At 60.1% G+C, this 454,283-nt stretch carries 422 protein-coding genes, 1 other RNA gene and 2 pseudogenes (1 of these 425 running past the window's edge); 228 read left to right on the top strand and 197 right to left on the bottom strand.

Translation table 11 applies throughout. The features are described from left to right. Positions 1-603 precede the first annotated feature (603 nt). A complete protein-coding gene (locus KW846_RS00005; protein ID WP_218480899.1) occupies positions 604-1,824 on the bottom strand; it encodes a CaiB/BaiF CoA-transferase family protein in 1,221 nt (406 codons plus the stop codon). 13 nt (positions 1,825-1,837) lie between these two features. Then, positions 1,838-3,019 carry an acyl-CoA dehydrogenase gene (locus KW846_RS00010; RefSeq protein ID WP_007969743.1) on the bottom strand — a complete coding sequence of 394 codons (1,182 nt, stop codon included), beginning with the start codon at positions 3,017-3,019 and terminating at the stop codon, positions 1,838-1,840. A gap of 157 nt (positions 3,020-3,176) precedes the next feature. Here KW846_RS00010 and KW846_RS00015 point away from each other — a divergent pair, with 157 nt between their 5' ends. The 11 genes from KW846_RS00015 to KW846_RS00065 all read left to right on the top strand — a co-directional run bounded on the left by KW846_RS00015 (position 3,177) and on the right by KW846_RS00065 (position 13,335). After that, the gene (locus KW846_RS00015) at positions 3,177-4,076 is read left to right on the top strand and encodes a LysR family transcriptional regulator (protein ID WP_218472859.1); all 900 of its coding nucleotides are present in this window, start codon (positions 3,177-3,179) and stop codon (positions 4,074-4,076) included. 435 nt (positions 4,077-4,511) lie between these two features. Continuing rightward, positions 4,512-5,633 carry a Re/Si-specific NAD(P)(+) transhydrogenase subunit alpha gene (locus tag KW846_RS00020; protein ID WP_007969746.1) on the top strand — a complete coding sequence of 374 codons (1,122 nt, stop codon included), beginning with the start codon at positions 4,512-4,514 and terminating at the stop codon, positions 5,631-5,633. 11 nt (positions 5,634-5,644) lie between these two features. Beyond that, on the top strand, positions 5,645-5,995 hold the full coding sequence (locus tag KW846_RS00025; protein ID WP_053152987.1) for an NAD(P) transhydrogenase subunit alpha: 351 nt from the start codon (positions 5,645-5,647) through the stop codon (positions 5,993-5,995). After that, complete coding sequence (locus KW846_RS00030) at positions 5,992-7,425, top strand: NAD(P)(+) transhydrogenase (Re/Si-specific) subunit beta (RefSeq protein WP_007969748.1); 1,434 nt, start codon at positions 5,992-5,994, stop codon at positions 7,423-7,425. Before KW846_RS00025 ends, KW846_RS00030 begins: the two co-directional genes overlap by 4 nt. A gap of 214 nt (positions 7,426-7,639) precedes the next feature. Continuing rightward, a complete protein-coding gene (locus tag KW846_RS00035) occupies positions 7,640-9,133 on the top strand; it encodes an acetyl-CoA hydrolase/transferase family protein (RefSeq protein ID WP_218480900.1) in 1,494 nt (497 codons plus the stop codon). Positions 9,134-9,453: 320 nt separating this feature from the next. Beyond that, positions 9,454-9,669 (top strand): DUF1127 domain-containing protein, encoded by a 216-nt coding sequence (locus tag KW846_RS00040; RefSeq protein ID WP_007969750.1) that lies wholly within the window; start codon positions 9,454-9,456, stop codon positions 9,667-9,669. Positions 9,670-9,927: 258 nt separating this feature from the next. Next, the gene (locus KW846_RS00045) at positions 9,928-10,137 is read left to right on the top strand and encodes a DUF1127 domain-containing protein (RefSeq protein ID WP_116579896.1); all 210 of its coding nucleotides are present in this window, start codon (positions 9,928-9,930) and stop codon (positions 10,135-10,137) included. 145 nt (positions 10,138-10,282) lie between these two features. Further along, a complete protein-coding gene (locus KW846_RS00050; RefSeq protein WP_218480901.1) occupies positions 10,283-10,603 on the top strand; it encodes a DUF2388 domain-containing protein in 321 nt (106 codons plus the stop codon). Positions 10,604-10,710: 107 nt separating this feature from the next. After that, positions 10,711-11,028 (top strand): DUF2388 domain-containing protein, encoded by a 318-nt coding sequence (locus KW846_RS00055; RefSeq protein WP_218480902.1) that lies wholly within the window; start codon positions 10,711-10,713, stop codon positions 11,026-11,028. A gap of 28 nt (positions 11,029-11,056) precedes the next feature. Then, complete coding sequence (locus tag KW846_RS00060; protein WP_007969755.1) at positions 11,057-11,377, top strand: DUF2388 domain-containing protein; 321 nt, start codon at positions 11,057-11,059, stop codon at positions 11,375-11,377. Continuing rightward, on the top strand, positions 11,374-13,335 hold the full coding sequence (locus KW846_RS00065; RefSeq protein WP_218480903.1) for a DUF4105 domain-containing protein: 1,962 nt from the start codon (positions 11,374-11,376) through the stop codon (positions 13,333-13,335). The genes KW846_RS00060 and KW846_RS00065 overlap by 4 nt, the downstream gene beginning before the upstream one ends. 162 nt (positions 13,336-13,497) lie before the next feature. Here the strand turns inward: KW846_RS00065 and trpA are convergent, their stop codons facing one another. Continuing rightward, a complete protein-coding gene (gene trpA, locus KW846_RS00070; RefSeq protein ID WP_218480904.1) occupies positions 13,498-14,310 on the bottom strand; it encodes a tryptophan synthase subunit alpha in 813 nt (270 codons plus the stop codon). After that, positions 14,310-15,530 (bottom strand): tryptophan synthase subunit beta, encoded by a 1,221-nt coding sequence (gene trpB / locus KW846_RS00075; protein ID WP_007969761.1) that lies wholly within the window; start codon positions 15,528-15,530, stop codon positions 14,310-14,312. Before trpB ends, trpA begins: the two co-directional genes overlap by 1 nt. A gap of 124 nt (positions 15,531-15,654) precedes the next feature. Here trpB and KW846_RS00080 point away from each other — a divergent pair, with 124 nt between their 5' ends. Continuing rightward, positions 15,655-16,548 carry a LysR family transcriptional regulator gene (locus KW846_RS00080; RefSeq protein ID WP_218480905.1) on the top strand — a complete coding sequence of 298 codons (894 nt, stop codon included), beginning with the start codon at positions 15,655-15,657 and terminating at the stop codon, positions 16,546-16,548. Here the strand turns inward: KW846_RS00080 and KW846_RS00085 are convergent. Then, positions 16,545-16,868, bottom strand: coding sequence for a YqjD family protein (locus KW846_RS00085; RefSeq protein ID WP_007969764.1), 324 nt, complete (start codon positions 16,866-16,868; stop codon positions 16,545-16,547). The genes KW846_RS00080 and KW846_RS00085 overlap by 4 nt on opposite strands. 157 nt (positions 16,869-17,025) lie before the next feature. Between KW846_RS00085 and KW846_RS00090 the strand changes: the two genes are divergently transcribed. Continuing rightward, complete coding sequence (locus KW846_RS00090) at positions 17,026-17,241, top strand: dodecin (RefSeq protein WP_015092929.1); 216 nt, start codon at positions 17,026-17,028, stop codon at positions 17,239-17,241. 121 nt (positions 17,242-17,362) lie between these two features. Continuing rightward, complete coding sequence (locus KW846_RS00095; protein ID WP_102701539.1) at positions 17,363-17,587, top strand: DUF1161 domain-containing protein; 225 nt, start codon at positions 17,363-17,365, stop codon at positions 17,585-17,587. A 66-nt stretch (positions 17,588-17,653) separates the two neighbouring features. On the opposite strand, the gene KW846_RS00100 is transcribed toward KW846_RS00095, so the two are convergent. Then, positions 17,654-18,655, bottom strand: a complete 1,002-nt coding sequence (locus KW846_RS00100) for an LLM class flavin-dependent oxidoreductase (RefSeq protein WP_008002158.1) — start codon at positions 18,653-18,655, stop codon at positions 17,654-17,656. A 240-nt stretch (positions 18,656-18,895) separates the two neighbouring features. Between KW846_RS00100 and KW846_RS00105 the strand changes: the two genes are divergently transcribed. Together KW846_RS00105 and KW846_RS00110 are read left to right on the top strand one after the other, a co-directional pair. After that, positions 18,896-19,327: an OsmC family protein gene (locus tag KW846_RS00105; RefSeq protein ID WP_007969768.1), complete on the top strand. Its 432-nt coding sequence runs from the start codon at positions 18,896-18,898 to the stop codon at positions 19,325-19,327. 184 nt (positions 19,328-19,511) lie between these two features. Next, positions 19,512-19,745 (top strand): DUF1161 domain-containing protein, encoded by a 234-nt coding sequence (locus KW846_RS00110; RefSeq protein ID WP_007969770.1) that lies wholly within the window; start codon positions 19,512-19,514, stop codon positions 19,743-19,745. Positions 19,746-19,749: 4 nt separating this feature from the next. Here KW846_RS00110 and KW846_RS00115 read toward each other — a convergent pair whose 3' ends face one another. Together KW846_RS00115 and KW846_RS00120 are read right to left on the bottom strand one after the other, a co-directional pair. Continuing rightward, complete coding sequence (locus KW846_RS00115; RefSeq protein ID WP_007969772.1) at positions 19,750-20,172, bottom strand: hypothetical protein; 423 nt, start codon at positions 20,170-20,172, stop codon at positions 19,750-19,752. Between the two features lie 40 nt (positions 20,173-20,212). Then, the gene (locus tag KW846_RS00120; protein ID WP_007969774.1) at positions 20,213-20,635 is read right to left on the bottom strand and encodes a hypothetical protein; all 423 of its coding nucleotides are present in this window, start codon (positions 20,633-20,635) and stop codon (positions 20,213-20,215) included. A gap of 59 nt (positions 20,636-20,694) precedes the next feature. On the opposite strand from KW846_RS00120, the gene KW846_RS00125 reads away from it, so the two are divergent. After that, complete coding sequence (locus KW846_RS00125) at positions 20,695-21,792, top strand: aminopeptidase (protein ID WP_218480906.1); 1,098 nt, start codon at positions 20,695-20,697, stop codon at positions 21,790-21,792. On the opposite strand, the gene KW846_RS00130 is transcribed toward KW846_RS00125, so the two are convergent. The 4 genes from KW846_RS00130 to KW846_RS00145 all read right to left on the bottom strand — a co-directional run bounded on the left by KW846_RS00130 (position 21,774) and on the right by KW846_RS00145 (position 25,902). Beyond that, positions 21,774-23,003, bottom strand: a complete 1,230-nt coding sequence (locus tag KW846_RS00130; protein ID WP_102701545.1) for a nucleoside recognition domain-containing protein — start codon at positions 23,001-23,003, stop codon at positions 21,774-21,776. The two genes, KW846_RS00125 and KW846_RS00130, sit on opposite strands and share 19 nt — an antisense overlap. Positions 23,004-23,216: 213 nt before the next feature. Beyond that, positions 23,217-24,548 (bottom strand): glutamate/aspartate:proton symporter GltP, encoded by a 1,332-nt coding sequence (gene gltP / locus KW846_RS00135; RefSeq protein ID WP_007969779.1) that lies wholly within the window; start codon positions 24,546-24,548, stop codon positions 23,217-23,219. A gap of 829 nt (positions 24,549-25,377) precedes the next feature. Further along, a complete protein-coding gene (locus tag KW846_RS00140) occupies positions 25,378-25,542 on the bottom strand; it encodes a DUF1328 domain-containing protein (RefSeq protein ID WP_003177151.1) in 165 nt (54 codons plus the stop codon). 72 nt (positions 25,543-25,614) lie between these two features. Continuing rightward, complete coding sequence (locus tag KW846_RS00145; RefSeq protein ID WP_218480907.1) at positions 25,615-25,902, bottom strand: hypothetical protein; 288 nt, start codon at positions 25,900-25,902, stop codon at positions 25,615-25,617. A gap of 438 nt (positions 25,903-26,340) precedes the next feature. Here KW846_RS00145 and algB point away from each other — a divergent pair, with 438 nt between their 5' ends. Together algB and KW846_RS00155 are read left to right on the top strand one after the other, a co-directional pair. Then, positions 26,341-27,687 (top strand): sigma-54-dependent response regulator transcription factor AlgB, encoded by a 1,347-nt coding sequence (gene algB / locus KW846_RS00150; protein ID WP_007969783.1) that lies wholly within the window; start codon positions 26,341-26,343, stop codon positions 27,685-27,687. 10 nt (positions 27,688-27,697) lie between these two features. Further along, on the top strand, positions 27,698-29,488 hold the full coding sequence (locus KW846_RS00155) for an ATP-binding protein (RefSeq protein ID WP_218480908.1): 1,791 nt from the start codon (positions 27,698-27,700) through the stop codon (positions 29,486-29,488). A gap of 7 nt (positions 29,489-29,495) precedes the next feature. Here KW846_RS00155 and KW846_RS00160 read toward each other — a convergent pair whose 3' ends face one another. The 7 genes from KW846_RS00160 to KW846_RS00190 all read right to left on the bottom strand — a co-directional run bounded on the left by KW846_RS00160 (position 29,496) and on the right by KW846_RS00190 (position 36,775). After that, a complete protein-coding gene (locus KW846_RS00160; protein ID WP_218480909.1) occupies positions 29,496-31,112 on the bottom strand; it encodes an EAL domain-containing protein in 1,617 nt (538 codons plus the stop codon). Positions 31,113-31,188: 76 nt separating this feature from the next. Beyond that, the gene (locus KW846_RS00165; protein ID WP_218480910.1) at positions 31,189-31,968 is read right to left on the bottom strand and encodes an N-acetylmuramoyl-L-alanine amidase; all 780 of its coding nucleotides are present in this window, start codon (positions 31,966-31,968) and stop codon (positions 31,189-31,191) included. A gap of 104 nt (positions 31,969-32,072) precedes the next feature. Continuing rightward, entirely contained in the window at positions 32,073-34,079 is a 2,007-nt protein-coding gene (locus tag KW846_RS00170; RefSeq protein ID WP_218480911.1) for a GGDEF domain-containing protein, read from the bottom strand. Continuing rightward, the gene (locus tag KW846_RS00175; RefSeq protein WP_007969788.1) at positions 34,076-34,954 is read right to left on the bottom strand and encodes an endonuclease/exonuclease/phosphatase family protein; all 879 of its coding nucleotides are present in this window, start codon (positions 34,952-34,954) and stop codon (positions 34,076-34,078) included. The genes KW846_RS00170 and KW846_RS00175 overlap by 4 nt, the downstream gene beginning before the upstream one ends. Before the next feature lie 14 nt (positions 34,955-34,968). Then, a complete protein-coding gene (locus KW846_RS00180; protein ID WP_007969790.1) occupies positions 34,969-35,610 on the bottom strand; it encodes a thiol:disulfide interchange protein DsbA/DsbL in 642 nt (213 codons plus the stop codon). Between the two features lie 199 nt (positions 35,611-35,809). Beyond that, the gene (locus KW846_RS00185) at positions 35,810-36,439 is read right to left on the bottom strand and encodes a cytochrome c (protein WP_116579868.1); all 630 of its coding nucleotides are present in this window, start codon (positions 36,437-36,439) and stop codon (positions 35,810-35,812) included. Positions 36,440-36,484: 45 nt separating this feature from the next. Beyond that, complete coding sequence (locus tag KW846_RS00190; protein WP_104450419.1) at positions 36,485-36,775, bottom strand: cytochrome c5 family protein; 291 nt, start codon at positions 36,773-36,775, stop codon at positions 36,485-36,487. Between the two features lie 191 nt (positions 36,776-36,966). Between KW846_RS00190 and yihA the strand changes: the two genes are divergently transcribed. Further along, complete coding sequence (gene yihA / locus KW846_RS00195; RefSeq protein WP_007969794.1) at positions 36,967-37,611, top strand: ribosome biogenesis GTP-binding protein YihA/YsxC; 645 nt, start codon at positions 36,967-36,969, stop codon at positions 37,609-37,611. A gap of 347 nt (positions 37,612-37,958) precedes the next feature. Here yihA and polA read toward each other — a convergent pair whose 3' ends face one another. Next, positions 37,959-40,763: a DNA polymerase I gene (polA, locus tag KW846_RS00200; protein WP_218480912.1), complete on the bottom strand. Its 2,805-nt coding sequence runs from the start codon at positions 40,761-40,763 to the stop codon at positions 37,959-37,961. Positions 40,764-40,837: 74 nt separating this feature from the next. Here polA and KW846_RS00205 point away from each other — a divergent pair, with 74 nt between their 5' ends. Together KW846_RS00205 and KW846_RS00210 are read left to right on the top strand one after the other, a co-directional pair. Beyond that, complete coding sequence (locus tag KW846_RS00205; protein WP_007969796.1) at positions 40,838-41,125, top strand: DUF2782 domain-containing protein; 288 nt, start codon at positions 40,838-40,840, stop codon at positions 41,123-41,125. A gap of 60 nt (positions 41,126-41,185) precedes the next feature. Beyond that, positions 41,186-42,136 (top strand): homoserine kinase, encoded by a 951-nt coding sequence (locus KW846_RS00210; protein ID WP_015092907.1) that lies wholly within the window; start codon positions 41,186-41,188, stop codon positions 42,134-42,136. Between the two features lie 127 nt (positions 42,137-42,263). Here KW846_RS00210 and znuA read toward each other — a convergent pair whose 3' ends face one another. Further along, positions 42,264-43,184, bottom strand: a complete 921-nt coding sequence (gene znuA / locus KW846_RS00215) for a zinc ABC transporter substrate-binding protein ZnuA (protein WP_218480913.1) — start codon at positions 43,182-43,184, stop codon at positions 42,264-42,266. 66 nt (positions 43,185-43,250) lie between these two features. Between znuA and zur the strand changes: the two genes are divergently transcribed. The 4 genes from zur to KW846_RS00235 are packed head-to-tail and all read left to right on the top strand — an operon-like array spanning position 43,251 to position 46,053. Beyond that, on the top strand, positions 43,251-43,733 hold the full coding sequence (gene zur / locus KW846_RS00220) for a zinc uptake transcriptional repressor Zur (protein WP_007969799.1): 483 nt from the start codon (positions 43,251-43,253) through the stop codon (positions 43,731-43,733). Further along, positions 43,733-44,518, top strand: coding sequence for a zinc ABC transporter ATP-binding protein ZnuC (gene znuC, locus KW846_RS00225; RefSeq protein ID WP_095967855.1), 786 nt, complete (start codon positions 43,733-43,735; stop codon positions 44,516-44,518). The genes zur and znuC overlap by 1 nt, the downstream gene beginning before the upstream one ends. Next, the gene (gene znuB, locus KW846_RS00230) at positions 44,511-45,299 is read left to right on the top strand and encodes a zinc ABC transporter permease subunit ZnuB (protein ID WP_015092904.1); all 789 of its coding nucleotides are present in this window, start codon (positions 44,511-44,513) and stop codon (positions 45,297-45,299) included. Before znuC ends, znuB begins: the two co-directional genes overlap by 8 nt. Positions 45,300-45,336: 37 nt before the next feature. Beyond that, the gene (locus tag KW846_RS00235; RefSeq protein WP_218480914.1) at positions 45,337-46,053 is read left to right on the top strand and encodes a PA5502 family lipoprotein; all 717 of its coding nucleotides are present in this window, start codon (positions 45,337-45,339) and stop codon (positions 46,051-46,053) included. A 123-nt stretch (positions 46,054-46,176) separates the two neighbouring features. On the opposite strand, the gene katE is transcribed toward KW846_RS00235, so the two are convergent. Further along, positions 46,177-48,315, bottom strand: a complete 2,139-nt coding sequence (gene katE / locus KW846_RS00240) for a catalase HPII (RefSeq protein WP_218480915.1) — start codon at positions 48,313-48,315, stop codon at positions 46,177-46,179. Positions 48,316-48,525: 210 nt separating this feature from the next. Between katE and KW846_RS00245 the strand changes: the two genes are divergently transcribed. The 3 genes from KW846_RS00245 to KW846_RS00255 are packed head-to-tail and all read left to right on the top strand — an operon-like array spanning position 48,526 to position 51,041. After that, complete coding sequence (locus KW846_RS00245) at positions 48,526-49,533, top strand: methionine ABC transporter ATP-binding protein (protein WP_102701561.1); 1,008 nt, start codon at positions 48,526-48,528, stop codon at positions 49,531-49,533. After that, on the top strand, positions 49,533-50,207 hold the full coding sequence (locus tag KW846_RS00250) for a methionine ABC transporter permease (protein ID WP_008018443.1): 675 nt from the start codon (positions 49,533-49,535) through the stop codon (positions 50,205-50,207). The genes KW846_RS00245 and KW846_RS00250 overlap by 1 nt, the downstream gene beginning before the upstream one ends. A 60-nt stretch (positions 50,208-50,267) precedes the next feature. Continuing rightward, the gene (locus tag KW846_RS00255; protein ID WP_007969811.1) at positions 50,268-51,041 is read left to right on the top strand and encodes a MetQ/NlpA family ABC transporter substrate-binding protein; all 774 of its coding nucleotides are present in this window, start codon (positions 50,268-50,270) and stop codon (positions 51,039-51,041) included. 172 nt (positions 51,042-51,213) lie between these two features. On the opposite strand, the gene KW846_RS00260 is transcribed toward KW846_RS00255, so the two are convergent. From KW846_RS00260 to KW846_RS00280, 5 genes are read right to left on the bottom strand one after another with little or no spacing between them, the layout of a single operon-like run. Continuing rightward, positions 51,214-51,849, bottom strand: a complete 636-nt coding sequence (locus KW846_RS00260) for an SCO family protein (RefSeq protein WP_116579863.1) — start codon at positions 51,847-51,849, stop codon at positions 51,214-51,216. After that, positions 51,846-52,745 (bottom strand): heme o synthase, encoded by a 900-nt coding sequence (gene cyoE, locus KW846_RS00265; protein ID WP_007969813.1) that lies wholly within the window; start codon positions 52,743-52,745, stop codon positions 51,846-51,848. The genes KW846_RS00260 and cyoE overlap by 4 nt, the downstream gene beginning before the upstream one ends. Beyond that, positions 52,733-53,806 carry a heme A synthase gene (locus tag KW846_RS00270; protein ID WP_218480916.1) on the bottom strand — a complete coding sequence of 358 codons (1,074 nt, stop codon included), beginning with the start codon at positions 53,804-53,806 and terminating at the stop codon, positions 52,733-52,735. The genes cyoE and KW846_RS00270 overlap by 13 nt, the downstream gene beginning before the upstream one ends. Before the next feature lie 10 nt (positions 53,807-53,816). Beyond that, complete coding sequence (locus KW846_RS00275) at positions 53,817-54,410, bottom strand: hypothetical protein (RefSeq protein WP_218480917.1); 594 nt, start codon at positions 54,408-54,410, stop codon at positions 53,817-53,819. After that, positions 54,376-55,116, bottom strand: a complete 741-nt coding sequence (locus tag KW846_RS00280) for an SURF1 family protein (protein WP_218480918.1) — start codon at positions 55,114-55,116, stop codon at positions 54,376-54,378. The genes KW846_RS00275 and KW846_RS00280 overlap by 35 nt, the downstream gene beginning before the upstream one ends. A 70-nt stretch (positions 55,117-55,186) precedes the next feature. Between KW846_RS00280 and KW846_RS00285 the strand changes: the two genes are divergently transcribed. Next, positions 55,187-55,390, top strand: coding sequence for a twin transmembrane helix small protein (locus KW846_RS00285; RefSeq protein ID WP_007969817.1), 204 nt, complete (start codon positions 55,187-55,189; stop codon positions 55,388-55,390). A gap of 67 nt (positions 55,391-55,457) precedes the next feature. Here KW846_RS00285 and KW846_RS00290 read toward each other — a convergent pair whose 3' ends face one another. From KW846_RS00290 to coxB, 4 genes are all read right to left on the bottom strand, one after another. Further along, a complete protein-coding gene (locus KW846_RS00290) occupies positions 55,458-56,345 on the bottom strand; it encodes a cytochrome c oxidase subunit 3 (protein ID WP_007969818.1) in 888 nt (295 codons plus the stop codon). A 25-nt stretch (positions 56,346-56,370) separates the two neighbouring features. Next, positions 56,371-56,922 (bottom strand): cytochrome c oxidase assembly protein, encoded by a 552-nt coding sequence (locus KW846_RS00295; protein ID WP_218480919.1) that lies wholly within the window; start codon positions 56,920-56,922, stop codon positions 56,371-56,373. Positions 56,923-57,060: 138 nt separating this feature from the next. Beyond that, complete coding sequence (ctaD, locus tag KW846_RS00300; protein WP_007969820.1) at positions 57,061-58,653, bottom strand: cytochrome c oxidase subunit I; 1,593 nt, start codon at positions 58,651-58,653, stop codon at positions 57,061-57,063. A gap of 82 nt (positions 58,654-58,735) precedes the next feature. Next, complete coding sequence (gene coxB, locus KW846_RS00305) at positions 58,736-59,863, bottom strand: cytochrome c oxidase subunit II (RefSeq protein WP_218480920.1); 1,128 nt, start codon at positions 59,861-59,863, stop codon at positions 58,736-58,738. A gap of 369 nt (positions 59,864-60,232) precedes the next feature. On the opposite strand from coxB, the gene KW846_RS00310 reads away from it, so the two are divergent. After that, positions 60,233-60,883: a hypothetical protein gene (locus KW846_RS00310; RefSeq protein ID WP_007969822.1), complete on the top strand. Its 651-nt coding sequence runs from the start codon at positions 60,233-60,235 to the stop codon at positions 60,881-60,883. Positions 60,884-60,992: 109 nt separating this feature from the next. On the opposite strand, the gene KW846_RS00315 is transcribed toward KW846_RS00310, so the two are convergent. From KW846_RS00315 to KW846_RS00325, 3 genes are all read right to left on the bottom strand, one after another. Continuing rightward, positions 60,993-62,519, bottom strand: coding sequence for a SulP family inorganic anion transporter (locus KW846_RS00315; protein WP_218480921.1), 1,527 nt, complete (start codon positions 62,517-62,519; stop codon positions 60,993-60,995). 90 nt (positions 62,520-62,609) lie between these two features. Beyond that, complete coding sequence (locus KW846_RS00320) at positions 62,610-63,341, bottom strand: carbonic anhydrase (RefSeq protein WP_007969824.1); 732 nt, start codon at positions 63,339-63,341, stop codon at positions 62,610-62,612. A gap of 244 nt (positions 63,342-63,585) precedes the next feature. Continuing rightward, positions 63,586-64,644, bottom strand: coding sequence for a PA0069 family radical SAM protein (locus tag KW846_RS00325; RefSeq protein ID WP_218480922.1), 1,059 nt, complete (start codon positions 64,642-64,644; stop codon positions 63,586-63,588). 208 nt (positions 64,645-64,852) lie between these two features. Between KW846_RS00325 and KW846_RS00330 the strand changes: the two genes are divergently transcribed. After that, positions 64,853-65,158, top strand: a complete 306-nt coding sequence (locus tag KW846_RS00330; protein ID WP_116579856.1) for a hypothetical protein — start codon at positions 64,853-64,855, stop codon at positions 65,156-65,158. Positions 65,159-65,379: 221 nt separating this feature from the next. Next, a complete protein-coding gene (locus KW846_RS00335; RefSeq protein ID WP_218480923.1) occupies positions 65,380-66,024 on the top strand; it encodes a dual specificity protein phosphatase family protein in 645 nt (214 codons plus the stop codon). A 206-nt stretch (positions 66,025-66,230) separates the two neighbouring features. Here the strand turns inward: KW846_RS00335 and KW846_RS00340 are convergent, their stop codons facing one another. Further along, a complete protein-coding gene (locus KW846_RS00340; RefSeq protein WP_007969831.1) occupies positions 66,231-66,518 on the bottom strand; it encodes a YheV family putative zinc ribbon protein in 288 nt (95 codons plus the stop codon). Next, positions 66,515-68,566: an oligopeptidase A gene (prlC, locus tag KW846_RS00345; RefSeq protein ID WP_218480924.1), complete on the bottom strand. Its 2,052-nt coding sequence runs from the start codon at positions 68,564-68,566 to the stop codon at positions 66,515-66,517. Before prlC ends, KW846_RS00340 begins: the two co-directional genes overlap by 4 nt. A gap of 88 nt (positions 68,567-68,654) precedes the next feature. Between prlC and KW846_RS00350 the strand changes: the two genes are divergently transcribed. Next, positions 68,655-69,200 (top strand): gamma carbonic anhydrase family protein, encoded by a 546-nt coding sequence (locus KW846_RS00350; RefSeq protein WP_218480925.1) that lies wholly within the window; start codon positions 68,655-68,657, stop codon positions 69,198-69,200. A gap of 26 nt (positions 69,201-69,226) precedes the next feature. Further along, the gene (locus KW846_RS00355; protein WP_218480926.1) at positions 69,227-69,877 is read left to right on the top strand and encodes an HAD family hydrolase; all 651 of its coding nucleotides are present in this window, start codon (positions 69,227-69,229) and stop codon (positions 69,875-69,877) included. 128 nt (positions 69,878-70,005) lie between these two features. Here the strand turns inward: KW846_RS00355 and KW846_RS00360 are convergent, their stop codons facing one another. From KW846_RS00360 to KW846_RS00400, 9 genes are all read right to left on the bottom strand, one after another. After that, complete coding sequence (locus KW846_RS00360; protein ID WP_218480927.1) at positions 70,006-70,632, bottom strand: ABC-type transport auxiliary lipoprotein family protein; 627 nt, start codon at positions 70,630-70,632, stop codon at positions 70,006-70,008. Beyond that, complete coding sequence (locus KW846_RS00365) at positions 70,629-71,567, bottom strand: MlaD family protein (protein WP_218480928.1); 939 nt, start codon at positions 71,565-71,567, stop codon at positions 70,629-70,631. The genes KW846_RS00360 and KW846_RS00365 overlap by 4 nt, the downstream gene beginning before the upstream one ends. A 1-nt stretch (position 71,568) precedes the next feature. Next, positions 71,569-72,372, bottom strand: a complete 804-nt coding sequence (locus KW846_RS00370; RefSeq protein WP_218480929.1) for an ATP-binding cassette domain-containing protein — start codon at positions 72,370-72,372, stop codon at positions 71,569-71,571. Continuing rightward, entirely contained in the window at positions 72,369-73,517 is a 1,149-nt protein-coding gene (locus tag KW846_RS00375; protein ID WP_218480930.1) for an ABC transporter permease, read from the bottom strand. The genes KW846_RS00370 and KW846_RS00375 overlap by 4 nt, the downstream gene beginning before the upstream one ends. A gap of 54 nt (positions 73,518-73,571) precedes the next feature. Continuing rightward, a complete protein-coding gene (locus tag KW846_RS00380; protein ID WP_218480931.1) occupies positions 73,572-74,600 on the bottom strand; it encodes a DUF5924 family protein in 1,029 nt (342 codons plus the stop codon). 245 nt (positions 74,601-74,845) lie between these two features. Beyond that, positions 74,846-76,222: a pitrilysin family protein gene (locus tag KW846_RS00385; protein WP_218480932.1), complete on the bottom strand. Its 1,377-nt coding sequence runs from the start codon at positions 76,220-76,222 to the stop codon at positions 74,846-74,848. A gap of 56 nt (positions 76,223-76,278) precedes the next feature. Beyond that, positions 76,279-77,937 carry a Na/Pi cotransporter family protein gene (locus KW846_RS00390; protein WP_218480933.1) on the bottom strand — a complete coding sequence of 553 codons (1,659 nt, stop codon included), beginning with the start codon at positions 77,935-77,937 and terminating at the stop codon, positions 76,279-76,281. 287 nt (positions 77,938-78,224) lie between these two features. Beyond that, on the bottom strand, positions 78,225-78,992 hold the full coding sequence (locus tag KW846_RS00395; protein ID WP_007969844.1) for a TerC family protein: 768 nt from the start codon (positions 78,990-78,992) through the stop codon (positions 78,225-78,227). 85 nt (positions 78,993-79,077) lie between these two features. Continuing rightward, entirely contained in the window at positions 79,078-80,385 is a 1,308-nt protein-coding gene (locus KW846_RS00400; protein ID WP_007969845.1) for a CitMHS family transporter, read from the bottom strand. A gap of 397 nt (positions 80,386-80,782) precedes the next feature. Here KW846_RS00400 and KW846_RS00405 point away from each other — a divergent pair, with 397 nt between their 5' ends. Beyond that, positions 80,783-81,184 (top strand): GFA family protein, encoded by a 402-nt coding sequence (locus KW846_RS00405; protein ID WP_218480934.1) that lies wholly within the window; start codon positions 80,783-80,785, stop codon positions 81,182-81,184. On the opposite strand, the gene KW846_RS00410 is transcribed toward KW846_RS00405, so the two are convergent. Next, the gene (locus KW846_RS00410) at positions 81,185-81,511 is read right to left on the bottom strand and encodes a DOPA 4,5-dioxygenase family protein (protein WP_007969848.1); all 327 of its coding nucleotides are present in this window, start codon (positions 81,509-81,511) and stop codon (positions 81,185-81,187) included. It abuts the gene before it with no gap. A gap of 83 nt (positions 81,512-81,594) precedes the next feature. Here KW846_RS00410 and KW846_RS00415 point away from each other — a divergent pair, with 83 nt between their 5' ends. Next, positions 81,595-82,260, top strand: a complete 666-nt coding sequence (locus tag KW846_RS00415) for an NAD(P)-dependent oxidoreductase (RefSeq protein ID WP_218480935.1) — start codon at positions 81,595-81,597, stop codon at positions 82,258-82,260. 49 nt (positions 82,261-82,309) lie between these two features. Here KW846_RS00415 and KW846_RS00420 read toward each other — a convergent pair whose 3' ends face one another. Continuing rightward, complete coding sequence (locus tag KW846_RS00420; RefSeq protein ID WP_218480936.1) at positions 82,310-83,260, bottom strand: LysR family transcriptional regulator; 951 nt, start codon at positions 83,258-83,260, stop codon at positions 82,310-82,312. A 114-nt stretch (positions 83,261-83,374) separates the two neighbouring features. Between KW846_RS00420 and betC the strand changes: the two genes are divergently transcribed. From betC to KW846_RS00435, 3 genes are all read left to right on the top strand, one after another. After that, positions 83,375-84,889: a choline-sulfatase gene (gene betC / locus KW846_RS00425; protein ID WP_218480937.1), complete on the top strand. Its 1,515-nt coding sequence runs from the start codon at positions 83,375-83,377 to the stop codon at positions 84,887-84,889. A 16-nt stretch (positions 84,890-84,905) separates the two neighbouring features. Continuing rightward, positions 84,906-85,826, top strand: a complete 921-nt coding sequence (gene choX, locus KW846_RS00430) for a choline ABC transporter substrate-binding protein (protein ID WP_218480938.1) — start codon at positions 84,906-84,908, stop codon at positions 85,824-85,826. Between the two features lie 203 nt (positions 85,827-86,029). Beyond that, positions 86,030-87,598 (top strand): SulP family inorganic anion transporter, encoded by a 1,569-nt coding sequence (locus KW846_RS00435; RefSeq protein ID WP_218480939.1) that lies wholly within the window; start codon positions 86,030-86,032, stop codon positions 87,596-87,598. 170 nt (positions 87,599-87,768) lie between these two features. On the opposite strand, the gene aroE is transcribed toward KW846_RS00435, so the two are convergent. Together aroE and hemF are read right to left on the bottom strand one after the other, a co-directional pair. Next, a complete protein-coding gene (aroE, locus tag KW846_RS00440; RefSeq protein ID WP_015092864.1) occupies positions 87,769-88,590 on the bottom strand; it encodes a shikimate dehydrogenase in 822 nt (273 codons plus the stop codon). A 13-nt stretch (positions 88,591-88,603) separates the two neighbouring features. Next, positions 88,604-89,518 carry an oxygen-dependent coproporphyrinogen oxidase gene (gene hemF, locus KW846_RS00445; protein ID WP_007969862.1) on the bottom strand — a complete coding sequence of 305 codons (915 nt, stop codon included), beginning with the start codon at positions 89,516-89,518 and terminating at the stop codon, positions 88,604-88,606. Between the two features lie 163 nt (positions 89,519-89,681). Here hemF and KW846_RS00450 point away from each other — a divergent pair, with 163 nt between their 5' ends. Continuing rightward, positions 89,682-90,659 carry an NADPH:quinone reductase gene (locus KW846_RS00450; RefSeq protein ID WP_218480940.1) on the top strand — a complete coding sequence of 326 codons (978 nt, stop codon included), beginning with the start codon at positions 89,682-89,684 and terminating at the stop codon, positions 90,657-90,659. Between the two features lie 116 nt (positions 90,660-90,775). On the opposite strand, the gene KW846_RS00455 is transcribed toward KW846_RS00450, so the two are convergent. The 3 genes from KW846_RS00455 to KW846_RS00465 all read right to left on the bottom strand — a co-directional run bounded on the left by KW846_RS00455 (position 90,776) and on the right by KW846_RS00465 (position 93,400). Beyond that, positions 90,776-91,333, bottom strand: a complete 558-nt coding sequence (locus KW846_RS00455) for an L-threonylcarbamoyladenylate synthase (protein WP_218480941.1) — start codon at positions 91,331-91,333, stop codon at positions 90,776-90,778. A 54-nt stretch (positions 91,334-91,387) separates the two neighbouring features. Next, the gene (gene dprA / locus KW846_RS00460; protein ID WP_218480942.1) at positions 91,388-92,494 is read right to left on the bottom strand and encodes a DNA-processing protein DprA; all 1,107 of its coding nucleotides are present in this window, start codon (positions 92,492-92,494) and stop codon (positions 91,388-91,390) included. Positions 92,495-92,575: 81 nt separating this feature from the next. Beyond that, the gene (locus KW846_RS00465; RefSeq protein ID WP_218480943.1) at positions 92,576-93,400 is read right to left on the bottom strand and encodes a peptidoglycan-binding protein; all 825 of its coding nucleotides are present in this window, start codon (positions 93,398-93,400) and stop codon (positions 92,576-92,578) included. 187 nt (positions 93,401-93,587) lie between these two features. Between KW846_RS00465 and def the strand changes: the two genes are divergently transcribed. From def to KW846_RS00490, 5 genes are all read left to right on the top strand, one after another. After that, positions 93,588-94,094: a peptide deformylase gene (gene def / locus KW846_RS00470; RefSeq protein WP_007969867.1), complete on the top strand. Its 507-nt coding sequence runs from the start codon at positions 93,588-93,590 to the stop codon at positions 94,092-94,094. Positions 94,095-94,151: 57 nt separating this feature from the next. Next, positions 94,152-95,111 carry a methionyl-tRNA formyltransferase gene (gene fmt / locus KW846_RS00475; RefSeq protein ID WP_218480944.1) on the top strand — a complete coding sequence of 320 codons (960 nt, stop codon included), beginning with the start codon at positions 94,152-94,154 and terminating at the stop codon, positions 95,109-95,111. Continuing rightward, complete coding sequence (gene rsmB / locus KW846_RS00480) at positions 95,108-96,418, top strand: 16S rRNA (cytosine(967)-C(5))-methyltransferase RsmB (RefSeq protein ID WP_218480945.1); 1,311 nt, start codon at positions 95,108-95,110, stop codon at positions 96,416-96,418. The genes fmt and rsmB overlap by 4 nt, the downstream gene beginning before the upstream one ends. A gap of 22 nt (positions 96,419-96,440) precedes the next feature. Beyond that, the gene (gene trkA, locus KW846_RS00485) at positions 96,441-97,817 is read left to right on the top strand and encodes a Trk system potassium transporter TrkA (protein WP_116579834.1); all 1,377 of its coding nucleotides are present in this window, start codon (positions 96,441-96,443) and stop codon (positions 97,815-97,817) included. 166 nt (positions 97,818-97,983) lie between these two features. Further along, the gene (locus KW846_RS00490) at positions 97,984-98,301 is read left to right on the top strand and encodes a tetratricopeptide repeat protein (protein ID WP_102700995.1); all 318 of its coding nucleotides are present in this window, start codon (positions 97,984-97,986) and stop codon (positions 98,299-98,301) included. On the opposite strand, the gene KW846_RS00495 is transcribed toward KW846_RS00490, so the two are convergent. The 3 genes from KW846_RS00495 to KW846_RS00505 form a co-directional block, all read right to left on the bottom strand. Continuing rightward, entirely contained in the window at positions 98,292-98,531 is a 240-nt protein-coding gene (locus tag KW846_RS00495) for a PilZ domain-containing protein (protein WP_015092855.1), read from the bottom strand. The genes KW846_RS00490 and KW846_RS00495 overlap by 10 nt on opposite strands. A 72-nt stretch (positions 98,532-98,603) precedes the next feature. Continuing rightward, complete coding sequence (locus tag KW846_RS00500; RefSeq protein ID WP_008018389.1) at positions 98,604-99,491, bottom strand: lysophospholipid acyltransferase; 888 nt, start codon at positions 99,489-99,491, stop codon at positions 98,604-98,606. Between the two features lie 40 nt (positions 99,492-99,531). Then, complete coding sequence (locus KW846_RS00505) at positions 99,532-100,089, bottom strand: DNA-3-methyladenine glycosylase I (RefSeq protein WP_007985082.1); 558 nt, start codon at positions 100,087-100,089, stop codon at positions 99,532-99,534. 81 nt (positions 100,090-100,170) lie between these two features. Between KW846_RS00505 and glyQ the strand changes: the two genes are divergently transcribed. From glyQ to KW846_RS00525, 4 genes are all read left to right on the top strand, one after another. Continuing rightward, positions 100,171-101,124, top strand: coding sequence for a glycine--tRNA ligase subunit alpha (glyQ, locus tag KW846_RS00510; RefSeq protein ID WP_003187265.1), 954 nt, complete (start codon positions 100,171-100,173; stop codon positions 101,122-101,124). After that, complete coding sequence (gene glyS / locus KW846_RS00515) at positions 101,121-103,175, top strand: glycine--tRNA ligase subunit beta (protein ID WP_104450371.1); 2,055 nt, start codon at positions 101,121-101,123, stop codon at positions 103,173-103,175. The genes glyQ and glyS overlap by 4 nt, the downstream gene beginning before the upstream one ends. Before the next feature lie 6 nt (positions 103,176-103,181). Then, positions 103,182-103,715 (top strand): D-glycero-beta-D-manno-heptose 1,7-bisphosphate 7-phosphatase, encoded by a 534-nt coding sequence (gene gmhB, locus KW846_RS00520; RefSeq protein ID WP_007985079.1) that lies wholly within the window; start codon positions 103,182-103,184, stop codon positions 103,713-103,715. A gap of 82 nt (positions 103,716-103,797) precedes the next feature. Further along, the gene (locus KW846_RS00525; protein WP_104450370.1) at positions 103,798-104,577 is read left to right on the top strand and encodes a 1-acyl-sn-glycerol-3-phosphate acyltransferase; all 780 of its coding nucleotides are present in this window, start codon (positions 103,798-103,800) and stop codon (positions 104,575-104,577) included. A 338-nt stretch (positions 104,578-104,915) separates the two neighbouring features. Here KW846_RS00525 and gyrB read toward each other — a convergent pair whose 3' ends face one another. From gyrB to dnaA, 4 genes are read right to left on the bottom strand one after another with little or no spacing between them, the layout of a single operon-like run. Then, entirely contained in the window at positions 104,916-107,333 is a 2,418-nt protein-coding gene (gene gyrB / locus KW846_RS00530; protein ID WP_007969881.1) for a DNA topoisomerase (ATP-hydrolyzing) subunit B, read from the bottom strand. 5 nt (positions 107,334-107,338) lie between these two features. Then, positions 107,339-108,442 (bottom strand): DNA replication/repair protein RecF, encoded by a 1,104-nt coding sequence (recF, locus tag KW846_RS00535; RefSeq protein ID WP_007969883.1) that lies wholly within the window; start codon positions 108,440-108,442, stop codon positions 107,339-107,341. A 20-nt stretch (positions 108,443-108,462) separates the two neighbouring features. Next, entirely contained in the window at positions 108,463-109,566 is a 1,104-nt protein-coding gene (gene dnaN, locus KW846_RS00540) for a DNA polymerase III subunit beta (protein ID WP_007969885.1), read from the bottom strand. A 39-nt stretch (positions 109,567-109,605) separates the two neighbouring features. Then, positions 109,606-111,126: a chromosomal replication initiator protein DnaA gene (gene dnaA, locus KW846_RS00545; protein ID WP_218480946.1), complete on the bottom strand. Its 1,521-nt coding sequence runs from the start codon at positions 111,124-111,126 to the stop codon at positions 109,606-109,608. A gap of 566 nt (positions 111,127-111,692) precedes the next feature. Between dnaA and rpmH the strand changes: the two genes are divergently transcribed. The 21 genes from rpmH to glmS all read left to right on the top strand — a co-directional run bounded on the left by rpmH (position 111,693) and on the right by glmS (position 131,960). Continuing rightward, on the top strand, positions 111,693-111,827 hold the full coding sequence (rpmH, locus tag KW846_RS00550; RefSeq protein ID WP_003213577.1) for a 50S ribosomal protein L34: 135 nt from the start codon (positions 111,693-111,695) through the stop codon (positions 111,825-111,827). A 16-nt stretch (positions 111,828-111,843) separates the two neighbouring features. Next, entirely contained in the window at positions 111,844-112,245 is a 402-nt protein-coding gene (gene rnpA, locus KW846_RS00555; RefSeq protein ID WP_015097448.1) for a ribonuclease P protein component, read from the top strand. After that, complete coding sequence (yidD, locus tag KW846_RS00560) at positions 112,238-112,483, top strand: membrane protein insertion efficiency factor YidD (RefSeq protein WP_010207715.1); 246 nt, start codon at positions 112,238-112,240, stop codon at positions 112,481-112,483. The genes rnpA and yidD overlap by 8 nt, the downstream gene beginning before the upstream one ends. Positions 112,484-112,485: 2 nt before the next feature. Beyond that, the gene (yidC, locus tag KW846_RS00565) at positions 112,486-114,165 is read left to right on the top strand and encodes a membrane protein insertase YidC (protein ID WP_007969890.1); all 1,680 of its coding nucleotides are present in this window, start codon (positions 112,486-112,488) and stop codon (positions 114,163-114,165) included. Between the two features lie 79 nt (positions 114,166-114,244). Beyond that, entirely contained in the window at positions 114,245-115,615 is a 1,371-nt protein-coding gene (gene mnmE / locus KW846_RS00570; protein ID WP_218480947.1) for a tRNA uridine-5-carboxymethylaminomethyl(34) synthesis GTPase MnmE, read from the top strand. Between the two features lie 549 nt (positions 115,616-116,164). Continuing rightward, on the top strand, positions 116,165-118,063 hold the full coding sequence (gene mnmG / locus KW846_RS00575; protein WP_218480948.1) for a tRNA uridine-5-carboxymethylaminomethyl(34) synthesis enzyme MnmG: 1,899 nt from the start codon (positions 116,165-116,167) through the stop codon (positions 118,061-118,063). Continuing rightward, the gene (gene rsmG, locus KW846_RS00580) at positions 118,060-118,704 is read left to right on the top strand and encodes a 16S rRNA (guanine(527)-N(7))-methyltransferase RsmG (RefSeq protein WP_218480949.1); all 645 of its coding nucleotides are present in this window, start codon (positions 118,060-118,062) and stop codon (positions 118,702-118,704) included. Before mnmG ends, rsmG begins: the two co-directional genes overlap by 4 nt. Before the next feature lie 18 nt (positions 118,705-118,722). Beyond that, complete coding sequence (locus tag KW846_RS00585) at positions 118,723-119,520, top strand: ParA family protein (protein WP_007969897.1); 798 nt, start codon at positions 118,723-118,725, stop codon at positions 119,518-119,520. Positions 119,521-119,529: 9 nt separating this feature from the next. Next, positions 119,530-120,402 carry a ParB/RepB/Spo0J family partition protein gene (locus KW846_RS00590; protein WP_102700984.1) on the top strand — a complete coding sequence of 291 codons (873 nt, stop codon included), beginning with the start codon at positions 119,530-119,532 and terminating at the stop codon, positions 120,400-120,402. 148 nt (positions 120,403-120,550) lie between these two features. Continuing rightward, positions 120,551-120,958, top strand: coding sequence for a F0F1 ATP synthase subunit I (locus KW846_RS00595; protein WP_218472994.1), 408 nt, complete (start codon positions 120,551-120,553; stop codon positions 120,956-120,958). Positions 120,959-120,974: 16 nt separating this feature from the next. Beyond that, a complete protein-coding gene (atpB, locus tag KW846_RS00600; RefSeq protein WP_104450363.1) occupies positions 120,975-121,844 on the top strand; it encodes a F0F1 ATP synthase subunit A in 870 nt (289 codons plus the stop codon). Between the two features lie 134 nt (positions 121,845-121,978). Beyond that, the gene (atpE, locus tag KW846_RS00605) at positions 121,979-122,236 is read left to right on the top strand and encodes a F0F1 ATP synthase subunit C (RefSeq protein WP_003097235.1); all 258 of its coding nucleotides are present in this window, start codon (positions 121,979-121,981) and stop codon (positions 122,234-122,236) included. Positions 122,237-122,294: 58 nt separating this feature from the next. Beyond that, positions 122,295-122,765 (top strand): F0F1 ATP synthase subunit B, encoded by a 471-nt coding sequence (locus tag KW846_RS00610; protein WP_007969903.1) that lies wholly within the window; start codon positions 122,295-122,297, stop codon positions 122,763-122,765. 12 nt (positions 122,766-122,777) lie between these two features. Next, positions 122,778-123,314 (top strand): F0F1 ATP synthase subunit delta, encoded by a 537-nt coding sequence (locus KW846_RS00615; RefSeq protein ID WP_007985049.1) that lies wholly within the window; start codon positions 122,778-122,780, stop codon positions 123,312-123,314. A gap of 21 nt (positions 123,315-123,335) precedes the next feature. Next, a complete protein-coding gene (atpA, locus tag KW846_RS00620; RefSeq protein WP_007969905.1) occupies positions 123,336-124,880 on the top strand; it encodes a F0F1 ATP synthase subunit alpha in 1,545 nt (514 codons plus the stop codon). Positions 124,881-124,930: 50 nt separating this feature from the next. Continuing rightward, a complete protein-coding gene (gene atpG / locus KW846_RS00625; RefSeq protein ID WP_007934344.1) occupies positions 124,931-125,791 on the top strand; it encodes a F0F1 ATP synthase subunit gamma in 861 nt (286 codons plus the stop codon). A 27-nt stretch (positions 125,792-125,818) separates the two neighbouring features. Beyond that, the gene (gene atpD / locus KW846_RS00630; RefSeq protein WP_007969907.1) at positions 125,819-127,195 is read left to right on the top strand and encodes a F0F1 ATP synthase subunit beta; all 1,377 of its coding nucleotides are present in this window, start codon (positions 125,819-125,821) and stop codon (positions 127,193-127,195) included. A 45-nt stretch (positions 127,196-127,240) separates the two neighbouring features. Continuing rightward, complete coding sequence (locus KW846_RS00635; RefSeq protein ID WP_007969909.1) at positions 127,241-127,666, top strand: F0F1 ATP synthase subunit epsilon; 426 nt, start codon at positions 127,241-127,243, stop codon at positions 127,664-127,666. A 113-nt stretch (positions 127,667-127,779) separates the two neighbouring features. Next, a complete protein-coding gene (glmU, locus tag KW846_RS00640; protein ID WP_218480950.1) occupies positions 127,780-129,147 on the top strand; it encodes a bifunctional UDP-N-acetylglucosamine diphosphorylase/glucosamine-1-phosphate N-acetyltransferase GlmU in 1,368 nt (455 codons plus the stop codon). 202 nt (positions 129,148-129,349) lie between these two features. Beyond that, on the top strand, positions 129,350-130,126 hold the full coding sequence (locus tag KW846_RS00645) for a DeoR family transcriptional regulator (RefSeq protein WP_007969913.1): 777 nt from the start codon (positions 129,350-129,352) through the stop codon (positions 130,124-130,126). 1 nt (position 130,127) lies between these two features. Continuing rightward, positions 130,128-131,960 (top strand): glutamine--fructose-6-phosphate transaminase (isomerizing), encoded by a 1,833-nt coding sequence (gene glmS / locus KW846_RS00650; RefSeq protein ID WP_102673714.1) that lies wholly within the window; start codon positions 130,128-130,130, stop codon positions 131,958-131,960. A 45-nt stretch (positions 131,961-132,005) separates the two neighbouring features. On the opposite strand, the gene KW846_RS00655 is transcribed toward glmS, so the two are convergent. From KW846_RS00655 to KW846_RS00670, 4 genes are read right to left on the bottom strand one after another with little or no spacing between them, the layout of a single operon-like run. Next, positions 132,006-133,031 (bottom strand): DUF2955 domain-containing protein, encoded by a 1,026-nt coding sequence (locus tag KW846_RS00655; protein WP_218480951.1) that lies wholly within the window; start codon positions 133,029-133,031, stop codon positions 132,006-132,008. Next, positions 133,021-134,139, bottom strand: coding sequence for an HlyD family secretion protein (locus tag KW846_RS00660; RefSeq protein ID WP_218480952.1), 1,119 nt, complete (start codon positions 134,137-134,139; stop codon positions 133,021-133,023). The genes KW846_RS00655 and KW846_RS00660 overlap by 11 nt, the downstream gene beginning before the upstream one ends. Beyond that, the gene (locus tag KW846_RS00665; protein WP_218480953.1) at positions 134,132-135,643 is read right to left on the bottom strand and encodes an efflux transporter outer membrane subunit; all 1,512 of its coding nucleotides are present in this window, start codon (positions 135,641-135,643) and stop codon (positions 134,132-134,134) included. Before KW846_RS00665 ends, KW846_RS00660 begins: the two co-directional genes overlap by 8 nt. A gap of 14 nt (positions 135,644-135,657) precedes the next feature. Next, positions 135,658-136,815 carry an AI-2E family transporter gene (locus tag KW846_RS00670; protein WP_218480954.1) on the bottom strand — a complete coding sequence of 386 codons (1,158 nt, stop codon included), beginning with the start codon at positions 136,813-136,815 and terminating at the stop codon, positions 135,658-135,660. A 575-nt stretch (positions 136,816-137,390) separates the two neighbouring features. On the opposite strand from KW846_RS00670, the gene KW846_RS00675 reads away from it, so the two are divergent. The 5 genes from KW846_RS00675 (at position 137,391) to KW846_RS00695 (ending at position 144,728) form a co-directional block, all read left to right on the top strand. Beyond that, on the top strand, positions 137,391-138,293 hold the full coding sequence (locus KW846_RS00675) for a LysR family transcriptional regulator (protein WP_218480955.1): 903 nt from the start codon (positions 137,391-137,393) through the stop codon (positions 138,291-138,293). 126 nt (positions 138,294-138,419) lie between these two features. Beyond that, positions 138,420-139,046 carry a glutathione S-transferase family protein gene (locus KW846_RS00680; protein WP_126048396.1) on the top strand — a complete coding sequence of 209 codons (627 nt, stop codon included), beginning with the start codon at positions 138,420-138,422 and terminating at the stop codon, positions 139,044-139,046. A gap of 63 nt (positions 139,047-139,109) precedes the next feature. Then, entirely contained in the window at positions 139,110-141,140 is a 2,031-nt protein-coding gene (locus KW846_RS00685) for a pyridoxamine 5'-phosphate oxidase family protein (protein WP_218480956.1), read from the top strand. A 287-nt stretch (positions 141,141-141,427) separates the two neighbouring features. Next, complete coding sequence (locus KW846_RS00690; RefSeq protein ID WP_218480957.1) at positions 141,428-142,624, top strand: DUF3142 domain-containing protein; 1,197 nt, start codon at positions 141,428-141,430, stop codon at positions 142,622-142,624. Continuing rightward, entirely contained in the window at positions 142,611-144,728 is a 2,118-nt protein-coding gene (locus KW846_RS00695; RefSeq protein ID WP_218480958.1) for a hypothetical protein, read from the top strand. The genes KW846_RS00690 and KW846_RS00695 overlap by 14 nt, the downstream gene beginning before the upstream one ends. A 3-nt stretch (positions 144,729-144,731) precedes the next feature. On the opposite strand, the gene KW846_RS00700 is transcribed toward KW846_RS00695, so the two are convergent. Beyond that, complete coding sequence (locus KW846_RS00700; RefSeq protein ID WP_218480959.1) at positions 144,732-145,361, bottom strand: LysE family translocator; 630 nt, start codon at positions 145,359-145,361, stop codon at positions 144,732-144,734. Between the two features lie 145 nt (positions 145,362-145,506). On the opposite strand from KW846_RS00700, the gene KW846_RS00705 reads away from it, so the two are divergent. After that, the gene (locus KW846_RS00705; protein ID WP_007969928.1) at positions 145,507-145,980 is read left to right on the top strand and encodes an Lrp/AsnC family transcriptional regulator; all 474 of its coding nucleotides are present in this window, start codon (positions 145,507-145,509) and stop codon (positions 145,978-145,980) included. Positions 145,981-146,103: 123 nt separating this feature from the next. Here KW846_RS00705 and lpdA read toward each other — a convergent pair whose 3' ends face one another. Beyond that, positions 146,104-147,504, bottom strand: a complete 1,401-nt coding sequence (gene lpdA / locus KW846_RS00710) for a dihydrolipoyl dehydrogenase (protein WP_218480960.1) — start codon at positions 147,502-147,504, stop codon at positions 146,104-146,106. Positions 147,505-147,713: 209 nt separating this feature from the next. On the opposite strand from lpdA, the gene hflK (KW846_RS00715) reads away from it, so the two are divergent. The 5 genes from hflK (KW846_RS00715) (at position 147,714) to cfaB (ending at position 155,074) form a co-directional block, all read left to right on the top strand. Beyond that, complete coding sequence (gene hflK, locus KW846_RS00715) at positions 147,714-149,672, top strand: protease modulator HflK (protein ID WP_218480961.1); 1,959 nt, start codon at positions 147,714-147,716, stop codon at positions 149,670-149,672. After that, entirely contained in the window at positions 149,669-150,712 is a 1,044-nt protein-coding gene (gene hflC, locus KW846_RS00720) for a protease modulator HflC (protein WP_218480962.1), read from the top strand. Before hflK (KW846_RS00715) ends, hflC begins: the two co-directional genes overlap by 4 nt. Next, positions 150,709-151,767: a protease modulator HflK gene (gene hflK / locus KW846_RS00725; RefSeq protein ID WP_218480963.1), complete on the top strand. Its 1,059-nt coding sequence runs from the start codon at positions 150,709-150,711 to the stop codon at positions 151,765-151,767. Before hflC ends, hflK (KW846_RS00725) begins: the two co-directional genes overlap by 4 nt. Continuing rightward, positions 151,764-153,671 (top strand): cation-translocating P-type ATPase, encoded by a 1,908-nt coding sequence (locus KW846_RS00730; protein ID WP_218480964.1) that lies wholly within the window; start codon positions 151,764-151,766, stop codon positions 153,669-153,671. The genes hflK (KW846_RS00725) and KW846_RS00730 overlap by 4 nt, the downstream gene beginning before the upstream one ends. A 218-nt stretch (positions 153,672-153,889) precedes the next feature. Then, positions 153,890-155,074 (top strand): C17 cyclopropane fatty acid synthase CfaB, encoded by a 1,185-nt coding sequence (gene cfaB / locus KW846_RS00735; protein WP_218480965.1) that lies wholly within the window; start codon positions 153,890-153,892, stop codon positions 155,072-155,074. Here cfaB and cls read toward each other — a convergent pair. Further along, positions 155,071-156,510, bottom strand: coding sequence for a cardiolipin synthase (gene cls, locus KW846_RS00740; protein ID WP_218480967.1), 1,440 nt, complete (start codon positions 156,508-156,510; stop codon positions 155,071-155,073). The two genes, cfaB and cls, sit on opposite strands and share 4 nt — an antisense overlap. Before the next feature lie 131 nt (positions 156,511-156,641). Between cls and KW846_RS00745 the strand changes: the two genes are divergently transcribed. Beyond that, positions 156,642-157,163, top strand: coding sequence for a DUF3617 domain-containing protein (locus KW846_RS00745; protein ID WP_007971671.1), 522 nt, complete (start codon positions 156,642-156,644; stop codon positions 157,161-157,163). A gap of 87 nt (positions 157,164-157,250) precedes the next feature. Here KW846_RS00745 and KW846_RS00750 read toward each other — a convergent pair whose 3' ends face one another. The 4 genes from KW846_RS00750 to KW846_RS00765 all read right to left on the bottom strand — a co-directional run bounded on the left by KW846_RS00750 (position 157,251) and on the right by KW846_RS00765 (position 160,280). Further along, positions 157,251-158,138, bottom strand: a complete 888-nt coding sequence (locus KW846_RS00750) for a His/Gly/Thr/Pro-type tRNA ligase C-terminal domain-containing protein (protein WP_218480972.1) — start codon at positions 158,136-158,138, stop codon at positions 157,251-157,253. 149 nt (positions 158,139-158,287) lie between these two features. Then, a complete protein-coding gene (locus KW846_RS00755; RefSeq protein ID WP_116579808.1) occupies positions 158,288-158,848 on the bottom strand; it encodes a DapH/DapD/GlmU-related protein in 561 nt (186 codons plus the stop codon). Beyond that, a complete protein-coding gene (gene folE2 / locus KW846_RS00760) occupies positions 158,845-159,771 on the bottom strand; it encodes a GTP cyclohydrolase FolE2 (protein ID WP_218480974.1) in 927 nt (308 codons plus the stop codon). The genes KW846_RS00755 and folE2 overlap by 4 nt, the downstream gene beginning before the upstream one ends. 131 nt (positions 159,772-159,902) lie before the next feature. Continuing rightward, complete coding sequence (locus KW846_RS00765) at positions 159,903-160,280, bottom strand: glutamine synthetase (protein ID WP_218480976.1); 378 nt, start codon at positions 160,278-160,280, stop codon at positions 159,903-159,905. Positions 160,281-160,422: 142 nt separating this feature from the next. On the opposite strand from KW846_RS00765, the gene zigA reads away from it, so the two are divergent. Further along, entirely contained in the window at positions 160,423-161,628 is a 1,206-nt protein-coding gene (gene zigA, locus KW846_RS00770) for a zinc metallochaperone GTPase ZigA (RefSeq protein ID WP_218480977.1), read from the top strand. Between the two features lie 15 nt (positions 161,629-161,643). On the opposite strand, the gene KW846_RS00775 is transcribed toward zigA, so the two are convergent. Further along, positions 161,644-162,000 (bottom strand): hypothetical protein, encoded by a 357-nt coding sequence (locus KW846_RS00775; RefSeq protein WP_041474970.1) that lies wholly within the window; start codon positions 161,998-162,000, stop codon positions 161,644-161,646. Between the two features lie 27 nt (positions 162,001-162,027). On the opposite strand from KW846_RS00775, the gene KW846_RS00780 reads away from it, so the two are divergent. Further along, the gene (locus KW846_RS00780) at positions 162,028-162,999 is read left to right on the top strand and encodes a GTP-binding protein (RefSeq protein WP_218480978.1); all 972 of its coding nucleotides are present in this window, start codon (positions 162,028-162,030) and stop codon (positions 162,997-162,999) included. A 4-nt stretch (positions 163,000-163,003) separates the two neighbouring features. Here the strand turns inward: KW846_RS00780 and KW846_RS00785 are convergent, their stop codons facing one another. Beyond that, on the bottom strand, positions 163,004-163,417 hold the full coding sequence (locus KW846_RS00785; RefSeq protein ID WP_007971681.1) for a DUF3301 domain-containing protein: 414 nt from the start codon (positions 163,415-163,417) through the stop codon (positions 163,004-163,006). Positions 163,418-163,536: 119 nt separating this feature from the next. Between KW846_RS00785 and pdxY the strand changes: the two genes are divergently transcribed. Then, positions 163,537-164,409, top strand: a complete 873-nt coding sequence (gene pdxY / locus KW846_RS00790) for a pyridoxal kinase PdxY (RefSeq protein WP_218480979.1) — start codon at positions 163,537-163,539, stop codon at positions 164,407-164,409. Positions 164,410-164,539: 130 nt separating this feature from the next. On the opposite strand, the gene KW846_RS00795 is transcribed toward pdxY, so the two are convergent. After that, on the bottom strand, positions 164,540-165,022 hold the full coding sequence (locus tag KW846_RS00795; protein WP_007971685.1) for an acyl-CoA thioesterase: 483 nt from the start codon (positions 165,020-165,022) through the stop codon (positions 164,540-164,542). Positions 165,023-165,308: 286 nt separating this feature from the next. Here KW846_RS00795 and KW846_RS00800 point away from each other — a divergent pair, with 286 nt between their 5' ends. Then, the gene (locus KW846_RS00800; RefSeq protein ID WP_218480981.1) at positions 165,309-167,072 is read left to right on the top strand and encodes a cation:proton antiporter; all 1,764 of its coding nucleotides are present in this window, start codon (positions 165,309-165,311) and stop codon (positions 167,070-167,072) included. A gap of 22 nt (positions 167,073-167,094) precedes the next feature. On the opposite strand, the gene KW846_RS00805 is transcribed toward KW846_RS00800, so the two are convergent. The 4 genes from KW846_RS00805 to uvrD form a co-directional block, all read right to left on the bottom strand. Further along, positions 167,095-167,502 carry an SMI1/KNR4 family protein gene (locus tag KW846_RS00805; RefSeq protein WP_003187120.1) on the bottom strand — a complete coding sequence of 136 codons (408 nt, stop codon included), beginning with the start codon at positions 167,500-167,502 and terminating at the stop codon, positions 167,095-167,097. Positions 167,503-167,640: 138 nt separating this feature from the next. Further along, positions 167,641-168,519, bottom strand: a complete 879-nt coding sequence (locus KW846_RS00810; protein WP_218480983.1) for a Tim44 domain-containing protein — start codon at positions 168,517-168,519, stop codon at positions 167,641-167,643. A 179-nt stretch (positions 168,520-168,698) separates the two neighbouring features. Next, positions 168,699-169,139 carry an EamA family transporter gene (locus KW846_RS00815; RefSeq protein ID WP_007971691.1) on the bottom strand — a complete coding sequence of 147 codons (441 nt, stop codon included), beginning with the start codon at positions 169,137-169,139 and terminating at the stop codon, positions 168,699-168,701. Between the two features lie 146 nt (positions 169,140-169,285). Beyond that, complete coding sequence (gene uvrD / locus KW846_RS00820) at positions 169,286-171,469, bottom strand: DNA helicase II (RefSeq protein WP_218480985.1); 2,184 nt, start codon at positions 171,467-171,469, stop codon at positions 169,286-169,288. Positions 171,470-171,726: 257 nt separating this feature from the next. Between uvrD and KW846_RS00825 the strand changes: the two genes are divergently transcribed. Continuing rightward, a complete protein-coding gene (locus tag KW846_RS00825; RefSeq protein ID WP_218481002.1) occupies positions 171,727-174,597 on the top strand; it encodes a bifunctional diguanylate cyclase/phosphodiesterase in 2,871 nt (956 codons plus the stop codon). A 60-nt stretch (positions 174,598-174,657) separates the two neighbouring features. On the opposite strand, the gene KW846_RS00830 is transcribed toward KW846_RS00825, so the two are convergent. Next, the gene (locus KW846_RS00830; protein ID WP_218481004.1) at positions 174,658-174,972 is read right to left on the bottom strand and encodes a hypothetical protein; all 315 of its coding nucleotides are present in this window, start codon (positions 174,970-174,972) and stop codon (positions 174,658-174,660) included. A gap of 351 nt (positions 174,973-175,323) precedes the next feature. Here KW846_RS00830 and hexR point away from each other — a divergent pair, with 351 nt between their 5' ends. Continuing rightward, on the top strand, positions 175,324-176,190 hold the full coding sequence (hexR, locus tag KW846_RS00835) for a transcriptional regulator HexR (protein WP_007954250.1): 867 nt from the start codon (positions 175,324-175,326) through the stop codon (positions 176,188-176,190). Positions 176,191-176,405: 215 nt separating this feature from the next. After that, the gene (locus KW846_RS00840) at positions 176,406-176,615 is read left to right on the top strand and encodes a PA3496 family putative envelope integrity protein (protein ID WP_116579797.1); all 210 of its coding nucleotides are present in this window, start codon (positions 176,406-176,408) and stop codon (positions 176,613-176,615) included. Here KW846_RS00840 and KW846_RS00845 read toward each other — a convergent pair. After that, the gene (locus KW846_RS00845; protein ID WP_116579796.1) at positions 176,557-177,519 is read right to left on the bottom strand and encodes a LysR family transcriptional regulator; all 963 of its coding nucleotides are present in this window, start codon (positions 177,517-177,519) and stop codon (positions 176,557-176,559) included. The genes KW846_RS00840 and KW846_RS00845 overlap by 59 nt on opposite strands. Before the next feature lie 192 nt (positions 177,520-177,711). Here KW846_RS00845 and KW846_RS00850 point away from each other — a divergent pair, with 192 nt between their 5' ends. Both KW846_RS00850 and oadA read left to right on the top strand, forming a co-directional pair. Beyond that, the gene (locus tag KW846_RS00850; protein WP_218481006.1) at positions 177,712-179,127 is read left to right on the top strand and encodes an acetyl-CoA carboxylase biotin carboxylase subunit; all 1,416 of its coding nucleotides are present in this window, start codon (positions 177,712-177,714) and stop codon (positions 179,125-179,127) included. Positions 179,128-179,138: 11 nt separating this feature from the next. Continuing rightward, positions 179,139-180,947, top strand: a complete 1,809-nt coding sequence (gene oadA / locus KW846_RS00855; protein WP_015097410.1) for a sodium-extruding oxaloacetate decarboxylase subunit alpha — start codon at positions 179,139-179,141, stop codon at positions 180,945-180,947. 233 nt (positions 180,948-181,180) lie between these two features. On the opposite strand, the gene KW846_RS00860 is transcribed toward oadA, so the two are convergent. From KW846_RS00860 to KW846_RS00870, 3 genes are read right to left on the bottom strand one after another with little or no spacing between them, the layout of a single operon-like run. Then, on the bottom strand, positions 181,181-181,852 hold the full coding sequence (locus tag KW846_RS00860) for a GNAT family N-acetyltransferase (protein WP_007971711.1): 672 nt from the start codon (positions 181,850-181,852) through the stop codon (positions 181,181-181,183). A 17-nt stretch (positions 181,853-181,869) separates the two neighbouring features. Continuing rightward, complete coding sequence (locus tag KW846_RS00865; protein ID WP_218481008.1) at positions 181,870-182,316, bottom strand: GNAT family N-acetyltransferase; 447 nt, start codon at positions 182,314-182,316, stop codon at positions 181,870-181,872. Between the two features lie 10 nt (positions 182,317-182,326). Then, a complete protein-coding gene (locus tag KW846_RS00870; protein WP_007971713.1) occupies positions 182,327-182,950 on the bottom strand; it encodes an FMN-binding negative transcriptional regulator in 624 nt (207 codons plus the stop codon). 92 nt (positions 182,951-183,042) lie between these two features. Here KW846_RS00870 and KW846_RS00875 point away from each other — a divergent pair, with 92 nt between their 5' ends. After that, positions 183,043-184,596, top strand: a complete 1,554-nt coding sequence (locus KW846_RS00875; protein WP_218481011.1) for a PLP-dependent aminotransferase family protein — start codon at positions 183,043-183,045, stop codon at positions 184,594-184,596. 35 nt (positions 184,597-184,631) lie between these two features. Here KW846_RS00875 and KW846_RS00880 read toward each other — a convergent pair whose 3' ends face one another. The 9 genes from KW846_RS00880 to aspA all read right to left on the bottom strand — a co-directional run bounded on the left by KW846_RS00880 (position 184,632) and on the right by aspA (position 201,820). After that, a complete protein-coding gene (locus tag KW846_RS00880; protein WP_218481013.1) occupies positions 184,632-189,158 on the bottom strand; it encodes a hypothetical protein in 4,527 nt (1,508 codons plus the stop codon). A 22-nt stretch (positions 189,159-189,180) separates the two neighbouring features. Next, on the bottom strand, positions 189,181-191,433 hold the full coding sequence (locus tag KW846_RS29895) for a hypothetical protein (protein ID WP_256356558.1): 2,253 nt from the start codon (positions 191,431-191,433) through the stop codon (positions 189,181-189,183). 44 nt (positions 191,434-191,477) lie between these two features. Beyond that, a complete protein-coding gene (locus tag KW846_RS29900; RefSeq protein WP_256356559.1) occupies positions 191,478-193,784 on the bottom strand; it encodes a dermonecrotic toxin domain-containing protein in 2,307 nt (768 codons plus the stop codon). Between the two features lie 161 nt (positions 193,785-193,945). Further along, positions 193,946-195,046, bottom strand: coding sequence for a polyamine ABC transporter substrate-binding protein (locus KW846_RS00890; protein WP_218481015.1), 1,101 nt, complete (start codon positions 195,044-195,046; stop codon positions 193,946-193,948). An 11-nt stretch (positions 195,047-195,057) separates the two neighbouring features. Further along, a complete protein-coding gene (locus tag KW846_RS00895; protein WP_218481020.1) occupies positions 195,058-196,089 on the bottom strand; it encodes a histone deacetylase family protein in 1,032 nt (343 codons plus the stop codon). A 172-nt stretch (positions 196,090-196,261) separates the two neighbouring features. Beyond that, positions 196,262-197,254, bottom strand: coding sequence for an AraC family transcriptional regulator (locus KW846_RS00900; protein WP_218481022.1), 993 nt, complete (start codon positions 197,252-197,254; stop codon positions 196,262-196,264). Between the two features lie 162 nt (positions 197,255-197,416). After that, positions 197,417-198,421 carry an asparaginase gene (locus KW846_RS00905; protein WP_218481024.1) on the bottom strand — a complete coding sequence of 335 codons (1,005 nt, stop codon included), beginning with the start codon at positions 198,419-198,421 and terminating at the stop codon, positions 197,417-197,419. 100 nt (positions 198,422-198,521) lie between these two features. After that, on the bottom strand, positions 198,522-199,973 hold the full coding sequence (locus tag KW846_RS00910) for a sodium:alanine symporter family protein (RefSeq protein ID WP_218481025.1): 1,452 nt from the start codon (positions 199,971-199,973) through the stop codon (positions 198,522-198,524). A 422-nt stretch (positions 199,974-200,395) separates the two neighbouring features. Next, positions 200,396-201,820: an aspartate ammonia-lyase gene (aspA, locus tag KW846_RS00915; protein ID WP_003229645.1), complete on the bottom strand. Its 1,425-nt coding sequence runs from the start codon at positions 201,818-201,820 to the stop codon at positions 200,396-200,398. Between the two features lie 180 nt (positions 201,821-202,000). Here aspA and KW846_RS00920 point away from each other — a divergent pair, with 180 nt between their 5' ends. Next, a complete protein-coding gene (locus KW846_RS00920; RefSeq protein WP_218481027.1) occupies positions 202,001-202,912 on the top strand; it encodes a LysR substrate-binding domain-containing protein in 912 nt (303 codons plus the stop codon). Between the two features lie 36 nt (positions 202,913-202,948). Here KW846_RS00920 and KW846_RS00925 read toward each other — a convergent pair whose 3' ends face one another. Next, positions 202,949-203,539, bottom strand: a complete 591-nt coding sequence (locus tag KW846_RS00925) for a reprolysin-like metallopeptidase (protein ID WP_218481028.1) — start codon at positions 203,537-203,539, stop codon at positions 202,949-202,951. Between the two features lie 398 nt (positions 203,540-203,937). On the opposite strand from KW846_RS00925, the gene purE reads away from it, so the two are divergent. The 4 genes from purE (at position 203,938) to KW846_RS00945 (ending at position 206,499) form a co-directional block, all read left to right on the top strand. Then, positions 203,938-204,429 carry a 5-(carboxyamino)imidazole ribonucleotide mutase gene (gene purE, locus KW846_RS00930; protein ID WP_007971731.1) on the top strand — a complete coding sequence of 164 codons (492 nt, stop codon included), beginning with the start codon at positions 203,938-203,940 and terminating at the stop codon, positions 204,427-204,429. An 11-nt stretch (positions 204,430-204,440) separates the two neighbouring features. Then, complete coding sequence (locus KW846_RS00935; RefSeq protein ID WP_218481030.1) at positions 204,441-205,523, top strand: 5-(carboxyamino)imidazole ribonucleotide synthase; 1,083 nt, start codon at positions 204,441-204,443, stop codon at positions 205,521-205,523. A 106-nt stretch (positions 205,524-205,629) separates the two neighbouring features. Then, on the top strand, positions 205,630-205,875 hold the full coding sequence (locus KW846_RS00940; RefSeq protein WP_008030708.1) for a GlsB/YeaQ/YmgE family stress response membrane protein: 246 nt from the start codon (positions 205,630-205,632) through the stop codon (positions 205,873-205,875). Between the two features lie 87 nt (positions 205,876-205,962). Next, positions 205,963-206,499 (top strand): DUF3299 domain-containing protein, encoded by a 537-nt coding sequence (locus KW846_RS00945; RefSeq protein WP_218481032.1) that lies wholly within the window; start codon positions 205,963-205,965, stop codon positions 206,497-206,499. An 84-nt stretch (positions 206,500-206,583) separates the two neighbouring features. On the opposite strand, the gene KW846_RS00950 is transcribed toward KW846_RS00945, so the two are convergent. Together KW846_RS00950 and KW846_RS00955 are read right to left on the bottom strand one after the other, a co-directional pair. After that, positions 206,584-207,483 carry a D-hexose-6-phosphate mutarotase gene (locus KW846_RS00950; protein WP_218481033.1) on the bottom strand — a complete coding sequence of 300 codons (900 nt, stop codon included), beginning with the start codon at positions 207,481-207,483 and terminating at the stop codon, positions 206,584-206,586. Positions 207,484-207,551: 68 nt separating this feature from the next. Further along, on the bottom strand, positions 207,552-207,956 hold the full coding sequence (locus KW846_RS00955) for an acyl-CoA thioesterase (protein ID WP_007942704.1): 405 nt from the start codon (positions 207,954-207,956) through the stop codon (positions 207,552-207,554). Positions 207,957-208,320: 364 nt separating this feature from the next. On the opposite strand from KW846_RS00955, the gene KW846_RS00960 reads away from it, so the two are divergent. From KW846_RS00960 to KW846_RS00995, 8 genes are all read left to right on the top strand, one after another. Beyond that, positions 208,321-209,619, top strand: coding sequence for an MFS transporter (locus KW846_RS00960; protein WP_218481041.1), 1,299 nt, complete (start codon positions 208,321-208,323; stop codon positions 209,617-209,619). 225 nt (positions 209,620-209,844) lie between these two features. Further along, positions 209,845-210,846, top strand: coding sequence for a phosphate ABC transporter substrate-binding protein PstS (locus tag KW846_RS00965; RefSeq protein ID WP_007971739.1), 1,002 nt, complete (start codon positions 209,845-209,847; stop codon positions 210,844-210,846). 419 nt (positions 210,847-211,265) lie between these two features. Continuing rightward, positions 211,266-213,299, top strand: a complete 2,034-nt coding sequence (locus tag KW846_RS00970) for an ABC transporter permease subunit (protein WP_218481312.1) — start codon at positions 211,266-211,268, stop codon at positions 213,297-213,299. Between the two features lie 15 nt (positions 213,300-213,314). Next, positions 213,315-214,985: a phosphate ABC transporter permease PstA gene (pstA, locus tag KW846_RS00975; protein ID WP_007971741.1), complete on the top strand. Its 1,671-nt coding sequence runs from the start codon at positions 213,315-213,317 to the stop codon at positions 214,983-214,985. A 179-nt stretch (positions 214,986-215,164) separates the two neighbouring features. Next, entirely contained in the window at positions 215,165-215,998 is an 834-nt protein-coding gene (gene pstB, locus KW846_RS00980) for a phosphate ABC transporter ATP-binding protein PstB (RefSeq protein WP_007971742.1), read from the top strand. Between the two features lie 110 nt (positions 215,999-216,108). After that, positions 216,109-216,870 (top strand): phosphate signaling complex protein PhoU, encoded by a 762-nt coding sequence (gene phoU / locus KW846_RS00985; protein ID WP_007975209.1) that lies wholly within the window; start codon positions 216,109-216,111, stop codon positions 216,868-216,870. Positions 216,871-217,038: 168 nt separating this feature from the next. Next, positions 217,039-217,941 (top strand): response regulator, encoded by a 903-nt coding sequence (locus KW846_RS00990; RefSeq protein WP_218481048.1) that lies wholly within the window; start codon positions 217,039-217,041, stop codon positions 217,939-217,941. Between the two features lie 160 nt (positions 217,942-218,101). After that, positions 218,102-218,998 carry a peptidoglycan DD-metalloendopeptidase family protein gene (locus KW846_RS00995; protein WP_218481054.1) on the top strand — a complete coding sequence of 299 codons (897 nt, stop codon included), beginning with the start codon at positions 218,102-218,104 and terminating at the stop codon, positions 218,996-218,998. A 178-nt stretch (positions 218,999-219,176) separates the two neighbouring features. Here the strand turns inward: KW846_RS00995 and KW846_RS01000 are convergent, their stop codons facing one another. From KW846_RS01000 to phoB, 3 genes are all read right to left on the bottom strand, one after another. Next, on the bottom strand, positions 219,177-220,517 hold the full coding sequence (locus KW846_RS01000) for a hemolysin family protein (RefSeq protein ID WP_007975205.1): 1,341 nt from the start codon (positions 220,515-220,517) through the stop codon (positions 219,177-219,179). 123 nt (positions 220,518-220,640) lie between these two features. After that, the gene (gene phoR / locus KW846_RS01005) at positions 220,641-221,927 is read right to left on the bottom strand and encodes a phosphate regulon sensor histidine kinase PhoR (RefSeq protein WP_238540821.1); all 1,287 of its coding nucleotides are present in this window, start codon (positions 221,925-221,927) and stop codon (positions 220,641-220,643) included. A gap of 80 nt (positions 221,928-222,007) precedes the next feature. Beyond that, positions 222,008-222,697: a phosphate regulon transcriptional regulator PhoB gene (gene phoB / locus KW846_RS01010; RefSeq protein WP_003229608.1), complete on the bottom strand. Its 690-nt coding sequence runs from the start codon at positions 222,695-222,697 to the stop codon at positions 222,008-222,010. Positions 222,698-222,850: 153 nt separating this feature from the next. Between phoB and KW846_RS01015 the strand changes: the two genes are divergently transcribed. After that, positions 222,851-223,234, top strand: coding sequence for a hypothetical protein (locus tag KW846_RS01015; protein WP_218473071.1), 384 nt, complete (start codon positions 222,851-222,853; stop codon positions 223,232-223,234). A 54-nt stretch (positions 223,235-223,288) separates the two neighbouring features. On the opposite strand, the gene ubiA is transcribed toward KW846_RS01015, so the two are convergent. Together ubiA and KW846_RS01025 are read right to left on the bottom strand one after the other, a co-directional pair. Further along, positions 223,289-224,179 (bottom strand): 4-hydroxybenzoate octaprenyltransferase, encoded by an 891-nt coding sequence (gene ubiA / locus KW846_RS01020; RefSeq protein ID WP_116579770.1) that lies wholly within the window; start codon positions 224,177-224,179, stop codon positions 223,289-223,291. Continuing rightward, entirely contained in the window at positions 224,179-224,742 is a 564-nt protein-coding gene (locus KW846_RS01025; RefSeq protein ID WP_218481056.1) for a chorismate lyase, read from the bottom strand. Before KW846_RS01025 ends, ubiA begins: the two co-directional genes overlap by 1 nt. A 199-nt stretch (positions 224,743-224,941) precedes the next feature. Here KW846_RS01025 and KW846_RS01030 point away from each other — a divergent pair, with 199 nt between their 5' ends. From KW846_RS01030 to KW846_RS01050, 5 genes are all read left to right on the top strand, one after another. After that, positions 224,942-225,112: a rubredoxin gene (locus KW846_RS01030; RefSeq protein ID WP_007975200.1), complete on the top strand. Its 171-nt coding sequence runs from the start codon at positions 224,942-224,944 to the stop codon at positions 225,110-225,112. Between the two features lie 18 nt (positions 225,113-225,130). After that, entirely contained in the window at positions 225,131-226,279 is a 1,149-nt protein-coding gene (locus KW846_RS01035; RefSeq protein WP_007975199.1) for an NAD(P)/FAD-dependent oxidoreductase, read from the top strand. 194 nt (positions 226,280-226,473) lie between these two features. Next, entirely contained in the window at positions 226,474-226,749 is a 276-nt protein-coding gene (locus KW846_RS01040) for an HU family DNA-binding protein (protein ID WP_003195589.1), read from the top strand. 366 nt (positions 226,750-227,115) lie between these two features. Beyond that, the gene (locus KW846_RS01045; protein ID WP_218481059.1) at positions 227,116-227,487 is read left to right on the top strand and encodes a helicase; all 372 of its coding nucleotides are present in this window, start codon (positions 227,116-227,118) and stop codon (positions 227,485-227,487) included. A gap of 240 nt (positions 227,488-227,727) precedes the next feature. Continuing rightward, entirely contained in the window at positions 227,728-228,945 is a 1,218-nt protein-coding gene (locus tag KW846_RS01050; protein WP_218481061.1) for a hypothetical protein, read from the top strand. A 98-nt stretch (positions 228,946-229,043) separates the two neighbouring features. Here the strand turns inward: KW846_RS01050 and KW846_RS01055 are convergent, their stop codons facing one another. The 6 genes from KW846_RS01055 to exbB all read right to left on the bottom strand — a co-directional run bounded on the left by KW846_RS01055 (position 229,044) and on the right by exbB (position 235,978). After that, positions 229,044-230,444: an aminoacyl-tRNA deacylase and HDOD domain-containing protein gene (locus KW846_RS01055; protein WP_218481063.1), complete on the bottom strand. Its 1,401-nt coding sequence runs from the start codon at positions 230,442-230,444 to the stop codon at positions 229,044-229,046. A gap of 78 nt (positions 230,445-230,522) precedes the next feature. Further along, positions 230,523-232,598: an ATP-dependent DNA helicase RecG gene (gene recG, locus KW846_RS01060; RefSeq protein ID WP_218481065.1), complete on the bottom strand. Its 2,076-nt coding sequence runs from the start codon at positions 232,596-232,598 to the stop codon at positions 230,523-230,525. A gap of 9 nt (positions 232,599-232,607) precedes the next feature. After that, positions 232,608-233,537 carry a hydrogen peroxide-inducible genes activator gene (locus KW846_RS01065; RefSeq protein WP_007975189.1) on the bottom strand — a complete coding sequence of 310 codons (930 nt, stop codon included), beginning with the start codon at positions 233,535-233,537 and terminating at the stop codon, positions 232,608-232,610. A gap of 285 nt (positions 233,538-233,822) precedes the next feature. Continuing rightward, a complete protein-coding gene (locus tag KW846_RS01070; RefSeq protein ID WP_015097375.1) occupies positions 233,823-234,572 on the bottom strand; it encodes an energy transducer TonB in 750 nt (249 codons plus the stop codon). Further along, on the bottom strand, positions 234,569-234,997 hold the full coding sequence (gene exbD / locus KW846_RS01075) for a TonB system transport protein ExbD (protein WP_007975187.1): 429 nt from the start codon (positions 234,995-234,997) through the stop codon (positions 234,569-234,571). The genes KW846_RS01070 and exbD overlap by 4 nt, the downstream gene beginning before the upstream one ends. 6 nt (positions 234,998-235,003) lie before the next feature. Further along, on the bottom strand, positions 235,004-235,978 hold the full coding sequence (exbB, locus tag KW846_RS01080) for a tonB-system energizer ExbB (protein WP_116579760.1): 975 nt from the start codon (positions 235,976-235,978) through the stop codon (positions 235,004-235,006). A gap of 188 nt (positions 235,979-236,166) precedes the next feature. On the opposite strand from exbB, the gene KW846_RS01085 reads away from it, so the two are divergent. Next, the gene (locus KW846_RS01085) at positions 236,167-237,021 is read left to right on the top strand and encodes an SDR family oxidoreductase (RefSeq protein WP_218481066.1); all 855 of its coding nucleotides are present in this window, start codon (positions 236,167-236,169) and stop codon (positions 237,019-237,021) included. Between the two features lie 90 nt (positions 237,022-237,111). Here the strand turns inward: KW846_RS01085 and KW846_RS01090 are convergent, their stop codons facing one another. The 6 genes from KW846_RS01090 to KW846_RS01115 all read right to left on the bottom strand — a co-directional run bounded on the left by KW846_RS01090 (position 237,112) and on the right by KW846_RS01115 (position 242,413). Continuing rightward, positions 237,112-237,852 (bottom strand): hypothetical protein, encoded by a 741-nt coding sequence (locus KW846_RS01090; RefSeq protein WP_116579758.1) that lies wholly within the window; start codon positions 237,850-237,852, stop codon positions 237,112-237,114. Positions 237,853-237,919: 67 nt separating this feature from the next. Then, positions 237,920-238,300: a RidA family protein gene (locus tag KW846_RS01095; protein WP_003229509.1), complete on the bottom strand. Its 381-nt coding sequence runs from the start codon at positions 238,298-238,300 to the stop codon at positions 237,920-237,922. A gap of 22 nt (positions 238,301-238,322) precedes the next feature. Then, positions 238,323-240,428: a bifunctional GTP diphosphokinase/guanosine-3',5'-bis pyrophosphate 3'-pyrophosphohydrolase gene (gene spoT, locus KW846_RS01100; protein ID WP_007975182.1), complete on the bottom strand. Its 2,106-nt coding sequence runs from the start codon at positions 240,426-240,428 to the stop codon at positions 238,323-238,325. Between the two features lie 57 nt (positions 240,429-240,485). Beyond that, the gene (gene rpoZ, locus KW846_RS01105; protein WP_007921129.1) at positions 240,486-240,749 is read right to left on the bottom strand and encodes a DNA-directed RNA polymerase subunit omega; all 264 of its coding nucleotides are present in this window, start codon (positions 240,747-240,749) and stop codon (positions 240,486-240,488) included. 167 nt (positions 240,750-240,916) lie between these two features. Then, positions 240,917-241,537 (bottom strand): guanylate kinase, encoded by a 621-nt coding sequence (gene gmk, locus KW846_RS01110; RefSeq protein ID WP_007975181.1) that lies wholly within the window; start codon positions 241,535-241,537, stop codon positions 240,917-240,919. A gap of 12 nt (positions 241,538-241,549) precedes the next feature. Beyond that, positions 241,550-242,413: a YicC/YloC family endoribonuclease gene (locus KW846_RS01115; protein WP_007975180.1), complete on the bottom strand. Its 864-nt coding sequence runs from the start codon at positions 242,411-242,413 to the stop codon at positions 241,550-241,552. Positions 242,414-242,681: 268 nt separating this feature from the next. Between KW846_RS01115 and rph the strand changes: the two genes are divergently transcribed. The 3 genes from rph (at position 242,682) to gltS (ending at position 245,434) form a co-directional block, all read left to right on the top strand. Next, complete coding sequence (gene rph / locus KW846_RS01120; RefSeq protein ID WP_007975179.1) at positions 242,682-243,404, top strand: ribonuclease PH; 723 nt, start codon at positions 242,682-242,684, stop codon at positions 243,402-243,404. Positions 243,405-243,431: 27 nt separating this feature from the next. Next, complete coding sequence (locus tag KW846_RS01125; RefSeq protein WP_104450281.1) at positions 243,432-243,800, top strand: DUF4870 domain-containing protein; 369 nt, start codon at positions 243,432-243,434, stop codon at positions 243,798-243,800. A 425-nt stretch (positions 243,801-244,225) separates the two neighbouring features. Next, entirely contained in the window at positions 244,226-245,434 is a 1,209-nt protein-coding gene (gene gltS / locus KW846_RS01130; protein WP_218481067.1) for a sodium/glutamate symporter, read from the top strand. 87 nt (positions 245,435-245,521) lie between these two features. Here gltS and KW846_RS01135 read toward each other — a convergent pair whose 3' ends face one another. Continuing rightward, entirely contained in the window at positions 245,522-246,301 is a 780-nt protein-coding gene (locus KW846_RS01135; protein ID WP_003176915.1) for an exodeoxyribonuclease III, read from the bottom strand. An 80-nt stretch (positions 246,302-246,381) separates the two neighbouring features. Between KW846_RS01135 and pyrE the strand changes: the two genes are divergently transcribed. Next, positions 246,382-247,026: an orotate phosphoribosyltransferase gene (pyrE, locus tag KW846_RS01140; protein WP_007975175.1), complete on the top strand. Its 645-nt coding sequence runs from the start codon at positions 246,382-246,384 to the stop codon at positions 247,024-247,026. A gap of 186 nt (positions 247,027-247,212) precedes the next feature. Here the strand turns inward: pyrE and argB are convergent, their stop codons facing one another. From argB to coaBC, 4 genes and pseudogenes are all read right to left on the bottom strand, one after another. Next, a complete protein-coding gene (argB, locus tag KW846_RS01145; protein WP_015097366.1) occupies positions 247,213-248,118 on the bottom strand; it encodes an acetylglutamate kinase in 906 nt (301 codons plus the stop codon). Positions 248,119-248,135: 17 nt separating this feature from the next. After that, positions 248,136-249,512: pseudogene (locus tag KW846_RS01150) on the bottom strand (phosphomannomutase/phosphoglucomutase); the annotation flags it as partial. A gap of 261 nt (positions 249,513-249,773) precedes the next feature. After that, the gene (gene dut, locus KW846_RS01155) at positions 249,774-250,229 is read right to left on the bottom strand and encodes a dUTP diphosphatase (RefSeq protein WP_007975171.1); all 456 of its coding nucleotides are present in this window, start codon (positions 250,227-250,229) and stop codon (positions 249,774-249,776) included. A 5-nt stretch (positions 250,230-250,234) separates the two neighbouring features. Then, on the bottom strand, positions 250,235-251,443 hold the full coding sequence (gene coaBC / locus KW846_RS01160) for a bifunctional phosphopantothenoylcysteine decarboxylase/phosphopantothenate--cysteine ligase CoaBC (RefSeq protein WP_102700099.1): 1,209 nt from the start codon (positions 251,441-251,443) through the stop codon (positions 250,235-250,237). 135 nt (positions 251,444-251,578) lie between these two features. Between coaBC and radC the strand changes: the two genes are divergently transcribed. Next, positions 251,579-252,253, top strand: coding sequence for a DNA repair protein RadC (gene radC, locus KW846_RS01165; RefSeq protein WP_218481068.1), 675 nt, complete (start codon positions 251,579-251,581; stop codon positions 252,251-252,253). Positions 252,254-252,387: 134 nt separating this feature from the next. Here the strand turns inward: radC and KW846_RS01170 are convergent, their stop codons facing one another. Further along, positions 252,388-253,974 (bottom strand): ABC transporter substrate-binding protein, encoded by a 1,587-nt coding sequence (locus KW846_RS01170; RefSeq protein WP_218481069.1) that lies wholly within the window; start codon positions 253,972-253,974, stop codon positions 252,388-252,390. Positions 253,975-254,420: 446 nt separating this feature from the next. On the opposite strand from KW846_RS01170, the gene rpmB reads away from it, so the two are divergent. After that, entirely contained in the window at positions 254,421-254,654 is a 234-nt protein-coding gene (rpmB, locus tag KW846_RS01175) for a 50S ribosomal protein L28 (protein WP_007975166.1), read from the top strand. Positions 254,655-254,665: 11 nt separating this feature from the next. After that, positions 254,666-254,821: a 50S ribosomal protein L33 gene (rpmG, locus tag KW846_RS01180; RefSeq protein WP_003177274.1), complete on the top strand. Its 156-nt coding sequence runs from the start codon at positions 254,666-254,668 to the stop codon at positions 254,819-254,821. 95 nt (positions 254,822-254,916) lie between these two features. On the opposite strand, the gene KW846_RS01185 is transcribed toward rpmG, so the two are convergent. Both KW846_RS01185 and KW846_RS01190 read right to left on the bottom strand, forming a co-directional pair. Continuing rightward, the gene (locus KW846_RS01185) at positions 254,917-255,135 is read right to left on the bottom strand and encodes a peptidase inhibitor (RefSeq protein WP_218481070.1); all 219 of its coding nucleotides are present in this window, start codon (positions 255,133-255,135) and stop codon (positions 254,917-254,919) included. Positions 255,136-255,301: 166 nt separating this feature from the next. Next, a complete protein-coding gene (locus KW846_RS01190; RefSeq protein WP_218481071.1) occupies positions 255,302-255,664 on the bottom strand; it encodes a cupin domain-containing protein in 363 nt (120 codons plus the stop codon). A gap of 235 nt (positions 255,665-255,899) precedes the next feature. Here KW846_RS01190 and KW846_RS01195 point away from each other — a divergent pair, with 235 nt between their 5' ends. Together KW846_RS01195 and KW846_RS01200 are read left to right on the top strand one after the other, a co-directional pair. Further along, positions 255,900-257,393: an aldehyde dehydrogenase gene (locus KW846_RS01195; protein ID WP_007975163.1), complete on the top strand. Its 1,494-nt coding sequence runs from the start codon at positions 255,900-255,902 to the stop codon at positions 257,391-257,393. Positions 257,394-257,585: 192 nt separating this feature from the next. Further along, a complete protein-coding gene (locus KW846_RS01200) occupies positions 257,586-258,728 on the top strand; it encodes an MFS transporter (protein WP_218481072.1) in 1,143 nt (380 codons plus the stop codon). Positions 258,729-258,823: 95 nt separating this feature from the next. Here KW846_RS01200 and KW846_RS01205 read toward each other — a convergent pair whose 3' ends face one another. Both KW846_RS01205 and KW846_RS01210 read right to left on the bottom strand, forming a co-directional pair. After that, positions 258,824-260,398, bottom strand: coding sequence for a phospholipase D family protein (locus KW846_RS01205; RefSeq protein ID WP_218473104.1), 1,575 nt, complete (start codon positions 260,396-260,398; stop codon positions 258,824-258,826). Positions 260,399-260,458: 60 nt separating this feature from the next. Further along, on the bottom strand, positions 260,459-261,892 hold the full coding sequence (locus KW846_RS01210) for a PLP-dependent aminotransferase family protein (protein WP_218481073.1): 1,434 nt from the start codon (positions 261,890-261,892) through the stop codon (positions 260,459-260,461). A 179-nt stretch (positions 261,893-262,071) separates the two neighbouring features. Between KW846_RS01210 and KW846_RS01215 the strand changes: the two genes are divergently transcribed. After that, a complete protein-coding gene (locus KW846_RS01215; RefSeq protein WP_116579745.1) occupies positions 262,072-262,317 on the top strand; it encodes a DUF1127 domain-containing protein in 246 nt (81 codons plus the stop codon). A 100-nt stretch (positions 262,318-262,417) separates the two neighbouring features. Here the strand turns inward: KW846_RS01215 and KW846_RS01220 are convergent, their stop codons facing one another. Next, positions 262,418-263,725 carry an FAD-binding oxidoreductase gene (locus KW846_RS01220; RefSeq protein WP_218481074.1) on the bottom strand — a complete coding sequence of 436 codons (1,308 nt, stop codon included), beginning with the start codon at positions 263,723-263,725 and terminating at the stop codon, positions 262,418-262,420. Between the two features lie 147 nt (positions 263,726-263,872). On the opposite strand from KW846_RS01220, the gene KW846_RS01225 reads away from it, so the two are divergent. Next, a complete protein-coding gene (locus KW846_RS01225; RefSeq protein WP_218481075.1) occupies positions 263,873-264,226 on the top strand; it encodes a YkgJ family cysteine cluster protein in 354 nt (117 codons plus the stop codon). A gap of 78 nt (positions 264,227-264,304) precedes the next feature. On the opposite strand, the gene KW846_RS01230 is transcribed toward KW846_RS01225, so the two are convergent. Next, complete coding sequence (locus KW846_RS01230) at positions 264,305-264,793, bottom strand: Lrp/AsnC ligand binding domain-containing protein (RefSeq protein ID WP_007975155.1); 489 nt, start codon at positions 264,791-264,793, stop codon at positions 264,305-264,307. 157 nt (positions 264,794-264,950) lie between these two features. Here KW846_RS01230 and dadA point away from each other — a divergent pair, with 157 nt between their 5' ends. The 6 genes from dadA (at position 264,951) to KW846_RS01260 (ending at position 271,218) form a co-directional block, all read left to right on the top strand. Further along, positions 264,951-266,255, top strand: a complete 1,305-nt coding sequence (gene dadA / locus KW846_RS01235) for a D-amino acid dehydrogenase (RefSeq protein ID WP_007975154.1) — start codon at positions 264,951-264,953, stop codon at positions 266,253-266,255. Next, entirely contained in the window at positions 266,227-266,580 is a 354-nt protein-coding gene (locus KW846_RS01240) for a RidA family protein (RefSeq protein WP_007975152.1), read from the top strand. The genes dadA and KW846_RS01240 overlap by 29 nt, the downstream gene beginning before the upstream one ends. A 99-nt stretch (positions 266,581-266,679) precedes the next feature. Beyond that, positions 266,680-267,753 carry an alanine racemase gene (gene alr / locus KW846_RS01245; RefSeq protein WP_218481076.1) on the top strand — a complete coding sequence of 358 codons (1,074 nt, stop codon included), beginning with the start codon at positions 266,680-266,682 and terminating at the stop codon, positions 267,751-267,753. Between the two features lie 128 nt (positions 267,754-267,881). After that, entirely contained in the window at positions 267,882-268,430 is a 549-nt protein-coding gene (locus tag KW846_RS01250) for a cupin domain-containing protein (RefSeq protein ID WP_007975150.1), read from the top strand. A gap of 182 nt (positions 268,431-268,612) precedes the next feature. Beyond that, entirely contained in the window at positions 268,613-269,035 is a 423-nt protein-coding gene (locus KW846_RS01255; protein WP_033047925.1) for a cytochrome c5 family protein, read from the top strand. A gap of 248 nt (positions 269,036-269,283) precedes the next feature. Then, positions 269,284-271,218 carry an acetyl-CoA hydrolase/transferase C-terminal domain-containing protein gene (locus tag KW846_RS01260; RefSeq protein WP_218481077.1) on the top strand — a complete coding sequence of 645 codons (1,935 nt, stop codon included), beginning with the start codon at positions 269,284-269,286 and terminating at the stop codon, positions 271,216-271,218. Between the two features lie 19 nt (positions 271,219-271,237). Here KW846_RS01260 and KW846_RS01265 read toward each other — a convergent pair whose 3' ends face one another. Then, positions 271,238-271,810 carry a xanthine phosphoribosyltransferase gene (locus KW846_RS01265; protein ID WP_007975145.1) on the bottom strand — a complete coding sequence of 191 codons (573 nt, stop codon included), beginning with the start codon at positions 271,808-271,810 and terminating at the stop codon, positions 271,238-271,240. Positions 271,811-271,865: 55 nt separating this feature from the next. Next, positions 271,866-273,875, bottom strand: a complete 2,010-nt coding sequence (rep, locus tag KW846_RS01270; RefSeq protein ID WP_007975144.1) for a DNA helicase Rep — start codon at positions 273,873-273,875, stop codon at positions 271,866-271,868. A 264-nt stretch (positions 273,876-274,139) separates the two neighbouring features. Between rep and KW846_RS01275 the strand changes: the two genes are divergently transcribed. Continuing rightward, positions 274,140-275,810 (top strand): bifunctional diguanylate cyclase/phosphodiesterase, encoded by a 1,671-nt coding sequence (locus KW846_RS01275; protein WP_218481078.1) that lies wholly within the window; start codon positions 274,140-274,142, stop codon positions 275,808-275,810. A gap of 47 nt (positions 275,811-275,857) precedes the next feature. Here the strand turns inward: KW846_RS01275 and KW846_RS01280 are convergent, their stop codons facing one another. Beyond that, positions 275,858-277,255: a NorM family multidrug efflux MATE transporter gene (locus tag KW846_RS01280; protein WP_218481079.1), complete on the bottom strand. Its 1,398-nt coding sequence runs from the start codon at positions 277,253-277,255 to the stop codon at positions 275,858-275,860. A 159-nt stretch (positions 277,256-277,414) separates the two neighbouring features. Here KW846_RS01280 and KW846_RS01285 point away from each other — a divergent pair, with 159 nt between their 5' ends. After that, positions 277,415-278,335, top strand: a complete 921-nt coding sequence (locus tag KW846_RS01285; protein ID WP_218481080.1) for a LysR substrate-binding domain-containing protein — start codon at positions 277,415-277,417, stop codon at positions 278,333-278,335. Between the two features lie 171 nt (positions 278,336-278,506). Here KW846_RS01285 and KW846_RS01290 read toward each other — a convergent pair whose 3' ends face one another. The 3 genes from KW846_RS01290 to KW846_RS01300 all read right to left on the bottom strand — a co-directional run bounded on the left by KW846_RS01290 (position 278,507) and on the right by KW846_RS01300 (position 281,456). Next, positions 278,507-280,000, bottom strand: a complete 1,494-nt coding sequence (locus KW846_RS01290; protein WP_218481081.1) for a YifB family Mg chelatase-like AAA ATPase — start codon at positions 279,998-280,000, stop codon at positions 278,507-278,509. Positions 280,001-280,284: 284 nt separating this feature from the next. Next, entirely contained in the window at positions 280,285-280,806 is a 522-nt protein-coding gene (locus KW846_RS01295; protein WP_218481082.1) for a Bro-N domain-containing protein, read from the bottom strand. Positions 280,807-281,195: 389 nt separating this feature from the next. Further along, positions 281,196-281,456 (bottom strand): accessory factor UbiK family protein, encoded by a 261-nt coding sequence (locus tag KW846_RS01300; protein ID WP_007980822.1) that lies wholly within the window; start codon positions 281,454-281,456, stop codon positions 281,196-281,198. A 419-nt stretch (positions 281,457-281,875) separates the two neighbouring features. Here KW846_RS01300 and glnK point away from each other — a divergent pair, with 419 nt between their 5' ends. The 4 genes from glnK to sutA all read left to right on the top strand — a co-directional run bounded on the left by glnK (position 281,876) and on the right by sutA (position 284,652). Further along, positions 281,876-282,214, top strand: coding sequence for a P-II family nitrogen regulator (gene glnK / locus KW846_RS01305; RefSeq protein ID WP_002555808.1), 339 nt, complete (start codon positions 281,876-281,878; stop codon positions 282,212-282,214). Between the two features lie 35 nt (positions 282,215-282,249). Then, on the top strand, positions 282,250-283,587 hold the full coding sequence (locus KW846_RS01310) for an ammonium transporter (protein ID WP_102699675.1): 1,338 nt from the start codon (positions 282,250-282,252) through the stop codon (positions 283,585-283,587). Between the two features lie 214 nt (positions 283,588-283,801). Then, a complete protein-coding gene (locus tag KW846_RS01315) occupies positions 283,802-284,227 on the top strand; it encodes a secondary thiamine-phosphate synthase enzyme YjbQ (RefSeq protein ID WP_015097344.1) in 426 nt (141 codons plus the stop codon). Between the two features lie 101 nt (positions 284,228-284,328). Further along, on the top strand, positions 284,329-284,652 hold the full coding sequence (gene sutA, locus KW846_RS01320) for a transcriptional regulator SutA (protein ID WP_218481083.1): 324 nt from the start codon (positions 284,329-284,331) through the stop codon (positions 284,650-284,652). 186 nt (positions 284,653-284,838) lie between these two features. On the opposite strand, the gene KW846_RS01325 is transcribed toward sutA, so the two are convergent. Genes KW846_RS01325 through KW846_RS01350 form a run of 6 tightly spaced genes read right to left on the bottom strand, consistent with a single transcriptional unit; the run spans position 284,839 to position 289,455 of the window. Further along, positions 284,839-285,546 carry an HAD family hydrolase gene (locus tag KW846_RS01325; protein ID WP_218481084.1) on the bottom strand — a complete coding sequence of 236 codons (708 nt, stop codon included), beginning with the start codon at positions 285,544-285,546 and terminating at the stop codon, positions 284,839-284,841. Then, the gene (xerC, locus tag KW846_RS01330) at positions 285,543-286,442 is read right to left on the bottom strand and encodes a tyrosine recombinase XerC (protein ID WP_218473146.1); all 900 of its coding nucleotides are present in this window, start codon (positions 286,440-286,442) and stop codon (positions 285,543-285,545) included. The genes KW846_RS01325 and xerC overlap by 4 nt, the downstream gene beginning before the upstream one ends. A gap of 2 nt (positions 286,443-286,444) precedes the next feature. Then, positions 286,445-287,170 carry a DUF484 family protein gene (locus KW846_RS01335; protein ID WP_218481085.1) on the bottom strand — a complete coding sequence of 242 codons (726 nt, stop codon included), beginning with the start codon at positions 287,168-287,170 and terminating at the stop codon, positions 286,445-286,447. Positions 287,171-287,183: 13 nt separating this feature from the next. Then, a complete protein-coding gene (dapF, locus tag KW846_RS01340) occupies positions 287,184-288,014 on the bottom strand; it encodes a diaminopimelate epimerase (protein ID WP_007980808.1) in 831 nt (276 codons plus the stop codon). A 4-nt stretch (positions 288,015-288,018) separates the two neighbouring features. Continuing rightward, a complete protein-coding gene (gene lysA, locus KW846_RS01345) occupies positions 288,019-289,266 on the bottom strand; it encodes a diaminopimelate decarboxylase (protein ID WP_218481086.1) in 1,248 nt (415 codons plus the stop codon). Between the two features lie 12 nt (positions 289,267-289,278). Further along, positions 289,279-289,455 carry a lipoprotein gene (locus KW846_RS01350; protein ID WP_007980804.1) on the bottom strand — a complete coding sequence of 59 codons (177 nt, stop codon included), beginning with the start codon at positions 289,453-289,455 and terminating at the stop codon, positions 289,279-289,281. Between the two features lie 307 nt (positions 289,456-289,762). On the opposite strand from KW846_RS01350, the gene cyaY reads away from it, so the two are divergent. The 3 genes from cyaY (at position 289,763) to rnk (ending at position 290,986) form a co-directional block, all read left to right on the top strand. Further along, positions 289,763-290,095, top strand: a complete 333-nt coding sequence (gene cyaY / locus KW846_RS01355) for an iron donor protein CyaY (RefSeq protein ID WP_007980802.1) — start codon at positions 289,763-289,765, stop codon at positions 290,093-290,095. 4 nt (positions 290,096-290,099) lie between these two features. Next, positions 290,100-290,321 carry a DUF1289 domain-containing protein gene (locus KW846_RS01360; RefSeq protein WP_015097337.1) on the top strand — a complete coding sequence of 74 codons (222 nt, stop codon included), beginning with the start codon at positions 290,100-290,102 and terminating at the stop codon, positions 290,319-290,321. Between the two features lie 254 nt (positions 290,322-290,575). Beyond that, a complete protein-coding gene (rnk, locus tag KW846_RS01365) occupies positions 290,576-290,986 on the top strand; it encodes a nucleoside diphosphate kinase regulator (protein ID WP_007980800.1) in 411 nt (136 codons plus the stop codon). A 7-nt stretch (positions 290,987-290,993) separates the two neighbouring features. Here the strand turns inward: rnk and KW846_RS01370 are convergent, their stop codons facing one another. The 3 genes from KW846_RS01370 to KW846_RS01380 all read right to left on the bottom strand — a co-directional run bounded on the left by KW846_RS01370 (position 290,994) and on the right by KW846_RS01380 (position 294,741). Next, on the bottom strand, positions 290,994-293,837 hold the full coding sequence (locus tag KW846_RS01370) for a class I adenylate cyclase (RefSeq protein WP_218481087.1): 2,844 nt from the start codon (positions 293,835-293,837) through the stop codon (positions 290,994-290,996). A 192-nt stretch (positions 293,838-294,029) separates the two neighbouring features. Next, a complete protein-coding gene (locus KW846_RS01375; protein WP_007980796.1) occupies positions 294,030-294,275 on the bottom strand; it encodes a TIGR02647 family protein in 246 nt (81 codons plus the stop codon). Between the two features lie 181 nt (positions 294,276-294,456). Further along, positions 294,457-294,741, bottom strand: coding sequence for a hypothetical protein (locus KW846_RS01380; RefSeq protein WP_007978820.1), 285 nt, complete (start codon positions 294,739-294,741; stop codon positions 294,457-294,459). A gap of 124 nt (positions 294,742-294,865) precedes the next feature. Between KW846_RS01380 and KW846_RS01385 the strand changes: the two genes are divergently transcribed. Further along, on the top strand, positions 294,866-295,525 hold the full coding sequence (locus KW846_RS01385; RefSeq protein ID WP_218481088.1) for a glutathione S-transferase family protein: 660 nt from the start codon (positions 294,866-294,868) through the stop codon (positions 295,523-295,525). A gap of 96 nt (positions 295,526-295,621) precedes the next feature. On the opposite strand, the gene argH is transcribed toward KW846_RS01385, so the two are convergent. Continuing rightward, positions 295,622-297,016: an argininosuccinate lyase gene (argH, locus tag KW846_RS01390; protein ID WP_218481089.1), complete on the bottom strand. Its 1,395-nt coding sequence runs from the start codon at positions 297,014-297,016 to the stop codon at positions 295,622-295,624. Between the two features lie 522 nt (positions 297,017-297,538). Between argH and KW846_RS01395 the strand changes: the two genes are divergently transcribed. The 7 genes from KW846_RS01395 to rsd all read left to right on the top strand — a co-directional run bounded on the left by KW846_RS01395 (position 297,539) and on the right by rsd (position 303,995). Next, positions 297,539-298,285 (top strand): LytTR family DNA-binding domain-containing protein, encoded by a 747-nt coding sequence (locus tag KW846_RS01395; protein ID WP_007978827.1) that lies wholly within the window; start codon positions 297,539-297,541, stop codon positions 298,283-298,285. Positions 298,286-298,423: 138 nt separating this feature from the next. Beyond that, a complete protein-coding gene (gene hemC, locus KW846_RS01400) occupies positions 298,424-299,365 on the top strand; it encodes a hydroxymethylbilane synthase (protein ID WP_218481090.1) in 942 nt (313 codons plus the stop codon). Next, positions 299,362-300,129 carry a uroporphyrinogen-III synthase gene (locus KW846_RS01405; RefSeq protein WP_218481091.1) on the top strand — a complete coding sequence of 256 codons (768 nt, stop codon included), beginning with the start codon at positions 299,362-299,364 and terminating at the stop codon, positions 300,127-300,129. The genes hemC and KW846_RS01405 overlap by 4 nt, the downstream gene beginning before the upstream one ends. Before the next feature lie 16 nt (positions 300,130-300,145). Next, on the top strand, positions 300,146-301,309 hold the full coding sequence (locus KW846_RS01410; protein WP_218481092.1) for a uroporphyrinogen-III C-methyltransferase: 1,164 nt from the start codon (positions 300,146-300,148) through the stop codon (positions 301,307-301,309). Continuing rightward, positions 301,306-302,544 (top strand): heme biosynthesis protein HemY, encoded by a 1,239-nt coding sequence (locus tag KW846_RS01415; RefSeq protein ID WP_218481093.1) that lies wholly within the window; start codon positions 301,306-301,308, stop codon positions 302,542-302,544. Before KW846_RS01410 ends, KW846_RS01415 begins: the two co-directional genes overlap by 4 nt. 263 nt (positions 302,545-302,807) lie before the next feature. Beyond that, positions 302,808-303,359, top strand: a complete 552-nt coding sequence (locus KW846_RS01420; RefSeq protein ID WP_218481094.1) for a disulfide bond formation protein B — start codon at positions 302,808-302,810, stop codon at positions 303,357-303,359. A gap of 177 nt (positions 303,360-303,536) precedes the next feature. Further along, a complete protein-coding gene (gene rsd, locus KW846_RS01425) occupies positions 303,537-303,995 on the top strand; it encodes a sigma D regulator (protein ID WP_218481095.1) in 459 nt (152 codons plus the stop codon). 60 nt (positions 303,996-304,055) lie between these two features. On the opposite strand, the gene KW846_RS01430 is transcribed toward rsd, so the two are convergent. Continuing rightward, the gene (locus KW846_RS01430) at positions 304,056-304,721 is read right to left on the bottom strand and encodes an FKBP-type peptidyl-prolyl cis-trans isomerase (RefSeq protein WP_218481096.1); all 666 of its coding nucleotides are present in this window, start codon (positions 304,719-304,721) and stop codon (positions 304,056-304,058) included. 192 nt (positions 304,722-304,913) lie between these two features. On the opposite strand from KW846_RS01430, the gene KW846_RS01435 reads away from it, so the two are divergent. After that, positions 304,914-306,098, top strand: coding sequence for an AlgP family protein (locus tag KW846_RS01435; RefSeq protein ID WP_218481097.1), 1,185 nt, complete (start codon positions 304,914-304,916; stop codon positions 306,096-306,098). Here KW846_RS01435 and KW846_RS01440 read toward each other — a convergent pair. Next, positions 306,095-306,559, bottom strand: a complete 465-nt coding sequence (locus tag KW846_RS01440; RefSeq protein ID WP_218481098.1) for a TIGR02444 family protein — start codon at positions 306,557-306,559, stop codon at positions 306,095-306,097. The two genes, KW846_RS01435 and KW846_RS01440, sit on opposite strands and share 4 nt — an antisense overlap. A 50-nt stretch (positions 306,560-306,609) precedes the next feature. Here KW846_RS01440 and KW846_RS01445 point away from each other — a divergent pair, with 50 nt between their 5' ends. The 5 genes from KW846_RS01445 (at position 306,610) to KW846_RS01465 (ending at position 312,585) form a co-directional block, all read left to right on the top strand. Beyond that, entirely contained in the window at positions 306,610-308,520 is a 1,911-nt protein-coding gene (locus tag KW846_RS01445) for an ATP-binding cassette domain-containing protein (RefSeq protein WP_218481099.1), read from the top strand. Further along, the gene (locus tag KW846_RS01450; protein ID WP_218481100.1) at positions 308,520-309,101 is read left to right on the top strand and encodes a mechanosensitive ion channel family protein; all 582 of its coding nucleotides are present in this window, start codon (positions 308,520-308,522) and stop codon (positions 309,099-309,101) included. Before KW846_RS01445 ends, KW846_RS01450 begins: the two co-directional genes overlap by 1 nt. A gap of 237 nt (positions 309,102-309,338) precedes the next feature. Then, positions 309,339-309,971 carry a homoserine/homoserine lactone efflux protein gene (gene rhtB / locus KW846_RS01455; RefSeq protein WP_007998964.1) on the top strand — a complete coding sequence of 211 codons (633 nt, stop codon included), beginning with the start codon at positions 309,339-309,341 and terminating at the stop codon, positions 309,969-309,971. Positions 309,972-310,132: 161 nt separating this feature from the next. Further along, positions 310,133-312,031: an FTR1 family protein gene (locus KW846_RS01460; protein WP_218481101.1), complete on the top strand. Its 1,899-nt coding sequence runs from the start codon at positions 310,133-310,135 to the stop codon at positions 312,029-312,031. A gap of 98 nt (positions 312,032-312,129) precedes the next feature. Then, entirely contained in the window at positions 312,130-312,585 is a 456-nt protein-coding gene (locus KW846_RS01465; protein ID WP_116579716.1) for a YaiI/YqxD family protein, read from the top strand. A gap of 85 nt (positions 312,586-312,670) precedes the next feature. On the opposite strand, the gene elbB is transcribed toward KW846_RS01465, so the two are convergent. Then, positions 312,671-313,339, bottom strand: coding sequence for an isoprenoid biosynthesis glyoxalase ElbB (gene elbB / locus KW846_RS01470; RefSeq protein ID WP_218481102.1), 669 nt, complete (start codon positions 313,337-313,339; stop codon positions 312,671-312,673). Between the two features lie 115 nt (positions 313,340-313,454). Here elbB and KW846_RS01475 point away from each other — a divergent pair, with 115 nt between their 5' ends. Next, complete coding sequence (locus KW846_RS01475) at positions 313,455-314,690, top strand: sterol desaturase family protein (RefSeq protein ID WP_218481103.1); 1,236 nt, start codon at positions 313,455-313,457, stop codon at positions 314,688-314,690. Here KW846_RS01475 and KW846_RS01480 read toward each other — a convergent pair. Then, complete coding sequence (locus KW846_RS01480; RefSeq protein ID WP_104450239.1) at positions 314,671-315,303, bottom strand: DedA family protein; 633 nt, start codon at positions 315,301-315,303, stop codon at positions 314,671-314,673. The genes KW846_RS01475 and KW846_RS01480 overlap by 20 nt on opposite strands. A 207-nt stretch (positions 315,304-315,510) precedes the next feature. On the opposite strand from KW846_RS01480, the gene hemB reads away from it, so the two are divergent. Next, the gene (gene hemB / locus KW846_RS01485) at positions 315,511-316,524 is read left to right on the top strand and encodes a porphobilinogen synthase (RefSeq protein ID WP_218481104.1); all 1,014 of its coding nucleotides are present in this window, start codon (positions 315,511-315,513) and stop codon (positions 316,522-316,524) included. Positions 316,525-316,542: 18 nt separating this feature from the next. Beyond that, positions 316,543-318,765, top strand: a complete 2,223-nt coding sequence (gene ppk1, locus KW846_RS01490) for a polyphosphate kinase 1 (RefSeq protein ID WP_116579714.1) — start codon at positions 316,543-316,545, stop codon at positions 318,763-318,765. Between the two features lie 157 nt (positions 318,766-318,922). Here the strand turns inward: ppk1 and ppx are convergent, their stop codons facing one another. From ppx to KW846_RS01515, 5 genes are all read right to left on the bottom strand, one after another. After that, on the bottom strand, positions 318,923-320,425 hold the full coding sequence (gene ppx / locus KW846_RS01495) for an exopolyphosphatase (RefSeq protein ID WP_116579713.1): 1,503 nt from the start codon (positions 320,423-320,425) through the stop codon (positions 318,923-318,925). 192 nt (positions 320,426-320,617) lie between these two features. Then, positions 320,618-321,355 (bottom strand): amino acid ABC transporter ATP-binding protein, encoded by a 738-nt coding sequence (locus tag KW846_RS01500; protein ID WP_116579712.1) that lies wholly within the window; start codon positions 321,353-321,355, stop codon positions 320,618-320,620. Beyond that, positions 321,342-321,992, bottom strand: coding sequence for an amino acid ABC transporter permease (locus KW846_RS01505; RefSeq protein WP_218481105.1), 651 nt, complete (start codon positions 321,990-321,992; stop codon positions 321,342-321,344). The genes KW846_RS01500 and KW846_RS01505 overlap by 14 nt, the downstream gene beginning before the upstream one ends. Next, positions 321,989-322,657 (bottom strand): amino acid ABC transporter permease, encoded by a 669-nt coding sequence (locus tag KW846_RS01510; protein WP_046039042.1) that lies wholly within the window; start codon positions 322,655-322,657, stop codon positions 321,989-321,991. Before KW846_RS01510 ends, KW846_RS01505 begins: the two co-directional genes overlap by 4 nt. A gap of 22 nt (positions 322,658-322,679) precedes the next feature. Beyond that, the gene (locus tag KW846_RS01515) at positions 322,680-323,465 is read right to left on the bottom strand and encodes a transporter substrate-binding domain-containing protein (protein WP_095964292.1); all 786 of its coding nucleotides are present in this window, start codon (positions 323,463-323,465) and stop codon (positions 322,680-322,682) included. Positions 323,466-323,721: 256 nt separating this feature from the next. Here KW846_RS01515 and KW846_RS01520 point away from each other — a divergent pair, with 256 nt between their 5' ends. The 7 genes from KW846_RS01520 (at position 323,722) to KW846_RS01550 (ending at position 332,084) form a co-directional block, all read left to right on the top strand. After that, entirely contained in the window at positions 323,722-324,429 is a 708-nt protein-coding gene (locus KW846_RS01520; protein ID WP_102699680.1) for a FadR/GntR family transcriptional regulator, read from the top strand. Between the two features lie 121 nt (positions 324,430-324,550). After that, positions 324,551-324,880: a thioredoxin TrxA gene (trxA, locus tag KW846_RS01525; RefSeq protein ID WP_003206727.1), complete on the top strand. Its 330-nt coding sequence runs from the start codon at positions 324,551-324,553 to the stop codon at positions 324,878-324,880. Between the two features lie 247 nt (positions 324,881-325,127). Continuing rightward, complete coding sequence (rho, locus tag KW846_RS01530; RefSeq protein WP_003206716.1) at positions 325,128-326,387, top strand: transcription termination factor Rho; 1,260 nt, start codon at positions 325,128-325,130, stop codon at positions 326,385-326,387. Between the two features lie 196 nt (positions 326,388-326,583). Next, positions 326,584-328,581: an acyltransferase family protein gene (locus KW846_RS01535; RefSeq protein ID WP_218481106.1), complete on the top strand. Its 1,998-nt coding sequence runs from the start codon at positions 326,584-326,586 to the stop codon at positions 328,579-328,581. Positions 328,582-328,650: 69 nt separating this feature from the next. Next, on the top strand, positions 328,651-330,117 hold the full coding sequence (gene ubiD, locus KW846_RS01540; RefSeq protein WP_060542502.1) for a 4-hydroxy-3-polyprenylbenzoate decarboxylase: 1,467 nt from the start codon (positions 328,651-328,653) through the stop codon (positions 330,115-330,117). After that, positions 330,117-331,085: a CDP-6-deoxy-delta-3,4-glucoseen reductase gene (locus KW846_RS01545; protein WP_116579708.1), complete on the top strand. Its 969-nt coding sequence runs from the start codon at positions 330,117-330,119 to the stop codon at positions 331,083-331,085. Before ubiD ends, KW846_RS01545 begins: the two co-directional genes overlap by 1 nt. 330 nt (positions 331,086-331,415) lie before the next feature. Then, positions 331,416-332,084, top strand: coding sequence for a gamma-glutamylcyclotransferase (locus KW846_RS01550; protein WP_007978886.1), 669 nt, complete (start codon positions 331,416-331,418; stop codon positions 332,082-332,084). Here KW846_RS01550 and glpT read toward each other — a convergent pair. Next, the gene (gene glpT / locus KW846_RS01555) at positions 332,060-333,409 is read right to left on the bottom strand and encodes a glycerol-3-phosphate transporter (RefSeq protein WP_007978887.1); all 1,350 of its coding nucleotides are present in this window, start codon (positions 333,407-333,409) and stop codon (positions 332,060-332,062) included. The genes KW846_RS01550 and glpT overlap by 25 nt on opposite strands. A gap of 327 nt (positions 333,410-333,736) precedes the next feature. Here glpT and KW846_RS01560 point away from each other — a divergent pair, with 327 nt between their 5' ends. Next, positions 333,737-334,354, top strand: a complete 618-nt coding sequence (locus KW846_RS01560; protein WP_218481107.1) for an energy transducer TonB — start codon at positions 333,737-333,739, stop codon at positions 334,352-334,354. Between the two features lie 41 nt (positions 334,355-334,395). Here the strand turns inward: KW846_RS01560 and KW846_RS01565 are convergent, their stop codons facing one another. Next, positions 334,396-335,373 carry an NADPH:quinone oxidoreductase family protein gene (locus KW846_RS01565; RefSeq protein WP_007978892.1) on the bottom strand — a complete coding sequence of 326 codons (978 nt, stop codon included), beginning with the start codon at positions 335,371-335,373 and terminating at the stop codon, positions 334,396-334,398. A gap of 150 nt (positions 335,374-335,523) precedes the next feature. Here KW846_RS01565 and KW846_RS01570 point away from each other — a divergent pair, with 150 nt between their 5' ends. Beyond that, on the top strand, positions 335,524-335,931 hold the full coding sequence (locus tag KW846_RS01570; protein ID WP_116579704.1) for a flagellar basal body-associated protein FliL: 408 nt from the start codon (positions 335,524-335,526) through the stop codon (positions 335,929-335,931). A gap of 125 nt (positions 335,932-336,056) precedes the next feature. On the opposite strand, the gene KW846_RS01575 is transcribed toward KW846_RS01570, so the two are convergent. Then, the gene (locus KW846_RS01575) at positions 336,057-336,509 is read right to left on the bottom strand and encodes an EVE domain-containing protein (RefSeq protein ID WP_218481108.1); all 453 of its coding nucleotides are present in this window, start codon (positions 336,507-336,509) and stop codon (positions 336,057-336,059) included. Positions 336,510-336,704: 195 nt separating this feature from the next. Between KW846_RS01575 and KW846_RS01580 the strand changes: the two genes are divergently transcribed. Next, positions 336,705-336,860, top strand: a complete 156-nt coding sequence (locus tag KW846_RS01580; protein WP_007978897.1) for a hypothetical protein — start codon at positions 336,705-336,707, stop codon at positions 336,858-336,860. Between the two features lie 35 nt (positions 336,861-336,895). On the opposite strand, the gene KW846_RS01585 is transcribed toward KW846_RS01580, so the two are convergent. The 4 genes from KW846_RS01585 to KW846_RS01600 form a co-directional block, all read right to left on the bottom strand. Next, the gene (locus tag KW846_RS01585) at positions 336,896-337,501 is read right to left on the bottom strand and encodes a 5-formyltetrahydrofolate cyclo-ligase (RefSeq protein WP_007978899.1); all 606 of its coding nucleotides are present in this window, start codon (positions 337,499-337,501) and stop codon (positions 336,896-336,898) included. A gap of 100 nt (positions 337,502-337,601) precedes the next feature. Next, a non-coding RNA gene (gene ssrS / locus KW846_RS01590) (6S RNA) lies at positions 337,602-337,780 on the bottom strand. A gap of 30 nt (positions 337,781-337,810) precedes the next feature. Then, a complete protein-coding gene (locus KW846_RS01595) occupies positions 337,811-338,128 on the bottom strand; it encodes a cell division protein ZapA (protein ID WP_007978902.1) in 318 nt (105 codons plus the stop codon). Beyond that, positions 338,125-338,334, bottom strand: a complete 210-nt coding sequence (locus KW846_RS01600) for a TIGR02449 family protein (protein WP_007982902.1) — start codon at positions 338,332-338,334, stop codon at positions 338,125-338,127. The genes KW846_RS01595 and KW846_RS01600 overlap by 4 nt, the downstream gene beginning before the upstream one ends. 193 nt (positions 338,335-338,527) lie before the next feature. Between KW846_RS01600 and KW846_RS01605 the strand changes: the two genes are divergently transcribed. The 8 genes from KW846_RS01605 (at position 338,528) to gcvH (ending at position 347,621) form a co-directional block, all read left to right on the top strand. After that, positions 338,528-339,085 carry a YecA family protein gene (locus tag KW846_RS01605; protein ID WP_095964285.1) on the top strand — a complete coding sequence of 186 codons (558 nt, stop codon included), beginning with the start codon at positions 338,528-338,530 and terminating at the stop codon, positions 339,083-339,085. A gap of 27 nt (positions 339,086-339,112) precedes the next feature. Beyond that, complete coding sequence (pepP, locus tag KW846_RS01610) at positions 339,113-340,447, top strand: Xaa-Pro aminopeptidase (protein ID WP_218481109.1); 1,335 nt, start codon at positions 339,113-339,115, stop codon at positions 340,445-340,447. After that, positions 340,444-341,631 (top strand): 2-octaprenyl-6-methoxyphenyl hydroxylase, encoded by a 1,188-nt coding sequence (gene ubiH / locus KW846_RS01615; RefSeq protein WP_218481110.1) that lies wholly within the window; start codon positions 340,444-340,446, stop codon positions 341,629-341,631. Before pepP ends, ubiH begins: the two co-directional genes overlap by 4 nt. 91 nt (positions 341,632-341,722) lie before the next feature. Further along, on the top strand, positions 341,723-342,940 hold the full coding sequence (locus tag KW846_RS01620; RefSeq protein WP_218481313.1) for a 2-octaprenyl-3-methyl-6-methoxy-1,4-benzoquinol hydroxylase: 1,218 nt from the start codon (positions 341,723-341,725) through the stop codon (positions 342,938-342,940). 246 nt (positions 342,941-343,186) lie between these two features. After that, positions 343,187-344,191, top strand: a complete 1,005-nt coding sequence (locus KW846_RS01625; protein ID WP_102699640.1) for an extracellular solute-binding protein — start codon at positions 343,187-343,189, stop codon at positions 344,189-344,191. 141 nt (positions 344,192-344,332) lie between these two features. Next, positions 344,333-345,949 (top strand): iron ABC transporter permease, encoded by a 1,617-nt coding sequence (locus KW846_RS01630; RefSeq protein ID WP_102699639.1) that lies wholly within the window; start codon positions 344,333-344,335, stop codon positions 345,947-345,949. 156 nt (positions 345,950-346,105) lie between these two features. Beyond that, positions 346,106-347,188: a glycine cleavage system aminomethyltransferase GcvT gene (gene gcvT / locus KW846_RS01635; RefSeq protein WP_218481111.1), complete on the top strand. Its 1,083-nt coding sequence runs from the start codon at positions 346,106-346,108 to the stop codon at positions 347,186-347,188. 49 nt (positions 347,189-347,237) lie between these two features. Continuing rightward, the gene (gene gcvH, locus KW846_RS01640) at positions 347,238-347,621 is read left to right on the top strand and encodes a glycine cleavage system protein GcvH (RefSeq protein ID WP_007978918.1); all 384 of its coding nucleotides are present in this window, start codon (positions 347,238-347,240) and stop codon (positions 347,619-347,621) included. A gap of 105 nt (positions 347,622-347,726) precedes the next feature. Here gcvH and KW846_RS01645 read toward each other — a convergent pair whose 3' ends face one another. Continuing rightward, entirely contained in the window at positions 347,727-348,866 is a 1,140-nt protein-coding gene (locus KW846_RS01645; protein WP_218481112.1) for a DegT/DnrJ/EryC1/StrS aminotransferase family protein, read from the bottom strand. A gap of 154 nt (positions 348,867-349,020) precedes the next feature. Here KW846_RS01645 and gcvP point away from each other — a divergent pair, with 154 nt between their 5' ends. Further along, positions 349,021-351,894 (top strand): aminomethyl-transferring glycine dehydrogenase, encoded by a 2,874-nt coding sequence (gene gcvP, locus KW846_RS01650; protein ID WP_218481113.1) that lies wholly within the window; start codon positions 349,021-349,023, stop codon positions 351,892-351,894. A 133-nt stretch (positions 351,895-352,027) separates the two neighbouring features. Here gcvP and KW846_RS01655 read toward each other — a convergent pair whose 3' ends face one another. The 5 genes from KW846_RS01655 to KW846_RS01675 all read right to left on the bottom strand — a co-directional run bounded on the left by KW846_RS01655 (position 352,028) and on the right by KW846_RS01675 (position 356,090). Then, positions 352,028-352,345 carry a DUF2388 domain-containing protein gene (locus KW846_RS01655; RefSeq protein ID WP_007978921.1) on the bottom strand — a complete coding sequence of 106 codons (318 nt, stop codon included), beginning with the start codon at positions 352,343-352,345 and terminating at the stop codon, positions 352,028-352,030. A 68-nt stretch (positions 352,346-352,413) separates the two neighbouring features. Next, positions 352,414-352,863 (bottom strand): NfeD family protein, encoded by a 450-nt coding sequence (locus KW846_RS01660; RefSeq protein WP_095964278.1) that lies wholly within the window; start codon positions 352,861-352,863, stop codon positions 352,414-352,416. Between the two features lie 8 nt (positions 352,864-352,871). Next, entirely contained in the window at positions 352,872-353,792 is a 921-nt protein-coding gene (locus tag KW846_RS01665; RefSeq protein WP_218481114.1) for an SPFH domain-containing protein, read from the bottom strand. 84 nt (positions 353,793-353,876) lie between these two features. Further along, positions 353,877-355,661, bottom strand: coding sequence for a GspE/PulE family protein (locus KW846_RS01670; protein ID WP_218481115.1), 1,785 nt, complete (start codon positions 355,659-355,661; stop codon positions 353,877-353,879). Positions 355,662-355,751: 90 nt separating this feature from the next. Next, positions 355,752-356,090, bottom strand: a complete 339-nt coding sequence (locus KW846_RS01675) for a hypothetical protein (protein WP_218481116.1) — start codon at positions 356,088-356,090, stop codon at positions 355,752-355,754. A 126-nt stretch (positions 356,091-356,216) separates the two neighbouring features. Here KW846_RS01675 and KW846_RS01680 point away from each other — a divergent pair, with 126 nt between their 5' ends. Further along, positions 356,217-356,681 (top strand): Lrp/AsnC family transcriptional regulator, encoded by a 465-nt coding sequence (locus KW846_RS01680; protein ID WP_218481117.1) that lies wholly within the window; start codon positions 356,217-356,219, stop codon positions 356,679-356,681. A 108-nt stretch (positions 356,682-356,789) separates the two neighbouring features. Here the strand turns inward: KW846_RS01680 and KW846_RS01685 are convergent, their stop codons facing one another. Next, positions 356,790-358,157: an inorganic triphosphatase gene (locus KW846_RS01685; RefSeq protein WP_218481118.1), complete on the bottom strand. Its 1,368-nt coding sequence runs from the start codon at positions 358,155-358,157 to the stop codon at positions 356,790-356,792. 157 nt (positions 358,158-358,314) lie between these two features. On the opposite strand from KW846_RS01685, the gene argE reads away from it, so the two are divergent. Together argE and argA are read left to right on the top strand one after the other, a co-directional pair. Beyond that, a complete protein-coding gene (gene argE / locus KW846_RS01690) occupies positions 358,315-359,484 on the top strand; it encodes an acetylornithine deacetylase (RefSeq protein ID WP_218481119.1) in 1,170 nt (389 codons plus the stop codon). A 258-nt stretch (positions 359,485-359,742) separates the two neighbouring features. Then, positions 359,743-361,041 (top strand): amino-acid N-acetyltransferase, encoded by a 1,299-nt coding sequence (gene argA / locus KW846_RS01695; protein WP_007978929.1) that lies wholly within the window; start codon positions 359,743-359,745, stop codon positions 361,039-361,041. A gap of 93 nt (positions 361,042-361,134) precedes the next feature. Here argA and tauA read toward each other — a convergent pair whose 3' ends face one another. Then, the gene (gene tauA, locus KW846_RS01700; RefSeq protein WP_371321724.1) at positions 361,135-362,118 is read right to left on the bottom strand and encodes a taurine ABC transporter substrate-binding protein; all 984 of its coding nucleotides are present in this window, start codon (positions 362,116-362,118) and stop codon (positions 361,135-361,137) included. A gap of 370 nt (positions 362,119-362,488) precedes the next feature. Between tauA and KW846_RS01705 the strand changes: the two genes are divergently transcribed. From KW846_RS01705 to KW846_RS01745, 9 genes are all read left to right on the top strand, one after another. After that, a complete protein-coding gene (locus tag KW846_RS01705) occupies positions 362,489-363,820 on the top strand; it encodes an OprD family porin (protein WP_218481121.1) in 1,332 nt (443 codons plus the stop codon). A gap of 411 nt (positions 363,821-364,231) precedes the next feature. Then, positions 364,232-365,572, top strand: coding sequence for an OprD family porin (locus KW846_RS01710; protein ID WP_095964269.1), 1,341 nt, complete (start codon positions 364,232-364,234; stop codon positions 365,570-365,572). Positions 365,573-365,863: 291 nt separating this feature from the next. Continuing rightward, positions 365,864-366,502, top strand: a complete 639-nt coding sequence (locus KW846_RS01715; protein ID WP_015097285.1) for a peroxiredoxin — start codon at positions 365,864-365,866, stop codon at positions 366,500-366,502. A 256-nt stretch (positions 366,503-366,758) separates the two neighbouring features. Continuing rightward, the gene (ssuE, locus tag KW846_RS01720; protein ID WP_007976342.1) at positions 366,759-367,352 is read left to right on the top strand and encodes an NADPH-dependent FMN reductase; all 594 of its coding nucleotides are present in this window, start codon (positions 366,759-366,761) and stop codon (positions 367,350-367,352) included. 106 nt (positions 367,353-367,458) lie between these two features. Then, a complete protein-coding gene (locus tag KW846_RS01725; protein WP_007976344.1) occupies positions 367,459-368,424 on the top strand; it encodes a sulfonate ABC transporter substrate-binding protein in 966 nt (321 codons plus the stop codon). A 25-nt stretch (positions 368,425-368,449) separates the two neighbouring features. Beyond that, entirely contained in the window at positions 368,450-369,598 is a 1,149-nt protein-coding gene (gene ssuD, locus KW846_RS01730; protein ID WP_218481122.1) for an FMNH2-dependent alkanesulfonate monooxygenase, read from the top strand. Positions 369,599-369,607: 9 nt separating this feature from the next. Then, on the top strand, positions 369,608-370,390 hold the full coding sequence (gene ssuC, locus KW846_RS01735) for an aliphatic sulfonate ABC transporter permease SsuC (RefSeq protein ID WP_007976348.1): 783 nt from the start codon (positions 369,608-369,610) through the stop codon (positions 370,388-370,390). Continuing rightward, the gene (ssuB, locus tag KW846_RS01740; RefSeq protein WP_218481123.1) at positions 370,387-371,193 is read left to right on the top strand and encodes an aliphatic sulfonates ABC transporter ATP-binding protein; all 807 of its coding nucleotides are present in this window, start codon (positions 370,387-370,389) and stop codon (positions 371,191-371,193) included. The genes ssuC and ssuB overlap by 4 nt, the downstream gene beginning before the upstream one ends. A gap of 33 nt (positions 371,194-371,226) precedes the next feature. Beyond that, a complete protein-coding gene (locus KW846_RS01745; protein ID WP_007967989.1) occupies positions 371,227-371,442 on the top strand; it encodes a molybdopterin-binding protein in 216 nt (71 codons plus the stop codon). 135 nt (positions 371,443-371,577) lie between these two features. On the opposite strand, the gene KW846_RS01750 is transcribed toward KW846_RS01745, so the two are convergent. Both KW846_RS01750 and KW846_RS01755 read right to left on the bottom strand, forming a co-directional pair. Then, positions 371,578-372,213: a TetR/AcrR family transcriptional regulator gene (locus KW846_RS01750; protein WP_116579682.1), complete on the bottom strand. Its 636-nt coding sequence runs from the start codon at positions 372,211-372,213 to the stop codon at positions 371,578-371,580. A gap of 241 nt (positions 372,214-372,454) precedes the next feature. Next, entirely contained in the window at positions 372,455-373,831 is a 1,377-nt protein-coding gene (locus tag KW846_RS01755; RefSeq protein ID WP_015097275.1) for a glutamine synthetase family protein, read from the bottom strand. A 667-nt stretch (positions 373,832-374,498) separates the two neighbouring features. Here KW846_RS01755 and KW846_RS01760 point away from each other — a divergent pair. The 7 genes from KW846_RS01760 (at position 374,499) to KW846_RS01790 (ending at position 382,953) form a co-directional block, all read left to right on the top strand. Continuing rightward, positions 374,499-375,857 carry a glutamine synthetase family protein gene (locus KW846_RS01760; RefSeq protein ID WP_218473213.1) on the top strand — a complete coding sequence of 453 codons (1,359 nt, stop codon included), beginning with the start codon at positions 374,499-374,501 and terminating at the stop codon, positions 375,855-375,857. A gap of 59 nt (positions 375,858-375,916) precedes the next feature. Then, on the top strand, positions 375,917-377,281 hold the full coding sequence (locus KW846_RS01765; protein ID WP_007976359.1) for an aspartate aminotransferase family protein: 1,365 nt from the start codon (positions 375,917-375,919) through the stop codon (positions 377,279-377,281). Positions 377,282-377,469: 188 nt separating this feature from the next. Next, positions 377,470-378,582 carry a polyamine ABC transporter substrate-binding protein gene (locus KW846_RS01770; protein WP_007976361.1) on the top strand — a complete coding sequence of 371 codons (1,113 nt, stop codon included), beginning with the start codon at positions 377,470-377,472 and terminating at the stop codon, positions 378,580-378,582. Between the two features lie 254 nt (positions 378,583-378,836). After that, on the top strand, positions 378,837-379,934 hold the full coding sequence (locus tag KW846_RS01775) for a polyamine ABC transporter substrate-binding protein (RefSeq protein ID WP_007976363.1): 1,098 nt from the start codon (positions 378,837-378,839) through the stop codon (positions 379,932-379,934). A gap of 72 nt (positions 379,935-380,006) precedes the next feature. After that, positions 380,007-381,149 carry an ABC transporter ATP-binding protein gene (locus KW846_RS01780; RefSeq protein ID WP_007976366.1) on the top strand — a complete coding sequence of 381 codons (1,143 nt, stop codon included), beginning with the start codon at positions 380,007-380,009 and terminating at the stop codon, positions 381,147-381,149. Positions 381,150-381,184: 35 nt separating this feature from the next. Then, on the top strand, positions 381,185-382,066 hold the full coding sequence (locus tag KW846_RS01785) for an ABC transporter permease subunit (protein WP_177323535.1): 882 nt from the start codon (positions 381,185-381,187) through the stop codon (positions 382,064-382,066). Next, entirely contained in the window at positions 382,063-382,953 is an 891-nt protein-coding gene (locus KW846_RS01790; protein ID WP_007976370.1) for an ABC transporter permease subunit, read from the top strand. The genes KW846_RS01785 and KW846_RS01790 overlap by 4 nt, the downstream gene beginning before the upstream one ends. A 68-nt stretch (positions 382,954-383,021) precedes the next feature. On the opposite strand, the gene KW846_RS01795 is transcribed toward KW846_RS01790, so the two are convergent. Then, complete coding sequence (locus tag KW846_RS01795) at positions 383,022-383,663, bottom strand: HD domain-containing protein (RefSeq protein WP_218481124.1); 642 nt, start codon at positions 383,661-383,663, stop codon at positions 383,022-383,024. Positions 383,664-384,015: 352 nt separating this feature from the next. Between KW846_RS01795 and KW846_RS01800 the strand changes: the two genes are divergently transcribed. Further along, on the top strand, positions 384,016-384,981 hold the full coding sequence (locus KW846_RS01800) for a GlxA family transcriptional regulator (protein ID WP_218481125.1): 966 nt from the start codon (positions 384,016-384,018) through the stop codon (positions 384,979-384,981). Between the two features lie 120 nt (positions 384,982-385,101). On the opposite strand, the gene KW846_RS01805 is transcribed toward KW846_RS01800, so the two are convergent. After that, positions 385,102-387,501 (bottom strand): penicillin acylase family protein, encoded by a 2,400-nt coding sequence (locus tag KW846_RS01805; RefSeq protein ID WP_218481126.1) that lies wholly within the window; start codon positions 387,499-387,501, stop codon positions 385,102-385,104. An 88-nt stretch (positions 387,502-387,589) separates the two neighbouring features. Beyond that, positions 387,590-388,186, bottom strand: coding sequence for a DUF6436 domain-containing protein (locus KW846_RS01810; protein ID WP_218481127.1), 597 nt, complete (start codon positions 388,184-388,186; stop codon positions 387,590-387,592). Positions 388,187-388,282: 96 nt separating this feature from the next. On the opposite strand from KW846_RS01810, the gene KW846_RS01815 reads away from it, so the two are divergent. Continuing rightward, complete coding sequence (locus KW846_RS01815) at positions 388,283-389,230, top strand: alpha/beta hydrolase (RefSeq protein ID WP_218481128.1); 948 nt, start codon at positions 388,283-388,285, stop codon at positions 389,228-389,230. 59 nt (positions 389,231-389,289) lie between these two features. Here the strand turns inward: KW846_RS01815 and KW846_RS01820 are convergent, their stop codons facing one another. Then, positions 389,290-390,042, bottom strand: coding sequence for a DUF2059 domain-containing protein (locus KW846_RS01820; RefSeq protein WP_218481129.1), 753 nt, complete (start codon positions 390,040-390,042; stop codon positions 389,290-389,292). Positions 390,043-390,150: 108 nt separating this feature from the next. Here KW846_RS01820 and KW846_RS01825 point away from each other — a divergent pair, with 108 nt between their 5' ends. Then, on the top strand, positions 390,151-390,783 hold the full coding sequence (locus KW846_RS01825) for a 2OG-Fe(II) oxygenase (RefSeq protein ID WP_007976386.1): 633 nt from the start codon (positions 390,151-390,153) through the stop codon (positions 390,781-390,783). A 2-nt stretch (positions 390,784-390,785) separates the two neighbouring features. Continuing rightward, positions 390,786-391,271 (top strand): DUF523 domain-containing protein, encoded by a 486-nt coding sequence (locus KW846_RS01830; protein WP_218481130.1) that lies wholly within the window; start codon positions 390,786-390,788, stop codon positions 391,269-391,271. Between the two features lie 122 nt (positions 391,272-391,393). On the opposite strand, the gene KW846_RS01835 is transcribed toward KW846_RS01830, so the two are convergent. Continuing rightward, complete coding sequence (locus tag KW846_RS01835; RefSeq protein WP_218481131.1) at positions 391,394-391,984, bottom strand: transporter substrate-binding domain-containing protein; 591 nt, start codon at positions 391,982-391,984, stop codon at positions 391,394-391,396. A gap of 135 nt (positions 391,985-392,119) precedes the next feature. On the opposite strand from KW846_RS01835, the gene KW846_RS01840 reads away from it, so the two are divergent. Next, positions 392,120-392,545 (top strand): DUF4399 domain-containing protein, encoded by a 426-nt coding sequence (locus KW846_RS01840; RefSeq protein WP_007976392.1) that lies wholly within the window; start codon positions 392,120-392,122, stop codon positions 392,543-392,545. Positions 392,546-392,605: 60 nt separating this feature from the next. On the opposite strand, the gene serA is transcribed toward KW846_RS01840, so the two are convergent. After that, positions 392,606-393,835 carry a phosphoglycerate dehydrogenase gene (gene serA, locus KW846_RS01845; protein WP_007976393.1) on the bottom strand — a complete coding sequence of 410 codons (1,230 nt, stop codon included), beginning with the start codon at positions 393,833-393,835 and terminating at the stop codon, positions 392,606-392,608. Between the two features lie 205 nt (positions 393,836-394,040). On the opposite strand from serA, the gene KW846_RS01850 reads away from it, so the two are divergent. From KW846_RS01850 to KW846_RS01865, 4 genes are all read left to right on the top strand, one after another. Further along, positions 394,041-395,435, top strand: a complete 1,395-nt coding sequence (locus tag KW846_RS01850; protein WP_032829505.1) for an FAD-binding oxidoreductase — start codon at positions 394,041-394,043, stop codon at positions 395,433-395,435. 40 nt (positions 395,436-395,475) lie between these two features. Further along, the gene (locus KW846_RS01855; protein ID WP_102699606.1) at positions 395,476-396,141 is read left to right on the top strand and encodes a fumarylacetoacetate hydrolase family protein; all 666 of its coding nucleotides are present in this window, start codon (positions 395,476-395,478) and stop codon (positions 396,139-396,141) included. A gap of 256 nt (positions 396,142-396,397) precedes the next feature. After that, positions 396,398-397,324, top strand: a complete 927-nt coding sequence (locus KW846_RS01860; RefSeq protein WP_218481132.1) for an SdiA-regulated domain-containing protein — start codon at positions 396,398-396,400, stop codon at positions 397,322-397,324. A 186-nt stretch (positions 397,325-397,510) separates the two neighbouring features. Then, the gene (locus KW846_RS01865) at positions 397,511-398,428 is read left to right on the top strand and encodes an SdiA-regulated domain-containing protein (protein WP_218481133.1); all 918 of its coding nucleotides are present in this window, start codon (positions 397,511-397,513) and stop codon (positions 398,426-398,428) included. 146 nt (positions 398,429-398,574) lie between these two features. Here KW846_RS01865 and rpiA read toward each other — a convergent pair whose 3' ends face one another. Further along, complete coding sequence (gene rpiA / locus KW846_RS01870; protein WP_015097253.1) at positions 398,575-399,249, bottom strand: ribose-5-phosphate isomerase RpiA; 675 nt, start codon at positions 399,247-399,249, stop codon at positions 398,575-398,577. A 336-nt stretch (positions 399,250-399,585) separates the two neighbouring features. On the opposite strand from rpiA, the gene ilvA reads away from it, so the two are divergent. Continuing rightward, positions 399,586-401,100 carry a threonine ammonia-lyase, biosynthetic gene (ilvA, locus tag KW846_RS01875; protein WP_218481134.1) on the top strand — a complete coding sequence of 505 codons (1,515 nt, stop codon included), beginning with the start codon at positions 399,586-399,588 and terminating at the stop codon, positions 401,098-401,100. 39 nt (positions 401,101-401,139) lie between these two features. Continuing rightward, positions 401,140-401,565 (top strand): DUF2269 domain-containing protein, encoded by a 426-nt coding sequence (locus tag KW846_RS01880; RefSeq protein ID WP_104450181.1) that lies wholly within the window; start codon positions 401,140-401,142, stop codon positions 401,563-401,565. Positions 401,566-401,643: 78 nt separating this feature from the next. On the opposite strand, the gene KW846_RS01885 is transcribed toward KW846_RS01880, so the two are convergent. Then, a complete protein-coding gene (locus tag KW846_RS01885; RefSeq protein WP_218481135.1) occupies positions 401,644-402,300 on the bottom strand; it encodes an HAD family phosphatase in 657 nt (218 codons plus the stop codon). A 143-nt stretch (positions 402,301-402,443) separates the two neighbouring features. Between KW846_RS01885 and KW846_RS01890 the strand changes: the two genes are divergently transcribed. Continuing rightward, positions 402,444-402,923 (top strand): RNA pyrophosphohydrolase, encoded by a 480-nt coding sequence (locus tag KW846_RS01890; protein ID WP_003229203.1) that lies wholly within the window; start codon positions 402,444-402,446, stop codon positions 402,921-402,923. A gap of 22 nt (positions 402,924-402,945) precedes the next feature. Continuing rightward, positions 402,946-405,228, top strand: coding sequence for a phosphoenolpyruvate--protein phosphotransferase (ptsP, locus tag KW846_RS01895; protein ID WP_102700002.1), 2,283 nt, complete (start codon positions 402,946-402,948; stop codon positions 405,226-405,228). 73 nt (positions 405,229-405,301) lie between these two features. Here the strand turns inward: ptsP and KW846_RS01900 are convergent, their stop codons facing one another. Beyond that, complete coding sequence (locus tag KW846_RS01900) at positions 405,302-406,048, bottom strand: NRDE family protein (RefSeq protein WP_218481136.1); 747 nt, start codon at positions 406,046-406,048, stop codon at positions 405,302-405,304. Positions 406,049-406,182: 134 nt separating this feature from the next. Here KW846_RS01900 and KW846_RS01905 point away from each other — a divergent pair, with 134 nt between their 5' ends. From KW846_RS01905 to KW846_RS01915, 3 genes are all read left to right on the top strand, one after another. Beyond that, the gene (locus KW846_RS01905; protein ID WP_033048041.1) at positions 406,183-406,965 is read left to right on the top strand and encodes a sulfite exporter TauE/SafE family protein; all 783 of its coding nucleotides are present in this window, start codon (positions 406,183-406,185) and stop codon (positions 406,963-406,965) included. A gap of 97 nt (positions 406,966-407,062) precedes the next feature. Beyond that, the gene (gene lgt / locus KW846_RS01910; RefSeq protein WP_007976415.1) at positions 407,063-407,875 is read left to right on the top strand and encodes a prolipoprotein diacylglyceryl transferase; all 813 of its coding nucleotides are present in this window, start codon (positions 407,063-407,065) and stop codon (positions 407,873-407,875) included. A gap of 49 nt (positions 407,876-407,924) precedes the next feature. After that, the gene (locus KW846_RS01915) at positions 407,925-408,896 is read left to right on the top strand and encodes a thymidylate synthase (protein ID WP_007976417.1); all 972 of its coding nucleotides are present in this window, start codon (positions 407,925-407,927) and stop codon (positions 408,894-408,896) included. 105 nt (positions 408,897-409,001) lie between these two features. Here KW846_RS01915 and cadR read toward each other — a convergent pair whose 3' ends face one another. Next, entirely contained in the window at positions 409,002-409,451 is a 450-nt protein-coding gene (cadR, locus tag KW846_RS01920) for a Cd(II)/Pb(II)-responsive transcriptional regulator (RefSeq protein WP_104450177.1), read from the bottom strand. A gap of 93 nt (positions 409,452-409,544) precedes the next feature. On the opposite strand from cadR, the gene KW846_RS01925 reads away from it, so the two are divergent. The 7 genes from KW846_RS01925 to KW846_RS01955 all read left to right on the top strand — a co-directional run bounded on the left by KW846_RS01925 (position 409,545) and on the right by KW846_RS01955 (position 418,059). Next, the gene (locus KW846_RS01925) at positions 409,545-411,806 is read left to right on the top strand and encodes a heavy metal translocating P-type ATPase (protein WP_218481137.1); all 2,262 of its coding nucleotides are present in this window, start codon (positions 409,545-409,547) and stop codon (positions 411,804-411,806) included. A gap of 16 nt (positions 411,807-411,822) precedes the next feature. Beyond that, positions 411,823-412,686: a LysR family transcriptional regulator gene (locus tag KW846_RS01930; protein ID WP_218481138.1), complete on the top strand. Its 864-nt coding sequence runs from the start codon at positions 411,823-411,825 to the stop codon at positions 412,684-412,686. A gap of 189 nt (positions 412,687-412,875) precedes the next feature. Continuing rightward, a complete protein-coding gene (locus KW846_RS01935; RefSeq protein ID WP_218481139.1) occupies positions 412,876-413,952 on the top strand; it encodes a putative 2-aminoethylphosphonate ABC transporter ATP-binding protein in 1,077 nt (358 codons plus the stop codon). After that, complete coding sequence (locus KW846_RS01940) at positions 413,952-415,676, top strand: putative 2-aminoethylphosphonate ABC transporter permease subunit (RefSeq protein ID WP_218481140.1); 1,725 nt, start codon at positions 413,952-413,954, stop codon at positions 415,674-415,676. Before KW846_RS01935 ends, KW846_RS01940 begins: the two co-directional genes overlap by 1 nt. 33 nt (positions 415,677-415,709) lie before the next feature. Beyond that, a complete protein-coding gene (locus KW846_RS01945; protein ID WP_218481141.1) occupies positions 415,710-416,735 on the top strand; it encodes a putative 2-aminoethylphosphonate ABC transporter substrate-binding protein in 1,026 nt (341 codons plus the stop codon). Positions 416,736-416,870: 135 nt separating this feature from the next. Beyond that, a complete protein-coding gene (locus tag KW846_RS01950) occupies positions 416,871-417,437 on the top strand; it encodes a phosphonate degradation HD-domain oxygenase (protein ID WP_218481142.1) in 567 nt (188 codons plus the stop codon). 91 nt (positions 417,438-417,528) lie between these two features. After that, positions 417,529-418,059 (top strand): hypothetical protein, encoded by a 531-nt coding sequence (locus tag KW846_RS01955; RefSeq protein WP_218481143.1) that lies wholly within the window; start codon positions 417,529-417,531, stop codon positions 418,057-418,059. A 12-nt stretch (positions 418,060-418,071) separates the two neighbouring features. Here KW846_RS01955 and KW846_RS01960 read toward each other — a convergent pair whose 3' ends face one another. Both KW846_RS01960 and KW846_RS01965 read right to left on the bottom strand, forming a co-directional pair. Then, entirely contained in the window at positions 418,072-419,448 is a 1,377-nt protein-coding gene (locus KW846_RS01960; RefSeq protein ID WP_218481144.1) for a GTPase/DUF3482 domain-containing protein, read from the bottom strand. Continuing rightward, positions 419,441-420,811, bottom strand: a complete 1,371-nt coding sequence (locus KW846_RS01965; RefSeq protein ID WP_218481145.1) for a DUF2868 domain-containing protein — start codon at positions 420,809-420,811, stop codon at positions 419,441-419,443. The genes KW846_RS01960 and KW846_RS01965 overlap by 8 nt, the downstream gene beginning before the upstream one ends. An 85-nt stretch (positions 420,812-420,896) precedes the next feature. On the opposite strand from KW846_RS01965, the gene KW846_RS01970 reads away from it, so the two are divergent. After that, a complete protein-coding gene (locus KW846_RS01970; protein ID WP_218481146.1) occupies positions 420,897-421,409 on the top strand; it encodes a dihydrofolate reductase in 513 nt (170 codons plus the stop codon). Positions 421,410-421,531: 122 nt separating this feature from the next. Here the strand turns inward: KW846_RS01970 and KW846_RS01975 are convergent, their stop codons facing one another. Beyond that, entirely contained in the window at positions 421,532-422,923 is a 1,392-nt protein-coding gene (locus KW846_RS01975) for an L-cystine transporter (RefSeq protein WP_218481147.1), read from the bottom strand. A 242-nt stretch (positions 422,924-423,165) separates the two neighbouring features. Between KW846_RS01975 and KW846_RS01980 the strand changes: the two genes are divergently transcribed. Together KW846_RS01980 and KW846_RS01985 are read left to right on the top strand one after the other, a co-directional pair. Next, entirely contained in the window at positions 423,166-424,221 is a 1,056-nt protein-coding gene (locus KW846_RS01980; RefSeq protein WP_218481148.1) for a haloacid dehalogenase-like hydrolase, read from the top strand. Between the two features lie 456 nt (positions 424,222-424,677). Further along, positions 424,678-424,965: a DUF6124 family protein gene (locus tag KW846_RS01985; protein ID WP_218473248.1), complete on the top strand. Its 288-nt coding sequence runs from the start codon at positions 424,678-424,680 to the stop codon at positions 424,963-424,965. A 180-nt stretch (positions 424,966-425,145) separates the two neighbouring features. Here the strand turns inward: KW846_RS01985 and ilvD are convergent, their stop codons facing one another. The 3 genes from ilvD to KW846_RS02000 form a co-directional block, all read right to left on the bottom strand. Beyond that, the gene (gene ilvD, locus KW846_RS01990) at positions 425,146-426,987 is read right to left on the bottom strand and encodes a dihydroxy-acid dehydratase (protein ID WP_007976450.1); all 1,842 of its coding nucleotides are present in this window, start codon (positions 426,985-426,987) and stop codon (positions 425,146-425,148) included. 362 nt (positions 426,988-427,349) lie between these two features. Beyond that, a complete protein-coding gene (locus KW846_RS01995) occupies positions 427,350-427,808 on the bottom strand; it encodes a transposase (protein ID WP_218481149.1) in 459 nt (152 codons plus the stop codon). Positions 427,809-428,025: 217 nt separating this feature from the next. Continuing rightward, positions 428,026-429,222 carry a class I SAM-dependent rRNA methyltransferase gene (locus KW846_RS02000; protein ID WP_007978942.1) on the bottom strand — a complete coding sequence of 399 codons (1,197 nt, stop codon included), beginning with the start codon at positions 429,220-429,222 and terminating at the stop codon, positions 428,026-428,028. 280 nt (positions 429,223-429,502) lie between these two features. On the opposite strand from KW846_RS02000, the gene KW846_RS02005 reads away from it, so the two are divergent. Both KW846_RS02005 and mutM read left to right on the top strand, forming a co-directional pair. Further along, the gene (locus KW846_RS02005) at positions 429,503-430,372 is read left to right on the top strand and encodes an HDOD domain-containing protein (protein WP_218481150.1); all 870 of its coding nucleotides are present in this window, start codon (positions 429,503-429,505) and stop codon (positions 430,370-430,372) included. Between the two features lie 42 nt (positions 430,373-430,414). Continuing rightward, positions 430,415-431,227, top strand: coding sequence for a bifunctional DNA-formamidopyrimidine glycosylase/DNA-(apurinic or apyrimidinic site) lyase (gene mutM, locus KW846_RS02010; RefSeq protein WP_015097228.1), 813 nt, complete (start codon positions 430,415-430,417; stop codon positions 431,225-431,227). An 87-nt stretch (positions 431,228-431,314) separates the two neighbouring features. Here the strand turns inward: mutM and KW846_RS02015 are convergent, their stop codons facing one another. The 5 genes from KW846_RS02015 to KW846_RS02035 form a co-directional block, all read right to left on the bottom strand. Then, positions 431,315-431,566 (bottom strand): YfhL family 4Fe-4S dicluster ferredoxin, encoded by a 252-nt coding sequence (locus KW846_RS02015; protein ID WP_003195146.1) that lies wholly within the window; start codon positions 431,564-431,566, stop codon positions 431,315-431,317. Positions 431,567-431,771: 205 nt separating this feature from the next. After that, positions 431,772-432,251 (bottom strand): pantetheine-phosphate adenylyltransferase, encoded by a 480-nt coding sequence (gene coaD, locus KW846_RS02020; protein ID WP_007975368.1) that lies wholly within the window; start codon positions 432,249-432,251, stop codon positions 431,772-431,774. Between the two features lie 115 nt (positions 432,252-432,366). Then, positions 432,367-433,962 carry a GMC family oxidoreductase gene (locus KW846_RS02025; RefSeq protein WP_218481151.1) on the bottom strand — a complete coding sequence of 532 codons (1,596 nt, stop codon included), beginning with the start codon at positions 433,960-433,962 and terminating at the stop codon, positions 432,367-432,369. A gap of 77 nt (positions 433,963-434,039) precedes the next feature. Then, on the bottom strand, positions 434,040-434,585 hold the full coding sequence (locus KW846_RS02030; protein WP_218481152.1) for a twin-arginine translocation pathway signal protein: 546 nt from the start codon (positions 434,583-434,585) through the stop codon (positions 434,040-434,042). Between the two features lie 28 nt (positions 434,586-434,613). Further along, positions 434,614-436,044, bottom strand: a complete 1,431-nt coding sequence (locus tag KW846_RS02035; RefSeq protein WP_218481153.1) for a coniferyl aldehyde dehydrogenase — start codon at positions 436,042-436,044, stop codon at positions 434,614-434,616. A gap of 145 nt (positions 436,045-436,189) precedes the next feature. Between KW846_RS02035 and KW846_RS02040 the strand changes: the two genes are divergently transcribed. Both KW846_RS02040 and KW846_RS02045 read left to right on the top strand, forming a co-directional pair. Continuing rightward, positions 436,190-436,861: a TetR/AcrR family transcriptional regulator gene (locus KW846_RS02040; protein WP_007975372.1), complete on the top strand. Its 672-nt coding sequence runs from the start codon at positions 436,190-436,192 to the stop codon at positions 436,859-436,861. 34 nt (positions 436,862-436,895) lie between these two features. After that, complete coding sequence (locus KW846_RS02045; protein ID WP_218481154.1) at positions 436,896-437,750, top strand: sulfurtransferase; 855 nt, start codon at positions 436,896-436,898, stop codon at positions 437,748-437,750. Positions 437,751-437,818: 68 nt separating this feature from the next. Here the strand turns inward: KW846_RS02045 and KW846_RS02050 are convergent, their stop codons facing one another. The 10 genes and pseudogenes from KW846_RS02050 to KW846_RS02095 all read right to left on the bottom strand — a co-directional run bounded on the left by KW846_RS02050 (position 437,819) and on the right by KW846_RS02095 (position 449,488). Beyond that, positions 437,819-438,646, bottom strand: coding sequence for an AraC family transcriptional regulator (locus KW846_RS02050; protein ID WP_218481155.1), 828 nt, complete (start codon positions 438,644-438,646; stop codon positions 437,819-437,821). Between the two features lie 3 nt (positions 438,647-438,649). Beyond that, the gene (locus KW846_RS02055; protein WP_218481156.1) at positions 438,650-439,642 is read right to left on the bottom strand and encodes a hydrolase; all 993 of its coding nucleotides are present in this window, start codon (positions 439,640-439,642) and stop codon (positions 438,650-438,652) included. A gap of 99 nt (positions 439,643-439,741) precedes the next feature. Then, on the bottom strand, positions 439,742-441,187 hold the full coding sequence (locus KW846_RS02060; RefSeq protein ID WP_218481157.1) for a pitrilysin family protein: 1,446 nt from the start codon (positions 441,185-441,187) through the stop codon (positions 439,742-439,744). Next, positions 441,180-442,526, bottom strand: a complete 1,347-nt coding sequence (locus KW846_RS02065) for a pitrilysin family protein (RefSeq protein ID WP_218481158.1) — start codon at positions 442,524-442,526, stop codon at positions 441,180-441,182. Before KW846_RS02065 ends, KW846_RS02060 begins: the two co-directional genes overlap by 8 nt. 169 nt (positions 442,527-442,695) lie before the next feature. Beyond that, a complete protein-coding gene (locus KW846_RS02070; protein ID WP_218481159.1) occupies positions 442,696-443,934 on the bottom strand; it encodes a pitrilysin family protein in 1,239 nt (412 codons plus the stop codon). 171 nt (positions 443,935-444,105) lie between these two features. Next, positions 444,106-444,234: pseudogene (gene rsmD, locus KW846_RS02075) on the bottom strand (16S rRNA (guanine(966)-N(2))-methyltransferase RsmD); the annotation flags it as partial. A gap of 382 nt (positions 444,235-444,616) precedes the next feature. Then, a complete protein-coding gene (locus KW846_RS02080) occupies positions 444,617-445,894 on the bottom strand; it encodes a pitrilysin family protein (RefSeq protein ID WP_218481160.1) in 1,278 nt (425 codons plus the stop codon). 147 nt (positions 445,895-446,041) lie between these two features. Continuing rightward, a complete protein-coding gene (rsmD, locus tag KW846_RS02085) occupies positions 446,042-446,650 on the bottom strand; it encodes a 16S rRNA (guanine(966)-N(2))-methyltransferase RsmD (RefSeq protein WP_218481161.1) in 609 nt (202 codons plus the stop codon). Beyond that, positions 446,650-448,140 (bottom strand): pitrilysin family protein, encoded by a 1,491-nt coding sequence (locus tag KW846_RS02090; protein WP_218481162.1) that lies wholly within the window; start codon positions 448,138-448,140, stop codon positions 446,650-446,652. Before KW846_RS02090 ends, rsmD (KW846_RS02085) begins: the two co-directional genes overlap by 1 nt. Beyond that, positions 448,133-449,488, bottom strand: coding sequence for a pitrilysin family protein (locus KW846_RS02095; RefSeq protein ID WP_126048098.1), 1,356 nt, complete (start codon positions 449,486-449,488; stop codon positions 448,133-448,135). The genes KW846_RS02090 and KW846_RS02095 overlap by 8 nt, the downstream gene beginning before the upstream one ends. A gap of 343 nt (positions 449,489-449,831) precedes the next feature. On the opposite strand from KW846_RS02095, the gene ftsY reads away from it, so the two are divergent. The 4 genes from ftsY to rpoH all read left to right on the top strand — a co-directional run bounded on the left by ftsY (position 449,832) and on the right by rpoH (position 454,026). Next, the gene (ftsY, locus tag KW846_RS02100) at positions 449,832-451,364 is read left to right on the top strand and encodes a signal recognition particle-docking protein FtsY (protein ID WP_218481163.1); all 1,533 of its coding nucleotides are present in this window, start codon (positions 449,832-449,834) and stop codon (positions 451,362-451,364) included. After that, positions 451,361-452,032 (top strand): cell division ATP-binding protein FtsE, encoded by a 672-nt coding sequence (ftsE, locus tag KW846_RS02105; RefSeq protein WP_007975383.1) that lies wholly within the window; start codon positions 451,361-451,363, stop codon positions 452,030-452,032. The genes ftsY and ftsE overlap by 4 nt, the downstream gene beginning before the upstream one ends. Then, positions 452,029-453,051, top strand: a complete 1,023-nt coding sequence (ftsX, locus tag KW846_RS02110; RefSeq protein WP_110661215.1) for a permease-like cell division protein FtsX — start codon at positions 452,029-452,031, stop codon at positions 453,049-453,051. Before ftsE ends, ftsX begins: the two co-directional genes overlap by 4 nt. Positions 453,052-453,171: 120 nt before the next feature. After that, on the top strand, positions 453,172-454,026 hold the full coding sequence (gene rpoH / locus KW846_RS02115; protein ID WP_007975386.1) for an RNA polymerase sigma factor RpoH: 855 nt from the start codon (positions 453,172-453,174) through the stop codon (positions 454,024-454,026). Positions 454,027-454,185: 159 nt separating this feature from the next. Here the strand turns inward: rpoH and mtgA are convergent, their stop codons facing one another. After that, positions 454,186-454,283: the final stretch of a monofunctional biosynthetic peptidoglycan transglycosylase gene (mtgA, locus tag KW846_RS02120; RefSeq protein ID WP_218481164.1), read on the bottom strand. The gene runs 625 nt beyond the window's last position; only the last 98 of its 723 coding nucleotides appear in the window; its start codon lies beyond the right edge, outside the window; the stop codon is at positions 454,186-454,188.

Here is a 454,283-nt window from a genome sequence, read left to right on the forward strand (position 1 = left end):
GATCAAACTCTTCAGTTCAAACATCTTTGGGTTTTGAGAAAACCCTAAACTTGGCTCAGCAATCGTTGGTTACATCTTTGATTTCTCGCGGAGTAACTTGTGATGCTGATAATCTGTTGACTAGCAGTCTGACTCCACAAGCACCCACACGAATTGCTTGATTCAATTGTTAAAGAGCGGTTGGTTAAGATCTTTCGTCTCAACCGAGGCGCGCATTCTACAGCAGCCTCATTTGCTGTCAAGTGATTTTTTTCAGAAGTTTTCAAGGATTCCTTAACAACTTCAACCACTTGCGCTTTCGATCTCTCGTCAGCGGGAGGCGAATTCTACAGCGTTACTCGCCGCTGTCAACACCTCTTTTTCAACTTCCTTTCGGCTTCGATGACCTGAAGCAACCTGCTGTCGAAAACTGCGTAACTCTTTGTTTATCAAGGAGTTTTCCGTTTCGACTGCGCCGGAAGTTGGGGCGAATTATAGGCCTCCAGAATCTGCCGTCAAGCACTGATTTTGCTTTTCTATCAACAACTTGCAGAAAGCGCCAAAACGCCAGATTTGAAGGCTATATAGAGAAGCAAAAACGCTTCCCTATATAGAAGAGAGCAATCAGAGCACGCCAGACGCCTTGAGCGCAGACACCGCTCCAGCATCCAGCCCCAGGACCCGATGCAATACCTCCTGCGTATGCTCACCCAGCAGAGGTGGCGCAAACCGGTACTCCACCGGGGTTTCGGACAGGCGAATAGGGCTCGCCACCTGAGGCACCATTCCCGCCAGCGCGTGCGGCAGCTCGATGGCCAAGCCGCGCGCCTTGACCTGAGGATCGGCAAACATCTGCGCCAGGTCATTGATAGGCCCGCAAGGCACGCCCGCCTGCTCCAGCTGCGCCACCCATTCAGCGGTGGTCTTGAACACCGTTGCCTGGCGGATCAGCGGAATCAGCAGCGCGCGGTTCGCCACCCGCAACTTGTTGGTGGCAAAACGCGGATCGTCCGCCCACTGCGGCTGCCCGGCCACTTCCGCGAACTTGCGGAACTGCCCGTCGTTCCCGACGGTAAGGATGAAATCGCCATCCGCCGTAGGAAAATCCTGATAGGGCACAATGTTCGGATGAGCATTACCCAAGCGTTTAGGCGCATTGCCTGTCGTCAGGTAGTTCATGGCCTGGTTGGCCAGGCAGGCCACCTGCACGTCCAGCAGCGCCATGTCGATATGCTGGCCCCCGCCGTCGTGATCCCGATGCGCCAGCGCAGCCAGGATCGCCACAGTCGAGTACAGCCCGGTCAGAATGTCCGTCAGCGCCACGCCAACCTTCACCGGCCCCGCGCCTTCTTCGCCTTCAGGTCGCCCCGTGAGACTCATGAGACCGCCCAGCCCCTGGATCATGAAGTCATAACCCGCACGCTTGGCGTAAGGACCGGTCTGGCCAAACCCGGTGATCGAGCAATAGATCAGGTCCGGATTGATCGCCTTCAGCGATTCATAGTCCAGGCCATAGGCCGCCAGACCACCAACCTTGAAGTTTTCGATCAGGATGTCCGACTTCGCCGCCAGCTCACGCACCAGCTTCTGCCCTTCGGGGCGAGTGAAGTCGATGGTGACCGATTGCTTGTTGCGATTGGCCGACAGGTAATAGGCGGCCTCGCTGGTGTTTTCCCCATAAGCGTCTTTAAGGAAGGGTGGCCCCCAGGCGCGCGTGTCATCACCGTTACCGGGGCGCTCGACCTTGATCACTTCAGCGCCGAGGTCGGCCAGGATCTGCCCGGACCAAGGCCCGGCCAGCACCCGCGATAAATCCAGTACCCGTAGATGCGATAGCGCGCCCATGGACGTCCTCCTGTTAATAGAAGGCCTGGATGCCGGTTTGCGCACGACCGAGGATCAGCGCGTGGACGTCATGAGTACCTTCATAGGTATTCACCACTTCCAGGTTCACCAGGTGGCGAGCAACGCCGAACTCATCGGAGATGCCATTGCCACCCAACATATCGCGAGCCATGCGCGCGATGTCCAGGGACTTGCCGCAGGAGTTGCGCTTCATCATCGAAGTGATTTCGACCGCCGCCGTGCCTTCATCCTTCATACGACCCAGACGCAGGCAACCTTGCAGCGCCATGGTGATTTCGGTCTGCATGTCGGCCAGCTTCTTCTGGATCAACTGAGTGGCTGCCAATGGACGGCCGAACTGTTGACGATCCAGGGTGTACTGGCGAGCGGTGTGCCAGCAGAACTCGGCCGCACCCAGTGCGCCCCAGGAGATGCCGTACCGTGCCGAGTTGAGGCAGGTGAAAGGACCTTTCAGGCCACGGACATCCGGGAAGATGTTCTCTTCCGGCACGAACACATTGTCCATGACGATTTCACCGGTGATCGATGCCCGCAGGCCAACCTTGCCGTGAATCGCCGGAGCGCTCAGGCCTTTCCAGCCTTTCTCCAGAACAAAGCCGCGGATGTCGCCGGCATCGTCCTTGCCCCAGACCACGAACACATCGGCAATCGGGCTGTTGGTGATCCACATCTTGCTGCCAGTGAGGCTGTAGCCGCCTTCCACTTTGCGTGCACGAGTGATCATCGCGCCCGGGTCCGAACCGTGGTTAGGCTCGGTCAGGCCGAAGCAGCCGATCCACTCGCCCGAGGCCAGTTTCGGCAGGTACTTCTGCTTCTGCGCTTCGGTACCGAACTCATTGATCGGCACCATCACCAGCGAGGACTGAACGCTCATCATCGAGCGATAACCGGAGTCGATACGCTCGACTTCACGGGCGATCAGTCCATAGCTGACGTAGTTCAGGCCGCTGCCACCGTACTGCTCCGGGATGGTTGCACCCAACAGACCCACTTCGCCCATTTCGCGGAAGATCGCCGGATCGGTCTTCTCATGGCGGAAAGCTTCAAGAATGCGCGGCGCCAGGCTCTGCTGCGCGAACTGCGCAGCCGTGTCGCGAATCATGCGTTCTTCTTCAGTGAGCTGTTGATCCAGCAGCAGGGGATCGATCCAGTTGAAGCTAGCTTTACCGCCCATGAGTGTGTCCTCTCGAATCGGGTCAAATAACGTGGAGTGATCCTAGGCCTGGATCGACGCTACGGCAAACGAGGATTTCGCATACTGTTGTGCTAATTTCTCACTCCGAAACGTCGCAAAAGAGCTTTTATGCGATGCATTAGTGAGGTTGACGTACATGCGCAGGAAGATACCCAGCACCACCGCCCTGATCAGCTTCGAGGCCGCGGCGCGCCATGAAAGCTTCACCAAGGCCGCCCAGGAGCTTTCGCTGACCCAGGGGGCGATTTGCCGACAGATCGCCAGCCTTGAAGAGTTCCTCAGCGTAGAACTGTTCCGACGTTCGCGGCGTGGAGTGAAGCTGACGGAGGCCGGACTTTCCTACAGCCGCCGGGTCGCCACTCAACTGGATGCGGTTGAGCGCGACACCCTGTCCGTGATGGGCCAGCAGGGCACCAACGTAATCGAATTGGCCGTGGTCCCGACATTCGGTACCCAATGGCTGCTGCCACGACTCAAGGACTTCCAGCACAAGCACCCGGAAGTGACGGTCAACCTGACCAACCGCACACGCCCGTTCCTATTCGCCGACACTGATTTCGATGCCGCGATCTACTTCGGCGACGCGGATTGGTCGGGTACGGAATCCCACAGGCTGATGGGTGAAAACCCGATGCCCGTTTGTAGCCCCAACCTGCTCGGAAACAAGACCAGCCTTACGCCCGGCGAAATCGCCGATTTGCCCCTGCTGCAACAAACCACCCGCCCTTATGCCTGGCGCCAGTGGTTCGATTCCCAACACCTGAATGTCCCGCGAGACATGACAGGTCCCCGCTACGAGCTATTCTCCATGCTCGCCCAGGCGGCCATGCATGACATGGGCATTGCCCTGATTCCGCCATTCCTGATTCAAAGGGAGCTTAAAGAAAAACGCCTGGTGATCGCCAACCCGCAAGCACTGTCCAGCATCAAGGCTTATTACCTGATGATTCCTGAGCGAAAGGTCGAATCCGCGTCTTTAAGGGCATTTCGTGACTGGCTGGTAAACCAAGCGCACAGCTACAGCCTAGAGGAGTAAAGGCTCCCTCACGTTATTTGACCCCGTAGTCAGCAAAAACAAAGCCCTACAGATATACGGATTTGTCGCATAACAGCAAACTGTATCGAGAAGTCGTACAAACGTCCCACAAGCGCCTGATCATGCGGCTTTGCGCCACTATTTCGAGGCGATGCCGCATCATTCATACAGCCGATGTATAAATTCTTCAATTTCGACCAGAATCCTTGTAAAGCACGGTCTGCAAGGGATCGAGTCGGTTGGTTGCGACATTCGGTCACGGGGTGACTTGTAGTTAATTTTCCGTCACCCGTCATAATCCCTTGAAGGGCACAAAGTTCGCCTGCAAAATGCCGCGCCCCGCCCTGATTTGGCGGGATCGTGCTGATCGGCCGCCCCAGCCGCACCATCCGTAGTGCATGGGTTTACTCAATAAGATCACGCAGGAGATTTGACGTGCACATTGGTGTTCCTCTCGAAACCCAGACCGGTGAAACACGGGTTGCTGCAACCCCGGAAACCATCAAGAAGCTGATCAGCCAGGGTCATAAGGTCACTGTACAAAGCGGCGCCGGCGTTAATGCCAGTGTTGTCGACAGTGCCTATGAAGCGGCAGGCGCAACCATTGGCAGCGCCAATGATGCGTTTGGAGCAGAGCTGATTTTGAAGGTGGTCGCCCCCAGCGACAGCGAGCTGGCGCTGATTAAAAGCGGCACCGTTGTGGTGGGTATGCTCAATCCGTTCAACAACGAAACCATCGCCAAGATGGCCGAGTGCGGCATTACCGCCTTCGCCCTGGAGGCTGCGCCACGTACCTCCCGCGCCCAAAGCCTGGATGTGCTGTCGTCGCAAGCCAACATTGCCGGTTACAAGGCTGTCTTGCTGGCCGCTCACCATTACCCTCGTTTCATGCCGATGTTGATGACGGCTGCGGGCACCGTGAAAGCGGCGCGCGTGTTGATCCTGGGTGCCGGCGTGGCCGGATTGCAGGCCATTGCTACGGCAAAACGCCTGGGTGCGGTGATCGAAGCCTCTGACGTGCGTCCTGCGGTGAAAGAGCAGATCGAATCCCTCGGCGCGAAGTTCGTCGACGTGCCATACGAGACCGACGAAGAGCGTGAATGCGCCGTTGGTGTCGGTGGTTACGCCCGGCCGATGCCGGCCAGCTGGATGCAGCGCCAGGCTGCTGCCGTGCACGAGCGCGCCAAGCAGGCAGACATCGTCATCACCACGGCACTGATTCCCGGCCGCAAGGCACCGACGCTGCTCAGCGCAGAAACCGTGGCACAGATGAAACCGGGTTCGGTGGTCATCGACCTCGCGGCCGCCCAGGGCGGTAACTGCCCGCTGACCGTGGCCGATCAGGTGGTCGTCGAAAATGGCGTGACCATCGTTGGCCCGACCAACCTGGCGGGCGCAGTGGCGGCCGATGCTTCGGCGCTGTACGCACGCAACCTGCTGGACTTCATGAAACTGTTGTTCGATAAAGAAGGACAACTGGTGATCAACCTTGAAGACGATATCGTCGCCGCGTGCCTGATGTGCCGCGACGGCCAGATCGTGCGCAAGAACGGCTGAGGATAAAAACAATGGAAGACATGCTGATCTCTCACGGTATCTACAACCTGATCATCTTCGTGCTGGCCATCTATGTCGGCTACCACGTGGTCTGGAACGTTACACCTGCGCTGCACACGCCACTGATGGCTGTCACCAACGCCATCTCGGCCATCGTGATCGTCGGCGCCATGCTCGCCGCCGCCCTCACTGTGACCCCGCTGGGCAAGACCATGGGCACCCTGGCCGTGGCCCTGGCCGCCGTCAACGTCTTTGGTGGCTTCCTGGTGACCCGGCGCATGCTGGAAATGTTCAAGAAGAAAGCGGCCAAAGCTCCGGCTGCCAAGGCCGAAGCAGTCAAGGCTGAGGTGCAGCAAGCATGAGCATGAACCTGGTTACTTCCCTGTATTTGATCGCCTCGGTTTGCTTCATCCAGGCGCTCAAGGGCCTTTCGCATCCCACCACGTCGCGTCGCGGCAATCTGTTCGGCATGCTCGGCATGGGCCTGGCGATCCTCACCACGGTCGGCCTGATCTACAAGTTAGGTGCCGAACTGGCCCATGACGGTATCGTCTACGTGATCGTCGGTCTGCTGATCGGCGGCACCGCCGGTTCGATCATGGCCAAACGCGTTGAAATGACCAAGATGCCCGAGCTGGTCGCCTTCATGCACAGCATGATCGGCCTGGCCGCGGTGTTCATCGCCATTGCGGCGGTCGTCGAGCCACAGTCGCTGGGTATCGTTGCGCAACTGGGTGACGCGATCCCGGCCGGTAACCGCCTGGAGCTGTTCCTCGGTGCCGCCATTGGTGCGATCACCTTCTCCGGTTCGGTCATCGCCTTCGGCAAGCTGTCGGGCAAGTACAAGTTCCGCCTGTTCCAGGGCGCACCGGTACAGTTCACCGGTCAACACAAACTGAACCTGCTGCTCGGCGTGGCCACCCTGGGCCTGGGTATCACCTTCATGTTGACCGGCGACCTCAGCGCCTTCGCCTTGATGCTGGCCCTGGCCTTCATCATGGGTGTGCTGATCATCATCCCGATCGGTGGCGCGGACATGCCAGTGGTCGTGTCGATGCTCAACAGCTACTCCGGCTGGGCAGCGGCAGGTATCGGCTTCTCGCTGAACAACTCGATGCTGATCATCGCCGGTTCGCTGGTAGGTTCGTCCGGTGCGATCCTCTCGTACATCATGTGCAAGGCGATGAACCGCTCCTTCTTTAATGTACTGCTCGGCGGTTTCGGCAATACAGCCGACGCAGGTCCGGCAGGCGCCAAGGAAGCCCGTCCGGTGAAATCCGGTTCGGCTGACGACGCGACTTTCCTGCTGACCAACGCCGACACCGTGATCATCGTTCCGGGCTATGGCCTGGCGGTAGCACGGGCGCAGCACGCGTTGAAGGAACTGACCGAGAAGCTGACCCATCGCGGCGTGACCGTGAAGTACGCGATCCACCCGGTTGCCGGTCGTATGCCGGGCCACATGAACGTGTTGCTGGCCGAGGCCGAAGTGCCTTACGACCAGGTGTTCGAGATGGAAGACATCAACTCCGAGTTCGGTCAGGCCGACGTGGTGCTGGTGTTGGGCGCCAACGATGTGGTCAACCCGGCCGCGAAGAACGATCCGAAATCGCCGATTGCCGGCATGCCGATCCTCGAAGCGTTCAAGGCCAAGACCATCATCGTCAACAAGCGTTCGATGGCCAGCGGCTATGCCGGCTTGGACAACGAACTGTTCTACCTGGACAAAACCATGATGGTGTTCGGTGACGCCAAAAAGGTCATCGAAGACATGGTAAAAGCCGTCGACTAAACCTCTGCGGCAAACAAAAACGCCCCGACTCGTCGGGGCGTTTTTGTTTGCGCAAATCGTCGGACAAACTATTCTTTTATTACCGATCCGGTAACGGTGTTTTGCTTGAAAGGCCCGGAATAGACGCCTCGATTGCGACCTTGGTAGCGGGACAGAAGTCGACTCAATTCACTAGACTGCACGTCCTGCTACCTGTTGCCCGAGATAACAATCCATGTACCGTGACCGTATTCGCCTGCCTTCGTTGTTGGACAAAGTGATGAGCGCTGCCGACGCTGCCGCTCTGATTGAGGACGGCATGACCGTCGGCATGAGTGGCTTCACTCGCGCTGGCGAAGCCAAGGCCGTTCCTCAGGCGCTGGCCGAGCGCGCCAAGGTCACGCCGCTGAAGATCAGCCTCATGACTGGCGCCAGCCTGGGCAACGACCTCGACAAGCAGTTGACCGAAGCTGGCGTACTGTCGCGACGCATGCCGTTTCAGGTCGACAGCACCCTGCGCAAGGCGATCAACGCCGGTGAAGTCATGTTCATCGACCAGCACTTGTCGGAAACCGTGGAGCAATTGCGCAACCAGCAATTGAAACTGCCGGACATTGCCGTGATTGAAGCCGTTGCGATCACCGAGCAAGGGCATATCGTGCCAACCACCTCGGTAGGCAACTCCGCCAGCTTCGCGATTTTCGCCAAGCACGTGATCGTCGAGATCAACATGGCGCACAACCCGAACCTCGAAGGCCTGCACGACATCTATATCCCGACTTATCGTCCGACCCGCACTCCGATTCCATTGGTCAGAGTCGACGACCGCATTGGCAGCACCGCCATCCCGATTCCGGCGGAAAAAATCGTCGCCATCGTGGTCACCAACCAGGCTGACTCACCCTCCACGGTGCTGGCGCCAGACGCCGACACCCAGGCGATTGCCGACCACCTGATCGATTTTTTCAAACAGGAAGTGGCCGCCGGACGCATGACCAACAAGCTCGGTCCGCTACAAGCCGGTATCGGCACTATCGCCAACTCGGTGATGTGTGGCCTGATCGACTCGCCGTTCGAAGACCTGACGATGTATTCCGAGGTGCTGCAGGACTCGACTTTCGACCTGATCGACGCCGGTAAGCTGAGCTTTGCTTCGGGCAGCTCGATCACCCTGTCGAGCCGGCGCAACGCCGATGTGTTCGGCAACCTGGAGCGCTATAAGGACAAACTCGTCCTGCGCCCGCAGGAAATCTCCAACCACCCTGAAGTCGTGCGCCGCCTCGGCATCATCGGCATCAACACGGCGCTGGAGTTCGACATCTACGGCAACGTCAACTCCACCCACGTCTGCGGCACCCGGATGATGAACGGCATCGGCGGCTCGGGCGATTTTGCGCGCAACGCGCACCTGTCCGTGTTCGTGACCAAGTCGATCGCCAAGGGCGGTGCGATCTCCAGTGTGGTGCCGATGGTCAGCCATGTCGACCATACCGAACATGACGTCGACATCCTCGTGACCGAAGTGGGCCTGGCGGACTTGCGAGGCCTGGCGCCCCGAGAGCGTGCGCGGGTCATCATCGACAAGTGCGTGCACCCGGATTACCGCCAGGCGCTGAATGATTACTTCACTGCAGCGTGCGCCATCGGCGGGCACACCCCGCACATCCTGCGTGACGCACTCAGTTGGCACATAAACCTGGAAGAAACCGGGCACATGCTGAAGAAGTAATTGCTACAGATAGCAGCTGGCGCAAACACAGTTTCGCCAGCTTGCCCTTGCCGCCCTCGCAACATGAAAAAAACTGTACTGCTGTACTGGTCATTTCCTACGGAAAATTCCTACCTCATCGGGGTAAAACAGCATTTTTGCACTCAAACAGTGCGGACAGGTACAGTTGCCTCAATTTCGACCAGTACACCCCCTATAAACAGTTAACTGAGCTCTCACAATACAGATGAACTGTATCTACAGAGACTAGGCAAACAAGAGGATCATGGGCACCAGTTAAACCACTACCTAATCCCGCCACAAGCGGAAGGATGACCACCATGGAACGTACACTCAGTTCCGATCTGTTTTTCGAAGACACTGCTGCAAAAACCCAGGCTTCCCTGCCTCTGCGCGTTATCGCCAACCTGATGTTGTGGCAGCGCCGCATTACCAGCCGCCATCAACTGGCTCGCCTGGATTCGCGTCTGCTGGCTGACGCCGGGATTAGCGAAGCACAACGCTACGAAGAGCTGAGCAAGCCGTTCTGGCGCTAAGTTAGCGTCGCTGGCTCTGACCTTAAGGTCCACCGCCAGCAACCCGAATTGAAAAAACAAAACCCGTCGTGGGCAACCACGACGGGTTTTGTCGTTTTGGCCCGGCAAACCCGGTCTTACAGAAGACTATCCTGACAACCAGTACAGTTTTCAAAAACAACAAACTGCATGAGTACAATTTAGCCTCTGTGTGTCTGTAGTGACTATTCGGCGGGTGTCAGCATGGAGCTCTCCACTTATCAGGACAGGGACCGTGCCATGAAGAACGTACAGGATTTTTCCATTCCATCGGTTCAATCGAGACCTTGCCAGCAGAGGCTTCGAGGGCTGCTCAAAGGGCTCTGCGCCAGCCTGGAAAGGGCGAGAACGCGACGATTGCTGGCTCAACTCGATGATCGCCAGCTAGCGGATCTGGGTATCAGCCACGCCGACCGCAGCAATGAATTAGATAAACCGTTCTGGCGCTGACTTCCTGCGTGCAGGGCCGGGACTGTTCGAACCGACACAGACAGGCCTAATATCACTTCAGAACGTGGCGAACGCCGAGTGCCTGGCGTCTGACTTTGCAGACACTGCGCCATATTTCAAATGGTCTACCAAAAGGAGTTACCCCATGTCCCGTTTTCGCCTGCTTAGCGCCGCAGCCCTGTTTGCCGTGGCTGCCAGTGCCCAAGCCACCAGCTTCATCGTGACCACGGATGCTGTGGTCAACGCGCTCAAGGCCACTTCCGATGCGACCACCAACATCGTTTCGTCGTCGTTCAAGGATGACAAGATCGTCCTTGCCGCCCGTGACGACGCTGCCAGCTTCGTCGCCAGCGAAGGTTCCATCCGCGGTGTGAAGTTGGAAAGCGCCCTCGATCACATTCGCCATAAGGCGCCGCAACTGAGTGCAACAGACGCACAACTGGCGCAGGCAATCCTGACCATCTAAACAGCGCTACAGACATGGGACACGCCCGGCGTGTCCCAATGTTTCGGCACTGGCTCTAGACCGGCCCTTGCACTAGCCTTGGGACTCACTTTCAACTATCGAGCCTCATGCGTTTTCCTTCCCGCTTCCTGATCACTCCAGTCTTTCTCACCCTGGGTTACTGCGCATCAGCCCACGCTTATGACGCCTTCAACCTGTCCACCCAGGGCACCGTCGCCAGTGGTTACGCCACAAGCCTCGTGACCTCCGCCCCCTTCGACCATAAACTACTGCTCGCCGCCCACGATGACGCCGCGGCATTCATTGCCAGTGACGGCCAACTGAGAGGCGCACGACTGGAGTCGGCCCTACGGTATCTGCGCCAGACCCACGCAAAACTTCATGCCAGCGACCTTGAACTGGCGCAAGCAATTCTCGTCCAATAGTTATCCCTGTTTTTCTGGAGCTCGTTCCATGCGTAACCCGCTGATTGCTGCCATCCTCGGCCTGTTGCTGTTGGCCGATGTGGCCCAGGCACATACTCTGGTTGCCACCAGTAACATCCTGATCCGTGCGACCCAGCGCACCCTCGATTTCACCTCCGACACCACCACGTCCATTCGCGATTCGAAAATCGTGCGCGAAGCACAGGACGACGCCGCCAGTTTCGTCGCCAGCGATGGCGACATTCGCGGCGCTCATCTGGAGTCCGCTTTCAACTTGCTGCGCACCCGCGTGCCCGAAGCGCGCGACGCCAGCGATCAGGATCTCGCCGAAGCCATCCTCGCACTGTGAGGTGTCCATGCGCCTGGCTGCTGACCGGGGCCCTGTTGCTGCTCGGCAACACGGCCCACGCAGGCCTTCAGTTACAACTCAAGACCGAAGGTCTGACGCCCGCGCAACAGCAAGCCAGCCAGGCGTTGCTTGATGAAGCCATGCAGGCGCTGCCACCACGCTTCATCAAGCAGCTGGACCGGCGTATCGTCGTCGGCTGGACCGACGACATGCCGCGCAATGCCTACGGCCAGGCATCGCTGGTGTCCGAGCTCGATCTGAACCGCAACCTGCTGGCCGGCCTCACCGATGGCAGCGCCGCGAGCAAAAAAACCCATCGTCCCCATGGCACCGTGCGCCGGGAAATGCTGGCCACTGTATTGCACGAGCTGACTCACATCTACGACCGTTCGCGCCTGTGGCCGGATGACGAGCGCAAGCTGATTCAGCGCTGCACCCGGCGCAACAACAGCTCAGGGCTGGTCGGCATACCCGACCAATGTCGGGGCCAGTCCGATCGGCGCTTTACCCTCAGCGACGATCCGCGCCTGCTCGACCTGGCCGGCTGGCAGCAATACGTAGGCCGTCGGGGTGAACGCGAACAGCACAATCGCCAGATCGCCCGCAGTCCGGATATCTACGAAACCAGCAGTCCCAAGGAGTTCGTCGCGGTCAACATGGAGTATTTCCTCCTCGACCCGAGCTACGCCTGCCGCCGTCCCGCACTGTATCGCTACTACAAAGAGCATTTCGGCTGGGCGCCCGCCGCCAGTGACACCTGCAGCAAAACCGTCGCGTTCCTGAATGCCGGCAACGACTTCGCCAAGACGCCGCTGGGGCAGGTCGATCCGGAGCGGGTCTATGCCGTTGACTATTTGCTGGCCGAGGCTAACCAGAACCTGTTCAGCCGCTGGGGCCACAGCATGCTGCGTCTGGTGATCTGCGCACCGGGCCGCCCCCGTGGCCCGGATTGTCGACTGGACCTGGACCAGCACCTGGTGCTGTCGTATCGCGCCTTCGTCGGCGACGTACAGTTGTCGAGCTGGGATGGCCTGGTCGGCAAATACCCGTCGCGGTTGTTTATCCTGCCGCTGTCCCAGGTCATCGACGAATACACCAAGACCGAACTGCGCAGCCTGGCCTCCGTGCCCCTGAACCTGTCGCGCCCAGAGATTGAAGACGTGGTGGAACGTGCCGCCGAGATGCACTGGAGCTACGACGGCAACTACTTCTTCCTGTCGAACAACTGCGCGGTGGAAGAACTGAAATTGCTGCGTGGCGGCACCAACAACCCGAAATTGGTAGGGCTCGACAACATCATGCCCAACGGTTTGCTGGAAGTGCTCAAAGGTCGAGGGCTGGCGGACACCAGTGTGCTGGACGATCCGCGGGAAGCCTTGCGCCTGGGTTATCGTTTCGATTCCTTCCGCGAACGCTATCAGGCGATGTTCGAAATCCTGAAAAAGCACTTGCCGATCAAACAGGAAACCGTCGAAGAATGGCTGGACTTGAAAGCCGCGGAACGTCGGCAATGGTTCGAGCAGGCGGACCTGCGCACCAGCGCGGCGTTGCTCCTGCTGGAGCAGGCCAGCTTCCGTCAGCAATTGCTGCTGGCTCAGGATGAAGTGAAGCAGCGCTATCTGGGCGCCCGGGAATTGCAGAATGGCGGCATGGACAAGGCCAACGAAACGCTCAAGGACATTCTCGCCAACAGTGGCTTCCTCAGCCGTCCTGCGGAACTGCTGGGCACCAACGGTTATGGCTTGCCACAGCCGAGCGAGTGGGAGCATCTGGAATCGGAAAGCAGCCAGCGCCAGAAGCAGCTTCTGGCGCTGTCCGGGGACCTGGACAAGGAAGTGAGAGCCTTGCTTGAACCGAGCCGCGCCGCCGAAATGGCCGCCAACGAAGCCAACGTGAAGCAGATCGGCGAGCATCTGCGCAAACTGCACAAGGCAGCAGGCGGGATAGAGTTGCCTTGAACCGCAACCTTGTAGGAGCGAGCTTACTCCGGGCGGCGATCCGACGATGAGGGCTGCACATCCAGCATTGATGTTGGCTGACACGCCGCTATCGCGAGCAAGCTCTCTCCCACAAGGTTTTCAGCGTTTTGCGGTTCAGTCTCTGAATCAGGAACGTTGCCTTCAGCTAATGCGAGCGTTACGCACGCCTTCAGCCAATGCCGAGCACAGGCTCAGCACGCCATCCACGGCTTGTTCCGGGGACGTGGCATTGGCGATGTGATCGATCAACGCCGAGCCCACCACCACGCCATCAGCCAAGCGTGCAATGGACGCTGCCTGTTCCGGAGTCCGGATACCGAAACCGATGCTGATCGGCAGGTCGGTATGGCGGCGCAGACGGGCGACCGCTTCCTCGACGTGCTCCAGCGTGGCGGCACCGGCGCCGGTCACACCGGCCACCGAGACGTAGTAGACGAAACCGGAGCTGCCGTTGAGAACGGTCGGCAGACGCACATCGTCGGTGGTTGGCGTAGTCAGGCGAATGAAATCCAGGCCCGCAGCCTGCGCCGGGTCACACAGCTCGCCGTTATGCTCCGGCGGCAGGTCGACCACGATCAGGCCATCAACGCCGGCCTCTTTAGCTTCGGCAATGAAGCGCGGGACCCCGTACATGTGGATCGGGTTGAAGTACCCCATCAGCACCAGCGGCGTTTCGTTGTTGTCCTGGCGGAACTCGCGAACCATTTGCAGGGTTTTCGCCAGATTCTGCTTGGCACCCAACGCACGGATGTTGGCGAGCTGGATGGCCGGGCCGTCAGCCATCGGGTCGGTGAAGGGCATGCCCAGCTCGATCACATCGGCGCCAGCCGCCGGCAAGCCCTTGAGAATGGCCAGGGAGGTGTCATAGCCCGGGTCGCCAGCGGTCACGAAGGTCACCAGGGCGGCGCGATTCTGTTCCTTGAGTTCGGCAAAACGCGTTTGCAGGCGGCTCATCAGTGTTTCTCCTGCTTGGATTGTTCCATGTGGTGCATCACGGTCTGCATGTCTTTGTCGCCACGACCGGACAGGTTGACCACCATCAGGTGATCCTTTGGCAAGGTCGGTGCACGCTTGAATACTTCAGCCAGGGCATGGGCGCTTTCCAGGGCCGGGATGATCCCTTCCAGGCGGCAGCATTGGTGGAATGCGGCGAGGGCTTCGTCGTCAGTCACCGAGGTGTACTGAACGCGGCCGATGTCGTGCAACCAGGCGTGTTCCGGGCCGATGCCCGGGTAGTCGAGGCCGGCGGAGATCGAGTGGGCGTCGATGATCTGGCCATCGTCGTCCTGCAGCAGGAAAGTGCGGTTGCCATGCAGCACGCCTGGAACGCCGCCGTTCAGGCTGGCCGCATGCTTGCCGGTCTCAATGCCGTAACCGGCCGCTTCAACGCCGATGATCTCGACACTCTTGTCGTCCAGGAACGGATGGAATAGGCCCATGGCGTTGGAGCCACCGCCAATGCACGCTACCAGGCTGTCCGGCAGGCGACCTTCCTGGGCTTGCAACTGCTCGCGGGTTTCCTTGCCGATCACGGCCTGGAAGTCGCGAACCATCGCCGGGTAAGGGTGCGGACCGGCCACGGTGCCGATCAGGTAGAAGGTGCTGTCGACGTTGGTCACCCAGTCACGCAGGGCTTCGTTCATTGCATCCTTCAGCGTGCCGGTGCCAGCGACCACCGGGATAACCTCGGCGCCCAGCAGCTTCATGCGGAACACGTTGGCCTGCTGGCGTTCGATGTCAGTGGTGCCCATGTAGATCACGCAATCCAGGCCGAAACGCGCAGCCACGGTGGCCGTCGCCACGCCGTGCATGCCGGCGCCGGTCTCGGCGATGATGCGCTTCTTGCCCATGCGTCGCGCCAGCAGGATCTGGCCGATACAGTTGTTGATCTTGTGCGCGCCGGTGTGGTTCAGCTCTTCGCGCTTGAGATAGATCTTCGCGCCGCCACAGAACTCGGTCAGACGCTCGGCGAAGTACAACGGGCTTGGACGTCCGACGTAGTCGCGCTGGAAGTAGGCCAGTTCTTCCTTGAATGCAGGATCTTCCTTGGCCAACTCATATTCACGGGCCAGGTCGAGGATCAACGGCATCAGGGTTTCGGCGACGTAGCGGCCACCGAACGCGCCAAACAGGCCGTTGGCATCAGGGCCGTTGCGCAGATTAGGCTGGGTCATTTGGCGCTCCAGTTGAATGCGTGAAGTGATACATAAAGAGATAGTGGGCTTCACTCTACCCCTGACGTCCCGGCCTGAAAACCGATAAGATCGCCACAACCTGTCAGGAAAACTCACAGATCCCATGAGCCATGACCTTCCTCCGCTGAATGCGCTTCGCGCCTTCGAAGCCACTGCCCGCTTGAACAGCGTCAGTCAGGCGGCCGAGCAGCTGCATGTCACCCATGGTGCGGTCAGCCGCCAGCTCAAGGTGCTTGAAGAACACCTTGGCGTCAGCCTGTTCATCAAGGACGGTCGCGGCCTGAAACTCACAGATGCCGGCTTGCGCCTGCGTGACGCCAGCAGTGAAGCCTTCGAGCGCCTGCGCAGCGTCTGCGCGGAACTCACACAAAGCACGGCCGATGCTCCGTTCGTGCTCGGTTGTTCGGGAAGCCTGTTGGCGCGCTGGTTTATTCCGCGACTGGGGAGACTCAATGCCGACCTGCCGGACCTGCGCCTGCACCTGTCGGCCGGAGAAGGCGATCTCGATCCGCGAAGACCGGGACTGGATGCCTTGCTGGTCTTTGCCGAGCCCCCCTGGCCGTCGGACATGCAGGTTTTCGAACTGGCCAGCGAACGTATCGGTCCGGTCATGAGCCCTCGGTTCGCTGGCTATGAGCGGCTCAAACTAGCGCCGGAAAGCGCACTGCTGAACGAAACCTTGCTGCACACCACCTCACGCCCGCAAGCCTGGCCAAACTGGGCGCAACAATGCGGCCTCGACGCCAGGGCACTGAAGTACGGTCAGGGATTCGAACATTTGTATTACTTACTGGAAGCCGCCGTCGCGGGTCTGGGCGTGGCGATTGCCCCCGAACCCTTGGTGACGGAGGACTTGAAGGCCGGCCGCCTGGTTGCGCCATGGGGCTTCAGTGAAACCCCGGCACAACTGGCGTTGTGGCTACCCAAGCGCGCCGCGGACGGGCGCGCCCGGCAACTGGCGCAGTGGCTGAAAAACGAGCTGCGCCGGGTAGATTAATCACGCTTGCACAATAGATAAGCGGCCAGCAGGCCCAATGCGCCCACGGCGACACCGGCTGTAGTCCAGGGGTGCTCCTGGGCGTAGTCCCGGGTGGCAATCCCTGTTTCGCGGGTTTTGACCTTGACCTCTTCATAGGCGTCGGCAAGCAGATGGCGCGAGTGCTTCAAGGCATTCTCGGCGTTGCTTTTCAGGGTCTTGAGGGTTTTACGCGACTCGTCCGAGGCGTCGTCCTTCAGGCTTTCCAAAGACTTGAGCAGACTCTCGATCTCGGCTTCCATGCTTTGCAATGAGGCTTTGCGTAACGAGGTGTTGGCCATGGTGGCTCTCCTGCATTGGTGATGAGTGGCGTGTGTTGGTTGGGACTTCAGCGGTTCGAGAAAGTGCAGAAAATCTGAACTTCACTCTCAGAACGGCCAACAGAAGAAATAGGAAAAATCACTGCTAGGCTGTAATTCACACGCCAAGGAGAACGCCATGTCTGACCATCACACCTACAAGAAAGTCGAGCTGGTCGGCTCGTCCACCAGCAGTATCGAAGATGCGATCAACAACGCCCTGACCGAAGCCAGCAAAAGCATCAAGTACATGGAATGGTTTGAAGTCACCGAGACCCGTGGGCACATCAGGGACGGCAAGGCGGCGCACTTTCAGGTGACCCTGAAAGTCGGATTCCGGATTGCCAGCAGCTGACTTTGGGCTAGTCTTCTGAACTTGCACGCCAGCCGAATGCCATAGGGAATGGCAAAGCGCTGCATGAGTGCGTCCGGCTAACGGCTGGTTACCCCTATGATCCGACCAGGGAATGCAACCGATGAAGAAGTTTATGTTGGCGGTAGGTTTATTGAGCCTTGCGGGGACCGTATTGGCAGATGGTGGCAAGCCATGCGAAGAGCTGAAAGCCGAAATCGCAGCGAAACTTGATGCCAAGGGCGTTTCCGGTTATTCGCTGGAGATTGTCGATAAAGGTAGCGCCGCTGGCGGAAAAGTTGTTGGTAAATGCGAAAAGGGCGCCAAAGTGATCGTCTACAAAAAGTAGGCCGATCCTCGCCTGATTGAAAAGCCGACGCCCTGCGCCGGCTTTTTCATGACTGCCGTTTGGGTATCAGCCGCGCATAACCTGCGCCAGCAGCTCGTAGGAATGCACGCGATCCGAATGTTCGTACAGGTCACAGGTGAAAATCAGCTCATCAGCCTGGGTCTGTTCGATCAGGACCTCGAGTTTGGCGCGGATTTTCTGTGGACTGCCAATCATGGCCAGACCCAGAAAATCGTGCACAGCCTCTTTCTCATGGGGCAGCCACAGGCCGTCCATGGTCTTCACCGGCGGACGCTGTACCAGGCTTTGGCCACGCATCAGGGCGAGAATCCGCTGGAACACCGAAGTCGCCAGATAATCGGCCTGCTCGTCGGTATCGGCCGCCACCAAAGGCACGCCGAGCATTACGTAAGGTTTGTCCAAAACGGCTGAGGGCTTGAAGTGATTGCGGTAGACCCGAATCGCTTCATGCATGTAGCGCGGCGCGAAATGCGAAGCGAAGGCGTAGGGCAAACCGCGTTCACCGGCCAGCTGTGCACTGAACAGGCTCGATCCCAACAACCAGACCGGCACATTGGTCCCGGTTCCCGGCATGGCGATGATCCGTTGATCCGGGGTACGTGGCCCGAGGTAGCGCACCAGTTCCGCCACATCTTCCGGGAAGTCGTCGGCACTGCCGGAGCGCTCACGGCGCAACGCACGCGCGGTCATCTGGTCGGAACCGGGGGCGCGTCCCAGGCCCAGATCAATCCGGCCCGGATAAAGGCTTTCCAGGGTGCCGAACTGCTCGGCAATCACCAAGGGTGCGTGGTTGGGCAACATCACCCCGCCTGAACCGACTCGAATGGTCGACGTGCCACCGGCCAGATAACCGAGCAGCACCGAAGTCGCGGAACTGGCGATGCCGTCCATGTTGTGGTGCTCAGCCACCCAGAAGCGGTTGTAACCGAACTTCTCGACATGCTGCGCCAGGTCCAGCGAGTTGCGCAGCGACTGGGCCGCGCTGCCGTTCTCGCGCACCGGCACCAGATCGAGGGTCGAGAACTTGATATCGGACAGTCGTTTCATAAACCTGCTTCTCCAATTGAGGGCGCAGGTTTGTTCTTGCGAACACAAACCTGCCGAATCCAAAAGCGTGTTCATGCAATGTGGGCATATACCCGAGTTTCAATAGCCCGGTAAAAAATCCCGCGAAAAAAGCAGATTGATCGGACGAAGTGAACTTTGCCCCCTTCGTCTATCCTCACAACCCTGGCAACCGAAAACCCTGCAGGCGTGACCTTTCGCGCCGACCTTTAGGAGACTGGCATGGCTATCGTCAAGAAAGCATCGGCCCATTGGGAAGGTGATCTGAAAACCGGCATCGGCTCGATTTCCACAGAAACCGGCGTGCTCCGGGAAGCCCCCTACGGCTTCAAGGCGCGCTTCGAAGGCGGCCGGGGCACCAACCCGGAAGAGTTGATCGGCGCAGCCCACGCCGGCTGTTTCTCCATGGCGTTCTCCATGATCCTCGGTGACGCCGGCCTGAAGGCCGATAGCATCGATACCCAGGCAGAAGTCACTCTGGATCAAGTGGACGGCGGTTTTGCGATCACCGCAGTGAAATTGATTCTGAAGGCGAAAATCCCCGGGGCAAGCCAGGCGCAGTTCGAAGAACTCAGCAACAAGGCCAAAGAAGGCTGCCCAGTGTCCAAAGTGCTGAATGCCAAGATCAGCCTGGAGGCAACATTGGTCAGCTAGATCTTTCATTTTTGCAAAGAAAAAATCGCAGCCTTGCGTAACCTGCCGGGATCATTCGGTAAGAGGTGCCCAAGGCTGCGATCTTTTTTGTGTCGTGACAGATTTGCCCGCCAATAATATGGTCGAATAAATGACAGCAGCAAAAACCTGTGAATAGGCGTGCTGCCTCAAAGGAGCTTCAACCATGAAACGTTTTGCCCTGGCGGTTATCTGTTGCGTACTGGCCACGTCGGCCCTCGCAGCACCGAAACCCTGCGAAGAGCTCAAGGCCGAGATCGAAGCCAAGATCCAGGCCAGTGGCGTCACTTCCTACACGCTTGAAGTCGTCACCAACGACGAAGTGCACGACCAGAACATGGTCGTGGGTTCGTGCGAAAACGGCACCAAAAAAATCATCTACCAGAAGAACGACCGCTGACATCTCACATCAGGCAGTTGGCTTCCCGGTCTTCAGCGACGATCTCGCGCTTGGCGTTGTACAGGCGGGCGCCGGGGGTAAACGCAATGGAGCGGCCTTCGAGTACATAACGCTGACCGGCTTCGAAATGATCGTAACGGATGGTCAGGTAGCACAGCCGCTCAGAGGGCCCGCTCATCATACTCAAGCCGCCGCCGCCGGGGACTTCAAAGTCGAAACGCACGATCAGTTCGTGGCTGCCGGGCGTCACTTCGAAATAACGCCCATCGCGCAATCGCTGTTTGTCCAGGCGTTCGGCCATCAACAACTTGTCGTTAGGGAAGGGCGTCGAAAAATCAACCCAGGCCATTTTTGGATCAGGTGTCGGCATCGGGCTTTGACAGCCCGCGACGACACCGACGGCGAGTAACAGCATCAACCTGCGCATGATGGATGTCCCAGGGGATATGCATCCAGCATAACGCCGATCAGGTTCGTTGACAGCCCGCAGGGGTACCCTGGCCGATCACTTTTCGCTGCTGATCATAGAGCTTGGCCCACGGCCGAAAACCAATGTTCCCCGCTTGCAGTTGATAGCGTTCGCCAGCGTTGAAATCCTTGAATTTCACGTTCAACTGACAATCGCGCCACAACGGCTCGGCGTCGGGGCCGATGTTGGTGGGCTGCACCGGAAACTGGTAGCGGACTGTCAATTCATGGCTACCGGGCTGAACCTCGAAGTAGCGTTTATCGTCGGTGGCCTTGTCATCGACCTCCAGTGCCTGCAACGCCGTATCTTCTTGCTTCGAGTCCAGGTCGATCCAGGCTTGCGCAGGATCATGGCGGGGTATTCCGAATCCGGCACAGCCGGCCAGCAACAGCAGACTTCCTGTCAGTATCATCGTGCGCATAGCGGAGCTCCAGTCAGGCGGGATAGTCTTGCGGGAAGACTCTCCAAGGAAGAATTATTGTGTTCAGGCCGCTTCCTAGCCTTGGGTTACTTGATCGCGTTTTTCGCGTTTTGTTTCCGGGCGTGATGTTTTTGTTGCTCAACGGTTGCACCAGCATCAGCTATTACAGCCAACTGGCCAGCGGCCAAATGCAGTTGCTGCGGGCCAGGGAGCCGGTTTCCAGCGTGATTGCCGACCTGGCGCGCGACCAGAAACTGCGTATACACCTGGAGCAATCACAAAAGGCTCGAACATTCGCCAGCCGGCAATTGCACCTGCCGGATAACCAAAGTTACCGCTTGTACGCGGACATTGGCCGTCCCTTCGTCGTCTGGAATGTCTTCGTCACGCCGGAATTTTCCCTCAAGCCTGTAAACCACTGCTTTCCCATCGCCGGCTGCGTGGCCTACCGCGGGTACTACAGTCAGAGCGCAGCGCGCGGCGAAGCAGCCTTGCAACGCTTGCAGGGCATGGACGTGTCGATTGGCGGCGTCGAGGCCTATTCGACACTTGGCTGGTTCAACGACCCGATCATCAGTTCGATGATGGGCTGGGGGGATGAGCGACTGGCCACGCTGATCTTTCACGAGCTGGCCCATCAGCGCGTCTATGTAAAGGACGACACGGAGTTCAACGAATCCTTTGCCACCTTCGTCGAGCAGGAAGGTACTCGCCAATGGCGTGCCTATCGCCACCTGCCACCGGACAACAATGCGCAGGCGCGTCAGCGCGACCAGTTCACTGAGTTGGTGCTGGAAACCCGCGCCCGGCTGGAAAAGCTCTACGCCTTGCCGTTGCCAACCGAACAGATGCGCCAGCGCAAGGCGGCTGAGTTCGAGCGCTTGCGCAGCGAATACCGGCAACTGCGCGACAGTCAGTGGGCTGGAGACAAACGCTACGACGCCTGGGTCCATGCCCCCATGAACAATGCCCGGCTATTGCCGTTTGGTTTGTACGACCAGTGGGTACCGGCATTTGACGCGCTGTTCCATCAGGAGGATGGCGATTGGCCAAGGTTTTATGCCGCCGCGGAGAAGCTCGGCGGCTTGCCAACGGATGAGCGCAAGGCCGCGCTCAAGACGCTGGCTGACGGCGCCGATCAACCAAAGAACCAGTAGCAAACGCCGATTGCACCCAGCACCCCGGCAAGCTCCGCCAGCAATGCGCAGCCAACCGCATGGCGTGCACGCTGGATGCCCACGGCACCGAAGTACACCGCCAGCACATAGAACGTCGTTTCGGTACTGCCCTGGATTGTCGCCGCGACCAGCGCCGGGAAGCTGTCCACGCCCGAGGTCTTCATGGTTTCAATCAGCATCGCCCGGGCGGCGCTACCCGAGAAGGGTTTGACCATCGCCGTCGGCAGCGCATCGACGAAGCGCGTGTCCCAACCGGCCCACGCCACCAGATGACGAATCCCGTCCAGGCCGAAGTCCAGCGCCCCGGAGGCCCGCAGGACACCCACCGCGCAGAGCATCGCCACCAGATAGGGCAGCAGGTTCTTGGCGACGTCGAAACCCTCTTTGGCACCTTCAACGAAAGCCTCGTAGACCTTCACTTGACGCAGCGCGCCGATCAGCAGGAACAGCATGATCAGGCCAAACAGCGTCAGGTTGCCGAGGATCGATGACAAGCCGGCCAGCGCGGTCGCCGAAAGGGTCGCCAGCAACGCCATGAAACCACCGAGGGCGAGGGCGCCGGGGATCAGGTAGGCCAGCACCACGGGGTCCCAGACGCGCAGGCGCTGCATGAACGCCACCGACAGGAAGCCGACAATGGTCGAGCAACTGGTCGCCAGCAGGATCGGCAGGAACACCAGCGTCGGGTCAGGCGCGCCTTGCTGGGCGCGATACATGAAGATGGTCACCGGCAGCAGGGTCAGCGAAGAGGCGTTGAGCACCAGGAACAGGATCTGTGCGTTGCTGGCGACGGTAGCGCTGGGGTTGAGTTCTTGCAGCGCTTTCATGGCCTTCAGGCCAATAGGCGTGGCGGCGTTGTCCAGACCGAGGCCGTTGGCGGCGAAGTTCAGGGTGATCAGGCCGATGGCCGGATGACCCGGCGGGACTTCAGGCATCAGGCGCAAAAACAATGGCCCCAAGGCCCTGGCCAACCATTCGACGATGCCGGCCTTCTCGGCAATGCGCAGAAAACCCAGCCAGAGGGTGAGGGTGCCGAACAGCAGCACCATGACCTCGACCGACAGCTTGGCCATGGCAAAAATGCTCTCCACCATCGCCGCGAATATCCCGGCGTTGCCACCAATCAGCCACTGCGCCAGCGCCGAAACGGCTGCCACGATGAAGAAGCCAAGCCACAGGCCATTGAGCATCAGTCAAATCCCCCAAAAGATCCGCGAATGATAGCGGGGTGGCCAGAAACGACAAACCCCGGAATTATCCGGGGTTTGTCTGGTGCGGCTTTCGTAGATCACTGTGGGAGCAGCCGGTCGACGCTCGATTGCTCGCGATAGCGGTGTATCAATCGACATCAATGTTGGCTTTAGTCGGTCATCGCGAGCAAGCTCGCTCCCACAGGTTTTGTATCAGTTGCTGGAGGTTTCACCCGCCGGCAGCTTTTCCTTGCTACGCCAGTGCGGCAGGGAGTTCCAGTAACGCTGGCCCTTGGCGTCGTCGTACATGCCTTCCCAACGAGCGATAACCAGAACGGCCAGGGCGTTGCCGATCACGTTCAGTGCGGTACGGGCCATGTCCATGACGCGGTCGACACCGGCGATGAACGCCAGGCCTTCCAGTGGAATACCGACGCTGCCGAGGGTGGCCAGCAGGACCACGAAGGACACGCCCGGTACGCCGGCGATGCCTTTGGAGGTGACCATCAACGTCAGGACCAGCAGCAGTTGCTGGCTGATCGACAGGTCGATGCCATACAGCTGGGCAATGAAGATCGCCGCAATGCTTTGGTACAGGGTCGATCCGTCGAGGTTGAACGAGTAACCGGTCGGTACCACGAAGCTGCAGATGGCTTTTGGCGCGCCGTAGGCTTCCATCTTCTCGATCACGCGCGGCAGCACGGTTTCGGAGCTGGCGGTGGAGTAGGCCAGTACCAGCTCATCCTTGAAGATGCGCATCAGCTTGATCACCGAGAAGCCGAACAGGCGAGCGATCAGGCCCAGGATCACGAACGCGAAGAAAGCGATGGCGAAATAAACCAGGATCACCAGTTTGGCCAGCGGCAACAGCGACGCGAAACCGAAGTTGGCCACGGTCACCGCGATCAGTGCGAACACGCCGATCGGGGCGTAGTTCATGATCATGTGAGTGACCTTGAACATGCTTTCCGATACGCCCTGGAACATCTTCACCAGCGGCTCGCGCAGGTCCGCCTGCAGGCTCGACAGCCCGAGACCGAACAATACGGAGAAGAAGATGATCGGCAGCATTTCGCCGCGAACCATGGCCGCAAAGATGTTCGACGGGATCAGGTTGAGGATGGTTTCGATGAACGCGTGTTCATGCTGGACCTCGGCGGCAGTCGCCTGGTACTTGGAAATGTCCACAGTGCCCAGGGTGCTCATGTCGATGCCGGCACCCGGATGGAACAGGTTGGCCAGCAGCAGACCGACCACGATGGCGATGGTGGTGACGATTTCGAAGTAGATGATGGTCTTGAAGCCGATGCGCCCCAGCTTCTTGGCGTCACCGACGCCGGCAATGCCGACGATCAAAGAGGAGATGACGATCGGGATCACGATCATCTTGATCAGACGGATAAAGATATCGCCTGCTGGTTGCAGGACGTTGCTGATCCACCAGGCTTTTTCGGCACTGAAATGGTTGAGCAGCGCACCGATTGCTATCCCCAATACCAGACCGATGAGGATCTGCCAGGCGAGGCTAAGCTTTGCCTTCTTCATATCTTTACCCTTACTTGCGTTTGACTCAGGGAGATGCGCGAACTGGAACGCTCGTGGCGAAAAAGTCTAGTGCATCTACCCCCCGTATAAGGTGCCCCGGAACGCGTGTTTGCGGCTCTCTGGCAGGCGAAAAAAGGCGCAACTATTCCGATGCAAGGAAGCGCCGTCTAATGCCGTAAACGCCTACCCTATGCCGAATCGGCATGAGGTTTTTTCACTGAATGCGACGTCGCAATCGGTTCGAATGCGACATTTCGGCAGGCATAAGTGCCGTGAACCGGTCATCACAGAGCAGATTGAATGTTTTTTGAGCAGTGGCCGAGCGTTGATTTTTCAGCAGAATCCCGCAGGACAAAGTGAATAATCGCAGTCAAAAAAAATGGATTTTTCTCGATATACGGTCGCCTGTGAAACACCGGGAAAAGTAATTTCCGACGTAACAGGGACAAGGACGCGATAACAGTGAGGAAATCGAGACGAGCGCTCTATTTCAATGTGTTGCGTGATCCAGCCCTTCGCAAGCTCGTCGAGCCATGGTGATCCGGCGAACTTGCGCAGCAGCTTTTCCTGACCCGGCCCTTACGCAGGTACTCCCTGTACCCGTAGGTCACTCCGCCCCTGAAACAGGCAGAACGTCCCGACCCCTTGGTCATGCGCCAGCCTTCCTCAGGTGACGCAGATAGAAAGAGGCGCTGTGACCTCCTTCGTGTACAAATTCCGGACCCTGCATGAGGGTCTCAGGCATGCCGGGGAAACCTCAGCCCGCATGCCATGGCACTACCGCCCCGGTTGCAGGGCGGCTGCCATTGTCTTGAACAAACCGTTCATGTCAGCCTCGACCGCGACGGCCAAAGAAGAAGGAAGCAATGAACATCACCAGGAACACGACAAACAGAATCTTGGCGATACCCGTGGCGGTGCCCGCGATACCACCGAAGCCCAGTACTGCGGCAATGATGGCAATGATCAGGAATGTGATTGCCCAGCTCAACATGGTGATTCTCCTTACGCTTCTATTTAGAGGTGTTGCGTTTCCCGGCACATCGCTGCGGCGGAAATTGTTTACCTAGAACACCCAGCGCTCCTGATGACGTATCTCACCTGCAGGTCCGGCCTGGTCGACGTCCATCATGCGCATCGGGGTGCTATCGGCCTGAAGGCTGCCAACAGCACTGAAATGGGTTTGGGTCGGATGCTGAATCGACAGTTGTGGCGCTTGCGGCTGCTGACTCTGCTCCCAGCGCACAAACTGTTGGCCGCCGATAAGGGTGAGCAACAGCGCCAGGACAGCAAACAGTCCTTGCTGAATATGCACAGGCGAGAGGTACAGGTGGGCGGCACGTTGACGGTTCATCCTGGAGCTCCTACCACTCGGGTCGGTATTCGATAGCGGGCGGTTGTTTTTGAATGCCTTGGTTAACCAGACAATTGCAGCCCGCATGCCAGCATTGAATTGAATTAATCTCCTTTAATATCAATATCTTAGAATCGCTAAAGAAATCACATCGTACGCATCCTGCACGATGCCACTTGTGCAGTCGTGCGTATTGCACGATTCATTTGAAGGAAGGTGTAAATTTTTTGAATTGAGAGGAGGACGCGGATGTCAGAAATACACGCTGGCCGCTGTCGGAAACCGGGCTTCCATTAAAAGACCCGCTATATCAGCTGGCTAACCGATACATCGGATGAAAGCTACCCTGCCATGACAGGAATGGCTCAGAATCAATCATGCAACTTGCCCGATTTCTCCGGGACTAAATCAAGATCATTCATTAAGGAGCGTAGGAAAATGGAATCAGCCACTGAGCACCAAGGCCGCATTCTGCTGGTGGATGATGAGTCCGCCATCCTGCGTACTTTCCGTTACTGCCTCGAAGACGAAGGCTACAGCGTTGCCACCGCCACCAGCGCCGCGCAGGCAGAAGCCCTGTTGCAGCGCCAGGTCTTCGACCTGTGCTTCCTCGATTTGCGTCTGGGTGAAGACAACGGCCTGGATGTGCTGGCCCAGATGCGTATCCAGGCGCCATGGATGCGGGTGGTGATCGTCACTGCACACTCAGCCGTCGACACGGCGGTGGATGCGATTCAGGCCGGTGCCGCCGACTATCTGGTCAAGCCGTGCAGCCCCGATCAATTGCGGTTGGCAACCGCCAAGCAACTGGAAGTGCGGCAGCTGTCGGCGCGGCTGGAAGCCCTGGAAGGTGAAGTGCGCAAGCCCAAGGATGGTCTGGACTCCCACAGCCCGGCCATGAAAGTGGTACTCGAAACCGCGCGCCAGGTGGCCACGACCGATGCCAATATCCTGATCCTCGGTGAGTCCGGCACCGGCAAGGGCGAGCTGTCCCAAGCCATTCACGGCTGGAGCAAACGCGCGAAGAAATCCTGCGTCACGATCAACTGCCCGTCGCTGACCGCCGAGCTTATGGAAAGCGAGCTCTTCGGCCACAGTCGCGGCGCCTTCACCGGCGCCAGCGAAAGCACCTTGGGCCGAGTCAACCAGGCGGACGGCGGGACGCTGTTTCTCGACGAAATCGGCGACTTTCCGCTGACATTGCAGCCGAAATTGCTGCGCTTCATTCAGGACAAAGAATATGAGCGCGTCGGTGATCCGGTGACCCGCCGTGCCGATGTGCGCATCCTTGCAGCCACCAACCTCAACCTCGAGGACATGGTCCGCGATGGTCGTTTCCGTGAGGACCTGCTCTATCGCCTGAATGTCATTACCCTGCACCTGCCACCGCTACGCGAACGCCGTGAAGATATTCTCAACCTGGCGGATCGTTTCCTGGCGCGTTTCGTCAAGGAGTATGCCCGCCCCGCGCGTGCCTTGAGCGACGAGGCCCGGGAGGCCCTGCTGGGCTATCGCTGGCCGGGCAACATCCGTGAGCTGCGCAACGTGATCGAGCGCGCGAGCATCATCTGTCCGCAGGAGCGGGTCGAGATCAGTCATCTGGGCATGGCCGAAACCCCGGTCAACAACGCACCGCGCATCGGCGCAGCGCTGAGCCTGGATGAGCTGGAAAAGGCCCACATCGGCGCGGTCCTCGCCACCGCCGACACCCTGGACCAAGCGGCAAAAACCCTGGGCATCGATGCCTCGACGCTGTACCGCAAACGCAAGCAGTACAACTTGTGAGCAATAGGCGATGAAACTGGCGATGAAATTGCGGACCCGGCTTTTCCTGAGCATCTCCGCACTGATCACCGTCGCCTTGCTCGGGCTCCTGCTCGGGCTGGTCAGCGTGATGCAGATGGCCGGCAGCCAGGAAGCACTGACCCGCAGTAACTTCATCACCCTGGACCTGGGACTCAAGCTGCGCCAGACCCTGGGTGACCAACTGATCATTATGCTCAGCGAGAAGCCTGACTCCGCCGCTTTCGCCGCCTCGAAGCAGCGTTACTTCGAATTACTGGAGGAAGGCATCGCCCAGGAGCCCGAGCAGAACGCAAGCGAGTACGGCTTCAGAAAAGCCAAGGCTGACTACGAGCGCTTTATCGAAGCTTATGAGGCGTCCCCGGACCCTTCGACTGTGCTCAGCAGCCATGACAACCTGACGGAAAAATTCAACTCACTGCGCAATGGTCTGATCGCCGAGCACAAGCGCGCGCTGGATAACATCAACGATACCGAGCGCCAGGCCCGGGAGCGGGCACTGCTGATCGCCGGGCTGCTCGCCCTGGTGGGGCTGGCGGTGCTGATCATCGGCTTCGTGACCGCGCAGGCCATTGCCCGGCGTTTCGGGGCGCCTATCGAAGCCTTGGCCAAGGCAGCGGACAATATCGGCCAGGGCAATTTCGATGTCACCCTGCCGATCTCCTCGGCAGTGGAGCTCAACCAGTTGACCCGGCGTTTCGGGATCATGGCCCAGGCGCTACGTGAACATCAGGCCACCAATGTCGATGAGTTATTGGCCGGCCAGCAGCGTTTGCAGGCCGTGCTCGACAGCATCGACGACGGGCTGTTGATGATCGACCGTCAGGGCCATTTGGAACACCTTAACCCTGTGGCCCAGCGTCAGCTGGGCTGGGAGTCCGATCGCCTGGGACAGGGATTGGGCACGGCGCTGGAGCGCCCTGAACTCGATGAGCAGCTGCAACTGGTGCTGCGCGGCGGCACTCTGGAGCGGGCGCCGGAGGACTTGAGTGTCGAGGTCGACGGCGAGTCGCGACTGCTGACCTATAGCCTGACCCCGGTCAGCCACACCCTGGGCCATATTCTCGGGGCCGTGATGGTGCTGCATGACGTCACGGAGCAACGTGCCTTCGAACGGGTACGCAGCGAATTTGTGTTGCGCGCCTCCCATGAATTGCGCACACCGGTCACCGGCATGCACATGGCCTTCGGATTATTCCGCGAGCGCGCGCACTTTGCCCCGGACTCCCGGGAAGCCGACCTGCTCGATACCGTGAATGAAGAGATGCAGCGGCTGATGCAGCTGATCAATGACCTGCTGAATTTCTCCCGTTACCAGAACGGCTTGCAGAAACTCACCTTGGCGCCGTGTTCCATCGAGGCGCTGCTGGAACAGGCTGAGTCACGCTTTGCCGCATCGGCCGCCGAGAAAGACATCAGTCTGCTGGTGGAAGTGCAGGGGCCTTTGCCGCGTTTGCAGGCCGATCAGCCACAACTGGAGCGGGTACTCGATAATTTGCTCGACAACGCCTTGCGCCACACCGGTTCCGGCGGGCGGATACGCCTGCACGCCCGGCGCCACGGCGACCGGGTCATCATCAGTGTCGAAGACAACGGCGAAGGCATTGCCTACGGTCAGCAGGGACGGATCTTCGAGCCGTTCGTGCAGGTCGGACGCAAGAAAGGCGGAGCCGGTCTCGGCCTGGCATTGTGCAAGGAAATCGTGCAATTGCATGGCGGGCGGATGGGCGTCTATTCACGGCCGGGGCAGGGCACTCAGTTCTACTTGGCGCTGACGGTCTAGATCGCGGTCACGCTTCGTCATCCAGGCGCCGGCCACCCGCCCGACGTCGCCCCCGGGTTATCAATTCAATGAACTGAACCGCGCTCAGCGCGTGGGCGAACAGCCAGCCCTGGCCGAACTTCACGCCTTCACTGCTCAGGAACTCGGCCTGGGCCTCATGTTCGATGCCCTCGGCAATCACCTTCAAATGCAGCGACTGGGCCATGTGAATGATGTGCGGGGCCACACCGCTGCTGGCGGCGTCATGGCCCAACGCATCAATGAACGCCTTGTCGATTTTCAGGCAATCCACCGGCAGGGTTTGCAAATAGGCGAGGCTGCAGTAGCCGGTGCCAAAATCATCGATCAACACCTGGTGCCCGACATCCCGCAGCGATTGCAGGTTTTCCCGGGCCACCACCACATCGACCAGCCCACGCTCGGTAACCTCGAAGGCGATTTGCCGCGCAGCGACGCGGTGCAGGGTCAGCAGCCTCGCCATGACCTGGCCGATTCGCGGGACCATCACATCACACGCCGCGAGATTGACCGAGATGTACAGTTGCGGGTTGGCACGCAGCAACTGACCGAGTTGCTCGAGCAAGCGTTGCAAGACGAAATCCGTCATTTGGCGAATCTGCCCGGTGTCCTCCGCCATCGGAATGAACAGGTCGGGACTGGTCAGGGTACCGTCCGGCCTGCGCCAGCGCAGCAGCGCTTCAGCCCCGACACAGTTGCGGCTATCGAGGTCGAAGATCGGTTGATACAGCACCTGCAACTCGCCCCGGCGAATCGCCCCGGCCAGTTCGGCATCCAGCGACTGCCGCTGCTGCACCAGCAGGAACACCAGGAACCCGACGCATATGCCCAGCGCAATACTGGCCGGCAGCAGCCACCACCAGACCGACGGGATATGCATGCCCGTACGCAGGCTGATCAACACCAATTGATACTCCGGGTTGTCGGTGGGCATGCGGTATATCAGGCGTGTCTGGGTGATCTGCAGCGCATCGCGGTTTTTCGGTGGCCAGGCCTCGACCGGCGGCCAGATCTGGGATGAGCCCAATACCGGAATCGCGCGCGTACCATGGTCCAGAACTACCAGCAGGCTGCTGCCCGGCGACAGGTCGACCATATCAGTCAAATGCCCCCGAGAGGTCGCGACCCGAAAATTCCCGCGCCCCAGCATCAGTGCGGCGCGGTTTTCATCGGGTTCGGTGGTGGTGTTGAGCCAATAGCTGTAGGTCGGGCCTTTGATGTCTGGCGCTCGAATCAGCGACAGCCCTTCCTGGCGAGGGCGATTGGAACAGATTCGCGAAGAGTCCATGTAGGCGGCTTCGTAGACGAAGCGATAATTGAACGTAACCTGTTGCAAGGTCGCGATCATTTCAGCATCGCAACCGCGCAACGGTTGCGCTTCAAGGTCGTCGAGGCTTTCACGCAGTTGCCCGAACAGCTGCTCCAGGCGGGCGAGAAAGCGCTCGCCCTGAGCATTCATTTCTTCGCTTTCATTTTGCTCGACCTGATGAATGGCGACGAACAGGCTGCCGGCCATCAACAACGTTGCGCTCAAGACAGCCGACATCAACCCCAGGAACCAGGGGCGATGGAACCAACTACGGAAGGTCTCTCGAGCAGCAGTCATTGCGCAATATCCGATGGATTACCAATGAGTTATAGCTGCTGATTGGGAAAAAGCCCTGACCGCCGGGCGGGCGCCATTATTTTGTCTGGTTCAACACCAAAAGCAGCGCGGCTGTTTGCGCGTCCGGAGTGCCATCGAAACGTGCCGGGCGGAAATGCATCTGGAAGGCTGCTATCACATGTCGTGTCGCAACATCGAGCTCGCCGGTTTGTGGCGAGGCATAACCCAGGCGGGCCAATTGCCCCTGAAACCAGCTGATGCTCGGCAACTGATCGGCGAACAGCATTTGCTGGCGCGCGACCGCCTGCTCGTTCGGCCAGATGCCCAGACCTTCGGCAGCCAGACGCTTCCAGGGGAACAGCGGCCCCGGGTCCAGTTTGCGCAACGGCGCAATGTCGCTATGGCCAATGATGTCGCGAGGCTTGATACCCTGACGCTTGCTGATGTCCTTGAGCAATACGATCAAGGACTGAACCTGATCTTCACTGTAGGGGTACCAAACGCGCCCGGTTGGAGTGTCCTTGAACCCCGGGTTGACGATTTCGATACCGATGGAACTGGAATTCAGCCAGGTCCGGCCATCCCATTCGCTCTCCCCGGCGTGCCAGGCGCGAACGTTTTCATCCATCAGCTTGTAGATTGTGGCGCCCTTGTCGTCACCGATCAGATAATGACTGCTGACTTCGCCGTGGGTCAGCAGTTGCAGCGAACGCTCCAGCGAGGCGTTGGTGTAATGCACCACCACGAACTGCACACGGCTGTCGTAATTGGTTGAAGGGTGACTGGTGTCAAAACGGGGACCGCTGGCGCAGCCGGCCATCAAAACAAGTGACACGATCAGAGCAAGATATTTCATGGCGAAAGGCAGTACACACAAGACAATAATGCAACAGTGTAACGTAATGCCTTGCGAGCTGACGGCAATCGCCGCGAATTAAACAAAAATGGAACAAATAATACTCAGCCCGGCTCCACGCGGTTGCGTCCGGCATTTTTTGCACGGTACAACGCCTGATCGGCTCTTTTAAGCACTTGATCGCTGTGCTCACCCGGCCTGAACGCCGACATTCCGACAGAAACGGTAATGGTCACCGGCTCTCCCTTGAAGTGGAACGGACAGGCCTCGATGGAGGCACGCAGGCTTTCCAGCAACTTCAGCCCCGCCGCCGGCACCGTGGATGGCATTAACAGCACAAACTCTTCGCCGCCGAACCGGGCAATGAAGTCCGTTCCGCGAAGACGCTTGCGCAACACGCTGGCAATGATCTTCAGCACTTTGTCACCGGCCAGGTGCCCGTAGTTATCGTTGATGCGCTTGAAATGATCGAGGTCGAGCATGGCCAGCAACAGCGTGTTGCCATGTTGCTGCCATTGTTTGACTTCATGATCCAGGCGCTCGCTCCAGGCCGCGCGGTTAGGCAGGCCGGTCAACGGGTCGACCAGCGCCTTCTGCCTTTGCTCCTCGAGATGCTCACGGTAACCCTGGGCCTCCTGCTCCATATGGGCAACGCGCTCGGCCAGGCTGTGCAGGCGCGCAGCGACCTCTTGCTCGCGCTCATCGCGTTGTTTCTGGTGCTGGTCCATGGTGCCCAGCAAGCCTTCGAGATGGTTTTCCAGAACGTGCTTGAGATCTTCCAGGTCCGCAGCGTCCTGCATGCTGCTTTGCAGGCCATCAACCTGTTCGCGGATCTGCGTGTCCATCTGCCGCGCAGCCGAACGGTTGTCGGCGTGTCCTGCGGTGGCGGCCTGCAGGTTGCTCTGGAACGATTCGAGGCGCTCGTTCAGTCGTTGCAGGTAGGCTTCGAACTCATGCTGGCCGCTGTCGGTAATGGCCAGCATCAACGTGGCGAAGTCGTCGAGAATCGGTAGTAATTCGTACCAGTTCAGACCATTTTTCAGACGATCGCGCATGGATTCGGCTTGCGGGCGATGACGCTCGGGCAATGTCAGGTCTTCGAGCAGCCCCAGCAGCGTGTCTTCGATGTGGCTGGCCACCGAGCTGTAGGAGGGCTCTGGGGAATCCGGGAGTGCGTAGAAAGTGTCGTGCCCGGATAGAGGCTGATCTGCGGCGACCACCTCCGCTGTCGGATTCGCAAGCAAGGCCAAGCTATCCCGTGATGCTGACGCGGTCAGCTCGTCGGGGTTCACTTGCGACTCAAGAGGTGTTTCCGGGGTCGGCTTCTCGGCTTGCTCGGTTTCTGCCGCGCCTGCAATGACGGCTTGAAGCGGCGCGACGGCAGGTGCCAGGGCCACGGCTGCCGGAGCAGGGGAAACCTCGGCTGGCTCGGTCGGCGCGGACTCCTTTGCAACTGGCTCCGCCATGGACACTTCGCAGATTGCCGTCTCAATCACGACCGGGGCCGACTCGATAATCGCCGCAGGGCTCTCGGCTACGGGAGCCGCCGGCGCAGGAGAAGCTGTCGATGCCACCGCTTCGTCTGCTTCACGACCGCCGAACAATCGTTGGAGCAAGCCCGGCCGACAAGGTTCCGTCGGGGTCTCCAGCTGGCTCAGGGCCTTGCCTTGCAAGCCACTCAGCTCGCTGAGCAACAAGGGTATCTCACGCGCCTGACTGACCCGCGCATCCAGTTGCTTGGCGAAACTCTTGAGTGGCCGGCTCACATCCCGTGGCAGCGGCAATGTTTGCAGTTGAGTGACCAGTGCATTCAGGGCTGCACTGGTCTGGTTGATCCGGGTTTCCCGACGCTGTTCGGAGTCGAGCACGGCTTTTTCCAGGCGTGGAATCAGCGCGGCCAGACCGGCGTCCATGTCGTCGGTACGTACGACCTCGCGTATTTCCTTCATGCATTGGTCAACCGCACGGTCAGTACCTTCCGCCGCCAGGGTGCTGCGCACCAGTCCACGGCGCAGCAAGTCGAGCCGCGCGTCCCAGCGACGTTCGAGCTTTTCCTGTTGTTCGATGCTTTTGAGGTATTTCTCTTTCCAGCGCTGTGTTTCGTCGCTCATTCATGGGTTCCGCGAGGGGCAGGACTCAACGCGGGCAATGCATCGGCCGTGAGCGAACCCGGCAGACGAATCTCTACCGCGACCGGCAGGTGATCGGAAATGGGCTGTGCCAGCACCTCGACCTTTTCCAGGGTCAGGCTCGGGCTCAGCAGGATATGGTCCAGGCAGCGCTGTGGACGCCAGCTGGGGAACGTTGCTTCCATTTGCGGCGCGAGCAGGCCGAGATCGCGCAACGCGGAATTTTGCAGCAGGTCACTGGCATGGGTATTCATGTCGCCCATCAGTACCTGGTGTTTGTAGTCGCCGATCAGATCGCGGATGTAGGCCAGTTGCAGGCTGCGCGCACGGGCGCCCAGCGCCAGGTGCATCATGACGACCACCAGTGCTTCCGGGCCTTCGCCGAAGCGTACCAGGATGGCTCCGCGCCCCTTTGGGCCCGGCAGCGGATGATCTTCAATGGCCCACGGGCGCAAACGGCTGAGCACACCATTGCTGTGCTGGGCCAGGCGCCCGAGATTGCGATTGAGTTGTTGATACCAGTAGGGGAAGGCGCCGAGCTGGGCCAGATGCTCAACCTGATTGACGTAGCCTGAACGCAGGCTGCCACCGTCGGCCTCCTGCAAGGCGACCAGATCGAAATCGCCCAACAGATTGCCGATCTTCTGAAGATTGTCGGCACGCCCGGTGTGCGGCAGCAGATGCTGCCAGCCCCGGGTCAGGTAATGCCGGTAGCGCTCGGTGCTGATGCCGACCTGGATGTTGAAACTGAGCAAGCGCAGACGACTGTCTGCGGGCAGGCCCGTGGACTCCAGATGATGCTCGTTGACCCGCGGATCATGCAGGCCAACGATGCGTTCAGTACCCCATCGGCGCATGGCAGTGACTGCCCTTAGTTGGCGGCAGCCTTGTTAGCCGCTCGCTCTTTGTCGATCAGTTTGTCGGCCAGTTGCAGGGCCTGTTCGGCACCGCCAGCGGAGCCTACGTCAAAGCGGTACTTGCCGTTGACGATCATGGTTGGAACGCCGGAGATTTCATACTTCTTGGCCAGTTCACGAGCCTTGACGATCTGGCCCTTGATAGCGAAAGAGTCGAAAGTCGCGAGGAACTTGTCCTTGTCCACGCCTTGGGTAGCGAGGAAGTCGGCCATGTCATTCTTGTCGGTCAGTTTCTTGTGCTCTTTCTGAATCGCGTTGAACACCGCAGCGTGAACGTTGTGCTCGACACCCATGGCTTCAAGGGTCAGGAACATCTGGCCGTGAGCGTCCCACGGGCCACCGAACATGGCTGGAATGCGCACGAAGTTCACGTCCGAAGGCAGCTTCTCGGCCCAGGGATTGATCACCGGTTCGAAGGCATAGCAATGCGGGCAGCCGTACCAGAACAGCTCTACCACTTCGATCTTGCCAGGCACGGCGACCGGAACCGGATTGCTCAGTTCGACATAAGGTGCGGCGGGGGCTTCAGCGGCCTGGGCAGTCATGCCGAACAGGCTGGCAGCGGCAAAAACGGCGCTGATGATCAGATTACGCATGCTTCACTCCTGGACAAATTTTTCGCCTCGCGCGACGTGTTTTCAGACAGGTCCTGGCGGGCTTGAGTTCTGTAGTGTAACGGCAGCGGCCACAAAAAAGGGCGGCCAAGGCCACCCTTTTTATACTCGTTGCAACGGATTAATCGAGCGTTAACGTTGCAGGCGATATGTACGGCGCTCAACGCCCGATCCGCCGGCCTTAGTGCAGGCCCTGAATGTAGCTGGACACCGCGGCGATGTCTTCGTCGCTCAGCTTCTTGGCAATGGTCTGCATGGTCTTGGCGTCGCCATCGTTGGTGCGGCCGCCTTCTTCCTTGCGGAAATCGGTCAGTTGCTTGGCGATGTATTGAGCGTGCTGGCCACCCAGGTGCGGGAAGCCGGCGGCTGCGTTGCCGGCGCCGTTCGGAGAGTGGCAACCGGTGCAGGCTGGCATGCCCTTGGCCAGGTCACCGCCACGGAACAGGGCTTCACCGCGAGCGACGACTTTAGGATCGGCGGCACCGACGCTGCCTTTCTGGCTGGCGAAGTAGGCGGCGATGTCCGCCAGGTCCTGATCGCTCAGGTTGGTCAGCAGGCCGGTCATTTCCAGAACGGTGCGCTTGCCCGACTTGATGTCGTGCAATTGCTTGGTCAGGTATCGTTCACCCTGACCCGCCAGTTTTGGAAAGTTTGGCGCCATGCTGTTGCCATCCGGGCCGTGGCAGGCGCCACAGACGGCAGCTTTGGCCTGGCCAGCTTTAGCATCACCCGGTTGTACTGCCTCACCTGCAGCATGGGCTATGCCGGAGATGCCCACGGTCAACAGCAGACTCACGATCAATTTCTTCATCAGCTAATCCAACTACGGCTAAGGGTTAAGAGTTATGGGCCGGGCTTACTCGCTCATCCAATGGATGATGGCTTGGTAATCCTCGGCACTGCAGTCCATGCACAAACCACGCGGCGGCATCGCCTTGAAACCCTGGGTCACGTGTTGCACCAGCGTCTCCATACCTTTCGCCAACCTCGGCGTCCAAGCATCCTGATCGCCTTTTTTCGGCGCCATGGGTAATTGGCCGGAATGACAGGCACCACAAACACGGTTGTACACAGCTTCCGGATCCTGTGTAGCCTGAGCGCTGTAAAGCGGCATCAAGACACCGGCAGCTAGCAGCCATTTCGTCATAAAACGACCTTTTCAGGGTTGAGAGCGTGCTGCGTTCTAGTGCGCAATCAAGGTCTGTCGCTCTCGTGAACTTCATCCTACGCTGGGACAAAGCGCACACAAAATCTGCGGCATTATATACTGGCGTCACTGAAACGGAAGCGACACTGCTTGCCGCCCCCATTCCTGGCGCCGCCCACATCGGAAATCCCATGCAACTCAAGAATCCCATCCTCGGTCTGTGCCAACAGTCCACCTTCATGCTCAGCGCCGCCAAAGTCGACCAATGTCCGGATGACGAGGGCTTCGAAGTCGCCTTCGCCGGGCGTTCCAACGCCGGCAAATCGAGTGCCTTGAACACCCTGACCCACGCCAGCCTGGCGCGCACCTCGAAAACCCCAGGGCGCACGCAACTGTTGAATTTCTTCAAGCTAGACGATGAACGCCGTCTGGTCGACCTGCCGGGCTACGGTTATGCAAAAGTACCGATCCCGCTCAAGCAACACTGGCAGCGTCACCTGGAAGCGTACCTGGGTGGCCGCGAGAGTTTGAAAGGCCTGATCCTGATGATGGACATCCGCCATCCGATGACCGATTTCGACCTGCTGATGCTCGATTGGGCCGTGGCTGCCGGCATGCCGATGCACATTCTGCTGACCAAAGCCGACAAGCTGACCTATGGCGCGGCCAAGAACACGCTGCTCAAGGTTCAGGCGGAAATCCGCAAGGGCTGGGGCGATCTGGTGACGATTCAGTTGTTCTCGGCCCCGAAACGCATGGGCCTGGAAGAAGCCTATACCGTACTGGCAGGCTGGATGGAGCTGGCGGACAAGGGTGTCGAGGTAGAAACCCGGTAAGGCTGCGAAAGCTGTCTGGGGCATTCCAGACAGCTTTCTGCAGGCAAAAAAAACCCCGGACTTCATATGGGGAGGGAGAAGTTCCGGGGTTCAAGCTCTAGACCGCTAGGGCGGGGTCCAGATATCTGCCAACACTTAACACAACATAGGAGCATCGAAGGGCTTCACCAGCCATTCAGTACCTCTGAGTAGTGCTTCGCAAGATTAGTTCAGATTTTTTTCAAATAGCTTTGAAATAACCCCGATAACCTTCCGGACTAAGTTGTTTGCGCTCTTCTGCCGCGGCACTATGCCGCAGCAGAACACGACTCTTTTCTGTAGGAGCAAGCTCGCTCCTACAGGAAGGCTCAGTGAGCCTCATCCCAGTTATTTCCAACACCCACTTCGACCAGCAACGGCACATCCAGTTTCGCGGCCTCGCTCATGTGTACGCGAATTTCATCGCGAACCTGGTCGACCAGGTCTTCACGCACCTCCAGCACCAGTTCATCGTGCACCTGCAAAATGACTTTGGCGTCGAGGCCGGACGCGGTCAGCCAGTTATCCACAGCGACCATGGCTTTCTTGATGATGTCCGCAGCGGTGCCTTGCATCGGCGCATTGATCGCCGTGCGTTCGGCGGCGGCGCGTTCTTGCGGCTTGTTGGAGTTGATGTCCGGCAGGTACAGGCGACGACCGAAGAACGTCTCGACATAACCTTGCTCGGCGGCCTGGGCCCGCGTGCGGTCCATGTACTGGCGTACGCCGGGGTATCGGGCGAAGTAGGTATCGATGTAGGCCTTGGCGGTCTTGGTGTCGACGCCAATGTCCTTGCCGAGCTTCTGCGCCCCCATGCCGTAGATCAGACCGAAGTTGATCGCCTTGGCGCTGCGGCGCTGGTCGGAGGTCACGTCGGCCAGTTCGACCTTGAACACTTCCGCGGCGGTCGCGGTGTGCACGTCCAGATTGTGGCGGAAGGCGTTCATCAGTCCTTCATCCCGTGACAGGTGCGCCATGATCCGCAACTCGATCTGCGAGTAGTCCGCCGCCAGCAGCTTGTAACCGGCCGGGGCCACGAAGGCCTGGCGGATACGACGCCCTTCGGCGGTGCGCACCGGGATGTTCTGCAGGTTCGGATCGCTGGAGGACAGGCGCCCGGTGGAGGCGACAGCCTGGTGGTACGACGTATGGATCCGCCCGGTGCGCGGGTTGATCTGTTCCGGCAAACGATCGGTGTAGGTGCTTTTCAGCTTGCTCATGGAGCGATATTCCATGAGCACTTTCGGCAACCGGTAGTCGTCTTCCGCCAGTTTGGCCAGCACCTCTTCGGCCGTGGACGGCTGGCCCTTGGCAGTCTTTTTCAGCACCGGCAGGCCGAGTTTTTCATAGAGAATCACGCCGAGCTGCTTGGGCGAACCGAGGTTGAATTCCTCGCCGGCAATCTCGAAGGCTTCGCGCTCCAGTGCGACCATCTTGTCGCCCAGTTCGATGCTTTGCACACCCAGCAGGACGGCGTCGACGAATGCGCCCTGGCGCTCGATGCGCGCCAGCACCGGCACCAACGGGATTTCGATGTCGGTCAGCACGCTGGCCAGGCTCGGAATGGCCGAGAGCTTCTCGAACAAGGCCTGGTGCAGACGCAGGGTGATGTCTGCATCTTCAGCGGCATAAGGCCCGGCCTGCTCAAGGGCGATCTGATCGAACGTCAGCTGTTTCACGCCTTTGCCGGCGATGTCCTGGAAGCTCACCGTGGTGTGGTCCAGATACTTCTGCGCCAGGCTGTCCATGTCATGACGCGTGGCCGTGGAGTTGAGCACGTAGGACTCGAGCATGGTGTCGAAGGCGATGCCGCGCACGGTGATGCCGTTGTCCTGTACGCCACCGATGGCGCAGTTGGCCAGGATGTTCATGTCGAACTTGGCGTGCTGGCCGACCTTGAGCTTGTTCGGGTTTTCCAGAATCGGCTTGAGCGCGCGCAGGACAGTGTCACGGTCCAGTTGCTGCGGCACGCCGATGTAGGAATGGGTCAACGGGATGTAGGCCGCTTCGTTAGCCTGAACCGCGAATGACAGACCCACCAGTTGCGCCTGCTGCGCGTCGATGCCGGTGGTTTCGGTGTCGAAGGCGAACAGCTTGGCGTTGTTCAGCTTTTCCAGCCAGGCATCGAAACGCGCCTGATCGAGGATGGTTTCGTAGGCGGCTTCAGCAGCGGCGGCCGGTGCTTCGGCCTCTGGTTCGCTGAACAGATCGGCAGCCGGTGCAGGCTCGGCGGCAGCGCTCAGTTCCAGGCGTTTGGCGTCGCGATCAAGGTCGTTCAGCCAGCTCTTGAATTCCAGCAGGCTGTACAACTCGTAGAGTTTCGCCGGATCTTCCGCGCCCATTTGCAAATCGTCGAGGCCAATGTCCAGCGGCACGTCGACCTTGATGGTCGCCAACTGATAGGACAGGAAGGCCATTTCTTTGTGCTCTTCGAGCTTGGCCGGCAGGGTCTTGGCACCGCGAATCGGCAGGGTCGGTACGATGTCGAGCTGCGCATAGAGTTCGGTCAGACCGCCGTTCACACCGACCAGCAGGCCTGAAGCCGTCTTCGGGCCAATCCCCGGAACGCCCGGAATGTTGTCGGAAGAATCGCCCATGAGCGCCAGATAATCGATGATCTGCTCCGGAGCGACGCCGAATTTCTCCTTCACGCCCTCCACGTCCATGCTGCTACCGGTCATGGTGTTGACCAAGGTAATGTGACCATCGACCAGTTGCGCCATATCCTTGTCGCCCGTGGAGATGATCACCGGACGATCCGCCGCCGCGCTGCTGCGGGCCAGGGTGCCGATCACGTCATCGGCCTCTACGCCTTCGACGCACAGCAGCGGGAAGCCCAGGGCGATCACGCTCTGGTGCAGCGGCTCGATCTGCACGCGCATGTCGTCGGGCATACTCGGACGGTTGGCCTTGTATTCGGCGTACATGTCATCGCGAAAAGTCCCACCCTTGGCGTCGAACACCACGGCGAACGGACTATTCGGATATTGCTTGCGCAGGCTCTTGAGCATGTTCAACACGCCCTTGACCGCGCCGGTCGGCAGGCCTTTGGACGTGGTCAACGGCGGCAGCGCGTGAAAGGCGCGGTACAGGTAAGAAGAACCGTCCACCAGGACGAGGGGGGCTTGGCTCATGAGCAGGATCAACCTTTTCGGCGGGTCCGGCGCTAGAATAGCGGGACCGTTGACGACAAAGGGACAAGGTTATCATGCGCACACTAAATCGCCTGTTGCTGGCTGGCATGTTTGCAATCACACCATTGACCGTCATGGCGGCGGATGATGCACCGTCGGCAGACCCGGATGTGACCATTCGCACGGAAGGCGATAAAACCATTCAGGAATACCGGCAAAACGGCTTTTTGTACGCCATCAAGGTCACCCCAAAGGTTGGCAAACCGTATTTCCTGGTGCGTGCGGATGGCTCGGAGGGAAACTTCATCCGCTCTGATTACCCGGATATGCTGATTCCGGCGTGGGAAATTTTTAAGTGGTAAGTCGTCCCTAACTTTAATCGGCGCTGGCTCAACAGCGGCGCCCGTACTGGCAGTTTAAACATGTCTGTGTTCACCCCCCTGGCTCGGCCCGAGCTGGAAGCTTTTCTCGCCCCTTATGGCCTCGGCCGCCTGCTTGATTTCCAGGGGATTGCCGCCGGTAGCGAAAACACCAATTTCTTTATCAGCCTGGAGCAGGGCGAATTTGTCCTGACCCTGGTCGAGCGCGGTCCGGTTCAGGAAATGCCGTTCTTCATCGAACTGCTCGACGTGCTGCACGGCGCCGACCTGCCGGTGCCTTACGCCCTGCGCACCACCGACGGCGTGGCCTTGCGCGAACTGGCGGGCAAACCGGCGTTGCTGCAACCACGCCTGGCCGGCAAGCACATCAAGCAAGCCAACGCGCAACATTGCGCTCAGGTCGGTGAACTGCTCGGCCATCTGCACCTGGCGACCCAGGCCAACATGATCAAACGCAAAACCGATCGCGGCCTGGACTGGATGCTGGAAGAGGGCACGCAGTTCCTGTCGCACCTCGGTGCCGAACAGAAAGACCTGCTGCAACGGGCGCTGGAAGAAATCACCCGACAGAAAGAAAAAATCCTCGCTCTGCCGCGGGCGAACATTCACGCCGACCTGTTCCGCGACAACGCGATGTTCGAAGGCACCCACCTGACCGGACTGATCGACTTCTACAACGCCTGCTCCGGGCCGATGCTCTACGACGTGGCGATTGCCTTGAACGACTGGTGCTCGGACGACGAGGGAGTGATCGATGGACCGCGAGCACGGGCCTTGCTGGGCGCTTATGCGGCCCTGCGACCGTTCACCGCTGCCGAAGCCGAGTTGTGGCCGACCATGCTGCGGGTGGCTTGCGTACGATTCTGGTTGTCACGCTTGATCGCGGCAGAGTCGTTCGCCGGGCAGGACGTGTTGATTCACGACCCGATGGAGTTCCAGCTGCGCCTGGCGCAGCGGCAGACGGTCAATACGCCGTTGCCTTTCGCCCTTTAAAATGTGGTGAGGGGGCTTGCCCCCGTTGCAGTGCGAAGCACTGCCATGCGATTCAACTGATTGAATGCATTTGGGGCTGCTTTGCAGCCCAACGGGGGCAAGCCCCCTCGCCACAGGGTTGTGTCAGTTACAACGACTCCAGACACCCCGCCAGATCATTCCCCAATTTCTCCAGCACCTGCTCATAGCCCTGGGCCGTCGCCGGAGTGTACCCGCCCAACGCATCCAGTTCCGCCAGCTTCACCGGCAAACCCGCCACCAGGGTTTCCGCCAGGCGCGGACGCAGCGGCGGCTCGCTGAATACGCAGGTCTTGCCGACTTCCTGCAGGCGCGCGCGCATCGCCGCGACATGCTGGGCACCGGGTTGCACTTCGGCCGCGACGCTGAACACACCCACGTGCTTGAGGCCGTAGGCGTCTTCGAAGTAATCGAACGCTTCGTGGAACACGAAGTAAGGCTTGCCCTGAACATCGGTCAGGCGTTTCTTCAGGCGCGCATCCAACGCATCGAGACGCTCGTCGAAGGCTTTCAGGTTGGCCTGATAGCGCACGGCATTGTCAGGATCGGCGGCACTCAGGTCAGCCGCCATTTTCGTGGCGATGACCCGGGCGTTGACCGGTGACAGCCACAAATGCGCATCCAGGCTGCCTGGGCGATGATCGTGGTCGTGGTCGTCGGCTTCTTCGGCGTGGGAGTGGCTATCTTCGGCAAAACGGCGGAGTTTCATGCCTGGCAAATCCTGCACGGCGACGCTGGGCAGCGTACGACCATTGAGCACGCGAGGCAGGAAACCTTCCATGTCCGGGCCGATCCAGTACAGCAGGTCCACTGATTGCACCTTGCGTACGTCGGAAGGGCGCAGCGCATAGTTGTGCGGCGAGGCACCCGGTGGCAGCAAGACTTCAGGAATCGCCACGCCGTCCTGCACCGCCGCGGCGATCAACTGCAGGGGCTTGATGCTGGTAAGGACCTTGACCTCGGCCTGCGCCGGACCGATCAGCAGAAAACTTGCGAAAAATGCGACAAAGATAGAAAAAAGACGGGACACGATGACCACTCGAAGAGGCGAGAACGGGTAACATAATAACGTCTCTCACAAAACTCGTCGCCGCTCATGCTAAAAACACCGATTGCCAGCCGCCCCCACGACCACTCGCATTGCGTTCACAGCGCTTTGTCCGAGGCCGATGCCCTGTGCGCTCGTCAAGGCCTGCGCCTGACCGCATTGCGCCGGCGGGTGCTGGAACTGGTGTGGCAAAGCCACAAGCCGCTGGGTGCCTACGACATTCTCGCGGTCCTCAGCGAGCAGGACGGTCGCCGCGCCGCGCCGCCGACGGTGTACCGCGCGCTGGATTTCCTGCTGGAAAACGGCCTGGTCCATCGCATTTCCTCGCTCAACGCCTTCATCGGCTGCAATCACCCGGAACATGCACACCAGGGTCAGTTCCTGATCTGCCGTGTTTGCCACGCCGCCATCGAGCTCGAGCAAAAGTCCATCAGCGACGCGATCATCGCCAGCGCCAGGGATGTCGGGTTTATCGTCGAAGGCCAGACCGTCGAAGTAGTCGGTCTGTGCTCGGGTTGCCAGGGGGCTTGATGAGCAACGCGCTGATCCGTCTAGAGCAGGTTGCCGTCACGTTCGCCGGGCAACCGGTGCTGGACAACATTGAGCTGAGCGTCGAGCCGGGGCAGATCGTGACCCTGATCGGCCCCAACGGCGCCGGCAAAACCACACTGGTACGTGCCGTACTCGGCCTGTTGAAACCGGACAGCGGCAACGTCTGGCGCAAGCCGAAACTGCGGGTCGGCTACATGCCGCAGAAACTCCATGTCGACCCGACCCTGCCGCTGTCGGTATTGCGCTTCCTGCGTCTGGTGCCGGGCGTAGACCGTGCGATGGCCTTGGCAGCACTCAAGGAAGTCGGCGCCGAACAGGTCATCGACAGCCCAGTGCAAAGCGTTTCCGGTGGCGAAATGCAACGCGTGCTGCTGGCCCGGGCCTTGTTGCGCGAACCGGAACTGCTGGTACTCGATGAGCCGGTACAGGGTGTCGACGTGGCCGGCCAGGCTGAGCTGTACAGCCTGATCACCCGCCTGCGCGACCGTCACGGTTGCGGCGTGCTGATGGTCTCCCACGATTTGCATCTGGTGATGAGCACCACGGATCAGGTGGTTTGCCTCAATCGTCACGTCTGCTGTTCAGGCCATCCCGAGCAGGTCAGCGGCGATCCGGCGTTCGTCGAGCTTTTCGGAAAAAACGCACAAAGCCTGGCGATTTATCACCACCATCACGACCACGCCCACGATTTGCATGGCTCGGTGGTCAAGGCGCCCGCATCGGGCCAACCCCATGTTCACGGAGATGGCTGCAAGCATGGCTGATTTTCTGCTCTACGCCCTGCTTGCAGGCCTGGCCCTGGCCGTTGTCGCAGGCCCGTTGGGGTCTTTCGTGGTCTGGCGGCGCATGGCTTATTTTGGCGACACCCTGTCCCACGCGGCATTGCTCGGCGTGGCCCTGGGCTTCCTGCTGGATGTCAGCCCGACGGTTGCCGTGACCGTGGGTTGCCTGCTGCTGGCGGTGTTACTGGTGACCTTGCAACAACGCCAGCCCTTGGCATCCGACACGCTTTTGGGAATTCTCGCACCCAGCACGCTCTCTCTGGGCCTGGTGGTACTAAGCTTCATGCACGAAGTGCGGATCGACCTGATGGCCTATCTGTTCGGTGACCTGCTGGCAATCAGTCCAACCGATCTGGCCTGGATTCTTGGCGGCAGTGCCGCCGTGCTGGCCTTGCTGGTTGCATTGTGGCGGCCATTGCTGGCGATCACGGTGCATGAAGAACTGGCCAGGGTCGAAGGCCTTCCGGTGGCCGGATTGCGCCTGGCGCTGATGTTGCTGATCGCCGTGGTGATTGCCGTGGCGATGAAAATCGTCGGCGTGTTACTGATCACTTCGTTGCTGATCATCCCGGCGGCGGCGGCACAACGTCACGCCCGCTCGCCGGAGCAGATGGCACTGGGCGCGAGCCTGCTGGGCATACTCGCCGTGTGTGGCGGGCTGGCGTTGTCCTGGTTCAAGGACACCCCGGCCGGCCCGTCGATTGTGGTGGCAGCCGCCGCGCTGTTTCTGCTGAGTTTTGTTCTGCCCCGTCGAGGGGTGTAGACTTGCTCGTTTTTTGCGCAAATAGAGAGTCGCAGGAATGAAGTCGTTCGCCTCCCGTTATCTGCTCCTTGTCGCATTTTCTTTGCTGCTGGGCGCCTGCCAAAGCACGCCGCCGGCGGCCACCGAGGCCGCCAATGCGCGAGCCACGGCCATCGTACAGCTGGAACAAAACATCGCCAGCGATGAACTGGCCACCGCCGAAGACCAATTGGCGGCCTTGCAGGCCGAATCGCCCAACGATGCTTCCCTTGAGCAGTACCAGCGGCAACTGGCCGAAGCCTATCTGCGCCGCAGCCAGATCGTGCTGCAAAAGGGTGATGTGGATGCCGCTGCGACCGCCCTGAGCCGTGCCCGCGCGTTGATGCCCAAGGCTCCGGCACTGACCGGCGGAGTGAATGGCTCGATTGCCCAGGCACGCAAGGCCGAGCTGGAAAAAGCCGAAGCGGCCCTGAAGGCTGCCGAAGCCAAGCCAAAAGCCAAGGTCATCGACCTGACGGCTGAAAGCACCACGGTCGCGCTGAATATCAACGATATGGGCAAACTGCGTCGCCAACTGGATGCCATCGCCGCCGATGTGGTGAATTTTCAGTGCGACGTGAGCATTCAGGCTCCACGCACCGATGACTACCCTTGGTTGGCGACATTGCTGACAAAACGGGTGAACAAGCTCGATCCCGAGTTTGACCTGAAGCTGGAGCGACAGATTTTGCGCAGTGTTCCGGCGCAGATGGTTCTGAGTCCGCGTAAACCTTAAAAAGCTTCGCGAGCAAGCCCGCTCCCACAGGGTTTGGGGTTGCCCACACATTTTGAGGTCAACACTTCTCTACTGTGGGAGCGGGCTTGCTCGCGAAGGCGGTCTTTCTGGCAATAAACCTATTCAGGCCGGAATCGCCCTGGCCTTCGCCTCCCTGTCCCAAACCCGATGCTGCCCGATCGCGGCGAAAAACCCTTTGATCAGCTTCGCATCCGTCCCCACGATCAATCCCGCATCAGCCTCCAGCTTCAATACATCCAGCAACTGCTTCGCTTCACCCTGCAAGGCGATAGCCTTGAGATGTTTGTATGCCTCCAGCAGGTAATGCAACGCCACGCCGTCCGTACTCAGCGCCTTGATCGACGCGGCTCCGCCCGGCACGAACACCGCGTCGAATGCCACCGACGGCGAGCCCTCCATCGAAGCATCGACCGCCAGGGTTTTGCCATCGGCGGTTTTCACGGGTGCAGAGGTCGGCCCCAGTAACTTCGCGTGAGCCCCCTGCGCTGCAAGCGCTTTCTTCATCGCATCAATCGCAGCGCTATCAACGCCATTGGCCGCCAGAATTGCGACTTTTCGCGTCTTGATGTTCTCCGGCAACAGATTGGCCTGGCTCAATGCCGGCGAGTGATCCGGTGCGGTTTTGCGCACCTCGACGGTTCCTCGAGCCGGCGCAGGCAACCCAAGGTTCTGCGCCACGCGTTTGGCCAACTCCAGATCGATATTGGCGAGAATTTCGTTCACTTCCCGGGCGCGGATCGCCTCACGCTCAACCTTGCCCAACTCAAAGCTGTAGGCCGAGATGATGTGCTCCCGTTCATGCTCACTCATGCTGTGGAAAAACAAGCGAGCCTGGGAGAAGTGGTCAGCGAACGATTCGCTGCGCCGGCGAATCTTGTTGGCGTCGATGCGCTCCGGATAGCTCTCGAAGCCTCCATCCTGCGCCGAAACAGGCGTTTCCTTTGGCCAGCCGCCATCGATGGAGTTCGGCTCATAAGACGCACGCCCCTTGTCGATGGTGGTGCGGTGCTGGGCATCCCGCTGGCCGTTGTGGAACGGCGACACCGGGCGGTTGATCGGGATCTCGTGAAAGTTCGGCCCGCCGAGTCGGCTGATTTGCGTGTCGGTGTAGGAAAACAATCGGCCTTGCAGCAGAGGGTCGTTGGAGAAATCGATCCCGGGGACGATATGCCCGGGGCAGAAGGCAACCTGCTCGGTTTCGGCGAAGAAGTTGTCCGGGTTGCGGTTCAGCACCATCTTGCCCAACGGCGTGATGGGCACGAGTTCTTCGGGGATCAGCTTGGTCGGGTCAAGAATGTCGAATTCGAAGGCGTGTTCATTTTCCTCTTCGATGACCTGCACCCCCAACTCCCATTCCGGATAGTCGCCGATCTCAATCGACTCCCACAGATCACGCCGATGGTAGTCGGCGTCCTTTCCCGCAAGCTTCTGCGCTTCGTCCCATACCAGGGAGCAAGTGCCGGCCGTAGGGCGCCAGTGGAATTTGACGAAGCGCGACTTGCCCTCGGCATTGATCAGGCGAAAGGTGTGTACGCCGAAGCCCTGCATGCTGCGCAGGCTTTTCGGAATTGCTCGGTCGGACATTGCCCACATCACCATGTGCGCCGACTCCGGCACCAACGAAACAAAGTCCCAGAAAGTGTCATGGGCCGAGCCACCGGTAGGGATCTCGTTATGCGGCTCGGGTTTGACCGCGTGCACGAAGTCGGGAAACTTGATCGCATCCTGTATGAAGAACACCGGCATGTTATTGCCCACCAGGTCGAAGTTGCCTTCGTCGGTGAAGAACTTCACGGCGAACCCCCGCACATCACGCACGGTATCGCCTGACCCTCGCGGCCCCTGTACCGTGGAAAAGCGCACGAACACCGGGGTTTTCTTCGCGGGGTCCTGCAGGAAACCGGCCTTGGTCAGCACCGAGTGGTTTTCATAGCTCTGGAAATAACCGTGGGCGCCGGTGCCGCGAGCGTGAACGATGCGTTCGGGAATGCGCTCGTGATCAAAATGCGTGATCTTTTCACGCATGATGAAATCTTCCAGCAGCGACGGCCCGCGAGCCCCGGCCTTCAGGGTGTTCTGGTTGTCCGCAACCTTCACGCCCTGGTTGGTGCGCAAGGCCTGCTCAGTGGCATCGGAGCGAAATGTTTCCAGGCTGTCGAGCTTGGCGTTGGTGTTGTGGCGGTCCGGGGTATCGGTCCCGGCCAGGACGCTCTTGGTGGCGGCAGGCTTCTTGGTACTCATCAGGCGTGAACTCCTCAGGCATATTCCAGTGGCCTAAGTAGTGACTGACGAGCTTATTCAGCCGTTCCTTTTTTCTGACCTTTGATCGCGTTATTGCCAAATGACAGGACAAATGCGAAATAAATGCTAAGAACCTCTATACGGACAGGCTAAAATGCGCGCCCGGCTAACCGCTGACCCTTTTCTAACGCGCCCCACAAGGTTCGCTACGTGATCGAGTTTCAAAACGTCCATAAAACCTACCGCGTCGCCGGTAAGGAAATCCCCGCGCTGCATCCGACCAGTCTGACGATTGAGAACGGACAGGTTTTCGGCTTGATTGGTCATTCCGGCGCAGGAAAAAGTACCCTGCTGCGTCTGATCAATCGCCTGGAAAACGCCAGCGGCGGCAAGATCACCGTCGACGGTGAAGAAGTCACCGCGCTCGACGCCAACGGCCTGCGCCGCTTCCGTCAGCAGGTCGGGATGATTTTCCAGCACTTCAACCTGCTGGCCTCCAAGACCGTCGCCGACAACGTCGCGCTGCCACTGACCCTGGCCGGCGAGCTGTCGCGCAGCGAAATCGATTCGCGCGTGGCCGAGTTGCTGGCGCGGGTCGGTTTGTCCGACCACGCAAAAAAGTACCCGGCGCAATTGTCCGGCGGGCAAAAGCAGCGTGTCGGCATTGCCCGCGCCCTGGCGACCAAGCCAAAAATCCTGCTGTGCGATGAAGCCACCAGCGCCCTCGACCCGCAAACCACTGCATCGGTCCTGCAATTGCTGGCCGAGATCAATCGCGAGCTGAAACTGACCATCGTGTTGATCACCCACGAAATGGACGTGATCCGCCGGGTCTGCGACCAGGTGGCCGTGATGGACGCCGGCGTGATCGTCGAGCAAGGCTCGGTGGCCGAGGTGTTCCTGCATCCGAAGCACCCGACCACCAAGCGCTTTGTGCAGGAAGACGAGCAGATCGACGAAAGCGAACAGCGTGACGACTTCGCTCACGTACCGGGTCGCATCGTGCGTCTGACCTTCCAGGGCGAAGCGACCTACGCGCCGTTGCTGGGCACCGTCGCCAGGGAAACCGGGGTGGACTACAGCATCCTGGCCGGCCGTATCGACCGCATCAAAGACATCCCTTACGGGCAACTGACCCTGGCCGTGACCGGCGGTGACATGGAAGCGGCGTTCGCCCGCTTCATCGCAGCCGACGTCCACATGGAGGTGCTGCGCTAATGGAAGCCCTGACAAGTTTCTTCGCCAATATCGACTGGCTCGAAATCTGGCTGGCCACTGGCGACACCCTGCTGATGCTCGGCGGTTCGCTGTTGTTCACCGTACTGCTCGGCTTGCCGCTGGGCGTGCTGCTGTTCCTCTGCAGCCCACGCCAGTTGCTGGAAGCCAAAGGCGTCTACGCGATGTTGTCGCTGGTGGTGAACATTCTGCGTTCGCTGCCGTTCATCATCCTGTTGATCGTGATGATTCCGTTCACCGTGTTGATCACCGGCACATCCCTCGGTGTCGCAGGGGCGATCCCGCCGCTGGTGGTGGGTGCCACGCCGTTCTTCGCCCGTCTGGTGGAAACCGCCCTGCGTGAAGTGGACCGCGGCATCATCGAAGCCACCCAGGCCATGGGTGCGACCACGCGACAGATCATCACCAATGCGTTGCTGCCTGAGGCTCGTCCGGGCATCTTCGCGGCGATTACGGTGACCGCCATTACACTGGTGTCCTACACCGCGATGGCGGGTGTCGTCGGCGCCGGCGGTCTGGGTGACCTGGCGATCCGCTTCGGTTACCAGCGTTTCCAGACCGATGTGATGGTCGTGACGGTGGTGTTGCTGCTGGTATTGGTCCAGGTACTACAAACCGTTGGCGACAAGTTGGTCGTCCACTTTTCCCGTAAGTAAGACATGAGCCGGCCATTCGCTGGCAGGCGCCAAACGGGCGCCTCACAAGGAGTTAGCTGAATGAAAAAACTACTCGTCGCCTTCGCTGCCGTTGCCGCATTCTCGGCCCACGCGGCTGACACCCTGACCGTCGCGGCCACCCCGGTGCCCCACGCCGAGATCCTCGAATTCGTGAAGCCGACCCTGGCCAAAGAAGGCGTGGACCTGAAGGTCAAGGTCTTCACCGACTACATCCAGCCGAACGTGCAGGTCGCGGAAAAGCGCCTGGACGCCAACTTCTTCCAGCACCAGCCGTACCTGGATGAGTTCAACAAGGCCAAGGGTACAAACCTGGTATCTGTCGCCGGTGTGCACCTGGAACCCCTGGGCGCTTACTCCAGCAAGTACAAGACCCTCGCTGAACTGCCTGGCGGCGCCAACGTGGTGATCCCCAACGACGCCACCAACGGCGGCCGTGCACTGTTGCTGATGGCCAAGGCCGGGCTGATCAAGTTGAAGGATTCGAACAACATCCTGTCGACCGTGAAGGACATCACCGAGAACACCAAGGACCTGAAAATCCGCGAACTGGAAGCCGCGACCATCCCGCGCGTGCTGACCCAGGTCGACCTGGCGCTGATCAACACCAACTACGCGCTGGAAGCCAAGCTTGATCCGGCCAAGGACGCGCTGGTCATCGAAGGCAACGACTCGCCGTACGTGAACATCCTGGTGGCTCGCCCGGATGACAAGGACAGCGACGCGATGAAGAAGCTGGTTGCCGCTTTGCACAGCCCGGAAGTGAAGGCCTTCATCCTCGAGAAGTACAAAGGCGCGGTAGTGCCGGCGTTCTGATCCATTGCTGCAACGAAAAAAGGGCGCATTGAATGCGCCCTTTTTTGTGCCTGAAACAACGTCCCCCTGTGGGAGCGAGCTTGCTCGCGATGGCGGTGTATCAGTCAATGTAGATGTTGAATATTACGGCCTCATCGCGAGCAAGCTCGCTCCCACAGGTTTAGCGGTGTCTTTAGTTGCGCTTGAGCATCACCGGCAACTGCGCCACCAGCTTCGCGTTGTTCAACGGCGCCCGGATGAAGCCGCGCTGCGTGCCGTCCGGCCCGATCACCGCGAGGTTGCCACTGTGGTCGACCGTGTAGTTTGGCTTGTTGGTGTCCGCCGGAATGAACGGAATGCTCACCGCGTTGGCGACCTTTTGCAGCTCATCGATCGACTTTGGCGCGAGGCCGACAAACTGCGGGTCAAAGTAGCTCAGGTACTGCTTGAGCTGCTGAGGCGTGTCGCGATGGGGATCGACGCTGACCAGCACGATCTGCAGCTTGTCCACCGCCTCGGGCGGCAACTCGCTCTTGATCTGTCGTAGCTGGGCGAGGGTAGTCGGGCAGACGTCCGGGCAGAAGGTGTAGCCGAAGAACAGCAGGCTCCACTTACCCTTCAATTCATTGATCGTGACCGGCTGGCCGTCCTGATTGGTCATCGTCACGTCCGGCAGATTGCGGCTCTGCGGCAGCAAAATGATACCGGCGTCGATCAGCGCCGTCGGATCGCCCTGGTTTTTTCCGGACAGTACCTTGTTGACGGTCAGGCCGAGGATCAGTGCGACCAGGGCGACGAGGATGAAGACGGTTTTCTGGGTTCGAGTCATAGGTTCAACAGTAAGTAGTGGTCTACGAGCAGGGCGATAAACAGCAGGAACAAGTAGTAAATAGAGTACTTGAACGTGTTGATCGCCGCGTGCGGCCGAGTGCCACGGTACAACACCACGGCCCATTGCAGAAACCGCGCGCCCAGCCCAAGCGCGCAGACCAGGTAGAGCGTACCGCTCATGTGGATCACGTAGGGCATCAGGCTGACGGCGAGCAGCGCAAAGGTATACAGCAGGATATGAATCTTGGTGTAGTGCTCGCCATGGGTGACCGGCAGCATCGGGATGTCGGCCTTGGCGTATTCCTCCTTGCGATGGATCGCCAGCGCCCAGAAGTGAGGCGGGGTCCAGGCGAAGATGATCAGCACCAGCAACAGCGGCTCGGCGCTGACGTGACCGGTGGCGGCGGTCCAGCCGAGCAAGGGCGGCGCGGCACCGGCCAGACCGCCGATGACGATGTTCTGCGGGGTCGCACGCTTGAGGAATCCGGTGTAGATCACCGCATAGCCAAGCAGCGAGGCGAGGGTCAGCCACGCGGTCAGCGGGTTGGTAAACGCCAGCAGCATGGCTTGCCCGAGGGCCGCCAATACCAACGCGAACGTCAGCGCGGCGGTCGGAGAAATCCGGCCTTCGGCGAGCGGCCGTTTGTGGGTGCGCGCCATCACCGCGTCGATGCGCCGGTCCACCACATGATTGACCGCCGCGGCGCCACCGGCACACAGCGCGATGCCCAGGTTGCCGAACACCAGCACCGTCCACGGCACCCCGGCACGGGTCGCGAGGAACATCCCCACCAGTGAAGTGATGAGCATCAGCACCACGACCTTGGGTTTGGTCAGCTCCAGGTAGTCACGCCAGATCGCCTGACTGGGACGTTCGCCGATCAGAATCGCCATGGCATCTCTCCTTTTATTGTTATGGGTCCGGCTGAGTGTTTACGCAGGCTGAAGCGCCAGCGCGTTGGCTGCTTGACCCGGACCAGACTGGTTCGGGCGTGGTAGTTGACCAGCACCATGGTCAGCAACAGCGCGGCGCCGCCCGCGTTATGCGCGACGGCCACCGGCAGCGGCAGATGAAACAGCACGTTGCTGATGCCCAGGGCGATTTGTGCGCCAAGTGCAATCAGCACCAGGCCTGCCAGGCGCGTCATGCCGACCGCCTTCAATTGCCAGGCCAGGCCGAGCAATACCAGGGTGACCAGCAAGGCGCCGATGCGATGGGTCAGGTGGATGGCCGTGCGGGCGTCGCTGTCCAGTTGCCCGCCGAGGTAATTCGGGCCGATGTGCTGTGTCAGATGGAAGCCATTGGCAAAATCGGCAGGCGGCAGCCATTGGCCGTGACAGGTTGGAAAGTCGATGCAGGCCACGGCGGCGTAGTTGGAACTGACCCAGCCACCGAGGGCGATTTGCCCGATCACCAACAACAGCCCCGCCGTCGCCCAGTGCTGCAAACGTCGTGGCACGGTCAGCGCCGGCAGTACGCCGGACAGGCGCAAGGTCAGCAAAAACAACAGGCTCAAAGTCGCGAAGCCGCCAAGCAAATGCCCGGTGACCACCTGCGGCCAAAGCTTGAGCGTAACCGTCCACATGCCGAACGCGGCCTGACCAAAGACCACCGCCAACAGAAACAACGGCAACTTCACCGGTTGCCCCGGATGGCGGCGATGCAACCACGCGCGACCGGCCAACACCGCGATCAACACGCCCAGCGTGCCAGCGAAGTAGCGGTGGATCATCTCGTTCCAGCCCTTGTGGGCCTCGACCGGAGCATCCGGGAAATGCAATTCGGCATGGGCCAGCTGGGCTTCGCTTTTCGGCACGCTGATGAAACCGTAGCAGCCAGGCCAGTCCGGGCAGCCGAGGCCGGCGTGGGTCAGGCGGGTGTAGGCGCCGAGCAATACCACGATCAGTGCCAGCAAGGTGGTAAACAATGCGAGACGAAATCCAGGCTTGGCCATGACGATGCCCTTATCCGATGTTCGACAGTTTCAGCAGGTGGCGTAGATCGTTCAGCAGGTCCTTGCCCTTCACCGACGGGTCGTAGCGCAGCACCAGATTGCCGTGGGGGTCGATGATCCACAGGTGCGGCGCGTCATTGCTCTGAGCGCCTTTTGTGTAGGCAGGCAAGTCCAGTGGATAGCGTTGCAACTGCGGATACTCGCGTTGAAGTTTAGTCTCGTAATCGCTGTTCAGCGTCTGCGCGGCGGCCAATGCATGGCTGGCGCGGGACGCATCGCGGCCGAGGCCGATCTGGATCTGCCGCGCCAGGTACACCAGTTGCTGGCAGTCCACCGCGCAATCCTTGGGCGCGGTCACCAGGATCTGCCAACGCTCTTCCTGGGCCTGCACGCCAATGTCCGCGCGGGTCTGACCGTTGCCGATGAGTTCGCCGTGATAACTGCGGCCCTCGGGCACCCAGAAATTCAGCTTGTACATGCCGGTGGCAAGGATCATCGGACCGATCACCCCGAGCAGGATCAGCAACAGTTGCATACGGCCCTTGCGCCGGTTCACCGAAGGTTTCACCTCAGACATGCTGGGTGGATTCATGGCCGCTCCCATGGTGTTTCTCCTTTTCGTTGTGCCAGCCGAGATAGAGATAAAGACCGAACAGGGCGATCGCCATGGCGAACCACTGCACGGCATAAGCGATATGTTTTTCCGGGCCCATGGCGACCACCGGCCAGTCGGCCTGATAGGTGGCCGGGCCGGTTTCAGCGCGTAGCTCAAAGGCAAAGCCTTCGTGGTTCAGCGTCTTCCAGAGACTGGCCGGTTCAACGGCCGTAATCAGCTTCGGCCACGTCGCTGTCGCCGGGTCTGCATGCAACTGAAACGGCGCACCGGGGGAGACGTAGACCCACGCGTCGAAGCTGACGGCCTCGGCAGGTGTCTTGAATTGCACGGGTATGCGGCGTTCCGGCCAGGGCAGCCAGCCGCGATTGACCAGCAACCAGAGCCCGCTGGCCTGATCATGAAAGGGTTGCAACAGCTCGACGCCGACCCTGCCGTTACGTTGACTGTTGTCGAGCAGCAGGCTGTGTTCGGCATCGAAGCGGCCGTGCAGGCGAACCCGGCGGAAAGCCGGGTCAGCGGTGTATTGCAGTTCGGTGCTGGCCATTGGCTCGGCGGCCCGGCGCTCGGCGTAGGTTTGCAGCAGCGCGCTTTTTTCTGCGCCCCGGCTCAATTGCCAGAACCCCAGGGACACCAGTAGCGGCAGCAACAGTGCGACCACCAGCGTTGGCACGATACCCGGCCGAAAGCGCTTCATGGCATCGCCAGAAAGTCGGTCATCGCGATAGCTATACTCAAGTGCATCGCCTGTCCCCCGGAGTCCCACCATGCTCAAAGCAGCCATCGTCCTGATGCTGATTGCCACGGTTGTCAGCCTGTTCAGCGGCCTGTTTTTTCTGGTCAAGGACGACAGCCGCTCAAACCGCCTCGTCATTGCCTTGAGTGTGCGTGTCACGCTGGCCGCCATTACCCTCGGTCTGATCACCTGGGGTTTTTTCAGCGGCCAGCTGGTTTCTCATGCCCCCTGGTAGCCGTGCTGGCGATGGTGTGTCAGACACGTTGATTTCGACTGACACACCTTCGCGAGCAAGCTCGCTCCTACAGTACGTAGACGAAAACGAACAACCCGATCCACACCACATCCACGAAGTGCCAGTACCAGCTCGCCGCTTCGAAGCCGAACTGGTGCTCGCTGTCGAAGTGCCCGCGCATGACCCGCATCAGCATCACGAACAGGATGATGGTGCCGATGGTCACGTGGGCGCCGTGGAACCCGGTGAGCATGAAGAACGTCGCGCCGTAGATGCCCGAACCCAGGGTCAGGCCCAGTTCGCGGTAGGCGTGCATGTACTCTTCGGCCTGGAAGGTGAGGAATGCACAGCCCAACACTACGGTGAGCGCCAGCCACAGCTTGAGTGCGCCGCGATGGCCTTTTTTCAAGGCGTGGTGGGCGATGGTCACAGTCACGCTGGAGCTCACCAGCAACACGGTGTTGAGCAGCGGCAGGCCCCAGGGGCTGATGACCTCCTTGGGTGGCGGAAACAGTTTCGAGTCGGGGTTGTCCAGCAGCGGCCAGGTGAACTGGAAGCTCGGCCACAGCATGTGCGCGATGCCTTTGGCGCCTTCACCGCCAAGCGCCGGCCCGGAGATGTGGCGCACATAAAACAGTGCGCCGAAAAAGGCGATGAAGAACATCACCTCCGAGAAAATGAACCAGCTCATGCCCCAGCGGAACGAGCGATCCATTTGCGCGCTGTACAAGCCGCCGCGACTTTCCTTGATCACCGTGCCGAACCAACCGAACAGCATGTAGGCCAGGAGTAACCCGCCGACGAAAAAGATCAGTGGCCCGTGGGATTCCGGGCGCGCCGCTTTCAGATCGTTGAACCAGGTGGCCAGGCCAAACACCGTGACGAACATGCCGACCGTGGCGATGATTGGCCATTTGCTCTGGGCCGGTACGTAATAATGCTCATGAGTTGCCATTTATTGTTCTCCTTATCGGGCACGCTCAGCCGCCAGTGTTTACAGCTACCGGTGGATGTCGGGCGGTGATATCGAACAGCGTGTAAGACAGCGTCAGGTGCTTCACATCCTTGGGCATGTCACGGTCAACGATGAAACGTACCGGCATCTCGATCCGTTGACCGGGCTGCAGCACTTGCTGGGTAAAGCAGAAACATTCGGTCTTGTGGAAGTACGCCGCCGCGGTGCTTGGCGCGATGCTCGGCACGGCCTGGGCACTCATCGGCTTATCGGTGGGGTTGTGGGCGATGAAGATCATCTCGTTCACCGCCCCCGGGTTCGCGGTCAGTTCGTCATGCTTGGGGTAAAAATCCCACGGCATATCGGCGGAGTTGGTCGACAGAAACTGCACACGCACCTGCCGCGAGGTGTCGACTGTCTGCTCCCCCTCGTACTGCCCGGCGGTCTTGCCATTGATGCCGAAGGCCTTGCACATCACGTCGTAGATCGGCACCAGCGCAAACCCGAACACAAACATTGCCCCCACTACCAGCAATAGACGGGTGACCAGTTTCTTCAGCGAAATCGAGTCAGCCATGATTGCAAACCTCTACGCCAACCCCTGTAGGAGCGAGCCCGCTCGCGAAAAACCTGAGAACGCCGCGGGGCATCAGGCTTCCAGCGTTATCGTTGACGACCATCGCGAGCGAGCTCGCTCCTACAAAGGGGCAGGCGTTCATTTCACTTCCGGCGGCGTGGTGAAGGTGTGATACGGCGCCGGCGACGGGATGCTCCACTCCAGGCCTTCAGCCCCATCCCACGGTTTGGCCGGTGCCGGCGGGCCGCCGCGAATGGTCTTGATCACGATGAACAGGAAGAAGATCTGCGTGGCGCCGAACATGAATGCGCCGATCGACGACACCATGTTGAAGTCGGCGAACTGCAGGTTGTAGTCCGGAATCCGTCGCGGCATGCCCGCCAGCCCCACAAAGTGCATAGGGAAGAAGGCCAGGTTCATGCCGATGAACGACAGCCAGAAATGCAGCTTGCCGAGGGTTTCGTCGTACATGTGGCCGGTCCATTTCGGCAACCAGTAGTAGGCCGAGGCGAAGATCCCGAAGATCGCCCCCGGTACCAGCACGTAATGGAAATGCGCGACCACGAAGTAGGTGTCCTGGTACTGGAAGTCCGCCGGGGCGATGGCCAGCATCAATCCCGAGAAACCGCCGATGGAGAACAGGATCACGAACGCCACGGCAAACAGCATCGGTGTCTCGAACGTCAGCGAACCCTGCCACATGGTGCTGGCCCAGTTGAACACCTTCACGCCCGTTGGCACCGCAATCAGCAGGGTGGCGTACATGAAGAACAGCTCGCCCACCAGCGGAATGCCGACCACGAACATGTGGTGCGCCCAGACGATGAACGACAGGAACGCGATACTCGCCGTGGCGTAGACCATCGAGGTGTAGCCGAACAGCGGCTTGCGCGAGAAGGCCGGAATGATCGAGCTGACGGCGCCGAAGGCCGGCAGGATCATGATGTACACCTCGGGGTGGCCGAAGAACCAGAACACGTGCTGGAACAGCACCGGGTCTCCGCCACCGGCGGCGCTGAAGAAGCTGGTGCCGAAGTGGATGTCCATCAGCATCATCGTCACGCAACCGGCCAGCACCGGCATCACCGCGATCAGCAGGAACGCCGTGATCAGCCAGGTCCAGACGAACAGCGGCATTTTCATCAGCGTCATGCCGGGGGCACGCAGGTTGAGGATGGTGGCGATCACGTTGATCGCCCCCATGATCGAGCTGATCCCCATCAAGTGAATGGCGAAGATGAAGAAGGTCACGCTTTCCGGTGCGTAGGTCGTCGACAGCGGCGCGTAGAACGTCCAGCCAAAGTTCGGCCCGCCACCGGGGGTGAACAGGGTCGAAACCAGTAGCAGGAACGCCGCTGGCAACAGCCAGAAGCTGAAGTTGTTCATTCGCGGCAGGGCCATGTCCGGCGCGCCGATCATCAGCGGGATCATCCAGTTGGCGAGGCCGACGAAGGCCGGCATCACCGCACCGAAGACCATCACCAGACCGTGCATGGTGGTCATCTGGTTGAAGAATTCCGGCTGGACGATCTGCAGCCCCGGCTGGAACAACTCGGCGCGAATCACCATCGCGAACGAGCCGCCGAGCAGGAACATGGAAAACGCAAACCACAGGTACAGGGTGCCGATGTCCTTGTGGTTGGTGGTCAGCACCCATCGCATCAGGCCTTTGGCGGGGCCGTGGGCGTGGTCGGTGGCGGTATGAACATGTTCATCGATTACAGCAGTCATGTCCTGTCTCCTGCAAACAGATGGGCTGGGCAGGTCGGGATGCGTAGCCCCGACCGGTTCCTTACGTGCGCAATAGACCGGGTCATTTGCTTTCCGCCTGTTTCAGCTCCAGCACTTCTTTTGGCGTGACCATGTCGCCCTTGTTGTTGCCCCAGGCGTTACGTTCATAGGTCACGACCGCTGCGATATCGACTTCCGAGAGCTGTTTGCCGAACGCGGCCATGGCGGTGCCAGGCTTGCCGTGGAAGACAATGCTCAGGTGACCTTCTTTCGGTCCGGTGGCGATTTTCGAGCCCTTGAGTGCCGGGAACATCGGCGGCAGGCCCTGACCTTCGGCCTGGTGACAGGCCACGCAGGTCGTGTGATAGACCTTGTCGCCGCGCTCCTTGAGCTCGTCGAGGGTCCATTCCTTGCTGGTCAGCTCTTTGAGCTGCGCGGCCTCGACCTTGCGATCGGCCAGCCATTTTTCGTAATCGGCCTTTTCCTTGACCTCGACCACGGTCGGCATGAAGCCGTGATCCTTGCCGCACAACTCGGCGCACTGGCCACGGTAGATGCCGGGCTTGTCGATGCGGGTCCAGGCTTCATTGACGAACCCGGGTATCGCATCGCGCTTGACCGCGAAAGCCGGCACCCACCAGGAGTGGATCACGTCGGCAGAGGTCACCAGGAAGCGCACTTTGGTGCCGACCGGCAGCACCAATGGCTTGTCGACCTCGAGCAGGTAGTGCTCGCCCTTGGTTTCCTTGTTGTGGATTTGATCCTGGGGGGTGGTCAGGTTGCTGAAGAACTCGACGTCCTGGCCCAGGTATTTGTAGTGCCACTTCCACTGGTAGCCGGTGACCTGGATATCGATCTCCGGCTCGCTGGCGTCGTACATCTTGATCAAGGTCGCGGTAGCGGGAACCGCCATGGCCACCAGGATCAGGAAGGGCACGATGGTCCAGAGGATTTCGACGGTGGTGCTTTCATGAAATTTGGCGGCCACCTGCCCGGTCGAGCGGCGGTGGAGAATCATCGACCAGAACATGGCACCAAAAACGATGATGCCGATCACCACACAGATCCAGAAAATGGTCATGTGCAGGTCGAATACTGCGTGACTGATTTCAGTCGCTCCAGGCGCCATATTCACAGTCCAGGCCGCTTGCGCCTGACTGAAAATCGACCACAACAGGAGGCCCATCCAGACATGTGGATGTCGCATCATTGCGGGTTCCCCTTATCGTTCTTGTTATCCCGCCGGCTTTCACCTGCGGCAAGGGAGCGGCTGCATCAGACTACGAACTTGAGCATCGGGCCTTGCTGCATATGCAGTCGGGCGTCATCAGCTAACTCCATTCCACCCCGAGTATAGACAGCACCTCCGACCTCGCAATGCGAAGGCGTAAATCATCTGAAACAGCATTAACTTGCATTGCAGGGCACGAATGGAGAAGGATGCAGACGAATGGTGGCAAACCGATATAACGGGGCCGTCTCAAGGATGAAATAATTATGACAAATGCGTCTTAGCATTTTTCGTAAGCCAGCTAAGTTATGTCTTCCCTATTTCATTGCCTTGTTTCCTGGAGTTTTCATGAACACCGCCGCATTGCGCGAGCAGATCCAAAAAGCCCAACAACACGAAGCCGAGACCGGCCTGCTGACGCGTCAGCTGGAAAGTAAATTGCCTCATCTGCACCCGGCGATCCAATTGCCGGAGGCCGATACCAACGGCGTATTGACGCGATTTGTCGCCGCCTACATCGAAGAAGTGCCCGATCTGCTGGATGCAGCCAATGAAGTCGCCAGGGAAGCGGGCATCGAGTCACAGATCAAACCGGTGCTGAAAATTGCCGAGCAGTACTTCCTCCAGCCGCCAGCCATCATGGCCGGCCATGTCGGGCTCGACAGCCTGTTGGATGAAGCCTATCTGGCACACCGGTTTGTCGAAGAGGTCAACGACCTGTACATCAAGCATTTCGGCCAGCCACTGATCCCCTTGGACATGACTGTCGCCAACCTGATTGCTCACCAATTGATCGGTGAGTCGTTCGCCAACCAACTGGACGAAGTGGTGCATCACGCCATCGACGAGATGCTCAACGACGAAAGCTTCGCACTGGAGTCGGTGGAAGCCTATCGCGAGAAGCTCAACAGCCCGGACACCGGCGCCGCGTGGAAACGCTGGCCGTGCATGTCCCGCCGCCTGGGCGTAGGCCTGGAGCTGGATCAGCCGGCGGCTTGATCCCTGAAACCTGTGGGAGCGGGCTTGCTCGCGAATGCGGCGTGTCAGTCGACATAAACGTTGAATGATTGACCGTATTCGCGAGCAAGCCCGCTCCCACACAGGTACCTCAGCCAGTCACACCGACGCCGTTATTCGTCCGCACCCGCCCCTCAAGCCGACGCTTCAACCCGCGCGATTCAATCAACAGCTTCGAACCTTTGCCCGCATTGGCTCGTCCCCATTCCTCCAGCAACTCCAGGCACGAGTGATCGATGTAGCTCAGGTTATTGAGCGGCACATGCACCGTCGTACCCACCGGAATGCTGCCCAGCACCTGAGTCAGCGCCGGTACTTTGAGGAAGGTCGCCGCGCCCGTCAGGCGCAACTCCATTTCCCCTTCCCGGGGCAGGTCGATCAAACTGATCTTCAAGCGCGAAGCTTTCAGCGCCAGTTTCACCAGGGTCAGGCCAAAGCCAACCAACACGCCCGTCAGCAGGTCGGTAAAAATGATGGCCAACGCGGTTGCCGCGTAAGTGAACATCGGCGCCCGACCGTACCGGCCCAACCCCCGAAAGACCTTGAGATCCACCAGTTTGAAGCCGGTGTACACCAGCACACCCGCCAGGCTTGCCACCGGAATGCTTTGCAAGACGCTGGACAGCAACAGCACGAACGCCAGCAGCCACAGGCCGTGGAATATGGTCGAAAACCGCGTGGTTGCTCCGGCTTGAACATTCGCCGAACTGCGCACGATAACGCCGGTCATCGGCAATGCCCCAAGCAGACCACACAGCATGTTGCCGATACCTTGCGCCGACAATTCCCGGTCAAAGTCCGAGCGCTGGCCGCTGTGCATGCGATCAACCGCCGCGGCTGAGAGCAAGGTTTCGGCGCTGGCGATAAAGGCCACGGCAAACGCCGCGATCAGCAATGTCGGATCGGCCAGGTTAAGCAGGTCCGCCGGCTTCAGCCAATCGATGGCCTCCGCCAGGTTGGCCGGTACCTCAACCCGTTTGACCTGCAACGCCAGCACCAGGCTGGCAAGCGTGGCCAGACCGACACCCAGTAGCGCCCCAGGAATGAAGCGCAGGGATTGCGGACGGAATTTTTCCCACAGCCACATGACAGCAATCGTCGACAGACCGAGCAAACCGGCTTGCCAGCCAAGCGTGGGCAATGCCTGAGCCAGTGCCGCCGGGAAGGCTGCCAGGTTATCGAGGCCCGAGGGTTTGGGCACGGCATCCAGCATTACATGCACTTGGGACAGGACGATCAGCACACCAATCCCGGCCAGCATGCCGTACACCACCGCAGGCGCCGTCACCCGAAACCAGCATCCCAGCTTCAATCGGCCCGCCACCAGTTGCAGAAAACCCGCCAGTAACAGGATGGGCCCAAGCATGGCGATACCGTGTTGGCGGACCAACTCGAAGACCAGAACCGCCAGACCCGCCGCCGGGCCACTGACTTGCAGCGGCGAGCCGGCCAACCAGCCGACCACCAGACCGCCGATGATGCCGGTGATCAAGCCTTTGGCCGGTGGCAGCCCCGAGGCAATGGCGATGCCCATGCACAGGGGCAGGGCGACAAGAAACACGACCACCGAAGCCAACAGCTCCCGTGGCAGAACAGCTTTGAGTCGAGCAGCACGCATGGTGAGTCTCCCGAAGTTTTCTTCAGGCATGGCAAAGCCAGGCTGCCTGAACGGCAGCCTCGGCTAAACCACACAACGATTTAGAAGGAGTTAGAAGCGCGCTTTGGGCGTCGCCACGGGAATTGGCAGGCTGCCATTGAGCGGCAGGAAACAGCCTTGATCGGCGTCGTACGCTTTGATTTCGCTGGTTTCGATGTTGTAGACCCAGCCGTGGATAAACAGCTGACCGTTGGCCATGCGCGAGGCAACCGACGGATGAGTACGCAGGTGCTGCAATTGGGCGATCACATTTTCCTCGGTGAGGATGTGCATGCTTTCGCTTTCGTTAGAGCAGTTGCAGTTCTCCTGCACCATGGTCTTGGCCACTTCGGCATGACGCAGCCAGGCTTTGACCGTGGGCATTTTCTCCAGACTGTCCGGATTGAGTACCGCGCGCATGGCGCCGCAGTCGGAATGCCCGCAAATGATGATGTGATGCACCCCCAGGGCCAGTACGGCGTACTCGATGGCCGTGGAGACACCACCGTTCATTTGCCCGTAAGGCGGCACAACGTTGCCGACGTTACGGGTCACGAACAGGTCGCCCGGGGAGCTTTGTGTGATCAGTTCAGGAACGATGCGCGAATCGGCGCAGGCGATGAACATCGCTCGTGGCCGCTGGGCCGTGGCGAGTTTCTTGAAAAGCTCTTCCTGCTGAGGAAAGATCTCGTGATGAAAATGCAAAAAGCCATCAACGATATGCTGCAACGCTGCATCGGCGGTTTCGGCCTCGGGTTGGGCTGAAGCCGACGCAGCCAACGGCTGTTTATCCTTGTCACTCATCAATTCATCCTCGTTGGCGGGCTCAGGGAGTCATCCCGTGCGGTCCGGTGTGAAGCCAGTGGCTGGTTAAAAAACATCCAGGCCAAACATCTCGACCCATCAGTCACTCGATGAACAAGGTAGCGGCCGAATCTTAATTGAAACTGAATAAAACGCTCTAGAATGCGTGTTCCAGGTCACAAAAAACGTGACCCGCCTAAGGCGCGAGCGCGATCTTCAGTACTCAACCATAGGTCAATTGTCCTCAAATCAACGACATTTGGCGACCGGGCGGACAAAAGGCATTGCAGTCCAGGTCAAAGCCTTCCCGGTGATTGAGCCCCAGGCGCTTGATGGTTTTGGCAAAGCGCTGTGCCAGCAGGTCGGCGAAGGGACCTTCGCCGCGCATTCGGGCACCAAAGCGGCTGTCATAGAGTTCACCGCCACGGCTCTGGCGAATCAGACTCAGCACATGCGTCGCCCGTTGCGGATAGTGGGCACCCAGCCATTCTTCGAACAGCGGCGCCACCTCCAGCGGCAAGCGCAGCATCATGTAGGCGGCACTCTGCGCCCCGGCCGCATGGGCCTCGGTTAGCAGGCTTACAAGCTCGCTATCGTTGATCATCGGGATCATCGGTGAACACAGAACGCCGACCGGGATACCCGCCTCGCGCATCACCCGGATCGCCCGCAACCGCGCCTTGGGCGCTGCGGCGCGAGGTTCGAGGATGCGCTTGAGCTCGTCGTCCAGTGTGGTCAGGCTGATCATGACCGCCACCAGTCTTTGGCTGGCGAGCTCGGTCAGCAGGTCCAGATCACGAAGAATCAGCGAGCCCTTGGTCACGATGGTCACCGGATGCCGATAGCGCAGCAGCACCTCAAGGGTCTTGCGGGTGATCTGGTATTCGCGCTCGATCGGCTGGTAAGGGTCGGTGTTGGAGCCGAGATTGATCGGTGCACATTGATAGCCACGTTTGGACAACTGCTCCTCCAGCACATCCACGGCGTTGGTCTTGGCAATCAGTTTTGTCTCGAAATCCAGTCCGGGCGACATGTCCCAATAGGCATGACTGGGGCGCGCATAGCAATAAATGCAACCGTGCTCGCAGCCGCGATAGGGATTGATCGAGCGATCGAAGGGCAAGTCCGGCGACGTGTTGCGGGTGATGATGGTTTTCGCCGTTTCAATGCGCACCTCGGTGCCCTGGGTGAGCGGTACTTCCTGGTACCAGCCGTCGTCTTCGGCCACCGAATGATTGGGGGCGAAACGGTTGTGCGGGTTGGTCGCAGTGCCGCGGCCACGGGGAGGAAATGGCGTGTGCATGAAAAACACCCGATAACTGTATGTGCATACAGTACATCGATCAAAACCACTCGACCAGCGCCGTTCGGCACTTTCTGATTATTTGTCATGCACGCTTGCGTGATGCAACCGGGAGAAACATATAAAGCCTGGATGTTGCGACAAAACTGCATGTACCATTTTTTCGCTGCAAAACATAAACACCGATATTCTATAAAAGGATTTATTTATGTCGTTTTTTAATCGCCGCGGTATTTTTTTGCAAAAACTTGGACCGACTGTAGTCGATCCCGATGAAGTACTGGTATCGATGCAGTTCGCACTCAAGGAAGAAGGCTGGGATGAAGAAAACTCGGTCGCGACCACCTCTTTGCTGGACTCCACCACGCTGATTGCGTCCTCATACGATGGCGGCCAGACATTTAATATTGGCAGTGTCGACAAAGACATTGATGGTAACGGGACCATCAATTCCGATGATAAGGAAAAACTGCTGGCTCTGGCCAAAGCGTACGCCGGCATTGCGAAACCTTGAACCAAAGGTCCAGGCAAATATATTGTGACTAATCAGATCCGGTCGAAGTTAATAATCGATCGGGTTTGATTTTTTATCGCCTATAACATAGTTCTTTCAATGAACGAGGCTCGAATCCCGTCAGCTTCACGATTCTTTGACGGTCCGCTCACAGGCCTTTGACCGTGCATGCCTGATCCTTGCCAGCATCTTCCCGTCCCTTTCTGAACGGTCGCTCAAGCATGCCTCTATTACGTTTTTTATCTGCAATATGCCTGTCGCTGGTCACACTCGTTAACCTGACACCGGCATTTGCTGACGACAACGCGATGCACCGTCCGGCAGATTGGGCTCAACCGATCGAGAAGCAATACAACCTCTTCCAAATGTCGCCAACCCTTTATCGCAGCGCCTTGCCGGACAAGGACGCGATGCCGTTGCTGGAGAAACTCAAGGTCGGCACGGTGATCAACTTCCTGCCTGAAGCAGACTCCAGTTGGCTTTCCACGCCAGGCATCACGCAAGTACAACTGCCTTATCGCACCAACCATGTGGATGATGCCGATGTGCTCAAGGCCCTGCGCGCCATCCAGTCTGCCGAAGCCAAAGGCCCGGTGCTGATGCATTGCAAACACGGCTCCGACCGTACCGGCCTGATGGCGGCCATGTATCGGGTGGTCATCCAGGGCTGGAGCAAGGAAGAGGCCCTGAACGAAATGACCCAGGGCGGCTTTGGTGACAGTACCCACTTCAAGGATGGCATCCGCTACATGATGCAGGCCGACGTCGAAAAACTGCGCACGGCCCTGGCCAATGGCGATTGCAGCACCAGCCCGTTCGCCGCGTGCTCGATGAAGAGCTGGTTCAAGTCCGCTCATATCGAATAAAAAGGTTCTTCACGTAATTCCGGGAAACTGTAGGAGCTGCCGAAGGCTGCGATCTTTTGATCTTGATCTTCAGAAATCTCCAGATCGCAAAAGCAAGATCAAAAGATCGCAGCCTTCGGCAGCTCCTACAGAAGACATTTCGTAATCTGTGCCGTGAAGAACCTAAAAAGCCCCCGTTGCATGACGCTACGGGGGCTTTTTTACGCTCAGTGCTGTTCGTCGGGCTTTTTTTTCAGCTTCGGATTCGGGAAGAACTGAACCGCCTGAACCTTGGTGTCCGGGGCTTTGGGTGCGGTGGTGTTGACCCGCGTACCTAACTCCTTGGGCACCGACAGCCCTTGCTCATTGAGTGTGTCGGAGTAACCGCAGGCCACGCACTCCCGGTGCGGGACCTGGTCTTCGTTCCACATCATCAACTTGTCCGGCTCGCTGCATGCCGGGCAGACCGCCCCGGCGATAAAGCGTTTTTTCGTAATCACAGGTCCCTCACTCATGCTGCCGCGTCCTCACTCAGGCCGCTATGGCGCAAGAGTGCGTCAATCGATGGCTCACGGCCACGGAAGTCGACGAACAGCACCATCGGCTCCTGGGAGCCGCCACGGGCCAGGATCGCTTCGCGGAAGGCACGACCGGTGTCGGCGTTAAGCACGCCTTCTTCTTCGAACTTCGAGAACGCATCGGCCGAGAGCACTTCCGCCCATTTGTAGCTGTAGTAACCCGCGGCATAACCGCCGGCAAAGATATGCGCAAAACTGTTGGGGAAGCGGTTGTAGGCCGGCGGACGCATCACCGAGACCTCGTCGCGCACGCCTTCGAGCACTTGCAGCACGCTGCGGCCGTCGCCATGGGTTGCGTGCAATTCGAAGTCGAACAGCGAGAACTCCAGTTGGCGGACCATCATCAGGCCGGACTGGAAGTTTTTCGCCGCGAGCATTTTCCCGAGCAAGTCCTGAGGCAGTGGCTCGCCGGTTTCGTAATGACCGGAAATCAGCGCCAGGCCTTCCGGCTCCCAGCACCAGTTTTCCATGAACTGACTTGGCAGTTCGACGGCATCCCAGGCCACACCGTTGATGCCGGATACGCCAGCATGCTCGACGCGGGTCAGCAGGTGATGCAGGCCGTGACCGAACTCATGGAACAGGGTGGTGACTTCATCGTGGGTCAGCAGCGCAGGTTTACCGCTGTCAGCCGGGGTGAAGTTGCACACCAGGTTCGCCACCGGGCTTTGCAGTACGCCGCCAGCCGTGCGGCGGCGGTCGCGGGCGCCATCCATCCAGGCACCACCGCGCTTGTTGGCGCGAGCGTAGAGGTCGAAGAAGAAGCGGCCGACGTGCTGGCCGTTTTCCTTGATTTCGAACAGGCGCACATCCGGGTGCCAGGTGTCGAAGCCTTTGAGCTCGGCAATCTCGATGCCGTACAGGCGCTGGACGATGGCGAACAGGCCACTGAGCACCTTGTCGATCGGGAAGTAGGCACGCAGGGCTTCCTGAGCCACGCTGTAACGTTGTTCACGAAGTTTTTCGCCGTAGAAACCGCTGTCCCAGCTCTGCAGGTCCGGGCAACCTTGCTCGGCCGCATAGGCCTTGAGCTGTTCCAGATCCTGGGCGGCGAACGGCTTGCTGCGCTTGGCCAGGTCGCGCAGGAAGCTCAGCACCTGATCGCTGGATTCGGCCATTTTGGTCGCCAGGCTCAGTTCGGAGAAACTGCTGAAACCCAACAGCTTTGCCAACTCCTGGCGCAGGTCGAGGATCTCTTCCATGACCGGGCCGTTGTCGTTCTGGCCGGCATTCGGCCCCTGGTCCGACGCACGGGTGCAGTAAGCCGCGTAGACTTCTTCGCGCAGTGCGCGGTCCTGGGCGTAGGTCATCACCGCGTAATAGCTCGGGAATTCCAGGGTGATCAGCCAGCCGTCCAGGTCCTTGGCCTGTGCCGCGGCAGCCATTTGCGCCTTGGCCGAATCGGTCAGGCCGGCGAGGGCGGCCTCATCTGTGACGTGCTTGGTCCACGCCTGAGTGGCATCGAGCAACTGGTTGGAGAAACGGCTGCCCAGTTCCGACAGCTTGCTCTGCACTTCGGCGTAACGTTTCTGTTCGGCTTCCGGCAGGTCGATACCCGACAGACGGAAGTCACGCAGGGAGTGTTCCAGGATAGTTTTCTGCGCCACGTCGAAACCGGCGGCTTCAGGACTGCTGGCCAGGGCTTCGAAGGCCTGGAACAGCTCGCGGTTCTGGCCCATTTCGGTGGAGTAGGCGCTCAAGGCAGGCAGGCACGACTCGTAGGCTTCACGCAGTTCGGCGCTGTTGCACACGGCATTGAGATGGCTGACCGGGCTCCAGGCGGCACCCAGGCGGTCGTTGAGTTCGTCCATAGCCAGCACCAGGCCGGCCCACGTTGGCTGCTTGGCCTGGGTATTGAGGATCTCGACGATGGCGGCACGGTTGTCAGCCAGGATCTGTTCAATGGCCGGCTGTACATGTTCGGCGCGGATGGCGGAGAACGGCGGCAGGTCATAGGACTGCAAAAGAGGGTTGTTCACGCTCACGGTTGATACCTTGGCTGGAGAAACATGCAGCCATCTTAATTACAATCGACGTTCACCGCAGCTATCAGCAACAGAGAGAAACCCTATCGTGAACCTTCGCAAGTATCAGAACTACACGCCGCTGCTGGGTAAAGGCGCTTTTGTCGATGGCTCGGCAGTGGTGATCGGCGACGTCGAAATCGGCGAAGACAGCTCGGTCTGGCCGCTGACGGTGATCCGTGGCGACATGCACCGCATCCGCATCGGCGCGCGCACCAGCGTGCAGGATGGTTGTGTGTTGCACATCACCCACGCCGGCCCGTTCAACCCTGATGGCTTTCCGTTGCTGATCGGCGATGACGTGACCATCGCCCACAAGGTCATGCTGCATGGCTGTTCGGTAGGCAGCCGGGTGTTGATCGGCATGGGCAGCATCGTCATGGACGGCGCCGTGGTCGACGATGACGTGATCATCGGCGCCGGCAGCCTGGTGCCACCGGGCAAGCACCTGCAAAGCGGCTTTCTGTATGTGGGCAGCCCGGTGAAGCAGATCCGCCCGCTGACGGACAAGGAACGCGCCTTTTTCACCTACAGCGCGGCGAACTACGTGAAGCTCAAGGATCTGCATCTGGCCGAAGGCTACGACCAGCTTTGACCCGGCCCCCTTATTCAGGACTCAACATGCATTACCAAACCGTTTTGTTCGACCTCGATGGCACCCTGACCGACCCGCGCGAGGGCATCACCCGTTCGATCCAGTTCGCCCTGGGCAAACTGGGTATCGATGAGCCGGATCTGGGCAAACTCGAACACTTCATCGGCCCGCCACTGTTGCAGGCCTTCATGCAGTTCTACGACTTCGATGAAGCCAGGGCGTGGGAGGCGGTGAATTTCTACCGCGAGCGCTTCAAGGTCACCGGACTCTACGAGAACCGTGTGTTCGACGGCGTCACGCCGCTACTGGAGACCCTGAGCGGACAAGGCCGGCAGCTGTACATCGCGACCTCGAAACCCTGGGTGTTCGCCCGTGAAATCGCCCGGCATTTTGACTTTGCCAAACACTTCAAGGTGATTTACGGCAGCGAACTGGACGGCACCCGGACCAACAAGGTCGAGCTGATTGCTCACCTGATGGCCGAAGAAAACCTGGACCCGGCCAACACCCTGATGATCGGCGACCGCAAGCACGACCTCATCGGCGCGCGCAGTAACGGCCTGGATGCGGCAGCGGTGGGTTACGGGTTCGGCAGCCACGAAGAACTGAGCGCCGAAGGGCCGGCGTATCACTTTGAAACGCTGGCTGAGTTGCATCAGGCGTTTTTGCAGCGGTAGTTGAAACACGCCCATTCAATGTGGGAGCGGGCTTGCTCGCGAAGGCGGTGGGTCAGGAAACGATATTGTCGACTGACACTCCCTCTTCGCGAGCAAGCCCGCTCCCACAGGAGGGCTGTGTTCTTACCTTAAGGTCTTGGTGGTGGCGCCAATTTCTGTCCTTGCTCCACCGCCCAGTTCACCACCTGCGTGGTCAACTGATCATTCGCCTGACCGAACCCGACCACCACCGCCGGGACCTGCACATCGCTCAACGGCTGGCGCACTTCGAAGCGGCGACTGGCGAGGATTCGCTGGTCGTAACTGCGCACCAGTAATGCATCCAGACGCACGACCACGCTGGCACTCGTACCCTGGTATTCAGTCTGGAAAGCCTGCAGGCTGCCGCCCAATTCAAGATCGGTCTGGAAAATGCTGTCATCAGTGCTCAACAACGGCACACGCCCGTCATGCTGGAAACCTTGCAACAGGCGATTGCGCACCAGCACCGGCGCCGGGTCGCTCCAGCGCGAGCCCTTGTAGTGGCTGATCACGTCGCCCTGAGGAATCACTGCAATGTTCGGACTGTTCAACGCTTCACTGGACTGGAACTTGGTCAGGCGCAGCGACCAGTGCTGCGGCGTGCCATGGCTGGCCGCCGTGCTGCTTTGGGCTGAGGGCAATCGATAGACCTCGAAAAGCTCTGGCTTGGGCAGTATCGAGCACGCGCCGATCAGCGTGAAGCCAGCGAGGAGGGCAATCCGAATCAGCTTCATGGCGTGAATTCCTTGGTCTTGTCACTGCCCAGCAGGTAACCGCTGGGGTCGGCCTCCAGACGTTTGGTAATGACGCGCAACGAGGACAGGGTTTCACGCATCTCGCGCACGGCCGGGCCCAGGCCATTGAGGCCTTGCATGCCGCTGTTGAGCGAATCCTGATTGGCGCTGATCAGTGTGTTGAGGGTGGCGCTGCTCTCCTGCAGCGACTTCATCGCCTGCTCGGCGCTGCCCAGCGCTTCCTTGCCATGCTCGTTGAGCAGCCCGTTGGCATTGCGCATCAGCGTCGTGGTCTGCTCCAGCATGTTGTTGGCCTGTTTGCCCACCGAAGCCAATTGCTGCATGGCCTGGCGGATATCGCCGCGCTGTTCGGCGATGGTTCCGGTGGTTTGCTCCAGATGCTCCAGGGTGTTACTGATGCGCTCGATGTTTTCCGTGGAGAACATCAGGTTGGCGTTATGCATCAGCGTGCTCACCCCGGCCATCAGGTCTTCGCTGTCATTGAGCAGACGGGCGATGGGCGAGGGCGAGGCGACAATGGTCGGCAGGTGGCCGTCCTTGCCCTTGAGCGTCGGGCTCTGTGGCGTGCCGCCGCTTAGCTGGATGATCGAGGTCCCGGTGACGCCGGTCAGGGCCAGTTTGGCCTGGGTGTCTTCCTTGACCGGGGTATCGCCGGCCAGGCGGATTCGCGCCAACACCCGACGCGGGTCTTTCGGGTCCAGGCGCAGCGAGATCACATCGCCGACCTTGATCCCGCTGTACTGCACTGAACTGCCCTTGGACAAACCGCTGACCGCCTCGTTGAATACGACCTCGTAGTCCTTGAACTCGGTGTCGACACTGGACTTCGCCAGCCACAGACCGAACAACAGCGCGGCTGTCACCACAATCACGGTGAACAGGCCGATCAATACATGATGGGCTCGGGTTTCCATGTCAGACCTCGTTGAGCTGTTGGGCGGCCGTCAACGCCGCGCGGCCGCGAGGGCCATGGAAGTATTCGTGAATCCACGGATCGTTGGTTTCCGAGACCTTGTCGATGGCGTCCGCCACCAGCACCTTTTTCTGCGCCAGCACCGCCACCCGGTCGGTGATGGTGTAGAGCGTGTCGAGATCGTGGGTCACCAGAAAGACACTCAGGCCCAAGGCATCGCGCAGGGTCAGGATCAATTGGTCGAACGCGGCAGCGCCGATCGGGTCGAGACCGGCGGTGGGTTCGTCGAGAAACAGGATGTCCGGGTCCAGCGCCAATGCCCTGGCCAGCGCGGCACGCTTGATCATGCCGCCGGACAGCGACGCGGGGTACTTCTCCGCCGCCGACAGCGGCAACCCGGCCAAGGCCATTTTCACCGCTGCCAGATGCTCGGCGTCACTGCGGCTCAAGCCGGCGTGCTCGATCAGCGGCAGGGCAACATTCTCGGTCACGGTCAGCGAAGAGAACAGCGCGCCTTTCTGGAACAGCACACCGAATCGCCGCTCCACCAGCGAGCGCTCGTGCTCGGACAAGCTTGGCAGGTTCTTGCCGAAGACTTTCACCACCCCTTCGCTGGGCTCGCGCAGCCCGACAATGCTGCGCAGCAGCACCGATTTGCCGCTGCCGGAACCGCCGACCACAGCGAGGATCTCGCCCTTGTACAAGTCCAGGTCGAGGTTCTCGTGCACGCTCTGGCTTCCAAAGCGGTTGCACAGTCCACGAACTTCAATCACCGCCTCGGAGGGCGCTCTGGGGATACGACTCACCAACCCATCTCCATGAAAAACATCGCGGCGACCGCATCCATCACGATCACCACGAAAATCGACTGCACCACGCTCGACGTGGTGTGCGCGCCCACAGACTCGGCGCTACCACTGACCTTGAAGCCTTCAAGGCAACCGATGGCGGCGATGAGGAAGGCGAAGATCGGGGCTTTGACGATCCCCACCAGAAAGTGCTGTACGCCGATGTCCGTTTGCAGCAGCGACAGGAACATCGCCGGCGAGATATCCAGCGCCACCGCGCAGACCACGGCACCGCCGATAATCCCCGACAGCATCGCCAGAAAGGTCAGCATCGGCAGGGCGATCAGCAGCGCCAGGACCCGCGGCACCACCAGCAACTCCACGGGGTCGAGGCCAAGGGTGCGGATGGCGTCGATTTCCTCGTTGGCCTTCATCGAACCGATTTGCGCGGTGAACGCACTGGCGGTACGCCCGGCCATCAGGATCGCGGTCAGCAACACACCGAATTCGCGCAGGAAGGCAAATCCCACCAGGTCCACGGTGAAGACCGTGGCGCCGAAGGTGGCCAGCACTGTCGACCCGAGGAACGCCACGACGGCGCCCACCAGAAACGTCAGCAACGCAACGATGGGCGCGGCGTCGAGACCGGTCTGTTCGATGTGGGCGATCATCGGCGTGACGCGCCAGCGCTTGGGACGGAACAGGCCGCGGACGATGGTTTCGATGATCAGGCCAACGAAACCCAGCAGTTGCAGGGTGTCCTGCCAGACGGCGTCCACCGCCCGACCAATGCGGGTCAGCAACTGAATGGAAACGCTGACTTCCGGTTCCTTGATCGGTACGCAGAAATCGGTCAACGAACAGTAGACGGTTTGCAGCAACGCCCGATCGGCAGCGGAAAGTGTGCAATCAGGATGTTCGGCGGAGCGGCCGAGGCGCTCGGAGCCGAGCAGCTCGACCAACAGCGAGGCGCCAGCGGTGTCGAGGGCGCCGAGACCATTGAGGTCGATAGGGGTGTTGGCGTCGTACTGGCCGCGGAGTTTTTCGCTCAACAGCTTGAGGTCAGCGTAATGGGCAAGCGTCCAATCGCCCGTCACCCGCAACCGCGCAGGGGTGAGCGACGTGTCCAACTGGGCGTTGCCGGCCATCGTGCTACTGATCATATGCTCCGTGCTTGTTCAGTGATTACGCAGCTCTACGTAATAGCACGAACCGTACTACTTTTCTTTGATCGCTGTGCTGTCCGTGACCTTGAAACGCAGCACGCCGATGACCTGGCCATCTTCGGTCAGCACCCGGACCTGCCATTTGCCGGCCGGGTTGCCCGGGAAATTCTGCTTGTGGGTCCAGGCACGGTAACCTTCCTTGCGCCCGCCACGAATATCCAGTGGGATGCGGTCGACCTCTTTGCCGTTGAACTGCCAGACGTGATAAATCCGCTCGTCCAGACCACGCGGGGCATTGATCGCGGTGTAGGCGTAAAGCCCGCCACTGCGAATCTGCTCGGCGCTGACTTCCTCGAGGCTGGCGCCAGGTGTGCGGTCCTGCATTTGCGTACTGATGGCCACGTCGGTCATCCACAGCGTCGCCGGTGGCACCCACGAGCGCAGCTCCCACCCGACGGCGCCAATGCCCAGAGTGATACTCAAAATCGCCAGCGCGCTGCGCAGGGTACGAATCGGGAAGATCGACGCCAAGCTCGGGAACGACAGCAGCACCGAGATACCCAGTGCCCATTTGAAACTTTGCGCGGTGGTCAGGTGCATGATCACCGGCAACGCGGTGAGTAGCGCGGCGAACAGGGTCAGGGTGTGCAGGGCCAGAAACGCCCAGCGCCGTGGCGCCAGCCACTTGTAGTACAGAGGGTCAATGATCGAAATCAGTGCCGCGACGCCCAGCAGCCCGGTGAAAAACAACTGGCCGCTGTTCCACGTCGTGGTGATGAAGAAGAACGGCAGGACAAAAAACAGGCTTTCCTGATGGATCATCTGCGTTGCGTAACGCAGCAAGGGTTCCGGGATTTCGCGCTTGAAAATGCGTGTGAACAACTTGGTCAGGCTGTTCTCCAGCATCAGCCAGATCCAGCTGATCAGCATGATGGTGGTGATCCAGCTCGCCAGGCCTTGCTGGCGATCGACCAGGATGAAGCTGCCTACCCCGGAGATGAAACCAGCGAGCGCAATGACCCCGGGGTAGCGCTTCATCAATTCGAGGATGCGCTGTACGAAACGGGTCAGGTTTTGCATTCGGCGGTTTCACAGTGGTTGTAGGAAAAAACCTCGACAGGGTACCGCTGGTGCGGCGCTGTGGCGAGAGTTTGGGGTCAGTTGCACCACGCAACCTGTGGGAGCAAGTCTGCTCGCGATGGCGGCGGATCAGGCAACTTTGATGTTGAATGACATGGCCTCATCGTCGGAACGCCGCCCGGAACAAGCTCGCTGCCACAGGGGATTGTGTTTCCCACAAGGAGTTTTCTTGCCAAACAGAATGATTACTTCCTGCGATGCAAACGCCAGCCCACCAGCATCAACACGATCAAGCCCGCCCCAGCAACCACCAACCACATCAACTGGTCATAGCTGAACAACGGCTTCTCGATCCGCAAATACCCCGGCTGCAACAGCAGTTCACGCACCGCCTTGTTCGCCTCTTCCAGCGTCACCCCCTGCAGCTCCCTGGCCGGATTGGTGAAGCGACCGTCCTCGTAGTCGCCGATGGCGCTCCAGTAGTAGTCGGCCAACGCACTGTTGCCTTGTACGGCCCAGGTCTGGCGGGCGATTGCGGCCTGTTTCAGGCGGTTGAACGTGTCGGCATTGAGGCCGTCCCTGAGCAGTTCGGCCTTCAAGTCATCGAGCACTTGTTCGGCCTCGGGCACGTCGTCGCGTTCAAGGTCGGCATTGAGGCTCATGAAACCCACGCCGCCGAACACTTCGCGTTCCGCCCACGGGCCATAGGACAAACCATGTGCCAGGCGCAGTTGGCGATAGAGCGCCCAATCCAGATAGTCCTTGAGTAAATCGAAGGTTTGGTCGTGCCCGTCTTCCAGCACCGGCTCCGGCACCAGCCAGTGCAACTTGGCGCCGTTGCCGACCAGACCGTGGGGCAAGGTGCGCTCATGGGCGGCGCTGGCCCGGATTTGCGGCAGCGGCGGATGCTCGCCGGGGGTGATCGCTTCCAGCGCGCCATACGCCCGCTCCAGATAGGCTGGCAGCAACTTGTCGAGGTCGCCGACCACGATCAGGGTCATGTTGTTCGGCGCATACCAGTCCTTGCGCACCTGCTCCAGTTGCTGACGGGTCAAGTCATCGACTTGCGCACGCTCCGGGCATTTGAGGCCCAACTCGACGGCCAATTGGTTGCTGGCCGTGTGGCCGAGGTCCTGGCGATCGAGCCAGCGTTGCAGGTGCGAGTAGTGACCACCGTCTTCACGCTCGACCACCTGCTTGGCCGCGCTGATGGCGCTGTCGTCGAAGCGAGTCTGGGTCAGCAGCGCCAGCAACAGGTCGAGTACCTTGCGCTGGTTTTTCGCCGGGGCCTCGATGACGAAAGTCGTATCGGCATTGCTGGTAAAGGCATTCCACTCACCGCCCAAGGCCTGCATGCGTTCCTCCAGGCCACCTTCGCCACTGGCGTCGATGCCGCTGAACAAGAGGTGTTCCAGCAGATGTGGCAGTTCCTTTTCTTCGCAGCCGAAATCGTCCAGGCCAACGCCGACCACCAGCCGGATCGCCACATGCCCGCGATCAGTGCCGGGTTTGAGCAGCAACTGCAAGCCATTGCGCAGCGTGTAGCCCTCGACCTGAAAGCGATCCAGGGCGAATGACGGGAGTGAACCAAGCAACAGGCAGGCGAACAACAGACAACGCATAACAAGCTTCCATACGACCAGCGTAAGTTCAACAGACTTCAGGCGACTGTGGACGTTCAGGGTGAATGAGTGATGTCGCTCAAATCGTCGACCACCAACGCACCGGTGTCCGATGTTTCCAGCACCACGTAGGCACTGCTGCAAAACAGCGAATTCAGACGCTTCATGTCGGCGATCAACTCCAGGTGCAACGAGCTGGTTTCGATACTTTGCACGATTTTACGGTGTAAACGGCTGACATGAGCGTGGGCCAGACGCCGTTCCTGTGCACGGAAACGACGTTTTTCACGCACCAGCTGGCGCGCACTTTCCGGGTCACCACTGAGAAACACCGACATCCCGAGCCGCAGGCTGGAAATCAACTGGGTGTGCAGTCCGGTCAGTTCGTCCAGCCCGACTTCGGAAAACGACCGGCGTTGCGAGGTTTTCTGCTGCTGAATCTTGCGCAGCATGCGTTCGATCAAGTCGCTGGAGAGCTTCAGGTTGATGGCCAACTCAATGATTTCCGCCCAGCGCCGGCTGTCCTGATCGCTGAGGTCTTCCCGGGGCATTTGCGCCAGGTACAGCTTGATTGCGCTGTAGAGCGCTTCGACATCGTCGCACAGGCGGCGGACTTCCTGGGTGACGGCGGTTTGCTTGCCACGCAATACGTCGAGCATGGCTTCGAGCATGTTGTCGATCAGGTCGCCCATGCGCAAGGTTTCCCGGGCCGCGTTGGCCAGCGCCAGACCGGGCGTGACCAAGGCCGTGGGGTCAAGATGCCGGGGCTTGGCCGTGCCGTTGGCTTGCGGGCGCTCCGGCAGCACCCAGGCACAAAACCTGGCCATCGGCTCGAGACTGGGCAGCAGGATCAGGCAACGCACGGTGTTGTAGAGCAGGTGAAAGCCAATGACCATTTCCTGAGGGCTGAAATCCAGGCCATCGAGCCAGTGCACCAGCGGGTCGAGCACCGGAATGATCAATAAAAGACCAATCATTTTGTACAGCAGGCTGCCCAGCGCCACTTGGCGTCCGGCGGCGTTCTGCATGCTGGTACTGAGGAAGGCGAGTACGCCGCTGCCGATATTGGCACCGATCACCAGTCCGATGGCCACCGGCAGGCTGATCACGTTGGCACCCGCCAGGGTCGCGGTCAGCAGGACGGCGGCCAGGCTGGAATAGGAAATCATCGCGAACAGCGCCCCGACCAGGGCATCAAGCAGGATGTCGCCGGTGAGCGAGGCGAAAATCACCTTCACTCCTTTGGCGTGGGTAATCGGATGCGCCGCCTCGACAATCAGTTGCAACGCCAGAATGATCAACCCCAAGCCAATGGCGACACGGCCCAACTGCCCGAGCCGGGTCTGTTTGCGCGACAGAAAGAAAATCACCCCGACAAAAATCAGCAATGGCGACAGCCATGACAGATCGAACGTCAGCACCCGCGCCATCAGCGCCGTACCGACGTCCGCGCCAAGCATGGTGGCCAGCGCCGGGGTCAGCGCCATCAGGCCCTGGCCGACAAAGGAGGTGACGAGCATGGCAGTGGCGTTGCTGCTCTGGACCATCGCCGTCACGGCGATCCCGGAGGCGAATGCCAGCCAGCGGTTGGCCATGTTATGGCTGATGACATGGCGCAAATTGGTGCCGTAGACCCGCAGGATGCCGGTTCGGACGATGTGCGTGCCCCAGATCAGCAGGGCCACGGCGGAAAGCAAATTGAGCAGGGTGAGCATAATGACCCCCTGTGGTGTAGCGCCCCAAAGGAGCAAATTGACGGTACCGCGCGACGTTCTACGTTCTGTACTTAAGCTGTAGTTGGCTAACGGTCTGCGCGCCAGCATCGCACAGCCAAAGAAGGGATTGAAACAAAACTGTCATGAAATCCCGTTTAAGCAACCCGCAAAAAACAAAGTGGGAGCGGGCTTGCTCGCGAAGGCGTCGTGTCCGTCGACATTAATGTTGTCTGACACACCGCCTTCGCGAGCAAGCCCGCTCCCACAGGGTATTGCGTACTACCGGGTTACTGGCCCGGAATGTCCTTGCGCAGCTTTACCGGATCCTGCTGTTTCTTCTTTTTCGCGATGGCCGTGCGCATCTTGATGTTGATCGCTTCCACTGCCAGCGAGAACGCCATGGCGAAGTAGACGTAGCCTTTTGGCACGTGTACGTCCAGGGATTCGGCAATCAGCACGGTACCGACGATCAGCAGGAACGACAGCGCCAGCATCTTCAGCGACGGGTGCTTGTCGATGAACTCGCTGATGGTGCCGGAAGCCCACATCATCACCAACACCGCCACGATGATCGCCGCGACCATGACCGGTACGTGGGAGACCATACCGACTGCGGTGATGACCGAGTCCAGCGAGAACACGATGTCGATGATCGCGATCTGGATGATGGTGTAGAGGAAGTTGCCGCCCTTGCCCGAAGGCTCTTCGTTGGTTTCGTCTTCACCTTCCAGCGCGTGGTACATCTCTTGCGAGCTCTTCCACAGCAGGAACAGACCACCGAAGAACAGGATCAGGTCACGTCCGGAGATGCCCTGGCCGAACACGACGAACAGGTCGGCGGTGAGGCGCATGACCCAGGTGATCGACAGCAGGAGCAGGATTCGCGTGATCATGGCCAGCGCCAGACCGAAAATCCGGGTGCGCGCCTGCATATGTTTGGGCATGCGGCTGACCAGGATCGAAATCATGATGATGTTATCGATGCCCAGAACGATTTCCAGGGCGGTCAGGGTAAAGAAGGCAACCCAGATTTCAGGGTTGGTCAGCCATTCCATGTGTATTCCTTTGAGCGATTGTTAAACCACAAAGGGCCCGGGCTTCAAACAGCGAAGCCTGGACCCGACGTGGTGAGTCTTGGGCTTATAGAGTGCTGAACATCGGGAAAGTCCCCAACAGCAGTGCAGCAATCAGTATGCAGATACAAACCAGCACTGCCCACTTCAGGGTGAAGCGCTGGTGGTCACCGAAATCGATACCGGCCAGGGCCACCAACAGATAAGTCGATGGAACCAGCGGGCTCAACAGGTGGACGGGCTGACCGACGATCGAGGCACGTGCCATTTCCACTGCGGTTATACCGTAGTGACTGGCGGCTTCGGCAAGTACCGGTAACACGCCGTAATAAAATGCATCGTTCGACATGAAGAAGGTGAACGGCATGCTTACCAGCGCCGTGATCACCGCCAGGTACGGGCCGAGGAAATCCGGAATCACCGACAACAGGCTTTTCGACATGGCATCAACCATGCCGGTGCCCGACAGGATACCGGTGAAGATGCCGGCCGCAAAGATCAGCCCGACCACGGCCAGTACGCTACCGGCGTGAGCCGCGACGCGATCCTTCTGCTGTTGCAGGCAAGGATAGTTGACGATCATGGCGATACTGAACGCCACCATGAACAACACCGGCAACGGCAGCAGGCCGGCGATCAGGGTGCACATCAGGCCTAGTGTCAGGGCGCCGTTGAACCAGATCAGCTTCGGACGACGGGCATCCGGGAACTGCGAGACACTGATTTCGCTGTGGTCGACTTCATCGCCCACCAGGTGCAGTTCACCCAGACGCGCACGCTCACGTTTGCCGTAGAAGTAAGCGATGGCCAGGATCGCCACCACACCGGCCAGCATCGCCGGGATCATCGGTACGAAAATAGCCGACGGGTCCACGTGCAGTGCGCTGGCGGCACGGGCGGTCGGGCCGCCCCATGGGGTCATGTTCATCACGCCACCGGCGAGGATGATCAGGCCGGCCATGATCCGCGGGCTCATGCCAATGCGGCTGTAGAGCGGCAGCATGGCGGCCACGCATATCATGTAGGTGGTCGCGCCGTCACCATCGAGGGAAACGACCAGCGCCAGTACAGCGGTGCCGACCGAAACTTTCAGCGGGTCGCCCTTGACCATTTTGAGGATCTTGCGCACGGCCGGGTCGAACAGGCCGGAGTCGATCATCAGGGCGAAATACAAAATAGCGAACATCAGCATCACGCCCGTCGGCGCTAGCTTGGTGATGCCTTCGAGCATCATCGGGCCGATTTTGGGGCCAAAGCCGCCGAACAGGGCGAAGATGATTGGAATGAGGATCAGGGCGATCAGCGCAGACAGGCGCTTGGTCATGATCAGGAACATGAACGTGATGACCATGGCGAAGCCAAGGAAAGTCAGCATGGGAATACTCCAGGCGTAGCGCGGCTAGGGAATGGGCGGATCGGGTGGGATCAGCGCAGAACGGGAAGCACGAGAGGTACGGACGGAGGCACAGCGAAGTGGCGGGTAGAAGAGGACATCAGAATCACCATTGTTGTTGTTAAATGGGCCTGGCGAGCAATCGAACACTCGCATTGGCCACCGGTCTTTTGCCGGTAGTGGCGGCGATCCTAATCGGGGAAGCTTTCAGCCAGCTTTCGCAGTTGAAAGCTTTGACCGGATGCACGACCGGTCGTCGGACGGGGGCAGGGAGGTGAACCGGGTTACGGCCTTCGCGAGCAAGCCCGCTCCCACAAAGCCAATGCGGGAGCGGGCTTGCTCGCGAAGGCGTCAGTCATTACGCAGCAGGAGGAATGTCATGACCAATGTTCACACCGGCGGCTGCCACTGCGGGCAGCTGCGCTATCAATTCAGCGGGCCACTGCACGATATCGTCCACTGTCATTGTTCGATTTGCCGACGGGTCAGCGGCGGCATCGTGACCACCTGGATCACCGTGCCGGCATCCGCCTTTCAATGGTTGGCCGGGACACCGTCGCGGTACGACTCTTCATCCACCTGCGCGCGCTATTTCTGCGGTCACTGCGGGGCGCAACTGGCGGTGGTAACGCACCTGAACCCGGACAGCATCGACCTGACCATCGCCACCCTCGACCACCCCGAGCAGGCACCGGCGCAGCGACACATCTGGACCGACAGTCGCTTGCCGTGGCTGCATCTGGACGAACACTTGCCCGGCGAGGCTGAAGAAACACTCTGATCAAAAAATAGACAGATCCAGCGGTCGAATCGCGCCCATCCAGATCGCATGCTCGGTGTGGTCGCGCAGATCGTCGCCGGTGTCCGGGTGTAAAAACACCACCAGGCCCTTGCGGTTGAGCGCCAGCCACGGCAGCACTTCACCCAGCACCTGCGGCTCGAACGCCAACTGGCAGCTCCAGTCCGGGTGTGGACCGACCGGGCGCTCGTGCACACGGCCCATTTTCACTGGAAACAATTGCGCCGCCTGCTCACACAGCGCCCGCGCCTGCCCGATCGAGTCGGCATCGAAGTAAACATGGGCGTGATAGCCCGTGATCTGCTGCATTGCAATCCCTCTGAAAGCTATTCGAACCCTCACCCTTTCCTGCGGGTCACACGTCATATAGACGCTGGAAAAAGGGTTCAGCCATGAAAAATGCCGAAACCCCCGTTGTGAAAGTGGTGCTTTATGGTGCCATGAGTAGCCTGGGCAGTGCGCTGATGGCTGAAATGCTGCGGCGCCAGCATGAGGTGATCGCGATTCTCGATGACCTCAATGCGCTGGTACCCCGTCCGGGGCTGCGCACCAAGACTGGCGACCTGTTCGACGCGCAACGGGTCAAGCAGAGTGTGGCCGGCAGCTCCGTGGTCATCTGTTTACTGGACGCTCCTGGCTTACCGTTCAACAGCGAACACGTGGAAAAAACCATCGTACCGGGTCCGGTCGAGCAAGTGCTGGCAGTCGACGCCTTGATTGAAGGCCTGCAGGGGGCAGGCGTTGCCCGGTTGTTTCTGGTGGGAGATTTCGCGGTGCTGGACGAGCCGGAGCTCGAGGACAGCCTGCAACGTCACGCTGCAGAGGAAATCCGCGAGGCACTGCAAAGCAGTCCTTTGCAGTGGACGCTGGTCAACGAACCGCGCGGGGTACCGGGGCTGACCATCGAACATTTCGCCAAACCCGGCGGCAATCTCGAGCCGGGGCTGGCCGAACCGCTCGGGCGACTGGCCCGAACCGCCGTGGGCATTGCCGATGAATTGCACCTGAAACTGCACATCGGCGAGCACGTCAGTTTCATCGCGACCTCGGAACCTTGAATCGGGGGTGCTCCTGTAGGAGCTGCCGCAGGCTGCGATCTTTTAACGCTCAAACCGCAATCGAAGGAAACGCAAACCCCGTCAACGACTCCGCGCTGCCCGCCTGCTCAGCCATCAACCAATCCACAAACTGCTGGATCAACACCCCGCGCCGTTTACGCTGGGGCAAAACCACGTAATAGCCCAGCCGGGACATCACCGTTTCGCCGATCGGTCGACACAACAACCCTTGCGCCAGCAAGTTATCCACAAGGTGGCGCCAGCCGATGGCCACGCCTTGACCACCAATCGCCGCCTGAATCAGCAAGGTGTAGTTGTCGAAACGCAGTTGACCGGGCGCCGGAGGCGAGGTGATGCCCAACTCGCGGAATACACCACTCCAGTCGAACCAGTTACTGCTGTGTTCCCCACGCAGATGCAGCAACGGAAACTCGAGCAAGGCCTGGGGGGGCAAGGGCAGGGAACGTTCACCCAGCAACTGCGGGCTGCACACCGGAAACACTTCCTCACTGAACAGCCAATGGCTTTCACCCTGCTTGAAGCGGCCATCGCCGAACAGTATCGCCACGTCGATATCGGTACGTAGCATGTTATGACTACGTTCACTGGTGACCAGGCTGACATCCACCTGCGGGTTGGCCGCGTGAAAGCGGTGCAGACGCGGCATCAACCAATAGGCGGCGAAGGCAAAATCAGTGGCCACCTGCAGCACCTCATGCTGTTGCTGGGCGCTGATTGCGCTCAATCCTGCGTCGATATTCTGCAATCCGAGCTGAACCTGCTGAAAAAGTATCAGCCCGGCCTCAGTCAACTCGATACCGCGATAAATGCGGTCGAACAATCGGGTCGCCAGTTGTTCTTCAAGGCGCTTGATCTGCTGGCTGATGGCCGGCTGCGTGGTGCCGAGTTCAACCGCCGCCGCGGTGAAGCTGCGCTGACGGGCTGCCGCTTCGAAGGCACGGAGCAGATCCAGTGACAGGTCACCAAGGGCGTCATACATAAGCTGTGCTTATCCTAGTCATTGCCGTGCATGGGCTTTACCGCGAAGAGCTTGGGTTTCATTCTCGAAGCCAGCACTCTCGCATAAACATCCACTATGGAATGCCGCGATCACATGAAGCGCAAGAACATTCTTTTCATCATGGCCGATCAAATGGCCGCGCCAATGTTGCCGTTCTACGGTCCATCGCCCATCAAGTTGCCCAATCTCAGCCGCCTCGCCGCACAAGGCGTGTTGTTCGACTCGGCTTATTGCAACAGCCCCCTGTGCGCACCGTCGCGTTTCACCCTGGTCAGCGGCCAGTTGCCGAGCAAGATCGGCGCCTACGACAACGCTGCCGATTTCCCCGCCGACGTACCGACTTATGCCCATTATTTACGCCGCCTCGGCTACCGCACCGCCCTGTCGGGCAAGATGCATTTCTGCGGGCCGGACCAGTTGCACGGCTACGAAGAGCGCCTGACCAGTGACATCTACCCGGCCGACTACGGCTGGGCAGTGAACTGGGATGAACCGGACGTGCGGCCGACCTGGTACCACAACATGTCCTCGGTTCTGCAAGCCGGCCCGTGTGTGCGCACCAACCAGTTGGATTTCGACGAAGAGGTGGTATTCAAGGCCCAGCAGTACCTGTTCGACCATATCCGCGAGGACGGCGACCAGCCGTTCTGCCTGACTGTTTCCATGACTCACCCACACGATCCATACACGATTCCCAAGGCTTTCTGGGATTTGTACGACGATGCCGATATCCCGCTGCCTGCAACCCCGGACCCGCATGACCTCGATCCGCACTCGCAGCGTTTGCTCAAGGTCTATGACCTGTGGGACAAGCCACTGCCTGTGGATAAGATTCGCGATGCCCGCCGCGCCTATTTCGGCGCGTGCAGCTATATCGACAGCAACGTCGGCAAACTCCTGCAAACCCTGGAAGATACCGGGCTGATCGAAGACACCATCATCGTGTTTTCCGGTGACCACGGCGACATGCTCGGCGAGCGCGGCCTCTGGTACAAAATGCACTGGTATGAAATGGCCGCACGGGTGCCGCTGCTGATCAGCGCACCGGGGCAGTTCGGTGCTAGCCGGGTCAGCGCCTGTGTTTCCACGGCGGACCTGCTACCGACATTCGTCGAATTGGCCGGCGGCTCGCTGGAACCGGGCTTGCCCCTGGATGGCCGTTCGCTGGTGCCGCACCTGCAAGGGCAGGGTGGCCACGATGAAGTGTTCGGCGAATACATGGCCGAAGGCACCATCAGCCCGCTGATGATGATCCGCCGCAGGGCCTATAAATTCATCTACAGCGAAGACGACCCTTGTCTGCTCTTCAACGTACACAATGACCCTCACGAACTGGAAGAACTCAGCCATTCGCCGCAACATCGCCAGCTGTTCGACGACTTTCTCGCTGAGGCGCGGGCGAAGTGGAATATTCCAGCCATCCACCAGCAGGTGCTCGCCAGCCAGCGACGCCGGCGTTTCGTGGCCGAGGCGTTGACCCTCGGCAAGCTGAAGAGCTGGGATCACCAGCCGCTGGTGGACGCCAGTCAGCAATACATGCGCAACCACATCGACCTCGACGATCTGGAACGTAAAGCACGTTATCCACAACCCTGCCAAAACCAATAACGTTAAGGGGAAGTCCATGCAAAGGTTATCCACAGTAATGACGGTCGGGCTCCTGGCTCTGGGCAGCGCCTCGGCGTTTGCCGATCAGAGTTGCGAGACCGTAAAGATGGCCGACCCGGGTTGGAGCGACATCGCCGCGACCAATGCCATCACCGGGTTCCTGCTGGACGGCATGGGCTACAAGGCCAAGGTCGACACGCTCGCGGTGCCGATCACTTTTGGCGGGCTCAAGGATGGCCAGGTTGATGTGTTCCTGGGTAACTGGATGCCGGCGCAGCAGGGCTTCTATGACAAATTCGTCGCCAATGGCGATGTCACGCAACTGGCGAAGAACCTCGACGGCACCGAGTTCACCCTTGCCGTTCCAGACTATGTGTGGGACGCGGGTGTGCATAACTTTGCCGACCTGAACAAATACGCCGACAAGTTCGACCGCAAGATCTACGGCATCGGCTCCGGCGCACCGGCGAACATCTCGCTGCAAGAGATCATCAAGAAAAACGATTTCGACATGGGCCAGTGGAAACTGGTCGAGTCCAGCGAGCAGGCAATGCTGGCGGAAGTGTCCCGCGCGGTGAAAAAGCAGAAATTCGTGACCTTCCTCGGCTGGACCCCGCACCCGATGAACGTGCAACTGAAAATGCATTACCTCAAGGGTGGCGAGAAGTACTTCGGTGACACCGGCAGCGTGCACACGCTGACCCGCAAAGGTTATGCACAGGCCTGCCCGAACGTCGGCAAACTCCTGACCAACCTGAGCTTCACCCAGGATATGGAAAACAGCATCATGGCCGAGGTGGTGAACAACAAGGTCAGTAACGCAGACGCAGCCAAGGCATGGATCAAGGCCAACCCGGCGGTGTTGGACAAGTGGCTTGATGGAGTGAAGACCGTGGATGGCAAGGACGCGCTGCCGGCGGTCAAAGCCAAACTCTAAACCAGAGTCGAAATGGATTTGTGTGGCGAGGGGGCTTGCCCCCGTTGGACGGCGCAGCCGTCCCTAAACCAGCAACTGTGGTTTATCAGGTAAACCGCATGCAAGGTTTACGATTGCTTCGCAATCGATCGGGGGCAAGCCCCCTCGCCACAATGTTTGCCTGGTCCTGATACTCTTTCGTAAAACCCCAACCGAGAGGCCCCATGGCCCTGCCAAGCCGCCATTCACTCTTTCCATTCCTCAGTTGGTTGCCCAAGCAAACCCGCACCAGCGTCGGCCGGGACCTGGTCGTCGGCCTCAGCGGCGCGATTCTGGCGTTGCCGCAATCCATTGCCTACGCGCTCATCGCCGGCCTCCCTCCGGAATACGGCCTCTATGCCGCAATCATCCCGGTGCTGATCGCCTGCCTCTGGGGCTCGTCGTGGCATTTGATCTGCGGTCCTACAGCGGCCATCTCGATTGTCCTGTACGCCAGCGTCAGTCCTCTGGCCGTTCCGGCGACGCAGGACTACGTCACCGTGATCCTGTTGCTCACCTTCCTGGCCGGCATCTTTCAATGGCTGCTGGGTTTGTTGCGGTTTGGCGCGCTGGTGAATTTCGTCTCGCACTCGGTGGTGCTCGGCTTCACCCTGGGGGCTGCCGTGGTGATTGCCATCGGTCAGTTGCCTAACCTGCTGGGACTGGACTTGCCCAGCCAAGCCACCGCGCTGGACAGTTTCATCACTTTATTGCGCCATCTCGGCGAAATGGACAAACCTTCGCTGGCGCTGGGACTGGCAACGGTGGTGGTGGGCGTGATCCTCAAACAGCTGCTGCCACGCTGGCCGACGCTCTTGATCACCCTGATCCTCGGCGGATTGCTGGTCTGGCTTTGGCCGTCGATGTTCGGGCACGTGCAACTGGTCAGCGCCTTCACCGGCAAGCTGCCGCCTTTCAGTCAGTTGCCGCTGGATCTCGATCTGATCCTGCGCCTGCTGCCCAGCGCCGTGGCGGTCGGCATGCTCGGGCTGGTCACCAGTCTGTCGATTGCCCGCTCGATCTCTGCACGTTCGCAGCAATTACTCGACGCCAACCAGGAAGTTCGTGCTCAGGGCTTGTCGAACATGGTCGGCGCATTTTTTTCCGGATCGCTGTCCGCTGGCTCCTTCACCCGCTCGGGTCTCAGCTACGAGGCCGGCGCCTGCTCACCGCTGGCGGGGATTTTTTCGGCACTGTGGGTGGCGATGTTCGCCCTATTCGGCGCGCAGTTGATCGAACACATACCGATTCCGGCCATGGCCGGCAGCATTCTGTTGATCGCCTGGGGCCTGGTGGACCATCGCGGCATTCGCGCGTTGTTGCGGGTCAGCCGCGCCGAGTTCGTGGTCATGGCGCTGACCTGCGTCGCCACGCTGCTGCTGGAGTTGCAGACGGCGATCTACGCCGGCGTATTGGCCTCGCTTTTTTTCTATCTCAAACGCACATCCCAGCCACGGGTACAGCATGTACGTGATGGCGAGGAGGACATTCTGCGGGTCGGCGGCTCGATCTTTTTCGGTGCCAGCCACTACCTGCAAGTACGCCTGCAACGCATGCACGGCGCGCGCGTGGTGATCGAGGCGCAGCAGATCAACTTCATCGATTACTCAGGGGTGGAAATGCTGCACCAGGAGGCGCGACGATTGCTGCGCCAGGACCGCAGCCTGACCTTGCGCCGGGCACGACCGCAGGTGGTGGAAGAGTTGAGGAAGCTCGAAGGCGCGGAGAAATGCCCGATCCGGTTTGAGGATTGAACGTCTTCCTTGGGAACACCACCCAACCCTGTGGCGAGGGAGCTTGCTCCCGCTCGGGTGCGAAGCGCCCGCAAACTGGCTGATACATGGCATGCCAGGTTTTAGGGCCGCTACGCAGCCCAGCGGGAGCAAGCTCCCTCGCCACAGAAAGTCTGTCTGATCAGGAAAATCTACAGGGCCAACTGCCGACGCAACTCCGCCAGCACCGGCGCCGTATCCGGGCGCACACCGCGCCACAGGAAAAACGCCTCCGCGGCCTGCTCGGCCAGCATCCCCAAGCCATCCATTGCCACCGCAGCCCCGTGTTCGCTGGCCCAGCGGCAGAACGAGGTCGGCTCCTTGCCGTACATCATGTCGTAGCACACCGTTTTGCCTGGTTCGATCAGGCTCGGTGCAATCGGCGGCACATCGCCCGTGAGGCTCGCGGAAGTCGCGTTGATGATCAGGTCCACCGACTCCTGCAACCAGTCGTAGCCACTGGCCGAGACCGGCCCCAGATCGCAGAACAGTTCAGCCAGCAACTCGGCCTTGTCCACCGTACGGTTGGCGATGATCACCGAAGCCGGTTGCTCGGCCAGCAGCGGCTCCAGGGCACCGCGCACCGCGCCGCCAGCGCCGAGCAGCAGGATGCGTTTGCCCTTGAGGCTGAATCCGGCGTTGACCGTCAGGTCCCGCACCAGCCCGGCACCGTCGGTGTTGTCGCCCAACAGACTGCCATCGGCCAGTTTGCTCAAGGTATTGACCGCACCGGCGCGCTGCGCCCGCGCCGTCAGGCTGTTCGCCAGCCGGTAGGCTTCTTCCTTGAATGGCACCGTCACGTTGGCGCCGCGTCCCTCGAGGAAAAACGTCCGGGCACAGGTGGAAAAGTCGTCGAGTGGCGCCAGCATTGTGTTGTAGTCCAGCTTTTGCGCGGTCTGCTCGGCGAACAGGCGGTGGATCAACGGTGATTTGCTGTGGCCAATCGGGTTACCGAATACGACATAACGGTCCATCAGGATTCCTCGTTCAAGCTTCGGCCAACCAATCGCGGTCCTGCAGGAAGTACTCGGTCAGGCGCGCTTCCTCGCTGCCAGGCTCGGCCTTCCAGTCGTAGCCCCAGCGCACTTGCGGTGGTAGCGACATCAAGATCGACTCGGTACGCCCGCCCGATTGCAGGCCGAACAACGTGCCGCGGTCGTAGACCAGGTTGAATTCAACGTAGCGGCCACGGCGGAACTCCTGGAACTCGCGCTGCTTGGCCGTGAACGCGTCGTTCTTGCGGCGCTGCACGATCGGCAGGTAAGCATCGATGTACGCGTCGCCAATGGCGCGCATGAAGGCGAAGCTAGTGTCGAAATCCCACTCGTTCAGGTCGTCGAAAAACAGCCCGCCGATGCCACGCGGCTCGTGACGATGCTTGATGTGGAAGTAGCTGTCGCACCAGGCCTTGTAACGCGAGTAGACGTCCGGGCCGAACGGTGCACAGGCCTGCTCGGCGATGCGATGCCAGTGGATGCAGTCTTCCTCGTTACCGTAATACGGGGTCAGGTCAAAGCCGCCGCCAAACCACCAGACCGGTTCTTCACCTTCTTTTTCAGCAATGAAAAAGCGCACGTTGGCGTGGGAAGTCGGCACATGGGGGTTGTGCGGGTGAATCACCAGCGACACGCCCAAGGCTTCAAAGCCACGGCCCGCCAGCTCCGGCCGGTGGGCGCTGGCTGAAGGTGGGAGACCGCTGCCGAAGACGTGGGAAAAGTTCACGCCACCCTTTTCAATCACCGTGCCGTTTTCAATCACGCGGGTGCGACCGCCACCGCCGGCCGGCCTGGTCCAGGCGTCTTCGACGAATTGCGTGCCACCGTCTTCGGCTTCCAGGGCGGCGCAGATACGGTCTTGCAGGTCGAGCAGGTAGGCTTTTACGGCCTCGGTGCGGGTCGTCATGTCATCACCTTGAATCGGGCAAAACAACGCGGCGCTCCATTGGAGCTCAGCCTGCGCAAATGGGCGCGTAGCATAACATCGCAAGTTACCCCTTCGCAGTTGACGAAAATCAAGCTTAGGAGTCCGATAGGGCGCTTGGTAAAACGACCTATGGAGAGTTTCGATGGCAAAGCGTATCCAGTTCCGCGCCCATGGTGGCCCCGAAGTGCTCGAGTATGTGGATTACCAACCCGCCGAGCCAGGTCCGAAGGAAGTGCGCGTGACCAACAAGGCCATCGGCCTGAACTTCATCGACACCTATTACCGTAGCGGCCTGTACCCGCCGCCATCCCTGCCATCTGGCCTCGGCTCGGAGGGTGCGGGCGTGGTCGAGGCGGTCGGCAGCGACGTGACCCGCTTCAAGATCGGCGATCGCGTGGCCTATGGCAGCGGCCCTCTGGGCGCCTATAGCGAAGTTCATGTGTTGCCCGAGGCCAATCTGGTGAAACTGCCGGACGCCATCAGCTTCGAACAGGCCGCTGGCGTGATGCTCAAGGGCCTGACCGTGCAGTACCTGCTGCGTCAGACTTATGATCTCAAGGGTGGCGAAACCATCCTGTTCCACGCCGCAGCCGGCGGGGTAGGCTCACTGGCCTGCCAGTGGGCAATGGCCTTGGGCGTGAAGCTGATCGGTACGGTCAGCTCGGCCGAGAAAGCCGCACTGGCCAAGGCCAACGGCGCTTGGGCGACCATCGACTACAGCCATGAAAACGTCGCCCAGCGCGTGCTGGAATTGACCGACGGCAAAAAAGTCCCGGTGGTGTATGACGGCGTTGGCAAGGACACCTGGCTGACATCACTCGACAGCGCCGCACCGCGTGGCCTCGTGGTGAGTTTTGGCAATGCGTCCGGTGCGGTCGACGGCGTGAACCTGGGGATCCTAGCGGGGAAAGGCTCGCTGTACGTGACCCGGCCAACCCTGGGCACTTATGCGAACAACGCCGAGAACCTGCAACGCATGGCCGACGAGTTGTTCGAGATGATCATCAGCGGCAAGCTGACCGTGGACATCAGTCAGCGTTTTCCACTGGCTGACGCGGCGAAGGCGCAGACCGAGTTGTCGGCGCGGCGTACGACGGGTTCGGTTGTTCTGCTGCCCTGAATGGGTAGTTGACTGGTAGGGCCCCTTCGCGAGCAAGCCCGCTCCCACACTGGATCTGTGTCGTTCACAGATCCAGTGTGGGAGCGGGCTTGCTCGCGAAGGAGGTCAACCCGGTCTTAATCCGGGCGCAAAACCTTGCCGGTCGCCAGATCGCGAATCACGCTCGGGTTCTTGCGCCCGCCCAGATTGCCACCCAGCACTAGATCCACCTGCCCACGGAAGTACTGCTCGACGCGAAGCCGCGTGCGTGCCGCCGGGCGTCCCTGCGGGTTGGCCGACGTCGACACCAGCGGCCCGACCAGTGCGCACAAGTCCCGCACCAGTGGGTGATCACTGACCCGCAGCGCCACGGTTTCATGCACACCGGTAATCCACTGCGGCAGTAGGTTCTGGTGCGGCACCAGCCAGGTGTTCGGACCTGGCCAGGTACTGGCCATGCGGTCCATCCACAACTCGGGGAAGTCATCGAAGAGGAAATCGAACTGACGGATGTTGTCCGCGACCAGGATCAGCCCTTTATCCTCGGACCGCCCCTTGATCAGCAGCAGACGCTCCACCGCTTCCTCGTCCCACGGGTCGCAACCCAGGCCCCAGACTGCTTCGGTTGGGTAGGCAATCACCGCCCCGGCGCGAATTGCTTGCGCGGCTTGTTGCACACGCCAACTGTTGACCATGAAAAACTCTCCAGAATAAGGCTCTGCGCAGTTTACCGATCTTGTTTATAAAACCTAGCTCACCCGTGCAAACCAGCGCCCGCTTTCGCAAATAGCGCGACCGTCCATTTCAAGTTCCGTCAACGCCGCCAGCACCTTCGGCAAGGTCCAGCCGCTTGCGTCGACCAACGCTTCACTGGTCAGAGGTGCGGCATGCAGCAACTTCAACAGGGGGTGAGTCGTTTCAGGGCTGAAGGATTCTGTGGATAACGGCAGTCGTTGCCAGCCGCGCAGGGCTTCGAGGATATGTTCGATGGTTTCCACCAGCACCGCACCGTCACGGATCAACTGATGGCAGCCGCGGGCACCGGGATGATGGATCGACCCGGGCATCGCAAACACCTCGCGCCCCTGCTCCGCCGCCAGCCTCGCGGTAATCAGTGACCCACTGGCGACACTGGCTTCGACCACCAGCACTCCGAGGGACAAACCGCTGATGATCCGGTTGCGCCGGGGGAAGTTACCGGCGCTGGGGCCTGCATCCAGCGGAAACTCCGAAAGTACCGCGCTGCCCGAGGCGATCATGGCGTCTGCCAGGCGTCTATTTCGCTGTGGATAAAACTTCTCGAGCCCCGTACCGAGCACACCGATCGTTTGCCCGCCGACGTCCAGCGCAGCTTGGTGTGCGGCGGCGTCAATGCCCAGGGCCAGGCCGCTGGTAATGACAAAACCGGCACCCGCCAGGCTGCGGGAAAATGCGGCAGCGGTGTCCATCCCCGGCCGGGAAGCGCGACGGCTGCCGACCATCGCCAGTTGCGGTTTTTCCAGAATGCCGGGATCGCCGGCGACAAATAACAGCGGTGGTGCATCGCTGATTTGTGCCAGCAGCGCCGGGTAGTCCGGTTGGTCCCACATCAGTAAATGCTGGGCCGAATGCTCTAGCCAGGCCAATGCATGACTGGCGCCGTCACGGATCTCAGCGCTACGCCTGGCCTCGGAACAGGCGAGTGGCAAACCCAGCGCGCGCCAGGCACTGGCAGGTGCACTAAGGGCTTTGGATGCCGAGCCGAAGGCTTCGAGCAATTTCTTGAAACGCGCCGGGCCGAGTTCCGGCAAACGGTGCAGACGTAAACGAGCTTCAAGTTCCGCGGGGGAAACCGGTGTAACGGCAGGCAGCGACATGGATCATCCTTGATCGTTATGAGCACCCGTACAAACGGGAATAAGCTGTGGATAACTCTGTTGGTAACTTGTGAAGCACTCTTACGGATTTCGTACCTTATCCATCACCGACAGCGAGCGTGAAGCGCTGAGCACCAGCCCATAACTGAGTTTGTCGTAGGTACGGAAAACCATCAGCAGACCGGCGCGCTCATCGGGAATTTTCAACGGCTGACCCGTGATCCGGTCCCGGACTGTTTCGCCGGTTTTCATCACTGCCAGCAGATTGCCTTCGACCAGACCGTCGCGCTGCCCCTTGTTCAGGGTAACCACGTCCAACTCGCCGATCTGCGTGACCCCGCGCGGAACATCGATGATCAGACCGTTGATTTCGTGGCTCGGCGCCCTGGGCGTGAAGGTCGAGTTGATCGCCTGCTCTTCACCGCTGAACAAGCGATCGCCGAGGCGGACCTCCTGGGTCGTGCGTTGCAACTCCAGAGTGGCGACGTCACCTTCAATGGCCACGACATCGCCGCCGCCGATGTCGTCGGCGTTGATCCCCAGGATCTCCTTGCTCTGCGGATCGGTGTAGACCTTGCCTTGGCGGAAGATACCGTACGCCGGTTGCGCCGGATCGAAATGGCCGCGGGCAAAGATGCGGTCACCCGCGCCGCTGAGCACACGCTCGGAATCACCAGCGACGATGTAAGGCGCCTTGGTGAAATCCTCGGCCTTGTCGACGATGCGGTTGCTCAGCAGAAAGCTGTTGATCGATTTGAGCGCAATGCTGGGGATAACCTCGGTCACCGGGCTGCTGCGAACCTGAGGCGACAGCTTTATGGTGGGAATATCTTCCCGAAGTTGCACCTGCCCGTACGCCCAGCCTGCCGAAGCCAGGAGCAGCAGGGCGAGTAGTGATTTCCTCATGCGGTGAATCCCTTTATTATGTGCATTCGCGTGAAACGCCAGAGCCGTCAGTGGCTCGCTCCCGGCTTGCTTGTCAAAACTTGCTTGTCAACAGAAGGGAGCTACGTTTTACAACGGTAGCCTGCATTTCTTCGGACCCGCCAGGCCATCGACCCGACCTTACTTCACACGTGCACTGATCAAGCTTATGGCCATTTTAAACATCCTCGAATTCCCTGATCCGCGTCTGCGCACTATCGCCAAGCCAGTGGCCGTAGTGGACGACGAAGTGCGTCAGTTGGTCGACGACATGTTTGAAACAATGTATGAAGCGCCTGGCATCGGCCTCGCCGCTACCCAGGTCAACGTGCACAAACGTATCGTCGTGATGGACCTCTCCGAAGACCGCACCGAGCCGCGAGTGTTCATCAACCCCGAGCTCGAACCGCTGACCGACGACATGGGCCAGTACCAGGAAGGCTGCCTGTCGGTGCCGGGCTTCTACGAAAACGTCGATCGCCCGCAACGGGTCAAGGTCAAGGCACTGGACCGCGACGGCAAGCCATACGAACTGATCGCCGAAGATTTGCTCGCGGTGTGCATCCAGCACGAATGCGACCACCTCAATGGCAAATTGTTCGTCGATTACCTGTCCACGCTCAAACGCGACCGCATCAAGAAGAAACTGGAAAAGCTTCATCGCCAGAACGCCTGATGCCCATCTTCAAAGGCTTGCTGCGGCAAGCCTTTTTCTTTTCAAGAGACGTCACCCATGACTGAGCCACTGCGCATTGTCTTTGCCGGCACCCCGGAATTCGCCGCCGAACACCTCAAGGCCCTGCTGAGCAGCCCTTACGAGATCGTCGCGGTCTACACCCAACCGGATCGTCCGGCCGGTCGCGGGCAAAAACTGATGCCGAGCCCGGTCAAGCAGCTTGCTCTGGAGAACAACATCCCGGTGTTGCAGCCGCCAACCCTGCGCAACGAAGACGCGCAAGCCGAACTGGCCGCGCTGAAACCGGACTTGATGGTGGTGGTCGCCTACGGCCTGATCCTGCCGCAAGTGGTGCTGGATATTCCACGCCTGGGTTGCATCAACAGCCACGCCTCGCTGCTGCCGCGCTGGCGCGGTGCGGCGCCGATCCAGCGTGCCGTGCAAGCAGGGGATGCCGAAAGCGGCGTGACCGTGATGCGCATGGAAGCCGGCCTCGACACCGGGCCGATGCTGCTTAAAGTCACTACGCCGATCAGCGCCGAAGACACTGGCGGCAGCCTTCACGACCGTCTGGCCGAAATGGGCCCACCGGCCGTGGTTCAGGCAATTGCCGGCCTCGCCGCGGGTACGCTGGAAGGCGAAGTGCAGGACGACAGCCTGGCCACCTACGCGCACAAATTGAACAAGGACGAAGCGCGCATCGACTGGAGTCGCCCGGCGCTTGAACTGGAGCGCCTGGTGCGTGCCTTCAACCCGTGGCCGGTCACCCACAGCACCTTGAATGGCGAAGCCCTGAAAGTGCTGGCCGCAAACCTGGCCGAAGGCAAAGGTGCACCCGGTGAAATCCTCAGCGCCAGCAAGGATGGCCTGATCGTCGCGTGCGGCGAGCAGGCGTTGTGCCTGACCCGTCTGCAATTGCCCGGCGGCAAGGCGCTGAACTTCAGCGACCTGTTCAACAGCCGCCGTGAGAAATTCGCCACCAGCACTGTCCTCGGTCAAGCGGTGGACGCTCAATGAATCCGCGTCTGGCCGCCGCCAAGGCACTTGCCGCCGTCCTGAGCGGAAAAGCCTCGCTCAACAGTTCGCTGCCAACGCAGTTGGACAAGGTCGAGGACCGTGATCGCGGCTTCACCCAGGACCTGGCGTTCGGTACCGCACGCTGGCAGCCACGCTTGTCGGCGCTGGCGGCCAAGTTGCTGCAAAAGCCGTTCAAGGCTGCCGATGCCGATGTCGAGGCGCTGCTGCTGGTCGGCCTCTATCAGCTGCTCTACACCCGAGTCCCGGCCCATGCCGCGATTGGCGAGACGGTCGGTTGTGCCGACAAGTTGAAAAAGCCATGGGCCAAGGCCTTGCTCAACGCTGTCCTGCGTAACGCTCAGCGCGAAAGCGAAGCGATTTTCGCCGAGCTGGAACGCGATCCAGTGGTGCGCACGGCACACCCGCGTTGGCTGCAGAAATCCCTGAAGGCGTTCTGGCCAGAGCAATGGGAAGCCATCTGCGCCGCCAACAACGCGCATCCGCCAATGATCCTGAGGGTCAACCGTCGCCATCACAGTCGGGATGCCTACCTCGGTTTGCTGACCGACGCCGGTATCGCCGCCACACCCTGTGTCTACAGCCGTGACGGTATCGTGCTAGAAGCCGCCGCCGACGTGCGCAGCCTGCCGGGTTTCGCCGAGGGCTGGATCAGCGTGCAGGACGAAGCGGCACAACTGGCCGCTGATCTGCTCGACCTGGCACCGGGCCAACGGGTACTGGACGCCTGCTGCGCACCCGGCGGCAAGACCTGCCATATTCTCGAAGCCGAGCCAAAACTGGCCGGGGTGGTGGCGGTAGACCTGGAAGCCAAGCGTCTGGTGCGGGTGCGGGAAAACCTCGAACGCCTGAAACTGAGCGCCGAACTGATTGCCGCCGACGGCCGCGACACGCAGGCGTGGTGGGACGGCAAGCCATTCCAGCGCATCCTGCTGGACGCACCATGTTCGGCAACGGGCGTGATCCGTCGTCATCCGGACATCAAGCTGACCCGCCAGCCCGAAGACATCGCCGCGCTGGCGCTGCTGCAAGGCGAGCTGCTCGACGCCATGTGGAACACCCTGGAAGTCGGCGGCATTCTGCTATACGCCACCTGCTCGACGCTGCCGACCGAGAACACCGAAGTCATCGAAGCGTTCCTCGCTCGCACGCCGGGCGCCCGTGAACTGGACCTCGCCACGGCGGCCGGCATCAAGCAGCCCCATGGTCGCCAGTTGCTCGCCCGGGAAGGCGGCCACGACGGGTTCTACTACGCCAAGCTGATCAAGATCGCCGCCGCGCGCGGTTAAACGGATTCAATGGAGTGACTGGATGAAAATCATCATCCTCGGTGCAGGGCAGGTCGGCGGTTCGCTGGCGGAACACCTGGCCAGCGAAGCCAACGACATCACCGTGGTCGACACCGATGGCGAACGCCTGCGCGACCTTGGCGACCGCCTGGACATCCGCACGGTGCAGGGCCGCGGTTCGTTTCCGACCGTGCTGCGCCAGGCCGGCGCCGACGACGCCGACATGCTGGTCGCCGTGACCAACAGCGACGAAACCAACATGGTCGCCTGCCAGGTCGCCCATACCCTGTTCCACACCCCGACCAAGATCGCCCGGGTTCGTGAGGCTGCGTACCTGACCCGCGAAGAGCAGTTGTTCCAGAATGAAGCGATTCCGGTGGACGTGCTGATCAGCCCGGAACAAGTGGTCACCAACTACATCAAGCGTCTGATCCAGCATCCGGGCGCCTTGCAGGTGATCGACTTCGCCGACGGCAAGGCGCAACTGGTCGCGGTTCGCGCCTATTACGGCGGGCCCCTGGTGGGCCAGCAACTGCGACAGTTGCGTGAACACATGCCGAACGTCGAAACCCGCGTGGCCGCCATTTTCCGCCGCGACCGGCCGATCCTGCCCCAGGGCGATACCGTGATCGAGGCCGACGACGAGGTGTTTTTCATCGCCGCCAAAGCGAACATTCGCGCGGTCATGAGCGAAATGCGCCGTCTCGACGAAACCTATAAACGCATTGTCATCGCCGGTGGCGGGCAGATCGGCGAGCGTCTGGCCGAGGCCATCGAAAGCCGTTATCAGGTAAAGATCATCGAGATGAACCCGGCACGTTGCCGCCATCTCTCGGACCACCTCGACAGCACCGTGGTATTGCAGGGCAGCGCCTCGGACCGCGACCTGCTGCTGGAGGAGAACATCGCCGACGCGGACCTGTTCCTCGCCCTGACCAACGACGACGAAGCCAATATCATGTCGTCGCTGCTGGCCAAGCGCCTCGGTGCGAAGAAGGTGATGACCATCATCAACAACCCGGCCTATGTCGATCTGATCCAGGGCGGCGACATCGACATCGCCATCAGCCCGCAACTGGCGACCATCGGCACCTTGCTGGCCCACGTACGCCGTGGCGACATTGTCAGCGTGCACTCGCTGCGCCGTGGCGCGGCGGAAGCCATCGAGGCGATTGCCCATGGCGATGCGAAATCAAGCAAGGTGATCGGCAAGGCCATCGAGAACATCGGCCTGCCGCCGGGCACCACCATCGGTGCGATTATCCGCGACGAAGAAGTGATCATCGCCCACGATGACACCGTGATCGAAGCGGGCGACCATGTGATTCTGTTCCTTGTGGATAAAAAACATATTCGCGATGTGGAGAAGTTGTTCCATGTGGGGCTGAGTTTCTTCTGATCCGGATTTAGCGTTGGCCTGCCTTTGTAGGAGCGAGCTTGCTCGCGAAGAACCCGAGAGCGACGCGGGGTGTCTGGTTTCCTGCATTATCGTTGACGACCATCGCGAGCAAGCTCGCTCCTACAACAAATCAACTCCTGAAATGCTTCAGGCAAGGAATCCACCCATGATCGAATCCCTGGAAAAAATGCTCGCCAAGGGTGTGGATAACTCCTTGCTGCGCTTCGGCCTGGGCAAGGGTTATCTGGATCTGGGGGAGAACGCCAAGGCGGCGGAGCATTTTCAGCGCTGCGTCGAATTCGATCCGAAGTATTCGGCGGCGTGGAAACTGCTGGGCAAGGCCCATCTGGCGCTGGCGGACTTTGCGGCCGCGCGCCAAGCCTGGGAACAAGGCCTGGAAGCCGCTCGCAATCATGGCGACAAGCAGGCAGAAAAGGAAATGACGGTGTTTCTGAAAAAGCTGGATCGCAACATTCAGAGATAGCGCAAGCCAATCCCTTCGGCATCCACCAACACCACTTCCATGCGCACCCGCGGCGCGCCTGTGGGTAAGTCTTGCACCTGCCCGTAGACCACCGCGCCCCGGGGCAACGCCGACAGTTTCGGATGCTTGACGTAAACCCCGGTGGTCGACAGGTTGCGCGTCTGGCCCAGGCATTCGCCGATGTTTTCGTGACTGATCTTGATGCGGAATGACTTGCGATGTTCGGACATCTTCTGCGCCCTTTGATGAACGGTTGTGGATAACCCCGAATCCAGGGTTATCCACAGATCATGCCAATTGAATCAATACCAGCGCTCTTCACCCGGTGGCCGCTTCTTGAAGCGCTTCATGCTCCACATGTACTGGCTCGGGTAAGCGCCGACATAACGCTCGACCACTTTACTCATGGCCGCACAGGATTCCGCCGTATCGGTGCTGTACATGGCCTCTGGCGCGGCTTCGAGGATCACTTTGTAGCCTGAACCGTCGGGCAGGCGCAGCGCATGCAGGAACACGCCGACCGCTTTGCCGCCGGCGAGCATGTTGGGTACGAATTTGCTGGTCAGTGCCTGGGTGGCGAAGAACGGCACGAAGATCCCGGCGGATTCGGCCGGTTCCGGGTCAGCAGGAATGCCCACTGCACCACCTTTGCGCACTTCCTTGATGACGCTGAGGATGCCTTCCTTGGTGGAAGCGGCGACTTTGTTACCCAGTTGCACCCGTTGCTTTTGCAGCAACTCGTCCACCGCCTTCAATTTTGGCGGGCGGTAGAAAATGATCGGTTTGCACTGGCTGCAATAGAAATGATTGAGCACTTCCCAATTGCCCAGATGGCTGGTGATGCCAACCACGCCTTTGCCGGAGGCGAGGGCGTCCTTCAAAATGTCGAGGCCTTCGACCTCGCGCACCAGGTCGATGGAGCGCTGGGCCGGCCAGATCCAGGCGCAGGCGCTTTCGGTCAGGGACTTGCCGATGTCCTTAAGGCTCTGTCCGACTAAACGCTCGCGCTCGGCGGGGTCCATGTCCGGGAAACACTTGGACAGGTTGATCCGTACCACGTCGCGGGAACGGTTCGGGGTTTTCCACATGACCCAGCCAATCGCCGAGCCCACGGCCTGCACGGCCCGCCACGGAAGCAGGGCAAACAGCCGCAGAGCGCCTACCAGCAAGGCGCCTTTCAACTTATCCACAGGTCACTCCTGATCTTGTGCTGTGCGCGAGGCGGCCATTCTAACCGCCGTTCGCCAACTGCGCGTAGCGGTCGCAGTCCCGAGTGTGATCCATGACCATGCCCGAGGCCTGCATCAGCGCGTAGCAAATGGTCGGCCCGACGAAGGTGAAACCGGCTTTTTTCAGGCCTTTGCTCATTTCCACGGCGGTCGGCGTCACAGCCGGGACTTCGCTGCGGTCCTTGAAATGATTGATCACCGGCGTGCCACCGACGAACGACCAGAGAAACGCCACCGGGTCCTCCAGCGCCAGCCAGGCCTGGGCATTGCGCCGGGCCGCGTTGAGCTTGAGGCGGTTGCGGATGATGCCCGGATCGAGCATCAACTCGTCGATTTCGGCATCGCTCATCTGCGCCACGCGCTGAACATCAAAACCAAACATCACCTGACGATAATGCTCGCGTTTGCGCAGCACGGTGATCCAGGAAAGCCCGGCCTGGAACCCTTCGAGCAAAAGCAACTCGAACAATCCCTGCGCATCGCGTAGCGGCGTGCCCCACTCCTGATCGTGATAAGCCATGTACAGCGGATCTTCGGAACACCAAAAGCAGCGTGGCATAAGGCTCCAGGGGGCGTGCGCAGCAATGAATCGGGTATACTCCCGCTCTTTAAATCGCAGCCCAAGAAACAGGTGAATTTCGTGAGCCAGCCTACGCCAGCCGTGCGTACCTTCCAAGACTTGATCCTCGCCCTCCAGCAATACTGGGCCGAGCAAGGTTGTGTGGTACTTCAGCCCTACGATATGGAAGTAGGCGCCGGCACTTTCCACACTGCTACATTCCTGCGCGCCATTGGCCCGGAAACCTGGAACGCCGCCTACGTGCAGCCAAGCCGCCGTCCGACTGACGGCCGCTACGGCGAAAACCCGAACCGTCTGCAGCACTACTACCAGTTCCAGGTGGTCCTGAAGCCGAACCCGGACAACTTCCAGGAACTGTACCTGGGCTCCCTCAAGCATGTCGGCCTGGACCCGCTGGTCCACGACATCCGCTTCGTCGAAGACAACTGGGAATCGCCGACCCTCGGCGCCTGGGGTCTGGGCTGGGAAGTCTGGCTCAACGGCATGGAAGTGACCCAGTTCACCTACTTCCAACAAGCGGGCGGCATCGAGTGCTACCCGGTGACCGGCGAGATCACCTACGGCCTCGAGCGTCTGGCCATGTACCTGCAAGGCGTGGACTCGGTCTACGACCTGGTCTGGGCTGACGGTCCGTTCGGCAAAGTGACCTACGGCGATGTGTTCCACCAGAACGAAGTGGAGCAATCGACCTACAACTTCGAACACGCCAACGTCGACAAGCTGTTCGAACTGTTCGATTTCTACGAAAGCGAAGCCAAGCGCCTGATCGAGCTCGACCAGCCGCTGCCGTTGCCGAGCTACGAAATGGTGTTGAAGGCTTCCCACACCTTCAACCTGCTGGATGCGCGCCGGGCAATCTCGGTGACCGCACGTCAGCAATACATCCTGCGTGTACGCACCCTGGCGCGTTCCGTTGCGCAAGCCTACCTGCTGGCTCGCGCCAAGCTGGGCTTCCCGATGGCGACCCCGGACCTGCGTGACGAAGTACTGGCCAAGCTGGAGGCTGCACAATGAGTGCTCTGGATTTTCTGGTTGAACTGGGCACTGAAGAACTGCCACCCAAAGCCCTGAACACCCTGGCCGAGGCGTTTCTTGCCGGTATCGACAAGGGCCTGCAAGCTGCCGGCCTGAACTACGAGACTAAAACCGTTTATGCCGCGCCACGCCGCCTGGCTGTGCTGATCACCTCGCTGGCCACCCAGCAGCCGGATCGCAGCATCAACCTCGATGGCCCACCACGTCAGGCTGCATTCGATGCCGAAGGCAACCCGACCCAGGCAGCCCTGGGTTTCGCCAAGAAGTGCGGCGTCGAACTGAGCGAAATCGATCAGAGCGGCCCGAAACTGCGCTACAGCCAGAGCATCGCCGGCAAGCCGACCGCGAGCCTGCTGCCGACCATCGTCGAAGACTCGCTGAACGACCTGCCGATCCCGAAACGCATGCGTTGGGGTGCGCGCAAGGAAGAGTTCGTGCGTCCGACCCAATGGCTGGTGATGCTGCTCGGTGACCAGGTCATCGACTGCACCATCCTCGCCCAGAAAGCCGGTCGCGATTCCCGTGGTCACCGCTTCCATCATCCGGAAAGCGTGCGTATCGGTTCGCCGTCCAGCTACCTGGCCGACCTGCGTGCCGCCTACGTTTTGGCCGACGCCAACGAGCGTCGCGAGATCATCAGCAAGCGCACCGAAGAGCTGGCCACCCGCCAGGAAGGCACGGCAATCGTTCCGCCGGCCCTGCTCGATGAAGTGACCGCGCTGGTCGAATGGCCGGTGCCGCTGGTGTGCTCGTTCGAGGAACGCTTCCTCGACGTGCCGCAAGAAGCCCTGATCACCACCATGCAGGACAACCAGAAGTACTTCTGCCTGCTGGATGCCGACGGCAAATTGCTGCCACGTTTCATCACCGTGGCCAACATCGAAAGCAAAGACCCGCAGCAGATCATCGCCGGTAACGAGAAAGTGGTTCGCCCACGCCTGACCGACGCCGAGTTCTTCTTCAAGCAGGACAAGAAGCAGAAGCTCGAAGACTTCAACCTGCGCCTGCAGAACGTGGTGTTCCAGGAAAAACTCGGCAGTGTCTACGACAAGGCCGAGCGTGTTTCCAAACTGGCTGCGTTCATCGCTCAACGCATCGGCGGCAACGCCGCGTGGGCCGCTCGTGCCGGCCTGCTGTCGAAGTGCGACCTGTCGACCGAAATGGTCGGTGAGTTCCCGGAGATGCAAGGTGTCGCCGGTTACTACTACGCCCTCAACGATGGCGAGCCGGAAGATGTCGCACTGGCCCTGAACGAACAGTACATGCCGCGCGGTGCCGGCGCTGAACTGCCGTCCACCCTGACCGGTGCGGCCGTGGCCATCGCCGACAAGCTCGATACGCTGGTTGGTATTTTCGGCATCGGCATGCTGCCGACCGGTAGCAAGGATCCGTACGCCCTGCGCCGTGCGGCACTGGGTGTGTTGCGCATCCTGATCGAGAAACAACTGGATCTGGACCTGACCGAGGCCGTGGCCTTCGCCGTGGATGCGTTCGGTACCAAGGTCAAGGCTGCCGGCCTCAACGACTCGGTGCTGGAGTTCATCTTCGACCGTCTGCGTGCCCGTTACGAAGACGAAGGCGTCGATGTCGCCACCTACCTGTCGGTACGTGCCCTGAAACCAGGCTCGGCCCTGGACTTCGACCAGCGCGTGCAAGCGGTAGAGGCCTTCCGCAAATTGCCGGAAGCCGCTGCCCTGGCCGCCGTGAACAAGCGTGTGTCGAACCTGCTGAGCAAGGTCGAAGGTTCGGTACCTACAGTCGTAGAAGCCAAGTACTTCGACAATGCCAACGAGTTCTCCCTGTACTCAGCGATCCAGCAGGCTGACCAGGCTGTACAGCCAATGGCCGCCTCACGTCAGTACAGCGAATCCCTGGCACGCCTGGCCGCCCTGCGCGAGCCGGTGGATGCGTTCTTCGAAGCCGTGATGGTCAACGCAGAGGACGCCAAAGTCCGCGCCAACCGTTACGCGTTGCTGGCGCGTCTGCGTGGGTTGTTCCTCGGCGTCGCCGATATTTCGTTGCTGGGGTAAGACTGTTTGAAACTGCTGATTCTCGATCGGGACGGAGTGATCAATTACGACTCCGACGCTTACATCAAGTCGGTGGAGGAGTGGATCCCACTCCCCGGTTCGATCGAAGCCATCGCGCAGTTGAGCAAGGCCGGCTGGACGGTAGCCGTCGCTACCAACCAGTCGGGCATCGCTCGCGGCTACTACGACCTCGCCACCCTGGATGCCATGCACGAGCGCTTGCGCGCGCTGGTGGCGGAGCAGGGTGGTGAAGTCGGCCTGATCGTCTACTGCCCCCACGGGCCGGACGAAGGCTGCGATTGCCGCAAGCCGAAACCCGGGATGTTGAAAAACATCGCCGCACATTACAACGTGTCGCTGACTAATCTATGGTTCGTCGGCGATAGCCTTGGTGACCTGGAAGCCGCTAAAGCCGTCGATTCACAGCCAGTTTTGGTAAAGACCGGAAAAGGCGAAAAAACCTTGGGCAAGACCTTACCGGCAGGCACCTTGATTTTTGACGATCTGGCGGCGATTGCCGCAGAACTTATCCACAATTAGAGCGTTTTCGAGACTCCTGACCAGGGAGTGATCGGAAGTGCGCTTTATATAGACGGGCAAAGCCCGCACGGTAACCGTCACCATGTCGATACTGCAGGCCATCAGAACCTTCCTCTTTTACCTGCTGCTGGGCACCAGCTCCTTGCTGTGGTGCAGCCTGAGTTTTTTTATCGCGCCGTTTCTGCCGTTCAAGGCACGTTATCGCTTCATCAACGTGTACTGGTGCCGCTGCGCCTTGTGGCTGAGCAAAGTGTTTCTGGGTATCCGCTACGAAGTGAAGGGTGCCGAGAACGTTCCTGAACGGCCTTGCGTCATTCAGTCGAACCACCAGAGCACCTGGGAGACGTTCTTTCTCTCTGCCTACTTCTCGCCGCTGAGCCAGGTGCTCAAACGTGAATTGCTCTATGTGCCGTTCTTCGGTTGGGCCATGGCCATGCTGCGACCGATCGCCATCGATCGCGACAACCCGAAAGCCGCACTCAAGCATGTGGCGCAGAAGGGCGATGAGTTGCTCAAGGACAATGTCTGGGTGCTGATCTTCCCCGAAGGCACGCGCGTTCCTTACGGCACCATCGGAAAGTTCTCGCGCGGTGGCAGCGCATTGGCGGTCAACGCCGAATTGCCCGTGCTGCCGATTGCGCACAACGCCGGCAAGTTCTGGCCGAAAACCGGTTGGGCGAAGAAGCAGGGCGTCATCACTGTGATCATTGGCACACCGATGTATGCCGAAGGCACCGGACCGCGAGCCATTGCTGAATTAAACGACCGGGTCCAGGCCTGGAACGAGCAGATGCAACGGGAAATGGGCTCACTGCCACCGGCTCCGCAAGCGCCGGTTTCAAACGATCAGGTGACTGTCTGAGATTCTGTGGATAACCTGTGTACCGTTTCCTTTAAAACCGTTGTTATTTGCACGTAACTTTATGATTCTTTTACATATTTCTTAGAATGATAAATCCCATAAAAACGTGCATAAGTTTTTTTCGGACGTAAAAAAAACCGGCTGATATAGCCGGTTTTTTTATGCCCGTAATGTGGATGTTTCAGGCGGTGTACAAAGCGAGTCGAGAGTGAAACAGGTGGGGAAAAATCAAAAGATCGCAGCCTGTAGGAGCTGCCGAAGGCTGCGATCTTTTGACCTCAACAAATAAAAAGGCCAACGCATGAGCGTTGGCCTTTTGTATGGCGGGGCGACCGGGATCAGAAGTCCAGGTTGGACACCGCCAGGGCGTTGCTCTCGATGAAGTCACGACGAGGTTCGACCGCATCACCCATCAGGGTGTTGAAGATCTGGTCCGCGCCAATGGCGTCTTCGATGGTCACTTTGAGCATGCGGCGCGAGCCCGGGTCCATGGTGGTTTCCCACAGCTGATCCGGGTTCATCTCGCCCAGTCCTTTGTATCGCTGGATGGTGTGGCGCTTGGTGCTTTCGGCCATCAACCACTCAAGGGCTTCCTTGAACTCAGTGACCTGCTTCTTGCGCTCGCCACGCTGGATGTACGCGCCGTCGTCCAACAAGGTGCTCAGTTGAGCACCCAGGGAAACCACGGTCTTGTAGTCGTTGCTGCCGAAGAAGTCACGGTTGAAGGTGACGTAGTTGGACAGGCCGTGGGAGATCAGTTCGACCTCTGGCAGCCAGACGTTACGCTCACGGTCTTCACGCAGGCTGGCCTTGTAGACCAGACCCGACTTCTCCACGGTGCGCAGACGCACTTCGTACTGGGCCAGCCAATCCTGCATCGCTGCGTGATCGGACAGTTGATCCATGCTGACCGCCGGCAGGTAGATGAAGTGCTCGGTCAGTTCCTGTGGGTACAGGCGCGACAGACGCTTGAGGGTCTTCATGACCAGACGGAAGTCGTTCACCAGACGCTCAAGGGCTTCGCCGGAGATACCCGGTGCTTCCTCGTTCAGGTGCAGGCTCGCATCTTCCAGGGCCGACTGCGTCATGTACTCTTCCATGGCGTCGTCGTCTTTGATGTATTGCTCTTGCTTGCCTTTTTTCACTTTGTACAGCGGCGGCTGGGCGATGTAGATATAGCCACGCTCGATCAACTCCGGCAACTGACGGAAGAAGAAGGTCAGCAGCAAGGTACGGATGTGCGAACCGTCGACGTCAGCATCGGTCATGATGATGATGTTGTGATAGCGCAGCTTATCGATGTTGTACTCTTCGCGACCGATGCCGCAGCCGAGCGCGGTGATCAAGGTGCCTACTTCCTGGGAAGAGATCATCTTGTCGAAGCGTGCCTTCTCGACGTTCAGGATCTTACCCTTGAGGGGCAGAATCGCCTGGGTCCTGCGGTTACGTCCCTGCTTGGCAGAGCCGCCCGCGGAGTCACCTTCCACGAGGTACAGTTCGGACAGGGCAGGGTCCTTTTCCTGGCAGTCCGCCAGTTTGCCCGGCAGGCCGGCGATGTCCAGTGCGCCTTTGCGGCGGGTCATCTCACGGGCCTTGCGCGCCGCCTCACGGGCACGGGCCGCGTCGATCATCTTGCCGACGACCAGCTTGGCTTCGTTCGGGTTTTCCAGCAGGAAGTCGGAGAAGTACTTGCCCATTTCCTGTTCGACCGCGGTCTTCACTTCGGAAGACACCAGCTTGTCTTTGGTCTGGGAGCTGAACTTCGGATCCGGTACCTTTACCGAAATGATCGCGGTCAGGCCTTCACGGGCATCGTCACCGGTAGTGGCGACCTTGTGCTTCTTCGCCAGGCCTTCTGCTTCGATGTAGGTGTTCAGGTTACGCGTCAGTGCGGAACGGAAACCCACCAGGTGAGTACCGCCGTCGCGCTGTGGAATGTTGTTGGTGAAGCACAACAGGTTCTCGTTGAAGCTGTCGTTCCACTGCAGGGCGATTTCCACGCCGATGCCGTCTTCACGCTGGATGTTGAAGTGGAACACCTGGTTGACCGGAGTCTTGTTGGTGTTCAGGTATTCAACGAACGCACGCAGGCCGCCTTCGTATTTGAACAGCTCTTCCTTGCCGCTGCGCTCGTCCTTGAGGACGATGCCGACACCGGAGTTGAGGAAGGACAGTTCACGAATCCGCTTGGCCAGGATGTCCCAGCTGAAGTGGATGTTCTTGAAGGTTTCGCTGGAAGCCTTGAAGTGGATCTGCGTACCGGTTGTTTCGGAATCGCCAACGATTTTCATTGGTTCTTGCGGAACACCGTGGACGTAAGTCTGTTCCCAGATCTTGCCACTACGGCGAACGGTCAGGACCAGCTCTTCCGACAGGGCGTTAACGACCGACACACCCACACCGTGCAGACCGCCGGAAACCTTGTAGGAGTTGTCGTCGAATTTACCGCCGGCGTGCAGCACGGTCATGATGACCTCGGCTGCCGAAACGCCTTCTTCTTTGTGTACGTCTACCGGGATACCACGGCCGTTGTCGCGAACGGTGATGGACTCATCCGGGTGGATGATGATGCTGATGTCGTCGCAGTAGCCGGCGAGCGCTTCGTCGATCGAGTTATCGACCACCTCGAACACCATGTGGTGCAGACCGCTGCCATCGTCGGTATCACCAATGTACATACCGGGACGTTTGCGTACGGCATCCAGGCCTTTCAGCACTTTAATGCTCGTTGAGTCGTACGTATTTTCTTCGCTCAATGCCTTCACTCCCGATGGTCGTGGGTCTGGGTGATACGGCCCTGTTCCACGTGGAACAGAGCGACTGGCGTTTCCGTCTGCCAGCCTTCCCTCAATAATTCGTGATCTACACAGGTGATAAATACCTGGCAGCGTAAGTCTTCCAACAAGCGGCAAAGCGCGCGACGGTGGTGCTCGTCCAGCTCGGACGGCAAGTCATCCACCAGATAAATACACTGACCGCGTCGAGCCTGGCTGACCAGGTGCCCTTGGGCAATCCGCAATGCGCAAACCACCAACTTCTGCTGGCCACGGGACAAGATGTCCGCAGCGTTGTGTGCGCCCAGCCTGAGACGCAAATCAGCACGTTGTGGTCCGGCCTGGGTATGCCCCATTTGCTGGTCCCGCTGCAAAGACCCGGCGAGCACAGCACTCAGTTCACGGTCCTTGTCCCAGCCGCGGTAATAGCTGAGCGTCAAGCCTTCAAGCTCAACCAGTTCGCTCAAGGTTTGTTCAAAGACTGGTTTCAAGGCTTTGATATAAGCGCGGCGGTATTCATCAATTTCAGCGCTGGCCTGGCACAGTTCCCTGTCCCAAACCGCTTGCGAAACGGCGTCAAGTGTACCATGCCGCAGCCAAGAGTTTCTCTGGCGCAGGGCCTTCTGCAAGCGCTGCCAGGTAGACATGAAACGCGGTTCCACGTGGAACACGCCCCAGTCGAGAAACTGCCGGCGAATCTTCGGCGCACCTTCCAGCAATCGAAAACTGTCCGGGTTGATCAGTTGCAGCGGCAATATCTCTGCCAGTTGCGCGGCGCTGCGGGCGTTCTGCCCATCGATACGGATCTGGAATTCGCCTTGGCGATCCCGCGAAATGCCCAAGGCGCTGTGCCCACCCTCGGCCAGTTCAACCTGGCCAAAGACCGTGCACGCCAGTTGCTCATATTGAATGACCGGCAACAGTCGGGTGCTGCGAAACGAACGGGCAAGCCCCAGCAGATGGATGGCTTCCAGAACACTGGTTTTGCCGCTGCCGTTGGCGCCGTAAAGGATATTGATTCGGGGGGAGGGGGAGAAGGTCACCGGGTGCAGATTGCGCACCGCGGTGACCGAGACGCGACTTAAGGACATCTAGCTTCTGCTGGGCATGATTACAGACGCATCGGCATGACAACGTAGGCCGAGTCATCATTATCCGATTCCTGCACCAGCGCACTGCTGTTGGAGTCGGACAGGATCAGACGAACCTGCTCTGTGGTCATCACGCCCAGCACGTCGAGCAGGTAGCTCACGTTGAAGCCGATTTCCAGAGAGCCACCGTTGTATTCGACGCCCACTTCTTCTTCCGCTTCTTCCTGCTCCGGGTTGTTCGCCTGGATCTTCAGCTGACCACTGGCCAGTTGCAGACGGATACCACGGTACTTCTCGTTGGACAGGATCGCGGTACGGCTGAACGCTTCGCGCAACGCCTGGCGATCGCCCAGTACCAGCTTGTCGCCGCCTTTTGGCAGAACGCGTTCGTAGTCCGGGAATTTGCCGTCGACCAGTTTCGAGGTGAAGGTGAATTCACCGGTGGTGGCGCGGATGTGGTGCTGACCCAGAACGATGCTGACATTGCCATCCGGCTCGGTGAGCAGGCGTGCCAGTTCAAGGATACCTTTGCGCGGTACGATGACCTGGTGACGATCCGGTTGGCCGATATCGGCCTGCATCGAGCACATGGCCAGGCGGTGACCGTCGGTGGCCACGGCGCGGATCACACCAGCGGAAACTTCCAGCAGCATGCCGTTGAGGTAGTAACGCACGTCCTGCTGGGCCATGGCGAAGCTGGTGCGCTCAATCAGACGGCGCAGTTTGCTTTGCTCAAGGCTGCAGGTCAGCGAGCCCGGGCCTTCTTCCACGGTAGGGAAGTCGTTGGCCGGCAAGGTCGACAGGGTGAAGCGGCTACGGCCGGCCTTGACCACAAGCTTCTGCTCATCGACCTTGATGTCGATCAGCGCATCGTTTGGCAGGCTCTTGCAGATGTCCATCAGCTTGCGCGCAGGCACGGTGATGGAACCCGGATCCGCCGGCTCTTCGAGTTGAACACGACCAACCAGCTCGACTTCCAGGTCGGTACCGGTCAGCGACAATTGCTGGCCTTCGACAACCAGCAGCACGTTGGAGAGCACCGGCAAGGTCTGGCGGCGTTCGACGACGCCTGCGACCAGTTGCAGGGGTTTCAACAGGGCTTCGCGTTGAATGGTGAAATGCATGGTCTAGTCCCTTGCCTTAATTAGCTGCGCTGGTGTTCATCAAGTGGTCAGTGTACGCAGCAGGTTCTTGTAGTCCTCGCGGATGTCCGCGTCGGATTCCTTAAGTTCGTTGATCTTGCGGCAGGCGTGCAAAACAGTCGTATGGTCGCGGCCGCCAAACACGTCGCCGATTTCCGGCAGGCTGTGGTTAGTCAACTCTTTGGACAAGGCCATTGCAACCTGACGCGGACGTGCGACCGAGCGAGAACGACGCTTGGACAGCAAGTCGGATATCTTGATCTTGTAGTACTCGGCGACGGTGCGCTGAATGTTATCCACAGAGACCAGTTTATCCTGCAACGCCAACAAGTCCTTCAGGGATTCGCGAATCAGCTCGATGGTGATATCGCGACCCATGAAGTGCGAGTGGGCGATCACGCGTTTGAGTGCGCCTTCCAGCTCACGGACGTTGGAGCGAATACGCTGGGCAATGAAGAACGCGGCGTCATGCGGCAGCTCGACCTTGGCCTGATCGGCCTTCTTCATCAGGATCGCCACGCGAGTTTCCAGCTCCGGTGGCTCGACCGCTACGGTCAGGCCCCAGCCAAAGCGGGATTTGAGGCGTTCTTCAAGGCCTTCGATTTCTTTCGGATAGCGGTCACTGGTGAGAATGACCTGCTGGCCACCTTCGAGCAGGGCGTTGAAGGTGTGGAAAAACTCTTCCTGGGAACGCTCTTTACGGGCGAAGAACTGAATGTCATCGATCAGCAACGCATCCACCGAACGGTAGAAACGTTTGAACTCGTTGATCGCGTTCAGTTGCAGGGCCTTGACCATGTCCGCCACGAATCGCTCGGAATGCAGGTACACCACCTTGGCATTCGGGTTCTTCTTTAATAGATGGTTACCCACAGCGTGCATCAAGTGGGTTTTACCCAGGCCGACGCCACCATAAAGGAAGAGCGGGTTGTAACCGTGCTTCGGATTGTCAGCCACCTGCCAGGCGGCGGCGCGCGCCAACTGGTTGGATTTACCTTCAACGAAGTTCTCGAAGGTAAAAGTGCGGTTCAGGTAACTGGTGTGCTTGAGCGCACCTTCGACCTGCACGGTACGTTGCTCGGCGCGAACCGGGGCCTGTTGCGAACTGGCGCCGGCCATCGGATCGAAGCTGTCACGGGAAGGTTCTTCCTCAGTGACCTCGGCGACTTTTTGCGTGGCGCGCTTGGTCGAAGCCGCAGCAGGTGCTGGCGGCGGGGTGGCAAGTGTTTGAGCAGCCTGGGCCTGGGAAGCCGCGGCTGCCAGGGGAGCATTTGGCGCGGCACGCGGTGCCGAACTGCGTTTGCTGCCTATTAATAAGGAAAGCGCAGGCGCCATGCCATTGCCGTGCTCATCGAGCAATTCGAGAACACGTCCCAGGTACTTTTCGTTGACCCAGTCCAGAACAAAACGATTGGGTGCATAGACACGCAACTCGTCGCCTTCGGCTTCGACCTGTAGTGGACGGATCCAAGTGTTGAATTGTTGGGCAGGCAGCTCATCGCGCAGAAGCTCCACGCACTGCTGCCAAAGTTCCACTGACACGGATATCCCCTAAGTTGAAAGCCGGTGAGGCAAAAACAAGCGGCCATTGTAGCGACCAGACGCCGACTTATCCACACGAAGGTGGTTCATCGACCAAGAAGAATCGCCGTTTCATACGCAAAAAAGACGACCAGTGGTCTGTGCATAAGCTCTGTGGATAACCGGGGTTAAGGTCATTGCACAAGTGGGGGCGAAACTCGGTGGATAACCGGCCTGTGGATAAGCCGGCATTCCACACACAGGTTATCCGACAGCGCAGCACAGGCTGAACACGGTTTTCCACTGTAGTTGTCATTCTCTGTACAGCAGGTAAAACAAGGTCTGAAGCCACTTATCCACAGAAGGGCGTGGGCCTAGCTTTTATAAGCTTTACAGAAAAGCTTTAAATACTTTCCTTTCTTATTTTTATATTTACCGGCGGTTCGATCAGCGCAAAACGCCTGGAGATCTATTTATAAGGAAACGCTGGTTGGAAATTGACCTGAAGGCTTGCTTTCTCTAGAATCCCCGGTCTCTTAAAACGGGGGCCATTCCGGCCCGTTGTGGACGAACCAGGTAACACGACAATGAAACGTACTTTCCAACCAAGCACTATCAAACGCGCTCGTACCCACGGTTTCCGTGCTCGCATGGCTACCAAGAACGGTCGTGCCGTTCTGTCGCGTCGTCGCGCCAAAGGTCGTGCGCGTCTGGCAGTTTGATAAGCCGGCACTGGAGGTGAGTCAGGACTTCAGTCGGGAAAAGCGTCTGCTTACTCCCCGGCATTTCAAGGCAGTCTTTGACTCCCCTACCGGCAAGGTTCCGGGGAAAAATCTCCTGCTCCTTGCGCGCAACAACGATCTTGATCACCCCCGTCTCGGGTTGGTTATCGGGAAAAAGAGCGTAAAGCTCTCCGTCGAGCGCAATCGCCTCAAACGTCTGATGCGCGAATCGTTTCGCCTGAACCAGGATTCACTGGTCGGTTGGGACATTGTTATCGTCGCGCGCAAAGGTTTGGGTGACGTAGAAAACCCCGAATTGATTCAGCATTTCGGCAAACTCTGGAAACGCCTGGCTCGCAGTTCGCCGGTACCAGCAGTCAAAACCGAAACTGTAGGGGTAGACAGTCCAGATGCGTAAACTGGCACTCGTTCCGATCCAGTTTTATCGCTATGCCATTAGTCCCCTGATGGCCAGTCACTGTCGTTTCTACCCCAGTTGTTCCTGCTACGCGTTAGAAGCCATCGAAAATCATGGCCTTCTTCGCGGTGGCTGGCTGACCTTTCGTCGTTTAGGTCGCTGTCATCCGTGGAATCCCGGTGGTTATGACCCGGTTCCACCTATCCCTACCTCCCGTTCTTCTTCGATGGCCGAGTAATCATGGATATCAAACGCACGATCCTGATCGTCGCCCTGGCAATCGTGTCCTACGTAATGGTTCTTAAATGGAACCAGGACTATGGCCAGGCTGCCCTGCCGACTCAGAATGTTGCCACCAATACGACTGCATCGGGCCTGCCGGATACGGCATCTGGCTCCAACGCTTCCGCCAGTGACGACATTCCACGTGCTGCTAGCGACACCAGCGCACCTGCCGAAACACCGGTGGCTGTGAGCAAGGACCTCATCCAGATCAAAACGGATGTACTGGACCTGGCTGTCGACCCACAAGGTGGTGATGTTGCCCTGCTGACCCTGCCGCTGTATCCGCGTCGTCAGGATCACCCGGAAATTCCGTTCCAGCTGTTCGATAACGGCGGCGAACGTACTTATCTGGCACAAAGCGGTCTGATCGGCACCAACGGTCCGGATGCAAATCCGGCCGGTCGTCCGGTTTATTCCTCGGAGAAGAAGGTTTATCAACTGGCTGACGGTCAGGACCAATTGGTCGTAGACCTGAAGTTCAGCAAGGACGGCGTCAATTACATCAAACGTTTCACCCTGAAACGCGGCCTGTATGACGTAACCGTTTCCTACCTGATCGACAACCAGAGCGCCCAGCCCTGGACCGGTGCGATGTTCGCCCAGTTGAAGCGTGACGCCAGCGCCGATCCTTCGTCGACCACGGCAACCGGCACCGCGACTTACCTGGGCGCCGCCCTGTGGACAAGTTCGGAGCCGTACAAGAAAGTGTCCATGAAGGACATGGACAAGGCGCCGCTGAAAGAAACCGTCACTGGCGGTTGGGTTGCCTGGTTGCAGCATTACTTCGTGACCGCATGGATTCCGGCCAAGGGCGAAAACAACGTCGTCCAGACCCGTAAAGACAGCAAAGGCAACTACATCATCGGCTACACCGGCCCATCGATGAGTGTTGCCCCGGGCGCCAAAGCCGAAACCAGCGCTGTTCTGTACGCCGGCCCGAAAAGCCAGGCCGTGCTGAAAGAGTTGTCCCCAGGCCTGGAACTGACTGTCGACTACGGCATTCTGTGGTTCATCGCCCAACCGATCTTCTGGTTGCTGCAACACATCCACGCCATTGTGGGTAACTGGGGCTGGTCGATCATCTTCCTGACCATGCTGATCAAAGGGATCTTCTTCCCGTTGTCGGCTGCCAGCTACAAATCCATGGCGCGCATGCGTGCAGTGGCACCGAAACTGGCCGCGCTGAAAGAGCAACATGGCGATGACCGGCAGAAAATGTCGCAAGCCATGATGGAGCTGTACAAGAAAGAGAAGATCAATCCGCTGGGTGGTTGCTTGCCAATCCTCGTGCAGATGCCGGTTTTCCTCTCGCTGTACTGGGTTCTGCTGGAAAGCGTTGAAATGCGCCAGGCGCCGTTCATGCTGTGGATTACTGACCTGTCGATCAAGGATCCGTTCTTCATTCTGCCGATCATCATGGGTGCAACCATGTTCATCCAGCAGCAGTTGAACCCGACGCCTCCGGATCCGATGCAGGCCAAGGTAATGAAGCTGATGCCAATCATCTTCACCTTCTTCTTCCTGTGGTTCCCGGCGGGTCTGGTGCTGTACTGGGTAGTGAACAACTGCCTGTCGATCGCCCAACAGTGGTACATCACTCGTAAGATCGAAGCGGCTACCAAAGCAGCTGCCTGATTTACACTGTGGATAACCACTCAAGACGCCCCCTAGTGGGGCGTTTTGCTATCTGTCACTTTTGTCTGGATACCGGTTTATGAGCCTTCCTCGTGAAACCATCGCCGCCGTCGCCACCGCTCAAGGTCGTGGCGGTGTAGGCATCGTGCGTATTTCCGGGCCGTTGGCCAGCGTTGCGGCCAAGGCTTTCAGTGGTCGCGAGCTCAAGCCGCGATTTGCCCACTACGGCCCGTTTTTCAGTGAACACGATGAGGTACTGGACCAGGGCATCGCATTGTATTTTCCGGGGCCAAACTCGTTTACCGGCGAGGACGTGCTGGAACTCCAGGGACATGGTGGCCCGATCGTTCTGGATATGTTGCTCAAGCGCTGCCTGGAACTGGGTTGCCGGCTTGCCCGGCCGGGGGAATTCAGTGAGCGTGCGTTCCTCAACGACAAGCTTGACCTGGCCCAGGCCGAGGCAATTGCCGACCTGATTGAAGCCAGTTCTGCCCAGGCTGCGCGAAATGCACTGCGCTCCCTGCAGGGTGCTTTCTCGTCACGTGTGCATAACCTCACCGAGCAACTGATCGGCCTGCGCATCTATGTCGAGGCGGCCATCGATTTTCCGGAAGAGGAAATCGACTTCCTCGCCGATGGCCATGTCCTGAGCATGCTCGACAAAGTCCGCGACGAGTTATCCACTGTCATGCGTGAAGCCGGGCAGGGTGCCTTGCTGCGAGACGGCATGACCGTGGTCATTGCCGGTCGTCCGAATGCCGGTAAATCCAGCCTGCTCAACGCACTGGCCGGGCGCGAAGCGGCGATCGTGACTGAAATTGCCGGCACCACCCGTGACGTACTGCGTGAACATATCCACATTGATGGCATGCCGCTGCATGTGGTGGATACCGCCGGTCTGCGCGATACCGATGACCATGTGGAAAAAATCGGTGTCGAACGTGCCCTGAAAGCCATCGGTGAAGCGGATCGGGTATTACTGGTGGTCGATGCCACCGCACCGGAAGCCCTCGATCCGTTCGCACTGTGGCCGGAATTTCTCGAAACCCGTCCAGATCCCGCGAAAGTTACCCTGATCCGCAATAAGGCCGACCTTACGGGCGAAGCCATTGCCCTGGAGATCAGCGACGACGGCCACGTCACTATCAGCCTGAGCGCCAAGTCCGGAGGTGTCGGTCTGGAGCTACTGCGTGATCACCTCAAGGCCTGCATGGGCTACGAGCAAACGTCCGAAAGCAGCTTCAGTGCCCGCCGGCGCCACCTGGAGGCGATACGTCATGCCAGTACTGCCCTCGAGCATGGTCGTGCCCAGTTGACCCTGGCTGGCGCTGGCGAATTGTTGGCCGAAGATCTGCGCCAGGCTCAGCAGTCGCTGGGAGAAATCACCGGTGCTTTCAGCTCTGACGACCTGTTGGGGCGAATTTTCTCCAGCTTCTGTATCGGCAAGTAGCCCTCCTGTTGTTCACAGACAGGCCGTTCGTGCCTGTCTGCTCTCTCTTTTTCTGAATAAACCTTCCAGTGCCGAGCGGACTTTGTCTGCTTGAGCGGAATTCTCGTGCCTGAATTTCGGGAAATCGACACTTTTCTGTGGATTAAGCCCTGTGAATAACCGCCGCTAAGGTCAGTTGATAACAGGGCCTGAAAACTGAACATAACCGCCTCTGTGGATAACCACCCCTTTCATCCACAGGCTTACACCGGTTATCCAAGGGACTCATTGGCACATGATCACAGGGTTTTGAATCGCTGTACATACTGAAAATAAAGGCTTCTAGAGATCTATCCACAGAAAGGCATGTGCATAGAAATAAACATAAAAACAAAGATTTAATAAATTTCTCTCTTTTTAATTTCTATAACTCCGACTTTTCCACAGCTGGTTAAATTTTGTGCAAAGGGTTCTTTAGGAAGGGCGAAGTCCCTATACTTGTCGACCAGGTCCAAAAACCTGAGCTCAAACTATTCCTGAATACCTACTTAAGCAGGCACGAGGTGCGTGGTGGATTTCCCTTCCCGTTTTGAAGTGATCGTCATCGGCGGCGGTCATGCCGGTACCGAGGCAGCACTGGCCTCAGCACGTATGGGGGTGAAAACCCTGTTGCTGACGCATAACGTGGAAACCCTCGGTGCCATGAGTTGCAACCCGGCCATTGGCGGGATCGGCAAAAGCCACCTGGTCAAGGAAATCGACGCCCTCGGCGGCGCGATGGCCATGGCTACCGATAAAGGCGGCATCCAGTTTCGTGTGTTGAACAGCCGCAAAGGCCCGGCCGTGCGTGCAACCCGTGCACAGGCCGACCGGATTCTGTACAAGGCCGCTGTCCGCGAAATCCTGGAAAACCAGCCGAACCTGTGGATATTTCAACAAGCCGCCGATGACCTGATCGTCGAGCAGGAACAAGTGCGCGGCGTAGTGACCCAGATGGGCCTGCGTTTCCTCGCCGACTCGGTGGTTTTGACCACAGGCACCTTCCTCGGCGGACTTATCCACATTGGTTTGCAGAATTTCTCCGGCGGCCGTGCCGGTGATCCACCGTCGATTGCCCTGGCTCACCGTCTGCGTGAATTGCCTTTGCGGGTCGGTCGCCTGAAGACCGGTACACCGCCGCGTATCGACGCCCGTTCCGTGGATTTCTCGGTGATGACCGAGCAGGCCGGCGATACGCCGATCCCGGTGATGTCGTTCATGGGTTCCAAAGAACAGCATCCACGGCAGATCAGTTGCTGGATTACCCACACCAACGCCCGTACCCACGAAATCATTGCGGCCAACCTCGACCGTTCGCCGATGTATTCCGATGCAGGCGAGATCGAAGGCATCGGCCCGCGTTACTGCCCGTCGATCGAAGACAAGATTCACCGCTTTGCCGACAAGGAAAGCCACCAGGTCTTCATCGAACCGGAAGGTTTGACCACGAACGAGCTGTACCCGAACGGGATATCCACATCCTTGCCGTTCGATGTGCAATTGCAGATCGTGCAATCGATCCGCGGCATGGAAAACGCACACATCGTGCGCCCGGGCTACGCCATCGAGTACGACTACTTCGATCCGCGCGACTTGAAGTACAGCCTGGAAACCAAAGTGATCGGCGGTCTGTTCTTCGCCGGGCAAATCAACGGCACCACCGGTTATGAAGAAGCCGGCGCCCAGGGTTTGCTCGCCGGAACCAACGCGGCACTGCGCGCGCAGGGCAAAGAGGCCTGGTGCCCGCGACGCGACGAGGCCTATATCGGCGTGTTGGTCGATGACCTGATTACCCTCGGCACCCAAGAGCCGTACAGGATGTTCACCTCCCGCGCCGAATACCGTTTGATCCTGCGCGAAGACAACGCCGACCTGCGCCTGACCGAAAAAGGTCGCGAACTGGGCCTAGTGGATGACGCGCGTTGGGCGGCTTTCTGCAAAAAACGCGAAAGCATCGAACTAGAAGAGCAACGCCTGAAAAGCACCTGGGTTCGCCCGGGCACCGAACAGGGCGATGCGATTGCCGAAAAATTCGGCACGCCTTTGACCCACGAATACAACCTGCTGAATCTCTTGAGCCGTCCGGAAATCGACTACGCTGGTCTGATCTCAGTGACCGGTGGCGGTGCAGAAGATCCACAAGTCGCCGAACAGGTCGAAATCAAGACCAAGTACGCCGGCTACATCGATCGTCAACAGGATGAAATCGCCCGCCTGCGCGCCAGCGAAGACACCAAATTGCCTGTGGATATCGATTACACGAATATTTCCGGTCTCTCCAAAGAGATCCAGAGCAAGCTCGGTGCGACCCGCCCTGAAACCTTGGGCCAGGCTTCGCGTATCCCGGGCGTAACGCCGGCAGCCATTTCGCTGTTGATGATTCATTTGAAAAAACGCGGCGCGGGCCGTCAGTTGGAGCAAAGCGCTTGAGTTCGTTGGTCACTTCGCAACATGCAGAAGAGTTATCCACAGGTGCCCGCCAGCTTGGCGTCACGCTGACAGAAACCCAGCACGCGCAACTGCTGGGTTATCTGGCCCTGTTGATCAAATGGAACAAGGCTTACAACCTCACCGCCGTGCGTGTTCCGGACGAAATGGTCTCCCGTCACCTGCTCGACAGTCTGAGCGTGATGTCATTCATCGAAAACGGACGCTGGCTCGACGTTGGCAGTGGCGGCGGCATGCCCGGCATTCCGCTGGCTATCCTGTTTCCCGAGTCCCAGGTGACGTGCCTGGACAGCAACGGCAAGAAAACCCGCTTCCTGACCCAGGTCAAACTCGAACTCAAACTGGATAACCTGCAAATTATCCACAGTCGCGTCGAAGCGTTCCAGCCTGCCCAACCCTTCAACGGGATCATTTCCCGGGCGTTCAGCAGCATGGAAAACTTCAGCAACTGGACTCGCCACCTCGGCGATAGCGAAACACGCTGGCTGGCAATGAAGGGCGTTCATCCGGCCGATGAGCTGGTAGCATTGCCGGCAGACTTCCACCTCGATAGCGAACACGCCCTGGCCGTACCTGGTTGCCAAGGCCAACGCCATCTGCTGATACTGCGCCGCACGGCATGATTGGGAACACAAGCAAGAATGGCTAAGGTATTCGCGATAGCGAACCAAAAAGGTGGCGTGGGCAAAACCACCACCTGCATCAACCTCGCAGCATCCCTGGTCGCGACCAAGCGCCGGGTGCTGTTGATCGACCTCGATCCACAAGGCAACGCCACCATGGGTAGCGGTGTGGATAAACATGGCCTGGAAAACTCGGTCTACGACCTGTTGATCGGCGAGTGCGACCTGGCCCAGGCCATGCACTTCTCCGAACACGGTGGTTACCAGCTGTTGCCGGCCAACCGCGACCTGACCGCGGCCGAAGTGGTGCTGCTGGAAATGCAGATGAAGGAAAGCCGTCTGCGCAGTGCGCTGGCGCCGATCCGGGAAAACTACGATTACATCCTGATCGACTGCCCGCCATCGCTGTCGATGCTGACCTTGAATGCACTGGTTGCCGCCGATGGGGTCATTATCCCCATGCAGTGCGAGTACTTCGCGCTCGAAGGCTTGAGCGACCTTGTGGATAACATCAAGCGTATCGCTGAACTGCTCAATCCGAACCTCAAGGTCGAAGGCCTGCTGCGGACGATGTACGACCCGCGCCTGAGCCTGATGAACGATGTCTCGGCCCAGCTCAAGGAACACTTCGGCGAACAGCTCTACGACACCGTCATTCCACGCAACATCCGTCTGGCCGAAGCGCCAAGCTACGGCATGCCGGCGCTGGCGTACGACAAAGCGTCGCGAGGTGCCGTTGCCTATCTGGCATTGGCGGGCGAAATGGTTCGTCGTCAACGCAAAAACTCACGCATCGCCGCCGCTCAGGCAACTTAAGGAATCCCCATGGCCGTCAAGAAACGAGGTCTCGGACGTGGACTGGATGCTCTGTTGAGTGGTCCGACTGTCAGCTCGCTGGAAGAACAAGCGGCGCAAGCCGATCAGCGTGAGCTGCAGCACCTTCCCCTGGATCTGCTCCAGCGCGGCAAATACCAGCCGCGTCGTGACATGGACCCGCAGGCGCTGGAAGAGTTGGCGCAGTCGATCAGGGCCCAGGGCGTCATGCAGCCCATCGTGGTTCGCCCGATCGGTAGCGGTCGTTTTGAAATCATTGCTGGCGAACGTCGCTGGCGTGCCAGCCAGCAGGCCGGGCAGGAAACCATCCCGGCGATGGTTCGCGATGTACCCGATGAAACCGCGATCGCCATCGCCCTGATCGAGAACATCCAGCGTGAAGACCTGAACCCGATTGAAGAGGCGGTGGCCCTGCAGCGTTTGCAGCAGGAGTTCCAGCTGACCCAGCAACAGGTTGCCGAAGCCGTGGGCAAGTCCCGGGTGACCGTGGCTAACCTGTTGCGCCTGATTTCCTTGCCGGAAGTCATCAAGACCATGCTGTCCCACGGCGACCTGGAAATGGGTCATGCCCGTGCTTTGCTCGGTTTGCCGGAAAATCAACAGGTTGAAGGGGCGCGACATGTTGTCGCACGCGGGCTGACCGTGCGCCAGACTGAGGCACTGGTTCGCCAGTGGTTGAGTGGCAAACCGGAGCCTGTGGAACCTGCAAAACCGGACCCGGATATTGCCCGCCTCGAACAGCGCCTGGCCGAGCGCCTAGGCTCTGCGGTGCAGATCCGCCACGGTAAGAAGGGTAAAGGGCAGTTGGTGATTGGTTACAACTCTCTGGATGAGCTTCAAGGCGTACTTGCACATATTCGCTGAAACATTTCCTCATGTAGCGCGCAGTCGGAAATCACTACCTGACAGTTGAATAGGGGCAGAACCGCCCCTATACTCTGCGCGCATTTTGTCGGCACAAATTATGCCAAGTTATTGAATTCTGGCAGCCGACCATTGGAGAGCAAAAGTGATGGAAACCCGCACGCCAAACCGCTTGCCCTTCCATCGCCTGGCAGTTTTTCCGGTGTTAATGGCTCAATTTGTCGTTTTGCTCATTGCTGCTTTGGCGCTCTGGCAATGGCGGGGGGTCGTTGCCGGGTACTCGGGATTTTGCGGAGGCCTGATAGCCTTGCTGCCCAATGTTTATTTCGCTCACAGGGCATTTCGGTTTTCCGGCGCCCGAGCAGCCCAGTCCATCGTCCGGTCTTTTTATGCCGGCGAGGCAGGCAAACTGATTTTGACGGCAGTGCTGTTTGCACTGGTGTTTGCAGGTGTGAAGCCATTGGCGCCGATTGCAGTATTCGGTGTCTTCGTGCTGACTCAGTCAGTCAGCTGGTTCGCTCCCCTGCTGATGAGAACAAGACTTTCGAGACCTTAGGGCGTTTGAGGCAACCATGGCAGAAACAACCGCTTCGGGCTATATCCAGCACCACTTGCAGAACCTGACCTTCGGTCAGCTCCCTACCGGCGGCTGGGGCTTTGCCCACACCGCAGCAGAAGCCAAGGAAATGGGCTTCTGGGCTTTCCACGTCGATACGCTCGGCTGGTCGGTCGCATTGGGTCTGATCTTCGTTCTTCTTTTCCGCATGGCGGCAAAGAAGGCGACTTCCGGTCAGCCTGGTGCTTTGCAGAACTTCGTTGAAGTACTGGTCGAATTCGTCGATGGCAGCGTGAAAGACAGCTTCCATGGCCGTAGCCCGGTGATTGCACCGCTGGCACTGACCATCTTCGTCTGGGTGTTCCTGATGAACGCCGTCGACCTGGTACCGGTCGACTGGATTCCTCAACTGGCCATCCTGATCTCCGGCGACCACCACATACCGTTCCGTGCCGTGTCGACCACCGACCCGAACGCGACCTTGGGCATGGCGTTCTCGGTTTTCGCACTGATCATCTTCTACAGCATCAAGGTCAAGGGCCTCGGCGGCTTCATCGGCGAGCTGACCCTGCACCCGTTCGGCAGCAAGAACATCTTCGTTCAGGCCCTGCTGATCCCGGTGAACTTCCTGCTGGAATTCGTGACCCTGATCGCCAAGCCGATCTCCCTGGCTCTGCGTCTGTTCGGCAACATGTATGCCGGCGAACTGGTCTTCATCCTGATTGCTGTGATGTTCGGCAGCGGTCTGCTCTGGCTCAGCGGCCTGGGCGTCGTTCTGCAGTGGGCGTGGGCTGTGTTCCACATCCTGATCATCACCCTGCAGGCGTTCATCTTCATGATGTTGACCATCGTCTACCTGTCGATGGCGCACGAAGAAAACCATTAAGACCAGTCTCGACTAGTCTGATGTCCTTCCCGGTCAAACGGGAAGGGGCTCTTCACGGGGCCTCTGAAACGATTTGTTTTACCGCTTTAAATTAAAAAAACCTAAACCATACGACGTAAAAGTCGGGAGGAAAGATGGAAACTGTAGTTGGTCTAACCGCTATCGCTGTTGCACTGTTGATCGGCCTGGGCGCACTGGGTACCGCAATTGGTTTCGGCCTGCTGGGCGGCAAGTTCCTGGAAGGCGCAGCGCGTCAGCCAGAAATGGTTCCAATGCTGCAAGTTAAAATGTTCATCGTTGCCGGTCTGCTCGACGCCGTAACCATGATCGGTGTTGGTATCGCTCTGTTCTTCACCTTTGCGAACCCGTTCGTTGGTCAGATCGCTGGCTAATTACTCGGATCTTCCGGGTAATTTGGTGTGATGGACAACGTAACTGCGAGGTGTTGGCGTGAACATTAATGCGACCCTGATTGGCCAGTCCGTTGCGTTCCTGATTTTTGTACTGTTCTGCATGAAATTCGTATGGCCTCCGGTCATCACGGCTCTGCACGAACGTCAAAAGAAGATCGCTGATGGTCTGGACGCTGCCAGCCGAGCAGCTCGCGACCTGGAGTTGGCCCAAGAAAAAGCGGGTCAGCAACTGCGCGAAGCGAAAGCTCAGGCAGCTGAAATCATCGAGCAAGCCAAGAAACGCGGTACCCAGATTGTCGACGAAGCCCGTGAACAGGCTCGCGTCGAAGCTGACCGTGTGAAGGCTCAGGCTCAGGCCGAGATCGAACAGGAACTGAACAGCGTCAAAGACGCGCTGCGCGCCCAAGTGGGTAGCCTGGCCGTTGGCGGTGCTTCGAAGATCCTGGGCAAAGCAATCGATCAAAACGCGCACGCAGAGCTGGTTAACCAACTGGCTGCTGAAATCTAAGCGAGGGCGATCATGGCAGAACTGACCACGTTGGCCCGACCTTACGCTAAGGCGGCCTTCGAGCACGCTCAGGCCCACCAGCAACTGGCCAATTGGTCAGCCATGCTCGGCCTGGCAGCAGCGGTGTCGGAAGACGACACCATGCAGCGCGTGCTCAAGGCCCCGCGACTGACGAGCGCAGAAAAGGCCGCCACGTTCATTGACGTGTGCGGCGACAAGTTTGATGTAAAGGCACAGAACTTCATTCACGTCGTTGCCGAAAACGACCGTCTCCCGCTGTTGCCGGAGATCGCCGCTCTGTTCGACCTGTACAAGGCCGAGCAAGAGAAATCGGTAGACGTTGAAGTGACCAGTGCCTTCGCATTGAACCAAGAACAGCAAGACAAACTCGCCAAGGTTCTCAGTGCACGACTCAACCGGGAAGTGCGCCTGCAAGTCGAGGAAGATTCATCCCTTATTGGGGGTGTTGTCATCCGCGCCGGCGACCTGGTTATCGATGGCTCGATTCGCGGCAAAATCGCGAAACTTGCCGAAGCATTGAAATCTTGAGTTTGAAGGGGCAGCAGAGCAATGCAGCAACTCAATCCTTCCGAAATAAGTGAAATTATCAAGGGCCGCATCGACAAGCTCGATGTGACCTCCCAAGCCCGTAACGAAGGCACTGTCGTCAGCGTATCTGACGGCATCGTGCGGATTCACGGTCTGGCCGACGTAATGTACGGCGAGATGATCGAGTTTCCGGGCGGCGTCTTCGGCATGGCCCTCAACCTGGAGCAAGACTCTGTAGGTGCCGTTGTATTGGGCGCATACCAGACTCTGGCTGAAGGCATGAGCGCCAAGTGCACTGGCCGCATCCTGGAAGTTCCGGTTGGTAAGGAACTGCTGGGTCGCGTAGTCGACGCACTGGGTAACCCAGTTGACGGCAAAGGTCCGCTGAACAACACCGAGACCGACGCGGTCGAGAAAGTTGCTCCAGGCGTGATCTGGCGTAAGTCGGTAGACCAGCCTGTACAGACTGGCTACAAGGCTGTCGATGCCATGATCCCTGTCGGCCGTGGCCAGCGTGAGCTGATCATCGGTGACCGTCAGATCGGTAAAACCGCTCTGGCGATCGACGCGATCATCAACCAGAAAGACAGCGGCATTTTCTGCGTCTACGTAGCAATTGGTCAGAAACAATCGACCATCGCCAACGTTGTTCGCAAGCTGGAAGAAAACGGTGCACTGGCTAACACCATCATCGTTGCAGCGAGCGCTTCGGAATCTGCAGCACTGCAGTTCCTGGCTCCGTACTCCGGTTGCACCATGGGCGAATACTTCCGCGACCGCGGTGAAGACGCGCTGATCGTTTATGACGATCTGTCCAAGCAAGCAGTGGCTTACCGCCAGATTTCCCTGCTGCTGCGCCGTCCACCAGGCCGTGAAGCTTACCCAGGCGACGTGTTCTATCTCCACTCCCGTCTGCTGGAGCGCGCATCCCGCGTTTCGGAAGAGTACGTAGAGAAGTTCACCAACGGCGCAGTGACCGGCAAAACCGGTTCCCTGACCGCACTGCCGATCATCGAAACCCAGGCTGGCGACGTTTCCGCGTTCGTTCCGACCAACGTGATTTCCATCACCGACGGTCAGATCTTCCTGGAATCGGCCATGTTCAACTCGGGCATCCGCCCTGCAGTGAACGCCGGTGTTTCGGTATCCCGTGTGGGTGGTGCCGCTCAGACCAAGATCATCAAGAAGCTGTCCGGTGGTATCCGTACCGCTCTGGCTCAGTACCGTGAACTGGCGGCATTCGCCCAGTTCGCTTCTGACCTGGACGAAGCGACCCGTAAGCAACTTGAGCATGGTCAGCGCGTTACCGAGCTGATGAAGCAGAAGCAATACGCGCCAATGTCGATCGCCGACATGTCGCTGTCGCTGTATGCCGCTGAGCGTGGGTTCCTGACCGACGTTGAAATCGCCAAGATCGGTAGCTTCGAACAAGCGCTGATTGCTTACTTCAACCGCGATCACGCCGACTTGATGGCGAAGATCAACGTGAAGGGTGACTTCAATGACGAAATCGATGGCGGCCTGAAAGCCGGTATCGAGAAGTTCAAGGCCACCCAAACCTGGTAAGCCGCAGCGGGAGCCTAGCGGCTCCCGCTTGCTAACCTGATAGGTGTTACATGGCAGGCGCAAAAGAGATTCGCAGTAAGATTGCGAGCATCAAAAGCACGCAAAAGATTACCAGCGCCATGGAAAAAGTGGCGGTCAGCAAAATGCGCAAGGCACAAATGCGCATGGCTGCTAGCCGTCCTTATGCGGAGCGCATCCGCCAGGTTATTGGTCATCTGGCCAACGCTAACCCGGAATATCGCCACCCGTTCATGATCGACCGTGAAGTAAAGCGCGTCGGTTATGTCGTAGTGAGCAGTGACCGTGGTCTGTGTGGTGGCTTGAACACCAACCTGTTCAAGGCTTTGGTCAAGGACATGGCGGTAAACCGCGAAAACGGCGTCGAGATCGATCTGTGTGTAGTTGGTAGCAAGGGTGCGGCTTTCTTCCGCAACTTCGGCGGTAACGTCGTTGCAGCTATCAGCCACCTGGGTGAAGAGCCGTCGATCAATGATCTGATCGGCAGCGTCAAGGTGATGCTGGATGCCTACCTGGACGGCCGTATTGACCGCCTGTCCGTGGTGTCCAACAAGTTCATCAACACCATGACGCAACAGCCTACCGTGGAGCAGTTGATTCCACTGGTGGCAACCCCGGATCAAGAACTCAAGCACCACTGGGACTATCTCTACGAACCGGATGCCAAGGAGCTGCTCGACGGCTTGATGGTCCGTTACGTGGAGTCGCAGGTCTACCAGGCGGTGGTCGAGAACAACGCGGCTGAACAAGCTGCGCGGATGATCGCGATGAAGAACGCTACCGACAACGCCGGTGATTTGATCAGCGATTTGCAGCTGGTCTACAACAAGGCGCGTCAGGCTGCGATCACCCAAGAGATCTCGGAAATCGTCGGCGGCGCTGCCGCGGTTTAACGGTTCAAATATTCAGAGGATCCAGCTATGAGTAGCGGACGTATCGTTCAAATCATCGGCGCCGTTATCGACGTGGAATTCCCACGCGACAGCGTACCGAGCATCTACGACGCCTTGAAAGTTCAAGGCGCCGAAACCACTCTGGAAGTTCAGCAGCAGCTGGGCGACGGCGTGGTTCGTACCATTGCGATGGGCTCCACCGAAGGCTTGAAGCGCGGTCTGGACGTCAACAACACTGGCGCAGCCATCTCCGTACCGGTCGGTAAAGCGACCCTGGGCCGGATCATGGACGTACTGGGCAACCCGATCGACGAAGCTGGCCCGATCGGCGAAGAAGAGCGTTGGGGCATTCACCGTCCTGCGCCAACCTTCGCTGAACAAGCCGGTGGCAACGAGCTGCTGGAAACAGGCATCAAGGTTATCGACCTGGTTTGCCCGTTCGCCAAGGGTGGTAAAGTCGGTCTGTTCGGTGGTGCCGGTGTAGGCAAGACCGTAAACATGATGGAACTGATCCGTAACATCGCCATCGAGCACAGCGGTTATTCCGTGTTCGCCGGTGTGGGTGAGCGTACTCGTGAGGGTAACGACTTCTACCACGAGATGAAGGACTCCAACGTTCTGGACAAAGTGGCACTGGTTTACGGTCAGATGAACGAGCCGCCGGGAAACCGTCTGCGCGTAGCACTGACCGGCCTGACCATGGCCGAGAAGTTCCGTGACGAAGGTAACGACGTTCTGCTGTTCGTCGACAACATCTATCGTTACACCCTGGCCGGTACTGAAGTATCCGCACTGCTGGGCCGTATGCCTTCGGCAGTAGGTTACCAGCCGACCCTGGCTGAAGAGATGGGCGTGCTGCAAGAGCGCATCACTTCGACCAAGCAAGGTTCGATTACTTCGATCCAGGCGGTATACGTACCAGCGGACGACTTGACCGACCCGTCGCCAGCGACCACCTTCGCCCACTTGGACGCCACCGTCGTTCTGTCCCGTGACATCGCTTCCCTGGGTATCTACCCGGCGGTAGACCCACTGGACTCGACTTCGCGTCAGCTGGACCCGAACGTGATCGGCAACGACCACTACGAAACCGCTCGCGGTGTTCAGTACGTGCTGCAGCGTTACAAAGAACTGAAGGACATCATTGCGATCCTGGGTATGGACGAGTTGTCGGAAGCCGACAAGCAGTTGGTAAACCGTGCTCGTAAGATCCAGCGCTTCTTGTCGCAGCCGTTCTTCGTGGCTGAAGTCTTCACCGGTGCATCGGGTAAATACGTTTCCCTGAAAGACACCATTGCTGGCTTCAAAGGCATCCTCAACGGTGACTACGACCACCTGCCAGAACAAGCGTTCTACATGGTTGGCGGCATCGAAGAAGCGATCGAGAAAGCCAAGAAACTGTAATCCCGGCGCCCGGCAACGGGCGCTAATTTAGGTTGAGGCAATCAGATGGCTATGACAGTCCATTGCGATATCGTCAGCGCGGAAGGGGAAATCTTTTCCGGTCTGGTCGAGATGGTGATTGCGCACGGTGCACTGGGTGATCTTGGTATCGCCCTGGGTCACGCGCCGCTGATCACTAATCTGAAGCCAGGTCCGATCCGCCTGGTCAAGCAGGGCGGGGAAGAGGAGGTGTATTACATCTCCGGTGGTTTCCTCGAGGTTCAGCCGAACATGGTCAAGGTACTTGCCGACACCGTGCAACGTGCTGCCGATCTGGATGAAGCCTCCGCTCAGGAAGCCGTTAAGGCTGCCGAGAAGGCCTTGCATGAACGTGGCGCTGAATTCGATTACGGTTCTGCTGCCGCACGTCTGGCCGAGGCTGCAGCTCAGCTGCGCACCGTCCAGCAGATCCGCAAGAAGTTCGGCCACTAAGGTTGCGCTTGTTGTGCGATTGATTAAAAAGGGTAGCCTCGGCTACCCTTTTTTCTTTTCCAATTTTTACAACCTGGTCGCAGCCGCTGACCACCCAGGATTGGTAGCCAGTCATGTCTCTTGAAATCGTTATCCTCGCTGCTGGCCAAGGCACGCGCATGCGTTCCGCTTTGCCGAAAGTTTTGCACCCGATTGCCGGCAACTCCATGCTCGGCCATGTTATCCACAGCGCGCGGCAACTTGATCCACAACGCATTCACGTGGTGATCGGCCATGGCGCCGATGCCGTACGCGAACGCCTGGCGGCGGATGATCTGAACTTCGTCCTGCAGGATAAGCAACTGGGTACCGGTCACGCCGTCGCTCAAGCCGTGCCGTTCATTCAGTCCGACAACGTGCTGGTGCTGTATGGCGATGTGCCGTTGATCGAAGTCGATACCCTGCAACGTTTGCTCAAGCAGGTGGGGCCAGAGCAATTGGCCTTGCTGACCGTCGAACTGGATGACCCGACCGGTTACGGCCGCATTGTTCGTGATGTGCAGGGCAAGGTCACGGCGATTGTCGAGCAGAAAGATACCAATGAAGCCGAGCGAAAAATCACCGAAGGCAATACCGGCATTCTGGCGCTGCCTTTTGCCCGTCTTGGCGACTGGATGAGCCGTCTATCTAATAACAACGCCCAGGGCGAGTATTACCTGACCGACATCATTGCCATGGCCGTGAGCGATGGTCTGGTGGTGGCCACCGAGCAACCGCACGACGCGATGGAAGTGCAGGGCGCCAACGATCGCAAGCAGCTTTCCGAACTGGAACGGCATTATCAATTGCGCGCCGGTCGTCGTTTGATGGCTCAAGGTGTGACGCTGCGTGACCCGGCTCGTTTCGACATCCGCGGTGACGTCACGGTTGGCCGCGACGTGCTGATCGATATCAACGTGATCCTCGAAGGCAAGGTGGTCATCGAAGATGACGTGGTGATCGGCCCGAACTGCGTGATCAAGGACAGCACCCTGCGCAAAGGCGTGGTCATCAAAGCCAATAGCCATATCGAAGGTGCCATCCTGGGTGAAGGTAGCGATGCCGGCCCATTCGCTCGTCTGCGTCCAGGTACTGTGCTGGACGCTCGCGCGCATGTGGGTAACTTCGTCGAGTTGAAAAACGCGCACCTGGGCGAAGGCGCCAAGGCCGGTCACCTGGCCTATCTGGGCGATGCCGAGATCGGTGCGCGCACCAACATTGGTGCCGGCACCATCACCTGCAACTACGACGGCGTCAACAAGTGGAAAACCGTGTTGGGTGAAGATGTGTTCATTGGCTCCAACAACTCGTTGGTGGCGCCTGTGGATATCCTCGATGGCGCGACCACTGCGGCTGGTTCGACCATTACGTCGACTGTGGATAAATCCCAGTTGGCCATCGGGCGTGCTCGCCAGAAGAACATCGATGGCTGGAAGCGGCCGGAGAAGGTCAAGAAGGGCTGAGTTATCCACAGACCTTTGTAATCAAAAGATCGCAGCCTTCGGCAGCTCCTACATGGGTTTTATGTTTTCCCTGTAGGAGCTGCCGCAGGCTGCGATCTTTTTTCGTTTATCCACAGGTCTTTTCATCACTCCGCGCTTGACGAAGTTTCGCCGATAGGTTTTTATTGCTTCCGTTATCTTTCGAATCGAAACTTACCAAGTCATGTCGAAGCGCAACACACCTCAACGCCGTCACAACATACTCGCCTTGCTCACCGAGCAGGGCGAAGTCAGTGTGGATGAGTTGGCCAAGCGCTTCGAAACGTCGGAAGTTACGATTCGCAAGGATTTGGCGGCACTTGAAAGCAATGGTCTGTTGCTGCGTCGTTATGGCGGGGCGATCACCATGCCTCAGGAACTGGTGGCCGACCTTGGCCAGCCGGTTTCCAAGTACAAACAAGCCATCGCTCGCGCCGCCGTTGCGCGGATTCGCGAGCATGCGCGCATCATTATCGACAGTGGCAGTACCACCGCCTCCATGATCCCGGAACTCGGCCAGCAACCCGGCCTGGTGGTGATGACGAACTCGCTGCATGTCGCCAATGCCTTGAGCGAACTCGAGCATGAACCGGTGCTGTTGATGACCGGTGGCACCTGGGACCCGCACTCCGAGTCCTTCCAGGGCCAGGTTGCCGAGCAGGTACTACGCTCCTACGATTTCGACCAGCTGTTTATCGGTGCCGATGGCATCGATCTGGTTCGCGGTACAACCACCTTCAACGAACTGCTCGGACTGAGCCGGGTCATGGCCGAAGTCGCCCGTGAAGTGGTCGTGATGGTGGAGGCCGACAAGATCGGCCGCAAGATTCCCAACCTGGAGCTGCCCTGGAGCAGCGTCCATACCCTTATTACCGATGAACGCCTGCCGCTCGAGGCTCGCGATCAGATTCAGGCCCGCGGCATCAATTTGATATGCGCGGCTGTCAGTCAGGAGAAATAACATGTGTGGAATTGTCGGCGCAGTCGCAGAACGTAACATCACCGCCATCCTCGTCGAAGGCCTGAAACGCCTCGAGTACCGTGGGTATGACAGCGCTGGCGTGGCGGTCTACACCAATGATGAAAAACTCGAGCGCCTGCGTCGTCCGGGCAAGGTCAGTGAGCTGGAGCAGGCATTGACCACCGAGCCGCTGGTTGGTCGCCTGGGCATCGCCCACACCCGCTGGGCTACCCACGGTGCACCGTGCGAGCGTAATGCCCACCCGCATTTCTCCGGTGACCTGGCGGTGGTGCACAACGGCATCATCGAAAACCACGAAGCCCTGCGTGAACAACTCAAGGCCCTGGGTTATGTGTTCACTTCGGACACCGACACCGAAGTCATCGCCCACCTGCTGAACCACAAACTCAAGGATCTGAACGACCTGACCGTGGCCCTCAAGGCGACCGTCAAAGAGCTGCATGGTGCTTACGGCCTGGCAGTGATCAGCTCCAAGCAACCTGATCGCCTGGTCGCAGCCCGCAGCGGCAGCCCGCTGGTGATCGGCCTGGGCCTTGGGGAAAACTTCCTGGCCTCCGACCAGTTGGCCCTGCGTCAGGTCACTGACCGCTTCATGTACCTGGAAGAAGGCGATATCGCCGAAATCCGCCGCGACAGCGTGCAGATCTGGGACGTTGACGGCAAGGCTGTCGAGCGCGAAGCCGTGCAGTACCGTGATGGCGCCGAAGCCGCTGAAAAGGGCGAGTTCCGCCACTTCATGCTCAAGGAAATCCACGAGCAACCGTCCGTGGTGCAGCGCACCCTGGAAGGTCGCCTGAGTCAGAACCAGGTGCTGGTACAGGCATTCGGCCCACAGGCGGCCGAGCTGTTCGCCAAAGTGCGCAACGTACAGATCGTCGCGTGTGGCACCAGTTACCACGCCGGCATGGTCGCGCGTTACTGGCTCGAAGAGCTGGCCGGCATTCCTTGCCAGGTCGAAGTCGCCAGCGAATTCCGCTACCGCAAGGTGGTGGTGCAGCCCGACACTTTGTTCGTGACCATTTCCCAGTCCGGCGAAACTGCCGACACCCTGGCCGCTCTGCGCAACGCCAAGGAGCTGGGCTTCCTCGCCAGCCTGGCGATCTGCAACGTCGGCATCAGCTCGCTGGTGCGTGAGTCCGACCTGACCCTGTTGACTCAGGCCGGCCGCGAAATCGGTGTGGCCTCGACCAAAGCCTTCACCACGCAATTGGTCGGCCTGTTGTTGCTGACGCTTTCCCTGGGCCAGGTTCGTGGCACCTTGGCCAAAGACGTAGAAGCAACCCTGGTCGAAGAACTGCGTCGTTTGCCAACCCGCCTGGGCGAAGCGCTGGCCATGGACAGCACTGTGGAAAAAATCTCCGAGCTGTTCGCCGAGAAAAACCACACGCTCTTCCTCGGTCGCGGCGCGCAGTTCCCGGTAGCGATGGAAGGCGCACTCAAACTCAAGGAAATCTCCTACATCCACGCCGAAGCCTACCCGGCCGGCGAGCTGAAACACGGCCCGTTGGCGCTTGTGGATAACGACATGCCCGTGGTGACCGTGGCGCCGAACAACGAGCTGCTGGAGAAGTTGAAGTCCAACCTCCAGGAAGTTCGCGCCCGCGGTGGCCAGTTGATCGTCTTCGCTGACGAGAAGGCCGGCATGACCAACGGTGAAGGCACCCACGTGGTGCACATGCCGCACATCCACGACATCCTGTCGCCGATCCTCTACACCATCCCGCTGCAGCTGCTGTCGTATTACGTTGCCGTACTCAAAGGCACCGACGTCGATCAGCCGCGCAACCTGGCGAAGTCGGTTACTGTGGAATAAGTTATCCACAACGAAAAACCCCCTCTTCAGGGGGTTTTTCTGTTTCTAGGAGAGCGTAATTCGCCGTTGCCGCCGCGTGTCCAGCAAATACACCATCAAACAGGCATACAAAGTCACCAGAATGAACAGCCCCATGCGGATGGCGAAGGCGGTGTAGACGTCCTTGCCCGCTGCGCTGTCCTGTACCGATTGGCCGAGCAGAATGATCAGGGTTGCCAGGCTGTTGAGCCAGAAACTCGGTGGTTGTCGGGTTTTGGCCAGGCCGTAGAGTTTTCTGGCCACTAGCAAACCGAACAGCAGCATCCACAGAAAAAACATCCACAGATTCACGAACAGGCTCAGCGCGCACCAGAAAAGGATCGCCATCAGGCCGCCGAGCAGGGTCGAGCCGAGCAATTCCTGGCCGGCGCTGCGGGCGCTGGTTGCGCAGCTCTGTTGGCCGAGGCTGACGGCTTTCATGATGATCGGCAGATAGCTGGCCGGGTCGATCATGGCCAGCAGGAACGTCGGCAGCACCACCAGCGTGGCCCGTAGCGCCAGCCAGCTGCTTTCGGTGGGCGTAAGGTTCGGGCCGGGCTTGGCCGGTGGGGCGCTGGCGGGGTCGGGAAACAGCCAATGGCTGATGGTCAGCGTCGTGACGGCCAGGAACAGTCCCTTGACCAGGGCCACGATCACCTCGAGCGCCAGGGCGAATTCAGCGGTTCCGGCGGCACTGATCAAGGTCAGGCCCACCACCAGGAAAGTCGCCACCAGCGGGTTGCCACCACGCAGGCCGTAACCGAAAGCCATGAACAGGCACAGTCCGACCAGCAACACGCCACTGAACGGGTAGTAACGCAGCAGGGGGATCAACAGCAGGCCGGTCCCGGTGGTCAACATCAGGATCAGGATCAGACCCAGGCTGGCCTTGAACGGCAACGGCCGGTTCATCGCTGCCAGCATCATCAGCGCCAGCATCGGCGCGAGGAACGGAATGGGCAGGGCCAGGCCGAAGCTCGCCGCTAGGCACAGCGCCGTACCGAAGCCCAGGCGCAACGCGCGCTGGACCCGGGCCGGGCGCTCAATACGCATAGGACATCCAGCTCATCAGGCGCAGAAACACGCGCCCAAGAACATTCAGCGGGTTGCCTTCGCTCGGGAAGGCCATGACTTCGGCCTGTCCGCCGGAGCGGATGCCTTGTGGACCGGTCAACTCACCGGGTTCGAACTCGATGATGACCGGAAAGCGCTGGGCCGGGCGGAGCCAGTCGCGGCTGTTTTCCACTTTCGGCAGGCTGCCCGGCTGGGTGGTCTGGCCGATGTCGACGCCATAGCCGACGCTGCGCACATGGCCTTTGTAGATTTTCCCTGGCAGGGCGTCGAGGACGATGGACACCGGCGTCCCGGGCTGGACACTGCCGAGGTTGTTTTCGGTCATGTCGGCGCTGATCCACACGTCGTGGATGGCGATCAGGGTCATCACCGGCGCACCGGCGGCGGCGAACTGGCCGACATCGGTGCGCAGATCGGTGATCAGGCCGGCCGAGCGCGCGTGGACTTTGGTATTGCTCAAGTCCAGCTCGGCTTTTTCGAGGTTGCTGGCGGCGCTGAGCAGCTGGGCGTTTTCGTTTTCGTTACCGCCCTGTTGTTCCCGCGCCCGTTGCACTTCGGCCTTGGCCGCGGCGACCTGACTGATGGACTCTTCCAGGGTGGCGCGGGAGATCTCGAGGCGGCGCAGCGAGATGGTGCCCGGGTCTTCGCGATACAGCCGCTCAAGCCGCTGGCTATCCTGGCGAGCCTTGAGCTCATTGGCCTGGGACGCGCGCAGGGACGCTAGCTTGGAGTCGACGCCAGCGGTGTTGGCGCCCACCTGGCGACGGGTCGACTCAAGGTCGGCGCGGGCGCGATCGACGGCAATCTGGTACTGCTCCGGATTGACTTCAAACAGCAATTCGCCCGCCTTGACGTCCTGGTTGTTGCGTACGTGCACCTTGGTCACCCGGCCGGATACCTCGGCCGCCACCGGCACAATGAAGGCCTGCACCCGTGCCTGTTGCGTGTAGGGCGTGTAACGGTCGGCCATCAGGTACCAGACCAGGCTCAGGAGGATCAGCAGTACTACCCAGTTGATGGCTTTTCTGGCCGGGTCGGCGGCGGGTGCCGAGGTGTTCCCGGCGGCCGATTGTGGGCTGTCAGTCATGGGCATTTTCCTTCGGTTCGTCGAGCAGGTCGCCCCAATCGGTCCGTTGTTGCATCTGTTGGCGGGTGGCCGGGTCGATCATCGGCTGGTCGCTGTACCAGCCACCGCCCAGCGCCTTGTACAGGGCGATAAGGCTGTTGACGGCGGTGCCACGGTTGACCAGGTAGATATCCTGCTGGGCAAACAGGGCGCGCTGGGCATCCAGCACGCGCTGGAAATCCGAATAGCCTTCGCGGTACTGGGCATTGGCCAGGGTCACCGAACGTTCGGCGGCCACCGATGCATCGCTGAGGATCCGGTCGCGCTCCAGCGCCTTGATCAAACCGGTCGCGGCATCGTCAGCCTCGCGTGCAGCCTGGCGTACGCTGTCCTGGTAGAAAACGATCAACTGCTGCAAGCGCGCATCCTGCACGCGGACGTTGTTGGTGATCCGGCCATGGTCGAAGATATTCCAGCGCAGGCTGGGACCGGCCACCATGTCGAGGGTATTGGATGCACCGTTGAGCGAGCTGGCAGACCAGACGATGCTGCCCAGCAGGCTGATGGAGGGGTACAAGTCAGTCTCGGCCACACCGATCAACGCCGACTGCGCCGCCACTTGCAGCTCGGCCGCACGAACATCGGGACGCCGCACCAACAGGTTCGCCGGTACATCCTGCAGCACCGCCGTATCGAGCAAGGGCACCACCCCGGTGTTGCGATCCAGGTCAGGGATGGAGCCGGGTGGCTGGCCGGTCAGGGTGGACAACGCATTTCGCAAGCTCGCCACTTGGCTCTCGAAATCCGGGATGGTACTCAAGGTGCCCAGGTACTGGGTCTTGGCCTGTTGTAGGTCGAGTTCGGCCTCGGCACCGCTTTTGAACAGGCGCTCGGTGATCTCGTAGCTGCGTTTTTGCAAGGCGGCGTTACTGCGGGCGATGGCCAGGCGTGCCTCGGCGGTGCGCAGGGCGTAGTAGTTTTGCGCCAGCTGCGCGTGCAACAGCACCAGGGCATTTTCATAGTTGGCCTGGGCGGCGAACCAGGACGCGTCGGCCGACTCGATGGCACGGCTGAAACGACCCCAGAAATCCAGCTCCCAACCAATATCGAAGCCGACGCTGTGTTGCCAGAAATGCGTGTCCTGGGGGTTGGCGCCGCCCGATTGTCGACGGTTCAGGTACAGGCTGTCCGCGCTGGCCTGCTGCAATTGCGGGTAGCGTCCACTCAGGGCGATGCCCAATTGCGCTCTCGATTCCATGACGCGCAGGCCTGCGACCTGCAGGTCGGGGTTGTGGGCATCGGCTTCGGCCATCAAGTGGTCCAGCACCGGGTCGTTAAACACGCGCCACCATTGGCGGCTGTCAGGTTGCGCGTGTTGTTGGCCGGCGAGCTCCAGGGCCGGGCTGTTCCAGTGATCGACCCAGGGCTGGGCCGGCGATTGGAAATCCGGGCCCAGTTGCACGCAGCCCCCCAGCAAGGCGGTCCCACAGAGCAGCAGCCGGCTGATGCGAGCAGGACGTGGCATCAAGCGCAAACTCCTCAGAGGGGACGCTGATCGTTCATGGCCTCGATGTGCGGTGTCTCGTTCAACGCCTCGATCTCTGGTGTTTCGTTCAGTAGCTCGGCAGACGGTTGGTCCTGGACCCATTGCCAGAACAGCTGGTAGCCCACCGCCAGCGCTACCGGGCCGATGAACAAACCAATGAAACCGCCACTGACCATGCCGCCCAGGGCGCCAATCAGAATCACCGGCATGGGGACATCGACGCCGCGGCCAAGCATCAACGGTTTGAGGACGTTGTCGGCCATCCCGGCGATAAGGCTATAGATGCCAAACACAACAGTGGCCAGGCTCGTCCCTTCGGTGGCGAAGACATAAGCGATCACCGGAAGGGTCACCAGCAGCACCGGCAATTGCATGATCCCCATCAGCAGCGCAACCATCGCCAGCAGCCCGGCACCGGGAACGCCCATGAGCACGAAACCCACGCCGACCAACAACATCTGAATGAATGCGATGCCTACCACGCCTTGGGCCACCGCGCGGATGGTTGCGGTGCAGAGCTCGGTGATGCGTGGGCCGCGCTCCGGTCCGGAAAGGCGCGAGGTGATGGCCAGGGCGCTTCTTTCGCCGTTTTCGCCATAGGCCATGAACACGCCGGCAATGATCAGGGCGCCGATGAACAACAGAAAACCCACACCAACGTCGGCCATTTTGCCCAGCAAGGTCAGTCCGATGGACTTGATATAGGGCATCAGCTTCATGAGCACGCTGCTCATGTTGGTGGCGGCCTGCATCCAGTAGTCGTAGAGCGGCTGGCCAACAAGTGGCAGGGACGCGATTTTTTCGCTGGGTAGCGGAATATGCAACGTATCGGACTTGAGGATCGCCAGGGTGCCCTGGATCGATTCACTGATCGAGGTGCCCAGCAGATAGATCGGCACCATCAGCAAGGCCAGGGCGACCACTACGATCAGGGTGGCGGCACGACCGTCCTTGTTGACCACCTTGCGCTTGATCAGCGCATGCAAGGGATACAAGGTGATCGCCAGAATCAGTGCCCAGAGCATGAGGTTGAGGAAGGGGTGGAAGATCTGGAAGCAGAACAGTACCAGCACCGTAATCAGCCCGGCGCGTATCAGTACATCGAGCAAACCCCCGGACAGTGCTCTTGCGGAAATGTTAGTGCGCAACATTTTCGAACTCCTTGCGGTGTCACCAGGTTAGCCAGCCAGTTGAAGTTCACTCTTCCCTACCGGTGAATCTTGAAAGCGGGATCGATGGACCGTCGTTCCAGCGTCAACAACTAACGCCTTCTTTCATGTAGGGAAAAGTCAACGAGGTACCTACTAAAACTCAATAGGTAACAGGGTGGTTTGTAGTATAGGAGCAGTCGAATATTCCGCCTGATTACGCAGGCTGCAATTCTGCCGCTGTGGATAGTGTCCGCTGATGAACCCATGCCGGAAGCGAGTAGGGAGTGGAGCCAAAGGCGCTTTTTCCCGGTCCGGCATTAGCCGCTTCAGCGGGCGGGGCCGGATCATTGCGGACAGTCGCATCCGTCGCAAGAAAATAACCCTCATTAATTATCAAAAATCCCCGCTCCACTCTTTGAGGTGTGTGCCACGCTTCGTTTTTACGGTGGAGGCGCTAGAGTGCAGTAGCCCGTTGATTTAGTTGATGGTCGGGTGCCCAACTATGTTGTTGGGCGCTCGCGTTTAACATCCCGGTCTTCGGTTGCGATTTATTTATTTGAAATGAGGACATGCCCATGGACCGCTTCCAGGAAATGCAGGTCTTCGCTGCCGTCGCCCAGGAACAGGGTTTTTCGGCGGCGGCGCGGCGTTTGGGTCTGTCGGCGGCCAGTGTCACCCGAGCGGTGGCGGCGCTGGAGCAACGGATTGGCACGCAATTGCTCACGCGTACGACGCGCAGCGTGTATTTGAGTGAGGCCGGTCAGCGATATCTGGAGGACTGTCGGAGAATTCTCGCCGAGGTGCAGGAAGCCGAGGACTCGGCAGCAGGCAGCCATATCCATCCTCGTGGGCAACTGACCATCACCGCACCGGTCTTGTTTGGCGAGCTGTTTGTCACGCCGCTGATGGTGAGCTACCTGACGCAATATCCCGAGGTCTGTATCAACGCGCTGCTGGTGGACCGGGTGGTGAGCGTGGTCGAGGAGGGCGTCGATGTGGCCATCCGTATCGGCGAGCTGCCTGACAGCAATCAGCATGCAATCCGCGTGGGTGAGGTTCGGCGGGTGATCTGCGCCTCGCCTCGGTTTCTGGCCAGCCATGGTCGGCCCAGGCACCCACAGGAACTGGCTCAGGCGCCGATCATTGCGACATCGGCCATTGGCCAGCTCAGGAGTTGGCCATTCATTGAAGACAGCGAACCCCTGAGTGTGCGGGCTGAACCGCGACTGGTGGTGACAGCGAATCAGGCGGCCATCACGGCAGCCAGTCTGGGGTTGGGGTTCACGCGGGTGCTGTCTTATCAAGTGGCGAGCAAGGTGGCCGCCGGTGAGCTGGAGATTGTTCTGGCTGACTTCGAACTGCCGCCATTGCCCATCCACGTGCTCTATCAGGGCGGGCGCAAAGCCCCGGCCCGGGTGCGCAGTTTTGTGGATTTCGCGGTCAAGACCCTGCGTGAGCATCCGGCGCTCGAGGGTTGAATTATTTCACTCAGTGAAATAATGGATTGCGTATGCTGGTGATTCTGTTGTTTTGCTCGTGAGTGGAAGATACGACCCACCGGCGCTGGTCTTCCTGAGCAGCACCACTGACCCGAGGTGTCGACCATGCAAGCGATCAAACTCTACAACTTCCCACGTTCCGGCCACGCGCATCGTGTCGAGTTGATGTTGTCCCTGCTGAAATTGCCGACCGAACTGATCTTCGTTGACCTCGCCAAAGGCGAACACAAGCAACCGGCGTTCCTGGCGCTCAATGCATTCGGTCAGGTGCCGGTGATTGATGACGAGGGTGTGGTATTGGCCGACTCCAACGCGATTCTGGTGTATCTGGCGCAAAAGTACGGCAACGGCCGTTGGCTGCCGGCGGATCCTGTGGGGGCGGCCAACGTCCAGCGCTGGTTGTCGGTAGCCGCCGGCCCGATTGCCTTCGGTCCGGCCCGGGCCCGATTGATCACTGTATTTGGTGCGCCTTACAACGCTGAAGAAGTGATTGCCTACGCCCATACCGTGCTCAAGGTGATCGATCACGAACTGGCCGATACAGCGTATCTGGTCGGCACTGAACCGACGATTGCCGACGTCGCCGCCTACAGCTACATCGCCCATGCGCCGGAGGGCAATGTGTCGCTGGACGAGTACCCCAATATTCGCGCGTGGCTGGCCCGTATCGAAGCCTTGCCAGGTTTTGTCGGCATGCCGCGCACCGTCGCCGGCCTGCAAAAAACTGCCTGATGCTCGCGGCCCGGTGTTGCCGGGCCGCCCCGACCTGCGCCAGTGGCGCAAGGGAGAAGCCGTATGGACCGTTCACCCTGGCATGCCGGCGAGAAGCAATTGCAGGTGCATGTAGGCGTTGCCGAACGAATGGAGATTTTCGGTCGTAAGGTGATTCGCAGCGAGATGCCGGACCAGCACCGTACCTTCTATCAGCAGTTGCCGTTCATGCTGTACGGCGCGGTAGATGCCGACGGTCATCCCTGGGCCAGCATCCTTGAAGGCCAGCCCGGATTCGCCCACTCGCCAGCACCTGGCTTGTTGCAGTTCAGCAGCCTGCCTGCCTTTGATGATCCCGCGCAGTTGAGTGACGGCACGGCCATCGGCCTGTTGGGTATCGAGTTGCATACCCGCCGGCGCAACCGCATCAATGGACATGTGCGTGCCATGACGACCGGCGGTTTCGCGGTGACGGTGGATCAGTCCTTCGGCAATTGCCCGCAGTACATTCAGTTGCGCCAGTTTCGTTCGGTGCCGCTGGCCGACCCTGCGACGCGCGTCGCGCAACACTTCAACGGATTGGATGACGCGGCCAAGGCGATGATCGCCGAGGCGGACACGTTCTTCGTTGCCAGTTATGTGGAGGTCGACGGCGAGCGCTCGGTGGATGTATCGCACCGTGGCGGTCAGACCGGTTTCGTACACGTGGAAGGCAATCGCCTGACCATTCCGGACTTCGCCGGCAACCTGCATTTCAACACCTTGGGCAACCTGCTGCTCAATCCCCGGGCCGGGTTGTTGTTCATCGATTTCAATACCGGTGACTTGCTGCAGCTCAGCGGGCGCACCGAAATCATTCTCGATGGCCCGCAGGTCGAAGCGTTCCAGGGAGCCGAGCGCCTGTGGACAATCGATGTCGAACACGTCGTACGTCGCCCCGTCGCCCTGGCATTGCGCTGGCGCTTCGACGGCGTATCACCCACCAGTTTGCTCACCGGCACCTGGGAGCAGGCCGCGGCGCGTTTGCAGGCCAAAGCCCTGGGGGATCAATGGCGGCCGTTGCGGGTGACGCGCATTGAAGCGCAAAGCCACAGCATTCGCTCGATTTACCTGGAGCCCGCCGACGGAGCCGGATTACCGCTTTTCCAGGCCGGGCAGCATTTGCCCTTGCGCTTCAACATTGACGGTGAAGTGCACATCCGCACCTACAGTTTATCGAGCGCTCCGTCCGATGATTTTTTCCGCATCAGCGTGAAGCGCGATGGGCGGGTCTCTACCCATTTGCATGAGCGGATTCGGGTCGGCGACCTGTTGGAGGCGCGGGCGCCGCAAGGGCATTTCACCGTCGCGCCCCATGAGCGTCGGCCATTGGTGTTGCTGGCGGCCGGGGTGGGCATCACGCCGCTGTTGTCGATGTTGCGCGAGGTGGTTTACCAGGGATTGCGTACCCGCCGTATCCGCCCGACGTGGTTTATCCAGGGTTCGCGCACGCTGGCCGACCAGCCGTTTCGCCGTGAACTGGATCGCTTGCTCGAAGACTCCGGTGACGCGGTGCGGGTGGTGCGTGTGCTGAGCCAACCGGAAGCCGAGGCGGTGCAAGGCGTGGACTTCGACCTCAGTGGACGGATCGACGTCGCGCTGCTCAAGGAGCTGCTGACCGTCGAGGACTACGATCAGCCGGACTTTGTCGTCTGTGGCCCCGGAAGTTTTACCCAGGCGCTGTACGACGGCTTGCGCGAGCTGGACATTCGCGACTCGCGGATTCACGCCGAAACCTTCGGCCCGTCCACCTTGCGCCGGCGCCCGGACCCCGATGCCGTGGTCATTGAGCAACCACCTGCCGCCACCACGTCGGTACCCGTGGTGTTCCAGCGCTCGGCCAAGGAAGCGCGCTGGCAGCCGGAGGGCGGCAGTTTGCTGGAGTTGGCGGAAAGCCGTGGCCTGCGCCCGGAATTCAGCTGTCGCGGCGGCTCCTGCGGCACCTGCAAGACGCGCCTGGTCAGCGGTCAGGTGCATTACCTGCTGCCACCGGCGGAGGTGCCGGATGACGGACAGGTGCTGATTTGCTGTGCGATTCCGGCGCAGGGGGCGCAGCCGTTGGTGCTCGATATCTGAAGGAAGATTACCGCTGAACATTGCCCGCTGGTCGATGGCTGGGTAGGGTAGTGGCAGAACGAAAAGGGGCCCCAGAGGTTAATGCCGATCAGTTAAGCCGAGACCCTGAACCTGTGGCGAGGAAGCTTGCTCCCGCTGGACTGCGTAGCAGGCCCATTTGTTAGGGCCGCTTCGCTGCCCAGCGGGAGCAAGCTCCCTCGCCACAGGTCAATCAGCGCTGGTCAATCCCTTAACTGATCGGCATTAGCCGCAGAGGCCCTTTCTGCATTTCAGGAACAGGCGTTTCAATGGTTTTTCTCACTCGCTCGATCGCCTTGCTGCTGGCGCTGGTGCTGACCGCCGGATGCGAAAGGCACGACGCACCGCCACTGGATCAGCAACTCTACGTCTGGCAGCGGCAATGGACGCCGGCCCACGACGCCGCCCTCAGGGACAGCCGTGCCGACTTTTCAACGTTGCGTGTGCTGGCCTTGCAGGCCTTCCCCAATGCCGGCTGGAGCCGTGCCCGCATTGACCCGGTATTGCTCAGGCGCGATGGTCGGCCGGTGATTGCGGTGGTGCGCCTGGATGGGCAGCTCAAGGCACTCGATCAGCAAGAAATTACCGCGCAGATCCGCCAGGTGATCAGCGATTGGCAGGGGCAAGGGTTGAACCTCGCCGGCGTGGAAATCGACCACGATGCCGGTAATGCCCGGCTACCTTCGTACCGCGAATTTCTCGCGCATCTGCGTGAAGCATTGCCGACTTCGCTGCCGCTGAGCATCACGGCGCTGCCGTCCTGGCTCGACAGTCGCGAACTGCCGGCGTTGTTATCCACAGTCGACAGCAGCGTGTTGCAGGTGCACGCGGTGAGCGATCCGCGTCGTGGCTTGTTTGATGCCGATCAGGCCCGGCAATGGGCGAAGGCCTGGAGCCGCGTCACGACAAAACCGTTCTATCTGGCGCTGCCGGCTTATGGCGTGGCATTGCTGCCGTCGACGGACGGCGCACCGGTTGTGGAAAGCGAAGTGACGCTGGAGCGCGAAGGCCTGCGCCGGGAATTACTCGCCGATCCGCAGTCACTGCGCACCCTCGGCACCGAACTGCGTGCCGATCCACCCGAGCATCTGGCGGGCCTGATCTGGTTTCGCCTGCCATTGGCCAACGACCGCCGGGCCTGGAGCCTGACCACCTTGCGCGCCGTGGCGCGTGCTGAAGTCCTCGACAGTCAGTTGACGCTGCAACTCTCGGCCGACAATGGCCTCTATGACATCGGCATCAGCAACCAGGGCAACCTCGACAGCGCCTGGCCCGAACGCCTGACGCTCGCCGTCAGCGGCTGTGACGGGGCCGATGCCTTGGCCGGTTACGCGTTGCAACAGCGACCGGATCTGCTTACCTTCACCCGCCTGCGCGATGGCCGAATTCCGGCCGGCGGACAGCGTGCCATCGGTTGGGCTCGCTGCGCACACATTGATCAAGGAGGTTCGAATGTTCACCCGTAACTGGCCGCGTCATTTGCTTTGCCTGAGCCTCAGCCTGCCGCTGGGCTCGGCGCTGGCCTGCGGCCCGGACTTCCCCATGCGCCTGCTGGATAACCGTGGCCAGTCGCTGGCGGAACTGCCCGAAGGCAATTTCAGCTTTGAAATCAGCCGTCTCGGCCACGCCATCAGCGGCTTGAAGAACGTCACTGCTGGTGCAGACTACGGCGATCAACCCGACGCGGTAGCGCTGCGGGAACAGGCCGAGCAGGCGGGACTTTCCGCTGAGCAACAAGTGCTGGTGAAACACCTGCGCGGCCTGACGAATGCCCATCAGGTTGAAACCGAAGGCGCGCAACTGCCGCCCGAGCTCAGGTGGTACCTGGCCGGCGCTGTGGCATTTGGCGCGGGTGATAATGCCCTGGCCGCCGGGTATTTCAAGAAAGTGCTGGCCTTGCCCGCCGAGCAACGGGCTTCGCGCAGCACCTGGGCGGCTTACTCGCTGGGGCGCGCGTTGTTCGCCATGAGTGCCGAAGCCGATGCGGCGCCGGATCTGCTCGAACAATCGGCAAAGGCCTTTGAGCAAACCCGGCAACTGAGCATCGACGGCTTCAGCGATCCGCTGGAACTGGGTGTCGCCAGTCTCGGCGAAGAAGCCCGGGTGGTGCGCACTGCCGGCGACTGGAACCGAGCCATCGAGCTGTATGCCACGCAGAACCTGCACGGCTCCGCGGTGGGCTATTCCTCGTTGAAGCTGTTGATGGCGGACCTGATGACGCTGCCGGAGGATCAAGTGGCCGAGTTGCTCAAGGGCCAGCCCGTGCAGCAGTTGGTGACTGCGTCCTTGATCAGCCGCTTGGGCTGGTCGTTTGGCGAGCAACCACCGAACGAACAGAAAATGATCAAGCTGTTGCAAAACAGCACGCGCGGCAGTCTCGAAAACGCCGACCGTCTGGCGGCGATGAATTATCAACAGGGCGATTACGCCAGCGCCAAGGCGTTCCTCGAGCATGCCGGCGATGGCGGGTTGGCCTGGTGGCTGCGGGCAAAACTGGCGGTGCGCGACGGCGATAAAAACGCAGCCGCCGCAGCCTATGCCAAAGCGGCTCAGGCCTTTCCGCAGAATGAATCCTGGGGCGAGCGACGGACCCCGGACTACGATTACGAAACGCTCCAGCCCAAATGCCGGGTCGAGGGTGAAAGTGCGATTCTGGCCCTGCAACGCGGGGATTACCTGCAAGCCTTCGATCAGCTGTATCGCAGCCAAAGCATTTACTGGTTCGACGCTGCTACCGTTGCCGAACGCGTGTTGACCCTCGAAGAACTCAAGCACTACGTCGATACGCAAGTGCCGGCCCCGCCACCGCTCAGCCAGCAGGAACGCGACAACTACGTGCCCTTGCCCGTAGCGGCGAGCCTGCGCAATTTGCTGGGGCGGCGTTTGTTGCGTGAAGGCCACTACGAGCAAGCGCTGGCGTACTTCGATAATGACGGCTTGCGGCACAAGGCCAGGTTGTATGGCGAGCAACGCCAGGCGGCAGATTCAGCCTGGTGGCCGACCCGTCGCGCCGCTGCACTGTTCAATGCCGCCTGGACGGCGCGTGAGTGGGGCATGGATATCCTGGGCTACGAAATGGCGCCGGATTACGCCACGTTCGGCGGCAATTACATCCTCGAAAACGCCGAACTCAAGGTCGGTCCATTAATGGCCGAGGACGAAGTGAAGCGTCAGCAGGCCAGCGCCGCCCAGCCCGATCAGCGTTATCACTATCGCTTCGTAGCCACGGCGCTGGCGAGCAGGGCAGCGGATAACTTGCCTCACACCAGTCAGGCGTTTGCGGCGGTGCTGTGCGAGGCCTCGGGGTGGAACAGCAGCCTCGAGGAGCAAAGTGCGATTTATCAGCGTTACGTCAAAGAAGGGCCTTACGTGGAGTGGGCCGCCGACTTCGGCCACCAATGCCCGTACCCCGACTTCGAGAACGCCGACAAGCGCTACGTGACTCAAGTCACCGACGCGGCGCGTTCGGCCTTGCGCCCCTACAAGACGCCGTTGCAGGTTGGTAGCGTACTGGCGTTCGCGGCAGCCGCGTTGTTGCTGTTCAAGCGTCGTCGCCGCCAGGCGCCGTGAGGTTCAAGCCTGTTGCACAAAGGTCAGCCGCACGGCGAAACCGATCAACAGGCTGCCGAACAACCATTGTTGCAGGCGCTGGGCTGAAGGGCTGCGTTGCAGCCAACGGCCGAGTGCCGCGCCGATCAGGGCGTAGGTGCTGTCGAACAACAGACCGACACCGACCAGCACCACGCCAAGGGTGGCAAATTGTCCGAGCACCGGCCCGGCCTGTGGGTTGATGAATTGCGGTAGCAGCACCGAGCAGAACAACAGTGCCTTGGGGTTGAGCAGGTTGGTCAGCAAGCCGCGTCGGATGGCTGTGCCCCAGCGCGGTTTTTCGCCGGTTGTGTCGGCGCTTCCCAGGTTCGGCAGCATCGTGGTTCGCAGGCACTGAATACCGATCCACAGCAGGTACGCGGCGCCTGCCAGGCGCACCACATCGAAGGTCCAGGGCGCCGCCTTGAACAACGCCGCCAGCCCCAGCGCCGCCAATGCCACATGACAACCCCGGGCGATGCCCAGACCCATGGCGGTGGCCAGCGCGGCGCCTTTGCCCTGGCGGGCACCCGTCTGCAACAGCAGGATCATGTCAGGCCCTGGGAGCAGATAGACCACCGCCAGCGCCATGAAAAACATCCAGAGTCCGTCCACGTTGCACCCCATTCGTTGTCGATTCGGTAGTGCCAGTCTAGGGCCGGAGGGTAGGGCAGGTGCTTGCGTTGTCAGCTTCTATCGGGGGCTGTATTGGCATAATCTGCCACTTTCTTTCGCATGAACCATCAGGATCTGCCAAGCCATGAAACTCGACGCCTACGACCGCAAGATTCTCGCCGCACTGCAACGGGACGGCCGCCTGAGCAATGTGCAACTGGCAGACGAGATCGGCCTGTCGGCATCGCCTTGTTTGCGCCGGGTGCGGATGCTTGAAGAGGCGGGGGTGATTCGCGGCTATCAGGCCAATCTGGATCGCGACGAAGTGGGGTTGGGGCTGACGGTGTTTGTCGGGGTCAAGGTCGAGCGCCATAACGACGAACAGGCCGAAGCCTTTCGCCTGGCGGTGACGGCATTGCCCGAGGTGATTTCGGCGTTCCTGGTATCGGGGGAGTCGGATTTTCTGCTGCAGGTGGTGGTGCCGGACTTGCGTGCCTATGATCGGTTTCTCACCGGGCGTTTGCTGAAGCTGCCGGGGGTGAGCGACATCCGCAGCAACTTTGCGATTCACACGGTGAAGGCGCCGGGGGCGTTGCCGCTGGAGCATTTGCCGCTTTAGACCGAGTCGTCTGCCTTCGCGAGCAAGCCCGCTCCCACATTTGATTTGTGGCGCACACAAAACCACTGTGGGAGCGGGCTTGCTCGCGAAGGTGATAGATCAGTCACTGCAACGCTTCAAGTCTTACATCTGCGTCGCCATCCCCTCCACATTCATCGCCGCCTGGCGCAACGCCTCGGAGCGGGTCGGGTGTGGGTGGCAGGTCAAGGCGATGTCTTCGGCCGAGGCGCTGAATTCCATGGCCACGCAATACTCGCCGATCATTTCACTGACGCTCGGGCCGACCAGATGCACGCCGAGGATTTCGTCCGTGCGCTCATCGGCCAGCACTTTGGCGAAGCCTTCGGTTTCATGGTTGATCTTCGCCCGGCTGTTGGCGGTGAACGGAAATTTGCCCACCTTATACGCCCGGCCTTCGGCCTTGAGCTGCTCCTCGGTCTTGCCGACGCTGGCCAGCTCCGGCCTGGTATAGACCACGCTGGGAATCAGGTTGTAGTTGACCTCGCCAGCCTTGCCGACCATCTGTTCGACGCAGGCCATGGCTTCGTCCTCGGCCTTGTGCGCGAGCATGGGGCCGGAGGTCACGTCACCAATCACCCAGACCCCGGTGGCTTCGGTGCGATGCCCCTTGTTGGCGAGCATGCCGCGCTTGTCCGTGGCGAGGCCGACGTTCTCAAGGCCCAGGCCCTGTGTATAAGGTCGGCGCCCGATGGCCACCAATACATAATCCGCTTCCAGCAACTCGGCAGTGCCGCCTGCGGCAGGCTCGATGCTGAGCTGTACACCGGTGGCGGAGGAGGTGGCGCTGGTCACTTTCGAACTCAACTTGAAGCTCAAGCCTTGCTTGCTCAGGGAGCGTTGCAGGGTTTTGCCTGCTTCGATGTCCACGCCGGGGCATATCCGGTCAAGGAACTCGACCACCGTCACCTGCGCCCCCAGGCGCCGCCATACCGAACCCAGCTCCAGGCCGATCACGCCGGCGCCGATCACCACCAGATGCCTGGGCACCTCGGTCAGCGCCAGGGCGCCGGTGGAGTCGAGGATGCGCTTGTTATCGATGTCCACGCCGGGCAGGGGAGTGGGCTCGGAACCGGTGGCGATGATGATGTCCCTGGCACTCAGTTCGGTCTTGCCGCCGGCGCTGTCGGTCACCGTGACTTTGCCCGGCCCGTCGATGTGGCCCCAGCCCTTGATCCAGTCGACTTTATTCTTGCGGAAAAGAAACTCGATGCCCTTGGTCAGCCCGGTAACGCTTTCATCCTTTTGCTTCATCATCTGTGCGAGGTTGAGGCTGGGCTTGACGTCGATCCCCAGGTTGGCGAATTCCGCGCCCATGGCCGCGTCGTACAGTTCGGAGGCATGCAGCAATGCCTTGGATGGCATGCAGCCGACATTCAGGCAGGTGCCGCCGAGTGTGGCGCGCCCTTCCACGCAGGCCGCCTTCAGACCCAGTTGTCCGGCGCGGATCGCCGCGTTGTAACCGCCGGGGCCACCGCCGAGTATCACGACGTCATAAGTGCTCATGGATGTACTCCTGGATCGAAAGGGGATGGGTAAAAGTAGTTCCTGAATAAAATTACGAACGTAATATGTGCTCACCACAACCTTTCGGTCAAGGCTTCAGGCTAGCGACAGGTTGGGCATCTTTAGATAGCGCGCTTGAATACGGAAATTTCACTTTTTCCGTTATATCGTAACGAATTGTCCTGTAAGCGAAGACGCTCTGGGGTGGTATGCAAGTCGATCTCGATGTTGATGAAGCGGCGCTGGCCGGCTTGCCGCGCTTTCAGCAGGCGTTCATTCAAGGGCGGCGTTTGCGCCAGTTCGCCATGGGGGCGGGCGTACTCGCCACCGTGGGTGCGTTGCTGGCGTTTTTTGCCGGGCTGTTCGCCTCGAAAACGTTGTGGCCAGCGTTGTTACTGAGTTTGAGCGCAGCGTTTGTGGTGCTGATGGCGGGTTTGCAATCGGCCGGGTGGGTCGCCCAATGGCGTGCCCGCGCCATGAATCCCGTGGCGCCGGTAGTGGTTGTCGACGAATCTGCCGAGCCTTTGGGTTGGTATGAACGTTTGCTGGACCGGATCAGTCGGCAATCGCACAAGCTGCTCGGGCAAATTGGCGCCCCGACGCTGTGGCTTGGCGGTTGGGCATTGTTGGCAGTAATGGGCGTCGAACAGGCGTGGGACCTTTCGTTGCCCCCGGCAGTACTGGGGCTGGCGGCCACTGTCGGGGCGGCATGCTCATTGCTATTGGCCTTCGGCCTGTTGGTGATGGAGCGCCATCTGGCGCAGGAAAACACCGCGCAATGGCCTGAAGCCGCCGCGTTGGCGCAATTGACCCGTGTGCCGATCATCAGCCTGTTACTCGCTGCGTTTTGTCTGTTGTTTGCCGGTGAATCGTCGATATGGCCCGTACGCCTGGCGGTGTTGTCCGGACTGTTGCCGGGGCTGGTGGCGGCAGAACTATTGTTGCGTGCGGCGTTGTCATTGTTCAGTCCGCGCCGCGAACGCCTTGAGCCGGAGTTACTGGCGCGCAGCTTTGTCGCCGATATGCTGCGTTGGCCACCACAGCCATTGCTGGCGTTGCAGCACGAATTACACAACCGCTTCGGTATAGATCTGCGGCAGATCTGGGCCTTCACTTACATGCGTCGGGCGTTCCTGCCGGTTTTGGGGGTGGTTACGCTGGTTGGCTGGTCGCTGACGGGCATTCACGAAATTGCGCTGCAAGGGCGCGGCATCTATGAACGATTCGGCAAGCCGGTGGAAGTGTTTGGCCCAGGTTTGCATCTAGGCCTGCCTTGGCCATTGGGCCGGGTGTTGAGCGTCGAGAATGGCGTGGTTCACGAGTTGGCCACCAGTGTTGGCGAAACCACCGCCCCTGCCCAGGCTGACCCTGCCGAAGGCCCGGCCCCGGCAATTGCCAATCGCCTGTGGGACGCCAGCCATGTGAACGACAAATCCCAGGTGATCGCCAGCAGTCGAGCCGACAAGCAGAGCTTTCAGATCGTCAACATGGATGTGCGCTTCGTCTATCGCATCGGTCTGAGCGATGAGGCGGCATTGGCCGCGACCTATAACAATGCCGATGTGCCGATGTTGATTCGCAGCACGGCCAGCCGAATTCTGGTTCACGATTTTGCCTCGCGTACCCTCGACGGTTTACTGGGGGAGGACAGGGTAGGGCTGGCGGAAGAAATCGGCCGCGCCGTACAGGCGGACCTGAAAAAACTCGACAGCGGCGTGGAAATTCTCGCCACGGTGGTCGAGGCGATTCACCCGCCGGCCGGTGCCGCCAACGCCTATCACGGCGTGCAAGCGGCGCAGATTGGGGCGCAAGCCTTGATTGCCCGTGAACGTGGTGCCGCCGCCGAAGCCACCAACCAGGCGCAGTTGCAGGCCAGCATCGCCCGTGATCAGGCGACGGCCAGCGCCCGTGAAATCAATGCGGGCGCTCAGGCTGCGGACCTGAAATTCAACGCCGAGCAGAAAGCCTATGCCAGCGCTGGCCAGGCCTTCGTGCTGGAGCAGTATTTCAGTCAGTTGTCCCAGGGTTTGGCCAACGCCAGATTGCTGGTGCTCGATCATCGTCTGGGTGGCAGCAGCAATGCGCCGACCATCGACCTCCGTACTTTCACGCTGCCGGTTGACCCCGCGCCGTCGCGTAAAACCGTTCAGCCAGGAGCTGCCAATTGAGCCAGTCCCAGACGCACGATCACGATGACCACAGCGGCCACGATCACGGCCATGGCGGGCATCACCATCACGGCCATCACCATCATCACCACGGCGATCCGCAAGAGACCGGTCCATTCCCGTGGCGCCGTATGGGCTGGGCGGCATTGCTGGTGGCGTTTGCAGTCGCCGCTGCGAGCCTGGTGCAGGTGCGTTCGGGGGAGGCCACAGTGATCACGCGCTTCGGCAACCCTTCACGGGTTTTGCTGGAGCCGGGGCTGGGCTGGCGCTGGCCGGCACCGTTCGAGGCGGCGATCCCGGTGGATCTGCGACTGCGCACCACGTCCAGCGGTTTGCAGGATGTCGGCACCCGGGACGGTTTGCGCATCATTGTCCAGGCCTATGTGGCGTGGCAGGTGCAGGGCGATCCGGACAATGTGCAACGTTTCATGCGGGCGGTACAGAACCAGCCTGATGAGGCGGCGCGGCAGATTCGGACCTTTGTCGGCTCCGCACTGGAAACCACTGCCAGCAGTTTTGATCTGGCGAACCTGGTCAATACCGATGCCAGCCAGGTACGCATCGCCGATTTCGAAGCGCAACTGCGCAAGCAAATCGATCAGCAGTTGCTCACCACTTATGGCGTGCGCGTGTTGCAGGTCGGTATTGAACGATTGACGCTGCCTTCGGTAACGCTCACCGCGACTGTCGACCGGATGCGCGCCGAGCGTGAAACCATCGCCACTGAAAGCACGGCCATCGGCAAGCGTGAAGCCGCACAAATTCGTTCTGCCGCCGAACGTGATGCGCGAATTGTGCAGGCCGATGCCACAGTGAAAGCGGCAGATATCGAAGCGCAATCGCGGGTCGAAGCGGCGCAGATTTATGGTCGCGCCTATGCGCAGTCGCCGCAGCTTTACAACCTGCTGCGTTCGCTCGACACCTTGGGCACTGTGGTGACCCCGGGCACCAAGCTGATTCTGCGCACCGACGCCGCACCGTTCCGGGTGCTGGTTGACGGTCCGCCGAGCCTCGACATCAAGTCCGGATCACAGCCATGAGTTTGGTTCCACGTGGAACAAATGAGTTGAGCAGCCCCTGGATTCAGGCCGGGCGACTGGCGTTTATTGCGCTGTATGCGGTGACGGTGTTGGCGGCTTTGGCCTGGGCGTTTTCCAATGTGCGGCAGATCGATCCACAAAATCGCGCCGTGGTTTTGCATTTCGGTGCGCTGGATCGCATTCAGAATGCCGGGCTGCTTCTGGCTTGGCCGCAACCCTTCGAGCAGGTGATTTTGTTGCCGGCGGCGGATCGAGTGATCGAGCGTCGAGTGGAAAGTCTGTTGCGCAGTGATGCCGCGACGCAGGCTGATCGCGTGGCCAGTTTTGCCACGCCCATCAGCGATGCCCTCGCAGGCTCTGGCTATCTGTTAACGGGTGACGCCGGCGTGGTGCAACTCGATGTGCGGGTTTTCTACAAGGTCACCGAGCCCTATGCGTTTGTGCTTCAGGGCGAACATGTATTGCCGGCTCTGGATCGGCTGGTGACCCGCAGTGCGCTGGCGCTCACGGCCGCACGGGATCTGGACACCATTCTGGTTGCTCGTCCGGAACTGATCGGTGCCGATAGCCAGGCGGCGGAACGACGTGAGCGTTTGCGCGGTGATCTGGTGCAGGGCATCAATCAACGGCTGGCCGAACTTGCTGCAACAGGGCAAGGCTTGGGCATCGAAGTGGCACGGGTCGATGTGCAGTCGAGTTTGCCAAGCCCTGCAGTGAACGCTTTCAACGCGGTACTGACCGCCAGCCAGCAAGCCGATAAGGCGGTCGCCAATGCACGCACCGAAGCCGAGAAGCTGACGCAAACCGCCAACGAGCAAGCCGACCGTGCGCTGCAAGTGGCCCATGCCCAGGCGAGTGAACGGCTGGCCAAAGCGTCTGCCGATACGGCCACCGTGTTGAGCCTGGCCAAGGCCCGGCAGCAAGGTATCGACCCGCAAATGCTGCTGCGCATTTATCGAGAGCGCATGCCGAAAATTCTCGGCCAGGCCGGCTCGGTCACCACGGTCGATCCCAAAGACGACTCCCGCCTGATCATTCAGGGAGCTGCACAATGACCGCTCAAACCGCTGCACCGAGCCTGTTGTCTTCGGCTGAACAGCGCCGCGCCGCACGCCAGCTGACCCTGGCCATGCTCGCATTGGGCCTGCTTGCGCTGGGCCTGATCTGGCGTTGGCTGGCGCCGGAGCAGACCGGTGTCAGTCAGTTGCTGCTGGGGTTTGCTTCGTTGCTGGTTGCTGTACCGGTCATGCGCTCGGCCTGGTACAGCCTGCGTTATCCAAGCCTGCACGGCATCACCGATCAATTGATTGCCCTGGCCATGCTGGGTGCCTGGGCCACCGGGGATCTGCTGACGGCGGCCCTGTTGCCGATCATCATGATCTTCGGTCACGTGCTGGAGGAGCGCAGCGTGATCGGTTCCCAAGAGGCGATTCACGCCCTCGGCAAACTGACCTGCAGCCACGCGCGCAAGGTGCAGGCGGACGGCTCCATCATCGAAGTCGACAACGGCACGCTCAAAGCGGGCGATCGGGTCGAGGTACGCGCCGGGGACCGGGTACCGGCGGATGGCCGGGTGTTGTCCGGCCAGGCCAGTCTGGACGCCGCCTCCATTACCGGCGAATCGGTACCGATGGAGGCTGGTGTCGGCATGTCAGTGTTCGGTGGCGCGATCAACCTTGATGGTCTGTTGCGAATCGAAGTGACCCGCACCGGCCATGAGTCGACCCTCGGCAAAGTGATTGCCCTGATGCAAAACGCCGAGCGTTCGAAGCCACCCATTACCCGCTTGCTGGAGCGTTACGCCGGCAGCTACATGGTGCTGGTATTGCTGCTGGCCGCCGTGACCTGGTTCATCACCAACAACGCCCAGGCAATGCTCGCGGTGTTGGTGGCGGCCTGTCCTTGTGCGCTGGTGTTGTCGGCGCCGGCCACGGCGATTGCCGGAGTAGCGGTGGCGGCACGCCACGGGATTCTGATCCGCAGTTCTGCGTTCCTTGAAGAGTTGGCGGACCTGACCTCGCTGGTGGTCGACAAGACCGGGACGCTGACCTTCGGCACCTTGCGCCTGCAATCCATCGACAGCCCGCTGGAGGATCGCAGCCATGTCCTGACGCTGGCGGCGAGCCTCGGCTCGGCCAGCAGCCATCCGGTCAGCCGCGCCCTGGCGGGGTTGGTGGCCCAGGAACATTTTCTGCTGCTGACCGACATTCATGAGCGCCAGGGCCTGGGCGTGGTGGCGATGACCGGGCAGGGCGAAGCGGCGCTCGGCCGGCCGGAGTTGTTCGCGCAGCTGGGCATCAGTACAACGGCGGTTCCCGATCACGATGGTCCGATTGCCGGGCTGGCGCTCAACGGGGAGTTTCTTGCCTGGCTGTTGCTGGCCGACAGCGTAAAACCCGAGGCGCAGTTTGCCCTGGGTGAGTTACGTGAACTGGGCCTGGGTCGGCAGTTGTTGCTCACGGGTGACCGCCATAGCGTTGCGCAAACGCTCGCCCGGGATGTCGGGATCAGTGACGTCGAAGCGCAAGCCCTGCCCGAAGACAAACTCAACCGCGTGCTCAAGGAAATCGACAGTGGCTTCCGGCCGATGGTGGTCGGCGATGGCATCAATGATTCACTGGCCCTCAAGGCAGGTGTGGTCGGTGTAGCCATGGGCGCAGGTGGTGCAGACATCGCCCTGGCATCGGCCGACATTGTGCTGATTGGCAGTGACCTGCGTCGCCTCGGCACCTGCGTGCGCCTGAGTCGCCAGTGCCGCCAGACATTGCAGGTCAATGTGATCATCGGGCTGGGCTGGACCTTGGCGATTGTGGCCTTCGCCGCGTTCGGCTGGCTCGGCGCTGCCGGGGCGATGATTGCAGCGTTGTTGCATAACCTCAGCACCTTGCTGGTCCTGGGCAATGCCGGTCGATTGCTGCGATTTCAGGAGCCATTGCTCAAACTCAAGGACGAAGTCTGAAGGCGAATGCTCTAGACCGGGTGATTACGCGTCTTCAAATTTTTAGAACTGTGAGCGTGGTGTGTAGTCATTGGAAGTGAGGGCACATCATTTTTTGCGTTCGCGGCGGCAGGTCTAGGCGTCGCGAATCATTGAAAACGGCTATTAATTCGATAGCCAGCTATTTTTCAAGGATGGTCTACCCTCTGATCAGACGTCTGAAACAAGGGGGATTCTCCATGCTCGCGCAACTTCCACCGGCCTTACAGAATCTGCAGTTACCGCTTCGCCTGAGACTCTGGGACGGCCATGAATTCAATCTGGGGCCGACGCCCAGCGTCACGATTGTGGTCAAGGACCCGCAAATGGTCACCCAGTTTACCCATCCAAGTCTGGATGCCCTCGGTGCTGCTTTTGTCGAAGGCAAACTGGAACTCGAAGGCTCCATCAGCGATGTGATCCGCGTCTGTGATGAGTGGAGCCAGGCGTTGCTGGACGAAGACGATGACAATCAGCCTGTTCGTAGCGTTCATGACAAAGATACAGATGCCAAGGCGATTTCCTACCACTACGACCTTTCCAACGCGTTCTATCAGCTTTGGCTCGACAGCGACATGGCGTATTCCTGCGCTTACTTCGAGACCGGCAGCGAAAGCCTCGAGCAGGCCCAGCAAGCCAAGTTCCGTCATTTGTGTCGCAAGCTGCGCCTGCAACCCGGTGAATATCTGCTGGATGTGGGGTGTGGTTGGGGCGGATTGGCGCGATTTGCTGCGCGAGAGTTTGGCGCGAAAGTGTTCGGTATCACTCTCAGCAAGGAGCAGTTGGCTCTGGCCCGGGAGCGCGTAAAAGCGGAGGGCCTGGAGGACCTGGTCGAACTGCAGCTGCTCGACTATCGCGATTTGCCGCAGGATGGTCGCTTCGACAAGGTTGTCAGCGTCGGCATGTTCGAACACGTGGGCCACGCCAATCTCGCGGAGTACTGTAAGACTCTGTTCGGTGCGGTGAAAGAGGGCGGCCTGGTGATGAACCACGGGATCACCGCCAAATACACCGATGGCCGTCCCGTGGGGCGCGGTGCCGGTGACTTCATCGGGAAATACGTGTTCCCCAACGGCGAGCTGCCGCACCTGTCGATGATCTCTGCGGAGATCAGTGAGGCCGGGCTGGAAATCGTCGACGTCGAAAGCTTGCGCCTGCACTACGCCCGCACGCTCGATCACTGGAGCGAACGCCTCGAAGACAACCTCGAAGCGGCCTCCAAACTGGTACCCGAACAAGCCCTGCGCATCTGGCGTCTGTACCTGGCCGGATGTGCCTACGCGTTCGCCCGCGGCTGGATCAACCTGCACCAGATTCTCGCCGTGAAGGCCCACGCCGATGGCAGTCATGAACTGCCATGGACCCGGGACGATATCTACCTTTAAAGAATCGGTGAAATCAGCCGGGCGACTCGCATGCCGAGCTGTTGAACGCGGCGGGTCTCCCGGCCTTCTTCTTTGGCGATTTCGTGGGCGTTGGCGAAGTCAGCGTTGAGCATCTGTTCCACCTCGGCGGCAAAGACGCTGTCGACGGTCAGCAACATCACTTCGAAATTCAGCCGGAACGAACGGTTGTCCAGGTTGGCGCTGCCGATGGCGCTGATTTCTCGGTCGATCAACACCACTTTCTGGTGCAGGAATCCGGGCTCGTAACGGAACACCCGCACACCGGCGCGCACGGCTTCGAAGGCGTAGAGGCTGGTGGCGGCGTAGACGATTCGATGGTCGGGTCTCGACGGCAACAGCAGCCGCACATCCACACCCCGCAGGACCGCCAGGCGCAACGCTGCGAACACGGCTTCATCGGGGATGAAATACGGGCTGGTGATCCAGACCCGTTCCGTCGCCGCATGGATCGCTTCGACAAAGAACAGAGAACAGGTTTCGTAGGCGTCTGCCGGCCCACTGGCAAGCAACTGGCACAGTACGCCGTCTTCCGGATAAACCTCGGGCAGGATCAGTGGCGGCAGGGCATGAGCCACCCAGAACCAGTCTTCAGCGAAAGACTCCTGCATGCACGCCACCACTGGCCCGCATACTTGCACGTGGGTATCGCGCCAAGGGGCCAGGGGCGGTTTCTCGCCCATGTATTCATCACCCACGTTGTGCCCGCCAACGAAGCCGAGAATGCCGTCCACCACCACGATCTTGCGATGATTGCGGAAGTTCACCTGAAAGCGATTGAACCAGCCACTACGGGGGCCAAAAGCCTTGACCTCGACCCCGCCATCTCGCAAGGCCTGCACGTAGCCGTTGGGTAGGGAATGGCTGCCGATTCGGTCATACAACAGATAGATCGCCACGCCCTCGGCGGCTTTTTTCAACAGCAAAGTTTGCAGGCGTTGGCCGAGGCGGTCGTCGTGGACGATGAAAAACTGGATCAGCACGGCCTCTTTCGCCTGGCTGATGGCATCGAAAATGGCCTCGAACGTCGACTGGCCGTTGATCAACAGCCGCGTCTGGTTATTGGCCAGGCAGGGCATGTTTCCGAGCTTGGGCATCGCTCTGAGTGAGGCGTAGGCAGAAGAGGCGCGGGCGGTGAGGGCTTCTTCTACCCAGGGTCGCCAGTTGAGTTCGGAAACAGCCTTGCGCATCTCCTCGTTGGCCTGCCGCCGGGCCTTGATGTAGCCATCAAAGGTGCTGCGGCCGAACATCAGGTACGGGATCAGCGTGAGGTATGGGATGAAAAACAGCGACAAGGCCCAGGCGATCGAGCCTTGGGCAGTACGGACGGTCAACACGGCGTGGATGGCCGCGATCATGCCCAGCGAGTGCAACAGGGCGATGGTATAACCGAAAATATGCGGTCCGAAATAATCCATGGGGCTGCCTTGCTCCTGAAGATTCAGTGCTTAACAGACCATGTTCCGTGCAGAATGTCGCTAATTAATTGGCCCATGAACCGAAGCCTGCGGCTGACGTCTAACGGCCACTACTGATCAGGAGTTACTCGATGAACGTTCGTCTGCTGGGTTTGGCCATGGCACTGGGTTTGGCACTTCCTGTGGCGGCTCACGCGCAAATGCTGCAACCGGGATTGTGGGAGCTGACCACGAGCAACATGAAGGTCGATGAGCAGAATATGCCGGACCTGCAATTGATCCTCGGTCAGCTCCAGAGCCAGATGACCCCTGAGCAGCGCGCTCAGCTGGAAAAACAGGGGATCACCATGGGGGGCAAAGGGATCCGGGCGTGCCTGACGCCAGAGCAGGTCAAGACCGATAACATTCCGCTGACCGATCCGCAGTCGGGCTGCAAGCAGGAAATCACCGACCGCTCAGGTAACCAGTGGAAATTCCGCTTCAGCTGCCCGAGAGCCCAGGGTGCCGGCGTGGCGACATTCCTCAGTGACCGCGAATTCACCACCAAGGTCAATGGGACGTTCAACGCCACCGGCATTCAGCAGAAGGGCAGCCTTGAATCCCGCGCTGTCTGGCTGGGGCAGGATTGCGGCACGGTGAAGCCAAGAGCTTAAAAGCTTCGCGAGCAGGCTCGCTCCCACAAGGATGTGTGATCGACACACAATCAATGTGGGAGCGAGCCTGCTCGCGAAGGCGTCAGTTCAGCCACCCTGAATCCCTGGCCGGCTCAACCACTCACACACCGCCTCGACAGCCATTCGGCCAAAATCCTCCCCCGTGCGGCTGCGCACACTGACAAACCCCCCAGCCTGTTCTTTTTCACCGACCACCACCAGGTACGGCACGGTCCGGCTGTGCTGGCGAATCTTGAAGCGGACTTTTTCATTGCGCAGGTCGGCCCTTGCACGCACACCCCTTTGGCGCAAGGATTCAGTCACCGCCTGTGCATAAGTCGCCTGACGGTCATCCATGCTGACGACGATCACATGGGGTGGAAGGCTCCAGTGCTGCAGCTCCTGATGGCTGGACCAGCATGTGCCGTAGATCCGTTGTTGCAACGTGCCGCTGATGTGATCGAGGGCGAACGCCTGCAAGACTTTGGTGGTGGGGACGTGCGGTCCATGGCTCTGGTATTCGGTGTCTCCCAGACGGTACATCGACACCTCTTCGCGCGGTGGCCGACGACGGATCGAATGATTGGTCGCTGCCAGTGATTGCATACGCGCTTCGATGAGGGGCAGGTCAGCCGGAGTCAGCGGCCGCTCGACGACAAACTCGTAAAAGAAGCCATCGCCCAACTCCCTGCCTGCGCGCATTTGCGCATGCGGGTGGAGTTGCTTGACCGCCATGGCCAGCATCAGTGCACAGGAGCGGCGCAGGATCTCCAGTCCGTCCGGCTCGCGGGGGGTGACAATGCTGACCCGGGCATCCGCCTCGATCATGTATTCGCAGTCCACCAGAACACCATCGACCCGGCCCGCTACGGCCGCGCTGGCCAGTTCGGGACCGATGCTGGCGGCCAACTCGTGCACGGACAGCGGTTGGTCGTATTCACGCAATGAACCATCGGACAGAGTGATCTGGATCATGGTCGGCGTACTCAGGTGCTGCTAGCGAGCGTTATCGCATAAACCTAGTGCTAATTCCTGGCTGCTGTCATTAAGACCTTTGTCGTGCCAGGCATTTTGTATCGGCGCATTCACGGGGCGGGCATTGCGAGTCAGCACGTTGCTCATGGTCAGAACTCGTTTTGCAAGGCTTTGTAGCCGCGCACCAGATCGACGTTGGTGCGCGCCACGTCTTCTGAAAACTCCGACGCACTGACGCTCACCGGCGGGTATTGCGAGAGGTCGGTGGTGGGGCCGATCCGAGTGGTGGAGGGCACGTAGAAGGCTTCAGGCAGGTCACGCCCGTCGACCACCGAGTTGTGCCGTACCACGCAACCGTCACCGACCACGCAGTTGAACAGCACGCTGTTGAAGCCGATGAACACCCGATCGCCCACGGTGCAGGGGCCATGCACGATCGAGCGGTGGGCGATGGAACTGAACTCGCCAATGGTCACCGCCGCGCCGGATTTGGAGTGGATCACCACGCCGTCCTGGATGTTCGAGTTGGCGCCGATGGTGATCGGCTGCATGTCGCCCGACTCGTCGACTTCGTCAGCTCGGATCACCGCGTAGGGCCCGACGAACACGTTCTCGCCAATCACCACTTTGCCGCAAATGATTGCCGTCTTGTCGACGTAGGCCGACTCGGCAATCAGCGGTAAATCTCCGGATGGATTCTTGCGGATCATGGCTTGCTCAATGCGTTGTACAGGGGGTTGAGGTTGTCCCAGTTGAAACGGCTCTCGGCAACGGCGTCGTGGGCGTGCAGGCTTTCGGTGTGGATCACACGAATGTGGAAGGCATTGATGCCTGTGGAGCGTTTCAGGGCCGTGTTCAAACGGCGTGCGGCGTCTTCGCAGAACATCAGGTTCTGACCATTGGCCAGGGCGAAGGCCTGTTCGTCGGCGCGTTTTACGGCGGTTTGAACGGCTGTGCCGAGTGCGGCTTCGGCGTCGTTGATGATGGCGATCAGAGGCAACTCATCCAGGAAATCAGCCGGCCTTACGCGCAACTGTGCGCTGCTGCGTTGACTGTGAGGGGTGGCGACGATGCCGTTCGTGGAGCCGAGCCACGCTAAAACGTCGGCGTGTTGGAGTGACTTGTTGGCGAAATCATCGACGAATTGCTGCTGTATCAACTGCCGAGAAAGGGCCGCGGAGCATGGACAGGTTGAGGAATAAGGCACGTCGATTTTTAGTTCCACGTGGAACATCGCGTTTTTCAAACGCGCTTCGATGCTCACCGGATAGCTTTTCCAGCCAGACAGTGGACTGATCAGCGCCGGTCTTTTCAGCAGCACTTCGGCGTGAATGGTTAAGTGCGCACTGCTGGACAGACCTTCATGACTTTCAAGAAAACGCTGCAAAACCCGCCGCAATAAAGCCGGTGAAAGGCTTTCATGCTCCAGCAATTCAAGCGCCAGATAGAGCCGTGACATGTGAATGCCGCGCGCATTGCCATCGTCGAGGCTCACGCCCGCATCAGCCTTTGCATTCAAGCGTTGGCCATCAAGCAAAACGGGAAGAGCAATACCGCACATGCCCACCCACTCCAGTGGCAGGGCTTGGCGTGAGGCCTGCGTGGCGATATCCGGCAGAGTCAGCGCATTCATGAGCAGGTCCATCGTGGGAGTTGTTTGATATGTTATAGTATATCAATCAAATCAACGATGCCTTTTTTCATGGGCAGGTCTTCGTCATACCCAGGCGCCTTGTGCTTAGCCTGTTTTTGGCCGGTGCGGGCCTAACAGCCAGTGATCCGGTTGCAGGTGAACTTCGCGCTGCTACCACCGGAACTCGAAAACCGGTTGATCGTGGTCCATCCGACGCGCTGGTTGTAGCCAACCCAGGCCTCGCCATCGGAAGCGATGCCGGTGAAAAACACCAGCTGACCGTAGCGGCTGTTGGTCTGCACCCAATGGCGCTTTCCAACCATTTCGAAGCCCCGCAGATAGATTGTGTTTCCGGCGGTGTTGACGCTGTAGGCGTTGCCATCCGCGTCCACGCAGGCCAGCAGGTTGGCGCTGCGGGTGCACCTGGCCAGGCTCGGGACCTGCGCCATCGCGTCGGCAGCCACCAGCAGGGAAAGCATGAACAGTGCAGTTTTCAGGGCGTTGCGCATGGGCTTTCTCACGTCGGAAGCGACGTTCAGCATCCTGTCCTTTACCCGGCCGGGCAAGAGGGGATGGTTTATTTGCATTGTTACAGTATAACATTATGTAAGCCCGACACAGCGACCGGGCATCCTTGTGAGGAATATGCAGATGTCCAATCGACTCCCCGTGACCGTTCTCTCCGGCTTTCTTGGTGCCGGAAAAAGTACACTTCTTAATTACATACTACGTAATCGCGATGGTTTGCGGGTTGCGGTCATCGTCAATGATATGAGCGAAATCAACGTAGATGGCACCGAAGTCCAGCGTGATGTGAGCCTTAATCGGGCTGAAGAACGGTTGGTGGAAATGAGCAACGGGTGTATTTGCTGTACGTTACGTGAAGACTTGCTCGAGGAAGTGAGCCAACTCGCCAGGGAGGGTCGCTTTGACTATCTGCTGATCGAATCAACCGGCATTTCCGAACCCCTGCCGGTGGCGGAAACCTTCACCTTTCGCGATGAAAACGGCCAGAGCCTCAACGACATCGCACGTCTCGACACCATGGTCACGGTGGTCGACGGCATGAACTTCCTGCTCGATTACCAGGCTGCCGAAAGCCTGGCTTCCCGGGGAGAAACACTTGGCGAAGAAGACGAACGTTCGATTACCGATCTGTTGATCGAGCAGGTCGAGTTTGCCGATGTGATTTTGCTCAGCAAGATCGACTTGATCAGCAGCCACGAACGCGAGGAACTGATCGCCATCCTCGAGCGGCTCAACGCCCGGGCGGACATCATTCCGATGACGATGGGCGAAATCCCCTTGGATAAAATCCTCAACACCGGTCGTTTTGATTTCGAGAAGGCTGCCCAGGCGCCGGGATGGTTGCAGGAGCTGCGCGGGGAGCACGTGCCGGAAACCGAAGAATATGGCATTGCTTCCAGCGCCTACCGGGCACGTCGGCCGTTCCATCCACAGCGTTTCTTCGACTTCATCGACGGCCCCTGGGACAACGGCAAGCTGTTGCGTTCAAAGGGCTTTTTCTGGCTGGCGAGCAAGCATATGGACGCCGGCAGCTGGTCCCAGGCCGGCGGTTTGATGCGCTATGGATTTGCCGGGCGCTGGTGGCGTTACGTACCGAAAAACCAATGGCCGCAGGATGCGGAAAGTATTGCCGGGATCATGAAAAACTGGACCGCCGACAGCGGGGATTGTCGTCAGGAGCTGGTGTTCATTGGCCAGAACATCGACTTCACGCAGCTCACTGCCGAACTGGACGCCTGCCTGCTGACCGATGAGGAAATGGCGTTGGGCGTAGAGGGCTGGCGTTTGCTGCCCGATCCATTCGGCCCTTGGTACGAAGAAGCGGCCTGATCCTCAGATGGCGCTTCAAGGCTTGAGCCAGGTGCCCTGGCTCTGTGCCTCGCAGTACGGCTGCAAATATGCCGCGTCGGTGGCAACGCCGTAATAGTGAATATCCTGGCGGTAGGGCATATTGGCGACTTGGGCGTTGCTGCAGATGCCAAATGCGCCGCCGGGGCATTGATCGACATACTGCACATCGACTTTCTGCCCCGCCAGGTTCGGCTGGCAGAAGCCATCGGCGAAGAGTTTTGGCGGGATGTTGCGGTTCTGCTGGCAAACCTGGACATCAAGCCGCTCGGCCTGGCTGTGCACCACACAGGCCTGGGCCAGCGCCTCGCCTGAAACGAGTGCCAGGAGCAACGACAAGCCAATCAACCGCATCCATCACCTCCTCAGAAATCATCGACCATGCTGCAGAATATCCCCACTCATGTCATTGCCGGTCCGTTGGGCGCGGGCAAGACCAGCCTGATCAAGCACCTGTTGGCCCAGCGCCCGGCAGGCGAGCGGTGGGCGGTGTTGATCAACGAGTTCGGCCAGATCGGTCTCGATGCTGCGCTACTGACCCGGGACGCCGATGGTATCGCACTGGGGGAAGTGGCCGGGGGCTGCCTGTGCTGCGTCAACGGTGCACCCTTTCAGATTGGTCTTGGGCGCTTGTTGCGCAAGGCGCAGCCTGATCGGCTGTTCATCGAGCCCTCGGGGCTGGGGCATCCGGCGCAGTTGCTCAGGCAATTGAGCGAAGCACCGTGGCAAGGCGTGTTGGCTGTTCAGCCTTGTGTGCTGGTGCTGGACGCCCAGGCGCTCGCCGCTGGCAAACCGTTGCCGGATGCACAACGGCAAGCTCTGAGCCATGCGGGACTGTTACTGCTGAACAAGTCCGAAGGTCTCGAGGAAGACAGTCGCCAGCGAATCGCTGCGCTATTGCCGCCGACCCCCCTGTGCTGGACGCAACAGGCGGCTTTACCCTTGAGCGAACTGCCGGGGCTGAATGCCAAGGCGCTGGCAGGTGTGGATAACTTCGTCGTGCCCAAGGGCTTGGCGCAGCTGCCGGCGGTCTGGAGCGATCCTGCGTTGCCCATTTGCTTGAGTCAGGAACAGGACGGAGGCTGGAGCATCGGATGGCGTTGGCACCCAAGCCAGGTATTGGATGCCGCGTTGGTTGGCCGGTGGCTTGAAGGCCTTGGCTGGAGGCGGGCGAAGCTGGTTATCCACAGTGTCGACGGATGGATCTCGGCGAACGCGGTGGATAACTCGGTGCTGGACTGGCAGCCCAGTGAGTGGCGGCAGGATTCACGCATCGAGCTGATTTTCAGTGAGCTCCAGGATGCAGAGCGATTGCAGCGTGAACTGGCAGCGTGCCGAGCCGAATCGGCTTAACGGCTCACGGCCGCCACTTGGTATGTTCCTGACGCCACTGGCTTAGCTCGATCACTTCTGCGCGAGGCTTTACCACATCGACCACCGGTTCGGTTTCGTCGAACGGGACCGGGTAGGGCGCCAGTTCAATCTGTGCGCTGTGAGCGCCGAACTGGGTGATGGTGCCGTTGTGGCGGGTTTCGCCGGTCACGGTGAATTCGAAGTTATACACACGGGCCAGGCGTCGCCGACCACTGGCATCCCTGATGAACGCGATTCTTTTCAACGCCACGTTGCCGTCCAGCAATTCGATCCCGAGCTTGGTGCAATGCTGCTTGACCCGCTCCAGCGCGCGCTCGCGCAAGCCGTGGTTGTGCCATAGCCATGCGCCGGCAGTGGCGAACAGCATCAGCACGAATATATTTCCAAGGGTCAGCATCAACAGGGTGCTCCAACAAGATAGTGTCAGCTTAACTGCGTCGCTGGTCTGTCGTACAGGCTGCGTTTAGTCGCATACTGCGCGGCTAGAATTTCAATCGTTTTACGGAAATCCACCGCATGAAACGTACACCGCATTTGCTCGCTATCCAGTCCCACGTGGTATTCGGTCACGCCGGCAACAGTGCCGCGGTTTTCCCGATGCAACGGGTCGGGGTGAATGTCTGGCCGCTCAACACCGTGCAGTTCTCCAATCACACCCAGTACGGTCAATGGGCCGGTGAAGTGCTGGCACCGCACCAGATACCTGAGCTGGTCGAGGGTATCGCGGCGATTGGCGAGCTGGGCAACTGCGATGCGGTGCTCTCCGGTTACCTCGGCAGTGCGGCCCAGGGCCGGGCGATCCTGACGGGTGTGGCGCGGATCAAGTCGATGAACCCCAAGGCACTGTACCTGTGTGACCCGGTCATGGGGCATCCGGAGAAAGGCTGCAGTGTTCCGGCGGAAGTCAGTGATTTTCTGCTTGAGGAGGCTGCCACCGTAGCGGACTTCATGTGCCCGAACCAGCTGGAGCTGGACAGTTTCTCCGGACGCAAGCCGCAATCGCTGTTCGATTGCCTGGCCATGGCGCGTGCATTGCTGGCGCGCGGCCCGAAAGCGGTGCTGGTCAAGCATCTGGACTACCCAGGCAAGTCGGCAGAGGTCTTCGAAATGTTGCTGGTGACAGCCGAAGGCTGCTGGCATTTGCAGCGCCCGTTGCTGGCGTTCCCGCGTCAGCCGGTGGGCGTGGGCGATCTGACGTCCGGGCTGTTTTTGGCACGTGTGCTGTTGGGTGACAGCCTGGTGGCCGCGTTCGAGTTCGCAGCGTCGGCGGTGCATGAAGTGCTGCTGGAAACCCAGGCCTGTGCCAGCTACGAGTTGGAACTGGTTCGGGCTCAGGACCGGATTGCCCATCCGCGGGTGCGGTTCGAGGCGACCTCGATCAGCCTCTGATTGAGCGTTGAGCCCATTCGCGAGCAAGCCCGCTCCCACATTTGATCTTTGGTGTTGCATAGATCCAGTGTGGGAGCGGGCTTGCTCGCGAAGGCTCTCTACAGAACAGCATCAACCTGACTGAACAAACTCAGGCGTCGCCCTTGATCTCCTGATAACGCTTTTCCAGTTCCTGGCGAATCTGCCGGCGCTGCTGGGCCTGGATGAAGCGGCGTTTGCTCTCGCTATTGTCCGGTTGCAGCGGCGGTACCTGGGCAGGTTTACGCTGGTCATCCACCGCGACCATGGTGAAGAAGCAGCTGTTGGTGTGACGCACCGAACGCTCGCGAATGTTCTCGGTCACCACTTTGATGCCCACCTCCATGGAGGTGTTGCCGGTGTAGTTGACCGAGGCGAGAAAGGTCACCAGTTCGCCGACATGGATCGGCTCTCGGAAAATGACCTGGTCCACCGACAGGGTCACCACATATCGGCCGGCGTAACGGCTGGCGCAGGCGTAGGCCACTTCGTCGAGGTATTTGAGCAGGGTGCCACCGTGAACATTGCCAGAGAAGTTGGCCATGTCAGGGGTCATCAATACCGTCATCGACAGCTGGGCGTTTCCGGGTTCCATAGCATTCTCACGGGTCAAGGCCAGGTTTGAGGGATGCACCTCTGCGGGTGCCTCGGCGGTTTTTTCAAACCAACAGTTATCGGGACGCTGGGCGCAGAGCTGCCGTCACGCCGGATCGATCTGTTTCCATATATTGCACCGCCTTTCTGCCAGAAGTCGCGGTGTTACCCTGCAAAAAGCCCGGATACAGGGACATTTCCTACGCGCAAAGCAGACTTTTGCTCGGCTCGATCAGACCATTCCTGCGTCTGTGAGTCGGGCAACTTCAATCAGGGAGCCGCTCGCCATGCATGCCATCAGTTTCATTCAGGATCTGGCAGTGATCATGTTGATCGCAGGTGTGGTGACCGTGGTTTTTCATCGCCTGAAACAGCCGGTGGTGCTGGGCTATATCGTGGCCGGTTTCATCATTGGCCCGCACACCCCGCCATTCGGCCTGATCCATGACGAAGAAACCATCAAGACCCTGGCCGAACTCGGGGTGATATTCCTGATGTTCTGCCTGGGCCTGGAGTTCAGCCTGCGCAAGTTGTTCAAGGTCGGTGCCACGGCCTTCATCGCGGCATTCCTGGAAATCGTGCTGATGATCTGGATCGGCTACGAGATCGGTCGCTGGTTTGACTGGAACACCATGGATTCACTGTTCCTTGGCGCGATCCTGGCGATTTCCTCAACCACCATCATCGTCAAGGCACTCAATGATCTGAAGTTGAAGAACGAGCGGTTTGCGCAGTTGATATTCGGTGTGCTGATCGTCGAAGACATTCTGGGCATCGGCATCATCGCGCTTCTGTCCAGCATCGCCGTCAGTGGTACGGTCAGCTCCGGCGAAGTGTTTTCTACGGTGGGCAAGCTGTCGCTGTTCATGATCGTCGCATTGGTCATCGGCATTCTGATGGTGCCGCGGTTGCTGGCCTACGTGGCCAGGTTCGAGAGCAACGAAATGCTGCTGATTACCGTGCTGGGCTTGTGTTTCGGCTTCTGCCTACTGGTGGTCAGGCTTGAATACAGCATGGTGCTCGGCGCGTTCCTGATCGGCGCGATCATGGCTGAATCCCGGCAACTGCTGAAAATCGAGCGCTTGATTGAACCGGTTCGAGATCTTTTCAGCGCGATTTTCTTTGTGGCCATCGGGCTGATGCTCGATCCGGCGATCCTGTTTCAGTACGCCTGGCCAATCGCCGTAATCACCGTAGCCGTGGTGCTCGGCAAGATGTTGTCCTGCGGCCTTGGTGCATTTATCGCCGGTAATGACGGACGCACCTCGCTGAGAGTCGGCATGGGTCTTTCACAGATTGGCGAATTCTCTTTCATCATTGCGGCACTGGGCATGACGTTGCAGGTCACCAGTAACTTTCTATACCCGGTGGCTGTGGCAGTGTCAGTGATCACGACCTTGCTGACGCCCTATCTGATTCGCGCGGCTGATCCATTGTCGATCAAGCTCGCGGGCGTCATGCCGGAACGCCTGGGACGGGTATTGGGGATGTACGGCGAATGGCTGCGCAGCATCCAGCCACAGGGCGAGGGGGCGTTGCTGGCGTCGATGATCAGAAGGATTTTGCTGCAGGTCGGGGTCAACCTGGCTTTGGTAATCGCGATTTTCTTCTCGGGCGCGTACTTCGCCGAACGCATGTCGGCTTACGTGCAAGGCTGGATCAGCGACCCGAGCTGGCAGAAGGCATTGATCTGGGGTGGGGCGCTATTGTTGTCGCTGCCTTTTTTGATTGCGGCGTACCGCAAGCTCAAAGCCCTGTCGATGTTGCTGGCGGAAATGGGTGTCAAGCCAGAGATGGCTGGGCGCCACACGCAGCGAGTGCGCAGGGTGATCGCCGAAGTGATCCCGATCCTGTCGCTGCTGGTGATCTTTTTGCTGTTGGCAGCCTTGTCGGCCAGTATTCTGCCGACCAACAAGTTGCTGGTACTGATCGCCGTGGTCGCGGCCGCCGTGGCGGCGCTGTTGTGGCGCTGGTTCATTCGTGTGCATACGCGGATGCAGGTGGCGTTGCTGGAAACCCTTGATAATCACAAGGAGTCGTCCGGGCATTGACCACCCAGCGGCATTGACTGGATCAGCTTTCCAGCCAGACGTCCCGTGCCCAGTGCCACACCGACTCCCAGGTTTCTTCGGCGATCAGCTCTTCTTCGGCCTGCCAAAGCACCACGGTGCCGTCTTCTTCGACACAGTAGTAGTCGTCACCGTCCTGGCAGATCGGGATCAGGCTGCGATCGACGCCGGCGTCCCAGGCGTTGGCGGCAACGTCGGGCAGGTAGGTGTGGGATTGCGGGTCAGTCACGGTGACCGGTTCAAGGCTACCGTAGACCACGTCGCTGACGGTCAGTAGAAACTCTCTGAAGACGAACGGAATGTCGATGAACAGTTGTTCTTCGATTTCGACCAGCAGGTCTTCGTCAGGCAATTCCAAGGGGACCGGTACCGGTTCGTTGGCTTCACGCAGTTGTTCGATGATTTCTTCCACGTCCGGGATCCTCTTGCTTGTATGGCGCGGTTTATATGGGGCGGTTTATACAGTAGCTTGCTATAGATGCAACCGCGAAATAGAAAACCCCGGCCGAGGCCGGGGTTTTCTATTCAGCAAGTGAAGCGCGGCGCGGGATCAGCCGTTCTGGCGAATGCCGGCCACCAGCCAAGGCTGGTTTTCGCCCTGTGCACGTTCCATGTTCCAGCTTTCGCTGAAGACTTCGCCCTGGTCGAAACGCGAGGTTTTCGACACGCCGGTGAAGGTCAGGGTGGCAATGGTCTTGTCGGCGCGATCATCCACACCGTCCAGTTGTACATTGAGGTTATCAATGTAGGTGGACTGGAAACCGTCGCCCAGATCGGCACGCTCACGCTTGAGGAACTCCAGCATTTGCGGGGTCACGAACTCGGCGATCTTGTCCATTTCGTTGGCGTCCCAGTGCTGCTGCAGGGACTGGAAGTGATTGCGCGCCGCTTCGACGAAGTTTCTTTCGTTGAACCAGGCTGGAGCGTTGATCACTGGGCGAGCGGCAGCAGGCGCTGCCGAACCACCGAAGATCGAACCGCCGGCAGGCTTTTGTTCGAACGCTTCACGTTGCATCGGCGCGTGGCCGGCCGGAGCGTAATGCTCCTGCTGCTTGCGACGACGGGCGGCGATAAAGCGGAACACCAGGAATGCGATGACAGCCATTATCAGGATGTCGAAGATCTGCATGCCCTGGAAGCCGTCGCCCATGAACATGGATGCCAGCAGGCCGCCGGCCGCGATACCGGCCAGAGGGCCGAGCCAGCGCGAAGCGCCACCGGCCTTGGCAGCGGCGCCAGCGGCACCGGCAGCACCAGCGGTCGCCGCAGCGCCGCCCATGCCTGGAGAAGAAGGAGCCATCTGGCTGGTCTGGTGAGTCGGCGCAGCGCCTGCGCTTTTGCCACCACCGAAGCGCTTGGCGGCATTGACGTCGAGACTCATCGTCAGGCCGATGCACAACGCCATGGCGATGCTAAGAAAACGTTTCATAAAGGGAATTCCCATTTGTGGAAGGCACGCGCGCCATGTTGCACAGCTGAAGTGTTACTGGCTAGCGGCAGAGTGTTTCGGGCTTTTGCCTGACAGGTTTCATTCAGCTTCAGTCAGTGCAATAGGGCCTTTTGACTTTGATCTGTCAGATGAGTGGATGAGTTCTGTAGGACACTCACCTAGCGACGTAATGCCAGCATGACGACTCCGGCCGTGATCAGACCGATTCCGCCCCATTGGCGCAGGTCGAGTTTTTCACCCAGCAGGACTACGCCAAGTACGGCTACCAGCACCACGCTGAGTTTGTCCACTGGGGCAACCAGTGACGCTGGACCGACCTTGAGTGCACGGAAATAGCAGATCCACGACGCACCGGTGGCCAGGCCCGACAACAGCAGGAACAGGTAGCTCTTTGCAGAGATCGATCCTAAAGACTGATATTGGCCCGTGGCGTACAAAATCAAGGCCAGGCTGACCAATACCACGATCGTCCGCAGCAGGGTGGCGAAGTCGGAATTGACGTTTTCGATGCCGACTTTCGCGAAAATGGCGGTCATCGCCGCGAATGCCGCCGATAACAGGGCCCAGAATGTCCAGGAGGAAAAGAAGCCTGAGCCCATATTTGTTCCCTTTCATTCACATAGGCCAACGCCTAACCCTGTGGGAGCGGGCTTGCTCGCGAAGGCAGCACCGCGGTTCATCAGAGACACCGCGTGATCGTTCTTCGCGAGCAAGCCCGCTCCCACATTAGACCTCTGGCGGTCTTTTAAATCGCTTCCAGCTTGGCGTAACCCAACATCAGCCACTTGCTGCCTTCGCTGAAGTTCACCTGCACCCGGGCCTGAGCACCGGCGCCCTCGAAGTTGAGGATCACGCCGTCACCGAAGATCGAATGGCGGACGGTCTGACCCAGACTGAAGCCGGTTTCCGGAATTTCGCTGCCGCTGAACAGGTTGCTGCCACTCATCGACTGGTTGCCACCAAACGGCCGGCTGACGCTGTTGGACAACCGCACTTCCTGAATGAGGCCTTTCGGCACTTCGCGTACGAAACGTGACACCTTGTTGTAGGTCTCGCTGCCATAAAGGCGTCGGGTTTCAGCGTAGGTCATCACCAGATTCTGCATCGCTCGAGTAATGCCGACGTAGGCCAGTCGACGCTCTTCCTCAAGGCGGCCGGGTTCTTCCAGGCTCATCTTGTGCGGAAACAGGCCTTCTTCCATGCCCACCAGGAACACGTAAGGGAACTCCAGGCCCTTGGCGCTGTGCAAGGTCATCAGTTGAATGCTGTCTTCGTGCTCGTCGGCCTGGGTATCGCCGGCCTCCAGCGACGCGTGACCGAGGAACGCGGCCAATGGCGTCAGGTCTTCGTCTTCTTCGCTGTTTTCGAAGTTGCGTGCGGCGCTGACCAGTTCCTCAAGGTTTTCTACCCGGGCCTGGCCTTTCTCGCCTTTTTCCGCTTCGTGATAGGCGATCAGACCCGATTGCTCGATGACGGTCTGGGTCATCAGGTGCAGCGGCATTTCCATGCACTTGGCGGCGAGGTTCTCGATTAACTCGATAAACGCGCCAAGGGCGCCGGCCGCACGACCGGTCAGGCCTTTGTTGGCCACCAGTTGGCGCATCGCTTCCCACATCGACACATCGCTGTGGCGCGCATGGTCGCGGATCGCTTCGACGGTTTTCTCGCCGATGCCGCGGGCCGGGACGTTGATCACCCGTTCCAGCGCGGCGTCGTTGCCCCGACCTTCGAGCAATCGCAGGTAAGCCATGGCGTTCTTGATTTCCGCGCGCTCGAAGAAGCGCTGGCCGCCATAGATGCGGTACGGAATGCGTTCACGCAGCAGCGCTTCTTCCAAAACCCGCGATTGGGCGTTGGAGCGGTACAGAATCGCGATATCGCTGCGAGACAGGCCGGTTTTCAGCGCGCTTTCGATGGTTTCGACAACGTAACGTGCTTCGTCGTGTTCGTTGAAGGCGGCATACAGATTGATTGCCTCGCCGTCGCCACCGTCGGTCCACAGCTCTTTGCCCAGGCGCCCGGTGTTGTTGGCGATCAAGGCGTTGGCTGCTTTCAGGATGCCGGCGGTGGAGCGGTAGTTCTGCTCCAGGCGAATGGTTTCGGCGTCCGGGAAGTCTTCGGAATACTGGTAGATGTTCTCGATTTTCGCGCCACGCCAGCCGTAGATCGACTGGTCGTCATCGCCCACCACCATCAGGCTGTCGCCACCCTTGGCCAGCAGGCGCAACCAGGCGTACTGCACGGCGTTGGTGTCCTGGAACTCGTCCACCAGGATGTGCCGGAAGCGCTTTTGATAGTGAGCGAGCAGGCCTGGGTGGTCGCGCCACAGATCGAGGGCGCGCAGCAACAGTTCGGAGAAGTCGATGACACCGGCGCGCCGGCACGCGGCCTCGTAGGCCTCATAGATGCCGCGCATGGTCGCCAGGAACAGATCGCCACTGGCTTGAATGTGTTGCGGGCGCAGACCTTCGTCTTTCTGCCCATTGATGAACCATTGGGCCTGACGGGCCGGCCAGCGTTGCTCGTCCAGGCCGAGTTCGCGGATCACCCGCTTGACCAGCCGTTGCTGGTCATCGCTGTCGAGGATCTGGAAAGTCTGGCTCAAGCCTGCTTCCTGCCAGTGCGCCCGCAGCAAGCGGTGCGCCAGGCCGTGGAAAGTGCCAACCCACATGCCGGCCGGGTTGATACCCATCAGTTGCTCGATGCGCTGGCGCATCTCGGCAGCAGCCTTGTTGGTGAAGGTCACCGACAGGATGGAGTGGGGCGAGGCGTTTTCAACCTGGATCAGCCAGGCGATACGGTGCACCAGCACTCGGGTTTTACCGGAACCAGCACCGGCCAGGACCAACTGACGACCCACGGGGGCCGCTACGGCCTGGCGTTGGGCATCGTTGAGGGAGTTCAGCAGAAGGGAGAGATCATCGCGCATCGGGGCATTCTAGGGGGCCGCGTCACACCGGGCAAACCCCGCTTCGCATTAACCGATGAAAGTTATGCGAGGGACGACCGGTCAGTCATCGGCCGCAGGCGTTGGCGGGGCGTGCCTTGAGCGTTTTCAGGGTGAGGCGGCAGCTGAAAAATTTGGCGATTTATTGATCAGCAGCAGTTTGGTCCGGGCAATTGCTTGTGTATGCTCCGAGCAGTTTCGGGCCCATGCTCATCATTATAAGAACAAGAACATCGCCTATGACCCTCAGCTTCGACCTGTCGGGCCCCACTGTGGAGCCCCGGGTTATCAGAAAGCAATACGCCATGGAAATGGCGGTCGAACGCACGCGCCTGTTGTATCAGGGATCGCTGCTGCCCACGTTGTTCATGCTGATCAATGGCCTGGTCTGTGCCGGTTTGCTCTGGAGTCCGCAGCGCTATTTCCTGGTCAGTGTCTGGCTGGTGTGGTTGTTGTCTTTGGTGGCATTGCGGGTGATTCAGGTCGCAGCCTTCGATTCGGCCATTCCCAATCGTCAAGCCCAGCCCATTTGGCGACGGATGTTTTTGCTGGGTTCCGGCCTCACCGGTCTGACCCTGGCCGGTGCCGGCATTGCCCTGATTCCCGCCGATAACTTCATTCAGCAAGCCTGGGTCTTCGGCCTCATCGGCGCCGCCGCGCTCTCGGCCAGCGTGGCGTATGCCGTCAGTTTGCCGGCCTTTCTGTCTTTCACCTTGCCCTGCCTGCTGCCGGCCATCGCCTATATGTTTTGGGGTGGTGATGAGCAGCAGCAGGGCTGGGGCTGGTTCGGGCTGATCCTGCTCGGTGCATTGAGCGTGGTGGCCTGGCAGGTCAATCGATTGATCGACCGGGGCTTGATGCGACGCTTTCAGAACCAGGCATTGATCGAGCATCTACAGCAGGCGCAAAGCTGCAGTGACCAGCTCAATCAAAAGCTGGCCAAGGAGATCGAACAGCGTCGACGCGCCGAGAACGAATTGCGAGAAATCCAGGTCGACCTGGAAAACCGCGTCGCTCAGCGCAGCCTGGAGCTGGACGCCGCCAACCAGGCGCTGAGCAAGAGCGAAGCACGCCTGGCGCTGGCATTGAAGGCCAGTGAGTTGGGGTTGTGGGACTGGAATCTGCAAACCGACGAGGTCCATCACACGCAGATTCAGGAGTTGTTCGGCCTGGAGCCGGACCAGGTCACGGCAATTCTGCGTCACCTCAAGCCGCGTCTTCACCCCGAGGACCTTCCAGCGCTGAAAAGGGCGCTGGTCGAGCATCTGAAGGGCCGCACCGAGGACTATCAAATCGAGTATCGCGTGCGCCATGGCGATGGCCACTGGGTCTGGATCGAGGACCGTGGGCGGGCGGTCGAGCGTGCCGAGAACGGACGGGTTTTGCGCATGGTCGGCACCCGGCGTGACATCAGCATCAGCAAAAACCTGGAAGAGCAGCGGCAACTGGCGGCGACCGTATTCGAGGCGGCCAGTGAAGGGATTGTGATTTTCGACCCGAATTATGCCCTGATCGCAATCAATCAAGCCTTCAGTCGGGTGACCGGCTATGCCATCGAAGACATGATCGGACGCAATGTCGTTGAGTTGCCCTGCAGTCGCGATGCGCGTCGGCATTACGTTGCGATACATCAGGCGCTGGAGCAGCAAGGTAGCTGGCAGGGCGAATTGGTGGAAACCCGCAAGAACGGGGAGATGTATCCGCAATGGCTCCATTTGAATGCCGTGCGCGACAGCCGGGGAAATGTCAGCCACATCGTGGGCTTCTTCGCGGATCTTTCTGCCCGCCGGGAATCCGAAGAGCGAATGCGCTATCTGACCCATTACGACGAACTCACGGGGCTGGCCAACCGCGCGATGTTCCGCGAACGCCTCAGCGAGGCTCATCAACGGGTACGACAGGGCGGTTATCGCAGCCTGGCCTTGTTACACATCAATCTCGACCGCTTCAAGCAACTCAACGACAGCCTGGGGCATGAAGTCGCCGACCAGTTGTTGCAGAAAATAGCCCGGCGACTGGTGAATGCATTGCCTGAAGCAGACACCATCGCGCGTCTGTCCGGCGATGAGTTTGCCGTGCTGTTCAATGCCTACGGCAACCTTTCGAGCCTGGCGCGGGTGGCGACTCGTCTGGCGAGCAAGTTGCGTTTGCCGGTGACCATTGACGGCCATGAGCTGGTGGTCAGTGCGTCGATGGGCATCAGTCTGTTGCCGGACAGCGCCCGGGAAATTTCCGCGTTGGTCAGTCAATCGAACATGGCCATGCAGCACGCAAAGCATTTGGGCGGCAACAACTTCCAGTTCTATACCGACAGCCTGCAAGCCAGCACGCTGGAGCGTTTGCAGCTGGAAAACCAGTTGCGCAAAGCCATCGAAGAGAAGCAGTTGAAGGTGTTCTACCAACCCAAGCTGTGCCTCGCCACGGGCAAGCTGAATGCTGCCGAGGCGCTGGTGCGTTGGGATCATCCGACCATGGGCCGTGTGCCGCCGGGGGATTTCATCGGCCTGGCTGAAGAAACCGGATTGATCGGCCCGATCGGTGAGTTCGTGCTACGTCAGGCCTGCTGGCAAGCCTGTGAGTGGCAGCGGCAGGGGCTCGATGCGATTCGGGTGTCGGTCAATCTGTCGGTGCATCAATTGCGCCAGGGCAAGTTGGTCAGCCTGGTGCGCCAGGTGCTGGAAGAAACCGGGCTGGAGCCACATTTCCTGGAGCTGGAGCTCACCGAAAGCCAGTTGCTGGACAGCGTCGAACACATTATCGCAACCTTCCAGCAGTTGCGTGATCTCGGGGTGAAACTGGCGATCGATGATTTTGGCACCGGGTATTCGTCTTTGAGTTATCTCAAACGCATTCCGGTGGACTACGTGAAGATCGACCAGGCGTTCATCCGCGGACTGGGCGAGGGCACCGAAGATGCCGCGATCACACGGGCGATCATTGCCATGTCCCATGGCCTGTCGTTGAAGGTTGTCGCGGAAGGGGTGGAACACCAGGAGCAGCTTGAGTTTCTCAAGGCTGAGCGCTGCGATGAGGTGCAAGGTTATCTGATCAGTCGGCCGGTCGAGGCGCAGGTCCTGGCCGTTCTGCTGCGAGAGAATGGTGTGGATTGACCGAAATGGCTTCCCGTCAGGCCATGGCGGCCTGACGGGAAGTTTGCAGCAGGTAGTTCTTTAATCGGTGATCAGTACTTTATCAATATGGTGCAGTAACTTTCCTTCGAAAAAGATACTGACACTGGTGACGCTGGAAGGCCCCATTTTTTTATATTCGACTAACTTGTCTGTCAGGACTTGCAATGCAATTTCGTGGGTTGTTTCAAGTTCCAGGTCGAGTCGCAAATCAAAAGATTTGTCCTGGATTTCGCTCAATACCAGCCTCGGCGTAATGCCAGAGTTTCGAACGGTTACTGTGCCAAAGGCACGGAAGGAAACCGCGCCGGGCATGCGGTCAATTTGGGCGGTCCAATTTTTAGTTGTAATGGTCATTGTGTGTAACTCCTGTAATTAAGATAATTGCGTCCTGCCTGTTTAATATATCCCTCTCTGTTTGATTGGTGGATGGCGATACTTAACTTGTTTGTAAGTTGATGTGGGCTATACGTTGTTGGTGAAATAACCAGTGCTGATGTTTGCAAGAAAGGCTCATTTTTGCCGCAACGCCAATAGGCGGGCATTGATGAGCAACGGGAAAGCTCGCAATGAGCGCTACATGGAGCACGCGTGCCTGAATGCCGAGGGATGTGGTTACGCATTGAGGAGGCAAAAAGCCGATTCATGTAGTATAACTACAAGCGTGCTACATCCCCGGCACCTGCCAATAACAAAGAGTCCAGCCCTTTGAATCTGCTGCAACACATCGCCCAGTCTCGCCACCTGTTACGCAAGTCGGAGCTCAAGGTCGCCGACCATGTGCTGCTTGATCCTGCGGCCGTGATGCACAGCTCCATGGCCGACCTGGCCCACAGCGTGGGCATCAGTGAACCGACCATCGTGCGATTTTGCCGTGCCATCGGTTGTTCCGGCTTTCAGGACCTGAAGCTGAAGCTGGCCCAGAGCCTGGCGGCCGGTGCGAGTTTTGGCCAGTTTGCGATCCACGAAGACGATTCGGTCGCCGACTACAGCCTGAAAATCTTCGACACCACCCTGCATACCCTGATGGAGGTTCGCGAGAAACTCGATCCGCTCGAGTTGCAGAGGGCTGTGACGCTGATGTCCCAGGCCCAGCGCGTCGAGTTCTATGGTTTTGGCGCCTCGGGTGCGGTCGCGGCGGATGCGCAGCACAAATTCTTCCGCTTGCTGCTCACCGCAGCGGCGTACTCCGACCCGCACATGCAGGCGATGTCGGCCGTGACATTGAAGCCGACTGACGTGGCCATCTGCATTTCCCAGTCGGGTCGTTCCAAGGACCTGCTGATCACCGCCAACCTGGTGCGCGAAAGCGGCGCTTCGTTGATCACGTTGTGCCCAAGCCAGACGCCATTGGCCGAGTTGTCGACGGTCAACCTGGCGATCGATGTGCACGAAGACACTGAAATCTATACGCCGCTGACTTCGCGCATTGCTCACCTTGTGGTGATCGACGTGTTGGCGATGGGCGTGGCCATGGCCCGTGGCCCGAGTCTGGTCAATCACCTCAAGAGCGTTAAACGCAGTTTGCGCAGTTTGCGGTTGTCGCCCAAGTCGGTGAAAGCGCTGGACGACTGACTTCAAGGCCGGCGCGACCCCCTGTGGCGAGGGAGCTTGCTCCCGCTGGGTCGCGAAGCGGCCCCAGAATTGTGCGACTGCTGCGCAGCCGAACGGGAGCAAGCTCCCTCGCCACAGGACCAAACAACATTCATCGGTCTGTAACCATCAAGCCGCCAAACCGTCATCCCTCGCGCCTATCTTGAAACTCCCGTACTCGCCTTGGGAGACTCGAAATGGCCATGCCTTACGAAGAACGCAACAGCGCTGTCAAAACCCGTCGTCAACAAGAAGACCAGCGCCGTATGGAATTCCGTCGCGCCATCGAAGATCGCTGCGAACGCCGTCAGCTTCTGGCCGAAATTGGCGACTTTCCGGAGTTGGAACTCAACTTCTGGCAGACATCTCCCTCGACTTCCCGTCGAAACGCTCAACCAGCGCGCTGATCTGGATCCGTTCGCTGCGGATAAACGCCAGGAAGGCGTGAGCCACCGGTGACAGGCGTTTCGCCTTGGCCTGCACCAGGCACCAGCTGCGAAACAGTGGCAGCTCTTCGATGGGTAGCTCGATCAACCCACCGGTTGCCAGCTCAAGGTTCAGGGCGTGGCGCGTCAACAGCGCAACGCCCAGGCCTGCCAGTACGCATTCACGCTGAGCTTCGGCAGACGAGACCTCCTGGGTCTGGTTGAAGTGCACGCGCTTCTCTTTGAAGTATTCTTCGCACGCCAGCCGCGTCCCGGAGCCTGGCTCTCGCAGCAGCAGTGTGTAAGGCTCGAGATCCTGCAGGCGCAGCGGCCCCATATGGCACAGCGGGTGATCCGGTGGCGCCACGGCAACGATCGGGTTGTTCAGGAACGGCAGGAACTCCAGGCCCATGTCCTGAGGCACCATGGACATGATCACCAGGTCGTCGCGGTTGTCCGACAGACGCCGAATCACCTGGCCGCGATTGACCACCGTCAGTTGCAGGTTCACCTCCGGGTGCTGGCGTTTGAATGCGGCAAACAGATGCGGCACGAAATATTTGGCGCTGGATTCCACCGCCAGTTTCAGTTGCCCCTGCAACGAGCCCTGCATGTCTGACAGCTGCATGTCGAGGTTTTCCAGGCGTCCGAAAATGTCCCGGCTGGCTCGCTGTAACGCTTCAGCGGCTTCGGTCATGTAGAGCTTTTTGCCGACGTAATCGAACAAAGGCTGGCCAATCAGCTCTTCGAGCTGACGAATCTGCAGGCTGACGGCAGGTTGTGTGAGCGACATTTCGTCGGCCGCGCGGCTGTAAGAGCGCAAATCACAGACCTCATTGAAGATCTGCAATTGCCGCAAAGTCATACGCATCAATGACTTACGCATTATCCGGTCACTCTCGTCGCTGGCTGGTGAATCAACTATAAGTCTTTACTTATGCACGACCCAATTTTTATTCATTTTTATTAATCCCTTGTGGGCGCTAGTGTGGACCTGCGACCAAATTGAAACATTTGGTCACGCGTCGACCTGGGTCTAGCAGGTCGTGGGTACCACCGGCCTCAAGGGAAACTCCAAGTGATAACAAAGATCCTGATCGCCAACCGTGGTGAGATTGCCGTACGAATTGTACGTGCCTGCGCCGAAATGGGCATTCGCTCGGTCGCGATCTACTCCGACGCCGACCGTCATGCTTTGCACGTCAAGCGTGCGGACGAAGCCCACAGCATTGGTGCCGAACCGCTGGCCGGTTACCTGAACCCGCGCAAGCTGGTGAACCTGGCTGTGGAAACCGGTTGCGATGCACTGCACCCCGGTTATGGCTTCCTTTCGGAAAACGCCGAACTGGCGGAAATCTGCGCTGAGCGCGGGATCAAATTCATTGGTCCATCGGCTGAAGTCATTCGCCGGATGGGCGACAAGACCGAAGCCCGCCGCAGCATGATCAAGGCTGGCGTACCGGTTACCCCGGGCACCGAAGGCAACGTGTCGGGCATCGAAGAAGCCCTGACCGAAGGCGATCGCATTGGCTACCCGGTGATGCTCAAGGCCACATCCGGTGGCGGTGGTCGCGGTATTCGTCGCTGCAACAGCCGTGAAGAACTCGAACAGGCTTTCCCGCGGGTCATTTCCGAAGCCACCAAGGCTTTTGGTTCGGCGGAAGTGTTCCTGGAAAAATGCATCGTCAATCCCAAGCACATTGAAGCGCAGATCCTTGGCGACAGCTTCGGCAACGTGGTGCACCTGTTCGAGCGTGACTGCTCGATCCAGCGTCGCAACCAGAAGCTGATCGAGATCGCCCCGAGCCCGCAACTGACCCCGGAACAGCGCGCCTACATCGGCGACCTGTCGGTGCGTGCAGCCAAGGCCGTGGGCTACGAGAACGCCGGCACCGTGGAGTTCCTGCTCGCCGAGGGCGAGGTGTACTTCATGGAGATGAACACCCGGGTGCAGGTGGAACACACCATCACCGAAGAAATCACCGGTATCGACATTGTCCGCGAGCAGATCCGCATTGCTTCCGGCCTGCCGCTTTCGGTGAAACAGGAAGATATCCGGCACCGTGGTTTCGCCCTGCAATTCCGGATCAACGCCGAAGACCCGAAGAACAACTTCCTGCCGAGCTTCGGCAAGATCACTCGCTACTACGCCCCCGGTGGTCCTGGCGTGCGTACCGACACGGCGATCTATACCGGCTACACCATTCCACCGTTCTACGACTCCATGTGCCTGAAACTGGTGGTGTGGGCGCTGACCTGGGAAGAGGCGATGGACCGTGGCTTGCGCGCCCTGGACGACATGCGTCTGCAAGGGGTCAAGACTACCGCCGCGTATTACCAGGAAATCCTGCGTAACCCGGAATTCCGTAGCGGCCAGTTCAATACCAGCTTCGTTGAAAGCCACCCTGAACTGACCAACTACTCGATCAAGCGCAAACCCGAAGAGCTGGCCCTGGCCATCGCCGCCGCCATCGCCGCCCACGCAGGCCTGTGAGGAATAGAACAATGAGCAAACAAATCCACGTTACCGACACGATCCTGCGCGACGCCCACCAATCGCTGCTCGCCACCCGCATGCGCACCGAAGACATGCTGCCGATCTGCGACAAGCTCGACAAAGTCGGCTACTGGTCGCTGGAGTGCTGGGGGGGCGCGACGTTCGACGCCTGCGTGCGTTTCCTGAAAGAAGACCCGTGGGAGCGTCTGCGCCAACTGCGCGCGGCGCTGCCTAACACCCGCCTGCAAATGCTGTTGCGCGGCCAGAACCTGCTGGGCTACCGCCACTACAGCGACGACGTGGTCAAAGCGTTCGTCGCCAAGGCTGCGGTCAACGGCATCGACGTGTTCCGCATCTTCGACGCCATGAACGACGTGCGTAACCTGCGCGTGGCCATCGAAGCGGTGAAAGCCGCCGGCAAACACGCCCAGGGTACCATCGCCTACACCACCAGCCCGGTGCACACCATCGAGGCCTTCGTGAACCAGGCCAAGCAAATGGAAGCCATGGGTTGCGACTCGGTGGCGATCAAGGACATGGCCGGTTTGCTGACCCCATACGCCACCGGCGAACTGGTCAAGGCACTGAAAGCCGAGCAATCGCTGCCCGTGTTCATTCACTCGCACGACACCGCTGGCCTGGCCGCGATGTGCCAGATGAAGGCCATCGAAAACGGCGCTGACCACATCGACACCGCGATCTCCAGCTTCGCCTGGGGCACCAGCCACCCGGGCACCGAGTCGATGGTCGCCGCCCTTAAAGGCAGCGAATTCGACACCGGGCTGAACCTGGAACTGCTGCAAGAGATCGGGCTGTACTTCTACGCCGTGCGCAAGAAGTACCACCAGTTCGAAAGCGAATTCACCGCCGTCGACACCCGTGTGCAAGTCAACCAGGTACCGGGCGGGATGATTTCCAACCTGGCCAACCAGTTGAAAGAGCAGGGCGCGCTGAATCGCATGAGCGAAGTGCTGGCCGAAATCCCGCGCGTTCGCGAAGACCTCGGCTTCCCGCCGCTGGTGACCCCGACCTCGCAGATCGTCGGCACCCAGGCGTTCTTCAACGTGCTGGCCGGCGAGCGCTACAAGACCATCACCAACGAAGTGAAGCTGTACCTGCAAGGCGGCTACGGCAAGGCGCCGGGCACCGTCAACGAACAACTGCGTCGCCAGGCCATTGGCAGCGAAGAAGTGATCGACGTGCGTCCAGCCGATCTGCTCAAGCCGGAAATGGCCAAGCTACGCGCCGATATCGGTGCTCTGGCCAAGTCTGAAGAAGACGTGCTGACCTTCGCCATGTTCCCGGACATCGGTCGCAAGTTCCTCGAAGAGCGCGCGGCTGGAACCCTGACACCTGAAGTGCTGTTGCCGATTCCGGAAGCCGGCAAAGTGGCCTCGGCGGGCGGTGAAGGCGTGCCGACCGAGTTCGTCATCGACGTTCACGGCGAAACCTACCGCGTCGACATCACCGGTGTTGGCGTCAAGGCTGAAGGCAAGCGTCACTTCTACCTGTCCATCGACGGCATGCCGGAAGAAGTGGTGTTCGAGCCGCTCAACGAGTTCGTCGGTGGCGGCAGCAGCAAGCGCAAGCAAGCCACTGCACCGGGCCATGTCAGCACCACCATGCCGGGCAACATCGTCGATGTACTGGTCAAGGAGGGCGACACCGTCAAGGCGGGCCAGGCCGTGCTGATCACCGAAGCGATGAAGATGGAAACCGAAGTCCAGGCAGCCATCGCCGGTAAAGTCACCGCCATTCACGTGGCCAAGGGCGACCGGGTGAATCCGGGCGAGATCCTGATCGAGATCGAAGGCTGATTTAACAGCCTCGATACAACGCTTTAAACCTCGGGGGGGCATGTGCTCCCCTTTTTTTATCCATGGCAAAGCAAGAGCTTGTGGGCGTCAGCGCACCTTGAATGCGTTGGGCTGGAGGCTTATGAAGATCAAAGGATCGCAGCCTTCGGCAGCTCCTACAGGATATACACCGACCCTGTAGGAGCTGCCGAAGGCTCGGTCCGCGCTCGGGCGATCTTTTGCTTTTGATGCTTTTAGCCGCGGCACTCAACGAGGCTTTTCAACTGCCCCGACCCCGTCTGGTTCTCATCACTCAACCAATGCTCGAACCCAGCCCCAATCGCCGGCCATTCCGAGTCCAGGATCGAGTACCACGCCGTATCGCGGTTCTGCCCCTTGACCACCATATGCTGGCGAAACACCCCTTCAAAACTGAAGCCCAGCCGCTCAGCCGCATATTTGGAGCGCGCGTTGGCGTTGTTGCATTTCCATTCCAGGCGACGGTAGCCGAGGGCGAAGGACTCCTTGGCCAGCAGGTAAACCGCCTCGGTGCTTTTCGGTGAGCGCTGCATTGGCGCACCGAAAGTGACGTGGCCGATTTCGATGCGGCCCTGGGCCGGGACGATGGACATCAGGCTGAGGATGCCCTGGACCTCGCCGCTGGCGCGATCGATCACGCTGAAGAAGTACGGGTCGCTATTGGCCGCGTGGTTGTTCAGCCAGTCATTGAAGGCGCTGCGCTCCGGGAAGGGGCCGTATGGCAGATAGTCCCAAAGCTTCGGGTCGGCGCCCGGGCCTTGCAGGGCTTTGAACAGGTCGTCGCCGTGGCGCGCCGGGTCGAGTTTTTCCAGGCGGATGAAGCGTCCTTCGATCAGTTGCGTCGTGGGGGCCGGGACGCCTTTCCAGTTGGCGAGTGAAGTCGACATGTTGTTCTCCTTGAACCTTAAATGGTTTTGCGAAACTGGATGAAACCGGGGCGTTCTGCAATGCGCTCGTAGAGCTGGATCGCGGTGGCGTTGGTTTCGTGGGTCAGCCAGTGCACCTTGTTGCAGCCGTCGGCCTTGGCCGTGGCGTAGACGAACTCGATCAGTTGCCGGCCGACACCGGTGCCTCGGGTTTCCGGGACCACCAGCAAGTCTTGCAGGTAGCAGGCGTTTTCGATGGCCCAGTTCGAACGATGGTAGATGAAGTGCACCATGCCCACGGCTTTGTTGTCAGCCCAGGCGAGAGCGGCGTGGGTCGGTTCGTTCGGGTCGAGCATGCGCAGCCAGGTGCTTTGGGTGACGGCCTCCGGCAGTTCGGTTTTGTAGAAGCGCAGGTAGGCCTGCCAAAGCGGCAACCAGGCCGTGTGATCACCGGCGGTGACTTGGCGAATGTCGATTTGACTCATGGTGATTTCCTTAGCGCATCAATTGGGCGAGGGTCTGGTCGTTGACGTCGGGGCTGGCGGCCAGGCCTTCGCGTACGCCGGCAATGTCGGCGGGGCTGCGGTTCTGGCTGAGCTTGCGCTTGCCTTCCAGACGATCGATGGGAATGGCGAAACCGACAATGGCCTTGAGCATGCCGTCGATGTAATCGGCGGGGGCATCGGCCACTGACCATGGTTGGGCGCGGCCAGCTTCATGACGGTCGGTGAGGGTGCTGACGATGTCGAGCAGTCGCCCGCCATCGCTAAAGGTTTCGGCTCGGCCATAGGCGTGTACGGCGACGTAGTTCCAGGTTGGCACGACTTTGCCGTGTTCGGCCTTGCTCGGGTAGAAGCCGGGGCTGACGTAGGCGTCGGCACCGGCAAAAATCAGCAGAGCTTCGGCACCGTCGCGCAGGTCTTTCCACTGTGGATTGGCTTTGGCCAGATGCCCGTACAACGTGCCGTTCAAGCCTTGTTCGCAATGCAGCAGCACCGGTACATGACTGGCTTGCAGGCCGCTTTCGCCGTGGGTCACCAATATGGCGAGACGGGTGGCGAGGATCAGTTCATGCAGTTGGGACAACTCGTCGATGGCAAAAGCGCGCGGCGTATACATGGAGATATTTTCCTTGGCGAATGTCTTCATCCTAGGCAGGCTATTGGTCTGTTGTAAGAGCCATTAATGACCAATTTCATGGGTCCATTGTCATGACGGATGCGCCGCTTTCCCTGTCTTTCAACCCGGCCGGTATCGAACTCGACCGTCGCCAGGGGTTGAGTCGCCAGCTCTATCAGGCCTTGCGCCTGCGCGTCCTCGACGGACGATTGGCCAGTGGAACGCGTCTGCCGGCCAGTCGTGACCTGGCCGCAGCGCTGGCTATTTCCCGCAACAGCGTGGTGCGTGCCTACGATCAGTTGTACGCCGAAGGTTTCATTGAGGGGCGAGTCGGGGACGGCACTTATGTCGCGCAACTGCCTCAGGCGGCGTTGCCGGCAAAAAAACTATCCACAAAAGTATCCACAGGCTTTTCAACAGGGTTATCAACAGCCTTATCCACAAATTGGCTCGATTTACCTGTGGATCCATCCAGCAAAGTTATCCACAACGATCCGTTGGCCCGGGTGAAAAACAACCAGTTACCCAGTCCGCCGAGCGGTCCGCCACGGGCATTTCGAGTCGGTGTTCCGGCGTTCGATCTGTTTCCATTCGAGGTCTGGGCCAAGCTGAATGCGGCTTTCTGGCGCAAACCGGATTTGCAGCAGCTGTGCTACGGCGACCCGGCTGGCGATGCGCGCTTGCGCGGGATGATTGCTGCGTATTTGCGCAGTTCCCGTGGCATGCAGTGCACGGCTGAACAAATTGTGATCACCAGTGGCGCGCAGCAGGGGATCAGCCTTTGTGCACAGCTGCTGGTGGAGCCCGGTGACGGGGTGGCGATTGAAAATCCCGGGTATCGGGCGGCCGGTCATGCGTTCGCCGTGGCAGGTGCGAAGTTGCATGGGGTGGCGGTGGATGGCGAGGGCATCGACTGCGCTGAACTGGCGCAGCTGCGCGATTGCCGTTTGACCTACGTCACCCCGTCCCATCAGTACCCGACCGGGGTGGTGATGAGCCTGGCTCGCCGTCTGGAGCTGCTGGCCTGGGCCGAACGCACCCAGGGCTGGATCGTCGAGGATGACTACGACGGCGAGTACCGCTACAGCGGTGCGCCGCTGGCGCCTTTGGCGGCACTGGATCGGCAAGGCCGGGTGCTCTACGTCGGCACGTTCGGCAAAGTGGCGTTTCCGGCGTTGCGCCTGGGTTACTTGGTGTTGCCGACGGGGTTGGTGCAGGCTTTTGCTCAACGTCGTGCCGTGGACGTACGCCATTCTGAGGTCAGTACCCAGGCGGTGATGGCGGAGTTCATGGCGGCCGGGCATTTCCAGCGGCATATCCGCCGCATGCGCCGTGCGGCGTTGAGTCGCCGTAATACATTGCTCAATGGCTGGCCGGCGGAGATTCCCGGGGTCGGACCATTACCCACCGTCGCCGCCGGGCTGCACATGACCGTGCCTGTCGATAGCGTGGCGCGTGAACGTGAATTGATCGAGTTGGCGCAAAGTGTCGATGTCGAGATCAACGGCTTGAGCAGCTATTGGTTGCCCGACTCCAGGACGCCGATGGATCAGCGAGCGGGGCTGGTACTGGGCTTCGCCGCCGTGCCCGAAAAAGCGATCGAGTCAGCGCTGGAGCGATTGCGCAGCGTGTGGAAGGTTCGCTGATGCGGGCGGCTTTTCAGTCCGCCCGCCAGGCTGTCTCAGGGTTGAGCTTCGAGCTTGAAGAACAGCGTCGGGTCGCTGATGCGCCTCAACACGTAGTCGATCGGTGCCAGGCTGGTGAGTGTCTGACGGCGCTCGGCGCTGAATGTCTGCAAGTAAGGCTCGGCGATTTTAAGGTGTGCAGCGGTGAACTGCTCCAGCGGGGCATTCACTGAATCGTAGTGAAAGTGCGCCAGCCACAACGGCTGATCGTTGTTCGTGATGTCGAGAATCCGGTATTCCTGAAAATAGTCCCGGCGCTTCCTGGTCCTGATCCGTCCCTGGTCGTTTCTTTCGATCCGCACCTGATGGTTGTCCAGCAGCCATTGCAGATAGGCCTGTCGGGGTTGGCGCTCTTTGAGCAGGCTGGCACGGGTAGCGAGGCCTTTGGCGCGTAACTGCACAGCGGCGCTGTTAAGTTCTGCGGCCAGGGTAGCCACCGGCGGGGGTGTTTGCCCTGCGGCGCGCAGACGCGCCATGGCTTGTGTGACATTGATGGCAGCCTGTTCCAGCCGTTGGGCCTGCAAATCGAACAAGTCCTGCATGTCTGCCGGTATGCGGTTGGGTTTGAGGGCATCTTTTTGCGTTCGCTTGATGAAGTCCTGAACATTCGTGTTGAGGTCCAGGCCTTCGGCGATGATGTCGATATCGCCCAGAGCCGGCGGCGCCACGGGTTTGGGGCGGGCCGGTAGCATTTCCTTGAGGCTGGGTTCCTCGGGTGGCGGGGCCTTGGCCGGCATCGGGTCACGTGGTCGACTCTTGGTGATCTTGACGGTTGGCCGCGAGGGCCCTGCAATGGCAGGTTCGGGCAAGACCGGCGTAAGGCTATTGCCGCCCTCGGGCAACAGCGCGCTCAGTTGCTCCCGGGCAAGTTGACGAAACTCGCCGATCAAGCCACGTACTCGCTCAAGTTCGCCGGGCTCCACTTGGCCTGGATATTCACCGGGAAGGTCTTCAAGGCGCTGATCGGCATCGGCGTAGACATCGATCAGCCTGCTCAGATCGTCGATGCGAAGCGCTGCACCGTCAGCGCCTTGCGGGCTCCGGTTCAAGACCGCGTGCCGGTGCGTGGCCGTCGCTGCCTCGATAATCAGCTCTCCTACCGCTGTGCGGGCTGCTTCATTGTCCAGGCCGGCGTCGTTGCGCATGCACAACTCATGGGACATGCCGATTTCGTTGGATTTCAAATCCCACTGGTTGAAGGTCGGCATCAGTTGGCGCAAGCGTTGTGCGGCGACCAGGCCGGCACTGCCAATGGCGTCGAGCGACTCCAGGGAACTGGCGGACACTTGCAGGCGGGCGATCATGTCCTGGCTCAGCGCCAGCGCCTGCCGGACGTCCTCGACGTGGGCCTGCAATAACGTGTTTGAATCAATGAGCGTGTTCTGCGCAAGCCTGTCCGTCAGTATTGCGTAGGCGTTGCGCTTGAGGACGAACCACAGGCTGAGGTTCTTTTGCAGGTGGGTGGTCATGCTCAGTAGATCATTGAGATAGCCTTCGCTTGCGCCCATGAGGCGTCTTTGCTGCAGATTTTCCAGGGCTTGGCTGTAATCGCCGATCAACGTTTCCAGCTGGCTGAGGTAGCGCTCGGTCGCCTGCTCATGGGCTGGCCCGGTTGTGCCCATCATTTCGGCCTGGGCCTTATTCAGTGCGGCATTGCCGGCGGCTTCCTGACGTTTGAAGTTCTCCAGCGCAACGCTCAGCGCTTGCTTCTGCTGCGCCTTTTCCCTGCGCCGGGCCTTGAGTTGGCTTTGCAAGCTGCTACCTCCGGCACCACCGCGCAGGCGCAACCGGGTATCCACAAACCACTGGCCTTGTCGGTTGTGAATCAATAGCGGGCCGGTTTTCGAGGGCTCGTGCGGATAGACGATTTGTACCTGTTGATCGTCGTTTTCCACCACGCAAAACCAGCGTTCACCGACTTTTGCGTAGGTCTTGTCATCCAGGCGATACAAGGACGCGCTATCACGCAGGCGTGTTTCCAGAGACGGGGCCGTGAGATCAGGTGCTGATACGGTCAAAGTGTCAAGATACGTGGCCAAAGCCGTGGACGATCGACGGGGCACCGAGCCGCTGGCCTCCAATGAGGAGTAATGGCTGGAGGGCAGTTCACCGGTCAAACGGGTGGGAATGAGAGTTGCGGTGGGCCGTGCCGGCCTGGTCGTTGGCGTCTCGGGCTTGAGCATCCCGCTGTCGATTCGTCGTGGCATCGATCGCGCGCCGGTCTTGCGGCGCACGGCGGCATGGTGAGCGAGAAGGATGCCCAGGCTCAGCAGCATGTCTGCGACCGTAGTCCACTCAGTGAGCTTGTCGCCATGCTGGTGCGCATCCAGCGCCTGCTCGATGTCGCTGATGCTTTGCCAGACCCACACCGCAGCCCCTGCCGGACCGCTGAGAAAATTCGCGGCGACGTTGAACAGTGCCCAGCCGCTGTCTCGCAGCAAGGCCCATCGGCGTTGCGCATTGGACAGTGACTGTCGGTCAGCGAGTTCGGCCATGGCCTGGGCGTGGGTCTTGAACAGGACGGGGAAAACATCGCCGGTCAGCTCATTGGCCGAGAGCTCGACCGGGCCAGCCCAGTTCACGGAGGTCCAGGGCTCGGAAAGTAATTGAGCTTCCAGCCATGGGCTGGGAAAGCCGACCGGGAAGGTGTACTGGGCGTATTTGAAGCTGGTGACCGAGTCGGGCAGCCAGGCCAGAACCGAGTCTCTTAATTCACCCGGTTGATGCAGGGCGTACAGCAGGTTTTGCGCCGATGGGAATTGCAACAACGGCTGTTCAAACAACGGGCGATACAGCAGGCACGGCCCACCTTCCGGCTGGCGCGGAGCGATGATGAACATGTTCGCCACAATGTCTGCGCTGGTGTCCCCGGCATGGAGGAAGGCGAGCGGACGGATGGCGATCGGTTGCGGGTAACCTGGCGTTGGGTTGAGCCATTGGCGAATATAGCCGTAACCCCGTTGATCGATGCCGCCGATGCGACGGATCTTGCATTCCAGTGCAATCAGCGGCAGCAAGGCACGCAGTTGACTGATGTAGAAGTGCTGCTGCAAGCCGGCCTGTACGGCGTCCTCGATCAACTTGTCCTTGATCAGTTTGGGGTAGTTCGCGCCGATATCGACGTTGCTCGCCATTTGCGTCAGATAGGCCACAGTCAGCCAATCAGGTACAGGCTGTGGTGGGTTGAATCGAACGCCGGCCTGATACGGTGCCGTGTTTTGCAAGGCGTATTCGCCCAAGGTTTCAGTGTGGACATCATGCGGATTGGGCAGCGTCAACCCACCGGATTCGAAACTGTGGGTGATCGTGATTTCAAGTTTATCCAGGGGTAGCGTCGCCGCAGAGGGCGTGTCGGCAACGATCGCTTCACGCATGCGTTGCTGGGCGAACGTGTTGATGGGCTGAATCCGGAACAGGTTTTTGTCGGCCTGCTTGTACAGTTTGCCCAGCGCATTCACGGATTGGCTGTAGGCATCCAGGTCGGCGGCCGAAGCTCCGAACAGCCAGTCGGGAATGGAATCGTCGAGGCCAATGAGGGTGTTTTTCTCCCGAGAGTTGGCGTTGTCGGTGGGGGAAGCAGACTCGGCAAGATCATCCGTTTCGGGGGTGATTGCGGTGATGGTATCGAGCTGGCTGGTGATCAGGGCCCAGGCCATGTGGTCGAAAAAATTTCCCTCGGGCTCGAACAGCTGCCACTTCATGTTGCGGCCGGCCAGACGCGTCTCGATGCGCGCCGGTAATGAGTCACCCAGTTGCTTCAGGGAGTCGAACGATTCGTACCCGTCTTCCACGGTGTACATCATCACCAGGTCACGTTGTTCGTAGCGCCCTGTGAGCACGGCGGCGCCGCCCAGTAACAGGTGCCGGGCGCTTCCGTTGGCATCGACGGTGTCGATGTCGATCAGGCAGACCTGGATGGCCGACAGTGCCGGATCACTCGATTGCCGTTGCGTTTTGTCAGGCTCAAGCGAGACGGCCCTGGCCACACGACACTGGGCATCATCCCAGCCAGTGACGTGCTGCACGTCGAGGGCTTTGCGCAACGCATCGGACAGTTCCTGCCAGTGCGGTGCGTGTTTTCCGGGGCTGTTCCAGTAGGCCAACTGGCGCTCGCCAAACGCAATGAACAGCAGGGGCGCGTAGTCGTTGAGCATCTCGGCGATGGCTTCGATGCTGACGTCCAGATGCACCACGGACGTGGCCTGCGAGTTCGACGTCAGGAAGTGTTCGCCTTCCAGGTAATTGGCGCTGGTGGAGGTAAAAAACTGTCGCACGAGTGCCTGGGTCAACGACTCGAACCGTGTCGGCAGCGCCACGAGCGCGCCCTCGAGCGTTTGCCATTGCGGTGTGCCGATCAGCGTATGGTCGGGATCGAAATCCAGGTCGGGAAGCAGCGTTTTCAGGGCCTTGCGCAGCATTTTGGCGGCGACTTCATCGACGGTCGGCCCTTGGCTCGTCTGGTGGATCACCAGGCTCTTGGTCAGCAGGGCCGGGGACTCGGTATTCTCGGGATGTGGGGTCATCGTCATTGTCCTTTTTGACGTTTCAGTGCTGCGAGAAGAACAGCGTACGCGCCAGTTGCGGGCTGATTTCGCTGCGATAGATGGCAATCAGTTGCGGGTTGGTGGCAGCCGAGCGCAGGTCGAGGGCGCCCGCCAGCAGCCGTTGATCACGCAGCTTCAGGTGGGCAGCGGTAAAGGTGTCGAGGGCGGCGTTCTTGACGGGGTAGTGAAAGTGCGCGTACCACAGCACCTGCCTGGACTTGCGCTCGCGGATTTCGTATTCCTGCAGGAAATCCTTGCGCGGACCCTTGAGGCGACGTTGTTCACCGTTGCGCACAATGTCGACTTCACCTTTGCCGACAAGCCATTCGACGCGCGCTGCCGTGGGCGGTTGCTGCTTGATCATCTCGACCCGTAACCGGTATCCCTCGGTGTACAACCGGTCGCGTGCTTCGTTGAGTTCCCGGGTCAGGGTTGTCGCGGCAACGTCCGGGCTTTCGATGGTGTTCGATTCGGTCAGGGACCGCTCCAGCGTTCGGGCCGCCTGGTCGAGCAGATCGGCTTTGTGTTGAAACAGCTCCTCGATTTCAACCGGGCTACGCCCCGGTTTTTTAGAGCTGGTTTCGGTTTGCCTGATGAAGGTTTCCACGCCATCGAGCAGCGCCTGACCCTGGGTGATCTGCGCATCGAGTGCGGGAGGCTGCGCAGTTGGCCGGGGACGTTTTGCGGGCACTCGCTCAACCCAGACGCCGGGAGTCTTTTCATGAAAGGTGGCGATGACCTTGCCGGTCACGGGAGCACGCACATCCAGCAACACCGGTTCCCCCGGCGCTGAGCGACGGACTTCACCCACGACCGTGCCCTTGAAGCGTGTCTTGATCACGCGTTTGCCGGGCGTCGGTGCCGGCCTTGAGGGACCGGGCTGAGGTTGCGGCGGCTGTTGCTCGCGCAGTAGCTGCCCGAGGTAACTTTCAGCGTGCAGTTGGAATTCGCTGACCCGCGCGCGCAAATGCTTGAGCGGTTGCTCCACCACGGCGTCCTTGTGGCTGACAGCGAAGTCTTCGAATGACTGGTCGATGGCGACAAACTGTTCAAGCATGCCGTTGAGTGCTTCAGTACGTTCACCGTCATTCCAGACACTGCCCTCGAGCATCAGCTCCTGTGAGGTCTGGATCACCAGGTTGGCGGAGTCGAGTAACCGGGCGAATTCGCTTCGGGCTTCGTTCAGCGCAACGCTGTCACCTTCCTTCAGGCAGGCCTCGCGCGCCAGCGAAACCTGTAGCGCCTTGAGATCGTTGAGGCTGTAGACCGGCAGTTTGGCTTTATAGGTGTTGGCGACCTCGGCGGCGCTTCTGCCCAGTCGGCTTAGTTCCTCGAACCGCGATCGGGCAAACTGGATTTTGTCGATCACACCCTCGGTCAGGTCGATCATTTTCTGGTATGTCGCACGATCGCCAGTCCCTCCCGCCGTTTCTTCCGCCTCAAGCAATGCCAGGGTTTCACGCAGGGTCTGGGCGAACACCGCGTTCTGCTGATCGAGCCAGGTCTGGTTGAAGAACAATTGGGTGCCGAGCATCTCGACCATGGCGGTGCGGTAATTGGGGACCGAGTCCAGCAGGTTCAGTGATTTCAACTGTTCGATGGGGGCGGCATAGTCGCCGGTTCGCCGGTCGAGCTTGTCCAGAAACTGCTGTTTTATCCCGGCGCGTGCACCTTCGCTGGCCGCTTTCAATTGGTTGTAGGTGCCGATCAATTCATCCCGTGCGCGCTCGCGTTCGTTATCGAATTCGGCCAGTTGCCGTTTGAGTTCGGCAATGCGTTGGCGGTTTTGCTGTTTCAACGCTTTGCGCCGGGTCGACAAGCCGCCGCCACGCAAGCGCAGGCGCGTGTCGACAAACCACTGACCGCGCTGATTGCTGATCAGTGCAGGACCATTGGCCGGGGACTCAGGCCTTGAGTCGATGATCGATATTTCACCGGTTTCTTCAACGGCCACTTCGAACCAGCGCTCGCCGATGGGGGCGTAAAAGCGGTTTTCGAGCTGATAGAGGTGTTGATGGATGCCGGGGGTACTGATGGCTGCCGTAAGGCTTTCCGGTTTGGCGATCTTGAAGCGATCCAGGGTGCGGGTCAGGTTCAGAGCGGCATCGGTCGTGACTGAAATGCGGTGCTGTGTTTCGGTAGGTGCGCCGATGATATCGGGCAGTTGAACGAAGGCTATGGGTGTGGCTGTCGGTTTTTCCGCCGGTTCGGCCGATGGCTCTCTCGTGGGATTTTTCTCGGTTCTGCGGGCCATTGAGCGGCGCGTACTGGCGTGATGGGCGAGGACCATGGCCAAGGTCAGCAACAGGTCGGTGATGGCGGTTTTCTGTTGTTCGTCGTTGCCGGCCTCGTTCGCGTCGAGGGTCTGTTGCAGGTCATCGAGGACCTGGTAGATCCACGCGCTGTGCCGACGGTCCGACCAAGAAAAGGCAGTGCCCCGTTGAGGATTTTCCAGGCTGCCTGCTTGAGCGTTGCCCAGCGACTCTGCGCGTTGGACACCGACTGCCGTTGTGCCAGCTCAACCAGCGCATTGACGTTGGCCTTGTACAGGTTGGCCAGGTAGTCGGTGGCCAGGACCCGCGAGCCTAACGTCAGCGGGCCGCTCATTTGCAGGGACGTCAGCGGGTCGGCCAGCAGTTGCGAGACACTCCAGACCGAAGGCAGCTCGCCGGTGAACACGTAGTTGGCGTAATTGGCGCGAACCCTGTCCGGCAGCCAGGCGAGCACGGATTGGCGCAGTTTCGGAGCGTGCCGGATGGCATAGATCAGGTTGGCCGGCGTCGGGTACTGGATCAGGGGAGGGTCGAGCAACGGCCGATAGAGCAGGCAGGGTCCCTTGTCCATCTGGCGCGGCCCGATCACGAACATGTTACTCACTTCGTCCGTGGATGATCCCAGGCGCCAGGCGGGGCTGAACGCCAGTGGGCGAATGACGATCTCCTGGCTGTCGACCCAGCGATTGGTGTCGAGAACCTGAACCACGGCTGCGACGTAGCGGTAACCCAGCTCATCGATCCCGCCCTGAGTCCGGATTTTTTGCTGCAAGGCCAGCAGCGGTAACTCGACGCGCAGTCGGCTGGTGAACAGGTTTTGACGACGCAGGCTTTCAAGGGGATCGTCGAGCAGTTTGCTTTTGATCAGCGTCGGATAGGTTTGACCGATGTTGACGCTGACGATCAATGCTTCCAGGTAGCTGAGCGTCAGCCAGCCCGGCAGCTCCGTGGTGCCGGTACTGCGTACGGATTTGTTTCCCGGTGGCAGGGCGATCAGGTTTTGCAGTGCCAGCTCGACCAGGCTCAGCGTAGTGCGCTCAGGCTCCACCGGCGGTACAAAGCTGCCCCAGACCACGACGCTGTCGATCACGATCTCGATGTCCGCCAGTTGCAAGCCAGTGGCCTCGGAATGCTCGGCGAGCATGGCCTCACGCAGTTGATCGAGGGCGAATTCGCGGATCGGTTTTATACCGTCCTGGAAGGACTGCCCGGCGTTCTGGTTCTGTACGGTTACCAGATCCATCAGGTGACGGCTGTACGCGGTGAGATCGCCGGATGACGCGTTGGCCATCCAGTCCGGCAGCGCCTGTTCGACCAGGTTGAAGCGCGAGGGCATCTGTTTGTCCGATGGGTTTAGCTCGTTGTTGGTGCGGCTGATGTGAGGCGCAAGGTCGGGGTTTTCGTCTGCGGACTCGTTTGCCAGCGCGGCAATCGAGTCCGCTTGCAGGGCGATCAGGGTGCACGCCAAGTGGTCGAAAAAGTTGCCCGTTGGTTCAACCAGGCGCCATTGCAAGGTATCACCGGGTACTTGCCCGTTGGTGTAAGTCAGCAGGGACTTGCCCAGCTCCTCTAGCGACTCGTAGGTCTGGAAGCCCTGGGTGATTGTGTGGCTGAGGATCAACGTGCGGCTGCCCAGCGTTCCGATCAATACCGCCATGTCCAGGGTGTTGAGGTGAGTCGAGACACCCTCATTCCTGTAGTCCAGATCGATCAGGCAGGCGCGGGATCGGTAGGGGTCGTGGTTCATGCGCGTGCTGTTGTCCGGGTAGGCGAAAAGGTTGCGGGCCATCGCAGACTGGTCGTTCTGCCAGTTCGGCTGGGTCTGGATGTTCCACAGTTCGCGCAGCGAGTGGGACAGGCCCTGCCAGCGCGGGGTCGAGGGGGCGGTGAACTGGTTCCAGTAGTCGACCTGCTGCTCTTGAAACGCGTCGAACAGCAGTGGCGCCAACTCATTGAGCAGGCGCCCGATGGCTTCGATGCTGACAGGCAGTTGTGCCGGTGTCGGCTCCAGCGGTTGCAGGGTGAGGTAGTGCTCGCCATCCAGGTACACCACTGGTGTTTTCGCGACACCGTGGCGCACAAGGGTGTCGGTCAGTGATTCGAAGTGTCGTGGCCCGGCGACGACGCGCTGCCCGTGCAGCGTCCAGGTCGGCGTCACCACTATCGCCAGTCGCGGGTCGATCGACAGCTGCGGGTATAGCGTTTTCAACGCCGGTTGCAGTGCATGGGTGGCAACCTCCCTGATTGTCGGCCCGGCCACCAATTGGGTGAGCAGGGCATCCTGATCGGCTGGGAGGCCGGGTAGGGCGGGAGGGCTGGAAACGTCGGTCATGGTCACATCCTTTGTGAGGCGGCAGGCACCGTCGAAGGGTCGGTGCGCAATCCGTTGCAAAGTAGTGGCGGGCAAAGCGCGGTTGGCGGTAAATAAATATCGCGGGCAAAAAAAGACCTGCGCGAGCGCAGGTCCTGGTGAGGGTGCAAACCAGACGGTTGTCAGGTGCCGGACTTGATCTTGGTCCAGGCTCGGGTCCGCGCACGTTCGGCATCGCGCGGCAACGGTTGCAGGGTGTAGAGCGTGCTCATTGCCGTGTCGGTCGGGTACAGGTTCGGGTTGTTGCGGATCGCCGGGTCGACCATTTCCGTGGCGTCCTTGTTCGGGTTCGGGTAACCAACGAAGTCACTGACCGGTGCAATCACCTGGGGTTGCAGCAGGTAGTTGATGAAGGTGTAGGCGTCTTCCGGATTCTTCGCGCCCTTGGGTATTGCGAGCATGTCGAACCAGATCGGTGCGCCTTCCTTCGGCAAGCGCATGTCGACGATCACACCGTTCTTGGCTTCTTTGGCGCGGTTGGCGGCTTGCGAGAAGCTGCCGGAATAACCGACCGCGACGCAGATGTCACCGTTGGCAATGTCGGCCATGTACTTCGATGAGTGGAAGTAGGTGATGTACGGGCGGATCTTCATCAGCAGCGCTTCAGCCTTGTCGTAGTCCGCCGGCTTTTTGCTGTTGGGGTCGAGGCCGAGGTGTTGCAGGGCCAGCGGCAAGATCTCCGAGGGCGAGTCGAGCAGGGCGACGCCGCACTGCTTGAGCTTGCTGATGTTCTCTTCCTTGAAGATCAGGTCCCAGCTGTCCACTGGTGCGTTGTCGCCGAGCACGGCCTTGACCTTGTCCGGATTGAAGCCGATCAGGATGGTCCCGTACATGTACGGCACGGCGAATTTGTTGCCTGGGTCGTTGGCTTCGATCAGCTTCATCAGCTTGGGATCGAGGTGGTTCCAGTTCGGCAACTTGCTGCGGTCCAGTGGCTGGAACACGCCGGCTTCGATCTGCTTGGCGAGGAACACGTTGGACGGCACCACCACGTCGTAGCCGGAGTTGCCGGTCAGCAACTTGGCCTCCAGTGCTTCGTTGGTGTCGAAAATGTCGTAGACCAGTTTGGTCTGGCTGTTCTGGGCCTTGAAGTCTTCCAGGGCCTTGGGGGTGATGTAGTCGAACCAGTTGTAGACACGCAACGTTCGTTCTTCAGCATGGGCAACGCCACTGAGCACCAGGGCGCCCAGGGCTGGAACGATCAAACGCTTGAGTCTTGTCATTGTTCTAATCCTCATTGGGCGCTTTCGAAACCTTCGAGAACGTTCACGGCGTTGATGCCGATTTCTTCTACCGCGTAGCCGCCTTCCATCACGAACAGCGTCGGTTTGCCGAGAGCCGCAATGCGCTTGCCCATGGCCAGGTAATCCGGGCTGTCGAGTTTGAATTGCGAGATGGGGTCGTCCTTGAACGTGTCGACGCCCAGGGAGACCACGACGATGTCGGCGCCGTAGCTTTCGATCTCTTTGCAGGCCTGTTCCAGCGCCGCGCTCCAGGTGTCCCAGCCCGAACCGGCGGCCAGAGGATAGTTGAAGTTGAAGCCCTCGCCGGGGCCTTCGCCCAATTCGTCTTCATAGCCGAGGAAGAACGGAAATTCGGCTTCCGGGTGGCCATGGATCGAAGTGAACAGCACATCGCTGCGCTCGTAAAAGATCGACTGTGTGCCGTTGCCGTGGTGGTAATCGACGTCGAGGATCGCGACCTTTTTGTAGCCCTGATCAAGGAAAGCCTGGGCGGCAATGGCCGCGTTGTTGAGGTAGCAATAACCCCCCATCAAATCGCTGGCAGCGTGGTGTCCCGGTGGACGGCACAGGGCGAAGGCCGAACGGGCGCCGCGCTGGATTTCCGCCTGGGCGGTGAGGGCGACTTGCGCTGCGCTGTACGCCGCCTGCCAGGTACCGGCGGTGATCGGGGCGCCGCCATCGAAGCTGTAGTAACCGAGTTCGCCATGCAGGCTGGCGGGTTTGATCCGGCGCAGGGTGCGGGCTGGCCAGGTGTAGGGCAGCAAGTCACCGTCGGTGTTGAACTCGGTCCAGCGTGCCCAGGCGCCTTTGAAGAAGTCGAGGTAGTCGCGGCTGTGGATGCGTTCGATCGGTCCGAGGCCGAAATCCTTCGGCGCTTCGACAGGGCCGAGATTTTGATTTTTCACCCGTGCCAGCACGTGGTCGGCACGTGAAGGCATTTCGAAGCAGGGCTTGAGTTGCCCGTCTATCAATTCACAACGGCCGTGGTGCAGGTGGTGATCGTTCGAGTAGATCGTCAGCATTTTGTTGTTCTCCGCAGGCTGATTCGGTTGAACACAGTCTTGCGGCACGGACGATTTCGGAGAACGGCAGGAAAGGCCAAAAGGGGATCGATATGGCCAAAACATTTGACCGAAATTCGCCCCTTTGAAGATCAAAAGATCGCAGCCTTCGGCAGCTCCTACTAAGGCCGGATCAAGGTCGAAACTGGCTGGGTGCCACACCGCTCCAGCGCACGAACGCATGGCGAAAACTCGCGGTCTCGCTGAAGCCCAGCGCCTCGGCAATCTGGTAGATCGGCAATTGATCCTCACACAGCATTTGCTTGGCCTGTTCGAAGCGCAGTTCGTCGAGCAACTCCTGATAACTGCAGCCCATGTCCTTGAGATGCCGACGCAAGGTTCGCGCCGAGCAATTCATCTGTTCGGCCAGGCCCTCCAGCCCCGGCGCCGCATTCAATTGCGCGCTGAGCAATTGGCGGATCCGTCCGAGCCATGCCTGACGCCCGGTGAACTCGATGTTCTGTTTGCGGCAGCGCTCGGCCATGGCTTGATGGGTGATGACATCGGCCAGCGGCAACGGCTGGTCGAGCCAGCGTTTGTCGAAGGCGAAGGCATTGTTGCGCGCCCCGAAATCCAGCGGGCAGTTGAAGTGTTCGGCGTAGCTCGGCTCGTAGTCGGGCGCGGTATGTTCGAAGCGTGCGCCGAGCAAGGGCAGGGGATGGCCAAGCAGGTCGTCGCAGGTGACTTTCAGCGACACAAGGCAGAACTCGGCGTTGAACACCGCCATGGCCGGGCTCTCGCGGTAATCGGCGGCAGCGAACCAGATGCGCTCGCCGTCGTCCTCCAGGCTCAGCTCGAAAAGTGTTCCCAGCAGCGCCGGATAGCGTATCGCCAGGCGCAATGCGTCACCGAAGGTGGCACTGGTGAGCAGGGCGTAACCGAGCATGCCGTAGCAGGAAACGTGCATCCGCCGACCCAGTTCCAGGCCGATGTCGTGCTTGAGGGCAACGGCGTTGGCACACACCTGCATTTCTTGATTGGTGGTGATGCGCGTGTCGGCCCGGTTCAGATCCGCCGCACTGATGCCGCTGCCGGCCAGCAGCGCTTCGCTGGACAAGCCTTGTGCCTTGAAGGCATCGAGTACCAGGGAGACCGCGTTGAGGGTGGTGAGGTGGGAGTGGAGCATGAGGACTTCCAGCCTTGGGGATGGCTGGAAGGCAGCAAGTTACATGCCGGGTGAAGGACCTGTGGGAGCGAGCCTGCTCGCGATGACGGTGGGTCAGTCACATCAATGTGAATGGAAGACCGCTATCGCGAGCAGGCTCGCTCCCACAGGGAGGACGAGGTGTCAGCTCAACTCGCCGCAAAGGTCTAGTTCGACAAGCCGACGGACTTCGTCCGTTTCAAGCCCCGCCCCCAGCAACCCATGCAACTTGCCGAATGCCGCTTCACGGGTCATGCCGCCACCGGACAGCACACCGACACCGCGCAAGCGACTGCCGGCCTCATAGACGTCCAGTTCAACCCCGCCTTCGTGGCATTGCGTGACTGCCACCACCACCACGCCCTTGTCCCGCGCACGGCCGAGGCTGGCGAGGAAATCCGGGTTGTCGCTCGGCCCGGTGCCGCTGCCGTAGCACTCCAGCACCAGACCTTGAATGCCGCTGTCGAGCAGACCATCGAGGATCTCGGCAGCGATGCCAGGGAACAGTGGCAGCACGGCAACCTTCTCCAGTTGTTTTGCCTGGTTGTAATTCAACGCTGTTGGCAGCGAAGAGGCTTTCACACCACCGCCCTGACGCTCCAGACGCTTGAACGGATGACGGCCAAAACTGCGAACCTTGGCACAACGGGTCGGGTCCAGCAGTTCGCCGTGGAAGTACAGATGCACACCCGGCGCGAGGCCCTCCCCCAGTGCAACCAGCGCGCCGCCGAGGTTCTCCCAGGCGTCGCTGTCGGTGACACCGGCAGGCAGCATGGAACCGGTAAAACACACGCGGGCATGCAGGCCGAGCAACTGGAAGCTCATGGCTGCGGCACTGTAGGCCAGCGTGTCGGTGCCATGTAGGATCAGCACGCTGTCGCAGCCTTGAACATCCACCGCATCGACCACCGCCTCACGCAGCTGCTGCCAGTACGTCGGGGTCATGTTGGCACTGTCGATCAGCGGCGACATCTCGCGAAAACGCCACTGCGGCACGACAAGTTCGGGCTGGCTGTGCAGGTATTCGCGCATCCGCTCTTCAAAACCGGACGCTGGCGCCAGGCCGTGGGTGCTGGCCTGCATGCCGATGGTGCCGCCGGTGTAGAGCACCATGACGTGCTGGGCAGCAGGGTAGGTCGGGGCATTCATGGGCGGTTCTCCAAAAACGATTACAGCTTGTTTCCGAGCATGACGCCGGTCGCGAGCTGTGTCACGTCGGGCGCAGGGGATGCGCCCGGTTTTTTTCCGATCAGCGTTGCGCTGCGGTCACGCCTGCCGGAGCAGCTTCAGCCTTGGCGGCGGGTGCTGGCGGGTTAGCTGGCCAGGCTTTCAGGTCCAGATCCAGATCCGGGAATTTGCTTGAGTCGAATACCGGAGTGGTGATGCCGGCGGCGCGCTGATCATCGTAGTCACGCAGGATGCGCATGCCGACCTTGAACAGCAGGAACAGCGCGATCAGGTTGACGAACGCGAGCATGGTCATGGTGATGTCGGCGAAGGCAAATACGGTACCGAGGTTTTCGATGGCGCCCCAGAAGATCAGCACCAATACCAGCGCGCGATAGCCCATCAGCGCCTTGCGGTTCTCACCAATCAGAAAGCGCAGGTTGCTCTCGCCCAGGTAGTAGTTGTAGAGGATCGAGGTGAACACGAACAACGCCAGGGCCACGGAGATGAACATCCGGCCCCAGTCACCGACCACGGCGGCCAGGGAGTTCTGGGTCAGGGCAATGCCGTCGCCTTCGAAGCCCGGGGTGTAGAAGCCCGAAAGCAGGATCAGCAATGCGGTGCAGGTGCAGATCACGAAGGTGTCGAGGAACACGCTGAACGCTTGAACCACGCCTTGCGCCACCGGGTGCTCGACCGCCGCCACAGCCGCCACGTTCGGCGCGCTACCCAGGCCTGCTTCGTTGGCGAACACGCCACGTTTCACGCCCATGACGATGGCGCTGCCGATCAGGCCGCCGAAGGCCTGGTCCAGACCGAAGGCGCTCTTGACGATGGTCATCAGCATGTCTGGTACCTGGTCGAATTGCAGCACGATCACGTAGATGGTCACGCCGATATACACCAGGGTTTTCACCGGTACCAACAGGTCGGCAACCTTGGCGATGCGCTTGATCCCGCCGATGAATACCAGACCCAGCAGCACGGCCAGACCGATGCCGGTGTAAGTGGTGTCGAGGCCGAACGCGTTGTTCAGCGAATGAGTCACGGCGTGGGCTTGCAGGCCGTTGAAGGCGAAGCCGAACGTCACCAGCAACAGGAACGCCATGAGCATGCCCAGCCAGCGTTTCTGCAGACCGTGCTGGATGTAGTAGGACGGGCCGCCACGGTAGGTGCCGTCGGAGTCGGTGCGTTTGTACAACTGACCGAGGGAGCATTCGAAGAAGCTGCTGGACATGCCGACCAGTGCGGTCACCCACATCCAGAACACCGCGCCAGGTCCACCGAGTGTCACGGCAATGCCGACACCGGCAATGTTGCCCGCGCCGACACGGCCGGCGAGGCTGAGCATCAGGGCCTGGAATGAACTGAGTTGCCCGGCGCTGCTTTTGAGGCTGTCGCGGAACACCGCGAACATGTGGAAGAAGTGACGCAGTTGAACGAAACGCGAGCGGATCGTGAAGTAGCTACCGAGCCCGACAATGAGCACGATCAGTACTTTCCCTGAGAGGAAGTCGTTAATGACTTCGAGCATGGATTATTCCTCGCTGTTTTTTGTGTTGGCAAATGCTTGCCAGGCAGACACATCGAGTTACACCGGTGGGCGCACGGCACAACGGGCGGTTCGAAGTTCGTCCCGGTTTCATATCGCGGGTTTGTTATTAGTTCGGGTTTCGCATGGGTTGCGGCCTCGCTACCGACGACCGCTCACGCGAAGAGGGGCGGCACTATACCGATGACAGTGCCGTCCGTCTGCACGGTTGTGGTGCAAGATCAAAAGATCGCAGCCTGCGGCAGCTCTTACAGGGACCGCATTTCAAATGTAGGAGCTGCCGCAGGCTGCGATCTTTTCGCTTCTTAAAAAAAAGGGCCTGGAGAATGATCTCCAAGCCCTCAAAAGGTGAGAGGTGTCTAGTCCCTCGACCTGGTGAGCGGTGCTACAAGTAACGCGTCGGGTTAGGCCTTCAGGGGCACCAGGCGCGGAGCAATCATGTTTTCCGGGCGCAGGATGTCGGCGAGCATGGCTTCGTCGAGCAGACCTTCTTCGCGCACCAGTTCCAGCACGCCGCGGCCGCTTTCAAGGGCGATACGGGCGATGCGGGTGGCGTTTTTGTAGCCGATGTACGGGTTCAGTGCGGTGACCAGACCGATCGAGTGTTCGACCAGTTCACGGCAGCGGGCTTCGTTGGCGGTGATGCCGACGATGCAGTGCTCGCGCAGCATGTCCATGGCGCGTTGCAGCAGGCGGATCGAATCGAGGATCTTGAAAGCGATCAGCGGTTCCATCACGTTCAGTTGCAGCTGGCCGCCTTCGGCCGCCATGGTCAGCGCCAGATCGTTACCGATGACTTGGAAGGCCACCTGGTTAACGGCTTCCGGAATAACCGGGTTGACCTTGCCGGGCATAATCGAGCTGCCTGGCTGACGCGCTGGCAGGTTGATTTCGTTGATGCCGGTGCGTGGGCCGCTGGATAGCAGGCGCAGGTCGTTGCAGATCTTCGACAGCTTGACCGCAGTACGCTTGAGCATGCCGGAGAACAGCACGAAGGCGCCCATGTCGGAGGTGGCTTCGATCAGGTCGGCGGCCGGAACCAGCGGCTGACCGCTGATCAGGGCCAGGCGTTGTACAGCCAAGGCCTGATAGCGCGGGTCGGCGTTGATGCCGGTGCCGATCGCGGTGCCGCCCAGGTTCACTTCAGTCAGCAGTTCCGGGGCCAGCGTCTTCAGACGGGCCAGGTCTTCGCCCATGGTGGTGGCGAACGCGCGGAACTCTTGACCCAGGGTCATCGGTACGGCGTCTTGCAGCTGGGTTCGACCCATCTTCAGGACGTGGTTGAATTCTTCACCCTTGGCCGCGAACGCCTGAATCAGGCTGTCGAGGCTGGCGAGCAGGGCGTCGTGACCGAGCAACAGACCCAGACGGATCGCCGTCGGGTAGGCGTCGTTGGTCGACTGTGCCATGTTCACGTCGTCGTTCGGGTGCAGATACTGGTACTCGCCTTTCTGGTGACCCATGGCCTCCAGCGCGATGTTGGCGATCACTTCGTTGGCATTCATGTTGGTCGAAGTGCCAGCGCCGCCTTGAATCATGTCCACCACGAACTCTTCGTGGAAGTCGCCGCGGATCAGACGTGCACAGGCTTCGCTGATGGCAGCGTGCTTGGCTTCGCTCAGGTGACCCAGCTCACGGTTGGCGTCAGCAGCGGCCTGTTTGACCATGGCCAGACCGACAACCAGTTTCGGGTAGTGCGAAATCGGAACGCCCGAAAGGCGGAAGTTATTCACCGCTCGCAGGGTCTGGATACCGTAATACGCTTGAGCCGGTACTTCGAGAGCGCCAAGCAGGTCATTTTCTGTGCGGAATGATGCAGCGGAGGACATGATAGAAATCATCTCAATATGGACCCGGGCTGTGCCGGAACGCTGTGAATGCTAGGCTTGTGCAGGATTTTGGGCCAATGCTGTTAAACACTAGCCTATGCACATTCGGCATAATGCCCGTGTGACGTCGGCTTGACGGCGAGCGTGTGACCTAAATTGGTGCGTGTCCGGGAGGACGTGATGAATCTGGAAAGCAAATGGCTGGAGGACTTTAGTGCCCTGGCTGCCACCCGCAGCTTCTCCCAGGCAGCCGAACGGCGCTTCGTGACGCAACCGGCGTTCAGCCGGCGAATCCGCAGCCTGGAGGCGGCGCTGGGGCTGACCTTGGTCAACCGTTCGCGCACGCCGATCGAACTGACGGCGGCGGGACAATTGTTTCTGGTTACCGCACGCACCGTGGTCGAGCAGCTCGGCGAAGTATTGCGCCATCTGCATCATCTGGAAGGCGGGCAGGGCGAAGTGATGCAGGTCGCTGCCGCACACTCCCTGGCGCTCGGTTTCTTTCCGCGGTGGATTGCCCAGTTGCGCAACGAAGGCTTGAACATCGCCACGCGACTGGTGGCAACCAACGTCGGCGACGCGGTGCATGCCTTGCGCGAAGGCGGTTGCGATCTGATGCTGGCCTTCTACGATCCGGACGCCGCGATGCAGATGGACCCGGAAATCTTCCCCTCCCTGCACCTTGGCCACACCGAAATGCTGCCGGTCTGCGCGGCAGACGCCGACGGCAAGCCGTTGTTCGATCTGGAAGGCGAAGCCAGCGTACCGCTGCTGGCATATAGCGCCGGGGCATTTCTCGGCCGCTCGGTGAACGTGCTGCTGCGCCAACGAGCGCTGCGTTTCACCACGATCTACGAAACCGCCATGGCCGACAGCCTGAAAAGCATGGCCCTGGAAGGCCTGGGCATTGCCTGGGTGCCGCAACTCAGTGTGCGCGCCGAACTGGCGCGCGGTGAACTGGTGGTCTGCGGCGGCCCGCAATGGCACGTGCCGCTGGAGATTCGCTTGTACCGCTGCGCACTGGTGCGCAAGGCTAATGTGCGGTTGTTGTGGCGCAAGTTGGAAGGTGGGGCGGCGGGTTCGGCTTCGTGAGAATGTTTGTGGCAACTTTCCCTAGGCAACCTGAACTTATGGAAAGCGATTGAGATATTCGCGAATGTTTTCCCTGTTCTTGTCGCTGAAGCGGTAAACGTTTCCACGTACTCCGGAGAACTCATCGGTGAGCATGATGGTGTCACGCCACCATCCGTCATAGATCACCTCACTGTCTTCGTGGGTGGCGCCAAACATATGACCAATTTCATGTGCGGGAATTCGGTAAGAGATGATCGACGCAATTGCACAGTGACCTTTGAACATGGCTATTCCGCCTAACCCGCCGAGAAGTCCGCCTAGCTTTTCGTTGATGCTGTCTCGGGTCAGCAAGAGAAATTTGGTGAGGTTCGCTTCATCACGATCCCTGTTGGAAATTTTCGAGTACAAGTCGTGTAACAGATTTATCCAGCCTTTCAGTGCTACCGAACTATCCTCGTTCTTGTAACTGTATTCTGCCAGATGCGGAGCCTCGTCCTGGTGATACATTAAAATCACGACTTCACGTCCAGAGATGAGCTCAAGTTCGGTTTTCAGCCAGGCAAAATAGTCGGTGTATAACTTGTTCTTTTGATAATCCTGTAGCTCGCTGTGAATAATGACCATTATGGTGATGGGTTTTTTCATTTCTATTAAACTCCCTGTTTAATTTAATTCTTACTGCGACTTGAATTTAAGCTTTTTAGATGTTTTTAACTAGTCATGGTTTGTTTTTTAATGTTTTATAAATTTAATAGGTTGGCAACTAAAGATTATGAAAGTTATACGAAGTTTGTTGAAGTAAAGAATCAAGCACCCCGCGATATGCAGGGATGTCATGGTTGACTTTATAGTCAAGAAGCATGGGTTTTTCGACGGCATGACAGATGGTCGCAACAGGGGCTGTTTATCTGCTTCATTGAGGTATACTGCGCGGCCTTCGGCCGGTTGCGACTGGCCATAATTCGTACAATCAAGCCACGCATCCTGCGTGGCTTGTTGTTTTTTGATGCGCCTGCGGGCGCCCAGAGAGAAGAGGCACGACGATGAGTGCACTGGTTGGCGTGATCATGGGCTCCAAGTCCGATTGGTCCACCCTTAGCCACACCGCCGATATGCTGGAAAAGCTCGGCATCCCTTACGAGGTGAAAGTGGTTTCTGCCCACCGCACCCCGGACCTGCTGTTCCAGTACGCCGAAGAGGCCGAAGCACGGGGCATCGAGGTGATCATCGCCGGTGCCGGTGGCGCGGCCCACTTGCCAGGCATGTGTGCAGCCAAGACCCACTTGCCAGTGCTGGGCGTACCCGTTCAGTCCGCAATGCTTTCGGGCGTTGATTCGCTGCTTTCCATTGTGCAGATGCCGGCAGGCATTCCGGTTGCCACCCTGGCCATCGGCAAGGCCGGTGCGATCAACGCAGCGCTGCTGTCGGCGAGTATCCTTGGCGCCAAGCACCCGCAGTTCCATGCGGTGCTGAAAACCTTCCGTGCTGAGCAGACAGACAGCGTCCTGGAAAATCCAGACCCACGCATCGCCTGAGGTTGTTGACGATGAAGATCGGTGTAATCGGTGGCGGCCAGTTGGGTCGTATGTTGGCGTTGGCGGGCACTCCGCTGGGCATGAACTTCGCTTTTCTGGACCCGGCGCCGGATGCTTGCGCAGCCGCGTTGGGCGAACACCTGCGAGCCGACTACGGCGATCAGGATCACCTGCGCCAGCTGGCCGATGAAGTCGATCTGGTGACCTTCGAGTTCGAAAGCGTTCCGGCGGAAACCGTCGCGTTCCTCTCGCAATTCGTCCCGGTCTACCCGAGCGCCGAAGCCTTGCGCATCGCCCGTGACCGCTGGTTCGAGAAGAGCATGTTCAAGGACCTGGGGATTCCTACCCCGGCGTTCGCTGACATCCAGTCCCAGGCCGACCTGGACGCCGCTGTGGCCTCCATCGGCCTGCCGGCGGTGCTCAAGACCCGTACCCTGGGTTACGACGGCAAGGGCCAGAAAGTCCTGCGTACCCCTGAAGATGTGGTCGGCACCTTCGCCGAGCTGGGTAGCGTGGCCTGCCTGCTGGAAGGCTTCGTGTCGTTCACCGGTGAAGTCTCGCTGATCGCCGTGCGTGCTCGCGACGGTGAAACCCGCTTCTACCCGTTGGTGCACAACACCCACGAAAGCGGCATCCTCAAGCTGTCCGTGGCCAGCACCGATCACCCGTTGCAAGCCCTGGCCGAAGACTACTCCAGCCGTGTGCTCAAGCAGCTGGATTACGTCGGCGTGATGGCGTTCGAGTTCTTCGAAGTCGACGGTGGTCTCAAGGCCAACGAAATCGCCCCGCGCGTGCACAACTCCGGGCACTGGACCACCGAAGGCGCCGAGTGCAGCCAGTTCGAAAACCACCTGCGGGCCGTTGCCGGTCTGCCGTTGGGTTCGACGGCCAAGGTCGGCGAAAGCGCGATGCTCAACTTCATCGGCACAGTGCCAGAGACCGAGAAGGTCCTGAACATCGCCGATTGCCATCTGCATCACTATGGCAAGGCGTTCAAGGTCGGCCGCAAGGTCGGTCACGCCAACCTTCGTTGTGCAGACCGCGAGACGCTGGCGGCCCAGATTCTCAAGGTCCAAGCACTGATCGCCGAATAGTTTTCTCTGGCAATGGCGGAACCTTCGGGTTGCGCCGTTCTCTCATGGCAGGTTGCGAAAGTCTGACTAGGCTTTCGGATAGCTACTTCATTGAGAGGAGAATGCCATGGGAATTATCGGAACCATCTTTATCGGCTTGATCGTCGGTCTGCTGGCTCGGTTCCTGAAACCGGGCGATGACAGCATGGGCTGGATCATGACGATCCTGCTCGGTATCGGCGGTTCGCTGGCGGCTACCTATGGCGGTCAGGCCCTGGGTATCTATCAGGCTGGCCAAGGTGCAGGCTTCATCGGGGCGCTGGTGGGCGCCGTTGTGTTGCTGGTGATCTACGGATTGATCAAAAAGAACTGATCCAGGCGACAAAGCCCTCTCCGCCAAGCCGGTCGGGAGGGCTAGAATGTTCGGCGTTTCCTGTTCTTCCCATTGCCGAGCACTTTCATGCGCCGTCTTTTGCTGACTCTTGTTTTACTGGGTACGGGCCTTGCCCATGCCGGCGAAGTGCCGGAGACCGACTGGCTTGAATTGATGCCCAAGTCGGACCAGAAGGCCCTCGAGGCCATGCCCGAAATCGACCACGACTCCCCGGAAGCCAATGGCACCTTCACCGACAAGGGCGGGATGAAGCAGGCCAAAGGCTTGCCGGCGGTGATGTACTCGACCAAGACCGTTGCGTCAATGAACGACAGAAACATCCGCATTGGCGGCTATCCAGTGCCGCTGGAGTCCGACGCCAAGGGCCGCAGTACGTTGTTCTTCCTCGTGCCATACCCGGGTGCCTGCATCCACGTGCCGCCACCGCCACCCAATCAACTGGTGCTGGTGCGTTATCCCAAGGGCTTGAAGCTGGATGATATCTACACGCCGCTGTGGGTGACCGGCACGCTGAAGATCGAGAAGGTCAGCAATGACCTGGCGGATGCGGCGTATGCGCTGGATGCGGCGAAGGTGCGGGTGGTGACGGAATCGGATCTGTAATCGAGTGAAGCAAAAAGATCGCAGCCTTCGGCAGCTCCTACACCGATCCCTGTAGGAGCTGCCGAAGGCTGCGATCTTTTGATCTTAAAGCGGTTTGCTACCGATGCTGACACCCAAAGTGTGGCTCGCACCTGCTGCGAGCGTCACCACATCGCCCATCACGTTCGCCGTCTCGATGCACAGCATGCGCTGCCAACCGTCGTCGGCCATGTCGCTGAACGCAGCGGCGCGGTCGATCCACGGGTTCCAGATCACCGCCGTGCGCGATCCGCTGCTGGTCAGTACGATGCGCCGTTCCCAGGCTGGATCGACGATGCTCAACTGTGGCGGGGCGTCGAGGTAGATGCGGTCGGTCTCGCCGGTAAAATGCAGATCCCCGGTCTGGGTGACGGTTTTCCAGTTGTCCAGGGTTTCGATGTAGTCGAGGCCGTCCACACCTTCGACGTGTACCTCGCGTACATCGCTGACTGCAAAGTAACTGTGCAGCGCCTGGCTGATGCTGACGGTATCGGTGCCCCGGTTGTGGCTGGTCAGCTGGATGTGCAATTGCTCGTCGAGGCGAATGGTCAGGGTCAAATCCACCTGGTGCGGCCAGCCGGGAAAGCCGCCTTCGGGGTAGGGCAGGAGGAATTCGACCTTAAGGCTTTCGCCTTCGGCTTCGATGCCACCCAGTTCCCAATCCATCGCTCGCACGAAGCCGTGAGCCGACGGCGCGTCATTGCTGACACGCATCGCCTTGACACTTTGCGGGTTGCGGTCGAAGACTCCGAACCACGGCCAGCACACCGGCACGCCGGCACGGATGCTCTTGCCGGTCTTGAACACGGCCTCGTCGTTGAGCCAGATCAGCGGCGGCTGGCCGGCCAGCTGATAGCTGAGGATGTGCGCACCTTGCTGGGCCACCAGTAATTCGGCCTGACCGTGGCGGATGCGCCAGCAGTTCAGTTCATCCAGTTTTACGGCTTCAACATTGGGCGTGCTCATGGGACAGCTCTCGATCAGTAACGTGGACGACTATCGACCGCAAAACGGCTACCAGGTTTAGAAACTCTTTATCGAGCTCTGGGCGGAACCGAGCGGGTACGACCGCTGCCGTCGATGGCAACGAACACAAACACCGCTTCGGTTACTTTACGCCACTCGCTGGACAGTGGATCGTCGCTCCAGACCTCGACCATCATCTTGATCGAGCTGCGGCCGATTTCCAGGGCCTGGGTATAAAAGGAAAGCTGAGCGCCCACCGCCACCGGAACCAGAAATGCCATACGGTCGATGGCAACGGTGGCAACGCGCCCACCGGCGACCTTGCTGGCCATCGCGGTGCCTGCCAAATCCATTTGCGCCACCAGCCAGCCGCCGAATATGTCGCCAAAGCCGTTGGTTTCGCGAGGGAGTGCAGTGATTTGCAGGGCCAGGTCGCCTTGCGGGATCGGATCTTCTTGTTCGAGCTCTATCATGCCGGGGGTGCCTCTGACCCGTGACTCTTCGTTGGTATTGCTGGTGGTAGCCGTCTTCGGGAAAAACGATTCAGCACCGAACATACTACGTTCGTCACGTTTTCCATAAGGCGTCTAAAGGGAAACTCTGCGAAATCGCCTATGAACCTGAGAGGCGTTTTCGCACAGCAACCCCTCAAAAACCGGAGCAAGGCTGCGAGTATATCGGTCGGTAGACTCCGCGACGACCGTCCGGTTCTCATTTTGACCATCAAAAGCGCACCTCTATGTGCTTTTTCGAACAATTTGCTATCGTGCCGGACCTGCCCAGGCCTCAACCAGCGTTGTTGAGGTTGCAGATCCGACTATAAGAGAAGCCCTTGCCATGACCACAGCGCCCTCGAGCATCGCGCAGCCAGAACAACCCACACGTCCGCTGACCCGCAACGACTACAAGACTCTATCGCTATCTGCCCTGGGCGGTGCGCTGGAGTTCTACGACTTCATCATCTTCGTGTTCTTCGCCACGGTGGTGGGCAAGCTGTTCTTCCCGGCGGACATGCCTGAGTGGCTACGCCTGATGCAGACCTTCGGCATCTTCGCCGCCGGCTACCTGGCACGGCCGTTAGGCGGCATCGTGATGGCGCATTTCGGCGACCTGCTGGGCCGCAAGAAAATGTTCACCCTGAGCATTTTCATGATGGCCGTGCCGACCCTGATCATGGGTTTGTTGCCGACCTATGCGCAGATCGGCATGTGGGCACCGATCCTGTTGCTGCTGATGCGGGTGATCCAGGGCGCGGCCATTGGCGGTGAGGTGCCGGGGGCATGGGTCTTCGTTTCCGAACACGTGCCGCAGCGTCATATCGGCTACGCCTGTGGCACCCTGACCAGCGGTCTGACGGCGGGCATCCTGCTCGGCTCGCTGGTCGCCACGGCGATCAACGGCCTCTATACCCCGGTGGAAGTGTCGGATTACGCTTGGCGGATCCCATTCCTGCTGGGCGGCGTGTTTGGACTGTTCTCGGTATACCTGCGTCGCTGGCTGCACGAAACCCCGGTGTTCGCCGAGCTGCAACAGCGCAAGGCCCTGGCCGAAGAGGTGCCGCTGCGCGCGGTGCTGCGTGATCATCGCGGTGCCATCGCCATTTCGATGTTGCTGACCTGGCTGCTGTCGGCCGCCATCGTGGTGTTGATCCTGATGACCCCGACTGTGTTGCAGACGGTCTATCACTTCTCGCCAACCACGTCCCTGCAGGCGAACAGCCTGGCGATCGTGTTCCTGAGCTTTGGCTGCATCATCGCCGGCGCGCTGGCGGATCGCTTCGGTGCGGGGCGAGTCTTCGTCCTGGGCTGCGCCGCGTTGCTGGCCAGCTCCTGGACCTTCTACCACAGCCTGGCCGACCATCCGGACTGGCTGTTCCCCATGTATGCGCTGACCGGTCTGTTGGTCGGCACCATCGGTGCGGTGCCGTACGTGATGGTCAAGGCGTTCCCGCCGGTGGTGCGCTTCAGTGGTCTGTCGTTCTCCTACAACGTGGCCTACGCCATTTTCGGTGGTCTGACGCCGATGATCGTCAGTCTGCTGCTCAAGGAAAGCCCCATGGGGCCGGCCTACTACGTGGCGGTGCTGTGCGGGGTCGGGATTCTGGTGGGGGCGTATCTCTGGAAGAAGGGTCGCTAATCACAGGTATCGGCTAGCGCCGGAAGATCGCAGCTTGCGGCAGCTCCTACAGGGAATGTGTGCTTTGCGAGCATCCATTTACATCTGAAGTTACACACCGAAGGCCAGGCTTCCTGATGGAATACTGGCCTTTCATCCAATTGTCATATTTCAGCCATAGAGTGTTCACACGGCCTGCTGATACTTGGCCCCGACTTAACACACCCTATCTGCTAGGAGTAAGGCATGAAACTGAAGCGTTTGATGGCGGCAATGACTTTTGTCGCTGCTGGCGTTGCGACTGCCAACGCGGTTGCCGCTGTTGACCCTGCTATCCCGAGCTACACCAAGACCACTGGTGTGTCGGGCAACCTGTCCAGCGTCGGCTCCGATACCCTGGCCAACCTCATGACCCTCTGGGCTGAGAACTACAAGAAAGAATACCCGAACGTAAACATCCAGATTCAGGCCGCTGGTTCCGCCACCGCGCCACCTGCGCTGACTGAAGGCACCTCCAACCTGGGCCCGATGAGCCGCAAGATGAAGGACACCGAACTGGCTGCCTTCGAACAGAAGTACGGCTACAAGCCAACCGCAATCCCGGTTGCCGTGGACGCCCTGGCGGTATTCGTACACAAGGACAACCCGATCCAGCACCTGACCATGGAACAAGTCGACGCGATCTTCTCGTCCACTCGTCTGTGCGGCGCTAAAACCGACGTGAAAACCTGGGGCGACCTGGGCGTGACCGGCGACCTGGCCAACAAGCCGGTTCAACTGTTCGGTCGTAACTCGGTATCCGGCACCTACGGCTACTTCAAGGAAGAAGCCCTGTGCAAAGGCGACTACAAGCCTAACGTGAACGAGCAGCCAGGTTCGGCTTCGGTCGTGCAGTCGATCAGCTCCTCGCTGAACGGTATCGGTTACTCGGGTATCGGTTACAAGACCGCTAGCGTGAAGACTGTGGCCCTGGCCAAGAAAGGCAGCCAGGACTTCATCGAAGACACCGAAGAAAACGCCCTGAACGGCAAGTACCCGCTGTCCCGCTTCCTGTACGTATACGTCAACAAAGCCCCGAACAAGCCTTTGGCCCCGCTGGAAGCCGAGTTCGTGAAACTGGTTCTGTCGAAACAGGGCCAGGAAGTTGTAGTGAAAGACGGTTACATCCCACTGCCAGCCAAGGTTGCTGCAAAAGCACTGGCTGACCTGGGTCTGCAGGAAGGCGGCGCTGAAGTCGCAAAAAAGTAAAACCCTGAATCCGGGGGTAATCCCGGATTCCTGTGTAGGAGCCTCGGTTCCCTCGACGGCTCCTACACAACCCCCAAATTCCCGATCCACTGCTGGTTACCACCAGCGGCGGATTTGTTGCGTCACTGCACTGTCATCTTTCTGTCATACAGGATCGCTAGGGTGTGCGAATGAATGATCTGGCCAATTCCACAATGACTACTAATCCCCCCAAGCGAATTGACTTCAATACGCCTGAGCTACAACGCAAGCGCCGCATCCGCGCGCTCAAGGATCGCTTCACCCGCTGGTACGTCCTCATCGGCGGCCTGGCGGTGCTGGCAGCCATCACACTGATCTTCTTCTTCCTCGCCTACGTGGTTGCGCCGTTGTTCCAGGGTGCCAGCCTGACTGCGAAAGATGCGATCGTTCCAGCCTGGATGCAAGACGCCGGCAAGCCGCTGATGATCTCCCTGGAAGAGCAGAATCAGGTGGCGATGCGGGTTTCCGACAAGGGCCAGGCATTGTTCTTCGACATCGACAGTGGCGCCGAACTCAAGCGCGTCGATTTGCCGGTTCCGGCTGGCACCACCGTGACCTCCATCGGTGAAGACCAGCCAGGTCATCCGCTGGTGGCTGTTGGTCTGTCCAACGGTCAGGCACTGGTGTTCCGTCACACCTATAAAGTCGGCTACCCGGAAGGCAAGAAGACCATCTCGCCAGCGGTCGAATACCCGTACGGCGAAACGCCAATCGCGGTGAACGAAGCCGGCGGTGCGCTGGAGCACGTCAGCCTCAACGCCAACGATTCGACCCTGATGCTGGTGGGCGCCACCGGTTCGCAACTCAACGTTCTGTCGCTGACCAGCGAAGAGAACATGATGACCGGCGAAGTCACCAACGAGCAGAAGCGCATCGACCTGCCGCAGATGAACGAGCCGGTGAAGAACATCTTTGTCGACCCGCGTCAGCAGTGGCTGTACGTGATCAACGGGCGTGCCCAGGCTGACGTATTCAGCCTGCGCGACAAGAGCCTCAACGGTCGCTACAAATTGCTTGAAGACGGTGAAGCGCAAGTCACCGCCAGCACCCAGCTGGTGGGCGGCATCTCGCTGATCATCGGCGACTCTAAGGGTGGCCTGGCCCAGTGGTTCATGGCCCGCGATCCGGATGGCGAACAACGCCTGAAGCAGATCCGCACCTTCCAGATGGGCACCACGCCTATCGTTGAAATCACTGCCGAAGAGCGCCGCAAGGGCTTCATTGCCCTTGACGCTTCTGGCAAGCTCGGCGTGTTCCACAGTACTGCCCACCGCACCTTGCTGGTTGAGCCGGTTGCCGAAGGCCAGGGCATTTTCGGTCTGTCACCTCGCGCCAACCGCGTGATCGTGGAGGCCGGCGGCAAGCTGCACCCGCTGCTGCTGGACAACCCGCACCCGGAAGTCTCGTGGAGCGCGCTGTGGAGCAAAGTCTGGTACGAGAACTACGACGAGCCTAAATACGTCTGGCAATCGACCGCCGCCAACACCGACTTCGAACCCAAGCTGAGCCTGTCGCCGCTGACTTTCGGTACCCTGAAAGCCGCGTTCTACGCCATGCTGCTGGCCGCTCCACTGGCCGTTGCCGCTGCGATCTACACCGCGTACTTCATGGCTCCGGGCATGCGCCGCAAGGTCAAGCCGGTGATCGAATTGATGGAAGCGATGCCGACGGTGATCCTCGGCTTCTTCGCCGGTCTGTTCCTCGCACCTTATGTTGAAGGACACTTGCCGGGCATCTTCAGCCTGCTGATGCTGCTGCCGATCGGCATCCTGGTCGCCGGTTTCACCTTCAGCCGCCTGCCTGAGTCGATCCGCCTGAAAGTCCCGGACGGTTGGGAAAGTGCGCTGCTGATTCCGGTGATCCTGTTTGTGGGCTGGCTGTCGCTGTACATGAGTCCGTTCATGGAGAACTGGTTCTTCGGCGGCGACATGCGCATGTGGATCTCCCACGACCTGGGCATCACCTACGACCAGCGCAACGCTCTGGTGGTCGGCCTGGCCATGGGCTTCGCGGTCATCCCGAACATCTATTCCATCGCCGAAGACGCCGTGTTCAGCGTGCCTCGTGGCCTGACCCTGGGTTCCCTGGCCCTCGGTGCCACGCCGTGGCAGACCATGACTCGCGTGGTGATCCTTACCGCGAGCCCGGGCATCTTCTCGGCGCTGATGATCGGCATGGGCCGTGCGGTCGGTGAAACCATGATCGTGCTGATGGCCACCGGTAACACCCCGGTCATGGAAATGAACCTGTTCGAAGGCCTGCGCACCTTGGCGGCCAACGTTGCGGTGGAAATGCCCGAGTCGGAAGTCGGCGGCAGCCACTACCGCGTGCTGTTTCTCTCGGCGCTGGTGCTGCTGTTGTTCACCTTCGTCATGAACACCCTCGCAGAACTGATTCGTCAGCGTCTGCGCAAGAAATACTCGTCGCTTTAAGAAAGGTAGAAGTCTGTGAAACAGAACTCCCTGAAAGGATGGTTCAAGAGCGGCGCCCCCGGCGTCTGGATCAGCGGTGGCGCGGTGTCCATCGCGGTCATCATGACCATTGGCCTGCTGGCAGTGATTGCCGTGCGCGGCCTGGGTCACTTCTGGCCGGCGGACCTGATCCACGCCAGCTACGACGTACCGGGCCAGGGCCAGCACCTGGTCATTGGTGAAGTGGTACAGAAGGAAGAAGTACCCCGTGCCCGCCTGAAGAGTGCCGGCCTGCCGGTGCCTGAGCAGGGCCCGGAGTTCATGACCCGCGAGCTGATCAAGGTCGGCAACCGTGACCTGAACGGCAACGACTTCACCTGGGTCGTCGGCGAGTGGCTGACCAACCAGACGACGCCGCCGGAGCTGATGGCGATCGAGCGACGTGAGTGGGGCAACTTCTACGGTTACCTGGTCAACGTCAAACAGGACGGCAAGGTTGTCGCTGAAGGCGAAGCCGCATGGCCTGAGTTGCAGGCCCGTGTCGACCGCGTCAACAAGCTGGCCGCACAGCTCAAGAGCCTGGAAAAAACCGACATCGGCGCGATCAACGCCGGTCTCGAGCGCGTCCGCTTGCACGGTCGCAAGCTGGAGCTGGATGGCAAGCTCGACGCCACCGCACAAGCGGACATGGAATCGGAGCGCGCCGAACTCAATGCCCGCTATCAGGATGTTGAAGCGCGCCTGAACGATCTGCATGCGCAGTTCAACCGCGACAGTCTGACCGCCCGCGATGCGAACGGTAAGGAAATCGAAATCGGTATCGGCAAAGTGGTTCACGCCTACCAGCCGAACGCCATGAGCACGACCACCAAGATCGGTTTCTACTTCAGCAAAGTCTGGGAGTTCCTGAGCGACGACCCGCGTGAAGCGAACACCGAGGGCGGTATCTTCCCGGCCATTTTCGGCACCGTGATGATGACCCTTATCATGGCGATGATCGTGACCCCGTTCGGTGTGTTGGCGGCGGTGTACCTGCGTGAATACGCCAAGCAGAACGCGCTGACCCGGGTGATCCGCATCGCGGTGAACAACCTGGCAGGTGTCCCGGCCATCGTTTACGGGGTGTTCGGCCTGGGCTTCTTTGTCTATGTGCTGGGTGGCTCGCTCGACCGTCTGTTCTTCCCGGAAGCCTTGCCGGCGCCGACCTTCGGCACGCCGGGTCTGCTCTGGGCTTCGCTGACCTTGGCGCTGCTGGCAGTGCCGGTGGTGATCGTGGCCACTGAAGAAGGCCTGGCACGGATTCCTCGCACCGTGCGTGAAGGCTCGTTGGCCCTCGGCGCGACCAAGGCTGAAACCTTGTGGAAGATCGTATTGCCGATGGCCAGCCCGGCGATGATGACCGGCATGATCCTCGCCGTGGCTCGTGCCGCGGGTGAAGTGGCGCCGCTGATGCTGGTGGGTGTGGTGAAACTGGCGCCGTCGTTGCCAGTGGACGGTAACTACCCGTACCTGCACCTGGATCAGAAGATCATGCACCTGGGCTTCCACATCTATGACGTCGGCTTCCAGAGCCCGAACGTCGAAGCCGCACGACCGCTGGTATACGCCACGGCGCTGCTGCTGGTGCTGGTGATCGCGACGCTGAATCTGTCGGCGGTGTACATCCGCAACCACCTGCGCGAGAAGTACAAAGCTTTGGACAGCTGATCTCCAATGTGGGAGCGGGCTTGCTCGCGAAAGCGGTGGGTCAGGCAACATTGATGTTGAATGTGCCGGCCTATTCGCGAGCAAGCCCGCTCCCACACTGGACCGCGTCCACCGGAATATTGATGGGAACTGCAATAAGCAGCGTTCCGAACCGAATTTGTTAGCACAGGGAGCCTCCCATGCAGCACGAAGCACATACCCACGGCATCAACATGTCGGCACTGGGTCGCGACAAACAGAGCCTGAACCTCGAGCAGGAAACCGTAGCCATCGAAGTGCCGGGCCTGAGCCTGTTCTACGGCGAAAAACAAGCGCTGTACGACGTCAGCATGAACATCCCGAAGCAGCGCGTGACCGCCTTCATCGGCCCGTCCGGCTGTGGCAAGTCAACACTGCTGCGAACTTTCAACCGCATGAACGACCTGGTGGATGGCTGCCGCGTCGAAGGCGAGATCAACCTGTACGGCAACAACATCTACCGCAAGGGCGAAGACGTGGCCGAGCTGCGTCGTCGCGTCGGCATGGTGTTTCAGAAGCCCAACCCGTTCCCGAAAACCATCTACGAAAACGTGGTTTACGGCCTGCGCATCCAGGGCATCAACAAGAAGCGCGTGCTCGACGAAGCTGTCGAGTGGGCACTCAAGGGCGCGGCACTGTGGGATGAGGTCAAGGACCGCCTGCACGAGTCGGCACTGGGCCTGTCCGGTGGTCAGCAGCAACGTCTGGTGATCGCCCGCACCATTGCCGTTGAACCGGAAGTGTTGCTGCTCGATGAACCCTGCTCGGCACTCGACCCGATCTCCACGCTGAAAGTCGAAGAGCTGATCTACGAACTGAAATCCAAGTTCACCATCGTCATCGTGACCCACAACATGCAGCAGGCGGCGCGGGTTTCCGACTACACCGCGTTCATGTACATGGGCAAACTGGTGGAATTTGGCGATACCGACACCCTGTTCACCAATCCGGCGAAGAAGCAGACCGAAGACTACATCACCGGTCGCTATGGCTAGCAGCAGCTACGAGCCGCAAGCTTCAAGCGGCAAAGTCAGGGCAGTTCGGGTACAACACATCAGCTTGCAGCTTGTAGCTTGCAGCTCACAGCTTTTGCGGAGCAGACAACATGATTTCTAAGGAAGGCCTTACACACCACATCTCCCAGCAGTTCAACGCCGAACTGGAGGAAGTGCGCAGCCACCTCCTGGCCATGGGCGGGCTGGTCGAGAAGCAGGTCAACGACGCGGTCACCGCGCTGATCGAGGCCGACTCCGGCCTGGCCCAGCAGGTGCGCGAGATCGACGACCAGATCAACCAGATGGAACGCAACATCGACGAAGAATGCCTGCGCATTCTCGCCCGTCGCCAGCCGGCAGCGTCCGACCTGCGACTGATCATCAGCATTTCCAAATCGGTAATCGACCTGGAGCGCATCGGTGACGAAGCGACCAAGATCGCCCGTCGCGCCATTCAGCTGTGCGAAGAAGGCGAGGCGCCGCGCGGTTACGTCGAAGTGCGCCACATCGGTGACCAGGTGCGCAACATGGTCCGTGATGCACTGGACGCCTTTGCCCGTTTCGATGCCGAGCTGGCCTTGTCGGTGGCGCAGTACGACAAGATCATCGACCGCGAATACAAGACCGCCCTGCGTGAGCTGGCGACCTACATGATGGAAGATCCGCGTTCTATCTCGCGGGTTCTGAGCATTATCTGGGTACTGCGTTCGCTGGAGCGTATCGGCGACCACGCGCGCAATATCTCGGAGCTGGTGATCTACCTGGTACGCGGCACCGACGTGCGGCACATGGGTCTCAAGCGCATGAAGGAAGAAGTCGAAGGAACAACCGGCGAAACCGCTAATGTTCCGGGCAAAACTGACGATAAGTAAGGTTGCCCAAGTAAAGCGCCCGGCCTGTTGGCCGGGCGTTTTTGTTTGTGGCCTACGCATTCGAAAAGCAGCACCCGTGAACGAAAAGTCCGGCGTGACTGAAGGTTTTTTGGCAATGTGCCATCAGCAAGGCGGTATGCTGGCCGGGATTTTTAAAAGGGGTGGTGGATGAGTAAGGTCAGTGTGTTGGTCGTGGACGACGCGTCGTTCATTCGTGACTTGGTGAAAAAGTGCCTGCGCAATTATTTCCCGGGCATGCGGATCGAAGACGCGATCAACGGCAGAAAGGCCCAGGCCATGCTGGCCAAGGAAGCATTCGACCTGGTCCTGTGCGACTGGGAAATGCCGGAAATGTCCGGCCTGGAACTGCTGACCTGGTGCCGTGAGCAAGACAACCTCAAAGCCATGCCCTTCGTGATGGTGACCAGCCGTGGCGACAAGGAGAACGTCGTCCAGGCGATCCAGGCCGGGGTATCCGGTTATGTCAGCAAGCCGTTCACCAACGAACAGCTGATCACCAAGGTCAAGCAGGCGCTGCACAAGGTCGGCAAACTCGATGCCTTGATCAACGTAGCCGCGACCAAAACCAGCCCCGCATTCGCCAACGACTCCCTGGCAGCCCTGACCGTTGGCAAGGCCCCCGTCACCACGCCAACGGCCCCGCCTGCACCGTCCAAAGGCTTACTCAACAGCCCGCCGGTCAAGGCGCCTGCGGCCGCTTCAGCTCCCGCCAGCGGCCGTGGCCAGGGTCAACTGCGTTTGCCGAACGGCATCCAGCAGTGCGTGATCAAGGCCCTGAGCCTCAAGGAAGCCCTGTTGGTGGTCAAGCGCACCGAGACCCTGCCGCAGATCCTCGACAGCGCCGTGCTGGACCTGGAGCAGGGCGACAATGCCGAAATCGCCCGCCTCAACGGTTATCTGCATGCCGTCGTGGCCCACGAACCGAAGCCTGACAGCGACTGGCTGCAACTGACCTTCCGCTTTGTCGATCAGGATGCGCAGAAGCTCGATTACATCTCGCGCCTGATTGCGCGGGGGACGGCGCAGAAGCACTTCATTCCTGGCGCGTGATCTTTCGTCGCCTGTGAAAGATCGCAGCCTTCGGCAGCTCCTACAGGCTGGCGAAGGCTGCGATCTTTTGATTTTGTCTCTTTGAAACATCTGCCGACTACCCGGGTCCATAGCAGCTGCTAGGCTCCATCTCAGTTCCCACTCGACAGAATCCTTGCCCATGTTCACGCGCCTGCTGCTTTTCTGTGGCCTGTTCATGGTCGCCACTTCGGCCGTGGCCATGACCATCTACAAGTCCAAAGACGCCAACGGTGTGGTTTCCTACAGCGACCGCCCCAGCAAAGGCGCCCATGTGTTCGTTTTCCGCGATGGCATGGTCGAGCACCTTGAGCGTCAGGTGCGCCTAATCATCATGAAGAAAAACGGCGTGCACAGCGTCTATGTGCGCAATGACCTGTATGCACCGGTAGAGGTCGAATTGAGTTTTGCCGGGGTGAAGAACGCCAGCGGTGTGCCGGGCAAGACGATTCGGCGCGTGATACCGATGCGCAGCAGCGTTCGCCTGGCGCAGCTCACGGCAGCCAAAGGTGGAAGGCCTTTGGCGTACGTCCCGAAGTTCAAGTATTCCCTGGGCGACCCCTCGGGCCCCATGGTGGGCTATCGGTATCCGTTGCCCTGGCGTGGCGGCCCGTTCCGGATCAGTCAGGGTGCCAATGGGCCCTACAGCCACTTTGGCCCCAAGAGCCGTTACGCCATGGACATTGCGATGCCCGAGGGCACGCCGATCATTGCCGCGCGAGGCGGGGTGGTGGTGAAGACCGAGAACAGACAGAGCGGGCGCGGCACCGATGCCTCCGGCAATTTCGTGCGGGTGCTGCACGATGACGGGACCATGGGTGTTTACCTGCACCTGAAGAAGGGCTCGGTCAGTGTTCGGGAAGGTCAGCGGGTAACGGTAGGCAGTGCTTTGGCGTTGTCCGGCAACACCGGCAACAGCACCGGGCCGCATTTGCACTTCGTGGTGCAGCGCAATACCGGACTGGGGCTGGTGTCGATTCCGTATCAGTTCAACCAGCCGGTGGGTGCTTTGCCCAACTTTGCGTTGGGCAAACAGTAAAGGCGATCAATTGTGGCGAGGGGGCTTGTCGGAACGCCGCACCGCCCGTTGGGCTGCGAAGCGGCCCTGAATCCAGTGAATACGTTTTTGCTGAAATACCGCGATCAATGGCTTTGGGGCGGCTTCGCCGTCCAACGGGGGCAAGCCCCCTCGCCACAAAAAGTCCGTCAGCTACAGATCAGTCGAGCATCAACACCTTGGCCAGGACAATCTTCGGCCCCTTCATCTTCTTGATGATGATCCGCAGGCCTTCGACTTCCAGCACTTCTTCCTCTTCCGGAACGCGCTTGAGGCTCTCATAGACCAGCCCGGCAAGGGTTTCGGCTTCGACGTGGTCGAGGTCGATGCCCAGCAGCCGTTCAACCTTGAACAGCGGCGTATCGCCCCGTACCAGCAACTTGCCCGGCTGGTACGCGAGGATCCCGCGCTCGGCCTTGCGGTGTTCGTCCTGAATGTCGCCCACCAGCACTTCCAGCACGTCTTCCATGGTCAGGTAGCCGATGATGTTGCCGTCGGCCTCTTCGACTACGGCGAAGTGCGAACCGCCCTTGCGGAACTGTTCCAGCAACTGCGACAGCGGCATGTGCCGCGACACGCGCTCCAGCGGACGGGTCAGTTCGGCGAGGTTGAACGACTCGGGAATGTGGTCCAGCGCCGCCAGTTCCAGCAGCAGATCCTTGATGTGCAGCAGGCCGACGAACTCCTGGCGTTCGCTGTCGTACACCGGATAACGGCTGAACTTGTGGCGACGGAACATCGCCAGGATCTGCTTGAGCGGTGCGTTGAACTCCAGGGTCACCAGGTCTTCGCGGGAGTTGGCCCAGTCGACCACTTCCAGTTCGCCCATTTCCACTGCCGAGGCCAGCACGCGCATGCCTTGGTCGCTCGGGTCCTGGCCGCGGCTGGAGTGCAGGATCAGTTTCAGCTCTTCACGGCTGTAGTGATGCTCGTGATGCGGGCCGGGTTCACCTTGCCCTGCAATGCGCAGGATGGTGTTGGCGCTGGCGTTGAGCAGGTAGATGGCCGGGTACATGGCCCAATAGAACAGGTACAGCGGCACGGCGGTCCACAGCGACAGCAATTCGGGTTTGCGGATCGCCCAGGATTTCGGGGCGAGTTCACCGACCACGATGTGCAGGTACGAAATGATGAAGAACGCGGTGAAGAACGAGATGCCTTTGACCACTTCGGCCGATTCAACGCCGACAGCGCTCAACACCGGCTCAAGAATGTGGGCAAACGCGGGCTCACCGACCCAACCCAGCCCCAGGGAGGCGAGGGTGATACCCAATTGGCAGGCCGACAGGTACGCATCGAGCTGACTGTGCACGGTGCGCAGGATGTGCCCGCGCCAGCCGTTTTTGTCAGCGATGGCCTCGACCCGGGTCGAGCGCAGCTTGACCATGGCAAATTCCGCCGCAACGAAAAAGCCGTTGAGCAAAACCAGGATCAGAGCAAAAAGAATCATGCCGAAGTCGGCGAAAATTGTAGCGAGGGTCAAGCCAGGGGAAGGGTCCATGATGGAGTTTTGCGGGTTCCGTGTATTCGAAAGGGAAGTAAGAATCGCGCCTGAAAGGCAGACACAAGTCAGCCAATGTAGCGGCTGACTGGGCGGTTGCCTAGTGGCGCGTGCTGGCCGGTATCAGTCGGCGGTGCTGATAACCCGTGATTGGGTGACCTGAGCCGGCGCAAAGTGGCAGGTAAAGGTACTGCCGTGGCCCGGTACGCTGCTGATTTCCATCCGTGCCCGATGACGTAACAAAACGTGTTTGACGATAGCCAGCCCCAGACCGGTGCCACCGGTATTGGAGTTGCGGCTGGAGTCGACGCGATAGAAGCGTTCAGTCAGGCGCGGCAGGTGTTTGTTATCGATGCCGATCCCGGAATCCTGCACGCTCAGGTGCGCCCCCTGATCGTCGCCCCACCAGCGAATGCGGATATTGCCTTCGGCCGGGGTGTATTTCACCGCGTTGAACACCAGGTTGGAAAACGCGCTGCGCAACTCCGCCTCGCTACCCTTGAGCAGAATCGTAGGGTCGGCTTCCAGGGTGATTTTCTGGTTTTTCTGGCCGGACAACTGCTGCGCGTCGCTCTTGATCGATTGCAGCAAGCCATCGATCGGCACCGGCTGGTTGTCCGATGGATAATCGGTGGCTTCCAGCTTGGCCAGCAACAACAGGTCGTTGAGCAGGGTCTGCATGCGACCGCCTTGTTGCTGCATCTGCTGCAAGGCACGTCCCCAGCGCGGGTTCACCTCGTCGACGTTATCGAGCAGGGTTTCAAGGTAACCGCAGATCACAGTCAACGGCGTGCGAAGTTCATGGGACACGTTGGCAATGAAATCTTTGCGCATTTGCTCAAGCTGATGGATGCGCGTCACATCGCGCACCAGCATCAAGTGTTCGTTGTTGCCGTAACGGGTGATGTACAGCTGAATGCGCACGCGGTCGTTGGTCGGCGAAGGAATTTCCAGCGGTTCGGCGTAGCTGTCTTGCTCGAAGTATTCCTTGAAGCGCGGATGGCGCACCAGGTTGGTCACCGGTTGGCCGCTGTCCTGTGGGGTCTTGAGGCCCAGCAGGGTTTCGGCGGCGCGGTTCCACCATTCCAGGTTGCCGTCGGTGTCGAGCATGATCACCGCGTCTTTCAGCGCGGCGGTGGATTCCTGAACCCGGTCGATCACCGCTTGCAGGCGCCCGCGTACCCTTTGGTCGCGGCGCTGCAGGTGGTAGATGCTGTCGAACACCTCGCCCCACAGGCCGTAGCCGTCGGGTGGCGCCTCATCGGGCTTGTGCAGGCGCAGCCACTCGTGCAGACGCAGCAATTGCTTGAGGGTCCAGGCCAGGTAAAGACCCAGGCCTGCGGCGAGGCTCCAGCCGTAATAGCCGGTGATCAGGCCGATCACCAGGCAGGCGGTGACCAGTAGCAGCATGTGGCGAATCAGGGTGCCATGCCAGTTTTGGTTCACGTGACGCGCGTCCTTGTCAGCTTGTCGGGCGGTAAGGGTCCGGGTCAGGCTTTGGTGGAAAAGCGGTAACCGGTGCCGCGCACGGTTTGTACCAGATTTTCGTAAGCATCGCCGAGGGCTTTGCGCAGGCGTCGAATGTGCACGTCGACCGTACGCTCTTCGACATAGACGTTGCCGCCCCAGACCTGATCCAGCAACTGACCGCGCGTGTAGGCGCGCTCCTGGTGGGTCATGAAGAATTGCAGCAGGCGGTATTCGGTCGGGCCCATCTCGGCGGGACGGCCGTCGATGGTCACGCGGTGGCTGATCGGGTCCAGCAGCAGGCCGCCGACTTCGATGGGCGCCTCGCCATCGGTCGGGCCGGCACGGCGCAGCACGGCCTTCAGGCGCGCCACCAGCTCACGGGGGGAAAACGGTTTGGTGATGTAGTCGTCGGCGCCGACTTCCAGGCCCTGGATCTTGTTGTCCTCTTCACCCTTGGCGGTGAGCATGATGATCGGGATGTCCCCGGTCAGCTCATCACGCTTGAGGCGGCGGGCCAGTTCGATGCCGGACGTGCCGGGCAGCATCCAGTCGAGCAGGATCAGGTCCGGTTTGCGGTCGACGATAATGGCGTGGGCCTGCTGGGAGTTTTCAGCCTCCAGGCAGTCATAGCCGGCCATTTCCAATGCAACGGCGATCATTTCGCGAATAGGCGCTTCGTCGTCGACGATCAGAATGCTCCTGCCAACCATGCCCTTAATCCTCTTGTCATTTAACTGTCTTGCGCCGCATTAGATAACGGAATTATTGCAGTCGTGTGACAGTATTTTAGTCATCCAGCGATTGGCTGGATCCTGGGCTAAGCTCTAAGTCCGGATCCTGACAACCACAAGAGGAAGGTTTCCATGAACTACATTGCTCAATCCTGGAAGGCTTTGCTGGTCACTGCTGCGTTAACGCTGCCGACACTGGCCTTTGCCGCTGACCCGGCGATGATGAAAGACGGCATGATGGTCGACCATAAGGGCATGACGGTCTACACGTTCGACAAGGACGCGGGTGGCAAGTCGATGTGCAACGGCGACTGCGCCAAATACTGGCCGCCAATGATGGCGCCGGCGGGTGCCAAGGCCGAAGGTAAATGGACAGTCATCAAGCGTGACGATGGCATGATGCAATGGGCCTATGACGGCAAGCCGCTGTACTACTACGAGGACGACAAAAAACCCGGAGACATGACGGGTGACAAGAAAAAAGATGTCTGGCACGTCGTTCGCGAGCATATGTAACACCGCCAAAGGATCGCAGCCTTCGGGTACGAGCTGCCGAAGGCTGCAATCTTTTCAACGCAACGCGTAATCCAGCACAATCCCGACGAAAATCGCCAAGCCCGCCCAGTGATTGTGCAAAAACGCCTTGAAGCAACGCATCCGGTCCTTGTCGCGGGTGTACCAGAATTCCCACGCAAAGCAGCCCGCCGCCACCAGTAACCCAAGGTGGAACCAGCCACCCAGGTCGAACTTCGAGCCCGCCAGTAACAGGCAACCCAGCGCCAGCCCTTGCAGGGTCAGGATGATCACCCGGTCTGCATCACCGAACAGGATTGCCGTGGATTTCACGCCGATCTTCAGGTCGTCATCGCGGTCGGTCATCGCGTAATACGTGTCGTAGCCCACGGTCCACATCAGGTTGGCGATCCACAGCAGCCATGCGGCAGCCGGCAATTCACCGGTTTCTGCGGTGAACGCCATCGGCATCCCCCACGAAAATGCGGCGCCCAGCACCACTTGCGGGTAATAGGTGTAGCGCTTCATGAAGGGGTAACTGAACGCCAGCGCCAGGCCGCCCAGCGACAGCCAGACGGTCGCGGCGTTGGTGCACAGCACCAGCAGGAAGCTCACGCCCATCAGCAATGCGAAGAACACCAGCGCCTCTTTCGAGCTGATCTTGCCGCTCACCAGCGGGCGCTGCTCGGTACGTTTCACATGACCATCGACCTTGCGGTCCGCCCAGTCGTTGATCACGCAGCCACCGGCGCGGGTCAGCACTACGCCCAGGACGAAAATTACAATGTTGGCCAGGGACGGCGAACCCTTGCCGGCAATCCACAGCGCCCACAGTGTCGGCCAAAGCAGCAGGTAAATGCCGATCGGCTTGTCCATCCGCGTCAGCTGAATGAAGTCCCAGGCCCGAGGGTTCAAGCGGTTCAAGGACTTGAGCAGGCTTTGGTACATCAGAGATTCTCCGATTGGGCGCGTGCGGCGTCCCACAGGGAAGGCAGGAAGATTTCGGCCACCAGTACACTCAACGCGCCGCGGTCAAAGCGTGAACGGCGGCCCCATAGTTCCGGCGCCCGCACCTCGCCCGGCAGCCATTCTTGAGGATAATGACAAACCTCGATGGCCCGGCGCTGAAAGGCCTGGTCGCAGAACAGCAATTCCCCCAGGGAGCGGCTGCCCAATTCGTCCATGTGCAAGCCGTCGCCTTGCAATGCACTGCGTGCCGCGACGCTGCGGGCGAACACCCAGGCTTCACCATGACCGCGCAGATACACCTCGCGCACCCAGCCTTCACTGCCGTCAGCCAGGTCCAGTGCTGCGCATTCGTCGGCGCGCAGGGTTTGCCAGCCTTCGAACATTGGCGAGACGCTGAAGGCATCATTCGACAGATGAATTAGGCGTCGAGTAAGTGAGCCTTCGTCGAACAGCCAGTCCAGGATGGAGGCATCGGGGAGGGGCGCCAGTTCGCTGCGCGAGAGCCAGAGGGGAGCTGGAGAGGGGGATTCTGTGTGTTGCACAATGAGTCATTATTGGCAGCAAATGAGGCGGCGAGCTTAACATGTCAGCCACCGATATCGATTGAATTGGCCTGCCCTTGCACCGAACAGGCTTGCATCCGGCGGCATCGATCAGTACAAAACGCGCTGAGCTGGACGGCAGTGCTACAACCATCGACCGTCCGGCCGGCAAAACGCCTGAACCCTGAGGAAGTACCTGATGAAAAAGTGGCAATGTATCGTCTGCGGCCTGATCTACAACGAAGCCGACGGTTGGCCGGATGACGGCATTGCGCCGGGCACCCGTTGGGAAGACGTGCCGGAAGACTGGCTGTGCCCGGACTGCGGTGTGGGCAAAATGGATTTTGAAATGATCGAAATCGCTGCCTGAATAATTGAGGAGTAAGGAATGAACGCACCTGTCGTCATCATTGGCACCGGTTTGGCTGGCTACAACGTCGCCCGCGAGTTTCGCAAGCTCGACAGCGAAACCCCGCTGCTTTTGATTACCGCCGATGACGGGCGCTCCTACTCCAAGCCGATGCTCTCCACCGGCTTCGGCAAGAACAAGGATGCCGACGGCCTGAGCATGGCCGAACCCGGCGCCATGGCCGAACAACTCAAGGCCGAAATACGCACCCACACGCGCATCAGCGGTATTGACCCGGGCCACAAGCGCCTGTGGATCGGTGAAGAAGCGGTGATGTACCGCGACCTGATCCTGGCCTGGGGCGCCGAAACCGTGCGTGTGCCCATTGAAGGTGACGCGGCGGATTGCGTATTCCCCATCAACGACCTGGAAGATTACGCACGTTTCCGTGCCGCAGCCGCTGGCAAGCGCCGCGTGCTGCTGCTCGGCGCCGGCCTGATCGGCTGCGAGTTCGCCAACGACCTGACCCTGGGCGGCTACGAAGTGCAACTGGTTGCACCGTGCGAACAAGTCATGCCGACCCTGCTGCACCCGGCGGCTGCGGCAGCGGTGCAGGCTGGCCTGGAAAGCCTCGGCGCACGTTTCCACCTCGGGCCGGTGCTCAATCGCCTGCAACGCGTGGCGGACGGTCTGGAAGCGCACCTGTCCGATGGCCAGGTGATCCCGTGCGACGTGGTGGTCTCGGCCATTGGCCTGCGCCCGCGCGTCGACCTGGCGGCAGCGGCCGGTTTGCAGGTCAACCGCGGCATCATGGTCGACCGGCACCTGAAGACCTCCCACGCCAACATCTACGCCCTGGGCGATTGTGCCGAGGTCGATGGGTTGAACCTGCTGTACGTGATGCCCCTGATGAGCTGTGCGCGAGCGCTGGCGCAAACCCTGGCCGGCAATCCGACCGCCGTCACCTATGGCCCGATGCCGATCACCGTCAAAACACCGGTGTGCCCGCTGGTGGTGTCCCCGCCGCCACGGGGCGCGGAAGGCATCTGGACCGTCGAAGGGCAGGGCGCCGACATCAAGGTTCTATGCCGCGATGCCGCAGGCAAACTGCTCGGTTATGCCCTCACAGGCGCCGCCGTGATGGAAAAACTGGCCCTGAACAAAGAGCTTCCAGCCCTGTTGGCATAAATACCGGTCGTTCTGTCGGAATCACCCCCCTTTTGCCCTAACAATGGCCGCGCCGATACTGGCGCGGGGCCTCACTGCGTGCCATCCTCACTCCCGTCTGCCGCAGAGTAGAGCACCTGCGGCGCTTTTGGCGCTGCTCCGCAGAGAGCAGCACGGACATAACAACAACAAACCGTCAAAGGGGCTTCACTCACATGCGTAAACCAGACCTCGCTGCAGCCATTGCTGAAAAAGCAGACCTCACCAAAGAACAAGCCAACCGCGTTCTCAACGCCGTTCTTGAAGAAATCACCGGTGCCCTGCACCGCAAAGACAGCGTGACGCTGGTGGGCTTTGGCACCTTCCTGCAACGCCATCGCGGTGCCCGCACCGGCAAAAACCCGCAAACCGGTGAGCCCGTCAAAATCAAGGCCAGCAACACCGTTGCGTTCAAGCCAGGCAAGTCGTTGAAAGACAGCGTCAATCCGTAAGCCGTTTTCGCCTCTCGCATATCGGGGGGTGGAATAAAAAATGGGCACGCCAACCAGGGTTGGGTGCCCATTTTTTGTACCTGAAATACCGCACCCTGCAGGAGCCGACTTGCTGGCAATGGCGTCAGTGAGGGCGCTATCGCGAGCAAACATCGTCGGCGAGATGGGCAGGGTTGACAAAAGATCGCAGCCTTCGGCAGCTCCTACAGATTGTGTTTCGTTTGAAGGCGGTGTGGATAATTGTGACTTGGTAGTCATCGTGAGGGTAATGGTTCTGATCTTCCTCTAACGCAAGTAGATAGTGGTGTTATCGCCTGAAGCCGTTAAACTGCCCAAGCCGTTCATTTTCCTTCTGAGGCTGTGCGCATGAAATTTCGTTTTCTGCTGTGGATGCTGGGTTTGTTGATGGGAAAGGCCAGCCGGACCAATCCGGCGTTTCAGCAGCAGTTGGGTGACAAGGATCTAGTGTTCCAGCTGCAGACCCTGGACGGGAAAGTGGCGCGGCAATTCCGGGTGAAGGACCAGCGCATCACCAGCCAATCGGGTGTGCATGCCGAGCCTGCGTTTGCGATTGCCTTCAAAGACGCCGCGTATGGCTTTGCCACGATGCAGGCGAAGAACAAGCAACTGGCGTTCATGACCGGGATTCAGGACAAGTCGATTCAGATCAAGGGCAACCCGGCGCTGGTGATCTGGTTTCAGGGGCTGACCAAGTATTTGAGGCCGAAGAAGGCGTAGGAGCGAGCTTGCTCCGGGCGGCGCTCCGGCGACATCGTTGGTTTTTTCACGGGTCAGCCAAGTACTGATATTGCTCACTACTTATGAATACCCAACCAGCTTGGCCCGGTATGTCGTTGAATAGGCTTGCAAAGACACGTTTGTCTGTCATTTCTGACAGCTGCTATTTAGTTCTCTGAGGCGGTTAATTGGGGCGGAATGTTTTGCGGACATCCTCTCAAGCACTCAGGGAGCAAGTTGATGAATCAGCTACCAGAAACAAAAGCAACAGCGCGAGGCGCTCTTGATCCTTCCTTTGGCTTTAGTGGCTTGGTGCTGCTACCGAAGAACGTATCCGCTTGTGCCAGTCTGCCCAGCAATAAACTGCTTACGGCTTCGAAAGAAGACCACGGCCTGCCAATGAAGCTCACTCGATTCACCGAGTTCGGAAGACTTGATGATTCATTTGGGATTGGCGGTGTGATTGAAATCCCTCATAGCACAGGCAATTTCGTTCCGCGACAATTACTTTCGTTGAAAAATGGTGGATCCTTGGTTTTTGGCCCTTTCTCGGGACCGGCCGCAAGCGACTTGTATGTCATGCGGTTAGAGGGTATGCAAGTGGATAACGCTTTTGGGGAGGGAGGGAAAGTCAAACTTGAGGCTTCAAAATTATTCGGTGCTGATTTCGTTTTTTTTGGCAGCAGTAAGCTTGCGGTTTCCGAGCTAGACGCAAAAATATATGTAAGCAGCAACATTTATTCCGACACCGCCCAGACAACAGTTGTGATTCGTCTTAATGAAGACGGCTCGCTGGACACAAGCTTTAATGGTGGTCATGTAACACTTGAGCAACCAATTGGTAATCGACGAGTACGCAATGAGTGTTTGGCTGTACACGGAGAAGGCGTGTTGATTGGTGGCGCATACCTCTCCGGTGTCGACTCCTATGGCGATGCATTTATCATCCGCTATGACCGCGAGGGCAAAATCGATCGTTTGTTCGGCGATAGAGGAACAGTGATCATCGCTAACGGTACCGATGGGCGACAATCCTTGCTTACTTCAATAACAGTAAGAGCAAATGAGGGGATCGTGGCGTCTGGACGATCGTTTAGGGGTAGCAACTTTGAAGGGGTGTTAATCGTTCTTAACGCCAGCGGCACTATAAATCCCGTCTTCAATAGCGGTAAGCCGCTGTATCCCGCTTTTTTGCAGAATTTGTTATTCAGTGAGTGTGCATTGCTGCATCAAGACAGAATCATCGTTATGGGGGTTGGTGAGTTTAATTTTCTGATGGTTGCCTGCTACAACTTCGATGGCTCTCTGGATCGAACATTTGGCGGAGGCTATGGTTGGGTCGTGCTTCGTGATGCGCAAACATCAGGATTCCGGGATAGCCTGTTAACGACAGATAACAAAATCGTTTCTCTTGGAACCAATGCTACGTTTGATTTTGCGGTGCGTTATCTCGGTTGACACTTAACTTGGGCCAAGTCTGGGGTATGAGGAGAATCGGATGTTTGCTTTTTCTTGCGGCCCATCGCTTCTGGAAGAAGCGATGGGATTTTGATTTTTTATACCTGAGTGAATTGCGACGCCAGTTCGCGCAGCAGCACTTCAGCCTCCAGCACTTTGCTGACCACGTCTTCGGCCTTGGCGCGGCTCAGGCCGAGGCGTTCCAATAGTGCGTCCGGGATGCCTTCGTCGGGACCGGAACCGATGCCTCGGCTGCGCAGCAGGCGCACCGACAGGCAGACAAGGTTCGGGTATTCGGCGTAGGTGCCGTCGTAGGCCGGGTCATGCTGGAAGCGCAGGGCGGTGGACAGCTCTTCGGGCATGTCCCAGTAGCGCATCAGCCACGAGCCGATCTGTTCACGGCTGATGCCCAGCAGGTGCTGTTCCACGAAACTGTGACACAGATGCGGGTTGACCTCCAGGTGGCGGCAGATCAGCGAGAAGTGTGGCGGGAACACGTGGGCCAGCAGCAGGTAGCCGAAGTTGTGCAGCAGGCCGGCCAGGTAGGTCAGGCCGGCTTCCGGGCGCTGGGTGCGCGGCATGGCGCGGGTCAGGCCTTCGATGACGGCGGCGGTGTAGATGGATTGCTGCCAGTACGGCGTGGTTTGTTGCGGGTGGTCCTTGGGCAGGCTCAGGGTTTTACCCAGGGCCAGGCCCAGCGCCAGGTTGATCACCAGGTCGAAGCCCAGCACGCGCACGATGGCGTCTTCCACGGAACGGATCTTGCCCGGCGAGGCGTAGTAGGGCGACGCCGCCCAGCTCACGACTTGCGCGGCCAGCGCCGGGTCGGTTTCGACCACGCCGGTGATGTCGTCGATGGTGGCGTTGGGGTCGACACGCAGCTTGATGATTTTTTGCGCGGTTTCGGCCAGCGGCGGAATCTCGATGGTCTCTTCCAGACGCTGCTGGATGCGCCGCGCGGTAAACGCCTGGACGGCCTGGGTGATTTCCTTGCGGTCGTCATCGGGGCGGTCGAGGTTCGGACGGATGCTGGTCAGGTTTTCGCCAAAGTTGGCCGCGCTGGCCTTGGTCAGCATGGTCTTGAAGTCTTCGCTGGAGACTTCCAGCAGCACGCCCGGCTCACCAGAGTTGATCAGCAACTTCGGCTCACGCAGCAGGCTTTCGTCGTACAGGCAGGGTGAACTGGTCAGCGCCGGCAGGCCCGGCAGCAAGCTGAGGTTGTGCTTGCCGAGCATTTTTTTCAGGCGCTCGGTGGGTACGGCAGTGAGGCGGCGACCGGTGAGTTCGGTCAGGCGATTGAGGTCCAGCAACTGGCTTTGCGGGAACAACACCATCAGCGCGCCGACGCTGTCATCGAGCAGAACGGCCTGTACTTTGCGTGCGGCATTGAGGCCGTGATGGTCCAGCACTTCTTCGTAGGCAATACCCAACTTGCCCAGCATCAGCCGAATAACCGACGGAGCGTGCGGGGTATCGGGTGCGAAGGCAACTTCGGTCATGGTCTGTATCCGTGATTAAACAATTGCAGAAGTATAACCAGCTTGCCTAAGGCCACGCCTCAGAAACTGTGACGGTTGTCACACTTGGCCGTATTGTTGGCCATGACGCAGCCAACGGTCGAGTAGCGGGCTGACATGGGTCGGCCAGCGTTCGAGCAATGCCTGGGCCGCATCCCGCACGGCGGGCAGCAAATCGGCATCGCGCATCAGATCGGCGACCTTGAATTGAAGCAGCCCGGTTTGGCGGGTGCCGAGCATTTCGCCGGGGCCGCGCAATTCCAGGTCCTTTTCGGCGATGACAAAACCATCGTTGGTTTCGCGCATGATGCCCAGGCGCTGGCGGCCGATCTGCGACAGCGGGGGATGGTAGAGCAGCACGCAATGGCTGACGGCGCTGCCGCGGCCGACGCGGCCGCGCAACTGGTGCAATTGCGCCAGGCCCAGGCGCTCGGGGTTTTCGATGATCATCAGGCTGGCGTTGGGTACGTCCACGCCTACTTCGATCACCGTGGTCGCGACCAGCAGTTGCAGGTTTCCGGCCTTGAATTCGGCCATCACCGCGGCTTTTTCCGCAGGTTTCATGCGGCCGTGGATCAGCCCGACCTTCAGCTCGCCGAGGGCGGCGGTGAGGTCCTCAAAGGTGGTTTCGGCGGCCTGGCAGGTCAGCTCTTCCGACTCTTCGATCAGCGTGCACACCCAATAGGCTTGTCGCCCTTCGGCGCAAGCGCTGCGTACCCGCTCGATGACTTCGACCCGCCGGGTGTCGGTGATCAGCACGGTGTTGACCGGGGTTCGGCCGGGGGGCAGTTCGTCGAGGATCGAGGTGTCGAGATCGGCGTAGGCGCTCATGGCCAGCGTGCGCGGAATCGGCGTGGCGGTCATGATCAGCTGATGCGGACACATGCGTCCGCCGACGCCTTTCTGCCGCAGGGCCAGACGCTGCTGCACGCCGAAACGGTGCTGTTCGTCGATGATCACCAGCGCCAGGTTCTTGAATTGCACTTCGTCCTGGAACAGTGCGTGAGTGCCGACCACCATGGGCGTGCCACTGGCGATTTGCTCCAGCGCGGCGGTGCGGTTCTTGCCCTTGAGCTTGCCGGCGAGCCACGCGACTTCGATGCCAAGCGGCTCGAGCCAGCGCTTGAAGGTGATGAAGTGCTGCTCGGCGAGAATCTCGGTGGGTGCCATCAGCGCGACCTGATAACCGGCCTCCAGCGCTTGCAGCGCGGCAAGGGCGGCGACCACCGTTTTGCCAGCGCCGACGTCGCCCTGGATTAGCCGCAGCATGGGCTCGTGCTGGCTGAGGTCGTAGGCGATTTCGTTACCGACCCGTTGCTGGGCGCCGGTCGGGCTGAAGCCGAGGTTGGCCAGGTACTTGGCCGGCAGTCGCGTGGCTTTGGGCATCGCGGGCGCACGCAGGGCGCGCATGCTTTCGCGCAGGCGCTGTTGTGACAGTTGATGGGTCAGCAGTTCTTCGAAAGCCAGGCGGTGCTGCGCCCAGTGATGGCCGAGGGCGAGTTCATCGACGTCGGCATCGGCGGGCGGGTTGTGCAGGTAGCGGATTGCATCGGCCAGCGGTGCCAGTTGGTAGTCGCGGGCCAGCTCGTTCGGCAGCCAGTCGGGCAGGCTGCTGGGGCCGAGCAGGGTGAGGGTCTGCATGCACAATTGGCGCAGGCGCTGTTGGGTCAGGCCTTCGGTGAGCGGGTAGACGGGAGTCAGGGTTTCATCCACTGGCGGTGGTTCGTCGCCAGTGATGGCGCGATATTCCGGGTGGTAGATTTCCAGCCCCGAAGCACCGGGCCGAGCCTCGCCGTAGCAGCGAATCCGCGTGCCGCGTTTGAGGCCTTCCTTCTGCGCATTGCTGAAATGGTAGAAGCGCAGGCTGAGTCCGCCAGTACCGTCCTGCAAGCGCACCACGAGGCTGCGTCGACGGCCCATGACCACATCGGCGCCGCTGACGGTGCCTTCGATGACTGCATCCTGCCCGGGTCGCAGCGCGCCAATCGGGACCACGCGGGTGCGGTCCTGATAGCGCAGGGGCAAGTGAAACAACACGTCCTGGAGGTTTTCCAGGCCGACCTTGGCCAGTTTCTCGGCCATGGCTTCACCGACACCCTTGAGCGCCGTCACCGACACTTGCGACAACTCGCTCATGACCGTCGCTTAGCCCGCAGCGACCTGCGCCGCTGGCTTGGCCACCGAGCACAGGCGAATGGAGTCGGCGAGGATTTCAATCGCCTTCGGACGCGGGAAACTGGCGCGCCAGGCAATGGCCACGGTGCGGAACGGCACGGGTGCCGACAACGGACGCACCTCGATCACGCCGGGGGCGTAGTGATGGCTGTCGACTGCCGACAACGGCAGGATCGAAATCCCCAGGCCGGATGCGACCATGTGGCGAATGGTTTCCAGGGAACTGGATTCCACCGTGGTGTGCTTGGCGCCGTCGTTGCCTTTGGTCAGGGTCGGGCAGGCTTCCAGTACCTGATCGCGGAAGCAGTGGCCTTCGCCGAGCAGCAGCAGGCTCTTGTCGTTGAGCAGGCTGGCGTCGATGGACTCTTTTTGCGTCCACGGGTGCTGGGCCGGCATCAGCACGTAGAACGGCTCGTCGTAGAGCTGCAGGGTCAGTACATCGGCTTCGCTGAACGGCAGGGCGATGATGATCGCGTCGAGTTCACCGTTGCGCAGTTTGTCGCGCAGCACGTGGGTGAAGTTTTCTTCGATGTACAACGGCATCTGCGGGGCGACCCGGTGCAGTTGTGGAATCAGGTGCGGGAACAGGTACGGCCCGACGGTGTAGATCGCGCCGACTTTAAGCGGTGCGGTCAACTGGTTCTTGCCGGCCTGGGCCAGTTCGCGGATGCCCTGGGCCTGTTCCAGCACCTTTTGCGCCTGGGCCACGATGCCTTCGCCGACCGGTGTCAGGCGCACGGCGCTTTTGCTGCGCTCGAAAATCAGCACACCGAGTTCGTCTTCAAGCTTTTTCACGCCCACCGAAAGGGTCGGCTGGCTGACGTGGCAACGCTCGGCCGCGTGGCCGAAGTGCTGCTCTTGGGCGAGGGTAACGATGTAGCGTAATTCTGTGAGGGTCATAGCAAGCGTCCATGAATTTGCGTGCCAAGCATACCGGCTGCAATCGATAGACGCACGTTATCAGACTGAACGTGTCGGGTGACACCGGGCAATGCCGGTTTGCCGCTGGCAGATAAGACAAAGGCACCTTTCGGTGCCTTTTTGGCTTGGAACGCGACCTTTCTGCTGGCAGAAATCTCTGTGGGAGCGAGCTTGCTCGCGATGAGGGCCCAACATTCGACATCTACGTTGAATGTTAGACCGCTATCGCGAGCAAGCTCGCTCCCACATGGGGCGGTGGTGCGTTTACCGACGGCGTTTTTCCAGCGAATACACAAAGGGTGCAACGATTTCGATGGAGCCATTGGTCAGCATGTCGGCCGGCGGCTTGGGCAGCGGTTGAGCGCGGCGGATCATTTCCAGGGTGGCCCGGTCCAGATCGGCGGTGCCCGAGGCGCCTACCAGCTCAAACGACAACACATTGCCTTCGGCATCCACGACGAAACGCAGGCGGTTCATGCCTTCCTTGCCCCGTGCCTGTGCACTGGCCGGGTACTTTTTGTACTTCTGCAGGTGCGCCAGCAGCGTGCCTTGCCAACTGGCCTTGGCCGCCAGTTGAGCGGGTGAAGGGCCCGGTGCAGGCTGAGCGGATTTCTCCGTTGGCGCCTGAGTCTGTTGCGTTTCGGCAGGCTTTTCTTCGGCCGGTTTTTCCTTCGGCGGTTCGGGTTTCTTCTCTACCGGCTTGGGCGGCTGTGGCTTCGGCTTTGGCTTGACGGGTTTGGGCACGGCAATTTCAGCTTTCGGCGCTTCGGCGAGCTTGGGGATCGGCAGTTCTTCAACCGGAGCCGGTGGCTGCGGTGGGGTGACGACCTTCGGCGGAGCAGGCGGTGGCGGGGCAGGGACCGGTGCCAGTTCGACCATCATTGCCTGGGGCGGCAATTCGATGGGCGGGCGGGCGGACCAGTTCAGCGCCAGCGCGATGGCCAGCGCGTGAACGCCCAGCACCACAGCCAGGCTACCGCTGTAACGCGTCAGCTTATGGCGCGTCGTGATCATTTCTTGGCTGCCGTCTCGAGTCCGACCAGACCTACCTTCAGGTAACCGGCCGATCGCAGGTTGTCCATCACGCTCATCAGGTCGCCGTAATCCACGCCTTTGTCGGCCTGGAAGAAGATCGTCGTGTCTTTTTTGCCCTGGGTCCTGGCGTCGAGGGTGGCGCCGAGTGCTTCGGCCTTCACTTCGTCTTCACCGAGGAACAGGCGCTGGTCAGCCTTGACGCTGAGGAATACCGGTTTCTCTGGCCGCGGCGCCGGTTTGGCGGTGGAAGCGGGCAGGTCGACCTTGATGTCCACGGTGGCCAGCGGGGCCGCCACCATGAAGATGATCAACAGCACCAGCATCACGTCGATGAACGGCGTGACGTTGATTTCGTGGTTTTCGGACAGATCGTCGTCTGCCCCTTCTTTCAAATGCAGGCCCATGGCCGATTACCCCACTTTCACCATGTGCGGTTGCGAGCTGCGCTCAGGCTGGTGGTCGAGGTCGCGGCTGACCAGCAGCAGGACCTGTGCCGACGCGTCGGACACCTGAGCTTTGTAACCGGCGATGGAGCGGGCGAAGACGTTGTAGATCACGACCGCAGGGATCGCTGCAACCAGGCCCAGTGCGGTGGCCAGCAGGGCTTCGGCGATGCCGGGAGCGACGACGGCGAGGTTGGTGGTCTGGGTTTTGGCGATGCCGATGAAGCTGTTCATGATGCCCCACACGGTACCGAACAGGCCGACGAAGGGCGCGGTGGAACCGATGGTCGCCAGCACGCCGGTGCCGCTGCTCATGTTGCGACCGCAGGCCGCGACCAGGCGCTCAAGGCGGAAGCTGACACGCTCCTTGATGCCTTCTTTCTCGCGGCTGTTGACCGACAGGCGCATCTCTTCGAGAGCATCGTGCACCAGCAGGTTGGCGAGGGTGCCTTCCTTCGCCGCCGTCGCGCTGGCTTCCTTGAGGGAGGTGGATTTTTTCAGTTGAGCGATTTCGCCGCGCAGGCGACGCTTGGCGCCCATCAGCTCAAGACCCTTGGCGATCCAGATGGTCCAGGTGATGATCGAGGCGATGGCCAGGCCGATCATCACGATTTTCACGATGATGTCGGCATTCTTGTACATGCCCCACGGCGACAGGTCATGGGCCATGCCCAGAGTGTTGTCGGCTTCAAGGACTTCAGGAACGTCTTCACCCAGATTATCTGTCGGCGCTGCCTGGGCAGGATCCGTCGCGACGGGAGCAACGGCCGGGGCGGCGTGATCAGCCGGTGCAGGGGCTGCGGCGGCGGCCGGAGTCGCTGGCGGCTGGGCATCGGCGAAAGCCGCGACTGGCGCGAGCATCAGGCTGAGGAACAGGGCGGCCACCGCGCTCCAGGCGCGAGGTCGTTTGGTTGGCGAAGCGGAGAGTTGATTACGTGTCATGCTGGCCGGACCTGAGAGAAAAAACGGGTGATGTTCTTCCAGGCCTCGAAGGGCCGAGAACAAAAGTGGGGCGTATTATTGCAATTAATTCTTGTTAACAGAAGTAATAGCGTCTCTTTTTTTCCTGCGTTGCTAGCCGCCTGTCTGTTGTCGGCGCTAGTCTGTGGCTTTGCGATGGGAGTTTTCTGATGTCTGCGCCTACTGTTTTGATCGCCGGCTGCGGTGATGTCGGCAGCCGCCTGGCCACTCAACTGCTGGCGGCGGGATGGGAGGTTCATGGCCTGCGGCGGGATGTTGCTCGCCTGCCCGCGGGCGTCATCGGCGTTGCCGGTGATTTGTTCAACAAGGACTGCCCGGCCACTTGGCCGATCGGTGCCGTGGATTACCTGGTGTATTGCGCGGCAGCCACCGATCACGACGAGGCCGGCTACCGTGCTGCCTACGTCCAGGGGCTGGAGCATGTGCTGGAGTGGCTGAACGACTACGGTCAGGTGCCCAATCGCTTGTTGTTTGTGTCCAGCAGCAGTGTTTACGGGCAGCAGGATGGCGAGTGGGTCGATGAGCGTTCGTCTACGGTGGCGTCCGGTTATTCTGGACGTTTGATGCTTGAGGCCGAGCAGATCGCGCTCAAGAGCGGTATCCCGGCCAGCGTCGTGCGACTGACCGGCATCTACGGCCCGGGCCGTGAGTGGTTGCTGACCCAGGTCCGCCGGGGTTATCGCGTGGCGGTTGAACCACCGTTGTATGCCAACCGGATCCATGCGGACGATGCCGCAGGGTTGATGGCCTGCCTGCTTGAGGCGGACCGGCGAGGCGTGGCGCTGGAGGATGTCTACATCGGCGTCGATGACGAGCCGGCAGCGCTGGCCGATGTGGTGGGCTGGTTGCGCGGGTATCTGGGCGTGACCGAATGGGACGAGGATTCAAGCGTGCGGCGCACCGGCAGCAAGCGTTGCAGTAATGCGCGGGCCAAGGCCTTGGGCTGGACGCCGAAGTATCCGAGCTTCCGTGAGGGGTATGCGGCGATTCTTGAAGGGCGCTGAACAACAAAAAAGATCGCAGCCTTCGGCAGCTCCTACAGGTGTTTGCATGACCCTGTAGGAGCTGCCGAAGGCTGCGATCTTTTCAGAGGGTTACTGTTTTTCCAGTAGCCACTTGCGATCTCCGGGCGTGTACTGAGGCATCTCGTCCGCCTGCGCCGTGTTCACGGTCTGGAAAATCTCCAGTTCCTTGCCCTTGCGCGCAAAGATCCAGGCGTTTCCTTGCCCATTGAGCTGCAGCCACATGTTGTCATTGCCGCCACTCATCGAGGCGCAGTCGCCGGCCAGGCACAGCGCATAACGGTCAGTACCCGGCAGGCCGGTCACCTGGCCGTCGGCCTGGAATTGCACGGTGTCGCCTTCGCCGGGGCCGCTGACGACTTTCCAGCTACCGCCCATGTAGGCCGAATACAGCGCGCGTTCGAAGCTGGCGCCCAGCGGTGCGCCATCCGGAACCGGGATCAATGCCCGGTCGAAGACCTGGGCCGATTCGTTTTCGGTCGCGGTCTGGCTCAATTGTTTGCCGTCGCGCTTCAGCTCACTGCCGGAGCTGCCATAAAAATCGACTTTCCAGAGGCCGGATTCTTCACCCTGCAGCTTGCCTTCGACGTTTTCAAAGCCGTTGGTGTAGCGGGCCTGGCCGGCCTTGGTGTTGATGTCCCATTCCAGGTTCGGGCCATAGGCCTGGAGCGCTTCACGCAGGGGGACGCCTTTGGCGGCGGCATCGATCGCCACCTGATTGATCCAGGTGCCGCTGATATCACGATCGGCAGGGTTGCTGGCACATCCGCCCAGGAGTAGGGCGAGCAGCGAGAGAACAAGCGCATTGCGCATGGTGGAATCCTTTCAAGCTTTCTTTACAGCAGAGCAGTCGGCGCAGCCCCAGGCTGCGCCGTGCACATTACTCGATGACCAGGATGGCATCCATTTCAACCTGCGAACCCTTTGGCAGGGCTGCAACGCCGATGGCGGCGCGGGCAGGGTAAGGCTGGTCGAAGTACTTGCCCATGATCTCGTTGACCTTGGCGAAGTGGCTCAGGTCGGTGAGGAAGATGTTCAGCTTGACGATGTCCTTGAACGAACCGCCGGCTGCTTCGGCTACGGCCTTGAGGTTCTCGAACACCTGGACGGTCTGGGCTTCGAAGCCTTCGACCAGTTCCATGGTTTTCGGGTCCAGGGGAATCTGACCTGACATGTAAACGGTGTTGCCAGCCTTGATCGCCTGGGAGTAAGTACCGATGGCGGCCGGGGCCTTGTCGCTGGTGATAACAGTCTTGGTCATGAATGACTCCTTGTAAGTGGGCTTAAGCGCGCATGCGGGTGATGCGGATCACCCCGGTCAAGGCGCGCAGTTTCTTGATCACGCGGGCCAGGTGCACGCGGTCGTGCACGCTGACCACCAACTGGACCACGCTGATGCGACCATCGCGTTCGTCCATGCTGATTTTCTCGATGTTGCCGTCGGCGGCGTTGACACTACTGGCCAGCAGGGCAATCAGGCCGCGCTGGTGTTCCAGTTCGACGCGCAGTTCGACGTTGAATTCGCCGGTGACATCCTTGGCCCACGAGAGCTGGATGCATTTTTCCGGGTTGTGGCGGATTTCGCTGATGTTGCGGCAGTTGTCCAGGTGCACGACCATGCCTTTGCCCGCGGACAGGTGGCCGACAATCGGGTCGCCCGGGATCGGCGTGCAGCACTTGGCGTAGCTGAGTACCAGGCCTTCGGTGCCGCGAATCGCCAGCGGGCCTTCCGGGCTTGGCAGCTGTTCGCCTTCGCCGAGCAGTCGGCGAGCCACCACATAGGCCATGCGATTGCCCAGGCCGATGTCTTCGAGCAAATCCTCGATCAGTTCGAGGCGGTACTCGGCGAGCATCGCCTTGACGCGTTCGGCCGGGATTTTCTCCAGCGCGCTGTCGAATCCGTTGAGGACCTTGTTCAGCAGGCGTTCGCCGAGGCTGATGGATTCGGAGCGGCGTTGCAGCTTCAGGGCATGGCGGATGTGCGTGCGCGCCTTGCCGGTGACCACGAAGTTGAGCCACGCCGGGTTCGGCCGTGCGCCAGGAGCGCTGACGATTTCGACCGTGGAGCCGCTTTGCAGCGGTTCGGACAGCGGTGCGAGGCGACGGTTGATCCGGCAGGCAATGCAGCTGTTGCCCACGTCGGTATGCACGGCGTAAGCGAAGTCGACCGCCGTGGAACCCTTGGGCAGCTCCATGATCCGGCCTTTGGGCGTGAACACGTAGACCTCGTCCGGGAACAGGTCGATCTTCACGCTTTCGATGAATTCCAGCGAGTTGCCGGCGCGTTGCTGCATTTCCAGCACGCCCTTGACCCACTGGCGGGCGCGGGCATGGGTGCCTTTGGGCTGCTCGTCGCCGCTGGATTTGTACAGCCAATGGGCGGCGATGCCGTTGTTGGCCATCTCTTCCATTTCACGGGTGCGGATCTGGATCTCGATCGGAACACCGTGCATGCCGAACAGTGTGGTGTGCAGCGACTGGTAGCCGTTGGCCTTGGGGATCGCGATGTAATCCTTGAAGCGCCCCGGCAACGGTTTGTACAAGTTATGTACAGCACCCAGCACGCGGTAGCAGGTATCGACCTTGTCGACGATGATCCGGAACGCGTAGACGTCCATGATCTCGTTGAAGGCCCGACGCTTGCCGCGCATTTTCTTGTAGATGCCGTAGAGGTGTTTCTGGCGACCGCTGACCTCACCCTGGATGCCGTCGATGGCCAGGCAGTGGCTTAAGGACTCTTCGATCTTGTTGACGATTTCCTTGCGGTTGCCCCGGGCGCGCTTGACGGCCTGGTAGATCCGCGCGGAACGCATCGGATGCATGGCCTTGAAGCCGAGGTCTTCGAATTCTATGCGGATGGCGTGCATGCCCAGCCGGTTGGCGATGGGCGCATAGATTTCCAGGGTTTCCTTGGCGATGCGCCGGCGTTTTTCACCGGACAGCACTTCCAGGGTGCGCATGTTGTGCAGGCGGTCGGCCAGCTTGACCAGGATCACGCGAATGTCGCGGGCCATGGCCATGGCCATCTTCTGGAAGTTTTCGGCTTGGGCCTCGGCCTTGGTCTCGAAGTTCATCTGGGTCAGTTTGCTGACCCCGTCGACCAGTTCGGCCACGGTTTCGCCGAACTGCGCTTGCAGCGCTTCTTTGGCAATACCGGTGTCTTCGATCACGTCATGCAGCATCGCGGCCATCAGGCTCTGATGGTCCATGTGCATGTCGGCAAGAATATTCGCCACCGCAAGTGGGTGCGTGACGTACGCCTCGCCGCTACGGCGGCGTTGGCCGTCGTGGGCTTGTTCGGCGTAGAAATACGCTCGGCGGACCAGGTTGACCTGGTCCTTGCCGAGGTAGGTCGATAAGCGATCGGCGAGGGCGTCTATGCTCGGCATGATGTCTCCTGCCGTAAGCTGTGATCCCGCGCCGTGCTACGTCGACCAGGCATAGGCTTAGACGGCCTCGTTGGACTCGTCCTCGAATGCAGCAAAAAGCGGTTCATCTTCAACGATTTCGGCTTCGGCGATAGCTGCGTAGTCGATCAGGCCTTCAGCGATTTCGCGCAGGGCGACAACGGTAGGCTTGTCGTTTTCCCATGCTACTTTCGGCTCTTTGCCGCCGGTGGCCAGTTGACGGGCACGCTTGGTAGAGAGCATGACCAGCTCAAAGCGGTTATCCACGTGTTCTAGGCAGTCTTCAACGGTTACGCGGGCCATGGTCTTCCTCGTAGCAAATGCAATATGCGCGCTGCCCGGATGGGCGAGCGGACTCAACAGTTTAAAAAATCACCAGCGATTAGGGAAGCGCTGATTTTTTGACCAAGCCCTTCAACGCGCTGCAAGTGCCAATGTAAAGCCCTTGCAGCGGTTTTGGGAAGAGCTGATTAACCGAGCAATTCAGCCAGTAATTTGCCGTGACGCTGCTGCTGACGCTTCTGAATCAGCTGATTGGCGCGGAAAATCGCCTTCAGGTCGTGCAGAGCGTGGGCGAAATCGTCGTTGATGATCAGGTAATCGTAGTCAACGTAATGGCTCATTTCGCTGACGGCTTCGCGCATCCGGCCGTCAATGATCTCGTCGCTGTCCTGGCCACGGTTGGTCAGGCGCTGGTGCAAGGCCTGCAGTGACGGCGGCAGGATGAAGATCGAGCGAGCCTGCGGCATCAGCTTGCGCACTTGCTCGGCACCTTGCCAGTCGATTTCCAGGATCAGGTCGTGGCCTTCGTCCAGGGTCTGCTGCAGGTGGCTTTGCGAAGTGCCATAGAGATTGCCGAACACTTCGGCGCGCTCGAGGAAATCGCCGTGCTCGATCATCTTCACGAACTCGCTGCGGTCGACGAAGTGATAGTTCACGCCATTCACTTCACCCGGGCGCATGGCGCGCGTGGTGTGGGAGACCGAGACGCGGATCTCCGGATCGGCATCGGTCAGGGCCTTGACCAGGCTGCTCTTGCCCGCGCCCGAAGGGGCGGAAATGATGTAAAGGGTGCCAGTGCTGTGGGTCATGTCGGGGTAGCCTTACTCAATATTCTGCACTTGTTCGCGCATCTGCTCGATCAACACCTTGAGGTTGACCGCAGCCTGGGTGCTGCGCGGGTCGAAGGCTTTGGAGCCCAGTGTGTTGGCTTCGCGGTTGAGCTCCTGCATCAGGAAGTCCAGGCGCCGACCGGCAGCGCCGCCGGATTTGAGTACCCGGCGAACTTCGATGATGTGAGTGCTCAGGCGATCCAGTTCTTCGGCGACGTCGCTTTTTTGCGCGAGCATGACCATTTCCTGCTCCAGGCGCTGCGGGTCCATCTCGGCCTTCATGTCGGCGAAACGGTCGAGGACTTTCTGGCGCTGGGTGGCGAGCATCTGCGGGACCAGTTCGCGCAGGGTCACCACGTCTTCTTCGATGGAGGTCAGGCGCTCGTTGATCAACCGTGCCAGCTCTGCACCTTCGCGCTCGCGGCCGGCCTTGAGTTCCTTGAGGCCCTGGTTGAACAGTGCCAGCGCTTCGGCGTTCAAGGCTTGCGGGTCGGTGGCGTCGCCCACCAGTACGCCGGGCCAGGCCAGGACTTCCAGCGGGTTCAGCGCGGCCGGGTTCTTGATCAGGCCGGCGATGGTCTCGGCGGCGGCGACCAGTTGCGCGGCGCGCTCCTGATCGATCTGCAGCGCTTTGCCGGTGTTTTCTTCGGTGAAGCGCAGGGTGCATTCGAGCTTGCCCCGCGATACGCCTTGGCGCAGGGCTTCACGTACCGCGCCTTCGAGGTCGCGAAAGGACTCCGGCAGGCGCAAGTGGGGTTCCAGGTAGCGGCTGTTGACCGACCGCAGTTCCCAGCTCAGGGTGCCCTGGACGCCGGCTTTTTCGACGCGGGCGAAGGCGGTCATGCTGTGCACCATGGCGGTACCTCGCAAGGCAGATCGGCGCAGAACCTTGGTTCCGGGAATCCGATATCAATGAATTAAAGCCGACTGGCAGCAAAGGCGCAGGATTGTAGCGCAGTGGCGCGGATGCGCCCAAACACAGGGTGTGACATAGAGCGGCAGGCCTGTGCCGGCGTGCAGTGCAGAGCCTTCGGTCGTCGGCGGATTTTTTTAGAAGTGCCCAGGGGCGGCCGTCGGCTCTATAATGCTCCGCAGTTTTCCGTCCCCAGTACAGGTATTCCCTATGATACGTCCAAGTGGTCGCGCTGCCGATCAGCTCCGCTCGATCCGCATCACCCGCAACTACACCAAACACGCCGAGGGTTCTGTGCTGGTCGAGTTCGGTGATACCAAGGTCATCTGCACCGTCAGCGTTGAACCGGGCGTACCGCGTTTCCTCAAAGGCCAGGGCCAGGGCTGGCTGACCGCCGAGTACGGCATGCTGCCACGTGCCACCGGCGAGCGTAACCAGCGTGAAGCCAGCCGTGGCAAGCAAGGCGGCCGTACCCTGGAAATCCAGCGTCTGATCGGCCGCTCGCTGCGCGCTGCGCTGGACATGACCAAGCTGGGCGACGTCACCCTGTACGTCGACTGCGACGTGATCCAGGCAGACGGTGGCACCCGTACGGCATCGATCACCGGCTCCATGGTCGCGCTGATCGATGCCTTGAAAGTGATCAAGAAGCGGGGCGGCCTGAAAGGCGGCGACCCGGTCAAGCAGATGATCGCTGCTGTTTCCGTGGGCATGTACAAAGGTGAGCCTGTGCTCGACCTCGACTACCTGGAAGACTCGGCGGCCGAAACCGACCTGAACGTGGTGATGACCAGTGCCGGCGGTTTCATCGAAGTCCAGGGTACTGCCGAAGGCGCGCCGTTCCAGCCTGAAGAGTTGAACGCCATGCTGGAGCTGGCGAAGAAAGGCATGAACGAGATCTTCGAACTGCAAAAGGCCGCATTGGCCGACTGACCGGACGCTCCAGGCAAGGAGGACACCATGAGTGACGAACAACTGCCGCTGCCCACGCCGAGCCAGGAGGTGCGCCAGTGGGCGATGTTCTGTCACCTGTCCGCCTTGCTGGGAATCTGGATTCCGTTCGGCACGCTGATCGGCCCGCTGATTCTCTGGCAAATGAAGCGCGAGATGGACCCGTTCATCGATGCCCAGGGCAAGGAGGCTTTGAACTTCCAGATCACCGTCGCCATTGCCTCGGCCATCTGCTTCCTGCTGATGGTGGTGATTGTCGGCTTCTTTCTGTTTGGGCTGATCGCTATCGGTGCGCTGGTCCTGACCATCATTGCTGGCGTGAAGGCCAACGAGGGTTTTCCTTACCGGTACCCGTTTACCTGGCGACTGATCAAATAACGATCAATCTTCATTTGCAGGAACGAGCCTGCGCGCACCCACAGAAGCAAAACAGAAGCAGCGTCAGCCAAGGTAATAAGCAAATGCCCCGATCATTCGGGGCATTTTTGTTTGTTACACCAAATAAATGTTTCAAGCTGTAATTTATATTTACTAGTTGTAACGACTGTTATGGCAAGTGCCGCTGAGCTAATACATTTTTAGTCACAACTGTAAAGTGTCGATATTGCCCTTATGCTTGGCAATAAGTCAGGGTGATTGATAAAGTTGCCCCCACGAAATATTTCAAGAAATATTTTGATATATTCAGACCATTGAAGGTCCTTGAATTCACCATCAATCAGTGTTGAGAAATTCAACCTGTTCAAGAGGCGTGTCCAGGTAAAAAGTTCGCCCCTGAATATATATCCAAGAATAAGTGCAAAATGATTCAGCTCGATTTTTATGGAACATTAGTCGCCGCCTCCCTGGTGCTGTTATTGGGTCGCGGGCTTGTCACACGTGTCGGTTTTTTACGCGCCTACAATATCCCCGAACCTGTAGCGGGTGGCCTGGTGGTTGCCCTGGTTCTCCTGGCCTTGCGCAGCTTCGATGTTCAAGTCCGGTTCGACACTTCGTTGCAGACCCCCTTGATGCTCGCGTTTTTCGCCACCATTGGCTTGAGCGCCGACTTCGCCAGCCTGAAGAGGGGCGGGCGCGTCGTGGGGATTTTCATTCTTGCGGTCACCGGGCTTCTGCTGGTCCAGAATGCCATGGGCATCGGTCTTGCCAGCCTGCTGGGGCTTGATCCTCTAATGGGTCTGCTGACAGGCTCGGTGACCCTGGCGGGCGGTCACGGCACAGGCGCTGCCTGGAGCGCGACATTCAGTGAGAAATACGGCCTGGCTTCGGCTTCCGAGCTTGCGATGGCCTCTGCGACCTTCGGCCTGGTGCTGGGCGGTCTGATTGGTGGGCCGGTCGCCCGCTTGCTGATCAAGCGAGTACAGGTACCCGGTTGCGTTGAGCAAGCGAAGCCGCGCGCGCCAAAGGGCTTTGAGCAACCGAACAAGGAGCGCTCGATCACGCCTTTCTCGTTTATCGAGACACTCGCGCTGATCGCCGTCAGCTTGCTGGCAGGTAATCTTCTCAATGGGCTGTTGCTCGGCAGTGCATTCGAGTTGCCGACTTTCGTTTGTGTGTTGTTCGTCGGTGTTGTTCTGCGCAACGGGCTTTCGGCGCTTGGCTTGTATCAGGTGTTTGAGCGCGAAGTCTCGGTGCTGGGGAATGTAAGCTTGTCGCTGTTCCTGGCAATTGCCCTGATGTCCCTCAAGCTATGGGACCTGGCATCGCTGGCATTGCCGATCTTTATCATTCTGGCTGTGCAAACAATCGTCATGGCGCTGTTTGCGATATTCGTGACGTTCAGAATAATGGGGGGCAACTACGATGCGGCAGTACTGGCGGCAGGACATTGCGGTTTCGGGCTGGGTGCCACGCCAACAGCCATCGCTAATATGCAGGCTGTGACACAACGCTACGGACCTTCGCAGATTGCGTTTCTGGTGGTGCCAATGGTGGGCGCTTTCTTCATCGATATCATTAACGTCATCGTGATCAAGTTGTTCCTGGCGCTGCCATTTTTCGTCGTTGTCTGAAGCCCAGCCGGCTTGCCCCATAAAAAATGCCCGTATCTTGCGATACGGGCATTTTTTTGACCGGCTTGGCGTCTGCGAAACGACGCCTCAGATGGTCAGCGTCCAGTCGTAGTCCACGATCAGCGGCGCGTGTTGCGAGAACCGCGGCTGGCGTGGCAAGCGTGCACTGCGTACGAAGCGGCGCAGGCCCGGGGTCAGCAGTTGATAGTCGAAGCGCCAACCAAGGTTGAGCATCTCCGCCTGTTCGTTATCTGGCCACCAGCTGTACTGGTCGCCTTCCCGGCTGACTTCGCGCAGAGCGTCGACATAGCCCATGTTGCCGACAATCTCGTCCATCCAGGCACGTTCAGGCGCCAGGAAACCCGGAGATTGCTGGCTGTCGCGCCAGTTCTTGATATCCAGCTTCTGTTGCGCCACGTACAGCGAGCCACAATAGATGTACTCGCGACGTTTGCGCCGCTGTTTATCAAGATAACGGGCGAAGTCGTCCATTAGCTTGAACTTCTGGTTCAAGTCTTCATCGCCGTTCTGCCCCGAAGGGAGCAGCAAGGTCGCGATGCTGACCTTGTCGAAATCGGCTTGCAGGTAGCGCCCGTAGCGGTCGGCCGTCTCGAAACCGAGACCGCTGATGACAGCCTTCGGTTGCAGCCGCGAATACAAAGCCACGCCACCTTGGGCGGGGACTTCGGCATCGCAGGCATAAAGGAAGTATCCATCCAGTTGGAAGGCTGGATCGTCCAGTTCAAAGGCGGAGGCGCGGGTGTCCTGCAGGCAGATGACGTCGGCATTCTGTGCCTGCAGCCAACTGAGCAAACCACGCTCGACTGCAGCCTGAATACCATTGACGTTCACACTGATGATCCGCATAAATGGCCCCAAAAATCGCGTGCGTGTATGATACACGGCGTCAAGCTAATTAGCTAAATCCGTGGTATTTGGGGTTTTTCATGCAAGCGTATCAGCGCGATTTCATCCGTTTTGCCATCGATCGCGGCGTTTTGCGCTTCGGTGAGTTCACCCTGAAGTCCGGGCGCACCAGTCCTTACTTCTTCAATGCGGGGCTGTTCAACTCGGGTTCGGCCCTGGCGCAGCTGGGTCGTTTCTACGCCGCTGCCATTGCCGAAAGCGGCATTGCGTTCGACGTGCTGTTTGGCCCGGCCTACAAAGGCATCCCGTTGGCGGCGACTACGGCCGTGGCCTTGGCCGAGCATCACAACCGTGACCTGCCATGGTGCTTCAACCGCAAGGAAGCCAAGGCCCACGGCGAAGGCGGCAGCCTGGTCGGCGCACCTTTGACCGGCGAAGTGCTGATCATCGACGACGTGATCACCGCCGGTACAGCCATCCGTGAAGTGATGCAGATCATCGCTTCCCAGGACGGCGCCAAGGCCGCCGGCGTGTTGATTGCCCTGAACCGTCAGGAGCGCGGCAATGGTGAGTTGTCGGCGATCCAGGAAGTCGAGCGTGACTTCGGCATCCCTGTCATCAGCATCGTTTCGCTGAACCAGGTGCTGGAATTCCTGGCGGATGATCCGCAGCTCAAGCAGCACCTGCCAGCCGTCGAAGCCTACCGCGCCCAGTTCGGCGTATAACGGCAAACCCCTGTAGGAGCTGCCGCAGGCTGCGATCTTTTTAAAGGCAAAATCAAAAGATCGCAGCCTGCGGCAGCTCCTACAGGGTCCATTGCCACAATAGGTGAAATCCCACAGAGGGGATTGCAGGCAAAAAAAGACCCCGCTCAGCCAGGCCGAGCGGGGTCTTTTTGTTTGCGTTATCGCTTAGGGACGCTTGCGATTGCTGATCAGGGTGCCCACGCCGGTATCGGTGAAGATTTCCAGCAGGATCGCGTTCGGCACACGACCGTCGATGATCAGCGAGCTGCCCACGCCGCCCTGGACCGCTTCCAGTGCGCAGCGGATCTTCGGCAGCATGCCGCCGTAGATGGTGCCGTCGGCGATCAGTTCGTCGACCTGTTGAGTCGTCAGACCGGTCAGGACCTTGCCCGACTTGTCCATCAGGCCGGCGATGTTGGTCAGCAGCATCAGCTTCTCGGCTTTCAACGCTTCGGCGACTTTACCGGCCACCAGGTCAGCGTTGATGTTGTACGACTCACCGTTGGCGCCGACACCGATTGGCGCGATCACCGGAATGAAATCGCCCTTGACCAGCAGGTTCAGCAGATCGGTATTGATCCCGACCACTTCGCCCACATGGCCGATGTCGATGATTTCCGGGGTGGTCATCTCCGGGGTCTGGCGGGTGACGGTGAGCTTCTTCGCACGAATCAGCTCGGCGTCTTTACCGGTCAGGCCGATGGCGCTGCCACCGTGGCGGTTGATCAGGTTGACGATGTCCTTGTTGACCTGGCCGCCGAGGACCATTTCCACCACGTCCATGGTCGCGGCGTCGGTGACGCGCATGCCGTCGACGAAATGACTCTCGATCGACAGGCGCTTGAGCAGGTCACCGATTTGCGGGCCGCCGCCGTGAACCACCACCGGGTTGATGCCCACGGCCTTCATCAGCACGATGTCGCGGGCGAAGCCGGTTTTCAGCTCCTCGCTTTCCATCGCGTTGCCGCCGTATTTGATCACCAGTGTCTTGCCGACGTATCGGCGGATATAAGGCAACGCTTCGGACAGGACCTTGGCGGTGTTGGCGGCGGCTTCGCGTTCGAGGGTCATTCAGGGCTCCGGGTGAATCAGAACGGTAGTTGGAGATCAGGTGCAACGCGCTTCAACTGGACTTTGAAAACGTCCTTGATGCGCTGCAATTCAGCCTCGTCATCGGCCTCGAAACGCAGCACCAGCACCGGTGTGGTGTTGGATGCGCGTACCAGGCCCCAGCCTTTGGCATAGTCGACTCGCACGCCGTCAATGGTGGTCAGGTCGGCGCCTGCGCCCCACTGTGCGTCGTGCAGTGCATCAATGATGCTGAATTTGCTCTCTTCGGTCACATGGATATTGATTTCTGGCGTAGAAATATCGTTCGGGAAGGTTGCGAACAGCTCCTCCGCCGAGGATTTTTCCTTGCTGAGGATCTCCAGCAACCGCGCGGCGCTGTAGATGCCGTCGTCGAAACCGAACCAGCGCTCCTTGAAGAAGATGTGCCCGCTCATTTCGCCGGCCAGCAAGGCGCCGGATTGTTTCATTTTCTTTTTGATCAACGAGTGACCGGTTTTCCACATTAACGACCGGCCGCCGTATTCCTTGATCAGCGGAATCAGGCGACGGGTGCATTTGACGTCGAAGATGATCTCGGCACCCGGGTTGCGCGCCACGACGTCTCGGGCGAACAACATCAGCAGGCGGTCCGGGTAGACGATGCTGCCAGTGTTGGTCACCACGCCGACGCGGTCGCCGTCGCCGTCGAAGGCCAGGCCGATGTCGGCGTTGGTTTCCTTGACCTTGGCGATCAGGTCGACGAGGTTTTCAGGCTTGCCCGGGTCCGGGTGGTGGTTCGGGAAGTTGCCGTCGACTTCGCAGAACAGCGGGATGACTTCGCAGTTCAGCGCTTCGATCAGCTGCGGGGCAATCACGCCGGCCGCGCCGTTGCCGCAGTCGACAACCACTTTCAGGCGACGGGCCAGCTTGATGTCCTGGACGATTTCGGTGGTGTAGCGCTCGAGGATTTCGACCCGGGTGATGGTGCCCTGGCCGCTGCTCAGGTCATTGGTCTTGAGGCGGTCGTGCAGGGCCTGGATCTGTTCGTTGGCCAGGGTGTCGCCGGCAATGACGATCTTGAAGCCGTTGTAGTTCGATGGGTTGTGGCTGCCGGTGAGCATCACACCGGATTTGCCGGCCAGCACGTTGGCGGCGTAGTACAGCGCCGGCGTCGGGACCAGGCCGACATCGCTGACGTGGCAGCCGCTGTCGGCGATGCCTTTGATCAATTGCGCGACCAGCTCCGGACCGGACAAGCGACCGTCGCGACCGACGGACACATTTGGCTCGCCCTGGGCCAGGCTTTGGGAGCCGACGGCGCGGCCAATCCAGTAAGCGGTCTCGGCGTTCAGGAATTCCGGGACGGTGCCACGGATGTCGTAGGCGCGGAAGATGCTGTCAGGGAACTTGGGTGCAATTTTGGCCGGGGTGTTCATCTGTGGAAATGCTCCATCTCGAAAGTGGCTGGACAGGCCGCCGAGTCATTCGGCGACAGGTTCAAACTGAAGGGTATGACGGCGTTTTCCACAGAGAGTTCGTGGTGTGAAAGGGCCATGACGCCCCTGATGGCAAGGGTTTGGTCGGGCAATGCCTTGATTTTCGGTACTAAACGTTGCAGATGACAATTTGAATTTTGTGGCGAGGGAGCAAGCTCTCCTCGCCACGATGAGTCTCTATCAACGGGTACCGGTATGGCCGAAACCGCCAGTGCCGCGCTCGGTTTCAACAAACTCTTCAACCATCTCGAAGTGAGCCTGCACCACCGGCACCAGCACCAGTTGCGCCAAGCGCTCACCGACCGGCATGGTGAATTCGGTCTGGCCACGGTTCCAGCAGGAGACCATCAGCGGGCCCTGGTAGTCGGAATCGATCAGACCGACCAGATTGCCCAGCACGATGCCGTGCTTATGGCCCATCCCCGAGCGCGGCAGAATCAGCGCCGCCAGGTTCGGGTCACCGATGTAGACCGACAGGCCGGTAGGGATCAGCACGGTTTCACCCGGCTTGATCACGGTGTCCTGCTCCAGCATGGCGCGCAGGTCGAGGCCGGCGGAGCCCGGTGTGGCGTATTGCGGCAGCGGGAATTCGGTACCGATGCGGGGGTCAAGGATCTTGGCTTGCAAAGCGTGCATGTAAATTAAACCTGGTTCAGACGTTCGGCGATAAAAGTGATCAGCTGGCGAGCAATCTTGCTCTTGCTGGTCTGGGCGAAAAGTGTGGCGTGAAGCTCGCGATCGATGACGCTGCAGGCGTTTTCTTCGCTGTTGAAGCCAATGCTCGGGTTGGCGACGTCGTTGGCGACGATCAAATCGAGGTTCTTGTCTTTCAACTTGCGCGCAGCGTAATCGAGCAGGTGTTCGGTCTCGGCGGCGAAGCCGACACTGAACGGGCGGTCGGGGCGGGTGGCGATGGTGGCCAGGATGTCCGGGTTACGCACCATCTGTAGCAACAAGCCGTCGCCGTTCGTAGGATCTTTCTTGAGTTTCTGTGGGGCGACGACTTCCGGCCGGTAGTCCGCGACAGCTGCCGAGGCGATGAACAGGTCGCAAGGGATGGCTGCTTCGCAGGCGGCGAGCATGTCGCGGGCACTGACCACGTCGATGCGGGTGACGCGATCCGGGGTCGGCAAGTGCACCGGGCCGGTGATCAGGGTCACGCGGGCACCGGCTTCCACGGCGGCTTCGGCCAGGGCAAAGCCCATTTTTCCGGAGCTGTGGTTGGTGATGTAGCGCACCGGGTCGATGTTTTCCTGGGTCGGGCCGGCGGTGATCAGTACGTGCTTGCCGGTCAGGGCCTGACGCTGGAAGCAGTCTGCCGCGCACTGGGCCAGTTCAAGGGCTTCGAGCATGCGCCCCAGGCCGACGTCGCCGCAGGCCTGGCTGCCGGAGGCCGGACCGAAGACCTTGATGTCGCGGCTCTCGAGGGTTTGCAGGTTGGCCTGGGTCGCCGGATCGCGCCACATGGCCTGGTTCATGGCCGGGGCAACGGCGACCACCGCATCGGTGGCCAGCACCAGCGTGGTCAGCAGGTCATCGGCAATGCCTTGGGCCAGGCGGGCAATCAGATCCGCCGTGGCGGGGGCGATCAGCACCAGGTCGGCCCATTTCGCCAGTTCGATGTGGCCCATGGCCGCTTCGGCCGCCGGGTCCAGCAGGTCCAGATGGACCGGGTGCCCGGACAGGGCCTGCATGGTCAACGGGGTGATGAACTCTGCGCCGCCACGGGTCATGACCACGCGCACTTCGGCGCCCTGGTCGATCAGGCGGCGAACCAGGTCGGCGCTCTTGTAGGCAGCGATACCGCCGCCGACGCCCAGAACAATGCGTTTCCGATACAGCCGCTGCATAGGCCTGCCTTTCAATTCGTTGGTGACATACGTGGCGAAACCCCCTCCCCAGGGTGAATTCGCACGCAAAAAAGATGGGCTACGATATCACAGCGACCGCTACGGAACAGCGGCGCCCACAGACAGGGAGGTGTTATGAGTATTCGCGATTGGCCGGCGGCGGAGCGGCCGCGGGAGAGGTTGCTTGAACAGGGCTCGAGAAGCCTTTCGGACGCCGAGTTGCTGGCGATATTTTTACGGACAGGCGTGGTCGGTAAAAGCGCCGTGGATTTGGCACGACACCTGTTGAATCAGTTTGGCAGCCTGCGTTTGCTGCTTGAGGCCGATCAGGAAGCGTTCAGCAAGCAGTTGGGGCTGGGGCCGGCGAAATTCGCACAGTTGCAGGCTGCGCAAGAAATGAGCAGGCGCCACCTGGCCGAGCGGGCGCGTCAGAAACCGGCACTTGAGAGTCCGCAAGCGGTTCGCGACTACCTGAAATCAATGCTGCGCCACGAGCCACACGAGGTGTTTGGTTGCCTGTTTCTTGATTCCAGGCATCAGGTACTGGCGTTTGAGACGCTGTTTCGCGGCTCCATCGACAACACCAGCGTTCATCCGCGAGAGGTGGTCAAGCGCGCCTTGGCCAACAACGCAGCGGCATTGATCCTGTGTCATAACCATCCTTCGGGCAACAGTACCCCCAGTCAGTCCGACCGGGTGCTGACCAAGCGTCTGCAAGAGGCGCTGGAATTGATTGATGTGCGGGTGCTCGACCATTTCATCATTGGCGATGGCGATCCGCTGTCGATGGCTGAGTATGGGTGGATGTAGGCGGGGGGGGGCTGGCGCAATCCATGTGGGAGCGAGCCTGCTCGCGAAAGCAATCTGTCAGTAGACATTGATATCGACTGACACGACGCCTTCGCGAGCAGGCTCGCTCCCACAGGGTTTTGTGTCGGGGCGGATTATTTGAGGTTGACCTTGGAGTAATCCTGCCGCCCGAACGGGCTGACCGAATACCCCTCGACATCCTTGCGCGTCAGTGCGAAGGCCGTCGGGTGGGCCAGGGGCAACCACAGCGCCTGTTGCTGGATCTGCGTCTGCGCCTGTTCGTAGAGCTTGGTACGCACGCCTTGTTCGCCGGTGGTCTTGCCGGCGCTGATCAACTTGTCCAGGTCCGCATTGCAATAACGGGCGAAGTTGGTGCCGGACTTGACCGCGGCGCAGGAAAACTGCGGCGTGAGGAAGTTGTCCGGGTCGCCGTTGTCACCGGCCCAGCCCATGAACAGCAAGTCGTGTTCACCGGCCTTGGCGCGGCGGATCAACTCGCCCCATTCGATCACGCGGATTTCGGCCTGAATACCGATTTCCGCCAGGTCGGACTGCAACAGTTGAGCGCCGAGACTCGGGTTGGGGTTGAGGAGGCTGCCGGAAGGGCGGGTCCAGATGGTGGTCTGGAAGCCTTCCTTGAGCCCGGCTTTGGCCATCAGCGCCTTGGCCTTTTCGACGTCATGCGGATACCCCGGAAGGTTTTTCGCATAGCTCCAGGTGTTCGGCGGATACGGACCATTGGCCGCTTCGGCGGTGTCTTCGAACACGGCTTTGATGTAATTGGCCTTGTCGAAGGCAAGGTTGATGGCCTGACGCACTTCTGGCTTGTCCAGCGGTGGATGCTGGCTGTTGATGCCGACGAAAGCGGTCATGAACGCGTCAGTTTTTTCGACTTTCAGGGTCGGCTCTTTCAACGCTTCCTGTACGTCCAGGGGCTTGGGCGACAGGGCGATCTGGCATTCATTGCGACGCAATTTCTGCAGGCGGACGTTGGCGTCCGGTGTGATGGCAAAGATCAGCGGATCGACAGAGGGTTTGCCGGCGAAGTAGTCGGGGTTGGCTTTATAGCGAACCGAAGCATCCTTCTGGAAGCGCGTGAATACGAACGGCCCCGTCCCGATCGGCTGGCTGTTGAGTTTTTCAGGTGTGCCGGCCTTCATCAGCTTGTCGGCGTACTCGGCCGAATAGATCGAGGCGAAGCCCATGCTCAGGGTCGCCAGGAAGGTCGAATCCGCGTGGTCGAGGGTGAAGCGCACGGTCTGTGGATCGAGGGCGTCGATTTTCTTGATCAGCGCCGGCAACTGCATCGATTGCGCATGCGGGAAGCCGCTCTGGGCGACTTTGTGCCACGCATTGGCCGGGTCGAGCATGCGGTCGAAGCTGAAAATCACGTCTTCGGCGTTCAGGTCGCGTGTTGGGGTGAAGTACTCGGTGCGATGGAATTTTACCTGTGGGTGCAATTTGAAGACATAGATCAGGCCGTCGGGGCTGACTTCCCAGCTGTCGGCTAGACTGGCGACCACTTTGCCGCTGGCTGTGTCGAAATCCACCAGGCGATTCATCAGTACGTCGGCCGAAGCGTTGGTGGTGGTCAACGAGTTGTACTGCACCACATCGAACCCTTCAGGGCTGGCCTCGGTGCAGACGCTCAGGGCGGCGGCAAAGGCTTGTGGGCTCAGCAGAAGCGGGGCGAGCAATAGCGGTAGGGCAGCGAGGCGCATGGTCGGCTTCCTTTACAGATCGAAGGCCCATCTGCAAGTGCAGTCTGGAAAAGCCTTACCCTAGTGGGCTCTTTTGCAAATGACTATCCCCTTTTTCATTTTGAGAGGACTATAGGCGACTGATTTTGCTGTGCAGCGGTTGAGAAACCCCCTTGGTTGGTCCAATGCCCGATTCTCTGCGACGAGCGGTCGCCATCGGCGATAGCCTTTGTCCAAAGCGCTCGGAGCCTGGAAAACGGGGATTTTGTGAATTCAACGCACACTGAATGTTGTTGCTCTCCAGTCTTTCTGGTATAAAGCAGCGCTCTTTTCTAGGGGCCCGGTTCCTTCACTGTAGGTGTAGCCGGTAAGACCTCTAAAGAAACGCGGCGCCTGGCGCCAAATGACTGAGAGATTAAGCGGCCAACCCATGCCGGGTTGGGCATGTGGTTTTAGAGGGCTGAGGCATGTCTAGAGTATGTCAAGTTACCGGTAAGGGTCCGGTAACCGGGAATAACATTTCCCACGCAAACAACAAAACCCGTCGTCGTTTCCTGCCGAACCTGCAGCATCACCGCTTCTGGGTTGAAGAAGAGAAACGTTTTGTGCGTCTGCGCGTATCTGCCAAAGGCATGCGTATCATCGACAAGCGTGGCATCACTGTCGTGCTGGCCGAACTTCGCCGCGATGGCAAGGTTTAAGGGAGCTAATCATGCGTGAATTGATTCGTTTGATTTCGAGCGCCGGTACTGGTCACTTCTACACTACCGACAAGAACAAGCGTACTACCCCGGACAAAATCGAGATCAAGAAATATGATCCGGTTGTTCGCAAGCACGTGATCTACAAAGAAGGCAAAATCAAGTAATTGATTTTTCTCTCTTACGAAAAAGGCCCGTATCGCGAGATACGGGCCTTTTTTGTTGCGCGTGAATCAGGTTGTTTCGTCAGCGTCGAAACGGATCAGCCACAGTTGAGGCTGACGATTATCCTGTCGGCATTGGTATGCAGGTTGATGCGTTGCGGGCGCAGGTCCCAGCTCGAAGGGTAGTTCGGTCCGGTGGCTCGCACTGGTGCGCCATTGGCCAGGGCGCGAACTTCTTCAAGCAGTTCCGGGGTGCATTTCTGGCCGATGGTGTATTGGGCGATGGCGAGATCGCATTGATCGGGTAAGACTGGCATGTTGCCTCCTTGCATGGCTGTTGGTTGGGCGCCCAAGTCGTCGGAGGCTGCACGTCCTGTGCGTTACCGGCCCGACAATGAAATACGGGGCACCTGTCAGCAAGTCTTACCCGGTGCCGCTGGCCGGGGCCAGCGGCAGAATGTCAGCGACTGTTTCGAGGTGGGCTCAAGCCTTCTGTTCAAACGCTACGTAGATCTTGCGGCACGGCTCCAGCACTTCCCAGGTGCCGCGAAAACCTGCCGGGATCACAAAGCGATCGCCTGCGCGCAGGGTCTTGGCATTGCCGTCGCTGTCACGCAGCACCGAAACTCCCTGTTGGATCTCGCAGTACTCGTGCTCGGTGAAATTCACCGTCCACTGTCCGACTTCACCTTCCCACACGCCAGCATTCAACTGACCGCAAGGGCTATTGTAGTGGTTGTACACCGCTTGTTCCGGGTCGCCCTTGAGCACTTTGGCCGGATCCGGGCGGTAGCGCTCGGCGGCGGTGGTGGCCTGGCTGAAGTCGACGACGTTGTGGATGTTCATTGTTGTTATCTCCCCGTGATTGCGGCGCGGTTGGTTGATGAGTCCAAAGTCTATGTTTATTAAAATGAACATCGCAAGGCCGTTTGCCGGCGTTATGTCAAATATATTGAAACTTCATGTGCGGCTGGTTTAGGGTGGTGGATGCCTTGGGCCGAAAAGCAGGCTGGCCGGGCAGAATTCCTGACAGCGCCCGCGAAGAACGCGGGTGTCGTATCAATAAGAGGAGGACACTCGCATGACCACCCTGACCCGTGCCGACTGGGAACAACGTGCCCGCGATCTGAAAATCGAAGGCCGCGCCTATATCAATGGCGAATACACCGACGCCGTTTCCGCCGAGACCTTCGAATGCATCAGCCCGGTCGATGGCCGTCTGCTGGGCAGGATTGCCAGCTGTGACGCCGCCGATGCCCAGCGCGCCGTGGAAAACGCCCGCGCCACGTTCAATTCCGGTGTCTGGTCGCGCCTGGCGCCGACCAAGCGCAAAGCCACCATGATCCGTTTCGCCGGCCTGCTCAAACAGCACGCCGAAGAGCTGGCGCTGCTTGAAACCCTGGACATGGGCAAGCCGATCAGCGACTCCCTGTACATCGACGTCCCTGGCGCGGCGCAAGCCCTGAGCTGGAGCGGCGAAGCCATCGACAAGATCTACGACGAAGTCGCCGCCACCCCGCACGATCAGTTGGGTCTGGTGACCCGTGAGCCGGTCGGCGTGGTCGGGGCCATCGTGCCGTGGAACTTCCCGCTGATGATGGCGTGCTGGAAACTGGGTCCGGCGCTGTCCACCGGTAACTCGGTGATCCTCAAGCCGTCGGAAAAATCGCCACTGACTGCCATCCGCATCGCTGCCCTGGCCGTCGAAGCCGGCATTCCGAAAGGCGTGCTGAACGTGCTGCCAGGTTACGGCCACACCGTCGGCAAGGCTCTGGCCCTGCACAATGATGTCGACACCCTGGTATTCACTGGCTCTACCAAAATCGCCAAGCAGTTGCTGATCTACTCCGGCGAGTCGAACATGAAGCGCGTCTGGCTCGAAGCCGGCGGCAAGAGCCCGAACATCGTATTCGCCGATGCGCCGAACCTGCAGGAAGCTGCCGAAGCCGCTGCTGGCGCCATCGCCTTCAACCAGGGCGAAGTCTGCACCGCCGGTTCGCGTCTGCTGGTGGAGCGTTCGATCAAGGATAAATTCCTGCCGCTGGTGATCGAGGCGCTGAAAACCTGGAAGCCGGGTAACCCGCTGGATCCAGAGACCAATGTTGGCGCGCTGGTCGATACCCAGCAGATGAACACCGTGTTGTCCTACATCGAGTCCGGCCATGCCGACGGCGCCAAGCTGGTGGCCGGTGGCAAACGTACCCTCCAGGAAACTGGCGGCACTTACGTTGAGCCGACGATTTTCGACGGTGTGAGCAATGCGATGAAAATCGCCCAGGAAGAAATCTTCGGCCCGGTACTGTCGGTTATCGCATTCGACAGCGCCGAAGAGGCCATCGCGATCGCCAACGACACGCCGTACGGCCTGGCCGCTGCGGTCTGGACTGCCGACATTTCCAAGGCTCACCTCACCGCCCGCGCACTGCGTGCTGGTAGCGTGTGGGTCAACCAGTACGATGGCGGCGACATGACCGCTCCGTTCGGTGGCTTCAAGCAGTCCGGCAACGGTCGCGACAAGTCCCTGCACGCGTTCGACAAGTACACCGAGCTGAAGGCGACCTGGATCAAGCTGTAAGCTCGTGAGGGAGGCCTGCCGGATAGCAGGCCTCCCGAACGACGCAGATCCCTTGTGGGAGCGGGCTTGCTCGCGAAGGCGGTGTATCAGCCAACATTGATGTTGGATGTGATGGCCTCTTCGCGAGCAAGCCCGCTCCCACATTTGTTTTGTGTGTCCTGCAGAAAAAATCAATCCACAGGAGCGTGGAACATGCGTTGGGCGACTTATTTCGCCGTATTGGCATCTGTCCTGAGTGTCGGCCTGGCCCTGGGCGTCAGCATGCCACTGGTGTCGTTTCGCCTGGAGAGCTGGGGCTACGGCTCGTTTGCCATTGGCGTGATGGCTGCGATGCCGGCCATCGGCGTCCTGTTGGGCGCGAAAATCTCCAGCCATCTGGCGGCGCGATTCGGTACCGCCAATCTGATGCGCCTGTGCCTGTGGGCCGGGGCGGTTTCGATCGGATTGCTGGCGTTGCTGCCGAGTTATCCGGTCTGGTTGGTGCTGCGGTTGATGATCGGGGTGATCCTGACCCTCGTATTCATCATCGGTGAAAGCTGGATCAATCAATTGGTGGTCGAGGAGTGGCGCGGGCGGCTGGTGGCGCTGTATGGCAGCAGCTATGCGCTGAGTCAGCTGGCAGGTCCGGTGTTGCTGGGCTTTCTCGGTACCGAACACGATTATGGCTTTTGGGTGGGTGTCGGTTTGCTGATGGCGGCTCCGTTCCTGTTGCTGGGCCGCAGTGGTGCACCGAGTAGCGAAGCCAGCAGCGTGACCTTGAGTGATTTGCTCGCTTTCTGTCGTGGCCTGCCGGCGATTGCCTGGGCGGTGTCGCTGTTCGCCGCGTTCGAGGCGATGATTCTGACCCTGTTGCCGGTTTATTGCCTGCGCCAGGGCTTCACCACGGAGATTGCCCTGGCGATGGTCAGTACGGTGGTGGTCGGCGATGCGGTGCTGCAATTGCCGATTGGTGCGTTGGCCGATCGCTTGTCGCGCCGGGCGTTGTTTACCGGCTGCGCCGTCGTCTTGCTGGTGTCTAGCCTGGCGATTCCGATGTTTATCGATACGCTGCTGATCTGGCCGCTGTGGGTCCTGTTTGGCGCCAGTGCCGGTGGCTTGTTCACCTTGTCGCTGATCCTGATCGGCGAGCGTTATCGCGACGATGCGCTGGTGCGGGCCAACGCGCACATCGCCCAGCTGTGGGGCATCGGTTGTCTGGTCGGGCCGTTGCTGGCGGGCGCCGGCAGCCAGTGGATCAGTGGCCATGCGTTGCCGTTGCTGATGGCGGTCGGGGCCTTGGGCGTGTTGATCGTGGTGTCGCGGCAGGGGGCGTTTGGTGCGGTGCAACCGGCTTAGCCGATATTACAAAATCTGTGGCGATGGGGCTTGCCCCCGTTGCGCTGCGAAGCAGTGCCAAGCCCCCTCGCCACAAGAGTTCCGCCAGGCAGCAGCTACAACATCCGCTCCAGCCCAACCGTGTCGCTCAGCCAGGCATTGAAACGACGCCACCAGCTCCCTGGCTCCTTGGTCAGGGTGTGCATTTTTCCGTCGTCTTCCGTACTCCAGACAATCTGACCGTTCTCCAGCTCCACTTGATAGCTCAGGGCTGGCGCCATGCCCTGCAGCGCCAGTTCGCGGACCCGTGCAGCCAATTCCGGACTGTCCACCAGCACGCCGACCTCGGTGTTCCACAGCACTGAGCGCGGATCGAAATTGAACGAGCCGATAAAGGATTTTTGCTGGTCGAAGATCATCGCCTTGCTGTGCAGGCTGGAATCAGAGCCGCGATAAGAGCTGCTGGAAAACAGGTGCGGCCCGCTACCGCTGCCGCCTCCCTCGCCGGGTTGACGACGCAATTCGTACAGCTTCACGCCGTGTTCCAGCAATGCCCTGCGATAGGGCGCGTAACCGCCATGAACCGCGGGAACGTCCGTGGCTTCCAGAGAATTGGTCAGCAAACGTACCGAAACGCCGGCATCGGCGCGCCCGGTCAGGTACACCAGCCCCGGTTGGCCAGGCACGAAATAAGCCGAAATCATGATCAGCTCTTTGCGGACGCCATCGAGTTCAGGCGCCAATTGCGTGGTCAGCAGCAACTGCGGATCGGGCTCGCCCTTGGCCAGTACCTTGCTCGGCGCATCCCACAATGCCTGGTTCCAGGCCCAGATCAGTTCGCGGCGCCAGATCTCCAGGCGCGGATGGGTGGCGAAGGTCATCAAGTGTTTGTAGAGCGCATGATTCTGTTTGCGCGTTTCCGCCAGGGACTCTTCCAGTCGGGTGCGGGTGTTTTCCAGGTCGCGCAGGGTGGGTTTGCTCGACAGGAATTCGTCGATCGGCTTGCTCAGGGCGCTGTTCCAGTATTGGTCGAAACTGTGCCCGAGTTGCTCGGCAACCGGGCCGACACCGAGCAAGTCGATGTCAGTGAAATTCATGTTGGGCTCGGCGTCGTAATACTCATCCCCCAGATTTCGCCCGCCGACGATGGCCATGCTGCTGTCCGCCAGCCACAACTTGTTATGCATGCGTCGATGCTGTTGCGACAGGTTGAGCAGTCGGCCTACGGTACGTGTCACCCCCGTACTGCGGCCCAGGTTCAGCGGATTGAACACGCGGATCTGGATTTGCGGGTGCGCGGCGAGGGTGGCAATGACGCGGTCCAGGCCGTCGCTGGTCGTGTCATCAAGCAGTACCCGCACCCGCACGCCCCGGTCGGCAGCCTTGAGCAATTCCTCGATCAACATGCGCGTGCTGATGCCGTCGTGCACGATGTAGTACTGCAAGTCGAGGCTGCTTTGGGCATTGCGGATCAGTTCGGCGCGGGCGGTGAAAGCTTCGGTGCTGTCCGATAGCAGGCGAAAGCCCGACTGGCCCTTGTAAGGCGCGGCCTGCGCCTGGACCGAGCGGCCGAAGGCGGAGTCTGAAGCCGGCAGCGCCTGGCTCGGTACACGTTGTACGTCGAGGCTGGCGCAACCACCCAGGAACGCGGCGAGTAGCACAAGAGCAAGCAGGGGCTGTCTGACTCTCACGTAGGGTCGTTCCGTTTGGCGGCATAGTCAGGCATATGGACGCTGATTCACCAATAAAAGTCAGTCGCTGAGCTGATCGGTTTCCGCCAGCAGTTTGATCGCTGTCGCACCGACCTTGCGCACCGCGTCTTCGATCTGCGGTGTTGGCTTGGCAGCGTAGTTCATGCGCAGGCAATTGCGGTATTTGCCGGAGGCGGAAAAAATACTGCCCACGGCAATCTGTACGCCCTGGTCGTGTAAGGCGCGATTCAGTTTCAGGGTGTCGAAGCCTTCCGGCAGTTCAACCCACAGCATGAAGCTGCCTTGTGGGCGACTGGCGCGGGTGCCGGCCGGGAAGTAGCGGGTTACCCAATCAATCATCATGTCGCGATTGCGCTGGTATTGTGTGCGCATCCGCCGCAAATGCGGTTCGAAATGGCCGCCCTTGAGAAATTCGGCGATGGCGATCTGCGGTTGCGGCGCGGTAGAGCCGGTGCTGATGTATTTCATGTGCAGCACCCGTTCCAGATAGCGGCCGGGTGCGACCCAGCCGATGCGCAGGCCCGGGGCCAGGGTCTTGGAAAACGAACTGCACAACAGGACGCGACCGTCCTCGTCGAAGGACTTGATCGTGCGCGGGCGCGGATAGGTGTAGGCCAGTTCGCCATACACATCGTCCTCGATGATCGCCACGTCAAACCGCTGCGCAAGCGTCAACAACGAGCGTTTGCGTGACTCTGGCATGATGTAGCCCAGCGGGTTGTTGCAGTTGGGCGTCAGCTGTATGACCTTGATCGGCCACTGCTCCAGGGCCAGCTCCAGCGCTTCGAGGCTGATGCCGGTCAACGGATCGGTGGGGATTTCCAGTGCCTTCATGCCCAGGCCCTTGAGGGTCTGCATCGCACCGTGAAAGCTCGGCGAGTCCACCGCCACAATGTCTCCCGGTTCGCAGATCGCGCGAATGCTGGTGGACAGCGCTTCGTGGCAACCAGTGGTCACTACCAGGTCGCTGGCGCCCAATTGGCAGCCGGAATCGAGCATCAGGCGGGCGATCTGTTCGCGCAGTTCGAGGTTGCCGTGGATGTTGTCGTAATACAGGCCGGGCATGTCCTGCCGCCGGCTGATCCGTGCCAGGTCGCGCAACAGTGGCTTCATGGTTGGACTGGTGATGTCCGGCATACCGCGGCCCAGTTGCACCACGTCTTTGCGCGGCACGGCGCGAATCAACTCCAGCACCTGATCCCATTGGGAGATGTCCACCGGCCGTTGGGCCGGGCGGCCGACTGCCGGCAAATCCGGCAGTTCGCGGCTGGCCGGGACGAAGTACCCGGACTTGGGACGCGGCGTGGCCAGCCCGCTGTCTTCCAGCACCCGATAGGCCTGCTGCACCGTGCTCAGGCTGACGCCATGCTCGACGCTCAGCGCCCGTACCGAGGGCAGCCGGTCACCGGGGCGATAAAAGCCCTGTTCGATACGCGTGCCGAGCAGTTCGGCCAGGTTGACGTAAAGGGTCATGGTGCAGCCTCGATAGGGGTGGTTCGCTCAACCAGTACAGATCAGACGAAAAATCGGGATTCAGTGGCGGAATCGGCAAAACTGTATGGAGTTAATACAGTTGCTTTGAATCTGTAATGCTTTTGTGCGCCCACGCATCATGGAACCTCTGGCTACCCAAGTAAACAGGAGCATCCAAGATGAACGGTTTGAGCGATGTGCGGCTGACATTACACAGTCAGGAACTGGCGACAGGGCAGAACAACGGCGCGCGGGAGGCGGGCATGCACAATGCGTCGTCCGGCCAGAGTCGTTGGGATCAGTTCTGGCGCCGGCTGCACACGCGCAAGGCGTTGCTGTCGCTGACCCCCGACCAGCTCAAGGATATCGGACTGACACGGGAGCAGGCGCGGGAGGAGGGGCTAAAACCCTTCTGGAGACAGTAACCGTCCCCTGTAGGAGCTGCCGCAGGCTGCGATCTTTTGATCTTGTTCTTTAAAAAGGCAAAGTCAAAAGATCGCAGCCTGCGGCAGCTCCAGGTTTTGATTAGACCAGCTCTTTAAGCCGATGCCACAACATCCCCAACGCCAGCAACGGCGAGCGCAAATGCTTGCCGCCAGGGAAGGTGATGTGCGGCACCCGGGCGAACAGATCGAAGTCGCCGCTGTGCTGGCCGCTGATGGCTTCGGCCAGCAGCTTGCCGGCCAGGTGCGTGGCATTCACGCCATGACCGGAATAGGCTTGGGCGTAGTACACATTCGGCTGATCCTTGAGTCGCCCGATCTGCGGCAGGCGGTTGGCGCCGATGCCGATCATGCCGCCCCATTGGTAGTCGATCTTCACCGCGCTCAGTTGCGGGAAAACCTCGAGCATTTTCGGACGCATGTACGCCGCAATGTCTTTCGGGTCGCGGCCGGAGTAATGGCATGCGCCGCCAAACAGCAGGCGTCGGTCCGCCGAGAGCCGGTAGTAGTCCAGCGCCACCCGTTGGTCGCAGACCGCCATGTTCTGAGGCAGCAGGGCGCGGGCCTGTTCTTCGCCCAGTGGTTCGGTAGCGATGATGTAGCTGCCGGCGGGCAGGACTTTACCGCTGAGTTCCGGGTTGAGGTCGTTGAGGTAGGCGTTGCAGCCCAGCACCAGGGTCTTGGCGCGCACCGAGCCCTCGGCGGTATGGACCTTGACCTCGGGGCCATAGTCGATGCGGGTCACGGCCGACCGCTCGAACAGTCGGACCCCCAGTCGTTGCGCCGCCGCCGCTTCACCCAGGACCAGGTTCAGTGGGTGAAGGTGCCCCGAGCCCATATCGATCAGGCCGCCGACGTACCGTGTGGAGCCGACCACGGTGTGCATCTCATTGGCTTGCAGCAAACGGGTCTCGTAGCGATATCCGAGGCTACGCAGTTCTTCGGCATCCTCGGCGAACCCTTCAAGGTCGCGGGGCTTGTTGGCGAGGTCGCAGTAACCCCAGGTCAGGTCGCAGGGGATCTGGAAGCGCTCGACCCGTTGCCGGACGATTTCCACGGCTTCCAGGCCCATGAGTTTCATTTGCCGTACGCCTTCGGCACCGATGACGTTGGTGAACTGATCAAGGCCGTGGCCGACGCCGCGAATCAGCTGCCCGCCATTGCGTCCACTGGCGCCCCAACCCATTCTGTGGGCCTCAAGCAACACCACGCTGAGGCCGCGTTCGGCCAGCTCAAGCGCCGTGTTCAACCCCGAAAACCCGCCGCCCACCACGCAGACATCGGCCAGCACTTCGCCTTTGAGCACCGGAAGTTCGGGCTGCGGCAGGCTGGTGGCGGCGTAATAGGACGCGGTGTGGTTCAGAGCAGGCTGTTGAGCACGGTGGGTCATGTGCGTGTTCCTGATTCTTGCGTTTAGTAAATTTGACGGAGAATAAGCCGGACCTTCCCGGACGGGCAACATTGGTCGGGTGGTGCTGTCTGGATCGCGGCTTTTGCGTCAGAATCGCGCTCTATTCCGCTTTGGGTCACCGCTGCAATGAGCTGCAACAGCCAGACAATCCGCACATTGCGCCAACAGATTCCCTCATTCGAGTGCGTGCCCGGCTGCCATGACTGCTGCGGGCCGGTGACCACCTCGCCGGAAGAAATGTCGCGCCTGCCGCGCAAGACGCGCGCCGAACAGGATGCCGCCATGGAAGAGCTCAACTGTGTGCATCTGGGGCCCAACGGCTGTACGGTGTATGACGAACGGCCGCTGATCTGCCGGTTGTTCGGCACCACCAAGACCTTGCCATGCCCCAATGGGCGCGGGCCGGCGGAGTTGATTCATCCGCGGGTGGAGAAACATGTGTTCGAGTACATGGCCAGCACCCGGCAGGTACTGGTTTAAAGGATCACAGCGGGCCACGCGCTCCTATGTAGGAGCTGCCGAAGGCTGCGATCTTTTGATCTTTTGATCTTTTGTTCCTCAATCCGGAATCGGCAGAGTCAAACTCTCCTTCACCTCTTCCATCACGATATAGCTCTTGGATTCCCGCACATGGGGTAGCTTGAGCAGGATGTCGCCCAGCAATTTGCGGTACGAGGCCATCTCGGAAATCCGCGCCTTCACCAGGTAGTCGAAATCCCCTGACACCAGATGACACTCCAGTACATGGGGCAATTTCAGCACCGCACGTCGGAACTCTTCGAACGTATCGCCGGATTTGTAATCCAGGCTGATCTCGACGAACACCAGCAGACTACCCTTCAGGTGTTGCGGATTGAGCCTGGCGTTGTAGCCCATGATGATCCCCTCGCGCTCCAGACGCCGGACCCGCTCAGTACAGGGCGTGGTCGAGAGCCCCACCTTCTCCCCCAGCTCGGTAAAGGAAATCCGCCCGTCCGCTTGCAGGATCCGCAGGATGTTGCGGTCGATCTTGTCCAGCTCACGTTTGGTCTGAGTGTTGGTACGCATAGGGGATGCGCCTCCGTGAAAAGGGTTTTTGCCGAGAATTGTCGCCAAATATAGGCGCTTATATAGTGAAATGCACTGGCAAATCTTTTTTACACTGCGCGCATCTAAAGCTCTGAACAACAAACGTCAGCGGTTAGCCGCGATGAGGGATATGAAAATGCGCGTCATGGTCTTGGGCAGCGGCGTCATCGGTACCACCAGTGCTTATTATCTGGCCCGTGCCGGGTTTGAAGTGGTGGTCGTCGACCGGCAGCCGGCTGCTGCCATGGAGACCAGTTTCGCCAACGCCGGGCAGGTCTCGCCGGGTTATGCCTCGCCGTGGGCCGCACCGGGTGTGCCACTCAAGGCCATCAAGTGGCTGTTGCAGCGCCACGCGCCCCTGGCAATCAAGGCCACTGCCGACATCGACCAGTACCTGTGGATGGCACAGATGCTGCGCAACTGCACCGCCAGCCGTTACGCGGTGAACAAGGAGCGCATGGTCCGTCTGTCCGAGTACAGCCGTGACTGCCTCGATGAACTGCGTGCAGAAACCGGCATCGCCTACGAAGGCCGAAGCCTCGGCACCACCCAACTGTTCCGCACCCAGGCTCAACTGGACGGCGCCGCGAAAGACATCGCCGTGCTGAAAGAGTCCGGCGTGCCGTTCGAACTGCTCGACCGTGAAGGCATCGCTCGCGTTGAGCCGGCGCTGGCCAGCGTGACTGACATCCTCGCCGGTGCCCTGCGCCTGCCGAACGACCAGACTGGCGACTGCCAGATGTTCACCACCAAGCTCGCAGAAATGGCCGCGAACCTCGGTGTGCAATTCCGTTTCGGCCAGGACATTCAGCGCCTCGACTTCGCCGGTGACCGCATCAATGGCGTATGGATCGACGGCAAGCTGGAAACCGCCGACCGCTACGTGCTGGCCCTGGGCAGCTACTCGCCGCAACTGCTCAAGCCGCTGGGGATCAAGGCGCCAGTGTACCCGCTCAAGGGCTACTCCTTGACCGTGCCGATCACTAACTCGGCGATGGCCCCGACCTCGACCATTCTCGACGAGACCTACAAGGTCGCGATCACCCGTTTCGACAACCGCATCCGCGTCGGCGGCATGGCTGAAATCGCCGGTTTTGACCTGTCGCTGAACCCGCGTCGCCGGGAAACCCTGGAGATGATCGTCAACGATCTTTATCCTCAGGGCGGTGATCTGGCCCAGGCCAGCTTCTGGACCGGTCTACGTCCGACCACCCCGGACGGCACGCCGATTGTTGGCGCCACGCCGTTCAAGAACCTGTTCCTGAACACCGGTCACGGCACGCTCGGCTGGACCATGGCTTGTGGCTCGGGCCGTTTGCTGGCTGACCTGATGGCGAAGAAAAAGCCGCAGATCAGCGCCGAAGGCCTCGATATTTCCCGTTACGGCAACAAAACCCAGGAGTCTGCAAAGCATGTCAGTCCAGCGCCAGCTCACCAATGAGCGCATGAGTCAGATCGTCACCCATAATGGCACGGTTTACCTGGCCGGACAGGTAGGCGACGACATGAACGCCGGGATTGAACAGCAGACCCGTGAAACCCTCGCCAACATCGAGCGTTTGCTCGATCTGGCCGGCACCGACAAGCACAACCTGCTGTCTGTGACGATTTACCTGAAAGACATCGATGCGCATTTCGAAGGCATGAACGCGGTGTGGGACAACTGGCTGCCAAAAGGCGTCGCCCCGGCCCGTGCCACCGTTGAAGCGAAATTGTGCGAACCGGAAATCCTGGTCGAGCTGTCGGTTGTAGCCGCTCTGCCATAAGCCTGTAAGAAAAGATCCCTCTCCCGGTGCTGTTGGTGGTTCACGCTGTCAGCCAGCGCCGGTTTTTCTTCCCGATAACCCGACCAGAAGTCTGCCGCCATGCGTCCTGCCCGTGCCCTGATCGACCTTCAAGCCCTGCGCAACAACTACCGAATCGCCCGTGAGCTCACGGGGGCCAAAGCCCTCGCGGTGATCAAGGCTGATGCCTATGGCCATGGCGCGGTGCGTTGCGCCCAGGCGCTGGAAGCCGAGGTGGACGGGTTTGCCGTGGCCTGTATCGAAGAGGCGCTGGAACTGCGAGCGGCGGGCATTCGTGCACCGGTCTTGCTGCTGGAAGGTTTTTTCGAAGCCGATGAGCTGGCGCTGATCGTCGAGCATGATTTCTGGTGCGTGGTGCATTCGCTGTGGCAACTCGAAGCCATCGAGAAAGCGGCGTTGAGCAAGCCCATCACCGTGTGGCTGAAGCTCGATTCGGGCATGCACCGCGTGGGGCTGCATCCGGCGGATTATCAGGCGGCCTATCAACGGCTGCTGGCTAGCGGCAAGGTCGCGAAAGTAGTGCTGATGAGCCACTTTGCGCGTGCCGATGAACTGCACGAACAAGCCAGTGTCGATCAGGTGGCGGTATTTGAAGCGGCGCGCAAGGGCTTGACCGCCGAGGTCAGCTTGCGCAACTCGCCGGCGGTGCTCGGTTGGCCGCAGATTCCGAGCGATTGGGTACGTCCCGGCATCATGCTCTATGGCGCCACGCCGTTCGAAGAGGCCAACGAAGTGGCATCGCGGCTGCAACCGGTCATGACCCTGGAGTCGAAAGTCATCAGTGTCCGCGAACTGCCAGCTGGCGAGCCAGTCGGTTACGGCGCCAGATTTATCACCCCTAAACCAATGCGCATTGGTGTGGTGGCCATGGGTTACGCCGACGGCTACCCGCGTCTGGCACCGACCGGCACCCCCGTGCTGGTTGCCGGGCAACGCAGCCAGTTGATCGGCCGGGTGTCGATGGACATGCTCTGCATCGACCTGACCGACGTGCCGCAGGCCGGTCTCGGTTCGACCGTCGAGTTGTGGGGCAAAAACATCCTTGCCAGCGATGTAGCCATGGCTGCCGGGACGATTCCTTACCAGATTTTCTGCAACCTGCGCCGGGTGCCACTGCTCTATTCCGGGGCTTAGTGCGCAAGGCTCCAGACCGGAAGTCGCCTCGCTGAGCAGGATTCAGGTCAAGGTGTTGTAAATACTGAACGCTGTCGCCATGATAACGTCCACTATTCCAATAATCTTGAATCCTGGAGGCGCAAGCTTTGGACGTCGGTGAACGACTGCAATCCATCCGTAGGCTCAAAGGCCTTTCCCAGCGTGAGCTCGCCAAAAGGGCGGGCGTCACCAACAGCACCATTTCGATGATCGAAAAGAACAGCGTGAGCCCTTCGATCAGTTCGTTGCGCAAGGTGTTGGGCGGGATTCCCATGTCCATGGTCGAGTTTTTTTCCGAAGAAATCCTGCAGGAAAAGCCGACCCAGATCGTCTACAAGGCCAACGAGCTGATCGATATTTCCGATGGCGCCGTGACCATGAAACTGGTCGGCCGGGCGCACCCGAGCCGGGCTATCGCGTTCCTCAATGAAATCTATCCGCCAGGCGCCGACACCGGTGACGAGATGCTCACCCATGAGGGTGAGGAGACCGGCATCCTGGTCGAAGGAAAACTGGAATTGGTGGTCGGTCTCGAAACTTTTGTACTCGAAGCCGGTGATAGCTACTACTTTGAAAGTACCAAGCCACACCGTTTCCGGAATCCGTTCGATGCGCCTGCGCGACTAATCAGCGCAGCCACACCGGCGAATTTCTAAGAAAAGAGGCGTCCTGCCAGCATCGCAGAGGCGCCCGGGCCGTTTTTCCGCCGCAGCCTAAGACCCTTGCGACTTTGGGGTTGTTTCAGTGCGACGGGCTTACCGCTATACTTGCGCCCGCCTGCGAACCGTGGCCGTAGGCGTGACTAGCCACCATTGAGGGTGAACGCGTGAACCTAATTATGAAAATGCTGGCTGCACCAGCAACCGTATTGGCCCTATGGGCTGTCAGTGTCAGCGCTCAGGCTGCGACCAACGACGATATCGCCAAACGCCTTGAGCCAGTCGGCCAGGTCTGTGTTCAGGGTAAAGAGTGCAAGGGCATGGAAGTGGCCGCTTCCGCCGGTGGCGGTGGCGGTGCAAAAACACCGGATGAAGTGATTGCAAAACATTGCAACGCTTGCCACGGTTCAGGCCTGTTGGGCGCACCGAAAATCGGTGATGCTGCCGCCTGGAAAGAACGCGCCGATCACCAGGGCGGCCTCGACGGCATCCTGGCCAAGGCCATTACTGGTATCAACTCGATGCCGCCTAAAGGCACTTGCGCCGACTGCTCCGATGCCGAGCTCAAAGGCGCCATCCAGAAGATGTCCGGCCTGAAATAAGCGCCAGATCTTCCGCAAAAAACCGTCTTCGGACGGTTTTTTTGTGCCCCCAATCCCTGTAGGAGCGAGCTTGCTCGCGAAGAATTTGAAGGCGCCGTGGGGTGTCAGGCTCGCCGCGTTATCGTTGACGACCATCGCGAGCTACAAGGTATTTGTGTCGGGCGGTTGGCCGATACAGGCTGTTCATTGCAGCAAAGACCCGGCAATCTCGGTCCAAACCCAAGTCATGGAACGTGAGGGAGGATCCGATGGTTCAGCTGTGCTCTATCGAACAGGCAGTCGATGACGTCCTGGCAAGGTTGCCGGCGCATATCCACATGGGCCTGCCTCTGGGGTTGGGCAAACCCAATCACTTCGTCAACGCGCTGTATCGACGAATCGCACAGTTGCCCGAGCGGCGGCTGACGATCTACACCGCGTTGTGCCTGGGCCGCCCGCCCTTGGGCGACGGATTGCAAAAGCGCTTCCTCGAACCCTTTGTCGAGCGGGTTTTCGGCGATTATCCGGAGCTGGATTTCCTCGCCGACCTGCGTCGCGATCAACTCCCGGGCAACATCCACATCCAGCAATTTTTCATGCAGCCCGGCAGCCTGCTCAACAGTGCCACGGCGCAGCAGGATTACGTCAGCAGCAACTACAGCCATGCGGCGCGGGACATCAACGCCGCCGGGTTGAACCTGGTGGCGCAACTGGTGGCCAGCCATGCCGAGCATCCCGACCGCTTGAGCCTGAGCTGCAACCCCGACATCACCCTCGACCTGTTGCCGATGATCGCCAAGCGTCGCGCCGCCGGAGAAACCATCCTGATGGTCGGCCAGGTGCACAACGATCTGCCTTACATGCCCGGCGATGCGGAGCTCGGCATCGACACCTTCGACCTGCTGATCGATGAGAAAGACCACACCACACTGTTTTCCACACCGAACATGCCAGTGGGGTGTCAGGATCATTTCATCGGCTTGCATGCCAGCACCCTGGTGCGTGATGGTGGCACCTTGCAGATCGGCATCGGTTCCATGGGCGATGCGCTGACGGCGGCGCTGCTGACGCGGCAAGCGGACAACGATGCTTACAAGGCGTTGCTGGCCGACGCAAACCTCAGCCACTGGGCGCAACTGATCGAACGCGAGGGCGGTATCGAACCGTTCGCCAAAGGCCTGTATGGCTGTAGCGAAATGTTCGTGAACGGCTTGTTGGTACTGGCCGATGCCGGAATCGTGCGGCGCAAAGTTTATCCGGACGTGACGACCCAGCAGCAAGCGAATGCCGGCACCCTCGACGAGGCTGCGCAAACCGATGGCATCTCGGTGCACGGCGGTTTCTTCCTTGGTCCGCGCAGCTACTACGAACGCTTGCGCGAATTGCCACAAAGCAAGCGGCTCGAATTCAACATGACCCGCATCAGCTACATCAACGAGCTCTACGGGCAGGAAGAACTCAAGCGCTTGCAGCGCCTGGATGCGCGGTTCATCAACACCGCGTTCACCGTGACCTTGCTCGGTGCCGCGGTGGCGGATCAGCTCGAAGACGGACGTGTGCTCAGCGGCGTAGGCGGGCAATACAACTTCGTGGTTCAGGGGCATGCGCTGCAAGGCGCGCGCTCGGTGTTGCTGCTGCGCAGCTGGCGTGAGTCTGGCGGTGATGTCAGCTCGAACATCGTCTGGGAGTATGGCCACTGTACGATTCCCCGGCACTTGCGGGACATGGTGGTCACCGAATATGGCATCGCCGATCTTCGCGGCAAAACCGATGCGGCAGTGATCGAGGCCTTGCTCAATATCAGCGACTCGCGTTTTCAGTCGGGCTTGATTGAACAGGCGCAGAAGGTCGGCAAACTGCCCAAGGGCTTCCGTCTCGATCCGCGCTTTACCGATAACAGTCCGCAACGGTTGCAGGAGATCCAGGTGCAGCATCCGCGGCTTTTTCCGGAGTATCCGCTGGGCTGTGATTTCACCGAGGTCGAGCGAGATGTGTTGCGGGCGCTGAACTGGCTCAAGAGCAAGTTCAAGCTGAGCGAGGTGTTGGAGCTGGGCAAGGCAGCGCTGGATGCGCCAGAGGCAGCAGCGTTCCCGGGGCATCTGGAACGCATGCGGCTGGCCAACCCGGAGGGGCTGAAGGAGGAGTTGTATCAGCGGTTGCTGCTCACTGGCCTGAAGGCCACCGCGCAATTACAGCCAACATAAATCAAATGTGGGAGCGGGCTTACTCGATGAAGGTCACGACACCATCTGCCAGCGACTTCACGCGAGCCAACGACTCCACGCGATAACCCTGCGAATCCAGCTCCGCACGGCCGCCCTGGAACGACTTCTCGATCACGATGCCCAGGCCCGCCACGGTCGCGCCGGCCTGTTTGATGATCGAAATCAGCGCCTGGGACGCCTTACCGTTGGCCAAAAAGTCATCGATGATCAGCACGCGGTCGCTGCTGGTCAGGTGGCGCGGGGAGATGGCCACGGTGCTTTCGGTCTGCTTGGTGAACGAGTAAACGGTCGCCGACAGCAGGTTTTCGGTGAGGGTCAGGGACTGGTGCTTGCGGGCGAAGATCACCGGCACACCGAGGTTCAGGCCGGTCATGATCGCCGGGGCGATGCCCGAGGCTTCGATGGTGACGATCTTGGTGATGCCCGAGTCCTTGAACAGCGTGGCGAATTCGTCGCCGATCAGCTTCATCAGGGCCGGGTCGATCTGGTGGTTCAGAAAGGCGTCGACCTTCAGGACCTGGTCGGAAAGCACAATGCCTTGTTCGCGAATTTTCTGGTGCAGGGCTTCCATGAAGCTGTCCTCTTTTGGCGCCTGTGCGCCGAAGGTCATATAAAAGTGGTCAATTCTAGCGCTTTAACATCGCGCGTATATCTGCCAATGCGTTGTTGCCCCGCACGGCTTTGACTTCGGTCGGTGTGTCGTCGTTGCCTTCCCAGGCCAGATCGTCCGGTGGCAACTCATCGAGGAAGCGGCTTGGCGCACAATCGATGATCTCTCCGTACTGCTTGCGCTTGGCCGCGAAGGTGAAGGCCAGGGTCTGGCGGGCGCGGGTGATGCCCACGTAGGCCAGGCGACGTTCTTCTTCGATGGTGTCGGCTTCGATGCTGGAACGGTGCGGGAGGATTTCCTCCTCCATGCCCATGATGAACACGTAGGGGAATTCCAGACCCTTGGACGCATGCAAGGTCATCATCTGCACGCCTTCGGCACCGTCTTCCTCTTCCTGCTGACGCTCGAGCATGTCACGCAGGACGAGTTTGCCGATGGCGTCCTCGACGGTCATTTCGCCTTCTTCGTCTTTTTCCAGGGTGTTCTTCAGCGCCTCGATCAGGAACCAGACGTTACCCATGCGGTAATCGGCGGCCTTGTCGCTGGAGCTGTTGGTGCGCAGCCAGTTCTCGTAGTCGATGTCCATGACCATGCTGCGCAGGGCCGAGATCGGGTCTTCGCCGGCGCACTGCTCGCGCACCCTGTCCATGAAGCGCTTGAAGCGCGACAGGCGATCGGTGAAGCGGCTGTCCAGATGCTCGCCCAGGCCGATTTCGTCGGTGGCGGCGTACATCGAGATCTTGCGCTCGGTGGCGTAGTTACCGAGCTTCTCCAGCGTGGTCGAGCCGATCTCGCGACGCGGCACGTTGATCACCCGCAGGAAGGCGTTGTCGTCATCCGGGTTCACGATCAGGCGGAAGTAGGCCATCAGGTCTTTCACTTCCTGGCGGCCGAAAAAGCTGTTGCCGCCGGAAAGACGATACGGCACCTGGTGGTGCTGCAATTTCAGCTCGATCAGCTTGGCCTGATAGTTGCCGCGATAGAGGATCGCGAAATCGCTGTACGGGCGGTCGGTGCGCAAGTGCAGGCTGAGGATTTCCATGGCCACACGCTCGGCCTCGGCGTCCTCGTTGCGGCAGCGGATCACGCGGATCTCGTCGCCGTGGCCCATTTCACTCCACAGCTGCTTTTCGAATTCGTGGGGGTTGTTCGAGATCAGCACGTTGGCGCAGCGCAGGATGCGGCTGGTGGAGCGGTAGTTCTGCTCCAGCATCACCACTTTCAAGGACGGGTAGTCTTCCTTGAGCAGCATCAGGTTTTCCGGGCGGGCACCGCGCCAGGCGTAGATCGACTGGTCGTCGTCGCCCACCACGGTGAACTGGTTGCGTTTGCCGATGAGCATTTTCACCAGCAGGTACTGGCTGGCGTTGGTGTCCTGGTATTCGTCGACCAGCAGGTAGCGCACCTTGTTCTGCCACTTTTCCAGGATGTCGGCGTGTTCTTCGAACAGCTTCACCGGCAGCAGGATCAGGTCGTCGAAGTCCACTGCGTTGAACGCCTTGAGCGTGCGCTGGTAGTGGGTGTAGACGATGGCGGCGGTCTGCTCCTTGGGATTGCGCGCGTTTTCCAGGGCCTGGGCCGGCAGGATCAGGTCGTTTTTCCAGGCGCCGATCATGTTCTTGATCTCGTCGACACCGTCGTCGCCCGAGTATTCCTTCTGCATGATGTCGGTCATCAGGGCTTTGACGTCGGTCTCGTCGAAGATCGAGAAGCCCGGTTTGTAGCCCAGCCGCACGTGTTCCTTGCGGATGATGTTCAGGCCCAGGTTGTGGAAGGTGCAGACCGTCAGCCCGCGACCTTCACCGGCACGCAGCAGGGTGCCGACCCGTTCCTTCATCTCGCGGGCGGCCTTGTTGGTAAAGGTCATGGCGACGATGTACTGGGCGCGGATGCCGCAGTTCTGGATCAGGTGCGCGATTTTGCGCGTGATCACACTGGTCTTGCCGGAGCCTGCACCGGCGAGCACCAAAAGAGGGCCGCCGACGTAGCTCACGGCTTCTTGCTGCCGGGGATTGAGTCGGGACATAGGTAAATTCAGGAGTCAGTCACGAAATGGGCCGGCATTTTAACAGGCTCAGCGAATTGTGCTGCTCTGTCCGACTTGTGACGTACCGCGCTATCTGTAATTGCCGGTTTTGTTACTTTCACGCAGGATGCGCAACGAATTTGCGGCTAATGTTCGTAATTCCGGATACAAAGGGCTCGTTTTGATAACTGATGTCATTGTCATTGGTCATCGGGACGGCATAATGCCCGTCGCCTACATCTTTGCAGAGTCTAGGGAGCTAGCTTGTCTACGCCTGTCGAACCCTTGCGTTTGCTGCTACTGGCCGAAGAGCCAGCGTGGGCAGCGTTGTTGCGCGAGTGTCTGGCTCCGATGGGGAGCTCGGCCGTGCTCATCAGCGCGCCGAGTTGGGAGTCGGTCAGCAGCCTGTTCGATGACAACCGCAGCGCGGTGTTATTGACCATCCCGCAACTTCAACCGGCGCCGGGCCGTTGCAGCCTGCCGACGGTGTTGCTGCTCGACCATGAGCCGCTGACCCCGCCCGACGGTGTAAGTGACTGGCTGGTGCGCGATCATCTCGATCCGGGCATGTTGCGCCGTTGCCTGCGCCATGTGCGCGAACGTGGCGTCCTGGAAAACACCCTGCAACGCCTGGCCGAGCAAGATCCGCTCACCGGTATCGCCAATCGCCAGGGATTTCAGACCCTGTTGACGGCGCGGTTGGCGGAAAACGACGGTCGCGGCCTGGCCCTCGGTCATCTCGACCTCGACAACTTTCGTTATGCCAATGACGCCCTCGGCCATCAGGCCGGTGACCGCCTGATCCTGCAAGTGGTGGCGCGGCTCAAGAGCCAGCTTGAAGCCGGCGATCAACTGGCACGCCTGGGCAGCGATGAATTCGCGCTGTTGATCGACACCCGTCGCGCTCCCCAGCGTGCCGAGTGGATGGCCGAGCGCATCAGCGAAGCGCTGGCCGAGCCCTATTGGATCGACGGCGAAAGCCTGTTGATCGGCTCCAGCCTGGGCATCGCTTACGCCCGGGCCCAGGCCGGCGCGGACCCGCTGATGTGGCACGCGCACATCGCCATGCAGCAGGCCAAAAGCACGCAAGGTTGCACCTTTCACATTTTCAACGAGCGCATCAATCGCAACGCCCGCAGCATCGCCGACCTCGAAACCGAACTGCGCCGGGCACTGCGCCGCGATGAGCTGGAATTGCACTACCAGCCACGCCTGAACCTTGAAGACGGGCAGATCGTCGGCCTCGAAGCGTTGGTGCGCTGGCGCCATGCCGAGCGCGGCTTGCTGCCTCCAAGCGAATTCGTGCCGCTGGCCGAGCAAAGCGGCCTGATCGTGCCGCTGGGCTACTGGGTGATTTCCCGGGCCCTGCGCGACATGCAGGCGCTGCTTGAGCTGGGTTTGCCGCCGTTGCACATGGCGATCAACCTATCGTTCCGGCAGTTCCAGGACAGTCAGTTGCTCTCGACCCTGAGTCGCCTGATTGCCGAGCGCGGTGTCGAGGCGCAGTGGCTGGAGTTCGAACTGACCGAAACGGCGGTCATGCGCCGCAGCGACCTGGTCAAGCAGACCATGGACGCCCTCGGGCGCCTCGGTGTGCGCTTCTCCCTCGACGACTTTGGCACCGGGTTCTCGTCGTTCGTGCACCTCAACAGCCTGCCGATCACTTTGCTGAAGATCGACAAGAGCTTTGTCGGCGGCATGGAACAGCGTGAGGAGAACCGCAAACTGGTCCACGCGATGATCAACCTGGCGCACAACCTCAACCTTGAGGTGGTCGCCGAAGGTGTGGAAACACCGGAGCAACTGGATCTGCTGCGTGGGTTCGAGTGCGATCAGGTGCAGGGGTATTTGATCAGCAAGCCATTGCCGCTGGCCGAGTTGGTGGAATATCTGATGTTTGGCTCTGACCAACAGAGCATCGTCGAGGCCATTTAAAAGATCGCAGCCCTGTAGGAGCTGCCGAAGGCTGCGATCTTTTGACCCTAATCCGATTGAATTACCTGAAAACTGCCTTGTACCGAAGGCTCGCGCCGAATCATCCGCTTCATCTTCCACTCAAACCCCAGCGTCAAGCTCACCGCCGCACACGCCAGCCCCAGCGCCAGGCCCCACCAGACACCCGTTGGCCCCCAGTTCAGGTGGAACGCCATCCACCACGCCGCCGGAGCGCCAATCAACCAATAGCAACCCAGGCCCACCAGGAACGTGGTCTTGGCATCCTTGAGCCCGCGGATGCAGCCCATGGCAATGGTTTGCGTGCCGTCGAACAGCTCGAACCATGCCGCCACCGCCAGCAGGCTTACGGCGAGGTTGATGACATCGCGGAACGCCGGGTCGTTATGATCGAGGAACAGACCGACCAACTGATTCGGCAACAGCCAGAAGACCATGGCGAAACCCAGCATCGCCGCCGCCCCGAACGCAATGCCGACCCGCCCGGCCAGCCGCGCATCCAGCAGGTGCCCGGCGCCGTAGTGCTGACCGATGCGCATGGTGATCGCGTAGGAAATCCCCGCCGGCACCATGAACGCCACCGAGACGATTTGCAGGGCGATCTGGTGGGCACCCAGTTGCGTGCTGCCCATGGTGCCCATGCACAGCGCGGCGAAGGCAAACAGCCCGACTTCCACTGCGTAGGTGCCGCCAATCGGCAGGCCCAGACGCCACAACTCCTTCAGGTACTGGCGGTTCAGGCGTGACAGGCCCTGACGCAGCGGATAGGCCTCATAAGCCGGATGCCGACGAATGTGCCACGCCAGCGCCAGGGCCATCAGGTTGGCGACAATCGCCGTGACCAGCCCGATGCCCATCAGCCCCAGCTTCGGCAGGCCGAACATGCCGGTAATCAGCGCATAGTTGAGCAGGAAGTTGGCCACGGTCCCGCCCAGGCTGATGACCATCACCGGTGTCGCACGGCCAATGGCGCTGGTGAACCCGCGCAGGGCCATGAAGCTCAGGTAGCCGGGCAGGGCGAACGGCAGGAAGATCAAGAACTGCCCGGCCATCTGGACATTGCTTTCGGTCTGGCCGAACAGCAGCAACACCGGTTTGAGGTTCCACAGCAGCAAACCGGCGACCAGCGCCATCAGCCATGCCAGCCACAACCCGGCCTGGGTCAGCCGGGTCGCCCCGAGAATGTCACCGGCTCCCTGACGTATCGCCACCAGAGTGCCGACGGCAGCAATCACGCCGATGCAGAAGATCGACACGAACGAATAGGTCGCCGCGCCGAGCCCGCCACCGGCCAGCGCCTCGGGACTCAGGCGCGCCATCATCAGGGTGTCGGTGAGGACCATCAGCATGTGCGCCAACTGCGAGGCAATCAGCGGCCCCGCCAGCCGCAGGATGGCCCAGAGTTCTGTACGTGCTGGATGCTGCATGGTCATCACGCTCGAATATCAAAGGGGACAGGAAAGCACTGATTCTCGGCGCTCTGCGTGGTTTGCACAAAGGGATAATAAGGATGGATCGCATGATTTAAACTCATGCTGGAGACGTTTCTGCTAGGGTAGGCGAACCCCGCAGTAGGAGTATTCCCAATGTCCCGTCGTCTTCCTCCCTTGTATGCCCTGCGCGCATTCGAAGCGGCGGCGCGGCACAGTTCGTTTACCCGTGCGGCCGAAGAACTGTCGATTACCCAGAGTGCGGTCAGCCGACATATTCGTACGCTCGAAGAGCACTTTGCCTGCCGCTTGTTTCACCGCAGTGGTCGCAACCTGCAACTGACCGAGTCGGCCCGATTGCTGTTGCCGGGTATTCGCGAGGGCTTCACCGCCCTGGAGCGCGCCTGCAATACCTTGCGCGCCGAAGACGACATCCTGCGCATGAAAGCCCCGTCGACCCTGACCATGCGCTGGTTGCTGGCACGCCTCAGTCGCTTCCGCCATCTGCAGCCGGGCAACGAAGTGCAGTTGACCAGTGCGTGGATGGACGTCGATTCCGTGGATTTCAACGACGAGCCGTTCGACTGTGCGGTGCTGTTAAGCAACGGACATTTCCCTCCGGACTGGGAGGCGAGCTACCTGTTCCCCGAGGAGTTGATCCCGGTTGGCGCGCCCAACCTACGGGGCGACCAGCCTTGGGATGTCGAGCGCCTGAGCAACACCGAGTTGCTGCACCCGACGCCGGACCGCCGCGACTGGCGCAACTGGCTGGAGCGCATGGGCCTGGCCGAACAGGTGTCGCTCAAGGGCGGGCAGGTGTTCGATACCCTGGAACTGGGCATGATTGCCGCTGCGCGAGGCTATGGCGTGTCCATGGGCGATCTGCTGATGGTCGCGGAGGACGTGGCCCAGGGACGCTTGAGCCTACCGTGGCCGACAGCGGTGGCCAGCGGCTTGTGTTACTACCTCGTGTGGCCGAAAACCCGTCCCGGCGGCGAACGCATGCGCCGGCTCAGCGATTTTCTGCAAAACGAAGTCCGGTCCATGGAATTGCCGGATGTCGTGCACTTGAGCTGAAATGGTGAAGCCGCAGGAGAGGCTAGCGGCGGTTTTGCGCTCTGGGGTTGACCGCTTTCGTTGAGGTGCGGCTGAATTAGTCTTCGCGAGCAAGCCCGCTCCCACAGGAAAAACGACGCCGAACCTGTGGGAGCGGGCTTGCCCGCGAAGGGCGCGACTCGGTTTCGATACTTACTGCGTGGCCGGCCGATACTGCAACGCCTCCGCCAAATGCTCACGGCTGATCGCATCAACCTGTTCCAGGTCCGCCAGCGTCCGTGCCACCTTGAGCAAACGGTGCGCCGAGCGCAGCGACAGGGTCAGTCGTTCACAGGCGGATTCCAGCCAGTGCTCATCGGCTGTGGATAACTCGCAGTGCCGGCGCAGACCCGGCAGATCGAGAAACGCATTGGCACAACCCTGGCGCTTCTGCTGGCGCTCACGAGCCTCGGCGACAAGCACCGCAGCACTGGCGCTGTTTTCGCCTGGCTTCACTTTGGGATTCAATGCCGTGGCTTCCCGGGCGACAGTCAGGTGCAGGTCGATGCGATCGAGCAACGGTCCCGACAGCTTGTTGCGATAACGCTGCACCATGTCCGGCGTGCAGGAGCATCGCCCGCTTGGCTCGCCAAGATATCCACAGGGACACGGATTCATTGCCGCCACCAACTGGAAGCGTGCCGGAAAGCGCACGCGATCTTTCGCTCGCGAGATCACGATATGCCCGGATTCCATCGGCTCCCTCAGGACTTCCAATACTCTGCGTTCAAACTCGGGAAGCTCATCAAGAAACAGGACGCCGTGGTGGGCGAGGGTAATTTCACCCGGCTGCGGTTTCGAGCCGCCACCCACTAAAGCGGGGCCGGAGGCGGAGTGATGGGGCTGGCGAAAGGGGCGCTGTGGCCAGTGACGCAAGGGCACACAACTGGTGACCGATTGAATCGCTGCCACTTCCAGCGCCTCGCTTTCGGTAAGCGGCGGCAGCAGCCCTGGCAAACGACTCGCCAGCAGGGTTTTTCCGGTCCCCGGGGGACCACTGAGTAGCAGGTTGTGAGCGCCTGCAGCCGCAATCAGCAGCGCACGCTTGGCCGCCAGCTGCCCTTGCACTTCATTCAGGTCGGGATAAGGTTTGCTGGCGCAGAGCAGTCCATCGGATGCATAAGGCTCGATCGGTGTATGCCCGTTGAAGTGCGCGACGGCCTCCAGCAAGTGGTCGACAGCAATCACTTTCAGTCCCGATGCCAGGCACGCTTCCTCAGCGTTCGCTCGTGGCACCATCAGCCAGCGCCCGGCCTTGCGCGCCGCCAACGCCGCCGGCAACACCCCTCGAACTGCCCGTACCGCACCTGACAGGGCCAACTCCCCCAAACACTCCACGTCATCCAGTGTCAGCGTCGGCACCTGCACGCTGGCCGAAAGAATCCCCAGGGCAATCGCCAGATCGAAGCGCCCGCCATCCTTGGGCAAATCCGCCGGCGCTAGATTCAGCGTGATTCGCCGCGCCGGAAATTGCAGCCCCGAATTGATGATCGCACTGCGCACCCGGTCCTTGCTTTCCTTCACCGCCGCCTCGGGCAGGCCGACCATGGTCAGGGATGGCAGGCCGTTGGCCAGATGAACTTCTACGGTGACGGCAGGCGCCTCCACGCCGACCTGGGCGCGGCTGTGGACGATGGAGAGGGACATGGGCGTTCCTTGAGTTGAAGAGCACCGCTTCCTGCGGGTTTTTGAAGGGTAGTCGTGGGAGGGCGTTGCGGTGTGGTGGCTGGGGCGGCAAATATTCACCGGATGTTGCGAGACCGACAGTCACCACCCTTTGGCGAGGGAGCTTGCTCCCGTTGGACGGCGTAGCCGTCCCTCTTTTGGGGCCGCTTCGCGACCCAGCGGGAGCAAGCTCCCTCGCCACAGGTCATTCACCGCTCGGTCTGTTTCTGCACAGGGTGGGCGCCACATGAGTGACTTCTTTGGGCTCAGCGCGGTTGCAGTACCCGCGAAGCTCGCCTCCACCACGGCTCGCTCACCGCATGCTGTGGTCGTTCGTGGTCAGGCAGCATCTGCGGCACATCCCGCAACCGAATCCACGGCTGGTTATTCCAGTGCAGCAAGCTCAACGACATTTCCGGCCAGTTGAGCAGGCTCAGTTGTGGGCGTTCGGTTGTGGTGGGGTGTTGGGCATCTCGCAGGGCGGGGACGACTTCGTGGGTGAGCCATTCACGTAAGGCTCGGTATTCGGGGCAGTAGTGGTAGACGAGCATGGCGTAGACACCGGATTCGCTGATCAGCAGGGTGTTTTCGATGCGGCCGTAGATGAAGTTTTGGGTGGTTTGGTATTGGTCGGGATCGAGTTTTTGGACTTGGCGGTCGTTGAGGTGAATGCGTAGTAATCGGCCTAGGTCGCGGGCGCTGAACCAAGGTTGGTTTTGTATTAGGAGGGCGTGGAGGTGGCGTTTGTGGCGGGTGAAGATGTGGGGGGTTAGGTAGTTTTCTTCCATCGTGCAGTTCTCGGGGTCGAGTGAAGAGAAACTGCCTCTGATCGTCGCCAAACGAAAAGGGTGGCAGCCATGCGCGGGTTGGCGAACCGGTGACGCCCGAAAAACCGGCAGACCCTAAGGTCTCCCACGCACAGTTGCCATAACTCAAGATGGGGAAAAATTCCCTATTTCGAATGTGGTCGTAGTGCGTCGGGGTTTTTCCAGGTCGCCAAACCCAGTGCTGAACATTCAGCGGTGATGAGCTTAGAGACCGGATACCTGGCGACGCAATCGGACGGCGGTGTGATGTTTGTAGGACGTTGCCGGGATTTTTGCGGGGCTTGGGATCAAAAGATCGCAGCCTTCGGCAGCTCCTACAGGGGGCTGTGTTTCAAAGCGGGATTGATGGGTTACTCGGTTGGCGGATTGAGCTTCGCTTCCATCTCCGCGACCTTCGTTTCAAGAGCCTCCAGCCGCGCCCGCGTGCGAGCCAGTACAACCATCTGGCTATCGAACTCTTCCCGGCTCACCAGATCCAGTTTGCTGAAGCCGCTCTGCAGCAACATTTTGAACTGGCTTTCGATTTCGGCTTTCGGCAGCGGCGTGTCACCGCTGAAGAGGCGGGAGGCGGTGCCGGTCAGGGCGTCGAGGAAGTCTTTTGGCGCGAGCATGGGCAATGTCCTGGAAACAATGACGGGCAGTGTATCACGCAGTGTCTATAGTCATTTGCGCGGGCAAAGGGTGCACGGTTTTCGCGCATCGGGACGGGCGGCATCGCACCGTTGTTGTGCGTAACGTGCCGGGTGTTGTCGCGAAGTATCCGCCATCCGCCGGTAAAGACTTGAAAACAGTCAGTTTTGTGGAGATGGCAAGCTTTCTGCTTAGATGCTGGTGACCCATGCACTGATGCAGTCGCTGTGACGAATGCAGTGCGCCAGGCGAATCACGGGGAGTGCTTCGCAAGGAGCGGTTAGCTGGCGTCGGACGGGCAGGTAAGGCCGACGATGCGTTACAAAGCCAGGCACTGCGCTTAGACTTGAGACGGGTTTGTTTTCCTGGGGCAAGTCCACCAATTCGGGAGAGAGTTTTCATGAAGCTAGTCACTGCCATCATCAAGCCGTTCAAGCTGGACGACGTACGCGAGTCGCTGTCCGAGATCGGCGTGCAGGGCATTACCGTCACTGAAGTCAAAGGCTTTGGCCGGCAGAAGGGGCACACCGAGCTGTATCGCGGCGCGGAATACGTGGTCGATTTCCTGCCCAAGGTGAAGATCGACGTCGCCATCGACGACAAGGATCTGGACCGGGTAATCGAGGCCATCACCAAGGCGGCCAACACCGGCAAGATCGGTGACGGCAAGATCTTCGTGGTCAATCTGGAACAGGCGATTCGCATCCGTACCGGCGAAACCGATACCGACGCTATCTAAGCCGCCACAAACCCAACGCCCCAGGAGAAAACAATATGACTCTGCGTAAATTCGCAGGGCTAGGAGCCCTGTTGTCCATCGTAATGCCCAGCCTTGCTTTGGCGGCAGACGAAGTGGCGGCCCCGGTCCTCAACTCTGGCGACACTGCCTGGATGTTGACCTCTACAGCCTTGGTGCTGTTCATGACCATTCCCGGCCTCGCGCTGTTCTACGGCGGCATGGTCCGGTCGAAAAACATTCTTTCCGTGATGATGCAGTGCTTCGCCATTACCGGTCTGATCAGCGTCCTGTGGGTCATCTATGGCTACAGCATCGCGTTCGACACCACCGGCATGGAGCAGGGCGTCGTCAACTTCAACTCGTTCTTCGGCGGCATGGGCAAGGCATTCCTTGCCGGTGTCACGCCAGCCAGCCTGACCGGTCCTGCGGCGCTGTTCCCTGAAGCGGTGTTCATCACCTTCCAGATGACCTTCGCCATCATCACACCGGCGCTGATCGTCGGTGCCTTCGCCGAGCGGATGAAGTTCTCCGCGATGCTGGTCTTCATGGGCATCTGGTTCACCCTGGTTTACGCGCCGATTGCGCACATGGTCTGGTCCGGCAACGGCGGCCTGATGTGGGACTGGGGCGTTCTGGACTTTGCCGGCGGCACCGTGGTGCACATCAACGCCGGTGTGGCCGGTCTGATTGCCTGCCTGGTGCTGGGCAAGCGCAAAGGCTTCCCGACCACGCCGATGGCACCGCACAACCTCGGTTATACCCTGATGGGTGCGGCCATGCTGTGGGTCGGCTGGTTCGGTTTCAACGCCGGTTCCGCCGCTGCGGCCAACGGTACCGCCGGTATGGCGATGCTGGTCACGCAAATCGCGACTGCCGCAGCTGCGCTGGGCTGGATGTTTGCCGAGTGGGTCACCCATGGCAAACCTAGCGCACTGGGCATCGCTTCGGGCGTGGTTGCCGGCCTGGTGGCAATTACCCCGGCTGCCGGCACCGTTGGCCCGATGGGCGCACTGGTCATCGGGCTAGCGGCTGGCGTGGTGTGCTTCTTCTGTGCCACCACCCTGAAACGCAAGCTCGGCTATGACGACTCCCTGGATGCCTTCGGCGTACACGGTATCGGCGGTATCCTCGGTGCAATCCTGACCGGTGTGTTCGCCGCGCCGTCCCTGGGTGGCTTCGGCACCGTGACCGACATCGCCGCACAAGTGTGGATTCAGTGCAAAGGCGTAGGTTTCACGGTGATCTACACCGCGATCGCCACGTACATCATCCTCAAGGTGCTGGATGCGGTCATGGGTCTGCGCATCAATGAAGAAGAAGAGGCGGTCGGCATCGATCTGGCGCTTCACAACGAACGCGGCTACAACTTGTAAGCACGCGCATAAAAAACTTGCCCGGCTTGCCGGGCATTTTTTTGTCTGAAATTTGTCATTGAAGGGTGAACTGAAAGGTTTTTTCCTACAGGTTTTAGGATGTTTACGTCGGGTGTTTTTGTGCGGTCGAAGGCTTACAGGATTGAAGGAATATTAGGGCCTTTGTTTTTTCCCAGAGCGCGCTAGAATGCGCCCCGAACGTGCGGAGAACTGTATGTGGCAACAGACTCTGATTACCTTGCGGGCGAGGCCCCGGGGCTTTCACCTGGTAACGGACGAGTTACTCGCCGGCCTGCCTGAACTCAAGGCGTGTCGGGTCGGTCTGTTGCATTTGTGGCTGCAGCATACCTCGGCGTCGTTGACCATCAACGAGAACGCCGATCCGGCGGTACGTCGCGACTTCGAACGGTTTTTCAATCGTCTGATCCCACAAGGAGCAGACGGCTATGAGCATAACGACGAAGGCCAGGACGACCTCCCGGCGCACTTCAAGGCCAGCGTGCTTGGCTGTCAGCTCTGTTTGCCGATTTCGGCAGGCCGGCTGGCGTTGGGAACCTGGCAAGGCGTTTACCTGGGCGAGCACCGCGATCATGGCGGTGCCCGTAAAGTCCTCGCCACCGTGCACGGTGAAGAGGCATAACCGCTGGTCAGCAGCGGCTGTTGATTTTTTTCCGGCAGCCTTCGACAGAGGGCAAAGCTGGGCTATAACTAATCTGCTTTTCGCAAGTCATGAGGTAGAACATGAGCGACGATGATCTGGAAAACGACGACCTCGAAGTAGGCGACGACGACGAAACCGAAGAAGGTCTGGAAGCAGCGGCGGAAGACGTCGCTGAAGACGACGTCGGTGATGCGCCGGTTCCGACCGCCAAAGGCAAGGCCAAGGCAGCGGTATCGGTCGATGAGCTGCCGAGTGTCGAAGCCAAGAACAAGGAACGCGATGCCCTGGCCAAGGCCATGGAAGAGTTCCTTGCGCGTGGTGGCAAGGTGCAGGAAGTGGAGGCCAATGTGGTCGCCGATCCTCCCAAGAAGCCGGATAACAAGTACGGCAGCCGGCCTATCTGAGCCTGCTACCCGCTTGCTGAAAAAGCCCGCCGTCGCTGCGGGCTTTTTCATGCCCGGAACAAAACTTTCGGGTTGAACACAATCTACTGTGGGAGCGGGCTTGCTCGCGAAGGCGTCGTGTTAGCCAAAATCAATGTCGACTGGTACACCGCATTCGCGAGCAAGCCCGCTCCCACAGGTTTTGTGTCAGGCCGAAGCCTTGTTCCACCGCGCCAACAACGCTGGTAACTCGGTCAGACTGCCAATCTGCGCATCCGGCAGTCGGTCCGCCTCCCAGACCTTGCCCGCCGGGTTGAACCAGATCGCCCGCATCCCCGCTTGTTGCGCACCGGCAATGTCATCGCCCGGATGATCGCCAATATGCACCGCCGTATCAGCCGTCGCGCCGCCGCGTTGCAAGGCTTCATGGAACAGCCGCGCATCGGGTTTGGCGATGCCGATGTCTTCGGCGCACAACGCAAACTTGAAGTAGTCCGCCAGCCCCAGTCGACGCACATCGGCGTTGCCATTGGTGACCACGCCGAGGGCGTAATGGTTGGCCAGCAACTCCAGGGTCGGTTGCACCTCCGGAAATATTTCCAGCTGATGCCGGGCGTGCAGAAACACTTCGAAACTCTGATCGGCCAGGTCCGACGCTTCAGCATGGGGATATCCGGCTTCTTCCAGGGCCTGGAACAACACGCGCCGGCGCAAGGCGCTGATGCGGTGCTTGAGGTTCGGCTCGATGCTCAGGATGCGTTCGCGTATCGCCCACAAATGTTCCACCGGTACCGCCCCGAGGTTGGGCGCATGTTCGGTCAGCCATGCACGCAATATGGCTTCGGCGCTGACGATGACGGGTGCGGTGTCCCACAGGGTGTCGTCGAGGTCGAAGGTGATCAACTGAATGCTCATGAATCGTCGCCCTTAATGCGTTTGGCCCTTGGGTGGGCGCTGTCGTAGACCGTGGCCAGGTGCTGGAAGTCCAGGTGGGTGTAGATCTGGGTGGTCTTGATGTCCGAGTGCCCGAGCAGCTCCTGCACCGCGCGCAGGTCCTGGGAGGATTCCAGCAGATGGCTGGCGAAGGAGTGCCGCAGCATGTGCGGATGCAGGTTCTGCCCCAGTTCGCGCTCGCCGGCAGCCTTGACCCGCACCTGGATCGCCCGAGGGCCGAGACGTCGCCCCTGTTGGCTGACGAACACCGCATCGTCCGCCGGGTTGGCCATGGCCCGCAGTGGCAGCCACTGCTCCAGCGCTTCGCGGGCTTTTTTTCCTACTGGCAACAGGCGGGTCTTGCTGCCTTTGCCGAGCACCTGGACCATGCCGTCGGCGAGGTCGAGCTGATCGAGGTTGAGTCCTGTCAGCTCCGACAGCCGCAGCCCGGAAGAGTAGAACAACTCCAGAATCGCCTGGTCCCGACGTGCCAGAAAGTCATCCTCCACACCACCTTCCAGCAGTTGCAGGGCGCGGTCGGTGTCGAGGGTTTTCGGCAGGCGGCGTTCACCTTTCGGCGGCGCCAGGCCATTGGCCGGATCGTGGTCGCACAGGCCTTCGCGATTGAGGTAGTGATAGAGCCCGCGAACGGCCGACAGCAAGCGCGCCAGGCTGCGGGACGATTGCCCTTGGGCGTGCAGGCGGGCAATCAGGCTGCGCAGGCGCTGGATGTCCAGCGTCGCCCAGCTGCCGATGTTCTGTTTGACGCACCAGCCGAGCACTTTGTCGAGGTCGCGGCGGTAGGCCGACAGCGTGTGCGGCGACACCTGCCGCTCACTGCGCAGGTGTTCGCAGTAAGCGTCCAGTTGTCGTTCCATGTTCAGCGTACCGAGCGCAGGGAATTGTTGACCCGTGGCAGCACGCGACCCATGACTTCAGCGATGTAGCTCAGGAACAAGGTGCCCACCGAGCTTTTGTAGTGCTGCGGATCACGGCTGGCGATGGCCAGGATGCCGTGGATGCCCTGGTAGCTGATGGCGACGACCGCGGTGGAGCCGATCTGCTTGCGCTGTTCTTCGCCGAACAGGAAGTCCAGTTCATGCTCGCGCAGGCTGCCGCTGACGCTTTTGTCTTCCGAGAGCAAGCCGCCGATGGCCACTTGCGCTTCGGCGTGAGTGGCCCAGCGGCCCACCGGCATGGCGTTGTCGCCGAGCAAGATGAGGCTGACGAAGGGCACCTGGAATTCCTGGCGCAGGCTGTCTTCGACGCACATCACCACGTCTTCCAGGCTGGCGGCGTCCATCAGCGCGAGGATCAGGCGACGGGTCTTTTCGAACAGCCGGTCATTGTCCCGGGCCACGTCCATCAAATGCGACAGGCGATGACGCAGTTCAATGTTGCGGTCGCGCAGGATGGTCATCTGACGCTCCACCAGCGACACGGTATCGCCGCGTCGATGGGGAATACGCAATGACGGGAGCAGCTCTTCGTGCTCGACGAAGAAGTCCGGATGAGCCTCCAGGTACGCGGCAACAGCCGCCGCCTCCAGGCTTTCGGACGGTGATTCGTCAGCTTGTCGTGCGGGTACCTGGGGCTTGTCTGTCATAGGTTTCGCTCACTCAAAGACGCACTTGTCCTTCGTATACGCGCACTGCCGGGCCGGTCATCATCACCGGCTGGCCAGGGCCCGCCCATTCGATGGACAAGCGCCCGCCAGGCAGGTCGATCAATAGCGGCGAATCCATCCACCCCTGGCTGATCGCGGCCACTGCGGCGGCACAGGCGCCGGTTCCGCAAGCCTGGGTTTCCCCGGCTCCACGCTCCCAGACGCGCAACTGCGCGCGGCTCCGGTCGATGACCTGGAGAAAACCGACATTGACCCGCGCCGGGAAGCGCGGGTGATGTTCGATTTTCGGTCCCAGTTCATGCACCGGCGCGTTGTTGATATCGCTAACCCGCAGCACGGCATGGGGGTTGCCCATGGACACGGCGGCCAGATCGACCGGGGTGCCGTCGACGTCGACCTGATAACTCTGGGCCTGCTCCGGTGCCTGGAACGGAATATCCGCCGGCACCAGGCGCGGGGCGCCCATGTTCACGCTGATCTGGCCGTCGTTACGCACGTCGAGCTCGATGATGCCGCTTTTGGTCTCGACGCGAATCAGCCGTTTTGCGGTCAGGCGCTTGTCGAGCACGAAACGGGCGAAGCAGCGCGCACCGTTGCCGCACTGTTCCACTTCGGAACCGTCGGCGTTGAAGATCCGGTAGCGGAAATCCACGTCCGGATTGCTCGGTGCCTCGACGATCAGCAACTGGTCGAAACCGATGCCGGTGTGCCGGTCGCCCCATTGCTTGGCATGCTTGGGCAGGATGTGCGCGTGCTGGCTGACCAGGTCGAGGACCATGAAGTCATTGCCCAGGCCGTGCATCTTGGTAAAACGCAGCAGCATGGTTTTACTCCGGCAGCAGGCTTTCGCCAGCAAACAACTCGGCTACCGTTTCACGGCGACGCACTTCAAATGCCTGATCACCGTCCACCAACACTTCAGCGGTACGGCCGCGGGTGTTGTAGTTGGAACTCATGACAAACCCGTAGGCACCGGCCGAATGCACGGCCAGCAGGTCGCCTTCTTCCAGGGCCAGCTGACGATCCTTGGCCAGGAAGTCGCCGGTCTCGCAGATCGGGCCGACGATGTCGTAGGCGCGGGCTGCCGATTGACGCGGGCGCACGGCCGTGACGTCCATCCAGGCCTGGTACAGCGCCGGACGGATCAGGTCGTTCATGGCGGCGTCGACGATGGCGAAGTCTTTGTGCTCGGTGTGCTTGAGGTATTCGACCTGGGTCAGCAATACACCGGCGTTGGCGACGATGAAGCGGCCCGGCTCGAACACCAGCGCCAGGTCGCGACCGTCGAGGCGTTCACGCACGGCCTTGATGTAGTCGCCAGCCAGTGGCGGCTCCTCGTCCTTGTAGCGCACGCCCAGGCCACCACCGAGATCGATGTGGCGCAGGTAGATGCCGCAATCGCCGAGGCGGTCGACCAGGCCCAGCAGGCGGTCGAGAGCGTCGATGAACGGCGGCAGGGTGGTCAGTTGCGAGCCGATGTGGCAATCGACGCCGACCACTTCCAGGTTCGGCAGCTGCGCGGCACGCACGTACACGTCTTCGGCGTCGGCAATGGCGATGCCGAACTTGTTCTCTTTCAGACCGGTGGAAATGTACGGGTGGGTGCCGGCATCGACGTCCGGGTTGACGCGCAACGAAATCGGCGCACGAACGCCCAGTTCGGCAGCGACCACTTGCAGGCGTTCGAGCTCGTCGGTGGATTCGACGTTGAAGCAATGCACGCCGACTTCCAGGGCGCGACGCATGTCGTCACGGGTCTTGCCGACGCCGGAGAACACGATCTTGTCGGCGCTGCCGCCAGCGGCCAGTACTCGCTCCAGTTCACCACGGGAGACGATGTCGAAACCGGCGCCCAGACGCGCCAGGACATTCAGGACGCCCAGGTTGGAGTTGGCCTTGACTGCGAAGCACACCAGGTGCGGCGTGCCAGCCAGCGCATCGGCATAAGCCAGGTACTGGGCTTCGATGTGTGCGCGCGAGTAAACGTAGGTCGGTGTTCCAAAGCGCTCGGCGATGGCAGACAGGGCAACACCTTCCGCGAACAGTTCACCGTCACGGTAGTTAAAAGCGTCCATGAGGTTCCCTTATTATTGGTAGACGTCGTGCTTGTGTGCTTTGGAGGCAGGCTGCTGCTGCGACGACTTGGCTTGCTCGACAGGGTCCTGGTCTTCATCGGGCAGGTACAGCGGGCCTTTTTGACCGCAGGCCGACACAAGGCAGGCAACCGCGAGGAGCGCAGCAAGGGAAGAGATCAGGCGCTTCATGGCGAAATCCTTGAAAATGCATTAATTGCGCCGGAGTATACCGGCCACCCGGCAGCTTGCCTATGCAACGGACCGCCCGTCCGGCGGGGGTTGGGCCGATACCGGTTGGTATCACGCAATCCCCGTGGGAGCGGGCTTGCCCGCGAAGGGGCCAGCACATTCAGCCTCTTTGTTGACTGAATCACCGCTTTCGCGAGCAAGCCCGCTCCCACAGACGGCCGCTTGGTCATTATCCTTTGCAATCGACGAGGCTCGGTCGTATCTTGCGGCGCTTGAGCCTGATCAGACACTTTTTGAGGTTGCCGTAATGAGTTTGTCCGAAGCGCGTTTCCACGACCTGGTCGATGCCACCCAGCAAACCCTGGAGGACATCTTTGACGACAGCGACCTGGATATCGACCTCGAAAGCTCGGCCGGTGTGCTGACCGTCAAGTTCGAGAACGGCAGCCAGTTGATCTTCAGTCGTCAGGAGCCGCTGCGTCAGCTGTGGCTGGCGGCGGTGTCCGGTGGTTTCCACTTCGACTACGACGAAGAAAGCGAGCGCTGGATGTGCGACAAGAGTGAAGAGCAGTTGGGTGAAATGCTTGAGCGTATCGTCCAGCAGCAGGCCGGTGTCGAGCTCGATTTCGAAGGCCTGTGAGATCGTGACCCAGCCTGCGTCTGTCCGCCCACCGAAACCGCTCTACAGCAATGTCAGCCCGGCGGTGCCGTCGCCATGCAGCGGTGTGTGTCGGCTGGACGAGCAGAAAGTCTGCCTCGGCTGCTTCCGCCATGTCGAAGACATCCGCGAATGGCGCTCGGCGGACGATGATCGCCGCCGTGTCATTTGCGCCCAGGCCTCTGAGCGCAAAGCCACCGCCCTGTAGGAGCTGTCGAGCGAAGCGAGGCTGCGATCTTTTGATCTTCAGCGTCTTCAGAGCCGCCAAAAATCCAGATCAAAAGATCGCAGCCTTCGGCAGCTCCTACAGGGGGCGGTGCTGGCATCCGGCCCCGGCTTGTATATTTTTTGAGCTGTGATAGTGTCCAGATACGCCTCAACCCATCGAGGCTTGTGAAAACCCCGCCTTTTTCTGGCGGGGTTTTGCTTTTTTCGTGCAGAAGAAAGGAGTCTGCCCAGATCATGACCGCACCTTCCATCACCCTTACCCGTCTGGACGTCCAGCGTCTGGAGCGTCTGATCGACAGCCTGGACGACACGCTGCCGGGCGTTATTGCGTTGCAAACCGAACTGGATCGCGCCGATACCGTGGTCGGCCACGATGAAGTGCCGGCGGATGTCGTGACCATGAATTCCCGTGTGCATTGCCGGGAAGAAGGCAGTGGCAAGGACTACCACCTGACCCTGGTGTACCCCAAGGATGCGAATGCCGACGAAGGCAAGGTCTCGATCCTCGCGCCGGTGGGCAGCGCGCTGCTCGGCCTGAAGGTTGGCCAGCATATCGATTGGCCGGCTCCGGGCGGCAAGACCCTGAAGCTGACGCTGCTGGAAGTCGAATCGCAGCCGGCCAATGGCGGCGCGTTCCCGGAGTGACATCTCCTCAGACCTGATCGAGCGCCTCGTTCAATGCCTGCTCCAGGTCTGCTTTGTAGCGCAGGTACAGATGGGTGGAACTCTGCCCTTCGCCGAGCAGGCCTGACAGGTCGAGGTCGGTGATGTAGCAGCGGTAGCGTTCGGTTTCCCGGCGCTGCCCGACGATTTCCCGGGCGACCACGCTGAACAGCTGGTCGCCATGCTCAAGTTCGGAAAACTCCCGTTGATTGCAATACAACGTCACCTGCACCTGACCCGGTGCGGCTTTGCCGACGATCGCCTGCACGTCGTAAAACGGTTTGTTCACTGGCGTCTGCGGCGCCGGCCGGGCTTCAATGCGGCGCGCCCGGCCAGGGCCTGACGGCAACAACTGGCAATACCGGGTGTCGAGGTTCAAGGGCGGGACAGCGTCCATTGGCAACAGGGCATCGCGACGGTACTGGATCGATTGCAGGAAACGCTGCAGCGGCACCAGCAGGCTTTGCTCGTCGTGCCAGGGCAGGCGTTGCTGCCACAGGACATTGAACTCATCGAGCACGTACAGATCAGCGTGATCTTCGTTGACCCGGTAGAACACCTGGATGCAGTCCGGCTGGCCCGTTGGCAGGAACAGCGCGAGGTCGTGCTCCTCCAGTGCGTTTGAGTCCAGGTGAAGCGGGCTGTAGCTCGCCATTTCTTCACCCAGGTAATCGATCAACGCCGGCAGGGTGTCCAGTGCGATGTGCTGGACCTGTCCCGGTACCAGCTCCAGCACGTGGTAGTGCTGCTGGACCTGGATCAGGTAACGGTGATTGAGCCGGCTCAGCAGCAGGTTCTGCGCAGTGTCGAGGATGTCTTCCACCCGTTGGGCGATGAACTGCGCGCGGTTATGGCAGAAACAGCGCACCCTCAGCTTCGGCTGTTGCGGCCCGGCTGGCAGGTTGTTGAGATAGTCGCGAATGCAGTCGAGCAGGGCATGGGGGCCGTCGTAGCGAGCCACCAGCACTTCGTTCCAGCTATTGAGCGTGACCTGGTCCAGCGTCAGCACCAGGTTTTCCCGAACCCCGGCGTAGCTCAGGGAATCGGTGCGCTCGGTGGTCATCAGGATGTTCAGGTCGCGATGGTGCTTGAGCGGATCGATGCCGACATTCACCAGAATCAGCACTTCACTCGGCACGCTGGCGCGCAACAGAGGTTCTTCGGCGACCGTGGGCAAGGGCAGGGCGATAGTCTGTTGCAGGCTGCCGAGCAGGTTGAACAGCTCGAACTCGCTCAAGTCGCTGGTGCCAGGGTGCAGGGCCAGGCGGGTGCTGCTGTCGATTACGCCATTGCGGTGGCACCAGGTCAGCAGCTCGAGCAAGTAACGGCTGCGTTTGATCGGCGCGAAGTGTTCCCACTCCAGCGCCGTCAGGCTGCCGTTGTACAAACCCCACTGGCTTTGCCCCGGTTCTTTCCTGTTCGGCGCGTGTACCAGCGTCAGGGTGTCTTCGGCCAGGTCCGGGGCGATACCGGGGTTGATGAATTCGACTTTGCCGGCCTTGCGCTCGAAAGCGGCGTATAGCCGACGGCCAAGGACACTCAGGTCGCGCTTGTTGATGCGGCTGACCGTTTGCTCCTGTCGGGCAAACTGGGTGAGGAAACGGTAGCTGTAGTTCAGTTCATTGACCAGCGCCCGCCGCTCGGAGCCGACCTGGCGGACTTTCCACTGACTGCGGCTATCGAGCAGGGCCAGTTGGCGCTGGTCCCAGCGCCATTCATGGGCCAGGCGCTCGAGCAAAGAGCGTTGCCAGCTCTGGGTGCGGCTGCTGCCGGTCAGTTTGCGATTGACCTTCAGGTACAGCGCGCGACGCACCAGTTCCAGACGTTCCGGTTCATTACGGACGATCAGGTATTCCTCGATGCGCCGGTACACCACGACGTACGGGTCCAGCTCGTCGAGGTCGAGCCGGTTGGCGAACACCGCTTGCTTGAAGCGCAGACTCAGGCAATGGACCCTGGGGTGTTCGCTGGCATATACCTCGGTCAGCAGCAGCTTGAGTACCGACTTGTAGGGCGACTCGATGCCCTTGAACAGCTGCCAGAGCCCGGCGCCGATAAATTCGCCGGGCGGGATAAAGGCCAGGTTGCCGAGGTCGAGGGTTTCATCGGCACGGATAAAGCGCTTGGAAATCAAGGTATGGGTGTAGCGGTCGTAGCTTGATTCTTCGTAGACCGGCACCAGCCACCAGATCGGCGTACGCCCGGCCAGCCAGATCGCGGTGCGGTAAAACTCGTCCAGCAACAGGTAGTGCTGGGTGGTGCCGCAATCCTCCGAACTCAGCTGGGTGTCGCGCTCGCCACGGACGAAACGGGTCGGTTCGATCAGGAAAAAGTGCGCTTCGGCGCCCTGGCTGGCGGCCCAGACTTCCAGCAGCTGGCATTTTTTGCGCAGCTCGGCGAGTTCGTTCTCGGCCAGATCCGGCCCATGGCAGACCCAAACATCCATGTCGCTCTGGTCGGCCTGGGCCAGGGTGCCGAGGCTGCCCATCAGGAACAGTCCGTGAATCGGCCTCGGCGGGTTGCTGCCGTGGCGAGGCTTGTAGGAAAACGAGCGGGTCAGGCGCTGGGCTTCTGCGAGGACATTGGCGTCCGGTTCGAAATTCGACAGCCCCGCCGGCGTACTGCCGGAAACGTAGCCGGGCAATAGCGGATGATTAACGTGGAAAAACAGCGGCAGCAAGGTCAGGACCCCTTGCTGGCGGGTCGACAAGCCTTCCATGGCGCGCGCCATGCGCCCTTCGTTGAGTTTCAGAAAGCGTGCGCGCAGCTGGTTGAGAACCTTGCGGTCGATTCCCTCGTCCAGATCGGGGCGGATTTCATGGGTGCGGGTCATGTCAGCTCAAACCGGCTCGCAGGGCACGGACGTGGGAGTCTCAGGTGGGGGCAGTTTAGCGCCTTGAGGCGAGGACTTTTAAGCTGATTTATTTTTCTGGCGTCAGATTTCTATCGGTGGGGACAGGAATCAGGGAGGGATGTGCCCGCGGAAATCCCTGGATCGGGGTCTCCGTGGGCGATGCGGCAGAATTCAGGCTGTTACTTCGGCGTTAAGAATAGTCAGCACGCTTTGCACATTTTGCGCGGCATCACGACCCAGGCTGGTCAGGTAGCCACCATCAGGCTGATCGGTCAGTTCTTTTTCAAAGAGGCGTTTGGCGGCGGCTATGTGTTTCGGGGCAGCGGTCTGATGAATTTTCAGACCTTCCTGGGAACTGTCCAGGTTGAAGAGTGCAAGGACTTCCAGTTCGGCAACCAGCTCAGGGGTAAGCGACATAAGGACTCCAGACTTTCTAGGAATTGGACAACAGCGCTCCTAAGGTGAACCCGCTTGTCCGGCATGTCCAGTGCTGGCGACAGAGATTTTTTGCCTCGCATAAAAAAGACCGCAGCCTGCGGCAGCTCCTACATGGATCGCATTCCAGGTAGGAGCTGCCGCAGGCTGCGATCTTTTGATCTTACTGCTTTTGCGGCGGCAACTCGGGCAATGCGCGCAGCGCGGCTTCGTACCATTCGGTATTGAACGCGCGGTCTTCTTCGAGGATCGCGTCGATTTCTACCGCCAAAACGTGGGCCATCAGGTTGAGAATCTCTTCCCGCTCGTAGCCCACCAGTGTCAGCTTGTTGAAGGTCGCCTTGGCCGCTGGCGGGTTGTCACTTTCGATCTGATTTTCGATAGCTTCGATCAAGGTGTTTTCGGCGAATTCTTCTTCGTCGTCTTCGATATCGATTGGCTCGCTCATGGCAGGCTCCTCAGGGAAAGGCGGCCAGTTTACCCGTATTCATTGTCGTGATGCTGCTGGCAAGAAACCCTCGAGCGTTCTATAAACAGGCACTGCCCACCCCGCACGGCCTGGAGGCTTTGTGATGATAAAGCTTTATGGATTCTCCGTCAGTAACTACTACAACATGGTCAAACTGGCGCTGCTGGAAAAAGGACTGCCTTTCGAAGAAGTGCCGTTTTACGGCGGCACCACCCCCGAAGCACTGGCCATCAGCCCGCGAGGAAAGGTCCCGGTGCTGCACGTAGAACAGGGCTTCATCAATGAAACCAGCATAATCCTCGAGTACCTCGAGCAAAATCACAACGGCACGCCGCTGCTGCCGAGCGACCCATTTGAGCGCGCACAGGTGCTGGCACTGGCCAGGGAAATCGAGCTGTATATCGAACTGCCTGCGCGAGCCTGCTACGCCGAAGCGTTTTTCGGCATGACCCTGCCGGATGCGATCAAGGAAAAAACCAAGGCCGAACTGTTGCTGGGGATGGCTGCGCTGGGCCGGCACGGCAAATTCAGCCCTTACGTCGCAGGCGACAGCTTGAGCGTGGCGGATCTGTATTTCCTGTTCAGCGTGCCGCTGGCGTGTGGCGTGGCGCACAAGTTGTTCGGCATTGATTTGTTGGCTGAGATGCCGAAGGCGAAGGCGTTGCTGGAGGGGTTGGGACGGAATCCGAATGTGAAGCGGATCGCGGCGGACAAGGAGGCGGCGATGCCGACGTTCATGGCGATGATTGCTGCCAAGAGGTAGGTTTTGTAGCGTTCGGAAGTCAGTCATCGCGAGCAGGCTCACTCCCACAGGGTTCATACATCAAACCCTGTGGGAGCGAGCCTGCTCGCGAAGCTTTCAACGGCTGGCGAGCAGCGCCTGACCGCGAGCGACAGCAGCCTTCACCTGCGCCGGCGCGGTGCCGCCGATGTGGTTGCGGGCATTGACCGAGCCTTCGAGGGTCAGCACGGCGAACACGTCCTGATCGATCTGGTCGCTGAACTTGCGCAGTTCCTCCAGGCTCATTTCCGCCAGGTCCTTGCCGCTGTCCACGCCGTACTTGACAGCGTGACCGACGATTTCGTGGCAATCACGGAATGGCAGGCCGCGACGCACCAGGTAGTCGGCCAGGTCGGTGGCGGTGGAGAAGCCGCGCAGGGCTGCTTCGCGCATCATCGCGTGCTTGGGCTTGATCGCCGGCACCATGTCGGCGAAGGCCCGCAGCGAGTCGCGCAGGGTGTCGGCGGCGTCGAACAGCGGTTCCTTGTCTTCCTGGTTGTCCTTGTTGTAGGCCAGGGGTTGGCCTTTCATCAGGGTCAGCAGGCCCATCAGCGCGCCGAATACGCGACCGGTCTTGCCGCGCACCAGCTCCGGCACGTCAGGGTTTTTCTTTTGCGGCATGATCGAGCTGCCGGTGCAGAAACGGTCGGGCAGGTCGATGAACTGGAATTGCGCGCTGGTCCACAGCACCAGCTCTTCGGAGAAGCGTGACAGGTGCATCATCGCGATGCTGGCGGCCGAGCAGAATTCGATGGCGAAATCGCGATCGGAGACGTTATCCAGCGAATTTCCGCCAACCGCGTCGAAACCCAGCAGTTGGGCGGTGTATTCACGATCGATCGGGTAGGTGGTGCCGGCCAGTGCCGCGCTGCCAAGCGGCATGCGGTTGGTACGCTTGCGACAGTCGACCAGGCGCTCGTAGTCGCGGCTGAGCATCTCGAACCAGGCCAGCATGTGGTGCCCGAAGGTCACTGGCTGGGCGGTCTGCAGGTGGGTGAACCCCGGCATGATGCTGGCAGCTTCGCGCTCGGCCTGCTCCAGCAAGCCTTTTTGCAGGCGAGTGATCTCGGCCAGAATCAGGTCGATTTCGTCACGCAACCATAGGCGGATATCGGTGGCGACCTGATCGTTACGGCTGCGGCCGGTGTGCAGTTTTTTACCGGTCACGCCGATGCGGTCGGTCAGCCGCGCCTCGATGTTCATGTGGACGTCTTCAAGGTCGATGCGCCAGTCGAACTGGCCGGCCTCGATTTCACTCTGGATGGTCTTCAGGCCATCGATGATGCTGTCGCGCTCGGCATCGGTCAGCACGCCGACCTTGGCCAGCATGGTGGCGTGGGCGATCGAACCCATGATGTCGTGGCGATACAGGCGCTGGTCGAAGGTGACGGAGGCGGTGAAGCGGGCGACGAAGGCGTCGACGGGTTCACTGAAGCGGCCGCCCCAGGACTGATTGGTCTTGTCAGTGCTCATGAATTCGCTCGTATCGGCTTGAAGAAAGAAGGCGTGGAACGCTGGCGCAGATAATAACAGGGTTGCCAACCCTGTCGCTGACACTGGTCGCTACGTTTTTTGTGTAGGAGCGAGCTTGCTCGCGATGGGCGTTAACGATAGCGCGTACTTCCTGGATAAACGCGTCGACGCAGGTTCATCGCGAGCAAGCTCGCTCCTGCATTAGCGCAACGATATTTTTCAATTGAGCAATAACGTCCCGGCAACCGTCTACAGTTGGACAGTAGGATCAGCGCACTTCTCGGTGCAGCCGCTGACCAGAAGAAGAGGGGGGGTGTTCATATTGCATATCAGCAAACCCTGTGGCGATGTGTCGCCAATGCGGGCCTGGGCCGCCAATCGCCCGGCAGATGAAAATTTAGCCGCCGGACCAGCGGCACTTTTTGACGCTCGGGCTAGTCTTAGCGTGGATCGCGGTGACGGACGTCACTTCACCTGTCTACGCTATCCTTGTGCGAGACTCACGCAGGAATCCAGCGCAATATGAATGTCCTGATCGTTGATGACGAACCCTTGGCCCGCGAGCGCCTGTGCCGAATGGTTGGCGAACTCGAGGGATACAGTGTCCTGGAGCCTAGTGCCACGAATGGCGAAGAGGCGTTGGCACTGATCGACAGCCACAAACCGGATATCGTGCTGCTTGATATCCGCATGCCCGGCCTCGATGGCCTGCAAGTGGCTGCACGGTTATGCGAACGCGAAACTCCGCCCGCCGTGGTGTTCTGCGCCGGGCCCGATGAATTTGCCGTGGAAGCCTTACAGGCCAGCGCCGTAGGCTATCTGGTGAAACCTGTGAGAACTGAACAGTTACATGACGCATTAAAGAGAGCCGAGCGCCCAAATCGTGCCCAGCTCGCCGCCCTGACCCGTCCTGCTGCCGAAAGCGGCAGCGGACCGCGCAGCCATATCAGCGCCCGAACCCGTAAAGGAATCGAGCTGATTCCGCTGGATCAGGTGGTGTACTTCATTGCCGACCACAAATACGTAACCTTGCGTCACGAAAACGGTGAAGTACTGCTCGATGAGCCACTCAAGGCCCTCGAGGACGAATTCGGTGACCGTTTCGTACGTATCCATCGCAACGCACTGGTCGCCCGTGAGCGTATCGAGCGACTGCAACGCACACCCCTGGGACATTTCCAGCTGTTCCTCAAAGGCCTCAATGGTGATGCGCTGATCGTCAGCCGGCGCCATGTGGCTGGCGTGCGCAAGATGATGCAACAGCTCTAAACAGCTGTGCGCAGGCGAATTTCACACCCGATTGCCGGACATCCGGGGCCAGGGAGGCCGAGTAGTATCTGATACAAGTCAAAGTGGATTTGGCTGAGCTGTTATTATCCGCCGTATCTATTCAGTACGGATTGATCCATGTCCTCTCGCCAGATCCGCATCGCCACCCGCAAAAGCGCACTCGCCCTGTGGCAGGCCGAATACGTCAAAGCCCGCCTTGAAGCGGCTCATCCGGGCCTGCTGGTGACCCTCGTTCCCATGGTCAGCCGTGGTGACAAGCTGCTTGACTCACCGCTGTCGAAGATCGGCGGCAAGGGCCTGTTCGTCAAGGAGCTCGAAACCGCGCTGTTGGACAATGAAGCCGACATCGCCGTGCACTCCATGAAGGACGTGCCGATGGACTTCCCTGAAGGTCTTGGCCTGTACTGCATTTGCGAACGGGAAGACCCGCGCGACGCCTTCGTTTCCAACACCTTCACCAGCCTGGACGAGTTGCCTCAGGGCAGCATCGTCGGCACCTCCAGCCTGCGCCGCCAGGCGCAATTGCTGACCCGTCGCCCTGATCTGGAAATCCGTTTCCTGCGCGGCAACGTCAACACGCGCCTGGCCAAGCTCGATGTCGGTGAATACGACGCCATCATCCTTGCCGCTGCCGGCTTGATCCGGCTGGGCTTTGAAGATCGCATCACTTCGGCCATCAGTGTCGACGACAGTCTTCCGGCCGGTGGCCAGGGCGCGGTGGGTATCGAATGCCGAAGCGCCGACAGTGAGATCCATGCGCTGCTGGCGCCCCTGCATCACCAGGACACCGCCACCCGCGTGACCGCCGAACGAGCCCTCAACAAGCACCTCAATGGCGGTTGCCAGGTACCGATTGCCTGCTACGCCGTGCTGGAGGGTGAACAGCTCTGGTTGCGCGGACTGGTGGGTGATCCAGCCGGAGGCCTGCTGCTCAACGCACAAGCCCGTGCCCCTCGCGGCGATGCCGAGGCGCTGGGTGTGCGTGTCGCTGAAGACCTTTTAAGCCAGGGTGCCGACGCCATTCTCAAAGCGGTCTATGGCGAGGCAGGTCACGAGTGATCGGCTGGCGCTTGCTGCTGACGCGTCCCGCCGATGAGGCGGCGGCGCTGGGCAGCTTTTTGGCCGAGCAGGGGATTTTCAGCAGCAGTCTGCCGCTTTTGGACATCGTGCCGATTGCGGCGACTGACACAATGCGCCAGGTGATTCAGACGCTGGAAAAGTTCTGCGCAGTCATCGTGGTCAGCAAGCCGGCCGCCCGGATCGGCGTCGAACTGCTCGAGCGGTTTCGGCCCGCGCCGCCCGCTGTGAAGTGGTTCAGCGTTGGTGCGGCGACAGCGCAGATCCTCCAGTCTCACGGATTGGATGTGAGCTTCCCGGCAGAAGGTGATGACAGTGAAGCCTTGCTCGAACTTTCCCGCCTGCGCGAGGCTATCGCACCATCCGATGCGCGGGTGCTGATCCTGCGCGGGGAGGGTGGGCGCGAATTGCTGGCTGAGCGTTTGCGTGAGCTTGGTGCTAGTGTCGAGTATCTGGAGCTGTACCGCCGGGCAATGCCGATTTACCCGCCGCAAGTGCTGCCGCAACGGATCCAGGCGGAACGCCTGAACGGGCTGGTGGTCAGCAGTGGACAAGGTTTTGAGCACCTGCATCAATTGGCCGGTGATGCCTGGCCGCAGTTGGCGCGGTTGCCGTTGTTTGTACCAAGCCCCAGGGTTGCCGAGCTGGCGCGTGCCGCCGGGGCCAAAACAGTTGTGGATTGTCGCGGCGCGAGTGCCGCGGCCTTGCTGACGGCGTTACGGGAGCAACCCGTACCCGTTTTCTGATGCAAAGGATGGATACGTGAGCGAAACAGCCTTGCCTAAAGATGACTCGCGACCGGTGCTTGATGCACCTGTTGATGCTCCTCTAGAAGAAATGCCGCCGCCGTCACCAGCTGCCGAGCAGCGTAGAGGCAATGGTCTGGCAATCCTCGCACTGTTGCTGGGCGCGGCCGGTGTCGCGGTGGGCGGCTGGGGTGTCTGGCAGGTGCGTCACCTGCAGGCCAACAATCAGCAGCAACTGAGTCAGGTGCAGGCGCTGAATGACCAGGCGCAGAACCTTAAGCTCAATGAGGAACGCCTGAGCGCACGCCTGGCACAATTGCCTCCTGCCGATGAGCTGGAAGCACGCAGTCGCCTGGTGATCCAGCTGCAAGGTGATCAGCAGCGTTTGAATCAGCGTCTGGAAACCGTACTCGGCGCCAGCCGCAAGGACTGGCGTCTGGCCGAGGCCGAGCACTTGCTGCGTCTGGCCAGTTTGCGACTGTCTGCCTTGCAGGACATCAGCAGCGCCCAGGCACTGGTCCAGGGTGCCGACGAGATACTGCGCGAGCAGAACGATCCGGGCGCCTTTGCCGCGCGCGAGCAGGTGGCCAAGACCCTGATTGCCTTGCGCAGTACCGAACAACCGGACCGCACCGGGCTGTTTCTGCGTCTGGGCGCACTGCGCGATCAAGTGGCCAGCCTCACCGAGCTGGCACCGGAGTACAAGGACCGTGGCGATTCGCTGCTGGGCCTGACTGCCGATGGCGACGGTGCCAGTCGCTGGGCGCAATGGTGGGATCAGATTTCGCGCTACATCCGTATCGATTTCAATGCCGATAAAAACGTTCGCCCATTGCTGGCCGGCCAGAGCCTGAGTCAGGTACGCCTGGCCCTGAGCCTGGCGCTGGAGCAGGCACAGTGGGCCGCACTCAATGGTCAGGCTGCGGTGTACTCCCAAGTGCTGGACGAAGCGCGGGACATCCTCAAGGGCAACTTCAACCCGGACAACTCTCAAAGCAAAGTCATGCTTGAGCAGGTAGCCGAGCTGAGCAGGCAACCTGTCACCGTAGTTACCCCAGACATGACCGGCACCCTGAGCGCGGTGCAGGGGTACCTGGAACGGCGCAACGTCAATGCCGAAGATTCGGTCAAGCCAATGGCCAGGCCTGCCGCGAACACCGCGCCGGAGGCCACGCCATGAAGCGCCTCTATGTGATCGTGTTTCTCGTGATCGCCGCTGCCGCTGCGCTGGGGCTGGCGATTGCCGAACATTCCGGTTACGTGCTGATTGCCTACAAGACCTTCCGCTATGAGTCGAGCCTGTGGGCTACTTTGGCACTGGTGGCTGTGCTGTGGTTGGTGATCTGGGGTATCAAGGCGCTGGTCGAGCTGGTGATGGCTTCCAGTGGGGTAGTCAACCCGTGGTCCCGGCGTAACCGCAGCCGTCGGGTGCAGGTGGCGATTGAGCACGGTCAACTGGACCTGGCCGAGGGGCGCTGGGCTAGCGCGCAACGTCACTTGCATCGTGCTGCCGAGGCCGAGCGCCAGCCGTTGCTTTACTACCTCGGTGCGGCCCGTGCCGCAAACGAACAAGGCAATTACGAAGAAAGCGACAACTTGCTGGAGCGCGCCCTGGAGCGTCAGCCTCAGGCCGAGTTGGCGATCGCCTTGAACCACGCCCAGTTGCAGACCGATCGCGGTGATACCGACGGCGCCCTCGCCACCCTGCAAGCCATGCGCGAGCGCCATCCTCATAATGCACAGACCTTGCGTCAGTTGCAGCGCCTGCTTCAACAACGTGGTGACTGGTCGGCAGTGATTCGCCTGCTGCCGGAGCTGCGCAAGGACAAGGTTCTGCCAGCGGCCGAACTCACCGAACTGGAGCGTCGGGCCTGGGGAGCGAACCTGTCTCTGGCGGCGCAACGGGAAGAAGACGGAGCGGTAGGGCAACAAGCGCTCGAACGTGCCTGGCAGCAACTGACCTCGGCGCAACGCCAGGAGCCGCAGCTGGTGCTGGCCTATGCCGAGCAACTACGGCAATTGGGGGCTCAGGTCGAAGCCGAGGACGTCCTGCGTACCGCGCTCAAGCGTAGCTACGACAGTCATCTGGCTCGTCTCTACGGGCTGGTGCGCGGCAATGATCCGGCCCGCCAGTTGCAGGCTGCTGAAGGCTGGCTCAAGGACCATCCGACAGATCCTGGCCTGCTGCTGACACTGGGTCGTCTGTGCCTGCAAAACAGTTTGTGGGGCAAGGCTCGGGACTATCTGGAAAGCAGCCTGCGTGTACAACGCAATCCGGAAGCCTGTGCGGAGCTGGCGCGGCTGTTGGCGCAAATGGGCGATACCGAGCGCAGCAACCAGCTGTTTCAGGAAGGCCTGGGATTGCTGGATGAACGCTTGCTAGCGGCCCCTCTGCCAGTGGCAGTCCGCGCTTGACCCATTCGCTGGCGCCAGGCTCCGGCGTCTGTGTGATGGACTGCGGCGAGGCAGCAATCGCCCTCGTCGCAGTGAGATGATTCGCTGAAACTCGGTTACCCATTCTCGTCGCAGGCAAAGTCCTACAGAGGACTACTTTTTATCCTCTCGTCTGCGTCGGGATTTCCCTACACTTCTGCTGAAGTCTCCGTGGGCGCCTGCCTTGAAAGGCCGCCGGGCTTTCCTCTACCGTAACGGCCTGTCACTACTTTTACGGATAAGCCATGTCTTTGGCCTGCTCACGCTCCTTGTTTTTCATGGCTTTCATTGCGGGTGCCCTGGCGTTGGGCGTTTCCTACTACCTGGAATATGCAGTTGGCCTGCGGCCTTGCGGCTTGTGTCTGGTGCAGCGGTTTTGTCTGGCGCTGCTGACCGGTGTCTGCCTGATGGCTTCGGTCCATGGTCCAGGTCGAATCGGAACCGTTCTGTATTGGCTGCTCAGTCTTGGTTGCAGCCTGGCCGGCACTGTCACGGCGTGGCGACAGGTTCTGCTGCAAAGCCTTCCGATGGAACACGCAGCGGCGTGCTCGACCCATCTGGCGGATCTGTTCGCCGGTTCTGCGCTGCTCTCCGTCCCGCAGCAAGTGTTCAAGGGCGCTGTCGATTGTGTGGAAATTTCCTGGACGCTGTTCGACCTGAGTCTCACGGAGTGGAGCCTGCTTTTCTTCGTCGCGATGATGATTCTGGCCGTTTACCAGTCGTTGCGACTGGTCTGGATCAGCTATCAGCGACCGCTCAGCGACGAGTCGTCGCACCGGGCCTTTGTCGGCGATTAAACACTTGTATGAACTTTATCGCCTGCGTACCTTGAAGCCAGTGTCGTGCGGGCATAATCTGGCCCGCACGTGTCATTGGAATTATGTTGCTCGATGACGCTCTGCCTGACCGCCCACCGATGTTACAAGAGGCGTGCGGGCATAGAGCAGCTGACCCACAAGGGAAGAGAGATCACCATGCTCGAAAGTTGTCAGAATGCTCAGGAACGCTGGGGTGGAGTGCACCTGCTGATCGATCGCTGGTTGCAGGAACGACACGAACTGATCGGGGCCTATGACGCTCTTGGCGCAAAGCCTGAGGCGTTGAGTGAGAACCGCAAGCCTTTGCAGGAGTTCTGCGGCGTACTGGTCGATTATGTATCGGCCGGGCACTTCGAGATCTACGAGCAACTGACGGGGGAGGCCAAGGCCTTCAACGACAAGCGTGGCCTGGAGCTCGCCGAGACGATCTACCCGCGTATCGACGTCATCACCGAAAAGCTGCTCGCGTTCAATGACCTGTGTGATGCAGGAAAGTGTGTCGCCGAAGAGTTCAAAACACTCGGCGGACTGTTGCATGAACGCTTCGAGCTGGAAGACTGCCTGATCGAAGTGCTGCACACGGCCCACAAGGAAGCCGATTCGGTTCAGGCCTGAAGCGCTTTCTGCAAGACCCCGAAACGGCGTGCCAAGGCACGCCGTTTTTCGTTTGTGTCGTCAGCCGGTGGCACCGCGCAATTCGATTTCAAACACCAGTGGTGTGAACGGTGCGATCACGTCACCGGCCCCCTCGGCGCCATAGGCCTGGGCCGAGGGAATCACCAGTCGCCATTTCGCCCCGACCGGCATGCTTTGCAATGCGCTGCGCCATCCGGCGATCACGCTGTCGAGACTGAACCATTGAGGCTGACTGTTCTGATCGAACACCGTGCCGTCGGGCAAGCGACCGATGTACAGCACCTGCACCTTGCCGTTGGGTCCTGCCTTGGCGCCAGCGCCCTGTGTCAACTCGGTCAGCAGCACGCCGTCAGCCAGTTCGCGCACGCCGGGTCTGGCTTTCTCGGCGGCGAGAAAACGCTGTTCCTTTTCCAGTGCCAATTCACTTTGCGGCTCGGCTGACTGCATGGCAATCCGCGCTTCATGCTCGTTCAATATCTGCTGGATCTGCTCGTCTTTCAGTGCCAACGGCTTGCCCTGATAAGCTTGTTGCAATCCCTCGACCAGTGCCTGGAGTTGCAGGTCGGGAGCCTCCTGGCGCAAGCGTTCGCCAAGGCTCGCACCCAGGCTGTAAGCGAGATCGTGGGCTTCATTTTCCGGTGTTTTTTCGGCGGCATGGGCCACCGAAAAAAACACGCACAGCGATAAAAAAAGGCAGCGCGACATGGGCACTCTCCGACCTGAATTGCGGGCGATTATGCCAGCGAGAATGCGCGCAACGGTGAACTGCTTTCGCGTCGACGCAGAAGTTTTTCAGTCCTTTGCAACACAACGCTTTCGATAGTGTCAACATGCCCTAGCGGCGGTTGCTGCAGAGGTCTAGTATGAGCCGCACTCACTTCAGCCAGGAGGTAAACCATGTCGGCCACCAAGAAGCCAGTAAGCACTCCATTGCACCTGCTCCAACAACTCTCGGGCAGCCTGCTCGAGCATCTGGAAACCGCTTGTTCCGAAGCCTTGGCTGATGCTGAAAAACTGCTCGCCAAACTGGAAAAGCAGCGCGGAAAAGCGCAAGAAAAACTGCACAAGTCCCGCACCAAATTGCAGGACGCTGCGGCGGCCGGAAAAGCCAAGGCGCAAGCCAAGGCCAAGGGCGCAGTGACCGATCTTGAGGAGCTGCTCGATGCCCTCAAGGATCGTCAATCGGAAACCCGCGGCTACATTCTGCAACTCAAGCGCGATGCCCAGGAAAGCCTGAAACTGGCCCAGGGTGTCGGTCGTGTACAAGAGGCTGTCGGCAAGGTGTTGTCCCTGCGCGCGGCCAAGCCTGCTGCGGCACCTGCGAAGAAAGCCGCTGCCAAACCGGCTGCTGCAAAAGCACCGGCCAAGCCTGCTGCTGCAAAACCGGCCGCTGCCAAACCAGTAGCTAAAACCGCCGCAGCCAAACCTGCTGCAAAACCTGCAGCGAGAAAACCGGCCGCTGCCAGCGCCGCAAAACCGGCTGCTAAAACCACGGCTGCCAAACCTGCCGCTGCACGTCCTGCTGCTGCAAAAACCGCTGCTGCCAAACCAGCCGTGGCTAAAACCGCCGCTGCTAAACCAGCTGCAAAAACCGCTGCAAAACCAGCTGCAAAACCGGCCGCTAAACCAGCTGCCCGCACCGCTGCTGCGAAACCAGCTGCGAAACCTGCTGCCAAGCCAGCTGCAAAACCTGTCGCTGCAAAACCGGCCGCTAAACCAGCAGCCAAGCCAGCGGCAAAACCTGCTGTAAGAGCGGCTGCCAAACCTGCTGCTAAACCAGCCGCAAAACCAGCTGCAGCTAAACCAGCAGCCAAGCCCGCCGCAGCCAAGCCAGTTGCCGCCAAACCGGCTGCTGCAAAACCTGCTGCAAAACCCGCAGCCAAACCTGCAGTGAAGAAGCCGGTTGCCGCCAAGCCAGCCGCCGCACCGGTTGCCAAGCCAGCCACCGCACCAGTTGCCAAGCCAGCCAACCCGGCTCCGGTAGCAACGTCTACTTTGGCAGCAGCCACCTCGACAGCCACGCCAGCGCCAACGCCGGCCGCCGCATCGATCGCAGCAACCACCCCAACCAGCGCTTCCTAAGTGCCGGTTACCGCGACGCGCAGCTGATGCAGCGCGTCGCGGTGCAGGTGGGCGGCCTCGGCCGCCGCACCTTCCAGCCAGGCCGCCAGATCGGCCTCGGCATTTTGCGGCCAACTCTGCGCCGCACTCTCCAGCCGCAACAACAGATGCCGTTCGGCTTCCAGCTCCAGTGCCTTCACTTGTTCGCGCAGGGTATGCAACCCGGCGTCTTGCGTGGCCGCGGCTTTCCATTGCGTGCGCAAGGCGCGTAACGGCTGCACGACATCGGTGTCCCACGAGGTGGCCACACTGCGCAGTAGCTGCAAACGCTGCTCATCGCAGGCCACGCCTCGTTGTCCCAACCACGCACTACACAGCAGCAGACACACATTGACTCCCGCCGACTGCAATTGCAGGCATGCCTGCTCAACACCGGGACGGGCGTAAGTGCTCAGGGAAAAGCTCCACAGGTCAGAGGACATAGTGCTACTCGCGCCAGTTGCGAGCGAAGCTGGTAGACTCCGCCGCCATTATGATTCGACTTCAGAACCTGACTTTACAGCGTGGCCCGCAACGTCTGCTAGAAGACGCCGAGCTGACCCTGCACGCCGGCCAGAAAGCCGGCCTCATTGGTGCCAATGGCGCCGGCAAATCGAGCCTGTTCGCCCTGCTTCGGGGCGAGCTGCACCCGGACTCGGGTGATTGCTTCCTGCCGGCCGACTGGCGTATCGCCCACATGCGCCAGGAGGTCGACACCCTCGAACGCCTCGCGGTCGACTACGTGCTCGATGGCGACCTGCGCCTGCGCCAGGTGCAACGCGACCTGGCGGCAGCCGAAGCGGCCCATGACGGTGCCGCACAGGCCCGCCTGCATTCGGAACTCGACAGCGCCGACGGTTACACCGCCGACGCCCGGGCGCGCAAGTTGCTGGCCGGTCTTGGGTTCACCAACGAGCAGATGGATCGTCAGGTCGGGGATTTCTCCGGTGGCTGGCGGATGCGTCTGAACCTGGCGCAGGCTTTGATGTGCCCGTCGGACCTGCTGCTGCTCGACGAACCGACCAACCACCTGGACCTCGACGCCATCATCTGGCTTGAGGATTGGCTCAAGAGTTATCCGGGCACCCTGATGCTGATCTCCCACGATCGGGACTTCCTCGATGCGGTGGTCGACCACGTGGCCCACGTCGATCAGCGCAAGATCACCCTGTACCGCGGTGGCTACAGCGCCTTTGAACGCGCCCGTGCCGAACGCCTGGCCCAGCAACAGCAAGCCTACGAGAAGCAGCAGGCGCAACGTGCGCACATGGAAAGCTACATCGCCCGCTTCAAGGCCCAAGCCACCAAGGCCCGTCAGGCCCAGAGCCGGATCAAGGCCCTGGAGCGGATGGAAGAGCTGACCGCTGCCCACGTCGATTCGCCGTTCGACTTTGTCTTCCGCGAATCGCAGAAAATTTCCAGCCCGCTGATCGACCTGTCCGATGCCCGCCTGGGTTACGGTGACAAAGCCGTGCTGGAGAAGGTCAAGCTGCAACTGACCCCGGGTGCGCGAATCGGCCTGCTCGGCCCTAACGGTGCCGGTAAATCTACCCTGATCAAGAACCTCGCCGGTGAACTCTCGCCATTGGCCGGTCGCCTGACCCGTGGCGAGAATACCGTGGTCGGTTACTTCGCCCAGCATCAGCTCGACTCTCTGGACTCCAAAGCCAGCCCGTTGCTGCACTTGCAGCGCCTGGCACCGACCGAGCGCGAACAGACCCTGCGCGACTTCCTCGGCGGTTTCGACTTCCGTGGCGCGCGGATCGACGAGCCGGTGCTGAATTTTTCCGGTGGTGAAAAGGCGCGCCTGGCCCTGGCATTGATTGCCTGGGACCGGCCGAACCTGTTGCTGCTCGACGAACCGACCAACCACCTGGACCTGGAAATGCGCCTGGCGCTGACCATGGCCCTGCAGGAGTTCAGTGGTGCGGTACTGGTGGTCTCTCACGATCGTCATTTGCTAAAAAGCACCACCGACAACTTCTATCTGGTGGCAGATGGCAAGGTCGAAGAGTTCGATGGCGACCTGGAGGACTACACCCGCTGGCTGGTGGAGTATCGCCAGCGCAATGCCCCGGTCAGCAGCACCCCGGTCAATCCGGACAAGACCGACAAGAAAGCCCAGCGTCAGGCTGCAGCGGCGTTGCGTCAGCAACTGGCCCCACACAAGCGCGAGGCTGACAAGCTCGAAGCCGAACTGGGCAAGCTCCATGAAAAACTGGCGAAGGTCGATACCAGCCTTGGCGACAGCGACATCTACGAGCCGGCGCGCAAGAACGAATTGCGTGACCTGCTGGCCGAGCAGGCCAAACTGAAAGTGCGTGAAGCAGAGCTGGAAGAAGCGTGGATGGAAGCCCTGGAATTGCTGGAAAGCATGCAGGCGGAGTTGGAGGCGCTGTCCTGATGGACGCCTTCAAGCTGCCGTTGCCGGCGGTGTGGGTCGAGCCGATCTGGCTCGGCGTGCAAATCCTGCTGATCCTGCTCGCCGGCTACTTCACCCAGCGCTTCGTCGCCAAAGGCCTGACCCGTCTCGGTGAGCGTTACCCGTTTCCGCCGCAATTGATGATGCCGCTGCGGGGCGGCTTGCGCTGGCTGATCATGGGCAGCGCGCTGATTTTCGTCCTCGAGCGACTCGGTGTATCGGCCACGGTCCTCTGGACCGCGTTGTCCGGTTTCGTCGCCGTCGCGGCGGTGGCGTTTTTTGCCATGTGGAGCGTGCTCTCGAACCTGCTGTGCGCGATCCTGATCTTTACCGTCGGCCCGTTCCGCATAGGTGACGTGGTCGAGTTGGTGGACACCACCGACAAGCCCGGCGTCAAAGGCCGGGTGGTGGCGATCAATCTTCTTTACACCACCTTGATAGAGGCTGAAGAAGCCGGCACCGGCAGCGCCATGGTGCAGGTGCCCAACAGTTTGTTCTTCCAGCGTTCGGTTCGGCGTTGGCGGGGGACTGATATGTTCCCTTCGAGCGGGTTTGAAAAGTAGTCCTTCTGTTGCCTGACAGATTGCTTTCGCGAGCAGGCTCGCTCCCACAGTAGATCTTCAGCGAACACAAATCTTGTGGGCACCTGAGAGCCATTGTGGGAGCGGGCTTGCTCGCGAAAGGGCCCTCAAGCACTGAACGCTGGTCGGCCGTCGCCATGTCCTACAAAAAATCGGTAGTCATCCAATCAAAGCCGCATTAGCTTAGACATCTGTCACGAGTCCGAGTCGAGGTGTGCAATGGAGCTTCAAACATGGCTGGCGTTTTTTGCCGCCTGCTGGGTGATCAGCCTGTCCCCCGGTGCCGGCGCCATTGCGTCGATGTCCAGCGGCCTGCAATACGGTTTCTGGCGCGGCTACTGGAACGCCTTGGGCCTGCAACTGGGCCTGGCTTTGCAGATCGCCATCGTCGGTGCCGGTGTCGGCGCCATTCTCACCGCGTCGGCCACGGCTTTCTACGCCATCAAATGGTTTGGCGTGGCGTACCTGGTCTACCTCGCGATCAAGCAATGGCGTGCGCTGCCCAGCGATATGAGCGATGACGCGGCGGTGCGCCAGATCGGCAAGCCGATGGCCCTGGTGTTCCGTGGTTTTCTGGTGAACATCAGCAACCCCAAGGCGCTGGTGTTCATGCTGGCGGTGCTGCCGCAGTTCATCGACCCCCATGCTCCGCTGCTGATCCAGTACCTGGTGATCGGCGTAACCATGGTTTGCGTCGACCTGATCGTCATGGCTGGCTACACCGGTCTGGCGTCCAAAGTGCTGCGTCTGCTGCGCACACCGAAACAGCAAAAACGCATGAACCGGACCTTTGCCGGGTTGTTCATCGGCGCGGCGGCGTTTATGGCGACGTTGCGCAGGGCCGCCGTGTAAAACGGCGACTGACAAAAAAAGGCGGCCCTGGTGGTCGCCTTTTTCGTTTGCGGAGCCGTTCCCGAAACCGATGCAATTACGAAGAAGTATCAACAAAGCTTGAGCGAAACCCGTTGGGCGATAACAATATGTAACTTCGTTTTTCAAATTGAGATTCATTCATGATTGCCCCCTCCCGTTTCCTGGCCTGGCTGTTGCTGCCGCTGTTGGCTGCGTGCAGCTTTCAACTGCTGGCCGCCTCCGCCGAAGGTACGCCGCAGGCGCTGCACTTGCTCGACTACATCGGCGCGGATTACCCGGGCACGGTGCGGGCGGGCAGCATCACGGATCCGTCCGGATTTCGCGCGCAGCAAGAGTCGGTCAGGACCCTGGGAGGTCTGATTGCAGCCATGCCGGCCAAGCCGGAAAAGGCCGCGCTGGAGCAAAGCCTGGCCGCGCTGGGAAATTCCATTGGCGCCCATCAGGATGGTGCCGACGTCGCGCGCCAGGCCCGGCAACTGGGTGCGAAGCTGGCCGTGGCCTATGAAGTCAGCCAGGCCCCGGTCATTACGCCGGACCCGGTACGGGGTGCGCCGCTGTTCGCTCAGCATTGCTCGGTCTGCCATGGCGACTCAGGGGCCGGCGACGGCCCGGCCGGTGTCGGCATGACGCCAGCGCCCACCGATCTGCGTGATGCCTCACGGCTGGACCGCCTGAGCCTCTACGCAATCTACAGCACCCTTGGCCAAGGCATTGAAGGCACTGACATGCCGGCATTCGCCGACCAGCTGGATGATCGTCAGCGTTGGGACCTGGCCACCTATATCGCCGGCTTCAGTGTTGACCCGGCGATGGCCAAGGCTGACAAGACCTACAACATCGCCGACCTCGCTCGCCAGACCCCGGCCGAAGTACAGGCCGTCGAAGGCCCGCAAGCCGCCGCGACCTTCCGTGCCCAGCGGGCGCAACCGCCACAGGTCAAGCGAGGCCCGGCGCAACTGCTTGACTACACGGCGGCCACCCTGGACAAGAGCATCGCGGCGTATCGTGCCGGTGAGCATGATCAGGCTTATGACTTATCGGTAGCGGCGTACCTGGAAGGCTTCGAGCTGGTCGAGAGCTCGCTGGACAATATTGACGCCAACGTGCGTAAAGACACGGAAAAATCCCTGATGGCCTACCGTCAGTCGTTGCAGGACGGCTTGCCGGTGAGCGAGGTCGAGCAACGCCTGGACGTGGCCAAGGACAAGTTGAAGGCATCGGCCGGCTTGTTGGGCAACGACGGTTTGAGCTGGTCGCTGAGTTACATTTCCGGCTTGCTGATTCTGCTGCGCGAAGGTCTGGAGGCGATCCTGGTGCTGGCGGCGATCCTGGCCTTCCTGCGTAACACGGGCCAGCAGGCGGCGGTGCGCAGCGTCAACGTCGGTTGGGGGCTGGCATTTCTGGCCGGGTTGGGCACCTGGGCGCTGGCAGCTTATGTGATTGATGTCAGCGGTTCGCAGCGCGAGTTGCTGGAAGGCGCGACGGCGTTGTTTGCCAGTGTCATGGTGCTGTGGCTGGGCGTGTGGATGCATGACCGTCGTCATGCGGCGGCCTGGCAGGATTACATCAAGTCGAGCCTGGTGGGTGGCGGTGGGCGTTTCGGCTTTGCGACCCTGGCGTTTTTCTCCGTGTATCGCGAACTGTTCGAAGTGATTCTGTTCTACGAAACCCTGTGGCTGCAGGCCGGTCCCGCAGGGCATAACGCCGTGTTGGCCGGTGGGGCCACGGCGGTGGTACTGCTGGTCGGCCTGGCCTGGGTGATTTTGCGCGGCTCGGCGAAGTTGCCGCTGACGCTGTTCTTCAGCATCAACGCGGGTCTGCTGTGCGCCTTGTCGGTGGTGTTTGCCGGGCATGGCGTGAAAGCGCTGCAGGAAGCCGGGATTTTCGGCACGCGGCCGGTGCCGTTCTTTGACTTTGACTGGCTGGGGATCCATGCCGATGCCTACTCGCTGAGTGCTCAGGCCGTGGCGATCATTGCGATTGTCGTGTTGTATGGGCGTAGCCGGGTGGTTGAGAGGCAGCGGGTGCAGGTTTCTTAAACGGCATTCGCTTCGCTCACTTTCGCGGGCAAGCCACGCTCCCACAGGTTTAGTGGCGCTTGGCCTGCCCGTGATGCTTTTCAACAGAGGAAAAACCAATGCGTGTATGGATCGATGCCGATGCCTGTCCGCGGGCGGCCAAGGATCTGGTGGTGAAGTTCGCCCTCAAGCGCCAGTTCGAAGTAGTGCTGGTGGCCGGGCAGCCGCAGACCAAGCCGGGGCTGGCGCTGGTCAAGTTGATCGTGGTGCCGAGCGGCCCGGATGCGGCGGACGATTACCTGGTGGAGCACGCGGTGCCTGGTGAACTGGTGATCTGTAGCGATGTGCCATTGGCCGATCGTCTGGTGAAGAAGGGCGTGGCCGCGCTCGATCCTCGGGGCAAGGAGTTTGACGCGCAGAACATGGGCGAGCGGCTGGCGGTTCGCAACCTGTTCACCGATTTGCGCGAACAGGGGCAGATGGGGGGTGGGCCAGCGCCGTTTGGCGAGCGTGAGAAACAGGCGTTTGCCAATGCGCTGGACCGGATCTTGACCAGGTTATCCCGCAAGGCCTGAAAAGATCGCAGCCTGCGGCAGCTCCTACCAGGGGTGGTGTGCAGCTGTAGGAGCTGCCGCAGGCTGCGATCTTTTGATCTTGTTTTTACGCGTCGTTTTCGTGGGTCAGTTCCAGTACGCGGTCTATCAGCTTGTTGATCCCCGACGCCACTTCACTGATCGACTGCGCCAGCATATAGGCCGGGGTGCTCACCAGTTTGCGTGCCTTGTCTTCGACTATGTCACTGACCGCGCAATCGGTATGGGTCGCGCCCATCTTGTTCATCGCGGCAGCGGTGTCGGTGTCATTGCCAATGGTGCAGGTGACGCCGGGACCGTAGATCTTGGCCGCCAGGGCAGGGGAAATGCACATCAACCCCACCGGCTTGCCGGCTTCGGCAAAGGCTTCGGTCAGGGCCAGGACATCCGGTTGAACGGTACAGCCGGCGCCTTCGATGGCGAAGTTGGACAGGTTCTTGGCCGAGCCGAAGCCGCCGGGCACGATCAACGCGTCAAAGTCATCGACGTTCGCGTCACGGATGTCCTGGATGTTGCCCCGGGCAATTCGCGCCGACTCGACCAACACGTTGCGCGATTCGGGCATTTCTTCGCCGGTCAGGTGATTGATTACATGCAACTGCGCGATGTTCGGTGCGAAGCACTGCACCTGCGCCCCGCGTTGATCCAGGCGCAGCAGGGTGATGACGCTCTCGTGGAGCTCGGCGCCGTCGTACACGCCACAACCGGAAAGGATCACTGCAACTTTTTTGCTCATGGGCTTTTCTCCAGATTCATGGCGTTAAATGTCCACTAATTTGTCACACGTTGCCATAGGGTTAATTCGCGGTTACACATAGCATTTGTCCTCAGGATTCCGATCAGGGCGCGTCATGGACTTCATTCTGTACGCGGTGCCGCTCTTCTTTGTGCTGATCGCCCTCGAGCTGCTGGCCGACCACAGGCGTGGGGTGAGCAACTATCGGGTGGCTGACGCGATCAACAGCATCAGCACCGGCGTGCTGTCGACCACCACGGGACTGCTGACCAAAGGCATCGGACTGGTGACCTACGCGTTCGCCTTCAAGCATCTGGCGCTGTTCGAATTGTCGGCCGACAGCGTCTGGACCTGGGTGTTTGCCTTCGTCCTCTACGATTTCTGCTACTACTGGCTGCATCGCCTGGGCCACGAGCGCAACATTCTCTGGGCCGCGCATTCGGTGCATCACCAGAGCGAGGACTACAACCTGTCCACGGCGTTGCGCCAGACCAGTACCGGATTCCTCCTGGGCTGGATCTTCTATCTGCCGATGGCGGTGTTTGGCGTGCCGCTGCTGGTGTTCGTCAGTGTCGCGGCGCTGAACCTGCTGTATCAGTTCTGGGTGCATACGCGGCACATTCCCAAGCTTGGCTGGTTCGAATGGTTTTTTGTCACGCCATCCAATCATCGGGCCCACCATGCACAGAACGCTCTCTACATGGATCGCAACTACGGCGGCGTGTTCATTATTTGGGACCGTCTGTTCGGTTCGTTCCAGGAAGAAGACGACAACGAGCCGGTGGTCTTCGGCGTGACCACGCCGCTGGCGAGCTGGAATCCCCTGTGGGCGAACGTGCAGTTCTACGCTCAGTTGTGGGCCGATGCACGGCGTGCCGAAAGCACCTGGGACAAGCTGCGGATCTGGTTCATGCGCACGGGCTGGCGCCCGGCGGACGTGGCGGCCAGATACCCGATCAACAAGCCGGACCTGAACCAGTTCCGCAAATTCGAGGTGCCGCTGGACGGGCGTCAGCAGCTCTACGTCGTGTTGCAGTTCTGCGTCTATATCGCATTGGGCAGCTACTTGATGAATCTCGAACCGAAGCTGTCAGTCGCCGCCCTGGTGCTGGGCTGGGGAGCAGTGGCGTTCGGTCTGTTTGTGCTGGGCGTGGCCCTGGAGAATCGCCCGTGGGCGTTGAAGCTGGAGTTGGTGCGGCTGGCGTCGAATCTGCCGTTGGCATGGCTGGCCCCGATGGCGGGGCTGTGGTCGGCCAGCGCCGTGGGCTGGGTCGGCCTGCTCAGTTACAGCCTGTTGAGCGGAATCGGTCTCTACTGTTGCAGAAACCGCATCACTCGGTTGGCGTCGTAGGGTCTTCGGTATTGGTCCGCGCAGCTTTCAGGGCCTGCTCGTCGGCATAGACCTGCTTGGCCAGGCGGGCATTCTTGAAGCGCCGGCGCAGCCACAGCACGAGGCCCAGGACCAGCAGGGCGCCGAGCACCCAAAGTTCGTACTTCTTCACACTGCCGAGCATGCCTTCGAGCACTGCGCCGAAATGGTAAGCGGCCGCCGCCAGGGCTGCGGCCCAGATCGCCGCGCCAATGCCGTTGAGCAGCAGGTAACGGCCCGGCGGATAGCCCGACAGCCCGATGGCCACCGGCATGACCGTACGCAAACCGTAGACGAAGCGGAAGCTCAGTACCCAGATGTCCGGATGCTTGCGAATGTGCTCCAGCGCCCGGTCACCCATCATCTGCCAGCGCGGCTTGCGCGCCAGCAGTTTTCGACCGTGCTTGCGTCCCAGGAAATACCACAGTTGGTCGCCGGCATAGCTGCCGAAGAAGGCCACGACCACCACCAGGTTGATGTCCATGTATCCACGGAACGCGAGGAAGCCCGCGAGTACCAGGATGGTTTCGCCTTCGAAGAACGTGCCTAGAAAAAGGGCAAAGTAGCCGAAGTCATGCAGAAATTGTTGGAGCATTGTCTGGGTGCTGGCGAAATGAACGCGCAGCCTAACCCTTCGGACACATTCAGGAAAGTGTCCAAATGTGTCTCGACGTGAACATTTCCTACAACGACAATGGAATGCGGCTACACGTCGCAGGGTGCACATAACTGTCATACGTTCGTCATAATGGGCACTTATAACTGTCACGCTCGCCCGTCTGCGCGGGCTCAGGAGTCTGCCGTGAGCTTTACCCCCGCCAACCGTCTGTTCCCCGCAACCCGCCTGCGCCGCAACCGTCGTGACGACTTCTCGCGTCGACTGGTCCGCGAAAACGTCCTGACCGTCGATGACCTGATCCTGCCGGTATTCGTTCTGGACGGTGAAAACCGTCGCGAAGCGGTGGCTTCGATGCCGGGCGTCGAACGCCTGACCATCGACTTGTTGCTGGAGGAAGCGGCCAAGTGGGTCGAACTGGGGATTCCGGCGCTGGCGCTGTTCCCGGTGACGCCTTCGGAACTCAAGTCTCTGAATGCTGAGGAGGCCTGGAACCCGGAGGGCATCGCCCAGCGCGCCACTCGTGCGCTGCGTGCGCAATTCCCAGAGCTGGGCGTGATCACCGACGTGGCCCTGGATCCGTTCACCACCCACGGCCAGGACGGCATTCTTGATGAAGAAGGCTACGTGCAGAACGACATCACCGTCGACGCACTGGTCAGGCAAGCCCTGTCCCACGCCGAAGCCGGCGCTCAGGTCGTGGCGCCATCGGACATGATGGACGGTCGCATCCAGGCGATTCGCGAAGCCCTTGAAGTGGCCGGTCACGTCAACGTGCGGATCATGGCCTACTCGGCCAAGTACGCCAGTGCCTATTACGGCCCGTTCCGTGATGCAGTCGGTTCGGCGCTGAACCTGGGCAAGGCCAACAAGGCCTCCTATCAGATGGACCCGGCCAACAGCAACGAAGCCCTGCACGAAGTCGCGGCGGACTTGTCAGAAGGTGCGGACATGGTCATGGTCAAGCCAGGCATGCCGTACCTCGACATCCTGTGCCGGGTCAAAGAAGAATTCAAAGTGCCGACGTTTGTCTATCAAGTCAGCGGCGAATACGCCATGCACATGGCGGCGATCCAGAATGGCTGGTTGAGCGAAGGGGTTATCCTCGAGTCGCTGACCGCTTTCAAACGTGCAGGCGCCGATGGCATCCTGACGTACTTTGCCGTTCGTGCCGCTCAATTGTTACGAGAGCAAAAATAGCCCTCCCAGGAACATTCGATGAATACCGAAGTACTCACTGAAGTTGCCGTAAAAGACGCTCAACCGGTGGTGGAGCAAGTCGACGAGACCCCGCCGGAGCTGGAGCCAGCTCCGCCCGCGGCGGTCGTCGAACCTGCTGCGACAGCGCCGGCGGTGGCCATTCCCGGCCTGGACGACAGCAGCCTGTACATCCACCGCGAACTGTCGCAACTGCAGTTCAACATCCGCGTGCTGGAGCAGGCGCTGGACGAGTCCTACCCGTTGCTGGAGCGGCTGAAGTTTCTGCTGATCTTCTCCAGCAACCTGGACGAGTTCTTCGAAATTCGCGTTGCCGGCCTGAAGAAGCAGATCACCTTCGCTCGTGAACAGGCAGGCGCCGATGGTCTGCAACCGCATCAGGCACTGGCGCGCATCAGCGAACTGGTACACGGTCACGTCGACCGTCAGTACGCGATCCTCAACGACATTCTGTTGCCGGAGCTGGAGAAACATCAGGTCCGCTTCATCCGTCGCCGCAATTGGACGACCAAGCTCAAGACCTGGGTACGCCGCTATTTCCGCGACGAGATCGCACCGATCATCACCCCCATCGGTCTCGACCCTACGCACCCGTTCCCTTTGCTGGTGAACAAGAGCCTGAACTTCATCGTCGAGCTCGAAGGCATCGACGCCTTCGGTCGCGACTCCGGTCTGGCGATCATCCCGGCGCCACGCCTGCTGCCGCGCATCATCAAGGTGCCGGAAGAAGTCGGCGGCGCCGGCGACAACTATGTATTCCTGTCGTCGATGATCCACGCTCACGCCGATGACCTGTTCCAGGGCATGAAGGTCAAGGGTTGCTACCAGTTCCGCCTGACCCGCAACGCCGACCTCGCGCTGGACTCCGAAGATGTCGAAGACCTGGCCCGCGCCTTGCGCGGCGAGCTGTTCTCCCGTCGCTACGGTGACGCAGTGCGCCTGGAAGTGGCCGACACGTGCCCGAAACACCTGTCCGACTACCTGCTCAAGCAGTTCAACCTGAGCGAGACCGAGTTGTACCAGGTCAACGGTCCGGTGAACCTGACGCGGCTGTTCAGCATCACCGGCCTGGACAGCCAGCGCGAGCTGCAATACCTGCCGTTCACCCCGCAGATCCCGAAACTGCTGCAGAACAGCGAGAACATTTTCAGTGTGATCAGCAAGCAGGACATCCTGCTGCTGCACCCGTTCGAGTCGTTCACCCCGGTGGTCGACCTACTGCGCCAGGCCGCCAAGGATCCACACGTGCTGGCGGTGCGCCAGACCCTGTACCGCTCCGGCGCCAACTCGGAAATCGTCGATGCTCTGGTGGATGCGGCGCGTAACGGCAAGGAAGTCACGGCGGTGATCGAATTGCGTGCACGGTTCGATGAAGAATCCAACCTGCAACTGGCCAGCCGACTGCAAGCGGCCGGTGCGGTGGTGATCTACGGTGTGGTCGGCTTCAAGACCCACGCCAAGATGATGCTGATCCTGCGGCGCGAAGCAGGCGAGATCGTGCGTTATGCGCACCTCGGCACGGGCAACTACCACGCCGGCAACGCCCGCCTGTACACCGACTACAGCCTGCTGACCTCCGACGACGCCTTGTGCGAAGACGTCGGAAAACTGTTCAGCCAGTTGATCGGCATGGGTAAGACGCTGCGCATGAAGAAGCTGCTGCACGCGCCGTTCACCCTGAAAAAGGGCATGCTCGACATGATTGCCCGGGAAACCCAGTTCGCCCTCGACGGCAAGCCGGCGCACATCATCGCCAAGTTCAACTCGCTGACCGATCCGAAGATCATTCGCGCGCTGTACAAGGCCAGCCAGTCAGGCGTGCGCATCGATCTGGTGGTGCGTGGCATGTGCTGCCTGCGGCCGGGCATCGCCGGGGTTTCCCACAACATCCATGTGCGTTCGATCATCGGTCGTTTCCTGGAGCACACCCGGGTCTTCTACTTCCTCAACGGCGGCGACGAGCAGATGTTCCTGTCCAGTGCCGACTGGATGGAACGCAACCTCGACAAGCGCGTCGAGACTTGCTTCCCGGTGGAAGGCAAGAAGCTGATCATGCGGGTCAAGAAAGAGCTGGAGCTGTATCTGACCGATAACACCCACAGCTGGAGCCTGCAGCCGGACGGTCGTTACATCCGCAACACACCGACCGGCAATCAGAACCCGCGCAGCGCCCAGGCGACATTGCTGGAGCGTTTGGGCAGTCCGATCCTCACGGTCCGCTGAGGCAAGAAAAATGGCGATCCCCAGAGATCGCCATTTTCATTTGCGCCCGACCCATCCCCTGTAGGAGCTGCCGAAGGCTGCGATCTTTTGATTTTGCTTTTAAAAGATCAAGATCAAAAGATCGCAGCCTGCGGCAGCTCCTACAAGGGGCAGTGGCTTAGCGGGCGGTCAACACGATGTCGACCCGGGTCAGCCATTGCGCTTCAATTTCAAAGTCGGCCTGGGTCAGCTGGTTTTCGTCCAGCCAGTTCTCCGGGAACACCACTTCCAGGTGGTTGCCATGGGCGTTCAGTTCCACCTGGGGCATTTGCTGGGTGCCACGGATGTGGTGGAACAGGATCGCGAAGCGCAGTAGCACACACAGGCGAATCAGCTTGATGCCGTCGTCGCCGAAATCGGCGAACTTGTCCTTGGGAATGTTGCGCCGGTGGCCGCGTACCAGCAGCGCGAGCATCAACTGGTCTTCGCGGGAGAACCCGGCGAGGTCCGAGTGCTCAATCAGGTAGGCGCCGTGCTTGTGGTACTGGTAGTGAGCGATGTCCAGTCCCACTTCATGGACCTTGGCCGCCCAGCCCAGCAGTTCGCGCCAGACGCCGTCTTCCAGGTCCCAGTCTTCGGCCACCTGGTCAAACGCATGCAGCGCCTTGCGCTCGACCCGTGCGGCCTGTTCCTGGTCGACGTGGTAGCGCTCCATCAACGAGGTAAGGGTACGTTCACGCACGTCCTCGTGATGATGGCGGCCCAGCAAGTCATAGAGCACACCTTCGCGCAGGGCGCCTTCGCAGTGATCCATGCGCTGCAGTTCGAGGGAGTCAAATATCGCCTCGAGAATCGCCAGGCCCGCCGGGAAGATCGCCCGGCGATCCGGCTTGATACCTTCGAAGTCGATTTTTTCGACGTCGCCCAGCTTCATCAGTTTGCGCTTGAGCCAGGCCAGGCCTTCGGCGTTGACCTCCCCGGTGCCGTGGCCGCCAGCCTTCAGCGCCAGACCGATGGCGCGGATGGTGCCCGAGGAGCCGATGGCTTCATCCCAGGTCAGGCGGTGCAGGGCGTGCTCGATGCTCATGATCTCCAGCCGCGCCGCCGTGTACGCCTGGGCGTAGCGGGCCGGGGTGATCTTGCCGTCCTTGAAATAGCGCTGGGTGTAGCTGACGCAACCCATCTGCAGGCTTTCGCGCAGCAGGGGTTCGAAGCGCTGGCCAATGATGAATTCGGTGCTGCCGCCGCCGATGTCGGCCACCAGGCGTTTGCCTGGGGTGTCGGCGAGGGTGTGGGACACGCCGAGGTAGATCAGGCGCGCCTCTTCTCGACCGGAAATGACTTCCACCGGGTGGCCGAGAATTTCTTCGGCGCGACGGATGAATTCGGCGCGGTTGCGGGCTTCACGCAAGGCGTTGGTGCCAACGATGCGCACGGCACCCGTGGGCATACCGTTGATCAGTTGGGCAAAGCGCTTGAGGCAATCGAGCCCGCGCTGCATGGATTCTTCGTTGAGATGGCGCTCTTCGTCGATGCCGGCGGCCAGCTGAACCTTCTCCCCGAGACGCTCGAGAATACGGATTTCGCCGTTCTGGGCCTTGGCCACGACCATGTGAAAGCTGTTGGAGCCCAGGTCGATTGCGGCGATCAGGGACAGATTCTTGGCTTGGGATTGCGGCATGGTCGGGGTCTCGGTCGATAACCTCGACATCGTGCCACGATCAAAGGCTGCCGCCAACGCGCACGATCCAATGCATTGATCCGGCTCACTGCTCGAGCCTTCCGTAGGAGCTGCCGAAGGCTGCGATCTTTTGATCTTGATCTTTTAAAGCAAAGTCAAAAGATCGCAGCCTTCGGCAGCTCCTACAAGGGTTCAGGCCGTTGCTTCCACGGTCCCGATGAAATTTGCCAGCTCCGCCGTCTGTGGATTGGCGAACACTACTTTCGGATCCCCTACCTCATGCACCTTGCCCTGGTGCATGAACACCAACTTGTCCCCAACCTCCCGGGCGAAGCGCATTTCGTGAGTGACCATGATCAGTGTCATGCCTTCCCTGGCCAGTTGCCGGACTACGCTCAGCACTTCGTTGACCAGCTCCGGGTCCAGGGCCGAGGTGATTTCATCGCACAGCAACACTTTCGGCGACATCGCCAGGGCACGGGCAATCGCCACCCGCTGTTGCTGGCCGCCGGACAGTCGATCCGGAAAGGCATCGAACTTTTCCCCCAGCCCGACCCGTTCCAGCATCTGTCGCGCCAGTTCGGCGGCCTTGGCCTTTGGCACCTTCTGCACAACTTGCGGCGCCAGCATGACGTTCTCACCCACGGTCAGGTGCGGGAACAGGTTGAACTGCTGGAACACCATGCCGACTTTCTGTCGCAGGCTGCGCAGGTCCGCGCGGGCGGCGTCGAGGTATTCGCCGTCGACTTCGATCACGCCGTCATTGATCGACTCCAGGCCGTTGAGGGTGCGCAGCAAGGTGGATTTGCCCGAGCCACTGCGGCCGATGATCGCCACCACCTGGCCTTCCTCGATGCTCAGGTCGATGCCTTTGAGCACATGATGGTCGCCGTAGTATTTATGCAGGGCGGAAATTCTAAGCAGAGGCATGCAGTCTCCTTTCCAGGTAGCGCGCACTGAGCGACAGGGGGTAGCAGAGCAGGAAATAGCCGAGGGCGACGAGGCCATAGACCATGAAGGGTTCGAAAGTCGCGTTGGCGAGCATGCCGCCGGTCTTGGTCAGCTCGGTGAAGCCGATGATCGAGGTGACGGCGGTGCCTTTGACCACTTGCACCGAGAAGCCCACGGTCGGCGCCACGGCGATGCGCAGCGCCTGGGGCAGGATCACATGGCGCAATTGTTCCAGCGGGTTCAGCGCCAGGCTCGCCGAGGCTTCCCACTGGCCGTTGGGGATCGATTCGACGCAACCACGCCAGATCTCCGCCAGGTAGGCGCTGGTGAACAGCGTCAGGGCAATCGCCGCCGCCATCCACGGCGAAATTTCCAGTCCGGCCAGGGCCACGCCGAAAAACACCAGGAACAGCTGCATCAGCAGCGGCGTACCCTGGAACAGTTCGATGTAGGTGCGGGCAAAGCTGCGCGGCAGGGATTTACTCGAGATGCGCATGACCATGATCAGCAAGCCGATCAGCCCGCCGCCAATGAACGCCACCAGCGACAGCGCCAGCGTCCATTGCAGGCCGGTGAGCAGGTTGCGCACGATGTCCCAGAAAGTGAAATCGCTCATCGGCTGCTCCTTGCGATGAAGCGGTGGCCGATCCAGTTCAACAACTGGCGGATCAGCAGCGCCATGCACAGATAGAGCAAGGTAGTCAGGGCGTAGGTTTCAAAGGCGCGGAAGTTGCGCGACTGAATGAAGTTGGCAGCGAAGCTCAACTCTTCGGTAGCGATCTGCGAACACACCGCCGAGCCGAGCATGACGATGATGATCTGGCTACTCAGGGCCGGCCAGACTTTGCCCAGTGCCGGCAGCAGCACCACATGGCGGAACGCTTCGAAGCGCGTCATCGCCAACGCCGCCGCGGCCTCCAGTTGACCCCGGGGGATCGCCTGGATGCCGGCGCGGATGATCTCGGTCGAATAGGCGCCGAGGTTGATCACCATCGCCAACACCGCCGCCTGCCATTCGGAAATCTGCACGCCCAGGGACGGCAAGCCGAAGAAGATGAAAAACAGCTGCACCAGGAAGGGCGTGTTGCGGATCAACTCGACGTAGACCGCGAAGATCCCCGCGAAAGGCCGGATGTTCCACGCCCGCACCAGCGCCCCGACGATGCCCAGCCCCACGCCGAGCACCGCGCCGATGGCGGTCAGCTCAAGGGTGAACAACGCACCGCGCAGCAACAGATCGGTGTTGTTCACCACCGGCAAGAAGTCGAACTGATAGGCCATAACGTCTCTCCTGCGCGCGAGATCAGAGGTCGGCCGGCAGTGGTTCTTTCAGCCAGGTCAGGGCGTTTTTCTCCAGCGCTCCGTCGCTCTTGGCGGTCACGAGGATCTGGTTGACCTTGTCCAGCAGCGCCGGCTCGTTCTTGTTCACTCCGACATAGACCGGCGAATCCTTGAGTTTCACTTTCAGCGCCGGTACGCGTTTCGGGCTTTTCTCGCTGATCGCGACCATCACCACGTTGCCGCTGGCGATCAGGTCGACCTGTCCCGCCAGGTACGCGGCGATGGTCGAGTTGTTGTCTTCGAAGCGCTTGATGGTCACGCCTTCGGGGGCGACCTTGGTCAGCTCGATGTCTTCGATGGCGCCGCGGGTGACGCTGATGGTCTTGCCCTTGAGGTCGTCCAGGGTCTTGATGTCGGCGTCTGGCGGACCGAACACGGCGAGGTAGAAGGGCGCATAGGCGCGGGAGAAGTCGATGACCTTCTCGCGCTCTGGGTTCTTGCCGAGGCTGGAGATCACCAGGTCGACCTTGCCGGTGGTCAGGAATGGGATGCGGTTGGTGCTGTTGACCGGAGTCAGTTCGAGTTTGACCTTGAGCTGGTCGGCCAGCAGTTTCGCGGTGTCGATATCGAGGCCACGGGGTTTCATGTCCGGACCGACCGAGCCGAAGGGCGGGAAGTCCTGGGGCACGGCGACCTTGAGGACGCCGCGCTTGACCACATCCTCCAGACCGTCGGCGTGGGCGGGTGCCTGGGTCAGCATCAGGCTGGCAAACAGGGCGGCGAGGAGGGCGCTGAAACGCTGGGTCATGGCAAATCTCCGAATCGGCAAGAAGTGATTTCTGCCGATCGACAGAGCATGGGCCATGCCAACATGCGGTCTCGGGGGCGCCAGAGCGCGGTTTTGCTGGCGTCGAACGGTCTTACTGGTCTGAACAGTCAGGTTGTGTTTCGCACCCCGATGGCGCAGCCGGGAAAATCACCGAACCCCCATGGGGCACGACTTGCCGGGCGTCGCGAATAGCTTTACAACTGAGCGCACATTGGCCTGGTTCGTCTGGAAAACCATGAACTCGATCTCCCGCGCCGTACCCGAAGTGGCGCTGCAAGCCATCCGTAAACTGATTACCGAACAGGGCTTCGGGCCGGGGGATGCCTTGCCCTCGCAACGGGACCTGGCGGTGCAATTGGGGGTCAGCCGGGCGTCGTTGCGTGAGGCGTTGTCGTCCCTGAGTGCGCTGGGCGTCATCAGTATCCAGCCGGGCAAAGGCGTGTTTGTGCAGGCGCCGGTGGAGTTGCCGCGAGGCGAGGTCGCAGCGGGCTGGCCGTTTGCGGCGCAGGCTTCGCCGCTGGATATCTTCCAGTTGCGCTACGCGCTGGAGGGGTTTGCCGCGGGGTTGGCGGCCGTGACCTTGAGCACCGAGGAGCTCGATGCCCTGGAAGACAACGTCGCCGCCATGCGCAACGAACTCAAGGCCGCTGATTTCGAAGCGGCGGCGCGCCTGGACTTCGAATTCCACCGGCGCATCCTGCTGGCCAGCGGCAATCAGGCAATGTTGAGTATCCTCACCGCCAGCGCCGATATCTTCCTGGAAAGCCAGAAACTACCGTTCATCCGGGCCGAGCGGGCCATGGAAACCTGGCAGGAGCACCGCAAGATCCTTCGCGCGCTGGCTCGCCGAGCCTCTGGCGCCGCGCAAAAAGCCATGCACGAGCACGTGCGCAACGCGGCGTTGCGCACCGGAATCGCCTTCGTCGCTCCCGCCACGGCGTGACCCGGGCTATACCCAAACTCATGGAACACCATAGCGAGACTCAATCAACTGCACCTTCCTGAACGAGGGAAGGGCAGCTATGATGGGCCACGTTTTTTTGCTTACAACCCTGGAGAATTCCATGAGCAGCGATCTTATCAAACACGTTAGCGACGCTAGCTTCGAGGCCGACGTACTCAAGGCTGAAGGCGCTGTATTGGTCGATTACTGGGCTGAGTGGTGCGGCCCTTGCAAAATGATCGCTCCTGTTCTGGACGAAATTGCCGAGACCTACAAAGGCAAGCTGACCGTCGCCAAGCTGAACATCGACGAAAACCAGGAAACCCCGGCCAAGCATGGCGTGCGTGGTATCCCGACCCTGATGCTGTTCAAGAACGGCAACGTTGAAGCGACCAAGGTCGGCGCACTGTCGAAGTCGCAACTGGCTGCTTTCCTCGACGCCAACATCTAAGCGTCGCTGCAAAGTGTCCTGAAAAAGCCTCGCAAATAGCGGGGCTTTTTGCGTATTCAGGGCTAGACGCTCCTAAACTCAGGTGGTACATTCGGCCCCGCACTGGTTTCTCCATTGCCCCCTGCTAGCCGTCGCCGACGCACTCCTTTTCGAATAAGTACGCGATCCTGTCGCCTTCTCTGCGGCGCGGCCTCATTAAGCCAAAAGCTTAATTTCCCCCCTCCATAAATGATTACGTCATTCCTATATGAATCTGACTGAACTCAAGCAAAAGCCGATTACCGAACTGCTCGAATTGGCCGAACAGATGGGCATAGAAAATATGGCCCGTTCGCGCAAGCAGGACGTGATTTTCTCCCTGCTCAAGAAGCACGCGAAAAGCGGTGAGGAAATCTCCGGTGATGGCGTGCTGGAGATTCTCCAGGACGGCTTCGGCTTCCTGCGCTCCGCTGACGCTTCCTATCTCGCCGGTCCAGACGATATCTACGTCTCGCCGAGCCAGATCCGTCGTTTCAACTTGCGCACCGGTGACACCATCGTTGGCAAGATCCGCCCTCCAAAGGAAGGCGAGCGTTATTTCGCGCTGCTCAAGGTCGACACGATCAACTTCGACCGTCCGGAAAACGCGAAAAACAAGATTCTCTTCGAGAACCTGACCCCGCTGTTCCCGACCGTACGCATGAAGATGGAAGCCGGTAACGGTTCCACCGAAGACCTGACCGGTCGTGTCATCGACCTGTGCGCCCCGATCGGCAAAGGCCAGCGCGGTCTGATCGTTGCTCCGCCGAAAGCGGGCAAGACGATCATGCTGCAGAACATTGCCGCGAACATCGCGCGTAACAACCCTGAAGTTCACCTGATCGTGCTGCTGATCGACGAACGTCCGGAAGAAGTAACCGAAATGCAGCGCACCGTGCGCGGCGAAGTGGTTGCCTCGACGTTCGACGAGCCGCCAACCCGCCACGTGCAGGTTGCCGAAATGGTGATCGAGAAGGCCAAGCGCCTGGTCGAACACAAGAAAGACGTGGTGATCCTGCTCGACTCCATCACCCGTCTGGCCCGTGCCTACAACACCGTGATCCCGAGCTCCGGCAAGGTGCTGACCGGTGGTGTCGATGCCCACGCCCTGGAGAAACCGAAACGGTTCTTCGGCGCCGCGCGGAACATCGAAGAAGGCGGCTCGCTGACCATCATCGCCACTGCGCTGGTTGAAACCGGCTCGAAGATGGACGAAGTGATCTACGAGGAATTCAAAGGCACCGGCAACATGGAGCTGCCTCTGGATCGCCGCATCGCTGAAAAGCGCGTGTTCCCGGCCATCAACATCAACCGTTCCGGCACCCGCCGCGAAGAGTTGCTGACCGCCGACGACGAGCTGCAGCGCATGTGGATCCTGCGCAAGTTGCTGCATCCGATGGATGAAGTCGCTGCCATCGAGTTCCTGGTCGACAAGCTGAAAACGACCAAGACAAACGACGAATTCTTCCTGTCGATGAAGCGCAAGTAACATCGCCCGTTGAGTTCAAGAGAATGGCGCCCCGTGGGGCGCCATTTTTTTTGCGTGCACTTTTTTGTCCTGGTCATGGGAGGTTTTGGATCGGCCAGGGTCAGTTGGTTAGCAGTTCAACCAGCCGCGTTTGCAGTCGTCTTCGGAATTGATGTTCAAGCGCGCTGAATTCGAAGATCCGACTGGTTTAATGTTTATGAGCACATTGGCTTATCGAAGGGATATCGACGGCTTGCGCGCAGTAGCGGTGATCGCTGTCGTGCTGTTTCATTTTGGCGTTCCGGGGTTTACCGGCGGCTTTGTCGGCGTGGACGTGTTTTTCGTGATTTCCGGTTACCTGATCACCTCGATCATCTGGAGTCAGCGCCAGGCCGGGCAATTCAGCTTCGTCGATTTCTGGGCCCGGCGTGCGCGGCGGATTTTGCCGGCGTTGTTCGCGATGATCATCGCGGTGTTGGCGATCGGCTGGTTTTTGCTGGCACCGAAGGATTACGAGGAACTGGGGCGATCGGTGCGTTACCAGGTGATGTTCGTGTCGAACATCCTGTTCATGCGCCAGGATGGCTATTTCGATGTCGCCTCTGATCTCAAGCCCCTGCTGCACACCTGGTCGCTGGCGGTGGAGGAACAGTTTTACATCGTCTTCCCGCTGTTGCTGACGTTGCTGTCGAGTCGCCTGAAACATTGGCGACTGACGCTGTTCGGTCTGTTACTGCTGTCCTTTGGCTTGAGTGTCTGGGCCGTTCATCACCATCCGGAAAAAGCCTTCTTCCTGCTGCCAATGCGTGCCTGGGAGCTGTTGGCAGGGGCGATGCTTGCGGTAGTGCCCAGGCATGGGTGGCGTCTGAAGTCGATGGTGGCGCAGTTTCTGAGCCTGCTCGGCATGGCCCTGATCCTGCTGGCCGTGTTCGGCTACGATAAAACCACCGCCTTTCCTGGAGCGGCGGCGTTGCTGCCAACCCTCGGCGTGGTCGCTCTGATTTTTGCCAACGGTCATCGCCAGACGTGGGTTGGTCAGTTTTTGAGCAGTCGGCTGATGGTCGCTCTCGGGCTGATCTCTTATTCCTGGTACCTGTGGCATTGGCCGGTGTTTGTGTTTTCCAGCTACGCCAGTATCGGTGAGTCGGGTGCGTTCGACATTGCCGGGTTGATCCTGCTCAGTCTGGTGTTGGGCTACCTCTCGTGGCGGTTCGTCGAGACGCCTTTGCGTGAGCGTCGCTTGCTGGCCGGGCGTCGGCAGATTCTGCTCACCGGGGCCTGCGGCATCCTGGTGCTCGGGCTGGTCGGACAGGCTCTACGCTGGACCGACGGATTGCCGTGGCGCCTGTCCCATCAGGCTCTGCAATACGCCAAGGGTCGCGAATGGCGGCCGGAGCTGATGGCCTGCCTGGCGGACGACAAGACGCCGGATGACAAATTGTTCTGCCATTACGGTGCACAAAACCGTCCAGCCCGGGCGCTGGTTTGGGGTGACAGCCACGCCACGGCGTTGATTCCGGTGTTCGAGGACGGCGCCAAGGCGCATGGCGTCAGCGTGGTCCTGGCGAGTTCTCCGGGATGCGTGCCAGTCGAGGGTCTGGAGCACGACGCGCGTTGTGCCCGATTCAATCACAGGATCGAACAGGCCTTGTTACCCCAGGCCGTTAGCGATGTGGTGTTGGTCGCGCACTGGAGTCTGTACCTCTACGGCGATGGCAAAGGTGATCTGGGTCACGCTTTGAAAAGCGCTGACGGGCATTACGATCGTGCCGGCGCCGAACAACGTCTGGCCGATGGCTTGCGTGCGCGAGTCGGGCAATTGCGTGCCGGCGGGCATCGGGTCTGGCTGGTAAAAGAGGTGCCATTGCAGGCCTTCAGTCCACCGTATCGACTCACCCGTCTGGCAATGCTGGACCGTCCGGTCGACGATGTCGGGTTGGCGCTCGCAGAGCACCACAAGCGCCAGGCATTCATCAGTCAACTATTCGCACAACTGGCGCAGGACCCGGCGGTACAGGTGGTGGATCCGACGGCAAGGCTATGTGATGCGAGCGGGCTGTGCCGCGCCGAACGTGGGGGCTACTCGCTGTACACCGATGACAATCACCTCTCGGAAGTCGGTGCGCGCTGGGTGGCGCCGATCCTCGAACCGCTGTTTGTCAGTCTGCAAGCCAAGGCAAACCCGGGGAAGCGGCAGGTGAATGCATCCAGATGAGCAGCGATAAGCTGCCAGCGGCCGGCAGAGCAGGTAGGATGTACGCCTATTTTTCGGGTGCCATCATCAATGAAATTCAAGGATCTTCGGGATTTCGTGCAGCAGCTTGAGCAGCGCGGAGAGTTGAAACGCATCCAGATCCCCGTCTCTCCAGTGTTGGAGATGACGGAGGTGTGTGATCGCACGCTACGGGCCAAAGGCCCGGCGCTGTTGTTCGAAAAACCGACAGGCTATGACATCCCGGTGCTCGGCAACCTGTTCGGCACCCCCGAGCGGGTCGCCATGGGCATGGGCGCCGAATCGGTCAGCGAGCTGCGCGAGATCGGCAAGCTGCTGGCGTTCCTCAAGGAACCCGAGCCGCCCAAAGGCCTGAAGGATGCCTGGTCCAAGCTGCCGATTTTCCGCAAGATCATTTCGATGGCGCCGAAAGTCGTCAAGGACGCGGTGTGTCAGGAAGTGGTCATCGAAGGCGACGACGTCGACCTGGCCATGTTACCGGTGCAGACCTGTTGGCCGGGCGATGTCGGTCCGCTGATCACCTGGGGCCTGACCGTCACCAAAGGCCCGAACAAGGATCGCCAGAACCTCGGCATCTATCGTCAGCAAGTGATCGGTCGCAATAAGGTCATCATGCGCTGGCTGAGCCACCGTGGCGGCGCGCTGGACTTCCGCGAGTGGTGCGAGAAGCATCCCGGCCAGCCGTTCCCGGTATCGGTCGCATTGGGCGCAGACCCGGCAACCATCCTCGGCGCCGTGACCCCGGTGCCCGACAGCCTTTCCGAATACGCCTTCGCCGGCCTGTTGCGCGGTAACCGCACCGAGTTGGTGAAATGCCGCGGCAATGACCTGCAAGTGCCGGCCACCGCCGAAATCATCCTTGAAGGCGTGATCCATCCGGGCGAGATGGCCGATGAAGGCCCGTACGGCGACCACACCGGTTACTACAACGAAGTCGACAGCTTCCCGGTGTTCACCGTCGAGCGCATCACCCACCGGATCAAGCCGATCTACCACAGCACCTACACCGGCCGTCCGCCGGATGAGCCGGCGATCCTCGGCGTCGCGCTGAACGAAGTGTTCGTGCCGATCCTGCAGAAGCAGTTCCCGGAAATCACCGATTTCTACCTGCCACCCGAAGGTTGCTCGTACCGCATGGCCATCGTGACCATGAAAAAGTCGTACCCGGGCCATGCCAAGCGGGTAATGCTGGGTGTCTGGTCGTTTTTGCGACAGTTCATGTACACCAAGTTCGTTATCGTCACTGACGACGATATCAACGCCCGGGACTGGAACGACGTGATCTGGGCCATCACCACGCGCATGGACCCCAAGCGCGACACGGTGATGATCGACAACACGCCGATCGACTACCTGGACTTCGCTTCGCCGGTGTCCGGCCTGGGGTCGAAAATGGGCCTTGATGCCACGCATAAATGGCCGGGCGAAACCACCCGTGAGTGGGGCCGTGTCATCGTCAAGGACGATGCGGTGACCCAGCGGATCGATGCCATCTGGAATCAGTTAGGAATAGATTGATGCGTGTAACCTTGCAGCCCTCCGGAGCAGTGCTTGAGATATTGCCCGGCGAGCGGATTCTCGATGGCGCACGACGACTGGGCTACGAATGCCCGCAAAGTTGCCGCAACGGCAATTGCCACGTGTGCGCGGCGCTGCTGGTGGAAGGTCGGGTCGAGCAGGCCGGCAATGTGCGTGATCATGGCGAGTTCTACACTTGCATAGCGGAGCCGCTGGAAGACTGCATCGTGCTGTGGGATGGCGTGCTCGCCTTGGGAGAACTGCCAGTGCGCAGCGTGTCGTGTCAGGTCATTGAGTGCAAGGACGTGGGCGGCGATACCTGGCGCGTGCGTCTGCGGGCTCCGGCCGGCAAACCGCCGCGTTATCACGCCGGACAGTACCTGATGATCGAACGCGAGAACGGCGAAAAATCCGCCTTCTCCCTCGCCTCGGCACCGCATGCGGGGCGCGACCTGGAAATCCACGTACTGGCGCGCGAATCCAGTGCGCTGAGCCTGATCGAGCAGCTCCAGCGCAACAGCATGGTGCGGGTCGAGTTGCCGTTTGGCGATACCCACCTCGAGGAGTTGCCGGACGGCCCTCTCGTGCTGATCGCCGCCGGCACCGGCATGGGCCAGATCCACGGCCTGATCGAACATTGCCGGGCCACGGGTTTCAAGCATCCGGTGCATTTGTATTGGGGCGTGCGTCGTCCAGAGGACTTTTATCAAGTCGAGCATTGGAACGAATGGCTGAAATTGCCCAACCTGTTCCTGCACAAGGTCGTCAGCGATCAATGCGGTTGGGAAGGGCGCTGCGGCATGTTGCATGAAGCGGTCTGTGAAGACTTTCCCGATCTCAAGGCCCTGCATGTCTACGCCAGTGGCTCGCCGGCCATGGTCTACGGCACCTTGGATGCGCTGGTCGATGCGGGAATGGACGCCCACCAGATGCGCGCCGACGTATTTGCCTACGCACCTAGATCCTGATGCTACACCCTCCCGTAGGAGCGAGCCTGCTCGCGATGGTCGTTAACGATTACGCGGGAAGTCAGGCTGCCCGCAGAGTTCTTGAGTCCATCGTCGGAACGCCGCCCGGAGCAAGCTCGCTCCTACAGGGTTATAGGTTTATAACCTGCTATATAGCCTATCGGTATTTATAAATTTATATAAATGCCGGTAGGTTATATTCCAGTCAGGCAATTAATTATGAACTGTGCCATGGCATTCAAATTGCCTTAAAACTTATGTGCCTTATTATTACAGCCGTGCGTTCTATTAAGTAATTCTTCACCCGCGGGGAGCTGAACGCTATTCGCCATGAGCGCCATCGAATCTGCTTTTTTGAATCTGGCTTACCCTCCGCGGCTCGATCTGGGGCCGCAGCTCACCCACGAACAATTGCTTAGCTCGATGCAGTCGACCATGGCCCGTCACAAGGGTGGGCCGGTGTGGCTGTTTGCCTACGGCTCGCTGATCTGGCGGCCTGAATGCACGGCGGTTGAGCGGGTTCGCGGCCGGGTGCATGGCTACCATCGCGGGTTGTACCTGTGGTCCCACGAACATCGCGGCACCCCGGAAATGCCCGGCCTGGTGTTTGGCCTGGATCGCGGTGGCTCTTGCAGCGGTTTCGCCTATCGCTTGCCCGAAGAGCAACTCGAAGCGTCGCTGTACGCACTTTGGCAGCGCGAGATGCCATTTCCTTCCTACCGCCCGCACTGGCTCAACTGCCGACTCGAAGATGGCAGCCAGGTTCAGGCCTTGGGGTTTGTGCTGGAGCGACATCTGCCCAGCTATGCCGGCAACCTGCCGGACCATGTGCTGAGCCATGTGTTCGAAAACGCTTGCGGGCGTTACGGCACTACTCGCGATTATGTCGAGCAGACCGCGCACGCCCTGCGTAGCCACGCCATGCCAGACCGGAATCTGGAGGCGCGGCTCAAGCGCTGCAAATCAAAGGCCGATCAAGCGAGTGCTTCGCGGCCCTGACTGGCGACTTGTTTGTGGCGTAGCGTCGGGGCCAGGAAGGCCATCGCCAGCAGGCAGGCGCCCACCAGCAGCACGAAACCGCCGTCCCAACCGAAATGGTCCACGGTGTAGCCCATTGCTGCACTGGCCGCGACCGAACCGCCCAGGTAACCGAACAGGCCGGTAAAGCCCGCCGCCGTACCGGCCGCCTTCTTCGGTGCCAGTTCCAGCGCCTGCAGGCCGATCAGCATGACCGGGCCGTAGATCAGGAAGCCGATGGAAAGCAGCGCGATCATGTCGATCATCGGGTTGCCGGCCGGGTTGAGCCAGTAAACCAGCGTCGCGACCGTCACCAGCGCCATGAACACCATGCCGGTCAGGCCGCGGTTGCCACGGAAGATCTTGTCCGACATCCAGCCGCACAGCAGCGTGCCCGGGATACCTGCCCACTCGTAGAAGAAATACGCCCACGAGGTTTTATCCACGGTGAAGCCCTTGGCTTCCTTGAGGTAGGTCGGTGCCCAGTCCAGCACGCCGTAGCGCAGCAGATAGACAAAGACGTTGGCCATGGCGATGTACCAGAGCATTTTGTTGCGCAGCACGTATTTGACGAAGATTTCCTTGGCGCTGAATTCCTCTTCGTGGCTGGCATCGTAGCCCTCCGGATAGTCGTTCTTGTACTGCTCGATCGGCGGCAGGCCAACCGATTGCGGGGTGTCGCGCATGGTCACAAAGGCAAACACCGCTACCGCCAGTGCCACCGCTGCCGGCACGTAGAACGCCGCATGCCAGTCATTGAACAGGCCCATGCCGATCAGGAACAGCGGGCCGATCAGGCCGCCGCCGACGTTGTGTGCCACGTTCCACACGGACACCACGCCGCCGCGTTCCTTCTGCGACCACCAGTGCACCATGGTCCTGCCACTCGGCGGCCAACCCATGCCCTGCGCCCAGCCGTTGATGAACAGCAGAATGAACATCATGGTCACGCTGGATGTTGCCCAGGGCGCGAAACCGAAAATGAACATGACCCCAGCCGACACCAACAGGCCGAACGGCAGGAAGAAACGCGGGTTGGACCGGTCGGACACCAGGCCCATGAGGAACTTCGACAGGCCGTAGGCAATCGCGATGGCGGACATCGCCAGACCCAGCTGACCGCGGGAGTAACCCTCGTCGATCAGGTAGGGCATGGCCAGGGAGAAGTTCTTGCGCAGCAGGTAGTAACCGGCATAGCCAATGAAGATGCCGGCGAAGATCTGCCAGCGCAGGCGTCGGTAGGTGCTGTCTATTTTTTCTTCAGGCAAAGGAGCCTGATGTGCGGCAGGACGAAAGAAAGCAAACATTCAAGAGCTCCAAATTTCTTGTTTTGACTGCGGATGCGAATGTTACAGTTTCGTTACCGAAAATAGCACTGGTTCTCATCGGCAAAAAAGCGGAAATGTTGGATATCGCGTGTTCCTTTATGAACATGTCGCTCAGGTGTAAGTGAAGGGCGTTGTAGGAAGCGTTACCCACCCATGCTTTACGCGACTGATCCGTCCCGGGTAGGGCAATTCTTTGGGAAATGTCCTGCTCTGTTACCGGAAGCCGTGACCTTCAGTGCCGCACCCTTGAGCTTTAACCTTGGCCGTATAGCCAGTTATGGCGTTTCAGGTGCGGGGGAGAGGAGGATGCGGTGGTTTGTGTTAGTGGTGTTGTTGTTTGTTGTGTCTGTTGAAAGCCGCGCAGGAGAGGTGTTCCTGATACCGGAAAACAACCCCAAGCCGATTTACCCACCGGCGCTGCACCGGGCTGGAATCACCGGTAATGTCCGGGTCAGGTTCGTGGCACATGCCAATGGCTCGGTCAGCAAGGTGAGCATTTTGCAAAGCGATCACCCTGATTTCGCCGAGGCGACCCGGGTCGCCATAGCGCAGTGGCGCTTCAAGCCATGGACCGTTGAGGGTGACAAACCTGAAGAGCAGGAAGTCGTTGCGCCGATGATATTCGGGTTCGATGTGTATCTACCGTTGCATCTCAACCAGCGGCTCAAGGCATTGAGATGTCGCGATCTCAATGCGGCGCTGGCGCGTGCCCCGGAGTACGAGTGGATCGATTCCGCCGCGTTCCATTACATCCGGGCTTATCTGTCGAACGCGTTTTCCACGGCAACACTGCCGACCGAACGGCGTCTGGCATTGATCGCCGATATGAACAGAAAGGTGCCGATCATTATCAGGCAATGCTCGAACAACCCGGGATCCAGGTATGTAAGGTTTCTGCCGGAAGACATCCGCCAGTTACTGTAGGGAAAGAGCCTGGACTCAGAGGTCCGGGCCCTTTGCCGGATTCAGCGAACCTGCACCACCACCTTCCCGACGGCTTTACGCTGGCCAAGATCATTGATCGCCTGCGCCGCATTGCCCAGTGGATACACCTGCGACACCAGCGGTTTCAGCTTGCCTTCGGCAAACCAGCCAAACAGCTGCTGGAAGTTCGCCGCGTTGTCCTGCGGCTGGCGTTGGGCGAAGGAGCCCCAGAATACGCCGAGCACCGCCGCGCCTTTGAGTAGCGCCAGGTTGACCGGCAGTTCGGGGATGCGCCCGCTGGCGAAGCCGACCACCAGCAGGCGGCCGTTCCAGGCGATGGCGCGGATGGCCTGGTCGAACAGGTCGCCGCCCACCGGGTCGTAGATTACGTCGGCGCCCTGGCCGTCGGTCAGGCGCTTGATTTCGTCCTTGAGGCTGGTTTCGCTGTAGTTAATCAGTTCATCGGCGCCGGCGGCCTTGGCCACGGCGAGTTTTTCCGCGCTGCTGGCTGCGGCAATCACCCGGGCGCCCATGGCTTTGCCGATTTCCACCGCCGCCAGGCCGACACCGCCGGAAGCCCCCAGCACCAGCAGGGTTTCGCCCGGTTGCAGGTTGCCGCGCTGCTTGAGGGCGTGCATCGAAGTGCCGTAGGTCATGCTGAAGGCGGCGGCGGTGTTGAAGTCCATGGAGGGCGGAATCGGCAACACGTTGTAGCCCGGCACGGCGACCTGTTCGGCAAAGCTGCCCCAGCCGGTCAGGGCCATGACCCGGTCACCGACTTTCAGGTGGCTGACCTTCTCGCCGACTTCGCGGACCACGCCGGCCGCTTCGCCACCCGGAGAAAACGGGAAGGGCGGCTTGAACTGGTACTTGCCCTCGATGATCAGCGTGTCGGGGAAATTGACCCCGGCGGCGTGCACGTCCAGCAGGATTTCATTCTTCTTTGCGACAGGACTGGCGACGTCTTCCAGCACCAGCGATTCGGCAGGGCCGAAGGCTTTGCACAGCACGGCTTTCATCAGGGCTATTCCTTTGGGAGTGATGGCCGATAAGTGTAGGTGTGTGGGTCGAAGGGTCAACGAGCATGCCCGGCCCTGATAGTCAGCCATAAGCTTGTGCTTGCATGGCGGGTCGTTATGCTAGGCCGCAAACCGGATAAGGAGTGAATTGTGAAAGCGTGGATCATGTTGTTGCTGGCCCTGTCCCTGCCTGTGGCAGCGATGGCCGAAGAAGCCAAAGAAGATACAGCTCCGAAGGTCAGTTACATCACCCTGAGTCCACCGTTCGTGGGTAACTACGGCCTGGACGGCACGCCGAAACTGAAAGTCTACAAGGCCGATGTGGCGTTGCGGGTGACCGGTGACGAGGCTGCCAAGGCGGTGAAGGCCAATGAACCCCTGATCCGCAATCAATTGGTCGCGCTGTTCGCCCAGCAGACCACCGAGACCATGAACAATGTCGAAGCCAAGGAAAAGCTGCGTCAGGAAGCCCTGAAACAGACCCAGCAAGTGATGAACGACGAAACCGGCAAGCCGGTGGTTGAGGATTTGTTGTTCAACAACCTGATCATCCAGTAAGTCTTTCGCTGCTCTTGCGGGCCTCATCGCGAGCAGGCTCGCTCCCACAGGAGATCTTCAGTGTATGCAGATCCACTGTGGGAGCGAGCCTGCTCGCGATGGCATTCTGATCGACACCGCAAATCTTAAGGCTTGAGTGCAATCACCGCCGCCCACTGCTCCGGCGTCACTGGCATCACCGACAGCCGCGAACCTTTCTGTACTAGCGGCAATTCGGCCAGCGCCGTCTGCTGCTTCAGGTAATCCAGCTTCAGCACCCGGGCAAACGTCTCGACATGGGCGACATCGATCGCGCTCCAGGCTTTTTTCTCCGCCGTTGCCTTTGGGTCGTAGTAATGACTTTCAGGTTCCAGCGCCGTCGGGTCCGGATACGCGGCTTCGACAATTTTGCCGATGCCGGCGATGCCCGGCTCCGGGCAGCTGGAATGATAGAAAAAGAACTCATCCCCCACGGCCATGGCCCGCAGGAAGTTGCGTGCCTGGTAATTGCGAACCCCGTCCCAGCGTGCTTTGCCGAGCTTTTCCAGCCCTTTGATCGAGAGTTCGTCGGGCTCGGATTTCATCAGCCAATAGGCCATGTCTTTTGCTCCTTGCGGGGTGATTGAGCCGCTTTTCGGCAATTTTATGACAAACCGACAGTCGGTTGACGTCAGCATTTGCGCAGCGGTTCACGTTGTCGCAAAATGCCGGCCTTTAAAGCTTGACGCTGCTGCACGGCCTACAAACGGAAACCGCTGCTGTCATCGTGTAGATCTGCCTTTGGGGGGCAATCGATGAAACGCAAACCGGATTTACTATGGATTTTGGTCATTTTGTTTGGCCTTGGCGTCGTGACCACCGGCTATGCCCAAAGCCTGTGGGCCAGCAAGACCGATGCGCCGGTCGAGCTCGCCCAATTGCAGCAACAGTCGACAGCCTTCAAGCGCTGACCCTGGTGTCCCGGCGTCGCTGATCGAAGTGGCGCCTAGCCTGCGTAATACCAGGCCTTGTCTGTCACCGTTCCCTGCAGCGGCACATCCCAGCTCGCCTGAGCCAATCGCTCCACCTTTTGACACTCATGGGCCAGCCCCAGCAGCGTCGGCTTGCGCCAGTCATTGCGGCGCGCCAGGTAAGCCAGGCTCCGATCATAGAAACCGCCGCCCATCCCCAGGCGTCCGCCAACATCGTCAAACCCCACCAATGGCAACAGCACCAGGTCCAGTGCCCAGATCCTGCGCTGTCGGGCGAGGTTGGCCCGTGGTTCGAGAATGCGGAAGCGGTTGGGTTTGAGTTTCTCCCCTGGCCGGATGCGCTGGAACACCATTTTGGTTCGCGGCCAGGCACTCAGCACCGGCAGATAGGTGGCCTTGCCCCGGCGCTGTGCGGCACGCAGCAACAGGCGCGGATCAATTTCACCGTCGGTCGGCAGATAGAGGGAGATATGTCGGGCGCGGCGGAACAGCGGTTGCTGGGCCAATTGCTTGTACAGCCCGCGAGCGGCCTGGCGCTGCTGACTGGGTGTCAGTGCGCGACGGGCCTTGCGCAGCATGCGTCGAAGTTGCGGGCGGGGAAGCAGCGCAGGTTCGGTCATGGATTCGGACTTCGCTGGTCAGGTACATGAAGCGTAACTGTAAATAGCGGATCTATAAAAACGCCAATGCCGGTATTTAAACCGGCATTGGACTGGAATCAGGCTCCCCGAATGTGTCGCTGTCGACTTAGCCCTTGAACCCGAAAGTTCAAGGTGGAAGATGCAGTAGGCTTTAAGGCTTTCCGTCTAGCGGACATGCACACCAGCCCAACGTGCAACCTCCAGGGTATAGCAAATCGGCTCAGGGACATCGCCAACTGGCAAACACCCCAGGGAGTGATGGCAGTATACCGCAAGCGGCGACGCGAATCAGCCTTTGGTGACGTCCGGATCGGTCGCGAGAACCAGATCGACGCGATCGAGCAGGTCGCGAACCTGCTCGCGGGTCGAGCCGCTGACCTGAACATCCGGGCGATCTTCCTTGTGCAGCAGGTCGTGGGTGATGTTCAGCGCAGCCATCACGGCAATACGGTCGGCGCCGATGACTTTGCCGCTGCTGCGGATCTCGCGCATCTTGCCGTCCAGATAACGGGCGGCGCTGACCAGGTTGCTGCGCTCTTCCTGAGGGCAGATGATCGAATACTCTTTGTCGAGAATCTGCACGGTGACGCTATTGCTTGAACTCATGAGTCTTGCTCCAGGGCCTTGAGGCGCGAAATCATCGACTCGACCTTACGCCGGGCGATTTCGTTTTTTTCAATGAGATGCGCGCGTTCCTCGCGCCAGGTCTTTTCCTGAGCTAGTAAGAGTCCGTTTTGACTCTTAAGTTGCTCGACTCGGGTAATCAGCAGTTCGAGTCTGGCCATCAGCGCTTGCAGGTCGGTGTCTTCCATTGTCTTCACTGTCTGATGGGTGGTGGCTGTAGGAGCGAGCTTGCTCGCGATGGTCGCCAACGATAACGCTGGGTCCCTGACAATCCGCGGCGTTCTCGGGTTCATCGCGAGCAAGCTCGCTCCTACAGGGGTAGTCGATGTAGGATACAAGGCCTTCATTCTAGACATAGCGCCGTCTGGCGCCTAGCTGCCCATGACCATTCAGAATTCCCCGTACCAAGGCTTCGCCACCCTGCTGACTTCCAGCGGCCACAACGTCTCGCCTGCCGAACTGCACGGCCTGCTGCTCGGCCGCAGCTGCGCCGGTGCCGGTTTCGACGCCGAAGGCTGGCTGATCGACGCCGCCGAACTGCTTGAAAGCGAGCCGCAGGACAACGTTCGCAACGCCCTGATCGGCCTGCAAGAGATGGTAAAGGGCGAGCTCACCGGCGATGACGTGACCGTCGTTCTGCTGCTGCCGACCGACGACGCTCCGCTCACCGAGCGTGCCGCCGCCCTGGGCCAATGGTGCCAGGGTTTCCTCAGCGGCTTCGGCCTGAACTGCCGTGACAGCAGCGCCCTGAGCACCGAGGCCACCGAAGTGCTGCAGGATCTGGCGGCCATTTCCCAGGTGCAAGACGCGCTGGAAGAATCCGACGACGGCGAAAACGACTATATGGAAGTCATGGAGTACCTGCGCGTCGCGCCGCTGCTGCTGTTCTCCGAGACCAAGAAAGACGTGCCGGCCGCCGCCAAACCGTCGCTGCACTAATCGTTTGCCAGGGAACGCCATCTGCCCATGATCCACATCCCGAAATCGGAATACAGCCGTCGCCGCAAGGCCCTGATGGCGCAGATGGAACCCAACAGCATCGCCATCCTGCCCGCCGCCGCGGTGGCCATTCGTAACCGCGACGTCGAGCACGTCTACCGCCAGGACAGCGACTTCCAGTACCTCAGCGGTTTTCCCGAGCCCCAGGCCGTACTGGTGCTGATGCCGGGGCGCGTGCATGGCGAATACATCCTGTTCTGCCGCGAGCGCAACTCCGAGCGCGAATTGTGGGATGGCCTGCGTGCCGGGCAGGAAGGCGCGATTCGCGACTTCGGCGCCGACGACGCCTTTCCCATCACCGATATCGACGACATCCTGCCGGGCCTGATCGAAGGCCGTGACCGGGTGTACTCGGCCATGGGCAGCAACCCCGAATTCGACCGCCACCTGATGGAATGGATCAATGTGATCCGCTCCAAGGCCAACCTCGGTGCCCAGCCGCCGAACGAATTCGTTGCCCTGGATCATCTGCTGCACGACATGCGCCTGTATAAATCGGCGGCAGAAGTGAAAGTGATGCGCGAGGCGGCGCGGATTTCCGCCCAGGCGCATGTACGGGCAATGCAGGCCTGTCGCGCCGGGTTGCACGAATTCAGCCTGGAAGCCGAGCTTGATTACGAATTCCGCAAGGGCGGGGCGAAGATGCCGGCCTACGGGTCAATCGTCGCGGCGGGGCGCAACAGCTGCATCCTGCATTACCAGCAGAATGATGCGCTGCTCAAGGATGGTGACCTGGTGCTGATCGACGCCGGGTGCGAAATCGACTGCTACGCCAGCGACATCACCCGGACCTTTCCGGTCAGCGGTAAATATTCAGCGGAACAGAAAGCGATTTACGAATTGGTGCTGGCCTCCCAGGAAGCCGCCTTTGCCGAAATCGCCCCGAACAAACACTGGAACCAGGCGCACGAGGCCACGGTCCGGGTCATCACGGCCGGGCTGGTCAAGCTGGGGTTGCTCCAGGGTGAGGTTGACGAACTGATCGCCAGCGAAGCCTACAAGGCGTTCTACATGCACCGCGCCGGCCATTGGCTGGGCATGGATGTGCACGATGTCGGCGAATACAAGGTCGGCGGCGAGTGGCGCGTACTGGAGGTCGGCATGGCGTTGACCGTGGAGCCGGGGATCTACATTGCTCCGGACAACCAGAGCGTGGCGAAGAAATGGCGTGGCATTGGCGTGCGCATCGAGGACGACGTAGTGGTCACCAGAACCGGCTGTGAAATATTGACGGGCGGCGTGCCGAAAACCGTCAGCGAAATCGAGACCCTGATGGCGCAAGCACGGACACAAGCGGCATGAGTCGAGTCAACCTGGCAATCATCGGTGGCGGGCTGGTCGGTGCGAGTCTGGCGCTGGCCTTGCAGGCCGGCGCCAAGGCCCGAGGCTGGAAGATCGTGCTGATCGAGCCGTTCGCTCCGGGGGATACGTATCAACCGAGTTACGATGCCCGTTCTTCGGCGCTGTCCTTTGGTTCGCGGCAGATTTACCAACGCCTGGGCGTCTGGCAGGAAGTCTCGCGCCGCGCCGAACCGATCAAGCAGATTCATGTTTCCGACCGTGGTCGATTCTCGACGGCGCGGTTGTCGGCGATGGAAGAGGGTGTTCCGGCGCTGGGTTATGTCGTTGAAAACGCCTGGCTCGGCCAATGCCTGTGGCAAGGCCTGGACAAGGACGTGATCAGCTGGCGCTGCCCGGCAGAAGTCACCCGCATGGAGCCGCTGACCGATGGCTATCGCCTGACCCTCAATGATGAAACCACCCTGGAATGCGACCTCGCGGTGCTCGCCGATGGCGGCCGCTCTGGCCTGCGCGAGCAACTGGGGATCGGCATCCGCAAGCGTCCGTACAACCAGAGCGCGCTGATCGCCAACATCACCCCGAGCGAGGCCCATAACGGCATGGCCTTCGAGCGTTTCACCGACGAAGGCCCGATGGCGTTGCTACCGCTGCCGGAAAACCGCTGTGCACTGGTCTGGACCCGCCTGGGCATGGACGCGCAACGCCTGGCAGCCCTTGATGAGCGCAGTTTCCTCAGTGAATTGCAGGGCGTCTTCGGTTATCGCCTCGGTACGTTGAAACAGGTCGGTGCACGACATTTGTATCCGCTGACACTGGTCGAGGCCGAGGAACAGGTGCGCCCGCATCTGGCGATTCTCGGCAACGCGGCGCACAGCCTGCATCCGATTGCCGGCCAGGGGTTCAACCTGTCCCTGCGCGATGCCCAGGCCCTGGCCGATGCCTTGCTCGCCAGCGATAAACCCCTGGGCGACTTCGCCACCTTGCAGGCCTATCGCGAACATCAGCGTCTCGACCAGGACCTCACCGTGGGCTTCTCCGATCAGGTCACGCGTCTGTTCGGCAGTACCCAGCCGCTGGTGTCCCTGGGTCGCAACATCGGCTTGCTCGGTCTCGATTTGCTGCCACCGGCCAAACGCTGGTTTGCCCGACAGGCGATGGGGCTGGGGACGCGACCGGATGCGTAGCAGGCTGATGCGCCGGTTTGACAAGGCACGATTGATAAAAAACCTTTACGTGCGGCTCAAGCCGCAAGAGAGACAGGCTTAAAGCATGGAAATGCGCGCAGATCTGCTGATTGTCGGGGCCGGAATGGTCGGCAGCGCCCTGGCGCTGGCGTTGCAGAACAGCGGGCTGGAAGTCCTGCTGCTGGACGGCAGCCCCATGAGTGTCAAACCCTTCAACGCTCAGGCCGCGTTTGAGCCGCGCGTGAGCGCCTTGTCGGCTGCCAGCCAGCGGATCCTCGAACGCCTTGGCGTCTGGGACGGCATCGCCGGGCGGCGCAGCAGCCCCTACACCGACATGCAGGTCTGGGATGGCAGCGGCACCGGGCAAATCCACTTCTCGGCGACCAGCGTGCATGCCGAGGTGCTGGGGCACATCGTCGAAAACCGAGTGGTCCAGGATGCCTTGCTCGAGCGCCTGCACGACGGTGACCTGGGGTTGCTGGCCAATGCACGGCTGGAACAGATGCGCCGCTCCGGCGATGACTGGCTGCTGACCCTGGCCGATGGCCGCACCCTGCGCGCGCCGTTGGTGATCGCAGCGGATGGCGCCAACTCGGCCGTGCGGCGCCTGGCCGGGGTCGCGACCCGCGAATGGGATTATCTGCACCATGCCATCGTCACCAGCGTGCGTTGCGCCAAGCCGCACCAGATGACGGCCTGGCAGCGCTTCACCGACAACGGTCCGTTGGCGTTTCTGCCGCTGGAGCGCGACGGCGAACAGGATTGGTGCTCGATCGTCTGGTCGACCACACCCGGCGAAGCCGAATGCTTGATGGCGATGGATGACCAGGGTTTTTGCAAGGCTCTGGAGCGAGCCTTCGAGGGGCGACTTGGTGAAGTGCTCAGCGCCGACCCGCGCCTGTGTGTGCCCCTGCGCCAGCGGCATGCCAAGCGTTATGTGGCGGAAGGCCTGGCGTTGATCGGCGACGCGGCCCACACCATTCACCCGTTGGCCGGGCAGGGTGTGAATCTCGGATTCCTCGATGCCGCCGTGCTGGCCGAAGTGTTGCTGCAAGCGGCAACACGAGGCGAACGCCTGGCGGATGTGAAAGTCCTCAGCCGCTACGAGCGTCGGCGCATGCCGCACAACCTGGCACTGATGGCGGCGATGGAAGGCTTCGAGCGCTTGTTCCAGGCGGATCCGTTGCCGGTGCGCTGGTTGCGTAATACCGGGTTGAAAATGGTTGAGAAGATGCCGGAAGCCAAAGCCTTGTTCGTGCGTGAAGCGCTGGGGTTGACCGGGGATCTGCCGGCGCTGGCCAGGCCCTGAGTTCTGCATGGAGGCTACTGGCCTCTTCGCGGGCAAGCCCGCTCCCACAGGTATCGCTTTGGGCACAGGATTTGTGAACGACACCGGCCACTGTGGGAGCGGGCTTGCCCGCGAAGGCGTCAGCACAAGCACCAAAAATTTCAGGCGGCGCAACATCTGGTAACTCCTCCGCGAACGGGTTCGATTGAGAAGCTAAATGTGAGTCCTTATCATTTGGCCTCATTTTTCAATCGAGAGACCGCTCCCATGTTGGCACCGAAGCGTCTACTGACTGCACTGGCCCTGACCCTGATTGGCAGTACCGCCGCCCAGGCCGCTGACGAGGTGGTGGTCTACTCCTCGCGTATCGACGAGCTGATCAAGCCAGTATTCGATGCCTACACCGCCAAGACCGGCGTGAAGGTGAAGTTCATCACCGACAAGGAAGCGCCGCTGATGCAGCGGCTCAAGGCCGAGGGCGCGAATACGCCGGCCGACCTGCTGCTGACCGTCGATGCCGGCAACCTCTGGCAAGCCGAGCAGATGGGCATCCTCCAGCCATTCACCTCGAAAACCATCGACGCCAACATTCCGCTGCAGTACCGGGCCGCCTCTCATGCCTGGACCGGCTTGAGCCTGCGGGCGCGGACCATTGCCTATTCCACTGACCGCGTGAAGCCGGGCGAACTGACCACCTACGAAGCACTGGCCGACAAGCAATGGGAAGGCCGCCTGTGCCTGCGTACGGCGAAGAAGGTCTACAACCAGTCCCTGACCGCGACCATGATCGAAGTGCACGGCGCCGAGAAGACCGAGGAAATCCTCAAGGGCTGGGTCAAGAACCTGTCCACTGACGTGTTCTCCGACGACACCGCCGTGCTCGAAGCGATCAATGCCGGCCAGTGCGATGTCGGCATCGTCAACACCTACTATTACGGCCGCCTGCACAAGCAGAAGCCGGAACTGCCGGTGAAGCTGTTCTGGCCGAACCAGGCCGACCGTGGCGTACACATCAACCTGTCGGGTATCGGCCTGACACAACACGCGCCACACCCGGAAGCGGCCAAGGCCCTGGTGGAGTGGATGACCACGCCTGAAGCGCAGAAGATCTTTGCCGACGTGAACCAGGAGTTCCCGGCCAACCCGGCCGTGCAGCCATCGGCTGAAGTCGCCGCATGGGGCAAGTTCATCGCTGATACCTTGCCTGTGGAAATTGCCGGCAAGCGCCAGGCTGAGGCGATTCGCCTGATGGACAAGGCTGGCTGGAACTGAGCCTGCTGGTTTAAAGAGCAAAAGATCGCAGCCTTCGGCAGCGCCTACAGGGTGATTACCAACCCAATGTAGGAGCTGCCGAAGGCTGCGATCTTTTTGCGTTTCACGTACATTTCGCTGATTTATCCAGAGAGCTTTTCCTTGGCCCACCCCGCCCAACGCCGCTGGTATCCCGTCGTCTTCGCCATCGCTGCGCTGGTCCTGTTGCCCCTGAGCGTCCTGCTGCTTTCCTGGCAAACCATCGATCAACAGATCTGGTCCCATTTATGGGACACACAGATGCCGCGCTTGCTGGGCAATACCCTGACCCTGGTGCTAGGTGTCGGTGTCGGCGTGACAGTCCTGGGTGTCAGCCTTGCCTGGCTGACCAGCCTTTGCGAATTCCCCGGCCGACGCTGGCTGGACTGGGCGCTGATGCTGCCCTTCGCGATTCCGGCCTATGTGCTGGCCTTCGTCTTCGTCGGCCTGCTGGATTTTGCCGGGCCCGTGCAAACCCTGCTGCGCGAATGGTTCGGCAGCGGTCTGCGGCTGCCGCGCGTGCGCTCCACGGGCGGGGTGATTGTGGTGCTGGTGCTGGTTTTCTATCCCTATGTGTATCTGCTGGCCCGCACGGCCTTCCTCGCCCAGGGCAAAGGCCTGATGGAAGCGGCGCGGGTCCTGGGTCAATCGCCCTGGCAAGCGTTCTGGCGCGTGGCATTGCCCATGGCGCGGCCGGCCATCGGTGCGGGCGTGGCATTGGCGCTGATGGAAACCCTGGCGGATTTCGGCGCCGTGTCGGTGTTCAACTTCGATACCTTCACCACGGCCATCTACAAGACCTGGTACGGCTTTTTCAGCCTGTCTTCCGCCGCGCAACTGGCCAGCTTGTTGCTGTTGGTGGTGATGCTCGTGCTCTACGGCGAGCGGCGTGCTCGCGGGGCCAACCGGGCGGGCAACGAGCGGCCACGGGTCAAGGCGCTGTATCACCTGCGAGGCTTCAAGGCACTGGCGGCCTCGACCTGGTGCGGCCTGGTGTTTGCCTGCGCTTTTGTTATCCCGATGCTGCAATTGGCGGTGTGGTTCTGGCAGCGCGGGCGCTTCGATCTCGACGAACGCTACACCGGGTTGATCGTCCATACCTTGTACCTGGGGGCGATGGCGGCGTTGATCACCGTCAGCGTCGCCTTGTTGCTGGCGTTTGCCCGACGCCTGGCGCCCACCCGGGTCATTCGTTCCGGGGTCAGTCTGGCCAACCTGGGTTACGCCTTGCCGGGCTCGGTGCTGGCGGTATCGATCATGCTGGCGTTCAGTTACCTGGATCGCGAGCTGGTGATTCCGCTCTCGAGCTGGCTCGGTGGCGCGGGCAAGCCGCTGCTGCTGGGCAGTCTGTCAGCGTTGTTGCTGGCCTATCTGGTGCGCTTCATTGCGGTGGCCTACGGACCACTGGAAAGCAGCCTGGCGCGTATACGGCCATCTTTGCCCGAAGCGGCACGTAGCCTTGGCGTCAGTGGGCCACGACTGTTTTTCAAAGTGTATCTACCGTTGTTGTTGCCCGGCACCTTGAGCGCGGCATTGCTGGTGTTCGTCGACGTGCTCAAGGAAATGCCCGCGACCCTGCTGATGCGCCCGTTTGGCTGGGACACGCTGGCGGTGCGGATCTTTGAAATGACCAGCGAAGGAGAGTGGGCGAGGGCATCTTTGCCAGCGTTGACGCTGGTGCTGGTCGGGCTGCTGCCGGTCATCGGATTGATCCGACGCTCAGCGCATCGAAACAGCTAGGTGTCAGTCCTACACCTTGCGGCTACAATGCGCGGCATTCGGTGCGGTCCGTCTGACAGACCAGGTAGCTGAAATCGGCTAAAGGCCCTTTGTTTCAAGGCATTCAGTCCGTGCAGCACTTGCCCGCACCTTCGCCACGCCCGGAAGGAGAAACCCATGGGACAGCGTACGCCTCTGTATGACCTTCATCTCGCGCTCGGCGCAAAGATGGTCGATTTTGGCGGTTGGGACATGCCTCTGCATTATGGATCGCAGGTCGAGGAACACCATCAGGTGCGCCGCGATTGCGGTGTCTTCGATGTATCCCACATGACCGTTATCGACGTCGACGGCTCCCAGGCCAAAGCCTGGCTTCAGCATTTGCTGGCCAATGATGTCGAACGCCTGCACAGCCCCGGCCGTGCGTTGTACAGCACCATGCTCAACGAGCAGGGCGGTATCGTCGACGACATGATCGTCTACCGTCTCGACGAGGGCTATCGCCTGGTGGTCAACGCCTCCACCCGCGATCAGGACATGGCCTGGATGCAAGCGCATCTCGACGGTTTCGACGTGCAGCTTCGCGAGCGTTCCGAGTTGGCGATGCTGGCCATCCAGGGCCCTCACGCCCGACAAAAAATTGCCGAGCTGGTCAACCAGTCCCGCGGCAACCTGATCCAGCTCCTCAAGCCCTTCGAAGGCCTGCCCGATGGTGACTGGTTTATCGCGCGCACCGGTTATACCGGCGAAGACGGCCTGGAAATCATTCTGCCGGCGAATCAGGCGCCCGGGTTCTTCAACGATCTGGTCGGTGCCGGGATTTCTCCCATCGGTCTTGGCGCGCGGGATACCTTGCGGGTCGAAGCCGGCATGAACCTTTACGGCCAGGATATCCAGCAGGATGTTTCACCCCTGGCCTCCAATATGGCCTGGACCATCGCCTGGGAGCCTGCCACCCGGCAGTTCATCGGGCGCAAGGCCCTGGAAGCCGAGCAAGCCGCTGGTGTACAGCACAAACTGGTCGGTCTGGTCCTTGAGGAACGCGGTGTTTTACGCGCTCATCAGGTGGTCCGCATCGCCGATGTTGGCGAAGGGGAGATCACCAGTGGTAGTTTCTCTCCTACGCTTAGCAAGTCGATAGCACTGGCGCGTGTGCCGATGGCAACTGCCGACCGCGCTGAAGTGGAAATTCGTGGCAAGTGGTACCCGGTCCGGGTGGTCAAACCGACCTTCGTACGCCACGGCAAAACCTTGATCTAATCTTTTCCAGCGGTTAACGACCGCTGACAATTTCCTGAGGACACAGAACATGAGCAATATCCCTGCCGACCTGCGTTTTGCCGAAAGTCACGAATGGGCACGTCTGGAAGCCGATGGCACCGTCACCGTGGGCATCAGCGATCACGCGCAGGAAGCGCTGGGTGATGTGGTGTTCGTCGAGTTGACCGAAGTCGGCAACGTGTTTGCCGCTGAAGATCAGGCGGGTGTCGTTGAATCGGTTAAAGCCGCTTCTGATATCTACTCCCCGATTGCCGGTGAAGTGATCGCGGTCAACGAAGACCTGAGCGCTTCGCCGGAACTGCTCAACAGCGATCCGTACGGAGCGTGGATCTTCAAGCTCAAGCCAAGCAACACCGCCGATCTGGAAAAACTGCTGGATGCCGCCGGCTACAAGGCTGCCATCGGCGAGTAATACTCGCCCCTGTAGGAGTTGCCGCAGGCTGCGATCTTTTGATTTTGTTTTTAAAAAATCAAAGTCAAAAGATCGCGGCCTGCGGCAGCTCCTACAAAGGCCGAGTCAAGACCGCAAGACGGTTTTCACCGCCGCCACCGAACGCTCGACATCGGCTTTGCTCATCGCAGTGAACATCGGCAGCGAGACAATCAGCCGACCGACCCGTTCGGCGACCGGGAACATGCCTTCCTTGAAACCGCGCTCGCGGTAAAGGCTCAACAGGTGAATCGGCGGGTAGTGATAGCCGATCCCGACTCCCAAAGCCTGCATCTGCTCCATGAAAGTCGCCCGTGGCGGTTTGCCATCCGTACGTTCCGGCAATACCAGCTGGAACAAATGCCAGTTGCTGTGGGTGAAATCTGCCGGAGGCAGTTGCGCACCGTATTGCGCTTCGAAATCCTCGCCAAAGCAGGCGAAATAATGCCGGGCCAGCTCACGGCGATGAGCGGTGATGGCTTCGATATGAGCAAATTGCCCCAGGCCAATGGCCGCGGCGACGTCGGTCATGTTGAATTTGCCACCCAGCACGTCGACGTCCAGGCCGTCGAAGCCGTTGCGGGTAACGCCCTGCAGCCGGTATTTCTCTGCCAGTCGCACTTCTTCGGGCGTACTCAGCACCAGGCAACCGCCTTCTGAGGAGGTGACATTCTTGTTCGCCTGGAAACTGAAGGACACGAAATCACCGGTCGAGCCAATGCGCTGGCCGTTCCAGCTGGAGCCCAATGCCTGGGCCGCATCCTCGACGATCCGCAGGCTGTGCTTCTTCGCCAGTGCGTACAGACGCGTCATGTCCACGGGCAATCCGGCGAGGTACACCGGGATGATGGCCTTGGTGCGTGGAGTGATCGCCGCTTCCAGTTGATCCAGATCGATATTGCGCGTCACCGGGTCGATGTCGGCAAACACCGGGGTGGCGCCGACCTCCAGGATGACGTTGGCGGTGGCCACCCAGGAAATCGGCGTGGTGATCACTTCATCGCCCGGCCCGATCCCGGCAATACGCAAGGCGATTTCCATGGTGCAGGTGCCGGAATTGAAGGTGCGCACCGGGCGCCCGCCAAAATACTCCGAGAGTTGCGCTTCGAAGGCCTGGACCTTGGGTCCGCTGGTAATCCAGCCCGAGCGCAATACGTCACCGACAGCGGCGATCGTGGCTTCATCGATGGTGGGTTTGGAAAACGGCAGGAACGGCAGTTGGCTCATGGATACGGTCACCCGATCAGCGGACATTAAAGAGGCGCCGGACATGATGAGCCGGATTGGCCGACGACGCCACGCCATCCACGCGGAGATCGACTGCTATGCTGGTTTGACCGTGTTGCATCGACGCTGAGCGCCAGTCAAGAGAGAGCCCGTCATGTCCCAGTTGCCGTCCCTGAGCCAATTACACGACCCCAATGCCTTTCTGCGCCGCCACCTGGGACCCGATGCCGCCGAGCAACAGGCGATGCTCGACAGCCTCGGTCTGGGTAGCCGGGTCGAATTGATCGAGCAAACGGTGCCGCCGGGCATCCGCCTCAACCGGGCGCTCGACCTGCCCCCGGCACTCGATGAGGAGGCTGCGCTGGCCAAGCTGCGCGGTTATGCCGAGCAGAACCAGGTCTGGACCAGCCTGATCGGCATGGGCTACCACGGTACCCTCACGCCAGCGGTCATTCTGCGTAACGTGCTGGAAAATCCCGGCTGGTACACCGCGTACACACCCTATCAACCGGAGATCGCCCAAGGGCGGCTCGAAGCGCTGTTGAACTTCCAGCAATTGACCATCGACCTGACCGGCCTGGAATTGGCCAACGCCTCGCTGCTCGATGAGGCCACCGCCGCGGCGGAGGCGATGGCCCTGGCCAAGCGGGTCGCCAAGTCGAAAAGCAATCTGTTCTTTGTCGACGAAAACTGCCACCCGCAAACCATTTCCGTGGTGCAGACCCGCGCCGAAGGTTTCGGCTTCGAGCTGATCGTCGATGCTGTGGATAACTTGAAGCAGCACCAGGTGTTCGGTGCGCTGCTGCAATACCCTGACACCCACGGCGAGATCCACGACCTGCGGCCACTGATCGATCACTTGCATGCCCAACAGGCCCTGGCCTGTGTCGCCACGGATTTGCTGAGCCTGTTGTTGCTGACCCCGCCGGGTGAGCTGGGCGCCGATGTGGTGTTCGGATCGTCCCAGCGATTTGGCGTGCCCATGGGCTACGGCGGGCCGCATGCGGCATTTTTTGCCAGCCGTGATGAATACAAACGGGCGATTCCCGGGCGGATCATCGGTGTTTCCAAAGATGCGCAGGGCAACACCGCCCTGCGCATGGCTCTGCAAACCCGCGAGCAACACATCCGCCGGGAGAAGGCCAACTCCAACATCTGCACGGCTCAGGTGCTGCTGGCCAATATCGCCAGCTTCTATGCGGTCTACCACGGCCCGGAAGGGCTCAAGCGGATCGCCCAGCGGGTTCACCGGCTGACCTGCATCCTGGCCGCCGGGCTTGAGCGCAAGGGCATCACCCGGGTCAACCGGCACTTCTTCGACACCCTGACGCTGGAAGTCGGCGGAACCCAGACCTCGATCATCGAAAGTGCCCGGGCCGCGCAGATCAACCTGCGCATTCTCGGGCGCGGCCAACTGGGTTTGAGCCTCGACGAGGCCTGCGACGAAACCACCGTGGAGAGGCTGTTCGATGTGTTTCTGGGAGCCGATCACGGGCTCAGTATCGAGGACCTGGATGCCGAAGTCCTACCTGGTGGAATTCCCCAAGGGTTGGTGCGAACTTCACCTTATCTGCGTCATCCGGTGTTCAGCGCCCATCACAGCGAAACCGAAATGCTGCGCTACCTCAAGCAACTGGAAAACAAGGACCTGGCGCTCAATCAATCGATGATTCCGCTGGGCTCCTGCACCATGAAGCTCAACGCCACCAGCGAGATGATCCCGATCACCTGGCCGCAGTTCGCCAACCTGCACCCGTTCGTGCCGAAAGAGCAGGCCGCCGGGTACGGGCTGATGATCGAGGAGCTGGAGCGCTGGTTGTGCGCTATCACCGGTTTCGATGCCATCTGCATGCAGCCCAACTCCGGTGCCCAAGGCGAATACGCCGGGCTTCTGGCGATCCGCAAATACCATGAGAGCCGGCAACAGGGCGGCCGCGATATCTGCCTGATTCCTTCGTCGGCGCACGGCACCAATCCCGCGTCGGCGCAAATGGCCGGGATGCGCGTGGTAATCGTCGAGTGTGACGAAGCGGGCAATGTCGACCTGGATGACCTCAAGGAAAAAGCCGCACAGGCCGCCGACAAACTCGCCTGCCTGATGGCGACCTATCCTTCGACCCATGGCGTGTATGAGGAAGGTATCAGCGAAATTTGCGAAGTGATTCACCAGCACGGCGGACAGGTGTACATGGATGGCGCCAACCTCAACGCCCAGGTCGGGCTGGCGCGGCCGGCCGATATCGGCGCCGATGTCTCGCACATGAACCTGCACAAGACCTTCTGCATTCCCCATGGTGGCGGTGGGCCGGGCATGGGGCCGATTGGTGTTCGGGCACATCTGGCGCCGTTCGTGGCTAACCATCCGGTGGTGCCGATCGACGGGCCGCAGCCGCAAAATGGCGCCGTCAGCGCGGCACCCTGGGGCAGCGCAAGCATTCTGCCGATCAGCTGGATGTACATCGCCATGATGGGGCCGCAACTGGCGGACGCCAGCGAAGTGGCGATCCTGGCTGCGAATTACCTGGCACGGCATTTGTCCGGTGCCTTTCCGGTGCTGTACACCGGGCGCAACGATCGGGTGGCCCACGAATGCATCCTCGACCTGCGACCGCTCAAGGCGTTGACCGGCATCACCGAAGAGGACGTCGCCAAGCGCCTGATGGACTACGGCTTCCACGCCCCGACCATGTCGTTCCCGGTGCCGGGGACGCTGATGGTCGAACCGACCGAAAGTGAATCGAAGGCGGAGCTGGACAGGTTTATCGGCGCAATGCTGAGCATCCGCGCGGAAATCAACGAGGTGCAGAACGGTAATTGGCCGGCGGAGGAAAACCCGTTGAAAGGTGCGCCGCATACGCTGGCCGATATCACCGGCGTGTGGGCGCGGCCGTACAGCATCGAGCAAGCCGTCACGCCGGACGCGCATACCAAGGCTCACAAATACTGGCCGGTGGTGAACCGGGTGGACAATGTGTATGGGGATCGGAATCTGTTTTGTGCGTGTGTGCCGGTCGACGACTACCGCTGACCTCCCAGGCAATACATAACCCCTGTGGGAGCGAGCCTGCTCGCTCCCACAGGGAAGCTCGGTGAACGTGGGATTTGTGTTCGCCGGGCAAAAAAATGCCGCTCATGTGAGCGGCATTTTTCATTCGCAACGCTTATTCAGACGCCACGGCATTCTTCGCCAGGATCGCATTCGCCAACTCCATGTCCGTGGCTTGCAGGCCCGGGTTGTCAGCGCGGACTTTCTGCATGGCCGCTTCCAGGTACGGACCACGGATGCTGCCGTCGCTGGCGACGAAGCTGCTGGCATCGTCCTGGGCCGCGACCACCAGTTTGTGATCCTTGGATGTCAGATAGCTCGAACCGGTGGTTGCACCGGACGTAAGAACGTTACGCCAAAAAGTATCGGCCATCGCCGAACCGACAGGCAGGGACAACAGCGCGACGGTAGCGACAGCAAGTTTGAAACGCATGACAGGGTGACTCCACTGGGTTGACTACGCGGTTGGATTGCCAACCCCCAGTCGAGTTCCGTGGCCGCCTATTCCGTCGTTTCGACCAGCAGGATCGCGCCTTGCTGGCCGACCACCCGCACGCGGCTGCCAATGGCCGCGTCCGGCCCGCGGGCCATCCACACGCCGTCGGCCACCTTGATTTTGCCGCGACCGTCGACAATCGCTTCATGCACCACGAAGGTCTTGCCGATCAGCTCCTGGCCACGCAGGTTCAGGTGCGGCTGATCGCTCAGGCGAGTCGCTGTGCGCTGACGCCGCCACCAGTACAAGGCGGTGGCGATCGACAGCAGGCCGAACAACAGGAACTGCCATTCCCACGACAGACCCGGCAGGAAGAAGGTCAAGACGCCCACGGCAGCCGCTGCCATACCGATCCACAGCAGGTAGCCTCCGGCGCCGAACACTTCAAGAATCAACAGCACCGTGCCCAGCGCCAACCAGTCCCAGAACGAAAGATGCTGCAAAAATGCCCACATGGCGCGCCTCAGGCTTTCTTGTTATCGAAAGTGGCTTTGACGATTTCGCCAATGCCGCCCACCGCGCCGATCATCGAACTGGCCTCCAGCGGCATCAGGATCACTTTGCTGTTGTTGGCCGAAGCCAACTTGCCCAGCGCATCGATGTACTTTTGCGCCACGAAGTAGTTGACCGCTTGCACGTTACCGCTGGCGATCGCTTCGGACACCACCTTGGTCGCCTGAGCTTCTGCCTCGGCTTGCCGCTCCCGGGCTTCGGACTCCAGGAAGGCGGCCTGTCGGCTGCCTTCGGCTTCGAGGATCTGCGCCTGCTTCTTGCCCTCGGCGGTCAGGATCGCTGCGGCACGCAGGCCTTCGGCCTCGAGGATCTGTGCACGCTTGATCCGTTCGGCTTTCATCTGCCCACTCATCGCCGCCATCAGGTCGGAGGGTGGGCTGATGTCCTTGATCTCGATCCGGGTGATCTTGATACCCCACGGCGCGGTCGCTTCATCGACGGTGCGCAGCAGTTTTTCGTTGATGCCGTCGCGCTGGCTGAGCATGGCGTCGAGTTCCATCGAGCCGAGCACCGTGCGGATGTTGGTTTGCAACAGGTTACGGATGGCGTGTTCGAGGTTGTTGACCTCGTAGGCAGCCTGGGCCGTGTTGACAACCTGGAAGAAGCACACGGCGTCGATTTGCACTGTGGCGTTGTCGGCGGTGATGACTTCCTGCGGCGGAATATCCAGTACGCTTTCCATCACATTCATCTTGCGCCCGATGCGGTCCATCACCGGAACGATGACGTTCAGCCCGGGCTTGAGCGTGTTGGTGTAGCGCCCGAAACGTTCGACGGTCCATTCAAAACCTTGGGGCACGACCTTGAAGCCCATGAACAGAATGGCGACCACCAGGCCGACAAAAAGCAAAAGCACACTACCGATCTGCATAACGATTCCTTGTTGATGTGTGGATCTGTGGGGTTGCAATCGCTGGAGTGTAGCGGTGCCGATGGCGGATAAGAACAGCAGGGCTCAGTTCTGCTCGCTCTGGGGCGTCACGCGCAGAACCTCCTCGATGGTCGTCAGCCCGGCGGCGACCTTTTGCGCCCCCGACAGCCGCAGGCTGCGCATGCCCTCCTTGAATGCCTGGCGTCGCACGGCCAGCAGATCGGTATCGGGACTGATCAACGCCTTGATGCCATCGCTGAGTTGCATGATTTCGTAGACCCCGGCACGGCCGCGATAACCGGTGTCGCGACATTCCACGCAACCGACGGCACGCTGGGCATTGCCTGGTAGCGGGGCCTGCCAGGGGCGAGTCAAGGTTTGCCAGTCATCTTCGCCCAGCGTCAGCGGGGCCTTGCAGTGCGGGCACAGGGTTCGCACCAGTCGCTGGGCCATGACGCCAAGCACCGTGGCCTTGATCAGGTAATGCGGCACGCCGAGTTCCAGCAGGCGGCTGATGGCGCCGGGCGCATCGTTGGTGTGCAGGGTCGACAGCACCAGGTGCCCGGTGAGCGCCGCCTGGATCGCCATCTCCGCGGTTTCGAGGTCGCGGATCTCGCCGATCATGATGATGTCCGGGTCTTGTCGCATCAGCGCACGCACGCCGGCGGCGAAGGTCAGGTCGATATTGTGCTGGACCTGCATCTGGTTGAAGGCCGGCTCGACCATTTCAATCGGGTCTTCGATGGTGCAGAGGTTGACCTCCGGCGTCGCCAGTTTTTTCAGGGTGGTGTAGAGGGTGGTGGTCTTGCCCGACCCCGTCGGCCCGGTGACGAGGATGATGCCGTGGGGCTGGCGGGTCATGTCCTGCCAGCGGCGCAGGTCGTCGCTGGAGAAACCGAGCTGGTCGAAGTTCTTGAGCAGGACGTCCGGGTCGAAGATCCGCATGACCATTTTTTCGCCGAAGGCGGTGGGCAGTGTCGACAAGCGCAGTTCAACTTCGCCGCCGTCCGGGGTCTTGGTTTTCACCCGGCCGTCCTGGGGTTTGCGTTTCTCCGCGACGTTCATGCGCCCCAGGGTTTTCAGGCGACTGACGATGGCCATGGTGACCTGGGGCGGGAATTGATAGACGTTGTGCAGCACGCCGTCGATGCGAAAGCGCACCGTGCCTTGCTCGCGACGGGGCTCGATGTGGATGTCGCTGGCGCGTTGCTGGAACGCGTACTGGAACAGCCAGTCGACGATGTTGACGATGTGGGCGTCGTTGGCGTCGGGCTCCTGGTCGCTGGCGCCGAGGTTGAGCAACTGTTCGAAATTGCCGAGGGTGCTGACGTGCGGGTCGGCACTGTTGGCCCCGGTGACCGATTTGGCCAGGCGGAAAAATTCGACGCTGAAGCGCTGGATGTCCACCGGGTTGGCCACCACGCGCTTGATCGGCAATTTGAGCACGTGGGTCAGGTCAGCCTCCCAGCCGCTGACATAAGGCTGGGCGCTGGCCACGGTCACCGCATCACGGTCGATCGCTACCGCGAGGATCTTGTGACGCTGGGCGAAGGCGTAGGACATCAGCGGGGTCACGGCCGCGACGTTGATTTTCAACGGATCGATGCGCAGATAAGGCTGTCCGGCCTGCCGGGACAGCCACAGGGTCAGGCTTTCCAGGTCCAGCAGTTTGCCGGGGCGGCTGAGGTCGCCCAACTGTTGGCTGGCAATGAACTCCAGCGGATGCATTTGGCCATGGGTGGCGTTGCGGCGGCGGGCATTGAGCGCGTGTTCGGCCGAATCCTGGCTGATAAAGCCCTGCGCAACCAGTTCGCGCAGCACATCATTGAGATCCAGCCAGCGGTCCTGAAAGGCGAGTTGAACGGACATGCGGGCTCCTTTTGAACGACAGTGCGCAAAGGATAGCCGTGGCCCGGCTGACCGCTGGGCCACTACCCGACGAAGCCGTTTCGGCGTTTTTCAGCCCGCCGCCTGTATCGTTTCGGTCCAGGCAGAGTCAGCCTCTTGCAGCTCTACCGAGCAGACGCAGATCAGGTTACGAAGTTTTTCTGCTATCACTTGCGCGCGGTGCCAGCTCAAACCGTCGATGACGATCTCGATGGTCAGCCAGTCTTCCTGGCGCTGCACGTTGACCTGTTCCGGTGTGAGCAATTGCAAGGCGAACAGATTGAGGGTGCGACACAGCAGGTCCGGTTCGGCCTCGGCCCGCATTTGATAGTGAACACGGCAATGGGCATTACTGACGTTCCAGACATCGGCGCGGGTAGGTGGGGTGTTCACGGCTTCGAGATACGGCATGGTCAGGCTCCAGAAATACTGGAGAAATATTTACATCCTGTGCCGGGTATTTCTTCTCTATGATTGGCCAAATGGCAGGAAGGCAGACTTAATTAATTCACATATTTAGAGATCAAAGGTTTTTTTATGCAGAGCGAACTGGACAGCTACGACCGCAAGATCCTCACCTTGCTGCAAGAGGACGCTTCGCTCTCCAGCGCGCAGATCGCCGAGCAGGTGGGGCTCTCGCAATCGCCTTGCTGGCGACGGATTCAGCGGATGAAAGAGGAGGGCATCATTCGCGGCCAGGTGACCTTGCTCGACCGCAAGAAAATCGGCCTCAACACGCAGATCTTCGCGGAGGTGAAACTTAATGCCCACGGGCGTTCGAACTTCACCGAGTTCACCGAGGCGATTCGCGGCTTTCCGGAGGTGCTGGAGTGTTACGTGCTGATGGGGGCGGTGGATTTTCTGCTGCGGATTGTCACGGCGGACATCGAGGCGTACGAGCGCTTCTTCTTCGAGAAGCTGTCGATGGTGCCGGGGATTCAGGAGGTCAACTCGATCGTGGCGTTGTCGGAGATCAAGTCGACGACGAGTTTGCCGGTCTGATGTTTTGTGGTGAATGTGCGGGCCTCTTCGCGGGCAAGCCCGCTCCCACAGGGGATTTGTGTCGATCACAGATCCAGTGTGGGAGCGGGCTTGCTCGCGAAGGCGGTATTACAGGCGCAGCAACATTTTCCAGGCACGGTTCTGATACACCGCAATCGCCTGCTGCTTGCGCGCATCCAGGACTTCGTCGGTGATCGATTCGTTGGCCAGTTGCGCCAGTTTGTTCAGCTCGCCGTACAGGCGATCCATTTCCGGGATCTCCAGCACGTTACGCGCATGGTGCAGCCAGACCTGGATGCGTTCGATGCGCGGCAGTTGCTCGGCCAGGTCTTCCGGCTGTTGCTGGTAACGCTGCAGTTGCAACGAAGTGGCTTCTTCGCCCAGCAGGCGGGGCAACCAGCTGCCCAGTTGTGCAGCGCCCTGGCGATTGCCACGGGTGTTGCGGTCGGCAGCCCAGGTGCGGGCCAGCAGCCAGCGTGAGGTCGTCAATGAGAACAGGCCCCAGCGCGGGTCTTCGAGTTCTTCAAGAAACTGTTCGGGCGCGGCTTTGCGCACGTCTTCATCGTTCAGGCCGGCCTGGACCAGCGGACGCCAGTCTTCCAGCAAGGCATCAAGGGCGATGCGCAGATCGTGAGTGGACTGACGTGGTGCGGCTTGACCAAGGCTGCTGATCAGCGCGCGCATTTCGGCCAGGCACTCGACCCAGTCCTGCAGCAGGCGCCAGTGACCGTTGAAGCGATATTGCTCAGCCAGGCGCTGGCTGCTGCCGAGCAAGTGCCAGCTCAGGGCGGCGAACGCGTCGTCCAGCGGCGTTTCGGCCGTGATCTGCGGCGCCGGCAGGCTCAATGAGTAGCTGTGGGCGTCGTACAGGCGATAACCGCGCTCGGCCTTGCTGATATCGCAGGGCATCAGCGCCAGTTTCTCGGCCAGCTCGGCGGCCAGCTCCAGCAATGCGGCCGGCTCGCCTTCGCGCAGCTCCAGCTCCAGCTCGCAGATTTCTTCTTTCTGCTTGCCGACCACTACGTGGCCAAGGTCCAGGGCGGCTTCGATGACCACTTTGGTCTTGCCGCGGCCCCAGGCGATTTCTGCGCGCTCGCGGACGAAGTCGGTGGTGAAAATCGGCTTCAGGGTTTTTTTGTCCAGTTCGGCGAGTTCCTCGGGCCAGCATTCGCCGTCGAGTTTCTTCAGGTCGAGCTTGGCTTTGGGCAGGTTCCAGTCGTATTCGTTACGCACCGACAGGCCGGCGACGCTCTGGCCGCGGGTCTTGAGGGTCTGGATCACTGCTTCGCCATCCTTGCGCAGACGCAGGGCGACTTTGGCCTGGGCCAGGTCGCGCTCGGGCGTGTCGAAGTATTGATTCATCAACTCACGGCGTTCCCAGCCACTTTTGTTGCGTTTTTTCAGTAAGGGGTGCTCGCGCAGGGCGGCGAGGGTTTCGCGGCTGACGCGGAGTTTGATTTCGGTTTCTTTCTGCATGGCCGGAAAATCCAGGATCGGGAGCGCAGCCGGGGGAATGTGTGGCTGCCAAGGTCGTGCAGTGTACAGGACTCAAGGTTAGTACGCGCCGAGACGGTTTATTCCTGTCATCGGTTGGTTCTATGATGAACCTCAATTCGGGTGCCGGGAGTCAGCGATGCCATTGCCGTCGATGAAAGAACAGTTCGCTGCGCTGATCGCCGCGCCGTCCGTCAGTTGTACCCAACCCAGACTCGATCAAAGCAACCGCCCGGTCATCGATCTGCTGGCGACGTGGCTCGGAGAGCTGGGTTTTACCTGCGAGATCCAGCAGGTCAACCCCGGCAAGTTCAACCTGCTGGCCAGTTTCGGTTCCGGCCCCGGCGGCCTGGTGCTGGCTGGGCACAGTGACACCGTGCCGTTCGATGGTGCGTTGTGGCAAACCGACCCGCTGAAACTGACGGAAGTCGACGGTCGTTGGGTCGGCCTGGGCAGTTGCGACATGAAGGGCTTTTTCGCCCTGGCGATCGAGGCGGTCATACCGCTGCTCGATCAGCCGTTCAAACAGCCGTTGCTGATTCTCGCCACCTGCGATGAAGAAAGCTCGATGTCCGGTGCTCGCGCGCTGGCCGAAGCGGGGCGGCCGCTGGGGCGGGCGGCGGTGATCGGCGAGCCGACCGGGCTCAAGCCGATCCGCATGCACAAAGGCATCATGATGGAGCGCATCGACATCCTCGGGCAGAGCGGTCACTCTTCCGACCCGCGCCTGGGTCACAGCGCCCTGGAGGCCATGCACGATGCCATCGGCGAACTGCGTGGCCTGCGCTTGTTATGGCAGCGCGAATTCCGCAATCCACAGTTTGGCGTGCCAACGCCAACGATGAACTTCGGCTGCATCCATGGTGGCGACAATCCCAACCGCATCTGCGGCCAGTGTTCGCTGGAATTCGATTTGCGACCGCTGCCCGGCATGGACCCCAAGGTCCTGCGCGCCGAGATCCTGCAGAAGCTCAAGCCGGTTGCCGAGCGGCATCAGGTCAAGATCGATTACGCGCCGTTGTTCCCCGACGTGCCGTCGTTCGAACAGGCCGAGGACGCCGAGCTGGTGCGCCTTGCCGAAAAGCTCACCGGTCACAGCGCCGAAGCAGTGGCGTTCGGCACCGAAGCACCTTATCTTCAGCGCCTTGGCTGTGAAACGCTGGTGCTTGGCCCGGGTGATATCGCTTGCGCCCATCAGCCGGGGGAATACCTCGAAATGTCACGTTTGCAGCCTACGGTGCATCTACTAAGGCAACTGATCGAACACTATTGCCTGACACCGGCCAAAACCGCGGTGCCAACCACTTGAACGCAACACTTGTAGGAGCTGCCGAAGGCTGCGATCTTTTGATCTTTGGTTTTAGAATCAAGATCAAAAGATCGCCCGAACGCGGACCGAGCCTTCGGCAGCTCCTACAGGGGGCGCGATTAAATTGCCAGTTTCCAAACCCGTATTCATGAGGAGAGCGCGCGTGTCGCCAAGCCTGTTCCGACGATAACCATCAGCCCGCTGTGCGTTTTCAGTTTCGCCCTTTTTTCGGCTGCTATTTATTACAGGCCCAGGTTCATGCCCGAATACGTCAATTGGCTTCGTCACGCTTCGCCTTACATCAACGCCCACCGCGATTGCACCTTTGTCGTCATGCTGCCCGGCGACGGCGTTGAACACCCGAACTTCGGCAATATCGTCCACGACCTGGTGCTGTTGCACAGCCTGGGCGTACGCCTGGTGCTGGTTCACGGCTCCCGGCCGCAAATCGAAGCGCGCCTCGCGGCCCGTGGCCTGACCCCGCATTACCATCACGGCATGCGCATCACCGATGCCGCGACCCTGGAGTGCGTGATCGACGCGGTCGGCCAGTTGCGCATTGCCATTGAGGCTCGCCTGTCGATGGACATGGCTTCGTCGCCCATGCAGGGCTCGCGCCTGCGGGTGGCCAGCGGCAACCTGGTGACGGCACGGCCGATCGGCGTGCTTGAAGGCGTCGACTATCACCACACCGGCGAAGTGCGCCGGGTCGACCGCAAGGGCATCAACCGTCTGCTGGATGAGCGCTCCATCGTGCTGTTGTCGCCGCTGGGCTATTCACCGACCGGTGAAATTTTCAACCTGGCCTGCGAAGACGTCGCCACCCGCGCGGCCATCGACCTGGGCGCGGACAAGTTGCTGCTGTTTGGCGCCGACCTGGGCCTGATCGACGAACACGGGCGCCTGGTGCGCGAACTGCGTCCGCAGCAAGTGCCGGCGCATCTGCAACGGTTGGGCAGCAACTATCAGGCAGAATTGTTGGATGCCGCTGCCGAAGCTTGCCGTGGCGGCGTGGCCCGCAGCCATATCGTCAGTTACGCCGAAGACGGTGCGTTGCTGACCGAGTTGTTCACTCGCGACGGCGGCGGCACCCTTGTGGCCCAGGAACAGTTCGAAGTGGTACGCGAAGCGGCCATTGAAGACGTCGGTGGTTTGCTGGATTTGATCAGTCCGCTGGAAGAGCAGGGGATCCTGGTGCGCCGTTCCCGCGAGGTGCTGGAGCGCGAAATCGAGCAGTTCAGTGTGGTTGAGCGCGAAGGCATGATCATCGCCTGTGCGGCGCTGTATCAGATCGCCGATTCGGACGCGGGCGAACTCGCGTGTCTGGCGGTGAACCCGGAGTACCGCCATGGCGGTCGCGGTGATGAGCTGCTGGAGCGTATTGAAACCCGCGCCCGGGCTCAGGGATTGAAAACCTTGTTCGTCCTCACCACGCGCACCGCGCACTGGTTCCGCGAGCGTGGTTTCGAACCCAGCAGCGTCGACCGGCTGCCGTCGGCGCGAGCGTCGCTGTACAACTATCAGCGTAATTCGAAGATCTTCGAAAAAGCCCTTTGAGGTTGTAGGAGCTGCCGCAGGCTGCGATCTTTTGATCTTGAAAAGCAAAATCAATAGATCGCAGCCTGCGGCAGCTCCTACAGGAACCTTGTGTTACTCCTGGACAAATTTCGCGCTGACATACGGCGAGTAGTCCGGCAGCACCGTCTCCACCTTCCCTTGTTCCTTCAGGAATTTCGCCGTTTCACCAATGGCTTTGGCCGTGCCGCCGTCCAGCAGCGCGCTGCCCTGTTGCGCCTTGGCATCCGGGAATGCGGAACCAGCCAGTAACTCCGGCACGTCGGCGGCGTTGGCACCGGTCAGTTTGGCGATTTTCTGAACGGGCTCCGAGTCGACCGTCCAGTTGGCTTTATGCGCGGCGTAATCAGCAAAGGAGTCGAGGGTGACCTTGGCGAATTTGGTTACCACCTCTGGGTGCTTCTCTGCGTAATCCTTGCGCGCTACCCAGACTTCGAAGGTTGGCGCGCCCCATTGGCCGACCTGTGCAGCGTCGGTCAGGGTCTTGCCCGTCTTGCGGATTTCCCCCAGTGCAGGCGACCAGACAAACGCGCCATCAATATCACCACGCTTCCAGGCAGCGGCAATTTCTGCTGGCTGCAGGTTCACCACTTTGACTTTCGAGCCGTCCAGGCCCCAGTGCTTCAGCGCACCGAGCAGGCTGTAGTGGGAGGTTGAAACGAAAGGCGTGGCGATGGTCTTTCCGATCAGATCTTGCGGTTTTTCGATGCCGCTGCCGTTGCGCACCACCAGCGCTTCGGCGGCATTGATCTGGGCCGAGACGATGAACGCGACGATCGGCAGGTTGCGCGAAGCCGCAGCGGCCAGTGGACTGGAGCCGAGATTGCCGATTTGCACATCGCCCGACGCAATCGCCGTGACCACTTCCGGGCCGCTGTTGAAGCGCCGCCAGTCGATGGGCTGGCCGATGGTTTTTTCATAAAGACCATCGGCCTGGGGGACTTTGCTGGGGTCGATTCCGGTTTGATAACCGACGGTGAGGTTCGCCGCCTGAGCGGTGAAGGAAAATGCGAGCGATACACAAACTGTAACAATTGATCCGGATAGTGCGCGTTTGATCGTCATGGGGCCGCCTTTCGGTAAAGGATTTGTTTCCGAATTGCGTCAAAAACTAAACGATCTAAAAAAGTAAAAATAAATACCGATTAGGAATTAGCTTATGGTCCAAACCCTTTGTTCTGGGGGGACTTACGAGCGGTGAGCTAAATGCCTAAACGGTATTAGAAAAGAATCGGGTAATTCTTTTCAGGTTCATGACGAATTCATGACCCTGCATGGACCAAAAAACCGGGGGTTAGACTATGGTCGTAGACACACATAGTTACGATTGACTTGTGGGTCACGGTCTGGCGCTAATCGCGCATCTTAGGATTTCGGGCGACGACTCGAGACCAGGAATACAAGAATTAGAATCGAGAGGAGCTACACAATGAACAAGTCCACCTTGGCTTTGGCCGTGGCCGTTGGGGTTTTGGCGCAGCAGGCAGGCGCCGCAGGTTTCCTGGAAGACAGCAAGGCTTCTATCAGCTCTCGCACCATGTATTACAACAACGATAACCGTGAAGGCGGTGCGGATCAGAGAGAGTCCGCAGAAGGCCTGAAATTCGATTATCTGTCCGGTTTCACCCAAGGCACCGTCGGTTTCGGTATCGACGCCCAGGCACTGCTGGGTATCCACCTGGACGGCGGCAAGGGTCACCACCCAGACAACAACACCTTCTTCCCAAGCGACAGCGATGGTTCGGCCGTGTCCGAATGGAGCCGTGCAGCCGCTAACGTCAAGGCGCGCTTCTCGAAGACCGAAGCCCACTTGGGTGGCGCTCTGGCACCCAACTTGCCGATTCTGGTCGCGAACGACAGCCGTCTGCTGCCACAGACCTTTGACGGCGGCACCATCACTTCGAAAGAAATCGACAACGTGACCTTCAACGCAGGTCAGTTGGAGCATTCGGCAGGTCGCGCCTCTTCGAACTCCACCGGCCTGGCCGTGGCTGGCGGTACAGAGGGCAGCAACAAGTTCTACTACGGTGGTGCTGACTGGAAGGTCACCAAGGACCTGACCCTGCAGTACTACCACTCGAATCTGAAGGACTACTACAAGCAGGATTTCCTGGGCTTGATCCACGTGCTACCGATCAGCGCCAACCAGTCCTTCAAGACGGATATTCGTTACTTCGACAGCAGCTCCGACGGCAGGAACGGTGATCCGGGTTTCCGTTTCAACAACAACAACGGTTTCGCCAAGAACCCGGGCGAGGTCGATAACAAGACCTGGAGCGCCATGTTCACCTACACCCTGGGTGGCAACGCTTTCCTGCTCGGTCATCAGCGCGTCAGCGATGACGGTGGTTTTGTCTACCTGAACCAGGGCAACGTGGTCGATGGCAATGGCCGTCCGGAAGGGAATGGCGGCGCCAGCTTCTACCTGTTCACCGACTCCATGATCAACGGATTTGTTCGTGCCGGTGAAAACACCACTTTCGGCCAGTACTCCTATGACTTCGCAGCACTGGGTGTGCCGGGCCTGAAAACGTCGATCGCCTACCTGCACGGCGATGACATCAAGGCGACCAACGGCAGCGGCCCTGACAGCTCCGAGTGGGAGCGCGACATGCGGATCGACTACACCATCCAGCAGGGTGCACTCAAAGGTTTCGGCGTAACGCTGCGTAACGGCGTCTACCGTGGCAGTGAAGTCTCCAACAACCCTGACGTTGACCAGACTCGCCTGATCTTCAACTACACCTACAGCTTCCTGTAACAAGCCTTGTGAAAAAGCCTCGCCGGTTGGCGGGGTTTTTTTGTGCTGATTTTTATATTCCATAATGATCTTTATTGATTATTTATTATTCTTTTTGGTTTTTATCCATCCCGCTTAAAGTGCGCCTGTCCGACACTCATCCCTGAGCTCGGATTCGGCAGTTTCGTCCCTCGACAATTGATCAGGTTCAGGAATCGGCCTTGCCGCCGATACCTCGGTTCTGCCGTGGAATGCCATATTCCATAATGCTATTAAAAATGTTTAAAAAATTCTTTTTGGCCTTAAGGCCATGTATCCTGCGGCCCGCCAAACGACCGACCTAGACGGTTTGCCGCGAATTTATGCATTCAGGATCCCGGGCAATCGATTCGGGACCAGGAACATCAGAACTAGAAACGAGAGGAGCGAAACATGAACAAATCCACCTTGGCCATGGCTGTGGCCGTCGGGGTATTGGCCCAGCAGGCAAACGCCGCGGGTTTCATCGAAGACAGCAAGGCAACGTTGGGGCTGCGTAACTTCTACATCAACACCGACTACCGCGACGGTACCGGTCCCAACAAAAACGAAGAGTGGGGCCAAGGCTTCGATCTGCGTTTCATCTCCGGTTACACCCAGGGCACCGTCGGTTTCGGTATCGATGCGATCGGCCTGTTGGGCGTCAAGCTGGATTCGGGCGGCGGTACCAACGGCGCCACGGCGACCTCTTACGGCGGCACGGTTTTCCCGAGCAAATCCAATGGCGAGGCGGTAGATGATTTCTCCAGCCTGGGCCTCACCGCCAAAGCCAAGGTTTCCCAGACTGAATTGAAGCTGGGCACCCTGCAGCCGAAAAACCCGGTAATCGTGACCAACGATGGTCGCCTGCTGCCGCAAACCTGGCAGGGTGGCCAGATCACTTCCGCCGAGATCAAGGACCTGTCGCTGGTCGGTGGTCAGATCGAAGCCGTTAAAGGCCGTAACTCCAGCAACAACGATCAAATGTCGATTTCCGGTGCGAACACTCGCGGTACCAAGTTCCGCGACAGCAACAAGTTCATCTATGCCGGCGGCGACTACAAGATCACCAAGGACCTGACGGCCCAGTACTACTACGGCAAGCTGGAAGAGTTCTACAAGCAGCACTTCCTGGGTCTGGTTCACAACTGGGCAATCGGCCCGGGCGTATTGAAGTCGGATTTCCGTTATTTCAACAGCTCTGATGATGGTGCCAACGGTCACGACCCGCTGTACTACACCACTGGCAACTACAACGCGCCAAACGGTAAAGGCAAGGTCGACAACAACCTGTACAGCGGCCTGTTCCTGTATTCGGTTGCCGGTCATACCTTCGGTGGCGGTTACCAGGTCAGCAACGGCAGCAGCGACTTCCCTTGGCTGAACCAGGGTGACGGTTCGTCGAACTACACCATCACCGATTCGCAAATCCAGAAGTTCGGCCGTGCCGGCGAGAAAACCTGGCAAGCACGTTACTCGTTCGACTTCGCCAAGGTCGGTGTGCCTGGCCTGACTGCGGGTCTGGTGTACCTGCACGGCGACAGCATCGATACCGTCAACGCCAAGGGTGGCCAGGCGGCCAACGGTGCTTCCGAGTGGGAGCGTGACCTGAGTGTTGCCTACGTGGTGCAGGAAGGTCCGTTGAAGAACCTGGGCCTGGCGTGGAAAAACGCTACATGGCGCACTGACCTGCCGAACACCCGTTCGCAGGACGAAAACCGTCTGATCGTCAGCTACTCGATCCCGCTGTTGTAATAGCGTTCGCGTAACCGATGCAAAAAAGCCCCGCCCGGTATTGCACCGGGCGGGGCTTTTACATGTTCAGGACGGGTTCACCCCCGTAATCCCGTCCTGAAGTTCCCTCTTTGCAGCAACTCAAGGCCTTCTCGAACCTCGCGGCCGATGTTCGGCGGGTTGTGCGTGCACGTCCAGTGAACAGATCTTTAATATTTCTTAATGATCTAAATAAATCGATATTTATTCTTTTTAATAGATAAAAAACACAGGCACAGTTGAACCCATCAAGTACTCACAAGGAGCAGCACCATGGGTCTCAGACTTGGCGATATCGCCCCCGATTTCGAACAGAACTCCAGCGCCGGCATCATCCGTTTCCACCAGTGGCTGGGCGATAGCTGGGGCGTGCTGTTTTCCCATCCGGCGGATTTCACGCCGGTATGCACCACCGAACTGGGTTTTACCGCCAGGCTCAAGGATGAATTCGCGGCACGCGGTGTCAAGGCAATCGCACTGTCCGTAGACCCTGTGGAGTCGCATCACAGATGGATCGAGGATATCAACGAGACGCAGAGTACCGTGGTCAACTTTCCGATCCTGGATGACGCCGACCGCAAGGTCTCGGACCTCTACGACCTGATCCATCCCAACGCCAACGACACCCTGACCGTGCGTTCACTGTTCGTGATCGACCCGAACAAAAAGGTTCGGTTGACGATTACCTACCCGGCGAGCACCGGGCGCAATTTCAATGAAATCCTGCGGGTGATCGACTCGCTGCAACTCACCGACAACTACAAGGTGGCCACGCCGGCCAACTGGCAGGACGGTGATGAGGTGGTGATCGTGCCGTCTCTCAAGGATGAAGAGGAAATCAAACAGCGTTTTCCCAAGGGCTATCGTGCCGTTAAGCCCTACCTGCGCCTGACGCCGCAGCCGAACCGTTGAAAATCAAAAGATCGCAGCCAATCCCAGTAGGAGCTGCCGCAGGCTGCGATCTTTTCAAGACACCCACAGAGCAGGGGATTTCAGGCCGTTTCGACGGCCTTTTTTTTGCCCGACTGAAGTTGATTTGCATATCTCTATAATGCATAACCAAATGAATAAATATGATTTATAGATATATGAATCAGCTGTTAAGGTCACTCCATCGAAGCGAGATCGCAAACCGCGAATCGCCAACACCGCTCAAGGAATCGTCTGAATGTTGGTCGTCTCACTCGGAGGCAGTCCCAGTCAACGCTCCCGTTCCGGGGTGCTGCTGGACCGCTCCAGGAGTTGGTTGCAAGAACAGGGCGTGGAGGTGGTGAGTTATCAGGTACGGGACTTCCCGGCCGAAGACTTGCTGCATGCACGCTTCGACAGCCCGAAGGTCATTGACCTGCTGCAACAGATTGAAAATGCCGATGGCCTGCTGATCGCAACGCCGGTGTACAAGGCTTCGTTCTCCGGCGCATTGAAAACCGTGCTGGATCTGCTGCCCGAACGCGCCCTGAGCCACAAGGTGGTGTTGCCGATGGCAACCGGCGGCAGCATCGCCCACATGCTGGCGGTGGACTACGCGCTCAAGCCGGTGCTGTCGGCGTTGAAAGCCCAGGAAATGCTCCACGGGATTTTCGCCGTCGACAGCCAGATCGCTTACGGCGAAGGCAGCGCCCTGGCGCAGTTGGCGCCGGAGCTGGAGCAACGGCTGAATGAATCGCTGGAGCTGTTTCTCAGCGCCATGGCACGACGGCCCAAGCCGCTCGATCCGAACCTGTTGAATGAACGTTTGTTGAGTGCTCGCTGGAGCATATGAGCTCCATGGAACATTAGCCCCACCCGAAAATTGAAGTACTGGCCTTACTCGCCCGCCAACGGGCAAGCAGGTGCAGCCAAAACCCAACTGCAAAAAGGAGAGCGCCATGCGCCCTGTCATTTTGCGTCGTGGTCTGGTCGCTCTGTTTGCTGCGGCTGTCACCTTCGGCGCCATTACTCAAGCTCAGGCCGAGACGCTACGAATCGGCTATCAGAAATACGGCACCCTGGTGCTGCTCAAAGCCAAGGGCACCCTGGAAAAACGCCTCGCCGCCCAAGGCGTGGACGTGCAATGGACTGAGTTCCCCGGTGGCCCGCAACTGCTGGAAGGCTTGAACGTCGGCTCCATCGACTTCGGCGTTACCGGCGAAACTCCTCCCGTGTTCGCCCAAGCGGCTGGCGCCGATCTGCTTTACGTCGCCTATGAACCGCCAGCGCCGCACAGTGAAGCGATCCTGGTGCCGAAGGACTCGCCGATCAAGTCGGTGGCAGAACTCAAGGGCAAGAAGGTCGTGCTCAACAAGGGCTCCAACGTGCACTACCTGCTGGTGCGTGCGCTGGAAGACGCCGGCCTCAAATACACCGACATCCAGACCGTCTTTCTGCCGCCGGCCGATGCCCGCGCTGCGTTCGAGCGTGGCAGTGTCGACGCCTGGGTCATCTGGGACCCGTACCAGGCCGCCGCCGAACAACAGTTGCAAGCGCGCACCCTGCGCGATGGCCAGGGCATCGTCGACAACCATCAGTTCTACCTGGCGACCAAACCCTATGCGCAAAAAAATCCCGAGGTGATCAAGACCCTGGTGGAAGAAGTGCGCGCGGTCGGCGACTGGTCCAGGGCCAATCCTGAAGACGTGACCCAGCAAGTCTCGCCACTGCTTGGCCTGTCGGCAGACATCACCCGCACTTCGGTGAAACGCCAGGGCTACGGCGCGCTGTTCCTGACCCCGGAAGTGGTCGCGGCGCAGCAGAAAATCGCCGACACCTTCTACCAGCTCAAGCTGATTCCAAAGCAATTGAGCATCAAAGACGTGATCTGGACGCCGCCGGCCGCCGTTGCGAAAGCCCAATAATTCGATCCCCCAAGGAGACCACTCCATGAGCCTCAATATCTTCTGGTTCCTGCCTACCCACGGCGACGGCCATTACCTTGGCACCGCTGAAGGCGCACGCGCCGTTGACCACGGTTACCTGCAACAAGTCGCGCAAGCGGCGGACCGACTGGGTTTCGGCGGCGTGCTGATTCCCACCGGGCGCTCCTGCGAAGATTCGTGGCTGGTGGCGGCGTCGCTGATCCCGGTGACCCAGCGTTTGAAATTCCTTGTCGCCCTGCGCCCCGGGATCATTTCCCCGACGGTAGCGGCGCGTCAGGCCGCGACCCTGGATCGTCTGTCCGGCGGCCGCGCGCTGTTCAACCTGGTGACCGGCGGTGATCCGGAGGAGTTGGCGGGCGATGGTCTGTTCCTCAGCCACGAAGAGCGCTACCAGGCTTCCGTGGAGTTCACCCGTATCTGGCGCCGCGTGCTGGAAGGTGAAACCGTTGATTACGACGGCCAGCACATCAGCGTGAAGGGCGCGAAACTGCTCTATCCACCGATCCAGCAGCCGCGCCCGCCGCTGTACTTCGGCGGCTCTTCGGATGCCGCGCAAGACCTGGCTGCCGAACAGGTGGAAATGGTCTTGACCTGGGGCGAGCCGCCGGCCGCCGTGGCGGAAAAAATCGAACAGGTCCGTGCCAAGGCTGCGAAGCTCGGACGCACCGTGCGCTTTGGCATTCGCCTGCACGTGATCGTGCGCGAAACCAACGATGAAGCCTGGAAAGCCGCGGATCGACTGATCTCCCATCTCGACGACGACACCATCGCGCGTGCCCAGGCATCGCTGGCGCGCTTCGATTCGGTCGGTCAGCAACGCATGGCCGCATTGCATGGCGGCAACCGCGACAACCTGGAAGTCAGCCCGAACCTGTGGGCCGGTGTCGGCCTGGTGCGTGGCGGTGCCGGTACGGCGCTGGTGGGTGATGGCCCGACTGTGGCCGCCCGCGTGAAGGAGTACGCGGACCTCGGCATCGACACCTTTATTTTCTCCGGTTATCCACACCTGGAAGAGTCGTACCGAGTCGCCGAACTGCTGTTCCCGAACCTCGATGTCGAGCGTCCTGAACTGCCGAAAAGTGCGGGTTACGTGAGCCCGTTCGGCGAGATGGTCGCCAACGACATCCTGCCCAAAGCCGCGTCCCAGAGCTGAGGCGCGGTCATGAAGAAAATCATCCACAGTCTCGCGCCCTGGGCGTTGCCGGTGTTGTTGCTGGCGGTGTGGCAGTTGAGTGTGTCGGCGGGCTGGTTGTCGACACGGATTCTGCCGGCGCCGGTTGCCGTGATCGAGGCCGGTGTCAGCCTGGTGCGCAGCGGCGAAATCTGGACGCACCTGGCGATCAGTGGCTGGCGTGCCGCGCTGGGCTTCACCATCGGTGGCGGCATCGGTTTGACCCTGGGTTTCATCACCGGCCTGTCGAAGTGGGGCGAACGCCTGCTCGACAGTTCGGTGCAGATGATCCGCAACGTGCCGCACCTGGCGCTGATTCCGCTGGTGATCCTGTGGTTCGGCATCGACGAGTCGGCAAAAATTTTCCTGGTGGCGCTGGGCACGTTGTTCCCGATTTACCTCAACACCTATCACGGCATCCGCAACGTCGACCCGGCGCTGGTGGAGATGGCGCGCAGCTATGGCCTGACCGGCTTCAGCCTGTTCTGGCAGGTGATCCTGCCGGGGGCACTGCCTTCGATTCTGGTTGGCGTGCGCTTCGCCCTGGGCTTCATGTGGTTGACGTTGATCGTCGCGGAAACCATCTCCGCCAGTTCCGGTATCGGTTATCTGGCAATGAATGCCCGAGAGTTCTTGCAGACCGACGTGGTGGTGCTGGCGATTCTGCTGTACGCGGTGCTCGGCAAACTGGCCGACCTCGCGGCCCGTGGACTTGAGCGTGTGTGGTTGCGCTGGCACCCGGCGTATCAGGTTGCCAAGGGAGGTGCGGCATGATCGCGGAACAACCTCCACGCCTGCTGCGCGGCATTCCGCTGGCGGTGCGCAAGCTGCAAAAAACTTTTGGCTTGCGACAAGTCTTGCGCGAGATCGACCTGCACATTCCGGCGGGCCAGTTTGTCGCCGTGGTGGGGCGTAGCGGTTGCGGCAAAAGTACCTTGCTGCGATTGCTCGCCGGCCTCGATCAGCCGACTGGCGGTGAATTGCTCGCCGGTGCCGCGCCATTGAGTGACGCGCGGGAAGACACGCGGCTGATGTTCCAGGAAGCGCGTTTGCTGCCGTGGAAAAAGATCATCGACAACGTCGGTCTGGGCCTCAAGGGCAACTGGCGGCCGCAAGCGCTTGAAGCATTGGATGCGGTGGGCCTGGCCGACCGCGCCAACGAATGGCCGGCAGCATTGTCCGGTGGACAGAAGCAACGCGTGGCTTTGGCCCGTGCGTTGATTCATCAGCCGCGCCTGCTGTTGCTCGACGAACCCTTGGGTGCACTGGATGCCCTGACCCGAATTGAAATGCAGCAACTGATCGAACGGCTCTGGCAGCAGCACGGCTTCACGGTGTTGCTGGTGACCCATGACGTCAGTGAAGCGGTGGCGATTGCCGAACGGGTGATCCTGATCGAAGACGGCGAAGTCGGCCTCGACCTGCACGTGGAACTGCCGCGCCCTCGAGTGCGCGGCTCCCATCGGCTGGCAGCGCTGGAAACCGAAGTCCTCAATCGCGTGCTGGCACTGCCCGGCCAGCCACCGGAGCCGGAACCTGTTTCACCCTTGCCTACGCAATTGCGCTGGGCTCAATAACTCAAGTCTTACCCAACGACAGGAATCAACATCATGACTATCAAGGCCATCAACGTTCGCAACCAGTTCAAAGGCTCCATCAAGGAAATCGTCCTCGGCGACGTGCTGTCGGAAATCGACGTGCAGACCGCTTCCGGCATCGTCACCTCGGTGATCACCACGCGCTCGGTGAAAGAGCTGGAACTGGCGGTGGGCAGTGAAGTGATTGCGTTTGTGAAATCCACCGAGGTGTCGATCGCCAAGTTGTAAGCCACATGCGTAAACAACAACCCCGAAGGGTTTGAGCCCTTCGGGGTTTTTTTAGGATCAAAAGATCGCAGCCTTCGGCAGCTCCTACAGAGCGGTTCAAAAAAAATGAACCACTACACCGAAGGCTGCGATCCTTTAGAGCACGGCGCGCTTGGGCAGGTATGGCGGCAGATAAAGCCCCACATAAGCATCAAACACCCGCATCCCTTCCTCGGCCATGCGTGGCGTAATCTGCCCGTGCTGCTGCACCGAGCGCGCATACACCCGGTCGCCAAGCTCCATGGCCAGGGCGAACACGTCGACATCACTCGGCAGCGTCGGCAGTTCGAAGTGGTGATCGAACAGCTTGTGCATCAACTCGCCCAGTTCGAGGTCGTGCTGGCGGTCGGCCTGGGTGACTTCGGTCAGGCCGTGCTGGGCCAGAATGAGTTGGCGGGCGGCGGCGTCCTCTGCATAAATGTCGAGCATGCGTTGTTCCACCAGGCGCGACAGATCGCGCCAGCTGCCGAGGGCGTGATGATCGATGGGTGCTTGCAGGCACGCGCGGAAGGCCGCATGGACGTCGGCGGTCAAGGCTTCGAGCAATGCCGGCACGCTGGCGAAGAAATGGTAGACCGAGGAGGGCGGAATCTCCGCGCGCTCGGCGACACTGTAGATCGACAGACTGGCCACGCCCTCGGCGGCCAACAGCGTGCGGGCCGCATCGAGTATCGAATCGATCCGGGCCTGGCTGCGTGCGCGGGGTTTGCGGGGGGTGGCTACGCGTGTCATTGGAGTCTCCTGCGGGGCAGGGGGCATTGTACGAGTCGGGTTGTGTGTTGTCTGCCCGGACGCCTTCGCGAGCAAGCCCGCTCCCACATTTCGCCCTTGGTGAACATGGAGTTTGTGTACAGCGCAGCTCCAGTGTGGGAGCGGGCTTGCTCGCGAAGCAGGCGACTCGGTCCAACTGAAATTACCCATAAAAAAACGCCGCAGGCTTCAGCAGCCGGCGGCGTTTTTTTACTGCAACCGCTTACACGGTATGCAGGTACCAGTTGTACTCGAGGTCGGAGATGGAGTGTTCGAACTCCTCCAGCTCGCTCTCTTTACAGGCCACGAAGATATCGATGTATTTCGGATCGATGTACTTGGCCATGACTTCGCTGTCGTCCAGCTCGCGCAGCGCATCACGCAGGTTGTTCGGCAGGCTTTGCTCGTTCTGCTCGTAGCTGTTGCCTTCGACCGGAGCGCCAGGCTCGATCTTGTTGACCAGACCGTGGTGCACGCCGGCCAATACCGAAGCCATCAGCAGGTACGGGTTGGCATCGGCGCCGGCCACTCGGTGTTCGATGCGCACGGCATCGGCAGAACCGGTCGGCACGCGAATCGCTACGGTACGGTTGTCCAGGCCCCAGCACGGCGAGTTCGGCACGTAGAACTGTGCGCCGAAACGACGGTAGGAGTTGACGTTCGGGCAGAGGAAAGCCATCTGCGCCGGTAGGGTCTCGAGCACACCGCCGATCGCGTGACGCAGTGCGGCGTTCTGCTCGGGATCCTCACTGGCAAAAATGTTCTTGCCGTCTTTGTCGAGAATCGAGATGTGGACGTGCAGACCATTACCCGCCTGGCCTGGGTAAGGCTTGGCCATGAAGGTGGTGTCCATTTCATGGTCGTAGGCGATGTTCTTGATCAGGCGCTTGAGCAGGACCGCGTAGTCGCAGGCCTTGATCGGATCGGCCACGTGGTGCAGGTTCACTTCGAACTGCGCCGGGGCACTTTCCTTGACTATGGCGTCGGCCGGAATGCCTTGCTCTTTGGCACCTTCCAGAATGTCCTGGAGGCAATCGACGTATTCGTCGAGGTCGTCGATCAGATAGACCTGGGTCGAGTGCGGACGTTTGCCGGAAACCGGTGAGCGAGGTGGTTGCGGACGACCATTCACGTTCTCCTGGTCGATCAGGTAGAACTCCAGTTCGAACGCGGCGCAGATGGTCAGGCCCATTTCGTCGAACTTGCGCACCACGTTGGCCAGCACTTCACGCGGGTCGGCGAAGAAGGGTTCGCCTTCGAGTTCGTGCATGGTCATCAACAGTTGCGCGGTCGGGCGCTTCTGCCATGGCTCGTTGCACAGGGTATCGGGGATTGGATAGCAGATTCGGTCAGCATCACCGATGTCCAGGCCCAGGCCGGTGCTTTCCACCGTCGAGCCGTTGATATCCAGAGCAAATAGAGAGGCCGGCAGGTTGATGCCTTTCTCGTAAACCTTGTGGAGGCTGGTGCGTTCGATGCGCTTGCCGCGCACCACACCATTCATATCCGCAATCAGAAGGTCAACGTACAGAACCTCAGGATGTTCCTTAAGGAACGCGTTCGCTTCGTTAAGCTGAACGGCACGCGGGGGTACCGACATGATGCAACACCTTTGTTGTTAAAAATATCAATCATTGATCTTTTCTGGTTTCAGTCAACCCGAACGGCATGCCGAAGTCAAGCGAGGCCTTTTTTGCCCTAAAAAAGCGCTCGTATGGCTTTTTTGAGGCACTTTGGGGCGATTTTACTCCGCTGGACGTAGCGGCGACCGCGAGCTTGAGCGGGCCGTGTTGTATTTTTTACGGGGGTGTTGTGTAAAAAAATGAACAAGGCTAAGCTCGAATCAAACCCATAACAGCAATAATACCGGGGTGCTTCATGTCTCGCCTGCCGATAATCGGCGTCACCGACTGCTCAAGACAGGTCGGTCGGCATGTTTATCACATCAGTGATGACACATCCGTCCGTTCCGTGGTCCCGGCGCTTGCGGTGATCCTCCCATCCGCGACGGTTCAACCGTCCCCGTCCGATATTCTGGACGGTCGCGATGGCACCCCCATTACGGTTACTCCATTCAATATAGAACCGATTCACAATAGCGGCCTGACCATCGTTCGGGGCAACGCTCGTGATTCTGCACGCCCGGCCTCTGCGGCAGTGTTGGCAAACACGCTAATCTGCCGCAGAAACGCTCTACAACGCGACGCCGATGCGTCAAACAACGCCTGACCTTAAAAGGGTCAGACAACTCAAGCCTAGAGGCATTTATGAGTAACAACCTCGACCAGCTCACCGATTGGTTGAAAAACCACAAGATCACAGAAGTCGAATGCATGATCGCCGACTTGACCGGGATTACCCGGGGCAAGATTTCGCCGACCAACAAATTCATCGCCGAGAAAGGCATGCGCCTGCCTGAAAGCGTTCTGCTGCAGACCGTGACCGGCGATTACGTCGAAGACGACATCTATTACGAACTGCTCGACCCGGCCGACATCGACATGATCTGCCGTCCCGACCAGAGTGCGGTGTACCTGGTGCCGTGGGCCATCGAGCCGACCGCCATCGTTATCCACGATACCTACGACAAGCAAGGCAACCCGATCGAGCTGTCGCCGCGCAATGTGCTCAAGAAAGTCCTGAAACTCTATTCCGACAAAGGCTGGCAGCCCATCGTGGCGCCGGAAATGGAGTTTTACCTGACCAAGCGCAGCGACGACCCGGACTACCCGCTGCAGCCGCCGGTCGGCCGCTCCGGTCGCCCGGAAACGGGTCGTCAGTCGTTCTCCATTGAAGCGGCGAACGAGTTCGATCCGCTGTTCGAAGACGTCTATGACTGGTGTGAACTGCAGGACCTTGACCTCGATACGCTGATTCATGAAGACGGCACGGCGCAGATGGAAATCAACTTCCGTCACGGCGATGCCCTGTCCCTGGCCGACCAGATCCTGGTGTTCAAGCGCACCATGCGCGAGGCTGCGCTCAAGCACAACGTGGCCGCGACCTTCATGGCCAAGCCGATGACCGGCGAGCCGGGCAGTGCCATGCACTTGCACCAGAGCATCATCGACATCGAGACCGGCAGGAACATCTTCTCCAATGATGACGGGACCATGAGCCAGCTGTTCCTGCACCACATCGGTGGCTTGCAGAAACTCATTCCCGAGCTGTTGCCGCTGTTCGCTCCAAACGTCAACTCGTTCCGCCGCTTCCTGCCCGATACCTCGGCTCCGGTGAACGTGGAGTGGGGCGAAGAGAACCGCACCGTGGGCCTGCGGGTTCCGGATGCCGGGCCGCAGAACCGTCGGGTGGAAAACCGCCTGCCGGGCGCCGATGCCAACCCGTACCTGGCGATTGCCGCGAGCCTGCTCTGCGGGTACATCGGCATGGTTGAAGGCCTGAATCCGAGTGCGCCGGTGGTAGGGCGTGGCTATGAGCGCCGCAACCTGCGCCTGCCGCTGACCATCGAAGACGCGCTGGAACGCATGGAAAACAGCGCGACCATCGAGCGCTACCTTGGCAAAAATTTCATCACTGGCTACGTCGCGGTCAAGCGGGCCGAGCATGAAAACTTCAAGCGCGTGATCAGTTCGTGGGAAAGGGAGTTCCTGCTCTTTGCCGTCTGATACGCCGGGCGCCGTTGTCCTCTAATGGCGCCTTCACCTGATTTTTTTAGGAGATTCGTATGACCAGCAACAATCCGCAAACCCGTGAATGGCAAACCTTGAGCAATGATCACCACCTGGCTCCGTTCAGCGACTTCAAACAGCTGAAAGAGAAAGGCCCGCGGATCATCACCAACGCCAAGGGCGTTTACCTCTGGGACAGCGAAGGCAACAAGATCCTCGACGGCATGGCCGGCCTGTGGTGTGTCGCGATTGGTTATGGTCGCGATGAACTGGCCGATGCCGCCAGCAAACAGATGCGCGAGCTGCCTTACTACAACCTGTTCTTCCAGACGGCGCACCCGCCGGTACTGGAACTGGCCAAGGCCATCGCCGACATCGCGCCGCAAGGCATGAACCATGTGTTCTTCACCGGTTCCGGCTCTGAAGGCAACGACACCATGCTGCGCATGGTTCGTCACTATTGGTCAATCAAGGGCCAGCCGAACAAGAAAGTCATCATCAGCCGCAAGAACGGCTATCACGGCTCCACCGTGGCCGGCGCGAGCCTGGGTGGCATGACGTACATGCATGAACAGGGCGACTTGCCGATCCCGGGCATCGTCCACATTGCCCAGCCGTACTGGTTCGCCGAAGGCGGCGACATGACCCCGGAAGAATTCGGTGTGTGGGCGGCCAATCAGCTGGAAGAAAAGATTCTGGAAGTCGGCGTCGACAACGTCGGTGCCTTTATTGCCGAACCGATCCAGGGCGCCGGTGGCGTGATCATTCCGCCAGACACCTACTGGCCGCGCATCAAGGAAATCCTCGCCAAGTACGACATCCTGTTCGTGGCTGACGAAGTGATTTGTGGTTTCGGTCGTACCGGCGAGTGGTTCGGCAGCGATTTCTACGGCCTCAAGCCGGACATGATGACCATCGCCAAGGGCCTGACCTCGGGCTACATCCCGATGGGCGGCCTGATCGTACGTGACGAAGTGGTGGAAGTCCTGAACGAAGGCGGTGATTTCAACCACGGCTTCACTTACTCCGGTCACCCGGTGGCGGCTGCGGTGGCGCTGGAAAACATCCGCATCATGCGCGACGAGAAAATTATCGAGCGCGTCCATGCAGAAACGGCACCGTATTTGCAAAAGCGTCTGCGGGAACTGAACGATCACCCGCTGGTGGGTGAAGTTCGCGGGGTCGGTTTGTTGGGGGCCATCGAGCTGGTCCAGGACAAGGCCACGCGCAAGCGTTACGAGGGCAAGGGCGTCGGCATGATCTGCCGCCAGTTCTGCTTCGACAACGGCCTGATCATGCGCGCCGTCGGCGACACCATGATCATCGCTCCGCCACTGGTGATTACACCGGCGGAAATCGATGAGCTGGTGACCAAGGCTCGCAAGTGTCTTGACCTGACCCTGAGTGCATTGCAGGGCTAAGTGCTAGGCTCTGAGCGGAAGTCCGAAGTTCTGCATATGAAGTAGGAACTTTCGCTCAGAACAGTCAGAAAGCGTGGCCGTTTCCTTGAAAGACTGATGTGGATCTTGCCAGACTAGCCGCGGTTCCAGTTGCCCGGGTTCGGTCGCTGAACAAGTGGTTCAAAAAAGAAAAATTTGGAGCATTACGCATGAAGGCACTAGGTAAAAAGCTCGCTGGCAAGACTCTGCTTGCCATGTCCGTGATGGGGTTGATGGCGGGCGCGGTTCAGGCCGATGACAAAGTACTGCACGTGTACAACTGGTCCGACTACATAGCACCGGACACCGTCAAGAAGTTTGAAGACGAGTCGGGCATCAAGGTTGTCTATGACGTCTTCGACAGCAACGAAACCCTGGAAGCCAAGTTGCTGGCAGGCAAGTCCGGCTACGACATCGTCGTACCATCGAACAACTTCCTGGCCAAGCAGATCAAGGCTGGGGTCTACCAGAAGCTGGACAAGTCCAAGCTGCCTAACTGGAAGAACCTGAACACCGACCTGCTCAAGGCCGTTTCCGTGAGCGACCCGGGCAACGAGCACGCCTTCCCGTACATGTGGGGTTCGATCGGTATCGGCTTCAACGCCGAGAAGGTCAAGGCAGCACTGGGTGCCGACGCTCCGGTCGATTCCTGGGACCTGATCTTCAAGCCTGAAAACGCCGCCAAGTTGAAAGCGTGCGGTATCAGCCTGCTGGACTCGCCAACCGAGATGATTCCGGTGGCGCTGCACTACCTGGGCCTGCCAACCGACAGCCAGAAGAAAGAAGACATCGACAAGGCTGAAGCGCTGATCATGAAGGTCCGTCCTTCGATCGCCTACTTCCACTCGTCCAAGTACATCTCGGACCTCGCCAACGGCAACATCTGCGTGGCCGTGGGCTACTCGGGTGACATTTATCAGGCCAAATCCCGCGCTGCCGAAGCCGGCGACAAGGTGAAAGTCAGCTACAACATTCCGAAAGAAGGTGCCGGCAGCTTTTACGACATGGTCGCCATCCCTAAAGATGCCGAAAACGTCGAAGGCGCCTACAAGTTCATGACCTTCCTGCAGAAGCCGGAAATCATGGCTGAAATCACCAACGCCGTGCGTTTCCCGAACGGTAACGCGGCTGCAACTGCGTTGGTCGATAAAGACATCACCAGCGACCCGGGCGTTTACCCGCCGGCGGACGTGCTGGCCAAGCTGTACGCGATTGCCGACTTGCCGGCCGCGACCCAGCGGATCATGACCCGCAGCTGGACCAAGATCAAATCGGGTAAATAAGTAAAACCCCTGTAGGAGCGAGCCCGCTCGCGATGGTCGTCAACGATGACACTGGGTGCCTGACACCCCGCGTTGCTCTCAGGTTCATCGCGAGCAGTCGAGCGTCGACCGGCTGCTCCTACAGGTATCTGTATAAAAGTTTTGCTGGAACGGTTTTTCGAGGGTAAGTTGCGCGCCGGTTTTGTTGCTGGGCAATCACGGTTGTCATGTAACGCGGGGCAACTTGGGCCCAACTAATTTCAGAGGACCTCCACGTGCCTATTTTTTCTTTGTTGCGCAATGCCATGCTGGTGGGCGCCGGGCTGACGATTGCCGTCAGTGTTCAGGCCGCCGGCACCGTGCATATTTATAACTGGTCAGACTACATCGGCGAGAGCACCCTGGCGGACTTCCAGAAAGAGACCGGGATCAAGCCGGTCTACGACGTCTTTGATTCCAACGAAACCCTGGAAGGCAAGTTGCTGGCCGGGCATACAGGGTATGACGTGGTCGTGCCGTCCAATCACTTCCTCGGCAAGCAGATCAAGGCCGGCGCTTTCCAGAAGCTCGACAAGTCGCAGCTGCCGAACTATTCGAACCTCGATCCGGTACTGCTCAAGCGCCTGGAGCAGAACGATCCGGGCAACCTGTACGCCGTGCCGTACCTATGGGGTACCAACGGCATCGGTTACAACGTCGACAAGGTCAAGGCCGTGCTGGGTGTCGACAAGATTGACTCCTGGAGCGTGCTGTTCGAGCCAGAGAACATCAAGAAGCTGCACAAATGCGGCGTGGCGTTCCTCGATTCCGCTGATGAAATGATGCCGACGGTCCTCAACTACATGGGCCTGAACGCCAACAGCACCAACGAGGAAGACTACAAGAAGGCGACCGCCAAGTTGCTGGCCGTGCGGCCCTACGTTACCTACTTCAACTCGTCCAAGTACATCACCGACCTGGCCAACGGCGATATCTGCGTGGCGGTCGGGTTCTCCGGCGACATCTTCCAGGCCCGCAACCGTGCCCAGGAAGCCAAGAAAGGCATCAACATCGCCTACGCCATTCCGAAAGAAGGCGGCGCTCTCTGGTTCGACATGCTGGCGATTCCGAAGGATTCGGCCAACCCCAAGGAGGCCCATGCGTTCATCAATTATTTGCTGAAACCCGAGGTTATCGCCCAGGTCAGCGACTACGTCGGCTATGCCAACCCTAATCCGGGGTCGGACAAACTGATGGAACAATCCATTCGCACCGACGAAGCGGTTTATCCACCGCAAGAGGTGCTCGACAAGACCTACGTGTCCGTCGAGTTGCCACCGAAGATTCAACGCTTGATGACCCGCAGCTGGACCATGGTCAAGTCGGGTAAATAGTTTCAAGGCTCAAATATCCAAGGTTGGCTCACCTTGAGCGAACTGCACTCTTTTTTTCTGGGAGTTTCGTAAATGGCAGTTGCCTCCGGCGCCTATAAGAAAGCCCTCGAGGGCGACCAGCAACCTAAACAGGTGCTGGTCAAAATCGACCGGGTCACGAAGAAGTTCGACGAGACGATTGCCGTGGACGACGTGTCCCTGGAAATCAAGAAAGGCGAGATCTTCGCCCTGCTCGGCGGCTCGGGATCGGGCAAGTCCACATTGCTGCGCATGCTCGCAGGTTTCGAACGGCCCACGGAGGGGCGCATTTTCCTCGATGGCGTAGACATCACCGACATGCCGCCCTACGAGCGGCCGATCAACATGATGTTCCAGTCCTACGCCCTGTTCCCGCACATGACCGTGGCGCAGAACATCGCCTTCGGCCTCAAGCAGGACAAGCTGCCGGCCGCCGAAGTCGATGCGCGGGTGGCCGACATGCTCAAGCTGGTGCAGATGAGCCAGTACGCCAAGCGCAAGCCGCACCAGTTGTCCGGTGGCCAGCGTCAGCGTGTGGCCCTGGCTCGTTCCCTGGCCAAGCGACCGAAGCTGCTGCTGCTCGACGAACCGATGGGCGCACTGGACAAGAAGCTGCGCTCGCAGATGCAGCTGGAGCTGGTGGAGATCATCGAGCGCGTCGGCGTAACCTGCGTCATGGTGACCCACGACCAGGAAGAGGCCATGACCATGGCCGAGCGCATCGCGATCATGCACCTGGGCTGGATCGCCCAGATCGGCAGCCCGATCGACATCTACGAAACCCCGACCAGCCGCCTGGTCTGTGAATTCATCGGTAACGTCAACATCTTCGACGGTGAAGTGATCGACGACGCCGAGGGCCACGCGATCATCACCTGCAAGGACCTCGACCGGAAGATCTATGTGGGCCACGGCATCAGCACCTCGGTGCAAGACAAATCCGTGACCTACGCGATCCGTCCGGAAAAACTGCTCGTGACCCCGACCATGCCGACCTGCGAATACAACTGGTCCAGCGGCAAGGTGCACGACATCGCCTACCTCGGCGGCCACTCGGTGTTCTACGTCGAATTGCCGAGCGGCAAGATCGTCCAGTCTTTTGTCGCCAACGCCGAGCGCCGTGGCCAGCGGCCGACCTGGGGTGATCAGGTCTACGTGTATTGGGAAGACGATAGCGGCGTGGTACTTCGCTCATGAACATGCGCAAATTCAAACGCCGACTCAATCGAATAATTCCCGGTGGCCGTCAGATGGTCATCGGGGTTCCCTTCATCTGGCTGTTCCTGTTCTTCATGCTGCCGTTCTTCATCGTCTTGAAGATCAGCTTCGCCGAAGCGGACGTGGCCATTCCTCCCTACACCGAAATCTACAGCTACGCCGAGCAGAAGCTGCAGTTGCTGCTTAACCTGGGCAACTACGCGATGCTGGCCGGTGACGAGTTGTACATCGCCGCTTACCTCGGCTCGTTGAAGATGGCGTTTTTCAGCACCATCCTCTGCCTGCTGATCGGCTACCCGATGGCCTACGGCATCTCCGTTGCCCGCAAGGAAGTGCAGACGGTGCTGGTGCTGCTGATCATGATGCCGACCTGGACCGCGATCCTGATCCGCGTGTATGCCTGGATGGGCATCCTCAGCAACAACGGCCTGCTCAACGGTTTCCTGATGAGCATGGGTTGGATCAACGAGCCGCTGCAGATCCTCAACACCAACCTGGCGGTCTACATCGGTGTGGTTTATTCCTACCTGCCGTTCATGATCCTGCCGCTGTACGCCAACCTGGTGAAGCATGACCAGAGCCTGCTGGAAGCCGCGTCTGACCTGGGTTCTAGCACCTTCAACAGTTTCTGGAAAATCACCGTGCCGCTGTCGAAAAACGGCATCATCGCCGGCTGCATGCTGGTGTTCATCCCGGTGGTGGGTGAGTTCGTGATCCCGGAACTGCTCGGCGGCCCGGAAACCCTGATGATCGGTAAAGTGCTTTGGCAAGAGTTCTTCAACAACCGTGACTGGCCGGTGGCGTCTGCCCTGGCGGTGGTGATGCTGGCGATCCTGATTGTGCCGATCATTCTGTTCAACCGCAGTCAGGCCAAGGAAATGGAGGGTAAAGAATGAAGCGCTTCCGTTTCTCCAGCCTGATGCTGGTAGTGGGTCTGTTGTTCATCTACCTGCCGATGCTGATCCTGGTGATCTACTCGTTCAACGCCTCGAAACTGGTGACGGTGTGGGGCGGCTGGTCGATCAAGTGGTACGTCGGCCTGCTCGACAATTCGCAACTGATGGGTTCGGTGGTGCGCTCGCTGGAAATCGCCTGCTACACGGCGGTGGCGGCGGTGGCGCTGGGTACCCTGGCGGCGTTCGTCCTGACGCGTATTACGCGCTTCAAGGGCCGTACCCTGTTCGGTGGTCTGGTCACCGCGCCGCTGGTGATGCCTGAGGTGATCACCGGTCTGTCGCTGTTGCTGCTGTTCGTGGCCATGGCGCAGATGATCGGCTGGCCGCAGGAACGCGGCATCATCACCATCTGGATCGCCCACACCACGTTCTGTGCGGCCTATGTGGCGGTGGTGGTCTCGGCACGCTTGCGCGAGCTGGACCTGTCCATCGAAGAAGCGGCCATGGACCTGGGCGCGAAGCCGTGGAAGGTGTTCTTCCTGATCACCATCCCGATGATCGCGCCGTCGCTGGCGGCCGGCGGCATGATGTCGTTCGCCCTGTCGCTGGATGACCTGGTGCTGGCGAGCTTCGTGTCGGGCCCGGGGTCCACGACCCTGCCGATGGAGGTGTTCTCGGCGGTACGTCTGGGCGTGAAGCCCGAGATCAACGCCGTGGCCAGCCTGATCCTGTTGGCGGTGTCGATCGTGACTTTCCTGGTCTGGTTCTTCAGCCGTCGCGCCGAAGAAGGTCGTCGTCGTGCGATCCAGCAAGCAATCGAAGAAGCGGCCGCCGACTCGTGGAAGCAACCGGACGTGCGTCGCGCGCAGGCGCCGGAAGCGGCTTGACAGCAAAGGATCGCAGCCTGCGGTGGCTCTGTAGGAGCTGCCGCAGGCTGCGATCTTTTGATTTTTGGTCAGATCGCCCAAGGAGATTGGCGAATGACCTCGACGAAATTCATCGGCTTGAATCCCGGCTCCTGATCCACCAGCACATCCGTCTTCACATTCCCGAACGTAGTCTGCGGACGATGACGCAAGCCATCGGCAAACGCGCAGATGATGCACTCCTTGAACCCCTCACCCCGTGGATGCGCATGCACCACCGCTTCACGCTGCACGCTGGAGAACGCCGCGTAGTCCATGCCCAGCACGTCCATCTCGACACCCGCCGTTACCAGCGCCACGGTGGACCGCAAGTGCTGAGGAACGCCCGGTGTGGTGTGCAGGGCAATCGATAGCCAGACCTGTTCGATATCGTCGTCGCTCAGCCCGTAAGGCTTGAGAAATGCGGCTGCTGCATTGGCTCCATCGACTTCGAAACGCTCGTTGTCGCTGCGGTGCCCCTCCACCAGGCCCAGGTCATGGAACATCGCGCCGACGTACAGCAACTCCGGGTTGTAGGCCAATTGCTTGCGCTCACCGCTCAGGGCGCCGAACAGAAAGACCCGACGCGAGTGGTGGTAGAGCAGGTCCGATTCGATGTCACGGATGTACTCGGTGGTGGCCTTGGCCAGCGCGCTGTCGGGGATCCTGATGCCAGCGATGGTGGTGCTCATGGAGTTTTCCTCGTCGTGAACGCCTGGGTGGCGCTGAGGGTTTCAGTCTGTTCCGGCCCCCGAATCCGGACAATCGCGCCATGGCTGCGATCCCGGCCAATGAGCATGCATATCGCGCCAACCTCGCTTGTTGCGCCTGGATTGGCTAGGGTTGCTCGCACTAAACCCGCTTTTGTGGCGAGGGGGCTTGCTGTGGCGAGGGGGCTTGCCCCCGTTGGGTCGCGAAGCGGCCCCAATGCTCATTCAGGTAAACCGAGTTCAAGCGGTTTACGACTGCTGCGCAGCCGAACGGGGGCAAGCCCCCTCGCCACAGGTACGCGTCAATCCTGATTCATAAAAGGCGTTTCGAACCATGAGTAAAACCATCGCCATCGTGGTCTTCGCCGGCGTCCAGTCGCTGGATGTCACCGGCCCCATGGATGTGTTTTCCGAGGCCAATCGATTCCTTGCCCCGCAGGATCACTATCGGCTGGAGGTGATCGGCGTCGAGCACGGGATGATGGCGTGCTCCAACGGTTTGGCACTCAATGCCCATCGGCATTTCAGCGAAGCACTCGAGGCGTACGACTTGTTATTGGTGGCGGGCGGGCCACAATTACCGTTCATGAGTTTCGGCGTGGCGTTCGACACCTGGCTGCGCGGGGCCTGCGGGCGGGCGCAACGGTTTGGCTCGATCTGCAACGGTGCCTTCATGCTCGCCCACGCCGGGTTGCTGGAGGGGCGCACGGTCACCACGCATTGGCAGGACGCATCGGATCTGGCGGCGCTGTGCCCCTCGTCCCGGGTGGAAGCGGATCGACTGTACGTTGAGGACGGCGACCTGTTCACCTCGGCCGGGGTTACAGCGGGGATCGATCTGTCGTTGTATCTGTTGGGCCGGGATCACGGACCGGAAGTGGCGCTGAATGTCGCCAAGCGGCTCGTGGTGTTCACCCAGCGTTCGGGCGGGCAGTCGCAGTTCAGCCCGTTCCTCACGCCCCACGCCGAACCGGACTCGGCGGTGGCGATGGTCCAGCATTACGTGCTGGCCAACCTGACGGGAGACCTGACTATCGCCGACCTGGCCAATGCCGCCAACATGAGCGCACGCAATTTTTCCCGGGTGTTTGCCAGGGAGGCGAAAATCACCCCGGCCGAGTTCGTCGAACGCGCGCGGGTCGATGCGGCACGGGTGATGCTCGAAAGCACTCGTGCGCCGCTCAAGACCGTGGCCTATCAATGTGGATTTCGCGATGCCCAGCACATGCGCAGTGTGTTCAATCGCAGGCTAGGGGTGACGCCGCAGCAGTTCAGGTTGAATTTTGCGGCGATGGTTTGAGCTGACATCTTTGTTGCCTGTGAGGGCCTCTTCGCGAGCAAGCCCGCTCCCACAGGGGGAACGCATTTCAACTGTGGGAGCGGGCTTGCTCGCGAAGGGGGCAGTCCAGTCAGCAAAAGTCTATGGCGTCGCCCGCGCCGGTAACAGCTTCAACGTACTGCGCGTATTGGCCGTGACTTCTTCATCATTGAGATGCGCCTGGAAGTACATCCCCTCGATGTAGGCCTCGGCCTGATCATCATAGTGACTGTCGAACACTACGCCGCTCTGGCCAACCGGGTTGATGGTCAGGCTGTGGGCCGGGTCGGCGAAGTCGATCAGGCGCCGGGTCGAAGGGCCGTAGGTGACGGGCCAGGGTGCCGGGCCAATTTTCGCCGAGAGGTTGTTCGGCACTTCATGGCTGCCGGGTGCGGCGAAGGGGCCAACATTGAAGACCAGGTCCAGCGGCTTTTGCTGCCCTAGCGGATGACCATGGGTCAAGGTGTGCGCGCTACCCCACTGCCATTGCGAGGCGTCTGCGCCGAGGGTGCTCTTGAGGTGGGCGAGGCTGGCTTGCCAGGCGGCCTTCACCGTGTCGGCGCGGGTTTCCTTGCCGAGGGTGCTGCGGTTGTCCCACCACGGTGAGTCGGCGCTGGCTGCGAGGCGGGGGAGCGCGGCGTCGATCACCCGGGTCGAGAGCAGTGTTTCGAAGAAGTCGTTACCCAGCTCATCGTGCATCGTCGCGTCAGCCAGATTGAACAGGAACTGGTTGAACAGCGTGGCGCTGGTCGAATCGAGCGGGTAGTCGCCTTTCCATTGGGCCAGTTGCTCCACCAGTTTGAGTTCGGCGGGGTCGCTCAGCACTTCGCGCAACACCGGCAGCAGCGGTGCCAACAAGCGCGGGCCGTAGGCGGTGGTAGTGCCCAACTGCAGTTTCTGGCTGTTTTCCAGGTCCCATTTCACGGCTTTGTCGCTGAGCTGGCGATTGAGCTGCTGGCCGCGATCGGCAAGGTTGTAATAGCCGGGAATCTCCATGCCGGTCGGCGATACCGGCTGGAAGTTGGCCGAGACGATGTAGCCCCGCGCCGGGTTTTCTTCCTGAGGGTTGGCGCTGAACGGATAGAAGCCATCCTTATCGGCCTCGGCGCTGCTGCCGTCGAGGATGAACCATGGGCGTACACCCGCCGGACGTTTCGGCAGTTGCGCCGCCGCCCACCAGCCGATGTCACCCTTGGCATTGGCCCATACGACGTTCAGGCCCGGTGCCTGGATTTTTGCCGCGGCACTGCGGGCCTTGGCCAGGGTGTCGGCGCGGTTGAGCTGGTAGAAACCGTCCAGGATCGGGTTCTGGCTTTCGAGAAACGCCCACCACATGGCAATCGGTGTCTTGCCGACGCCGCTGCCCAAGGCATCGTTGACGATTGGGCCGTGGGGCGATTGACGCAGTACCAGCGTCACCGGTTCCTGGCCCTTGACCGCAATCCTCTGTTCGCTGGTGACCATGTCCACCCATTTGCCGCGATACCAGACCTGATTGGGATTGTCCGGGTTGACCTTCTCGGCGATCAGGTCGAGGTCGTCGTTCTGGAACATGGTGATGCTCCAGCCGAAGTCATTGTTCATGCCCAGGGAGGCGAACGGCATCAAGGCCTGATAGTGACCGTAGAGTTCAAAGCCCGGCGCCGAGAGCTGCGCTTCGTACCACACCGACGGTGCGGAAAAGCGGATATGCGGATCGCCCGCCAGCAGAGGCTTGCCGCTTTTGGTCCGGCTGCCCGCGACGACCCAGGCGTTACTGCCCTCGAACTGGGGCAGGCCGTTGTCAGCCAAGGCCTGTTCGCTCAGGCGAGCGAGGGCGTTGAGGTCTTTCCAGTCGGCGCTGGCCAGGGAAGGTGCGGTCCCGTCGAGCACGCCTTTGGACTGCCAGTCGAGATCGAAAACGCTCAGGTAGTCAGGGCCCAGTTGATCGCGCACGAATGTCAGCAAGGGTTCGGTACGAAATGCGGCCGCAAAACTGTAGGCCATGTAACCGGCGATGCTGATGGTGTCCTGGGCGGTGAACGGGCGTTTTGGAATGCCCAGCACATCGAACTCCACGGGTTTGGTGTGGCTGTCCTGATACTGGTTGATGCCGTCCAGATAGGCCTGCATGGCGATGAAAGAGGGCGACTGTTTGTCGAGATTGGCGAAGTAGGTTTCAGCGCGTTCGCGAATGCGCAGGCTGCGCATCAGTTTGTCGGTGTCGAGCAGCTTCGGTCCGAGCACCTCGGCCAGTTCGCCACGGGCCAGACGACGCAGGACTTCCATCTGGAACAGGCGGTCCTGGGCATGCACATAGCCGAGCGCGCGGTACAGGTCGGTTTCGTTGTCGGCGCGGATATGCGGAACGCCGCGCTCGTCGTAGCGCACGGTGACTGAGCCTTGCAGGTGTTGCAGTTCCACCATGCCCTGGCGTGACGGCTGCTTACTGTAGAGGTACCAGCCGGCTCCGGCGGCCAGCACGACGATCAACAGAGCGAGAGCGGTCAAGCTGCGTTTCATGGGGACTCCTTGTTGTTATTGTGATTCCAGGTGCCACTGTGTAACACGACGTGCCGGCTTGGTGCATCGCCCGTAGGAGGGATTCGTATTACCGCGTCTTTCCCTGCTTCGCCGGATCCACAGGCCACGGGCAGTAACACCCCACCGCCAGTGTGTGCGTGGCACTCACCGCACGGCCTTCATCCAGCGCCTGCAGGATCGGTTCGATAAAACTGTTGCTCGAATTGCAGGTCAGGCCTTCGCTGTAGGGGCCGAAGTAGGCCAGTTTGCCGCTGCGATCCCAGATTGCCACGGCCGGGCTGGCGGGGATCTGTTCGGAACCGGGCAGGACGTCGATGGTTTTCAGGCGGCTCAGGGTGCCCGGTAACTGGCCATGGCTACCGGGTTTTTGCACGGTATAGAATTCCACGCCGTGGGGGACATAGCGCTCGACCAGTTCGGTCAGGTGTTGTTGATTGCCGACGTTGCATGGGCAGGCCGGGTCCCAGAAATGCACCAGGCGGATGGCGCCAGGGCCTGCGAGGTCATCGGGAAGGCGCAGCGGATCCCCCGAAAACATCGCCGTGTGCTCGCTGAACGCCCGCAGGTAACGCCCCTGGAACCAGTCGTAGGCCGCCCACAATACGCCGGCACACACCACGGCGAGCAGGCTGGCAAACAGGGTGGCGCGAAAGGGCGGGGGCATCGGTTCAGTCCTCGAAGGTCGGCTAGCTTGCCATGCTTGCCGCGACAGAAGAATATCGCAGGCCTATAAAGTCCGTTTCACGCTCTGGAATCGTCCATGCCGGCCACCTTCGACCCTGATCTTCTACGTGCAAGCTTGCTGCCATTGGCGGCCGGGCAGCCGTTGTCGGCGCAGGCAAAGGCCTACCAGCAGTTCTACGGGCTGGATTTTGCGCCGCGTCAGGTGCGCAGCGGTCTTGGACGCTTCGAGGTTGATGGATATCAGTTGGTCAGCCAGTTCTGGTGGCCCGAGCGGGCGAAGGCGACGCTGTTTGTCATCCACGGTTTCTACGACCACACCGGTCTCTACCGGCATGTGATCGAATGGGCGCTGGACCAAGGCTTTGCGGTGATTGCCTGCGACCTGCCGGGACATGGCTTGTCCAGTGGCGAAAGGGCGAGCATCAAGGATTTCGCCGAGTACCAGGACACGTTGCAGGGGTTGTTCAGCGAGGCGCAATCCCTCGATTTGCCGCAACCGTGGCACCTGTGCGGGCAAAGTACCGGTGGGGCGATCGTGATCGATCATGTGTTGAATGCGGGGGCGAGCAGTCCGGCTCAGGGTCAGGTGATCCTGTTGGCACCGCTGGTGCGGCCGCGAGCGTGGGGTTGGTCGCATCTGAGCTATTACGTGCTCAGGCCGTTCGTCAAAGCCATCGCCCGGCGCTTCAGCGAGAACTCCAACGACCCGGCCTTTCTGCCGTTCCTGCAAGCCGATCCGTTGCAGCCGCTGCGTCTGCCGACAGCCTGGGTGGGCGCGCTGGCACGCTGGATCAAACGCGTTGAAGCGGCGCCGGTCAGCACCAGGCGGCCGCTGATCGTGCAGGGGCAGGCGGACATGACCGTGGATTGGGAGCATAACCTTGAAGTGTTGCGGGGCAAGTTTGATCGGCCGCAGGTCCTGATGTTGCCTGAGGCGCGGCATCATCTGGCGAATGAAACACTGGCGATGCGCACGGAGTATTTCGGGTTTTTGACCAAGCGGATCAAGGGTCGGAATCCTTAGTGACAGTTCCGGCCCCTTCGCGGGCTTGCCCGCGAAAGCGATTTATCTGGCGCTAAAAATCACTGACTCAGGTTCGAATTGCTCTGCCCCACCGCCAACCCCGCGCGAATCGCCGCCAGTGCCGCCTGATAGTAAGCCTGGCCTTGCGTCGATTCGGCAAAGGTCGCGAACTCTTCCAGCTCGTCGTCCGACAGGTCGCGATAGACATACAGCAGCGTGTTGTTCAGGTCGCTGCCAATCTGGTCCATCAGGCGCTGGCGCTGGCCGTTGAGCATGCCCTGGGCCTGACCGGCACCGAGCAACCCCGGGATCATCGAACTCAGGCTGTCGGCGGCCACACCGGCAATCGCCAGGCTGACTTCCGCGCCGGCCTCGCGAGCAGGCAGCGCTTGTGCCAGATGGCCGATGATCAGCAGGCGGCTGTCGCTGGCCTGCATCTTTGGCAAGCCCTTGGCATTTTTCGCCAGTTGGTCGCGACGGGTCGCCAGCAACTCGGCAGCGACGATTTTCTTGCCCAAAGGCGACTGGAAAAACGTCAGTGCAGGTTTTGGATCGGCGAGGTTCTTGCGCAATTGCGCTTCGGCGCGCTGGTCCACGGCCTGGGCGGAAAATCGCTGATTGCTGTTATTGACCAGAGCCTGATACACCGCCGGAGGCAGGCTGCCCTGGTAGCGTTGCTGGGCAGCCGAGAGGGCGTCGTTGAAATGCGCGCGTTGTTCCGGCCAGCCGGCGACCTTGTACAACTGGTCGTGGCCGTCTGCCCAGGCGGGCATAACGCAGAACATCAGCAGTGATAAAAGCAAACGGCGCATAGGGACTCCTGTCAGCAGGCGACTATTCTCCGTGTGGCATCCGTACTTGTCGAGAATTCGTATCAAGCCGCTGCACGGCTCTGTCGGATTTTCGGGCACAGGAATACTATGCGCGGCATGCAAATATCCTCTGATCACCCGCTGCTGTTACGAATAGTCGACGACCTGGCCGAGCACGGCTGGTCGCAGCAGAATATTTTCCTGCCTCAGGACCTGACCCGAGCGCTGGCGGCCGAGTGTCGCAAGCGTGCTGCCGAGGGTGAACTGGCTCCGGCCGCCGTGGGTCGAGGGCCGTCGTCGGAGATCCGCGAAGGAATTCGTGGCGACCATATCCAATGGATCGACCCCGGCCAGGCCGAGGCTTGCGACAGCTATCTGAGTTTGATGGACAGCCTGCGCGAGGCGATCAATCGCGGTCTGTTTCTCGGCCTGGAGGATTTCGAAAGCCATTTTGCGATGTACCCTCCCGGGGCGTTCTACCTCAAGCATGTCGATCGCTTTCGCGATGACGACCGGCGCATGGTTTCGGCGGTGGTTTACCTCAATGACGGCTGGCTTCCCGAGCACGGCGGCTCGTTGCGCATGTACCTCGACAACGATCGCGTCCACGACGTGCAGCCTACCGGCGGCTGCCTGGTGGTGTTTCTCTCCGGAGAGGTTCCCCACGAAGTCCTGCCCGCGACCCGCGATCGCCTGTCGCTGACGGGCTGGTTCCGGCGGCGCGGCAACGAGCCGTTCTGATCATGCAGAAAATTCTCGTCAGCCGCTGCCTGTTGGGCCACCGCGTTCGTTACGACGGCGGGGCCAGCGGGCCGTTCGATCAGCTGCAGCAATGGCTCGACGAAGGTCGGGTCGTGGCGTTGTGCCCGGAGGTCGCCGGTGGCTTGCCAACGCCTCGGGCGGCCGCGGAAATTCCAGGCGGGCAGGGCGCGCAAGTCCTCGATGGCCAGGCCGTGGTGATCACGACCGAGGGCGAGGATGTCAGCGCGCAGTTTTTGTCGGGGGCGTATCAGGCGCTGGAACTGGTGCAAAAACACGGCATCCGCATTGCCGTCCTCAAGGCCAACAGCCCGTCCTGCGGCAATCTGCTGACCTATGACGGGACGTTCAGCGGTGTGAAAGTCAGTGGCGAGGGCGTGACGGCGGCGCTGCTCAAGCGCCATGGCGTGCTGGTGTTCAGTGAGCTGGAGTTGCCGCAGGTGGCGCAGGCCTTGGCAACACTCGATTAACGAGCGACAAAAGACACTGTGGGAGCGAGCTTGCTCGCGATGGCGGCCTGACATTCAACATCAATGTTGACTGGACTGGCCTCATCGCGAGCAAGCTCGCTCCCACAGGTTCTGCATTCACTTCAGTTCTGCAGCTTCGGTACCACATCCGCCCCCGCCCCGAACCACTTCTGCTCCAGCGCGTGCATTCGTCCATCATCCTTGATTCGCTGCAAGGCGCTTTCCAGGCTGGCATGGAACGCCGGATTTCCCTTCTGAAAAGGAATCGCCAGGCTCACGGCCGGGTTGGTTTTTGGCTTCTCTTCGGTCAGCGACTGCACCAGCAGAATGGAGCGCGGCTCTTCTTTCTGCGCGATCAATTGCGCATGGGCTTGAACGTAGGGTTCGCTGAAATCGAAACGATCACTGAGATCCGGGGTCACTGCTATGTGGTTGATAGCGATGTCGTATTTGCCGCTTTCGACGCCGGTCAGCAGATCGCTGCCGTCGGTGACGACAAAGTCGGCCCGGACATCGAGTTCACTTGCCAGCAGTTGGCCCAGTTCGACTTCGAAGCCGGTGAGCTTGTCGCCATCCTTGTAATTGAAGGGGGGAGTATTGGCTTCAACGGCTATGCGCAACTCGCCCCGGTCGTTGACGTCATCAATCAGTTCGGCATGAGCCAAAGGGCTCAGAAGGGGTAGCAGGCAGATCAGGCCAGGCAGAAAGCGCATGGTCACTCCTTTGAATTTATTATCGCGACCCTCTGATTCAGGCTCGCTTTGCTATGGTTGTCGAGTGCCTTCGACAACGAATGGCCATGAAGTTGTCATGGTCACGCGGATTTTACGAAAAAACTGGAGAAGAGAATGAAAACCTTTATGTCACGTGCTGCTTTGGCTGGCCTGTTGATGGGTGTTTCGGTGCTGGCCAGTGCTGCAACGCCGGCTCCGAAAGGCGCCGAAGTGTCCATCGTGTCTCCCAAGGACGGCGCGAATGTTCCACAGACTGTGGTCGTCAAGTTCGCTGTTGAAAATATTGCCTTGGCACCGGCGGGCGACCCCACCAAGAACACCGGTCATCACCATTTGCTGATCGATGTCGATGAGTTGCCGGCCGCCGGAGCGCCGATCCCCAAAGATGCCAACCACCAGCATTTCGGCGCCGCGCAGACCCAGGCTGAAGTCACGCTTACGCCGGGCAAACACACCCTGCAGCTTGAACTGGGCGATAGCAACCACATGCCGTTCGATCCGCCGATCGTTTCCGAGAAGATCACCGTCAACGTCAAGTAACGTTGTTGCGTCAATGAAAAAGGGAGCCCGAAGGCTCCCTTTTTTTTGCTCAGATCGCGATCAGAACAACACACGGCTACGGATGGTGCCTTTGACGTGTTGCAGCTTCTCTTGCGCCAGGTCCGAGTACTCGGCGTCGACGTCGATCACCACGTAGCCAACCTTCTCGTTGGTCTGCAGGAACTGGCCGGAGATGTTGATGCCGTTTTCGGCGAAGACTTTGTTGATCTCGCTGAGTACGCCCGGAATGTTTTCGTGGATGTGCAGCAGGCGGTGCTTGCCAGGGTGAGCCGGCAGGGCCACTTCCGGGAAGTTCACGGACGATACCGAAGTACCGTTGTCGCTGTACTTGACCAGTTTTTCCGCGACTTCCAGACCGATGTTGGCCTGGGCTTCAGCGGTAGAACCACCGATGTGCGGGGTCAGGATCACGTTGTCCAGGCCACGCAGCGGGCTTTCGAACTCTTCGTCGTTGGAGCGCGGCTCCACCGGGAATACGTCGATGGCTGCGCCGATCAGGTGCTTGTCCTTGATGGCAGCCGCCAGGTGGTCCAGTTCGACCACGGTGCCGCGGGCGGCGTTGATCAGGATGCCGCCTTTCTTGATGGCGCGGATTTCTTTCTCGCCCATCATCCACTGGGTGGCGGCGGTTTCCGGTACGTGCAGCGAAACGATGTCGGACATCGCCAGCAGCTCGTGCAGGTTGCCTACCTGAGTAGCGTTACCCAATGGCAGCTTGGTGATGGTGTCGTAGAAGTACACCTGCATGCCCAGGCCTTCCGCCAGGACCGACAGTTGCGTACCGATCGAGCCGTAACCGACGATGCCCAGCTTCTTGCCACGGATCTCGAAGGAGTTGGCCGCGCTCTTGATCCAGCCGCCACGGTGGCAGGAAGCGTTCTTCTCAGGGATGCCGCGCAGCAGCAGGATCGCTTCGGCCAGCACCAGCTCCGCTACGGAACGGGTGTTGGAGTAGGGCGCGTTGAACACCGCGATACCGCGTTCGCGGGCAGCGTCCAGGTCGACCTGGTTGGTGCCGATGCAGAAACAGCCGACCGCAACCAGCTTCTTCGCGTGATCGAAGATCTCTTCGGTCAGTTGAGTGCGCGAGCGAATGCCGATGAAGTGAGCGTCAGCGATCTTTTCCTTTAGCTGGGCTTCCGGCAGAGAACCCGTGAGGTACTCGATGCTGGTGTAGCCCGCCGCCTTGAGGACGTCGACAGCCGATTGGTGGACGCCTTCGAGAAGAAGGAACTTGATCTTGCTCTTATCGAGAGAAGTCTTGCTCATCTGCGTAAACCTGTATCCCGGAGAAAATTGGCAGGGAAGGGAGCAGCCCAGAGCTGACCCGGACGGCAAGAAAGCCGTGCCGCAGAATAGCCGTTGGGCACTATGCTGCGGGGTCGGTATGCTAGCATATGCGCCCCGCTAAACACTCATTCCTGCGACGTGAAGCGTTCTCAGGATGACCATGAATTGTTCGAGAGTTCTGTCGATGACCAATCCTGCCTTGATTGAAGAGCTGAAGACCCTGGTTGAGCCTGGCAAGGTGCTGACCGATGCCGACTCCCTGAATGCTTACGGTAAGGATTGGACCAAGCATTTCGCTCCGGCCCCGACCGCCATCGTGTTCCCCAAGACAACCGAACAGGTCCAGGCCATTGTCCTGTGGGCCAACAAGCACAAGGTGGCGCTGGTGCCGTCCGGCGGCCGTACGGGGCTGTCCGCTGCTGCCGTGGCGGCCAATGGCGAAGTGGTCGTGTCGTTCGACTACATGAACCAGATCCTCGACGTGAACCTCACTGACCGCACCGCCGTTTGTCAGCCGGGTGTGGTCACCGAGCACCTGCAGAACGTGGCCGAAGAAAACGGCCTGTACTACCCGGTGGACTTCGCTTCGGCAGGATCGAGCCAGATTGGCGGCAATATCGGCACCAATGCCGGCGGGATCAAGGTGATTCGCTACGGCATGACCCGTAACTGGGTCGCTGGCATGAAAGTCGTCACCGGCAAGGGCGACGTGCTGGAACTGAACCGCGACCTGATCAAGAACGCCACCGGCTACGACATGCGCCAGCTGTTCATCGGGGCTGAAGGCACACTCGGGTTCGTGGTCGAAGCGACCATGCGCCTCGATCGCGCGCCGAAAAACCTGACGGCGATGGTCCTCGGCACCGCCGATTTCGACTCGATCATGCCGGTGCTGCACGCGTTCCAGAGCAAGCTCGACCTGACCGCCTTCGAATTCTTCTCCGACAAAGCCCTGGCCAAGGTCATGGCCCGTGGCGATGTACCGGCGCCGTTCGAATCCGACTGCCCGTTCTACGCACTGCTGGAATTCGAAGCGACCACCGAAGAAGTTGCCAACCACGCCCTGGAAACCTTCGAGCACTGCGTCGAGCAGGGTTGGGTGCTGGACGGCGTGATGAGCCAGAGTGAAACCCAGCTGCAGAACCTGTGGAAGCTGCGCGAATACATCTCCGAAACCATCTCTCACTGGACGCCGTACAAGAACGACATCTCGGTCACCGTTTCGAAAGTCCCGGCGTTCCTGAAGGAAATCGACGCGATCGTCGGCGAACACTACCCGGATTTCGAAATCGTCTGGTTCGGCCACATCGGCGACGGCAACCTGCACTTGAACATCCTCAAGCCGGATAACCTGAGCAAGGACGAGTTCTTCGCCAAGTGCGCCACCGTCAACAAGTGGGTGTTCGAAACCGTCGAGAAGTACAACGGTTCGATCTCCGCCGAGCACGGCGTGGGCATGACCAAGCGGGATTACCTGACCTACAGCCGTTCGCCGGTCGAGATCGAATACATGAAAGCGGTCAAGGCAGTGTTTGACCCGAACGGCATCATGAACCCGGGCAAGATCTTCGCGGTTTGAGCTGCAAACCTTAAGCACCCTTGAAGGCAGGAGACGGTAAATGAGCTATCAGCACCAGTATGTCGACGGTACGCGTATTCATTTCCCGTTGGGGAAAGTGGTGTGCATCGGCCGCAACTACGCCGAACACGCCAAGGAACTGGATAACCCGGTGCCGACCGAGCCACTGCTGTTCATCAAGCCGGGCAGTTGCGTGGTGCCGCTGGAAGGCGGTTTCAGCATTCCCACCGAGCGCGGCTCGGTGCACTACGAGGCGGAAATCGCGGTGTTGATCGGCAAGCCGTTGTCGACCAAGCCGAGCCGTGAAGAAGTGCTCGACGCCATCTCCGGTTTCGCCCCGGCCCTGGACCTGACCCTGCGCGACAAGCAGGCCGAGCTGAAATCCAAGGGGCTGCCGTGGGAAATCGCCAAGTCCTTCGACGGTGCGGCGGTGATTGCTCCGTTCGTGTCCGGCAGCACCTTTGCCGACCTGACCGACATCGGCATCCGCCTGACCATCAATGGCGAAGTGCGCCAGGACGGTAACAGCAGCGCAATGCTCAACCCGATCGTGCCGATGATCCAGCACATGGCCGGCTGCTTCTCGTTGCAGGCCGGGGATGTGATCCTCACCGGCACGCCAGTGGGCGTCGGCCCGCTGAATGTCGGTGACGAGATCGTCCTGGAGCTGCCGGGCGCCAGCCGTTTCAGCAGCAGCGTTCGCTAGTCCAGACACCGCCAAACCCTGTGGGAGCGAGCCTGCTCGCGAAAGCCGTGTGTCATTCAATATCTTTGTTGGATGACACGCCCCCATCGCGAGCAGGCTCGCTCCCACATTGGTTTCTTCGTGGCCTGTAATGTCTCACTCTGTCATTTCCCGTTTTTTTCACAGCCTGTCTGGATAATTTCAGGGCTTTCGGCCTCTGAGCCCGCCCCAAACTGTGCTATTACCCCTAGCCTGAATTTCTGGAACGCATTCCCCAATGGCCACTCCTCCGCTATCCGCGCTTAAACCTGCCCGCCGCTCACGCTTCGCCCTGCGTTGGCACACCTGGCTCTTGTTGGTGGCCGTTGTCGCCTACGGCGTTGCATTTGCCATGCACTGGGATGCGCGGGGCGTGCTCTGGGTGAAAGAGCAATTCAAAAGCCCGGCCGAGCGTCAGGCCAGTATCTGGCTGCCGGACTATCGGGCGGTGATCGATGCCAAGCCGTTGCCGGGTATGGAGAAGGACGAAGCATCGGACGTGGCCTATGACCCTCAGACCAAGACCCTGTTTTCGGTCATGGGCAAGAACCCCTTCCTGGTCGAGTTGAACCTGCAGGGTGATGTGCTGCGCAAAATGCCATTGGTCGGCTGGAGCAACCCGGAGGGCGTCACCGTGCTGGGCGACGGCCGACTGGCCATTGTCGATGAGCGCGAGCATCTGATCTCTATCGTCAAGGTCGCTGCCGAGACTCGCGAACTGAACATCGCCGACTTCCCGAAATACGACCTCGGCCCTTCCAAAGACCAGAACAAAGCCTTTGAGGCTGTTACCTGGGATCCGGGTAATCAGCAACTGGTGCTGGGCGAAGAGCGCCCGCCGGCATTGTTTGCCTGGAAGGGTGACGGGAAGGTCCTGACCGGCGACAAGCTGAAGCTGGCCAGTCATGCACTGGACATGCGCAACCTGTCGGCGCTGGCCTTCGACCCGAGGACCGGCCATATGCTGGCGCTGTCCGCCGACTCGCACCTGTTGCTGGAGCTGGACAAGAATGGCCAGCAGGTCAGTTTCATCACCCTGTTGGGCGGCTTCAACGGCCTGAAAAACACCATTCCGCGCGCCGAAGGCGTGACCATGGATGAAGCGGGTACGCTGTACATGGTGAGTGAGCCGAACCTGTTTTATCGCTTCGAAAAACAGAGGTAATGCCTCCGTGTAGGAGCTGCCGCAGGCTGCGATCTTTTGACTTTGGCGTCCACCAGATCGCTAAAGATCGCAGCCTGCGGCAGCTCCTACGTTGATTGCGTATACGTAAAGGGCCCGCGGCCATTAAGCTTCAGTACAGACGGGCGTGACATTTCATCCGCCTGTTTTGACCCTGAGCCCAGCCGAATGCGTCGATTTGCCCGCCCCAAATCCCTGATTCTGATCCTGTCGGTGATCTCGCTGATCGCCCTGGTTGCGCTCGGCCAATACCTGCGTCTGTTCGAGCGTGCCTGGTTCAATCTGCATACGCTGTGGCAGCCGGTGAGTTCCCAGACCATGGGCCTTGATCAATATCGGGTCGTGACCGAAGCGCAGGTGATCGATGGTCTGGCGGACAATGTTTCAGCGTTGACCTACGACCCGGTGCGCAAAAGCCTGTTCACCGTCACCAACAAACACAGCGAGCTGATCGAGTTGTCCCTCGATGGCAGGATTTTGCGCCGAGTGGCGCTGGTTGGTTTCGGCGATCCGGAGGCGGTGGAATTCATCAGTGAGGACATCTATGTGGTCACTGATGAAAGCCAGCAGCGGCTGATCAAGATTCGACTGGAGCAGGACACCACTTTCGTTGATGCGGCGGACGCCGAGCAGATGACCATTGGCGTCCACATGGGCGGCAACAAGGGTTTCGAGGGGCTGGCTTACGATTCTGTGGGCAAGCGCCTGTTCGTCGCCAAAGAGCGCAACCCGATGCTGATCTACGAGGTGCACGGTTTTCCGCGCTTCAATCCTGAAGAATCCTACTCGATACATGTGATCAACGACCCCAAGCGTGATGCCGGGATGTTCGTGCGGGATCTGTCGAGCCTGCAATACGACGAGCGCAGCGGGCATTTGCTGGCGCTGTCGGATGAGTCGCGGTTGATTCTGGAGCTGGATGTGAGCGGGCGTCCGCTGAGCACAATGTCGTTGGGCAAGGGGCGCCAGGGCCTGCAAAAAACCGTGCCGCAAGCGGAGGGGATCGCCGTGGACGACGACGGTACGCTGTACCTCGTCAGCGAGCCGAATCTGTTTTACGTGTTCAAGAAACCCACGCAACTCTAACCGACACCACAAAACAAATGTGGGAGCGGGCTTGCTCGCGAAGGGGTCGTGTCAGTTGACATCTCAATCGACTGACACGGCCCCTTCGCGAGCAAGCCCGCTCCCACAGGTATTTCATCTGTCCACAAATATGTGGAAGGCCTGGCTTACTCGGCGCGCAGGGTCTTCACGCCTTCGCTGGTACCCAGCAGCAACAGATCCGCCGGACGCGCCGCGAACAAACCATTGGTGACCACGCCGACGATCGCATTGATCTGAGTCTCCAGCTCCACCGGGTTGGTGATCTGCATGTTGAACACATCGAGGATGATGTTGCCGTTGTCGGTCAGCACGCCTTCGCGGTAGACCGGGTCGCCACCGAGCTTCACCAGTTCGCGGGCCACATGGCTGCGGGCCATCGGGATGACTTCCACCGGCAGCGGGAAAGTACCGAGGACTGGTACCAGTTTGCTGGCATCGGCGATACAGATGAACGTCTTGGCCACGGCCGCGACGATCTTCTCGCGGGTCAGGGCGGCGCCGCCACCCTTGATCAGGTTCAGGTGCTCGTCGCTTTCATCGGCGCCGTCGACATAGAACTCCAGGTCGCTGACGGTATTCAGCTCGTACACCGGAATCCCGTGGCCCTTGAGGCGCGCGGCGGTGGCTTCGGAACTGGCGACGGCGCCATCGAATGCGCCCTTGTGCTGGGCCAGGGCATCGATGAAGCAGTTGGCGGTGGAGCCGGTGCCGACCCCGACGATGCTCTTGTCGTCGAGTTTCGGAAGGATGAAGTCGACGGCGGCCTGGGCCACTGCCTGTTTGAGTTGATCCTGGTTCATGCGGGCTCCGGAGTGCCGAGGAGGGGACGAAAGGCCGGCATTATAGGCTTCGGGGCGGGGAAGGTCATTGCCCGATTGGCGGAGAGCAGGTGCATGGGTGCCGGAATGCTTTTGTGGCGAGGGGGCTTGCCCCCGTCGGAGTGCGAAGCGCTCCCCCTGCATTCTTTTATGCACTCCGAATCAACAGGTTTACGACTGCTTCGCAGCCGAACGGGGGCAAGCCCCCTCGCCACAGGTATAACGTCTGGCCTAAAACCACCGGTTTAGTGTGGTCGTGCGGCCGAAAGCCGGGTTAGACTCCTTGGTCCCGCCCAACCCGCTCAGTGATGCTTTCCGATGCTTGAACAGTACGTCAAAAAGATCCTCACCTCGCGCGTTTATGACGTTGCCGTAGAAACCCCGCTGCAGTCTGCCCGCCAGCTTTCCGAGCGGCTGGGCAACAGCATTTGGCTCAAGCGCGAAGACTTGCAGCCGGTGTTCTCCTTCAAGATTCGCGGCGCCTACAACAAGTTGACCCAGCTGAGCGAAGAAGAGCGCGCCCGCGGCGTAGTGACGGCTTCGGCGGGCAACCATGCGCAAGGCCTGGCCCTGGCGGCGAAGGTGCTGGGTGTGAAAGCGACCATCGTCATGCCCAAGACCACCCCGGAGATCAAGGTCGAAGGCGTGCGCTCGCGCGGCGGTAAAGTGGTGCTGCACGGCGACTCGTTCCCGGAAGCCCTGGCCTACTCGCTGAAACTGGTCGATGAAAAAGGCTACGTCTACATTCACCCGTACGATGATCCCCACACCATTGCCGGGCAGGGCACCGTGGCGATGGAGATCCTACGCCAGCACCCGCAGCCACTGGATGCGATTTTCGTCCCGGTGGGCGGTGGCGGCCTGATCGCCGGCATTGCGGCGTACGTGAAGTACCTGCGTCCGGACATCAAGATCATCGGCGTCGAGCCGGATGACTCCAATTGCCTGCAAGCCGCCATGGCGGCGGGCGAGCGTGTTGTGTTGCCGACCGTGGGCATCTTCGCCGACGGTGTTGCGGTGGCTCAGATCGGTCAGCACACCTTTGACATCTGCAAGGATCATGTCGATGAAGTGATCACCGTGAGCACCGACGAAATCTGTGCTGCCATCAAGGATATCTACGACGATACCCGCTCGATCACCGAACCTGCCGGCGCCTTGGGCGTGGCCGGGATCAAGAAGTATGTCGAGCAGCGCGGCGTCAGCGGTCAGACTTTCGTGGCCATCGACTCCGGGGCCAACGTCAACTTCGACCGCCTGCGCCATGTCGCCGAGCGTGCGGAGCTGGGCGAGGGCCGCGAAGCGATCATCGCCGTGACCATTCCCGAGAAGCCGGGCAGCTTCAAGGCGTTCTGCGAAGCCATCGGCAAGCGCCAGATCACCGAATTCAACTACCGCTACAACACCGGCAGCGAAGCGCACATCTTTGTCGGCGTGCAGACCCACCCGGAAAACGACCCGCGCAGCGCCCTGATCGCCAGTCTGAGCGAGCAGGGTTTCCCGGTACTGGACCTGACCGACAATGAACTGGCCAAGTTGCACATCCGTCACATGGTCGGCGGGCGTGCGGCGCATGTGGTCGACGAAGTGATCCTGCGTTTCGAATTCCCGGAGCGTCCGGGGGCGCTGTTCAACTTCCTCAACAAGCTCGGCGGGCGCTGGAACATCTCGATGTTCCATTACCGCAACCATGGCGCGGCGGATGGCCGGGTCGTCGCGGGCCTGCAAGTGCCGCACGACGAGCGCCACCTGGTGCCGGCGGCGCTGGAAGAGATCGGTTACCCATACTGGGACGAAAGCGACAACCCGGCCTATCAGCTGTTTCTTGGCTGAGGGGCTACGCTGTTGGGCAGGTCATAAGGAAATCGAACAATGGAAACGTTAACTGCCCTGAAAGCGGCGCACATGGTGGCAACGGTTGTACTGCTGGCTTGTGCGCTGGGTCTGGGCGTCTGGGTTTTGCTTGCGCGGCGCAAGGGTGATGCAACGGCGGGAAGCCGCACCCTGCAACGGCCGCGTGTATTTGTCTGGCTGTTGATGGGGCTGGCGCTGCTGAGCATGCCGTTTACCGGCTGGTGGATGGTGCACCTGGTTGGCTGGCCGCTGGGGCAGACCTGGTTGCTGGCCTCCAGTGTGCTCTACACCGTGGCGGCACTGGCGTGGTTCTGGCTGCTGGTGCGGCTGAACAAGCTGCGTAAAGCGCCGGGTGGCGTGGGGAAGTTCACCTTTGCCCTGGCGTTGTTCAGTTTTGTCTGTTTTGTTGCCATTGCGGGGTTGATGGGAGCGAAGCCGGTTTAGCCCGAAAAGATCGCAGCCTTCGGCAGCTCCTACAGGGGAAACCTGTAGGAGCTGCCGAAGGCTGCGATCTTCTGATCTTCAGTCGCGCAACGAAATCACCGGCCAGCCACGCTTCTCAGCCTCGGCCCGCAGATTCGGGTCCGGATCAACCGCCACCGGATTCGTCACCTGCTCCAGCAACGGCAAATCATTCATCGAGTCGCTATAGAAGTAGCTGTCTTCCAGCGTAAACCCGGTTTCTTCCAGCCAGCGATTCAACCGCGTCACCTTGCCTTCGCGGAAGCACGGCACATCGGTACTGCGTCCGGTGTAGCGGCCGTCGACCATTTCGCATTCGGTGGCGATCAGGGTTTCGACCCCCAGGCGCTTGGCAATCGGCCCGGTGACGAAGCGGTTGGTGGCGGTGATGATCACCAGTTTGTCGCCGGCGTCGCGGTGCTTGGCCAGCAGTTCAATGGCCTTGGGCAGCACGATCGGTTCGATGCAGTCGCGCATGTAGTCGCTGTGCCACTGAGCCAGCGTAGCCATTTCGGTGCGCCCGAGGACTTCCAGGCAGAAGTTCAGGTAAGCAGCGTTATCCAGTTTGCCGGCCAGGTAATCCTGGTAGAACGCATCGTTGCGTGCCTTGTAGGCGACGGCGTCGAGAAAGCCGCGCTCGCACAGGTAATCGCCCCAGGCGTGATCGCTGTCACCGCCCAGAAGGGTGTTGTCCAAATCGAATAAAGCCAGGCGCATTGCAGTTACCCGCTGAAAAGTCAGTAAAAAGGCGACAAGAATACGGTCTTTTCACAAGAGTGCACATAAGGTAGGAACCTTCGTTGCCGCCTTAACAACCTTTGTGGAACAATGCGGCGACATGCGTTTGCGAGGTTGTTGCCGTGATCGACCCCGATGGTTTTCGCCCCAATGTCGGGATCATTCTGACGAATGACGCCGGCCAGGTGCTATGGGCTCGCCGAATCAATCAAGATGCCTGGCAGTTTCCACAGGGAGGAATCAACCCCGAAGAGACGCCGGAAGACGCCTTGTACCGCGAGCTGAACGAAGAAGTAGGCCTGGAGCGCGAAGATGTTGAAATTCTCGCCTGCACCCGGGGCTGGTTGCGCTATCGTTTGCCGCAACGTCTGGTACGTACCCACAGCCAACCGCTGTGCATCGGCCAGAAACAGAAGTGGTTTCTCCTGCGCCTGATCTCCAACGAGCAGCGGGTGCGGATGGATTTGACCGGTAAACCGGAATTCGATGGCTGGCGCTGGGTCAGCTATTGGTATCCGTTGGGCCAGGTGGTGACATTCAAGCGCGAGGTGTATCGACGCGCTCTCAAAGAGCTTGCCCCGCGCCTTTTAGCGCGCGACTGACGACGGAGTTCGACCCCGAGCCATGCTCAATACGCTGCGCAAGATCGTCCAGGAAGTTAACTCCGCCAAGGATCTCAAGGCGGCGTTGGGGATTATTGTGTTGCGCGTCAAAGAGGCCATGGGCAGCCAGGTCTGCTCGGTCTACCTGCTTGACCCCGAGACCAACCGCTTCGTGCTGATGGCCACCGAGGGCTTGAACAAGCGCTCGATCGGCAAAGTCAGCATGGCACCCAACGAAGGTCTGGTTGGCCTGGTCGGTACGCGCGAAGAACCCCTGAACCTCGAAAACGCTGCGGACCACCCGCGCTACCGCTACTTCGCCGAGACCGGTGAAGAGCGCTTCGCCTCATTCCTCGGGGCACCGATCATTCACCACCGCCGCGTTGTCGGCGTGTTGGTCATTCAGCAAAAAGAACGGCGCCAGTTCGATGAAGGTGAAGAAGCCTTCCTCGTGACCATGAGCGCGCAACTCGCCGGCGTTATCGCCCACGCTGAAGCCACCGGCTCGATCCGTGGTCTCGGTCGTCAGGGCAAAGGCATCCAGGAAGCCAAGTTCGTCGGCGTGCCGGGTTCGCCGGGTGCGGCAGTGGGCACGGCGGTGGTCATGCTGCCGCCGGCCGACCTGGACGTGGTGCCGGACAAGACCATCACCGACATCGACGCCGAACTCGGGCTGTTCAAGACCGCCATCGAAGGCGTGCGCGCCGACATGCGCGCGTTGTCGGCCAAGCTTGCCACGCAGTTGCGCCCGGAAGAGCGGGCCCTGTTCGACGTCTATCTGATGATGCTCGACGATGCCGCGCTGGGCAGCGAAGTCACCACCGTGATCAAGACCGGTCAGTGGGCCCAGGGCGCGTTGCGCCAGGTGGTCACCGATCACGTCAACCGTTTCGAATTGATGGACGACGCCTACCTGCGCGAGCGCGCCTCGGACGTCAAGGACCTCGGCCGGCGCTTGCTGGCTTATTTGCAGGAAGAGCGCCAGCAAACCCTGGTCTACCCCGACAACACCATTCTGGTCAGCGAAGAACTGACGCCGGCGATGCTCGGCGAGGTGCCGGAAGGCAAGCTGGCCGGCCTGGTGTCGGTGCTCGGTTCCGGTAACTCCCACGTCGCCATTCTCGCCCGCGCCATGGGCATCCCGACCGTGATGGGCCTGGTCGACCTGCCATACTCCAAGGTCGACGGCATCCAGATGATCGTCGACGGCTACCACGGCGAGGTCTACACCAACCCGAGTGATGTGCTGCGCAAGCAGTTCGCCGAAGTGGTCGAGGAAGAGAAGCAACTGGCCCTCGGGCTGGATGCGCTGCGCGATCTGCCGTGTATCACGGTCGACGGCCACCGCATGCCGCTGTGGGTCAACACCGGCCTGCTGGCGGACGTGGCGCGGGCGCAAAAGCGCGGTGCCGAAGGCGTCGGCCTGTACCGCACCGAAGTGCCGTTCATGATCAACCAGCGTTTCCCGAGCGAAAAGGAACAACTGGCGATCTACCGCGAACAACTGGCCGCGTTCCACCCGCAACCGGTGACCATGCGCACCCTGGACATCGGTGGCGACAAGTCACTGTCGTACTTCCCGATCAAGGAAGACAACCCGTTCCTCGGCTGGCGCGGCATTCGCGTCACCCTCGACCACCCGGAAATCTTCCTGGTGCAGACCCGTGCCATGCTCAAGGCCAGCGAAGGCTTGAACAACCTGCGCATTCTGCTGCCGATGATCTCCGGCATTCATGAACTGGAAGAAGCGCTGCACCTGATCCACCGCGCCTGGGGCGAAGTGCGCGACGAAGGCTGCGACGTGCCGATGCCGCCGATTGGCGTGATGATCGAGATCCCCGCGGCGGTGTACCAGACCAAGGAACTGGCGCGGCAAGTCGATTTCCTGTCGGTCGGTTCCAACGACCTGACCCAATACCTGTTGGCCGTGGACCGCAATAACCCGCGGGTCGCCGATCTTTACGACTACCTGCACCCGGCGGTGCTTCAGGCATTGCAGAACGTCGTGCGTGACGCCCATGCCGAAGGCAAGCCGGTGAGCATCTGCGGTGAGATGGCCGGTGACCCGGCGGCGGCCGTGCTGTTGATGGCGATGGGTTTCGACAGCCTGTCGATGAACGCCACCAACTTGCCGAAGGTGAAGTGGATGCTGCGCCAGATCAACCTGAGCAAGGCCAGGGAATTGCTGGCCGAGCTGATGACCATCGACAACCCGCAGGTTATCCACAGCTCGCTGCAACTGGCGCTGAAGAACCTTGGGTTGGCGCGGATGATCAATCCGGCGGCGATCAAGGCGCCGCTCTGAAAAGATCGCAGCCTGCGGCAGCTCCTACAGGGATTGATGCACACCTGTAGGAGCTGCCGAAGGCTGCGATCTTTCAGATTTTAATCTCCACTTCCCCAAGATGCCCGCCATACGGCCCGAAACTGCGTTCGACGATATGCCGCGTGCCATCCGCCTGCACAATCAACGCCGTACTCGCCCGCGTCCCATAACTCTGGCTGGCAATGAACACACTCGACAGCAACGTCTCGGTCGCCAGCCCCACTCCCGTGTCCGGCAACTCGGCAAACGGCGCGGTCTGCGCATCGCTCAACAACGCCAACAGTGCCTGAGGCTGCGGATCATCCAGCACCTCGCTCAACGCCGCCCTGGCCTTGAGCAGTTTCGGCCAGGGTGTATCCAGCCCGGCATTGGATAACCCGTAGACCCCCGGGGCCAGCATGACGGCTTCCGATTCCCGTTGATTGAAGTGCCAGAGCTCATGGGGATTGCCGACCAGCAGGTTAAAGCCGCCATATTCCAGCGAACGGTCGACAACGTCGGCTAAGTAGTCGTCAATTGTCAGTTCCCCGGTGAGAAAGCGCGCGACCAGCTCCCCACGAGACTTGCGCCCTGGCGGTCGGTGGGGGTCGCGGATGTTGGTTAGCGCCGCAAAACGTCCGTTGGCACCGACACCGAGCCAGGTGCCACCGGCCTCGAGGTCGCGCCCCGCATGCACGTGCGGTGCTTCGGGCCATGGCGCCAGGGGGAGGCTGGGGCGGGCGTAGAATTCATCGCGATTGGCCGCCACGACCAGCGGCTGGGCATGACCCGGTCGCCAGGCAAAAACAATCAGGCACATCAGGCTGTCCTTGTGTGTTTTTTGCTCACTCTACGCAGACATCGCTCATCGATCCATCGCCTTGCACAGTGGAGCTTGAGGCCATGCATCCGTTACCATGCCGCTCCGGTTTTGGGGATACGGGCGGGACAACCATGGAATTTCTGCTCTATCTGGCGCTCGGCGCCTGTGCAGGTGTGCTCGCCGGGCTGTTTGGCGTGGGTGGCGGGATCATCATCGTCCCGGTGCTGGTGTTCAGCTTCAAAGCCCAAGGCTTCGATCCGTCGATCCTTACGCACCTGGCGGTGGGGACGTCCCTGGCGACGATCATCTTTACCTCGGTCAACGCGGTACGCGAGCATCACCGCCGTGGCGCCGTGCGTTGGCCGATCTTCATGTGGATGACCGTTGGCATTCTGATCGGTGCCGGGTTCGGCGCCTTGACGGCGGAAGCGATTTCCGGCCCCAACCTGCAGAAACTCATTGGTGTATTTGCCTTGGTGATCGCCGCTCAACTGGCACTGGAGGTCAAACCCAAGGCCAGCCGAACCGTGCCGGGCAAACTCGGTCTGACCGTGGCCGGCAGCGTGATTGGCTGGGCCTCGGCGATTTTCGGCATTGGCGGCGGTTCGTTGACCGTGCCATTCCTGACCTGGCGCAGCGTACCGATGCAGCAAGCCGTGGCCACTTCATCGGCCTGCGGGCTGCCGATTGCCCTGGCCAGTGCATTAAGTTTCATGATTCTGGGCTGGCACGATCCGTTGCTTCCGGCCCATAGTCTCGGTTTTGTTTATTTGCCGGCGCTGCTGGGCATTGCCCTGACCAGCATGGTGTTCGCCCGTTTGGGCGCGCGACTGGCCCACAGGTTGTCGCCGAGGTTGCTGAAAAGGCTGTTTGCCGCTTTGCTGTTCTGCGTCGGTCTGAACTTTCTAGTCTGAAGCATCTGCTCTGACGCACAGCGCAATCCTGGCTTAATCCTGAGGTGGCAGCGTCGCCCGGGAATTTTTAAGATTTGAACTCTAACGAGGAGTCGCAATGCTGCCTTACCCGCAGATCGACCCGGTGGCCCTGGCCATCGGTCCGCTGAAAATCCACTGGTACGGCCTGATGTACCTGATTGGCATCGGCGGCGCCTGGCTGCTGGCCTCCCGCCGGTTGAACCGCTTCGACCCGACCTGGACCAAGGAGAAGCTCTCCGACATGGTGTTCTGGATGTCGATGGGGGTGATCGTCGGCGGACGCCTGGGTTATGTGCTGTTCTACGATCTGAGCGCCTATCTGGCCAACCCGACGCTGATTTTCGAAGTGTGGAAGGGCGGCATGTCGTTTCACGGCGGTTTCATCGGCGTGATGCTGGCGGCGTTGTGGTTCGGTAAAAAGAACAACAAGTCGTTCTTCCAGCTGATGGACTTCGTTGCGCCGATGGTGCCGATTGGCCTGGGGGCCGGGCGTATCGGCAACTTCATCAATGCCGAGCTGTGGGGCAAGCCGACCGACGTGCCGTGGGCGATGATCTTCCCGCCGTTCAGCGACCCGGCGCAGTTGCCGCGTCACCCCTCGCAGCTGTACCAGTTCGCCCTCGAAGGTGTGGCGCTGTTCCTGATCCTCTGGCTGTTCTCGCGCAAGCCGCGGCCGACCATGGCGGTATCGGGGATGTTCGCGCTGTTCTATGGCATCTTCCGTTTCATCGTCGAATTCGTCCGCGTACCGGACGCGCAGCTGGGCTATCTGGCCTGGAACTGGCTGACCATGGGCCAGGTGCTGTGCCTGCCGATGATCGTCGGCGGTCTGGTCCTGATCTGGCTGGCGTATCACCGCGCCCCGGCAACGCCAGCGGCAGCCGTATAAAATTCGAACCCCGCAGCGAAGGCTGCGGGTTCAAGGACACAGGTAACTCATGAAGCAATATCTCGAACTGGTCGCCCACGTCATCAAGAACGGCACCAAGCAGGCCAACCGTACCGGCGTGAACACCATCAGTTTTCCCGGTGCGATGCTGCGTTATGACCTGCAGGAAGGTTTCCCGGCGATCACCACGCGCAAGATGGCCTTCAAATCGGCCATCGGCGAAATGTGCGGATTTCTCCGTGGCGTGAACAACGCTGCCGAATTCCGCGCCCTGGGCTGCAAGGTCTGGGACCAGAACGCCAACGAAAACGCCCAGTGGCTGGCCAACCCGTTCCGCCAGGGCGAAGACGACCTTGGCGAAATCTACGGCGTGCAATGGCGCAAATGGCCGGCGTACAAGCAGATTCCGCTCAGCAACCCGGCCGCCATCGAGCAAACCCTCAAGCAAGGCTACCGCCAGATTGCCGAAGGCGAAGAAAACGGCCAGGCCTATGTGGTGCTGTACAAGGCCATCGACCAGGTTCGCCAGTGCGTCGACACCATTATCAAGGACCCGGGCAGCCGTCGCATCCTGTTCCACGGCTGGAACTGCGCCCAGCTTGATGAAATGGCCTTGCCGCCGTGCCACCTGCTGTACCAGTTCCACCCGAATGTCGAGACCAAAGAGATCTCCTTGACCCTCTACATCCGCTCCAACGACCTGGGCCTGGGCACGCCGTTCAACCTCACCGAGGGCGCTGCGCTGCTGAGCCTGATCGGTCGCCTGACGGGCTACACGCCACGCTGGTTCACCTATTTCATCGGTGATGCGCACGTCTACGAAAATCACCTGGACATGCTCAACGAACAGCTCAAGCGTGAGCCGTTCCCGATGCCGAAACTGGTGATTTCCGACCGTGTGCCGGAGTTTGCCAAGACTGGTGTGTATCAGCCGGAATGGCTGGAGCTGGTCGAACCGGGCGACTTCTCGCTGGAAGGCTACGAGCACCACGCGCCAATGACCGCGCCGATGGCGGTCTAAAACTCACGCATCCCCTGTAGGAGCTGCCGCAGGCTGCGATCTTTTGATCTTTTACAATCAAGATCAAAAGATCGCAGCCTGCGGCAGCTCCTACAAGGGATCGTGTTAGTGGCCGTGGCTACGGCCGACATGGGAATGTTCAGCCTCTGTCGCCACAACCCCGCCGCTCACTTCCAGCTGCTGCAAAATCCCGCATTGATCGATACCCGGCCCCTCGCCGCAGCGTTGGCGCAGGTCGAGCAGTTGTGCCTGCAAGGCCAGCAGGCCGTCGATCCGCGCCTTGACGTGGTGGATGTGCTCGTCGATCAGTGCGTTGACGCTTTCGCACTGGTCCTGCGGACTGTCGCGAAATGCCAGCAGGCTGCGGATTTCCTCGAGGGTCATGTCGAGGGTGCGACAGTTGCGGATGAAGGTCAGGCGCTCGGCGTGGGCCTGGGTGTAGACGCGATAGTTGCCGTCACTGCGGGCCGGTTCCGGCAGAAGGTTCTCGCGCTCGTAGTAGCGGATCGTCTCTACGGCGCAGTCCGTGAGTTTCGCCAATTCTCCAATCTTCATGACGACAATCTCCAAAACTCCAAAATGGGTGCTTGACCCTGTAGTGGCTACAGGGTCTTTACTGGGCAACAGGCACTCTTATGGACGCAACCAATGAGCGATTCTCAGCATACCCACAAACCTGTGGCCGAACATGAAATCGGCGTTAAGCTCCGGCCCTTGCCCAAGCATGACCATGGCGGTCACGGCGACACTTGCTGTTCATCAAGAACGGCAGCGCCTGCGCGGGTCACGCTGAGCGAATCGCCGACGGCGGGTGCCCGTCTGAGCAGCTTTCGCATCGAGGCGATGGACTGCCCGACCGAGCAGACGCTGATCCAGAACAAGCTAAGCAAGCTGACAGGCGTGCAGCAGCTGGAGTTCAATCTGATCAACCGAGTGCTCGGCGTGACCCACGATTTGCCTGGTACCGAGCCAATCATCGAGGCGATCAAGTCCCTGGGCATGCACGCCGAACCGCTGGAACAGGGGGCTGAAACACCGGCAGCGAAACCCGACAGGAAACACTGGTGGCCATTGGCGTTGTCCGGTGTGGGCGCATTGCTGGCGGAAGTCATCCACTTCACCGCGACCGCGCCTGATTGGGTGGTCGCGGTCATTGCGCTGGTGTCCATTCTCAGCGGCGGTCTCGGCACCTATAAAAAGGGCTGGATCGCGCTCAAGAACCTCAATCTGAACATCAACGCACTGATGAGCATTGCCGTCACCGGCGCCGTCCTGATCGGTCAATGGCCAGAAGCGGCGATGGTGATGTTCCTGTTCACCGTGGCCGAGCTGATCGAGGCTCGCTCTCTGGATCGTGCGCGCAATGCCATCGGTGGGCTGATGCAGATGGCGCCGGAGCAGGCGACGGTGTTGCAGGCCGACGGCAGTTGGGTCGAGCAGGATGTCAAAATCATCGAAATCGGCGCTCGGGTGCGTGTGCGTCCCGGCGAACGCATTGGTCTGGACGGCGAAGTGCTGTCCGGGCGTTCGACCATCGATCAGGCGCCCATTACCGGGGAAAGCCTGCCGGTAGAGAAAACCGTCGGCGACAAAGTGTTCGCCGGCACCATCAATCAGGCAGGTTCCCTTGAGTACGCGGTCACTGCCGCCGCGGGTAATTCGACCCTGGCACGCATCATCCACGCCGTTGAACAGGCCCAGGGCGCGCGAGCGCCGACCCAGCGATTCGTCGATCAGTTTTCGAAAATCTACACCCCGGCAGTATTTGTCCTTGCGCTGGCCGTGGCGGTCATCCCACCGCTGTTCATGGGCGCGTTGTGGTTCGACTGGATTTACCGGGCGCTGGTGCTGCTGGTGGTGGCGTGCCCGTGCGCGCTGGTGATTTCCACGCCGGTGACCATCGTCAGCGGCCTCGCGGCGGCGGCGCGCAAAGGGATCCTGGTCAAGGGCGGCGTCTATCTGGAGGGCGGTTACAAGCTCGACTACCTGGCCCTGGACAAGACCGGCACCATCACCCACGGCAAGCCGGTGCAGACCGATTACCTGTCGCTGGACCCGACCGCCGATGCATCGGCGCCAGCCATTGCCGCCGCGTTGGCCGGGCGCTCGGATCACCCGGTTTCCCTGGCCATCGCCAAAGCGGCTGTGGATAACCAAAGCACGACGCTGATTGTGGATAACTTCGAAGCCCTGGGCGGGCGCGGTGTGCGCGGCGAGATCAACGGCCAGCTCTACCACTTGGGCAACCATCGTCTGGTGGAGGACCTGGGGCTGTGTTCGCCAGCACTGGAAGAGAAACTGTTTGCCCTGGAAAAGCAGGGCAAGTCGGTGGTGCTGCTGCTTGATGCGTCAGGTCCTTTGGCACTGTTCGCTGTCGCCGATACGGTAAAAGCGTCCAGTCGCGAAGCCATCGAGCAACTGCATGACCTGGGCATCAAAACCCTGATGCTCACCGGCGACAACGTCCACACTGCGCAGGCCATTGCTGCGCAGGTCGGCATCGACGAAGCCAGGGGCGACCTGTTGCCGGGGGACAAATTGCAGTCTATCGAGGCCCTTTATGCCCAGGGGCACCGGGTCGGCATGGTCGGCGACGGCATCAACGACGCGCCTGCGCTGGCGCGCTCCGAGATCGGTTTCGCCATGGCCGCCGCAGGCACCGATACCGCGATCGAAACCGCCGATGTCGCCCTGATGGACGATGATCTTCGCAAGATTCCGGCATTCATTCGCCTGTCGCGGCAGACGTCGAGCATCCTCAAACAGAACATCGCCCTGGCGTTGGTCATCAAGGCGATCTTTCTTGGGGTAACCTTCGCCGGGGTCGCTACCATGTGGATGGCAGTGTTCGCCGACATGGGCGTGAGTTTGCTGGTGGTGTTCAACGGTTTGCGCCTGCTGCGCAAATAAAGGATGAGGGACGGTTGTGCTGAGTGCCGAGCTGAAGGCGTTTTACATGGTGGCCCGCCTGGGCAGCATTACCCAGGCTGCCAAAAAGCTTGGCCTGAGCCAGCCGACGGTGACGACGCAGATCCGCAACCTGGAGAGTCAGTATGCGGTCGAGCTGTTCTACCGTGGCGGTCGGCGTCTGAGCGTCAGCGAGGAGGGCGCGCGGCTGCTGCCGATGGTCAAGGTGTTGATGCAGCAGGAAGCCGACATCGAGTTTTTCCTGCGTAACTGCGGCCAGGTCCAGGGCACATTGCGCATTGCCGCCACGGCGCCGTATTACATCCTCGACCTGGTAAAAACCTTTCGCGAGCGCTTGCCGCAGGTGGAGGTGTCGGTGGAAATCGGCAATTCCCAGCAAGTGCTCGAAGCGCTGGAAGAGTACCGGGTCGATGTCGCGGCGTCGTCGCAGTTGCTCGATGACGCGCGGCTGATTCGCCGGGTGCTCGGCAGCGATCCGCTGGTGCTGGCGGTGCATCGCAATCATCCACTGGCGGTTCATGATCACGTACCACTTGGCGCCTTGGCCGGGCATACCCTGCTGATGCGCGAACCGGGCTCGACCACCCGCCGCCTGACCGAAGAGTTGCTGGCCAGCGCCGGAGTGAGTTTCGGGCCGTTGCTGGAGATCGGCAGCCGCGAATCGATTCGCGAAGCAGTGCTGCGCAACATCGGCATCAGCATCATCGCCCGCCAGGAAGTACCTCATGATCCGCAACTGCGGGTGCTGACCATCGAGAATGCACCTCAGATTCCCGAATACCTGTATTGCCTCAAGGAACGCAAGGGCGCTCGGTTGCCGGCGGCGTTTCTCGGGTTAGCACAGGAAATGGCGCCGGCCTAGATCAAGAGATCGCAGCCTTCGGCAGCTCCTACACAGAATACGTTCCCATGTAGGAGCTGCCAAAGGCTGCGATCTTTTGATTTCAACCAAAATCCTCGAATACCACTATCGGCAGTTTTTGCCTTACTGCCACATGACGGACTCATTACAACCCTAGGATGGCCTTCATCTGCCAGATGAGGTCCGTCCATGAACAACTCGATCGCAACTGCCCTGACCAACCCCGGCGCACCAATGAAAGTGCGCGGCGTACAGAAACGTTTCGGCGCTTTCACGGCGCTGGATAACGTTTCACTCGACGTGGCGGCCGGTGAGCTGGTGTGTCTGCTGGGGCCGTCGGGCTGTGGCAAGACCACCTTGCTGCGCTGCATCGCCGGCCTGGAAAAGCAGGACAGCGGCGAGTTGTACCTGGGTGATCGCGACGTTTCCCACCTGGCTCCCCAGGCGCGGGACTACGGCATTTTGTTCCAGTCCTACGCGTTGTTCCCCAATCTCACCGTCGAAGCGAACATTGCCTACGGCCTCGCCGGCAATGGTCGCGACCCGATTCGCCAGCGTGTCGGTCAGATGTTGGAACTGGTCGGCCTGAGCGGCAGCGAGAAAAAATATCCCGGTCAGTTGTCCGGTGGCCAGCAGCAGCGGGTTGCACTGGCTCGCGCTCTGGCCCCGGCGCCTTCGCTGTTGCTGCTCGACGAGCCGATGTCGGCCCTCGATGCCCGGGTGCGCGAGCATCTGTGCACCGAACTGCGCCAGCTGCAACGCAACCTCGGCATCACCACCCTGATGGTGACCCACAATCAGGACGAGGCCATGTTGATGGCCGACCGTATCGCCGTGATGAACAACGGCAAGGTCGAGCAGTACGCCACGCCCCAGGAAATCTATAACCGCCCGGCCACGCCGTTCGTGGCGGAGTTCGTCGGCCAGGGCAACTGGTTGCCGTTCCAGCGCAGCAGCGACAGCCACGCCCAGGTCGGCGGGATGAGCATGCGTCTGGCCGATGGCGGTGCCAAGACCGCGTCGGGCCGTTTGTTCTGCCGTCCGGAAGCGATCAACGTCAATCCGCTGGTGCACGAGGAAAACCTGTTCCCGGCCAAGGTTCGCGAGATCACCTTCCTCGGCAACCGCTGCCGCATGAGCTTCGAGCTCGATCATTTGCCGGGCCATGCGCTGTTGGCGGAGCTGGCACCGGAAGCCATGCCGCGCCTTGGCGCCCGGCAGATCATGGTCGCCTTGCCGCCGCGTAGCCTGCAGGTGTTTGCCTGATGAGCGCGAACATCGCGCTGCCGCTGCCACACAAGCAGGTTCGGCAGAATTCCCGTGCCGAGATCGGTGACCGGCTGTTCGTGGTCGGCGGCAAAGTGCTTCTGCTGGTGTTGTTGGGTGTTGCCGTATTGATGCCGTTGCTGGCGATCTTCTGGCGTGGTTTCAGCGCTGAAGCCGGGCAGGGTGGTGGTTGGGTTGCAGCGAAAGAGCTGGTGACCAGCGAGAACTTCCACTGGTTGCTCGGCAACAGTCTGAAGGTTTCCCTCAGCGTCGCGGCGATTGTCGTACCCCTGGCTTACCTGTTTGCCTACGCGCTGCAACGCACCCTGATTGCAGGTAAAGGTATCTGGCGTGGCATTTCCCTGCTGCCATTGATGGCGCCGTCGATGCTGCCCGGGATTGCGCTGGTTTACCTGTTCGGCAACCAGGGCATGCTGCGTGGCCTGCTGTCGGACAACATCTACGGCTTCTGGGGCATTGTTCTGGGTGAGGTGATCTACACCTTCCCGCACGCCTTGATGATTCTTCTGTCGGCCTTGTCCCTGGCGGATGCGCGACTGTTCGATGCGGCTTCAAGCATGGGCGCCAGTCCGGCGAAAGCGTTCCGCAGCATCACCTGGCCGGCGACCCGTCAGGCGGTTTTCGCTGCGTTCTGCCTGGTGTTCACCCTGACCATCACCGACTTCGGGGTTCCGGTGGTGGTCGGTGGGGACTATCAAGTGCTGGCGCTGGAAGCCTATAAAGCCGTGGTCGGCCAACAGCAATTCGGCCGCGGTGCCTTGATCGGCATGGTGTTGTTGCTGCCAGCGCTGTTCAGCTTTGGCGTCGATGCCTGGTTGCGTCGACGCCACGGCGACTCCATGAGCGGTCGTGCCCAGGTGTTCAAGCCTGTGCCATCGAAACTGCGCGACGCTTGCTACCTGGCCATCGTCCTGTTGATCAGCGCGGCATTGCTGCTGGTATTCGGCATGGCGGTGTTCTCGTCCCTGGTGAAATTCTGGCCGTACAACCTGTCGCTGTCGCTCAACCACTACCAGTTTAATGAAACCGCCGGTGGTGGCTGGCTGGCCTACGGCAACAGCTTGAAGATGGCCCTGGGCACGGCATTGATCGGCAGCCTGCTGATTTTCACCGGCGCCTACCTGATGGAGAAAACCAGGGGGCAGCGCGGCCTGAACCTGACCTTGCGCATGCTCAGTTTCGTACCGATGGCGGTGCCGGGCCTGGTGTTGGGGTTGGGTTATGTCTTCTTCTTCAACCTCACCGGCAACCCGCTGCATGTGCTGTACGGGACCATGACCCTGCTGATCGTCTGCACCATTGCGCACTATTTGACCACCGCACAAATGACCGCCACCACCGCATTGCGTCAACTCGATGCCGAGTTCGAAGCCGCCGCGCTGTCGCTCAAGGCGCCGCTGTACCGCCACTACTTGCGCGTCACCGTGCCGATCTGTCTGCCGGCTTTGCTGGACATCGTGCGCTACCTGTTCGTCTCGGCCATGACCACCGTCTCGGCGGCGATCTTCCTCTACAGCCCCGACACCATCCTCGCGGCGGTGGCGGTGCTGAACATGGACGACGCCGGCAACGTCGGCGGCGCGGCGGCGATGTCGACCCTGATTCTGTTCACCTCGGCGGGCGTGTCCCTGCTGCTGGCCTGGGCCTCGCGCGGATTGCTGCGCCGCTCCCAGGCCTGGCGGCAGACCGCGCCCGGTCACTGATTCACACCCTCAACTCAAATACAGGAAAAGATCATGTTCAAGCCTATGGCCCTGGCCGCCGCTGTCCTCACCGCTTTCAGCCTGAACGCCTTCGCGGCGAAAACCGAGTTGACGGTGTACACCGCCCTCGAAGCCGAACAGCTGAAAACCTATAAAGAAGCCTTCGAAAAGGCCAACCCGGACGTCGAAATCAAATGGGTGCGTGATTCCACCGGCATCATCACCGCCAAACTGCTGGCCGAAAAAGAACGCCCGCAGGCGGACGCCGTGTGGGGCCTGGCGGCTTCCAGCCTGGCGATCCTCGACCAGCAGGGCATGCTGCAAAGCTATGCACCCAAGGACCTGGGCAAGATCGGCGTCAATTACCGCGACGCCGCCAACCCGCCAGCCTGGGTCGGCATGGATGTCTGGGCCGCGACCATTTGCTTCAACACCGTCGAAGCCGAAAAGCAGGGCCTGAGCAAACCCGTGAGCTGGCAGGACCTGACCAAGCCTGAGTACAAAGGCAAGATCGTCATGCCGAACCCGGCATCGTCCGGCACCGGCTTCCTCGACGTCAGCGCCTGGCTGCAAACCTTCGGCGAGAAGCAGGGCTGGGCCTACATGGACGGCCTGCACCAGAACATCGGCCAGTACGTTCACTCCGGTTCCAAGCCTTGCAAACTGGCGGCTGCGGGTGAGTTCCCGATCGGTATTTCCTTCGAGTACCCGGCCGTTCAACTGAAACGCCAGGGCGCACCGCTGGACATCATCCTGCCGAAGGAAGGCCTGGGCTGGGAAATCGAAGCGACTGCCGTGATCAAGGGCACGGCCCACGAAGAAGCCGCGAAGAAACTGGCTGACTTCTCCGCCAGCCCTGAGGCGATGGAGTTGTACAAAGAAAACTTCGCCGTGCTCGCCCAGCCTGGCATCGCCAAGCCGCAGACCGAACTGCCAGCTGACTACGAACAGCGCCTGATCAAGAACGACTTCGCCTGGGCCTCGAAGAACCGCGACGAGATCCTGACCGAATGGCGCAAGCGTTATGACGGCAAGTCCGAGAAAGTGGCGGCCAAGTAAGATCTTCATCGGCTGAAAGGGCCTCTTCGCGGGCAAGCCTGCTCCCACAGGGAAATGCGTTCCAATGTGGGAGCAGGCTTGCTCGCGAAAGCGGTCTACCATTCACCACAAATCTTACTGATCGGGAGACTTCTGATGCACAGCCATGAACAAACCGTCGCCAAGGTCTTCGCCCTCTACGAACGATTTGGCGACAGCGATTACATCGGCGAGCCGGTGTCGCAGATCGAGCACATGTCCCAGGCCGCCCAATGCGCGATGGCCGAAGGCTTCGACGATGAAGTCGTGCTGGCGGCGTTCTTCCACGATATCGGGCACATCTGCGCCGAGGGTGCCGAGAACATGGGCGGCTACGGCGTGGTCAGCCACGAACGGCTGGGCGCCGATTATTTACGCAATGCCGGCTTCAGCGAACGCATGGCCAGGTTGGTGGAGTACCACGTCCAGGCCAAGCGTTATCTGACACTCAGGGAACCTGGGTACTACGAACGCCTGAGCGAGGCCAGTCGCCGGACCCTGGAATATCAGGGTGGTGTGATGACCGAAACCGAAGCCGATGCCTTCGAGCGGGACCCGTTGTGCAAAGTCAGTTTGCGCATGCGCCAGTGGGATGAACAGGCCAAGGAGATGCATGTGCCGGTGATTGATCTAGAGGTGTTGAAGCACAAAGCCATCGGAGTCTTGTCTCTCGAGGCCTGCTGAAACGCCCTACATGTAAATGAAACTGTTCGCGCAGAGAGTTCCGACCAGACGGGCTAGCTTGATCGGCCTTTCTTCAATGAGAAACTCCACCATGCGTTATTTGAAAGTGACTGCCCAAGACCGCAGCTCAAACGGCAAGGCCGACACCGTCCTCCTGCATTTTTTCGAGGAGAGTAGCGGGGCAGAAGACAGGCTCATCCATAAAGCCTATGCGCTGGATATCACGGCTGATGGCAAGGTTGATTTCCAGGTCGGTGATGTGAACAACGACGGTAAGGAAAACACCAAGGACGAGCGGTTGCTCAAGTCGTTTGCAAACGCCTACTTGCAGCTCAACTGGTTCAACCGCGGCGATACCTGGGATCGCTATCTGAAGATATTCACCGAAGATTTCGCCAACGACGGCTCGCCAGACACCGTGCGCCTGCACTTTCATGAAGGCGTCGGCAAACCGTCGGATCAAACTATCGTTTACACCGCTTCCGCCTATGACACCAACAACGACGGGAAGATGGATTGGCTGGTCCACTTCGATATGGATAACGACGGTGACCAGGATGCGGTGGATCAGCAGCGCGTTTCACAGCTCAGCACTGCTTATCTGCAGTTCAACTGGCGCTGACGATCAGCAGGTTCACAACTCCTGGGCCAACACCTCAACCTGCTCCTGCCGCTCCGCCTGATTCAACTTCGGATGCGGATTCAACGACGACCACTGCGGATGCGCCCGAGCCTTGTTCAAAGCCTCAGGCAGTTTGCCTTCGCGCCAACTCTTTTCCTGAGGCGTGGCCACCTGGATGCTGTCCATCGCCGCATGCCCACGGGCGTTCAGCGCCTGCAGCAGTTGCCGCTGGCGCAGCGCCAACAGGCGCAGCACGTTGTCATCCACCGTCAGTTCGCGCTGCCCCTTGATCTTGCCCAGCAAGCGGCTGCCATAACTGCGCGCGGTTTGCAGGGCGCCACCGGCAATGGCGCCGGCCAGTGCAGCGGCGCCGAGGGTAATCCCGCCCACCAGCAAATCGACCCCGGCCCCGGCAGCAGCACCCGCCGCGATACCTCCACCGACGCGCACACCCAGTTGCTTGAGGGTTTCCGGGTTGAACAGGTCATCGCCCCAACGGCCGTCGAGCAGCGGCAAATCACTGGCCGCGGCATCCTGTGGGCGGAAGGCGTAGAGCTTGAGCAGGGCCTCGACGCAACGCTGCTCGCGCTGGCGTACGGCTTTGCGCAATTCGCTGATCGCCTGTTGTTCCTGCTCGGCTTCACTGACCACGCTGCGCCGGCAAGCCGCGCAATCGATCAGCAATTCGGCAATCAGTCGCTCCGCGCTTTGCTGGCGAGCCAGGCGCTGGGCCTGCTGATCGGCGATCAGGCGTTCGAGTTGCGGCCGGGCCGTTTCCAGCAGCAGGGCGAGACTTTCATAGAGTCGACGCTCGCCATCTTCCGGCGGCGCGACACTGTCGAAACGCACCAGGGCATGCAAGCCCAGCCGCGCCAGCGCTTCACGCCAGGCCGGTTCGCGGTGGTTGGCGCTGCTGACGAAATTCAGCACCGGCAGCAAGGGTTTACCGCAACTGGCCAACACTTCCAGTTCGTCGCGATACTTGGCCAGCACCGGCTCGCGGGCGTCGATCACATAAAGACCGGCATCCGACGCCAGCAACTGGCGCAGCACCTTGGTTTCCTGCTCGAAGCGTTGCCGGGCTTCGCTGCCCTCCAGGAAACGCGCCAGGCGTGCCGGACCGTCGAGGCGTTCACCCGGGCGTTCCAGGCGTTCAAGGTAGTCGAGCAGGGCGATGGCGTCTTCCAGGCCAGGGGTGTCGTAGAGATCGAGCAGCGGCTCGCCGTCCACCGACAACCGCGCGCCTTCGACGTGTCGCGTGGTGCTGGGGCGATGGGACACTTCACCGAAGCCGACGTCGCGGGTCAGGGTGCGCAACAACGAGGTTTTACCGACGTTGGTGTGACCGACCACGGCGAGTTTCAGAGGCTGCTTCCTGGTGTCAGTCATGACCCGTCTCCAGCCAGTTCATCGGTGCACAATCGGCAAACGGTAACTCAAGCTGTTGCAGCGCCACGTGCCAGTCGCCCAGGCGTTCGGCGTCCAGCGCTTCACCGGGCGGCGCCTGCAACAACCACACGCGGGTGGCGCTGGCGCTGCGGGCCAGTTCGGCAATCAAGGCCAGGCTGCCGCGATCCGGCGAGCGTCGTGGATCGCAGGCGATGGCCAGGCGTGCCGGGGGAAAGCGGCTCAGTTGTTCGAGAAGTTTGTGCCGCGACTCGCGACTGTCGAGGATGCCGGCGTTACTGACGTTTTTCGGCAACTGCGGTGGCCACGGACGCTGGTCGTCCAGTTCGATGGCGACCAACAGCGCACCGTCGCTTTGCTGCTCGGTGACACCGCTTTCCACACGATGCAGTTGCGCCGGTGCCGCATCGCTGACGCCGAGGCGCTCGCTGGTGGGCATCAAGCGTTCGCGCAGTTGCGCGTAACCGGGCTGGTTCAAATCCAGACGCAGTGCCGTTTGCCCTGTCTTCCAGCGCCACAGGCAAAACAGCGCGAGCAGCAGACGCGGCAAAACGCCGTAGACCAGCAGTACGCCCACCAGCCAGGCGGCCCAAGCCTGGCGAGCGCTTTCGATGTTCAGTGCGGCATCGCCACTGGCGCGGATCATCTCCACGGTCGGCACACTGAAGCCAAGCAGGGCCGGCAACGCACCCAGCGCCTGAGTGACGGCGATAAAGGTGTCGGCACTGAGGATCGTGGTTTCCCAGACGAAGCCGTAGCGCCGGGTCGCCATCAACATCAGCAGGATCACCAACGCGCTGATCATCGCCAGCAACCACAGGCTGTTGACCAGCACGCCGATGGCCCAGCGATTGAGTTTCTGCCGTTGCAGTAACAGGAGCAGGGCGGGGGCCAACTGCGCGGCCTTGGCGTCACGAGCGAGTTTTTCACTGAGCCATAGCCACAGGCGTCCGAGGCTGGCGCCGTGTTCGCCGGCAAATACCAGCCCCAGGGCCCAGCTCAGCAGCAGGACCAGATTGAGCCCGAGCAGGCTGCCCAAGGCCCAGAACACATTCACCGGGTGCAGGCCTTCGCCCATAGCCGCGAAGGCCAGGCCGGCGCCGCTGATCACGGCCAGTACCGCCAACACCAGCAGCGCCAGCCGCGAGCCTTGCAGCCAGTGTTTGAGGGCTGTAGTCAGGCCATCGCGCTCAGCGAGCCACAGGGCGCGGTGTTGAATGCGCACCGGCAAATCGCCGCCGGCGCTGCGGGCCAGTCGGTTGGCTTCCAGGTCTTCCAGTGGGCCTGCGTGTTCTTCGCGCAGGCGGATGGTTTCTGTCAGCCAGAGGGTATTGAGTTCAGTCACGCGGCATCCCGTCGTTTAAATGAGCTGTGAGCATAACCGCTGTGGCGCTTATCGGCGAAAGCGAGGCTCTGGTATCCTCGCCGGCATGACTAAATCACTCCGCCTCAGCCTGATCGCAGCCCTCGGTGAAAACCGTGTGATCGGCGTCGACAACAGCATGCCCTGGCACTTGCCGGGGGACTTCAAATATTTCAAGGCCACCACCCTCGGCAAGCCGATCATCATGGGTCGCAAGACCTGGGATTCCCTCGGTCGTCCGCTGCCGGGCCGCCTGAACATCGTGGTCAGTCGCCAGGCGGATCTGCAGCTCGAAGGCGCGGAGGTTTATCCGTCGCTGGAAGCCGCCGTCGTTCGCGCCGAAGCATGGGCGAAGGAACAGGGCGTTGATGAATTGATGCTGATTGGCGGCGCGCAGTTGTATGCGCAAGGGCTGGCGCAGGCTGACCGGTTGTACCTGACCCGCGTGGCGCTGAGCCCGGAAGGGGATGCGTGGTTTCCGGAGTTTGATTTGAAGGAATGGAAACTGGTGTCGGATGTGCCGAATCCGGCGGAAGGTGACAAGCCGGCGTACAACTTCGAAGTGTGGGAAAAAGCTTAAGAGCTTCGCGAGCAAGCCCGCTCCCACATTTGATCTTCTGCGAATACAGAATCTATGTACGCCGCAGGACCAATGTGGGAGCGGGCTTGCTCGCGAAGGGGCCTCCTGAGTTGTTGGAGGATTTAAGCGTGCGCCAACGCCGAATGCTCATCCGCATCCAACAGCGCCTTGTCCGTCTGCTGCATCACCTGACTGGTGATCGCCCCGGCCGTCATCGAACCACTCACGTTCAGCGCCGTACGCCCCATATCAATCAGCGGCTCGACCGAAATCAGCAACGCCACCAGTGACACCGGCAAACCCATCGCCGGCAGCACGATCAACGCGGCAAAGGTCGCTCCGCCACCCACTCCGGCCACACCGGCCGAGCTCAGCGTCACAATCGCCACCAGCGTTGCGATCCACAGCGGGTCCAGCGGGTTGATGCCCACGGTAGGCGCCACCATCACCGCCAACATCGCCGGGTACAGACCGGCACAGCCGTTCTGGCCAATGGTCGCGCCGAACGAAGCGGCGAAACTGGCGATGGACTGCGGGATGCCCAGGCGGCTGGTCTGCGCTTCGATACTCAACGGAATCGTCGCTGCGCTGGAGCGGCTGGTGAAGGCAAACGTCAGCACCGGCCAGATCTTGCGGAAGAACCGCAGCGGGTTGATCCCGGCGGCCGACACCAGCACGCCATGCACCACGAACATTAAGCCCAGGCCGATGTAGGACACCACCACGAAACTGCCGAGCTTGATGATGTCTTGCAGGTTGGAACCGGCGACCACTTTGGTCATCAGCGCCAGCACACCGTACGGGGTCAGCTTCATCACCAGGCGCACCAGACGCATCACCCAGGCTTGCAGGGTGTCGATGGCGTTGATCACTTTCTGACCTTTCTCGGCATCATCCTTGAGCAGTTGCAGCGCCGCGACACCCAGGAACGCCGCGAAAATCACCACGCTGATGATCGACGTCGGCTTGGCCCGCGCCAGGTCGGCGAAGGGGTTTTGCGGAATGAACGACAGCAGCAGCTGCGGCACATTCAGGTCGGCGACCTTGCCGGCGTAGTCGGTCTGGATGGTTTGCAGGCGCGCCATTTCCTGAGTGCCGGCCACCAGGCCTTCGGCGGTCAGGCCGAACAGGTTGGTCAGGCCGATGCCGATCAGCGCTGCGATGGCCGTGGTGAACAGCAGTGTGGCAATGGTCAGGAAGCTGATCTTGCCCAACGACGAGGCGTTGTGCAGGCGGGCCACGGCGCTGAGGATCGAGGCGAACACCAGCGGGATCACGATCATTTGCAGCAACTGCACATAGCCGTTGCCCACCAGATCGAACCAACCGATCGAGGCTTTCAGCACTGGGTTGCCGGCACCGTAGACAGTGTGCAACGCCACACCGAACGCCACGCCCAGCCCCAGCGCGAGCAGGACTTTTTTCGCCAGGCTCCATGTCGTGTGGCGGGTTTGCGCCAGGCCGAAGAGCAAAGCGAGGAACACCAGCAGATTGAGGATCAGCGGCAGATTCATGAAGACTCCGATAAGACTTGTGCTGGTTGCACCCTTGGGCAACCGCGAACCGGAAAGCCTAACAGCTTGAAAACTAATGAATTAATATCAAAAACGTATGATATCCGTCGTTTTTGGAATAAGCGGATGTCGCTGTCAGAAATGCAGCTGGCGCGAAAGGGACGCGGGCGGTCGCTGACAGACGAGGACTGTCACACTTATTTGTTAGCGTCGATCTCTTTCACATTCAGGGAGAAACGCCAATGAAGTTCGCACCGAAATTACTGGCTGCAGCACTTTGCCTGGGCCTTGCCGGCCAGGTTTTCGCAACGGATCTGAAACACTGGCCAGCCGATCAGGCCAAGGCGCTGGATGCGATGATCGCCGCCAACGCCAACAAGGGTAACTACGCGGTGTTCGACATGGACAACACCAGTTACCGCTACGACCTCGAAGAGTCGTTGCTGCCGTTCATGGAGAACAAGGGCCTGATCACCCGCGACAAGCTCGATCCCTCCCTGAAACTGATGCCGTTCAAGGACACCGCCGACCACAAGGAAAGCCTGTTCAGCTACTACTACCGCCTCTGCGAAGTCGACGACATGGTTTGCTATCCATGGGTCGCTCAGGTCTTCTCCGGCTTTACCCTCAAGGAACTCAAGGGCTATGTCGACGAGATGATGGCGTCCGGCAAGCCGGTGCCGGCGACTTATTACGAAGGCGACGTGGTCAAGAAACTCGACGTCAACCCGCCGAAAATCTTCACCGGCCAGCAAGAGCTGTACAACAAGCTGATGGAGAACGGCATCGAGGTCTACGTGATGACCGCCGCCTCCGAAGAACTGGTGCGCATGGTCGCGGCCGATCCGAAGTACGGCTACAACGTCAAACCGCAAAACGTGATCGGCGTGTCGCTGTTGCTCAAGGACCCGAAGACGGGCGAACTGACCACCGCGCGCAAGCAGATCACTGACGGCAAATATGACGAGAAGGCCAACCTCGGCCTCGAACTGACCCCGTACCTGTGGACCCCGGCAACCTGGATGGCCGGCAAACAGGCGGCGATCCTGACCTACATCGATCAGTGGAAAAAACCGGTACTGGTGGGCGGCGATACCCCGAGCAGCGATGGCTACATGCTGTTCCACAGTGTTGATGTGGCCAAGGGCGGCATCCACCTGTGGGTCAACCGCAAGGACAAGTACATGACCCAGATCCAGGGCATGATGGCCAAGAACGCCGCGGCCCAGGCCAAGGAAGGTTTGACGGTGACTGCCGACAAGAACTGGGTAATCGTCAAGCCGGAAGAGATTCAGTAAGACCGAGTCGCTGCCTTCGCGAGCAAGCCCGCTCCCACACTGGATCTGTGATCAACGCAGATCCCTTGTGGGAGCGGGCTTGCTCGCGAAGGGGCCAGTCGGTGCACTCAAAGCCTCTGCCTGATCGACATCTCCTGACAGTCGCAACCTACGCATTCTTGCGTAAGGGACTACGACTACGCCAGAATCCGCCGGCTTGTGCGCCTGGGGGGCGGCTTCTATCGTTTCCGCGTCACTGAACATCAGTGATCGGGTTTGGTAGCCCGTGTTCACCTCGGCGCATTGCGCCACCCTTTGCAGGGGTCGTTTCTGTCTCTGCTCATATGGTGGCCATGCGCAGGGCATCTTCGGACGCGCCGGGTTCCTGGTGACCGGTCTACCAACCTGCGTATGGCCGCCACCCTCGTTTGGTAGCGAGGTTGATGGCTCCTTTTTTCTCACCCGGAGTTCCATCAAATGTTGAAAGTTACCCCCGATCCTCCCGATTGCGACAACCTGTCCACCCGCATCAATTCCACCCCGCGCAAACCCAGCCAAACATTCGTCATCGCACCGGGCCTCGACACCGAAACCTTGTTGGCCCACGCCTGCGAATCCCTCGCCTCGGCCAATGTCATGGCCAGCGATTTCGCCGGACTGCTGGAAGGCTCTCAACGCAGCACGATGCTGGGGATCGCGCAGGTGATCATGTTGGGCGAACTGGCTGTGAATCAGGCGCTGGATAACCTCGATCCGCAGGAATAACGGAAACGCTGTTAACTGTAGGAGCGAGCGTGCTCGCGATGGACGCAAGGACAACGCGTTAAGTCAGAAAGTACGCGTCATCGTTTACGACCATCGCGAGCAAGCTCGCTCCTACAGGAGATCGATGCAAACAAAAATGCCCCGCACTTGGCGGGGCATTTTTATGCCGATGGTTAACGCTTACAGCCCGTCAAGCATCGCCTTGTTACGCACCGCACCCTTGTCGGCGCTGGTGGCCAGCAGGGCGTAGGCTTTCAGTGCGGTGGTCACTTTACGTGGACGCACTTCCACCGGCTTCCAGCCTTTCTTGTCCTGCTCGACCCGGCGCGCGGCCAGTTCTTCGTCGCTGACCAGCAGGTTGATCGAGCGGTTCGGAATGTCGATCAGCACTTTGTCGCCGTCCTGCACCAGGCCGATTGCGCCGCCGGCAGCCGCTTCAGGCGAAGCGTGGCCGATGGACAGACCGGAGGTGCCGCCGGAGAAACGGCCGTCGGTGAGCAGGGCGCAGGCTTTGCCCAGGCCTTTGGATTTCAGGTACGAAGTCGGGTAGAGCATTTCCTGCATGCCCGGGCCGCCTTTCGGGCCTTCGTAGCGAATGATGACGATGTCGCCTTCCTTCACTTCGTCGGCGAGGATGCCGCGTACGGCGCTGTCCTGGCTTTCGAAGATCTTGGCGTTGCCTTCGAAGACGTGGATCGACTCATCGACGCCAGCGGTTTTCACCACGCAGCCGTCCAGGGCGATGTTGCCGTAGAGCACGGCCAGGCCGCCTTCTTTCGAGTAAGCGTGCTCGACACTGCGGATGCAGCCGTTTTCACGGTCGTCGTCCAGGGTTTCCCAACGGGTCGACTGGCTGAACGCGGTTTGCGTCGGGATGCCCGCAGGACCTGCCTTGAAGAAGTGGTGCACGGCTTCGTCGTTGGTCTGGGTGATGTCCCACTTGGCGATGGCTTCTTCCATGCTGCGGCTGTGCACGGTCGGCAACTGGGTGTGCAGCAGGCCGCCACGGGCCAGCGAACCGAGGATGCTGAAGATGCCACCAGCGCGGTGCACGTCTTCCATGTGGTACTTCTGGATGTTCGGCGCGACCTTGCACAGTTGCGGCACGTGACGGGACAGACGGTCGATGTCGCGCAGGTCGAAATCGATCTCGGCTTCCTGGGCAGCGGCCAGCAAGTGCAGGATGGTGTTGGTGGAACCGCCCATGGCGATGTCCAGGGTCATGGCGTTTTCGAAGGCCTGGAAGTTGGCGATGTTGCGCGGCAACACCGACTCGTCGTTCTCGCCGTAGTAACGCTTGCACAGCTCGACGATGGTACGGCCGGCCTGCAGGAACAGCTGCTCGCGGTCGCTGTGGGTGGCCAGGGTCGAACCGTTGCCCGGCAAGGCCAGGCCCAGCGCTTCAACCAGGCAGTTCATCGAGTTGGCGGTGAACATGCCGGAGCACGAACCGCAGGTCGGGCAGGCACTGCGCTCGTACTCGGCGACTTTCTCGTCAGAAGCGCTGGAGTCGGCGGCGATCACCATGGCGTCGACCAGGTCGAGGCCGTGGGAGGCGAGTTTGGTCTTGCCGGCTTCCATCGGGCCGCCGGAGACGAAGATCACCGGGATGTTCAGGCGCAGGGACGCCATCAGCATGCCAGGGGTGATCTTGTCGCAGTTGGAAATGCACACGATGGCGTCGGCGCAGTGGGCGTTGACCATGTACTCGACGGAGTCGGCGATGATCTCGCGGCTCGGCAGCGAATACAGCATGCCGTCGTGGCCCATGGCGATGCCGTCATCGACAGCGATGGTGTTGAATTCCTTGGCCACGCCGCCAGCGCGTTCGATCTCGCGGGCGACCAGTTGGCCCAGGTCCTTGAGGTGCACGTGGCCCGGTACGAACTGGGTGAACGAGTTGGCAATGGCGATGATCGGCTTCTTGAAGTCGTCATCTTTCATCCCCGTGGCGCGCCACAGTGCGCGAGCGCCGGCCATGTTGCGGCCGTGGGTGGATGTTTTCGAGCGGTAATCAGGCATGAAGCACTCCGGGCGGCTAATCAGGTATCAAAAGGGAAGTGAGCTTCTATTGACGTCTGGAACACTCAGAAATGGCCGCGTGTCCGGAAGTTGCCGATAACTTTGCGGGATCGCCGCGCGCTTCAGCTTGAGCTCATAAACCCGCCGGGGATGACTGGCGATGAATGTTCGCGATTCTACACGGCTGGCGGCTGGAGGGAATGCCTGCACGCGTGCAGGCAGCATTCACATGACGTGCGGACGGCCCCCTGTAGGAGCGAGCCTGCTCGCGATAAACCTGAGAGCGCCGCGGGGGTACCAGGTTTCCCGCGTTATCGTTGACGACCATCGCGAGCAGGCTCGCTCCTACAGTGATTTGTGCATCAGAGCCAGATGGCGTCCCAGAGTGGGTAGCCGCCGATATGGTCGACGAGGCCTGCGCGTAGGGGGTTGGCGATGATGTACCGGGCGATGGCTTTCAGATCTTCCTCGCGACGCAGGGCTCGGTCGAAGTAGCCCTTTTGCCATACAGGAGCATGTAGATCCCGTTGCTGATTGATGAGGCGTGTGCAGCGAGATTTGGTGGCTTGCACCAGTTTCGGTAAATCGCCGTTGTGCAATTCAATCAGCCAGTGGAAGTGATCCGGCATGACTACCCAGGCTATTGACGTGGCATAGCCGGCTTCCTGAGCCCTTCTGAACTCGTGCACCAAAAAGCGGCCAGTGCGCCAATCCTGGAAGAATGGTTGTCGTTCGTGGGTGACAGCGGTCAGGTGATAGATGCGACCGGATTGCGAGTGCCGACCTGTGCGTAATCGATGGGCTTTTGGCGTGTTGGACATTCCGTTGTCCTCTTCGGTGATGGGAAGAGAAAACGGTAGGCGTGGTGTGGGAGGTTGTCGCTTCGGCAGTGGATCAGGATGTGTCCTGCACCTGTAGGAGCGAGCCTGCTCGCGATGAAATCAAAGACGCCGCGGGGTATCAGGTTCCCCGCGTTATCGTTGACGACCATCGCGAGCAATCGAACGTCGACCGGCTGCTCCTACATTGATTTGCGTTTTAGCTGTTTGGCAGCAACCGGCAGGTAATGCTCTTGATGTAGCGAGTCTCGGCAATCGCCGGATGCACCGGATGATCCGGCCCTTGGCCGCCACGTTCAAGCATCTGGATATTGCGGTCCAGGTGGCGCGCGCTGGTCAGCAGGATGTTCTGCAGGTCGTCTTCCGGCAGGTGCATCGAGCAGGATGCGCTGACCAGGATGCCGTCCTTGGTGAGCAGGCGCATGGCTTGTTCATTCAGGCGGCGGTAGGCGCCTTCGCCGTTTTTCATGTCTTTCTTGCGTTTGATGAACGCCGGTGGGTCGGCCACGATCACGTCGAAGCGTTCTTCGCTGGCTTTCAGTTCTTTGAGGGCTTCGAACACGTCGCCTTCGATGCAGGTCATTTTCTCGGCGAAGCCGTTCAGTGCGGCGTTGCGCTCGACACCGTCAAGGGCGAAGGCCGAGGCGTCGACGCAGAACACTTCACTGGCGCCGAACGCAGCAGCCTGCACGCCCCAGCCGCCGATGTAGCTGTACAGGTCCAGCACGCGTTTGCCTTTGGCGTACGGCGCCAGGCGTGCGCGGTTCATGCGGTGGTCGTAGAACCAGCCGGTTTTCTGGCCCTGGATGACCGGTGCTTCGAATTTCACGCCGTTCTCTTCCAGTGCGACCCACTCCGGCACCAGGCCGAACACGGTTTCGACGTAGCGGGTGAGGCCTTCGGCGTCACGGGCGGCGGAGTCGTTCTTGAACAGGATGCCGCTTGGCTTGAGCACTTGGGTCAGCGCCGCGATCACGTCGTCTTTATGGGCTTCCATGGTCGCCGAGGCGATCTGCACCACCAGGATGTCGCCGAAACGGTCGACCACCAGGCCTGGCAGCAGGTCGGAGTCGCCGTAGACCAGGCGATAGAACGGCTTGTCGAACAGGCGCTCGCGCAGGGACAGGGCCACGTTCAGGCGGTGCACCAGCAGCGATTTGTCCAGCGGCAGCTTGATGTCGCGCGACAGCACTCGGGCGCAGATCAGGTTGTTCGGGCTCATGGCAACGATGCCCAGCGGCTTGCCGCCGGCGGCTTCGAGGATCGCCTGGTCACCAGCCTTGAAACCGTGCAAAGGCGTAGCGGCTACATCGATTTCGTTGCTGTAGACCCACAAGTGACCGTTGCGCAGACGACGGTCGGCGTTGGCTTTGAGGCGCAGGCTAGGCAGGGACATGTCGTCGCTCCGGAAAAAAGAGCGGGAGTATAGCGTGTTGGGACCCCGGATAGGCCTGCGAATGGACATGTGGCGAGGGGGCTTGCCCCCGTTGGGCGGCGAAGCCGTCCTGATATTGGTAGATGCGCGGCATCAGACAAACTGGATTCACCGGTTTTGCGGCTGCTGCGCAACCGAACGGAGGCAAGCCCCCTCGCCACAGAGTCGTGTCTTGCGATTTGGTATGTCGGATCCAACTTCATAAAGGTTAGAATCGCCGTCTGACCCAGAGTGTGTACCTATGTCCCAAGAGCTGACTTCCGAACAGATCCAACACGCCCTGCAGGGCATCAGCGTACCGGCCCAGCCGCAGATCATGGTGGATTTGCAGATGGAGCAGTACATGCCCGACCCGGATCTGGAAGTCATTGCCAAGCTGATATCCCAGGATCCGGGTCTTTCCGGTTCCCTGCTGAAGATCGTCAATTCGCCGTATTACGGGCTGAGCAACAAGATTGCCTCGATCCAGCGCGCGGTCAACCTGCTGGGCAGCCGCTCGGTCATCAACCTGATCAATGCACAGTCGATCAAGGGCGAGATGAATGACGACACCATTGTCACCCTGAACCGTTTCTGGGACACCGCTCAGGACGTGGCCATGACCTGCCTGACCCTGGCCAAGCGCATTGGCGTTGAAAATGGCGACGAAGCCTATGCCCTGGGCCTGTTCCACGACTGCGGCGTGCCCTTGATGCTCCAGCGTTTCCCCGACTACATGGGGGTTCTGGAGCAGGCCTATGCCAACGCCAGCGCCGAATGCCGGGTGGTGGACACGGAGAATCAGGTGTTCAATACCAATCACTCGGTGGTCGGCTATTACACGGCCAAGTCCTGGCGTCTGCCGGAGCACGTGAGCGCGGCGATCGCCAATCACCACAATGCGTTGGCGGTATTCAGCGATGAGACTTCGCGCAACAGTTCGTTGAAGAACCTGTTGGCGATCCTGAAAATGGCCGAGCACATTTGCGCGTCGCATCGGGTGCTGGGCAATCAGGCCGAAGACCACGAGTGGAACAGCATCGCGCCGCTGGTGCTCGATTATGTCGGCCTCTCGGACTACGACTTCGAGACCCTCAAGCAGACGATCCGCGACCTCGGCACTCATCGCTGAGTGTCGGACCTTTCCGCGCCATGCGCCTGATCCGAGAGCACCATGCCTGAATTGCCAGAAGTCGAAACCACCCGTCGCGGCATCGCGCCGTACCTGGAAGGCCAGCGCGTCAGCCGGGTGATCGTGCGTGATCGCCGTCTGCGTTGGCCGATCCCCGAGGACCTCGATGTGCGCCTGTCCGGCCAGCGCATCGTATTGGTGGAGCGGCGCGCCAAGTACCTGCTGATCAACGCCGAAGTCGGCACCTTGATCAGCCATTTGGGCATGTCAGGCAACTTGCGTCTGGTGGAGGCCGGGTTGCCGGCGGCCAAGCATGAGCATGTGGACATCGAACTGGAGTCGGGCCTGGCCCTGCGTTACACCGATCCGCGGCGCTTCGGCGCCATGCTCTGGAGCCTCGATCCGCTCAATCACGAATTGCTGATTCGCCTGGGGCCGGAACCGCTGACCGACCTGTTCGACGGCGAGCGCCTGTTCCAGCAGTCCCGTGGCCGTTCGATGGCGGTCAAGCCGTTCATCATGGATAACGCGGTGGTGGTGGGCGTCGGCAATATCTATGCGACCGAAGCGTTGTTCGCCGCTGGCATCGACCCGCGTCGTGAAGCCAAGAGCATTTCCCGTGCGCGGTATTTGAAACTGGCCATCGAGATCAAGCGCATCCTGGCGGCCGCCATCGAGCGCGGCGGAACCACGCTGCGGGACTTTATCGGTGGTGACGGTCAGCCTGGTTATTTCCAGCAGGAACTGTTCGTGTACGGCCGTGGTGGTGAGCACTGCAAGGTTTGTGGCACGGGGCTGCGGGAAGTGAAGCTGGGGCAGCGCGCCAGCGTTTTTTGCCCGCGTTGTCAGAGCTGAAAGTCAAAAGATCGCAGCCTTCGGCAGCTCCTACAGGGGAATTGTGTTTTCTGTAGGAGCTGCCGAAGGCTGCGATCTTCTGGTGCGTCAAGCCTTACCGGTAATCTTGCGGTACTTCTCCATCAACTGTTCTTCAGTCTCCGGATGGGCTTCGTCCAGTGGAATGCAATCCACCGGGCAGACCTGCTGGCACTGCGGTTCGTCGTAGTGGCCGACACACTGGGTGCACAGGTTCGGGTCGATCACATAGATCTCTTCGCCCTGGGAAATGGCGGCGTTCGGGCACTCGGGTTCGCAGACGTCGCAGTTGATGCAATCGTCGGTGATGATCAGGGACATGCTAACTCCAGCCGGGGCGGCAGGCCCGGGCGTAATAAACCAATGCGTACAATTGTGCCGCATTGGCGCCCGTGTTGCACGCAGGTGCGACGCACTGTAGGAGCCAGCCTGCTGGCGATGAAGCCGAGAACGCCGCGGGGTGTCAGGTTTCCCGCGTTATCTTTGACGTCCATCGCGAGCAGGCTCGCTCCCACAGTGGCGGGGGTTATTTCTTGAAGCGCTCGGTCAGGGCGTCCGCCACCGCTGGGTGTACGAACTTGGTGATATCGCCACCCAGGGCCGCAATTTCACGGACCAGCGTTGAGGAAATGAACGAATAACGCTCGGACGGGGTCAGGAACAGGCTTTCCACATCCGGCGCCAGTTGTCGGTTCATGTTGGCCAGCTGGAATTCGTATTCGAAGTCCGACACCGCGCGCAAACCACGCAGGAACACGTTGGCATTCTGCTCTTTGGCGAAATGCGCAAGCAGCGTCGAGAAACCGACGACTTCTACGTTCGGCAGATGTTTAGTGACCTCGCGTGCCAGTTCCACCCGTTGTTCCAGAGGAAACAGCGGGTTTTTCTTCGGGCTGGCGGCGACGGCGATGATCACGTGATCGAACAGGCGCGAGGCGCGTTCGACCAGATCGCCATGGCCCTTGGTAATAGGGTCGAAGGTACCTGGGTACAACACTCGGTTCATCGCGTCGTCCTGGCGGGAATCCGTTGGGGAGTCGGATGGTATCGCAGCCTTCCCGGTCGGCCAAGTCGCCTGTTGGGTAAGAAAGCACTATAGACGATGGGAATAATCGCCATTTTCATGGGTTTTTTAAACGCTCGGCCAGGGAAGTCGCCAGTTGTGCCGTCAGTCCGTAGACCGACAATTGAGGATTGGCGCCAATGCTGGTGGGGAACAGCGAGCCGTCGTGGATCGACAGATTGCCCAACTGATGGTGCCGGCCGAGGCTGTCAGTCACTGCGTTTGTCGGGTCTTCACCCATGGCGCAGCCGCCCATCACATGGGCACTGCCCAGGCGTGTGCGGTACAACTCCAGGCTCAGGCCATCGATCAGCGTACGGGCTTCGGCGAGGGTCTTCACGTAACGGGCGTCGGCGTGCATCGGCATCACGGCCCTGGCGCCACCGGCAAACTGGATCTCGGCCATGGTATGAAAGGCCCGGCGCAAGCCGTCCCAAGCGTAAGGTGAGAGCTGATAATCCAGCACCGGTGTGTCGTCGCTGCGCAATTCGACGCTTCCACCCTGGCTGTCCGGGTGAAAGCCGTCCCGCAGCAACGCCAGCATGGCGTGGGTGTGGGGCAGGTTGGCCATGTGTTGCGAATTCTCCTGCCCGAAACCGCCGAGCAAGGTTGCGGCCAGCGCCGGATGCAATGGCGGGACCTCCAGTTTGAAGGACATTTTGCCGGTGGTGCCGTCCTGCCACTGGAAATGGTCGGAATAGATCGACTGAGGCGCGCCGTAGAACGGGTTGACGACTTCGTCGAACAACGCGGCGGACATGTTCACCGGGTGCAGGAACGTACGTTTGCCCAGGCGCTTGTGCGGGTCGGGTGCCCCGGAGCGCATCAGCAAGGCCGGGCTGTTGATGCCGCCACCGGCCAGCACGAAATGCCGCGCCTTGACCGTGATGGTGCGCCCGGTCGGTGCGACGCAGCGTTCATCCATCGCCGAACAGTGCAGGCCAGTGATCTTGTCGCCGCTGATCGTGAGTTTTTCAGCGCGGGCCAGGTAAAGCAGCTCGCCGCCTTTTTCCAGGGTCGCCGGAATGGTGGTGACCATCATCGATTGCTTGGCGTTGGTGGGGCAGCCCATGCCGCAGTAACCGAGGTTCCAGCAGCCGCGAACGTTGCGCGGGATGACGTGCCAGCTGTAACCCAGTTCCTGGCAGCCCTTGCGGATCACATCATTGTTGGCGTTGGGCGGCACCATCCAAGGCGCGACGCCCAGGCGCTGCTCCATTTTCTCGAACCACGGCGCCATGTCCGCCGGGTTGTGACCCTTGACGTTGTGCTCTTTGGCCCAGTGTTCGAGGGTCGGCTCCGGGGTGCGGAAACTGGAGGTCCAGTTGATCAGCGTGGTGCCGCCCACCGCCCGGCCCTGGAGGATGGTGATTGCGCCATCCTTGCTCATGCGGCCGATGCCTTCCTGATAGAGGCTGCTGTAGGCCTGGTCTTCAAGCAGTTTGAAGTCGCTGCTGGTCTTGAGCGGGCCTTCCTCGATCAGCAGCACTTTGTAACCGGCCGCGCTGAGGATTTCGGCGGTGGTGCCGCCGCCGGCACCGCTGCCGATGATCGCCACGTCTGCTTCGAGTGTCAGGTCCTGGGTCAGTTGTGAGCCGTTGTAGGTTTTCCAACCTCGGGCCATGCCTTCGCGAAACGGATCGGGTACGGGCATCTTCGGGTTCTCTATTTATTATTGGGGGCACGGTCAAGTGTGGGAGCGGGCTTGCCCGCGAAGGGGGCGACTCGATTTCAGACAATAGGCGGCCCGGGATACCCGCAATGTGCCCACGATTCCTTGCGGCCGTACCAGGCCATCATCACCAGTTGCAGCAAAGAGCTGTGGCCCATGCGTAACAGGCTCAACGAACTGTTTTCCCAATGATCGAGGAATTGTCGGATATCGTCGGCGCTGGCGTTTTCCCAGCTGCCCCAGATTCCGGTCAACGGTCCGCGGGTGACGGCCATGCCCAGCACATCGAACAGTTGGCGGGTCAGTTTGAGCATTTCCGGCGACAGGTGCGCGAGGTTGTAATCCAGGCTTTCAAGTGTGCCTTCGACAGCCTCCGGCATCCGTTCGGAGGTCACGGCGCCATCGAGCATGACCGGAATCAACGCTCGCAAGAACAGTAGGTCGCCGCTGCGCAGCGTGACGAAGCCACTGGCCGGGACGCTCGCCGAACAGCCGCTGAGGCTGGCGCCCAACCCGGCAGTGGCGAGAAAGGCGCTGGCGCCGAGGCTGAATTTAAGCAACCCGCGCCGTGACAGCGCGGGTGTATCGGACAGACTGGGATTCATTCTTGTTATTTCCCGGCGGTGATGATCGTTAGCGGATGAACAGCTTCTGGATCAGCTTCTGGATCGATTTGCCATACGGCGGGTAAATCAGTTTCGCCGCGTTGAACCGCTGCTTGATCAAGACACCCTTGGCCTTGCTGAAGGTCAGGAAGCCTTCATGGCCATGGTAGTGACCCATGCCCGAGGCACCGATGCCGCCGAACGGCATGTCGTCCTGGGCGACGTGCAGCAGCGTGTCGTTCAGGCACACGCCGCCGGAGTGGGTTTCGTGCAGCACGCGCTGTTGTTCGCGCTTGTCGTAGCCGAAGTAGTACAGCGCCAGTGGGCGCGGGCGTTGATTGATGTAGGCAAAGGCCTGGTCCAGATCCTTGTACGGCACGATCGGCAACAGCGGCCCGAAGATTTCGTCCTGCATCACCGTCATCTCGTCAGTGACATTGAGCAGCAGGCTATGGCTCATGCGGCGGCCCTGGCCCTGGTCGAACAGCGGCATCAGCAACGCACCCTTGCTGGTGGCGTCGCTGATGTAGCCGTTGAGGCGGGCCAGTTGTCGCTCATTGATGATCGCGGTGTAGTCCGGGTTGTCGGCCAGCGTCGGATAAAACCCGCGGACGGCAGAGCGGTAGGCTTCGACGAAACCGCCCACGCGATCCTCCGGCACCAGCACATAGTCCGGGGCCACGCAGGTCTGGCCGGCGTTCAGGGTTTTACCGAAGGCGATGCGCTCGGCGGCGTCCTTGAGCGGTACATCGCGGGAAACGATGGCCGGGGACTTGCCGCCCAGCTCAAGGGTCACCGGGGTCAGGTTTTCCGCAGCGGCGCGCATCACGTGTTTGCCGATGCTGGTGGCACCGGTGAACAGCAGGTGATCGAACGGCAGGCGTGAAAACGCCACGCCAATGTCTGCCTCGCCAAGGACCACGCACACCAGGTCTTCGGGGAAGATGCGCGCCAGCAGTTGCTTCATCAGCAGGCCGGTCGCGGGGGTCGACTCACTGAGCTTGAGCATCACCCGGTTGCCCGCCGACAGCGCGCCGACCAACGGACCGATGGCCAGGTACAGCGGGTAGTTCCACGGCACGATGACCCCGACCACGCCCAGCGGTTGGTAAACGACTTTGGCAGAGGCGGGCTGGAAAGCGACACCAACCTTGCGCCGCGAAGCTCGCATCCAGCCCTTGAGGTGTTTGCTGGCGTAATGGATGCCGTGCAGGCTGGGCATCAGTTCGGCGACCAGGGTTTCATCGGCGCTGCGATGGCTGAAGTCCTGGCTGATCGCATCGATCAGGATCTGGCGTTCGCTGTTCAATAAATCCTTCAGGGCCTTGAGCCATTGCTGACGCTGCGCGGCGGGTGGCATCGGGTTGGCGGCGTAGGCGGCACGCTGGGCGTCAAACAAGGCCTGAAGCTCTTCCAGCGGCTGCTGTAGGTTTTGCAGGTAGGAAATGTCAGCAGTCATGGTCGGCTCCGGATTTATTGTAATGAGGTACTTTTTAGAGTCTATGCTCTAAAAAGTCAAATGACATCCTGGAACAGCTTTGTTTTATCCGCTCGCGGATAGATCTAAGATGCCCGTCAACGCACTCTGAATTTAAGCTCAAGCCATGGCCCCACGGATCAAAACCAGCGAGCGCATCGTGCAGAACAGCCTGGAGCTGTTCAACCAGCAGGGCGAGCGCAGCATCAGTACCAACCACATTGCTGCCCATATGGAAATTTCCCCGGGCAACCTGTACTACCACTTCCCTAACAAGCAGGCGATCATCGCCGTGCTGTTCAGCGAGTACGAAAGCCTGGTGGACAGCTTCCTGCGCCCGCCCCAAGGCCGCGCCGCCACGGTGGAAGACAAACGCTTCTACCTCAAGGAGCTGCTGTCGGCGATGTGGCGCTACCGCTTTCTGCATCGCGATCTCGAACATTTGCTCGACAGCGATCCGGACCTGGCCGACCGCTATCGACGTTTCTCCCAGCGTTGCCTGATCCAGGGGGCGGCGATCTACGAAGGTTTTGTCGCCGCCGGTATCCTGGAGATGGACAAAGTGCAGATCGAATCCCTGACGCTCAATGCCTGGATCATCCTCACGTCCTGGGTGCGCTTCCTGTGCACCACGCGGGAGAATTCCAGCCACTTGAGCGAACAGGCCATTAAACGCGGGGTTTATCAGGTGCTTGTGCTGGAAGCCGGGTTCGTCACGGATCAGTCCCGCGATGCGGTCAAGGCCTTGTTCGAAGAGTTTTACGTGCCCCTGGCCCAGGCGCTCGAGGAAGTGTCGTAGGATCGACGTCTGATAAAAATCACAGGAGCCCGTTATGCCCATTGCGCAACTGATCAGCCCGCAAGCACTGGACCTGAAAAAGGACCAGGCGGGGTTGGTGATTCTGGATTGTCGTTTTGCCCTTGAAGACCCTGATTACGGTCAGCGCAGCTATGCCGAGGGGCACATCGCCGGTGCGAGCTATGCCGACCTCGAGCGAGATCTGAGTGGCGTGGTGGTCAAGGGCGTGACCGGGCGCCATCCGCTGCCCGAGCCGGCGCAACTGATCGAGCGCCTGCAGGCCTGGGGCATCAACGCCGATAGCGAAGTGGTTCTGTACGACGACGGTCCGGGGGCCTATGCGGCGCGGGCCTGGTGGTTGCTGGCCTGGTTGGGCAAACGCGACGGTGTATTTATCCTCGATGGCGGTCTCAAGGCCTGGCACGCGGCCGGTTTGCCGCTGAGCCTGGATGCGCCGGCGATCACTCGTGGATCCTTCACCGGCAGTCCTGACACGGCATTGCTGATCAGTGCCGAACGGCTGCAAAAGCGCCTCTCCCGGCCGGAACTGACCCTGCTCGATGCCCGCGCACTGCCGCGTTTCAAGGGGGAAGTGGAACCGATCGATCCGATTGCCGGGCACATTCCTGGCGCTCAATGTGCGGCGTTTACCGACAATCTGGGCAGTGACGGGCGTTTTCTACCGGCCGATCAGCTCAAGCAGCGCTTTGCCGCAAAACTGGGCGATCGTTCGCCGAAGGATCTGGTGGCGTACTGTGGTTCCGGCGTGACGGCGTGCCACAACCTGTTTGCGTTGTGTCTCGCCGGTTATCCATTGGGTTCGTTGTATGCCGGGTCGTGGAGTGAGTGGATCAACGAGCCTGCGCGGGGCATTGCCACGGGCGAATGAGGCAAAAGCAGGATCAAAAGATCGCAGCCTTCGGCAGCTCCTACAGAAGGCTGCGATCTTTTTTGTTTCTAAAGCCGGGCACTTCGATACGCCCCGGGTCCAACCCCATACACCTGCTTGAACTGCCGACTCAGGTGGCTCTGGTCAGCAAACCCCAGTTGCATGGCGACTTCCAGCGGCAGACAACCACTCTGCAGCAACGCTCGCGCCCGGGCGATGCGCTGTTGCATCAGCCAGGTGTGCGGCGGCATGCCGGTGGCCCGGCGGAATACCCGGGCGAAATGGAAGGGCGAGAGGTTGACCGCCGCCGCCAGCGTCTCCAGTGAGGGCGGCGCTGTCAGTTGCGCGTGCAGCAACTCCTTGGCCAGGCTCACGGCCCGGTGTTCCTTGCCGGGTTTACCGGCATCGGGCACCGCCGCATGACGCTGCAACAGCGACAGCACCAGTTCGCGCCAGACCGTTTGTTGCTGCAAGGCGGTGGCGGGGCTTTCCAGCAAGCGATGGAGTTGGCAGAAGCCGTTCACCAGATCCTGGTCGCGATACAGCGTGGCACCGAAAGCCGGCAGGTGGTGGGTCGGCAGTTCGAGTTCGGCCAGCAGCGAGGTTATCTGCCCGCTGTCCGGATAAAACGCCCGGTAAAGCCAGCCATTCTCGGTGCCTTTGTGGCCGGTGTGCAATTCATCGGGGTTGATCAGCACCAGCGTACCGCTGCCCGCCAGGTGTTCGGCACCGCGATAGCGATAACGCTGGGCGCCGGCCATGATCATGCCGATCACATAGCCGTCATGCACATGCGGGGCAAAACGATGATCGATGTAGCGGGCGGACAATAACTCGACCCCGGCCAGGGGCGGGGTTTGCCAGAAGTGGATTGACTCGCCCTGGTCAGCGTCCATGACTCAAGCGCGCCCTGTGGCGGCCAGCCACTCGGGGATGCGCCGTTCAAGGTAGTAACCCGGTTGTCTGAGCGTGCCGTCGACGAAGCCGACATGCCCGCCCTTGGCTTGCAGCTCGAATTGCGTGGATGCGGATAACTCATCGGCGTGCGGCAGGCTGTGGGGAAACACGAACGGATCGTCGGCGGCCTGAATCACCAAGGTCGGCGTACGAATCTCGCCGAGGAAGTAGCGGCTCGAGGCGCGGCGATAATAATCCTCGGCATCGACAAAACCGTTCAGCGGTGCGGTAACCCGGCCATCGAAATCCCAGAATGTACGCATGTTTTCCAGCGAGCCGAGCGCAGCCAATGCGGCCAGTCCATCCTCGCGTCCGTCGTGCTGGAACTGTCGCTGTTTGTTCTTGATGTAGGCGACCATCTCGCGCATGAAATGTGCCTGGTAAACCTTGGAGAAACCCTGGCCGATACGGTCGGCGCACTGGTCCAGGCGGAACGGCACCGATACCGCCACGGCGGCCGTCACCCCGCTGTCGCTGCCGGTTTCGCCCAGATGCTTGAGCAGAACATTACCCCCGAGGGAGTAACCCACCGCAAAGAGTGGTGCGAGAGGACGTTTGGCCCGCAAGTGTTTGATCGCTTCGGCCAGGTCTTCACTGGCACCGGAATGGTAACTGCGTGGCAGCAGATTGGGTTCGCCCGAGCAACCGCGCCAGTTCAGCGCGACGCTGGCCCAGCCCCGGTCACCCAGGGCTTTTTGCAGGCCGGCGACATAAGGTGAATTCGAGGACCCGGTGAGCCCGTGCAGCACCAGCACCAAAGGCGCGTCGGCGCTGTGCGGACCGTGCCAGTCCAGATCGAGAAAGTCGCCATCTTCAAGCCACAGGCGTTCGCGTTCGCGGCCGATGTGCACGGTTTTACGCCACAGCGGCCCCCACAAGGTTTGCAAGTGCGGATTGCCGAGGCCGAAGGCTGGGGTGAACGGTGATTGGGCCATTGCGGGGTGCGGGTGCACAGTGATTCTCGGAGAAAGTGCTCATGGGTCTGCCCGAAGGCGCGGCGGGACAGCGCCGCGACCGCGTCGTCGGGGGGGTAACTAACTTGCCACAATCTCGTCAGGTGCGCGACACATGGCGTTGGTTGTGCTTTCGATTGGAGCGGGTAGCGGTTGTTGATCTGCCTTCGGCCCCAGAATGACAACGCGCCATTGGTCGGCGTGGTAATGCCGGTTGAGCGCGGTTTTGATGGATGCGAGGTTCAGCTTCAAGGCGGCTTGCGTGGAGAAGTCCAGGTCCAGCGGCAGATTGTGGGCACTGATGGCGTACAACTGGCTCAGAATCTGCGCATTGGTAGCGCTGCTCAACGGTGCGCTACTGGCCAGTTGCTGCTGGCTGTCATCAAGCTCCTCTTGAGTCGGCCCTTGGGCGAGGAAGTCGCTGAACATCGTCTTGATATGGGCCAGTACGGCATCGACCTGTTCGGGTGGGGTCTGCAACTTAATGGTCAGCAACCCTTGTGCCTGAAGGGCTGAGAGGTCGGCTTCAACGTGGTAGGTCAGGCCTCGGCGCTCACGGAGTTCATTGCTCAGTCGGTTGGTGAAAACCCGCATGGCCATTTGCAGCGCGTCGTAGTCCGGACTGCTGCGCAGGACACTTGGCTGGGCAAGGCGCAGGTAAGCCTGGGCCGATGGTCGCTCAACGCGCAGCAGACTCGGGGCCGTTGGACTTGTCACTGCCTGGATCGCAGCAGTGGCGGGCCCCAGGGGCAAGGCCGCGGATATCTGCGCACCGATGCGCTGGGCTTCTTCCTCGGTGAGGTCGCCGACCAGTGTGATCTGGGCATTGCCTGCGGCATAAGCCTCGCGATGAAAGTCTTGCGCCTGAGTGCGGGTGATGGAGGCAAGCCCGGTCCGGGTGCCGTAGAGGGACTGAGCATAACCGTGGTCGGGAAACAGTTGGCCGAGGTTCACTTGTCGGGCTTGAGTGGCAGGGGACTGATCCTCGAGGTCCAGAAAGTACTGCAGTTGGGATTTCACCGAAGGCAGGGATGCCTGCGGCAACAGCGGTTTGCCGAGTACCTGGGCAAACAGTTCCAAAGCTGGAGTACGCCGTGTTTCGTCACTCAGGCTGCGCAGGGAAAACCAGGCCTGGTCCTTGCCGATACCCATGTCCATCCTTGCACCCAGATTATCGAACGTCGCCTGTATGGCATTGACGTCCTTGCCAGCCACGCCCTCATTCAAAAGGCTTAAGGTCACCGCTGCCAGACCGGGTTGATGGGGGGTGTGGACGCTGCCGGCGGCAAAGCTCACCAGAGCGTCGAACATCGGCAGGCCAGGGGTGCGGATGAACAGGATCTTGGTCCCGCTGTGAGTTTTGTAGCCCTTGATCGACAGCGTGCGGTGGATAGCCGGAATCTGTGGTTCCTTGAGCGATTGCAGCCCTGGTTTCTGGGGGGGCGTGGTTGCAGCGGCATGGGCCTGAGCACTCAAAAGCATGCCGGCCATGATCAATCCATTGATGAGGCCTTTGAACTTATCCATTGTTTTTCTCCGGCAAAATCTTCGCGGTACTCAGGCGCTCATGCGTCAGGTAAGTGATTGCGGCGTGTTGAATGTCCTTGGGGGTGACCTGGCTCAGCTCATCCGTATCCTGATCGGCCAACCGCCAGTCGAGGCCGATACTTTCCAGCACGCCAAGGGCACTGGCCTGCGCTTCCAGATCGTCCTGTGCATAAACCGTGTTGGCGATCAGGATGTTTTTCGCACGCTCCAGCTCTGCGGGTTCCGGTGCCTTGCTTTTCAGTGAATCGATCACTTGCCAGACACGGGCGAGGGCTTCGTCAGGGTCGTTGAGCTTGTCCGGGTTGAGCTGTGTGCTGATAGTGAGCAACGAGTCACCTCGATTGAAGGCGTCGTACTCTGCCTGGACTTCGGTAAACATCGCCTCGCTCAGTTGCAGTTGCTGTTTGATCCGCGCGCTGTTGGACCCGGCCAGTAACGTATTGAGCAGGCGCAAGGCATGAGCGCTCCGGCGATTTTCAGCCGTGGCCAGGCTGGGTGTGTTGAAACTCATGATGAGGCGCGGGGACGATATCGGTGCATGCAGGGTCAATGACCGCTCGCCGGCATCAGCCAACTCAATGGGGACGGGAGTCATGGGTGTTGCACGCCGCTGCAGGTGGCCGAAGTACTGCTGTGCCAGCGCCTTGATCCGCTCAGGCGCAACATCGCCAACGACCACCAGCGTGGCATTGCCCGGCGCATACCAGGCCTGATACCACTGCTGCAATTGAACGGCGTTCATTCGTTGCAGGTCGTGCATCCAGCCAATCGTCGAGGTGCGGTAGCCGCTGGTCGGGTAGGCGATGCTGTTCAGTTGTTCGTGAGCCGACGCGGTGATTTCATCATCAACGCGCATTCTCCGTTCTTCCTGAATGACCTTGAGCTCCGGTGTGAAGTCCTGTGCATCCAGTTCGGCCGTGCTCATCAGGTCGGCGAGTATTTCGAAAGCGACGCCTGTCCGGGCGACAGGCAGTGTCTGGTAAAAGGCCGTGAAATCCGTACCGGTCGAAGCGTTCTGACTGGCGCCAAGCTTTTCCAGTATCGCCGCGAACTCTCCAGCGCAGGCCTTACTGCTGCCTTTATAAACCATGTGTTCGAGGGCGTGGGACAGGCCCGACTGGCCGGGCGGTTCGTAGCTTGAGCCGACCTTGATCCAGAGTTGGACGGTGACGATGGGGGACCGATGGTCTTCGCGCACGACGACCTTGAGACCGTTATCCAGCAAAAAGTCTTGTGTTGCAGGGGGTGAAGCCGCGGCAGCCATGAGCGGCAACCAGGCGATAAAGGACAGCACCAGCGTGTTGCGGGAGATGTTCATCCGTGTACATCCTCAGTGGTTTGCAGGTATTTGCGCAAACCACTGTGGATCATCCGCAAAGGTGTCAGGCGTTAACTATGTAGTGCACTCCCCAAGCGGCTGCGGTTCGGCAGCCCCTTGGTTTTCTGTTCGTCTTTCAACAGCAGGATTTAAAAAATGAGCAACAGAATTATTCCGGTGAGCCCGCCATTGGAAAGATGTGGGCTGTTGTCATTCGCTGTTCTGTAAAGTATGTGTTGGCGAAATTTTGAATGTCCATGGGCGTGATGTTCAGCAGCGCTTGGTATCGTTGCGCCCTACTATCCAGAGGGAGTTTTGCATAGTGATAGGTGGTGAGGAGGTAGGGCAAAGCCGAAGGGTTGTGCTCCCTTCCGGCCCATCGTGTAAGTATGTTTTCACGAGCGTGCTCCAAGCTTTGTGCATCGATTGGATTTCGCTTCAGCTTATTGAGATAAGTGCGCAGTCCGCTTTCCAATTGACATGGAGTTTGATCTGCCGATAGAGCCTTGACGCTTAAGAAAAAAATGCCCGCATTTTGGTTGAGGATTTTCCGCGCAGCGCCAGATCCGTCTGGCGTAAGCCGGAAGTGGTTTTTCAGAAGCTCCTCGATGATATCCAGGGCGCCAAGAGCGTTAGGATCACCTTTGAAAAAATCGAAGTCAGGCAGGTTGAACGCCATGATCGCTAGGGGCTCATTAGTGTCTTTGCGCACTTCGATGTGTCGCTTGCCCGGTTCGGCAGCTTCTTTGTCGTACTTGAAGTCTTCAAGAGGTTTGTGTGGGATCGCGGAGAAATGCTGTTCTGCCAATGAGAGAATATTGTCGGTGTTTACATTTCCAACAACGATCAGTGTTGCATTGTTGGGCATGTACCAACGTTGATGCCATTGCTGTAACTGATCGAGATCAAGGCGTGACAGGCTGGTTGGAGTGCCTTGTGGATTGTTGGAGTAGCCGCTGAAAGGGTAAAGTAGTTCGGTGACCTCCTGAGGTGTGAGGTAGTTGGATATAAATATATCCCGCGCGGCCCGATGGCTGTTGGTCTCTTGAATGACTGCCTGTAAAGAGGCTTCGGTCATTTTTGGTGCGGACATCATGGTTGCGAGTTGGCTGAAGGCTTCGTCTAAATCGGCAAGGCGTACACGCTGTCTATAGGTCGTGAAGTCATCAAAGTGAAATGAAAGGTGCTCGTTTTCGTCAGGGGCTGATGTATGTTCGTTGTCAGAAAGTAATACGCTGGCAAGAGTGATGTTTATGCCTGCGTTTTCTGGTAGTTCGTTACAGCTGCTGACTTTGTAAACGAGATCGATGTAAGCTTCGCTAGCTTGACTGATTTCAGCGGTAATGATTTTCAAACCATTGTCGAGAGTGAGTTCTTTTATTGGCGTGGTGGGGTAATTTAGCTGCATGGGTTTGCAAGTCCATTTGCGGTTGTGCGAGTTATTTCGCCCACCTAAGATGGTTCGCAAGTAATAAATTTATCTAGCGTAAATATATTTCTAATTGCGACGTTTGCGGAGTAATCGGGTGAGTGGATGCTTACCCGAAGGTGGCTATGCGGACAGGACAGCGTTGCGCTGTCAAAGCGAGTAATAAACCCGCCCGGATTTCTGCTCGCGGTGCAGGCGCCAGTTCTCCGGCAGGCCCAGGGTCGACGGTGCGGTTTCGCTTTCGGTGTACACCCAGGCATCTTCGGGCAGCCATGGCCGTGCTGCGGGACAAGGCTTCGAGGAACAGCGCGCCGCCGCCGGTTTCGCCCAGGTCTTCGCTTGCGCTGGAGTGGTCGCTGCTCGGCAACAGGTTGGGTTCGCCCGAACACAAGGTTTGCAAGTGCGGGTTGCCAAGGCCGAAGGCGGGAATGAAGGTCTTCATTGGCAGATTGGGCGGGGCATGCAGGGGAGGAGGCGTTGTTCAGTTGTTGGATCGTCGCGTGCGAAATGTTGAGGATTTCATTGGCTGTGCCGCTCTTGCCAAGGGCCACTAACTTGCCACAATCAAGATGGGGCGCGATCGATGTTGGGTATTTGCCCGAAAGTAAGGCCCGGCGCGCCTGGGAGCGCTGGGCCGGTGTTGCACAGAAGGACTTGTGGTCTATTTCGAGGCTTTGGTTGCTTCGGGTTCTTTTTCGGCGAGGGGATACACATAAGCAACACTGGCGCACTCTCGGGTGAGGCAGGCGTTGGCAGCCCGATAGACATCCTCTGGTGTGACACTCTGTAGCTGCGCTACTTTAGTGTCAATTAACTGCCATGGTTGGCCTGATAAGCTTAAGAAGCTGATGTGGATCAACTGCCCCTCAAGGGTGTCAAGGCGTTGCTGTGCCTCGGTGCATTGTTTCGTGATGGCAGGCTCGATTTCCTCAGGGGAGAAAGGCTTGCGTTTCACCTCTTCCAGCAACTTCCAAAAATCAGCTTCAGCCTCAGATGGATCTCCTTCGAAGTGGAATGCAACTTTAAATTGGTTACTGAATGGCGAAGATCCAGCCACCGTCGATGCCAATTTAGAGCGGTTCTTCCCGAACATTGCCAAACGGGTGGGAACAGTGCCCTCAAGTAGAGAGCCCAATATCCGCAATGCCCGTTGGGATTTTGCGTCGGCGGTGGTTATCACTCCCGGCGTGTTGAATGCGACCAGCATTAACGGGTATTTGGTATCCAGATGCTGGGTCATTTGGCGATATCCGGGCGCTGGTGGTGCATGCACAAAAGGCCTGAATGGTATATCGCGCCTGATATTAGCCCCGAAACAGTTCTCGATCAGACGTTTTGCTTCATTTATTTGAACATCGCCAACCACCACCAGCACGGCGTTGTTCGGTGCATACCAACTTTGGTACCAACACCGTATTTGTTCGAGGGGCAGTCGTTCGAGGTTGGCTGTAAGCGCTTCAGGTGCTCGGTAGTACAGACTACCCATGTTGATCAGGGCTTCAAATTCCGGGCTGTAGCTGATAGCCGATACAAACGAGGACTTTTCCTTGCTGCGCAGGATATTGTCATCCAGGGCGTAACGCAGCGTTTCGTCAGAGAGTTGTGCATTCATCGTGGTGGATAGAGTCTTGAGGGCAAACTCCAGATGATTGCTGGGTGCCAGCAACTGGAGAAGGTGATGGTTGTCCCTGCCGACGCTGAAATAAGTAGCTCCGATTTCTTCGAGGAAGTCCTCGTCATATTCATACAGCAACGCGTCCAGAAGGAGGCGACTGATCCCGAAGTCTTCAGGGCATTCAAGGTCGGGACCTGTGAGATAAGACAACATCAGTCCTACCTCAGATGTGCGGCGATCCTCGCGCACGATGACTTTCAGGCCATTGTCGAGGGTGAATTCACTTGTGGGGGGAACGGGTAGTTCGGTCATTGGTTTGATCATCCATTAATTGTCCATTGCATCCATGCGAGTTTTTTCGCCCGTTCACAATGGTCAAAGAGGTTGGATCAAGCCACTTCAGATGTGTTGCGATTTTAGACCGAAGCCGCGAGCGGTAGCTGGGCAGGCTGTTGACCCGCCCAGGTGATTTCAAGAAGATTTTTCAGTGAGTCGATGCCACAACGAGTAGTAGACGCGCCCGGATTTCTGCTCGCGGTGCAGGCGCCAGTTCTCCGGCAGGCCCAGTGTCGACGGGGCGGACTCGCTTTCGGTGTACACCCAGGCATCTTCGGCCAGCCATTGGAGCTCTTCGAGCAACTTGCAAACGGCGGGCAGCAGGTTCTGGTTGAACGGCGGGTCGAGGAACACCAGGTCATAGGCCGTTGCGGTCTGGGTTTCCAGATAGCGCAGGGCGTCGGCGGTCTGAACCTGGCCGTTGGTGCACCGCAGGGTGCCCAGGTGCTCCTTCAGGCTGGACACCGCGATGCTGCTGGCGTCCAGCGCCTGACCCATGGCCGCGCCACGGGACAGAGCTTCGAGGAACAGCGCACCGCTGCCGGTGAACGGGTCGAGCACCTTGGCGCCCGGCACGTACGGCGCGAGCCAGTTGAACAGGGTTTCACGTACGCGGTCCGGCGTCGGGCGCAGGCCCGGGGCGTCGGGGAAGCTCAGTTTGCGGCTGCGCCATTCGCCACCGATGATGCGCAACTGGTTCACGCCGTTATGGACGTTTTTGGCGGGTTTCTTGGGACTGGCCATTAATGCTCCGGAACCCCGAGCGGCTGCTCGGAAGGTTTATCAGTAGGGGCCGGTAACGGCTTTTGCGGCACGGTCGGGCCAGCGCTGACGATGACCATTTTGTCCGTGCCCAGGTGTTTGTTCATGGCGGCTTTGACCTGTTCGACGGTCAAGGCCTGGGACTGTTGCATGAAGTCTTCCAGGTGGCTCAGCGGCAGATTGTAGAAACCGATGGCGCCCAGTTGGCCGACGATATCGGCGTTGCTGGCGGTGGACAGCGGGAAGCTGCCGGCCAGTTCGCGCTTGGCGTCGTCGAGCTCCTTTTCGGTCGGGCCGGTTTCAAGGTAGTCGGCCAGGACGTCCTGCACCAGTTTCAGGGTGCCTTCGCTCATCTCTGCGCGGGTCTGCAGGTTGATCATGAACGGGCCGCGCACCTGCATCGGGGTGAAGCCCGAATACACGCCGTAAGTCAGGCCACGCTTCTCGCGCACTTCGCTCATCAACCGGGTGCCGAAACCGCCGCCACCGAGAATCTGGTTACCCATGGACAACGCCGCGTAGTCCGGATCGTCGCGATCGATGCCCAACTGCGCGAGCAACAGGTTGGTCTGCTTGGACGGGAACTCTATGTGGCCGATGCTCGCCTTCGGCTCAGTCGGCTGCGCGATTTTTGGCAGCGCCGGACCTTTGGGCAGGGCGGCGGAAACCTGCTCGGCAATTGCTTCGGCTTCCACGCGGGACAGGTCGCCGACCAGCGCGATCACCACGTTACCCGCTGAGTAGGCTTTCTCGTGGAAAGCACGCAGTTGTGCCTGAGTGATCGCCGGTACGCTTTTCGCCGTGCCGTCGCTGGAGTGCGCGTACGGGTGATCACCGTACAAGCGGTTCATCAGTTCCAGGCTCGCCAGTTTGCCGGGGTTCTGTTTCTGGTATTCGAAACCGGCGAGCATCTGGTTCTTGATGCGCAACAGTGAGTCGGCCGGGAAGGTCGGCTTGCCGATGACTTCGGCGAACAGCTTCAGGGCCGGCTCGCGCTTGTCCTTGGCACTCAGGCTGCGCAGTGAAGCGATTGCCATGTCTTTGTAGGCACCGTTGCCGAAATCGGCGCCCAGGCCTTCGAAGCCCTGGGCAATGGCGCCGACGTCCTTGCCGGCCACGCCTTCGTTGAGCATGGCATTGGTCAGAAGCGCCAGGCCTGGTGTATCGCCATCCTGGCTGCTGCCGGCGGCGAAGATCAGGCGCATGTCGAACATCGGCAGCTCATGGGCTTCGACGAACAGCACCTTGGTGCCTTCGGCGGTGTTCCAGGTCTGCACGTCCAGCTTGCGGTGGTCCGGCGCCTTGCCGTTGAGTTCGGTCAGCGATTGCAGTTTCTGGCTGGCCTTGGCTTTGTCCAGGGCTTCACTGGCACTGGTTTCGCCGGAGCGCGACAGATAGAACGCGGCAGAGCCGATAACGGCGGCAGCGATCAGCCCGATCAGGGCCAGGCGGGAGGGTTTACGCTCACTCATGAGTCGTCTCCAGAGGCAGTACATGGGCGACGCTGAGACGTTCGCGGGTGAAATACAGCTTGGCGGCTTTCTGGATATCTTCCGGGGTCACGCTTTCCAGGTCGGCCAGTTCGGTGTCCATCAGTTGCCACGACAGGCCGACGGTTTCCAGTTGGCCGATGGCGGTGGCCTGGCTGGTGATCGAGTCGCGCTCGTAGACCAGGCCGGCGATGACTTGTGCGCGAACCCGTTCTAGCTCTTCGGCCGTCGGCGCAGTGGTTTTCAACTGATCGAGCAGCTTCCACAATCCGGCTTCGGCCTGGGCGATGGTCTTGTGTTTCTGTGTGTTTGGCGATGCCGACAGGGTGAACAGGCTGTCGCCACGGGTGTAGGCGTCGTAACTCGACGAGCCGCCGGACACCAATTCTTCTCCGCGCTCCAGTTGCGTCGGGATGCGTCCGCTGTAGCCGCCATCGAGCAGCGCCGAGATCAGGCGCAGGGCATTGACCAGGCGTTTGTCTTCGGCGGTGGCAATGCTTGGCACGTTGAAGGCCAGCATCAGGCTGGGCAGTTGAGTTTGCACATGCAGGGTGATCTGGCGCTCGCCCGGTTCGGCCAGTTCCAGCGGCTTCTTCGCGGCCGGCACATCACGCTTGGCGATCGGGCCGAAATAGCGTTGTGCCAGAGCCTTGACTTCGTCCGGCGTCACGTCGCCGACCACCACCAGCGTGGCGTTGTTCGGCACGTACCAGGTCTGGTACCAGTGGCGCAGTTCCTCGACCTTCATCCGCTCAAGATCGGCCATCCAGCCGATGGTCGGCGTGTGATAGCCGCTGGCCGGGTAAGCCATGGCCTTGAAGCGCTCATAGGCCTTGGACATCGGCTTGTCGTCGGTGCGCAGGCGGCGTTCTTCCTTGATGACTTCGATTTCCTTGGCGAACTCGTCGGCCGGCAGGCGCAGGCTGGCCATGCGGTCGGCTTCCAGTTCGAAGGCTACGCCCAGGCGATCCCGGGCCAGCACCTGGTAGTAAGCGGTGAAGTCGTCGCTGGTGAATGCGTTCTCTTCGGCGCCGAGGTCGCGCAGGATCAGCGAGGCTTCACCGGGGCCGACTTTCTCGCTGCCCTTGAACATCATGTGTTCCAGAGCGTGGGACAGGCCGGTATTGCCCGGCGTCTCGTAGCTGGAGCCGACCTTGTACCAGACCTGGGAAACGACAACAGGTGCACGATGGTCTTCGCGCACGACCACCTTCAAGCCATTGTCGAGAGTGAATTCGTGGGTGGGTTGCGGGTCGGCAGCCAGGGCCGAAAGGGGCAGGCAAACTGTGCTGAGCAGCAGGCCTGCGGCGCGGCGGGCAAGAGCATTCATTCGTTTTCAAACCTTTGGGGCTGCCCGCTTGTTCTTAGCGTCAGCGGGCGAGAGGGTGCTAGGATACTGATCCGTTTTAGCGGCGGCCACGCCTATCAGGCCTTTATGCTTGATCAGGTTGAATGGGTTTGCGACGGAAGGTGGATATTTATCAACTGAATTTCGCGTTTTCGCCGATTTTGCTGCTTTAGTCCAATGAGAATTCGATTCCGTGAGGTGCCATCGGGCACCTCGACAAAATGTTGCGCGTGAACAAGCTGGGTGAAACACAGTCTGTTCTGCATCGATTATTTATTTGCCGGGGCGCCATTGGCGCGTCGCTACCGTGAGATAGCCGTCCTCCATGTTTGGTTCCAACGACGACAAGAAGACCCCAGCTGCGGCTGGCGAGAAGAAAAGCCTGTTCGGATGGCTGCGCAAAAAGCCGCAGGAACCCGTCGTCGAACAGCCACAAGCCATTCCTGAACCCGCGTCGACGCCGGTCCCGGTAATAGAAGAAACGCCTGCGCCGGTTGTTCTGCCGATTGCCGAGCCGTTGCTGCAACCCAAGGTTGAAGCCGCTCCCGAACCCGTCAGCGAACCCGTCACCGAACAGCCGCTGGCCCCGACGACCGAACCGTGGTTGACCCTGCCGGTGGCCGAAGAGCCCGTGGCGTTGGTCGAAAATGACCTGGCCCCCCACGTGACCCCGCCGATTCCGGCCCCGGCAGCGTTTACGCCTGCACCGGTTCTTGCGCCTGTGGTCGAAGCGATGGTTGAACCCGTCGTCGTGGCCGAGCCTGTTCCCGTTGTCAGCCAGCCAGAGGTTTCGGTATTCGTTGCTCCGGTTGCTCCGGTTGCTCCGGTTGCTCCAGTTGCTCAAGCACCGGCACCCGCTCCGATTCCTGCGCCGATCGCGGCACCCGTCGAAACCCCGGTAGAACCTGTACGCACCGAAGAAACCAAAGCCGGTTTCTTCGCCCGCCTGAAGCAGGGCCTGTCCAAGACCAGCGCCAGTATCGGCGAAGGCATGGCCAGCCTGTTCCTGGGCAAAAAGGCTATTGACGACGAACTGCTCGAGGACCTCGAAACCCGTTTGCTGACTGCCGACGTCGGTGTCGAAGCCACCTCGGTGATCATTCAACGTCTGACGCAGAAGGTTGCGCGCAAGGAACTGGCCGACGCCGACGCGCTGTACAAATCCCTGCAAGCCGAGCTGGCCGCCATGCTCAAGCCCGTCGAGCAGCCGCTGAAAATCATCTCGCAGAGCAAGCCGTTCGTGATTCTGGTCGTCGGTGTCAACGGTGCCGGCAAGACCACCACCATCGGCAAGCTGGCGAAGAAACTGCAACTGGAAGGCAAGAAAGTCATGCTCGCCGCCGGCGACACCTTCCGCGCGGCGGCGGTAGAGCAGTTGCAGGTCTGGGGCGAGCGCAACAAGATCCCGGTGATCGCCCAGCATACTGGCGCCGACTCGGCTTCGGTGATCTTCGACGCCGTGCAGGCCGCCAAGGCTCGCGGTATCGATGTGCTGATCGCCGACACTGCCGGCCGCCTGCACACCAAAGACAACCTGATGGAAGAGCTGAAAAAGGTTCGCCGCGTCATCGGCAAGCTCGACGCCGACGCACCTCACGAAGTGCTCCTGGTGCTTGACGCCGGCACCGGCCAGAACGCTATCAACCAGGCCAAGCAATTCAACCAGACCGTCGAACTGACCGGCCTGGCGCTGACCAAGCTCGACGGCACCGCCAAAGGCGGGGTGATTTTCGCCCTGGCCAAGCAATTCGGCCTGCCGATCCGCTACATTGGCGTCGGCGAAGGCATCGACGATTTGCGTACCTTTGAAGCAGAACCCTTTGTCCAGGCATTGTTTGCCGAGCGGGAGCGTTCATGATTCGTTTCGAACAGGTCGGTAAGCGCTACCCGAACGGTCACGTCGGCTTGCATGAGCTGAGCTTTCGAGTCCGTCGTGGCGAGTTTCTGTTTGTCACCGGCCATTCCGGCGCCGGTAAAAGCACCTTGTTGCGGCTGTTGCTGGCCATGGAGCGTCCGACCAGCGGCAAGTTGCTGCTCGCCGGGCAAGACCTGAGCACCATCAGCAACGCACAGATTCCTTTCCTGCGTCGGCAGATCGGCGTGGTATTCCAGAATCACCAGTTGTTGTTCGATCGCACGGTGTTCAATAACGTCGCGTTGCCTTTGCAGATCCTGGGCCTGTCCAAGGCCGAGATCGCCAAACGCGTGGACTCGGCACTGGAACGCGTGGCGCTGTCGGATAAAACCGATCTGTACCCGGGTGACCTGTCCACCGGTCAGCAGCAGCGCGTCGGCATCGCCCGCGCCATCGTCCACCGTCCGGCCTTGCTGCTGGCGGATGAACCGACCGGTAACCTCGACCCGCGTCTGGCCGCCGAGATCATGGGTGTGTTCGAAGACATCAATCGCCTGGGTACCAGCGTGCTGATCGCCAGTCACGACCTGGCCCTGATCGCCCGCATGCGCCATCGCATGCTGACGTTGCAGCGCGGTCGATTGATCGGTGACGGGGAGGCCGCGGTATGAGTGCAACACGTAGCCCCAAGGTTTCCGAGCGCGTGGCCCCGAAAGCCGCCGATCCGCAGCCGCAAAAGAAAAAACATGACGATGACGACGGGCCGGACTTCGCCACGTTGTTCCGTGCCTGGATCGAAAGCCATCGCGCCAGCATGGTCGACAGCTTGCGTCGCCTGGGCAAGCAGCCCATTGGCAGTTTTTTTACCTGCATGGTGATGGCGGTGGCCCTGAGCTTGCCCATGGGGCTGTCACTTTTGCTAAGTAACGTCGAGCGTCTGGGTGGTTCCTGGCAACGCGCGGCGCAGATTTCCCTGTATCTGGACCTTGAGGCCAAGCCGGCCGAAGGCGAATCGCTGCGCGATCAGATCAAGGGCATGCCGGGCGTCGCCGACGCCGAATACGTTGGCCGGGAGCAGGCGCTGGAAGAGTTCCAGCAACAGTCCGGTCTGGGCGAGGCGCTCAAAGAGTTGCCGGAGAATCCGCTTCCGGGCGTGGTCCTGGTGACGCCGAACGAGGTCGACAAGCCGGCCCTTGAAGCATTAAGACAAAAACTATCCGAGCTGCCGAAGGTACAACAGGCGCAACTTGATTTAGTCTGGGTCGAGCGTCTGGCAGCCATCCTCAAGCTGGGTGACCGTTTTGTCTTCGGTCTGACCGTGCTTCTGGTTTCTGCATTACTTTTGGTGATAGGCAATACCATTCGTCTTCATATTGAAAACCGCCGCACAGAGATAGAAGTGATTAAACTGGTCGGCGGCACTGACAGCTATGTCCGCAGGCCCTTCCTGTACATGGGGGCGCTGTATGGCTTCGGTGCGGGGATTCTGTCCTGGGGCGTGCTTGCGTTCGGCCTTGATTGGCTGAACGACGCAGTGGTAGGGCTGGCCGGTTTGTACGGCAGTGATTTTGCGCTGGCTGGAGTGCCAGTTGCCGACGGTCTGTCTCTCTTGCTTGGCGCGGTGCTGTTGGGGTATATCGGTGCATGGATTGCAGTCGCACGCCACCTGAGGGAGCTTGCGCCTAAGTAGTATCATTTTGCTCGTATTGACCTTTCAGCGGTTTTGGGTTTTAGGGAACTTGTCTTTCGGTTTCCGGTCAATTTTCGCAGTGCTGAACTGCACGAGTTTGTAAGTCGGAGGTTTTTTCGTATGACCAATTCTTTGCAACCTGCATATGCTCTGGTCCCGGGTGCGAACCTGGAGGCCTATGTGCACACCGTCAACAGCATTCCATTGCTGTCGCCGGAGCAGGAGCGTGAACTGGCCGAGAGTCTCTATTATGAGCAGGATTTGGGGGCGGCTCGGCAGATGGTGCTCGCCCACCTGCGTTTTGTCGTACATATCGCCCGTAGCTATTCCGGCTACGGCCTGGCTCAGGCTGACCTGATCCAGGAAGGCAACGTTGGCCTGATGAAGGCCGTGAAGCGCTTCAACCCGGAAATGGGCGTGCGCCTGGTGTCCTTTGCCGTGCACTGGATCAAGGCGGAAATCCACGAGTTCATCCTGCGCAACTGGCGCATCGTGAAAGTCGCGACCACCAAGGCCCAGCGCAAGCTGTTCTTCAACCTGCGCAGCCAGAAGAAACGCCTGGCCTGGTTGAACAACGAGGAAGTTCATCGCGTCGCTGAAAGCCTGGGCGTAGAGCCACGGGAAGTGCGCGAGATGGAAAGCCGCCTGACCGGCCACGACATGGCCTTCGACCCGGCTGCCGAAGCGGACGACGACAGTGCATTCCAGTCGCCGGCCAACTACCTGGAAGACCACCGGTACGACCCGGCGCGTCAACTGGAAGACGCCGACTGGAGCGACAACTCCAACCACAACCTGCACGAAGCGCTGGAAGTGCTGGACGACCGTAGCCGTGACATTCTCTACCAGCGCTGGCTGGCGGAAGAAAAAGCCACGCTGCATGACCTGGCGCAGAAGTACAACGTGTCGGCCGAGCGTATTCGTCAGCTCGAGAAGAGCGCGATGAACAAGCTCAAGTTGTCGATCGCTGCGTAACTGGCGGGCAGACAGTAAAAAAACCGAGCAGTGATCCTGTGGGAGCGAGCTTGCTCGCGATGAGGTCCAAACATTCAATACATAAGTTGAATGTCAGGCCGTCATCGCGGGCAAGCCCGCTCCCACAGTGGTTTTCAGGGCCTGAAGAATTGTGATCGGTTATTGAGACCAAGGCGCCCGACGCGAATCGTTCAGCCCGACCAGATAGCTGTCCCCACCCAACTGGCTCATCTGTTGTCGAATCCAGCCCGCTCGCC

Source organism: Pseudomonas sp. PDM32 (genome assembly GCF_019219225.1).
In the GTDB taxonomy this organism is placed as follows: domain Bacteria; phylum Pseudomonadota; class Gammaproteobacteria; order Pseudomonadales; family Pseudomonadaceae; genus Aquipseudomonas; species Aquipseudomonas laurylsulfatiphila.

Bases quoted from the DNA above. Each gene is read 5' to 3' on its own strand.
- KW846_RS00005 (WP_218480899.1), bottom strand. From the start codon at position 1,824: ATGGGCGCGCTATCGCATCTACGGGTACTGGATTTATCGCGGGTGCTG.
- KW846_RS00010 (WP_007969743.1), bottom strand. From the start codon at position 3,019: ATGGGCGGTAAAGCTAGCTTCAACTGGATCGATCCCCTGCTGCTGGAT.
- KW846_RS00015 (WP_218472859.1), top strand. From the start codon at position 3,177: ATGCGCAGGAAGATACCCAGCACCACCGCCCTGATCAGCTTCGAGGCC.
- KW846_RS00025 (WP_053152987.1), top strand. From the start codon at position 5,645: ATGGAAGACATGCTGATCTCTCACGGTATCTACAACCTGATCATCTTC.
- KW846_RS00030 (WP_007969748.1), top strand. From the start codon at position 5,992: ATGAGCATGAACCTGGTTACTTCCCTGTATTTGATCGCCTCGGTTTGC.
- KW846_RS00035 (WP_218480900.1), top strand. From the start codon at position 7,640: ATGTACCGTGACCGTATTCGCCTGCCTTCGTTGTTGGACAAAGTGATG.
- KW846_RS00040 (WP_007969750.1), top strand. From the start codon at position 9,454: ATGGAACGTACACTCAGTTCCGATCTGTTTTTCGAAGACACTGCTGCA.
- KW846_RS00045 (WP_116579896.1), top strand. From the start codon at position 9,928: ATGAAGAACGTACAGGATTTTTCCATTCCATCGGTTCAATCGAGACCT.
- KW846_RS00050 (WP_218480901.1), top strand. From the start codon at position 10,283: ATGTCCCGTTTTCGCCTGCTTAGCGCCGCAGCCCTGTTTGCCGTGGCT.
- KW846_RS00055 (WP_218480902.1), top strand. From the start codon at position 10,711: ATGCGTTTTCCTTCCCGCTTCCTGATCACTCCAGTCTTTCTCACCCTG.
- KW846_RS00060 (WP_007969755.1), top strand. From the start codon at position 11,057: ATGCGTAACCCGCTGATTGCTGCCATCCTCGGCCTGTTGCTGTTGGCC.
- trpA (WP_218480904.1), bottom strand. From the start codon at position 14,310: ATGAGCCGCCTGCAAACGCGTTTTGCCGAACTCAAGGAACAGAATCGC.
- trpB (WP_007969761.1), bottom strand. From the start codon at position 15,530: ATGACCCAGCCTAATCTGCGCAACGGCCCTGATGCCAACGGCCTGTTT.
- KW846_RS00080 (WP_218480905.1), top strand. From the start codon at position 15,655: ATGAGCCATGACCTTCCTCCGCTGAATGCGCTTCGCGCCTTCGAAGCC.
- KW846_RS00085 (WP_007969764.1), bottom strand. From the start codon at position 16,868: ATGGCCAACACCTCGTTACGCAAAGCCTCATTGCAAAGCATGGAAGCC.
- KW846_RS00090 (WP_015092929.1), top strand. From the start codon at position 17,026: ATGTCTGACCATCACACCTACAAGAAAGTCGAGCTGGTCGGCTCGTCC.
- KW846_RS00095 (WP_102701539.1), top strand. From the start codon at position 17,363: ATGAAGAAGTTTATGTTGGCGGTAGGTTTATTGAGCCTTGCGGGGACC.
- KW846_RS00100 (WP_008002158.1), bottom strand. From the start codon at position 18,655: ATGAAACGACTGTCCGATATCAAGTTCTCGACCCTCGATCTGGTGCCG.
- KW846_RS00105 (WP_007969768.1), top strand. From the start codon at position 18,896: ATGGCTATCGTCAAGAAAGCATCGGCCCATTGGGAAGGTGATCTGAAA.
- KW846_RS00110 (WP_007969770.1), top strand. From the start codon at position 19,512: ATGAAACGTTTTGCCCTGGCGGTTATCTGTTGCGTACTGGCCACGTCG.
- KW846_RS00115 (WP_007969772.1), bottom strand. From the start codon at position 20,172: ATGCGCAGGTTGATGCTGTTACTCGCCGTCGGTGTCGTCGCGGGCTGT.
- KW846_RS00120 (WP_007969774.1), bottom strand. From the start codon at position 20,635: ATGCGCACGATGATACTGACAGGAAGTCTGCTGTTGCTGGCCGGCTGT.
- KW846_RS00130 (WP_102701545.1), bottom strand. From the start codon at position 23,003: ATGCTCAATGGCCTGTGGCTTGGCTTCTTCATCGTGGCAGCCGTTTCG.
- gltP (WP_007969779.1), bottom strand. From the start codon at position 24,548: ATGAAGAAGGCAAAGCTTAGCCTCGCCTGGCAGATCCTCATCGGTCTG.
- KW846_RS00140 (WP_003177151.1), bottom strand. From the start codon at position 25,542: ATGTTGAGCTGGGCAATCACATTCCTGATCATTGCCATCATTGCCGCA.
- KW846_RS00145 (WP_218480907.1), bottom strand. From the start codon at position 25,902: ATGAACCGTCAACGTGCCGCCCACCTGTACCTCTCGCCTGTGCATATT.
- algB (WP_007969783.1), top strand. From the start codon at position 26,341: ATGGAATCAGCCACTGAGCACCAAGGCCGCATTCTGCTGGTGGATGAT.
- KW846_RS00155 (WP_218480908.1), top strand. From the start codon at position 27,698: ATGAAACTGGCGATGAAATTGCGGACCCGGCTTTTCCTGAGCATCTCC.
- KW846_RS00160 (WP_218480909.1), bottom strand. From the start codon at position 31,112: ATGACTGCTGCTCGAGAGACCTTCCGTAGTTGGTTCCATCGCCCCTGG.
- KW846_RS00165 (WP_218480910.1), bottom strand. From the start codon at position 31,968: ATGAAATATCTTGCTCTGATCGTGTCACTTGTTTTGATGGCCGGCTGC.
- KW846_RS00170 (WP_218480911.1), bottom strand. From the start codon at position 34,079: ATGAGCGACGAAACACAGCGCTGGAAAGAGAAATACCTCAAAAGCATC.
- KW846_RS00175 (WP_007969788.1), bottom strand. From the start codon at position 34,954: ATGCGCCGATGGGGTACTGAACGCATCGTTGGCCTGCATGATCCGCGG.
- KW846_RS00180 (WP_007969790.1), bottom strand. From the start codon at position 35,610: ATGCGTAATCTGATCATCAGCGCCGTTTTTGCCGCTGCCAGCCTGTTC.
- KW846_RS00185 (WP_116579868.1), bottom strand. From the start codon at position 36,439: ATGAAGAAATTGATCGTGAGTCTGCTGTTGACCGTGGGCATCTCCGGC.
- KW846_RS00190 (WP_104450419.1), bottom strand. From the start codon at position 36,775: ATGACGAAATGGCTGCTAGCTGCCGGTGTCTTGATGCCGCTTTACAGC.
- yihA (WP_007969794.1), top strand. From the start codon at position 36,967: ATGCAACTCAAGAATCCCATCCTCGGTCTGTGCCAACAGTCCACCTTC.
- polA (WP_218480912.1), bottom strand. From the start codon at position 40,763: ATGAGCCAAGCCCCCCTCGTCCTGGTGGACGGTTCTTCTTACCTGTAC.
- KW846_RS00205 (WP_007969796.1), top strand. From the start codon at position 40,838: ATGCGCACACTAAATCGCCTGTTGCTGGCTGGCATGTTTGCAATCACA.
- KW846_RS00210 (WP_015092907.1), top strand. From the start codon at position 41,186: ATGTCTGTGTTCACCCCCCTGGCTCGGCCCGAGCTGGAAGCTTTTCTC.
- zur (WP_007969799.1), top strand. From the start codon at position 43,251: ATGCTAAAAACACCGATTGCCAGCCGCCCCCACGACCACTCGCATTGC.
- znuC (WP_095967855.1), top strand. From the start codon at position 43,733: ATGAGCAACGCGCTGATCCGTCTAGAGCAGGTTGCCGTCACGTTCGCC.
- znuB (WP_015092904.1), top strand. From the start codon at position 44,511: ATGGCTGATTTTCTGCTCTACGCCCTGCTTGCAGGCCTGGCCCTGGCC.
- KW846_RS00235 (WP_218480914.1), top strand. From the start codon at position 45,337: ATGAAGTCGTTCGCCTCCCGTTATCTGCTCCTTGTCGCATTTTCTTTG.
- katE (WP_218480915.1), bottom strand. From the start codon at position 48,315: ATGAGTACCAAGAAGCCTGCCGCCACCAAGAGCGTCCTGGCCGGGACC.
- KW846_RS00250 (WP_008018443.1), top strand. From the start codon at position 49,533: ATGGAAGCCCTGACAAGTTTCTTCGCCAATATCGACTGGCTCGAAATC.
- KW846_RS00255 (WP_007969811.1), top strand. From the start codon at position 50,268: ATGAAAAAACTACTCGTCGCCTTCGCTGCCGTTGCCGCATTCTCGGCC.
- KW846_RS00260 (WP_116579863.1), bottom strand. From the start codon at position 51,849: ATGACTCGAACCCAGAAAACCGTCTTCATCCTCGTCGCCCTGGTCGCA.
- cyoE (WP_007969813.1), bottom strand. From the start codon at position 52,745: ATGGCGATTCTGATCGGCGAACGTCCCAGTCAGGCGATCTGGCGTGAC.
- KW846_RS00270 (WP_218480916.1), bottom strand. From the start codon at position 53,806: ATGGCCAAGCCTGGATTTCGTCTCGCATTGTTTACCACCTTGCTGGCA.
- KW846_RS00275 (WP_218480917.1), bottom strand. From the start codon at position 54,410: ATGGGAGCGGCCATGAATCCACCCAGCATGTCTGAGGTGAAACCTTCG.
- KW846_RS00280 (WP_218480918.1), bottom strand. From the start codon at position 55,116: ATGAAGCGCTTTCGGCCGGGTATCGTGCCAACGCTGGTGGTCGCACTG.
- KW846_RS00285 (WP_007969817.1), top strand. From the start codon at position 55,187: ATGCTCAAAGCAGCCATCGTCCTGATGCTGATTGCCACGGTTGTCAGC.
- KW846_RS00290 (WP_007969818.1), bottom strand. From the start codon at position 56,345: ATGGCAACTCATGAGCATTATTACGTACCGGCCCAGAGCAAATGGCCA.
- KW846_RS00295 (WP_218480919.1), bottom strand. From the start codon at position 56,922: ATGGCTGACTCGATTTCGCTGAAGAAACTGGTCACCCGTCTATTGCTG.
- ctaD (WP_007969820.1), bottom strand. From the start codon at position 58,653: ATGACTGCTGTAATCGATGAACATGTTCATACCGCCACCGACCACGCC.
- coxB (WP_218480920.1), bottom strand. From the start codon at position 59,863: ATGATGCGACATCCACATGTCTGGATGGGCCTCCTGTTGTGGTCGATT.
- KW846_RS00310 (WP_007969822.1), top strand. From the start codon at position 60,233: ATGAACACCGCCGCATTGCGCGAGCAGATCCAAAAAGCCCAACAACAC.
- KW846_RS00315 (WP_218480921.1), bottom strand. From the start codon at position 62,519: ATGCGTGCTGCTCGACTCAAAGCTGTTCTGCCACGGGAGCTGTTGGCT.
- KW846_RS00320 (WP_007969824.1), bottom strand. From the start codon at position 63,341: ATGAGTGACAAGGATAAACAGCCGTTGGCTGCGTCGGCTTCAGCCCAA.
- KW846_RS00325 (WP_218480922.1), bottom strand. From the start codon at position 64,644: ATGCACACGCCATTTCCTCCCCGTGGCCGCGGCACTGCGACCAACCCG.
- KW846_RS00330 (WP_116579856.1), top strand. From the start codon at position 64,853: ATGTCGTTTTTTAATCGCCGCGGTATTTTTTTGCAAAAACTTGGACCG.
- KW846_RS00335 (WP_218480923.1), top strand. From the start codon at position 65,380: ATGCCTCTATTACGTTTTTTATCTGCAATATGCCTGTCGCTGGTCACA.
- KW846_RS00340 (WP_007969831.1), bottom strand. From the start codon at position 66,518: ATGAGTGAGGGACCTGTGATTACGAAAAAACGCTTTATCGCCGGGGCG.
- KW846_RS00355 (WP_218480926.1), top strand. From the start codon at position 69,227: ATGCATTACCAAACCGTTTTGTTCGACCTCGATGGCACCCTGACCGAC.
- KW846_RS00360 (WP_218480927.1), bottom strand. From the start codon at position 70,632: ATGAAGCTGATTCGGATTGCCCTCCTCGCTGGCTTCACGCTGATCGGC.
- KW846_RS00365 (WP_218480928.1), bottom strand. From the start codon at position 71,567: ATGGAAACCCGAGCCCATCATGTATTGATCGGCCTGTTCACCGTGATT.
- KW846_RS00375 (WP_218480930.1), bottom strand. From the start codon at position 73,517: ATGATCAGTAGCACGATGGCCGGCAACGCCCAGTTGGACACGTCGCTC.
- KW846_RS00380 (WP_218480931.1), bottom strand. From the start codon at position 74,600: ATGCAAAACCTGACCCGTTTCGTACAGCGCATCCTCGAATTGATGAAG.
- KW846_RS00385 (WP_218480932.1), bottom strand. From the start codon at position 76,222: ATGCGTTGTCTGTTGTTCGCCTGCCTGTTGCTTGGTTCACTCCCGTCA.
- KW846_RS00390 (WP_218480933.1), bottom strand. From the start codon at position 77,937: ATGCTCACCCTGCTCAATTTGCTTTCCGCCGTGGCCCTGCTGATCTGG.
- KW846_RS00395 (WP_007969844.1), bottom strand. From the start codon at position 78,992: ATGGAATGGCTGACCAACCCTGAAATCTGGGTTGCCTTCTTTACCCTG.
- KW846_RS00400 (WP_007969845.1), bottom strand. From the start codon at position 80,385: ATGCTGACTTTCCTTGGCTTCGCCATGGTCATCACGTTCATGTTCCTG.
- KW846_RS00405 (WP_218480934.1), top strand. From the start codon at position 80,783: ATGACCAATGTTCACACCGGCGGCTGCCACTGCGGGCAGCTGCGCTAT.
- KW846_RS00410 (WP_007969848.1), bottom strand. From the start codon at position 81,511: ATGCAGCAGATCACGGGCTATCACGCCCATGTTTACTTCGATGCCGAC.
- KW846_RS00415 (WP_218480935.1), top strand. From the start codon at position 81,595: ATGAAAAATGCCGAAACCCCCGTTGTGAAAGTGGTGCTTTATGGTGCC.
- KW846_RS00420 (WP_218480936.1), bottom strand. From the start codon at position 83,260: ATGTATGACGCCCTTGGTGACCTGTCACTGGATCTGCTCCGTGCCTTC.
- betC (WP_218480937.1), top strand. From the start codon at position 83,375: ATGAAGCGCAAGAACATTCTTTTCATCATGGCCGATCAAATGGCCGCG.
- choX (WP_218480938.1), top strand. From the start codon at position 84,906: ATGCAAAGGTTATCCACAGTAATGACGGTCGGGCTCCTGGCTCTGGGC.
- KW846_RS00435 (WP_218480939.1), top strand. From the start codon at position 86,030: ATGGCCCTGCCAAGCCGCCATTCACTCTTTCCATTCCTCAGTTGGTTG.
- aroE (WP_015092864.1), bottom strand. From the start codon at position 88,590: ATGGACCGTTATGTCGTATTCGGTAACCCGATTGGCCACAGCAAATCA.
- hemF (WP_007969862.1), bottom strand. From the start codon at position 89,518: ATGACGACCCGCACCGAGGCCGTAAAAGCCTACCTGCTCGACCTGCAA.
- KW846_RS00450 (WP_218480940.1), top strand. From the start codon at position 89,682: ATGGCAAAGCGTATCCAGTTCCGCGCCCATGGTGGCCCCGAAGTGCTC.
- KW846_RS00455 (WP_218480941.1), bottom strand. From the start codon at position 91,333: ATGGTCAACAGTTGGCGTGTGCAACAAGCCGCGCAAGCAATTCGCGCC.
- dprA (WP_218480942.1), bottom strand. From the start codon at position 92,494: ATGTCGCTGCCTGCCGTTACACCGGTTTCCCCCGCGGAACTTGAAGCT.
- KW846_RS00465 (WP_218480943.1), bottom strand. From the start codon at position 93,400: ATGAGGAAATCACTACTCGCCCTGCTGCTCCTGGCTTCGGCAGGCTGG.
- def (WP_007969867.1), top strand. From the start codon at position 93,588: ATGGCCATTTTAAACATCCTCGAATTCCCTGATCCGCGTCTGCGCACT.
- fmt (WP_218480944.1), top strand. From the start codon at position 94,152: ATGACTGAGCCACTGCGCATTGTCTTTGCCGGCACCCCGGAATTCGCC.
- rsmB (WP_218480945.1), top strand. From the start codon at position 95,108: ATGAATCCGCGTCTGGCCGCCGCCAAGGCACTTGCCGCCGTCCTGAGC.
- trkA (WP_116579834.1), top strand. From the start codon at position 96,441: ATGAAAATCATCATCCTCGGTGCAGGGCAGGTCGGCGGTTCGCTGGCG.
- KW846_RS00490 (WP_102700995.1), top strand. From the start codon at position 97,984: ATGATCGAATCCCTGGAAAAAATGCTCGCCAAGGGTGTGGATAACTCC.
- KW846_RS00495 (WP_015092855.1), bottom strand. From the start codon at position 98,531: ATGTCCGAACATCGCAAGTCATTCCGCATCAAGATCAGTCACGAAAAC.
- KW846_RS00505 (WP_007985082.1), bottom strand. From the start codon at position 100,089: ATGCCACGCTGCTTTTGGTGTTCCGAAGATCCGCTGTACATGGCTTAT.
- glyS (WP_104450371.1), top strand. From the start codon at position 101,121: ATGAGTGCTCTGGATTTTCTGGTTGAACTGGGCACTGAAGAACTGCCA.
- KW846_RS00525 (WP_104450370.1), top strand. From the start codon at position 103,798: ATGTCGATACTGCAGGCCATCAGAACCTTCCTCTTTTACCTGCTGCTG.
- recF (WP_007969883.1), bottom strand. From the start codon at position 108,442: ATGTCCTTAAGTCGCGTCTCGGTCACCGCGGTGCGCAATCTGCACCCG.
- dnaN (WP_007969885.1), bottom strand. From the start codon at position 109,566: ATGCATTTCACCATTCAACGCGAAGCCCTGTTGAAACCCCTGCAACTG.
- rpmH (WP_003213577.1), top strand. From the start codon at position 111,693: ATGAAACGTACTTTCCAACCAAGCACTATCAAACGCGCTCGTACCCAC.
- yidD (WP_010207715.1), top strand. From the start codon at position 112,238: ATGCGTAAACTGGCACTCGTTCCGATCCAGTTTTATCGCTATGCCATT.
- yidC (WP_007969890.1), top strand. From the start codon at position 112,486: ATGGATATCAAACGCACGATCCTGATCGTCGCCCTGGCAATCGTGTCC.
- mnmE (WP_218480947.1), top strand. From the start codon at position 114,245: ATGAGCCTTCCTCGTGAAACCATCGCCGCCGTCGCCACCGCTCAAGGT.
- KW846_RS00585 (WP_007969897.1), top strand. From the start codon at position 118,723: ATGGCTAAGGTATTCGCGATAGCGAACCAAAAAGGTGGCGTGGGCAAA.
- KW846_RS00590 (WP_102700984.1), top strand. From the start codon at position 119,530: ATGGCCGTCAAGAAACGAGGTCTCGGACGTGGACTGGATGCTCTGTTG.
- KW846_RS00595 (WP_218472994.1), top strand. From the start codon at position 120,551: ATGGAAACCCGCACGCCAAACCGCTTGCCCTTCCATCGCCTGGCAGTT.
- atpB (WP_104450363.1), top strand. From the start codon at position 120,975: ATGGCAGAAACAACCGCTTCGGGCTATATCCAGCACCACTTGCAGAAC.
- atpE (WP_003097235.1), top strand. From the start codon at position 121,979: ATGGAAACTGTAGTTGGTCTAACCGCTATCGCTGTTGCACTGTTGATC.
- KW846_RS00615 (WP_007985049.1), top strand. From the start codon at position 122,778: ATGGCAGAACTGACCACGTTGGCCCGACCTTACGCTAAGGCGGCCTTC.
- atpA (WP_007969905.1), top strand. From the start codon at position 123,336: ATGCAGCAACTCAATCCTTCCGAAATAAGTGAAATTATCAAGGGCCGC.
- atpG (WP_007934344.1), top strand. From the start codon at position 124,931: ATGGCAGGCGCAAAAGAGATTCGCAGTAAGATTGCGAGCATCAAAAGC.
- atpD (WP_007969907.1), top strand. From the start codon at position 125,819: ATGAGTAGCGGACGTATCGTTCAAATCATCGGCGCCGTTATCGACGTG.
- KW846_RS00635 (WP_007969909.1), top strand. From the start codon at position 127,241: ATGGCTATGACAGTCCATTGCGATATCGTCAGCGCGGAAGGGGAAATC.
- glmU (WP_218480950.1), top strand. From the start codon at position 127,780: ATGTCTCTTGAAATCGTTATCCTCGCTGCTGGCCAAGGCACGCGCATG.
- KW846_RS00645 (WP_007969913.1), top strand. From the start codon at position 129,350: ATGTCGAAGCGCAACACACCTCAACGCCGTCACAACATACTCGCCTTG.
- glmS (WP_102673714.1), top strand. From the start codon at position 130,128: ATGTGTGGAATTGTCGGCGCAGTCGCAGAACGTAACATCACCGCCATC.
- KW846_RS00655 (WP_218480951.1), bottom strand. From the start codon at position 133,031: ATGCGTATTGAGCGCCCGGCCCGGGTCCAGCGCGCGTTGCGCCTGGGC.
- KW846_RS00660 (WP_218480952.1), bottom strand. From the start codon at position 134,139: ATGACTGACAGCCCACAATCGGCCGCCGGGAACACCTCGGCACCCGCC.
- KW846_RS00665 (WP_218480953.1), bottom strand. From the start codon at position 135,643: ATGCCACGTCCTGCTCGCATCAGCCGGCTGCTGCTCTGTGGGACCGCC.
- KW846_RS00670 (WP_218480954.1), bottom strand. From the start codon at position 136,815: ATGTTGCGCACTAACATTTCCGCAAGAGCACTGTCCGGGGGTTTGCTC.
- KW846_RS00675 (WP_218480955.1), top strand. From the start codon at position 137,391: ATGGACCGCTTCCAGGAAATGCAGGTCTTCGCTGCCGTCGCCCAGGAA.
- KW846_RS00680 (WP_126048396.1), top strand. From the start codon at position 138,420: ATGCAAGCGATCAAACTCTACAACTTCCCACGTTCCGGCCACGCGCAT.
- KW846_RS00685 (WP_218480956.1), top strand. From the start codon at position 139,110: ATGGACCGTTCACCCTGGCATGCCGGCGAGAAGCAATTGCAGGTGCAT.
- KW846_RS00690 (WP_218480957.1), top strand. From the start codon at position 141,428: ATGGTTTTTCTCACTCGCTCGATCGCCTTGCTGCTGGCGCTGGTGCTG.
- KW846_RS00695 (WP_218480958.1), top strand. From the start codon at position 142,611: ATGTTCACCCGTAACTGGCCGCGTCATTTGCTTTGCCTGAGCCTCAGC.
- KW846_RS00705 (WP_007969928.1), top strand. From the start codon at position 145,507: ATGAAACTCGACGCCTACGACCGCAAGATTCTCGCCGCACTGCAACGG.
- lpdA (WP_218480960.1), bottom strand. From the start codon at position 147,504: ATGAGCACTTATGACGTCGTGATACTCGGCGGTGGCCCCGGCGGTTAC.
- hflK (WP_218480961.1), top strand. From the start codon at position 147,714: ATGCAAGTCGATCTCGATGTTGATGAAGCGGCGCTGGCCGGCTTGCCG.
- hflK (WP_218480963.1), top strand. From the start codon at position 150,709: ATGAGTTTGGTTCCACGTGGAACAAATGAGTTGAGCAGCCCCTGGATT.
- KW846_RS00730 (WP_218480964.1), top strand. From the start codon at position 151,764: ATGACCGCTCAAACCGCTGCACCGAGCCTGTTGTCTTCGGCTGAACAG.
- cfaB (WP_218480965.1), top strand. From the start codon at position 153,890: ATGCTCGCGCAACTTCCACCGGCCTTACAGAATCTGCAGTTACCGCTT.
- cls (WP_218480967.1), bottom strand. From the start codon at position 156,510: ATGGATTATTTCGGACCGCATATTTTCGGTTATACCATCGCCCTGTTG.
- KW846_RS00745 (WP_007971671.1), top strand. From the start codon at position 156,642: ATGAACGTTCGTCTGCTGGGTTTGGCCATGGCACTGGGTTTGGCACTT.
- KW846_RS00750 (WP_218480972.1), bottom strand. From the start codon at position 158,138: ATGATCCAGATCACTCTGTCCGATGGTTCATTGCGTGAATACGACCAA.
- KW846_RS00755 (WP_116579808.1), bottom strand. From the start codon at position 158,848: ATGATCCGCAAGAATCCATCCGGAGATTTACCGCTGATTGCCGAGTCG.
- folE2 (WP_218480974.1), bottom strand. From the start codon at position 159,771: ATGAATGCGCTGACTCTGCCGGATATCGCCACGCAGGCCTCACGCCAA.
- KW846_RS00765 (WP_218480976.1), bottom strand. From the start codon at position 160,280: ATGCGCAACGCCCTGAAAACTGCACTGTTCATGCTTTCCCTGCTGGTG.
- zigA (WP_218480977.1), top strand. From the start codon at position 160,423: ATGTCCAATCGACTCCCCGTGACCGTTCTCTCCGGCTTTCTTGGTGCC.
- KW846_RS00775 (WP_041474970.1), bottom strand. From the start codon at position 162,000: ATGCGGTTGATTGGCTTGTCGTTGCTCCTGGCACTCGTTTCAGGCGAG.
- KW846_RS00780 (WP_218480978.1), top strand. From the start codon at position 162,028: ATGCTGCAGAATATCCCCACTCATGTCATTGCCGGTCCGTTGGGCGCG.
- KW846_RS00785 (WP_007971681.1), bottom strand. From the start codon at position 163,417: ATGCTGACCCTTGGAAATATATTCGTGCTGATGCTGTTCGCCACTGCC.
- pdxY (WP_218480979.1), top strand. From the start codon at position 163,537: ATGAAACGTACACCGCATTTGCTCGCTATCCAGTCCCACGTGGTATTC.
- KW846_RS00795 (WP_007971685.1), bottom strand. From the start codon at position 165,022: ATGGAACCCGGAAACGCCCAGCTGTCGATGACGGTATTGATGACCCCT.
- KW846_RS00800 (WP_218480981.1), top strand. From the start codon at position 165,309: ATGCATGCCATCAGTTTCATTCAGGATCTGGCAGTGATCATGTTGATC.
- KW846_RS00810 (WP_218480983.1), bottom strand. From the start codon at position 168,519: ATGAAACGTTTTCTTAGCATCGCCATGGCGTTGTGCATCGGCCTGACG.
- KW846_RS00815 (WP_007971691.1), bottom strand. From the start codon at position 169,139: ATGGGCTCAGGCTTCTTTTCCTCCTGGACATTCTGGGCCCTGTTATCG.
- uvrD (WP_218480985.1), bottom strand. From the start codon at position 171,469: ATGCGCGATGATCTCTCCCTTCTGCTGAACTCCCTCAACGATGCCCAA.
- KW846_RS00825 (WP_218481002.1), top strand. From the start codon at position 171,727: ATGACCCTCAGCTTCGACCTGTCGGGCCCCACTGTGGAGCCCCGGGTT.
- KW846_RS00830 (WP_218481004.1), bottom strand. From the start codon at position 174,972: ATGACCATTACAACTAAAAATTGGACCGCCCAAATTGACCGCATGCCC.
- KW846_RS00840 (WP_116579797.1), top strand. From the start codon at position 176,406: ATGGCCATGCCTTACGAAGAACGCAACAGCGCTGTCAAAACCCGTCGT.
- KW846_RS00845 (WP_116579796.1), bottom strand. From the start codon at position 177,519: ATGCGTAAGTCATTGATGCGTATGACTTTGCGGCAATTGCAGATCTTC.
- oadA (WP_015097410.1), top strand. From the start codon at position 179,139: ATGAGCAAACAAATCCACGTTACCGACACGATCCTGCGCGACGCCCAC.
- KW846_RS00860 (WP_007971711.1), bottom strand. From the start codon at position 181,852: ATGTCGACTTCACTCGCCAACTGGAAAGGCGTCCCGGCCCCCACGACG.
- KW846_RS00865 (WP_218481008.1), bottom strand. From the start codon at position 182,316: ATGAGTCAAATCGACATTCGCCAAGTCACCGCCGGTGATCACACGGCC.
- KW846_RS00870 (WP_007971713.1), bottom strand. From the start codon at position 182,950: ATGTATACGCCGCGCGCTTTTGCCATCGACGAGTTGTCCCAACTGCAT.
- KW846_RS00875 (WP_218481011.1), top strand. From the start codon at position 183,043: ATGACGGATGCGCCGCTTTCCCTGTCTTTCAACCCGGCCGGTATCGAA.
- KW846_RS00880 (WP_218481013.1), bottom strand. From the start codon at position 189,158: ATGACCCCACATCCCGAGAATACCGAGTCCCCGGCCCTGCTGACCAAG.
- KW846_RS29895 (WP_256356558.1), bottom strand. From the start codon at position 191,433: ATGGCCCGCAGAACCGAGAAAAATCCCACGAGAGAGCCATCGGCCGAA.
- KW846_RS29900 (WP_256356559.1), bottom strand. From the start codon at position 193,784: ATGACCGACGTTTCCAGCCCTCCCGCCCTACCCGGCCTCCCAGCCGAT.
- KW846_RS00890 (WP_218481015.1), bottom strand. From the start codon at position 195,046: ATGACAAGACTCAAGCGTTTGATCGTTCCAGCCCTGGGCGCCCTGGTG.
- KW846_RS00895 (WP_218481020.1), bottom strand. From the start codon at position 196,089: ATGCTGACGATCTACTCGAACGATCACCACCTGCACCACGGCCGTTGT.
- KW846_RS00900 (WP_218481022.1), bottom strand. From the start codon at position 197,254: ATGCTCCACTCCCACCTCACCACCCTCAACGCGGTCTCCCTGGTACTC.
- KW846_RS00905 (WP_218481024.1), bottom strand. From the start codon at position 198,421: ATGAATGCCCCGACCTACCCTGCTGCCCAGCACGTCATGGTGCTCTAC.
- KW846_RS00910 (WP_218481025.1), bottom strand. From the start codon at position 199,973: ATGCTCGAAGTCATTAACGACTTCCTCTCAGGGAAAGTACTGATCGTG.
- aspA (WP_003229645.1), bottom strand. From the start codon at position 201,820: ATGTCCTCCGCTGCATCATTCCGCACAGAAAATGACCTGCTTGGCGCT.
- KW846_RS00920 (WP_218481027.1), top strand. From the start codon at position 202,001: ATGAATCTGGAAAGCAAATGGCTGGAGGACTTTAGTGCCCTGGCTGCC.
- KW846_RS00925 (WP_218481028.1), bottom strand. From the start codon at position 203,539: ATGAAAAAACCCATCACCATAATGGTCATTATTCACAGCGAGCTACAG.
- purE (WP_007971731.1), top strand. From the start codon at position 203,938: ATGAGTGCACTGGTTGGCGTGATCATGGGCTCCAAGTCCGATTGGTCC.
- KW846_RS00935 (WP_218481030.1), top strand. From the start codon at position 204,441: ATGAAGATCGGTGTAATCGGTGGCGGCCAGTTGGGTCGTATGTTGGCG.
- KW846_RS00940 (WP_008030708.1), top strand. From the start codon at position 205,630: ATGGGAATTATCGGAACCATCTTTATCGGCTTGATCGTCGGTCTGCTG.
- KW846_RS00945 (WP_218481032.1), top strand. From the start codon at position 205,963: ATGCGCCGTCTTTTGCTGACTCTTGTTTTACTGGGTACGGGCCTTGCC.
- KW846_RS00950 (WP_218481033.1), bottom strand. From the start codon at position 207,483: ATGAGCACGCCCAATGTTGAAGCCGTAAAACTGGATGAACTGAACTGC.
- KW846_RS00955 (WP_007942704.1), bottom strand. From the start codon at position 207,956: ATGATAGAGCTCGAACAAGAAGATCCGATCCCGCAAGGCGACCTGGCC.
- KW846_RS00960 (WP_218481041.1), top strand. From the start codon at position 208,321: ATGACCACAGCGCCCTCGAGCATCGCGCAGCCAGAACAACCCACACGT.
- KW846_RS00965 (WP_007971739.1), top strand. From the start codon at position 209,845: ATGAAACTGAAGCGTTTGATGGCGGCAATGACTTTTGTCGCTGCTGGC.
- KW846_RS00970 (WP_218481312.1), top strand. From the start codon at position 211,266: ATGCAAGACGCCGGCAAGCCGCTGATGATCTCCCTGGAAGAGCAGAAT.
- pstB (WP_007971742.1), top strand. From the start codon at position 215,165: ATGCAGCACGAAGCACATACCCACGGCATCAACATGTCGGCACTGGGT.
- phoU (WP_007975209.1), top strand. From the start codon at position 216,109: ATGATTTCTAAGGAAGGCCTTACACACCACATCTCCCAGCAGTTCAAC.
- KW846_RS00990 (WP_218481048.1), top strand. From the start codon at position 217,039: ATGAGTAAGGTCAGTGTGTTGGTCGTGGACGACGCGTCGTTCATTCGT.
- KW846_RS00995 (WP_218481054.1), top strand. From the start codon at position 218,102: ATGTTCACGCGCCTGCTGCTTTTCTGTGGCCTGTTCATGGTCGCCACT.
- KW846_RS01000 (WP_007975205.1), bottom strand. From the start codon at position 220,517: ATGGACCCTTCCCCTGGCTTGACCCTCGCTACAATTTTCGCCGACTTC.
- phoR (WP_238540821.1), bottom strand. From the start codon at position 221,927: ATGCTGCTACTGGTCACCGCCTGCCTGGTGATCGGCCTGATCACCGGC.
- phoB (WP_003229608.1), bottom strand. From the start codon at position 222,697: ATGGTTGGCAGGAGCATTCTGATCGTCGACGACGAAGCGCCTATTCGC.
- KW846_RS01015 (WP_218473071.1), top strand. From the start codon at position 222,851: ATGAACTACATTGCTCAATCCTGGAAGGCTTTGCTGGTCACTGCTGCG.
- ubiA (WP_116579770.1), bottom strand. From the start codon at position 224,179: ATGTACCAAAGCCTGCTCAAGTCCTTGAACCGCTTGAACCCTCGGGCC.
- KW846_RS01030 (WP_007975200.1), top strand. From the start codon at position 224,942: ATGAAAAAGTGGCAATGTATCGTCTGCGGCCTGATCTACAACGAAGCC.
- KW846_RS01035 (WP_007975199.1), top strand. From the start codon at position 225,131: ATGAACGCACCTGTCGTCATCATTGGCACCGGTTTGGCTGGCTACAAC.
- KW846_RS01040 (WP_003195589.1), top strand. From the start codon at position 226,474: ATGCGTAAACCAGACCTCGCTGCAGCCATTGCTGAAAAAGCAGACCTC.
- KW846_RS01045 (WP_218481059.1), top strand. From the start codon at position 227,116: ATGAAATTTCGTTTTCTGCTGTGGATGCTGGGTTTGTTGATGGGAAAG.
- KW846_RS01050 (WP_218481061.1), top strand. From the start codon at position 227,728: ATGAATCAGCTACCAGAAACAAAAGCAACAGCGCGAGGCGCTCTTGAT.
- KW846_RS01055 (WP_218481063.1), bottom strand. From the start codon at position 230,444: ATGACCGAAGTTGCCTTCGCACCCGATACCCCGCACGCTCCGTCGGTT.
- recG (WP_218481065.1), bottom strand. From the start codon at position 232,598: ATGAGCGAGTTGTCGCAAGTGTCGGTGACGGCGCTCAAGGGTGTCGGT.
- KW846_RS01065 (WP_007975189.1), bottom strand. From the start codon at position 233,537: ATGACCCTCACAGAATTACGCTACATCGTTACCCTCGCCCAAGAGCAG.
- KW846_RS01070 (WP_015097375.1), bottom strand. From the start codon at position 234,572: ATGATCACGACGCGCCATAAGCTGACGCGTTACAGCGGTAGCCTGGCT.
- exbD (WP_007975187.1), bottom strand. From the start codon at position 234,997: ATGGGCCTGCATTTGAAAGAAGGGGCAGACGACGATCTGTCCGAAAAC.
- exbB (WP_116579760.1), bottom strand. From the start codon at position 235,978: ATGACACGTAATCAACTCTCCGCTTCGCCAACCAAACGACCTCGCGCC.
- KW846_RS01085 (WP_218481066.1), top strand. From the start codon at position 236,167: ATGTCTGCGCCTACTGTTTTGATCGCCGGCTGCGGTGATGTCGGCAGC.
- KW846_RS01090 (WP_116579758.1), bottom strand. From the start codon at position 237,852: ATGCGCAATGCGCTTGTTCTCTCGCTGCTCGCCCTACTCCTGGGCGGA.
- KW846_RS01095 (WP_003229509.1), bottom strand. From the start codon at position 238,300: ATGACCAAGACTGTTATCACCAGCGACAAGGCCCCGGCCGCCATCGGT.
- spoT (WP_007975182.1), bottom strand. From the start codon at position 240,428: ATGCCGAGCATAGACGCCCTCGCCGATCGCTTATCGACCTACCTCGGC.
- rpoZ (WP_007921129.1), bottom strand. From the start codon at position 240,749: ATGGCCCGCGTAACCGTTGAAGACTGCCTAGAACACGTGGATAACCGC.
- gmk (WP_007975181.1), bottom strand. From the start codon at position 241,537: ATGACCCACAGCACTGGCACCCTTTACATCATTTCCGCCCCTTCGGGC.
- KW846_RS01115 (WP_007975180.1), bottom strand. From the start codon at position 242,413: ATGGTGCACAGCATGACCGCCTTCGCCCGCGTCGAAAAAGCCGGCGTC.
- rph (WP_007975179.1), top strand. From the start codon at position 242,682: ATGATACGTCCAAGTGGTCGCGCTGCCGATCAGCTCCGCTCGATCCGC.
- KW846_RS01125 (WP_104450281.1), top strand. From the start codon at position 243,432: ATGAGTGACGAACAACTGCCGCTGCCCACGCCGAGCCAGGAGGTGCGC.
- gltS (WP_218481067.1), top strand. From the start codon at position 244,226: ATGATTCAGCTCGATTTTTATGGAACATTAGTCGCCGCCTCCCTGGTG.
- KW846_RS01135 (WP_003176915.1), bottom strand. From the start codon at position 246,301: ATGCGGATCATCAGTGTGAACGTCAATGGTATTCAGGCTGCAGTCGAG.
- pyrE (WP_007975175.1), top strand. From the start codon at position 246,382: ATGCAAGCGTATCAGCGCGATTTCATCCGTTTTGCCATCGATCGCGGC.
- argB (WP_015097366.1), bottom strand. From the start codon at position 248,118: ATGACCCTCGAACGCGAAGCCGCCGCCAACACCGCCAAGGTCCTGTCC.
- dut (WP_007975171.1), bottom strand. From the start codon at position 250,229: ATGCACGCTTTGCAAGCCAAGATCCTTGACCCCCGCATCGGTACCGAA.
- coaBC (WP_102700099.1), bottom strand. From the start codon at position 251,443: ATGCAGCGGCTGTATCGGAAACGCATTGTTCTGGGCGTCGGCGGCGGT.
- radC (WP_218481068.1), top strand. From the start codon at position 251,579: ATGAGTATTCGCGATTGGCCGGCGGCGGAGCGGCCGCGGGAGAGGTTG.
- KW846_RS01170 (WP_218481069.1), bottom strand. From the start codon at position 253,974: ATGCGCCTCGCTGCCCTACCGCTATTGCTCGCCCCGCTTCTGCTGAGC.
- rpmB (WP_007975166.1), top strand. From the start codon at position 254,421: ATGTCTAGAGTATGTCAAGTTACCGGTAAGGGTCCGGTAACCGGGAAT.
- rpmG (WP_003177274.1), top strand. From the start codon at position 254,666: ATGCGTGAATTGATTCGTTTGATTTCGAGCGCCGGTACTGGTCACTTC.
- KW846_RS01185 (WP_218481070.1), bottom strand. From the start codon at position 255,135: ATGCCAGTCTTACCCGATCAATGCGATCTCGCCATCGCCCAATACACC.
- KW846_RS01190 (WP_218481071.1), bottom strand. From the start codon at position 255,664: ATGAACATCCACAACGTCGTCGACTTCAGCCAGGCCACCACCGCCGCC.
- KW846_RS01195 (WP_007975163.1), top strand. From the start codon at position 255,900: ATGACCACCCTGACCCGTGCCGACTGGGAACAACGTGCCCGCGATCTG.
- KW846_RS01200 (WP_218481072.1), top strand. From the start codon at position 257,586: ATGCGTTGGGCGACTTATTTCGCCGTATTGGCATCTGTCCTGAGTGTC.
- KW846_RS01210 (WP_218481073.1), bottom strand. From the start codon at position 261,892: ATGACCCTTTACGTCAACCTGGCCGAACTGCTCGGCACGCGTATCGAA.
- KW846_RS01215 (WP_116579745.1), top strand. From the start codon at position 262,072: ATGAACGGTTTGAGCGATGTGCGGCTGACATTACACAGTCAGGAACTG.
- KW846_RS01220 (WP_218481074.1), bottom strand. From the start codon at position 263,725: ATGACCCACCGTGCTCAACAGCCTGCTCTGAACCACACCGCGTCCTAT.
- KW846_RS01225 (WP_218481075.1), top strand. From the start codon at position 263,873: ATGAGCTGCAACAGCCAGACAATCCGCACATTGCGCCAACAGATTCCC.
- KW846_RS01230 (WP_007975155.1), bottom strand. From the start codon at position 264,793: ATGCGTACCAACACTCAGACCAAACGTGAGCTGGACAAGATCGACCGC.
- dadA (WP_007975154.1), top strand. From the start codon at position 264,951: ATGCGCGTCATGGTCTTGGGCAGCGGCGTCATCGGTACCACCAGTGCT.
- KW846_RS01240 (WP_007975152.1), top strand. From the start codon at position 266,227: ATGTCAGTCCAGCGCCAGCTCACCAATGAGCGCATGAGTCAGATCGTC.
- alr (WP_218481076.1), top strand. From the start codon at position 266,680: ATGCGTCCTGCCCGTGCCCTGATCGACCTTCAAGCCCTGCGCAACAAC.
- KW846_RS01255 (WP_033047925.1), top strand. From the start codon at position 268,613: ATGAAAATGCTGGCTGCACCAGCAACCGTATTGGCCCTATGGGCTGTC.
- KW846_RS01260 (WP_218481077.1), top strand. From the start codon at position 269,284: ATGGTTCAGCTGTGCTCTATCGAACAGGCAGTCGATGACGTCCTGGCA.
- KW846_RS01265 (WP_007975145.1), bottom strand. From the start codon at position 271,810: ATGGAAGCCCTGCACCAGAAAATTCGCGAACAAGGCATTGTGCTTTCC.
- rep (WP_007975144.1), bottom strand. From the start codon at position 273,875: ATGTCCCGACTCAATCCCCGGCAGCAAGAAGCCGTGAGCTACGTCGGC.
- KW846_RS01280 (WP_218481079.1), bottom strand. From the start codon at position 277,255: ATGCAGCATCCAGCACGTACAGAACTCTGGGCCATCCTGCGGCTGGCG.
- KW846_RS01285 (WP_218481080.1), top strand. From the start codon at position 277,415: ATGTCCCGTCGTCTTCCTCCCTTGTATGCCCTGCGCGCATTCGAAGCG.
- KW846_RS01290 (WP_218481081.1), bottom strand. From the start codon at position 280,000: ATGTCCCTCTCCATCGTCCACAGCCGCGCCCAGGTCGGCGTGGAGGCG.
- KW846_RS01295 (WP_218481082.1), bottom strand. From the start codon at position 280,806: ATGGAAGAAAACTACCTAACCCCCCACATCTTCACCCGCCACAAACGC.
- KW846_RS01300 (WP_007980822.1), bottom strand. From the start codon at position 281,456: ATGCTCGCGCCAAAAGACTTCCTCGACGCCCTGACCGGCACCGCCTCC.
- glnK (WP_002555808.1), top strand. From the start codon at position 281,876: ATGAAGCTAGTCACTGCCATCATCAAGCCGTTCAAGCTGGACGACGTA.
- KW846_RS01310 (WP_102699675.1), top strand. From the start codon at position 282,250: ATGACTCTGCGTAAATTCGCAGGGCTAGGAGCCCTGTTGTCCATCGTA.
- KW846_RS01315 (WP_015097344.1), top strand. From the start codon at position 283,802: ATGTGGCAACAGACTCTGATTACCTTGCGGGCGAGGCCCCGGGGCTTT.
- sutA (WP_218481083.1), top strand. From the start codon at position 284,329: ATGAGCGACGATGATCTGGAAAACGACGACCTCGAAGTAGGCGACGAC.
- KW846_RS01325 (WP_218481084.1), bottom strand. From the start codon at position 285,546: ATGAGCATTCAGTTGATCACCTTCGACCTCGACGACACCCTGTGGGAC.
- xerC (WP_218473146.1), bottom strand. From the start codon at position 286,442: ATGGAACGACAACTGGACGCTTACTGCGAACACCTGCGCAGTGAGCGG.
- KW846_RS01335 (WP_218481085.1), bottom strand. From the start codon at position 287,170: ATGACAGACAAGCCCCAGGTACCCGCACGACAAGCTGACGAATCACCG.
- dapF (WP_007980808.1), bottom strand. From the start codon at position 288,014: ATGCTGCTGCGTTTTACCAAGATGCACGGCCTGGGCAATGACTTCATG.
- lysA (WP_218481086.1), bottom strand. From the start codon at position 289,266: ATGGACGCTTTTAACTACCGTGACGGTGAACTGTTCGCGGAAGGTGTT.
- KW846_RS01350 (WP_007980804.1), bottom strand. From the start codon at position 289,455: ATGAAGCGCCTGATCTCTTCCCTTGCTGCGCTCCTCGCGGTTGCCTGC.
- cyaY (WP_007980802.1), top strand. From the start codon at position 289,763: ATGAGTTTGTCCGAAGCGCGTTTCCACGACCTGGTCGATGCCACCCAG.
- rnk (WP_007980800.1), top strand. From the start codon at position 290,576: ATGACCGCACCTTCCATCACCCTTACCCGTCTGGACGTCCAGCGTCTG.
- KW846_RS01370 (WP_218481087.1), bottom strand. From the start codon at position 293,837: ATGACCCGCACCCATGAAATCCGCCCCGATCTGGACGAGGGAATCGAC.
- KW846_RS01375 (WP_007980796.1), bottom strand. From the start codon at position 294,275: ATGTCGCTTACCCCTGAGCTGGTTGCCGAACTGGAAGTCCTTGCACTC.
- KW846_RS01380 (WP_007978820.1), bottom strand. From the start codon at position 294,741: ATGAGCGAGCCAATCGATATCGAAGACGACGAAGAAGAATTCGCCGAA.
- KW846_RS01385 (WP_218481088.1), top strand. From the start codon at position 294,866: ATGATAAAGCTTTATGGATTCTCCGTCAGTAACTACTACAACATGGTC.
- argH (WP_218481089.1), bottom strand. From the start codon at position 297,016: ATGAGCACTGACAAGACCAATCAGTCCTGGGGCGGCCGCTTCAGTGAA.
- KW846_RS01395 (WP_007978827.1), top strand. From the start codon at position 297,539: ATGAATGTCCTGATCGTTGATGACGAACCCTTGGCCCGCGAGCGCCTG.
- hemC (WP_218481090.1), top strand. From the start codon at position 298,424: ATGTCCTCTCGCCAGATCCGCATCGCCACCCGCAAAAGCGCACTCGCC.
- KW846_RS01415 (WP_218481093.1), top strand. From the start codon at position 301,306: ATGAAGCGCCTCTATGTGATCGTGTTTCTCGTGATCGCCGCTGCCGCT.
- KW846_RS01420 (WP_218481094.1), top strand. From the start codon at position 302,808: ATGTCTTTGGCCTGCTCACGCTCCTTGTTTTTCATGGCTTTCATTGCG.
- rsd (WP_218481095.1), top strand. From the start codon at position 303,537: ATGCTCGAAAGTTGTCAGAATGCTCAGGAACGCTGGGGTGGAGTGCAC.
- KW846_RS01430 (WP_218481096.1), bottom strand. From the start codon at position 304,721: ATGTCGCGCTGCCTTTTTTTATCGCTGTGCGTGTTTTTTTCGGTGGCC.
- KW846_RS01435 (WP_218481097.1), top strand. From the start codon at position 304,914: ATGTCGGCCACCAAGAAGCCAGTAAGCACTCCATTGCACCTGCTCCAA.
- KW846_RS01440 (WP_218481098.1), bottom strand. From the start codon at position 306,559: ATGTCCTCTGACCTGTGGAGCTTTTCCCTGAGCACTTACGCCCGTCCC.
- KW846_RS01445 (WP_218481099.1), top strand. From the start codon at position 306,610: ATGATTCGACTTCAGAACCTGACTTTACAGCGTGGCCCGCAACGTCTG.
- KW846_RS01450 (WP_218481100.1), top strand. From the start codon at position 308,520: ATGGACGCCTTCAAGCTGCCGTTGCCGGCGGTGTGGGTCGAGCCGATC.
- rhtB (WP_007998964.1), top strand. From the start codon at position 309,339: ATGGAGCTTCAAACATGGCTGGCGTTTTTTGCCGCCTGCTGGGTGATC.
- KW846_RS01460 (WP_218481101.1), top strand. From the start codon at position 310,133: ATGATTGCCCCCTCCCGTTTCCTGGCCTGGCTGTTGCTGCCGCTGTTG.
- KW846_RS01465 (WP_116579716.1), top strand. From the start codon at position 312,130: ATGCGTGTATGGATCGATGCCGATGCCTGTCCGCGGGCGGCCAAGGAT.
- elbB (WP_218481102.1), bottom strand. From the start codon at position 313,339: ATGAGCAAAAAAGTTGCAGTGATCCTTTCCGGTTGTGGCGTGTACGAC.
- KW846_RS01475 (WP_218481103.1), top strand. From the start codon at position 313,455: ATGGACTTCATTCTGTACGCGGTGCCGCTCTTCTTTGTGCTGATCGCC.
- KW846_RS01480 (WP_104450239.1), bottom strand. From the start codon at position 315,303: ATGCTCCAACAATTTCTGCATGACTTCGGCTACTTTGCCCTTTTTCTA.
- ppk1 (WP_116579714.1), top strand. From the start codon at position 316,543: ATGAATACCGAAGTACTCACTGAAGTTGCCGTAAAAGACGCTCAACCG.
- ppx (WP_116579713.1), bottom strand. From the start codon at position 320,425: ATGCCGCAATCCCAAGCCAAGAATCTGTCCCTGATCGCCGCAATCGAC.
- KW846_RS01500 (WP_116579712.1), bottom strand. From the start codon at position 321,355: ATGCCTCTGCTTAGAATTTCCGCCCTGCATAAATACTACGGCGACCAT.
- KW846_RS01505 (WP_218481105.1), bottom strand. From the start codon at position 321,992: ATGAGCGATTTCACTTTCTGGGACATCGTGCGCAACCTGCTCACCGGC.
- KW846_RS01510 (WP_046039042.1), bottom strand. From the start codon at position 322,657: ATGGCCTATCAGTTCGACTTCTTGCCGGTGGTGAACAACACCGATCTG.
- KW846_RS01515 (WP_095964292.1), bottom strand. From the start codon at position 323,465: ATGACCCAGCGTTTCAGCGCCCTCCTCGCCGCCCTGTTTGCCAGCCTG.
- KW846_RS01520 (WP_102699680.1), top strand. From the start codon at position 323,722: ATGAACTCGATCTCCCGCGCCGTACCCGAAGTGGCGCTGCAAGCCATC.
- trxA (WP_003206727.1), top strand. From the start codon at position 324,551: ATGAGCAGCGATCTTATCAAACACGTTAGCGACGCTAGCTTCGAGGCC.
- rho (WP_003206716.1), top strand. From the start codon at position 325,128: ATGAATCTGACTGAACTCAAGCAAAAGCCGATTACCGAACTGCTCGAA.
- KW846_RS01535 (WP_218481106.1), top strand. From the start codon at position 326,584: ATGAGCACATTGGCTTATCGAAGGGATATCGACGGCTTGCGCGCAGTA.
- ubiD (WP_060542502.1), top strand. From the start codon at position 328,651: ATGAAATTCAAGGATCTTCGGGATTTCGTGCAGCAGCTTGAGCAGCGC.
- KW846_RS01545 (WP_116579708.1), top strand. From the start codon at position 330,117: ATGCGTGTAACCTTGCAGCCCTCCGGAGCAGTGCTTGAGATATTGCCC.
- KW846_RS01550 (WP_007978886.1), top strand. From the start codon at position 331,416: ATGAGCGCCATCGAATCTGCTTTTTTGAATCTGGCTTACCCTCCGCGG.
- glpT (WP_007978887.1), bottom strand. From the start codon at position 333,409: ATGTTTGCTTTCTTTCGTCCTGCCGCACATCAGGCTCCTTTGCCTGAA.
- KW846_RS01560 (WP_218481107.1), top strand. From the start codon at position 333,737: ATGCGGTGGTTTGTGTTAGTGGTGTTGTTGTTTGTTGTGTCTGTTGAA.
- KW846_RS01565 (WP_007978892.1), bottom strand. From the start codon at position 335,373: ATGAAAGCCGTGCTGTGCAAAGCCTTCGGCCCTGCCGAATCGCTGGTG.
- KW846_RS01575 (WP_218481108.1), bottom strand. From the start codon at position 336,509: ATGGCCTATTGGCTGATGAAATCCGAGCCCGACGAACTCTCGATCAAA.
- KW846_RS01580 (WP_007978897.1), top strand. From the start codon at position 336,705: ATGAAACGCAAACCGGATTTACTATGGATTTTGGTCATTTTGTTTGGC.
- KW846_RS01585 (WP_007978899.1), bottom strand. From the start codon at position 337,501: ATGACCGAACCTGCGCTGCTTCCCCGCCCGCAACTTCGACGCATGCTG.
- KW846_RS01595 (WP_007978902.1), bottom strand. From the start codon at position 338,128: ATGAGTTCAAGCAATAGCGTCACCGTGCAGATTCTCGACAAAGAGTAT.
- KW846_RS01600 (WP_007982902.1), bottom strand. From the start codon at position 338,334: ATGGAAGACACCGACCTGCAAGCGCTGATGGCCAGACTCGAACTGCTG.
- KW846_RS01605 (WP_095964285.1), top strand. From the start codon at position 338,528: ATGACCATTCAGAATTCCCCGTACCAAGGCTTCGCCACCCTGCTGACT.
- pepP (WP_218481109.1), top strand. From the start codon at position 339,113: ATGATCCACATCCCGAAATCGGAATACAGCCGTCGCCGCAAGGCCCTG.
- ubiH (WP_218481110.1), top strand. From the start codon at position 340,444: ATGAGTCGAGTCAACCTGGCAATCATCGGTGGCGGGCTGGTCGGTGCG.
- KW846_RS01620 (WP_218481313.1), top strand. From the start codon at position 341,723: ATGCGCGCAGATCTGCTGATTGTCGGGGCCGGAATGGTCGGCAGCGCC.
- KW846_RS01625 (WP_102699640.1), top strand. From the start codon at position 343,187: ATGTTGGCACCGAAGCGTCTACTGACTGCACTGGCCCTGACCCTGATT.
- gcvT (WP_218481111.1), top strand. From the start codon at position 346,106: ATGGGACAGCGTACGCCTCTGTATGACCTTCATCTCGCGCTCGGCGCA.
- gcvH (WP_007978918.1), top strand. From the start codon at position 347,238: ATGAGCAATATCCCTGCCGACCTGCGTTTTGCCGAAAGTCACGAATGG.
- KW846_RS01645 (WP_218481112.1), bottom strand. From the start codon at position 348,866: ATGAGCCAACTGCCGTTCCTGCCGTTTTCCAAACCCACCATCGATGAA.
- gcvP (WP_218481113.1), top strand. From the start codon at position 349,021: ATGTCCCAGTTGCCGTCCCTGAGCCAATTACACGACCCCAATGCCTTT.
- KW846_RS01655 (WP_007978921.1), bottom strand. From the start codon at position 352,345: ATGCGTTTCAAACTTGCTGTCGCTACCGTCGCGCTGTTGTCCCTGCCT.
- KW846_RS01660 (WP_095964278.1), bottom strand. From the start codon at position 352,863: ATGTGGGCATTTTTGCAGCATCTTTCGTTCTGGGACTGGTTGGCGCTG.
- KW846_RS01665 (WP_218481114.1), bottom strand. From the start codon at position 353,792: ATGCAGATCGGTAGTGTGCTTTTGCTTTTTGTCGGCCTGGTGGTCGCC.
- KW846_RS01670 (WP_218481115.1), bottom strand. From the start codon at position 355,661: ATGTCCGTTCAACTCGCCTTTCAGGACCGCTGGCTGGATCTCAATGAT.
- KW846_RS01675 (WP_218481116.1), bottom strand. From the start codon at position 356,090: ATGCCGTATCTCGAAGCCGTGAACACCCCACCTACCCGCGCCGATGTC.
- KW846_RS01680 (WP_218481117.1), top strand. From the start codon at position 356,217: ATGCAGAGCGAACTGGACAGCTACGACCGCAAGATCCTCACCTTGCTG.
- KW846_RS01685 (WP_218481118.1), bottom strand. From the start codon at position 358,157: ATGCAGAAAGAAACCGAAATCAAACTCCGCGTCAGCCGCGAAACCCTC.
- argE (WP_218481119.1), top strand. From the start codon at position 358,315: ATGCCATTGCCGTCGATGAAAGAACAGTTCGCTGCGCTGATCGCCGCG.
- argA (WP_007978929.1), top strand. From the start codon at position 359,743: ATGCCCGAATACGTCAATTGGCTTCGTCACGCTTCGCCTTACATCAAC.
- KW846_RS01705 (WP_218481121.1), top strand. From the start codon at position 362,489: ATGAACAAGTCCACCTTGGCTTTGGCCGTGGCCGTTGGGGTTTTGGCG.
- KW846_RS01710 (WP_095964269.1), top strand. From the start codon at position 364,232: ATGAACAAATCCACCTTGGCCATGGCTGTGGCCGTCGGGGTATTGGCC.
- KW846_RS01715 (WP_015097285.1), top strand. From the start codon at position 365,864: ATGGGTCTCAGACTTGGCGATATCGCCCCCGATTTCGAACAGAACTCC.
- ssuE (WP_007976342.1), top strand. From the start codon at position 366,759: ATGTTGGTCGTCTCACTCGGAGGCAGTCCCAGTCAACGCTCCCGTTCC.
- KW846_RS01725 (WP_007976344.1), top strand. From the start codon at position 367,459: ATGCGCCCTGTCATTTTGCGTCGTGGTCTGGTCGCTCTGTTTGCTGCG.
- ssuD (WP_218481122.1), top strand. From the start codon at position 368,450: ATGAGCCTCAATATCTTCTGGTTCCTGCCTACCCACGGCGACGGCCAT.
- ssuC (WP_007976348.1), top strand. From the start codon at position 369,608: ATGAAGAAAATCATCCACAGTCTCGCGCCCTGGGCGTTGCCGGTGTTG.
- ssuB (WP_218481123.1), top strand. From the start codon at position 370,387: ATGATCGCGGAACAACCTCCACGCCTGCTGCGCGGCATTCCGCTGGCG.
- KW846_RS01745 (WP_007967989.1), top strand. From the start codon at position 371,227: ATGACTATCAAGGCCATCAACGTTCGCAACCAGTTCAAAGGCTCCATC.
- KW846_RS01750 (WP_116579682.1), bottom strand. From the start codon at position 372,213: ATGACACGCGTAGCCACCCCCCGCAAACCCCGCGCACGCAGCCAGGCC.
- KW846_RS01755 (WP_015097275.1), bottom strand. From the start codon at position 373,831: ATGTCGGTACCCCCGCGTGCCGTTCAGCTTAACGAAGCGAACGCGTTC.
- KW846_RS01760 (WP_218473213.1), top strand. From the start codon at position 374,499: ATGAGTAACAACCTCGACCAGCTCACCGATTGGTTGAAAAACCACAAG.
- KW846_RS01765 (WP_007976359.1), top strand. From the start codon at position 375,917: ATGACCAGCAACAATCCGCAAACCCGTGAATGGCAAACCTTGAGCAAT.
- KW846_RS01770 (WP_007976361.1), top strand. From the start codon at position 377,470: ATGAAGGCACTAGGTAAAAAGCTCGCTGGCAAGACTCTGCTTGCCATG.
- KW846_RS01780 (WP_007976366.1), top strand. From the start codon at position 380,007: ATGGCAGTTGCCTCCGGCGCCTATAAGAAAGCCCTCGAGGGCGACCAG.
- KW846_RS01790 (WP_007976370.1), top strand. From the start codon at position 382,063: ATGAAGCGCTTCCGTTTCTCCAGCCTGATGCTGGTAGTGGGTCTGTTG.
- KW846_RS01795 (WP_218481124.1), bottom strand. From the start codon at position 383,663: ATGAGCACCACCATCGCTGGCATCAGGATCCCCGACAGCGCGCTGGCC.
- KW846_RS01800 (WP_218481125.1), top strand. From the start codon at position 384,016: ATGAGTAAAACCATCGCCATCGTGGTCTTCGCCGGCGTCCAGTCGCTG.
- KW846_RS01805 (WP_218481126.1), bottom strand. From the start codon at position 387,501: ATGAAACGCAGCTTGACCGCTCTCGCTCTGTTGATCGTCGTGCTGGCC.
- KW846_RS01810 (WP_218481127.1), bottom strand. From the start codon at position 388,186: ATGCCCCCGCCCTTTCGCGCCACCCTGTTTGCCAGCCTGCTCGCCGTG.
- KW846_RS01815 (WP_218481128.1), top strand. From the start codon at position 388,283: ATGCCGGCCACCTTCGACCCTGATCTTCTACGTGCAAGCTTGCTGCCA.
- KW846_RS01820 (WP_218481129.1), bottom strand. From the start codon at position 390,042: ATGCGCCGTTTGCTTTTATCACTGCTGATGTTCTGCGTTATGCCCGCC.
- KW846_RS01825 (WP_007976386.1), top strand. From the start codon at position 390,151: ATGCGCGGCATGCAAATATCCTCTGATCACCCGCTGCTGTTACGAATA.
- KW846_RS01830 (WP_218481130.1), top strand. From the start codon at position 390,786: ATGCAGAAAATTCTCGTCAGCCGCTGCCTGTTGGGCCACCGCGTTCGT.
- KW846_RS01835 (WP_218481131.1), bottom strand. From the start codon at position 391,984: ATGCGCTTTCTGCCTGGCCTGATCTGCCTGCTACCCCTTCTGAGCCCT.
- KW846_RS01840 (WP_007976392.1), top strand. From the start codon at position 392,120: ATGAAAACCTTTATGTCACGTGCTGCTTTGGCTGGCCTGTTGATGGGT.
- serA (WP_007976393.1), bottom strand. From the start codon at position 393,835: ATGAGCAAGACTTCTCTCGATAAGAGCAAGATCAAGTTCCTTCTTCTC.
- KW846_RS01850 (WP_032829505.1), top strand. From the start codon at position 394,041: ATGACCAATCCTGCCTTGATTGAAGAGCTGAAGACCCTGGTTGAGCCT.
- KW846_RS01855 (WP_102699606.1), top strand. From the start codon at position 395,476: ATGAGCTATCAGCACCAGTATGTCGACGGTACGCGTATTCATTTCCCG.
- KW846_RS01860 (WP_218481132.1), top strand. From the start codon at position 396,398: ATGGCCACTCCTCCGCTATCCGCGCTTAAACCTGCCCGCCGCTCACGC.
- KW846_RS01865 (WP_218481133.1), top strand. From the start codon at position 397,511: ATGCGTCGATTTGCCCGCCCCAAATCCCTGATTCTGATCCTGTCGGTG.
- rpiA (WP_015097253.1), bottom strand. From the start codon at position 399,249: ATGAACCAGGATCAACTCAAACAGGCAGTGGCCCAGGCCGCCGTCGAC.
- ilvA (WP_218481134.1), top strand. From the start codon at position 399,586: ATGCTTGAACAGTACGTCAAAAAGATCCTCACCTCGCGCGTTTATGAC.
- KW846_RS01880 (WP_104450181.1), top strand. From the start codon at position 401,140: ATGGAAACGTTAACTGCCCTGAAAGCGGCGCACATGGTGGCAACGGTT.
- KW846_RS01885 (WP_218481135.1), bottom strand. From the start codon at position 402,300: ATGCGCCTGGCTTTATTCGATTTGGACAACACCCTTCTGGGCGGTGAC.
- ptsP (WP_102700002.1), top strand. From the start codon at position 402,946: ATGCTCAATACGCTGCGCAAGATCGTCCAGGAAGTTAACTCCGCCAAG.
- KW846_RS01900 (WP_218481136.1), bottom strand. From the start codon at position 406,048: ATGTGCCTGATTGTTTTTGCCTGGCGACCGGGTCATGCCCAGCCGCTG.
- KW846_RS01905 (WP_033048041.1), top strand. From the start codon at position 406,183: ATGGAATTTCTGCTCTATCTGGCGCTCGGCGCCTGTGCAGGTGTGCTC.
- lgt (WP_007976415.1), top strand. From the start codon at position 407,063: ATGCTGCCTTACCCGCAGATCGACCCGGTGGCCCTGGCCATCGGTCCG.
- KW846_RS01915 (WP_007976417.1), top strand. From the start codon at position 407,925: ATGAAGCAATATCTCGAACTGGTCGCCCACGTCATCAAGAACGGCACC.
- cadR (WP_104450177.1), bottom strand. From the start codon at position 409,451: ATGAAGATTGGAGAATTGGCGAAACTCACGGACTGCGCCGTAGAGACG.
- KW846_RS01925 (WP_218481137.1), top strand. From the start codon at position 409,545: ATGAGCGATTCTCAGCATACCCACAAACCTGTGGCCGAACATGAAATC.
- KW846_RS01935 (WP_218481139.1), top strand. From the start codon at position 412,876: ATGAACAACTCGATCGCAACTGCCCTGACCAACCCCGGCGCACCAATG.
- KW846_RS01940 (WP_218481140.1), top strand. From the start codon at position 413,952: ATGAGCGCGAACATCGCGCTGCCGCTGCCACACAAGCAGGTTCGGCAG.
- KW846_RS01945 (WP_218481141.1), top strand. From the start codon at position 415,710: ATGTTCAAGCCTATGGCCCTGGCCGCCGCTGTCCTCACCGCTTTCAGC.
- KW846_RS01950 (WP_218481142.1), top strand. From the start codon at position 416,871: ATGCACAGCCATGAACAAACCGTCGCCAAGGTCTTCGCCCTCTACGAA.
- KW846_RS01955 (WP_218481143.1), top strand. From the start codon at position 417,529: ATGCGTTATTTGAAAGTGACTGCCCAAGACCGCAGCTCAAACGGCAAG.
- KW846_RS01960 (WP_218481144.1), bottom strand. From the start codon at position 419,448: ATGACTGACACCAGGAAGCAGCCTCTGAAACTCGCCGTGGTCGGTCAC.
- KW846_RS01970 (WP_218481146.1), top strand. From the start codon at position 420,897: ATGACTAAATCACTCCGCCTCAGCCTGATCGCAGCCCTCGGTGAAAAC.
- KW846_RS01975 (WP_218481147.1), bottom strand. From the start codon at position 422,923: ATGAATCTGCCGCTGATCCTCAATCTGCTGGTGTTCCTCGCTTTGCTC.
- KW846_RS01980 (WP_218481148.1), top strand. From the start codon at position 423,166: ATGAAGTTCGCACCGAAATTACTGGCTGCAGCACTTTGCCTGGGCCTT.
- KW846_RS01985 (WP_218473248.1), top strand. From the start codon at position 424,678: ATGTTGAAAGTTACCCCCGATCCTCCCGATTGCGACAACCTGTCCACC.
- ilvD (WP_007976450.1), bottom strand. From the start codon at position 426,987: ATGCCTGATTACCGCTCGAAAACATCCACCCACGGCCGCAACATGGCC.
- KW846_RS01995 (WP_218481149.1), bottom strand. From the start codon at position 427,808: ATGTCCAACACGCCAAAAGCCCATCGATTACGCACAGGTCGGCACTCG.
- KW846_RS02000 (WP_007978942.1), bottom strand. From the start codon at position 429,222: ATGTCCCTGCCTAGCCTGCGCCTCAAAGCCAACGCCGACCGTCGTCTG.
- KW846_RS02005 (WP_218481150.1), top strand. From the start codon at position 429,503: ATGTCCCAAGAGCTGACTTCCGAACAGATCCAACACGCCCTGCAGGGC.
- mutM (WP_015097228.1), top strand. From the start codon at position 430,415: ATGCCTGAATTGCCAGAAGTCGAAACCACCCGTCGCGGCATCGCGCCG.
- KW846_RS02015 (WP_003195146.1), bottom strand. From the start codon at position 431,566: ATGTCCCTGATCATCACCGACGATTGCATCAACTGCGACGTCTGCGAA.
- coaD (WP_007975368.1), bottom strand. From the start codon at position 432,251: ATGAACCGAGTGTTGTACCCAGGTACCTTCGACCCTATTACCAAGGGC.
- KW846_RS02025 (WP_218481151.1), bottom strand. From the start codon at position 433,962: ATGCCCGTACCCGATCCGTTTCGCGAAGGCATGGCCCGAGGTTGGAAA.
- KW846_RS02030 (WP_218481152.1), bottom strand. From the start codon at position 434,585: ATGAATCCCAGTCTGTCCGATACACCCGCGCTGTCACGGCGCGGGTTG.
- KW846_RS02035 (WP_218481153.1), bottom strand. From the start codon at position 436,044: ATGACTGCTGACATTTCCTACCTGCAAAACCTACAGCAGCCGCTGGAA.
- KW846_RS02040 (WP_007975372.1), top strand. From the start codon at position 436,190: ATGGCCCCACGGATCAAAACCAGCGAGCGCATCGTGCAGAACAGCCTG.
- KW846_RS02045 (WP_218481154.1), top strand. From the start codon at position 436,896: ATGCCCATTGCGCAACTGATCAGCCCGCAAGCACTGGACCTGAAAAAG.
- KW846_RS02050 (WP_218481155.1), bottom strand. From the start codon at position 438,646: ATGGACGCTGACCAGGGCGAGTCAATCCACTTCTGGCAAACCCCGCCC.
- KW846_RS02055 (WP_218481156.1), bottom strand. From the start codon at position 439,642: ATGGCCCAATCACCGTTCACCCCAGCCTTCGGCCTCGGCAATCCGCAC.
- KW846_RS02060 (WP_218481157.1), bottom strand. From the start codon at position 441,187: ATGGATAAGTTCAAAGGCCTCATCAATGGATTGATCATGGCCGGCATG.
- KW846_RS02065 (WP_218481158.1), bottom strand. From the start codon at position 442,526: ATGAACATCTCCCGCAACACGCTGGTGCTGTCCTTTATCGCCTGGTTG.
- KW846_RS02070 (WP_218481159.1), bottom strand. From the start codon at position 443,934: ATGCAGCTAAATTACCCCACCACGCCAATAAAAGAACTCACTCTCGAC.
- KW846_RS02080 (WP_218481160.1), bottom strand. From the start codon at position 445,894: ATGATCAAACCAATGACCGAACTACCCGTTCCCCCCACAAGTGAATTC.
- rsmD (WP_218481161.1), bottom strand. From the start codon at position 446,650: ATGGCCAGTCCCAAGAAACCCGCCAAAAACGTCCATAACGGCGTGAAC.
- KW846_RS02090 (WP_218481162.1), bottom strand. From the start codon at position 448,140: ATGAGTGAGCGTAAACCCTCCCGCCTGGCCCTGATCGGGCTGATCGCT.
- KW846_RS02095 (WP_126048098.1), bottom strand. From the start codon at position 449,488: ATGAATGCTCTTGCCCGCCGCGCCGCAGGCCTGCTGCTCAGCACAGTT.
- ftsY (WP_218481163.1), top strand. From the start codon at position 449,832: ATGTTTGGTTCCAACGACGACAAGAAGACCCCAGCTGCGGCTGGCGAG.
- ftsE (WP_007975383.1), top strand. From the start codon at position 451,361: ATGATTCGTTTCGAACAGGTCGGTAAGCGCTACCCGAACGGTCACGTC.
- ftsX (WP_110661215.1), top strand. From the start codon at position 452,029: ATGAGTGCAACACGTAGCCCCAAGGTTTCCGAGCGCGTGGCCCCGAAA.
- rpoH (WP_007975386.1), top strand. From the start codon at position 453,172: ATGACCAATTCTTTGCAACCTGCATATGCTCTGGTCCCGGGTGCGAAC.